We start from the raw sequence: 461,373 nt of genomic DNA, 5'->3' as shown, positions 1-461,373 counted from the left end.
CAACAACAATGCTCCAATTACAATAATCGCTGCAAACCCAGATACCATTATTTGAGTAGGTCGCATTCCATCTGCGTAGAGAATAAGTCTTCTAACTATTGTTTTCAACTTTCTTTATACCTCCTTAACATAAAATCACTACTGTTAAGACCTTTAATTTGTTTATTTTTAGAGCTTCCCTCTAAATTATTATTCTATTATAGTATAAATATTGTATAAAGACAATGATATGAATTTTTATAATTCTTGTTTGGAATATTTCAAATTTTTATATATATCTTTTAATTTAAATTATATCAAAAACATCTATATTTTTTACATATAATAGGTCTAAAACTATCATAGTTTTTACTGTTTTGTACTTAAAATTTATTTATCATTTTATCAATATAAATTTCATATACTTTTTTGAAGTTAAATTTTTTATATTATTTATAATCTTGTATATATCTTTATGTTAAATTTTCTTAACATGCATTTTTTATATTTAATATAGTAAAATAATTAATAACTATATCCATGATTGGAGGATTTTTATGATTAAATCCAGGAAGAAAATATTTATTTTCCTAATTTTAATTGCAGTTTTTATTATATTTGCATCATACATCAGAAATTATACTAATAACGCAAAAAAAGATTCAGTTAGAGGAACTATTCCTTTTGAAAAAATGGAATATAAACGCCCAGATATAAAGTCAATTTGCGAAAATATTAACACATATAACGACAAACTTTTAACATCTAAAACCGCTAAAGAGCAATTAACCTTATTTAATGATGTTGATAAGATTTATCAAGATTTTTACAGTACACTTACTGTAGCAAAAATTAGAAACAATATAGATTCATCAGATGAGTTTTACTCTAAAGAATACAAATATCTTATGAGTAAATCAGTAGATGTTGACATGGCATATAAAGATTTTCAGGATATATTTGTAACTTCTAAGTTTTCTAAGGAATTAGAAAAAGAACTTGGAAAAGATGCCTTTAATTATTTAAAAAACATTGGAAAACTTAATTCTAAAGAAGTTGAAAGTTTACTTAAAAAGGAGCAAGACCTAGTTGTAAAATATGAAGACTTGCTATCTAAATCTACAGTACCAATAGATGGTATAGAGACAGACTTTGAAGAAGCATTATCAACACCAAACCTTAAACCAGAAGAATATGTAAAAATTTATTCAGATTACTTAAAAAAATACAACCCTATATTTGGCAATATCTTTTTAGAGCTTGTTCAGACAAGAACTGAGATAGCAAGCAAACTAGGATTTAAGAATTATATAGATTATGCTTATATGAACTTAAATAAAGACTATTCTCAAGAAGAAGCAAAAAAATTTAGAAAAGATGTAAAAGAGTACATAGTTCCATTATATAGAGAGATTTCATCAATACCTTCTGATTCTTCTATCTATACTAAAGTATATAAAAATCGTTCATTTAGGAAATTTGACAAGGTACTTGAAGATATATCTCCAAAATTAAAAGAGAGTTTTAGCTATATGAAAAAATATGACTTGTATGATTATTCTTCTGGTAAGAATAAATCTCCTGGAGGATATACTACGTATATAACTAAGTACAACGCACCTTTTTTATTCAATACATGGGATAATTCTTTTTTAGGTGTCACTAGTTTTGCCCATGAGTTTGGTCATTTTTATAATTACTACAACAATATTAATCTAAATAACAAGATACAGCCAAGTATAGATATATGCGAAGTTCATTCAACATCTTTAGAAATTTTATTTTACAAATATTTTGATGATTTTTTTGGTAAGAAATCTGAAGCTATAAAAAAAGAACACTTATCAATTGTTCTAAACACTATTATTGATGCTTGTCTTTATGATGAATTTCAAGAAATTATATACAAAAATCCATATATGAGCTTAAATGATATAAATAAATTATTTTTTGACTTAGAAGAAGAATATGGAGTGTCCAACAATGTACTAAAAGAAAAGAATGCTCCTTTTTGGATACTTGTATCTCACAACTTCCAAGTTCCTTTTTATTACTTGAGTTATGGTCTTGCATCTGATATATCACTTCAGATATGGCAATTGTCACAAGATGATTATAGAAAAGCAGTTAATGTGTACATGGATTTTTTAAATCAGAATACAGATGCTGGATTTAAAGATGTTGTAGAAAAAGTAAACTTACAATTACCCTTCCAAAATGGAAACTTAGAAGATATAAGTTCTGCTTTATATGATTATTTTGGTATAGATAATCCACTTGAATTAAAAAATGCTTCTTAATCTATAGTACTCAATTTATAATACTAAATTTACAATACTCATTTTGATATTCATTTTGATACTCATCAATACTAAATACACAATTACTATTTAATAATTAACACTAACTACCTAATTACAGTTTAATAAAATATACTGATAAAACATCAGCAATTCCAAAAGCTCTAATCTTTAGAATTTCTGATGTTTTATCTATTAATAATGATTGATTGTATTATTTATTTTTAATGACATTATTATTTTTTTACATACATAATTAAAAGAACTATTGAAATCACTAAAAATACACCTGTAATAATAGCACTATTCATATGGAACTTAATAGAACTTGCATCTGTCACCTTATTATTCTTAATCCAAAAACCACAAATCATTGTTGAAAAAAAAAGTAAAGCAGTAATAATACTTGAACCAATAGTTACAATTTTCATTTTACATCACCATTCCCTTTAATAATATTTTCTATTAAAATATCAATAAAACTATCTCGCTGATGCTTATTCTTTACATTTATACCACTATATAATTGAAATGCATCTGGTGATAATGCAGCGACCTGTATTGGCAAAATAATTTGTAAAGCAATAGTTCTTAAACTCATCTCATCTTTTTCACTTCCAAAAATTTTTCGAAGTATAGGCACAAGAGCAAGTTCTGCTTGCATATCTCCATTAGATATACATTGATTTACCATAAAGGTAAGCATCTTTTCATAATGTAACCCAATATCACATAGTTTCTTTAGTAAATTTTTCAAATCTTCAATAGGTCTTAGAGTATATACAGTATCATCATATAACTCTGCTACAACATTTGACATTACCTCTCCGATTGCAATGCTTAACAAATTATCCTTAGTTTTAAAATGATAATTTATTAGACCAACCCCAACATTTGCACGCTCAGCGATTTGTCGAACTGTAACCTTATCAATATCATCTACCTCATCCAAAATATTCAATGTAACTTCAATTATACGTTCTTTCGCATCCTTATCATTGCTTTTCATAATACACCTCCAAAACAATCAACATTTTCAGTTCTGAACATGTTCAGTATAATATTTTTTTTAATATATGTCAACACAATTTTAATTGACTCTAACATTATGACATAGTTTATATTAATAGTAAGACACAAACACCTTTATAAAGGAGGTACAAACATGTTTAAGATAGGTGATTTCTCAAAACTAAGTAAAATTAGCATTCGTATGCTACGTCATTATGATGAAATTGGACTTTTAACACCAAGTCATACAAATAAATCTAATGGATATAGATACTATAGTGCAGACCAACTTTCAATAGCAAATCGAATCCATGCACTAAAAGATATGGGTTTTAGCTTGTATTCTATAAAAGAAATTTTGACAGAATACAATGATAAAGAAAGTCTAATAAAATATTTAAATATTCATCACTCTCAAGTAAAAGAACAATTAGAGGATATACAGAGAAAGATACTTAAGATAGAAAATACTATTAAAATAATTGGAAGGAATGATAATATGAACAATTGTGATGTAACTATAAAGAATTTTTCACCAAAATATATGATGACTCTTAGAAAGGTTATATCAACTTATAAAGATGAAGGTCTCTTATGGCATCAGTCGTTTTTAGAGACAAAAGAGCAAAATATCCAACTTGAATATCCTAATCATTCTAAAGCAGTCTTTTATGATACAGGATATCAAGAAGATTATGTCGATGTTGAAGTACAAGTTGCTGTATATGGAAAATATAATGATACTGAACATGTTAGATTTAAGACTGTACCAAGCGTGACTGCTGCAACTTCTATAGTTAAAGGAAATTTCAATCAACTTACAGATACTTGCGAGGCTATTGGTAATTGGATATCAGACAATAATTATGAAATGGATGGTCCTATGTTTAATATTTATCATATAGGTCCTGATAAAGATAATAATCCTGATAATTGGGTAACAGAGGTATGTTTCCCAGTAAAAAAAATATAACTCTATCTTGTATTTTAATCTGATAGCATTTTAAAAAGTAAAGTACAAACAATGGCTTTGTACTCTACTCTTTTTTAATCCAAATAGAGCTATATCGTCTTTTAATTTAAATAAAGCTATGTTATTAATAAAAAACAAACCTATTATGCCTTGATATGTTGTTGTTTTAACCAAACCTTCATCACCATCTTTTGTGGCAATAGTTTTGCTAGTACATGACTGGATTTTGTATTGATGCCATACACAGAAATATCCTTATTTTTCTTTGTATCTTTCAAAGCCTTTCTAGCAACAACATCTGGTGTTACTATACCTGAGAATTTTTTTGTTCCTTTTTTTGCTTTAACTATACCTCTTTCAAATAGATTTGTACTCATCCACCCTGGACATATAGCAATTGCATTTATCCCCTTATCTTTAAGTTCAACATTTAATGCTCTTGTGTAATTTCTTACAAATGCTTTAGTTGAACTATAAATATTTTGATATGGTAATGGTTGGAATGATGCTTGAGAAGAAACATTTATAATATGGCTCCCCCTTTTCATGTATGGGATACATATAAGACCCATTGCCACAACAGCAGTAATATTTAAATCAATCATATTGATAGATTCATCTATGCTCAATTCATCATATGAACAGAATTTTGCAAAACCTGCATTATTTACAAGGTATTTTATACATATATCTTCTTTATTTAAAAATGTCTCAATTTCTTTTCCTTCTTCTAGTTTTGACAAATCTTTTGAAAAAATTTTTATCTTACTTCCAAATTCATCTATTAATTGATTTAATCGCTCTTTGTTTCTTGCAATTGCCCATATTTCTGTTATTTCTTCTTCATTTACCAATAATTTCAGAAATTCTTTGCCAAACCCACTATTCGCTCCAGTTACAATTGCAATATTCTTCTGACTCATAATTTGTCTCCTTTTCTATTGAGTTTATATATTTAGACTTATATTTTGCAAATTAAACTTGCTGTATTCAAGAGTTATATCTATATTACTTTCAATGTATAAAGTAGCCTTAATTTTACTGACTTTTCCAAACTTATATTATAAATACTCTCTTTCCAACTTAAAGAATATTTTTTAAACAATAAAACTACTTTTTAGTATGTATCTATAACTAAGTATTACAAAGCTAGATTCAATATAAATGAAAAAGAGGCTTATCTCTATTGTGAGATAGCCCCTTTTTTATATTATTTAGTACTTACTTTTTAAAGTTTGATAGAGGTCTTAGATTTAGGAACTTTATAATAATATACATTTTCTTTTCCAATAAGTTTCGAACCAATTTTTTCCCATTCTCCTCCATAGGTAGATTTTATTTGAGAAACATCTGAATCTAGTGATTTAGCAATAAGACCTTGTTGAGCTCTGAATATATATTTTTTTTCATCATCAGTGCCAGTTTTGAAACTCAACTTATAATTATCCAATAATAATAAATTCTCATTTTTACGATATGACCTCGTGTTAATTCCATTAACAATTTCTGGAATAGATGAATCAATAAATATATAATCATTGAAATTATTTTGTAATCTTAAATTTCCACCTCCATGTACTGCTTTTACTATATAATCATACGCATCTATATTGCATTTCAATGTAGACTTTATCATATAATAAGTTTTAAACACATAAACTTTATGCTTATATTCTAATCCATCATCCCAGTTATCTCTATTATCACTAACTAAATTAACATAACAATTTTTAAAATGATTTCCATAAAACAATGAATATGCTTCCTCAACTCTATCCTCATCTTTTATATCTAAATAAGTATCATAATCTGTATTATAATAAAGTTGCCCACATCTTCTTATAATCCCAGATATGGATGTATTAATAATTGTTTCAAATGCAAATCCACAATGTCCACATTGATCAATAGTAATATTATTAATCTTATAACTACCACCACCCTTACTTCGAAGACCTACTTCTTGTATTTTTTCGATTTTGATATTATTTAGACTAGCCCCTACTTTAATTTCCATACCTTTCTTACATTTAGATATTCTACTGTTGGAAATAATTATGTCATTTCCTAAATCAATACCTAATCCACAAGATGACACTGTAATGTCATTTACTATTGAATAGTAAGGTATTTGAATTCCTGTACCTGAAAAACCAGTTATATAAAGTCCTTCATAATGTCCTAGACCTTTAGCGTCAGTAGTACATGTAATAGCTGATACATTATCTAGTGATTTATTATCACTATTTTTCTTAATGTCTATTTCATAGTGATAATGTGGTTTTCCTTTTGTTGGTGGTTCATCATGAACAAGTATACTGCAACTATCAGAATAAAAACTTATATTTTTAATACATTGCTTTCTTCCTGTCAATGTAACAATACTCATATTAGGAACTCCACTTGTTATAAATTGTGTAGCTTCTGTTGATGAATCAGAATCCCCTAGTAATGTAGTTTCTTTATCAATCGTAATACCAGTTTTAAATAAATACTTGCCTTTTGGGAAATATAAAACACAAAATTCTGTTTCATTAATAATCTTCTGTACAAGAGGTCCCACATCTTTTGTACCATCGTTTTTAATATCAGGCTCCCTTTTTAATACGTTAATCCATTCTTTATACTTAATTTCTTCCATAATATTATCTATTCCTTTCTTATTTGCTTAATACTAAAATATTATTTACTTTTGCTATTAAATGAATTTTTTAGTTATCAGTTTGACTATATAAAACCTATTAAAACTAATAATTAAATCATTAGCAAAATACTTATTCAAGTTTAATATAGTTACTTAATTTTCTATCATTTTGTAATAGTGTACAGTTGTTCCTAATTCTATCTTTTCTCCAATTTTCTCCCATGTTCCACCATAATCTTTAGTAAGTTTCATTTCATCTTTAATTGTTGTTGACATAATATCATTTACTTGTAGGCTATATATTTTAGATTCTTTATCATTACTGTTTATATACATTTCGCCTTCTCTTATCTTAATTTTATCCTCATCAGATTTTTCAGATATACCAACTCCATTGATACTACTAAGTTCTCCATCATAAAATATAACTGTTTGCATTTTATTATTATATACTAAACGTCCTTTTTTTGACTTAACAACCATATCAGTAGCATCTATATTGAATCTTAATAATAAATTATTAGTTTCAAGAGCTTCTATAAGGTATACCTTATGTGGTGCATATCTTTTATCGTTTTCTTTCTCATACTTATCTTTTCCTGCATCATCCCAATAGTCTCCATTATCGTTTGTGATTGTTATATTACTTGATTCTATTGAATTTCCATATAATAAAGAATATGCTTCTTCTACTTTACCATCTAACTTCAAATATTCATCATAACTAAAATTAAAATAATATTGTCCACATCTTGAGATATTTCCTGATATTTGTGTGTTAGATATTGAATTAAATTTAAATCCACAATAACCACATTGGTCAATTGTAATATTTGTAACAAAGTTTGAACCCTTACCAATATTGTTAATACCAACCTTACCAACTTCTTCTACTCTCATATTATTAATAAAAGTTCCAGTGGAAATTTTCATTCCATAATCACATCCCCAAGTCTTTCCATTAGTAATTATTGAATTTTCTCCTGTACTAATACCCTGAGTACATGTAAAAACAGTAATATCATTTACTGTAGAATTATTAGACATTTTAAGTGCAATTTCACCAAAACCACCAAAGTCTACATTTTCATAATGACCAGGACCTTCTAGTGTATTTTCACATACAATTGCTGATATATATTTTCCTTCATGTGCAAATTTTATCTTATGGTGAAATCCTGGTTCTCCATTTGCAGGAGGTGTATCAGGTGACTGAACATTATCACAGTTATCTGATTGAAAAGAAATGCTTTTAATACAGTGCTTTACCCCCTTTACTGTTATCATTGTAAAACTTTCCATTGTACCATTTTCTACTTCTTTTTCATCAAATTTACCAGAAAATTGTGTTGCTCCTGAATAATACTCTGGATCATTTGGGTGATTTGACCTAAAATATGTATCTCCACATAGTGTTAATCGTTTGTTAATCTCTATACCACTTGTAAATAAGTATTTACCTCTTGGAAAATATATAATAGAATCCTCTGGTACAGCATTTATAATTTCTTGTACCCTAGAACTTACATTTTCTTTTTCAGTATTACAAACTCCATAATCTAAAACATTAATCCAGCCATCTGTTTCTTTAATTATTATAGGTTCTCCCATAATTCACTACCTCCTAATTTTAAAACTAATCATTTATTTTTTTATAATAGTACATAAGTTCTCCATCAAGTGTTTTTATGCCTATTTGCTCCCATGTTCCACTGTGTAATTTACTTATTTCTTCTTCAGAATCTAACATTGATGATATAACAGAATTCTTTTTCAATTTAGGAACTACTAAATCTTGTCCATTATTATCTACATAAAGTGTATTGTCACTTATCTTAAGCAAATCACCCTGATTTGTATCAGAAATCTGAACTCCACCTACAGAACAAAGTTCACCATCATAGAACTTATAAGTATTTCTACCATTTTCCAATAATAAGTTGCCTTTTGCACATTGTACAAAACTATCTGCCTCAGCATCACATTCTAGCATTACATTAGTCGTCTCATTTGCTTTGATTACATGTATCTTGCGCTCTAAACCATTTTCTAGGGCATCAACATTATTATTCATTAATACAATATTACAGTTCTCTAAAGTATCTCCATAAAATATTGAATAAGCATCTTCTTTTCTATCTGTCATATTCTTGTAAGTATCATAATCAACATTTTTATAATACTGAGCACACCTAGTAATTCTTGCGTTTACTTGACTATGAGCCATTTTTTCAAACTTAAATCCGCAGTATCCACAATTATCAACTGAAAGGTTCATCATAAGATTGAAACCAAGCCCTTTATTATTAATACCTATTTCTTGAATATCTTCTATTTTTACGTTATTTACACTGACACCAGTTGTAATCTCCATTCCGTTTTTGCATCTATAAACCTTACTACTAGAAAGCATGGATTTCTCTCCAAGTTTTATACCAAGCCCACATGAGGTAACAGTGATATCATTTGCAGTAGCATAAAATGGAATTTCTATTCCTGTTTTTGAAAAGCCAGAAATATATAAATGTTCAAAATGTGATAGACCTTGTACACCTTTACATTCTGTGATAGCAGATACATTTTCAGGTAATTGCTCTTCTATTTCTCTATCATCATAATAAAAGTTAATATTTTTGATTGTTTGATTTGTTTCTGTCAATGTAATAATACTTATATTAGAAACTCCTCTAGTTATAAAATTTGTTGCTCCTACTAGAGATGGTTGTTCTTTACCTTCTGCTTGTTTTGGAACATCCCCTCCATAATAAGAGTTTCCTTGAAGTGTTATTTGTTGGCTAATTTTAATACCTTTTTCAAATAAGTAGTCACCATTTGGAAAGTATATAACGGAATCTTTTAGTGATTCATCAGAAACAATCGCTTGTATCATATCACTAACATCTTCTTTTCCAGTAATGTCTATCTTGTTGTTTAGTTCCAGTACATTAACCCAGTCTGGAGTTTTAGTTTCAATTGCCATGATTAATTCCTCCTTTTAAAATTTAGATTATTTGTATTTACAGGAATAAATGTATTTTTACTATGACTAGAGCAAGTAAGTGTATTTTTATGATATTTGAGATAATCGCTATAATAAAATATCTTGGATTTCAATAATTAAAATATTGATAGTTTTTTATTTCTTAAAATTAATTGTCCAGTAATATTAAACAGATTAAACATTGCATTCATAAATTAAGTTGATAGTTTTTCTCTTTTTGTAGTAACACAATTCCTGTTATCTTATAGTACTATGATAAAACTTCTTAAAAGTAGTCAATTTGTTTATAATTAGTTTATAAATTGTTTATAAAATGATTATGTATAATAATCTGTAATTTTAAGATTAATAAAATTAACTAGTTCAAGATTGCTTATATACAAAATATTTGCAAATACTCTTAATATATAAAATGAGATGTATATGATTTTAAACTTTCTATGGATGATAAATATAAAGATATTAAATATTACATTATTATTCTAATCAAACATGTAGGTTGTAGGTTTTAACTTATTTCGTATAAAAATAGTAACTTGAATATTGTAGGATAAATAGTGATAGTGTGAATTTCTGAATGAATTTTCATACTGTACTCAAGGGAAACTTGACAACTCCTACCACTCAAATTATACTTTTCCTATAAGTATGAAAAGTATGACTAAAATAAAAAATATGATAGGAGAAATAAGTATGGGAATGAAAAAAGGGCAACATATATTTGGAACTGTAAAGGTTGGGGAAAAGGGGCAGATAGTTATTCCAAAAGAAGCAAGACAAATTTTTGATATTAATGCAGGAGATACACTTTTGGTGCTAGGGGATGAAGAACAAGGTATAGCAATTGTAAAAGCTGATGTAATGAAAGAATTAGCTATCAAAATTTTAAAAGGGCTTGGTGGTTTAAGTGGTGCAATAGATGATGAAAAATAACTTACTAATACTCTTACCAATTTCTTTATTACTTGATTTAACTATTCCATTTATCATAGCTCCAACCTATAAAGGGTATAATCATTTAACACAGGTTATGAGTGTCCTAGGAAATGATAAAGCACCTTTACATACTGTTTATAATATATGGCTTATTGTTTGTGGAATTATCCTTTTAGCAAGTAATTTTAAGGTCTATGTGATTGTTTCAAAATCTTCAAGTTTAATTGCAACATTATTATTTATTGTGATAATGACATATGCTATTGGTGGTTGTATTCTATCTGGTTTGTTTTCTATTGGAGAATTAAAAAGCTTAGATACTATTTCAGAAAAAATACATGGTTTTGGTTCTGTTATTGGATTTATGACCTTGACTATTGCCCCACTTTTAATAGGGATTTATTTCTTTAAAACTGGAAGAATGGGATTTGCTGTTTTCTCGATTTTTTGTTTTATTATCACAGTTATATTCTTTACACTATTTATTATGGCAGATAAACCAAGTTATAAAAACACAATTATATCTTTAGAGGGATTGTGGCAAAGATTATCACTATTATGTATGTATTTGCCACTAGGATGTCTTACATTGATTCAATAGTTAATATTTAAAAATTAATTTAATAGTTGTATTATGCCTAATTATAAGGACTCGATTGTATGATATTAATATCTTAAGAGAAATGCTAAAATAGGTAAAATCTAACTATTAGCAAATATACAACTTTCACTTGGAGATGCTTTCCAAAATACTTCGAGCCATTTGGCTCGAAGCTATTTTTAGTTATTTTTTTTAAATCCATTGACCATATAAGATATTGTGACACTTATTTCCTTATTAATCTCTACTACTTGATTTGATGAATAATTTAAGGCTAATTCGTTTAATGCGCCAGAAATAGAATATGTCATCAATTTTGTATTAACATCTTCTTTTAAATAACCTTGTTTACTTAAATCATCAATATGTTCTTGTAAAACGTTCATTGAATTTTCTTGGTCTGCTTTTCTCCACGCATCCCAACCAACTACCACTGGAGCATCCACAAGCAATATTCGTCTACATTCTCTTGCATTGGCACCTTTTATAAATCCCAGACATCCCAATATTAACTGTTGCCAAGGGTCATCACTTTTCAGTGCTTCTCTTTCTGTTTGTTTAGCAACATCTTCTTGTACATTATCCAGCACAGCAAGAAAAAGCCCTTTTTTATTCTTGAAATGGTGGTATATGGCACCTCGTGTTACATTGCTATCTTCTGCAATTTTTTCCAGCGATACATCAAAATATCCAAACTGTGTAAAATGCTTTCTTGCAACTTTCAATAAGGCAGATGTTGTTTTTTGTGTAGCCTCTTCATTTTTCATAATAATATTTCTCCCACTCTTCTATTTTTGATTTCTCATTCCATGCTTGATAATCCATTCCTGTGCATCACTTGAAGATGATTTTCGCCATTGTTCAATAATGTACTCTGCCTTCTCGCTCGATTCCTTATACAAGTCATTCAAATTGTTACCAACACTCTTTTGAACGAATTTTTCTGAGTCATCTTTAAGATTAGTAAGAATTTCTACATATCGTTCAAACTCTTCCAATGCTACAAGCAATTTTTCTGACCATGGCAAGCGAATTCTAACCCCCTCACTTGCAAGCCTACGCACATGTACATTATCATCATGCGTCCACATAATTAACTCGTCCATCACTTCCCTTGGATGTTCTTTCAGTAATGGACGAATAGCATACTCACCTGTAAACCTTTTTGTTAATTCTTTCAAAAATGATAAAGATAGTTTCCAATTTTCATTTCCATAACGTTCAACATACCTGCCAATAGGCCACAACCACCAACCAGAACTAAACATTCCTTCTGATTTAGTCAACTCCGGTCCTAACATGTCATAAAAAGCATAAATGCTATTTGAATAATTACTCCCCATATTTTTTTGCATTGCGTCTACAATATAGTCAAATCGTGCAAATAACTCCTTGTCATCAAGTTGACCAATTAAATCATCACAAAAGGCTCTTGAGTTAAAACTTGGTATTACGGAGGATATTTTTGTAGAAATGTCTAAAACATAGTGGTCATTATAATGTTCTTTGTGCTTCATAATATTTTACTCCCATAAAGTTTATTTTTATAATATCATACATACAATATGTATGTAAATTAGTTTTATATTATCCACTAACTAATAAGCAATGTATCTTTTTCACAAAGTACTATTGACATTTGGTTGGAAGTTTATTGTTTTATTTTTATCTTTTAGCCCTTTATTAACTTTTTGTATGCTTTTTATATACTTTTTATATAATTAAATACTAAAATACAGTCACAAGTTATCTGAAAATATAAATTATATGTTATAATATAATAAAACAACTATTATTTTACTAGTAGTATATGAGTATTATGAGGAAATATTATGCTATCAATGTTTCATATTCACAAGTCTATTTTGGATAAGAATATATTCTAATAAATATATGAAATTAGCATAATACTTATTTTTTACCCTTTAATCGAACAAACGTTTTTATAATATTAAAAGGATGTGTTTATATGAGTAAGGATTTATCAAATAATCAACGTTTAATTTTAGAAGCAATAAAAAAAGAAATAGCAACAAAAGGGTCTCCACCTTCTGTTAGGGATATTTGTCATGCTGTAGGTCTTAGTTCAACTTCATCTGTATATGAAAACTTAAATAAACTAGAGGCTAAAGGTTATATTAAAAGAGAGCCAAACAAACCAAGAGCAATTCAAATTACACATAATTAATAAAAAATGAGTTATCTGAAATATGATATATACTATATCACAGTTAGATAACTCATTTTTTTAATCTTCTTAATTTAACTTTTTCTATTATTAAAATACATCTTTTTCCATTTCTACACATTTAGTATTCTTTTTCATGTCATCCAATACATTTATTGCACTAAAATCAATTAAATTATGTTGTTTATATTTAAAGCCCATTTCTCTTAATTTTGAATTTAATAAAATAGCGAGCAATAGTATTCCAAAAGAAAATAAATATTTCGAGGACATGTTAGAAGCATTATAAATACTAAAACTCAAAAATAAACATATGAATATGCCAACAATAACTAAACTGGTACACATTACTTTATGTTTTAATCTTCTATCTTTAATACAAACTCTTATAAATAAATCTTCATTTAATATCTCTTTAGCTATTTGATAATCCTCCATATTGCAATACATCTTCTCATATTTTTTCCTATTTAGTTTATCATATTCTTCTACTAATTTTCTTTCAATATCGTTTTTAGGTTCATATATATAAGACAATCTATCTCCTCCACTCTATTTTTTTGCTTCTATATTTTTAAGATAAACAAACTTAGACTCATATAATTTAAATTTATCATTTTATATAACTATTTTATCATTAAAAACCTCAAATGTTTTGATATTTTTATAAATATACATCGTACTATATTTATGTATAACACTTTCATTGTTCTCCATTTAGCACAATCCTTGTTATGAAAAATATTACAATACGCAAAATACCAGCATATACTCTTGATTAAATATGTAATTGAGATAAAATTATTTAAAAATAAATAGCAGTAAAAACTTGCAAAGCATACAATAGTATGGTGCAATCCTTTACTGCTATTTCAAAATAAATTTAGTTATTTTAATAATATATTCATATAAAACACAAAATTTTCCTGTGTTTTTATCATCTGTTTATTCATGTTATGTACTTGACATTCACTCAGATACTTTATATAACATCTCCAATGTCAGTTTTATGCTAATTTTTTTAATTTACTAAACTCCTTAAACATCATTAATAAGCATAATACTCCTACAAAACCATCAACTAGTGCAATTGCAAACCATACTCCAGTTCCTCCTAAGTTTGCCATCATAGGAAATAAAATAACAGCAGGGATGAATAAGATTATTTGTCTTAACATTACAATCATACTAGCTTTACTAGCTTTACCTAAAGACTGGAATAAAGTAACAATCATAATGAAAACTGCTAGTGCACTGTATGTTGAGAACATAAGTCTGAAGTTACTGATACCTTGTGTGACAATATCACTTTCTGTAATAAATAGAGAAAGAATTTTTTCAGGAATAATTTGTATTGGTAAGAAGAAGCATAATGATAATGCAATCGCACTAAGTACAAATACTTTTGTGAGTTTAATTGTCCTACTGTAATTTTTAGCACCATAATTTGTGCCTACAACTGGTTGAAAACCTTGACTCATCCCCCATAATGGAACAAATGCAAAATTTTGTACACGTAGTGCAGCACCTAATAAAATATATGCATTTTCTCCACCATATCGTGACCCTACATTGAATATAACTGTTTGTTGCACTAATGTCATTACTTGCATTAACATAGCAGAAATGCCAACAGAACAAATTTCAGGAATGATATCCCATTCCAGCTTCAATTTTTTGATTTTAATCCCTTCACTTTTTCTTGTAAAATACAACACACTTATACCAAACTGTACAATCTGTGATATTAAAGTGGCATAGGCAGCACCTTGAATTCCCATTCCATATTGATTAAAATAAGTAATGAAAATAGGGTCTAAAATGATATTCAAAATTGAACCACTTGCAATTATTAACATTGCCCTTTTCAGCAATCCTTGTCCACGCATAACCATATTAGAACTTTGAGTGAAATTTATAAACAATGAACCAGCAAAAATAATTCTCAGATAACTTTCAGCTTGAGTAAGCATCTCGCCCTCTACACGGCTAAATTGCAATAATTGGCGTGTAAAACACATGCCTATAATAGTTACAATGACCGATAAAATTGTAATCATCATAGCAAGATTTCCCATTATTTTATCTACTATAGCTTTATCTTTTTTACCAATTGCTCTTGATAATATAGATGCAGAACCTACACCAACAAGCGTAGCAATACCCCCATTGATTAATGTAAGTGGGTAAGAAACACTTACTGCTCCCATTGCAGTTGAACTCACTAACTGTCCAACAAATATAGCATCCATCATATTGTACAGAGCAACAACTACCATACCAATAATACCAGGAATACTTAGTGAAAACATTAATTTTAAAGGATTTTCTGTAAGTAGTCGTGTACGAGTATCATTTTTTTCATTCATAAATAATATATCCTCCTTTTTATTTTAGTTCAGTTCTAAGAACCTTTCTTCTATATTCAAAAGGACTCATTCCATAGATTTCTTTGAATGTTATTGCAAATTTACTTTGACTTTCATAACTAACTGCAAGTGCTATATTGTAAATTGAACTACTTGTATCTCTTAACAATTCCATAGCCTTTTTCATTCTGTAATTTTTCATGTATTTTGCAATAGTCATTCCATAAACTTCTTTGAAATATACTTTTAAAGTTGTTAGACTAATAAAATACTTTTTAGATAATTCATCAATAGTATATCGCTCTGCATAGTTTTTCGTTATATAAGCTTGTATCTGTTTAATAGTTTTTACATGATACTTATAATAATTTTCTTTTTTAACATCATGTGATTTATTTAAGGCACTCATAAATAAAAGTAATTCTATAACCTTCATTTTCAGATAGGCTTCTTTAATATCATTATGAATCTTATATAATTCAGAAAATATATGTTCTATTTGTTTTGTAGCTCTCATAACAAAGCATCCATCATCCATACAAAATTTATTTTTAATGCTATAAATGTCTATAGAATCATTTTCTAACATTTCAGGAAGATTTTTACTCAAAGTATCTAAATATAAATTTATAGATACTCCCTCATAATGTTCTAGTGGAAAATTCATAGCTTCTACAGGATTGTCCAACATGTTAATTCCCAAATCTCCTTCACCTAAATACAAAGAAGTCCCATCTTTAAGTTCACATTCAACTCTACCTTTAAGGCAATAGCTTATTTCTAATACATTATTTTTATTTTGACCCTCTAAATTAAAATTGGATACATTGTACTTGTTATAAATAAGTTCAATGCCTGAAAAAACTTCATAAATTATCATTTCATTCATACTACCTGAATATTTATCTTTATACATTACCTCATCTCTTTCTTACATATTGTATTATGCTTTTTTAGCTTAAACATACCTGTTTATATAGAGTATGTTCATAGAAATCAGCTACTCCGACATTAAATAGTCCTAAAAATACATTAATTTTTTATTGTAGAAGAGAGCAAGACATATCATAAGGATACGCCCTGCAAATTGCTTTGCCATCATGTTTATAAGTAACGTGATTTCATTGATTTTATCTTCTTTACTAGAAGTTTTCTACACCTACTTTTATACAACATACACAAGCCATTTCTTTAATGATAACTTTAATTTTTAAAGTCATTAACTCTCAATGCTCTCATTGAATTAAGTATAGCAATAAAAGAAACTCCAACATCAGCAAATACAGCTTCCATCATCTCAGCCATCCCAAAAGCACCTAGAATTAATACAACTGCCTTAACTCCTAAAGCAAATATTATATTCTGTTTCACAATTTTTATTGTTCTCTTTGAGATATAGATTGCAGAATTAATTTTTGTAACTTTATCATCCATAATGACAACATCTGCCGCTTCAATAGCAGCATCTGAGCCTAATCCTCCCATAGCGATACCTATATCAGCACGAGTAAGCACTGGTGCATCATTTATTCCATCTCCTACAAATGCAAGAGAAGTATTATCTACTTTATTATTTAAAAGGTGTTCAACTTGTTTTACCTTGTCTGCTGGTAATAATTGAGAATAAACTGTATCAATACCTAATTTATTAGCAACAGACTCAGCAACAGCTTTATTGTCACCAGTTAACATAACAGTTTGACTTATCTTATTGATTTCTTTTAAATCCTGAATGGCTTTCTTTGCTTCTTCTTTGATTTCATCTGCAATAAGAATATAACCAATATATTTTCCATTAAGAGCGACATGAACAACAGTACCAACAGATTTTGAAACTGGTATTTTAATTTTAGCTTTCCTCATAAGCTTTTCATTCCCAGCATACACTTCTGCACCATCAAATTTAATAAATACTCCATTACCTGAAATTTCCGAAGCATTGCTAATTCTTGTTGATACAATTTCTTTTCCATATGCTTTCTTTAGAGATTCAGCAATTGGGTGATTTGAGTAGCTTTCAGCATATGCGGCTATTTCAAGTAAAGTAGACTTGTTAACATCTACAGGAACTATTTCTGTCACTTCAAATGAACCTTTTGTTAATGTACCAGTTTTATCAAATACGATTGTTCCAGTCTTTGATAAAGTTTCAAGATAATTACTACCCTTAATTAAAATTCCATGCTTAGATGCTCCTCCTATCCCACCAAAAAATCCTAGTGGCACAGAAATAACCAATGCACAAGGGCATGAAATTACTAAGAATGAACAAGCTCTATGAATATAGTCCATAAATTCTGCTCCTTCAATAAATAAAGGTGGTAAAAACGCAAGACACATAGCTGCAATAACAACAATAGGCGTATAGTATCTAGCAAATTTAGTAATAAAATTTTCAGCTTTTGCTTTTTTAGTACTTGCATTTTCTACAAGTTGTAGTATTTTAGACACTGTTGATTCACCAAATTCTTTTGTTACTTTTATAGTAATTAACCCTGTTTTATTTATACAACCACTTAATATTTCAGTTCCTACCATTACTTCTCTAGGAACCGATTCTCCTGTCAAAGCAGATGTATCAACTAAACTATTTCCCTTTACTATAATTCCATCCAGTGGTATTTTTTCACCTGGTTTAATTACAATTAATTCTCCTATAGAGACATCTTCTGGGTCTACTTTAACTAAAGAACCATTTTTTTCAACATTTGCATAATCAGGACGAATATTCATTAATTCTGTAATTGATTCTCTTGAACGACCAACTGCATATTGTTGAAACCACTCTCCAATTTGATATAGCCACATTACCATAAAAGCTTCTGGATAGTCTTTGGTCACAAATGCTCCAATCGTTGCCAACACCATTAAAAAATTTTCATCGAATACTTGACCATGCCCTATATTAGTAATGGCTTTCTTTATAATATCGCCACCAACAATTAAATAAGCTACCAAGAATAATACAAACTGAATTGTATTATTCATTGGCATAATAATAGCACTTAAGAAAACGATGAAACTTATGAATATTCGATAACGCAAATTCTTTAACTTCTTACTCATATGTTTCCTCCAAGTAACTGATTACTTGATTGCAATTTCGCAATCAGGTTCAACTTTTTTACACGCTTTAATGATTTCTTGTAAAATACCTTCAAAGTTTGCATCTTCTGCATCTAGTGTCAGTTTTTGTGTCATAAAACTAAAGTTAGCAGAATTAACACCCTCAATTTTTGAAACAGCATTCTCCATCTTAGCTGCACAGTTAGCACAATCTAAATTAATTAAATCAAATTTTTTCTTCATCAGAAAACCCTCCTTTTAAAATTTAATAGTTGTTCAATCAATCAACTATTTGTTTTAAATTATAGTTGAACAACCATTCAATCGTCAAGTCCCAATTAGACATTTTAGATACTCTTAAAAGCACTCTATTTATTTGACAATTGAACAATCAATCAATTATAATTACATTTATGGAGGTATATGCTATGGAAAGAAAATGTGATTGTAAAGCTATACACACCGATTTAGTTGAAAAAACATCAGAAAAAATGCCAAAATTGAATTTACTATATGATTTATCTGATTTTTTTAAGATTATGGGAGATGGGACAAGGATTCAATTATTATGGGCACTTTTAGAAAATGAAATGTGTGTAGGTGACCTTGCAGTGCTCTTAAATATGACAAAATCAGCAGTTTCTCATCAGTTAAAAACACTTAAAACTGCTAAATTAATTAAATCAAGAAAATCAGGTAAGCTTGTTTTTTATTCATTAGATGATAGCCACATCAAAGGAATACTTGAGGTATCCCTAGAACATATCTGTGAAAAAAAATAATGTTCTACAAAAACATACTAATAGATTTAAGTATTATAATATTTTTATAGAAGCCATCTATTCCCAAAGAAAGTAGATGGCTTTTGTTTATATTATCTGCCAATTTTAATCTTTATTAAAAGCCATATAGAATTGTGATATTTGATTTGACTTTGTCTATTATCCATCCATAATACTCCAGGTCATGTATAAAAAAATAAAGCAAGGCACCAAGTTCTGACTTAAAGTACCTTACCTTATCTATATATTTTATAAAAATTTACAACCTATAATCCTATTCTAACTCAAATGCTCCCGTATAAAGACTATAATAAACTCCTTTTTGATTGATTAAATCATCATGATTACCTCTTTCTATTATACGTCCCTGCTCAAGAACTATAATTGCATCTGAATTTCTAACAGTAGACAACCTATGCGCTATCACAAAAACAGTTCTACCCTTCATAAGATTATCCATACCTTGCTGTACCAGTGCTTCTGTACGTGTATCAATAGAAGATGTAGCTTCATCAAGAATCATTACTGGTGGATTTGCAACTGCCGCACGGGCAATCGAGATTAATTGTCGTTGACCTTGTGAAAGACTAGCTCCATTTTGTGTTAATATAGTCTGATATCCATTTGGTAATCTAGTAATAAAATCATGTGCATTTGACAATTTAGACGCCTCAATACACTCATTATCTGTAGCATCAATTTTACCATATCTTATATTATCCATAATTGTCCCTGTAAATAGATTGACATCTTGTAAGACAACTCCCAATGAATGGCGTAAATCTGTCTTTTTAATTTTATTGATGTTAATACCATCATATCGAATTTTTCCATCTGCCAAATCATAAAAACGATTAATCAAATTTGTGATGGTAGTTTTTCCAGCTCCTGTTGCTCCAACAAAAGCTATTTTTTCTCCTGCAGTCGCTTCCAAAACTATGTTTTGTAGTACTAATTTTTTGTCTGTATATCCAAAATCCACATCAGAGAACTGAATATCACCTTTTAAAGGAGTATAAGTTATTGTACCATCATGATGAGGATGCTTCCATGCCCACTCCCCTGTATTGTCAGTTGTTTCTATTACTTCACCATTATTAAGTCTAGCATGTACTAATGTAACATATCCATTATCTCGTTCAGGTTCTTCGTCAATTAATTCAAAGATACGTTCTGCACCTGCCAATGCCATAGCCATCATGCTAATTTGTTGTGCAATCTGTGAGACAGGCATACAAAATGTTTTTGACAAGTTTAAGAAAGCCACAATCATTCCAACAGTAATAGAACCTACACTATGCAATGCCATAAGACCTCCCAAAAGAGCAATTAAGACATATTGCAAATTACCAAGTTGCATAATACTTGGCATAAGTATATTACCATACTTATTTGCTTGTGTAGAATCTAAACATAAATCCCTATTCTTTTTATCAAATTGCTGTTTTGCATCTTCCTCATGACAGAATACCTTAATTACTTTTTGACCATTTATCATTTCTTCAATATAACCTGTAATATTACCTAAAGTCTCCTGTTGTTTTATGAAGTACTTTGCACTTGCACCACCAATTTTTTTAGTAGTTATACTCATGATGATTGTTACTACTAAAACTAAAATTGTCAGAGGAACATTACTTACAAGCATGGAAATTAATATGACAACTATTGTAATGATAGCTGAAATAAATTGTGGTAATGCCTGTGAGATAAATTGACGCAATGTATCTGTATCATTCGTATAATGACTCATAACATCTCCATGTGTATGAGTATCAAAATAACGAATAGGAAGCTTTTGCATATGTACAAACATATCATCTCTAATTTCTTTCAACGTTCCTTGAGAAATCTTTACCATAATTCTATTATAGAGAAACGTTGCAACAACTCCTAAGATATAAATACATGCCATCAAAATAATTGTATATAATAATCCACTAAATGACGGGTTATCTTCAAGTAAAAGTGGAGTGATATAGTCATCAATCAATGTTTGCAAAAACAAAGAACTTATAACAATAGTACAAGAGCTAAAAAGAATACATACAACAACTGCACTAAACAAAGCTTTATGTCGTCCTACAATATAAGATAACAGTCGTTTCCATACACTGAATACTTTTGTTTCCATTACTTATCATCTCCCTTTGTTTGTGAATCATATATTTCCCTATAAATTACATTTGTTTTTAGTAATTCCTCATGTGTACCATACCCATTGATTTTACCACCTTCCATAACGATAATATAATCAGCATCTTCAACTGAAGAAATACGTTGTGCAATAATAATTTTTGTAGTATCTGGTATTTCCTTACTGAATGACTTTCTAATCATCGAATCAGTTTTTGTATCGACTGCACTTGTAGAATCATCAAGTATTAAAATCTTTGGTTTTTTCAGCAGTGCTCTTGCAATACATAATCTTTGCTTTTGACCACCAGAAACATTTGTCCCTCCCTGTTCAATATATGTGTCATATTTATCTGGAAATGTTTCAATAAAAGAACTTGCCTGTGCCAATTTACAAGCATGTATTATTTCTTCTTCACTAGCAGATTTATTTCCCCAAAGTAGATTTTCTTTAATTGTTCCAGAAAATAGCTCATTTTTTTGGAGAACCATTGCTACTTCATTACGAAGTGTAAATAAATCATAATCTTTTACATTTACACCTCCAATTGTAATTTTCCCTTCTGTGACATCATAAAGGCGTGGTATTAATTGCACTAACGAACTTTTTCCACTTCCAGTTCCACCTATAATCCCCAATGTTGAACCAGTCTCTATATGAAATGAAATATTTTTTAGACATTCTTTTTCTTTATCATCTACATAACTGAATGAGACATTATCAAAGCTTATTTCTCCATTTTCCATATGATATACAGGATTATTTCCGTTTTTTAAGGAGCTTTCTTCGTCCACTATTTCTATAATTCGTTCAGAAGAAGCTCTTGCCATGTTAATCATAACCATAACCATAGATAACATCATAAGACAATTAAGAATATTCATGGCATACGCAATTAAACTTGAAAGCTCCCCTGTAGTCATTGTAGTTGCATTACTTGAGACTATCATTTTTGAACCAAACCAGCAAAGTAATAGTGTACAACAATATACAGAAAACTGCATTAATGGCATGTTATATGCAACAATCCCTTCAGCTTTTCCAAATGCCTTGTATATTTTTTCTGAGATATTCTTAAATTTCTTGATTTCAAATTTTTCTCTTACAAAAGATTTAACTACTCGTATACCTGTGAGATTCTCTTGCACAACACCATTTAAATCATCATATATCTTGAATACCCTTTCAAAGTATGGATGTGAACGGTTTACAATGAAATATAAACCAACTCCAAGAATCGGAACTGCAATCAAAAATATAAATGATAAATTTGCATTAACCATAAATGCAGCAACTAGTGAAAATACAAGCATAAGTGGAGCACGCACAGCTACACGAATAATCATCATATAAGCATTTTGAACATTTGTAACATCTGTGGTTAATCTTGTTACAATACTGGAAGTTGAAAACTTATCAATATTAGCAAAAGAATAGTCCTGTATTTTGTAATACATATCCTTTCTTAAATTTTGTGCAAATCCAGCAGATGCAGTAGCACAAAAACTTCCAGACAGGATTCCAAAACATAATCCTAAAAGTACACAAACAATCAAAATAGTGCCAAGTCGTACTAGAGTCTGTGTATTGTTTCCACTGATTCCCACATCAATCATTTCTGCCATAATCAAAGGTATCAGAATTTCCATTAAGACTTCCAATATGACAAATACTGATGTTAGTATAGAAGTAGTTTTATACTCTTTAATAGAACAAGCTAATTTTTTAATCATACTCTATCTCCTTTTCCAAATAATTTTTAAGATGTTGACTTATCCTAAGTTCTATCAGACAACTTCAATTATCTATAAATTCTCTTACTTAATCTTTCTTTATTTTGTATAGAAATGGATATACTCAGATGCCTAATATTTAGAATTTTATCATTATCTGTTTCGAATGAGAATTTCAAAAAACGTAATAACATTAGATAAAATCTAATGTTATATTGAAATTATATCACTTTACAATTATACTTTTGATATGGAAGGAAGGTGCTCTATGAATACTCAACAATTAGAATGTTTCGTATGTGTTGCTGACAAATTAAATTTTACAAAAGCAGCAGAAGAACTTTTTTTATCTACTCCTACTGTTACCCACCATATCAAAAATTTAGAAGAGGAATTAGGAGCAAAATTATTTATACGAAATTCAAAAATGGTTAGACTGACAGAAATGGGAACTATGTTTTATAGTGACGCCAAAGATATACTCAATAAAATAGAAGTATCACAGAAAAGGATAGCTAAAGCTACTTCTCAAAACACTTCTTTTTTGCGTATTGGATGTTCTAGTTATGCTGAACTCAATAAATTACAAGGTATATTGTCAGATTTAAGAATCGTATTCCCACAAGTATATCCTTTAATATTTATGGAAGATTATTTTAAGCTTAAAAATTTATTCAATAATAACCATTTAGACATCATGCTTTCAACAAGAGAAATGATTAGAGATATGAAAGAGTGTTCTTTTAAGAAATTAAAGGATGCTAAAAATTATGCTATTATGTCATCACAATCCACACTTACTGAGAAAGATAGTCTGACTTTTGATGATTTAAAGACAAATTGCTTAATTATATTAAATCCTAAATTTATCCCATTTCAACATGGAAATATATTGCAGGAAAAGATAGCATTACATTCTCAAAGCCACTTTAATATTGTATGTGAAAATGACCAAGCAAGTATCCTTCTTGCAAATTGTGGATATGGTATAGCAATATTACCTGAGCATTGTATACCAGTAGAAAGAGATGGCTTTATTATTCGCCCAATCATTGAACAAGCTATCATTGAATATGGTATTGCATATCAAAAAAATGTAAAGGAAAAATATATTCGATTCTTTATAGATAATTTTAATTGTTTGTAAATAAAAAAGAAGAGCCTTCGATATAAAAGGTCTTCTTTTTTATTTATTTTTATTACTTTACTTCATTTTTATTGACTTACTGTATTTATTAATGACATTCCACTTACCATTTTCTTTTCTTAATTCAAGGCTTATTTTTGAATAACAATCTTCTCCAGATTGTGTTACTATAACCTTATCTCCAAACTCATTCTTATAACTATGTTCTTCTATCTTATTTTTCGTATGACCTACCACAATAGCATCTATTCCATCTACTGACAGTGCAAGTTTTTTTATCTCACTACTTGGATTTTTTAGTGCCATATTATTATCTGAATGAACAACCACAACGATTACATCCGGATTTTCCTTTTGCATGACCTTTATCCATTCTTCTGCATCTTTTACTAAATTATTGGTATATAATTTTTCTGTTTCTTCAGGAATCTTTAAAGACTTTGAATCTTTATTCGAACCTGAATCACTTGAATCTTTTTTATCTTTATCTACAGTAAGACCCAGCACTCCAACCTTTATACTCCCTTCCCTAGTTTCCACTTTATGCATTATATATGGTTTTACATAGTTTTCTCCAGACTCATCATATATATTAGCTGACAAAACTGGTATTTTCATTTCCTCAAAGTTTTCTATAATAGAATCTAATGTGGATTTTTGTTCTTTAAAATCCTTTTTATCGGATGTAAGCTCATGACTACCAAGTACTACAGCATCATAACCAAGATATACAATTGGCCATTCATTTATTTTTTTATGGATACCCTTCCTTGCATTGTACTGCCACTCTTTAGACCACTTAGTCATTTCTTTTGCATTGGTATCCAAAAAATCTCCAGTATCAATAAATATAGGTTGGACATCTCTATCTCTTTCATTAAACAGACTAACTGCCATTTCATCTGAAAAATTTTGATGTAGACCAGATGTTGTGATTATATTTACTTCCTTTCCAAATACTTTTAACTCACTGCACTTATCTTTTATATACCACTTTTCATTCTTCTTATCTAGTGTAAAATTAATCTTTGATATGCTATTACCATGAGCTCCAGGTTGTGTTACTATTACTTCTTCACCTGATTTATTTTTATATGTATGCTGTTCTATTTTTTCATGTGTATGCCCTGCTACAATAGCATCTATACCATCTACAGTAGTTGCTAATTCCTTTATTTTATTTCCTGGGTTTTTAGGATTTTTAGGTTCTTCACCTGAGTGTACTATCGCAATTATTACATCTGGTTTCTCCTTTTCCATAACTTTTACCCACTTCTCAGCATCTTCTACTAAATCATTTGCATATAGCTCTCCTTTATATTGCGCTTGTTCACCAAGCTCTCTAGCTTTTTTGTCTTCTTCAAAATTTTTAAATCTTGAGCGTTCACCTACCTCCTTTATAGTTAGACCTAATATCCCGACCTTTACATCCCCCTTATCAGTCTTTACATTTTTCATTACGTATGGTTTTACATAGTTTTCTCCAGATTGTTTATATACATTTGCCGACACTAATGGTATGTTATTATTTTTAAAATCAGAAACTAATTTATCAAGGCTTTGTTTATCATTAGAAACAAATTCATGATTTCCAAATGTAACTGCATCATATTTTAGTTTTGACATTTCTTTAGCTAGAGGAACCTCTCCCTCACGTGGTTCAGCTATTTTTTTGTATTCTGGTATTCCATTTTTAAACCTTACCAGTTTTTGTCCAGTAAACCACTTGTTCATTTCGCCACTTTGCATATCAAAAAAATCACCTGCATCTACCATGAGTAGATTCTCATCATATTTCCTTTCTTCCTCCACATAAGATACCAAATTATCTGGAATAATTGAGTGTAAATCACTTGTAGCAAGTACATTAATTTCTGTATCTTTGGTACTTTGACACCCTACGAGTAATACTATTAAAAATATTATTGATGCCACTATAATAAATTTTATTTTCATAAAAGCCTCCCCCTTAGATTTTTGGATGATAATAAAATTTAATACCATGCTTTATCTTTACCATATAAGTTTGTACTATTTATTATACTAAAAGAACTATATGTAAATTCCTTTTTAATCAAATCTACATATAGTTCTCAATATTTTTTATTAGTAAGACAATACTTACTTTAGTAAACCAGATTATCAATTAAGATTTCTACTAGAATACTCATAATATATTTACCACATTTAAATACTCTTATCTACTCATCTTATCAATAATACTAATATTAGCTACTTTACTGTATCTATAAGTTTTATAAAATTATTCAACTGCTACTGTTTTACTAGACTTATCATTAATAACCCATGAATCCTTTTCTTTTTTTACCTTAAAAGTAATTTTAGAATAGAATTTACCATGTTCACCTGGTTGTGTCACTATAACTTTATCTCCAGCTTTATTTTTATAGTCATGTTCATCTATTTTTTCATGAGTATGACTAGCTACAATCGCATCAATTCCATCTACTGTAGTTGCTAGTTCCTTTATTCTATTGCCTGGATGTTTTGGGTTTTTAGGTTCTTCCCCTGAGTGCACTACTGCAACTATTATATCTGGTTTTTCTTTTTCCATCACTTTTACCCATTTCTTTGCTTCTTCCACTAAATCATTTGCGTACAATTTATCTTTGTATTGAAATTGCTCTTGTAAATTTACATTTTTAAGACCTTTCCCTACTTCTTTTATAGTAAGCCCTAATATTCCTACTTTTAAATTTCCTTCATTTGTTTCTACATCTTTTATGATATATGGATTAACATAATTTTCTCCAGATTGTCTATATATGTTCGCTGATAATACAGGAATTGTTATTTGTCCAAAGTCCTCTATAACAGCATCTAAAAGACGCTCATCTGACCAAAACTCATCTTTTTCAGATACAAACTCATGATTTCCAAGTACTACTGCATCATACATACCCTGATTCATAGATTTAACCATTGGACATCTACTAATCTTTTTCCCAGTATTGTTATCTCTTATATTTTTCCACTCTTTATACCATTGAGTCATTTCCTCTGTTTGAGGGTCTAAAAAGTCACCTGCATCTACTACAACAGGTTCGATTGGATTACTTCGTTCATTAACAAGACTTACTGTCAATTTATCAGAAAAATGTGAATGCAAATCTGCAGTAGCAACTATACTTACTTCTTTATCAATTATTTTTAACTTGCTAGATTTTTCTTCTATCTGCCACTTATCATCCTTCTTATTTAATTTAAAATTAATTTGTGACACACTATCTGCATGTGAACCTGGTTGTGTAACTATTACTTCTTCATCAGACTTATTTTTATATGTATGCTCATCTATTCTTTCATGAGTATGACCAGCTACAATTGCATCTATTCCATTCACTGTAGTTGCTAATTCTTTTATTCTATTACCTGCATTTCTAGTCGTTTTGGGTTCTTTACCTGAATGTACAACTGCAACTATTATATCTGGACTTTCTTTTTGCATTACTTTCACCCATTTCTTTGCATCTTCTACTAAATCATTTGCGTATAATTTGCCTTTGTATTCAGTTTGTTCTCCAAGCTCTCTTGCTTTTCTGTCTTTTTCAAAATCTTCAAGACCTAGGCTTTCCCCTACTTCTTTTATAGTAAGACCTAGTATTCCTACTTTTATATTCCCCTTATTTGTCTTAACATTTTTCATTATATATGGTTGTACATAGTTTTTTCCAGATTGTTCATATATATTTGCTGATACCAATGGCATATTATTATTTTTAAAATCAGAAACTAGTTTATCAAGATTTTGCTTATCATTTGAAACAAATTCATTGTCTCCAAATACCACAGCGTCATACTTCAAAGGAGCCATATCTTTAACTATAGGTACCTCATCTGTACTACGCTTAATTATATCTTCATATTCCGCTCTACCACTTTGTTTAATATTGATTAGTTTTCTTCCAGAAGTCCATTCCCACATTTCTTTACTTTGTGTGCCAAAAAAATCCCCTGCATCTACCATAAGTAAGTTTTCATTCTTTGCTCTTTCTTCTTTTACATATGAAACTAAAGAATCTGTCATAATTGAATGTAAATCAGCAGTAGCTAATATTTTAACCTCTGCATCTGCTACTTTTTTTTCTATATTTTTAGTACTTTGACATGCCACAAGTGATGTCATTAAGAATATCATAGATGTTATCATAGCAAATTTTATCTTCATAAAATCCCCCCTCTTAAATTTTAAGATTATAATAAAATTTAACATAATACTTTATTTTAAACTATAGCATTTTACATGTTTCTGCACAACTTTCACTTAGTCACATATTATTATATTTAAAGATACTCATTTCATTTTCTATTTTATTGTATTTAAGTATCTTTTATATTGTTATATTGAATAGGATAATTACAACTTAGATTTTAGTATGCAAGTATATTTAGTACATTTAAAACTACATGATAGTGAATAAAGTTTAAGATTAGATGTGTAAGAATACTGATACTAGTCTCAGTTTCTACCATAGATATGATATTAACAGTACAATTAGTAAAACGCTAAAGAACTGCATTGTACCACTCCACATCCTTGTGTGAAAGGGTACAAAGAAGTTCGATTTTATTTATATTAGTTTTTATAATTTACAAATTCATTCATTATTTTTTAGGATTTACAAGTTCATCAAGTAACTTTGGAAGTAGCTCATCTATTTGCTCATCATTAAACTGACAAGTTCCAACAGCTTTGTGTCCACCACCACCATACTTAAGCATTAGACTACCAACATCCACACTAGAAGTTCTATTTAAAATACTATACCCAACAGCTACAGAGCACCCTTTTCCACCTTTACCATTTACAATCCAAGCAGATATATTTTGCTCTGGATACATACTGTAAATCATAAAACGGTTCCCTGTGTAGATTGTCTCAACTCCACGTAAATCAGAAATGATGACATCGCCTTCTACACGTGTATACTTAGCAATCATCTCTTTAAATTTACTTGTTTGTTCAAAATAAACGTCTATACGTTCTTTTACATCTGGTAAATCTAAAATTTCTTCTGTACTTAAAGTTCTACATGCATCAATCAACTTCTCCATTAATTGATAGTTAGATATAGTAAAGTTTCTCCAACGACCAAGACCAGTTCTTGGGTCCATAAGATAACCAATTAAAATCCAGCCAGTTGGATTTTGTACTTCTTCTATTGTAAGATTTCCTGAATCAACTTTATCCACTGCTTCTAGCATCTCATTAAAGTGAGGAAATCTTTCACTTCCACCATAATACTCATAAATAATTCTTGCACAAGAAGGAGCAATACGGCTTTCCCCCTTATACTTTCCTAGAAGTTCATTTCTCTCAAATTCGCTAGAATGATGGTCAAACCAAAGACCACACCCCTCAACAAATGGTACATTTGCAAGGCAATCATCTTCTGTTACCTCAACCAATCCATCCTGTAAGTCCTTAGGATGAGCAAATTTCCAATTATCAATAATACCTGCTTCTTTTAATAGTGCACCACATACTAATCCATCAAAATCAGAACGTGTAATTAACCTCATAAGTTTCATCCCCTTTACTTTAAATATGTCATTATATACAATCTTTTCCTTAGATATATCATATCACTTTATATGTCAGCTTGATATACATTTTATTATATACATTGAAATAAAAATACTAAGAAAATAACAGTTTGACATAAAAATTAAACTGTTATTTTCTTAGTATTTTTACTACACTTCATATTCTTTAGGTGGTGTAATTATTAACCCTATAGAGTGCATTCTTCTGCCCTCTATATTTGAATTATTTTTAAGAGGTTCTAATATATTAGCAATATTTTTGCTTGCTTCAGTTATCTCATCAACACTAGCACACACTGGACAGACAGAAAATCCTGAACCATCTTTTAGAATATCCTTTTCCTCCCTTTCAGCATACTCATAAAATTCTTTTAAAAACACCATCATATATTGAGTAAATAGTTGCGCATATTCCTCTCCAGAATTCTCATTTATGATAGTCTTTACATCATCAGCTATATCTAACTTCATAGCATATACTTTTTCAACTGTTCCCCTTATTTTATGTTCTTCAACCACTTTTATAATATCATCTTCTAACATTTTATTAAGATAGCGATAAAGTGTAGCTTTTGATATATCTTGAAATTTTTCTCCCAATTGTTTTGCTGTAGTTTTATTATTTGAAAAAATCTCAAGTACCAACTTACATTTAATTGGATTTACAAAGCAATCCATCAGCCTATCATTCATATTATATTCCCTCCCATAATATTATTAACAAGATAATATTATCATGTTGATAATATTAATTCAAGATTGTCTGGAAATCTTATACATTAGTTAAGATATCCTCTTTTATATTTAACTAGGAAAAGTAATAACTTTTTCATATACAATTCCTCTTCAAAAAATAAAAAAGCCCTTGAATTATTTACATAACTCAAAGACTTTACGTTTCATGATTTAATACTAAGCTAATTTTGCTTTAGCAGCTTCTGCTAATTTTGCAAATCCTTCTGGGTCTTGTATAGCCATTTCAGATAACATCTTTCTGTTAACTTCAATACCAGATAATTTTAATCCATTCATTAATCTTGAATAAGATATTCCATTCATTCTAGCAGCTGCATTTATTCTTTGTATCCAAAGTTTTCTGAAGTCTCTCTTCTTTAACTTTCTTCCTATATAAGCATTTTTTAATGCTTTCATTACGAATGTATTTGCTGGTCTATATAATTTGCTTCTAGATCCTCTGAATCCTTTTGCAAGTTTTAATATTTTCTTATGCTTTTTACGAGCGTTCATAGCTTTTTTAACTCTTGCCATCGTTATGACCTCCTTTTATATCCCTCTTCTATAGTTATTATTTATAATCTGTATCTTAGTATGGTAATAATTGTGCTATTCTCTTAGCATCTCCATCACTTACTAAAGTTGATTTTCTTAAGTTCATTTTAGTTTTTGCAGATTTTTTAGTTAATATATGTTTTTTATAAGCTTTAGCTCTCTTTAACTTTCCAGTTCCTGTTTTCTTTAATCTCTTTGCTGCACCTCTATGAGTTTTCATTTTAGGCATGACAAATTCCTCCTCTCAGTTAATCATCTATTTTTTTGGATCTATAATTACAACCATATTATTACCCTCAAATGCAGGGGCTTTTGTTGGTTCTCCAAACTCTTTTATTATCTCTAAAAACTTAAGCATAACTTCTTTGCCTATGTCTTTATGTCCTAATTCTCTTCCTCTAAATCTAAGTTCAACTTTGACTTTATCCCCTTTTTTAAGGAACTTTATAGCATTATTAGCTTTCGTATTTAAATCATTTTGTTCAATACCTGGTCTAAGTCTTACTTCCTTTACAACTATAGTTTTTTGCTTTTTCTTAGCTTCTTTGTCTTTTCTCGCTTGTTCGTATCTAAACTTTCCATAATCCATTATCTTACATACTGGTGGATTTGCATTTGGCGAGATTTGAACTAAATCTAAGTTTTTGCTAGTAGCCATTGCTTGAGCTTCTTTAGTAGGCATTACTCCAAGTTGTTCACCTGTTGATGAAAGGACTCTTATTTCCTTATCTTTTATTTGTTCATTGATTGCTAATTCTTTGCTAATTGTAGGACACCTCCAAATTTTTTATAAAATAAAAAGCGAATGATATAATCATCCGCCATATAAGTTACCAAATTTAAACAAGCTTAAACTAATATTAAGCTTTAACTTATATTTACCTTACTAACCTTCGTCGTAAGGTGAGAAGCGGACTTCTTCTTTGTTTTATTCTTACCTTAACTACTATATCACTTAATCAAATTATTTGCAACTACTTTTTTTAGTTTACCAAAATTTAATTACTTCTTCCTAATAATCATTATATGTACATGCTTCTTATTTTGCTATTAATTTTTAGATATTTAATATATGCTCCTAAATCGATATTATTTTAAAACTATAACTAAAAAACTTACTTAGCCAATTTTATACACAATACCATACTTAACATCCCTCAATATATACAATGTAACATTTTTATCATTTTTATTTTATCTTGATTTGTCACATTTTATTAAACGTATAAAAACAATCCTTATATATACATAAATTCACTTTTTCATACATTTCGCAAATTTATTTTTATTTGGATAACATGTATATTTTTTCCATGAAAAATAAATAATAAAAAATAGTAAATATGGAAAATATAAAATTGATTAACAATAATTAATTACCTGAGGTGTGAATATGAAAATGCTAAACAACTTTTTTAAGAAAATCAACAATCCAGTTCCTGTCTTTGCACAAACAAAAATGGAAAGAGAAAATCAAACAGATGATTCACTTTCTACAAAACCAAAGACTACATTTAGAGACGTTGCTGGATTAGACGAAGTAAAAGAAGAACTATTTGAGATAGTTGATTTTATGAAGTCACCACAAAAATATCAAAAAATGGGTGCGAAGATACCTAAAGGGGTATTATTTTATGGTCCTCCAGGAACAGGGAAGACTTTACTTGCATCTGCTGTAGCTGGTGAAACAAACTCATCATTTTTCAATGTTACAGGTTCAGAGTTTGTTGAAAAATACGTAGGTGTAGGAGCAAAAAGGGTTAGAACTTTATTTGAAAAAGCTAGAAAAGAAGCTCCAAGTATAATATTTATAGACGAAATAGATGCTGTAGGAGCAAAAAGACATCTTGAGAGCAACAACGAAAAGGACCAAACATTAAACCAACTTTTAGTTGAAATGGATGGATTTAATAAAGATTCCAATGTATTAATAATAGGTGCTACCAATAGACTTGACTTATTAGATGAAGCTTTACTTAGACCAGGAAGATTTGACAGACACATTCATATAGGTGCACCAAATTATCACACTAGATTTGAAATTCTAAAGGTACATACAGATGACAAGCCTATAGACAAATCTGTAAATCTAGAACTTTTAGCTAAAAAAACTCATGGTTTCAATGGAGCGCATCTTTCAAATATAGCAAATGAAGCAGCTATATTTGCAGTTAGAGATGACAGTGAATACATTACATCAGAACACTTTGACAAGGCACTTGAAAGAGTCATTGCAGGGCTAGAATCTAAAAACTCTGCACTAGTTGAGAAAGAGAAAAAAATAGTAGCTTATCACGAAGCGGGACATGCTCTTGTAAGTGATATAGTGGGAATTTGTCCTATACAAAAAATATCTATAGTTCCTAGAGGACAAGCATTAGGTTATGTTCTTCAATTACCTGATGAAGATAGATATATTTATACTAAGGATGAATTAATTGGAAAAATAAAAATACTACTTGCAGGAAAAGCATCAGAAGAATTAATATTTAACCACAAATCTACTGGTGCAAAAGATGACTTAAAGAAAGTTACAGAAATAGCTAACCAAATGGTTTGTGAATATGGTATGAGTAACTTAGGATTTATGACTATTGATGGAAATGATAAAACTTTCTTATGTGATAAAGTTCAAAAAGAAGCAAATCGTATAGTTGAAATTTGTTATAAAGAGACTTTAGAGATATTAAAGGATAATCTTGAAGATTTACATTCTGTTTCTAAATTCCTATTTGAAAAAGAAACTATGACTCATGAAGAGTTAAAAGATTTAATAGGAAAAGAAGCTGTAAACTAGTATAAGCTGATTTAAGAGTATTTCTAAAAGTAATTGTATTAAAATCAAAAAGCTATGAGTTTAATTTTATATTATTAAACTTATAGTTTTTTTGTTTTTGATTTTATATATTAATGTAATCTATACAAATAAAATTATAATAAATTTAAAAAGCACTAATCTTTTTAAAAAACAAGGCTGTATGTAGATTCATGTAAAACAAATCTACATACAGCCTCATATCTTTCTAATTTTAATACTATTTTCTAATATCTATTTCTTTTACTTACGATTAATTTTTATTTAATTTACAATCTTACTTTTTATCAGTAGCTTTTTTTTCTTCTTTAGTATTACTTTTTTGACTGTCTTGCACTGACTCATCGCTTATTTCCTTAGATTCGGTCATATTTTTATTTTCTTCTGTATTATTGATATTAGCATCTTCTTTGTTTTCAGCTTTTATTTTTTCATCTGTATTTTGCTTTTCAAATTTTTCATATTCTCTATATTCATTCTCTATTTTACAATCTTTAGCACCAAATTCTTTATACTCTTTATGTTCCCTAAGGTCTCTTTCATCATGGTTTCTTTTATCTCCACTTGGTTCAAATCCTTCATGATTTCTGCATTCTCCTTGTCCATATCCTTTTGGGGCAAAGCCTTCATGATTCTTGCATTCTCCTTGGTCATATCCTCTTGGCTCAAATCCTTCATGACCTCTGAAGTCCCTTTGACCATGCTCTCTTGGTGTAAATCCTCCATAACCTCTAAAGTCTCCTTGTTCATGTTCTCTTGATTCAAAGTTTCCATGACTTCTAAATTCTCCTTGACCACAGTCTCTTGGTGTAAATCCTCCATAACCTCTGAATTCTCCTTGTTCATGTCCTCTTGATTCAAAATTACCATGGCCTCTGAAGTCTCCTTGACCAGGTTCTCTTGATTCAAAGTTTCCATGGCCTCTGAAGTCTCCTTGACCATATCCTCTTTGCTCAAATCCTTCATGACCTCTACACTCTCCATGACCATATCCTCTTGACCCAAATCCTTCACGATGCATCATTTCAAATAATCTGCATCCTTCACACATATGATTCCATGGGTTACTGTGATAACCTTCAAATCCTCTAAAATTTTCTTTTTTATCTCTGTAATAATTCATATTAACTCCTCCTAATTAATTCGATTTTTTCATTAATTTATTTTCTCGCTTTTTATTAAGGTACCTTATCTATCTTTAATTATAAAGGTACCTTATTATTTTGTCAACATTATTTTTAAGGTACCTTATTTTTATTCGTTTAATTTTTTTCAAAAAAAGTGAACCATTTATAGTAAAATCTTATCTAATAAGTGAAAGGCAAAAAAGTAGCGCTACAATTTGCATAGAAAGGTAGGAATTCATTTGAATAAAACTACATTTATAAATAATATCCTTGAATCAGAACAGACTTTGTATCGTGTATCTAAGTCTATTCTGGGAAATGAGCAGGATTGTGAAGATGCTGTCAACAATGCTATTTTAAAAGCATATGAAAAGTTAGATTCTCTTAAGGAAGAACAATATTTTAAAACGTGGTTGATTAGAATAGTGATAAATGAATGTAATTCATTAAGACGTAAACAATTGAAATTTCTATCATTTGAAGACGTATTTAAAAATAAAAAAATCGATGAAAAAGAAGATTATAACGATTTATATATTGCTATTCAAAGTCTCCCTAAAAAGATTAAAGTTCCAATAATCCTTTACTATATTGAAGGTTATTCAGTTGATGAAATTAAGGAAATATTGGATATACCTCAGGGAACTGTAAAAAGTAGATTATCAAGAGGAAGAAAATTATTAAAAACTAAATTAGAAAATATGGAGGTAATCATATGAATAAAAATAGCTTAAATAATTCGTTTCCAAAAGCTCCAGAAAGCTTTCATAATAGTTTAAATAAAACGCTAAATAGTTTACCAGAAAGGGAGGAAAATTATAAAATGAATAATAATAAAACACATAAATTACCATTTGGAAGAGGTTTAGTAGCAACTTTAGCTATCACTTTAGTATTAGGTACAACAGCTCTTGCAGTAGGAGAAATATATAGTATAGTTGGAAAATCAAGCATTAAGCCTACCTATACATCGATTCCAACTACTGAACAGGTAAAAAAAGACTTTAACTTTACCCCTAATCTAATTTCTGAATTTAGTAATGGGTATAAATTTGAAGGTGCATATACTATAAATGAAAAAGCACTTGATAAAAAAGATAATGTTTTAGGAGAATTAAAAGCACTTGAGTTTAAGTATAAAAATGGTAATGATGAAATATCTCTTGAAACAGCAAATAATATGCTTGGAAAAGATTCTGATAAAATGAAAGTTGTAGATACTTACAAAGATATAAATATTTCTTATGAAACATCAATGTACAAGTTTGTGCCAGAAGGTTATAAAATGACAGAACAGGATAAACTTGATGAAAAATCAGGCAAATATACATTTAGTGAAGGAACAGATAAAGTGGAAGTTAATGAATTTAAATTCTTAGCTTGGGAACAAGATGGAGTTTACTACTCTTTTACAGTTCAAGATTCAAATTTATCTATGAATGACTTAGTTAAAATGACTCATGAAGTAATAGATGTAAAATAAGCATAATTAACAATAAAGTGTTTATGAGTTTATTGTATATAACTTTAGTTTTCTTATTAGTAAATATAGTTGTATCTTCCATCTTTATATTTTCTTTAAATTTAATATATAAAATTTTAGATATTTAACTGCTCTGAAAATTTAACTACTCTAAAAAAGTTATTACTAATATTAAAAAGCCCTTAAAAATCCCATTCATTTGGAATTTTAAGGGCTTTAACTTTATTGTAAATCATTATCCGAATTTTACTTTCAGATACACAATAAGCTATCCAGTTTAGATTTTAAAATATTTAACTTTATCATAACTTATTGTATAAATTTTAATTGAAACTATATAATAAATTAATAAAAAATAGATAAATTAAGATAGATTATAAACATTTGATACTCTTAAAATAAAAATCAGATTGTAATCATAAACTTGCTATTTTAATAAAGGGGTTATTTCACCTAAATAGTATATATTTAGCACATGAAGAGCTCTTGTACAACAAGTGTAAAGAAGCAATCTTTCATCTTCACTATTGTACCTTTCCTCACTTGCATCGTATATTACAACTATATCAAATTCAAGCCCCTTAGATAAATATGAAGGTATTACTAATACACCATTTACATACTCATCATCATCTTTTATTATAACCTCTACATCAATATTATTTTCCTTTAAAAACTCATACACTTCCTTAGCTTCACGAGCTGTCTTTGTTATAATTCCAATGGACTTGTAATTTTTCTGTTTGTAACCTTTTATATCTTCAACAAGCTTTTTATCCATATAATTTTTTTCTTTAAAACCAATAACCTTAGGTTCATCACCATGTCTCTCAACATACTCAGTATCTATAGCTTTTGTAAGAAGCTTTCTTGAGAATCTAGTAATTTCCATTGTAGAACGGTATGTTTTACTTAGATTTATTACACAAGTATCATTCTTCAATACATTAGGAATATTATTATAATCTCCAACATTCATAAATGGATTTATTGATTGATTAATATCTCCTAATATAGTCATATTGGCAGATTTAAAAAGTTTATAAAATATTTCATATTGTAAAGGAGTATAGTCCTGTGCCTCATCTATGATTACATATTTAATCTGTGATGTATTTGGAATACCTCCAAGAGCTCCCTTTAGATATAAAAGAATCACTTGGTCTTCATAATAAAGACTCTTTGCACTTAAATTATCCATTGTATAAGTTTTTATATTATCTATAATATTCTTATCATACTCAAAATTCGCCTTATCTAAAAATATCTCCAAATTCTTAAACAAATTTTTATAAGTATCTATCAAGTCTAATTCTGTCATTCTTGAAATTTTAGAGTAAACTTCTTTAAGATGTTTTTTTACAATGAAAGTACTTTTCTCCATCATTTCTTCTTTTTCTATATAATCACCAGAAGCTTGAAGCTCTTTAAATATTTCATCAATCCAAGCTTTTTCATATGGGTCAATTAAAAATATTATTCTTGATTTTATTTTCTCTAATCTTTTCTTAATTGGTAAGTTTGAATAGTCATTAGAAAATAGCGTTTGTAACTCTTTAGATGAAATTATTAACTTACCTCTTACAATAATATCTTCAAAACATCTATCATCTGTTTCTAAATAATTTAGATATCGTTTTAATATATTTGTGAAGTCTAAAGAAGTTTTATACTCTATATTTTCTATTCTATCCTTATATGTGATTTTCCTGTTGTTATTAAGAATATACTCCATCATTTCAGCTGGGCTTTCTTTTTTAAATTCATCACCAAGTTCTTTATACATATAGTCTTTAAATGTTGTCTGACAGATATTATCTTCACCAAGTTGTGGGAGTACGTTTGATATATAATCATTAAATATATTATTTGGAGAAAATATCATTATATTTTCAGAAGTTATTTTATCTTTATGCTTATACAATAAATATGCTATTCTATGAAGTGCTATAGATGTCTTTCCGCTTCCAGCAGCACCTTGTACGATTAAGTTTTTATATTTTTCATTACGAATTACTTGATTTTGCTCTCTTTGAATGGTAGTAACTATAGTTTTCATTTTTTCATCAGAGTTTTTACCTAAAAGCTCTTGCAAAACATCATCATCTATATTTAGGTTACTATCAAACATATACTCAATTTTGCCATCTTTTATCTTATACTGTCTTTTTTTAGTGATTTCTCCAGATATTATCCCCTCTGGACACTCATAACTTGCTTGTCCAATTTCATAATCATAAAACATACTTGAAATAGGAGCTCTCCAATCATATACAAGAAAATCATAATCATCATTAATAAGATTTGACAATCCAATATAACACTTTTGACACTCAGTTTCACAAGCTTCTGTAAAGTCAATTCTTCCAAAATAAGGAGATTCAATCATTCTTTCATACTTATCTTTGAGTTTCTTAGTAAATTCATGGCTCCTTTTTTGATGTTTCATAACATCCATAAATGACATAAATTCTGAAAGTTGTTCTAATCCATTTTCAGCAGAAATAGAACCTAAGTCATTCCATAGTTCCCTTTGAGTCTCTATAGCATCTTTTTTTAGCTTATCTTCTTCATTACGCTTTTCCTCAAGTTGTCTATTAGCCTCTTTAAGAGTTTTTTGTAGCCATTGATTTTCAAGATTTGACTCAAAATCATTTAGATTCATACTATAATCCTCCTCAATTGAAATTAACATTTAATCCACTATATCAATTATATAGAAATGAGGATATATTCACAGTCTTAAAAAAAATTTTTATTTATGATATAATTATAGTGGGAAGGAAAATATTTTTTTTCTCAGAGCAGTTTATTTAACTGCAAAACTTCTATTTTTTAAACAATAAAATAGGATAGTATTTTTTATTACTACCCTATTAACTCTCAATAGACTTTATTTTATATTACTACAAGTTCCATTTGTATAACCTCTTCTTTTACAAGTCTATCATTCCATGTAATTCCACTAGCTATTGTATTTACCTCCACAAACCCTAAAGATTTATAAACATGAATAGCTCTACTATTGCTTTTTAACACGTCTAACTCAATTTTTTTATATCCATATTCTTTTGATAAATCAATAATTTGTTTTAGAAGGCTACTCCCAATACCTTTTTCTCTATATTCTTTAAGAATGCCCATACCTAAGTAACCAACCGTCTCTGTTTTAGGCAAAACATCACACCAACCAATACAGGTATCCGATTTCACCTCAATTATAAATAATTGTGGGAAATTTTTAGTTATAACATTCTTTATAAATTCAACTGTTTCTTCAAAAGGAAATGCCTGGTCTGTAGCTAGATATTTCCTCTCTTTTGCAATTTTATCAAAAGTCTGCCAATATGACCAAATATACTTTTCTTCTGACTTTATAAATTTTATTTCTTCCATCAGCTCAACATTCCCCTTTTTAATTTATGATTATAGTTAAATATTTTTTTATTATTCTAATTTATAATGATATATAAATTACTAGATATAGTAATATATTAGCCTAAAATAGTTTTGTATATTTCTATTTATATCTCTCTATTAAAATAAATTCTTTGATAGTTAAAATAATATAGATACATTAGTCTTTTGATTCTATACTTAAACATCTCACAGTTTGATTTAAAGTATAATAAAATATATAAAAAAAATTATCAAATAATACTATAAAATTTTTAAATCTTAAGCAATCTCTTATTTGATTTCATCGATATATTACTTGCTTTCATCAATATCTTGTCTGCTTTCACTATTGTATTACTTGCTTTCATCAGTATCTTGTCTGTTTTCACTATTGTATTACTTACTTTCATCAATATCTTGTCTGCTTTCATTCTTAGAGCTATTTTTTCTATCAAGTTCTTTTTCCGTGAATAACTCTGGATGTTGTTTCATCAATTGTTCAATAAGTTCTGGATGTTGTTTTACCATCTGTTCAAGTAAATCTTCTCTATTAAAAAATTCTGGATATTCTTCACGTGAATTAAATAGGTTTTGAACTCCATCTCTACCATTAAACCCACCTAAATACTGTCCATGATGTGGTCTTGGTGGCGGTTGCATATGTGCTCCATCAAAGTTATTACCATCCTCACTTTTTATAGTTCTTTCTAGTTCATCAGTAATCTTTGTAAGAATATAACTCAAAGTACTCTTTTCTTCTGGTTCTAATACATTAAATATCTGATTAGTTGGGTCTTCTCTCTGCTCATTTTTATTAATTTCATCCATTCCCTTTGATGTCAATTTTACTACCATTACTCTACGGTCTTTTTCTGAGTGTGTACGAGTGATAAATTCTTGATTTTCTAATTTTGAAAGCAACTCTCCTAAAGATTGAGGTCTCATATCAAGTAAGTATGATAGTTCTTTTTGAGTGATTTCTGGCTTTATTTTTAACATCGATAAAACTCTACCTTGTCCTCTATGTGTTGCTCTAAAAAATCCATTTGATTTATGGTTTTGAAGGTGAAATTTATGTAGCAATGACTGCACTTTAAAAAATTGTTCTAATAAATTTTCTTCTTTTGTTTCATTCATTATGGTCCCTCCTAATTTATTTTATAATTACATATTCTTATTCAGTATGTTATTTATTTTATAATTGCATATTTTGTTTACTTCGAATCTATAATTTAAAAGCCTCTTTACTTGTATCGAGTATAAAAGTAAGCCCTTAATTTGTCAATGTTAGTTTGTAATAAATTATAAATTTCCTACAACTACACATCTTCATTTATCTATATTATATCCTATTCAAAGTTTATATCCTATACTTATGCTTTTTGTATCATATAATTATATTTTACATTATATGCTTATTTTTTATATAATCCTTTTACTTAATACACTCTATTAATTTATACGTTATTTAATAATACTTACAAACTCTAAAAATAATGTTTTATAGGGCTTTGACTACATGTTTTATGAGACTTTGACTGACAGTTATTATGTATATATATAAAGGAAATGACTTTGTAATATAACTATGATACAATTTGACTAGCTAAAAGATTGTAGGAATCTAACTTTAACATAAGGAGGGCTATATAATGTCATTATTAGTCCAATGTATAATCCTTTGCATAATATTTACGATTGTAATTTTGCCTGGTCAATATCGAAATCCTCTGTCTCAATTTGCATCATATCCACCTGCAATAAAAAGACGAGTTTATGAATTGCCTCAATATAAAGACTTTATAAGCTCAGTAGAAAATAAAAATTGGAAACGCAAAATTTTAGGTACATTATTGATTACCGTACTTTTTGCTATATTGTCATATTTTTCAGGAAAAGTGACATTTGTAACAGCTTTTTTTCATGTATTCATATTATTTCTATCAGTAAACTTATATGATTTAATAATATTTGATTTGATTATTTTTTGCCATAGTAAAAAACTAATGATTCCAGGAACAGAAGATATGACAACAGAATACAAGAATCAAATGCACCACATAATAGGTGCATTAAAAGGGTGTGCAATTGGTACAGTCGTGTCACTTATATCTGCTTCACTTGTTTTAGGTATTGGGCTATTTATATAAATAAACTCAAGTTTATAAATTACATATTTATAGCATAATAAAATGAATATTTATAGTTAAGGCATATATTGTACAATAATATATGCCTTCTTAATTGTTAAGAAACAAGATAAATAGTCTATAATAAATAATCTATCTTCAAATTAAAAGTAACATTTATAGTAGTGTGAAAAACAATAAAAAATACTTTATATTTCTTAAATGAAAACACCCACTTGACATAAACAATCTAATTGAGCATAAACAATTAAAAAAACTATTTTAAAGTTAACTTTTTCATCTAACTTTTGCTATTAATGACTCTAGCTATCAAGGAAATTGTATTAAAATACTTGCCAGCCTCTACTTCCAGCATTTTTTTATCATTTCTAGCATAAGAATTATCACAGTTTACCCAATCATTCCATACTTCATCATGGCAACTTAAAGCTTCACATTTCTCTAAAGTTACAGATTCAGTTTCTGACCAAAGTTCATTCCACCATTTAATTGAATGGAAATTCATATTATCCTGCCAAAATGGAATGAGTTCATCTGGTATACAATTCACAAAATCTTGTTTTAATCCAGGCATTGTCATAGCAATTATTCCTCCCTCTTTTACAAGGGGTGATATGTGGTTTTCTAAAAATCCTTCTTTATTTCCAAAATAGTGATAAGAGTTCACACTTATTACTGCATCAAAAAAACCTTCTGCGTAAGGCAATTCATGTGCCTCAGCTTGTATAGGAAATATTTTATTATCTAAATTAAATTGCTTAAATCTTTCATAGTTTTCAGTTGGTTCTATCCATAAATCCGTTGCAAATACAGTAGCATCAAATTCATTTGCTAAAAATATAGAAGATATTCCTCTCCCACATCCTAGGTCTAAAATACGCATTCCTTTTTCTAATTTTATCTTACTTGTTAATTCTTCCAATATTTTTATACAATTAGGTCCCATCATATTTTCCATGAGAAATTTCTTATCGTATTTATTACTCCTTGTAAATACCATACTATCTTTCCTTTCCCTCTCAATTATTATTTATTAAATTTCATATATTTGATTTTCTATTTTTTAGATGAATAATTATAAATCATCTTTTTGTCCATTTTGAGGTAGTTAATTTAATAGGCAGTCATCTTCTTCTTTTTGGATAACCATGTTTTAAAATAACTACTTTTTTATGTCTTTTTAAACAACCACTTTTATAAGTAGTCATGTTTTGATACTTAATAAGTTTTAATTACTTCTACTCTAATCTATATACTAATTAACTTATTTAATTTAGTGCATATTTGACACTTTACCTTTTATTATACCATTTATTCTCATAAATATAATAATTCTATTTTTTTAAAATAAATATTTATAATAATCTGAAATAAATATTTATAATATCTAATTAACCTTAAATAATTTAAGAAAAAATATCGAAAAATAAGTATTGTAAATGACAAATCATAAGTTTATTTCACTTTTATATGAGGCAACTTTATTCATTAACACATAATTTTACAAATAAATACGATACAGAAGCATACTATGAGCTTCTTCTTAAACACAACATACATTGTTATATAACCCCTAACAGTTACATCAGAAAGAGAATAAAAAAGAGCTTTTCAAATAATTAAATGAATAGATAAATGAAAATTAAATCATGAGACTATAGCTAGATAGAATATTACAAGATATTATTACAAAAAAATATATAAGAAAACATAAAAATAAGCAGTCAGTAAACATAAACTTTTACTAACTGCTTGTTTTTATTGTTTTATATCCTATAAATCGTCTAAATAATTTCTTCCTTCTAAGAATTCTGCTTCTAATCCTAATTTTTTAAAATAATTAACCATAGATATACAAGCAAATTTTTCTGTAGAATAATGAGTAGCACCTATAACATTAATTGAATTATCCTTTGCTATTCTATGGAACTCCAACACTGGTTCAAAGTGCTTTAGAGGTTTAGTAAATCCAGTTATATATAAATTTATACCAAGTTCAGCAACTTCACTTGCTACAAATGGATAGCTTCCTCCTCCCGCTGCAATAGCAACTAGACCATCTTTTAGTTCAGAATCTCCATAATCATACAATTTCACATCATGACCAACAGTTTTTTTAACTAACTCCTTAATATCTTCAATTGATTTTAAGGATGTCTTACATATAACACCTACCTTGATTTTATCATCATACTTACAAAATGGCTCTACGATTTCTAAGCCTAGATCCCTTGCTAAACTGACAGAAGTTGAATATTCACTATAATTGTCTAAAGGAGAATGTAATACGTAAAAAGATATTCTACGATTTCTCATCTCTTCCATATAAGATAATGGTATATCATGAAATGGGAAGTCTTCATCTGACGCTATATACTCCATTGCATGATGTGAAAAAATTAATACATCTTTTTCATCGCTATCTATAACCTGCTTAATTATGTATTTATCAGGAAAAGTGGCTGTATATACTTTATTGATTTCTTTGGCATTGTCTAGTACTAAGCCTATGTATTTTGTTTTAAATTCTGGAGTAATAAAATCATTGTCAAAATTCATAAAACTCCAATCATCATCAATATTTTTAATATCAAACTCCAATGCTAATTTATTATAAAGTTCAACTGCTTTAATAATAACCACTCCTTTTCAATAATATTTGACTGATACATATTAATATAAGAATTTTATAATAACTTCCTTTTGTATTTAAATAGTCTTGCCTTATTTTTTCTTAATATTATTAAAATTCTATATTTTTAAAGTATTTAGACGCCATTTTTATTCATATAATATTAATGTCATTTTATTTATTCTATATTGATATTTTATTTATTTTAATTTAACTTATTATTTTTGTCAAATACGTTCTATAGATTATATTCATTTTAATTTATTTAATTTTAGTTTGGTTCGCTTAATTTAATTTTAGTCATTCTTAATACAGATAGTTACTACTTAAACATATTGAACATAGATTTATACAATTATATCATCATGTGACATAAAATTTAATAAAACGTAAAAAATATTATTTAATACTTTCATACTGCTTTACAAATTCAATTGGATGTTGAATTATCTTAGAAGTTTCTTCTACAGAATATCCTTCAGATAAATACCTTCTAGCTATGACTTCCATAGACTCTCCTATCTCAATAATATGTTTATCAGGGTCGTAAATACGGACTACTCTCTGTTGCCACTCGTGTTTTAATGGCTGATGAACAAACTCTACATCTTTATAAGAATTTAGTTTTTCAATAAATTTATCAAAATCATCAACTTCGAAATAAAGTTCCATATTATTTGATTTTCGTATAATTGTATCTGGATTAATCCCTGTAAGCCATGCAAAATCTTCTTGTATAGCAAACCCTCCACTAAAAGTTACATTTTTACCTAAATCTAATTCAACTTCTTGCTCAAATAATTCTTTATAAAACTTTTTTGACACTTCTACATCATTCACTGCTAATAATGAAACTTGATATCTCATACATTTTCCTCCTAATTTTTAATACTCTTTTATCTTATTAATATCTTTATTATTTTTTTATTTTATCAGTTTAAATACGAAAACTGTATGTCATATTTGCAAAACTTATATATCCTACATTCTAAAGACTACTATCTTTATATTTAAAAAGCTACCTTAATTATACTTATCTAGTTTAAGTAAAGGTAGCTTTTTTAGATTAATAAAATATCAATTATTATTTTTCGATTAGATTTAATCTGATTTACATTATAATTCAGTTATAGATTTTATTTATACTACTTAAGTAGTCATATAAGTTATACAAATACACCATATGTGTCAGACTGACAATCTAAAAAAACATGTTAATTTATACGTTTTTTTCATCTTTGTTTAGACTCTTTATCCATTCTTCAATAAATAATATCTCCCCTTTGCTCAAATTAACATTATCATGCAATGATAACAATAAGCTTTTTATAGAAGAATCATGAACATTTTTAAAGAACTCTCTTGTTTCAACATTTATGTATTCCTTTTCTTTAACTAAAACTTCATAATGTGTATATTTATCTATCTTTTGAGAATTTAGAAAACCTTTTACTACTAATCTAGATAAAAGAGTCAAAGTCGTGGTTTGCTTCCATTGATATTTTTGCTCCATCCCTAAAACAATATCTTTTGAAGTTACTTTGGAATCTAGTTTCCATATAAATTTCATTATCTTTAATTCTGATTGTGGCAACTTTTTTATCGTCATAATAAACCTTTGCTACTCAGAATACAGACAAGCAATATCCGTAATAAAATTTTTTCTATTAAAAAATCTTATACTGATTTTTATAAACTCCGATTTATAAGATATTTTTAAATTTTAAATTTAGCTATTTGTACACAGTAAATATATATAAATAGTGTCAAATTTCTTTTGTGTTATATTGCTTAATTTTATGAAATATTTTGTACTCAGCTATCTATTTTTGGATACTTGTCCAGTAGCTCTCCTTTCTTTTGTGTTTTTTAGTTTTAAATATTTGTATTTCAGCAAATCTCATTTCCTTTAATTTTTCACTTCTTAACTTTTAAACTTTCAAAAAGCAATGTCTATTGTAATCTTAAGACCATATAATTTTAGCTCTAATTAAAAAATTCTATATAATTGTATTTGAATATTTTATCAGTTTTTTATTTATATCTTACGTTTTTCAAATTTTCATATTAATTATATTATAAATAATTAATATATTTCGATGTATATATACATCCATCTAAGATATGTACGGAAATAATACAGAAAAACTCTACTTTAGTAGAACTTCTGGACACAAATTATGACAATCCAAAATATTTCTCTTTCCTTAAATAAATAAGTATGATAAAATAGACCTAAAATAATTACATAAAAGATATTACACTTATACAGAACATCCTACAATAAAAATCTTCGTTAGCATATCATTATATTTTTCTTAAAATTAAAAACACTATACTCTAATTCTATTTTAGTAGAATTTTTTTGTCAATAATAATCTTAAATATTAGGTAAAAAATATAAAAAAAAGGAACTATATAAAGAGTTTAACAACTTTACAATAATTCCAAAATATTATTTCTATGAAAATTTTGATACCATAAGTAACTAGGCTTTAAGCGCATAAAGCAAAAGTTACTCTTTATTTAATAAAACTTGACAAGAAAAGAATTTATCATTATTCTACTCTAATAGAGTCCCTTTGTCAATAAAGAATAAAATTATTTTCAAAATATTTTCATTTTTCATTCTTATCTATTATTATTTTATAAAACATTACTTAATCAGTGGTAATTTTAAGATTGTTTTTATTCCTTGACAATCAATACTCATAATATCTAACTTACCCTCATGTGCATTGATAATACCTGCCACAATCAAAAGACCTAGACCATGATTTTGACCTTTAGCATAGGCTTCACTTAAGCCATTTTGAGATTTTAATAAATAGTTAATCTTTTCTTGACTCATTCCTTTTCCATCATCTTCAACAATTATATAACAAAACTCCAAATCTGATTTAGAAATCACCTTTATATTACATCCTTGTTGGTTATGAGTTATACTATTTTGTATTAAATTACTAATAGCTCTCTTTAACAATTTTTTATCTGCATTTATAGTGATATCTTCATTCAATATATCAAGCTCTATATAAAAATCATTATCCAAATTGTTATTTATAAATTCAGAAACAAGCTCTCTCAAAAACACAGAAACTCTAATATTGATACAATTTAATGGCTGCATATTATATTCAAGTTTAGACACTAAATTAAGGTCATTTATCAATTCTCTAATCTTAATTCCTTGATTACATATGATAGATGCTTGCTCCTGCTCTCTTTGAGAAAGACTGCTACTTTCTTCAAGCTCTCCAGAATATCCAATTATCATTGAAAGTGGTGTTCTTATATCATGAGATATTCCTGCAATCCAATTAGTCCTAGCTTCTTCTTTTTTTCTAAGCCTTTCATTTTTCATTTGCAACTCTTTAGATACAGTATTAATAGATTTTGAAATATCACTTAGTATTCCTTTTTTTTGGAGAACTACTGGCTCACCCTTTGACATAAGCTTTATACCAGTGATAATTGGTTTTATAGATTTAACCATTTTTAATCCTATAAACAAGGCTAGTAAAAATGTAATTATTGCATTAAATAAAAGCATACCTATTATTAACATAGGAAATTGATTTATTTCATCAATAGTATAGGTAAGATTGAATTTAGTATATTTATCTTTTGGATACCCTGTTACTAATGTTCCATTTGGATGTTCCCATACATACACAGGATAATCTTTTAAAAAGAACCTAGAAAACTTAGCTACATCTGTCAAGGTATAATGGTCTGGAATTTCTTTTGGCAAGTCAAAGCCCCATACTCTCTCTCCATTTTCATCAATTAACATTGCCCAAACTTTATTACTATGTAAAACTTCTTTACTAGAATCATCTAGAGTAAACTTCCCATCTTTTAAAATTAATTTATCTTCAAGCATTGCCAAATTTGTTCTTATTTCCTTACTCTCACTTTCATTCAAATCACTAGAATATTTGGATACAAATGTCACATATGAAAATGTAAATAAACCTAAGATATTTAATACAATAAAAAGTAATGAAATCAAGATACTTGAACCTATAAATCGTCTTAATATATACTTTACACTATCCAAAATTAACTCACTCCTCTTGACTTCTTTCATTCTTATCTAAAATTAATTAATAATCAACTTATATCCAAGCCCTCTTACTGTAAGAAGATGCTTAGGAGAAGATGGAGTCTTTTCTATCTTTTCTCTAGCCCTTCTAATATGAACCATAAGAGTATTTTCATATCCATACATATCATCTCCCCAAATAGCTTGACATAGTGAATCACTAGTAACAATTCTACCTTTATTTTCATACAACTTTAAAAGCAATGAATGCTCTTTAGCTGTTAAAGAAATTTCTTGCCCATCCTTTTCAACACATGCACTATTTAAATTCACAACAACAGAATCTCCCAATCTAAATACTGGCAACTCCTCTTCTTCTATATGCACATATACACGATTTAATATGCCCACAAGTCTTAATGTAAGTTCCTTTGGTAAAAATGGCTTTACTATATAATCATCAGCCCCTAGACCTAAACCAATCAATCTATCCTCATCTTCACCTCTTGCAGAAAGAAAAATAACTGGTATCTTAGATGTCTCTCTAATTTTTCTCATAATAGAAAATCCATCTCCATCTGGTAATACAACATCTAAAATCGCACAATCTGGCTTTATATTTTTAAATACTCTAATAGCCTCCTCATAACTAGATGCTAAAAATATTCTATTAAACCCCTCTTTTCTTAGGATTTCATCTATCATTTTTAATAATTCTTTGTGGTCATCCACCACAAGTATTTTTTTATCTTTTATTGATTCCATAACCATCACCCTTTTTTAGTATATCATATACCATTTTTTATGACTTAGACCCAATGGACTATTTAAGGTTATTGTAAGGTAAACGTCAGCTATATGAAATGTAGTCAAGTTATTATACTAATATAAGCTAAAAGAAACAATAAACATAGATAAAAAAAGGGGATGAAATATATGGAAATGATAATTAAAACACAAAGACTTTCAAAGGAATACAATAAAATATTTAGAGTAAGGGATATAGATTTAAGAGTTCCAAAAGGTGCTGTATATGGCTTTCTAGGTCCTAATGGAGCAGGTAAATCTACCACACTTAAAATGCTACTTGGACTTGCAAAACCTACACAAGGAAATATTAATATTTTAGATAAGGAATTAAATGATAAGAACAGAATATCAATTTTGAAGGATATTGGCTCATTGATAGAATCTCCATCATATTATGGACATTTGACAGGTCTTGAAAACATGACTATCATGCAAAAACTCTTAGACTTACCTAAAAAAAATGTGAATGAAGCACTGAAAATAGTAAGACTAGAAAATCAAAAGGATAAAAAAGTTAGTCAATACTCTTTAGGTATGAAACAACGCCTTGGTATTGCTATGGCTATAATGAAGTTTCCTAAATTATTAATACTTGACGAACCTACAAATGGGCTTGACCCCGCAGGAATTGAGGAAATTAGAGAATTAATAAAGTCACTTCCTGAAAAATATGGTATGACAGTTCTAATCTCTAGCCATCTTTTGAGTGAAATTGACCAGATTGCCACATCAATAGGAATAATAAATCATGGCGAACTTGTTTTTCAAGATAGTATAAAAGAACTTCATGATAGAGGTCAAAGTCACATTGCTATCAAAACGCAAAACATTGTATCTACGCAAAAACTATTGAACAATAAAGGATACATGTCACTTATACAAAATGGATACTTGACTATTGAAAATTTAAATGACTCAGATGTAGCCAAAGTAAATAGCATGCTTGTCAATTCAAACATTGATGTATTCAGAATAGAGGAACATAAAAAGAGCTTGGAAGATATATTCCTAGAACTTACTGGTAAGGCGGTGACTTTATAATGAAATATCTTGGTCTAGAATTTTACAAACTTAGAAGAAAAAAACTTTTTTTGATGACATTTTTATTTGTAGTTGTCGAAATATTGTGGTGCATCATGAACTCAAATAGAGCCATTACACGTAATCCAGGTACATTAAGTGGATTTGAATATTCATATATTATAATGAGCTTTGTAAGTTTAAATGGTTTATTCTTTCCTATTTTGATATCAATAATCACATCACGTATAAGTGATATAGAACATAAGGGAGATACGTGGAAACTTTTAAAATCTTCTGTAGCACCATTAAATAGTATCTATTTCTCTAAATTCTTATGCTCTACTATCTTAATATCGATGTCCGTATTGATGCAAGTGTTGTCTATTATACTGTTTGGATATTTCAAAAATATGATTGAACCCTTCTCCATACTTTTACTTTTAAAATATACATTTGGAACAATACTTGTAAGCATCACTATAATCGCACTACACCTATGGATTGCAACTGTAATCCCAAATCAGATGATTGCAATTACATTTGGTATGGTAGGTAGTTTTATAGGTTTAACATCAGGATTATTTTATAAGGGTATTCGTAGATTATTTATATGGTCTTATTACTTGGAATTATCTCCTTTGAACTATGCATATGACAATGTCAGTGGACCATCTGTCTACAGAATTGATATGAATCTTTTAATTACCATTATAATCTTCTTAATTGGAATGTTAATCTATTATATTGGAAGAAATTATCTATTAAAAAAAGAATTATAGGAGGGGTTTAAATGTTAAGGAAAGCAGTCTTAGGAGAAATCCTAAAGTTAAAAAATTCTTTTATATGGTATGTATTGATAGCTTTACCACTTATAAGTGTCTTGATTGGTTGTGGTAACTTTTATCTAAATCAAGGTATACTCACAAAACAATGGTATAGCTTATGGACTCAAGTTAGTCTTTTTTATGGGGAATTTTTCTTTCCTATCTTAATAGCAATCTTTTGTGCATATATTTGTAGGCTTGAACATATGAATCACAACTGGAATAATATAATGACATTACCAGTCAATCTAAAAAATATATTTTTATCTAAGCTTGCAGTAATTTCAATGCTTACAGCTATTACTCAAATTGTCTTTGTTATCTTTTACATAGTTGCAGGAAATATGTTTGCTTTTCCTGATAGTATCCCTAAAGAACTTACTGGTTGGATTGTTAAAGGTTGGATTATTTCTATTTCAATAGCTTCTATACAACTATATATGTCTATTAAGATTAGAAGTTTTGCAACTCCTATCGGAATTAGCCTTTGCCTTTCTTTATTTGGTATGGGGTTACTGGTAGCTAAGCCTTCTATTGGTATATTTTTCCCTTACTCTATGCTAGGAAGTGCAATGGGGATTATAAAGCAATCTGCTTTAAATATTAATGATACTATAGTTTCAATATGTGTTGCATTCATTACTACCATAGTGTTTTCTGAAATTGCCAATAGATATTTTAAGAAAAATGATGTTATTTCTTAATGCACAATATATTAGAATCAAATATATAATAATAAAGATTTAGAATAAAAACCATCTATTACAATTCAAGTATTTATTTTATTTAATTATATTTGAATTATAAGTAGATGGTTTACTTATTATATATTATATTTATTTGCACATTGTATATTTATTTTTATAAAGTAATTATTAAATTAAGGCTATATAATTTTATTTTTTATCATGATTATTTATATGTAACTTTAAAATATTTAGTGTTAAGAAATGACTTTCATTGTGTAATATGGTAAAATACAGGAAAAGCTTATATATATTTTTATGAGGAGGGCATATAAATATGTTTGCATTTGGATTTAGTTTAGTAATCCTTTTATTAGTACTGCTGTTAACAGTGGGTATATTTGTGGGTATTATAAAAAAAAATAAGCCAATATTGGTTACATCCTCAGTTACTTTATCACTAATACTTATTACTATAGTTGTAATCTGGAATTTAATTCCTGATACATGGTAATAAGCTTATTTACATAATTATATATTTAGACATAATTATATGACTCGCAAAGAGTTTTAATATTATTGGGAGGCAATTAATGAATACTATAGATTATGAAGATAGCAAAATAACAACTCTTTGGAATGAATATGCAAACACAAGAAATAGTGGCCTTAAAAAATTAGCAAACAAAAAGCTAGACCTTATGATTGAATACATATTGACATTACCTGAAAGTAAACAGAAACACTTTATTACATATATTTGTAAGGAACGTTTTGATAAGAATAATATAAAAACATTCCAGCAACCTCTAATTGTTAAGTTGATTTTTCCAATAGTTAAAAAGGCTATTTTAAATGAGGAAATGCCTTTTCTTAGATGGGGATACCAATTAGATATTCCTATTTTTTTGAATAGTGATGAATATACATACTACTCTTCTGAAAATATGTTAAAAGATGCTTTAAGGTTAGATAATAAAGATATTAAATCTGTAGAATTATTATTAAATAAGTATATAGATGAACTATGGTTTGCATCCCACCATATACAAGAAAGCTTTATTCTAAATACTGAAGAAAATATTAAATATGATTTAGATGAGATGGACAAGTTGCTTACAATGTATAAAGAAAACTTAGATTCATATAGTGAATATGTAAAAGAAAAGACTTATTATCAAGAGTTGTATGATTTATGGTTTCAATATGATGAAACTAATAAGGATATTTCATTCCCTGAATGGTTAGAAATTAGAGGATATAAATATTCTTGGTGTAATGTTTTTTATTATAAAAAATAATGGAGGCTCACTACTCTACTGCTTATTTAAAAACTATATATTTGTTATTTAAGAATTCTATGTTTGTTATTTAAAGGCGAGATGTTTGTTGTTTAAGAATTACATGTTTGTTGTTTAAAAACTATATGCTTGATATACTTAAATGTATAAATGTACATAATAATATTATTATTTAAATTTATTTAATAATATACTAAAGATTTAGTGCGAAACTGACTACTATATTATATAATGAAAGTTAATTAAATATAACTAAAAAATTATTGAATATGGTGAATAAATATTTAACCTTGAGAGGTGCAATTAAAATGATAATTAGACAAGAAAAAGAAAGTGATAAAAGCAAAGTGTATGATGTTATTAAGTCTGCCTTTGAAAATGAAGAAGTTTCTGACCACAATGAGCATAATCTTGTTAATAATTTAAGAAATAGTGATAACTTCGTTCCAGAACTTTCAATAGTAGCTGAATATGATGGGGATATTGTCGGTCATATCTTATTTACAGAAATAAAAATTGGGAATGATGTTCTTTTGACATTAGCACCTGTATCGGTTTCTCCTAGTATGCAAGGTAAAAAAGTCGGTACAAAGCTAATTGAAGAGGGACATAAAATAGCAAAGGAAAAAGGATATAGAGGTTGTGTTGTTTTAGGTCACGACAAGTATTATCCTAAGTTTGGTTATCAACTAGCAAGTAAATTTAATATAAAGGCTCCATTTGAAGTGCCAGATGAAAACTTCATGGTTATAGAATTATTAGAAGGTGGGTTGCAAGGAATCTCTGGTGTTGTAGAATATGCAAAGGAGTTTTTTGAGTAATCTTTATAGTTTATGATAGTAGAAAAAATAATCTTATGTGTAATATTTAGATGGCTTAAAATCAATTTTTTGAAATTGTAAAGTCGTCTAAATTTATTTTATAATACTGGGACTAGAAAGGATGTTTGAATATGTTTGAATCAAGATGTGGTGTCTGTTGTAACAGTTGTACAAGAAAAGAGCAAGTAAATTGCACTGGATGTCCAAATATGGAAAAGCCATTTTGGGGTGGAGAATGTAAGGTTAAAACTTGTTGTGAAGACAAGAAGCTTAATCATTGTGGCGAATGTGATACTTTCCCTTGTGATATGCTTTTAAATAAGGGGAAAGACCAAGGTTTTGACCCTATGATAAATATTGAGCAGTGTAAGAAATGGCTTAAAGAGGCAGTTTCTAATTAATTATCTTAATATATTTTAAAAGTTCTATCTACTAATTAGATTGTTAAATAATAAAAGTGAATCTTATATAAGATTCACTTTTATTATAAAAAATTATATATTATAGTAATTATTATTTCAATTGATATTAGGTTTTACATTGATTACAACACAAACTTTAAATTAAAGTAATTTATGATATTTTTTATTATCTACTGTAATATGTAGTTTTACTATTTCTCATTATCACTAACGTTCAATTAATCTGCCATTGTATCTTATACTTTTATAAACAATCAATATTATATCTCCCATTGCTTATTTTCCATCCTTAACATTCAATTCATCTGTTATTGTATCTAATAAAGCTATTATTTTTTCTTTTAATTTCTTAGGTACAGGTAATCCACATAAATACATATTTTTCAATATACTTACACTTTCATATAAAATGAATAAAATCGAAAAAAACTCAGATATCCCAAGGTGATTTAATTCTAGAAAATTAATCCAGTCTTGTGGTAGCATGAATAAGAAGTTAAATCTTGTAAGTATATCAAGCACTGACAAAAAAAATACACATGCTATCATTGCTACTTTTCTAATGCCTCCATCTATTCCAAGACTCGAATTAAATTTATGATTTTTTATTGCACTTAAGCATCCCAATAACGTATCAAATGAAATGGTTAAAATCACTAATTTTATAAATATATTATCTGCTAAAAAAGATGTTGTCATGTTAATGATTCCTCCTAGTTTTATATTAAGATAAATTTTCCCTACTATTAAAGACATAAAAGGTGAACTACTGTGTGTTAACTATAGTTCACCTTTTTATTATTAAATCTCTATTTTAGATAGAAAACTTTATTTGGTTAATCATTTTTCTATATTCAAGTATAGAATCATATAGTTGATTTTATTCACTAACCACTAATTCAGCTGTTTCAGGATCAAAATAATATTCCTCATCATCAATTATAACTGAACCAGTTGCTGCAATATATTCATCTGTGAAATAGTATTTTTTATCATCTAAATCTAACCAACCAGTATAGTTTATTGATTCCCCCTCAAAGTTCTCCTCTAAAGTACTTTGATGTGCAAAATATTTAAATCCATCTGGTGTATTAAATACTCCAATCTGCATAAAACCATCTTCACTAAAATAAAACATCTTATCTTCTATATTTAGATAACCATATTGCATTTCGCCATCTGCATTGAAATAGTAATGATTATTTTCAAATGATATAAGACCTGTTCTCATTATGCCATTCTCATCAAAATAATATTTTATATCATCAATTACATTAATACCTTTATATGCTTTTTTAGTTTCTGAATCGAAATAATATTTGTCACTTTCGTTTTCCATATCATATATCCATCCAGTTTCAATTGTATATGATTCTCCAAAACAATACACATCTTCACCAACTCTAACTAAACCACTACATTCAACTGCTTGTCCATAAATATTATCATTTACAGTATTAGCTGGTGCAAAGTATTTATATCCATCTGAAGTATCAAATACACCAATTTGAACCAGACCATTATCATCTATATAGAAATAATTATCATCTATATTTTGCATTCCAGATTCTACTATTCCAGAATCAGAGAAATAAAATACTTTATCATTTATAGTGACAAATCCAATTTGCATAATTCCAGAATCATTAAAATAATATTTACCATCATTAATTATTGATATACCTATATATGCTTCTGCTGTGTCTTCATTAAAGTAGTATTTTGAACCATCTTCTAAATCTTTCCATCCAACTACTGCTGTAAATGAATCATCAAAATAATAAATCTTATTATTAAAATTGAGTATACCAGAATATGAAAGTGCTTCACCTTCTTCATTTCCTAAATCTTCATCCTGATGAGCAAAATATTTAAATCCATCTGTTGTATTAAATACTCCTATTTGCATTTCTCCATTCTCAGCAAAGTAGAAATATTTCCCATCTATTTCAATATATCCTGACTTCATCACACCAGAATCATCAAAATAGAATGTCTTATCATTTATATTAACAAATCCTTTTTGCATAATACCATCAGAGTTGAAATAGAATTTATCATCACCTATTTGATTTAGTCCTTTAAAAGCTCTACCTGTCTCTGTGCTAAAATAATACATTTCATCATCTAATGTTTGCCATTCTATAGCTGCTCTATAATTATCTCCAAAATAATAAACATTTTCGTCGATAGTTAGTTTGCCAGTAAAATCAATTGCTTCTCCTTCTAGATTTTCATCAAGTGTATTTGCTGGGGCAAAATATTTAAATCCATCTTCTGTACTAAATACGCCTGTTTGTAACACTCCATTTTGGCTGAAATAGTAGTTTTTGCCATCAATTATTGTTTCTCCAACTGAAGCAGCTCCACCATTATCTGGATTAAAGTAGTATTTATCATCGCCTATAGTTGTAAATCCAGTTATCAAGTTCTTTAATGGTGGCTTGAAATAATATAATGAATCATTAATATATACTAATCCAGACACCATCATTCCAAAATTATTAATATAGAATTTCTCATTATATAAAGAAATCATACCTAAATCATAATTAAGTAAATTCTCTCTATAATATGAAGGTGTAAATGTTGAAATAATTTTACTTATAGATACATCTTGCTTATCACTAAAATTAAAAGATAACTTATCTGACATAGTATTACCTTTAAAAACATTAGTAAATCTTATTTTGATTTGTGATACCTTATCCTCTTCATTAGTTGACATAAGAATAAAATCACTTCCATCATTACTCCATACATATCGTATAGATAAATCATTGATATTAATATTTATCTTTTCACTTATATAATTTGCATCTAATACAATTACTTCTGGATAAGTATTATTTGCTTCATATACAGGTGTTATATTTATTTCATCTGTGTATATATTTGGTGAAATTATAACTTTATTAATACAACTATCTATTCCATAAAGATATTTCTGAGAGAAATTAATGACAGTTGAAGATATATCTCCAGAATCATCTAAATTATAATTTGGCTCTACTATCATATTTTCTCTATTACCTACATATAAAGTGTATTTAGTTTCTAGTGTATTAAATTTAATGAAATATGGTTGTATATTATTATCCTTATCACAAATAAACTCAAATTGACCAATAGAAGTAGTACCATTTATTATAAAATTAGTATCTAATATAAGCTTAACATTAGATTGTACAAAATTTATAAAAATACTTTTTATATTCATACTTTCTAAAAAGCTCATTAAAGAATCTGAAGTATTTGTACTACCTTTTTTATTCATAAATTTCAATATTTCAGCTACTCCATTTTCATCTAAATATACTCCATTTAGTTTTATAGTATTTTCATCTTGTATAGTAAAAGAAAGAGAGATTTTTATATCATCTTTTAAATAATATCCTGTTAATATAATAACATCATCTTTAGTTATAACTTTAACATCCTTCAAATCATCACTATAATATCCAAATGAAGGTTTACTATCATCCATATAAACTTTACTTATAAGAACTACATCAGATAATTCAGATACAAATAAACCTTCTTTTGTAGAACAATTAATAAATCCATTTTCTTTTCCTTTATCATCTGTAAAACTATAAGGTATATTTTTTTGTACTTCACTATTCAATCCTATATAATCCATTTTCTGTTGAACAGAATTTGAATTTTCCATCAATGTCTTTAGTTCACCAGAAACAAGAACTTTATATGATTTAGATAATAAATCAACCTCTATAACTGCATTTATTCCTTCTAAAATTGAGAATGTTAAAGATACGAATCCATTACCTCCATTTAATGTTCCAGAGAAATTAATTTCATGATTATCTAAAATAATTTTATTTTCTTCAATACTTAATTTAGATAAAATATTTTCTACTAAATCTCCTTTTTTAATTTTATCAGATTCTATAGTGACATCTCTTACAACATTATCAACATCTATAACCCAAGTATCATTTTCATTTAATTCTATGTTTATATTCATATTATATTGAGAAAGAGATAATGCATAAGTTCCTCCTGAACCATAAAAAGAATATGATAATTTTTCTCTTATATATTCTGTAGTTATCACTGGAACTATAAAGCTTCTAGTATTACTGTCTAAACTTATTCTTACATTAGTATCTTCATATCTTGGTTTTAATGTTGTTATTAAAGCATCAGCTACAAAAGCGTAAAATCTCCAATAAAACTGTCCTTCATAATAATCTCTTATACGGTCTAACAGTTTTGTACCATCATTTTCTAAGCCTCTTAAACCTGGTGTCCATCCTGTTTCCCAGCCAAATACTCTATTTGGAGCATTAGGTAATACCATTAAATCTTTTGACAAATCAAGTTCTTCTTTTTTAACTTCTAATACATCATATATAGATAAATGTGGTTCTCTATATGTTATTGATGGTGATGAAAAGAAGTGATCTATATCATCAGTTACAGTATGACCTGAACCACCTTCCATTCTCCATATTTCACATTTACCTAAAGTGATTGAATTGTTATTGAAGTCTATTTCTGATATTACTAAGTCATCTTGTAACATCATTATTTTATCCTCTAATAAAGTAAATGCTCCTTCAGACTCAGCTAATGAAATATGACTAAAATAATCTACAACTTTTGTTGCTTTATCTCTTAAGACAAGTTCATTATTTACTAAACTTGGTACCCCTGCTGATATTCCCGCTAGAGGAACTAAAAGTATACTAAATCCACTTGCTATTCCTAAAGCTGAAGTAATGATTGCAGTTGTAGCTGCTGTTAAATTTACTGCCATTATACCTATTTTTGCTTCTATCTCTTGTCTTAATAATGGGTCACTTGTTTCACTTAACTCTTTAATTGATGCGCCTAGACTTACACCATCTATAATAGTAGCAATTATAGGTAATCCTTCAGATAATGTAGGAAGTAAATCTATAGTTTCGTCTAGTGCAGTTGATACTAATTCAACAACTTTAGCCGCATCTGTAATAGTATTTAAACCAGTACTAAATAATTGAGCATAAACTTGAACTTTCATTGCTACACTTAAATTACTAAGAGATTCTTTAGAACTATTATATCCGATTAATGATTGTATAAAAAATGCAGCATTTAAAGTATTTACTTCATGTGTAGCATCTAAATTTACTTTTTTTACTAACTTCCCATTTACAGTATCAAATATAGTACCTTTTACCTTAGAAATTTCTTCAGTTATATGATTAGCATACTCAGAGAATATTGTCTTTTCAGTTTCTACAAATATAGATTCTCCAGTTTCTTTATCAATAAATCTTATACTAAATCCTTCATCTGTCTCTGATATGTCTTCAAAAGATATAAAATGAGAATCTTCTAATTCATTCTGTTGTTTTAAGTCGTATAGCGCATCAGAAATAGATTCTATTAGTTTAAATTCATTCTTTATATAATTAATAGAATCGGAAGTTAAATTTTTAGCTTCTTCAATTCTTTCTTCCACCACTTGTGTATCTATATCTGAAACAACACTTATCTCACATTCTGCTAGCATTACTTTTTCTTCTAGTTCAATATCACCTGAATTAGAATTATTTCTAATTTCTTGTAATAATGTAGATAACTTAGGTAAATTTTTAGATTTTACTATAATTTTATTTTCTTGAGGATTAAATGATATATATTCTTTTGATGAAATATCCTTTATAATACTCTCTTCTTTATTTATCCATTCACCAGAATGATCTAATAATTCTCTTCTTCCTTCACTATTTATTCTAACTTCATATTGATTTGCACTTACTATAATAGAGTCTTGATTTATAGATGGCAATAATTCTGATACTTTATCTTTAACTTTAAGTAATAATTTTCCAGGATAAGTCTCTTCTACGTTGATAGAGTAGCTAAACATATTACATCCCAGTAAGTTTATTTCTATTGCTTTAGGAGAAATATCAGTCTTAGCTAAATCTATTACTGTTTCTATTTCTGAAGCTAATGAATCTACATCAAAGTCTGCAAATATATCAGTATTAAACTCAGATTTACCATGACCAATAAAAGTTAATTTAATCTTAGGTCTATCAGAGATTATATCTGGAATTCTATACCTATCAATTTCTTGTATCTCACCATCTGCAGGATTATAGTAATATGCTATAGTTGAATCTTCTATATTCTTTTGAAATAGTATGCTATCATAAGGATTTTTTGCAAATAAGTTACATGCTGCTTCATAGCTAATTTTATCTCCTTGTAATTGAACAATATAATGAACATATCCTCTTTCTGAACTTCTTGTAGATGAAGATATTTTTTCTAAAATATATTCTTTGTCAAACACTGTATTTTCAGAAAAATCAAGATTATCATCTTCTCCAAGTGCTCCTTCAAAATAATTTCTTTTGTATTCTTGAAATTGAGCTTTAGCTCTTGCATCATCAAATGACCATAAGCTAGCCATTTCTTGTTCAGTTGATTGAGAAATATTAGTTTTAGAAATTTCAAAGTTTCTTAAGTCAGATTCTAGTAAATGGATATTCATACTGTATTCTTTAAACATTAATAAATCTTGATAAGCTGCCGCATATGCTTCAGGTCCACTTAAGTTAATAGTAGTTTTGACATCTGGGAAAAAACCAACTCTTAAATATTTTCCTAGTTCCATCATAAATCTACCATTATCCGCATTAGCTTCAGCCATTATACTGTCAATAAAAGTATTCGTTGTAGTATTAAAATCGTTATCCTCACTAATAGCTGGATTTAAACTATTATTCAATATCTTATATCTGTTCTCGATTTGTTTTACTATTAAATTACTACAATATGAGTCTTTAACAGAAATTAGCCCTTGATTTATAATACCTTTACTATTAAATGCAATTTTAACTTCTAGTGGTGATGCCTCCATATCACCAAGTGATGAGAATATTTCTGACTTATCTGACTTAGAAGCTAGAACAGATTCAAAACTACTTTGAACTTCTTCATCCAACATATCAAAATGCTCTGAAGTATATCCTGGTATGTATTCTTTGTATTTCATTATAGCTTCTAATTTTGCCATTTCCCAAAAATCCACTGTTACTGAACTAGGTTTCTCTATAGACTCAAATAAGTCTGGTTGTATTCCTGGTAACATATCAACATCTAAATACACACCACCAACTTCTTTTAAGGCAGATACTCTTAATATGTCAGAAGCAGCAGCCAAATTCCATCTTTCTACCAACTCTTGTTCATATAAGTTAAATAACTCTCCACCTTTAAATTCTTCAAAGTTTCTAACATCATTCCCACTATTTTCTGTAACTTTATTTAATGACTCTTCAATATAAGCATTAAGTTCATCTATATCTTTTGAATACTCATTTGAAAGATATGTCTTTACAATATCATCAATTATAAGGTCAGGATTCTCTTCTCTTTGAGATTTATAGTAATTTATGAAATTTTTCTGTTTATCATAGATTATCTCCATACGTTTTCTGTAAAATTTATTATAGTCAAATCTAGGATCATCTAAATTTTCTCTAAATGATTCAAGTGTTTCATTTGTTGCTGAATCCACTATAGTCTTCTTTAATGTGTTTATCAAAAATGCATTGCTATCATAGAATACATTAACATTATAATCGCTATTTACATCTTTCCATTGATTTATATAATTAATAGCAGTATCATTTATTTTCCCTCCAATCCACACGAAGTGTAAATTTTTCTCAACTGGAACTACATTACTACTTTTTAGTTCTAATACCTCTGTAACTAAATATTCTTTAAATTTTTTTAAGGCTTTATTTCGCCCAGATTTTTTATATGTATCTATATAAGTATCTGTTAAACTGTTTATATCTTTTAACTTTAGATATTTTTCAACTACAGTATTTTCTGACATATTGTGATACTCTTCTAATGAATCTAATATTGCTATATATTCATCTTCCTGAATACGAAATTTTACATTCGCCATTTTTTCTAATTGCTTTCTGTTAACTAAGCTCATAAAAATTTCTCCTTTACTATTTATTTTTATTGGATTATTCCACATCTAAACGATAAAATTATATTATATATCCTCCTTTCTATTTGTAAAGTATATTAATCTTAATTTAAACTTTCATATACATTCACTTCCTAACATTTTAAATTGAAGATGTTCAGCTGATTAATTTGCTCTTCTATTGAATAAGGATGTTGTTTTAGATAAATATGTAAACATTTCTGTAGTTGTAATATAAAAATTAAGTTATTCCCAAATTAAATTGTCAGTTTTACATCAATATTAATTTTAAAATCTGATTTATATGTACAAGTATTACTTTAAACACATTAATTAAAAATCAAAATAATTCTCATAGTCTTTTTTTATTTTTTTAAAAGCTCTATTTTTAGCTTTATTAACAGCTTGCCTCGATATTTTTAATTTCACTGATATATCTTTATCAGAATATCCTTTTAAATATTTATAAAAAATAACTTTTCTTTGAATACCAGATAATTCTTTCAAAACATATTCACAAAAACAAATATCTTCTTCAAAAACACACCTATTTTGATAGTTATTTTTCATATTAAGCATATTTTCGTCAAATTCGACAAACTTAAACTTTGTTTTAGAATATCTTCTAGATAATTCAAAGGTCTTATTTAATAATGATTTATGAATATATTTGACTATAGCAGCATCACTTTTTTTTGTGAAATTCTTTAAATTAATATTTTTTACTAGCTCAATAAAAAATATTATTAAGTCTGTCTCTCCCTCTTCGTAATGTAAAAGCCTACTAAGTTTTTTTATTAGCGGTTTAAACATAAATAAAAGTTCCTGCAAATTATCAACTGAGTTACTTCTTGACAAAACAATTAATTCATAAAAAGACTTTTGCATAAAATCATCCCCTCTTATAGTTATAATGATGATTTTTCTTAAATTTTGACAACATTCATGTAAAATCTGGCATTATAATTGTAGAATCAAAAAATAAATGGAGTTATATCGAGAAATTTTTATTGATAATAAGTAAATTTAGTAATTAATTTGATAATATTTTTCTAATAAATAAAGTATTTTAGCAGAAATTTTTCTAATAATAAAGTATTGTAAAAACAAATCGTTTTATTTAAGCAGAATGCAAAAAGATTATATAATATATTTTCAGATATGCCTTTCTTTTTTCAGAATTTTCATTTTATTCTTTCTTGTCTAGAACTAAAATAAGCCTATTTTTCAATTATAATAATATAATTGTTTAACTAATATATACTCTAAAATTAGGTTAAAAAATAGGATAAAATTTACTACATACATATATTTGCTTTAATTAATTATTAAATTAAAAATTATCTGAAATAAACATTTTAAGTACTAAAATAGTATATTTCATAAAATTTGAATATAAGTCTATATTTATAATACTTAATTTAATTAAGATAAATTTAATTATTTTTTTAACAATTTAATATCTATTTTTTAACATGTTTTATTGCAAAATTCACCAATAATTTTTTATTATTAACTAACTTAAAGCATTTCATATATTATTCAGAAAATTATTTTAAAGTATATATAAAATTTCAATTTTTTTAATTTAAGTTAAATGCTTTTTAATAATAGCTATGAATTAAGATATTTTTTAATAATCTCTTTTAAATATATTTATATATGAGAGTTTAAAATGTTATATAAAGAATTGAGATAAATTTTGAATTAGTATGAATACTATATATCAAAAGATTTTTAGAATATAAGCAAAAGAGGATATGATATTAAGGTAAATGAATAATAATATTTTTTTCAAGTATACCAAAAAGAAACTCTGCAACCTTATATAAAAGGTTGCAGAGTCAATAAATCTAAAGTTATTAAAATCGTAAGAAGTTATTTCAATTGTAAGTAAATATAATAAAATTATATATAAATCATGTCCAAATACAAATTACTACTTTTTTTATATAAATTATAATTAGTTATTTTATAAAATCTTACTTACAATTCCTATACATATTATCTTTGTTTTTAATCATAATTTTAATATCTAAAGAAAGACTATTGATTCACATGTGAGATTTAATTTCAAGAAAATTATATCATCAAACTTTTTTCTGATTATATACAAACTTCTTCCCAGTTTACCACCCAATTTTCCAATGAGTCTATCTTCTCTGCTGTTAACTCCTCCTCATGAAATGACACTAATAAAGTCTTTATAAAAATATTCTTCAAAAGGGTTTGTACATTTCTTGATATAAATTCAAAGTACGAACTTTCTTTGATTGCAACTGTATAGTATGTACATTTACTCGTTTCTTGGACATATAAGAATTTTTTCTTTGACAATTTTGATAGAGTTTTTAAAGCCACTTTCTCTGGTAAATTATGCTCTTCCTGCATATAATCAATAACTTCATATGAATTTGTTTTTATATCTAAATTCCAAATAAATTTCATAATAACTAATTCTAATTTTGATAATTTTTTTAAACACATAGTTATCACTCCACTCCCTTATCTATATAATTAGATATTACAGTAATAATTTTACAAAATCAATTACAATAATAACAATATGTCATAAAAATACTAAAAAAACACAATTCTAAAATAAATTATATATTTTACTGTGTTTCCTTGACAGTATTTTTTAAAGAGTATAAAATAGTAATTGTTAGATAACAATTACTATTTTAAGGAGTTGAGCTTATGCCACCTAAAATAAAAACAGATAGAGACGCAATTATAAATGCAGGATTTGAAGTAGCAAAAAATGAAGGTATAACTGTAATCACTGCTCAGAAAGTTGCACTAGTACTAGGTACATCCGTTGCCCCAATTTTCCGAGAATTCCAGACAGTTGAGGATTTACGCATTGCAGTAGAGGAAAAAATCCATACATTTCATACTCAATATATCAGTGAGTACCCTTTAGATGATTCTACTTTCTTAACTTATGGACTTGGATATATTAACTTTGCCAAAGAATACCCAAATTTATTTGAGGCTATTATGCAACAAAGTGCTATAAATTATAATTTAAATAAACAAGCATCTAAACAACTTGCTTTTGTGGTGGATAGTGCTGCTAGTGAAGGTTCGCTTAGTTTTGAACAGGCAAAAGAATTATTTTATAATATATGGATTTATACTCATGGCATTGCTTGTTTAGTCTACAAAGGAAGTCTAACTCTTACAGTTGAAGAAGAAAAACAACTACTTATTACTGCTTTCAATGCTTTTATTACAAAGTACAAAAAGTAAGAGTACATATCATTAAAAATAAAAATAAGATTATCTCAAGATTAAAAATATAAACTAAAAGGAGACTTGTTTATGAAAGGTTTCTATACTTTTGTACAACTATGTAGTATTATCATGTTTGCCACATTGTGTTCCTTTACGCCCACTGCCATATCATACTTTCTTCTTATAATTTTGATTATTAGAATGCTTCTGTTTATACGTCCTACAAAAGGAGAAAAAATACAAGATTTTCAAGAACCTCAAAAGGTTTTGTTGGTCATTGATATGCAAGAAACTATGTGTGGAAAAGATGGGATTTATCCTAAAAGAGAAGAATTTGTAAGTAGTGTAAATAAAATTATTATTGAAGCTAAAGAACAAGGACAAAAAATAGTATATATCTGTCAAGAATTTCATCAATTTGATTTTCTATTTTGTCTTATTTCAATGGGTGGTTGCCTTTTTCAAGGTTCAAAGGGAGCTTCTATTTGTAGTGATTTAAAGGTTGTAAATAATGAAGTGTTTGTTAAACATCAGCAAGATGCTTTTACTTCCAAGACCTTTAGCCAACACTTAAAAGAAAATAACGTTGAAACAATCTCTATTGTTGGATTAGACTCATCAGCTTGTGTTTATAAGACAGCATTAGGAGCACTAAATAGAGGATATCATGTTAATATCATAAAGAATGGTGTTCTTGGTAGAAATGGAAGTTCTACAGAAAAGGCTTTAAAAAAATTATCGACAAAAGGCGTTTCAATTTATTAGATAGAATTCAATTTATTATATAAAAATAGTAAACTTAAAGTAATGGCAATTAGTATATTTAAACTAATTGCCATTATTCAGATAAAATCATAATTATCTTAATTTATTAATTCAAATTATAAACATATTGTTAACTTAAAATATCAATATATTGTTAATTTTAAATATCAATACATTGCTAACTCAAAATATCAATATATCTTTAATTTTAAATATGAATATATTCTTAAATTAAAATATAAACATCCTATATCTACTAGAACTTACCATCCTTAGCACTTTCTTCAATGCTAACCGCAACAGACACAGTCATTCCAACCATTGGATTATTTCCAGCTCCAATTAGACCCATCATCTCAACATGTGCAGGTACAGATGAAGAACCCGCAAACTGTGCATCAGAGTGCATACGACCCATAGTGTCAGTCATACCATATGACGCAGGTCCAGCTGCCATATTATCTGGATGTAATGTACGTCCTGTACCTCCTCCAGATGCTACAGAGAAATACTTCTTACCTTTCTCTATACACTCCTTCTTATATGTACCAGCTACTGGATGCTGAAATCTAGTCGGATTAGTAGAGTTTCCAGTTATAGATACATCTACTCCTTCCTTCCACATGATTGCAACACCTTCTGTTACATCATTAGCACCATAGCAATTAACCTTAGCTCTTAAGCCATTAGAGTAAGATTTTCTCCATAGCTCTTTCACTTCTCCTGTATAGTAATCCATTTCTGTTTCTACATATGTAAATCCATTTATTCTAGAAATAATCTGTGCTGCATCCTTACCTAAGCCATTTAGGATAACACGTAGTGGTTTTTGACGTACCTTATTAGCCTTTTCTGCTATACCAATAGCTCCTTCAGCTGCTGCAAATGATTCATGACCTGCTAGAAAACAGAAACAATCAGTATCCTCTTCTAAAAGCATCTTGGCTAGATTCCCATGACCTAAACCAACCTTACGCTGGTCAGCAACAGAACCTGGAATACAGAATGATTGAAGACCTTCACCGATTGATGCTGCTGCATCAGCTGCCTTCTTACATCCTTTCTTGATAGCAATAGCAGCACCTACTATATAAGCCCAACATGCGTTTTCAAAACAGATTGGCTGAATTTTCTTAACCTGGTCATATACATCCAGCCCTGCTTCTTTAGCAATCTTCTCAGCTTCTTCAATAGAAGCAATACCATAACTATTTAATACAGAATTAATCTTATCAATTCTTCTTTCATATGATTCAAATAGTGCCATATTCTTATCCTCCTAATTGATTTTCATCATTCTTTACGTGGGTCGATAATCTTAACTGCATCATCAACACGTCCATACTGACCTTTTGACTTCTCCCATGCAGTATTAGCATCGTCACCCTTCTTAATGAAATCAGTCATCTTACCAAGACTTACAAACTGATAGCCAATAATCTGGTCATCTGCATCTAGTGCAATTCCAGTTACATAACCTTCAGCCATCTCTAGGTAACGAGGTCCTTTTTTTAGAGTTCCATACATAGTTCCAACTTGTGAACGGAGACCCTTTCCTAAATCTTCTAAACCAGCCCCTACAGGAAGTCCATCTTCAGAAAAAGCACTCTGAGTTCTTCCATAAGCAATCTGAAGGAATAGCTCCCTCATAGCAGTGTTGATTGCATCACATACCAAGTCTGTATTTAAAGCTTCTAACAGAGTTCGACCTGGCAAAATTTCTGATGCCATAGCGGCAGAGTGTGTCATACCTGAACATCCAATAGTCTCAACTAAGGCTTCTTGAATGATTCCCTCTTTTACATTTAGTGTCAGCTTGCAGGCACCTTGTTGAGGAGCACACCAACCCACACCATGTGTCAAACCAGAGATATCATTGATTTCTTTTGATTTTACCCATTTTCCTTCTTGAGGAATTGGAGCAGCTCCATGATGAACGCCTTGTGCAACTGTACACATTTCTTCTACTTCATGTGAATAAATCATGCTTTAAAACTCCTTTCAAAAATGAATTTCATCAAGTATATTTACCATTTATTGCCTTTATCGCGTTATACTTTGTCTTATTTTCTCACAAAATTTGACATTGTACAAGCGTATTGCATTAGCTTTAGTAACCTGCTATATTCATTACATGAAAATAATTGGTAAAAAAATTAGTCTTTTTGTAATAGTATAAAATTAGTAAATGACTAGGAGGAAATATATGAATAATAAGAAAAAAGCATTTTTTATTTCAGGTTCTTTAAATGTGCTTTTATTAATAATCATCTTTGCATTGTTTAGGTACGATATTATAGAAAATAATATGAAAAATATGTTGATAACAGTGGTATTAATTTTTATTTTTGAAATTATAAAAATAAAAATCTTAGAAAAGTATTACAATCTATAAATAAAATAATTCTTTTATAAAGAGCATTATACCTATTTATATGACATAAATTGATTTGTAGATTTTATTTTAAGATTTGAGTTATATTTGACTTTATAACATAAAAGTGCTAGTTTGAATATATTAAATATACTTTATCTAAGGAGATGTACATATGGTAATAGTAAACATAACATACACAGTTGAATTAAATAAAATTGAAGAAAAATTAGATGAACATATAGAGTTTTTAAATAAGTACTATGCAAGTAACAAATTTATATGCTCTGGAAGAAAAAATCCTAGAATAGGTGGAATAATTTTATGCAATGCTGATAAAGAAGAAGCTAATAAAATTATACAAGAAGACCCTTTTTATATTAACAAACTTGGTGATTATGAAATTATTGAGTTTGAAGCATCTAAGATTAATAATAAATTGATAGCTGAAAAGTTAAAAGATTTATAGATTACATAAATAAATATATTAATTTGGTAATTAAAATTAACTACTAAAATGCCCTTATAATTCTAATGAATGATTATATGGGCATTTATTTTGTGCAAAATCTAAAATACGCAATTATTTTTTTAATTAGTTTTTAAAAATCAGTTATCGTGTTATAATTTAATAATTGATATAAATTATCAACTAAAATCATTTTTCAAATACAGGAGGTCTACATGGAAGAAGTAAATAAATTTCAGAGTTTTGTTATTTTAGGAATGGTACTTCTAGGTATCTTACTAGGTCAGATAGAATTTATACAAACATATTCAGATTACTTAATAATGCCCTCATTAACAATAATGCTTTTTCTTGTCTTTCTACAGGTACCCATAAAAGAAATAGGAAGTTCATTTAAAAACTTTAAATTTACACTTACATCAATTGCTATAAATTTTATATGGACTCCAGTACTTATATTTGTTTTAGGTAAATTATTTCTAAGTCACAATCCAGAGCTTCTAATTGGATTTGTTATGCTTATGGTTACACCCTGCACAGATTGGTACTTAATATTTACTGGAATCGCTAAGGGAAATGTAGCTTTAGGGTCATCTGTCCTTCCCTTAAATTTAATTCTACAGCTATTATTATTACCTATATATATATTATTGATTGGAGGCTCAAGTATAAACATAGACTTTCTGAATTTAACTCAAGCAGTTATTTTTAGTCTAATGATACCTCTTTTACTTTCTATTGTAGTCAGATATTTAATTATAAAAAAGATAGGAACTAGTGAATTTAAAGAAAAAATAACTTCAAAGGCATGTGATTTTCAAGGGTATTTTTTAAATATAGCTATAGTCGCGATGTTCGCATCTCAAGGAAAAATACTACTAGAAAATTATCAAATATTATTTATTTTACTAGTACCAATATTAATATTTTTTATTATAAATTTTATTTTTACTAGAGTTGTAAGTAAAGCACTTAACCTAAGTTATGAAGATAGTGTATCTTTAAATCTAACTACACTTGCTAGAAATTCTCCAATAGCACTAGCTATTGCAGTAGCTACTTTCCCAGATAAACCTTTAATATCATTGGCACTTATAATAGGTCCTTTGATAGAGTTACCTATATTATTTTTAGTTACTAGAATTTTATTAAAGATAAAAGGTATGAACAATGTGATTAGCAATTAACTTCTACTTTAGAGATTTGTTTGTAATAAATTTAATAGCCTTAGAATTTAACAATTTAATAGTAAATTTAATATCAAATTCAATATCCTTAGAACTTAAAGAAATAGATTCTAAGGATATTTTTATTATTTGGCTTTAATTTTTCTGTTTCATATTCAGATATGACTTTAAGTAATTTAAAAAATTATTGTAGATTATTTTAAATTACTTAATACTATTTGATAATATTATTCAATAACTATATTTTTTAATGCTTCGATTATATTTATATTGTTTTGATACAAACCACCATGACTAAAAACTACTTCCTCTATATCATAATTGCTTATATTTTTGATAGCATCCGCCAGCTCTTGCTTGTTGCTATGTATTATATCAACTGGCTCAAGTTCTCCATCCTTTATCTTTAACAAATCACCAGCAATAAGTATTTTAGATTTCTTTAAATAAAGGCATATATGACCTCTAGTGTGACCACCTGTATGTATGACTTCTACTTCCTCGCCTAAATTTAAAACTTCATGATTATCCAAAGATACATCTACTTTAGTATATGATGATTTAAATCCAAGTCCCATAACATTTAACATACTCAGCATCTTATCATCAATCTTGTCCACCATTTGCTCTAACATATAAAGTTTATAAGGCGTTTCCTCTCCTGTTATATAGCTAACTTCACTTTTGTATGCGTATACTTTGATATTATTCTTAGACTTTTCTCTTAAGTAATTTATATTTCCTATGTGGTCTATATCATGATGAGTGATTATTATATTTTTTAATTTATCGAAGCTTGTGTTGCTTTTGTTAAGAGCCTCGATTATCAACTCCCCTTGACCTGGAAGACCAGTATCAACAAGAGTTGCCTCATCTTCTGTATAGATTACAGGAATATACATAACTTTATTTTCGCCCAATACATGTGATGAAACTTTTAAAACATCTAATCCTTTTGTTAAGTTCATAATATTTCTCCTTATAATTACTTAATTAGAGGTCAATTTAATTAAAGAAATTGAGAAAATATAGATTAGCCTCTAGTTATATTTTATTAATAAAAAATCATTAATACCTAGTATATCACTTAAGTTGAAAGATTACTCGACTTGATTTTTTTGTTATTTTGTGGTATAGTAATTAGTATAGGAGTAAGTCATTTCAATAGTTTTAGCTATTTTAATTTTTTATAACTTTTCTTTGATTCATTCTAAAATAGATGTTGCTAAAGTTAGCTACTCATGTTTTCTAAATTCTACCTAAACTACTTATTAATCTACAATGGATAACAATTACTATAATAGATTGGCATTTTAAATTATTTTTAAATAATAGTTCTTTTATATTGCTTTGACTCTCTATCTTTTTTCATCTTTAAATATTTTATAAGTTTTATATACTATTGGCAATAAGATACAAATTAAAATAGCCCAATTAGGTAAATGTAACATGTAAATTTCCCCCTTATTTACACAAGTTCCTTATTCTCAAAGATTTTGACTGAAATAGCCATTGAAGCTAGTAATACAATTAGGCTTAAAAGGAGTAGTCCAATGTTCACTATATAAATTGGATATTGATTTATAAAAGGAATTTCAAAATTGATGTTACTTATAATTAATGGTGATACTAATGGTGTAGCCATAATTATCACCATGAAAAAAAATTTTGTTATTTCATATCCTAACTTATATTGAATAGGCATGTATACTCCATAAATGATAGAGCTTATTAATAACACAATCAAAATATGTGTCAGATTAATACTTCCCAATTGTGGCATAAGTAAATTTTCAATCCAATAAACTAATGTACAATAAACAAACACTATTGAGAATAAAACATACTTAGATTGAACTAATCCACGTCTTGGATAAGGAGTGGAGCACAGTAATGCAGATGCTTTTGAATATTGACTTTCCTTTAATGAAACATACTGACATAACATAAATTCTGAAAATATAATTGATAATGTAAATCCTAGCGTTTGCGCAAACATAGGTGAACGCCATGACACAAACAATGGAATCCCTATTGCAAAAATTAATACCAACAATATATATTTTTTGGCAATCAAAATATCCTTTTTAACTAAATAAATCAACATAACTACTCTCTCCTTCCAATATATGCAAGCATAATATCTTCAATTGTAGGACGCTCTATCAAAATATCTCGCATATTTTTTTGCACTTCATCAATCTTTGAAGTAATACCAACAAAACCATAATCTGTAATCTCTAAATTTAAAAATAGTTTCTTTATTTCGTTATTTAAAAACTGAATATCCCCTTTTACTTTTCTATGTTCATCTAATAAAGTATCTTTTTCACATTCTAATATAACTTGACCATTATCAATCATAACAATCATATCTGCTATTTTTTCCAAATCAGATGTTATATGGGTAGAAAAGAAAACACCTCGACCACCTTTTTTCATGTACTCTTTCAATATATCAAGTATCTGACTACGGATTAGAGGGTCTAATCCACTTGTAGGTTCATCCATAATTAGAAACTCAGCTTTATGAGATAAAGCTAATGCTAAAGCAAATTTCATTTTCATCCCTTTTGAAAGAGTAGAAATCTTTTGTTTTGTGTTAAGATTAAATCTTTTCATATTTTCTTGATATTCCTTTTCACACCAGTTATCATACGAAGGTGCAATAATGCTTTTCATTTCTGCCATTGATAATTCATCATAGAAATATGAATCATCAAAAACAACTCCAATTCTATTTTTTAATTCTTTTTCATTTCCATCAAAATCTTTACCAAATATTTTTACTTTACCAGTATCACGTTTTATAACATCCAATATTAAACGTATAGTTGTTGTTTTTCCTGCTCCATTAACACCTATAAATCCAGTTATACATTCTTCTGGTAAGGTAAAATTTATATCTGATAGCGAAAAACTATCATAAGTTTTATTTAAATTAGAAACTTCCAAAATATTTTCCATATTAATCCTCCTCATACAGAATATCCATCATTTCTTGTAACTCTACCTGTGTAATTCCTAGTGCCTTTGCATCTTTAATCATGTCTGCCATTTTTTGTTCAACTATACGTCTTTTTGAGTCTCTTAACATTTCTAGATTTCCAGTAGAGATAAAAGTTCCTATTCCAACTTGACGTGTAAGGAATCCTTCATTTTCAAGTTCTTCATAAACTCGTCTAATAGTCAAAATACTAACTTTTAAATCATTAGCAAAATTTCTTATAGATGGCATCGAATCCCCTTCTTTCAGCTCTTCAGAAAATATTGCTTCTTTAATTTGCTCCTTAATTTGTTGGTACAATGGCTTATCTGATGTATTAGAAATGACAACTTTCATTTTCTTTATCACCTCCTATGTGATGTATTTATATACACACTATATACTTAATGCACTTCTTTGTCAATATATAAAGATATATTGACTCTTAAGTGTGCTTTTCAATTTATGTTTGAGTATCATTTGCTTATTAAAATATAATGTATAAAATGCTCCTTAAGTGATACTTTTATTCTTTTTCTATAGAGAGGCAATTAAATAATAAATATCTTTATCAAATCAAAAAAAGTGACTAGAACATAAAATCATAGTATAATCTATTACAAGAATTTAGCTGATAAATTTTAATCTTGAAGGGAGAATAAGGAATATGATATTTAAAAATACTCCTGAACTTAAAACAGAAAGACTCATATTAAGAAGATTTACTGAGAATGACATAGAAGCTTTGTTCACAATTTACAATGATAAAGATGTAAATATTTATTTGCCATGGTTTCCCCTTAAATCAATGGAAGAAGCAAAGATATTTTTTGAAAAAAAGTATGTAAAAGCATATAAAAACTCTCATGGATATAACTATGCTATTTGCTTAAAAAACGACAATATCCCTATAGGTTATGTCAATGTAAGTATGGATGATAATCATGATTTTGGTTATGGATTGTGTAAAGAATTTTGGCACAAAGGTATTGTGACTGAAGCAAGTAAAGCTATTGTCAAACAATTAAAAATAGATAATATCCCTTATATTACTGCTACACATGATATTAAAAATCCACGTAGTGGTAATGTAATGAAACAATTAGGTATGAGCTATCAATATTCTTATGAAGAACAATGGCAACCAAAGGATATATTAGTCACATTTAGAATGTATCAATTAAATCTTGATGGTAAAAATGATAGAGTGTATAAAAAGTACTGGGACAATTCAATGGTTCACTTTATTGAGAGAGGTGTTTAAATTATGATTATTTTAATTGCAGGTGCTTCTCATACTGGGAAAACTGTATTTGCACAGAAAATATTAGAAAAATACAAATATACATATCTATCTATTGACCTTTTAAAAATGGGACTTATACGAAGTGGCAATACTAAGTTAACACCAGAAGATGATGAAGAACTTGTACCCTATTTGTGGTCTATAGTTAAAGAGATTATAAAAACGGCTATCGAAAATAATCAGAATCTTGTAGTCGAAGGATGTTATATTCCATTCGATTGGAAAAAAGATTTTGATAGTAAGTATGTAAAAGAAATTCAGTATTATTGTCTTGTTATGACTAAGAATTATATAGAAAGACATTTTTCAGATATTAAAAACTATGCAAATGCTATTGAAAGTCGATTGGATGATTCATTCTGCACAATGGAATCTACCATTGAAGAAAATACTAAAAATCTACAAATGTGTAAAAAGTATGACTGTAATTATATCTTAATAGAAGATGAGTATACTGTAGATATTAATTTTTGAGATTATATTCTTATTAATTTTAAAATATGACGAGATGAAAAAGGAAAAGCGGTATAACATAAAGAGGATGCTATACCGTAAGACCTTGAAAAGAGATATTCTTATTATTACAAAACCCATCTATAACATAGGTACCATAATACCAGCTACTACAATGGAAATCATACAGGCCATACCACCAACTACTAGCTTAGGCATTATTTTAGACATCAAATATGCTTTTTCTTCTTCCGTTTCTCCAATAGCATTACACACTTCATTTGAAATCAAATATGTAGTTGGGAATCCTAACATCTGACAGAATCCTACTCCAAAAGCAAGAGGCTTAGAACCAATGATTTTCCAACCAGGAAGTACCTTCATCATAAGGAATATACCAATAATAGAGACTGCGAACATACCTACAATTGGCACAAACAGACTAACTAAATCTCCCAAAGAAACTTTTGCTAAAGAAGGAATAACCGCTGCAAACACAACCATGTTGATAAAACCTTTGATTTTCCCTTTTTCCAAAATATCTTTTGGTACAATACCAATACGAGTTACAAGAACACCAACAATAAGACAAACAATAGAATAATTCACATGTATAACTTCTGAAAGCTCATATCCTAAATAAGAGAATATCGCTATAAAAAATATACAAACATTTGTAGAATAATATTTATCATACTTCTCACAGAATACTTGCTTTACTTTTGCTCCTCCACCTTCTGTTTCTTTCTTATCACTATCAACATTTGCTAAATCAATTCCCTTTGCTTTTGCTTCATGATACTCCACTAAAAGACGGTTTGCTTCTTGTAGTGCAGCCCTAGAGGCAATTGGTGTTCCAACAAATTTTTGGATTGCAAATACAACTGTTGCTGTAGCCGCTGCAAGTGTCAATCCTTTTTCTAACGCTGCTTGTGTCATAATAGTGGTAGCAGGCAATGCCCCATTTATAACTGGTATACTTGTCAACACTGTTGCTTTTCCAAACAAAGGTATACACAATGAAACACAAACTATAACTGCCACAATCCCAAGCCATGCAGTCAACACAGTTCTCCATTCATCTATAAATTGTCTAACATTCAACATTGTCCCCATACTAAACATAATCATTGGAACACTCCAACTTGCAGCTGCTGTCATACCTGCTCTTTCAATAATATCCCCTGGTATCACTTTTGTAACGAAGAGAATCAAAAATAAAAGTAATGTCACAAATACAGCTGAAACTTTTGCTTTTGTTTTACTTGCAATCAAATCTCCGATAGCAAATAAGATTAATACGACACTAAACCATAATAACATATCACTCATAGAATAACCCCCTTATAAATATCTTTCAAACCAATCTACAATTGCATTAGCACGTACAACTCTATTAGATGGTCTTCCGTTTCTAGACAATCCATGTGTATCCCCGTGGAATAAATACATCTCTGTATCTACACCAAGTTGTTTTAATGCTGTGAACATTTGGAAAGTATCTCCCATAAAACATCTATAATCCCTATCACTATGCAAGAATAAAGTTGGTGTCTTTACATTTTTTACATACTTAATAGGTGAATGGTTCCAAAGAACCTCTTCATGATTCCAAGGTGTATTATTTCCACAAGTTTGCTTCATAATTCTATCCCCAAAATCAATAATTAAAGAAGCAGTAATCAAGTTACTAATACCTCTTTGAGAAGCAACTGCCTTGAAACGGTCTGTATGACCAATTATCCAGTTTGCCATATAACCACCATAACTTCCACCTGCAACACCTAAGCGGTCTGCATCAATTTCAGGATATTTCTCAATACAAGTATCTACAAATTCCATAAGGTGGTCATAATCAACATATCCCCATCTTTCTACCATTTCCAAGAATTCTTCACCATAACCGTCACCACCATGAGGATTACAATAAATAACATACATCCCTTTTGCAGCTACACATTGCTTTAAGTGTGTAAACATGTAACCATATGCCCATTTAGGTCCACCATGAATGAACAATACAGCAGGATATTTTTCACCTTCTTTTGCATCTATTGGTGGTATAACAAAACCATCAACCTCTTCTTTATTTTTTGCTACAAATGTCAATTTTTCAGGTAGTGAAACCTTATGACTATCCAAGTATGGTTTAGAGAAAGAAGTCATTTTTTTCATTGCACCTGTAGTCATATCAATGCTATATATTTCTGCCAACTCATAATCTTTTAACATAATTGTGTACATAGTGTTGTCATAAATATCAAAGGATGTAAAAGCATCCACTTTTGTGATGATACGTATATTGCCCGTTTTTGTGTCAAACTCATCAAACTCTGTCATAGTTCTGCAAATTCTTGCTCCTATAAACTTGTCTCCTATAACTTTATTACTACGTCCACCACCATATACTGCATCTACATCCAGTAATGTAGCATACATACCATCTGGGCTTGCAATCATATTCATTTCTCCAGTATTCAAGTCAAGCATGAAAATATCATGATTTTGTGTAATAGAGCGGTCTAATATAGAAGCTTGTAACATTACTCTATCGTCACCAATATATTTGACTAAGCTGATTTGATATTTTCCTTGTGGTATAAGTTCTCTTGTTTCTTCACTATCTACATGATACTCCCAAAGACCAGAGAAAGGTGTTGCACAATCTTCATAAATCTGACCAGAATATAAAATTCTTTTTTTATCAGGAGAAACATCTATTCCTGCTACTTCACAATATTTTGGTGTAATAGCTTTTGTTTCTTTTTCTCCTTCTTGATACAATTCTAATGTTACACGTCTCCTTTGAGAGAAACTTTCCCCATCTCTTATAAAAGGTTTATCTGTAAATGTCCAGTAATCTACTCCTTCTACTGCTCTGTCTAGTTCTGCTTTTTTTGCATCTGTTGGATTTTTTGTTGTAAATAACCATAATTTATTTCCAAGTGATATGGGCACACTACAAGCTTTTGGAATAGAAAATGCTTTTTTTGCTTCTCCTCCTTTTATAGAAATAGTGTAAAAATCTGTTGTCCCTGCTTTTGCTTTATCTCTTTTAGATGTAAAAAGGAGCTCTGTATTAGAAATCCAGCTAAATGATGTTACATCTTTTGTTTGTGTCATATGTATTTGTTTTTCCGTTTTGATGTCCATAGCATATAGGTCATGTTCATAACAGTCTTTTTCCTCATTGATATTTGATATAATATAAGCAATGTGCTTTCCATCAGGTGAACAAGAAATATCATGTGGGAATATATATTCAAAAATATCTGAACTTTCAATCTTTAATTTTTCCATTTTTGTATTCTCCTTTCTTTATTGTTCCTTTTTCTGTATTCTTTTCTTTTATTATTTTATGTACATTGAAAACCAATCCATCATTTCAACTAGTCTTTGTAGCTTTTGTTTTGGTCTACCTGAGCGAGATAATTCGTGATTTTCCCCTTCAAATAGGCAAAGTTTTGTAGGACATCCATGAATTTTTAGCGCAGAAAACATTTGGAATGCTTCTTGCATATAACATCTGTAATCTTTTTCGCCATGTAAAAATAAAGTTGGTGTAACACACTTATCAGCATAAGCAAGAGGAGATTGTCTCCATTGTAATTCGTGGTCTTCCATGTGAGAAGCACCCGTTTGTCCTTTGCAGAAATAGTAACCAATGTCTGTTGTACCTTCCATGCCACTCCAGTTTGCAATAGAACGCTGAGCACAAGCAGCGGCAAAGCGATTTGTATGACCAATAATCCAATTTGTCATAAATCCACCATAACTTCCACCTTCTACAGCTAATTTTGTTTCATCAATGTCTGTGTATTTTTCAAGCACTGCATCTGTAAATTCCATAAAATCTATATAATCAATATCTCCAAACTGTTTTCTAATATCTGCAAAATCATTACCTCGACCTTCAGAACCTCTTGGGTTACAGAAGAAAACAAAGTAACCTTGACTTGCAAATACCTGCATCTCATTCATAAAATATGGTCCATATGTTAGTCTTGGTCCACCATGAATCGCCAATATAGCTGGATATTTTTTTCCTACTTTATAATCTACTGGTTTATATACATATCCTTGTATCGCCCAGTTAGAACTTCCTTTTGATTCGATATATTCTGGTACAGAAATTTTATATTCATCTAAAATATGGTCATTTAAATGAGTTTTCTTACACAATGCTCCATTTTCTACTGTATAAACTTCAGGTAAACTGTTTTCTGAACAACCTATACACATAATGTTTCCATCTTTTACATCTATAAAGTCAACTGAACCTGTTTGCGTAACTTTTTCCTGTTTTCCTGTTGGAATATGTATTCTTTCAATAATGCAATCCATATTTACTGTAGAAGTATAATAAATATATTCACCATCTACCTTGCTTGTCTGACCAGCACCCATTTTAACATCAGATGTTACTGTATTTCCAATACAATGATGCTGATGTTCTGAAAGTAACTTCATTTCTTTTGTATCAATATCTATTGTATAAAAATCTCCATTTTCTCCATTTCCATAAGATAAAGCATCAGTTAAATTTAGTATTGCTTGATTTTGGTATAATTCAAAACCTTTTACAATGTACTTATCTTTTTCTAATATACAAACATTCTCATTAGTGTTTGTATCAAATACATAAACACCATTCTTTAAACCTTTTACATCTTCAAACTCTTGCCCTACATATAAGATTTTGCCATCATTTATTTTCATACCTACAACATTAAACATAGGCGTTGTGATTGGTTTTAAATCTTTTGTGTTGCTATTGTATAAGTATAAGCGTTTTCTTTTTCTGCTAATATATCCTTCACCATTAACAGCGTAAGGAATTTCTTTGAAATGCTCATAATGTCTCTTGTTATAAGCACTTATTTTTTTCTGTCTCTCTTCTTCTGACAATCCTTCTACAACAGGTCTGTCATTATCATAAGAATCAATAACTGCATACAAACCTTTTCCTATAGGATTTAATTTTCCACCCTTGATAGGTAGTGTAAAAAGTTCTTTTGCTTCTCCTCCATGTAAAGATAAAGCATAATAACTCATACATTGCTTACCATTTTTAATAGCTTCTTTTACTTTTTCATTTCTCAAAGCAGGAAATAAAATAGTATTTTCATCTTCCCAAGCATATGCTCCTACAGAGTTTATAGATGTTATTTGTTTTAGTTCACCATTCTTATTGTCTAATACATAAATTTGGCTTGTGTAACTATTCTCTTTGATATCTGCTTTTTTTACAACGAATGCTGTATAGCCTCCATCTGGTGACAACTGGCAATCACTCACAAATTGATATTCCAAAAATGTTTCATTTGTAAATAGCTTCTTCATAGTCTTTTCTATCCTTTCTGAAATAATTTTATTCAAACTCTCTACCACCTCTTTCATTTTTTATTTTAAATTTAAAATAAAAAATTTTAAATTTAAAATAAAAAATTTTATAAAGGCTATTTTTTTAGGAAGCCTTATGGCTTCCTGTAATATATAGAAATCTCTAAGTACATTATTCATCTTCACAAAAGCGTTTAATAGTGCCTTGAATATGACTTTTTAATTTCTCCACTGCTTTTTTTGTATCTTTACTTTCAATAAATTTCAATATTTCAAAATGGTCTTGCACTGTTCCTTCATAGTTACGATTTTTTAATGGTCGTATCAGATAATTAACTACTACAAATCTTCCTTGTATACCAACATATACATCATTTAAAATCTCATTATTAGCACCTTCAACAATAGCTTTGTGTAATTTTAAATCTGTCAATGCAAGTTCTACAGATTTTTCTTGTTTATAGAACTCTTCACATTTATCAGAATATCTTTTTATTACTTCTAACTTTTGTTGGAACACTTCTTCTTCCTCTTGCATCATTTTTTCTAAAGCATATGTTTCAATCAGTGTTCTTGTTTCACAAACTTGCTTTACCATATCGTATTCATACTCTGGTACATATACTTTACCATTTGTCATAATAGTAAGCACACCATCTTTATTTAACATTTTTACTGCTTGTACTACTGGTGTTCTACTTACTTCAAATTTTTCACAAAGGTCATTTAGTAAGATTTTTTGACCCACAGAGTATTCGCCACGAATAAGACTTTCAATAATCTTATGATATAAAATTTCATCTAAATTTGATTTTACTTTCACTACTATCACCTTATTTCTATTCTTTTGCCATATTATAATAAAAACATAATCTCTAAAATAGCATTAGACAAATTAAACTATAAAAGCTTATTATGTCTTAATAACTGGAATAATATGTTACAAAAAGTATAGCATCTTTTTATTCTTTCCGCAATAAATAAAAAATAAAAAATTTTAAATTTAAAATTTTTTATTTTTCTATTTTTAATTTAGATTTTTATTATGTTTATATTACCATTAATATATTTTAAATTTTATACTGCATAAGTTTTATATTTATGATTTTTATATTTGATTGATACGTATTTTGGTACTCGCCTAAGATTCTTTTACTTTATTAAATTAAGTAACCTATTTTTTAAATTCTAAGATACTGAATATCTAACAAATTCTTTTAAATTCATTATATATTTTTATTTCTATATGAAATCTGCTACTATATATATATAATTTTAAAGTTTAAGATAAGGAGAATTAATATGTTAAATGATATTAAATTAATAAAAAAAGAAATAAATTACTTTTTATTAATAAACTTTTTACTAATTGCTTTTATATCAATATTTTTATTTTTATCAGTATCAAAACCAAATAATAGCGAATTTATATCAAACTTTTCATTATTATTTATGTATATTCCTGCATTTTCTGCTATTGTTGTCCTAAAAAGAGTTTCTAATTATAAGTTCAATCAAACAGTGGATAAATTTTTAAAGTTTTTTGCTATAGTTACAATTGTGAGAATAGTAATATCTATAGCTGAAACATTTTTAATTAATAACAGTATTATTTCTGCAACAATAGATACATTAACATCTTTTTATCTTCTAGCTGTTGTTCTTTACAATGAATCTCAATTTGAAGTTTTAAATTTATCTTTAGGTAAAAATTTTAAAAAGGTTTTAAGTGTAATATTAATATTCTTGATATTAATTATAGTTAGAATTATTATTAGTGATGAAAATTTATCAATTGATATTATAAATAAATTTGTTATAGCATTTGTAAATATAATTATAAATTTATGTTTTGGTTTTAATTTATTTTTTGGAGAAGAATTTGGATGGAGATACTTTCTTCAACCTAGACTACAAAAGATTTATGGGAAAAAATTTGGTGTAATAATCTTAGGTTTTATATGGGGAATTTGGCATTTACCTCTTTGTATTACTTTGTACAGTCCCGAAACTCCATTTTATTGTGTTATTTCCCATATATCATATTGTACCTTTATAGGAATATTCTTAGGATATACTTATATGAAAACAACAAACCTTTGGGCTCCAATATTAATCCACTTAGTAAATAACAACATTTACACTATACTTCAAGGAGGTAACGAATCTATATTTACATTAGAATCACTATTATGGAGTATTGTAGTTGATGCTATATTGTTTTTACCATTCTTATTTACTAAAGAATACAAAACTAATAATCCTGATGAAAGTTCTAACTAGCTTATACATATACTTTTTCCGATATTTAATTCTTCCATTATTTTTATTACTGTATTCTCATCTTTTGAATATGATTCTATTTCTTTAAGTTTTTGCCCTGACGATACCTTAGTTTTGAACATAGCAAAACCCTCTTAGCTTTAGACAGTTTTATATATTTTAATGTCTACTAAGAGGGGGCATATTTCATGATAAGAATGTCTAAGAACTTAATGTTAAATTGCTTAAGAAAAATATAATTATATAAAAGTCATCATTTTTTACTATGAACAACTATTCCCATAATATTTTATATGCTTCTCTAAAATCTCCTAAACTTGATATATATTCAATCAAAGGGTCATAATTCCCTATCCCACATGAACTTAAGGAACTTCTATATAAATCTTCACTATCCCAAGATGCAATTTTTATAGGAAGATTATTTTCTAGCATCTGTTTTAACATAATAAATCTACCTATGCGACCATTACTATCTTGAAATGGATGTATCAATTCAAATCTATAATGAAATTCAGCTATAACTTTAGTAGTTATTTCATTTTGATTGTAGTACCATTCAATTAACTCATCAAGCTTTGGCTCTACTTCAAATGGTTGTGCTATATTTACATCAGTTCCTAGTATCATATTTGGTATAGTTTTATATATACCAGCCATCCCTTTAGAATGTAGTGTTGTATTAAACATTAAACTTGAATGTAAATTTCTTAAGAAACTATGTGTTATCTTTTCTTTCAATGAATCAATTATTGCATAAAATACATAGCTAGAATTAACAGTTTCTTGTATGTCATCTAAGGTATGTCTTCTTGTAACGACATTTTTATCAAGCAAAAGTGTCAATGCCTCTGCAGTAAAAGTACTACCCTCTATCTTATTGGAATGATAAAGAAAACCCTTTACACAACATTTCATTGCGATACTCTATATTGATTTATACCGCCAAAGCTCTTATCTCTTTCTTCAGTTTCACTGCCAAAATTGCAGCAGATATAACCATAAATAAATCAGCAATAGGTTGAGCAAAAATCACACCATTAATCCCCATAATTGATGGTAACAACAATATAGTAGGTATAAAAAACAACCCTTGTCTGCTTACACTAAGAAATGCACCTTCTTTTGCCTTACCAAGAGCAAGAAATAATATAGAATAAACTGTTCCAAAACCAAAGAAAATAAACATCACACTACTTATTCTAAGAGCAAATGTACCAATTTCTATTACAGACTTATCATTCGTTGAGAATAAAGATATAATAGGCTCTGGAAATATAATTAAAACTATTGACATCAATAAACAAAAAGTAGTAGTCCACTTTAAAGTAATATTTATAGCCTCATTTAATCTCACATATTGCTTGGCTCCATAACTATATCCTGCTACTGGTTGAAATCCTTTTTCAAAACCAAATACTGCATAAGAACCCATTGACATTATACGTGTAACAATTCCCATGGCTGCTATTGCTGAATCACCATAACCTTGAGCTCCTTTATTTGTAAGCCCTATGGCTACACTTGTTAAAATCTGAAATACAAGAGTTGGTATCCCTACTTTAAGTATCTGTAAGTAAATTTCACGTTCAAATTTAAACTCTCTTATAGAAAAACTGAAAATACTTTTTTTCATCAATAGATAAACTACATACATTAAACTAGTTATTGCCTGTGCTATAGCAGTTGCAATTGCTGCACCTGAGATACCCATATTTAATCCATATATACAAATAGGTGCTAATACCAAATTCAGACCTGCTCCTAATAACATGCTTATCATCGATATCTTAGTTGACCCCTCACTGGTTGCTATATTGTTCATAGTCACATTGAATACATTAAAAATTGAACTTGCCACATAAATCACTGCATACTGTTTTGCATATGGAAAAATAGTATCTGTAGCCCCTAGTGCAAATATGATTTTATCAATAAAACACTCAATTAGTATAATTGAGATTATACCAATAAATATACTTGAGTACAGTGCAGTTGATGCTGCATGATTAGCCTGTGAGTGATTCCCTTCGCCTAATAATCTGGATAAGTATGATGATACTCCACCACCAAATAATAATGCTATGCCGACAATTACTTGACCAAGTGGAAATGCAATTGAAACAGCTCCCATCTGACTAGTACCAAGCCCTCCAACAAAATAAGCATCTACCAAATTGTAGAATCCTGTAACTAACATTCCAATCATTGTTGGAATTCCCATCTTTAATAAAAGTTTTTTTATAGGTGTCTCTTTAAGTAGTTTTATACGTTGTTCATTATTCATGATAAATCCTCCTTTTTAAAAATTTTTTATATAGTTTCTATAACTGTTGCTCCATCTAGTTTCTATAATCGTTAATTTATGTAGTTTCTATAACTGCTATTTCATGTAATTTATATAATTGTCTTTTTGTATAACTTATATGAATTTTATTTATACAATGCTTATTCAAGTTTACTAATTTAATCTAAACAATCATTCATATGCAAGTGATAATAATATGCTCTCTAATTAAACTTATATATGAAACTTCTTATCCTATATAATGATTTAGATACAAGCTTTCTTATTATGACGTGAAATAATAAGTCTAATCATTACATGATAACTACAATCCATTGGAGCAATAGCCTCTTCCATAGCTTTTCTAATTTCGTTTTCAATCTTTTGAAGTTTATTTGAACCTGCAATTACTAAAATTACATTTGTATAAAGACCAGACTTTATTATACGCAAGTCATTTATTGTTGCCTGTGATTCAATTTTATGTATTTCTTTTGTAGTTCTCTTAAAGATTTCATCAACTATAATGGAGTCTGTAACTAAAAAATCCGTCTGTATTGTAGCATTACACCCCATATCAATATAAAGTCTGTAAGATATTTCATTTGCTACATCATTTAAAACACTGCTACTTACTCCATCTTTCCCTTCAATGTGCATTGAAATTACAAAATGACCAAGACCATAATCATGAATAATCAAGTCATTTATTCCTTGTACTTCCTCATACTTCATTGCTATTTTAGTTATTTCACTTACCATTTCTTTACCTGGAGATTTTCCTAATAATCTTCCTCCTATCTCAAACATAGATTTCATCCCTGAAAAAATGATAAATACAGAGACCAATAATCCACACCATCCATCAATTGCCCATCCTGTAAAATGCTCTGCCAGTAAAGATATTACTATTGCTGTCGTTGCAACCATGTCACTGATACAATCTATAGATGTTGCTTTCATTGCGGTAGAATCAATTTTCTTTGCAATTTTTTTGTTGTAAAAAAACATATAGAGCTTAACGATTATTGAACAAATTAGAATAAAAAGAATGGTAAAACTGAATTCTATACTTTTAGGTGAACTGATTGATATAATTGAATTTCGAGCTAGTGTACTTCCCATGATAATTACGGCAATTGAATACAAGACTCCCATAAACCACTCATATCTTCCATGACCAAAGACATGATTTTCCCCTGCTCCAATACCTGCAATACAAAAGCCTATGAATGAAGCAAAAGAAGTCCCTGCATCAGCCAAGTTATTGAATCCATCTGTAATAATTGCAGTTGAGCCGCTTATAGTCCCACACAATAATTTAACTATAAATAATAGTATGTTTAAGAATATACCTACACTGCTACAAATTTTTGCATAAGCTTGACGCACTATTGGAGATGATATATTTTCTTTGTCTTTTATACATAATTTAGCTAACAATGGTATCATTTATACTCCTACCTTTCTTTACACATATTTTTTGATTATTCTGCTTTCAGAGACTAGGTTTGTTAGTCTCTTATTAAAAATGACTATCTTTTTTCATTACTTAACTATCTATTCATTTTGTACAATGAATGACCTTTTTTCACTACTCAACTAATCAGTCATTTTTGTTAATGAATGAATTCATTCACTAATTTATTTCAATAATAAATCAATTTTTCTAATTTGTCAACAAGCGAATGAATAAATTCATTAGCTAAAGATATTTTATATCACTTTTTTATTTATTAAATGGCTCAAATAGATACAAAGAAAGTGTTTGATTCTAAACTAAAAAAAGCAATTAATCTTATAAGATTAACTGCTTTAAAAATCAGAGTTTTAGATTTTGATGATTAATATTTAATTATAAATCTTATTATAATGTAATTGTTAATCTTTCAAATGCAGACTTTGCCTCTTTTTCTCCAGACAAGCTACCTATTACTACACCTGTATTTGAGTCTTTAATCCAAAGAACAAAGTTATTTTCTATACCGGCTTCACCCTTAAATTCATAAAAGAAATACTTATTTTCATCTTTCTCTTTCTCTTCAAGAACCTTTACTCCTTTAGTAGTCTTTATACTTTGATACTTTTCGTAACCTTCTTTTGTAGTAAATATTCCTTGTAATACTTCTTTATCGCTCTTTTTCACAGTAAATTTTCCATCTTTCTGCGTCAATGAATAGCTATCCGAGGTGTCTAGTCTTACCTTTATCTTATCACCAGTTTCAACTTCAAATGTATATGACATTGCAGAGCCAGAACAAGAAGTTAACATTATCGTAAATAAAAGCATTAAAAATAAAAGCTGTATCTTTTTATGTAGTTTCATATTATACTTACCTCTCCATTAGAATAAATTAAAGTCTTTTTTTATTTTAAAATATACTCCCAAGCAAATACTTTATCAAAATTTCATATTACTTAATAACAACTTACAACTAAAATATAATGGTCTACAAATTAAGCCATCCGTCACCGATTTTATCTGTATCTTCAATTTTTAAGGTACAAATAAACGCATCTTTCATAAAATCAAGGAAAGATACTATATATTCTTTAATATTTTCGTTTGGCATCTCTTCATGAAAAGTATGGATAATACCAAACACCAAAAACTTAGTATCAAGAGTCACATTTGTACAATGAAATACATTTTCACTTACACCTTGTTCTACAATTGGAATCATAACATCAACCAGTTGCTTAGCAACATTGTCTAGTCTACTCGCTCTTATCTCAGAATTCTCATTATATCTTGCTTCAAATTCATGGTGCTTCATTTCGTATTCACACATACGCTTTATAATAGTATTCAACTTGTCAATTGCAGGTAAATCCTCTGATATGGGAATTTGTATTTGTTCTACAGCTTTCATAGCATAAAATTCTGAAGTAGCAGCAAAGATTTCTGTCTTAGACTTAAAATAGCGATAACAGAGTCCTTGTGAAACATTCATTTTTTCTGCTATATCTTGAATAGTTGTATTCTCAAATCCCTTTTCAGAAAATAATTCTAAAGCAGTTTCAATTATTTCTTGTTTTCTCTCTTGAGGTTCTTTTGATATTCGTGTACGTTGTTTACTACTTATTTCTTCATGATTTATATTACCATCTACTATTTTTTTTGTTTTAGCCATAATAATACTCCCTTTAAATTAATCTTATATCCAGTGAATGAATTCATTATCTCGTATCTTAACTTTCTTGTCAAGATTCTAGGAAGGCTAGAGATAGGAATTTGCATATTGTCTAATCTAGTTTACCTTACAGAATATATTATGACTTTTATTTCTAAAAATTATATTACATATAAAAAAGAAACCACATTCTAGTTTTATACAGAACATAGTTTCTCTAAAAATAATCAAATTTGGATTTCAAATAACTAAAAACAAAATTTTACTTGTTTTTAATCTTCCAATTTTTATAGTAGATAATTTAGTTAATTAACTCTTAAATGTTTGTCTTCTTTAACAAATTTTCTTCTTATTAAGAAATATGCAACTATTACAACAAGTTCTATAGCTAAAAACATACCAAAAGTAGCTATAGAATCTATGCTCTCTATGCCATTTCTGAAGAAAATCAAAGCCACTCCTGCTGCTATAACACCTATAGCATTTTTTCTTACAGCATTTTGACCAAAACCATAAAAAGAAGGAAAATTTCCTTTTATCTCAATGAATGTCAAAATTAATCCAATAGCTATAAACAATACTCCTATAACTTCTATAATCATACTAGGCATTTTGCACCCTCCTTATTAGAGAATTAACTACTACTATAAAAATATTCATTATTTTTATAATTACATTATATATGTCATTAGGTAATTTTGGAAGTATATCTGACATTAATTTTATATTTATGTAACTTAATTTTTTTGTAATAAAAATGCACTTATTTTTATGTGAATATTAATGCATATTTTCAACTTTGTAAAACCATTCATTTTCTAATGTATAAGCGACCGCTGAAATTTAAATGTTATCCTCCTCAACAAATTCAAATAAATCTTCTACAGTTGTATTAAATATCTTAGCAATATCCATCGCTAATTTTAAAGAAGGATTATAGCGACCATTTTCTAAATGTACAATAGTCTCACGTCTTACTCCTACTGACTTTGCAAGTTCTCCTTGTGTCATAAGGTGCTTTTCTCTATAGTATTTAATTTTTGTCTTTAGTGATACTGACACCTAATTGTATATCCCCTTTCTATCAAAATATATAAATAAAAATAACTTTAACAAAGATTGAATAAACAAAATTACTAATAAAAGCATCCCTAGACTTAAATTCGATACATTTATATCTTGTGTTGTAAGAAATGCAGCTATTATAGCCATAGAATAAAACAATACTTTTATTGCAATCCCATTAACTCTTGATAGTATATATTTAGATGCTTCATCAATCAAATCATCATTCTTTTTGTCATAAATCCATTGACATCCTAAAGCTACTGCCAAAATAATTACAGGAATATATCCAATATCACTTCCTTTAAAAAAATACTTGTTTGCTAATATTACTCCAAGACAATAGGTAACTGCTATTGTTTCTGAAACAAGTGTTGATTTAATACTAATTTGTTGTTTAGACATATAAAATCACCCCTTAAAAAAGTTATATATTTATAACACCTCTTGTTATAAATATATAACTTCTTGGAATAAATTGCAATATAAATGTTATTTTGCAACAAACTCTTTTATTAATTTTACTTTAGATAGAGTTTTAATACTCATAAGTAACTTAAATATTTTTATTTTATTCATAGAAACTTTTTTACTTATAAATAATTTAAAACTTTATTTCTACCTTAAGCCTGTATTGATAAATAACAAAATACAAAAGCGAACAAATAAATTGTTCGCTTTTACATTTATTTTTCTTAAATTTAGCAATATCAACTATTTATTATCTCAATCTACATATATCTAGCCCAATAATAAATTACATATATCCAACTCATTAAACCGTGGAAAATAGCCCACGGAATAGACTTCCATGCAGTATAGGAAATAATCATTGCTAAACAAGAGCCAAAAGAAATTCCTTTTTTAACAGTTGACTTTATAGCGTTATTATTTGATTCCATAATTATTCCTCCAAAACTCAAAATAAACAAATTATTATATAACTTATTTAAATTTAATGCAATGTAACAATTACTAAATAAATTATATTCTTATTATACATAATTTATTAAGTATAATTACAATAATTACTTGAATAAAATTAAATTTATATAATTACTTGTTACAGATACATTATATTCTTTGTTTTTGTAAAAATAAAAATGGCTTCTTTACTGATGCTAAAGATGCTAAGCTTACCACGATACAACTGACTAAAATTCCTACCCAAATACCAGTTAAACCAAAACCTAATTTTGATAGTATATATGCTAAAGGCATCCTAACAATCATATAATAAAATATCATAAGTATCATACTCCTTGCAGGTTTGCCCATACCATTAATAGCTCCTCTTTAATGAATGAATATCATTCATTTATTGTCCAAAAAAATATTCCTCACTTATTTTATTATTTTTCTAATATCTACTTCATCTATATAACTATCTCTATTTCTATTTTTCTAATCTCTACTATACCTCTATCTCAATAACATTTATGCTTTTTATTTTTAGCTGTTACAATATATGATGTATGATTTACATTCTTCCACACAATATCATTAAAATCTACAGATAACAATCCAGATATTTCCTTCTCTGAGTACATTTTTACATCTCCATCTTTACTGTACTTCATAAAGACATTCATTATATCTCTAAGCAAAAATGGTTGCCAGCAATCACAAATTATTAAAGACCCTTTTGGCTTCAATACTCTACTTAGTTCAGATAACACTCTATCTGGTCTAGGATAATGATGAAAAGAATCATTACAGTACACGACATCAAAAAAATCATTTTCAAATGGAAGGTACTCAGAATCTCCTAAAACTAAAGTAGCACTTTCTTTTAACTTGCCTCTTGCTACTTCCAACATATTTTCAGAAATATCAATTCCATATACCTTCTTTTTGCAATCCTCATTTAAAATAGCTTGTAATACAGCTCCTGTTCCACACCCTAAATCTAAAATAGTGTCATATGAAGTTTTTGAAAGTTCTTCGAGTAATGCTGGATAAAGATTTCTCGCATGTTGTCCTTTTATATCTTGATCATAAGTATTTGCTTGATTATTAAATGCCTGTTTTGATTTTGATTTTATATCTTTCATATTCAATCCCCCTTCTTCTTGCTCATAGTATAGCACAGGGGATTTTACATGTCAATGAATGATATTCATTCATATTTTTGATTCCAATATGTTTTTATTCTAGTTTTATCTTAGTTTTATGTTAATTTTATTCTAGTTATATCTTAGTTTTATCTTAGATTGACATATTTCAAAGGTCAATTTGACCTTTTAAGAGTTTTATTTGTCTTATTTACAATTTAAATCTCCACAAAAAAGAAAGTACCATGATAAATACTCATATCTATTACAATACTTCCTTTTACTATCTAATTAAAACTAATATACAAAATAGCCACTAATCTTATACATATTAATTTAAACTAAATTAAATTCAATACACTTACATCATAAAGATATTATAACTATCTAAAAATACTATTCTATTTAAAAATACTATTCTGTCTAAAAGTTGTATGATAAATATAGCATATCAACACACTGTAATTCCCCTTCAAAAATTGGTTCTGGATAATTATCTACAAAAAAGTTTTTGATTTTATGTGAATAAACAAAACCAAATCTCTCATAAAATGGTATTCCACTTTCAGCTGTACCAACAATTATTGATGAATATTTTTTACTATACACATCTAAAATATGATTTATCATCTTTGAGGCATAACCCCTATTCTGAAAACACTCATATGTAGCAATATTTTTTAGCTCACATACTTCTTTAGAAACCTCATTTACAACCGCTATACAAGTAACCTCTTCATTATCATACAACGCATACATAGTACCTTTTTCAAGATATTTATCAATCATTTCCTCATATGGGTCAGCCAACAATAAAAGGTCAATTTGACTTTTTTTATTTGTTTCTATAGTTTTTATTTCTATCATAAGTTATTCACCCCATTTTATGTAGACTTTATTTTAATATGCTTCTATAATATCATATCCTAAACCCATCTTAGAAAAATTTTATTTGAGTATAGGATTCCGACTTCTTGTAGGCTTTTACAATATCTTTCATATCTGTCAAAATACCATAACGTCTACATTCTTCTTTGAATAACCTCTCACAATAATCTTTATTAGGAATACTACACAAATAGTTTAAACCATATATTTTTTGATACTTAAGTACTAATTCAGGAGATATATTTTTTAAATGTTTATAAAAAAACTCTCTCTGACCACTACGCATTGTCACTCCATACATACAATAAATAAATTTTGCATTAGCTTTATGTGCTTTTTCTACAATTGCTCGTATTTCATCTTTATTATCAGTCAAAAATGGTAACATGGGGGTCAATAATATCCCACAAAAAATTCCAGCATCATTAAGTTCTTTTACTGCCTCAAATCGTACAGAACTTGGATTTACATGGGGTTCTATTTTCTTTGATAACTCATCATTTGCAGTGGTTATAGTTAGCTTTACAATAACAGAATTATTTGTTTTGATTTTCTGTAAAATCGGTATGTCTCTAACTACCAAACTGCTTTTGGTATCAATAGACACTCCAAAGTGATTTTCTGCAATTAGATTCAATGCTTGTTTAGTAATACAAAGCTCCTTTTCAAAAGGATTATACGTATCAGACATGGCGCCAATACCTACTACCCCTTTTTTTCTTTTTGAACGTAATTCCTTACTTAAAATTTCTATCACATTTTCCTTATATCTAACTTGGTCAAAATTTTCTATGTTGTATATTGTGCTACGACTATCGCAGTATATACACCCATGAGGACAACCACGATAGAGATTCATATTATAATCAATTCCAAACCATCTTGTATTTTCAAATTTAACTTTCTGTAAAATTTGTTTTGCTGGTATACTCTCAATCATTCTCTTATACCTAATTCCTTTATATAATTTTTTAATATAAAAACCATAGTAGTTTTCAGATTCTCTTTTTACAAGTTATTAAACATATACTTGTAATTTCCTGCTTAGTTTCTGTAATGACCACTATATCTTACTCAAATAAAATTATACACCTAGCTCAAAATCCAGTTTACTTTGTTCTACACCATTAACAATAAGTGTAATCGAATGTATACCTGGGTAATGTTTTCTTACACTTACATCTGCAAATGAATGCTTTTTCTTGTACAACTTCTTCTCATTTTCTTTTAATGAAACCTCTGATATTTTAAATATCTTCCTATTCCTTTTTCCATTGGATTTCACATAATCAATTCCATATTCAAGTCTTGTTTTTGTAGCTTTCTTTGCTAAAACAGTAAATGAAAAAAATAAATTTTCTCCAATAGAAATAGATGTTGATTCTAATGCAAAATCCTGAACATCTATTGAAGTAGTATCATCATATCCAAAAAGAGCTAATACATCACGGTTACCTTTTTTTAGTAGGGTTCTGCAACCATGTTTTAAAATCCAGTTAGTGTATTCATTTTTTCCATACCAATCCTGTGCAAGATTGATAACTAAATCTGGATGTGTTTTGGATATATCATTTAGATTATTAGCAACACTCTTTCGTACATATAGCGATGTATCAGTCTTGAGTTGTTCCAATATAGGCAGAATAGGAGTAGGGTCTTTTTTAAAGCTAGTTATTGTTTGTGCCCAAGGCAATTGGGGACGACAACCTTCGCTTGAGAGTCTTCGAATATGTTCATTTTCATCCTTAGACCATTTATACATCTGTTCCATCATACGTTTTTCATCCTTGAGGATAAATACTCTTACAGCAAATTCCGAAGACCAGTATTCAGTATTTCTTTCTAACACATTTATAGATAAATCCCAATCTGCATCGTCCTGTCCATAAACCTCAACAAAGTCTGGAAGGAAAAATGCAAAAGAAAATCTTCTGACGGATTTTTCAAGAATGGAAATAGCATCCTTGTAGTTTGATGGTAGATACTTCCCCAAATTCATACTTATTTTTCTACATCTAGATTTTAACTCTAAATTATCCCATGTTTCATCTATTGTCGATTTTATAAACTCATCCACTTGAAATGAGTTATAAACCGATTGGATAGCCAATGCAACCTCATGAAGTGACTCGTGATTAAACTTATTTTTTAGTAAATCTGGCATGTAGCTATTCCTCCTTCTATGTTTGATTTATTAATCATATACTACAAAACAAGACATCAGTATGTCATATTACTAAATCTTAATCATAAAATATAAATAATCCTGCTCTATTTTTATACAAATGGTATCTCATTATCTTCTATATTAGCTTTTATTCAATAAATTAAGTCTATTTCTCTAATTGTTTTCCATATTTTCTTTGGAAATGAATTTTGTCCAATAATTAAATCTGCTTCTCTAATTATCTGCCATATTCTCTTTTAGAGAATTTATCCACGTTTCTAGTGACTGAGCTAGTACTAACTGTTGGTCCAACACTGCTTTTGCTATATCTGGTACATGTGTCTTTATACTTATATTTTCCTCAATAGTTTTCTTTAGCTCTTGTATATTTTCCTCAATGTTTTTAAGACATAATCTCTGTTTTTCTGGTGTAAGGCTATTTAAATTTACTATGACAGCATTAAAATCTAAAAAAATGTTTATTGGCTTAGAAGCTGTATCAAACATTAAATCTAAAAAATGTTCTTCTCCCAATTCAGTTAATGAATAAACTGCTTTCTCTGGCATTTTCCCCTTCTTTACAGATGTACTTTCAATATATCCCTTTTCTTCTAATTGAATTACTTTTTTATAAATTGATGGGGTACTTATTTTAACCCAACGTGATATTTTTCTATATTCTACTGCTTTTTGAATATCATAAGCACTCTGAGGCTCTTGCTTTACTATACCTAATACAATTAAATCTATTGTAGCCATAAAAATTCTCCTCTCATTTTCTTTCTATTGACAAACACTATAATTTATAGTACTATTTTTCATACTTGCTATAAATTATAGTATTATATTTTATAGTTGATGTCAATAGAAAAGGGGTGTTTAACATGAAAGAAAGTAACAAAAAAATTGAATTATTGGGGTCTGCTCCAATACCAAAGGCATTATTAGCTATGGGATTGCCTACTATGATAGGGATGATGATAACTGCATTGTACAATTTAGTAGATGGATACTTTGTAGGTGGACTTGGAACCAGTCAAATGGGTGCTATATCTGTTGCATTTCCATTAGGTCAGCTTGTCGTGGGATTAGGGTTATTATTTGGTAATGGAGCTGCTTCATACATCGCAAGACTTTTAGGTCATGGTGATAATGAAAAGGCAAGTAAAGTAGCTAGTACATCTATTTACAGTAGTATTCTAGTAGGTGCATTAGTCATTATTGTTATTATGATTTTTCTAAATCCTGTTTTAAAATTATTAGGAGCTACAAAAAGTATCATGCCTTATGCAGTGTCTTATGCAAGTATTTATGTAGTATCCTCTATTTTTAATATATTCAACGTCACTATGACTAATATTGTCACAAGTGAAGGCGCTGCTAAGACAAGTATGTGTGCAATGTTATCAGGTGCATTGCTTAATATGATTTTAGACCCAATATTTATTTATACTTTTGGTATGGGTGTAAAAGGTGCTGCTATTGCAACAGCTATCTCACAGATGATTTCAACACTTGTTTACATACGATATATTTTAAGCAAGAAAAGTATGTTTAATTTTAGAATTAATGAATGTTGTTTTTCAAAAGATGTCATGTCAGAAATCTTAAAGATTGGTGTGCCTACCTTGATATTTCAATTATTAACTAGTCTTGCTATCACATTGACTAATATGGAGGCTGCGAAATATGGTGATTTTGCTATAGCTGGTATGGGTGCAGTGACACGAATAATGTCTTTAGGTAGTCTTATAGTATTTGGCTTTATAAAAGGCTTCCAACCAATTGCTGGATATAATTTTGGTTCAAAAAACTATGATAGATTACATAGTGCAATAAAAACATCTATACTATGGACTACAATATTCTGTGTATTACTCGGTCTTGTAATGGTAGCCTTCCCAAAAGCTATAATCTCACAGTTTACAAGTGGTGATATGCTATTGATTGAATGTGGAAGTAAGTCACTTAGGGCAAATGGACTTTCATTTATGTTATTTGGTTTTTATACAGTATATTCTACATTATTCCTTGCACTAGGAAAAGCAAAAGAAGGTGGATTTTTAGGTATGTGTAGACAAGGTGTATGTTTTATTCCTATAATTTTGATTCTTCCTGTATTTTATGGATTAAATGGTATTTTATATGCACAACCAATAGCTGATTTGGTGGCTGCAATAATTGCAGGTTTTATGGCAATAAAGCTACATAAAGAGCTTAAATTTTTAAAAACAAACTCTATCTTTTAAACTATAAATAAATTTTAAAGTATATATTAGCTATTAAATCTACTTTTAATATCTATTGTATAGATTCTTCATATATACACTTCCATTCAATATCTATTGTGTAGATTCTTCATATATACTTTTATTTAACATCTATTTTTTAGTTTTATTCATATATATACTTTTATTCAACATCTATTTTACAGTTTTCTTTATGTATACTTTTATCAAATATCTATTTTTTAGTTTTATTCATATATACTTTTATTCAATAAGTAAAACTGTTGTATATCTTTCGTAAGCTCAAAGAATTATATGGTAAATACACTATCAAATAATTCTTTCTGCTTACTAGATATACCTAAATTAATATATTTCTTCTTCATATAATAACTGTAGCCTATAATTACATTATTATATAAGCCACTAACCTATTTATATAATTTACTCATTAATAGGCAAGAATATAGATATTATCATATTTTTTCTACACAAAGCATACTATTAATATCCACTTAAATAACTCTACTAATAAACTACTTGTTATTTTATTAATTCACTTGTATCATGGGATTATAAGATTTTAAGAAAGGAGTCCTTACATGATTTCACAAAATGATATTGATATACTTACACACAGTTTGCCTTTTTGGGATAAACTCACTGACTCACAAAAAGAGTTACTAATTACCTCAGCAGACATCTCCCATTATAAAAAAGGAAATCCCATACATTGTGGTAATAGTGACTGCATTGGTGTTTTAATCATAAAATCTGGAACAATACGTACTTACATACTTTCAGATGAGGGTCGTGAGGTTACACTCTTCCGTCTTGATAATGGTGATGTATGTATATTGTCAGCTTCATGTATTCTGAAAACAATAACTTTTGATGTATATGTAAATGCTGAAACAGATTGTGATATTATACAGATTAGTTCTTCTGTTTTTTCAAAATTATCTAATGAAAATATCTATGCAGAATTATTTTCATATAAATTAGCTACTGAACGTTTTTCTGATGTTATGTGGGCAATGCAACAAATTCTCTTTATGAGTTTTGATAAACGTTTGGCATCTTTTTTAATTGATGAAATAGCTAAGGATAACAACACTACTATAAATATGACTCATGAGCAAATTGCTAGGTATATGGGTAGTGCTAGAGAAGTTGTATCTAGAATGTTAAAATACTTTGCCAGGGAAGGTATTGTATCTTTATCTCGTGGTGGGATAAAAGTATTGGATAAAGATAAGCTTCGTTCTTTGACACTATAAGCACAAGAAATTCTATTTTAGAATAGCTTGTGCTTATTTACTATTCATATTTAACTTTATATTATACCTATTTTATATTTACACTTAGCTTTATTATGTACCTTCTTGATATTTATATTTAACTTCATACTATATTTTATTGATATTTACACTTACTTCATTCTTAAAATATATCTCTATATCAATAATACTAATATAGGTCACTTATCCCAATAGTATTGAAAATCTTATCAGATTTACACAATTATATATACATATTATACACCTCAAAAAATTCTTCAGATGTAGTCGTGTCTAGCCATTCTTTAGAAGGATATATAAACTTATATTTATTATTTTTAACAAGACTATCATCCGCAGTATCATAAATACAAGATAGCAATGATGCAGACTTTACAAAAGAATCACAGAACTCTTTAGATACAAGTGCCTCCAATACCTCTAGCATTGTTTTTTCATCTAAAGACTTATTTGCAGCAATGTAAGATGGTAACGCTACTGCTCCGTCATCAGGATATGCCATAAATAAATCCCTATCATTAGCACGCTTTGCATAGATACTAGGAGTTATAGCTAGTTTTTCAGAACCATTTTTTACATCATTAAATGACTGTATTGGCATATCTAATATAGTTGAATTAGATAAAAACCTTTCAACCGACTCTTTTCCATACTTACTCCATATGGCTTTAACAATAGACTTTGCACCAGAGTTGTTTATTCCACCGATGACAGTTTTGGTATTAGTATCAATTACATTTTTTATAGAATCTGTTAGACCTTTATAATTCTTGTTATAAGAGAATACTAATGGTATAACTAAAAATGGAAGCAATTTTTCATCAAAATATATAGGTGACGATTTAATCTCATTCTTAATATTAAAATAATCTGATAATGGATATAATTTACTTGAGAATTTTGAATATATATTGTTATCCTCATATACTTCCAAATCAGTAGAAACTATAATATCCGGGATTATAGCGTCTTTCTTTTTTAGATACTCATTTAATTTATAAGGATACCCTATACCAAAATACGTTACTTCTAAATTAATATCTTTTTCTTTTAAAGATATTATTAAATTATCTAAGTAATTTTTCTCATATTTATGAAGTATACAAATATTACTCCAATACAGTTTTACATTTTTCATAAAGAGTCTCTCCTTTTCTTAATTTATGCTGACATTCTAACTGAAATTCATATATACTTTTAAGCATACTTAAGACTTCTCTTTCTTCTCTAGTTTTATTGATTACCTTGAAAATTGAGCCATTTTTCATTATTATTCGTTTTTCTGCCATAAGTGCTGTATGAGGGTCATGTGTAACTATAAAAATCAACTTATCATTTTTCAATAAAATATCTAAAGCAATATTTTTATTTATTCCAGCATTTTCTATCTCATCTATTAAGATAATCGGATTATTTGAAATAAGAGCAATATCTGCAATCATTAAGGCACGAGTCTGCCCACCACTCAATGATGTAAGTTCCTGAGATAAGGAAATAGGTTCTGCTGTTATCGAATTTGCTACATCTAATACTTCTTTTATTGATACAGAAGCATTATTTTTACATTCTTTATGAATAGCTAAAAACTCCTCAACTGTGGAATCAAGAACAAATCTCATATTTTGGCTAAGATGAGAGATGAGTTTTGTAGAAAATTGATTGCGTTTTTCAATAGGAACTTCCATATTATCAATAACTACTTTTCGATTGGTTAAAGAATCCTTATTTACAAATTGCTCTATATCTTTAATTAACCTACTCTTACCAGAGCCTGTATTCCCCACAATAGAATAAATATGACCTCTATAAAAAGTTAGAGATTCGAATTCCTCTGTGCTTCCACTCTTATTCTTTCCAGGATATATGGTTATGCTTTTCATTAAAATTCACCCCTAAAATTCATTTTAGAAACCACCCCTTGTTGAAATTCATCACCAATCCTACACTCCCCAATGCAATAAGAGCATACCCCACTTGGCATTGTGTGTCTTAATAAATGTTCATCATCGTTTGTAAGATTAGTATTTTTTATATAGTTTGAAATCAATTCTACTCCGAAACCAACTAATCCATCAATAAAAAATATATTAGAGTTAGGATTTATTTTTTTTATATTAAATGATATTATCTCTCTTTCTGCTTGTGATACCATATCTATTTTGCTTAAAACTATAGCATCACTTTCACTTAACATAGGTCCTAGTTTTTGAGGAGTACTAAAACTAGATGTACAATCACAGACACATATATGTAGTGTTTTGTTGGTTGCTGGTGAACATCTATTACAAAGCCCAGCAGTTTCTATTAGTAAAATATCACTATTCTTATTTTTTGCCCAAAGCATAAGTTCATTTATGTTTGAAATAAGAAAATGGTCTGGACATATATCTTTACTAAGTCCAACAATATAAGGTATATTCAATTTTTTATATATCAAATCATCATCAGTGGCTAAACAATCAATCTTACATATTGAAGGTTTAAGTCCAGTAGCTTTTAAATAAGGAATTAAGTGCTTTATTAAAGCAGTCTTTCCCACAGAAGATGAACCAGAAATTAATACGGTTTTCATGGTTTATATAAAATCTCCTTTCATATTTTGTTAAGAGATATAATAACACTAGAGATATATAAAAACTGTATCAAATGAGACAATTAATAAATAAACTCTATTGAAAATAATTATCAATACTGTTGAAATTTGGTAAATACTATGATATTATTTCAATCAAAGTGAATATTTATCAGAAAAGGTGATGACTTTGAATGAAAAAGAAGTGCTAGCAAATAGTAAATTATTTTCTGAAAGATACATTATAGAAGATAAGATAAAAACAAAAACTTATAAGAAAGGTCAATTTATAAGCGATTTTTTTGATAAAGAATATTATGTAGGTGTAGTTAAGACAGGGCAAGTATCTATATATTGTATATCAAGTGATGGAAGTGAAGTTAACATGTCTATTCTAAAGGAAGGAGATGTTTTTGGAATTTCCAATATATTTGATGAAGAATCTTTAGATACTGTACTAAAATGCAAAAGTAATGTTTCTGTGGTTTTTTATCCAAAAAAATACTTTATAGAAATGATGAAGTTGGATACTACTGTTGCTTTAGAATATTCAAGATACTGCAATAGAAAGATACAGTTTTTACTGAGAAAGATAGAATTTTTAAATATACAATCTAGTAAAAAGAAAATTATTGAATATTTACTAGAGAAAAGTGGTAAAAATGGTATTATTTTATTAGAATGCTCTAAAGAAGAATTAAGCAAAAAACTTCATGTAAGTCGAGCATCTTTATATAGGGAGTTGCAATCATTGCAAATTGAAAACTGTTTAGAATTTAATAAAAGGAGTATAAAAATATTAAATAAAGAAAAATTAACACAGATTCTATATGAAATATAATATTAAACAATAAGGAGGAAAGTTTTATGAAAAAGAAATTATCAATATTATTACTAGTATCATTAATAACTGTTTCGTTGGTAGGATGTGCGTCAAAGCCACAAGAGACACAGACCAAAAAAGAAACTGAAGTAGTTGCTAAAGTAACAGCACTAAAGGGACCTACAGGAATGGGGATGGTTAAAATGATTAGTGATGAAAGTGATAAAAAAGAAAAGGATTATGAATTTAAAATAGCAAATTCTGTTGATGAAATTACACCTAAACTCATTAACAATGAGATAGACATTGCTGCTATTCCAGCAAATCTATCATCTGTTTTGTATAATAATAGTAAAGGTAAAGTAGAAACACTAGCAATTAATACATTAGGAGTCTTATACATAATTGAGAATGGCAACTCTATAAACAGTGTAAATGATTTAAAAGGAAAAACGATTTACGCTAGTGGTAAGGGGTCCACTCCTGAGTACGCTTTGAATTACATATTGAAAGAAAATGGTATTAATCCATCTGAAGATGTCAACATAGAGTATAAATCAGAACATACTGAGTGTCTAGCAGCATTATTAAATGATAAAAATGGAATAGCATTACTCCCAGAACCATTTGTAACAACTGCATTGACTAAGAGTGATAATCTAAGAGTAGCTTTAGATTTGACAAAAGAATGGGATAACTTAAATAAAGATAAAAATATTGAGAGTGCTTTAACAACAGGAGTTGTTGTTGCAAGAAAAGAATTTGTTGAAAAATATCCAGAAAAGGTTAAAAGCTTCTTAGAAGAATATAAAAAATCTGTTGATTTTACAAATAACAATATAGATGAAGCTTCAAAACTTATTGAGAAAAATGAAATAGTACCAGCAGAAGTAGCAAAAAAAGCAATCCCAAAATGCAATATAACATTTATAGAAGGTACTACAATGAAAACTACACTACACAACTACTTAAAAGTACTTTATGAAGCCAATCCAGAGTCAATAGGAGGAAAGATGCCAGGTGAAGATTTCTACTACATCCAAGAAAATTAGTAAAGCTCATATACTAGCAATAATCTTTTGGCTTACAATTTGGCAAATAGGTAGTATGATAATTGGTCAGGAGATACTTTTAGTATCTCCTTTTTCAGCTTTAAAAAGATTATTAGAATTGTCTACAAGGTTTGAGTTTTGGGAATCCATACTCTTTTCTTTTATGAAAATAACAACAGGATTTATACTAGCTTTTATTATAGGGATAATAGTTGCTATAGTAGCATCGAGTAAAAAAAACTTTAGGATACTTGTGGAACCATTGATACTGACAATACAATCTATACCTGTAGCTTCATTTATAATACTCTCTTTAATATGGATATCTTCAAATAACTTGTCTATTTTTATATCTTTCTTGATGGTGTTACCAGTGGTATATAGGAATATTCTAAACGGTATAAATAGCATATCCAGAGAGCTAAATGATATGGCAAAAGTGTTTAAGGTTAGCAAAATAAAAAAAATAAGGTACATATATTTATCTGAGATAGCACCCTATATAAGAGCGGCATGTAGTGTTTCTTTAGGTCTATGTTGGAAATCTGGGATAGCAGCAGAGATAATAGGTATGCCAGCTAATTCTATAGGTGAAAAACTATATAAGGCTAAAGTATATTTGAATACTCCAGATTTATTTGCATGGACTATAGTTATAATTATAATAAGTATTTGCTTTCAAAAGGGATTTTTGTCATTGATAGACTATTTATTAAAAAGATTGGAGATAAACTAGATGGATATAGTAATTGAGAATCTAAGCAAAAAATATAATGATAAAGTTGTTCTAAATAATTTTAGTAATACTTTTAAAGATAATTCTATAACTTTTATAACTGGAACATCTGGGATTGGTAAGACAACATTAATAAGAATATTGATGGGGCTAGAGAAAGCAGATAGTGGAAAGATTACAGGGATTAGTCATAAAAGGATTAGTGCAGTGTTTCAAGATGATAGTTTATGTGAAAATCTAAGTGTGTTGTTGAATATAAAGCTAGTCTGTGAGAATTTAAGTGATTTAGAAATTGAAAATGCTTTAGAAGTATTGGATTTAAAGGATTGTATCAATAAAAGGGTCAGAGAGTTAAGTGGAGGTATGAAAAGAAGGATAGCAATATTAAGAGCTTTGTTATATGATTTTGATTTGCTTATAATGGATGAGCCATTTAAAGGATTGGATATGGAAACTAAGTATAGAGTTATGGATTTTGTTATAGGTAGGATGGAAAATAAGGGTGCTATAATAATTACTCATGATATGGATGATATAAGGTATTTTAGAAGTCATAAGGAATCGATAATTGATTTTAAGATGCCTTCGATATAAATACTTTTTTCATTTCAAAACCATTAAACATCTTATATAAACATTATTTCAAACCTACTAATTTCATATACTAAAAAGGCTGTAAGTAAATTTATTTTTACACAAATCTACTTACAGCTCTTCTACATAATAATTATGATATTGTATAGTATAATTCTCTAAAATATGAGTTATCATCTAATAGTTCTTTAAAACTTCCACTTCCTATTATACTACCCTCTTTAAGAACAATTATATTTTCAAAACTCTTAATTGAATTCAATCTATGAGCAACCATAATAGTTGTTTTATCTTTTAAAAACTCCATAACATTTAACATAACCTTTTCTTCTGTAATATTATCTAAAGCAGATGTAGCTTCATCTAATATAATTATCTTAGCATCTGAAAACCAAATTCTTGCTAATGCTAGTCTCTGTCTTTCTCCACCTGATAATGTAGTTCCCTTTTCTCCCAATTTAGTATCCAAACCATATTCTAATTTTAAATATAATTTTTTTAAACCTACTTTTTCTAATATGTCAACAATATCATCACTTTTTGCGGATTTTCCAAATACAATATTCTCACGTAAGGTTCCATCAAATATAGGTGAATCTTGTGAAATATATGTAATATACTTATAGTAGTTGTTTAGATTCATCTCAAGTAAATTGTAATCATCGATAAATATAGTTCCTTCACTTGGTTTTAATAACCCAATTAATAGTTTAATTAAGGTTGATTTACCAGAACCACTTTCTCCTACAATTGCTACTTTCTCTCCACTTTTAATACTTAAACTAAGTCCATTGAATATTTTTCTTTTATTATCATACAAAAATCCAATACTATTAAAGTCAATATTCCCATGTATTAAATCAACTTTCTTACCATCTAGCAATTGACTATCATTATTAAGTTCTAAAATATCTGTATAACGTTTATATGCTGCTTTATCTAGTTTAAATTGAATATACAATACATTAAAAATAGCTATAGGAGTATATGCGTTATCTAGCAATGTTATCAAGGCAATTATAGAGCCTATACTTATTGTTTTAGTTTTCCAGCCATAAATTATTATTAATATTTTTATAAAAGTCACTATTAATGAGAAAATCGTGAAGAAAGCTTCATGAATTAGTGTCATTTTAACCTTAGAATCAATAATTTCCTTTTTCGCAGATTTTGATTTACAAATTTCATGCTTAAATCTTTTGTTTACTCGAAATACAATCATTTCCACAAATCCACGGACTAAAAAATGATTCATCTTCTCTTCATTAATTAATATATGTTCTTTAATTTGATATAGAGCTTTGATTAATAAATTTGTAATAATAAAAACTATAAAATATCCAATTAATATAACAATCATAACCTTTTTATCAATCCTATAAATAAAAATTAAACTGAATAAAATTGATGGAATTATTTTTCTAACAACATCTAATAAAAAATTAAAAAGTATATTTCTACCAGCATTAGCTCCATTTTCAACTTTTTGAATCAATTTACCTGTACCAAGCTTTTGATATTCTAAGTAATCTATTTTACTCATTTTTTCTAAAGCTTTTAATTTTAAATCTAAAAAAAAGCTATGTTCTAATTTTCTACTTGGATATTCATCAATATACCTTAAAAAACATAATGTAATTAATACTATTCCATAAATAAAAATTATGTAAAAATTTATAGTTCCACTATTAAATCTATCTATTAAATTCTGATAATAATTGGCACTAAAACTATTTAAAAGTTCTATCCCTATACCTAGTGTTAAATATATAATAACTAATAACTTCTCTTTTTTTGCTATCTCTAATAAATATTTCATAACTGTACACCTATCCTTATTTATTTTACTTGTTAACTTAGAATAAATTTTATGTATAAAATATTTCTTTATTTTTAAAATTTAGTGTGATTATTAATCACTTTAAGTTAACGAAATCTAAAATTTTAGCAGTACAGTTCTATTTGTTAGCAGATTAATATTTTACTCAGTACATTATGCTAACATATAATCTAACTGTACTGAGTAAATATCTCGTTTTATCATATAAATCCCCTTTTTATAGTCTAATATTTATAGTTAAACTTTAAAGCATACTATATAAAATGATTATACTATATTTAAATAGATATATTAAGATATAGTGCCTTGTTAAATCAAAAAGAAGCATAAACAAGTTTATTTTATACAAACTCTATCCATGCTCCCTACGCTTATCTCATCTATTCAAAACTATCACTCATCTTACACCTATTAAACATTAAATCCCTTAATCTTCACAAAACCTCTTTCTATACAGACTTACTCTTTGCCTTACATATCATCTGAGTCATAGTACCCATAGGACAATAAACACACCATGAACGAGGCTTAAATAATACCATCGTAATCAATCCAAGTACAGTCGATGTAAGCATAACACTGTAAAAACCAAAAGCAAACTGTACTACCCAAGGCGAAACTAAAGTCCCATGATATGCCCATTGCCAAGGCATTTTTATAGTCCACAGTAAAGTAACTACCTCTCTAAGGTTTCTACTCCCTTCAAACACTAAATAAGTTGAGAAAAGCATATTAACAAACATCACCATAAAAAACGTCAAAAAACCATATCTAAACCACTTACTTCTAATAAATTTAGGAATATCTTTATTTCTTGACAGATTTAATTTATTTCCGAGCAAATTAAACAGTTGCCCTCTTCCGCAATACTTATTACAATAAGCTTTATTTCCCTTGATAATAGAAATAATTAGTGGCACAAAGAAACAAATTAATCCAATCCAAGCGAAAATAATATTTACAAATCCCAATATCAAATATATTGAAGAAAAAATCCATAAATAGTCATACCAATGTTTTTTATTATTCATGACACTTACCTTCTTCCTCTTTTAATATTGTTATAATCTCAATCACAGATGCTGGACATGTCTTTTCACAAATACCACATCCAATACATAAATCTCTATCAATTTTTGCACTTATGCCATGTGGAACTGAGATAGCCCCTCTTGGACATACTTTTATACAACTTCCACAAGCCACACACTCATTTTCTAAAATATTTGCATACTTCTTTTTTTTGTTAGACATAATAACCTCCCTATATTATTAATCTATAAGAATTATATCAGTATATTTGTTTTTTATCTGTGACTTAATCACATAAAATATCAATATTAAAAATGGTACTCTAACTATAGAAGAACTTTAAATGAAAAAACGATATAAAGTTATCTTATTCAACTTCATATCGCCTCTTCTCTTGTATGTTTACATAAATATTTATTATACAATCTTTAGTATAGTTATAATATTCTCTTATATCACTCTATACTTTTATACACAGTCTTATCCTATTAATCACAAATCTATCTATCAGTTCCTAGTTTTATACACAAGTCTACTCCATTATTCACAATATATCTATTAGTTACTAACCTTACACACATTTTTACTCTATTACTCACAATCTCACCTATCTGTTACTTCTAACTTTATGCACAATCCTACTCTATTATTCACAATTTAGACCTATATACTCGTAACTTTATGCACATATTTCTTCATTAATCACACATCATACTCTTATACAAACTTTAACTAAACACACATATTTACCTTATTAGTATCGTTTAATATCTTAAAATCTTGCATATTCTTAACTATCCATCCCATTTTACCTTACTAATTATAATCCATTCCTTTACATACTCATAATCTTATACACAGTTTTACCTTGTTAGCCACACATTTAACCCAAATATAACTCCAACTTTATTCACAAAATCATGTTATTAATCACACTTAGATTCCTCTATATACTTAAACTTATACACATTCTTAATCTATTAATCACAATTTACCCCCAACTATATTAACCTATATTTTATGAATACATCAACCTCTCATGACTAAAGTCGCCGGGTTCCTGCTTCATAGAATTTTACAGAAACAAAATTGCCTTCTTCAAATCAATTCTGTTTTTTTCTTACAATATACCTGACATTAATAACACTCATATTGAACATTCTTGCTAATTCCATATAGTTTTTCCCATTAAACAATTTAATCATAAGCTCATTTCTAGCATCTTTTAAAGCACCTTCTAGCGTCTTAATATAAAAATAGGTTCCCCCGCTTTGTTTACACAACTTAAGATATTCCAACAAACTATACTTATTTAACTCCTTTGGAATACTCACTTCTATCTTGTGTTCTTCAAGTAATTCTATAATTTTCTCTAATTCTAGCATATTTTCACCTCATATTTTATATTATATTCCCTGTTTCTTACTTTTCAATAAGCTTATTATAGCTATCTTTTTGACCTAATACTTTAGCTCCTGAAAATGTAACTTATCCCCAAAATAGCAAAAATGCTTATGCTTGGTCTGTCCATCTCTACACTTTGCAACGATTAAATCCACCATCTTAATACCCCTGTACTCTGATTCCCTAACTGCTTCCTCACTTTCTCCTATATCCTTAACTGCTTCTTCATAATCACTCCCTTTTAATTGATGTATATAAACCACATTGTTACTATCGTGGTAAATAGCCTTACTATCCCTCATGGGTCTATCTCCATAAGGTCTTGAATCCTTCATCTCATCATTTAACTGGCTTAATTGAATTATTGGTATATCAAAATCCAAAGTCATATTTTTAAGCTCCCTAGAAAATGTAGCTACTTCTCTTTCCCTTTTATCCATACTTTTCTGAGATGTAAGCAGTTGCACATAATCCACTATTAATAAATCTGGCTTTACCTGCCTTATCCTCTTTCTAATCGAACTAATTGTATCTATCTTATCATTTATGTAAATTAAGTTATTCTCACTCAAATCCCCTATTGCACTTACAATAAGTTTCCAATCATTTTCACTTATCTCTTTAGATTTCATATTTCTTGTACTTACGCCTGTCATTCTACATATATTTCTCATAAACACTTGCTCACTAGTCATCTCTCTACTTATAAATAAAGTCTTTTTTCCTTGCTTAACTGAATTTAACATTATTTGAAGTGCCAAAGCAGTCTTTCCAACCCCAGACTTAGCTGCTATTGTAGTTAGTTCCCCTTTAAAAAGACCACCTATAGTTGCATCAAGTAATTTTATACCAAATTTAAAACCGATTTCTTTATCATTTTCCAAGAAATCGAGTACCTTTCCTGCAATACTATTTACATCATCATTTTCATAGGTATCTTTATCTAAAATTTCTTTTATATTATTTTCAAACTTGTATATACAGGTATCAATATTTTCTCCAAGATTTAGACTATGTAAAAGACTTTGACAGTTTTGATTTATACTTCTTCTAGCCAGGTTTTCTTTTAAAATCTTAATATAGCTATCAATCCCAAAGCTCTTCCCCCAAGTGATTAGATTAGTTAAGTCACTCGTTTTTATTGCTAGAGATTTTTTATCTATCTTAGACTTTACAGTAGCCACATCAATCACTATGTTTTCTTTTTTAAGCTCCTTCATAATTTTAAATATCTCAAGACATATATTTTCCATAAACATGTCCTCACTTAATTCATCTAACTTATAGTTTAATTTATTGTCTAAAAGAATTGTGCCTAAAATAGACTGTTCTATTTCAACATCTTTTGATTTGCCCATATAAATTAATCTCACTTTCTTCATAAGTTTTTATATTTTAATTTTTAAATACATTATTATACTAATTAAATCTCACATACAGGATTCCAGTATCTTACATTCTCATGTTTTTTCCCCTCACGAATACTATTATCATATGTTGTATAATTAAAATGTCCATAATTACAGTTGTCATGATTATTGCTCTCTTTACACTGATAAACATTGTTTTGACTTTTTATAGATATGTTTTCATTCACATAGGATTCAAATTTATAGCTAAATAAAGTTTCTGGTCTTATATACATTTCCATTATGGTATTCTTCCACTTAGCTACTTTTACTTCAATAACTTTGTAGAAATCTTCTAATACATAACCTTCCTTTAGCCTTTCATTGATAAGTTTTATGCTTGTTGGAGAATTGATTTTAAAATTCTTTCCTGATTTTTTGTTTAGCATATTTATAATGTTTTGCTGTATATTTTTTTTATTAAATTTATTTAAGGATTCTTTTTTATTTGTTACAGATTTGGATTCTTTTTGTATATCATGAATGTTATTAAAAGAATCATTTTTACTTGTCATTCCTATTTCACTGGATACTTTATTAATGCTGGATTTTATGACCTTTTTAACATGATTATTTTCCATACTATTATTATCATTTTTATATATGTCATTGTATGTATCATTAAGGGCTAGATTTATTGTTCTTGATAGTAGATTAGAATTTTTCTCTTTTGATTTTTTTATATTAAAAGATTCACTGATATAGTTTTTGATAGTGTTAATATTAGAAATGGATTTATTAATTATGGTATCTTTGTTGTGGAAATTGTCTCGACTACACTCTGCATCATTAGACAAATCCTTATTATTTTTAGACTCAAGCCCTATATTCAAATTGCCATTAAACGCATCACCTTTACCAACACAGTCAAATTCTATATCACTGTTACTATCAGCTAAATCTACATTAATATCATCCTCTATGTTAGTGTTTTCAGATAGATTTCCATTAATCTCTACACTGACATAGCTATATATCGAATGAGTTTTACCTTTTACACCTTTAGATACCAGCCTTATTATCCCTAAATCCAAAAACTCTCTTACAAGCCTACTTATGGTAGAAATAGAAAGATTTAAGTCTGTAGCAGTTCTTCTAACTGTCATATAAAATTGACCCATTGGTAAAGTATCTTGAAGCCTTTGTATATTTTCTTTTCTCATTATATAATGATTGAATCTTATTTTGTTAATATCATTCTTTATATCAAAACCCAATACTACTGAATTCAATTTGTAAAATCCATTACTCATCTCTATTTCCCCCATTTCTATTAATAAGTGCTTGTAACATGATAATTATTTTTATATAAACAACATAATAGTCTAAATATAAATATAAATATATATTTATTTTAATATTTTTTTAATTACACTACTTATTCCTTAAAATATCTATTTATATCCTTAAATATACAAATATATTATGTCATATTAATTTATATTTTTTTATTTATATAGCTTATTTATTGTTTTTTCCCCTTTGCACAAGCAATTGTATCATTTTATCTATTTTTTAGCCAACAAATATTTTCGACTATTTTCTTTATATTCTCAATATATCTCCAATATCTAACAAATTCTTTTATAAAATATACAATGTATTTAAATTAAAAAGCATTTAATTTAGTTAATTTGTCTAAAAAAACTTTGCAAAATGTCTTTTCTATCTTTTACTTTTAGACTTTATAAGACATTTTGTATTATATTTTATATTTCATTTTCATTTAATATTCGCTTAAGATTACTTACACACATATTATATTTAATAGCCAATTCGTTGTAATTTACTCCATTAAACTGTCTTACTATCTCTCTATCTCTTGCGTATCTAAAAAGCCCTTTATATGTCGGTATATAGGTATTTGCCCCTCCATACAACTTAGTAATCTCTATAAATTTATCAATCCCAACTATTTCTATCATCGCATGAAACTGAACTGGTATATCCTCCAATTTTACTTTCATAAGTTATACTCCCCCTTTAAAATATTTTTTGTAGCCATAACAAAGTTTTTATTTAGGACATTATTGATTCAGTTAACACTATTGATTTAATCAGCTTTATTCATTTAATAAGTTTTATTGATTCAATTAATACTATTGATTTTAATAAAATGCTTATTAATTTTACACTTTTATTAGCTCTAATATAAATGTTCTTAATCTAATAGCTTCATTAATCTGAATAAAAAATGTACTCCTATTAATAAAATTTTTCAGAACCTAATAACTTTGTTAGCTTTAATAAAGATTTTAATCGTTTAAAAGTAAAATGTTAAGATTGGACTTTTAACTTTTTTATTTACAGATTAAATTTAATAATTCTTTAAATAATCCATAGTCCTTATTATTCAACTTTAAACATATATAATTTCATACAATAATGGCTTAATCCCTAGAGAAATATACAAATATCATCTCAAAAATATTAAAAGCAAGTCTTCAAACATTACATATAAATTAAATAAATATGCCTACATCAAAAATTTACTAATAAAAATTTACACAAATAATCTTAAGAAATTACTGTTTAACTCCGATATTATCTTAGATGATAGTATTATAGTTACCAAAGAAAGTCGACAAATCTTTGAAATTAAATTTTTAGGAGGTAATTTTATGGCAGTTGTTTCAACAAAAAATCTATCTAGTATAAAATTAAAATTGGATGCTGGTTTTGATGATAAGGGTAAGGCAGTTATTAAAAGCAAGTCATTTGCAAATGTAAAGGCAGAAGCATTAGATGATGATGTTTATACTGTTGCAGAGGCAATAGCAGGTCTTCAAGAAAATCCTATTGTAGATATTTTAAAATTAGACAGTACATCACTATCTAAATAATCATTTTTAAATATAGCCTAATTTACAAATTAAAACATCAAAACTGTGTAAAATTTCAAATTATATTATGTACTCAATGTGCTATATATTTTGCAGGTTATATCTTTAATTTACTTTATACTTTAAATACTAATATGTTAAACGCATTTCAAATTGAATATGTTAGATATTTTAAATACCTTTCATGATTCAATTTAAGCCATATTAGAGCATGTTATATGCTAGCAACACTTAAAATAAACCACTAATAGTAACAAAATATAAATTATTATACGGAGGTAACTGTATGGAAATTAAGAAAAAATTAGTCATGAGTTTTAAAAATGTAAAGGATAAACAAGTTTCTTTTTCTATAGAAAATCCAAAAGATAACTTAACTGAACAAAATATAAAATCTGTTATGGATTTGATAATATCTAAAAATATTTTTTCAGTTGGAGGATTTGACCTTGGCTCTGTTGTTGAAGCTAAGATTATAGAAACAAATACCACTCCTTATGACTTAGTTATAGAATAGGAGGTTAATTTTATGGATGATAGTTTACAGATGTTAATAACCAATGTTGGTTTCCCTATAGCCCTATCCATGTATTTATTGGTTAGAATTGAGGGTAAATTGAACACTTTATCAAATAGCATTGATACACTATCCAAAAATATTTTGGTATTTAAGAAATAATTTTGACAATATATGAAATCATAAAATGGGTCTATTTGTACAATAATTAGATATATTCTATGAAAAATACTATGATATTTGGAAAATTAATCCAAATATCTATAGTATTTTTTTGAATTTTGCCACCTCAAATTTGAATTTCACTATTTTATATTTGAATTTCACTATACATAATTTGAAATTTAGAACGCATCTAGTTGGACTCAATAAAATATAATGCTATTCTAATGACAGTAATAAAATGAGGTGATAATTAATGAAAATACATGTCGAACAAGCTACTAATTGCAATGATATTGAAATAACTATAAAATGCTCTACTCTAGATAATAACATCGAAAAAATAATTTCATTATTAAGTACACCACTACTTGATATAAAAGGGAAAAAGTCGGGAGAAATTTACAAACTTAATGTCTGTGATATTTTGTATTTTGAGACAGTTGGGAATAAAACGTTTGCTTATTATGAAAATGATGTGTTTGAAATTGATTTAAAGATATATAAATTATCAAAGTTATTAGTTAATACATCCTTCTCACGAATATCTAAATCCATGATTTTAAATATGGACTACATAGAAAGCATAAAAATAATATCGCATAATCGCATGCAAGCAACTTTAACAAATAATGAAAAAGTTATTATCAATCGGCGTTATATAAAAAATATTAAAGAAAAACTAAATATTTAATAAATTCTAAAGTACTTTATTAATATCACTAATTGTATATTTATTTACCTATTTTATAATCGAAACAATACAATATATTTAATGTTAAATGATAACTAATTACATTTAGTGCAAAACAATTAGCCAAAACGTAAGAAATAATATATCATCATAACTGATAGTTACTGCTAAGTAACATCTTAGTGCAAAAAACAAATTAATTAATACAAGTTAAAACACTATTATAAAATGAAAGGATAGTGAAAAAATGCAAATATATAATACACCTTTTAATACAAATAAACACCTAACCTATTTTTTTACATTTACTTTATTATTAAATTGGATATTTAGTCTTACACCTGCATTACTTGGAATTACAGGCACCATACTTGGAGACATTATTTTTTATCTTGGATATACATCGCCATCTATTATTGGCCTATTTTTTATCTCTACAATATATCCAGATAATGCAAAAAAAGATTTTTCTTATAGATGTTTCAGTTTTAAAGAAATGGGCATAAAATGGCCATTATTTACAATATTATTCTTTGCATTAATCTTTATGCTTTCTTTAATAATAGGTAATCACTTTAATGTGAAAACTTTTAATATAAATTTGATACATATAACCATATATGAACCTTCTAAAATAGCATTTATGCTATTTTCAAGTTTTATATTAAGTATACTTAGCCAAGAAGCAGGATGGAGAGGATATTGTATTGACAAACTATTAGTCAGATTTGGATTTACATCTTCTTCAATTATCTTAGGGATTATTTGTGGAATTTGGTATTTAGGCTCTTATTTTACGCCTGGTCAAATGCCATATAATCTAGCACAATATTCTTTATTTAATGCAGTTTTATTTATACCAAACATTGTACTTTTAACCTTTATAATTAATTTTATATATATAAATACCAATAGAAGTATTTTATCAGCTGGATTTGCCCATATGATGTACAATTTCTTTAATATCCAATTATTATCTCAATACTCTATTAAATTATGTATAATATCTCAATATGTACAAATAGTATTTGGACTAATATTTGTCGTATACATAATCTCTTCTAATAAATTTAAGCAGAAAGTAGATTCTGAAATTGAACAGATAAAATCAAATGATTTTGAATTTGAGCTAGATTTGTAATTTTAACGTATTTTCCTAAACACTTGAAGTATATAAAAACAAAATATATACTGATTATAAGTGAAAAGGAGGTAGTATTTTCATGTTTAAAATTGGAGAAGTTTCAAAATTGACACAGATATCTATTCGTATGTTACGTTATTATGATGAACTTGGCATTCTAAAACCAGCAGAAATAGATAAATATACAGGTTATCGCTTATACTCAGTTGAACAGATTTCAACTTTACAAAAAATTGTCACATTAAGAGATTTAAAGTTTAGTGTTGCAGAAATATCAAATATAGTACATAACTGGGATGATAAATTTGTAGTTAAGGAATTAAATCGGAAAAAGAATGAGATACAAAAGGAAATACAACAAGAGGAACAGAGAATAAACAAAATTGATAAATTTATAGATGCTCTAAACTGTGATAAAGATAATATTCGTCACAATGTAGTCTTTAAGAAAATTCCAAGTTATAAAATCATATCACTTAGAGAAATAATCCCAGACTACTACTATGAAGGTATCCTTTGGAAAAAGTTATATGATTTTGTTAAGGAAGAACATATAGAAATATCACGTCAATCCAACAATAATATAGCGTTTTATCATGACGAGGAACTTACAGGTAATGGTGTAGATGTTGAGGTTGGAATGGTCGTAAATAAGTTTGGAAAGAATAAGTCTAAATTTACATATCGCGAGACGGAAGAAATTGATATAATGGCATGCACTATGGTGTATGGACCATATGAAAATATAGCTGGTGCATATGAATCCTTTTGTTATTGGTTAGATAAAAACAGTGATTATAAAATGTCAGGTATAAATAGACAAATTGGTCATAAAGGTGAGCATAATGAACCAAATCCTGAGAATTATCTTACAGAGGTTCAAATACCCCTTATAAAGGTCTAAGCACCCATTGACATCCCAAAATTTTCATGATAGTATCTAAACGTGTATTAAACACGTTTAATTTTTTTATAGAGAAATTTTTGAGGGGAAAATTATGAGAACAGATTCTACAAAGGAACAGCTAATTAATGCCACAGTCCAGTTATTATCTTCGCATGAAGATATTTCAAGCATTACAGCTAGAGAAATTGTAGCTAAAGCAAATGTCAATTTAGCTATGATTAACTATTGTTTTAAATCTAAAGAAGCATTAGTTAATACTGCTATTAAAAAATTTTTAAAGTGTCATATGGATGAGTATAAGACTACACATGATATTAAAGATTTAGCACCTAAAAAGCAATTAAGAGAAATAATAATTGCATTTTTTGAATTTATAGGTACGCATAGTCAATTTATAAATATTTCTGTACCCTACATATTGGTACAAGAAGAAATTATTTATCCATTTAAGATACTTCCTTTAGTTAAAGCTCATTATGAAAATCAGAACAATAAAAAAACTGAGGCTGAATACAGAACTATTGCTTATCAAATAACTTCATTTATTCAGTTGCTTTGTCTTCGTTCTGAGGCTTTTTTTAAGTATAGTGGTATTGATATTATGAATGTTGAACAAAGAAATGGTCTAATAGATTCTCAATTGGATTTATTTCTAGTAGATATTATAAAATAATATATTAACTTTTTTGTTGTATAGCTCTGGTAATGGTTGAAAATATTCTCATTGACTAAAAGATATTTACATTAAATAGGGAGGGAATTTTAATGTTTTTTACATTTCTAGGAGTAATATCAGCAATTTTATTATTGTGTACAATTATATGTGGTTTATGGATAAAACTTAATAACCGTAATAATGACTCAAATTCTCACTTTACTTTTTCGATACTTTCAATTGTTTTTTCGTTGTTGATTGTAGTATCTTTTTTGGTAAGAAATTAATGTCTTTATTAGATGGTACTTTTATTAGACAATATATATTTATTGAATAGTATGTTTACTAGATAGCATATTTATTATGATAATTGCTTTACTATAGTAAACCTTTATTATAATAATTTACTATAATATGGAGATTATTTGACTATCTTAAAAGCGTCTCTATCGCTTTTTAGGGTATTTTTAAATCTCTATTTATATTTTCTATTAGAAGTCTCTATTATTTTTATATTAGTAGTATTTTTTTACTTTTACTTTATATGTTTTTTCTTTAATCTAACTTCATTACCCTACAATCTGTTATTCTACATTATTTTTCTAAACACTTATTCACTACTCTATAGCTTTTTTTACTTATACTCTACATCACTTTTTCACACAATATAAATACCACATAACTTTCCACTTTTACTATACATGATTTTCCTAGACACTTATTCACTACTATATAACCCTCTTTTCTTAATATTCTATATTATCTTGCTCTACCATGATAATCGATACCCATAAACACACTTATAAAATTTTACCCTCTTACTACTCAATACAATCCATATCACTATACCAACTTCTCACACTCTCAATAATACATTTTCAAATATTACAAAAAAACTTCCAATTCTTACAATAGAGCTGGTATTTCTCTAACCCCTTCAAATGCTATCATTGACTTACAAGATAAATGAAAGAGAGGGTAATATATATGCTTAAAGTAAATCACTTATGTAAATCATACAAAACTGGTAATAAAACATATCCAGTATTAAAAAACATTTCTTTTGAAATCAATAAAGGAGAATTTGTAGCAATTATGGGTTCATCAGGAAGTGGAAAAACCACTCTCCTAAACTGTATTTCATGCTTTATCCCAATTGATGATGGTGAAATAACTCTTGGAAATAATAATATAAGAAATTTACAGGAAAAAGAACTTTCTGAAGTTAGAAACCAGCAATTAGGATTTGTATTCCAAGACTTCATGCTATTTGATGGGCTTAATGTTTTTGAAAATATATGTGTCCCACAAATTATCAAAGGTGGTCAAGTCTTACAAATGGAAAACCGTGCTATTAGTCTATGTGAACTGTTCGGTATTGAACATATTAGAAAAAAATATCCTGCTGAAATATCTGGCGGAGAAAAGCAACGTACAGCAGTTGCAAGAGCACTTATGAACAATCCAGATTTAATATTAGCAGATGAGCCAACTGGTAACCTTGATAGTAAGTCTTGTCGTACAGTTATTGATTCATTTCTAAAGGCAAAACAGGAGCTAGATGCTACTATACTTATGGTTACACATGATAGCTTTGCAGCAAGCTTCTGTGACCGAGTTATTGTACTTAAAGATGGAACAGTTTATAAGGAGGTTGTAAAATCAAATTCAAGACGTGAATTCCTAGATGAATTGCTAGAACTTTTAAAAGAAATGGGAGGCGCTCAAGATGACAATTAATAAGTTATATGGAAAACTTCGTACCTACAATTGGAAGAACTATACTACCTTATTCTTTTGTATAATACTTTCTGTAGTACTAGTAACTTCATATGCTCTAATTTATTTTAGTCCAACAGTACAAAACATTCTTCCAACTGGTGGAGATAGTAGAAAACAAGCTACAATGATATTCTCAGTTGCTATATTAGGATGTGCTGTCTTTACTACATATGCCTCTTCCCTATTTTTAAAATTTAAAAGTAAAGAAATTGGTATTTTCATGGCTCTAGGAGCAGATAAGAAAAAACTAAAAAAACTTCTATTTTCAGAAATACTGTTGATTTCTATAATATGTTGTCTTTTAGGTCTTTTATTAAGTGTACCTGTGTCTTTTGGAATCTGGAAGATATTCCAATTAGTGATTATCGACACTAGAGAAATGACATATCATTTTGGAACTCAAGGATTCATATATGGATTTATATTCTGTATATTTGTGACATTTTGTATATTTATGCTTTCATCAAAATTTATCAATCGTACAAATATAATTGATATACTAAATGACCAGAGAATATCTGAACCAGTACATGATGTAAAGGAATGGTATGGTATATTAGGTATGGTTTTTATTATACTAGGTATTATTTTAGGTTATATTGTACCTTCAATAGTTATAGATAAATTAAATTATGTATTACCATCTGTATGGAGCATTACCTATCTATTCTCTGTTGTTGGAATTTATATGATTATGACATATATAGTTGTACATGCAAAAAGAGGAAAGCATCCTGAGAAATACTACAAAAATATCATATCAACTAGTATGATGAGATTTATGGGAAGACAGACAGTAAAAAATATGTGTGTTATTTCATTTTTAATTGCAGGAGCACTATTTGCTATATTCTATGTGCCTAACATGGTTACAGGAATTTATGATAATCTTAAAAACAACCCTATAGATTACACTTTTACCTACAATCAAAGAGATAAACAGGTATCAAAAAAAGACATTGAACAATTAGCGGATAAACATAATATAGATATTCACAACTATATGGAAATTCCTTCTATTGAATTGATTGTTGATGGTATAGAATCAACACGTCATAAAAATGGAACTATTGACAATGTGTACCTAAAGAAAAGTTCATATGACATGTTCTTTAATTCCAAAGATTTTTCTAAATTAATTGGTAAGCCAATAAATATAAAAAATGGCGAATATCTAGCTGTTGTAAATAAAGAAAATGAAAATCAAGATTATGATTATACCAAATTTATATCAAGCCCAGTAACAGAAAAAGAAATGCCTTTTAAACATGCTGGAAATCTAACTTTTAATGGTTCTTTTTTTCAAAATAGAAGTATGAATGTCTATGTTCTTAATGAAAGTGATTATAAAGCATTTTCTAAAGATTTATCTATAAAAAATCACAATAATTCTGTACTATTTAATGTCGATAATTCTAAAGATACTTATGCTTTTGCTAGTGATTTAAAAGCAGAGATTATAAAAAGAACATCCAAAGAGATGGGAATGTTAACTGGTTATGATGAGTATGTAAAGAAACGTTATGAATCCGCTGGAGAAAAGTATTTTATGGATGAAAAATATACAAGTGGAGAAGGTCCTCTAAAACTAGAACCAGACAATAATCAACTGTACCTTAATTGGAAATACTATCCTAACTTTAAAATTTTACAAAGCCAAGATATGATAAAAAATATGGCAGTCTTCTTGATGTTATTCATATATGTGGCAATCATTTGTTTTGCAGCAGTTGGAATCATTGCATATACAAGAGGTGTCACTATAGCTATAAATCATAAGCAAGTTTTTATGGATTTAAGTCGATTAGGTGCCAATAACGACTATATAAAATTCTGCATTAGAAATCAATTAAAGAAAGTATTCTCATACCCTCTTATTGTAGGAAGTTTTGTAATCTATCTATTTAATTTTATGATTATGATTAACAATGATGGTAGAATTGTCAATAGCGAGGTCTATGCTCTTTTGATAAATTTAGGTCTTATAGGGCTTTGTGGTATCTATATGTACCTTATTTACCTATTAACCTATAAGAAATTCAAAGATATTATTGGGATTTCAAAATAATAAAAATCATTGGAATCTCAAAATAAGTTTAATAAAATAATCTTAAATCTACATCTATACTGATATAGAAAACTTTATCTTGCTACCTTGATATATTTGTTATCTCATTTTATATATCTAGGTAGCAAAATATATTATATACTTAATTATATAAATATAAAACTTGAAAGGAGATTAGACATTGATTTCGATTTGTATTTGTGATGATGAAAAACAACAGAGAAACATGTTAAATAAAATCATTACAAGAGAGATGGATTTATGGGGTTACCCATGCCAGATAAAAGAATATTCAAATGGTGAAAGCCTAATATACAACCTAGAACACGAAAGCTATTATATGGATATTATTTTTTTAGATATTGAGCTTGGAGAAAGTAATGGTGTTGATATAGCAAAGATTATACGAAAATACTCAGAAGATACTATAATCATCTTTGTAACAGGTTTTTCTGATTATGTGTTTCATGGATATGATGTGGGTGCTTTGAACTATATATTAAAACCTTATAAAAGTGAAAAAATATGTGAGATACTAAAAGAAGCACTAAAAAAACTAGAACAATGGAAAGAAAACTTTATTACAGTTCAAATTGGAACTAACCTTTGTAAAATCAATATGAAAGATATTATCTACTTTAAAAGTGAGCTAAGAAAATTAACTATAGTAACCCCTGATAGAACTTTAGAATATTATGGAAAGTTAAATGATATGGAAACTACTCTTCCATCTAACTTTGTACGAACACATCAAAGGTATATTGTTAATCTAAACCATGTAGATAGTATAAATCAAACTTATGCTAAAGTTCATAATGAAAAAATTCCTATAAGCCGTCAAAAATATCAGGAAGTTATAGGAAAATTTACAAGGTATATGTTGGAAACTTAATTTTAAGAAGGATATTAAAAATTTAAATTCAAGAATGAATTAGAATCTTTATTTTTAAAGATATATTAAAAATTTAAGCTCAAGAATGAATTATAATCTTTATTTTTAGAGATATATTAAAAATTTAAATTCAAGATAATATATTAAAATCCTAGTTTTAAAATACATATTAGAATACGATTTTTTAGAAAGGTATCTTAGATGAACATTTATTCTTTAATTAATAATGGCACAACTTTTATCATAGTCTTAATTAATATTTACATAGCCTTTTTTCTTTATAAATTGACTTCTTATTTTATAGACTTTAGAAATCATTGGATTTTTAAAGTCATATTGATTTTAGGCTACTCTATTATTAGTCAAATGATAATATGGGCTTCTGACCCTGTAAATATTCTATTTACATTACTTGGATATTTGCTAATGCTTATAATCTGTAGTAAAAGTAGATTGATTCCCATAGTATCAATTATCATGATACTCTACCCTATTATAGTTGGTATCAATTTTCTTTTTATAAACAATCCTCTATATAGGGAACTTATCTGTTCAAGTGAGTATCTTTTAATACTTTCAATTGTCAAGACAGTTTCTGCCCTGATTAAACTATTGTTTTGGTTTTTAATACATATGTTCTTAAAAAATAGATTGGTCAATATAAAACAGTACCTGTCAAATAAGATATGGATTTTTATCGACATGGTCTGTATAGCTTCATTTTTATCGATATTAATTGCTATCATTCTACCACCAACTAATTTAATTCCTATGGGTTATAAAAACAATATTGTCTTAGGTGATTCTTATGGTACTTATATAATTATTTTATCAGCAATTATAGCGAATATTGGCGTAATACTTCTTTTACAACCACTAATTGAAAACGTAAAGATGAAGATAGAAAATCAAGCAAATCACATAAAAGAAAAATACTACAACTTACTAGAAAATCAACAGATTCAAATACGTAAAATACGTCATGATATGAACAACCATTTTCAAATGATTGAATCATATTTAGAGGTCGAAGATATTGACGGAGCTAAAGAATACTTTAATCAGTTGAAAATAGGTCTTGGCACTCTTAATGGCAAGCAGTTTTGTAAAAATCAAGCTCTTAATTCAATTTTAAATCTTCGCTATGCAAGATTAGAAGAAAATGGAGTTGATGTCCATTTTAATATAGATATAGACAATCACTTGGGTATAGAGCCTATAGATTTATGTACTATTTTTTCAAATTCTTTGGATAATGCTATAGAAGCATCTTTGAAAATATCGGATTTGACAAATAGAAAAGTAGTGTTAAAAGCTCGTTGTGAAAAGGAGTATTTTAGCTATTTGTTGACCAATAACAAAGTAAATCCTATCAATAAAAAACATGAATTATTTGTTTCAGATAAAAAAGATATTACTTCTCATGGGTATGGGATTGAGAATATTAGAGGAATTGTCGATAAGTATAATGGCGAATTGAATATTTCTTATACAGATAATGAATTTTCTTTATTTCTTTATATTAGATTATTTTAGTTTGTTAGCAAAAAACTAATATACAAATCACATAAAAAACTGACACATATATAGAATCAATAGCAATATTTATTAGTTATTGGTTCTATATTTTTATAATTACACCTTCCAAGTTAAATAAGTTTATTGACAAATGTATGACATCGCCTTATACTAAAATAAAATGACATAATGTCATACAAAAGGAGGTAGATTTAGGTGATTCAACAATTATCAGATGCTGAGCTTGAAATTATGAAAATTATTTGGTCACATGATGAACCAGTACTTTTTGCATTTCTTTTAGATGAGTTAACATCAATAGGTAAAACATGGCAAAAAAACACACTAATAACACTCTTAGCTCGACTTATGGATAAAGGGTATCTAAAAGCAAAAAAATTAGGACGCCGAAATGAATACACTCCCCTTATATCAGAATCAGAATATCAGACAAGCCAAACAAAAAAACTACTTGATAAAATCTATGAAGGAAATGTAAAAGGTCTTGTCTCTAATTTAATTCAAAGTGATTTGCTAACTGATGAAGAATATGATGAATTAAAGGAACTTTTGGAAGGGGGGAAAGATAAATGAACAATATCTTAAAGGTATTCTTATCAATGTCCCTTTCTGGTTCACTGCTTATTCTAATTCTTTTTTTACTCAAGCAAATTTTTAAAGACAAGATAAGCAGGCAATGGCAGTATTATATCTGGCTAATTGTCATTATGAGACTACTATTACCATTTACACCAGAAACAAACTTGATGGGAACTATTTTTCAGACATTCGACAATACTACATATCATACTGAAAAATATCTACCCACACAACAAAATCAATCTATTTTGAATGATGACAAAAATACCCAAACTATAAACAATGAGCAAAACAATCAAAGAAATATAAATAAAACAAAACTATCTACTAGTAACCATGCAATACAGGACATAATTACCTTATTAGCAAATAATATTTGGATAATTTGGTTGATAATTGCTCTTATCCTATTCGTAAGAAAAGTAACAATTTATCAAAGCTTCGTGCGATACATAAAAGCTGGACAAGTTCCTATTTCAGACACAGAACTATTAGACAGACTTGCAATTATTGGAGGTCAAATAAAAATAAAAAGAGCTATAGAACTTTGCATCAATCCCCTTATTTCTTCTCCATTACTAATTGGATTTTTCCGACCATGTATTGTACTACCAAAGGTTGATATTGCAGAAAAAGATTTTCAGTATATTATTCTACATGAACTTACACATTATCATCGATTGGATATGTTCTATAAATGGCTAGTACAAATTACAGTTTGCTTACACTGGTTCAACCCTCTTGTATATTTTATGGGAAAAGAAATTAATAAAGCATGTGAGTTTGCATGTGATGAAGCAATTATCAAAAAACTAGATTCGAGTAATGTGCAAGACTATGGAAAGACTCTGCTAAACTCTATAGCAACTGTTGGAAAATATAAAGAGTCCCTTGCTTCTGTCACTCTGAGTGAAAGCAAGAAATTACTAAAAGAAAGGTTGGGTGCGATTATGAACTTTAGAAAAAAATCAAGTTTAGTAGTCTTTTTTACTCTTATAATAACTGTTTTATTTACAGTTGGAGCAACGGCTATTGGAGCATATACAGTACCACAAATCCCAGTTGATAACAACAAAAATATAAATTCTAACTCTACTAATAACAACTCGAATTCAGGAACACAGGAAAACAACAATAAATCAACAGACAATACAAAGAATCTCGACATTTCTAGTAGTGGTAAATTGCCAAACAATATAAAAAATCTCGATATGTCTTTTGATATTTATAATGGTGGTGTGGAGATACTTCCTTCCTCTTCCAACGAAATAAAAGCTAGCTATGATGGTGAATACTATGATGTTCATATTACAAAAGAGAATGGTAAATGGATTGTTCGTATATCTGGAAAAGTTTCATTAATGGGTAAAACAGACTTTGTTAAGCTTTATGTACCAGATGTAAAACGTGTTATGAATGTCAAAGTTCGTAATGGTGATTTTAGTTATAATTTGCCAAATAATTGTACAGATGTAATAAATATTAACGCTGCTAATGCAGGAATTCAATTTACTTCAAAAAATAAGTATGATAATAGCAAGATTTCCCTAACAGCTACAGATAAAAACTTCTTAATATATGATTTACTTGTTTATCCTAATTATTTTACTAAGACAGATACTGGATTTAAGTATAAAAAAGGCACTGAAGTAACTCAAATTGCTATTACTCTAACAGGATATACTGATGTTGAATTTAAGTAAAATTTTATGTCAGAAATATTTTATCAATAATTGTTATAATTTAAGAAAAAAAAGAGTTAGATACTATGATAATAATAGATTTTTTAATTAATAACATTCAAAACATCTCATTATGAGCAAATTGAATTAATATATTATATAAGTCTAAAAATCAATACTAATGAAATATTAGTTAAAAAATACTAATTCTTAAATAGCAAAGTTTAATGGAATATATAAGAGTATAGATATTTATAATAAATATTCAAAAACTATTATAGGCAAATATCCTATAAATTTCTAATATACATAAAAAATAGATTCTTATGAACTCATTTTTTACTTTTTATACAAAAAAGGAGATGTTAAAACTTTTTCTTTAAGACATCTCCTTTTTTCTTTTAATCAACTTTAAATCTTCCTATAGTTTTCACACCTTCTTTATCATAAAGAGGTATACTTTTTTTAAATATATTAAAACTTCTTTTTCTTGTATATAAAACGGCTTCTTCTGGTGTTTTTGGTTGATTATCACAATCGTACAAATCTCTTTTTCTTACATACCCTACTTTCTTTCCTACTCCTACTGCTTGTATAAGTTCTGGCTCAACTAAAGCTCCCTTTGAATCTGTTATAGATATACCATATGCCTCTCCATTTTTATTATAGCTAATCTTACCAGCAGTATTTCCCAATATATCTCCATTTTGTTCAGAATTAGCATTGATAGAAAACATAGACCCAACTATTATAAAAGTTAATAAAAACTTAAAACCTAATTTAATTTTCTTTTTATCTTTACTAAAGATATTATTCAACCTCTTTTTTAAAATAATATTTTTTTCATTTCGAAACTGAGATACACATGTTGAATATTTTAATGTTTTTTTATACTTTATTGTATCTAATATTAGATATGCATATTCTTCGATTTCACTTGAAGTATATTCATCAATTACAATTTCATCACAAGATAATTCACATAATTCATTAAATTGTTTTTTTAATAGATAAAAAATTGGATTAAACCAGTATATTGTACATACAAAACTAACCATAACTTTAAACAAATTATCTTTTCTTTTATAATGAACTAATTCATGTCTAAATATAAAGTTTAATTCTTTACTACTGTATTCTTTTTCTGGAATTATTATTTTATAATCTCTTAATCCTATAATGGCAGGAGAATAAATTCCTTTAACTCTATATACTTTAAATCTTCTATTCATATTTAATTTTTTTACTTGTTCATCTAAAACATTAATAATATCTGCATCTAAAACTTCTTCTTGCAAATTTTCCACATAGCTATAAAATTTTAAATTGTCTTTTAAATAATAAAAAGATATTAATATAATACCTAGTATCCAAATATACATAAATACATCTAGATTAATACTATAACCATATGATATATAACTATCAATACTGTGTTTATAACTCTTAATTATGTTACTGTTGATAGCCAATATATTTAAATTTATTTTAGATATAAATAACATTCTAAATACTATTAATATACATATTAAATGATAAAACTTATAACCATATCTATTTACTTTTTTAGTAAGTAAAATAAACAAAAGAATTGGTACACTTATATAAATATTTAATTTTAAAATCTCGATAAAAAGTTCCATAAGATACTTCTCCTACTTTCTTTTTTTTATCCATTTTTCAAGTTCTTTTATATCGTCATCTGATATCTCAGTTTCACAACCTAGTGATGAAATAAAGCTATGAATAGAATTCTTATGCATAAATTCAAAGAAATCTTTTGTTTCAAACTTCAAATACTCTTCACGCTTAATCTTAACAGTATACACAGTATTTCTACCATCTTTTTCAAACTCTAAAAACCCTTTGTCGCTCAATCGAGAAAGAACTTTTCCTGTAGTCCCTTTTGTCCATTCATGATAATCTTCCATAAAATGAGCTACTTCTCTTGCAGGTATCTTATCCATATCTTTATCCCAGATAAAATTCATAACTAACAATTCAGACTTTGGTATTTTTTTCAATATAATCACACACCTTTAAATTTATTTTATTAGACATTTGTCTAAAAGTCAATCTATAAATATTATATTAATACAAAGGTATGAAGTAAAAAAGTTCTGTTTTTCCTCTATACTTCTCAAAAATAAAAAAAGGCAATCAATACTACTGCCTTTTTTTATTTCAATTCATATAATATAATCAATCTAATATCCCTTTTTATGTAACTTCATACAATTTAATAAACTTAACTTTTCTATCTTTATATAACTTACTCGTATTAAAAACCAATAAGTAACCTAATAAAAATATATAAATATATTTCTAACTATACCTATTAGAATACAATACTTTTGCTTTTTCAGTAAATTCTTTAATAAAATCTGACTTACTATCTGTATAAGCATCACGATTATGCTCATACTTCTTCCATAGTTTTAACTTAATTTCTTCATACTCCTTAGCGATGCTTGGATTATCAATTAAATAATCTCTAAAAAACAACTCATCATTATCACCTGCATACCTTATATGCAAATGAAAAACTCGTTCTTCAAAACCATCTATTGTATATCCTTTATTAAGTGAAACTCTGCTGCTACTCTCAGACATACAAACATATCCCATTGATTCAATTAACTTTTTAATCTCTTTCATACTACAATTATTCATTATCTCAATAAGTATATCAACAATTGGCTTGGCATAGATTGTACTTACAGAAGTACTTCCAATATGACTTATTCTAACAATATTTTGCATAGGTAATACCTTAGTTAATCTACATTCTTCTTCTTTAAACCAATCTTTCCAACATTCCTTATGGTCAGTCAAAACTATTGGGAACAACTGCCATAATTCCTCTAAAGTCATATCTTCCAATTGCTTTCTCATAAATCAATCTTTCTCCTTATAAACTAATTATTTTAAATACTTAATCTATCTATTCGATTACTCTAATTAACACCTTTATAGATAATAATGTATTATACCACTAAAATACTATAAAAACTGATTATAAATTTTATATGCCTAAAACCTCTTTATATGACTAATTTTATATATTAATCATCTACATGAATATTAAACTCATATGTTGGTTTTGAGTTAGCTCTATTTTCAATAGGTGACTGTTTATGCATTGGATAAGTCAATGGATTATAACAGATTGTATCAAATCTAAAATATGTAATAGAAGATAACAAACATAAAATTACCACCATCAAAACACCATTTCTACATCTTTCATTAAACATATTAGACACTCTTTTTCTAATATCTGACTCCTTATGTAAACCAGCTACAAAATTATTTGAATAACTTGAACCTTTCCTCATCGCACTTATTATAGTAAGCGCATAATCCTGTCTTTCCTCTACAGTACAGTTCTTTAAAACCCTTTCATCACAATAAAATTCACAATCTAAATCTATAAACTTCTCCATTATATATATAAAAGGATTAAACCAATAAACACATTTTAAAAATAGCACCAAATACTTAATATAAAGGTCTTTACTCTTAAAATGCATAAGCTCATGCCTAAATATCCAATCTAGCTCTTTTAATGTATAATCATATGGTGGTAAAATGACACTTGAATTAAAAAACACTGGAGTTTCAACTTCATAGGAATATTTAAGTTGTATCTTTTTATTTATACTAAGCTCCTTTAATAAATTCTCATAAAGACTTTTTATCTCTTTATCCTCCACATCATAAGATAAATCATTTATCAAAATTTTAATCTTAATATATTTACAACTAATATAAACTAAATATATTATTATACTGGCAATCCAAATAAATAATAAAATACTATTTTTCGAGGTAAAGATAGTATTAAAATTTTCTAAATATACCTTATTAATAGTATATAGATATTCCCTCCTATTAAATGTAAAAGTATAGTATGTAAATGGTAGTAATAACTTAATAATCACAATCAACCAAATATAATAATTAAATCTTTTGCTAAATCTTTTAAATATAGTCATTCTAAAACTCAATAGGATAACTATACATAAATCACTTAATACAACAGTCCTAAGAATATCATTCAAAATCAAATTCATATAGCCACCTCTCTTCTTTTAAATCTAGAATAACTAAATATGTCAATATAAGTCAATCTTATCTGTAAAATACTTAGCTTACTAAAAAATTATACTATAAATGTCTAGAAATCTCTTACTTGTACGTTATAATTATATATAACTCTTGCTAAAATAAATAATACTTAAATTTAATTCACATTTTATAAAACAAAATCTATAACTAACACTATATAAGATAAATTTATAAAAAAGGAGCTTTAATATGTTAAACAAAAAAATTATACTTTTGATTATTTTGGTAATAACTCTAATTTTATTAACTACTATTCTTATTTTCACTAACAAAAACACTAATTATAAATCAAAAGAAGTTTCCAAAAATAATGAAGAAATAGTACCTAAAAATTTAGACAGTTTAAGTATAGAGCAATTAATAGAAATTAGAGATAAAGCTATTGATAAGAATTTAGAGGGTCTCAAGAAGTTTGGTGAAGATTCAGTTAAAAGACGTAAAGATTCAATTTTAAATTTTGAATTTGGACTAGTTGCTTTTGTTGACAAAAATTATAGCGATTTTACTGAAAAGGATAAGCTGATAAGACAAATTAATATTGTTAACTATCAAAACTCTATAAACGATATAATGGACCCTTCAGGCTCTTTCTTTAAAGTAGCAAATCAGAGTTATCAAGTTAATGAATTTATATTGAAAAATGGAAAAGATTATAAAATTGGTACATATGAATATGTAGAATTTTTAATTCATAATTTAGAAGATGTGTGTAATTTTGTTGATTTTGATATCAGAGATGTAATAGAAATTGTTGACCCTTCAATAAAGTCAGATTTTTCAGACAAACAAAAAGAATCTTTAAATAATGAATTAAAAAAGATGTATTCAAGTGACACTCTAAGTACAAAAATTAAAAAAGAAATAAAAATTTGGGAAAATAATTTAAACATTAATTAGAAGCAGCTACCTGTCTGCACACAAGTATGGCGGAAAATCTAAAGATTTCCGCCATCACACCAATATAAAATATTATTCTCATCATTTCTTTAATGTTTTTTTCAAATACGCAACATCTATCAAATTTACTGTTTCAAACTTCCCCTTGTAAAATAATGCGAAGTTATTAAAAACACAGGGTAATTCCTTTGATTTTTGTAATGTGTCTATTTGAATAAATGAAGCTGGAACATCATGTGTTGTGCAATACTCTCTTAATCTTTCAATATTTTGATAGATAAATGGACATTGCATATCATAATAAATAGTTAGTTCCTCACTCTCGATTTCACATGATTTTGCATTTTGATTGAATGTTGGTGTTGTTCCATCAAAAGAAAGTGCAAGTAGCTCATATCCATTATCAGTAGTATCGACGACCTCGAATCCAAACTTTTTCGCAAATGATTGGTCTGAAAGCCATGCTTTTTGTTTTTTAGCTCCAAGCATACAAACACCAGATTTACCATTTTCTTTAGCATCTGCCACACAATACTCCATTAATGACTTCGCATATCCTTTTCCTTTATAATCACCTAATACCCACAAGCAATAGACATAATAATAGTTATCACCAGTAATCGGAACCCATGCAGTCTCAAGAGGTGCATACTCAATAAATACAGTACCCTTGACATTTAATTTTCTAAAAGTATGCCCTTCTTTCAATCGTTCAGAAATCCATTGCTTTTTTGCTTCAATACCTTGATGTAGCTTTCTTGTACGGATAATACAACACAAATGTTCATCGACAAGATTTTCTGATGTCAAGTTTACAAATTCATCACACATATTTAAATCTTCCTTTTTTCCAAATTTATTTTTTTCAGTTCAATAAACTGTAATTTACTATTTTACATACAATCAATTTAAAGAATTTATCAATTCTTGCACTTCGTTAAAAAATCGAGATAAATGAAAACCATCGGCAACAGCGTGATGAATATTCATTGTAAGGGGCATAATATAGTTTCCATGCTCCATCTCATATTTTCCCCAAGTTATTACTGGGGCAAGGAATTTTCCCTCATCAAAAATATGAACATCAAAATGTTTGTATTTTATCCAGGGCAGGCAAGATACATCAAAAAAGTTTGGAGGCTGATTTTCTACAATAGCACGATTATTTTGACATTCCAATTTATCAATCATAAATATTTTATGAAATTTAAATAAATCATCTGAAAAAGATGTAACTAATTTTGTAAAATTTTCATCTTCCTTGTGAAAGTCAACATAAGATGGGGAAATATATTCCCATTTTATCAAATTGCCATCACTGTCCCAGCTATACTTAAATTCATCATGTGCATTGACGATTTTTGATACAGTCCATATCATTGAGGGATAAAACTTCAAGTTGTTGCTCTTTGTAAAATCAATTAATTTTGTTACATCAATGTCAACTGTTAGGCTCATAACAATACGCATATTATCAATGTAGAATTTAAACAGTTTCCCTCTACTCCATTCATTCAAATCAATTTTTGTATAATTATATTTCATATCAATTCTCCTTTACATTTTAAATTTCCAGTAAAATGCAAGGCTATTTGGATAGCATATTGCTCCATACAAGTCTATTCCATTAAGCCCTGCATGGAGATATAGCAATACAAAGTTTCATAAAGTCACCTCCCAAAATTCAAAATTATTGAACTCTACATTTTCTTAAACTATAATTCAGAAATGGTCACTAGTCTTGCTTACTTAATTCCAATTTTTATTTATAATTATAACATGAGGTTTAAGTATTATCATTTCTTTTAAAATTTTATAAAGATACCTATTAACCCATGTCTTTTAAATAATGATAGAGCATTGCTTCTAAACATCCCCTCTACAACTCATCTATTAATAAGTAGATAATCAATCGAAAATTAAATCATATGTTGTGTTATAGCAATTAAAAAGAGATACTCAATTATTAAGTATCTCTCTGCACTCCTTCTCATACAACTATTATAACTTTCCACATAATATAAATATACAATTAGTCCATATAATCTCATTAACAAATATATCCATTAATTTATTTTACCAAACTATTTACATCTAAAATGTCATACTTTTATTTTCTCTTATCAATCACTCAATTATCAACTATTAACTATTTACCCAATCCAATATCATCACTTATCTACAAAATATGTGATGTATTCTCTTTACACAAACTTTCCATCCTATCATACACAACACCACTGTCTCTCTCATCTGTCATGGTCACAATTATATCACTTGGCTTAAGAATAGTTTTTCCTCTAGGAATAATCTCCTCTCCACCTCTTTGAATAGCTACCAAAAGACAATTCTCTGGCCATTGTATATCCTGAATTTTTTTGTTTGCAACAGGAGAACCAAACATAACTGAAAATTGGTCTAGTATCTTTTCTCCCCTCTCTCTAGGAGCAGGTTCTCCATTTTTCTCAAGTAATTGCTCCAAAAGACTTTCATAAATAGGTTTTGATTTCATAAGAGTAGCTACAATATATGCTACAATCGAAATTATAGAAAGTGAAAGCATTTGGCTAACAGAACCTGTCATTTCAAAAATTAATATAATACCAGTCAAAGGTGCACGTACAATAGCTGTAAAATATCCTGCCATAGCCAAAAGAACAAAGTTATTTATATAATCTGGGTTCATTCCAAAAACCTTAACACCTATCATTCCAAATATTCCACCTATAAATGCACCTAACACAAGCAATGGAAAAAAGATGCCCCCAGGTGCCCCTGACCCAAAACTAACAGCTGAAAATATAAAGCGTACGACAAAAATCAAAACAACCATTCCAAAAACATATTCGTGACTTGTAAGTGACTCCACCAAATTGTGCCCACTTCCTAGCACTTGAGGCATCATAAGTCCAAGAATACCAGCCATACTAAATGGAATCAACAGTTTCCCAAATGTACCAACTTTAGGAATCTTTTTATATAAAGACTGTACATATAAGGTAAACCAGTTATAAAATGCTCCCATAACTCCTAGAATCACACCTAGAATCACTATCAATCCATAATAATTCTGTGGCAATACATTCCCAATGTCAAACTGAAACACAGACTCCATCCCTAGGAAATTAGCTGAGATATAATCTGCTGTCAAAGATGCTGTCATCACAGAAATTAAAACAGACACTGAAAAGTTCTTATGGACTTCTTCAAGTGAAAACATAACTCCTGCTAATGGTGCATGAAATGCTGCTGACAATCCAGCACTTGCCCCACAGGTTAACAGAAATTTTTCCTCTGTCTTACCTCTATCAAGTGCTCTAGAAAGACCTTTCCCTGCCATAGCTCCAAGCTGAATAGAAGGACCTTCTCTTCCTAATGCAAGACCACCCATAAGTGCCAAAAATCCTCCAATAAATTTGGTTGGCAACACACGCCACCATACCTGCTTGATTTTTCCTGTCATTTCTCCCTCTAGCTGAGGAATACCACTTCCAGAAATCATTGGCTCTAAGTCCACAAGCTTTGATACAATCCAAGCAAGTAGTGCAAGCACTGCAAACCAAGCTATTATTTTTATTGCGGAACCTTCTACAAACGTTAAAATTTGACTAAGCCAGATACCAGCCTGCCCTAAAAGTATCCTATATAAAAGTACAATCAAACCAGCCACAACACCAACCATCAGTCCTTCTCCAATTAAAATTACCTGAAAGTTCTCTGCCCGTTTGATAACATGAGACGTATCCTTTTTCATACTTTTCCTCCTTCTCCCAATAATTCTGTACAATATCAATAAATATAGTCCTTAATCCACTAAATATATAACCTTTATTATTTACTCTTTATATTTAATAAATATAACTAAATGATACATACTAGATGATTATTGATATGTGATTTCATTGTATTTACTACTGAATCAATAATACAATACATTTTTGGAAAAATAAAGGAAAGTCTTATTTTAATTTTGCTTATTCCTACTACTATTCCTCAAATTTCTTTATACAAATAGTAGCATTATGTCCTCCAAAGCCTAATGAATTAGACATAGTATATTTTACTTCTTTTTCAATTCCACCATTAACAACATAATTTAAATCGCAATCTGGATCAAAATTTTTATAACCTACAGTCATAGGAACAAAATTATCGTCTATAGCTTTTACACAAACTATTGCTTCCAATGCTCCTGCTGCTCCCAACAAATGTCCTGTCATTGACTTTGTAGAACTTATAAGCACATCATTAGCTGAATCTTTTAACGCTAGTTTTATTGCATTCGTCTCGTATTTATCATTAATTGGAGTAGAAGTGCCATGAGCATTAATATAATCAATCTCACTTGGATTAATTCCACCCTCATTACATGCAATCAAAATAGCCTGACAAGCTGCTTCTCCTGTAGGGTCTGGACTAGTAATATGATACGCATCTTCTGTAGCACCATACCCAATTACCTCTGCATAAATCTTTGCATTTCTTTTCTTTGCATTTTCTAAACTTTCTAATATTAAAATAGCTCCTCCTTCACCCATGACAAATCCATTTCTATCTTTATCAAAAGGAATTGAAGCTCTGTCAGGGTCGTTGCTATTACTCAATGCTTTCATATTATTGAATCCAGCTAACGTAAATTCAGTTATAGCTGCTTCAGAACCACCAGCTACACAGACATCTAATCTTCCACATTTAATAGCCTCAAATGCTTCCCCTATTGTATGAGTAGATGTCGCACAAGCAGATACTAAAGCATAGTTAATTCCCTTAAATCCATATTTAATAGCAATAGTTCCAGCTGCCATATTTGATATTAACATTGGTATTGTAAATGGTGAAACTCGTCTACTTCCCTTATCAATAAATTTTCCATATTCGCTTTCCAAAGTATTTATTCCACCTATACCACTACCAACTATAACTCCTATACGATAAGGGTCCAATTCCTTAAAATCAGTTCCACAGTCAGAGATAGCCTGCCTTGTAGCTTCAACTGCATATTGGCAATACAAGTCATTATGTCTAACTTCCTTCTTAGAAAATGATAATAAAGGATTAAAGTCTTTTACTTGACCTGCTACTTTTACAGGTAAATCTTTAGTATCAAATCTATCAATCATCTGTATACCATGATTACCTGCTTTTACATTACTCCAAAATTCTTCAATATTATTTCCTATAGGGGATACTATTCCAATCCCAGTGATTACTACTCTATTCATCTTTACTCTCCTTTTCACTATACTCTTTATACATATTACCCCATTCAAACAAAGAAACTAATATAGGTCTCAAAGTCATCCCTAATTCAGTTAAAGAATATTCAACTTTAGGAGGAAATTGTTCGTATACCTCACGATGCACTAGACCATCTTCTTCCATGCTTTTTAGGTTTTGAGACAACATTTTCTGGCTTATACTATCAATTGATTTGCTTAATTCACCAAAACGCTTTTTGCCTCTTATTAATTCTCTTAATATTAAAAACTTCCATTTATCACCTATCATTTGTAGTGTTATTTCTACTGGACAAGCAGGTAAATATTTTTCCATATTCTCCTCCTTAATTAGCTCAAAATCATATGCTTACTTTTAGTAAGTATTATATTCTATCACAATTATTATGTCAAGTTGACATATTTTAATTTTGAAGTTTTTGATATTTTAATCTGATTGTATTATAAAAATCATGCTTCACGCATAACTTTAACTCCTACTATTTATATATATTCTTAATGCTTATACAACTAAAAAAAAGAATAGGATATTTTTCCTATTCTTTTATCTATATTTATATAAACTTAAAACTCTTCATTTTTAATGTATACTTTTAATGTTCTTATATATTATCAGAATCATAAGGAATCCATGAATTATTAAACTCTTTATCCTTAAACAAATAAGATAATCCAGTTATTTGCTTTAATCTAAGAATTTCATCAATCTCCATACCTAGATGCTTTGATATCCATTCATCAGATTTTCCAATTTCACAAAGTTCAGTTATAATAGTACTCATTAAATCCACGTTATGTGAACCTCTTGCGCGATTATGTCGAATAGTACTTGCCATTCTCTCATCAAGAGATTTATCAATTACTGAAACAGGGAGAAGCCCATTTTCTCTATCATAGATATCCTTATTTTCAAGCATTATTCTATAACGATGAAAACCATCTACAATAATATACTTATCTTTTTCCTGGTTATAATAACAAACAATTGGCATTGTATACCCATCCTCTTTAATACTCCTATATAACAACTGCATTTCTGGTTGGGCTACTGTATTTGGATTATAGTCGTTAGATTCTATTTTTTCAATTGGCACTGCGATGATTCCATATACTGGACTTTTATATTTCATAGCATCTTAACTCCTATCTCATGAATTTTTTCATATTTTTTCTTAATATATTCTGTTCTAACTCTTTGCTCTTTTGTTGGACCAAATCCCATAAACTTACACATATGGTCATTTTTTAAAATACAATAACACATTCTTTTCCAACTTGGAATATCTTTGGTAAACTTTATATCGTCTGTATCATCAGGTATATCACCTAAAAACTTAACTCTAATTTTTTTATCTTTTGTATGATTTGAAACTCCATTTAATTCTATTTTATATCCTTTTATTATCAATTCATGTATAACACTTCCTGGCAAACCGCCTCCTGTATTGTGCCAAAAATCAATAGATGTTGAAAATTTCTTAATATAACTATTTCTTATATTTTCAGGTAATGTACCAAGCAAAAAATTGGTGAAACTTTTCCAACTATGTCCATCTGGCAATGTAATACCTCGGTATCCCATAGCTTTTGTTTTTCCATAAATAGAAGTAAAATTAACTCCTTGCACTCTAGCAACCAATTTTATCCATACATCTGGATCTAATACCCTATACAAATTTAGACTATCCTTTGCTGAATCATTAAAAGGAGAAGCTACTCTCATTTTTCTTGGAGCTACCCCAGCTTTATAGAATAAATCATAAATTTTATTGTAATCATAGTTGAACTTATAGTTAGCCAGCCAAACATCTTCTATCTCCCAATCATATATAGGAGATGCTGTCCATACATTTTTAAATTGATTTGTTATCCAACACTTTCCTTTATATCCATGTTGTTTATTTACAATAGCACAATAGCGTTGTAATGATTCTGATGCTCTTGTTCCTAATAAACAAACAACTTTCGCACCTTTATGTTTATCTCTCATCCACCTGCCAAATTGTTTTGCCAAATTTTCTTGGCTCATCTTATACTTATAATGGACAAATGGGTTATTTTCTTGATTTATTATGTATTCTTTAACTGGCATTTTTCTTACCCATAACTTTTCTTTCTCATCATCCCATGGATACCAAAACATCTCATAATTTCCTACAGCTGTCCTTGTAGCCATCGGTAAACACACCCAATATGGCTCAATATCTTCAATATTCTCTTCAAAAGTTTTTTCAACATATTCAGTTGTCATACTGTATTGAGCTTCAAAATCTTGATGAAATACTCCAATTTTGGAACTTATATTATGCTTTCTCTTATAATCCAAGACTAAATTTAATAATAAACCACTATCTTTTCCTCCACTAAAAGATACATAGATATAATCAAATTCACTGAAAATATAAGAAAGTCTATCTTGAAAAGCTTCAAACACATTGGATTTTAAGTATCTCTTATCCATTTGAATTCTCCCCTTTCAATTAGAAGTCTATAAAACCTTACAACGTAGTATTATGCTTTTTTAGCGATAATTAACATAAATTCTACAGTATTTAAATACACAAATCCAACAAATACACATAATTATAATATAATTTTGCTTTTTTATTATAAACTCTATTTTATCATTTTTTTACATTATTTTCCAACAAATATAAATATAATATTTTTTATCCATTAATATTACTATTAATATTAACTACTTTATATTTTATACATATTATATATGTAATACATACAAAACATGACAAGCTATTGTCATAGTTACTTTGTTATACTAAAAGTAAAAATAAGATACTTTATGAAAATGTATATAAAAAATAGTCCTCGGCTTACTTACAAACTTAACAAGGACTTAAGCTTACACTATAAAAATTATCATAAGGATATTAATTCTAATTACAAATTATATGTTTAGGGAGTGAAATCTAATGTATGAACGTATGCTTGAAAAAGACAATACACCTTGCTTATCTCAAATAATTAAATACATAGGTAAAGATGCGTATACACGCTTATGTAAGTTAGAAACTTATCTTGAAACTCAATATAGTTTATCAAAAGAACTTAGATTCCCTTTTGGAAATAATTATGGTTGGGGCTACAAATATAGCCATAAATCTTTTCATTTATGCTATGCTTTTTTTGAAAAAGGGGCCTTTACTGTTATGATTCAGATAGGTGACAAACAAGTTCCAGCAGTTGAAAAAATACTAGTTGCCTTGACTCCAAAAGCTAAAGAATACTGGGCAAATCGTTATCCCTGTGGTGATAATGGAGGCTGGATTAAATATCGTATTTTAGAAGATGCAGACTTACTCGACATTATTCAGTATATACGAGCAAAAAAAACTCCACCTAAGTAAAGTTAATTTTTGATTTTTTTTTAGATATACTATATTTCCTTCGGCTCTAAAAAATCGGAGTATAAAAACACCTTAGCAATATTGTCCACTAGTATATCTATATTTGATTTTTTATAGCATAATAATAAATCTTACCATAACTAAAACATTTATTACTTTCATATGGAAGCATGCTTACAATTTGCGTATTGGGAAAAACATATAACCTTTACCAGTTATAGGACAATTAAAATCATGTACTGAACCAGCAAGAGCAATATTATTTTCATGTAGATGCAAAATGACAGTTTGGAAAGTATCCTTACCCACATTTTCAACATAGATGTATTCATAACTAGGAACAGTCCACTTTGTCCAACCAATTGGTGGCTCTGCATTATCTAAGCATTCTACTCCAGCAAGGTACAACCCATGTGAAAATCCATTTTCCCATGGATTGAATGAACGAGAAAAATCAGACATTGCACCCCATACACCTAAAAGATTTCCAGCATCATCCTTTTTAGCTAGATGAGCAACTTCATCAAAGTGGGAATTTGCATCTTCCCAAAGTTTCTGTATAAATCCTTCACCATCGGCAGTAGAACCTTCCTTCCCGATAATGGAAAAGGAAACTTTTTCACATTTTTGAATATCCATTATAATACCTCCATTCGTATAAACTGCATTATTGTTTTTCTAAGTTTATTTTACCATTATCTACTTCTCGATTCAATTTTTATAAGAGTATATCCTCATATATTCTTGTTGCTCATTATAAGTCTACAGATTTATCCATTATTTATACTATTACTCTATTCTCCTTAAATAGCTATCATTTACTTTTCTGAATAAATTAGAAAATCGTTGAATGATATAGTATTAACTTACACCTATGAGAAAGGCAATTATAGAAGGTACAAAGGAGTTGTGCATTTAGCAAGGTAAATTTAAAACTATGAGTCATCAATTGAGAACATCAAAGTTGATGATATTACCTTAAAGAACCCTATTCATAACCATCTAAACAAATCAAAACAGAATCAAAGTAGAAAATAACATACACTATCTTCTTTATTATCAGTATTTCTGATATACTAATGCTAGTAATTCTTAATTTATAGAGTAATTGTAACTATAAATTATTTATATTTTGCACTACGGAAGGAGATGTTAACCATATTAACTCCATACTTAACATTTAATAATACTTGTGAAGAAGCTTTTAACTTTTATGCTGAGGCTTTTGGAGGTGGAAAAACTCGGTTTGTAAGACTAAACGACAACCCAAACAACCCTATTATACACGCAAATGTAACTTTCACAAAATATGATGGTTGTATAATGGGTGTAGATACAGAGGAACCTGTTGTAATTTCTGGCATGGCGATTTGTGTCGTGTTACCATCTCGAGAAGTTATTGAAGAAATATCTGTAAAACTTGCTGAGGGTGGTACACTTGTGCAAAAATTTTTACCTCACCCACCACCAGATGAAAATGATGGCGGTGCTGAAGTACTTGATAGGTATGGGTATACTTGGTATTTGAGTACATAGACAAAACAAAAAATCTACAACTAATAAATATAATGCAACTAAGACAAATTTAAATTTAATACTTTAATGTAAGCCGTTAGTCCAGCAATATTAACGGCTTTTTTCATATCTATAAAAGAAGAAAATAGAAACTTCTTCACAGTAAACTATATTTTATTTCTTGATATATTTATCATGTACTTCTAACTATCAATGTACAAGCAACAAGATAAAGTATTCTAAATAAAGTAACTGCAAATGAACTACCATCTACTTAAATTATCAAAACTTATATTTATCTTATCTCTAAGATTTATTTATAATTCTTTACGAATACCGACTGCTCTTAACGGACCTAGTAACGACATTCTAGCAAGTATCAGTGCCATTTCCTCTGGGGGTTCTTCCATGTCTTTTTCAAGCCAATGTTGAATTACACCTAAGTCTGCTGAAAGTATATATTGTATAAAATATTCTTCTGAAATTATTGCTTCATCTATATTAAAATTTTTACGCTTTTGTTTCTCAAATAAATTGGTTTCAATAAATATTTTTATCTTTCTTTCAAAAGTAGGGTCACCTTTAGGACCTAAAATAGATTTAATAATTACTGAATTTTTTCTAAAATATTCAAAAAGCTTTACCATAAATGGAAGAGGTTCATTCGAGGCATCTATATTCAACATGTTGACTGAATCAAGATGCTTAGTCTCTTCTTCAATTTCTTGTATGATTTCATTTTCAATCTTCTCTAACAAGTCATATTTATCAACATAATGTAGATAGAAAGTTCCTCTATTTATATCCGCCCTTTGAGTTAAGTCAGTAACTGATATATTGTTAAACCCTTTCTCATCTATTAACTCGGCTAAAGCAGACCTAATCATCTTTTTAGTACGTATTGTTCTTCTATCGATAGTTGTTTTTTTCATGAATTATTCCCTCATTCTATATAAATTTTTTAATTTTAATTAACAATTCTCTAGCAAATGTTCATTACTTAACAGTTTAAATATTATTGTTTATTGTATAAAACAATATAACTATTATAATATACATATAGATTATTAATCAACAATGTGTTCATAAAAAGTATTGAATTAATTTGAAGGATATGTTTAACATAAACTAAAAATTTGCCTTTAATGGATAACATTATAGAATATCCTAAGAACAATATTGATGAAAGAAAAATATCAAATATCGATAAAGTTGTGAAGTGGATATAAATTTAATAATTTTGGTAAATGAATTGATTAATGGAGGACAAAAATGAACAATTTAGACAAAAACAATGTTAATGAAGTTTTAGATATGCTATTAAGAACTCGAAGATCTGTAAGAAGTTTTACAAATGAAGTACCCTCAAAAGAATTGATTGAAGAAATAATTGAAACTGGAAGACTTGCACCTTATGCAATACTTGCAGTAGCAAAACAAACAGATTTCAGACATTTCTTTGTTATTTCAAACAACAGTTTACAAATGGATAAAATAAAAACTATTCTTGCTGATGTTATTAAAACTCAAATATCAGCCCTTGAGAAGGAGGCTGAAAACAACATTACTCTACAATCCTTCGTTGCTTCATTAAAGATGCAAGTTAAAAAGGGGGTTCTTGGGGTGGGGACATCACCTTACCTTATTATTGTAGCAGAACGTCGTGGAATACCAGCTATAGAACAAAAGTCATTATCTCATGTAATGCAAAATATGTGGCTTAAATCAACTGCTTTAGGATTAGGTCTTGAACTTGTTAGTGTAATAGGAAGATTAAGTAATAATAAAGATTTCTGTGATATTTTAGGAGTACCAACAGGTGAATATGGATTTGATGCCTGTGCAATTGGTTTCTCTACAACATCTGTAATTAAGGAAGGTAGAGCTGTTCCTCATCCATCAATAAAATGGTTATAATAAAAATTCCAGCATGGTGCTATCCCAGCATCATGTACAGAAAATAAATAAGAAGCTAGAGAATTGAAATATACATCTCTAGCTTTTTGACGATTGCACCTCCAAAACATATACTAACACCCATATAACTAATTATAAAATTTTACTATATAAAACTTCTTAATCTCAATACCTTAAGCACTCCTACTATATTACTCCATAAATCAGCCAAAATAATTGATATAAATTATCATTTGCTGTTGAAAATACCACTCGCTCGTGCTATACTTAATTTCATAAATGGTAATAAATGTCATATGACTTTATAAATCTATTAATAATAATTATTATTAATTTTTAGTTTTTGAAATGAATATTAAGAATTTTCTAAAATATAAAACAAAAATAAAGTCAATATAGAAAAATTTCATCAGCTACATAAGAGCTATTTCAATCGTGTAAACTACTTTTGTAAAATATACAAATTTACTGATATAGCTCATATAAAGCTTACACACTCTATAAATAGTTTTTGTAAGACATACTCTACTCCTGACATTTATTACTCTATACATAAATATAAATAAAATCTAACTAAACGAAAGGATAAGGTAAAATGAATATTTTAAAAATGAAAAAAACAGGGATATTTTTAGGAGGAGTACTTTTTGGTACTTTAGGTGTTAAAATACTTTCAAGCGACTGTGCAAAAAAAACTTGCACTCGTGCAACAGCAGGAGCATTAAAAGTTAAAGATTCTGTACTTGAAACAACTACTAAAATTCAAGAAAACGTAGAAGATATTTTAGCAGAAGCAAAAGAAATCAATGAGCTGGAAGAATCATCAACATCTAAGGCAAACGCTATACAAGAAGTTTCTAAATGTGAACAAGAAGATACTAAGGCTGAAGCCATTAAAACTGTAGAAGATACTAATTCTAATAGCGTTAAATGTGAAGAAATCAAAGAAAATGATACTGAAGAAAAAAATAGTACTTGCACAGCAGAATAAATTTAACGATTATTATGATTAATAGTATCAGGAGGAAGTAAATTGAATTTTTATATAAAACATGAAATAAGAGGTCGTATACGCTTTGATTTACAACTTGGTAAATTAAACAATAAGCAATCAGATACTCTCTTATATTATTTAACTTCTATAAATGGTATTACTAAAGCAAAAGTTTATGATAGAACTGGTGATGCGGTTGTTTATTACAATGGAGAAAGAAATTACATAATAAAAGAAATCACTAAGTTTAGTTTTAATAATAGCGAAATAGAAAGTCTAGTCCCTGAACATACTAGCAGAGAATTAAATAATTATTATAGAGACAAATTAGTAAACAAACTACTAGTTAAAAGTGTATCTAAAATATTTTTTCCAAAATCCTTAAGATTTTTTCTAATAGGATTTCACTCTATAAAATATTTTAAAAAAGGTATCTCTTCTCTACTAAATAAAAAAATAGAAATTTCTGTTTTAGATGCCACTGCTATAGGTATTTCTATTTTTAGAAAAGATGTCAATACAGCTGGGTCAGTCATGTTTCTTCTTGGTATAGGCGAATTACTAGAAGAATGGACTAGAAAAAAATCTATAGACGATTTAGCTCAAAGTATGTCATTGAACATTGAAAAAGTATGGTTAAAAAAAGATGATACTGAAATACTAGTTCCAATTTCAGAAATAAAAGAAGACGACTTGGTCAGTGTAAACATGGGAAATATGATTCCACTTGATGGGGTTATAGTGTCAGGAGAAGCAATGGTTAATCAAGCATCACTTACAGGTGAATCTCTTGCAGTCAATAAAAGAGAAGGCTCCTACATATATGCTGGAACTGTAATAGAGCAAGGAAATATTGTTATGTGTGTCAAAGAAAAAGCTGGCACTACTAGATTTCAAAAAATAGTAACCATGATTGAGGAATCCGAAAAATTAAAATCTTCTGTAGAAAGTAAATTTGAACATCTAGCAGATACATTGGTTCCATACAGTTTTTTAGGAAGCATATTAACCTATGCAATTACTAGAAATCCTACAAAAGCACTCTCTATATTGATGGTAGATTTCTCATGTGCATTAAAACTTTCCATCCCTATTTCTGTACTGTCAGCCATGAGAGAATGTAACAATCACAACATTACTGTAAAAGGTGGAAAATTTCTTGAAGGTGTTGCATGTGCAGATACTATTGTATTTGATAAGACAGGTACACTAACAAAAGCTCAACCAACTGTTTCAGATATAATTACATTCCAAGATTATAATGAGAAAGAAATGTTAAGACTTGCAGCTTGCTTAGAAGAGCACTTCCCACACTCTATAGCAAATGCAGTAGTCTATGAAGCTGAAAAACAAGGGCTTAGTCACAAAGAGATGCATACAGAGGTAGAATACATTATTGCACATGGTATTTCAACAAAAGTTGATAATAAAAAAGTTATAATAGGTAGTAAACATTTTGTATTTGAAGATGAGAAATGTACTATTCCAGATGGCGAAGAGGATAAGTACAATAATCTATCAGATGAATATTCACACCTATTTTTGGCAATATCGGGCAAATTATCAGCAGTTATTTGCATCAATGACCCTCTAAGAGAAGAAGCAAAATATGTAATTTCAAATTTGAGAGAATACGGAATTAAAAAGATTGTGATGATGACCGGAGATAGTGAGAAAACAGCAAAATCTATAGCAAGTAAAATTGGCGTTGATGAATATTATTCAGAAGTCTTACCAGAAGACAAAGCCAACTTTGTCAAAAATGAAAAACTAAATGGTCGCAAAGTAATTATGATTGGAGATGGAATCAATGATTCCCCTGCTATTTCAGAATCAGATGTCGGAATTGCAATGAGTGAAGGTGCAGAAATAGCAAGAGAGATTTCAGATATTACCATATCAGCAGATAATTTAAATAACTTAATTGTTTTAAAACAGATTAGTAATAAGCTTATGAAGAGAATCGATTTAAGTTCTAAGTTTATTATTGGATTTAATTTAGGTCTGATTTTACTTGGTGTTGGCGGATTTGTTAGACCAAGTACGTCTGCTTTTTTACACAATGCCTCTACTGTTGGAATAAGTTTAAAAAGTATGACAAATTTATTAGAAGACTCTAATTCTTATAACTACAATTAATCCTAATTATGTAAAACTCCTTAAAACATATGTACATATAAAAAATTTATAATTCATATTAAAAAAGCACTTTTAAACAAAATATTTAAAAGTGCTTTTTTAGAATTTTTCATACCTATTTAAAGCCTATTCCTCAACTGTATTTTTAACTAATCTCTGCTCATAACATTTTAACTCATTTTGTTTTAGATAATTAAATTCAGACTCTACATAAATACCACATCCTACAAATTCAATCGTCAGGTCAGGTATATTTGCTTTCAATATACTAGTCTGTTCATAAATAATTCTTTCCAATAAATCAGCTTGTAATATTGAAAAATGCTTCATAATTTCTCCATCATTATCTATTTCTTTCTTGATTTCACACCAATTTTTTGCTAAAATACCTTTCAAATCAACATATCCAAGATTCTTCAATATATCTATACTATCACTCCATGCACCTTTACTAGATGTATTAAAATACGATTCTAGTTTCTTCTTCTGCTCATTCGTTAATAAGTCATAAGAAAGTTTCTTATTAAAATGTGACTTCAAAGAAACCTTAGCCATAGAGTATGGACTTCTACCAGAATTTAATCCTGCATTCTTAAACTTTTCTATTCCTTTATCTTCTACTGAAGACCATATTGAGTTTATTGAATCTGAATCATTGTACTTAACATCAAGACCATGTGTGATATCGATATAGTTTTGTGGAAATACATATTGATAATAGACGTCTTTTCTATCATCATACAGTGAAAAATATCCGCTATCGTATAAACGCATATGTACATTTACCTTTGCACTATCATCTAAAATATTTCGTCTAAGATTAGGGATATTAGCATAAATAGTTACATATTTCATAGCATCAAAGTGTTGATTTACTGGAATCTCAAAGTTAATTTCTTCCCCAGTCAAAAGTTTCTTCACTTCTTCTTCACTACAAGTATATAAAGAATATGTATTTTCAAATCCTACTTTAGTCTTTCCACCTAAGCTTCCTACTAATGGTACTTTTAGAATATGATTATCTGTTTTTTGCCATTGATAAGTATCTTGGTCTAAAAAATCTTTAATCTGTCTATTCTGCTCTTTAGCTTGATTTACAACCTCATTTTCATCTTCTGTAATCCCTACATGGCATCTATTTAAGATATTTACTATATTACTTCCAAATGGGAATGTCCATAATTGAAAAGCAGCTGCCTCTAGCTGACACAAATATCTAACCTGATTTAATTCAATCTGATGAATAAGTTTTTTCTGATATTCATTCATTTGATTACCACTATCCGACATTTGATAAATTAATTCTCCCATTGCAAGGTTATCTTTTTTCTTATCAATTTTATCAGTAATGATAATCTGAGTTTCCATCATATCTTGTACCTTTTTAAATATTCCAGAAATCTCTGCTGAGTTTTCCATTTTTAGACCTTCAAATTTTGTAATTAACTCAGTTAAAACTTCCTTCATTTTTAACTTACTTATCTCATTTTGGAAAATATCTTGATTTTTAACTGTACTATCAAATTTTTCTACAAATGGCGCAATAGATTCTTTAAAAGTTTTATCTTTAAACTCTACCATCTGAGTATTTAATTCATCCAATTTTTTAATATTATTTTCTTTATCCTTAATTGCATCTTTTACAACCTCTATCTTACTTTCAAAACCAGATTTTACATTAAGACAATTATTAACACCACTAATTGCTGTATTGACAAGAGAACAAGCAGAACTACCAATACTTAAGGCATTTTTAATAGCAGCTGTCTTTTGTTGTCTTTCAACAGCTTGTTTACTCTTTTCTAGTGCCGCTAATTTATCTTTTTGTTGTTTATTGCTATAATTTGCTTCTAGCATGCCTATTTGTTTCTTCTCGATTTTTGTGTAGATTTCTTTATATTCATCTTCACTTAATCCATTTTTTGCTGCTTGAATATCACTATCTCTTTCTGCATATGCAGGATTATCTACAGACTTAACTATAATATCTTTAATCTGATTAAACTTCTCTCTTTTTCCTTCATCAACACCCACTAAGTTATGTGTCATTTTCTCTAAAACATTCTTTCTATCATCATTCAATTGAGCTCCAAGAACAACACTAATACCCTCAGAACTTAATTTAAAATCTGAGAACTCAACCATTCTGTTAGTCCAGTTATATTCTTCTTCTTTAGCTGAAAGATTTTCACTCAAAGATTTTGCACTATCAAATGCCCCTAAACAAGCTTGACCAATGCCACTAAATGCTGTTAATAAGCTCAACGCACTCTGTATCCCTGAAAGAATTAACTGTGTTTTCATTTGTTCCTCAAGTTTTTTCTGTTTCTCTTTTAGTTTATCTATATCTTCTTTTTCATCTTCTTTTATCTTTAAAATCTCTTGAATCAATAGATTCATTTTTGCAGAAACAGAAATCATTTTATTCTCAAGTTCATTTCTTAAAACTTCTATTTGTTGATTCCCAGATTCAATTTGAGTCAGTATACCTTCTTTATATGTGTTGAAATATCCTTCCTTCAATTTATCTTTCTGCCCTTGTTCCAATTCTTTTAAAGTCTTATCTAGGTAATTTGTTAAAGCACGAATATCTGTAACACGATTTCCTCCAATTTCATTTTCCTCTATCATTTGCACATAGAATGCAGTCTTTTGCTCAAGTGCAAATAAAATCATACTCCATTCACTAAAATTCTGTTTTTCTGCTATAAAAGATTCTATTTTATCAGACTGCATCAATTTATTTATAAGATATTCATAAATTTCTTTTGCCTCTTGATAAAATTCTTTCTTTATATTCATATCATCTATAGAAAGTGGCTCTTTCTTTTTACTCTCAAATCTAAAGTACTTTTGAAGTATTTCTTTATTTAACTGCATCTCCACTTTCTCAACAGCATGAAAAATCTCATAAATATGCGAAATTTCTAAAATGTCTGCTTCTAATATTCCTACTGCACATAATAGCTTAAGATTCCTATAACCCTTACTTCCAGTAAAACCGAATCTATCAAAGAATTCATAGAAGAATATATCAATTGATAAAGAATATTCTTGCTTTAATAATTCCTTTTCTTTTAGTGTATTTCCAAAACGTCCTTCTTTTCCATCTGCTCCATCTGAGCCTGAATCTTCACGTTTATTAATTTTCCAATCTTTATGATTTTCATAAAGAGCATTTAATTTCTCTCCATCATCTGCTACCTCTGTTGAGTCTGAAGCGTGACCTAATACATATCTATCAAAATAATAGTAGTTTCTATCACTATCATCTATTGGAACAGAAATCCCTATATATCTTATTGTTTCTTCATATATTCCTCTAATTCCTCCAAGACCTCCAGAGCCACCTTTTCCTCCAGAACCGCCTTTTCCTGCCATACCATGATGCCCATTTTTTGTACTTATAGCACATTTTAGTACAGATGCTTTTCCAAGAAGATAAATCTGCCCAGATTTACTTCCAAGACCAGCATTTCCACCATCTCCACCTATACCTCCAGTTCCACCTTGTTTTCCTTTTTCTGCTTTTACAACAAAATATTTTGTCTTGTTTTCTTTAGCAAATTCTTTCGACTCTTTTTCAGAACCTATCTTTGCATTTGCTCCAATTTCTCCAGTTATTCCTGTCTCTCCTATTTTTCCATCTTGCCCATTTCCACCTTGACCACCATCTACATAAAGTTTAAGTTCTCCCCTTTTTTCTATTTCTTTAAAAGATAATAAAATATCACCTGAAGTTCCTGCATTATTACCATCTCTTCCATTCATTCCATTATAGATAGTGTCTTCCCCAATCAATGGTTCTGCATCTTTACCAGATACATTAATTGAATGAGTTCCTTCTGGTATACATAATTTTTTTGCTAATAATACAATATTTTTACCTGAGAAAACTTCTTTTTCCATATTACAATCGACTTTTATCTCACAATCTCCATACATATATATAGATGATAAAATATTAAGTTGATAACCAGATATTATTTCAGTCAAATCTGATAAATTCACCTTAGGTATAGGTATATACATGGAAAGTATATTTTCTTTATCATATGATTTTATATATGTACAACTTCTAATCTTATTTCTTCTATATTCTGCATCTTCAAGCTTTTTAGCCTCTTCTTTCTTATTCTCTTCTTCTACTATCCAGTATTTAATATCTCTTAATGTATCTTCTAATGTATTCTTTAGTAATGATTTTAACAGCTCGCTTAAGCCAACAATATGAGTTTCACTACAATAACTATTTAGCTCTAAAAGAAGGCGTACTTCTTCTAATATATTCACTTTTTGTAATCCGTCACCATATAAAAGTTCTTGTACAAACTCCATAAGTTCTCTAATATTAGCTACTTTACTACATAAATTTGTATACATACTCTCCAACTGTGATTCTGTATCTTTTAGATTTTTTATAGAAGGTAAAGTGGAAATAGAGTCTTCTATACCTTTTTTTACACTTTGTATATAAGGAGGTAGAAGTTTTTCTATCTCATTATATGTTACATCAACAGCTTTTTGTATTTCTATTTTACAAGAAGCAGTAAGCATCAAGCCCATATCTGTCTTTTCAAAGTTTGCAGGGAGATTTTTCATTTTATCTAATAATACTTCTGGCTTTTTATCCAGTGGATTACACAGTTTGATAGATATATTGTCTGATAAGATTACATTTAATAGATATACTAGTTCCTTGTAACCATCATAATCTTTCTCTTGATTGTCTAGGTCTTCTTTTACTTTCTTCAATATATTTCTTATTTTCTCTTCAGTTACTTTATCACTGAGTGACTTAGGTATTTTATTAATAAGGAAGAAAAAATTTTCTTTATACTTTGTATAATCATTAAACATATCTTTTAAGTTTTTAGCTGTTTCTATTAATAGTGTATGTCTAGAGTCCAGTAGAGATTGGTAATCTAAAATAACTACCATTCCTTTCACCTTTGAAGATGTAAAGATAGTTTCTCTTACAAGCATTGCTCCTGCAATCATATACTCTGGTCCACGGTTGTCAAAAAATCCTGGACAATCGCATAATGAAAAGTCTCTATTTGTAATATCTACAACTTCTGGGCATAATGTCTTAGAGTACACACCATTTCCAATTTCAACTGCTGAATCTTTTGCAGTGATATATACTTGTCCAGTTTCTGCATCTGTTTTTTCTTCCATTTCACAACCTTTTAAATAATTGATACAAGTACTCTTTCCAACACCTGAAGCGCCTAAGAATAATAAAATTGACTTTTCTTTTAAGTTATATTTTTCAAGCTCGCCTCTTCCCTCTTCCAAAAGGTTTACGATTCCACTATAAAGTTTATTTGCCATATATCCATCCCTTTCTATATTTCAGAACAATAGCTTTGATATTTTTCTTTAATTAGATTTTCTTGTATTTTTGAAACTGCTGTTGACGTCTTAGCATTTGGTGCATTAAATCCTCCATTGTCTCCTCTGTCTCCATATTCAGCGTATTCTCTTGATGGTCCTGTTTTTCCTTCACTCCAGTTTCCACCATAAAGCTCTACACGATAATAAAACACTTTCTCTGTCTTATAATCCCAACTTGTAAAATATCCTGTATAATACAGAGTCTTATCTATACCACTTGCAGAAAATGAAAGTGTATTATATCCGTGATAACCACCTTTTCCTCCATATCCACCTGAACCTGGTATACCATTTGGACCTGCTTCTCCATCTCTCACTGTTATATCACAGTGATTAATTATCCTATTTTTTTGTTCTTCTGAATCTGTAATGAAGTAAATATTACCTTTCTTACCAGCATTTCCACCTATTCCAGCATTTCCACCAGTTCCACCTTTACCACCTTTTTTACCTTTTGTGCCTTCTGCAAAATATCCTTTAAATATTTGTGCAGCAAAATAACTTGTATATCCTGCATCTGCTCCATTAGCTCCACCTGCTCCATCATCGCCACGTTTCCCATCTGTTCCTTTAGAACCATTTCCTCCATTTGCAATTAGCGTTAAACGATAATTTATAATATCTTTCTTAATGTATAGGTAAATATTACCTGAATCCCTACCATCTTTACCATTTTGTCCATACATAGAATTATCTACAAGTTCTCCACTCTTTCCACTTACATTAATCTTTACATTACTGCTTACATCAAGATTATTACAAGAAATGATAATATTTTTCTCCGATGCAAATTCCATTCCAAGGTTATCGTCCATATAAATAGTCTCTTTAGCAAAGAACATAAATGTAGTAGTATTATCATCTACTTTTCTATTTTTGAAATATTGCAATACACTACTAATTACTAAGTTTGGAATTAATGCTCTTATTTCAATACCCTTCTTATCATTTATATCAATTGTTTTTACTATAAATGGATTTAAGATATATTTACTTACAAATTCTCTAATTATTTCGTTTCCTTTTTCTCCATATGAATTTAATCTTGTTATACTATCTCCTAATCCTTCACTCTGTACAGTTGTAACATTCATCAAAATCTCTTCAAAATCATTTACACTATACATATAGTCCTTTTTATTTGCAACTTCCATTAATTTTTCTCTATTTTTTAATGTAAATATCTGTTTTTGTACTTCATAAGAAACTAAGACTTTTTCTAAGTTCTTTCTTATTATAGAGAAGTTTTGTTCCATTATTTTTTTGCTTACTTTTTCTATAATAGATTCCATATGTACAGAAGGTAATAGAATTTCTCCAGTTCCATTTTCTGTATATTTACTTAAAGCATCAATTATATCTAAATTTCCCTTTATCTTATTTTGTAATTTCATACAATTATCTTTCAAGAATAATCCACTCTCTTTAGATAATACATTAATAAATTTGTCTATAGTAAGACTTGATGTACTTTCCAACCAATTTTTAAATCCACCCACGACTCTATCATATGTTGATATTTCTTGAATCATTGTTATTCTTTCAATAACATTGATAAAGTCTTCTGTATATGCCTTAACATAATCTTCTAAACTAGATACTATACTACTTTGAATCTCTTTTATTAATGTATCTAAAACTAGTCTTGCATCTGCACTAATTGGATACTGGAATGCTGATGTCTTATCTTTAACTTCATCTAACTCTAGTGCTTTTTTTAATAAAATTTCCCTCTCATCGGGTACAAGAGGCTTACAAAGATGAATATTCTTTCCATTATCTTTTAGCAATTCTTCAAATAACCAAGCCTTTTCATCTATATTACTTTCTGAAGATTCACATAACTGTTCATATTTTTTTCTGATAATATTATATAATTGTTTTTCTGTTCTTCCCAAGAAGCTTTTTGAAATGAAAAAAGTTATACTTCCCTTAAAGTTATCTTTATGAAGACACATATTTAACTGTTGGAATAAATCCAGCACTTTTGTAAGTCTAGAATCTAATATGTCTGCTTCTGGTATTAATACAATTACTGCACATATAGATGCAGAATTTTTAAATACCTCACCTAATGAAACTGCTGCACTAATATCATGGGCTACTCCTCTATTATCACTAAATCCTGCTGTATCACATAATTTTGCATTCATTCCTTCTACTGGTTTTCTCATATCTACAATATTGGGATATAGAGTTTGTGATACAGCTCCTGAACCAATCTCTGCTACAGGGTCTAAACATTCAACATATGATGTACCAGTATCTTCATCTTCTACTTCCTTCATTACACATCCTGCAAGATAATTGATTGCAGTACTTTTTCCACAACCTGTACCTCCAAGAACTAGAATTAAATTTTGACCTTGTGCCTTATTTATTGCTACTTTTCCTTCATCTAATAAGAGTGTTATTTCATCTAAAAGTTGATTTTGATTTTCTAGCATTTATTTACCCCCTAAATTATAAATTTTGATTTAAATAAAAGGTTTGATTTTACTTTTTAACTTTTCAGCTTGGAAAATTCTCTCTTTTAGTAAAATAACTGTGTTGCAGAATATAGTTTTTGTCAACACAGTTATTTTACTTAACTCATTTATTTGGTTATATTTTTTTGTTATATTTAATCTCATATCTTAGCTCCTATTGATATTACTTAATTACATTAAATACTTTTAAATCATCTTCCTAGACAGTTCTAAATTTTGACCATCCACCAACAAAAATACTCATATAAAAAACCTCCTATATATATGTTTTTATTTATTCATATAATAATACCAATTTTCATAATATTCAACATATTTTGTGTAACTGGTCAATCAAAACGTATAACTGGATAAATAGTAAATTGAAACAATATTTTAAAACAATCTTCTATAATTTAGGTTAATTTAATACAAAAAAATAGACATTCTATTAGGATAAAATGTCGTAAAAATTTCTTAGAATGTTTTTTATATTAAAATATTTATCTAAAAATGAAATATATTTCTTATAAATACTTGTTTGGAATCAAATTATTACATATATAAACTTAAATTTATGAAAAATAAACTTATTTTCTATGAATAAAAATATACACATAAACAAAAAACTATACAAGGGATATTTTCGAAATATTACCTTTAGAAAATATCCCTTACTTAAATATATTAGCTCTGTTAAACCTGTGTGTCGATGATTACACTTCCTTAGAAAAAGTAATCACAAGAGAGACTTTCCAAGAATACCAATATGTTACACTAACTACTTCCCAACCTTGCTTTGCCATGTCATTCATTATTGTTTCTGCTTGAGACTTCTTAGCTTCTACAATCTTATATTCTTTCATTGCTAATATCCCTCCTTAAAATGTTTTTGTTTCTCTCTACCCAATTAAGCCAATACAAACCGTTACCTATGTACTTGGTATAAAAATGTCTTACTCAAACTTTCAAGTTGCTATGTAGGGAATTAATATGGTTAATATGATAAATTAATAAAGTATTATTCTACTCCATCATCATTGGCTTAATATAAATATAGCATTTTTCAATTTTTTAAAAGAGTCTTCAAAGACATTAGAAAAAGCTGATGCAAAATTTTTAATATCACCTTTTTTTAAATATGTAAGTATCTCGAAACATACATCAAAGCGTGTTTTCAAAATCTCATTATATTTTTTATGAAAGAATCTCTCTAAATAAATTCCAAATATCGTATGTTGTTTTAAATGTCTGAAAGTTTCCTGTACTACATAAATGTGTGTACAGTCTATTATCTTACAAAGTAAAACAAAGTCTGGATATACCTTACACTCTTTATAACTATTTTGTAAATCTCTTAAATGAGCTTCTATATTCTCTATATCTACATAATCCATTCTACTACCTAATAAAAATACTACATCTTCAAAGGTAATTGTAATAAACTCCATAGCTTCTAAAAGCAGTGTCAATCTTTTAGCTCCTTTTTCTGTCTTTATATAATCATCTGCATATTCAGAAAAAAGTGTTATATAAGTTCCTTTTCCATTAATTGTTCTAGCTATACCACACTCATTTAGTTCATTATATGCACTTCTAACTGTTGGAAGAGATACATTATACTTATTAATTACTGAAGTAATTGATGGTAGACAGTCTCCTACTTTAAGATTTCCTTCAAAAATTTTACAAATTATATCTGAAACAATAAAGTCATACAAATAACTTTTTTCTAATGATACATACTTAAAATTGTTTGAATACTTATCTTCTGAAACATATTTTTTTATCATGTTAAGTGTTAATTCTCTACAACTTTCATACATGTAAGTCAATAACTTCTTAAGTTCAAGAAAATCTCCATTTAACCCATATAAATAACTTTGTCTTACCTGCTCTATATACTTACTATTAAAAAAAGTTGCATAGCAGTTCTCCAAATTATTTATACTATAATCCATTGGTGAAATCATAACATCGTATTGAATAATGTCGCAGAAATATTGAATCAGAGAATTATTTGTTTTGCTTATTAGTTTGTTTATATATTTTATCCTCTGTTTTCTAATTATAAAATGGTCAGAACTATTCTCTTCCATATGATTGATAATATAATTTAATTCTTGAAAGTCTTTAGATGTAAATTGCTTAACATTATTAACTGCAATAGAAGGAAATATCAAACTGAAAATCTGATATATATCTGACATTTGCAAAATTTTCTCATATGATAATTCAGATTCAATTGATTGTTGTGTACTTACATTGTATATTACAGTTGCTCTAGACCCAGCTTTGGTTTCTATAAAGCCCTTTTCTGACAGCATTTTTATTACTGTTTTTATAGTATTTTTTGATACCATATACTCTTTGGACAACTTATTAATAGAATCAAGCTTGTCACCAACAGTAATTCTACCTGTGTAAATTTGTTTAATTATATCTTCAAATACAATTAAATATTGTGGTTTTTTCTTCATATTTTCCCTCTTCAATAAATTAAAATAGTTGCTTATTTTTTATTCATAATCTATAATTGATATAGACCATTAATATAGATGGTCTAAGTTTTGCGATGTTATAATTCAATAAAACAGAACGTTATCAACATAATGTAACAAATCAATATATCATTTTATAAATTAATTAATATAATTTTTAATAATAAAAAAATTTAATTGATATACATTTTTTATTATTTTGTATGTTTAAAAATAAGGTATTTTACTCATTTTAAATAATAAAATGTTTAACATTACAATAATAATACAAAATAGAGATACTTTTTAAACTATATATAACACAATTATATACAACAAAAATGTAGATATGTTAAATCTACTTAATTTAGATTTTATCTTATGCTATTCTATAGATAAAATAAAAGAACACATTTATATAATAACTCAAAATCAAATTGAATTCAGTCTGTTTTTAAAGTTTATTTGATTTACTTTAGAATATATACTGTTTGATAGTATACTGATTACATTTTCACCCACAAATTCTCTAACTTCCTACTTTATAATCAGATGTAACATATTGCTACCCTTAATACCTATATTCATCAATCATGTATATTCCATTGAAAAAGATATTTATTTAGAAAAAGAACACCCTAAATTAGAAATTCTAAAACAAGTTGTATAGAAATAGAAAAAATGGTACTTAATATCAATAACGAATTATCAAAACTAGGTGACACTTAAGTAACATTAATGAATACACTTATACCCTTTCTACCAGTTATGAATTAATTGAATGATATGGTATATTTGATATTGAAACTTTAATATCAAAATCGAATTCTTTAATGTATAAAATAAGCCTAAAAATAAATCCAATTTAAGTTAGGTAATTTAGATATTCTATGAAATATATGCTATAAAGGAGTCCTAATAATGTCAAAACATGAAGATTTTGCAAATATTGAATATAGTTTATTAATGAATGCGTTAGATGTAAGTGTTAGTAGACACCAATTAGATGAACACTTTACTGTTGTTTGGGCTAATGACCGCTATTATGAAATGTTTGGTTACACAAAAGAGGAATATGAAACTCTATTTCATAATCAATGTGACCTTTTTTACAAAGATAATCCAGAAGATTGGAATTCACTTGTAGATTATGTGGAAAATAAATTTTCTAATGGAGCAAAAAAATATGACTATGTTTGCCGTATGAAGCATCGTAATGGAAAAAAATTATGGATAAAGTTATTTGGATTTTTAACAGGAGAAATTATTGATGGATGCCCTATTTCATATTCCGTTATGATTGATATTACAGAACAAATGATGATTAAAATAGAACAAACTGCAACTTACAAAAATTTTCCTGGTCTCATTGCTAAGTTTAAGGTCACTGATTTTGGTTTCCAACTTCTTGATGCTAACCAAAAATATTTTGATATTTTTAAAGATAATGTAAATTTCCTATTAAAAGATATGGATTCAGAAAGCTATCTTAGTGAAGTGTATAAACACCATAGTGATTTTAGAAATGGAAAATATGTTTGTTTTTCGATTTCTCCACAAACTATCAATGGAGACATCGTTCACATGCAAGTTGTAGCTGAATGTATAGATTGGGAAGATGATAAACCTATATATCTTTTAATCTATTCAGATGTCACAAAATTAGTAAAACAAAATGAGACTATTGAAAAAAATAATAAGGAATTAAAGGAATTAGCTTTTATTGACCCAATTACTGGAGGTATGAACCGTACTAAATTTAACATAACAGTAAAAGAAGTTATTGAACAGTCACCATCTGATACATATACTCTTATATGGTTAAACATGCAAAAATTTAAATTAATAAATGATTCAGCAGGAAATATAGCTGGAGATAAACTTTTAAAATATATCTATAATTGCATAAACGAGCACTTGCATGAAGGTGAGCTTGTAACTAGAATATTTGCTGATAATTTTATTCTTCTTTTTAAAAATAATCAAGAAGACATAACCTCTAGACTAAACTCAATAGTTAAATATATAAATAGATTCAATGACAATGCTGATTATAAATACATGCTTTATTTTACTGCTGGTGCCTATGTAATTCATGACACTTCTTTAGATATAACAAATATCCAAGATAGAGCAAATGTAGCTTGTAAATCAACTAAAAATATAGAAAATCATGGTTTATGTATTTGTAATTTTTATAACAAAACAGCTAAGGAAAAACTTATACTAGAGAAAAGTATAGAAAATAGAATGTATGAAGCACTTAAAAAGAGAGAATTTCAAGTTTATTTACAACCAAAATTGGAATTATCTAATCAAACGATATGTGGTGCAGAAGCTCTAGTTAGATGGATTCTTCCGGTTGGGAAAATAATCCCTCCTAATGAATTCATTCCATTATTTGAAAAGAATGGCTTTATTGTACAGTTAGATTTATACGTTTTTGAAGAAGTCTGCAAAACCTTAAGAAGATGGATTGATTGTGGATTAAATACTATAAATATTTCAGTAAATATGTCTCGCTATCATTTTTCATTCAAAAACTTTATTAATTCATATAAAGAAATAGCTAACAAATATGATATTCCACCTAATCTTATAGAAATTGAGATTACAGAAACAATTATATTTGAAGATATTAAGGTATTTAGTGAAATAATAAATGAAATCCATAAATATGGCTTTAAATGCTCTATTGATGATTTTGGAAGTGGTTATTCCTCAATTAACATGCTTAAGGATATTTATGTTGATACTATAAAATTAGATGGCGCATTCTTTAAATCAGAACGCCTAGATTCTGAGCGTGAAAGAGATATAATTATCTCTATAATTGAATTAGCTAAGAAACTAAAAATGACTACTGTAGCTGAAGGAATAGAAACTAGTTTTCAAAAAGACTTTTTACAAGAAATAAAATGTGATATGTTACAGGGCTATATCTTTTCTAGACCTTTACCAATAGAAGATTTTGAAAAGCAATTATTTCAGAAATCCTCTAACTAATCAGTACAAAGTTATTTATTCTAAGTGATATATTACATAAAAAATGAAAGTTTAAAAAATAAAGTGGAGAATTTAATTCTCCACTTTATTATATTTCTGATTATTTTAGTTACTTTCTATAATCATTTTATTTATTCCTAGTCATTTACTTATAACTCTTTAACATTTACCACTACTGCCTTAGGTCTAGTCATAGCCTCAATTGAATACTTAACACCTTGAGTTCCCATACCAGATGCCTTTACACCCAAGAATGGGAAGTGGTCTGGTCCTCTTTCAGTCTTGTTATTTATCTGAACAGTTCCAACTTCAAGCTTATCAGCAACATAAAATGCTCTATCAATATCACTTGTAAACACTGATGATTGAAGCCCATACTCTGACTGATTAGCAATTTCAATTGCTTGATTTATGTCTTTAACTCTTATAATTGGAAGTACTGGACCAAAAGGCTCCTCCCAAGCAATCTTCATATCTACATTTACATTATCTAATAATGTTGGATAGAATAAATTATTTTTTCTGACATTACCTGTTATTAACTTTGCTCCTTTATGTAGTGCATCGTCAACTAAACTTTGAACAAAATCAGTCGCTTTATTATCTATAAGAGGTGTTATAACTACTTCATCCATTGGATTTCCAATTGTTAACTCCTCCACTAATGGTTTTATCTTTTCCACTAATTTATCAGCTACACTCTCTTGTACTAAGATTCTTTTCACTGCTGTACATCTTTGACCTGAATATGAATAAGCTCCAGACACTATATTCTTAGCTGCAAAATCCAAGTCTGCATCTTCTAATACTATAGCCGCATCTTTTCCACCAAGTTCCAATAATAATGGTACCATTTTAGATATTTTAGATATATGTTGACCAACTTCAGTGCTACCAGTAAAGTTAATAAAATTAATTCCTTTATGAGTTACAACATAATCCCCTATCTCGCTACCCCTACCTGTAATAGTATTAAGTACTCCATCTGGTATCCCAGCTTTTCTCATAATTTCTACTACATGAAGTGCACTAATAGCTCCTTGTGTGGCAGGCTTTAATACAACTGCATTTCCACCAATAAGTGCTGGTGCAATCTTTGACATTGATAAATTCACAGGATAATTAAAAGGAGATATCGCTAAAACAGTACCTAATGGAACCCTTGAAACATAAGACATTTTATTTCTTGTCCCACCAGGGAAGTTATCGCCACTAATAGCTTCACCTTCCATATTTTTTCCTACATCAGCTGTGTATCTTAAAAAGTCAGCAGTTCTTTCAACTTCTGCTCTTGCAGACTTTATATCTTTTGCTATTTCAAGTACCAATATATTTGCTATTTCATCCATATTTTCTAACAATAAATCAGCAGCCTTATGGAATATATTCGCTCTCTTGTATACAGGCATTTCAGCCCATATCTTTATACTCTCTTTTGTATTTTCAATAGCTTCATCTACTTCATGTTTTGTCATAGATTGTACTTTACCAACAAGAGAATTATCTATTGGTGAGTAAATTTCTATTGGTTTTCTTGAATTAGATTCCACCCATTTTCCATTTATTAAATTTTTATATACATTTTCTTTTGTTCTAAGTTCATTAAACATATTTTTATTCCTCTCTCTGATATAACTTTGTGTATTTAAATTATAGCCATTTATTCGTTATGTAAACATTTCTTTTCTTCATAAACGTTTACCTTAAAAAAAATTTTCAAGTTAACGTTTTTCTATATTAATTAAAATCGTATTATTTAAAATGCTTGACAAATTTACAGACGAATAATACTATATATCTATGACTTAAAATATTATTTAAGTCATAGATAACATACATTTTTAGAAGGGATTGATAAATATGGCTAAAAGCTTTACAGAAATAGAAAAAAATAATATTAGAAAAAGACTAATTTCAGAATGTGAAATTAACTGGTCTAAATATGGATACAAAAAAACTAACATTGATGAACTTTGTTCAAAATCAGGAATTGCAAAAGGTTCTTTCTATACGTTCTTTGATTCAAAAGAAAAGTTATTTTTTGAAGTACTAAATGGAATTCAAAACAAACTTATATCATCAGTAGATGAAATTTTAAGTAACATGCCTCAAAAAGAGGGTTTCGCAAAAGCCTTAAAGATGTTGTATCGATTATATGATAAAAATCCATTCTTATATTCACCAAATAATGCTGATTATATCTCTTTATTAAATAAGATACCTAAAGAGATGCTTTCAGAACTTGAATATAACAATGTACAGAGTTTTTACAACTTAATTGAAAGATATAATCTCAAGTTAAAAATAGATAAAGAAAAAGCCTTTGGTGTTTGCAATGCCCTACTGTCAAGTCTATTGCTAAAAGAAGATATTGGATATGACTACATTGAGGTGTTTGATTTTATGGTAGACAATCTTGTAGAACACATACTTGAGTAATAATTTAAAATAAATTTTTTAAACATTTCTTTATAACTAGGAGGGGTAATATGATTGAACTAATACAAAAACTAAATGATATTATTTACAAAATAAATGATAAACTAAATATCCACACAAAACTAATAGACCCTAGCAGTGAACTTATGCCATTCTATTCTATCTTATCTATAATATTTTCTGCATTTATAATAATATTAGGTATTAAAATAAGAAAGAATTTCCTTATAGTCATTGCTGTCATAGCGATTATTATAAATATTTTGATAATCTTAGATAGGTAGGTGTATATATGGTAAAATCATTAAATACTTTTAATAAAAATTTTAACTTAATGGTCTTAGGTCAAATAATTTCATTATTTGGTGCATCAATCCTCAAGTTTGCTTTATCCCTCTACATACTTGATATGACTGGTAAAGCAGAAATATTTGCTACAATACTTGCAGTATCTTCAATCCCAATTATAGTATTCTCCCCTATTGGTGGAGCTATTGCAGATATATTCAACAGAAGAAACTTAATGGTTATTTTTGATTTTTCAAGTAGTATTGCAGTACTAATCTTATCACTCTTCTTATTTAATGATAATGGTTCAATACTGCTTGTAGGAATTATTATGACCATACTTTCAGTCATAAGCACAATGTATCAACCAACAGTTCAGTCAAGTACACCCATTTTAGTAGACAATGAACATTTAATAAATGCAAATGGTATCGTAGCTGGAGCTGCCTCTCTTACAAATATAGCAGGACCTGTATTAGGAGGTGTTTTGTATGGTATTATTGGTATTAATGCAATTGTCGTTATCAGTTGTATAAGTTTCTTTTTATCCGCGATTATGGAGATGTTTATACAGATTTCTTTTGTTAAACAGGAACAAACTTACAACATTATAAAAACCATATTTATTGATATAAAAGGTGGTATTATCCATATATGTAAGGAAAATAGGTTTACATTAAAAATACTTTTTTTAGCAATGTCAATAAATCTAGTTTTAAGTTCTATGCTAATTGTAGGTATCCCCTATATAGTGAAAATAACTATGGAAGCTAATAACTTTCTATATGGTATAGCAGAAGGAGCAATCTCTTTGAGTTCATTAATAGCTGCTGTTAGTATTGGTATTTTCTCAAAACATCTGAAAATAACTAATTTACATATTTGTTTTATCATATGTGCACTTATATTTATACCAATGGCATTTTCAGTATACCCATTTATATTAAATACAGGATTTCCAGTTCCATTTTTAATCTTTATTGTATCCTCTATGCTAATATTTTTTACAACGACTCTTGTCTCAATATATTCTATAACAATCATACAATTAAAAACTCCAAATGAACTTCTAGGAAAAGTTATGGCTATTCTTTTTGCAGGGACATCAATCGCAATGCCCCTTGGTCAGGTTATATATGGCAGACTTTTCGATTTATTATCAGATAAAGTGTATGTTATTATAATAGGAGTCGGATTTATTACATTACTTATAGCATTTATATCAAAGATAACATTGAAGAATGAAAAACTTTAGATGCACAACTTTAGATACACAGAATCTAAATATAGAGATTTTAACATAAAATTAAGTATAAAAATTTAATTTTCACTAATTTCTGAATTTACATGCAAAATTGTGTATCAGTGTGTTGACGTATTGGAAATTGATTGATATAATCAATGGAAAATAAACTTTATAAAAATTCAAAATATTCAGCTAGAGGAGTGATAAAAATGAGTTACATGCCAAATATAGAACAAGCATGGGAAATACTAAAAAAATACAATAAGGAAGAATTTCATATAAGACACGCTCAAGTCGTATCTGGAGTTATGAGATACTATGCAAAAGAATATGACCCTGAGAGAGTAGAATTTTGGGAAGTAGTTGGACTTTTACATGACTTAGATTTTGAAATGTATCCTGATGAGCATTGTGTTAAGCAAAGAGAATTAATGACAGAGCTTGATTTAGATAAATCGATAATCGATTCTACTGTAAGTCACGGGTATGGACTAACTGGCTCAGATGTCAAGCCAGAACAATTTATGGAAAAGGTATTGTTTGCTGTAGATGAACTTACTGGTTTAATTGGTGCTGCTGCAATAATGCGTCCTTCAAAGAGTGTTTCTGATTTAGAATTAAAATCTGTTAAAAAGAAATTTAAAGACAAGTCATTTGCTGCTGGCTGTTCTCGAGATGTTATAAGAAGTGGTGCAGAAATGCTTGGCTGGGAACTTGATAAACTTATTCAAACAACTATAGAAGCTATGAGAAGCTTAATCCCAGAAATGGCGATATAGCCTCTCATACATATACCATAGAAGTTACATCTTTAAAGAATTTTTCTATTTTTGATGCAACTTCTTTTTTTATTTATCACAATAAAAAGCTTACTATCTTAAGCTTATTAATATGCCCCATTTATAATATGTATAATATCCCAACTTTGAAAAATTTTAATAAGTAATAAATAATTTCAATATGTACGCAAAATTATAGACTTTATCTATATATATTAAATTACATGATTAACTATTTTTTTTACATTTTTAAGTGGTATAGCAATTTTAACTACAAATTTTTTATCATCATATTCAATTACAACATTACCACCATACTTATTTACAGAGTTTTTTATACTCTTTATTCCAAAACCATGAAAAGGACCTATTTTATCTGTCATAATGTCTCCATTTTTAGTAATAATCTCATTTACCTTAGTATTTTCCACTCTTATTAGATAAAAATTTTGCATGACATCACCTTTAATACAAATTGCTCTATTTCCATTGTCTATTTTATTACATGCTTCAATAGCATTATCTAAAATATTAGAAAATATATGACATACATCTACTAATTCAATAGCTTCACAATAGCTAAAATTTATTCCTGTTTTTAGTTCTATATTATTTTTATCACAAATTTCTTTCTTTTCATTTAAGATACTATCTAATATGAAATTACCAGTATTAAAAAATAAGTTATTGCCATTGATTTCACCCTGTAGATTATCTAAATATGAAGTAACATCAATTCCTTTTTTAATCATGGCATTTATACACAATAGATGATTTTTCATATCATGACTTAATAATCTAGTCTTTAGATATTTCTTTTCTATATCTTCATAATACTCACTTTCACATTTTAAAACGTTTTTAATCATATTATTTTCTACCATTAAAGTATTATATTGCTGTAACTTCTTAGCAATTAAGATTAAAATAATACTTGATATAAGCAGTACAATAGAAATCATAACAAATTGACTATTACGCATATCACTACCAGACTTTGAATTAAATATGTATTTAAAAATAATAAAAAAAGATGCTATATTCGCTACTATTGGAATGACTATATAAGAGAATGTCTTTTTATTTATTTCTATATTCAATTTTATCTTTAGTGTTCTATATAAAAATAAAGCCAAAATCAAAAGCATCTTTCCAGATACAATCGACTCAATTCTGTATATATCTCCTGTTGCCATCTTACTCATATCATCCATAGAATTAAGCCAAACTGTTAAAGATATACTTAAAGCATCTGTAGCAATTAATAACATCCAGTAGATTAAGGATATTAATATAGACTTCACAAACCTCACATCATATGAGGTTTTGTAAAATACAACAGTAATCATCACAGATATAATTACTCTTATATTTGGTGACACATCAAAAAAATAAATTATATTAGCAAAAATAATAATGCCACCTATATAGAGATTTATTTTTCTATTAGAAATTTTTTGCTCACTTGTATAATCTAGCATTTTCTTACAAAGAAACCATTCTATTATAAAGGATACCATAATGAAAATATTCCAAAATAAGCCTGACTTTATCATAATACTTTCTCCTAACGTATTGATAAATTGTTTTTTATATTTTACGTATAATTTAATTATATACGACTCTACACGTGTAGTAAATAGATTGTCAAAATTATTCCAAATAAATCCATATTTCTTTTCTTTTTTAATTATATCACTTATTTTGCTAAATTTAATTAATTTTTTTATCATTTTTTAAGGTAATAACTATATAAATTTATCTAAAACTAAATATAAAACATATTATTCATAAAATTTTTACATTATTTTCATATGAATTCTTATAATCTTATAATAACACTGTAAAAAAATTTCTCATGATATACCTTGACAGGCGAGGTATATCAAAGTATTATATATTTAATCGGAGGTGATGCTCATGACAATCGCATCTGACATGATAAGAGGTCATACAGAAACAATTATCTTAAAACATTTACTTGAAAAAGACAGTTATGGTTATGAGATTAATAAATCTATACTTGAAAAGACCGATGGATTGTATGAGTTAAAAGAAGCTACTCTATATACAGCATTTCGTAGACTTGAACAATCTGGTGCAATAACCTCTTATTGGGGAGATGAAGCTACTGGAGCTAGAAGAAAATATTATTCTATAACAAAAATAGGCAGAGAAAAATATATAAAAAGCCGTGAAGAATGGGATAACACAAAAGCATTAATAGACATATTAATTTAGGAGGTGAAAATATGTTAGATAAAATACGTACTTATATTGATAATAGCTTTACAGGAATTAATGAAACCAAAAAAGTTAAAGAACTTAAAGATGAATTATTTGAAAATCTAAAAGAAAAATACAACGACCAAATACAAGATGGTAAAACAGAACAAGAAGCATATAATTCGGTAATCTCAGGAATTGGTGATTTATCTGAATTAATTGAAAGTGTTAAAGAACCATATTTTATACCTTCTGAATTAATTGAGGAAAAAAAGAAAAGAGCCTTAAGAGCATCAATAGCAATTGCTCTTTTTATAATAAGCCCTTTCTTATTTGTAGTCTCAATTGTGAGCTTTGGTATAGAGCCAACTCTAGGAATTCTTTTAATGCTTATATTAATAGCAATTGGAGTAGGACTACTAGTTTATAATCAAATGACCAAACCAAACTATACTCTATATAATGATACTTCAACAAAAGAATTCAAAGAATTTAAAACAAATTATGATGATATAAATCCAGCTTACAAGTCATTCATAAGTGCATACTGGATTGTAATAGTTGCTATATATCTAATTACAAGTATGCTATTTCAAATTTGGTCTTTTTCGTGGATACTATTCATAATAGGTTCTGCTGGTGTTGAGATTATTAAAGGAATAATACAACTAAGTGAATCAAAGGAGGACGATAAACATGAATAAAAAACTCATAAAAACAAAGATTTTAGTATGGAGTATTGTTGCAATATCACTTTCTATAGTATTTATCCTTCTTCTTATAGGAAATATATTTTCACATTCTTTTAATCTTTCTTTTAATAATTTACATTCCAAATATAACTATGATAAGTATATAGTAGCTAAAAGTGAAAGTTTTTCAGATAACATAAATGATATTAATGTTGACTGGATTTCAGGTGAAGTTAGAATTAAGAAAAGCGATTCTAATAAAATCAAATTAATTCAAAAGACTCCTTCTAATTTTTCAAAGAAAAAACTTGCGAAAATAAAGGTTGATGGAAATTCTCTTTCTATAGATGATAATTCAGCAAAAAAATTCTTTATTGGGATTAATCTTCCAAAACCAACAATACTTGAACTGTATTTGCCTAATAAGCTTTATGATAAAATAAATTTGTCTACTACTTCAGCAGATATATATAGTACTTACATAAAAGGTAATATAATGGAAGCTAGCACAGTTTCGGGCGTAATAGAGCTTTCTGGTAATATTAATAAATTAAACTTAGATACAACTAGTGGTGATATTGATGTAACAAAATTAGATAGTAAAGATGCTACATTTACATCAACATCTGGTGGAATACAACTTTCTGGCAAAATTGATAGTTTAAATTTAGATACAACTAGTGGTGATATAAATTTAAAAGATATAAATAATAAAAGTCTTATCTGTAGTACAGTTTCTGGACGAATAGATGTATCTGGAACTCTTTCTGATATTAAAGCAGAATCAACTTCAGGTGATACAAAAATTATATCTAACAAAATGTTGTCTTCTCTAAATTGTGAGACTACTTCTGCCAATATTGATTTGTCTATTCCTGATAATCCAGGATTCTCTTTAAGTTTTGATAAGATTTCTGGTTCTTTAAATAGCGACTTCGAATTGAATCGTCACGATGATTTATACACTTATAAAAATGGGGCTACAAATTTCTATGTAAGTGCTACAAGTGGAAATTTAACTATTCTAAAAAACAAGAATTAGGTAAAATGTTTATCACAACCAAGATACTTCTGTTATTATGACAAAAATACATTTATTATTAAAATCAAAACACTTCTATGGTAGATTTATTGTTTATTGATAAATCAAATGCCTATAGAAGTGTTTTTATATATCATAATGTTATGTTTTCTTATTTATTTTCAATAGTACACATCTCACCTATAATACTTTAGTAAATCCAATCTATTTACATATAATCTCGACATATCCTTTATAGGCATCTATTCTTAAATAGTCACCTGTTTTAATCATACTTGTAGCATCTTCTACTCCCACCAAAGCAGGTATACCATACTCACGAGATACTATCGCACCATGAGTCATGAGTCCTCCAACCTCAAGTACTAACCCCTTTGCATTTACAAAAAGAGGTGTCCAACCAGGGTCTGTAAATTTAGTCACCAAAATCTCATCCTTTTTTAAACTGTCATCATTTGGATTCAATATAACTCTTGCGTATCCTTCATAGATACCTGCTGATACTGGCATACCAATAAATGCACCTTCTGGTATTCCCTCTTTTGAATAGCTACCAGAGAATATCTCTCCTTCATTTGTAATTACCCTTGGTGGATTCAGTTTTTCATATTTATCATACTCTAATTTTCTGTACTGTATACTTTCTTTAAAATTCACTTTTTCAGTTAATACTTGGTATATTTCATCAAGGTTTAGATAAAATATATCATATCTATTATCAATCAAATTATCTTTTTCTAATTTGTTCCCTACTTCATCAATTACTTTTCTTACTTCATTAAATACTCCAACTATAATGTATTTTCCATATTCACGTAAAGGCAAGAAGGTCTTTATATTATTTAGATGATTCTTAACTTTTTTTACTAAACCATCTTTACCTTCCCTCTCATAAACTTCCAAAATTAATCGTTCACTTTCACTCGATTTTTCAATCAATTTCTGATACTTTTCTCTATGTTCATTTTTTTCCAATGTATTTATATTATTTAATATAGACATACTTATTGGAGTAAAATCTTCTTGATAACGGGGATTTGTTATATCTATTTCTCCAATCCCTCTCATACCAAATTGTCTTAAAAAATCACTTAACTCATGCTTTAATTCATCACTGCCATTTTCTAAAAGCAACAAATGAGCATCTTTAGGATTGCTATTTAATATATCAATCTCTTTTTGGTTATTTCTTATTAAATCAGCTAAATCACCCACTCTTAATCCCATCTCAGTAGTGATATTTCCCTCTAATCCACTTACAAAACTATCTTCTAAGTACAATAAATCTAATTCTTCAAGCATATTTCTAAGTTTTCTATCACTTAAAATTCCTGAAGCTACATTTGGAATAAGTTGCTTTGCTAATTTAAATATAAAAGCAGATAATAGCTCTTCCACGATTACAATCTTTTCACATAAATCATCACCCTCATTTATATTTCTACACACATCATTAATAAGTTTTTCTTTCAACTCCACTAAACTTGCAAGTGCTTCTGGCTTTTTATCAGAGGTATAATTTTTACGTGATATTTTTAAGATAGGTATTATTAAATCCCTTGCCATTTTTACTGTAGTTTTAGAAGGAAGTTTTTTCTTTAAAGGATATTTTTCAATATATTCTCCAAGTGCACTTGCTACAAGATAGTCTACATTTGGAATTAAATCTTTGATTATCTTATTTCTTATTGGTAATCTAAGTATTTCTGTACAATTGGCATAAAGCCTACCACCAGCTTGACTCATTATCTTGAAGTTACTACCTTCTTCGACTCTATCAAAAGGCATTATTCTCTTGAATATATCAAGACCTAAAGGTTTAATTGGTTTTGTCATTACTTGAATATGACTTGCTGATATATATACCTGAGATTCTTCATTTATATTACTATTTTCTACTCTAGGATATAGAGATGTTATCATTCTACTTTGCAAAATATATATTTTTCCACTCTCATCAATTGCCCATTCTATATCTTGTGGAGTCTGATAGTATTTCTCTATTTCATGTCCTAATTGTGCTATCTTATAAATCTCTTGTTCTGAAAGTACTTGTTCTTTCTGTCTATTTTTATCAAGTAAAATTTGCTCTGTACCACCATCATTTTTTCTGTATATGGCTAGCTCCTTCGTATTTATTTCTTTTGCTATAACTTTGTCTTCCTTTTTATTTACTTTGTATAAGTCAGGAGTTATTAATCCCCCTACCAAAGCTTCCCCAAGTCCAAATCCTGCATCAATAGTTAAATGATTATAGTTATTGTTAATAGGGTCAGCAGTAAACATTATTCCTGACTTTTGTGAATTTACCATTTTCTGAACCACTACAGAGATTAATACATTATCTTCATTCAAATTATTTCTCTTTCTATATATGACTGCTCTTTGAGTATAAAGTGATGCCCAACAATATTTTACATTTTCAATTAAGTTTTCAAATCCATGTACATTTAAATATGTATCTTGTTGACCTGCAAAAGACATATCAGGCAAATCTTCTGTTGTTGCACTAGAACGCACAGCATAGAAATCATCTTCTCCAATGCTTTCTACAACCTCTTTTATATTTTGTTTTATACTATCTGAAAGTGACTTTCCTATGATTAAATTCCTTATACTACTTGTCAACTCCTGAACCTTTTCTAAGTCATCAATATCCACATTATCTAATTGTTTAAATAAATCATTATCTTTTAATGGCTCTATGAACTTGTAAAAGGCATCTGTTGTTATACAGAATCCTTCTGGTACAGGTAGGTTTTTCTTAGTCATTTTGCCAAGATTAAACCCCTTTCCACCAACTAAATTAAAACTATCTTTATTTATTTGATTAAAAAACAAAATATCTGTATTCATATTACACCTCCAAAGTTAACTATAGGCATCTCAAATTTATTTGCATAAACTAACTTTAACTAACTTTATTTAATTTTATATAGTCTATCTTTATTTACAATTATACATCTTTTATATGTATTTAAATTAATATACACATGCAAATATATTAATTTAAACATCTTTTATACATATCTAAATTAGCAGACATATGAATATATTATTTAAGCATCTTTTATACACCCTTAAATCAACAGACATATAAATACATTATTATAACCTACAAAAAAAATTAGAGGTACACTATCATAAAAATATGATTAACTGTACCTCTAATTATACTTATCTTTTTATAAGTTTAATTTCTACCTATCAACATATCGATTTAACTTATCTTATCTATTTAATATCTTAAATATTAGTTTTGAATAATACTTTCTCTTGATTCAATTTCTTTTGAAATACTAGCTATAAATTCATCTAATTTAATGCTACCTATTTCACCTTTATCTCTTGATCTAACAGAAACATTATTCTCCTCAACTTCTTTTTCACCTACTATTAACATGTATGGAACTTTTTCAAGCTGAGCTTCTCTTATCTTAAATCCAATTTTTTCAGCTCTGTCATCTAATTCAACTCTTATACCCTTATCAAATAACTCTTTCTTAACTTCATTTGCATAATCCATAAATTTATCAGATATAGGAAGTATCTTAACTTGAGTTGGAGATAACCAAACTGGGAATTTACCAGCATAATGTTCTATTAATATACCTATAAATCTTTCTATACTACCAAAAGCAACTCTATGAATCATAACTGGTCTATGTTTTTCACCATCTTGTCCGATATAAGTGTTATCAAATTGTCTTGGAAGTTGCATATCTAATTGGATAGTACCACATTGCCAAGTTCTTCCTAAACAGTCTTTTAGATGGAAGTCTATCTTAGGACCATAGAATGCACCATCACCTTCATTTATAGTATATGGTAGACCTAATTCTTCTAAAGCTTCTCTTAATCCATTTTCTGCTGCTTCCCACTCTTCTTCGCTTCCCATAGAATCTTCTGGTCTTGTAGATAACTCTAAGTTATATTCAAATCCAAAAGTTTTGTAGATACCATCTATTAGGTTAGCTACTCCTTTTATTTCATCCTTTATTTGTTCTGGTAACATGAATATATGTGAATCATCTTGAGTAAATGCTCTAACTCTCATTAACCCTTGTAATGCACCAGATAACTCATGTCTATGAACTCTACCAAGCTCTGCAACTCTCATTGGGAAATCTCTATATGAGTGTAGTTGAGAATTATAGTAAATTAATCCTCCAGGACAGTTCATAGGTTTTATAGCATAATCTTCATCATCTATTTTAACTGTATACATATTTTCTTTGTAATGATACCAGTGACCTGAAGTCTCCCATAATTTTCTATTTAATATAATTGGAGATTCTATTTCAATATATCCAGCTTTTCTGTGTATTTCTCTCCAGAATTTTAATAACTCATTTTTAAGTTCCATACCTTTCGGTAAGAACATAGGGAATCCAGGACCTTCTTCAGGTATCATAAATAAGCCTAATTCTTTACCTAATTTTCTATGGTCTCTCTTTTTAGCTTCTTCTAATAAATGTAAGTACTCTTCTAAATCTTTGTTTTTCTCAAAAGAAGTTCCATAGATTCTTTGAAGCATCTTATTTTTTTCGTCGCCACGCCAGTATGCACCTGCAACACTTTGTAATTTAACAGCTTTAACTTTTTTAGTAGATGGTAAATGTGGTCCTCTACATAAATCAGTAAAATCACCTTGCTTGTAGAAAGATATTATTTCACTTTCAGGTAAATCAGATATAAGTTCTACCTTATAGTCTTCTCCTTGTTCTTTCATAAGCTCTAAAGCTTCATTTCTAGGAAGTTCAAATCTTTCTATTTTTAAATCTTCTTTAGCTATTTTTTTCATTTCAGCTTCTATTTTTTCTAAATCTTCTGGAACTAATCTATGGTCTAAATCTATATCATAGTAGAATCCATTTTCTATACTTGGTCCTATAGCAAGTTTTGCTTCTGGGTAAAGTCTCTTTATAGCTTGAGCTAATATATGTGCTGATGTATGTCTAAAAACTTCTTTACCTTCTTTATCTTCAAACTTAAATAAATTTAAGTCACAATCAGTATCTATAATGTGGTCCATACCTACAACCTCTCCGTTCACAGATGCTGCTACCACATTTCTAGCTAATCCTTCACTAATGGATTTTGCTACATCCATAACAGAAATAGCACTTTCAAATTCTTTTATTGAGCCATCTTTTAAAGCAACTTTAATCATTGTTTTTTCCTCCTTATTGAAATAATTTTTAGATTTTTTGTAATAAAAAATCGCCCCAAATATGTTTGGGACGATATTAATTCGCGGTTCCACCCAAGTTGGTGTATACAAGTATATACAACCCTCTTGATGACTATAAGGTCGTCACCCGAGCACTTTCACATATAGTATAAATACAAATACTGCTAATAAACTCAGCTCCAAGGTAGTTTTCAAATAGACCTGTTACATGGGCTCTCAGCCATAGACCCAAATTCTCTGAGAATGGTTTCTACTCTACTCTTCCTCTTCAACACTATAATTTTTAATATATTTTCATTATAACAGATACTTATACATCAATCAACATTAATGTAATATAATAATTACCCATTATTTTTCATCTTAATCAACTCTAAATCAATATTCTAATATCTTTATATTAATTTAATCTTTTTATTTATAGTGATATTATAATATTTTCACCAATTTTAAATTTTTAAAATATATCTACATGCATGATAGATATGACTAGATAAATACTAAAATTAATTATTATTTAAGTTAATTTTTAGTTTTTGTATACTTAAATACAATAGCTAATTGTTGTATATTTAAATAAATATAGTAACTAATCCTTGAACTATACCTATTAAAAAACCTAAAACAAGACCTAAAAACTCTATATGCTTTAATTCTTTTTTAGCTATTTTTATTATTATATCTTCTAATTCATATAAATCTAGTTCATTAATCTTATCTTCGACCATTTTTTGTATATCTATACGTTCATTTGCTTTATTTATTATATTTTTACTCAATTCATCTATACTTTGTTTAACTTCAGACTCAATTATCTCTCCTAGATAGTCTTGTATCATGTTTTTTATGCCACTTGGTATAAATGAGACTTTCTCATGTATTATAATTTTCACCCTTGCTTTTATGTATCTTACAACTTCTTCCTTATCTTCGTCAGTAATGATATTTGCAAGTATTTCGTCCATAGAAAGAAATTCTTCTTGAATTATTTCTCCTACATTGGCTGCTATTTCTGCTCTTCTCTTTGGTATAAGTCCTACTATTTCTATATTAAAAATAGGTATTTTAATAGGCTCTATTGGTCTAAATATTAGTCTTATAGCAACTACATTTGTAACGTAACCTATAAATCCACCAATAACAGCTAATATCAGTATCCTAATTAAATTATCCATTATAAAATTTCTCCTTATCAATTGTATATTTTTCAGCTATATTACACTTAATCAGTAGATATTTTTTACAGTTAATAGCCTAGCTATATTATAGCTTTATATACAATTATAAGTCTTTTGTGTCGATTTAAAAAGAATTTTTTTAGTTTTATATCTTTAGTTTCTAACTCTCCATAATTATACTAACTTTATTTTCAAAGATTGCCTCTACAGTATCTATAATTTCTTTTGAGCAATTATTATTTAATAAATCTAATATTTCTATTTTTTTAGGACACAAAGTTAATAAGGTACTTATTAAAAAGTCCTCATAGTTTAAATTCTCTCTTATTACCATATTTATGATTTCTTCATCATCTATGCTGTCTATTTTATTTCCATTTTTATCGTATAGAATAAATGTATTGTCTTCCATTATATGAACTTTTAGCAAATCAATTTTCTCTTCTTGTGTATCTATAAAGTATTTTAAGACTCTTATAAACTCATCTTGGTCTTTCTTTATTAAATACTCCTCAACTGCAATATCACCTATAGCAGAAATATATTTCATAAATTCTCGCATCCTAAATCTAATAAAACCTTCAACATTTATAAAATCATTTTCCTCTATATAATTTCTCACCCTTGTAAATACTGTTTCTCTCATAAAAATCTCTTTTTTAGCAAATATGTTTAGTGAATATATGTATATATTATTTTTATCTTCAGGATATGTACGCCCATAGCATTTTAGAATGTATTCTTTTAAAAGTTTCTCTTTCATTATACTTATTATCATACTAGTTATTTCTGTTGATATTTCATCAATATTTAGAGCTCTTTGTTCAGTTTTAGTACCATTAAGTATTTTTTTATTTAATACTTCTTGCTTTGCAGAATCTATTACTACTTCTACAATGTCATTCGTATATATTAATCTATCGTTTACATTATTATTCCTCAAAAATTTCATAGAAGAAATATTATCCTTCTCAACCAAAGTTATCGCTCCTTTCTTGTCATGAGAGGAACTATAGAACCTATATCTAGTAAATTCTCACAGCTAAGTGTAACTATCTCCTTGTTTTTACTTTCTACAAAACTTTTTATACGTTCATAGTCAGGATGTTTTTTAACATCTCCACAAAAAGCTAGTTTATCCTTAGAAATTAACCCTGTACATCCACCTATAAATCCATAATTCATCTCAAATAAATTTATATGACCTTTTTCTATTAATAAACACTCTATTTCTGTATTCTTCATGCTTTTCCAAATACCTTTATCTGATGTTATTATAGATGTTTTATCTACTATACAGATTGAGCATTTAGAATAGCCCTGCTCTATATTTATCTTTTTAAGTTTATTATTTTCAATATAATCTAATATTACTTTGTCAGTGTACTTAAAGTTATGTATAGCATAGTCACCAACTATAGCAATATTGTAAGGTATATCATAAGGGTATCTATTTAATAAATTAGCTTCTCCCTTAATTATATTAAATTTATATCTACTTAATAACTCTTTGTATTGATTATATACATTCGGCGCAACAATTATATCTCCTTTTCCTAAATTACAAATACATATATCTGGGTGATATTTTATGCTTTCATATAATTCTTTACATTCTATTGTTTTTATTATCTCTATATTTCTTAATTTTAATTCATTTTCCATTAGATAACTAATTCTTTTGTCCACCAAAGCTAGACACAAATCGTCATCTAGTATAAATGGCTCTCTTGTAAATTCCATTTTTTACTCCTTTTTCTTTTTTTTGATAAATTTTTTATTTGAAATAAATAAAGTGTGTAGCAGAATTTTTCTGCTAACACACCTATTATTAGACTTTTCTATAATTAATTTACACCTAAAAAGTGTATTTTTAGAAACTCTTAAAACAATAATTAATATGTATCTTTAACTTTGTTATACTCTTTTTTTATGTACTCTAAAACATCTGGTGGTATATTTCTACTACTCTTTGGAGTCAATCCTATTTCTCCATCTTTTATTTTAAATTCCATTACTTTACTTCCATGAAAACCATCTTTTATAACATTCTTTATTAATTCATAGACTGGTTGTTCCACATCTTTTATAATTGAACTTATTACATTGTTTGGTGCCATATCGTATTGGTCTTTATTAATAGCTATAACTTTACCACCATTTTCTCTTGCTACCTGAATAGCTCTTTTACTATCATCTTCTGTAGCTGAGAATACGACATCTCTATCAGAATCTCTCATTTCTTTTGCAATAGTTCTAGCTGATTCAGGATTTTCAAATACATTTGAATATTTAACTAATAGCTCAGCATTTTTATTTGAAGTTTTGATACCTTTCCTAAATCCAGATTCATACTTGTCTCTACTAGACCCTTCAATCCCTCCTATAAAACCTACTTTACCAGTATCAGTCATTTTACCTGCAATAAGACCTGCCAAATATCCAGTAGAATTATCTTGAAATGATACTGAAACTACATTAGCAGGTTGAACTTTATAGGCATAGTCAACTATTGCAAACTGTTGTTTTGGATATTTGGTAGCATCTTCTTTAATTAACTCTGCAAATCTAGCTCCGACTGCTATTATCAAATCTGGTTCAGATTTATGTAGTTTTTCTATACTTTCTTTAAAATTCTTAGAAGTCTTTGGTTTTTCAAGTTTTATTCTAATATCAAAATCTTTATCAGCTCTTTTTAGAGCTGATAGTACATTATTATTATATGATTCATTATTTAAGTTTTCAGTGTCTAATAATACGCCAACAGTCTTTCTCACATAAGAATCATCCTCTTTTATATCTTCTTCTTCATTGTTACTTTTGTTATTTGATTTATCTTTATTTCCTTTATCTTTATTTGATGAGGTTGACACACTTTTAGACTCACTCTGTTTAGATTTAGCACTATTTATATTAGAATTACCTTTATTTACTTTATCAAATCCAAAATCAAAGTTACATATAGCTAATATAAAAATTGTAAACACTACAACAAAGCAGAGCATCAATAGCCTTTTTATTTTCACAAAATTCACTCCCTGATATAGAACATGAAGTCTCTATAGATTATTTATTGTTCTTATTAACATATTCTAACACATCTGGAGGAACATTTTGAGAGCTATTTGGAGCAAGTCCAGTACTTCCAGACTTAACTGTATTTTCTATAACTTCTCCACCTTTATAATTTTCCTTTACAAAACTATGTATCAGATTATAAATTGGATTTTCAAAATCTTTTACAATAGAGCTTATAACATTTTCTGGAGCCAAATCATGTTGGTCTTTATTAGTAGCTATAACTTTTTTATTTTTTGCTCTAACTGCATTTATTATAGCTTTTGAATCGTCTTCAGTAGTAGAGAAAATAACATCTACTCCATTATCCATCATTTTTTTGGCTATAGATTCAGCTGATTTACTATCTTTAAAAACATCTGCATACTCAACCGAAACATTTTTTATACTGCTATTAGAAGATTTAATACCTTCTTTAAAACCTGCTTCAAATTTATCTCTACTAGAGCCCTTTGTTCCACCAATAAAACCAACCTTATCACTTTCAGTCATCTTTCCAGCAATTAATCCAGCCAAATATCCAGATTTGTTATCTTCATAAGAAATTGAAGTTATATTAGAAGGTTGCTTGTCATATTCATAGTCTACAATTGCAAATTGTTGCTTTGGATATTTATTAGCTATCTTCTCCAATGGTTTTGCAAACCTAGCTCCTACAGCTATAATTAAATCTTGATTGTCATTACATAAAATATCTATACTATTAGAGAAAGTTGATGAATCGTCTGATTCCACTTTATTTGTATCTATATTAAGTTTCTTTTTAGCATTGTTTAATGCCAATAAAGCAGCATTATTCATAACTTCATTGTTTGTTCCTTCAATATCCAATATCATAGATATAGATTTTTTAGAATTATTTTTGTCAGTTATATTGTTTTTATTATCTTTGTTAGAGCTAGAATTATTACTAGGATTATTGCTACATCCAACCAACATCCCAGCTGTCATTGCTACTGTTAATATCAATATTAATACTCTTTTTAAACGCATCAAATTTCACTCCTTATACCTTCATGACATTTTTATATCCTATTTACAAATCTTTTATATATAATTTACATTCATGTTTTAAACTCTTTACAATAAATCTTACTATAAAAAAGTGTGCAATAGATTCTTATCTATTTACACACTTCCCTAAAAACTAAATCTAATATATCAATGCTTAATTTTCTCTAAACAAGTCCAATTTAGCATATCAATATTTAATATTTTATCTTAATCTAATAAAAAATAAATAACCATTAAATAAAAATATTATTTATTTTTTAAACATATGATACCAGTGACACCAGGTCCAGCATGTGCACCTATACACACACCAATTTGGAAAAATTTAATTTCCTTAGGTCTTAATTCCTCTTCCATAACCTTAGATAATTGTTCTTTTTCCTTAAAATCATCACTATATCCTATATACACAATTTGGTCTGATAAATCATCCCCACAATTTGATTTTATCAAATCCATCATCTTAGAAATTACATTCTTCTTTCCTCTTACTTGAGATATTTGAGATACTAGTCCATCTTTTATCTCTAAAATAGGTTTTATATTTAATATGCTTCCTATTGCTGCTTTAGTAGATGATATTCTTCCTCCCTTTTGTAAATATTCTAGTGTATCTACTGAGAATATAACAAAAGCTTTCTCTTTTAAGTCATCTAAAACAGGCAATATTTCATCAATAGACTTTCCTTCACTTGCAAGTTCTCCTGCTTTTATTACAAGTAAACCAGTTCCCATACAAAGCAAGTTAGAGTCGTATGTATATATTTTACCTTCTACATCATTCTTTGCCATTACAGCACTTTGATACGTCCCTGTGGCTGTGGCAGAACCTGCTATATAAAGTATCTCTCTATTTTCACTAGTATACTTCTCAAACACTTCCTTAAATTGGGCATAAGTAGCCTGAGAAGTTTTTGGATATACATTTTCTTCTCTAAGCTTTTTATAAAATTCATCTCCAGATATATCGATTCTATCCTTATATTCTTTTTCCTCTAATATAACTGTTAACGAGACAATATCTATATCATATTTATCTAACAAATCTTTTGGCACGTCCGATAAACTGTCACAGATTATCTTTAGATTTTTCATTAAGTATGCTCCTTTCTCATTTAGGCTTGTTAAACTACCTCATATTAGGGTATCCTATTTGTCTCAAAGCTTCATACACTACTATAGCAACTGAGTTTGATAAATTTAGTGACCTAGCTTTTTCAACATCTAACATAGGTACTCTGATACAAGTATCCATATTTGCTTTCAACAAAGGTTCTGGTAATCCCTTTGTTTCTTTACCAAATACTATAAAACAATTTTCTTCATATTTCACATCTGAATGTGACTGTTTAGCCTTTGTTGTAGAAAAAAAGTATTTGCTGTTTGGATACTTTTCTTGTAATTCTTCAAAGCTATCGTAATATTGTATATCAGCTATATCCCAATAGTCAAGCCCACATCTTTTTAGGTGTTTATCATCTAATGAAAAACCTAATGGCTTTACTAAATGTAAAGTTGAACCTGTTGCTGCACAAGTTCTTATTATATTTCCTGTATTTTGAGGTATTTCTGGTTCTACTAATACTATATTCAATGACATTTTTATCCTCCCTAAGTATTGCTCTTAATTTATTAAATTTTATTTTATAAACAGAATAACAATAATATTATACTATTATATATGGTAATATTAATAATAATTTTTATTTCATTATATATAATAGTTTTCTATCTAACATTTTCATAAGTATTATTATATCAGAAAATCCCTCTTGTACAACTTACTTTGATAAAAGTTATTTCATTTCATTAATTTCTTTATAATAATTACAATCTTCTTTTATTGGGCAATCTCCACATTCTGGATTTCTAGCTTTACACATTCTTCTTCCATGAAAAATTAACACATGATGTGAGTGTGACCATCTTTCTTTTGGTATAGCTTCCATAAGTGCAAACTCTGTTTTTTGAGGATTTGGCTCATCAACTATTCCAATTCTATTGGTAACTCTAAATACATGAGTATCTACTGCTATTGCTGGTTGATTAAATGCATTACTAAGTACAACTCCTGCTGTTTTTCTTCCAACGCCAGGTAATTTTACAAGATTCTCTAAACTATCTGGCACTTCTCCATCATATAATTCACATAGCTGTTCAGACGTATCTTTTATTTTTTGAGATTTACTTTTGTAAAGACCACAACTTTTTATCTCTTTACTAATTTCTTCAATACTCAAATCAGCAAACTCTCTTGCTGTATTATACTTTTTAAACAACTCTGAAGTAACTTTATTTACCCTTACATCAGTACATTGAGCTGATAAAATAGTCGCTATCAAAAGTTCAAAGGCTGTCCCATAATTTAACTCACATGTAGCATCTGGATATAGTTTTTCTAATTCGTCTAAAATCTTATTTACATCTTTATCATTTACTGACTTATTCTGATTTTTAGATTTACTTTTAGTTTCTTTATTTGGTTTTTGTGTTTTCTTACTTGAATTAGTACTCTTTGATTTTTTGCCTGTTTCAGTTTTTTTATCTTCTTCAATATCACTAAAATTTGTTATATCTTTCTCATCAATTATCTTATCTTTTTTATTAATTACTTTATTCATTTCTTTTTTAGGTTCAACTTTATTTATATCTTTTTTCCCTTTTATGTCTTTATTTTCTTTTATCTCTTTTTCATTTATCTCTTTTAGATTTACATTTTTCATAATTATCCCCCTTTAAAATACTAATTTCTAAGATGCCATTCATACATAGTTTAATCATATCAACAAAAAATAAACATCAATATATAAAATATACAAAATAAAAATTCAATCTACATATATTTCACAAAAAAAGCAAAAACCTATTAAAGTTCTTGCTTTTTATTATACATAAATACCCATTAAATTCTATAATAAACTTATTCTTTTGATACAGTTTGTATCTTACTGAAGGATGTCAATTTTTCTTTTACTAATTTTTTTATTTCTTCAAATTTAACATCTGTCAATATCTCTATAGCTTCTTCTACTCTTTCAACTGTATATATCTTGAATTTTCCATCTAGTATAGCATCATTAACTTCATCTGATAAAACAAGGTTTCTCTGATTCTTCTTAGGAATTACGACACCTTGCTCACCATTTAATCCTTTAGTCTTACATATAGAATAAAATCCTTCTATTTTTTCACTTATTCCACCAACTACTTGTATATCTCCCTTTTGATTTATAGAGCCTGTAACAGCAATATTCTGCTTAATTGGTACTCCACTAAGAGATGATAATAATACATATAACTCCGCAGATGATGCACTATCTCCATCTATTCCACCATAATTTTGTTCAAAACAGATATACGCATTTAGTGACATTATTAAATCCTGTGCAAAGTTCTCAGAAAGGTAACCACCTAATATAAGCACTCCTTTGTTATGTATAGAGCCACTCATATTTACTTCTCTTTCTATATTTACTATACCTTTACTTCCTGGACTAGTGGTTGCTGTAATCCTTGAAGCCCTACCAAAAGAGTACTCTCCTGTACTTAATACTGATAGACCATTTATAACTCCAACCTGTTTTCCCTCTGTCTCTATTAAGGTAAATCCATTTTCAATTGATTCATCCATATGTGTCTCTACCCTATTAATTCTTTTTCTCTTTTCACTTATTGCTTTCTTAACATCACACTTCTCTGTATATTTTGAATTTCTAAACTCTGCATATGCACTTCCTTCTATCACGACTTCCATTATTTTATTAAACTTAGTTGATAATTTTCCTAAGTCACCAGACAATCTAGTGCTAAATTTGACAACTTCACCAACAGCTTCCTTAGTAAAATGTCTTAAATTATTCTTGTTACATTGAGATGCTATAAATCTAGCAATTCCCTCTTCATTATTTTCATTCTTATCCATTTCACTATCAAAATCCACAAATACTTTAAAATATTTTTCAAAATCTTCATCATATCTATATAAAATGTCATATATATAGTGGCTTCCAATCAATATTAACTTGACATTTAATGGCATATTCTCTGGCTTAATTGCTGTCTGTGTTTCCAATATTACTTTTTTTGTTTGCAAAGTCTTTTTAAGAATTTCCCAAGACATTGTATATTTTAACAGCTGGTCTGCATAAAGTACTAAATAACCTCCATTAGCCCTATGAAATGCTCCTGATAATAGCTTTGTAAAATCAGTTTTTATATTGCCATTTGCATAATCGTATTCTGCCTTTCCAAATAGATTTGCAGGACTTGGATTTATCTCTACTATAACAGGTGCTGATTCTTTATTTTTTGAGCCTCCATTATCTACAAATAGGTTAATTTTATATTTAATAAAATGCTCTTTATCATACTTATCTTTTAATTCATCTTCATCTAAATAGAATAAGTACATATATTCTATTATATCTTTCTTTATATTTTCCAAATAAACTTGAATTTTATCATAATCTTCATATTTTTCACACAATGTCTTGATGTGAGGTTCTACTACAAGTTTAGCTATCTCTCCTTCAAGCTCTAACACAGCTTTTTCAGCTATTTCTTCTAAATCTTTAATTTTATATACAACTTGTATAGCCATGTTTTCTAGTTCTCTTTTTGCCTTATAAAACTCTTCATCAGATGTATCACTTTCATCTTCCTCTTCTTTCAAAGGTATAAAGACTATTCCCATTTTACTCTGTTTTAATTTAAATCCTTTTTCTTCTCCATATTTCTTAATTTGTTTTAGTAACATATCTTTTTCTATTTCATATTCGTCCAAAAGTTTATTTTTTTCTATTTCAAAACTTTCACTTTCAAACGCATTTTTAAAATCCTCTAAAAGGCTTTCAATTAACTTTTCCATATCTTTCTTAAGTTCTCTTCCAAACCCTTTCTCTAACTCAACTATAATAGGCTCTCTAGGGTTTTCAAAATTATATATATAGCACCAATCTTTATGTGTATTTTTTTTGGATGCATATTCATTCAAAACCTTTAAGGCATAAGTACTTTTTCCTGTTCCAGATTCACCAGCTAGATATATGTTATAGGCTAGATTACTTATTCTTAGACCTAATTCCATAGCTTCTACTGCTCTTTCTTGCCCTAATATACAATCTAGTGGATTTATTTCAGATGTATTATTATATTTCAATATTCCCCCACCTCCCCATATTTAACGTTAATGATATAATATGACTTTGATACAATAAGTGTTAAAGTAAGTTCACATTAAAGTATATGAAATAGACTCTTATTATTAGTCATTATACTTATCTAAAATTATTTCCATATTTCTCTTTATTATATTTCTGCCCCTCCAACTAAAGGCTCTATCTCCATATCTTCTTTTGAATTCTTTATTTGAAATATTTTGTACCTCATCATAATCCAAATAATCTATTATATTTTCTTTAAATTCCAAAATATGAGTTGTTGGTATTCCAACATTATGTGGACATACTTCTTGACAGATATCACACCCAAATACCTTTTTACTACTCTTTAAAACAGATTTTTCTTCCTCTGACAAATCTCCTTTTTTTTGAGTTATATATGATAAACATTTCTTGGGATTCATATCATAATTTCCTAATATAGCATTTCCCGGACAATATTTTACACACTTACCACATTTAAAACAACTTTTTTCTAGTGGTTTATCTTCCTCAAATTTATAATTATTTACTATATATCCTATAAATATATAAGAACCATACTCATCAGTTATGATGTTATTGTTTATTCCAAAATATCCTATCCCTGATAAATAAGCTAAATATCTGTCAACTAATGGCCCATTATCAGCAAATATCTTGTATTTGAAATCTTCTACTGTGTTAGATATATAATCACAAATTTGTTGTAAAAAGTCCTTTACTACAATATGATAGTCCTTACCATGACAATATTTTGATAAATTTGAATTTTCATTTTTTTCTTCTCTGTTTATATGATATGGAAATGCACATACTATTATAGAATTAGCATCCTCCATTATATTTCTTGGATTAATTCTATTTTCAATTATTGGTTCTTCCATACCAGTCAAATAATCTTTTTCCTGTCTATCTTGAAGTATCTTTTTTAGATTATCATACTTATCTATACCAGCTATTCCTACACACTTTAATCCTATAAGATTACAAAATTCTTTTAATTCCTTATTATCCATAAAATTATTCCTTTTTAATCTATTTAATTCTACTCATTCTATTTAATCCTTTTTAGTCTATTTAATCCTACTTATTCTGTTAAACCTATTTAATTTAGGTTATAAAACTACAATTATTATTACTATATTATAAAATGAGCTAAAGTATAATATAAATCTCATCTATCTATAATAATATCCATTTATTCTTTAATATAACTTGTTTTATATACTCTATCTCTTATTATTCTACAATATCAACCCATTTTAAACTTTTTTACTAATTTTTTAGTAATTATCTTACTAATATGATTTCTCTATTTTACTCCAATACTTATATCATTCAAACTTAACCTTGTAATTAAATTATCATCTATAAAGTTATTACTTATAAAAACATTAGAAATAAGAATTTGCTTTTAAATCATCCACAGATTATAATAAATACTGTATAAGGATGGTGAACAATTTGATTAAATTAACAATTCCAGGTAGACCCATTAGTAAATCTAATTTTAAACTTCATAATATAAATGGTCAAGCATGGATGCCTTCAAAGGGAAAGTATTCTAAGTATCTTGCATATGAGAACATGATTGCAGGTTTTATAAATCAACAATATCAAGGAGAAACTGTTGAAGAAAATCTAATAACCGTTTTAAAATTATACTTCCCAAACAAGAGAATGGGGGACTTACATAATTATCCAAAAAGTATTTGTGATGGTATTGAAAAAAGTGGAATAATAAAGAATGATAAACAACTTAAGCCAGTACTTTTATTTGACTTTATAGATAAGGATAACCCTAGGGTTGAAATTGAGCTTTATCCAGTATCTGAATATGATATATCTTATAATATTTTTGAGAAATAAATATTTTATATGCTAGTTAATACTATAGTAATGCTATACTATTTGAAATTATTAAAATAATATTTGTGCTATAGCTATACTCACACAAATTTTAAATTTATATGATACTTGTAACTATGTAAATTTAATACTTATAAAATTACTGCATTCATATAAATTTAATGTTTGTATATAAAGATGTATACATCTAAATAAAATATATTCACATAAATAAATCATATCCATATAAAAAGAAATCGGAGTAAACTTACTACACCGATTTCAATAAATAAAATCTATCCTAATTTTTCGACAACAGTCTTCAACATTTCTCTTATAGGAAGTTCATATGGACATCGACTCTCACAAAGACCACAGTCAATACACTCAGTAGGTTTAACATCCATAACCTCATATTTTTCTTTAGCCCACTCTTCTAGTCCATATCTAGTGTAATATCCTTCACATAAAAAGCTCAATGGTATGTTTATCCCGACAGCACAAGGCATACAGTATTCACATCTTCTACAGAATTTTTTACCTAAAGAATTTCTTATTTCCCCAATTTCTTTATTGTCTTTTTCGTCTAACACAAGATTTTCAAGCACAGCAACATTCTGTCTAACCTGTTCAACACTTTCCATTCCTGGTATAACTACATCTATATAGTCTTTAGATAATATGTACTTAATAGCTAATGTAGCATTATCTAAAGCTCCTCCAGCTAAAGGTTTCATTACTATTATACCAATACCTTTTTCATGTGCCTTTTTAAATACTTCATCCGCTTGTCCTTCAACTATATTGTAAGGAAATTGTATAGTATCAAATTTTCCACCTTCTATTGCTTTTTCTATAGTCTTTAAATTATGGCTAGTTATACCAATGTGCTTTATCTTTCCTTGTTCTTTTGCCTCTAAAAGAGCATTATAAGCCATCTTGTCTTTAAAAATATTGTCATACTCCTCTTCCTTAACATTATGGAATTGATACAAATCTATAAAATCAGTTTTGAAATTATTTAAACTTATCTCAACATCTCTCTTCATTGAGTCATAATCTCTAGACATACTTTTAGTAGCTAGGAAAAATTTATCTCTTTTCCCCTCAATAGCAACTCCAATTGCTTCCTCACTTATTGTATACCCTCTTGCACTATCAATAAAGTTTATCCCTTGTTTTTCTAACTCATTTATGACTAAGTTAGTATCCTCTTGAGTAATTCTTTGTATTGGAATTCCCCCAAAGCCAACCCTCTTTATTTTCATATTGGTATTGCCTAAATTTCTCATATCTTTCCCCACCTAACTTTTAATTAATTTTTATATAATATAAATGTGTCACCTTTAATTATACAACAAATTATGAGAATCTTTGCAATATATTTACACTCTATTAAAATTGTACACTGTAAATAAGATTTTATTTACTAGATAGTATCTCTTTTATCATCTTAAGCTCTCTCTTATGACCTTCATCATCAAAAGGAGTCTCTAAGAAAAATGGTAGGTCTTTCAGATTAGGATGTTCCATAAAATCAATCAATGCTTTTAATCCTATCTTTCCTTCCCCTATAGGAGCATGTCTATCTTTTTTATCTCCAAATGGCATCATACTATCATTTAGATGAATAGTTTTTAACTTATCTATACCAATAACCTTATCAAACTCTTCTAAGACTCCATCTAAATCGTTCACTATATCATATCCAGCAGAAAAAATATGACAGGTATCAAGACATACACCTATTTTTTCTTTGTGTTCAATTTCGTCTATTATGCTTTTTAATTGTTCAAACTTAAACCCTATTTCAGTTCCTTTTCCTGACATAGTTTCAAGAAGTATGGTTATATTTTCATCGCCCTTAATAGCATTGTTCAATCCTTTTACTATCCTATCTATACCAAAGTCTACTCCACCACCTACATGACTTCCTGGATGAAAGCACATGTATTCAATTCCTAGCGAGTCCATCCTTCTTATATCTTCATCTATCACTCTTGTCGCAAATTCGTATACATCATCCTTTGCACCACCTAAATTCATAGTATATGGAGCATGTGCAAGTAATGGCGCGAAATTATTTGCCTTTCTAATCTCTTGAAACTTAGCTATATCTTTTTCATCAAATACTTTAGCATTTCCTCCTCTTGGATTTCTACTAAAAAATTGAAATGTATTTGCACCAATGTATACAGCTGTCTCTGCTGCCTTAGCAAATCCTTTTGCTATTGAAAGATGTGTTCCTAATTTAATCATATTTAATCTCCTTTTAATTGTACTTATATTTGTGCTAAATTTTAATTATAAATTTCTGACGAATAAGTTTTTTATTTTAATATAACTATAATTTAATACAACTATAATTAATTTCATGTATATTAACTTCAAATTTTAATATTTACAATTTAATTATACCCATTTTGAGAAATTTCAAATATTATAATCTTACATATTATTTATAAATTACTTAATCAATCCTTACATATTATATATCTATATACATACCTTACAATCCACTTATAAATCTATAACAACTTATTTATATATCAATTACAACTCAATTATATAACTATTACAATCCTTTATATAACCAGACAAAAAAATAGAGACTAAAAATCATGGTTTTACTCATACCAAAAACTATTTTTTGATTATTAAGTAAATTCTGATGTTCAATCTCTAACCTTATGTTTTTAATTAATCCATAATTAATGGCTCTAACTAGGACATTCTTCCTCAAGTGTAGGAATTACAACCATTGCTATATCATACTTAGAACCTTCAACGTTGTGTTGTCTTTTATTTAAAATTTCATCTATCTTTGATTTCATAGCATCACTAAGTTCAACTAATTCATCATGAGTAAGAGAAATATCATGATAATCAACTATATTTTCATTTTCTAAAACATCTTCTTCTGCTGCCTTATAAAAAACTTCACTCATGTTTTCAAATTTTGATATGTACAATTCTTCTTTTTCTTCCCCATTGTCTAAAGAAAAATTAAGTATCCTATTCCCTATAACCACATTTTTTGCGCTTGGATAATAGTATTTTTCCACAATCCCCGACTTTATTTTTTCCTCAACTAATTCTAAAATACCAACTTTGTATAACATTTTTATGTGGTAGTTTATTTTTGCATGAGGTTCTTCCAATAATTGAGATAATTGTTTTGCTGACAATGGCGATTTGTCAAATGCTTTTAGAATATCTATTCTACGTGGATGTGCAATAGCCTTTATGCACTCCAAATCTCGTAATACCAATACCTCTTTCATTGACCCCTCCTAAAAAATTTATTTAATTCATATTTCTTTACAATTTAATTATATATTAAATTATATGTTGTTGTCAAAAAAATCCTTTCTTAAAATTTTAAAAAATATTTAATTTGAGTTTATTTGACAACTCCTCTAAAACTTTAACTCCTGCGACGCTGTTACCTTTTTTGTCAAGTGCAGGTCCATAAACACCAATCCCCATACGCCCTGGCACAGAAGCCATTATACCACCTCCAACTCCAGATTTTGCAGGAATGCCAACTTTAATAGCAAATTCCCCAGAAGCATCATACATTCCACAAGTCATCATAAATGTTTTGACAATTCTAGAAACCATTTCACTCATCAGATGCTCACCATTTTCTATGTCTACTCCATAATTAGCAAGATTTATACCAATTCTAGCCAAATCTATGGAATCTACTTCAATTGAGCATTGTTTAAAATAAAGGTCTAAAACATCTTCTACATTACCTCTGATAAACCCATCACTTTTCAGTAAGTAAGCCATTGCTCTGTTTCTATCTCCAGTCATTTTTTCAGACTTATAGACATCATAGTTTATTCCTATATTATCATTTTTTGCTAATTTCCTAAAAAAACTAAGCATTCTTTCTTCTTTTTCTTCCAAACAGCTCCCATTTATAAGAGAAGTAGTTACTATAGCCCCTGCATTTATCATTGGATTACAGGGTTTTTTTGTGTCATTAATTTCAAGTTTCATTATAGAATTAAACGGGTCTCCACTTGGCTCCATTCCAACGTTTGAAAAAACGTCTTCCCAATCATTGTCCATAAGTGCCATAGCAAGAACAATTGGTTTTGAAATACTCTGTATAGTAAACTTTGTGCTACAATTTCCCGCACTGTAAAGATTGTTTTCACTATCTATAATGCAAATTCCTAAATCATTTCTTCTAGCATTTTTTAATTCTGGTATGTAACTAGCGACTTGTCCGTAATTAGTATATTTCTTATTAGAACTTATAATTTCTTTTAATAATGTCTCATCTAACGTATTCATAGGCACCTCTTATATTATGATATATATATTCTATTTTAGCACAGATTTATACTATAATAAAACAGTGTTAAAGAAAATTATACTTTAAAGCTATTTTCTACAAGAATTTATTCATTTTTCAATCAATTTAAAACACTTAATAGTTTGATAGTTCAAACTTTATGTCTTCAGATATATCCTAATAAATATCCTAAAATCTATAACTATTATAGCAAAATAAAATGGCAGTTTTTTTAACTGCCATCTATTACTAACAAATCCAAGAATAAATACTATATCTCAAATTAATAATCACTCTATGGTATTGTATCACTACTAATCGACTATTTTACTTCCTCCAATAAATTCCCTAAGAATTGAAGTTCCTGGTATATCAGAAGTATCATCTAGCTCTACAAAATATTGTAAAAACTTTAGTAACCTAGTCGCTTCAATGTGAGCAGGGTTATCTTCTTTTATTTCTTCCAACAGAGGTTTAGCAAATCTCTTTAAAACTGCTAATTCATATACACAAGCAGAATTAAATATGGCATCTGCTTCATCTTGATATGGGAATATATTCTTCTTTTCCCCTCTTCTAACTGATGCCCATTGTAAGATAGTATTATCAGCACTATATCCTCTAAAATTATAATCTCTAACAATTCTTCTTATCATTCTCAAATCAGCAGTAGGAATTCTATTATGGTCATCCAAGTTTATTTGAGTAAGGGCACTTATGTATATCTTAAATTTATCTTCATCTGGTATAGATGATGTTAAAATAGGATTTAGCCCATGTATACCTTCTAATATAATTGGTTGGTTTGAGTCTATCTTTATTTTTTTACCTGTATATTCTCTCTCTCCTTCTTTGAAGTTGTATCTTATAGCATCAATTTCTTCACCTGCTAAAAGTCTCTTTAAGTCTAAGTTAAATTTCTCTAAATCTATAGCATAAATTGATTCAAAATCATAGTTTCCATATTCATCTAAAGGAGTATGTTTTCTATCTATAAAATAGTCATCTAAAGAAATAGAAATAGGATTTAAATTATTCACTCTAAGATGTATAGATAATCTATGAGCAAAACTTGTTTTTCCAGACGAAGATGGAGCTGCTATTAAGATTACTCTCTTATTATTCTCTTTTATCATATCTGCTATTTGAGATAATTTTTTTTCATGTAATGCTTCAAATGTCCTTATTATGTCTCCATATTCATTATTTTCTATTATCTTATTAAGTGATACCACCTTGTCAATTCCCATAAGCCTTGACCATTCTTCTGCTTCATAATATATACTTGATAACTTAGGCTGAGGTATAAATTTCATAGGTTTAGTCTTATCTTCTTCACTAGGACCTAAAATTATAACGCCTCCATTGTAAAGCTCAATATCAAATGATTTTATATAACCAGTTGATGGTAGCATATACCCATAAAAATGGTCTATATAGTTTCTACACTTATATACTTTAGCACTATCATACTCTTTATATTTTAAAAGCTCTGCCTTTTCATGCATTTCATTATTTTCAAATATAGAAATAGCCTCATCTCTTGTCACTTCAACTTTTTCTATGGTATAATCGTTGTTTACTATCTCTTGCATCTTGTTTTTTATATTTTCAACATCCACTTCTTTAAGTTTTCTATCTATGTGAACTTCACAGTATAGCCCACCAGATAGTGAATGTTCTATTGTAACCCTACTATCCCAAAATATTTCTCTACAAGCCATCACAAATACAAAGGACATGACTCTAAAGTAAACTCTCTCACCATCTTCATTAGTAGTATCTAAAAAATTTATCTCACAATCATTTTTCACTCTGCAATTTAGCTCTTTTAATTTATTGTCTACAACTGCAAGTGTTATATAACCCTTATGCTCATCGCAAAATTCCTTTGCTATATCCCCTAATCTAATTCCTAAAGAGTTTTCTTCTAATGAATATTCTTTATTTTTTCCTTCTATTTTTAAGTTTATTTTTTTCACTTCAACATCTCCTTCCTTTTGATGAATACAAATTTTAATCAACGAGGCATATCAACAAGTTAAAGAGAGGTATTTAACCCTCTCCTACAATACGATTCAATTTACTTATAGTATCTTCAATGTCTTCGTAATTTATTTCTAAAACTAAATATTCTGCATCTAATTTTAAGACCTCTTTAATCCCCTCTTCAGATAAAATTCCTTTTCCTATACCTACATGTGTATCATTGATACCATCATTATCACTTAAGTGTATCAACTTTATTTTATCCTTCAAGTTTTTTATATAATCATCCTCATCAATTAAACAGTGTCCAGTATCGTAACAAAAACAAATCTTAGAATTTTTAATCCTATTAAATATATATTCAAAATCATAGGATATATTTCCAATATTTGAAAAATCCCCACTTTTTGAATAAGTATTCTCTATACATATATATGAGTTTGTATTTACCTTATCTAAAAAATCTACACTATTATCTAAATACTTGTTCCTATTCTTTTTAAGTCTATTTGTCATAACATATCCTAAGTGAAGATTAAAATACTTTATATCAAATCCTTTGAGCTCAAATTCTATTTTCTCAATAAAATTTATCCATGAATCTCGTATATACTCTATATTTTCACAAGTATTTAACTCCATAGGTAAGTGTACCCCTACAGATAATCCTAGCTTAGAAATTCTATCTTTATATTTACATAACTCACTACATTCACATATATTGTCAAGCCCAATCTCTAAATGCGTTATTTGCTCTATCTTTTCACAAATATCTAAAGCCTCCTCAAGATTAAACAATAAGGATGCTACACCAACTGCCATACAAATCACCTACTCAAAAATACCTATATCTGTAAAAGGAAATACTCTTAAAATAACTTTTCCTTTAATATTTTGTTCATCTACTAATCCAACTTCTTTATATCTACTATCCAAACTTACTTCCCTATTATCTCCCATCGCAAATACTTTTCCCTCAGGAATCACCATATCAATATCGCCTTCAGTATAATTATCATGTATATATGAAACTTCATTTAATAACTTTCCATTTATATAAACCTTTGAATCCATAATCTTTAGATGGTCACCAGGTACGCCTATAACCCTTTTTACAAGTTCTTTTTTTCTTCCATTGTCTTGTAATAAGTCAGTCTTAAATATCATTATATCTCCACATTTTGGTTCTGATAATTTATATGTCATCCTATTTGCTACCAAATAGTCATGTGACTTAAGTGTTGGGTACATTGATTCTCCATTTACTAGTGTAGGTTTTATAAAACGAGTTATAATAAATGCAAAAAAAAGTGCAGTAATAATTATTTTTATCCACTCTACAATCTCTTCTTTAATAGTTTCATTCATTCACAAATTCTCCTTTATAGTTATATTATCTTTATTAATAATGCGTTTTTAACATTATCTTTTAGATAAGTCTACTAAATAAGGTGTTGTCTTTTTTATACAGACAACTATTGTGCATGGTCTGGTGATTTCAGTTAATCAGCGATTGCTCCAAATTTTATATGTTTAGTCAATAGTTCCTATCTTAGAAAATGGATACAATCTGACTAGAACTTTTCCTAAAACGGTATGCTCGTCGACCAATCCAACCTCATCGTATCTACTATCTAAACTTTTTTCTCTATTGTCTCCCATAGCAAATAATTTTCCTTCTGGAACTACGATATCAATATCTCCATCAGTACGATTATTATGTATATAGGAAGTCTCTTTTAACAATTTATCATTTACATATACCTTGGAGTCTTGTATTTTTACATGGTCACCAGGAACCCCGATGACTCTTTTTACTAAGTCTTTTTTCTTTCCATTTTCTTCTGTCAAGTCGGTTTTGAATACTATTATATCTTTGTATTTTGGCTCTCCTACCTTGTACGCGATTCTATTAACTATTAGGTAATCACGTTCAACTAGTGTAGGATACATTGATTCGCCCTTAACTATTGTTGGCACTATAAAACGAGTTATTGCAAATGCCAAAACAAGAGCTATGACAATCACTTTTATCCATTCTACAATTTCTTTTTTAACTGCTTCACCCACTAAAATCGTCTCCTCTGTGTTAAATATTAAGTCAATCTACAGCAAAATAATCTACCATAAACTTACAATATAAATATTATACTTCTTTTTTCTACTAGTTTAAAATAATTTTCTGAGACCTTTAGGATAATGATTCTTAATTACACCAGCAGATTCTTTTCCCCAGCCTAGAGGTATGCCTTCAACTGATACCAAAATCCATCCTCTACTTTCATTAGAATTTACAACATCCCCTTTTAAATATTTAAGAATTGAATCACTCTGTACACTAAAGTTTTCAACATTTTTTACATCTTCAACCTTTAAATAATGAGATAGTGCATGAGAAGGCTCAAATCTATTCTTCTTTAAAACCCCTAAATGCAAACCGTATCTCAATACTTTTAGTTTTTTCGTATCCGGATATACTTCTGGAAGTAAGTACAAGTTTTCTCCTCTTAAATAAAATTTATTTTTTTTATTGCTATAAAAATCAACCTTTAAAAATTTCTTTTCAAACTCCCTATAATCCTTTATTTCTTTATCTAAATTTTTTATTTTTAATTCTTTTACATTACACTCTTCATCTTCTAATTTTTTTATCTTAGCAACAAAATGACCTTCTCCCTTTATTTTATGAGGCCATAATCTTTCCATTTCAATAAGTTCTGCATGTGGATACTCGCTAATAAACTCCTTTATAACATGCTCATTTTCTTCTCTTGAAAAAGTACATGTTGAATAAATTAAAATACCATCTTTCTTTAACATTTTATATCCATCTCTTATAATTTCTTTTTGAATAGATTGACATTCTAATACCTTTGCATAACTCCAATCTGATATGGCCACCTCGTCCTTTCTAAACATACCCTGACCAGAGCAAGGTGCATCTATAACCACCTTATCAAAATACCCATTAAATGTCTTTCTTAAGCTTTTAGAATCGGTATTTGTTATAATACAATTTTTCACTCCAAATCGCTCTAGATTTTCACCTAAAGCCTTAATTCTACTAGCATTAATTTCATTAGATACCAATAGACCTGTATTATTTAATTTAGACAGTATATATGTAGATTTTCCACCAGGAGCAGCACACATATCCAGTACTTTATCTCCCTCTTTAATATCTGCTTTTGGTATCACACTCATGGCAGAAGGCTCTTGCAAATAATATGCTCCAGCCTCATGTAGTGGATTTCTACCAGGTCTATTGATTTTATCATCATAATAAAAACCCTCTTCTGCCCATGGTATCTGAGATAAATCAAATAAATTCAATTCCAATAGTTTCTTTTTACTAATTTTTAATGTATTTATTCTAAGACCAGTAGTCTTGTCTTCATCATAACTTTTTATAAAATCATCATATTCATCTTGTAGTATCTCTCTAATATCTTCTAAAAATTCTTTTGGTAAATTTGCCAAATTTATAATCCCCCTTCAATCTGCTTTGCTTGTTTGTCATTTATTACTTTTAACTGTTTATGTCTTTTACTTGAATGTTATTTTCTTTTCTTTTTCTTAAGATTACCAAAAAACACCTTTTTGGAGTTATTCATATATTTCTCAAGTTTATCAAGATTTACTTTCCATAAAATTATCACATAAACTATAAGTAATATAATAGCCCATCTATATTCTATCATCAATATAAAATCAAAAACTCCATGTAATAAAATTGGAAGCAATACAGCCATAAATAAGTACTCACGTCTCTTATTTTTATTTCCTTCAAACTTATACTTAGAGATATAGTACCCCATAGTAATAGCAAACATTACATGAGCTGGAATAGATATAATTGCTCTATTAATGCCAACTTGAAGTGCTAAATTGCCACTCTCAGAAAAAATATAGACTATATTCTCAATTGTTGCAAATCCTAAAGCTAAAAATACAGAATAAATAATACCATCTAACTTTTCGGTAAAATGTTTTTCTTTAATTAGTGCTGGAATTAGTATCAGAGCTTTTATGCCTTCTTCTACAAGCCCTGCAACTACAAATGATACATATATTAGTTCTGAATATCCTTCAAATACATTAAATTTCATCAGTAAATTCTCTAAAAGTATAATTATAATACTTAAAAAAGCACCTATTAGAAAAAATTTAATTAGATGAATTAGAGGCTCTCTGCAATATCTATCTTTAGACCTTATCCAAAATAAACCTATCAATATAGGAACTATTGCTAATAAAAATAAATCCAGCTTCATAGACTATTTTCCTTTCGAAATTTTTAATTCACTTCTGCTCAAAATTTTTAATTCATTTCTGTTTTATAATACCTATTTATTTTTAGCTTATTTTGTTTTAAATACACTCTAAAATAACATTAAATTGTTCAAAGTAAAATGTACTAAAACATCAAAAAAAATTTAAATTTATATCTATATTATTTAACAAATCTCAAGCTATATTCATATCTTGAAATATAAGGGAACTAAATTCATTTAAAGAAAGGGTGATTTGATGCAAGATGGTTTCTTAACAGTAAGTATAATCGATGCTACTAACAATAGACCTATTCAAAATGCAACAGTAAACATATATTCAATGTCTAATGGTAGCCAAAGCTCATCAACTTTATACCAAAACCTAACGAGTAATGAATCTGGTCAAGTGATTGGATTAGCATTACCAGCACCAGATGTAGATTACTCTCTACAACCATCTGATGTTAGACCTTATAGCCAGTATATAGTAGAAGCCATAGCCGATGGGTATGAAACAGTTGTCATAGAAGGAACACAATTATTAGCTACAATTGAAGCGAGACAGGGAGTTCCCATGTTTCCTAGAACAAGAAGTAAACGTTCTTTCTCAAGACAAAGTGAATTGATTTTTGATATAGGAGAACATACTCTATATGGTACTTATCCTCCTAAAATTCCAGAAAGTGACTCAAAACCATTGCCACCTCCTACTGGTTTTGTTGTATTGGATAACCCTGTAGTACCCGAATTCATAGTAGTTCATGATGGTCTTCCAGAAGATTCATCAGCACCAAACTATTGGATTCAATTTAAAGAATACATTAAAAATATAGCTTCATCTGAAATATACTCAACTTGGCCACAACAGACAATCTATGCAAATGTAATAGCTATAATATCATTTACTTTAAATAGGGTATTTACTGAATGGTATCGAAATAAAGGATATAATTTTACAATAACTTCATCAACTGCATATGACCATAAATTTATAAACAACAGAAACTTATTTGAACCAATTAATATAGTTGTAGATGCTATATTTAACACATTTATAAAAAGACCTCCTACAGCAAGACAGCCACTATTAGCACAATATTGTGATGGTCAAAAATCCCAATGTCCTAACCAAATGACTCAGTGGGGAAGTAAAGATTTAGGTGACCAAGGATACGACTATGAAAGTATACTAAGATTTTATTATGGAGATGAGATAGTATTTGAAAAAGCACCTATAGTAAGTGGTGTTCCTGTATCATTCCCTGGTACTACATTACAAGTTGGCTCCACTGGACAATATGTTAGAACTATACAAAATCAGTTAAATGCTATATCTAACTCTTACCCAGCTATCCCAAAAGTAAGAGAAGATGGTATCTATGGAACAGACACAGAAAATGCTGTTAAAACATTCCAAGGAATTTTTGGTTTGCCTCAAAGTGGAATAGTAGATTTTAAAACATGGTATGAAATATCTAGAGTCTATGTGGCTACAACTAGAATAGCTTCTCTAAATCCTTTAATTTAAAACTTGATTTAGAATTTATTTTAGATTATTAATTCAATATAAAAAATGGCTGTTATGAACTAATCTATACTATAAGTATTCTAGTCCTAACAGCCATTTTTGTAGTTATAACATATTGTTTTAGAATCTTAAAACTTTAAATGGGGGATTTTAAGCTTCTTAAAAACAGTACTCGCAAATTTAATTTTCTTTAAAAGCTTATCTTTATTTTTAAATTTAATAAAATGTTACTTCATAATGAAAATATTGCTTAGTTATTATAAATATAAATAATATTATTTTGAAAATTATTCCTAGTTAAATGATACTTTTGATTCATCAATAAACTTAATTTGCAACCTTAGATTTATTGGCTAAAGCTAATATTAGACCTAAAGCTATAGATGCAAATGCAGAAGCAATTACTCTATATTCAGCAGGGAATAAGAATACAATTGTATGACATGGTATCCAGAAAAATGGTATAGTTTTTAAAACACTAAAACCAAGGTAAGCGTTCCAATCTACTATATTTACCACATCTTTAAGTGTTACCTTAATCCCTTTTTCAACTTCATATTTTTTGTCTATAAAACAGTCCATAACCTTATGGAATAAAAATACAGTTGGTGACATTAGTATGTTCATAGTTGCACTCTTAAATAAAGCATTTGCAAAAGCTATTCCCTCAAAAGGAAGCATACCATCCACTTGCGCTTGACCTACACCTGCTGAGTAGATTGACATAGCATATGTGGTAACTAGACCTATTATTCCCCAGACTATTGCTCTGTAAAAGACTCCTACTGGTATTTTCCAGTCTTTATGCAAAATTCTAGCACCAAGTAAATCTCCCATTGTAGCTAGTACAGCAAACTTGAAAAAACCTCCAATATATGGATGTGCACCTGTTGCTGCCATAAACACTTCTCTACTACTTGGTATCGCTAATATAGCAATAATACAAATAAGAATTCCACTCCATATAAAATCGCCTTTTTTCATATTATAAATACTATTTAATATATAAATAGTTCTCCTTCCTGTCAAAGATTTATTTAATTTACAATTTATTTGTAATTATTTATTAACTATTGCTTATTAGATACTCATTTTCCATATTTAAATTTATAAAATTCTATTTTAAAATGATTGTCTTACAATCTTAATATTTGATTATTTATTTTTATATTTTTTATTTATTTTTTACCCTAACCCTTTATCTATCTATTTTTCAACTAGTCTTATTCACAATCATCTTATAATTTATTTTGTGATTGATTTCCTACCCTAACCCTTTATCTATTTTTCAACCAGTCTTATTTTCAATTATCTTATAATTTGTTTTGTAATTATTTTCTTACTCTAACACTTTATTTTGTTTTGTAATCATCTCCCTTTATAACCTTCTATACATTTCATTTACAGTTATTTTTTCTATAACATTTACATATTTATCACTTTATTTTTAAACATTCATCCCTTCTTTTAAAGCTTTTATATTAATTTCTATAAATTTAGGCTTAACCTGTTGTGACACTATTTTTTCCCAATCTATATCATCCTCTACCTTTAGAGCTTTAATCAATGCTCCTAAAAGAACCACATTCATAACTTTTTCGTTTCCAAGACCTCTTGCAATATCAACCGCCTTTATCACTGTTACATCCACTTTTTCTTTAATATCATCTATTATATTTTCAGGATAATCCACTCTACCTGTTAAAATTGGTGCAGAAGGCATTTCATAATCATTCACTACTAATTTACCATCAGGTTTTAGAAAATCAAGATATCTCAAAGCTTCCATAGTCTCAAATGAAACTAATACATCAACATCTCCTTTTCCAAGTATAGGAGAATGTACTTTTTCACCATATCTAACTTGAGTTGTCACACTACCTCCTCTTTGAGCCATTCCATGAACTTCTGACATCTTAACATCATATCCAGCATCAATAAGACCAGCAGAAAGTATTTTACTTGCTAAAACAGTCCCTTGACCTCCTACACCTGATAACAATACATTTTTAACCTCTTTCATTATTTTTCACCAACCTTTTTTATAGCATTCACTGGACATACTTGTGCACATACTGTACAACCTACACATTGAGCTTGATTTATACTTGATTTCTTTTTAGATTTATCAAATCTCAAAGCAGGACATCCTGTTGTAAGGCATTTCTTACATCCAATACACTTCTCATCATCCATACTACAAACTGATGGTATAAGGTCAAATCTCTTTTTATCATCTTCAGTAAATTTTTTTAGTGCACATGGCCATCTTGTAATTATTACTGAAGGTTCTTCAATTGATAAAGCCCAATCTAATGCTCCCTTAACTTCATCCAACTTATTAGGATTTACAACTTTTATATTCTTACATCCTAAAGCTTTTACTATAGTCTCAATATCCATCATTTCAGTAACATCACCTTGTAATGAAAATCCAGTTCCAGGATTCTCTTGATGCCCTGTCATACCAGTAATTCTGTTATCAAGAATACATGTTACAGTATTACTTTTATTGTAGATTATATCTATAAGTCCATTTATTCCTGTATGGAAGAATGTTGAATCTCCTATTGTACTTATAGTTCTCATATTAATATTATTTTTAGTAAATATTTTTTGCGCCCCATGAGCTACCCCTGGGCCTCCTCCCATACATATACAGGTGTCTTTAGCATTTAAAGGCTCTGCTCCTCCAAGTCCATAACATCCTATATCTCCACTTATAAGTACATTTTTAACTTTTCCTAACTCATAGAAAAATCCTCTGTGTGGACATCCTGCACATAATGTTGGTGGTCTACCTACTATCTTTTCTTTACTATACTCTATTAATTCTCTTTTTTCTCCCAAGATTGATTGTGCTATTATATCTGGATTTAACTCGCCTATATTAGGTATCTTCTCCTTACCAATACAAGATATGTTATTCTCTTTTAAATGTTCTTCTATATAAGGTTCTAATTCTTCAATTACATAAACAGTACCTACTTGTTCTGTAAACTCCCTAATTTTCTTAGTTGGAAGAGGATATGTAAATCCTAATTTTAAGTATGATACAGTATCCCCAAACACATCTTTAGCATACTCATAAGAAGCACCTGAAGTTATTACACCAATTTTTTTATCATTCCATTCTATAAAGTTTAAATCCGTTTCATTAGAAAATTCCTCAAGTTTTTTTAATCTATCTTCAAGCTTAACTCTAAGGGCTCTTGAAGTAGCTGGTATAGCATCAAATTTAGAAAGATTCCTTTCATATTTCTTTACAATTGTTTCCTCTTTTTCTCCTAACTCAACTAGACCTTTACTATGGCATACTCTTGTAACCATTCTAAATAAAACTGTAGTATCATATTTTTCACTTATTTCAACAGCTGCCTTTAACATATCTTTACATTCTTGACTATTACTTGGTTCTACCATAGCTATTTTGGCAAATTTAGCATAATGTCTATTATCTTGTTCATTTTGTGATGAATGCATTCCTGGGTCATCACCAGATACAATAATCATTGCACCATTTACTCCCATATATGCATATGTAAATATTGGGTCTGCTGCGACATTTACTCCAACATGTTTCATAGCTGCAAGTGCTCTCCCACCTGCAATAGATGCTCCTATTGCAGACTCTACTGCCACTTTTTCATTTGGTGCCCATTCTGCAATTATGTCATCTTTATATAGTGCTATATTTTCTAGTATTTCAGTACTTGGTGTTCCTGGATAAGCAGCTGCATAGGATATACCAGCTTCATAAGCCCCACGTGCTACTGCCTCATTTCCTGTAAGCAATTGTTTCATGATTCTCCCTCCTTAGAAATAATACACTTTTGATAGCTATCATTATTTACTTATCAACATAGTCTAGGTGTTGATAAGTAAATAATGATAAAATTAATCCTCAAAAATTTGTAATCATATTATTACTTTATGTATTAAGCAATTGCTATGCCAAGAAGTTTAAATTTTTTAAAACCCCTCTTAAAAATGCTAAATTGCTTATTTTCTTTAACTTTTAATGAATCTAATAGATAACATTTAATTTTCGTTAGAATTTTCAGAATGTTTTAATTATTAATTTAGATAAAAAAAAATAATGTTAACATTTCTTAACATACATTAAAAAATGTTAACATTATAAATTGGGTTTAATACTTTTACTTTGACTTGATTTATTTTTATTCTGTTTTTCCTCTAATTCTTACTTCTTTTCTCACTTAGACTTTAGCTCTCTTATTACTTAGTTGAGTCTCATTTTAATCTCACTCAATATATTCAATTACACTTGTCTAAGCCTTTTAATACTTTTTTACTTCTCTTTAACAAACTTAAACTTCATTTGGGTAGCACAGTTGATGAGTATTTAAATAATCATCAACTGCATTGTTTATATCATAACAGTAGCCTAATGTATTTAATAATGCTTATTTAGGGTTTTAAAATATTCTTTGAGATTATATTTAACACTAATTAATTGCTACATAACTTGAAGAAATTGAAAGCTGAGTCCCATCTTCATTTTCTATAATGATAGGCTTCATAATTTTTAATCCTTCAGTTTTTATCTTCTCTAACTCTTGTTCCATTATCTTAATTGTTTTTTCAAGGTCTTTTTGACTTACATCTTTAGTTGCATTAGGGTCTTTAGCATATGCTTTCATTTCTTCAATATGTTTAGCATATTCATCATAAGTATAATACTCTACTCCATACTTTTCTAAGGCAACAGGGTCAGTTATTCCTGATTTGATTAGAGAATCAAACTTCTCTAGTGTAATATTAGATACATCATTATTTCCATTAGCAAATACTGAACCTGTTCCTCCTAATACTACAGCTGCTGCCATCATTGTACCTATAAGGGATTTTTTTATTTTCATAATTAATCTTCCTTTCTTAGAGATTTATTTGTGTATAGTAGTTGATAGTGACTATTGCAATAGTTATTAACTACATCTTTAGACTATCATAGTAGTCGCTTTCATGTCAAGTATTTTTATAATTTTTTTAATAAAAAAGTAATGTTAATATTACAAGCTGAGTAAATTATCTACCACAGAAACTTATAAGCCCATTCCCGTTGTCTATTCTGATAGGCTTCATAATCTTTAATCCTTCAGTTTTTATCTTCTCTAAATCTTGTTCCATTTTCTTAATTGTCTTTTCAAGGTCTTTTGCAGACATATCTTTAACTTCATTTGGGTCTTTAGCATACGCTTTTAACTCTTCAATATTTTTAGCATACTCTTCATAAGTATAATACTCTACTCCATACTTTTCTAAGTCAGCAGGGTCAGTTATTCCTGCTTTGATTAGAGAATCAAACTTCTCTAGTGTAATATTAGATACATCACTATTTTCATTAGCAAATACTGAACCTGTTCCTCCTAATACTATAGCAGCTGCCATCATTGTACCTATAAGGGATTTTTTTATTTTCATAACCAATCTTCCTTTCTTAGATATTTATTTAGGTATAGTAGTTGATAGTGACTATTGCAATAGTTATTAACTATACCTTCAGACTATCACAATAGTCATTTTTATGTCAAGTATTTCTATAATTTTTTTTAATAAAAAATACTATCTCAAAATAATTGATTTTATTTTGAGATAGTATTTTAATTCTAAATCTCTTATATTGCTAGAATTTATGGTTCCTTTACAGAAGTTCTATATTGTACTTTGCTGACTGACAACAAATTTCCTTGTCTTGATATAACTAAGCCATTCTCATCATAACCATTCTTCTTAATTGAATAATCTTTTGAATTAGTATAAGATATATCATTGTAATTACTTGATTTATTCACAGACATATATTCATTACTTTTAAATTCAGTTGATTTACTCACATATTCATCTTCATTACTTTTAGATTTATTCACTTTATTCATGGATTCATCTTCATTACTTTTAGATTCATCTTCTTTGTTGCTAGATGTCTTTGACATACTAACAGAAATGTCCGAATCTACATTTGGAGAATATAAACTAGATGATTTATTACTTAATGAAATTTCACTTTTATTACTTTGCTCACTTTTTGTTAAATCAAAAGATTCAACTTCATTAATTTCTTTATTCCCTGTTGCGAAAACAAGACTTGTGCTACAAACTAATACAGTTGAAACTAAAAAAGTAACATAAGTTGACTTTTTAAACTTCATAACATTAATTATTCTATCTTCTATCTTTGTCTTTCCAAATCCATTGTAAATAGCCATTGAAAATGGATTATTCTCTTCTGCTAAACTTATCAATGCAGTTGCATAATCAGCTCTGTATTCTTCCCCAATCATATTCATCACTTTTTCATCACAACTAAATTCTATATCTTTATTTAATAAAAAAAACATCACCCAAACTAAAGGATTAAACCAATGAATAACAAGAGCCAAAAGCATAAACAACTTCAGCATATTGTCAAGCCTATTAATATGAACCATCTCATGAGTCAAAACAAAGTTTAAAGTCTGATTATTACCATAGTCCATTTGCTTTGGTAAAATAATACGTGGTTTTAAAATGCCAGATGTAAGCGGTGTCTTAGTAAATTCAGATACACAAACCATAAATTTTCTAAAACATCTATTCTCACATATCCATTTTTTAATAAAATCATGGTTTTTTATATGTATTGAAGTTTTAAAAAGATTAATTATTTTAATATACTTAGAGCATAAAAATATACTCAGTATAATAGTAACCACAAAAGACAAAATACCTAACATCTCCAATATTGTAAGATTCTCAATATCAGATAGTACCTTATTGTTAGAAGTATTTTTACCTATAGAGTTACTTACTTCCTTAAGAGTGTAACCTTCAGTTGATGTAGCTCCTAATTCAACATTAAAAGTAGATTCAATTATACTATAAATACTAAAACCAGAGTTTAAACTTACTGGTATAAGAAGCTTAAACAAGACAATCAACCATAATAATACAAACACCTTCTTAGGTAATTTTTTAAATAAACATGCTCTTATGAAAATAATAATTAAAAGTAAAACTCCAGAAGTAAAACTCATTTCTAACAATTTAATGAACATAAATCTTACCTCACTTTAATTTTTCGACAATCTGTTTAAGTTTTGTAATATCGTCACTTGAAAGATTTTCTTTATTAATAAAAGCTGAAAGAAATTTCTCTGAAGACCCTCCAAACATCTTATTAATTAGTGTTTCTGTTTCCTGTTTTTGCACTTCTTCTTTACTTATTAAAGCCTTACAAACAAAATTTGGTTCAATTCTTTCTATAGCACCTTTTGCTACTAATTTTTTTATAACTGTATACGTAGTATTTCTATTCCATCCTGTTTCTTCTTTTAAGATTTTTACTAGCTCCCCAGCCTTACTTTCTCCTATCTCCCATAGAACTTCCATTACCTTAAGTTCTGAATCAAATAATTTTATTTCCATATAAAATCGCTCCTCAAATATGGTTATCGCAATAGTCATTACTATAATTAAAAACTATCATAATAGTCTATACTATGTCAACCATTTATTTTTTAATAACAAAAACTGCCTTTTAAGAAAATCATTCTTACAAAAGACAGTTTTGCCAATGCTATACTTTAATGTTCAAGTTAAAACTACATTTTATTTAACTGTAAAACTATCTTAATACATAGAATAAGATTTTTCTTTATCTAATAATACATCCTCTACATCTGGATTTTCTTTTAATAATTGTCTATAAAAATTACAGTTAGTAACTCCTACATATGGAATTAGCCATAATAAACCTATTCCAAGAGTAACTATTGATAGTATATACCATCCTATAAAGCTAAGGTTTAGTACAAATAATTTAAGTACGTTTCCTTTCATCATATCTAAACTGGCACCCATTGCCTTAAATACGCCCAAATTATCTTTATCCTCACAAATTAAGAAAGCAGCTTGAGAAACATATAATAGCAATATATAAACTGGTAGCATAAGAACAAGTATTATAAGAACTAAAGTTATTCCAGTAGAAATAATAGTTCCTACCCCAACACTATCACTTGATAGATATTCAACTGCTCCACTAGTAAGTAAAACCCCAAATGATAAAAATGCGCCTATAATTGTGATTATAAAAGAATAAATATAAACAGCAATTGATTCTAATACATAAAGTCCAAAACTTCTTAAATAAATTCTTCCATTTACAAATATATTTCCTATTTTTACTTTTTCATCTTTAGTAATCTTCAAGAACATACATGTAAATCCTGCTGTAACACAAAAACCTATTATAGCTACTACAATAGTAGTTAAAGGTTCAAAAGGCAATCCTACAATTGATATTAGTACTATCACTGCAATATATACTGCCATAGCAATTGCACATGTACCCCAGTTTCCAGACAATTGAGCTTTGGACACTCTTTTTAATTCTTGCCTTGATACCATAAAAAACACCCCTCTCATTTTATAAAAACTTTTTTAACTTTTTTAAAATACATAAATAAACTTTTAACGTATAATATAATATTAATATATCATATTTTCGACTATATAACACACAATTATTCACCATGTTTTATCAAGATATATCATAATTGTATTGTTAGTTTTATATAGTCAATATTAGCAAACATATCAAATAAATTTGATTATACAATAGATACTAAAACAAATTATATTAAATACACTTTATCTAGCAAAAAATTTATTTATTATTTGGTGAGATAAGTTATTTACTAAGTATAATTTATAAAATAAACAAATAGCTTATAAAATATAATTTATATGTTTAGAATAAAATAAACTATCCTCCAAACATTTTATTATATGTTTAAAAGATAGTTTTTGTGTTTTTAAAATAAATTAAATTGTATATATTCCTTCACATAATTTTTGTATATTACTAGGTGGTTGCCATTTACCATCTTTTTTAGTATATGTAATTAAAGTTGTAACATCCTTAGTTGGCTTTTTATTGTAAAGGTCTATAATCATTTTTGCCATATCATCTTGAACTTCTTTTTCTTTTTTGTTGTAATTCTTTTCATCAGTTACATATGATTTTACTAAAGTATTTGCTTCAGACATTACTTTACTAGTATCTAATGCTTTACTTACAACTTTTAAAGTTATCTTATCCTTACTAGAAGAATCTACTGTTACAGTCTTTTCAACACCTTGGATTAACTTAACAATTGTGTCGTATATCTTTTCAGCATTTTCTTTACCATAAAGAGGTGTCAATTGAGCTAACATTGAAACCTTGTCCTTACTATTATAAGTTTGAATTTGTTTATATTCAACTTCTGTTAATGCGTCAGAAATTCCCTTTTCGTCATATTTATACATTTCTAGTGCGGCTAAATTAGCTTCAAAATTTGACTTTACTTTTTCTTCTGCATTAGAACACCCTATAGTTAGAACTAAAACTAAAGCCATAATCGAAGATAATATTAACTTTTTTACCATTTTCATACAAATATCCTCCCTCAATTAAGATAATAAAAAAATTTATTTATCAATATTATAACATAATTTTGTCTAATTATAGATTTATTTTGAAATTTTTACCACTGCCAGTCCATTCCAATACCGTTTTCTTTTGCTTTATCGTGTATTCTTTTTGCTGTTACGACATCTTGTACACCTATTCCGACAGTTTTAAACACAATTATTTCATCATCATTTTCTCTTCCAGGGATAGTACCATTTATAACATTACCTAAATCGCCACTAAAATCATCCTTACTTATTTTACCTTCTTCTAATGGAATTAATATATCTCCTGACTCAGATAAAACTGCATCTGTTGATTCAAAAAATATCTTAGATGCTCTAGTTAAACAATTTGGGCACAACTCTTGCATATCTGGCATATATGAACCTACTGCACTTACTAAAGCTCCTTTTTTTACTAAGTTCCCATTAAGCACAGGTTGTTTTGATGGGGTAGCTAGAACTATTACATCTGCATTTTCTATAGCTGCATCAGATGATTCAACTGCAATTATTTTAGTGTTATATTTGCTTAATTTTAAGTTCATTTCTTCTGCAAATTTTTCTCTACTTTCCTTGTTTCTACTAAACACTCTTACTTCATCCAAATCTCTAGCTTCTATCATGGCTTCAAGTTGTGGTTCTCCTTGTCCTCCTAGACCAATCAAAGCCCCAATCTTAGAATCTTTTTTAGCCAATACATCTATAGCTGCTCCAGATGCTGCTCCAGTACGAATCTGAGTTACATAAGTTCCATCTAAAGCCGCACTCACTTCTCCAGTTTCACCATCTAATAGTAATACTGTGGCTGGAATTACTGGTTTACCTTTTTGAGCATTTTTAGGAAATACAGATACAATTTTTATTCCCCCACATCCCAATTCTTCTACATATCCTGGCATAAATAACATACTAGCATCTTGACTTGGAACTGGTATATTGGTTCTCAAAGGATTTACACTTTTTCCTTCACAATAAATTCTAAAAGCTTCCTTATCAGCCTCAATTGCATCTCTCATTGTAAATACTTTTTTTATGTCGTCTTTTTTTAAAAGTAGCATTTTTATACCCCCAATTTTAATAAATCTCTATGCTAGATATTATAGCATAACATTTAATTTAAATTTCTATTTCAAATTAAATAAATCTACATATTCTGGTTTTAACATATAGCTTATTAATTTTTTGTTTATTGAAAATTCAGGTATTCCTGCTGCATATGGAGTTATATCATATAAATCAAAATACATAACTAAATTCTCATCCTGCAAATAAAAATTTTGATTCTCTTTTATACCTTTAAAGTTGTATATTCCTATATTTTCTTTATCCTTTTTTTCCAACTCAGTTATTTGCCTTTTAATTTCTCCATCTATAACTTCCTTATATTTAGTGTTATCTTTAAATAAGTCCATTAGTTCTAAAAATTTTCCCGTTCTCATATCCACATTATATGCTATATCTTGATAAAATCCATGTGCACCACCACTGTAAGTATAATATCTTACTTTTATACTAAGAGCAGAGTCAGTATTCTTTTTAAGTTCAAAGTCTACATTTGCAACAAACTTATTTTCTTCATCAGGATTATCCTTAAGATATTGCTTTGCTTCTGTATATGATTTATTATAAAATTCAAAGATATCATTTTTTATTTTATCATTTGTAGACCTTTCAACAATCTTATTTGAATTTGTTATTATAGGCATATTTATAGCACTTTCTAGATATTCATCATTTTTCACTATTGTTTTACTTCCTATTGTACTTACTGATAAAGTTTGTTTACTACTAGTAGTATCCTTTGGTAATGATTGATTATTCATAACACTTACTGCTTCTTTATTTCTATTTAGATTAATTGAAGCATCTTTCCCTAAATTATTATATATATGGTCATGTTTAATTGCTAAAACAGCTATTATAGTCAAGGTTAAAACAAATACATATCTTAAAACTTTAGCCTTCATATCGCCTTTAAAAAATTTCATATTATCATTTTCCTCCTAAATATAAATCTCTCTTATTATATTTGGAGTTTCTAGGGTTTTTTATCCATATAATTTAATAAAAGATTAATTTTTTATTTACAAAAAATTAATCTTTCCGTTTTTAAATATTAAGATGTCTCATCAAATAGTTTGAAATTTTATTAAGTGGCAATTGTAATACAACAGAACCTCTATCAAAAGCCACCATTGGCATTCCATATACTATGCAAGAGCTTTCATCTTGTCCAATAGTAAATGAACCACTTTTTCTCATTTTTAAAAGTCCATTTGCTCCATCAGAACCCATGCCTGTAAGTATTATACCTATTGAATTTTTACCTGCTACTTCTGCAACTGAATCAAATAAAACGTCTACTGATGGACAATGACCACTTATTCTTTCACCTTTTTCACAAGTTACATAATATCCATCTTTATTCACATGTAATTTCATCTGATAGCCCCCAGGTGCTATTAACACATTTCCTCGTTCTACTCTATCGTTATTTTTAGCTTCTCTTACATTCATAACACACTGCTTGTCAAGCCGTTGTGCATACATATCAGTAAATATAGCTGGCATATGTTGAACTACAACAACTCCTGGTGTCGATTTTGGTAAGTTTTTTATAATTTCAAGTATTGCCTCTGTGCCACCTACAGATGCGCCTATAGCAATCACCATATTATCAAAATGTTCCACATTACCGCCTCCACAAAATCATATATCAAAAACCTTTTATTTTTTATAGACAGCAGGTCTTATATATTTATATTTGGTATTACTTCTGTTAATTATCTCTGCATGACCTACAAATAAAAAGCTATCTTTTTTAGTTACACTATAAAATTTATTTATGAGTTCTTCTCTAGTTTTCAAATCAAAATAAATCATAACATTTCTACAAAAAATTAAATCAAAATGTTGATATGAGAAATTATTCATTAAATTAAAAGGTTTAAAAATCACGCTTTTTCTAATCTTATCACAAATTTTAAATGTACCATCTTTGTTATCTATAAAATATTTCTTTTTCCACAAATCAGGAACATTGCTAACATTTAATTCTGTGTATATAGCTCTTTTAGCTTTTTCAAGTGAATTTATTGAAATATCAGTAGCTATAATCTTAATATTCCACAAATTTTTATTATTTCCAAAATAATCATCTAAAGTCATAGCTATTGAATACGCTTCTTCTCCACTAGAACAACCTGCACTCCATATATTTAAGTTTCTTAGCTTATTGTTTTCTTCCCAAAAAGGAAGTATATTATTATGTATAAACTCAAAATGCTGAGGTTCTCTCATAAAAAATGTATGATTGGTACTCAGTCTATTTATTAAGTTTATAGCCTCATTTCCTGTCTTATCTTTAAATAATATATTCATATACTGACTAAAAGAACTAAACTTTCTCTCTATCATTGTATTATATAACCGACCTTCAATTAATGCTCTTTTTTTGCTTAAATCAATACCATATTCTTTTTTTATATGGTTTACAAGAATTATAAATTCTTCATCTGTGAGCTTTATCATGCAAAAAATTCCTCCTGATAATTTGTCAAAACTGACTACATGTTGTTAATCAAAAACTTTCGAATATCTAAAATTAATATAGAATTATCTTCAACTTTTGCAATTTCTTTTATATCTTTATTCGTATTTATGTTGTTAGAATCAGCTGTCTCTAATAGATTTATTTTTTCTATAGGTATAACATCGACAACTTTATCTACAATAATTCCAACTTGATACTCATCAACTTTTGTAATTATTATACATGTTCTCTCATTATAATCAGTCTCAGGAAGATTGTATTTTATATGCATATTAATAACAGGTATTATCCTTCCACGTAAATTAATAACTCCACTTATATGCTCTGGAAGACATGGTACATATGTTATTGATTGAAATCTTATAGTTTCAATGACATTTTCTAATTCTATTCCATAAATAACATCATTAACATAAAATGTTAATACTTGCTTAATAATTTCATCTTTAGACATACTTTAAATCCCCTAATATATTTCCATAATGTTATCTGCATCTATAATCAAACTTATGCTTCCATCTCCAAGTATTGTACATCCTGATAATCCATTACTTTTCATATTGAATCTGTTAAAATAAACTGGAAATGGCTTTACGACAACTTGTTGATTTCCTATTATTTCATCAACAAAAATACATGCCGCTTTCTGCTCATTTTCAATAATTATCATATTCCCATGCATTAGGTTGGTTACATCTGTTTTAATATTATATATTTTATGTAACCTTATAATAGGAATGCAGGCTCCATATATCATAATTAGCTCTCCAGTATTACCTTCTGTAACTACTTGGTTTAAGTCTGTAAGTTTAAAAGTTCTTCTTATTGCTGATATTGGTAAAGTAAATAACGAATCTCCAACCTTAAACTCCATCCCTTCTACTATAGAAAGAGTAAGTGGTATTTTTATAGTAAATGTCGTTCCTTCATCTTGTTTACTTTTTACTTCAATTGAGCCTCCAACCTTTTCAATGCTTTTTCGGACAATATCCATACCTACTCCCCTACCAGAAAACTCAGTCACAGATTCTTTTGTAGAAAATCCTGGAGTCATAATCAAAGAATTAACTTCATCATCAGTGTATTCATTACTTGAATGTTTAAGAATACCTTGCTCCTTGGCTTTTGCTAAAATCTTATCTTTCATAAGACCTCTACCATCATCTGATATACTTATTACAGCTTCTCCACCTAAGTTTTCAGCAGATAGTACTATTTTTCCTACTTCTTCTTTACCTTTAGCTATACGTTCTTCAATAGGTTCTATTGCATGGTCCATAGCATTTCTTATAAGATGCATGAATGGTTCTGCTAAATTATCAATTACATTTTTATCTACTTCTGTTTCTGCACCTATGGTTATTAGTTCTACATTTTTATCTAATTTTTTATTCATATCTCGCACAATTCTATGCATTTTTTGAAATACACCAGCAATTTGAATCATACGCATCGACATTACTATGTCCTGTAATTCATCTGTAAGCTTATGCAATTGTCTTGTTGCTTTATTGAAATTATCTATATCAACACCTGTAGAATTTACACTATTTACAACCATTGATTCCATAATTACAATTTCTCCAACTATATTTTGAAGTAAATCTAATTTTTCTAAATTTACACTCATAATACTCTGTTTACTTATTGGTAAATGTTCATTTTCGTCACTTAGACTATTTTTTTCTGTGTCTACTTTGTCTTTTAAAATACTTTCTTGTAGTTCATCCTCTGTTGTATAAGTATTTTGATATTCTATGTTTATTTCCTGATTGTCTTCTAATTTATTTTCTGTTGCATCATTATCTGGTATTCTTTTTACTTCTATATCTTTTTTGCTAATATTTATATATTCTTGTACATAGAGATTCTCTTGTATGGTTCTATAAACTAAATTTCTATCCTCTTTTGCAATAAATTGTATATAAAACCCATAATCTCTAATATATTCTGCTATTTCTGTATTTGTTTCCACATCTTTAGGATAAAACTCTATAAACTCACAGTAGTCTCTAAGCTCAAATATAAGCATAAAAGCCCTTACATTTTCCATCATACAACCTTGTTCAAAGATTATTTTTACTATATCAGCATTTTCTTTGTATGAAAAAACTGAATTTATTATTTCTTCATCCTCTATATTTTTTAAACTTGTATTATTTTTTGATTCCATAGAAGTTGATAATTCCAAAGTACCTACATAATCTTTAATTGTTTCTATAAAATTAGAGTACTCAGAAGATATACAATCTCCTGATTGCAACTTACCTATATCACATTTTATAAAATCCAAAGATTGAAAAACCAAGTCAAACAAAAAGTCATTATCTAAAACTTCTATTTTTCCTTCACGTATGACATAAAATAAATCTTCCACACTATGTGCCAAAGCAGCTATGTTATCTAATCCCATCATAGAAGCTGAGCCTTTTATTGTATGCATTATTCTAAAGGTTTCATTGATATTGCTATAACTAAATACTTTTTCTTTTTCTGTTTGAATCATAATTTCATCTAATTGTTCAAGTAATAGACTTGTCTCAAATATAAACATATCCAACATTGGTCTCATACTCGGTTCAATATAATTCATATTTATCACCTACGGCCTACAAATAATTTTCTATTTTACGTTATAATTTTACACTATATAACATCTCATAATTTAAATCCATGATGATTCTTTTATCTCACTTTCCTTTAGATGAAATTTTTCTACTAATTCTTTTAAGATTTGTGCTTGAGCAGACATCTCTTCTGAGGCTGCTGCACTTTCCTCTGCTGTTGCTGAATTCATTTGGACTACTATAGAGATTTGCTCTATTCCAGACAAAATCTGTGTAATTGCTATTTCTTGGCTATGTACAGATGAAGAAATTCCATTAATATAATCAGTAGTTTTTTCTACACCATTCACCACTAAATCCAGTGCTTTTGCAGTCTCTTTGGCAATTTTGACGCCATTTTCTACTGTTTTAATGGCTTCTTCTATGAGAATCGCAGTATTTTGAGCTGCTTTCGCACTTTTACCAGCTAAAGACCTAACTTCATCTGCTACAACTGCAAATCCTCTACCATATTGACCTGCTCTTGCCGCTTCAACAGCTGCATTTAATGCAAGAATATTAGTTTGAAAAGCTATCTCATCTATTGTTTTGATTATTTTTGATATTTCACTGGATTTTTCACTTATTTCACCCATTGAAGTCATCATATCATCCATACATCTACTTCCAAAACTAACTTGTTGTGCTGATTGGTCAGATACTTCACATGCAAGACTAGCACTATCTGCACATTTCTTAATTCCATCTGATATTTCATTGATTGTAGAAGCTAATTCTTCTACTGAACTGGCTTGTTCAGTAGCCCCTTGTGAAAGAGCTTGAGCACCTGCTGCTACTTGTTCTGATGCACTTGCAACTTGTTCTGCTGATAAATTTATTTCAGAAAAATCACTATTAAAAGAGTTTATTATACTTTCTAATGATGTTTTAATTGATTTAAAATCTCCTATAAATTCTTGGTCTATTTCTACTCTTAAGTCGCCTTTTGCAATACTAGTCAGTGTACTGTCTATAAGGTCTATATAATTTAAAAGCATACTTTGCATCTTCTTAACAGAACCAACCAACATACCTATTTCAGACTTACTTTCTTCAATATCTATACTTGTTCTTAAGTCTCCAGATGCAATTCTTGAAAAGTGTTTTTCTACTTTATTAATAGGAATCACTATCTTTAATTTTATTACTGTATATTCTATTATTGTCAGTATTATCAATAGAGAAAGTATAAATATTGTTCTCAGTATTAAACTTTGTAATTCTTTTTTGACTTCTATAATCTCAGTATTTGAACGATTAGCTATATCCTCTTGAAATTCATTTATTAAAGAATCCATTCTTTCTTGAGAGTTTATATAGTCACTACCAAAAATTATACTCTGAGCCAAGCTCTTATCATTGTTTTCAACTGCTTTTATAGCACTTTGTTCTGTTGGCACTAACGAATCTGATATTTCTTTTGCTTTTAAGATTTTATTTGACTCACTCTTTTTAAGACCAATTCTTTCTAATTTATTTAAAGCTGACTCTCTTGTTTTTCCATATAACTCTTTTTCATAAGTATCTTTGTTCCTTTTATCACCTGTAAAGACATATCTTCTTAATACATCACTTACTTCTCTTGTTGTATCTTTTATATACTGGCTTTGAGTTCTCAAATTATTCATATCATTAATACTTTTTTCCACTTTTTCAAATGCTTTATAAGATGAAATTGAAGAAAAAATCCCTGCTAGAACAGCCATTACTATAATAATCAGCAATGCAATTGCTAATTTAGAAAGCTTTACTTCTCTTTTCATACATCTACTCCTTTATAAAGTAAGTTTATTAAGATATTAATTTATATCCTTTTTAATCCTTTCATTGTACTTACTACGCTACAGTCTTTTCCTAAATTTTTACCCTCATACATCGCTTTATCTGCTAAGGATATGTTTTCTTCTAATGATATATTTGAGTTTACTTCTACTACTCCTAATGTAATAGTGCATTTTATTTTGTTTTCTTTGTAGTTGAATTCAAATTCTTTTATTTCTTTGCGAATTCTTTCTGAAAGTATTTTAGCACCTTCCATTGAAGTATTTGTAAGCATTATCAAAAACTCTTCTCCACCCCATCTTGATACAGTATCAATCTGTCTACAATTCTTCTTTATTATGCTTGATATTACTGTCAATACAAAATCTCCTGCTTCATGACCATAAGTATCATTAATAACTTTGAAGTCATCAATATCACCTAGAATAAGAGATATTGATGTGTCATTGTACTTATTAATTCTTCTTTGTTCCATAAGTTGATTAATTATATGTCTTCTATTGTAAAGACCTGTAAGGTAATCTCTCACAACAAGTCTATTTAATTTTTCAAGAGAAGATTCCAGCTCATTATTTATCTTTTTTAATTTATCTTGAGATTTCTTTACTTCAAGATGAGCCATAATACGAGCTTTTAATTCTGTCATACTAAAAGGCTTCACCATATAATCTATTGCACCTACACCAAATCCCTTTACTATATCTGTATCTTCATTTTTTGAAGTTATAAATATTATAGGTATATCTGATGTGTGAAAATTAGATTTTACTTCCTTACAAAAATCAAATCCAGAGTTATCTGGCAAAATTATGTCAAGTAAAATAATATCTGGTATACATTCTTCAATAAACGCTTTTGCCTCTATTGCATTAAATGCTTTTTTCACCTTAAAATTATCTTTTGTAAGTGTTTTATCTATTAAGTCACACATTAGGACACTATCATCAACGACTAAAATTGTTCCTTGTTGCTTATTTTCCATATACAAACCTCTCTTAAACATAATATATTCAAATTTTAATAATTTAAAATTCTTATACTTAATAATTATACCACTACATCCCCAAATGTTCCCATTACAATCTTTTTATAATAACCTTCTAATTATATCCCTGTGCTACATGATAGTGCAATTATATTTATTAACTACTTCATCTATTAAAATTTCTTCTTTATCTGTCAAAAGTTTCTCTAAATCTAGTAAGGTAATTATTTTACTCTCTATCTCTCCAATACCACTTACAAAATAATCTGAGTACTCAAAAGTAACTCTTGGTGGAGGAGATATTTGATTTTTTTCTAAGCTTATTATCTCATCAACTTTATCAACTATAAATCCTACTAATAAATCCTTTATTTCGACTACTACTATATACATACAATTATCAATGATTAAATCGCTTTTTTTAAGTCTCAAACGCATATCTATTATTGGAATAATTTTACCTCTTAAATTTATTATACCTTTAGAATATGTTGGGAGTTCTGGAATAAATATAATTTCTTGATTTCCAACAATTTCTACAACCTTTTCAATTTCAATACCGAAATCTTGCTCGTCTACTTTAAATGTTAGATGTTTAATTCCTTCATCAACTAGCCTATAATCTAAATATGGGTCATCTGGAAATCTCATTTAATTCCTCCCCTCTAAAATATATTCTCTATAAAATATATATTATATTTTCTTTTTACCTTTATTTATTGAATCTACAAGCAATTCACCTGTCTCAGTACAAAAACGTATTGTCCGTCCGTAATTCATACCTGTGTCTTCTGCTACTATTGGAATATTTAGCCCTAAAAGTGTTTTTTTTACTGCTTCAACATTTCTATGCCCTATGCTTGCAATGGATGAATTGCTATTTCCTAAAAACATTTGAGCTCCTCCAGCAATTTTTGCTTTTATATACATTCTATTTGCACCTATATGCTCCATAGATTTAATAAGCTCATTTATTCCTGTGTCAGCAAACTTGTATTTATTTTCAATATTAATAGCATCTTTACTATATGGCAACATGACATGCAACATTCCACCAATTCCTGCTATTTTATCTATCAAACATACTCCTACACAAGAACCAAGTGCATATGTAACCAAGACATTTGGTTTATAGGCTATCTTCATATCTGCAATGTTTACTACTATCTCCCTCTTCATACTTTTAATCCCAACCTCACTAATATTTCTTTAAGTGAGCTCATCTCTGGAATCATCAAAATATGACTAGTAAAATAATTATCACTCATTTTGAATTTATTTTCTATAAATAAGACTTTGTCACCAACATCTGAAAATCTTATCATAGGTACATTTAGCACAGCTCCAATCATATCAATGCACATGTCTGGAACTGAAATACTTATGGTCATATCTAACATAGACGCCATTGCATTTACATATGAACTTGCCATAATATTTCCGATTTCTTTGATTGCTGAAATTTCAATACTCTCAATCTCATCCAAAACAGACTCTTCTTTATTAAAAAGAGAATTTAACATAAGCTGGGTGATTGATTCATCCAACAAAAACATAAACATTCCATTAATATCGCCTTTCATATCAAGTAAAATACATACTACTTTATTTTCTGGACCGCCAAGCAAATTGGTTGCTTCATTATATTCAAGTATTTTTACCATTGGTATTAATACTTCTATATTACTATTTATCATGGATGCAAGTGCAGTGATTGCATTCCCAGAGCCTATATTACCAATTTCTCTAAGAGCATCTATATGAGCATCATCAAGTTCTAAATAATTTATAATATAAACCCCTCCTTTTAATTGTTGCATTTATATACCTTCCACCATATCAGTGTTTATTTACATTCTTATTTTAAAGCATTTTTCACAACCTTGACTAATACATCTGTTTTAAAGGGCTTTACTATAAAGTCTAATGCTCCAAGTTTTATAGCTTCTACAATCATATTTTCTTGTCCTATTGCAGAACACATCACCACCTTAGCATTTGAATCTAACTTTTTTACTTCTCTTAACACCTCTAACCCATCTTTTTTTGGCATTGTAATGTCAAGTAACATCAAATCAGGCTTTTCATCTTTAAACATATTACAAGCTTCTTCTCCATCATTTGCTTCTACTAAATTTCCATAGCCACTTTTACTCAGAGCTTCTTTAATCATCATTCTCATAAAAATAGCATCATCTACTATCAAAATTTTATTTTCCATAAAACTAACTCCTCCATATGTACAACAATAAACGTTTTTATTTCAGTTATTGTTTATACTATCTGACTATTTTTCGCTACATAATATATACATTTCATTGATAAATAAAAGTAATCATTTATGCCATATTATATTCAATCATATTAACACAATTTGTCAATGAAAAAACTTATATATCTATTGTAATATATGTTTGGCATTTTGACGAGTTAATAAAAATATAATTGTATAAAACATAAAAAGTTGTCAGAAGTAATCAAAGAAAGATAAAATAATCTTATATTTTTTTATATTCGTATAAGATTTTTTTCAGATTCATTCAAATTCTTTCTGTAGATTTATTTTTATAATTTAACAAGTTTGCAATTTATAAAAAATGAAAAACTCTTATCATATTACATAAAATATTAAATTACAGTTTTATTCGCTTCTTTAATATATAATTTCTAACTTGCTTAACATCCAAAAAATAGTAGTTTTATTACTTAATTGTATTTATATATATGTATTATCGATTAAATTAGGTTTAGCTTTATACATTATTTTTTATAATTTTTTTTATTATCTATTTATAAATCCAAAAGTATCTTACTAGTCTGTACTTACAATTATTTATCTTTTATCTTAAAAATCTCAAGATAAATAATGATATCTAAAAGTACATATTTACAGGAAAAAGTATTAAATGTATAACAAAACAATATAATTATATAGGTTCAAAGTAAAATTGATATTGTTAATCATTAAAAAAATTGCTAATCATTAAAAAAGCAGTAAACCTTTTATAGATTTACTGCTTATCATTACAAACAATAAAACTGACTGTAATTAATATATTGATTTTTCAACATATTAATTACAGTCAGTAACTTTCAATAAAACATCATACAAGTATTCTAATTTCCTCTATTTTAATTATTTATATAAAAGATAATAATCTAGAGTACTAAATGTATGCTTTTCTATCACTCTTAACTTTCTTTAAAATTCATTTTATAGTGTCTGTGAAAACTCATTCTTACAATCTCTATATAATAGAAATAAACTTATTATTAGAACATTTCGTCTCCACTTTTAAATCCAAAAGCTGGATGGAAATCAAATTTCACTGCACCTACAGCAACATTTGGTCCAACAGCTTTTTTAATTCTGTAAATACCTTCGTTACCAAAGCCAGCACATAGTTCAATAGCTGTACATCCTTTTTCCACCATTTCTTTTGCTACAATTTCTGCTTCATCGTAATTTTCCACACCAATAACATTCATATTGATAGTATCAGATGGAATAACTGCTCTTTGCTTATCAGCACTAAGACCTTTAGCAACATAAATAAATGCACATTCAAACATAGGAAAATCCCCTTTCATAGTTCATGTATGAAAACCTATCATAAAATTTTCAAACATTCTATTGTCTTATCTCTAACATTTACCAGTTCATAATAACCCTTCATTTGACATATGTCAATAACAAATTACATATACTCATATAGGGTAAATCTAGTTTATTCCTATGTAAATGTGAATTTCATGATTATCAGCATCATATGTATTACCTTGATATTCTTCAAAATCACTTATATAAGTTCTATCAAAATCCATTTGCCAAAATTCAACCCAGAAATCTCCTATAGCTTTGTGAATATCTCCTACTACAATAAATTTCGCATACTTACCTGCAGGTATAACTTTACTTATAATAATTTCTCCAACCATATCATTAGTATTTAATTCGTCCAAATTGATATCCTTATCTGCATCACTATTTACTTCACAACATGCAACAAAGTTATATGGATTTGTAAAATCTCCTTGATAATCTGTATATAAGCCTATTGTATTTTCATTCTTTTTACCTTTTATAGAATTATATATACCTTTGCCCATAAATCTCTTCCATGACTCACCTATATCTTTTACTGCCTGTCCATCTTGGTTTGTAGTTTCTTTTGATATTCCTACAACTATTTTCTCACTTATATTTACTATTTCATAATCCATACTTTATACCTCACTTTGTTTTATTAATCTATCTTAGTTTTATTTAATTTAATTATAATTCATAATATACGACAGCTTTATGTCATATTTTTAATATAATTAAACTTAACAAAGTATTCTGAAATGAATAAATTTTAAACAAAGCTCTTAACGCAATTATTATATTATAACGAGTAAATTTTAGATAACTCTTTCAATCTAGCTTTTACATTATCTCTAACATCTTTAGGTTCAAGTATTTCAACATTATCCCCAAATGATAAGATATAACCATAAATCCACTCACCAACAGGAAATTCAGCAATTACATCATATGTATTATCTTCATTTTTAGTTATTAAATCTTTATTAAAATCGTCAAACACTCTAAAAAGCATCTTCTCTTTAAATCTCAATTTCAAAGTCACAGTATCTTCCTCAATAACTTTAGAGCCATTAAAACATACATCTTCTATTATTTTTCTTGAAAACACTTCTTCTTTTACATCTAAATTTTTTATTCTACTAATTCTAAATATCCTAAAATCATCCTTTAATTTACAAAATCCATATAAATACCAAGTCTTACTCTTATACATAAGTTTCATAGGTTCAACAGTTCTATTGGTCTGACTTGATAGGCTATTTACATAATTAAAATTTATAGTATTACGCCTTAAAATAGCTTCTTTTATTTTTGTAAATTTGTCATCTTCATTAAAATTACTTCCCCATTCAGTAAAATCTATTTCAATCCAATTTGCAAAGTTCTGCTCTCCAAATATTGAACCAATTTTATTTACTACTGAGTTTATTTCTGGATACTTTGTTGCCTGTAAAGTTTTGAGCGCCACTATTAAACTCTCTTTATCTTCATTTGATAATATAGTCTTATCTATAGAATATTCTTCTATTAAAGATATCCCTCCTCCCTTGCCTTTTGTCATGTATACTGGCACTCCTGACATAGATAGAGTTTCTATATCTCTATATATGGTTCTTGTAGAAACTTCAAATCTCTCTGCTAGCTCTTTAGCAGTTACCAGTTTTTTATTTAATAATATTACTATTATCTCTGTTAATCTATTTATTTTCATCCATTACCACCTACTAGAATCATTAAATTTATTTAATCTAAGTTAGTCATATTAATCTTTAATATTTACTTAAATATTAAAATCCTTTCATTAATTCATTTTAAAATTTCAAATTACTACTTTATAATTTTATATTATTTATTTTAAAGCTTTTTATCTATTATTCCTACAATATTTAAATAATTTTTTAGGAATGAACGAATATTACAATATATTGAAAAATATGTAATATTTTACATTTTTTTCGTTGACAATGTTAAATTTTTGTTTTATCCTTAATTAAGGACATGTTAATGACATTTCTAAAACTTGTTTGAAACAGTTTTTTCTATATTATATAGGAAAACGTATTACATTTAAGAAAACGTATTTTTCATTTCAAATAAGTACAATACTTATTCTTTTGGGGAGGAAATCATGGAAAGTAATAAAAAACATTTTATTCAAGTATTTTTAACTTGCTTAATATTAGTAGTAATATGTGAATTTATAGGACAAAGAACTATAGCTATTGGAAAAGCTTCTATAGTACTATTTCCTATGCTCTATGCAGTTATAATTGGACTTATAATAACACCAGATTTATTAGGGAAAAAAATTAAAGCACTTAAAAAAGTCATTGGAGAAAAAGAAATAAATATTGCTGGTGAAGTCGTTGGAATTGCACTAGTAATGCTTGGTATAAAATATGGTACTACAGTTGGTCCAAACATTGACAAAATAATTCAAGCTGGACCAGCATTCATCGCTCAAGAATTTGGTCATATACTTGCACCAATCGTTGCATTACCTCTTGCATTAATGTTTGGTATGAAAAGAGAAGCTATTGGAGCTACTGCAAGTATAAGCCGTGAACCTTCTTTAGGAGTTATATCTGAGAAATATGGGATAAATTCGCCAGAAGGTAGTGGTGTACTTGGTACATATTTAATGGGTACAGTTCTTGGTACTATATACTTTAGTGTACTAGGTTCAGTCTCTATCTATAGTGGTCTTCATCCATATGCTTTGGGAATGGCTTGTGGTGTTGGTAGTGGAAGTATGATGACTGCGGCAGCTGGTTCATTATCTACTATGGTACCACCTGAAATGGCAGATACAATACTTGCCTATGCAGCAACAAGTAATATGATGTCTAGTATAACAGGAATTATATTCTTAGTTTTTGTATCCTTACCATTTACCAATTTTATGTATAAGATTTTAGAACCTAAATTTTCTAGAAATAAAAAGGCTAAAGAAGTTGAAACAACAGAAGGAGAGTGCTAATAAATGTTTGCTAATTTAAATTTAAAGAAAAGTTCATTTCAATTATTGGTTATGTCTGTCATTGGAGTTATAATTCTTATAGGACAAAGAATTAGCGTGGGTACATCTATAATTACAGCCCTTCCTGGAATGGTTATGTTAATATTAGCTGCTATGGCTGCTATGATTGTAAAGGATTTATTTCCTAAATCGATATTTCCAGCTTTTGGATTTGCAACTATAATAGGTCTTTTACTTAGTATGCCGTATAGCCCAACATCTGAGGTATTCTTAACAAATACTAACAATATTAACTTTATGGCTATAACTACTCCACTACTGGCTTTTGCAGGAATTTCTGTTGGAAATAAAATAGAGTCTTTAAAAGAAATGTCATGGAAAATAGTTATAATATCACTTATTGTTTTCACAACTATATTCTTCGCATGTGCGAGTATAGCTCATATAGTTTTAAGTATTCAAGGTAAAATATAGGAGGAATTTATTATGAACAAAGAACAGTTAAAATCTCTAGTAATAAAGACTATAGATGAAAATAGAGAAAAAATATTAAAAATAGGTCAAGGAATATATAAAAACCCAGAGTATGGATATAAAGAATTTAAAACTACAGAAGCTATTTCAAACTTTTTTGAACAAGAGTTAAACTTATCTGTAGAAAAGAATATAGCTATAACAGGATGTAAGGCAGATGCAAATTCTAATAAAAAAGGTCCTCATATATCTATACTTGGAGAGTTGGATGGTATATCATGTAAAGAACACAAAGATGCTAATGAAATAGGTGCTTCTCATACTTGTGGACATAATATTCAAATAGCTGGAATGTTAGGTGCAGCTGTTGGTTTAGTAAAAAGTGGTGTTTTAGAACATATAGATGGTAAAGTATCTTTTATGGCTACACCAGCTGAAGAATTTATTGAGTTGGAATATAGAGAACAATTAAAAAAAGAAGGAAAAATAACTTACTTTGGTGGAAAACAAGAGTTAATCAAAAGAGGTTATTTTGATGATATAGATATATCTATGATGTTTCATGCTTCTGATTTAGGTGAGAATAAAGCTTTAGTAGGTCCTGAGAGCAATGGATTTGTTGGAAAAAAAGTTAAATTTATAGGCAAAGAATCTCATGCTGGTTCTGCTCCACATGATGGTATAAATGCTTTAAATGCGGCAATGCTTGCTATAAACAACGTAAATGCACTTAGAGAAACTTTTAAAGAATCTGAAAGAGTTAGATTCCACCCTATCATCACAAAAGGTGGTGATATAGTAAATGTTGTTCCTGCTGATGTTCATATGGAATCATACGTAAGAGCTAGAACTATAGACGGTATGATTGATGCTAATTCAAGGATAAATAAAGCCTTAATGGCTGGTGGAATGGCAGTTGGATCTGATGTTGAAATAACTGAAATTCCTGGATACTTACCAATATTAAGATACAAAAATCTTGATAATTTATTTAAAAATAATCTTGAAGATTTGGGCCTAGAAGGAAAGGTTGTTGATGGTGGAGACTTTACAGGTTCTTTTGATTTTGGTGATGTGTCTCATATAATGCCTACTCTTCACCCTATGATTGGTGGCGTAAAAGGAGCTCTTCATACAAGAGATTTTGAAATAGTTGATGAAGATTTAGCATACATAATCCCTGCAAAGGCAATGGCGCTTACAGTTGTAGACCTTCTTTTCGATAATGCTAAAGATGCTAAAAGTATACTAGATGCCTTTACTCCAGTTATGACTAAAGAAGAATATCTAACATTCTTAGAAAAACACGATAAAACTTTATAAGTATATTTTTATAATACAAAAGATGGTATCTGCTATAAACGCTATACCATCTTCTCATATCTTTCTCTTTAATTTTGGAGTCCTTATTACATTCTTCTTACTTTTCAAATAAAGCACATACCATAAATCGCAACTAAAATAAAACATCTTATCCTTAGTAAAATCCTTAATATTATTTAGAAAAAATATAACAAAGAGATTGACCCTCACGTATAGTGATAGTATACAGTAGTAGTTAGAGACAGAGTTAATAAGTAAATGCTATTTCTTACAAAGATAATGTTGACTAGGTCTCAATTACTAGAATATGAAAGAAGGTGAATTAAAATGATGACAGTAAAACAGGTTTCTTCGTTAACTGGTATTAGTGTACGTACTTTACAGTTTTATGATGAAATTGATTTATTTAAACCTACAGAGATAACGAATGCTGGATATCGATTATATGATGAGAACGCATTAGAAGTTTTACAACAAATTCTATTTTTTAAAGAACTTGATTTTACATTGAAAGAAATTAAAGTAATCATGGAAAATCCTAAATTTGATAAGATAACTGCATTTGATAATCAACGAAAACTAATTCAGATAAAAAGAGATAGGTTAAATGCTCTATTAGAGCTACTTGATAAACTTATAAAAGGAGAAAAATGTATGGATTTTAAAGATTTTAATATGGATGAATATTTTAGTATATTAACTAAGTTCAAAGAAACTCATACTGATGGAATTATCAAGCAATTTGGAAGTATTGAAAACTTTGATGAAATGATTTCAGAAATGAAATCTAATGAAAACAAAATAGCTGATATGGCAACTAAACAGTATGGAAGTATTGAAAAATATACAAAGGCCATGGAAAGTAATCTTCAAAATTTTATGTCTAATGGCTCTACTATTGACCAATCAGAAGTATTTAATCTTATAAAAAAAAGTGATGATATTACAAAAAAACTTACAGAAAATTTAAGTAAAGATGTTACTTCTTTAGATGTTCAAGAATTAGTTGGAGAACTAATTTCATTTACTAATGAAATTAACAGTGGTATTGATATGGGAGATAACTATTGGTCTATTACATCTGAAAATTATATATCAAACCCTACATTTATTGAAATTAATGATAAGAAATATGGAGATGGAGCATCAAAATTTATTGGGCTTGCCTTAAAAGCATATCTTGAAAAGTAACAACTTTATACTACAATTATTATTTCATCTTATATGTTTATAATATTATAAAAAATTAGTGATAGCCCTATAAAATTCACAAAAAAGTAGCATCTGTAGATAAGATAAATATTTACTGATGCTACTCACTATAAAACTTTCAATACCCTGTTGAAGTATAATTATGGGTATGATATATTCTTTCTAGCAATACAAATTTCTATTTTAATTTAAGGTGGTGAAAAAATGTTTAATGCAGGAAACCTAATTGTAAATAATTGGTTGTACCCTATTCAAGATGGCTTTGTCTTGATTGATACTGGATATAAAAATGGTTTTAAACATTTCAAAAAACAAATATCTAAATTCAACATAAAAATCAAAGATATTCGATACATATTTCTAACTCATGCTCATGATGACCATGCAGGTTTTCTTAATCAGATTTTAGAAGAATCTCCTAATACAAGAATTGTTATGCATGATAAATCTTTAAAAATTCTACATAAAGGTCAAAATTCTTTTATTGGTGGATGTACAAGTCGTACTGCTTTTCTCTTTTGCCAAATTATGAAGATGTTTGGAAAAGGTGGACATTGTTTTCCTCCACTAAAACAAGAGTTTGAAAAAATGTGCATTCTTATATCTGACAATAATCTAAAAGAAATTGAAAAAGAACTAAATGGAAAAATCATAAAGACACCAGGACATACTTCTGATTCAATTTCACTACTACTTAATAATGGTGCTTTATTTTGTGGCGATTCTGCTATGAATGGCTTCCCAAGTATTCATAAAATCACCATATTTGCAGAAAATAAAATGGAATTTACTCAATCTTGGGAAACAATTATTAATATAAAACCCAAGATGATTTATCCTGGACATGGAAAACCATTTGAATGTAGTAAATTAGAGGAGAATTTGCACTATACACATAAAATAACTTTATATCCTCTACACAACTCAAAAGATACACATATCTAACTAATTTATACGATAGCATCCTTTTCCAGCTTCCTTTGCTGAATAAAGGGCTTCATCTGCTTTACTATACAACTCTTCAAAATTGATAATATTTTCATCACAAATAGAGCATCCTAAACTGATATGAAATACATAATTATCATTTGATAAATCTTCCATATCATTTAACACTTCAAATAATTTTTCAAATCGCCTCCTACACTTCTCTTCATCATTTAATTCTACAGAATAGATAGCAAATTCATCGCCACCTAATCTTAATGCAATACTATCGTAGAATACATTTCTTATATTTTCAGCTACAGCTTTTAGATAATAATCCCCTATTATATGACCATAAGAGTCATTAATGTACTTAAAATCATCTATATCAATAAGAATAAAGGCGCCATATTTTTGCCTAGACATGAGTTTTTCAATCATCTCAACTCCAGAACCTCGATTATATATACCTGTCAATAAATCAATTTCCGATTTCTCTCGATAATTAATATAGTTTTCTACGCTTTCAATACGGTCATTTAAAATGAAGAAATTGACACCAACAGATAAAAAATAAAATGTAACTAAATCGACTAAGTCTGCCATAAACATATCTATATCCTTTGCTATAAAACAACAGATACCATAAGCTATAGCAGTTACTGTTATATAAAGAATTATTCTCCAAGGTTTATCTAATATAAATAGAGGAAGTACACATATGAATACCATGATTGTAATTGAAGGTTCTGTTTTGTCTAAAAAAGTTCCCATTAAAATACCCATTATCATAACTGGTGTTAATACTCCATAAAAAATACATGTTATATATTTAGTGTGTTCTTTTAAATAAAATTTACAAAGGATATGAAGAATAAGAAAATATCCAAATATAAGAAAAAATTCTGTATTAAAAGTAACTACTTCTGATAAAGTCAATCCAAATATAAGAACCATTGTTGAAATAGCAAGCCCTACTAGTGATAGACCATTCAAACTATGGTAATTTCTAATTCTAATTTCAGACTGATATAAATCCATCTTCTTTGCTCTAAAATTTCTTAATAGTGTCTCTAGCATCATATCCTCCTTATACATCACCTATACTCGCTTATGAATCATTTAATATTTTTATAGTATAAATACTATTAATACTCTTATAAATGAACTCTTCTATTTATGATTAATTTAAAAAGTGATTTAACTACAGTATTTTTTATAGTTTAAAGGATTTTTCTAAGAATTTATAATTATAAATGGTTTATATTCCCATTAGACTTTCTATAAAAAGATGCTAATATTAACATATATTTTAGATAAATCTACAAATATCTTAATTTTAATTTAATATTCCTTTACTTATTACTCGGATATATTATATCATTTCAATATACAAAAGTCATTAAAAAGCACCACTCTATAAAGATATACACCTGACCCTAGAAATTTATAGTACTAATTTATATAAATTATCAATATAGATAATTTTAATATTATATATATATTACAAAAAGCTAAAAATTGATTTTCCCTTTTAGATTTTGAATCAAATCTATCCTCTAATTATTCTAAAAACTCAACTTTTTCTTAGATTATTATTTTAATAACTTAATCTTCCACTAGATTTTTATAAAATTTTGTTTTAAAATTAATTTTAAAGCGTATATATTCTTCAAATGTATTAGATATAATTCGTCATTAATCAATTTAAATCATATTTAATTAACACTATTCATACAGAAAATTCAGAAAATTGCATTGACATAGTTAAAAGTTTATTTTATACTTTTTTTAGGACATATTGTGGACACGTCTTAAATCAACAATCATAATTTTAATTATAAATTTGACCACAATACTCATTTTTTAATTATATTTTAAATATTAGGGAGGGATATTATGAATGATAACGTAGTTAAAAAGAAAAATTTTTTTGACAGAACATTAAACAGAATAGAAACTGTTGGTAATAAACTACCAGACCCAGTTACAATATTTTTAGGGCTATGTGTACTTTTACTTATACTATCTAGTATAGTTGGCTCTATGGGTATATCAGTAGTTCATCCTGGTACAGGCGAAACCATAACAGCTGTAAATTTATTGACTGTAGAACAGCTTCAAATTCTTCTAGGAAATATAGTTAGCAACTTCCAAGGATTCGCTCCTTTAGGACTAGTATTAGTAACTATGATAGGTGCTGGTGTATGTGATAAAACTGGACTTATGACAGCGACAATCAAAGCATCAGTAAGTAAGATTCCTGAAACAAAAGTAACTCTTGTTGTAATGACTATAGGTATGCTTGCCAATATTGCATCTGATGCAGGTACAATACTATTTCCACCACTAGCTGCACTTGTATACCTTGGTGTTGGTAGACACCCACTTATAGGTTTATTTTCTGGATATGCAGCAGTCTGTCTAGGATTCGCCGCGAATATCATGATAAGTGTCAATGACATACTTGCTGCAAGCTTTACAGTTCCAGCAGCTCAAATGATTGATTCTGGATTTCAAGCCAATGCAACAATGAACTTATTCTTTATGATAGCATCAACTTTTGTTTTAATACTGTTGGCAACATGGGTAACAGAAAAAATTGTAGCCCCTAGATTTGGTAAATATGAAGGAAATGCAGAATTAGATGTTGATGGCAGCCTTACTGATGCAGAAAAAAAAGGGCTTAAAAAAGCTGGTATAAGTATATTAATATATGCAGCAATCATAATAGCACTTAGTGTAATTGGTAAAAGACCATTTTTAGCTGACCCAGAAACAGGAGACTTACTATCAAACAATGCTCCCCTTATGAAAGGTATGGTACCTATAATAGCACTAGCATTTTTCATACCTGGTGTTGTATATGGTAAAACTATAGGTAAGATAAAGAAGGACAAGGATGTTGTCTCTATAATGGCTGGTGCAATGAGTGATATGGGTGGATATATAATACTAGCATTCGCAGCTTCACAATTTTTACAGTTGTTTACAAATAGTAATCTAGGTCTTATACTAGCTGTAAAAGGTGGAGAATTTTTAAAATCAGCAGGAATAAATGGACCTTTATTATTGATAGGATTCATTATTTTATCTTGTTTTATAAATTTATTTATAGGTAGTGCATCTGCAAAATGGGCTATTCTTGCACCTATATTTGTACCAATGTTTATGATGGTTGGATACAATCCAGCCCTTACTCAAATGGCTTATCGTATAGGAGATTGTATAACAAATCCACTTAGTCCATTATTTCCATACTTCCCTATTATATTAGCATTCACGAGAAAATATGATAAGGATGCTGGTATGGGTACAGTAATAGCTAACATGCTACCATACTCAATCTCATTCTTAATAGTATGGACTATATTATTGATATTATTTATGGTATTTAATATTCCACTAGGACCTGGAATACTACCTTCATATAGTATGTAACTTAATTAAATCTTTCTAAAGGAGAAAAATTTATGTTAGATAAAAATAGACTTATAAATAATTTTATGGATATGGTTAGAATTGATAGTCCATCTAATCAAGAATTAGAAATGTCTAAATGGCTAGTAAACTACTTAAAAGAAAGAAATATAGATGCCATTATAGATGATGCTGGTGAAAAATATGGTGGTAATACAGGAAATGTTATTGCCTATATAAAAGGTGAAGAAGGAAGTCGACCACTTTGTCTATGTGCACATATGGACCAAGTTCAACCTTGCTTAGGTGTAAAACCTGTACTGGATGGTAATGTAGTTAGAAGTGATGGAACTACTACACTGGGTGCAGATGATAAGGCAGGAATAGCTGCCATACTTGAAGCATTAGAACATGTTATTACAGAAAAAATACCACATAGAGATATTTATCTTTGTTTTACAATCTGTGAGGAAGCTGGTATGCATGGTGTTAAAAACTTTAACCCTGACAACTTACCTTGTGAAGATATGGTTATTTTAGATTCTGGTGGAGCTATTGGTTCGATAGCATATAAAGCTCCTGCTCAGCAATCTATAAAAATATCTTTCTATGGAAAGAAAGCACATGCTGGTATAGAGCCTGAAAAAGGTATAAATGCTATATTAGTAGCCTCTTATGCAATAAGTAACATGCATATAGGGCGTATCGATTCATTAACTACTTCAAATATAGGTAAAATAGAAGGTGGTGGAGCTACAAATATAGTAACTGACAAGGTTACATTGACTGCTGAAATTAGGTCTCATATACCTGAAACTTTAGAATATGAGCTTAGTCATATGGAGAAATGTTGCAAAGATGCTGCATCTAAATTTAATACTACTTATACTTTTGAGTATAATATGTCTTATCCTAGTTTTGAACTTAGTAGAGATAGTCATGTATTCAAATTGAGCGAAGAAGCAATAAAAAAAGTTGGTGTTGTTCCAAACCCAATGGTAATTGGTGGTGGAAGTGATGCAAATATACTAGCTAATCTTGGATATAACTGTGCTATATTAAGTCTAGGTATGTATGATGTTCACACAGTTAATGAATATGTAAATGTAGATGAATTATATGATACTGCTAAAATAGTTTATCATATGATTAAATTATAAATATTACAATATATCTCTTTAAATCATAAAACTAAAACCTATGTATCCTCAACTTTATAAGTTATATCTTAAAAGCTTGTTTTACATAGGTTTTGGTATTTTATATAATAATTTATTTAAAGTAGCTTATACAGTTTTTTAAAATAGTATTTCAGTAATATTTTTAGGTCTTCCTCCACCAATACTGGTTTCTTTAGCACATATTCTACCTAGGTCTGCACTCACTATTTTATTTAATATACGTCTTGCACTTCTTTCGCTTACATTTAGATATTCTGCCAATTCTTTTGAATCATAAATCTTACTTTTCCTATTTTCACTTATAGCAATAATTTTTGCAACTGATTCACAACTCATTCCAGTCTTTTTAGATATATCTATTACTTTTTCATCAGATAACATTAAAGAATAATTTAATTCATTTTCTGAAGCTAAAGGACCTCTTATATTTTCATCTTCATCAACTAAGTATATGCCAATTTCTTTTGAATCTATAGAGTGTCTTAATGCTTTATGTGCATTATTCTCAGCTTGATATGCAGTTACTCCTGTACCAATTCCTATGCTAAGAGAAAATCCCATATCTTTTATGTCTCTCTTTAGTTTAAATAACTTATCATAGTTATACTCATTATCAGCTACCCCTTTATGAACAAATACAACATAATCATTTCTTCCAAATAAAAATAAGGAGCCTTGGATACTTCTCACATAGTTTACTACAAGCTTATCCATATCAGATTTTTTTATCATGTCAGAATAATAGTTATCTATCTTCTCTTTATAATCTATTATACTTAAGATTTCAACAGCAATTTGAGAAAATCTAGCCTTACTTAGTGCATATTCACTCTTTACTTTCTCATAACTTTCTTTGATTAATTGTATAGTAGCTTGTAGACGAAATACTGGATAACCTCTTTCTCTTAACTCATTGTATACCGCTCCAAAACCAGTTAACATTATATCTGTCTTATTTTCTTCAAATAATTTTATATGCCATTCCACAAGTTCAGATTCTCCAACTTCTAAAGAAAATGGATTGCAAAACACACTTGTAGCGTTAATATCAAATTCTTTAAGCGCATCTTCTACTACATATCTATCCACTACATCTATACTGAATTTATCTAACTTTATATCCTTACTTTTTATTGCCCAAAATGCTTTCATTATACTTGTCCCACTTCTTGGCACAAATGAATGTGGTTTACTTATCTCATACTTAGACTTTATAAATTCATAAACTGCACACCCTGTAAATATAATAGCATCACATTCTTCTTCACATTTAGAAATAACTTCTATTGTATCTACCACTTTTTCTCTTACATATATTTTAGTTTCTAAATCACTGTCTATCTGTTTTAAATCATCTTTTATTTTAAACCCAGAGTCTGAAGGGCCTATAATACCCACTATCATAAACTTCGCTCCTAATCCATCAATTTTATACTTTCTAAAAACTCTATCCTCATTACTTTCTATTTTTATTTAATTTATTATCTCACATTCTATATTTATGGTAAAGGAATTATATACAAACATCTGTAGATAAATTTATTACTGAAAATTTAAATTTTAGACATTATAAAGTCTGCATATGTTTAAAATTAGAAATGTTAATTTATTAAACATACACAGACTACTCTTATAGGATTTTTAGGTTCAATTTATTTGAAATTCAGTTAAACAACCTAAATAAATCGTTTATCTTAAGTTCTCACCAATTTACTGCCTTGATTATTATATAGTAAATTTTCAAAATCACCACTTGGAATTGGTTTACAATAGTAATAACCTTGAATTATTACACAATCTAAACTCAATAGAAATTCAGCTTGCTCTTTTGTTTCTACACCTTCTGCAACTACATTCATGTTTAAATCTTTTGCCATAGCTATAGTATGCTTTAAAACTATTTTTTCTCTTTCTGTAATCCCTTCATTATTAAAAAAGCCACAATCAATCTTTAATGTATCAATCTTAATATTTTTCAACATGTTTAATGAAGAATATGCTGAGCCAAAATCATCCATATTTAAAACAATTCCATCAGTTCTAAGGTCAGCTATTATCTTAGTAAATAGCTTTATATTTTTGATAAATAAACTCTCTGTCAGCTCTAATTCCAAAAATGATTTTGGTATATTATATTTATCTATTAGTCTTAAAATTATTTTTCTAAAGTGTGGATTATGCAAATGTAATCTTGATACATTTACAGATATAGGAATTGGCTCTTCACCTAAATCTATCCATTTTCTAATTAGGCAACATGCTTGTTCCCATACATACATATCTAATTTAGTGATAAAACCATTCTTCTCAAATAGAGAAATAAATTTTATTGGAGGTATTATACCTTTTTCTGGATGAATCCATCTAACTAATGCTTCTGCCCCAATAATTTTTTTTGTTTTAAGATTATACTTAGGTTGTAAATATACTTTAAATTGTCTATCTTTAAGTGCATATTCCATTTCTCTTTCCATCTGCTTTTCTTCAAGTGCATCATTTCTTATAGTCTCATCATAAAACATATAATGATTAATACTCTGTTTTTTTACTTTTTTATGTGCATACCCTGCCATTTCACAAGCACTTGTAATTGGTATACGGTTATCTAAGATTCTATAAATCCCAAAACATGGCACTAACATATATTCAAACTTTTTCATATTTAAACTTTTTGTAATTTTATAAATTAGTTTATGAATATCTCTATCCGAATAACTCTCACAAAACATACAAAACACATCTGCATACATACGGCAACATATGCCATTAGAATCAAGGTTTTTTTTAATCAATTCTGCAATATGTATTAAGGTCTTATCTCCTTCTCTGATACCATAAATATCATTAATTACTTTAAATTTATCTATATCCATCATTATAATAACATAGTTTTTGTCTGGATATTTTTTAAGTAATAGAGTTGTTTGTTTGCAGAAGCCTTCATAACTATATAAACCTGTCAACATATCTTTTTGGTTTCTATGTATCTGCATGATATAGTCTATGTTTTTAATAGCAACTAAAATATGTGTTTGTTTTTCACCTAGCTTATTTTTGTTGGTAATCTTTAATATATAAATTGATGCCCAATAATATCTCTTATCTATTCCTAGACGTCTATATTCAAAGTTTAATTCTAAATTGTCTTGTCCATTGTTAGTAAACCCATCAATCGAATTTAAAAAATTATTACCATCAAATAATATTCTATCATCATGGTGAATCAAGTTATTTTTAATATACAAAAACGTTTTCTGTATATTCTCTTTTATAGGCAAACTAAAAATATTTTTTTCTGATTGATAAATTGGTGTAATTAAATTTTCGTCTATAGATATAGACAAAATTATATCATATGCATTATAAACCAATTTTTCATAAGCCTTAGAATAACCCTCCACCACTATGTTATCAAAGTCATCTTCACTATCTAAATCTCTATGTTCAAATACAGTGTCATTAGTAAAATCAGTTAAATTCTTCATTTCTTCTATTTCATTAGTTTTAGACTCAATTTTATTATAATATTTTTTCTTATCTTGGTACATTCTCTCATCAGCAATTTTAATCAATGTATGTATATTAATATTGTTTTCACTCCAAACACTTCCTATAGCTACACTATATACCATAGTTTCCTTAAATTCTTCACTTAACCAAATTACTAATTCCTCAAAGAGTTGTTTTGAGATATCTTCACATAATACGATGAACTCATCTCCTCCAATACGGTAAACATTATGAGAATGAAAGTATTTTTTTATTGTTACACAAGCTGATACAATAGTAGAATCCCCACTAGCATGTCCAAAGTTATCATTAATATCTTTTAATCCATTTATATCTACAAACACAACTCCTATAGTTTTAACTCTCTCATTGTGAAAATTATCTATATATTTAATATATTTGTTTCTATTATATGCTCCAGTCAAGAAGTCATAATAACTCATATAATTTAATTTATTTTCTACTTTTCTCTTTTTCATTTCAGTTAATAAAAAATAAGATAGAGATGTCAAAAGAGAAGTATCTCCAACAGCCTTTTGTGGATTATCTACCCCAATAAACCCTATTATTTTATCTTCTTGTTTTAATGAAGAAGCCATTAGACTTTCAATGTTCTGAGGTCTTAAAATTTCATACTCCATTGGCTGTGTTTCCTTTATATTTTCTATATTATCAATTATCACAAATCCTTTTTGTTGGAATAATGAAAACCAATTTTTTACTTCATTAATATCAAGATTTTTCAGAGATTGCTTCTGTTGCTCAACATCTTCATTACACCATTCATATGTATTGGTTACTTTTTTTCCATCTTCTGAAACTTCAAAAACATATGCTCTATCAGCTTTGTGGAACTTTCCAATATTACTTAAAACTAAATTTACAGCATCTGAAAAATTAGATTCTGTTATAAGATATTTGATACATGCAACTAGTAGCTCCTTTATTTCTAATTTTTCTGCTATTGATTTGCTTATATTTTCCTTTTCTGTAATATCAAGAGCTATTTCTAATCGTGCATATTTATCTTTCCATTTAATCAACTTATCCTTTAATATAAAATGTCTATTTGTTCGAGTATTTGTATTTTCCCATATATAATATTCATCTTCTTTTAAAATGGAGTTTGTGCAAAATTCACAAGGAGAATCTTTCCCTTGTAATGCTTCATAACATTTTCTATGAGATATATCATCAAGCCCCATGACCTTTTTTCCAATTTTATTAATATATAAAAGTTCATATGTGTCCAAGGAAGAAACATATACAATTTCATCCAATTCATCTATTAAATTTATCATATTCATTTATGTATAACTCCTTTTATCCAGTTTGAATTTTTGAAGCTTTGAAGTTGTGCTATACATTTGGTAATGATATTATACTTCTTTGATAGTTGAAAATATCATCTTAATAACGTTATATTTTTTGATAAATAGAACGCACCATTATGTTAGTTATAGAATAAAATTTTGTAATACTTAATTTAGTACATCTTTTGTAATACTTAATTTAATATATAGCAATATCCTATATTCAATTCTCCCAGATACTCAAATTACGAAAACTCCTATAAAATAAATAGTTTAATCATATAGAAAGATAATACTTCATCCGTTTGAAATACATACATTACTACTATAACTAATAGTTCCTCAAAATTTCCCCAGCTACAACAAATTATCCATATTATTCCTGGTGATATATTATATAATATCACAAAGATTGATACAAAAAGATAAAAAAAGCAAGTTTTTATTTCAATCTTTATTATTAAAAATAACATATTATATATAAATATTTTTTCTATAATAGCTAATAATTCTATGAAATTAATCCCTATTTAAAATATATCTTGTATCATGAAAATGTATATTTTGAAATATAAAAATAGCTATATATATTTAAAATTAGATAAATTGATTTTATATCTATTCATTATAATATACATAGCTATTTCTATTCTGTTTAAAATATTTATATTTGTTCAAATAACAAATAATTTTTATCTTTACTATTGCCCTGATTTAGTGATTATTCATCTGCCATACGATAACCTACTCCAACTTCAGTTAAAATGTACTCTGGCTGAGCAGGATTCTTTTCAATCTTTCTCCTTATACTTGCCATAAATACTCTAAGCGACTGGTTTTCACTTTCATAGTAACTTCCCCAAACCTTATCTATTATAAATTTATGAGTTAAAACTCTTCCTGAATACTTAGACATTAATTCAATAATCTTATATTCAATTGGAGTTAAATGTATTTCTTTATCATTAATTGAAACAGTATGATTTTCATAATCTATCTTTAGATTTTTAACCTCAAAAGTCTTTGGAGTTTCATTACTCATATTACCTTGTTGAACCTTATTTCTAAGGGCTACACGAACTCTAGCTAAAAGCTCTGTTACGCTAAAAGGTTTAGTCAAATAATCGTCTGCTCCTCCATCCAAAGCTTCAACTTTATCTCTTTCATGCTCTCTTGCTGAAACAACAATTATTTTGTTATTTTTAGCACATGCTCTAACTCGTCCTATTACCTCAATTCCGTCAATATCTGGTAGACCTAAATCTAAAATTATTAAGTCTGGGTCAAGAGAATGTATAAGTGATATGGCTGTTCCTCCATTATCAGTCTCTACACACCTATAATTTTGAGTTTCAAGAGACACTTTTATAAATTTACAAATTGGCTTATCGTCTTCTACAATTAGAACTAATGGCTTTATTTCCACTCGCCTTTCGCCTCCTCTTCGCATATAGGTATACTAAATCTAAATGTAGCTCCTCCAGAAGGATTATTGAAAGCCACAATTTCGCCTCCATGAGCTTCTACTATAGATTTACATATTTCTAATCCTAGACCAATACCTCTTCTTTCAAGATTTCTAGATTTATTCTTAGTGTAAAATCTATTGAATATATTATCAATATCTTCATTTGGTATTCCTTTTCCATTATCTGAAACTGCAAATAGGACTCTATTTGACTCTTTATTTACAGTTAATTCTATTTTGGAATTTTTAGGTGTATGTCTTATAGCATTGTCGATTAAATTTACTAAAACTTGCTCTATCAACAATACATCCACATGGACTATTATTATTTCTTCTGGAATATTAGTTTCTATATCTCTATTATTAGCAAATTTCTTAACTCTTAGTATTGATTCTGCTATTATTTCATCAACAACCTCTGGTTGTTTTTCAATATCCAATTTGCCTTCATCTATTCTAGTCATACTAAGTATGTTCTCAACAGAATGAGTTAGCCAACTTGTATCTTCATATATATTTTTCAATAATTCTACTCTAGTTTCTTTGTCTATTACATCATCATTTTCAAGTATAGTTGAAGATGAGCCTAATATACTTGTAAGTGGTGTTCTCAAATCATGAGAAATTGATCTAAGTAAGTTTCCTCTTAATCTCTCTCTTTCTGCCTCAAGATTCGCTTTTTTATTCTTTTCAAATAAATTTTCTCTATCAATTGCCAGTGCAACCTGTGTTGAAACAGCTTCTAACAATATCTTTTCATTTTCTGTAATAATATCTATTTTAAAACATGCAATACCTATAACACCAAGGACATTCGATTCTTGACCTTTTATAGGAAAATAGTATGCACTACTCTTTTTACAATATTTTGTTCCAATTCCAACTGGCTCGCCTGTCCTAAAAGCTTCTTTTATAGCTTCCTTCTCTAGTACTGAATGGAATATGTTCTCACTCCCATCATTGTTACAAATATAGATACTTGGCTTACCTAAATTATTATTATCATCTGCAATGGTTACTATAACAGTTCTATTTAACATGTTTACTAAATTAGACCCACAGAATTCAATAATTTGATTCTTATTTTTTGCTCTAAGTAAAGTTTTGTTATTCTCATAAAGTAATCTTATCATCTTTTCTCTTTTATGAGAAAGTCTCACTTCTCTTTTTATTCGAGAAGTTAATGTACTTGTTATAATAGCTGCCATCAGCATAATACAAAATGTCATAGGATAATCTTTCCTATAAGCTAAAAATGTATATAATGGGTGTGTAAAGAAAAAGTTAAATGATAGCACTCCTATTACTGAAGAAAGTATTCCAAAAAAATACCCATATGTTATACTTGTAGCAAATAGTACACCTAATATGTATACTAATATAATATTAGATTCATTAAAACCTACCTTTTCAAAAACTACTGATATTCCAGTAGCAATCATCATAACCAATATAGTTTTTATGAAGTCTTTAATAATCACCTTTTTACTGAGATAATCATCTTCATCATAGTCATACTCTTTTAAGTCTTCATGATGTAGTCGTTCCTTTTTCATCTACCACAATTCCTCCTTATTGTTACTGTTTAAATTTGCTCTATTGTATATAATACAATTTTATCATAATAAATTCAATCAATACATTTAATTAGTTTATTTAAATTAATAAAAGGTGCTGTCTTAAAATGAAAGTAAATCTCTATTTCAAAACAGCACCTTTATATATTTAAATTACTAATTTAATTTTATACTTAAATCATTAGTTTATTCAATTTAATAAATTATAATATCTTAATATTTGATTTCTAGAACACCTTTATCCAACGAGCATGAATATAAAGTGGGCACATATACCTGCACATAAACCACCTATTGTATGTGAAAGTATAGCTTTACCAGCTAATGGTCTTGCTTCTAAAGCATCCATCATACCTATGTGTGTACTTAGGTATCCACTCCAACACATACCCATTGCTGTAAATACTGCTATGTCATTAGGAGTTACAGCACCTGATTTTATAAATTCTGGTACTAAAGATATTGCTGCTCCAACAGCTCCTAGTGCAGTTACAGGGAATGCAATTGCTTCTGGTGATGTGAATCCAAATAATGGCTCTATTATGAAGCCAATTTTATCACCAATAGCAGGCAATAATTTTATTCCTTCATATGCAGCTCCTGTGTAAACAGCCTGACCTGTAGCAGGGTCTGTAGATGGTCCAAAAGTTAATAACATAACTAATGTACAAACTACTAAAACGCCTGGTATTATAGCCATACCCATTTCAACACCTAGCTTACCACCTTCAAGTATAGCATCCAATCCTCTTTGGAATACATTACCATCTCTTATTTCTCTAAACTCTTCAATTTTTGTACCTTTTTCATTTACTTGTTTTCCAGTATCGCTTTTAGGGTCATAATTATAATACTTTTTAGTAAAAGTCAACATAATTCTAACACTAATAATACTACCTATTATTGCCCCAACATTACCTATTATAGCTGGTAGTACATATTCTTTACCTTGAGCTATCATAAAAGTTGTTACAATAAGCCCCATACCAAAGGCTGTTCCTAAGTTACATAAAGCAGGTATCTGATACTTCTTAAAATATTGTGTAAATGTTTTGTCTTTAGCAAATGGTATAATAGCTGGATTATCAGATAAATATGTTGCAACTACTCCTGCTATACTAGCACCAGGTAAGCCCCATATAGGTCTCATAAGACCCTTAAATATCTTGTTAACTAAAGATATTACTCCGAATTCTGAAAGTAATGCACTAAGTGCACCTGCAAGAACTGCCATCGCCATTATTAAAAATACTGTATCTAATAAAAGCGCATGTGCTGTACTCATTATTACTTTAAACATCATACCTGCACCCATGATGCTTCCTACATATCCAAATCCTACTGCCAATAGTACAATAAATACGAATGTTTCCATACTTACTGCCTTGACTCTTCTCTTATCCGACAGCTTTTCCATCTTGAAATCTTCCCCCTTTTCAATTTAAATTAAGATTTCTAACATTGGTACAAATTTTTTGGTACAAACTGAACACTAAAACTTACATCTGTAATGCAAGTTGTCAGTTTTTTGAAATAAAAAAAAACTATTTCTATAGAATAAGAACATCTTTTCTAATTTGGATATTCTTATTCTATTTTATGTTATTATATTATCATCCTTTTAACTAAAAGTCAATTTTTTCTATTTTTGTGGTTTAATTTTATTTATACCCTTCTTATATTTTTCATTTTCTTTTATTTTAGTAAACATTCCATATAAGTTGACTTTTCTAAATACTGTAGTTATAAATACCAGTCCCAAAGCAATTGAACTTGCACATGATAACGTGCCTACACCATACTCCACTGCTTTGATATAATTATTTGTCAAAACAGAATACATAGTATTATATATTCCATAACCTGGTACTAATATTATTAGACAGCATACACTTAATGTGGTTGCTGGAGTCATATAAATTCTAGCACATAACTCACAATATATTGCAAAACACACTGTAGCTATAAAGAAACATAGGTTTTCAGTCACACCCATATTTAAACAAAATTTATATGAAAACCAAGCGATACTTCCACCTATCCCTGAGAGTATCAGATTCTTTCCTTTCATATTAAATAGCACTCCAAAACTTAAGGCTGTAAAAAAAGCTGCTATCACCTCTATAAACAAATGCATTTATATCCCCCCTAACTTGAAGTACAATCCAAGTACTAAGAACATTCCTACTGCTATAGATACACCTATAAAAAATACTTCTGCTAACTTTGCAAGACCAGAAATTAATTGTCCATCTAATAAATCTCTTAATGCATTAGTTAGAGCTAGACCAGGGACTAATAACATTATCGCTCCTGCTATCAGATGGTCTATCGTTTTTATAAATCCAAGCTTCAAGATTATAATAGAACAAAGAGCTATAATAACTGCTCCAATTGCATTTACAAAGAAGTCATTTAATGATGATTTATTTAAGTACATAGTAACAAACTTAGTTAAAATTCCCACAGTAAATGCAGCTATGAACTCTTCTATATTCCCTCCAAATAGTATCGAAAACGTCGCTGCTGCAATACCTGCAAAAAATATGGTTATTAAGTCTGAATAATAGTTATTTTCACTTATCTCATCTAAAATTTTCTCACATAGTTCAATATCCAAATTATTTATACTTATTGCCCTTGATAATGAATTAACCTCATGAACTAAGTTTAGGTCTACTCTTCTTGAACTTATTCTTTTAATTGCTGAATGTAATTTCCCATCTACAAACACAGACGCCATTACAGCTGTTGGAGTTGCAAATACGTCTACATGGTCTATTCCAAAAGATTGACATATTCTAGCTATCGTTTCTTCAACTCTATAAGTTTCTCCCCCACTTTGCAACATAGCTTTACCTGCATTTGAGGAAAAATTTAAAATTCTATCTATATCCACAAAACATATCTCCCATTCTTTTATAGTATTATTCATATTTTATTACAGGATATTATTTATTTAAACTATTTCAAATAAACTATATCCAATATTTACATTTTATGAAAAAACTTGTTTTTTATGCTTGTCAAAATTAAATTTTAAAGTTATTTACAGCATAAAATGGCTGAATTAATATATGACAAACACTTTCAACCATTGATATAATCTTTTAAATTGTATAGTCTCATCTTCAATAAAACTATATACTTTCTAATTTTTCGTTTTTTAATTTTCATGAGTTTTACTTCAACTTGATAGTTATATATTTAAAATATAAAAGATTCCTTATTATAATACAAAACATTATTACTAAATATATACATGAATTATCAATAACTTTATTAGTTACTTTCATATTTCTTCATATATATCTACCATACATCAATAAAGGATACTATATATATTGAAATGTATTTAAAACTTATATTTATCTATGTAACAACATAATAGCCTAACTAAATCCATAAAAATCCATATCTAATATAATGCAACTCTTATTTTAACACCATCCATTCCACAAAACAACATATTAAAAAGTAAAATACAAAATATCCACTATAAACCTTATTTTAATACTGAATATATATTATAATATATTTAATATAACTTAAATATAACTTAAATATAAAGAAAGGAGGCAATATATGCTAAGAAAAGATAAGGTTCTATTATCACTACATAAATTATGTGAGAATATAACTTTAAAAGACCTTCAATCAGAGAAAGCAGGATTTACTACAATAGAAGTTGCTAACAATTCAGTTCTTGATAGAAGTAATACCAGTAAAGAATTAAATAACCTATTTAATGAAAAAAAAGTTATAAAGATATCTGGCAAACCTATTTTGTTTTTACATGCTGGTATTATTGAAAATTTAATTGGTCATACTTTAGACAACTCTAAGTTTTCCATAAGTAATTGTAATGAACTACTTAAATCAAGTAAAAATGATTCAGAAGATATTTTTTCAACATTACTTGGGCATGATTCTAGTCTTAAACTAGCTATAGAAAAAGCTAAATCTGCTATACTCTATCCTCCAAAAGGTCTTAATACATTACTAATAGGACCTACTGGTGTTGGAAAAAGTACATTTGCTGAAACAATGTACAAATATGCTGTAGAAAGTAGAGTCTTTTCTTCTGAAAGTAAATTTGTTGTATTCAACTGTGCTGAATATGCAGAGAATGCTAACTTACTCTTAAGTAATTTATTTGGTTATGTTAAGGGCTCTTTTACTGGCGCTAATAAGGATAAATTCGGGATAGTCGCACAGGCTGATGGAGGTATATTATTCTTAGATGAAATACATAGATTACCCCCAGAGGGTCAAGAGATGCTTTTTCTTTTGATGGACAAAGGCATATACAGACGATTAGGAGAATCTGATATCGTACATAAAGCTACTGTTTTTATTGTGTGTGCCACAACAGAAGATATACATTCTTCCTTACTTGGGACTTTTTTAAGAAGAATTCCAGTTACAATTAACCTACCTGCTTTACAGGATAGGTCCTTAAAAGAAAGATTATCTCTTATTAAATACTTCTTTATTATAGAATCCAAATACACCACCGCGACTATAAGAGTTCACAAAGATGTAATTAAATCTTTACTTCTTTATGATTGTTTTGGTAATATAGGTCAACTTAAATCTGATATACAACTTATGAGTGCAAGAGCTTTTTTAAATTATAAGACTGGTCTAAAGGAAAATATAGAAATAGATTTGTCTCTTGTTCCTGATTATATATATACTGGTCTTTTAAAATTGAATGAAAATCGAAGTAATCTAAATAAATTGTCAGAGCTTGATTACATGCTTTTTTATGAATTTAATGGTAACAATTTAGAAGTTGAATATACAAAAGAACTATCTAAATACAATATAGATACACCAAACAATGGGTTTAAATATTCTACAGAGATTCCTTATCTGGAAAATGATATAAGGAGTATGTTTATAAATTACATGGAAAAATACTCTACAAAGTTGCTTTCAATATCTTCAGTAACTCATTCTGATTATACAAGTAATGAAATTTTTAAGGTAATTAATCCAAAGATTTACTATGCTGTTGAACACTCTTTAAAAGAAGCTGAAAAAATATCAAGACACAAATATACAAAACAAACTTATATTGCTCTTTCAATGCATATAAGTGCACTCATAGAAAATATAAATCAAGACACATATAATCCTAAGTACAATCTATATAATGATAAAATTTTCTTAGATAAAGATTTAAATATAGCTAAAATAGTTTTAAGTATAATCGAAAACGATTTGCAAACATCACTACCTAAAGATGAAGTGAAATTTATATCTATGTTCCTAAATAGCACATATCTTGAACCAAATAATCAATCTGAAAGTATAGGTGTCATAATACTTGCTCATGGAAATTCAACAGCCAGTAGTATGTGTGATGTAGCAAATTCATTACTTGGTACAAACCACTGTAATGCAATTGATATGCCTCTTGATGTAAAGGTAAGTACTATACTTGATAAAGCTATAGAATTGGTAAAAGAATGCGATGAAGGTAAGGGAGTACTTCTTTTAACAGATATGGGTTCTCTCATAGCTTTTGGAGAACTTATTTCAGAAAAAACAAGGATTAAAACACGTTCTATCGAGATGGTATCTACTCCAATAGTTTTAGAGGCAGTAAGAAAAAGTACCTTACCCGAAATGACTTTGGATGAATTGGCTAATTCTTTAAGCTCTTTAAATCCATATATTGGACGAGCTGCAATTGATTCAACAGAAATAAATTATTCTGAAAAATCAAGAGAGTATGTCATAATAACGACTTGTATAACCGGTTATGGTTCAGCTATGAAGATAGCAGATTTTATAAACTCTTCACTAAAAAGTATTAATAAATATAGTATTAATTTAGTTCCTCATAATATAGAGAGTTTTAAAATGTATAGAAATAAATTTAGTAACACTAAAATTTTGGCAGTTGTTGGCAGTGTGGATTTTAATGTGGCTAATACCCCATTTATTCACATAGAGGAGCTCCTAAATGGGTATGGTCTAGATATGTTGAATAAGATAATAGAAGGCACATTTAACGCTAATAGTATTACTAATATAAAAGAAACCAATCTATCATATAATAGCTTAATAATAAACTTTATGTCTCAAAACTTAGAACTTTTAGACTCGGTTAAATTATTCAATTATGTCAATTCGTCATTATTTTCAATAATAGAATTGATAGATGAAAGTCTAAAAAGCAAGTTTAAGTTAGGATATATACTTCATTGTTCTTTTATGATAGAAAGGTGTTTTAAAAATACAACTTTTCCATATAATAACATTACTGAGTTAATCAGTAAAAATTATGAACTGTATAATTTAATACATGAGGCTTTTAAGCCAACAGAAGCTTATTTTAATATCTTGATACCAGATGAAGAAATTGCTTATATAATAGATATGATTAATGAGTATCTAAATAAATAAAACTTACAGCACCTACTTTGTGCATGTTAATTAATATATGAAATGGAGGATGAGATTTTGAAAGAAAAAATAAAACAGTTAACAATACTTGCATTAATTTTTATATTTATAACGCCTGGATTTACATTTGCAGATACTCCACCAGTACCAAACTCTTCAAGAGCAGCACTACTTATAGACCAGGAAACTAAAAGAATATTATTTGAAAAAAATAGTGATGAAAAAATGCCTCTAGCAAGTTTAAGTAAAATGATGACTTTTTTACTTGCAATAGAAGCAGTCAATAAGAATCAGGTAAAAGAAACTGATATGGTAAAGATAGACAAGTCTACAGCTTCAGTAGGAGGTTCTACTTGTAAACTTAAAGATGGTGATGAAATCTCTCTAGGGGAGCTTATGCAAGGTCTTATGCTTGTATCAGGAAATGATGCTGCTATGGCTATAGCTAAACATGTTGGTAAATCTGAAAAGAATTTTGTAAATATGATGAATAAGAAGGCTGAAGAAATAGGAATGCTTGATACGTATTATTTTAATCCAAACGGACTTCCTATATATACTGACCCAGAACATAAGGAACCACCTATTGAGAATACATCGACAGCTCATGATATAGTTGCACTTGGAAAGTATATGTATGACCATTATGAAAGTCAAGTTACTAGAATAACTACTATGCAAGTATATAATGATACTAAGAAAGATTTTACACACTATAACACAAATCCCCTACTTGTTTCAGTTCCTGGTGTTGATGGAATAAAGACAGGCTATACAGATAATGCTGGTTATTGTCTTGCATTTTCTATGATGGTACCTAAAGATGATAAAAATGAAAGAAATCATAGATTAATAGGAGTTGTTCTTGGTGATGGTAATAAGAAGAATAGAATTTCTTCTTCTGCTACTTTATTAAAGTATGGTAAAGATAATTTTAATTCTAAAAAAATAGCTCATAAGGGTGACATTATAGAGACTCCTTGTGTTGATGGTGTTGACGATTTTAAGATAACTGTTAAAGTTGATAAAGATTTATATGGGGTTGTTTCAGATAATGAGAATATACACCCTAAGATAGTGTTTAAAAATATAAGTTATCCTATTCATAAGGGAGATATTGTTGGTATTGCAAAGTATTATAATGATTCTGGTAAGTTTGTTGGAAGTGTTGATGTTAAAAGTGAAAGTAATATAGGATGTATTCCTTTGAAGGATAAGATTAAGATTAAAGTTGCTAAGATAAATAGAAAGCTTGAGGTTAAAAATTCTGTTTGTTTTAAGGCTTAGGTTAGATGTTATTTCTGAAAGACTCCACTTTATGGTGGGGTTTTTTATTTTATACAAAAAATTAAAATAGTGGCAACAATTGAGGATGTGAGGGAGAGTTGCCACTATTTTGTATAGGGTATTATATTATGTTTTTAAGCTAGTTTTACTATCTTCTATGTTTATATAATAACTCTTGTGTGTGAATTTAATAGATAATTCATATGAAAATTATGTGAAGTTTTGGTTATAATTTTTTAGCCTTATCTAAAATTAATTAAAATAAAAACTTTTTTCTAGTTAAATTAAACCTATTTTATTATTTAATACTATATTATTTTTTATTGTATCATCAATAATATCCTTTATCTTAATATATCTTCTTAATTTAGTATTTTACAATAAAAAATATTACTGGAATTAAAAATTTCCAGTAATATTTAATAATCAAAAACCTATTTGTAAAAATACATAATTTAGTAATGAGATATTAAAACTATTTAACCAAATTGACGAACTTGGCTATTAGTCTCCCAATTGTTGATATAGCACTTGAATCTTCTTCTACTTTATATGTCTTTCCATTTTCTAATCCTGTTATTGATGTTCCTGTTAATTCTGCTTTCTCTGCTTCCTCTCCCAGTGTTCCATCTGCTTTAGTATATTTCTCAACTCCAGCTACTGTTACTTTGTATATCTTTCCTGATGTTAATCCTGTTATTTCTTTATCTCCTGCTGTTGCTCCTGCTACTGAACCTTCTCCTATTACTACTTTCTCTGCAACTGGTGCTACATATTCCTCTACTTTATATGTCTTTCCATTTTCTAATCCTGTTATTGATGTTCCTGTTAATTCTGCTTTCTCTGCTTCTTCTCCCAGTGTTCCATCTGCTTTAGTATATTTCTCAACTCCAGCTACTGTTACTTTGTATATCTTTCCTGATGTTAATCCTGTTATTTCTTTATCTCCTGCTGTTGCTCCTGCTACTGAACCTTCTCCTATTACTACTTTCTCTGCAACTGGTGCTACATATTCCTCTACTTTATATGTCTTTCCATTTTCTAATCCTGTTATTGATGTTCCTGTTAATTCTGCTTTCTCTGCTTCTTCTCCCAGTGTTCCATCTGCTTTAGTATACTTCTCAACTCCAGCTACTGTTACTTTGTATATCTTTCCTGATGTTAATCCTGTTATTTCTTTATCTCCTGCTGTTGCTCCTGCTACTGAACCTTCTCCTATTACTACTTTCTCTGCAACTGGTGCTACATATTCCTCTACTTTATATGTCTTTCCATTTTCTAATCCTGTTATTGATGTTCCTGTTAATTCTGCTTTCTCTGCTTCTTCTCCCAGTGTTCCATCTGCTTTAGTATACTTCTCAACTCCAGCTACTGTTACTTTGTATATCTTTCCTGATGTTAATCCTGTTATTTCTTTATCTCCTGCTGTTGCTCCTGCTACTGAACCTTCTCCTATTACTACTTTCTCTGCAACTGGTGCTACATATTCCTCTACTTTATATGTCTTTCCATTTTCTAATCCTGTTATTGATGTTCCTGTTAATTCTGCTTTCTCTGCTTCCTCTCCCAGTGTTCCATCTGCTTTAGTATACTTCTCAACTCCATCTATTGTTACTTTGTATATCTTTCCTGATGTTAATCCTGTTATTTCTTTATCTCCTGCTGTTGCTCCTGCTACTGAACCTTCTCCTATTACTACTTTCTCTGCAACTGGTGCTACATATTCCTCTACTTTATATGTCTTTCCATTTTCTAATCCTGTTATTGATGTTCCTGTTAATTCTGCTTTCTCTGCTTCTTCTCCCAGTGTTCCATCTGCTTTAGTATACTTCTCAACTCCATCTATTGTTACTTTGTATATCTTTCCTGATGTTAATCCTGTTATTTCTTTATCTCCTGCTGTTGCTCCTGCTACTGAACCTTCTCCTATTACTACTTTCTCTGCAACTGGTGCTACATATTCCTCTACTTTATATGTCTTTCCATTTTCTAATCCTGTTATTGATGTTCCTGTTAATTCTGCTTTCTCTGCTTCCTCTCCCAGTGTTCCATCTGCTTTAGTATACTTCTCAACTCCATCTACGGTTACTTTGTATATCTTTCCTGATGTTAATCCTGTTATTTCCTTATCTCCTGCTGTTGCTCCTGCTACTGAGCCTTCTCCTATTATTACTTCTGTTGATTTTGCTGGCACTACCACATCTATCTCTGCTGTATCTGCTGTTTTCCCACTTGATATATGTGTTACTGTAAACACTATTTTTACTGTTTCTTCTGCATCTGGTGGTATTATTGTTCCATCTTTCTTTATTACAGACTCATCACCTGCTGATTTTATTTCTATTTTATATCCACTTGCTACTGTTGGCATAGTTAATTTAGTCGCATCTTTTGCTGGTGCAGGTACACTTGTTACTTTTGCTGCCTCATTATTTACTGCTTTTTGTAATTCTTCATCAGTTGATTTTGCTGGTACTGTTACAGAAATTTCCTTTGTATCTGCTGTTTTACCACTTGATGTATGCGTTACTGTAAATACTAATTTTACTGATGTTGCCGTATTTGGTGGTACTATTGTTCCATCTTTTTTTATAACATTCTCATCACTTGATGATTTTATCTTTATTGTGTATCCACTTGATACTGATGGCATAGTTAATTTAGTTGCATCCTTTGCTGGTGCAGTTACACTTGTTATTTTTGCTGCCTCATTATTTACTGATGTTTGATTAGATGAACTTCCTCCTGATGAAGAACCTCCTCCATGTGAAGAACCTCCACTTGATGAACTTCCTCCTGATGAGTTAGAACTTGGATTGTTTCCACTTATTGTTGGAGAATTATCTCCCTTAACACTACTTATTGAGCCCTTATTATCTATAGTAGTTCCTTTAGAATTATTTGTAACTGTAGTTATCTTTCCACCATTAGTCACTTTTACTTGACTTGCTCCAGATGCTACTGTTAAACTACCAATCTCACCCTTAGAATTATTCTCTATCTTAGCTCCATTTTTATCATTAACCTTTAAATTAGTTATTTTTCCATAGTTAATGAAAGTTCCATCTTTTACATCATCTATAACTATATCGTCTACTTTTGCATAGTTATTTACATCCCCATTAGGCATGTTTATAGTTACAGTCTTTGTATATGTACCATTTAAGTTTACTGTTACTGCTTTATCAGTTTGTATTGTAAATGCTTCTTTAACATCACTAGTTGGTTTAAAGTTTATAACATCATTTGCAGTGGCTTTATCTATAGCTGATTTTAACTCAGAAATTGTCTTAGCTTCAACTGTACTCACTTCTTGTAATGATTTCATTTCATTAAATGCTGTCTCATTACCGTTTCCACCAACTTTAGTTATTTTATCAAAACTCTTAGAGTTAACTAAAGATTTTTGTGAAGCTGATAAATTTTTCCCAACTAAAACTACTGGTGATTGGTTCTTAGCACCTAATACACCTACTGCTAATGCATCTATAAGTTGGTCTTGTTTATTCATACCATCTTTAGTTACATAAGCATTTTTTAAATCTGTATTCTTATAGAATTCTTTTACTACCTTTGCATTTGTATCATTTCTATCTGTTCCACCTAATCTTGTACTATTTGGTAGTTTATTTTTAACAGCCTCAGAAACTGAACTCTCTCCACCTACTACATAAGATTGAGTTATTCCAGCATCCTTTATAAATTTATCTGCAACTGCTGTTCCATTTTTAGAATCAGCAAGTATTACTGGCATATTATTTTGTGCAGCTGGTGCTCCCACACTTACTGCATCTGCAAGCCCTTTTTCACCATTAACCACTGCTATTTTCTTAACATCACTTATAGCATCTAATCTCTTAGCTAATTCTAAAGATGTTTGGTATCTTTCAGCTCCAGAAATTCTTTCAAAAGATATTTTCAAGTCTTTCATTTCTTTTTCTATATTTGTGCTTAATACAGAAGTCCCACCTATCAAGTATACTTTTTTGGCTTTTAATCTTTGTATTTCTGCTTTTGTTTTATCATTTAATTTATCTTTACCTGTTAAAAGTATTGGAGCATTTTTTGCCTTTGCAAATGGTGTTGCAGATAAGGCATCTGCTATAGATGAATCATTTACTATTACTACCTCATCTGCATTTTTCCATCCATCTTGACTTATCTTAACAGCAGTCTCATATCTTTCTTGTCCTGTTAAATTTGTTGCTACAGTTTGTGCACTAGCTATACCTGCTGTTGAACTTCCAGCTATCATAGTAACTGTAAGTATAGCAGCAATCTTCTTTGGTATTTTCATTGTATTTTTCCCCCTTGTCCGTTTAATAACATTTAAGTTTTCTAAATTTGTTCCCGTTCTTAATTCTAAGGGACACTTAATACTTAATTTTAAAGAGGTTTTCTAACTATAATGATTTTATAATTAATATATAATTTACTTACTATTTTTTTTACATTATAGTTATTATAAGGAAATAAAGAAGTTTTCTAATTAATTGAAAAATTAGTAAATTTAGACTTTAACGTAGATTTAATTTTTTTGTTAATGAATTGTAGTAAAAGAGAGGATTTTGCATAAAAAAAGTAGCCCTTAGAATTAAAAAGTGCTACTTTTTTTACAAATAAATTTTATTATTTATAATTGTAATTATATCTTATAAAACCAATTTTTTCCATATGAAAAATAAATAATTATGATATTTTTTTAATTATTCTTTATATTTATATTTTAATTTAAATTACTTTTATAAAGATAATATAAAATTCTATCATTCCATCACAAATTTCAACCCTGTATCCAAAATTATTTTCTTCAAGTATAGTTCTCACTATAGTAAGGCCAAGACCTGTTCCAGAAAGTTCTTTACTTCTCGACTTCTCTAAAACATAAAAAGGCTTCCATATATTCTCTATATCATCTTCCATATCATAATCTATACCATTTTTTATAGATAATACAACATTCTCATTCTCTTCAAAAAGATTAATCTCTATTTCATTATTGCTAGTATACTTTATCGCATTACTAATCAAATTATTAAATATCATATCTATACTATCTTTATCTGAGCTTATTACAAAACCTCTATCATCTATACTACATTTAACATTTATACTACCTCTATTAATCAAAAGCTCATAGTTTTTTAAACTTTTATATAATCTTTCCTTTAAGTCTACTGGATGCAAATTAACTTCTCTCTTCTCATATTTCGCCCAGTATAAAAGAGTATTTATTGTATTAGCCATATTTTCTGCCTGCTCAATTATTGTATCAGTATAAGTACCATCATCTAAGCCATCTTTCATCCCTATAGCATATGCTTTTATAAGTGCTATTGGAGTTTTCATTTCATGAGATGCATCTGATATAAAAGACTTTAGATTCTTATTTCTCTTATTTAATTCATTATGCGCCTTCTCAAGCTTGACACTCATTATGTTTATGCTATAAGCTAATTCTTCGATTTCATCATTAGTTTTTATAGATTCAGTTCTAAAATTTAATTCAGATATATCTTTAGATAGAAGCTTTAGCTTTTCCATAGGTCTTATAATTCTATTTGATAAGATAAATATAAGTATAGTTATTATGATTACCGAAAAAACTCCCATAATTATATTAAATCTATTTACAATACTAATAGTTTCTTCAGAATGTTCTATAGGTATAGATATAGCAAACAAGTAATTATCTTTCTTTATAAATTTTACAAGTAAACTATATTTGGTTTTACCCTGATTATATATTTTATTTATGCTTTTATTATCAAGGTTCTTTAAGCTATCTTTTTCAATCCAAAATTTATTTAAACTTAAACCTTTCTTCCAAAATGCATTTAATAAATCATTATTTATTTTATCTATATTGCCTTTATCCTTGTAATCTTTATCTAATTTTATATATACAATATCTGTATTATTTTTTTCTTCAATTGAATCAATATCTGATTTTAATTTGTTTATGTCTTTATATTTGATTTCATCTGCTATATCATCCAATACATTTCTTTTCTCATGTAAATAATATCTATGAATAAACATACTATTTATAGCTATCGACATCACATATACAACTAAAACTACTATTGATATGCTTATGGACAATTTTTTGTTTAGTTTAGTCATTAAAATCCTCCAGACTATACCCTAATCCCCTATAAGTTTTTATTATCTCTTCTCCTATCTTGGCTCTTAACCGTCTTACATGAGTGTCTACTGTTCTAAAATCTCCATCATAATCCAAGCCCCACACTAAATCTAAAAGTTTTTCTCTAGATAAAACAATCCCCTTATTATTGATTAAACAATGCATTAATTCTAATTCCTTTTTAGTCAACAGTATTTCATTGCCACTTTTAAAAACTTTATTTGAACCAAAATCTATTTTTAAGTCTTTAATATTAATTGTATTCTTATAATTTACTAATTTCTTAGCTCTTATTATTAAAACTCTAGGGTCAAATGGTTTCTTTATGTATTCATCTGCTCCTATATTAAGTGCTTCTATCTCATCTTCACTCTGACTTTTGGCAGTCAACATAAGCACTTTTGTGTTACTATTTTCCTTTATTTCTTTGCAGACCTCTATTCCATCAATTACTGGCATCATCCAGTCTAATATCGCTAAATCTATCCTATTCTCATAAAAAACATCTAAAGCTTCTTCCCCATTTTTTGCAGTAAATACATTGAAGTTTTCTTTTTTAAAATATGCACAAAGTATCTTAAGCATACTAATTTCATCATCAGCAATTAATATATTCATCTATCCACATCCCTAAAATTTATTATTATATTTCATATTATATCCATTGCTTCAATTATATAAAATATATGTTACAAGAAGTTTACAATTATTTATAATATATTAATTACTATAATTGCCATCTTTTTGAATCAACTTAAAACTTCATATACAAATAAAAAAAGTATCTCAGAAAGATTAAAAATCTTTCTGAGATACTTTTTAAAAGATTATGATACTCCACATAACTTGTATAACCTTAAAAATTAATCTATTATAAATTTAATTTATCCTAATTACTATACTTTTTACTACTATATTATAAGTTTAATCAATCTATCTATAATCCTCTTTGACACATACAGCATATACATTTATTTAAAATAATCCCACAATACCCGTAATAGCTCCCACTACTATTAATATAAACATTATTTTTATTGGAGAAAGACCTTTCTTTAAGGCAAAAAGTACTAATAATGTAAGTACTAAAGGAATTAATCCTGGAAATATCTTATCAAGTAAATCCGTTTGAAGGCTAAACTTAAAATCTCCACTAGTATAACTTATCGGTGTAGATAAATTAATAAATCTACCTACAAGCCCTCCCATAACTAAAGTACCTAGTATAGAAGCACCTTCTATAACCTTATTGACTATTCCACCTTGAAGTATACTTTCAACAGCTTTTTTGCCGTACTTATATCCATTTGTCCACATTCCATAAGAAATTGAAGTCATTATTACATATTGAGCTATTACAAATAATATAGGTCCTGCAATTGATGCTCCACCCTCAGTTAAACCAATACAAACAGCTAGTACTATTGGTGTTATTACTCCTTGAGTTAAAGTATCACCAATACCTGCTAATGGACCCATCAAGCCTGTTTTTATTGCATTCATACCATCTCCACTTATCTCATCTGCACCATTAGCCTTTTCTTCTTCCATTGCTATTGTTATTCCATGTATAACACATCCACATATAGGCTCTGTATTAAAAAACGCCAAATGAGTTTCAACTTCTTGTTTTAACTCTTCTTTATCTGGATATAGTTTTTTAAGTACTGGTAATATTGAATGTGAAAATGCTGTTGATTGTAATCTTTCATAATTATAATTAGACTGTGCAAAGAAAAACCATCTTAACCATGATTTTATTACATCTTTCTTGCTTAACGTTTTCTTAGTCACTTCACTTTTTACATCTGACATAATATTTTCCCCCTCTCATATATTTAAGATGTAGCACTATCTTTTCCGTACTTGATTGAAGTAATTGTAAGAGCAAGTATTACCCCAATAACAGATATTACTATTATATCTACTTTAAAATAAACAGCCATCAATATTCCTAATATGAAAAAAGGCATAGTAAATTTATTTCCAATCAATTTTAAGTTCATAGCAATTCCAAGTGCTGGTAACATAGCTCCAATCACATTAAATACATGAAGTACATTCTCATTCATTACTTCCAACATCCCATCTATGGCATTTGGTCCAAAATAAACAACTAATAATGCAGGTATAAAACTCATTGCAAATAATAGTATTTGCGGAGGGACTATGTTTATAAATGCTACTTTGTCAACATTCCCCTTTTGAACTTCCTTATCAGCCCAATGTGCAAAAAAAGAGTTTACTGTCATCTTTCCAATCCAAAGTACAGTTGCGACAGTACCTAATGGAACTGCTATTGCCATTGCAGTACTTACATCTAGTTTAGATGCTATAGCTAAAGCAGTCCCCACATATCCTGCAAAAGCTGGGTCCCCCATTTGAGCCCCCCCTGCTGATATAAATCCTAAGTATATCATATTTATACCTGCTCCTATAATTGCACCTTGAACAGGGTCCCCTAATATAATTCCTGTTACAAATCCAGCTAACAAAGGTCTATTCCATGTAAAAAATCCAACATAGGTCAACCATGGACTCCAAGAAAGATAATAAAAAATTGCTATTAATACTGCTTGAATTAATGAAATTTGCATAGACTTCCTCCTTATTTACTTCTAAAGATTCACAAGATAGTATTTTTTATAATAACGTTCCTACATCGATTTTTTTTGCATCTGGTACTATTTGTATAAAACATCTAATATTCTTTGATATTAGTTCTTTAAATATTTCTTTTTCTTCATCTGACACAGATATATTTTTATAAAAGCTTCTTCTTCCAAGTCCAGCTCCCATACCTCCAACATTTAACTCTTTTAAATCTACTCCATTATTCACTAGACCCAAAACAGTTTTGGGATATTTAACTAAAACTATTAAATTTTCATCCCCATTATATGATTTTAATACCTCAGCACCTGATTCCACGTCATGTACCTCAACCTTAACAGTTGATGGTGCTGCCATTTGTAAAACTTGAACTATGAATGGGTCTTTTACAACTAAATCATCTACTATTACTATCCTTTTTGCTGATGTAATCTTACACCAAGCAGTAATAACCTGACCATGTATTAATCTATCATCAATTCTTGTTAATGCTATATTACTCATAATAATTCCTCCAGATTTTTATTTTATATATTTAAAACTGCTTTCACATCTTTAATCCCTGATATCCCAACTTCTTCACATAAATTTTTCAACTCTTTTAGCTTCATATTTTCTCTGTTTAAAAACAATTCTAAAAGCATAGGTAAATTTACACCTGTTAAACATTCCAATTCACATACTTTAGCAAATTTATTTATTACAATAGCAGATGTATTAAATGGAGTTCCACCATAAAAATCAAGCAATAATAAAACACCTTCATCCTTATATTTTTCAATTCTATTTTCTAATTTTTTACTAAACTCATCTATACTGTCACCATGGTTTAATCCTAAAGTTTCCACCTTTTCCTGTTTCCCTACTATTAATTCAGCACTTTCTAACATTGCTTTAGCCATATTTCCATGTGCAGCTATAACTATTCCTGCCATATGAATCATACCTTTCTTAACTAAACTTTTTTATATAGATTATAAATTGCTATTTTAATACTCTAATCTAATTAGCCACATTAACCATTATCTTACCAAAGAAAATATCTCTTTTGTATATTTTTTCAAAATAAGATGGTACTTCATCCAAGTTTATTCTATGTGTTACTAATTTTTCAACATTCATATCCCCTTTCTTCATGTGATATAACCCAGCACTCCATTCTTTTCCTGGAAATGGGAATGAATTTCCAAACCAAGTTCCTTTTACAGTCAATTCACTTCGTACTATCTTCTCAAATTGTTCTCTAGTCAAAGCTACATCTCCATATGGTACACCTGCATACAACACTGTCCCTCCCTTTTTGGCTAACAACAACACTTGACCACATGTCATTGGAGTTCCTGCTGATTCGATAACAACATCTGCACCAGTCTCATTCGTTAAATTTTTTACTTCCTCTATAAGATTCTTATCTTTTGCATTTATACAGATATCCGCTCCTAACTCTTTTGCCAGTTCTAATTTCTCATCAAATACGTCCACAGCTATTATTTTTGTAGAACCAAATATCTTTGCCCATTGTATTGAAAACAATCCTATTGGTCCTGTTCCAAGTACTACAACAGTATCTCCAACTTTAGTCTCTGACCTAAAAAGGCCATGTCCTGCTATACATACTGGTTCCAATGCAGCAGCTGTCTCATAACTTATTTCATTTGGTATTTTTATTAAATTTCTTTCTTTTAACTTCGTATACTCAGCAAAACATCCTCCAAGTTCTTTATTTCCTATTATTGATACATTATTGCATCTTGAATATAATCCTTTTTTACATTCATCACATTCAAAGCATGGCATAGCTGGACAAACAGCAACTCTATCCCCTATTTTAAAATTTTTTACTTCTGAACCAATTTGTGCTACTTCTCCAGAGAATTCATGACCTAAAATTTCTCCTACCATATGTGGACCTGTCTTTGAATACTTTGATATATCAGAACCACATATGCCAGCCACTTTTACCTTAACTATTACATCATCATTTTCTAATATTTTTGGTGCCTCTACATCCTCCACTCTTGTGTCTCTTATACCATAGAATCTAACTGACTTCACTACCATTCACCCCTATTATTTATTTTATTTAAATATAAATTCATATTCTATATGTTAAATATATAAAGCAATTCTCATGCCAATATATGTAAATACTGTTTTCATGCGATTTACTAGATTATCATTAAATGTGTGTCAAAGTGTGTCAATTCTTTTTCATATGAAAGCTTATGTGTGTCAATATAAATGACACTTACTTTCTATACTAGGTCTTATATCATGAAATCTATAAAATGTACTTTTTTTATTATTTTTACAAAAATGTTCGGAAATTTTCCTTCTATTTGTGATATAATATTAAATATAAGGTATCAACATAAATCTTCATGCGAATATCAGAACTTTTTTGACACTAATGCCTTATTCAATATAATAATTTAACTTTTTGGAGGTTGTTTATGAAAAAAGTGTATCAAGGAAAAACTAAAGATGTTTTTGAACTAGATAATGGAAATTACTTATTAAAATTTAAGGACGATGTAACTGGTAAAGATGGCGTATTTGATCCAGGTGAAAATAGTGTAGGCCTAAGTATAGATGGAATTGGTAGAGCTAATTTAGAAACATCTGTTAAATTCTTCGAAATTCTAAACAATGCTGGAATTAAAACTCATTATGTAGGTGCTAATTTAGAAGAAGCATCTATGGAAGTTCTACCAGCAAAAGTTTTTGGGAATGGATTAGAGGTTATTTGTCGTTATAGAGCTGTTGGTAGTTTCTTACGTCGTTATGGTTCATGTGTTGAAGAAGGAGCTAAACTAGATTGTTATGTAGAAGCAACTTTAAAAGATGATGACCGTTGTGACCCACTTATAACATCTGAAGGTTTAGAAGCTTTAAATATTATGACTCAAGCTCAATTTGATTCAATGAAAAGTATGACTCAAAAAATTTCTAATATAGTTCGTGATACTATAGCTGAAAAAGGACTTGAACTTTATGATATCAAATTTGAATTTGGATTCTACAATGATGAAGTAATATTAATAGATGAAATAGCATCTGGAAATATGCGTGTTTATAAAGATGGTGTAATAGTTGACCCTATGGATTTAACTGCTCTTTTATTAGCAAAATAATACATAGTATATACATATAATTTTCAAATATAATAAACTTATAAAAAAGAAAAGCTATGAAGTAAAGACTTGTTAAATGTAATTATCTTAAAACATTTAGAGAATCTTTACTTTCATAGCTTATTTAAATTAATTTATTCTAATTAGTAGACAACAACTTTAAGCCTACAATCCCCACAACAATAAGACCTATACATGCAATTCTAGCTATACTGATAGGTTCATTTAATATAGCAATCCCTACAATAGCTGTACCAACTGTACCAATCCCAGTCCATATAGCATATGAAGTTCCAAGTGGAAGATGTTTAAGTGCTAATGATAAAAAATAAAAACTTACAATCATCCCAACAATAGTAAGTATGCTTGGAGTTAATTTAGAAAATCCATGCGAATTTTTTAGTTGAAAAGCCCAAAAAACTTCAAACAAACCTGCAATAAATAAAAATAACCATTTCATAAAATCATCCCTCTTTTCAAATATCTCTTTTTTTACCAATAAAATAACCTGAGAAATATTTTAAAATATCTCCCAGGTTTTTATCCTTCCGTGTTCACAACAAAACTATGCTGTGGGTTTTATCTCGGACCAGACCAATCATTAATAATTGCGGAACCCTATAAAACTCTATTGATTATTCTATTGTATTTATATAATACTATCAACATATCTAAAAAAAGTCAATATATGGATATATCTCATAATTATAATACTATCTATGTATTTCTTTAAATATACTTATTTACTCTATCTATACCCCTTTGTAAGAATCTAAGAATATCTAATTTTTATTTAATATGTTATAATAACATAAAAATATTGAAAGGAGTAATTTCTATGAATTCCTATAAAATTGCAGTATGTCAGATGATGACTACAGAAAATAAAATTGAAAATATCAATCATGCTGTAGAAATGGTAACAGAAGCTGCCATCAATGGAGCTAAAATTGTGATTTTGCCAGAAATGTTTAACTGTCCATATGAAAATAAATATTTTCCTAAATTTGCTGAAGAATATCCAGGTGAAACAACAACGATATTGAGTAAATTAGCTGAAAAACATGAAATTTATCTAGTCTCTGGTAGTATACCTGAATTAGAAGATGGAAAAATCTATAATACTTGCTATGTATTTGATAAAAGTGGAACTCTAATTGGAAAACATCGTAAAATGCACTTGTTTGATATTGAAGTTACAGGAAAGGTTAGCTTTAAAGAATCAGATACTCTTACTGCAGGAAATGATGTTACTGTAATAGATACTGAATATGGAAAAGTTGGTATAGCTATTTGTTATGATATCCGATTCCCTGAATTATCACGTTTAATGGCACTTAAAGGTGCTGAAATCGTTATCTTACCTGCCGCATTTAATATGACTACTGGTCCTGCTCATTGGGAGTTATCTATAAGAATGCGTGCTTTAGATAATCAGATATTCTATGTTGGTGCTGCACCTGCTAGAAATAAAAATGCTTCCTACATAGCTTTTGGTAATTCAAGAATTTCAGACCCTTGGGGAAAAATCATTGCTCAGGCTGACGAAAAGGAATGTATTATTTATGCTGATATTGATAGAGATTTAATTCCTGACATAAGACAACAATTACCATTGCTTAAACATAGAAGAACAGACTTATATGAACTTAACACTTTAAAATAATAAAAATAAGAGATAAAGCTATTGCAAGAACAAATTAAATCTGCTCTGCAATAGCTCCCTCTGATTGTACTCTAACAAATGCTACCATTCTCACCATATTTAATAGTTTTGCCTTAGCAAATAAATCATTTTATTGTTAACTCTATTTACTTTATGAAATTTCTATTGATTTGGAGATATACATTTTTTAGGGCATATAAGTTGACAAGCTCCACAGTCAACACATACAGATTCGTTGATTATTCTTTTTTCTTCCAATTTTGTTATACATCCAACCTTACATACTCTCTCGCAAGAGCCACAACCTATGCAATTAGATTGATTAATTCTTCTCGGCATAATTCTCTCCTTAAGTTCAAAATATATTTTATAAAGTTTGTTTACAAGACTCAACTGTAATTTCTAATACTCTTGTTAAAAAAGGGAATTTATCTGCCATCATTTTAAAATTACTTCCTTCTTTTAAGAATCTAGCTTTTCCTTCAAGTAAAAATCCTGTCCCCATGTATCTATATCCCATTACTTCATGACTACCAATAGTTAATTTAACTTTAGAGTTGATATTGATATTTTCTTCTGTTTTAATCATAGCAGCTGCTGGAATTAAAATTTTATTTTCGTCAGCAAGAACTATATAACTATTCCAAGTGTTAGATACATGAGCCTCGCTATTGTTATAAGTTACTATGGAAACTACACCTTCATTATTTAATACTTCAAAAAATTTTTCTGTAAACATTTTATATTTCCTCCTGTATATTAAAAATAATTTTTAAATTGATAAATATTTAAAAGATATATCAAAGATATTTATTATCGTCGATAAATATTGTCTTTAATTATAATATAATAGTTTTTATACTATGTCAATGATAAAAATTATATTATTTTATAAAATTCGATATTAAGGTAATGGGTTGAATGATAATTAATAATAATGTATCATTAAAGATATTATTTTAGAGAAGGAGTTTTGTTGTAATGAAGTTTTCAATAGGAGTAGAATATGCACTACATTGTTTATTATATATGGTAAATTTAGAAGAAGGTAAATCTGTTGGAATTAGAGATTTGGCAACATTTCAAGGAATATCAGAGACTTATCTATCAAAAATATATGCCAAATTAAGTAAATCAGGAATCGTTAAATCTGTTCCAGGAGTTAAGGGTGGGTATGCATTAGCTCGCAATGCAAAAGATATAACATTTTGGGATGTTATTGAAGCAGTAGAAGGAAAAGAATCATTCTTCCAATGTGCAGAAATTAGACAAAATAACATATTATTAGATAAAGAAAATTTACCAGATACACATACTAAGTGTCCTTGTTTAATAAAAGTAGTAATGCTAGAAGCAGAGAATGAAATGAAAAAGTACTTGAATAATAAGACCTTATCATGGTTATATAATCAAGTATATAATAACATACTTCCTAAAGATATGGAAAAAGCTACAATAGAATGGTTTAAAAATACTGAAAAATAATTTATTAGAGAGGTTACACACTAGAAAATATCACTACACCATTTTTATAGTATGTAACTTCTCTCTTGATTACTAAGTTATCCGCTAATAAATATAAATATTTTCATTTACCTTATAGGTTTTTTTGCATGCTGACTACTTTAGCTACTAACTCACGGCTAGAATCATGAGTGCGCATAGCTATTTTTTAATCAAATATCCTTAATATTCTCTTTCATCATATCTTCCAGCTTTACATTCGGATTATGATATCTTTTCCTATTTTTAGTTACATCTTTCCATTGAATTGCTTGCTTAGGACACCAATGCACACATGCTAGACAATGTTCACAATTATGTAAAAATCTTGGTCTTCCCTCTTCAATATCAATATTATTTACAGGGCATACTTTCGAACAAATACCACATTCTACACAAGTATCTTCAACAGAAAAATAACTATCTTGGTTTGTACAAGATGAAATATATTTTTGATACAACTTTTTATATATAAAATTGGTTTTACCAATTTTATTACTTTTCTTATTTAAAATATCCTCTGACACTTTATTAACTTTAAGTTCTGCTTTACTAAGTAAATTGCTAATTTTTTTATCTTCTTTTATATTGTACTCACAAATATAATTAGAAACCATTTGTATACTTGAACCTAAGTTTAATTCGTACCCCTTCTCTCTCAATAAAACATCGACATCAGGAAGTGAACCTCCACTTATAAACCCTCCACAAGTTACTACAGCAAAAATATATGGATTATTGCTTTTAATGTTTAAATTTGATATAAATTTAGAAACAAGATTGGGTAATCCCCAAAAAAATAATGGAAATACAAACCCTATTGTATCACTGTTACAATCTAAATCAGTATCATCACATATTCTAACTATTTCTGCATCAATTTTGTTTGATATAATTTCTGCTGCACTCAAGCTATTTCCTGTTGATGTAAAATAGTAAATAACCTTATCTTTCATAACTTCTCCTCCTAAAATCTCTTTGAAAAATAAATTACTTTTTTACTTAACATATCTATTCTAATGAGATTCTTCTATTTAAATTATCAAAAACTTATATCTAATATCATGTTATAATACTTTATTGGTTGTTATTATAGTACCTAAATAAAGATTATTTTTTGTGGACACTTGCTCTTTTTAGTTTATTTGGCTTTATTATTTCTCTTATTTATCATAACTACATAAAATAAAATTAGTTGGTATATCAATTATATTTTAATCAAATATAAAAAGCAATAATAATTGATATATCAACTAATTAATGTATATTAATTCATTTTTATAATTTATCTGATTTTTAATTAATCTGCTTATTTAGTTAAATCTTTTCCTTTCTATACATCTATCTTTCATTTAGAATTCCCAACAATCATATGCTTGATTTATTTAATATATCAAAATATACTAACTTTAATGATTAAGTTCTAACATATACCTAAAGATTTGAGAATTTATTGAGATTTTTATACTAAGATAAACATACTTAAAATACTTGTATTAAGAAAGGAGAATTTTTATGAAAAATAAAATACTTGTTGTGGATGATGAGGAGGGCATAATAACACTCTTAAAAGATTACTTTGAAATTAATGATTATGAGGTTTACACTGCTCAAAGTGGAAAAGACGCATTAGAAAAAATGTCTATAAAGCCAGATATTATTTTACTTGATATAAACATGCCTGAAATAGATGGAATTGAGGTCTGTAACAGAGTTAGAGATTATGTATCATGCCCTATTCTGTTTCTTACTGCTAAGATTGAAAATACTGATAAGATAAATGGTTTTCGTGCTGGTGCTGATGATTACATTGTAAAACCGTTCGACTTAGACGAACTTGAAGCTAGAGTATCTGCTCACTTAAGACGCGAACAAAGAAAGTCAAAACAAACCAAAATTAAATTTTATAATAATTTGGTAATAGATTATGAAAAAAGGTCGATTTCTATAGATAATAATCATATATCACTTTCGAAGAAAGAATTTGATATAGTAGAGCTTCTCTCCATGAATCCTGGTCAAGCATTTGATAGAGAAAGAATTTATGATAGAATCTGGGGATATAATAGTAATGGTAATAGTGATGTTATAATGGAGCATATTAGAAAGATACGAATCAAATTATCAAAATATACTCTTGAAAATTACATAGAAACAGTATGGGGAGTTGGTTACAAATGGATAAAATAAATAACATGTCACTAAAAAAATCTTTCTTTGTTCTTACTTTATCTTCTCTAATTATAGCATCAATACTTACAGCTCTATCATACATTTTACTTAATAATATATATAAGTCTATACAAGATAAATATTTGGGAACACCTCTACATACAGGAACTATAACCATAATACAGAATAATATTAACCAGTTCAGTGATTATGATAAAACATTACTTAATATAATTAGCACACTTCAGTTTGTGCTTCCATTTGTATTTTTTATAGGTTTTTTATTATTGGCTGATATAATTTTTTATAAGATAAAATTGAAAACACCTATTGAAATACTCAATAAAGGTGCAATGGAAATATCCAATAATAACTTAGACTTTTGCTTAGAATACAAGAGTAAGGATGAATTAGGTAATCTATGCAATGCTTTTGATAAAATGAGGTCAGAACTAAAGAAAAACAATATAAATATGTGGACTATGATTAATGATAGAAAACAGCTTAATACTGCTTTTTCTCATGATTTAAGAAATCCTCTAACAGTTCTAAAAGGTTACTCAAATTATTTAACAAAATACATACCAACAAGAAAACTTACTGACGAAAAGATTTTATCAACTACACAACTTATGTCTGAACATATCAATAGAATCGAATGTTATGTGGAAAATATGAGTAGTTCTCAACGATTAGAAGATTTAGTAGTTTCAAAAGCTTTATCAAGTATAGACAAGTTTATAAAAAACTTAGATAGAAATCTATCTATTATTGCTGAACAAGAGAAAAAATCTTTTACACTTACAAGCAAAATAAATAATATAAATCTATTGTTTGATGAAAATATTATTCTTAGAGTTATTGAAAATATAATATCAAATGCTTTTAGATATGCGAAAAATAATATATCCATACTTATATATTTTGAACAAGAGCTCCTTACATTTATAATTGAAGATGATGGTATAGGATTTAGTGAAGAATCTCTAAAATCAGCCTTAAAACCTTTCTATAGAGATAAGACTTCAAATAACAACAACATGCACTTTGGTATGGGTCTTTATATATCTAAAATATTATGTGAAAAACATGGTGGCTCTATTTACGTTGAAAATAACTCAGCCAATAGTGCTAAAATTACAGCTAAATTCTCAACAAAAAATTAAAGCAATTTTATAAGATTATTACTTCTCTTCTATAAATTTTGTTAATTAGAATTTATAGAGGATGTCCTTTTGAAATAAACTCTTAAATAAATTTAGAAAGTTGAGAAAAAATTGAGTTTTAAAACTTACACTCTTCTTATATAGAAAAGGAGAGTGTTTTTTATGATTATAAAAGCAAAGCAATTATCAAAGATATATGGTTCTGATAGCAATAAAGTTATTGCACTTAATAGTGTCAATTTAGAAATAAACTCAGGTGAATTCGTTTCTATAATTGGACCTTCTGGAAGTGGAAAAAGTACGCTTTTACATATTTTAAGTGGTTTAGATAATCCTACCTCTGGACAGGTATTGCTTGATGATAAAGATATATATAAATATAGTGAAAAAGAATTATCTACTCTTAGAAGAAAATCCTTTGGATTCGTTTTTCAACAATTTAATCTTTTACCTGTTCTTACTGCATCAGAAAATATTTCAATGCCTGTACTTCTAGATAAGAAACAACCTGATAAAAAATACTTAAGTGAAATCTCATCATTACTTGGAATCACAGATAGACTCCATCATCTTCCGCATGAACTTTCAGGAGGTCAACAACAAAGAGTTGCAATTGCTAGAGCACTTATTGCAAAGCCAAATATAATATTTGCTGATGAACCTACAGGAAACTTGGATAGTAAAAGTGGTAGTGAAGTTATGAATCTTCTTATCAAAACTTCAAAACAGTTTGGTAAAACTTTAGTTGTAATCACTCATGATGATAGAATTGCAAAGCTTGCTGATAGAAGACTTTCAATTATTGATGGTGTGCTTATGGAGGTGGAATAATAATGAAGAGTTACCTTTCACTTTCAATAAAAGAATTAAAAAACCAAAAACTTATGACTATACTTATTATTATAGCAATAGTACTATCAACCATTATGACGACTGTGATTGGGCAGTCAATTGCTATACTTCAAAATTTAAGAATTGAACAAGCTCGTTCTTTTAATGGTGATAGACATGTATCCTTTCACCAACTTACTAAAAATCAAGTTGATAAAATAAAGAAGGATAATAGAATTTATCAAGCAGGTACTTCAGTAGCCCTTGGTACTAGTAAAATAAAAAATTCTGGCATCTCTGTACTTGTAAAAGAGTATGATAAAATAGGTCTTTCCAACTATCCAAAGTTAATGAAATTAAAATCTGGAAATCTTCCTAAAAATGAGAATGAAATAGCCCTAGATGAAAATACTCTAAAACTTATGGGTATAAAACCAAAATTAGGTATGACAATACCTATGAATTTGGATATTTCACTTTTAAAAGACACTATACCAGCATATAATTACACAGCTAACTTTAAATTGAGTGGTATTTTAGAAGATGATTATACTGGATATGCAAGTGGTACAGTAAATGGTATTGTAGGTAAAGGTACATCAGAAAATTTTCTTCCTAAAAGATATACCTTATCTTCATTGGATTTTAAAATAAAACAACAAGATAAGTTTCAAGAAATAGTAAACCAATTAGCTAAAGATATAGGTATTCCCCACGATTCAATTCAGTACAATTGGGTTTATTTAAACGCACTTGGGATACAGTTTGAAAAAGATAATTCTGATGGTGATAGTATCTCTATTATTATATTGGTATCTTTATTCGTTGCTTTATTGGTTTTATTGGCTTCAGGACTTGTAATTTACAATATTTTAAAAATATCTGTTACAAAGAAAATTAAGGAATATGGATGTCTAAGAGGCATAGGAGCTGAACCAAATCAACTCTATAAGATTATTATTTTGCAAATTTTAATTTTATGTACTATTGCCATACCTATTGGAGCTATAATTGGAATTATATCCTCTGAAGGAATAACTGGAATGGTAACTAATATCTTAAATCCAGATATACTTCTATCCAATAATAATAAAGAAATAACCGAGCTTATACATAAGAATTCAACTGCTTATCTATTTCCATTATTATTAAGTGCTGGTATGTCATTAATTTTTTCATTTATTTCAGCATTACCATCAGCAATATATGCTTCACATGTCTCTCCAAAAACTGCTATGTCTGGTAATACTACTAAAATCAAAAGAAAGATTAGAAAAGAAAAAACAATAAAAAACTTTGAAAGACATCTTGCATGGTTAAACTTAAAAAGAAACAAGGGAAGAACTATAATAACTATACTCTCTTTATTTATGAGTATAACAGTATTCGTTGCACTGAGTGAGTTTTCTAATGTATTAGATGTATCTAAATCAGTAAGTAATTTAAAAGAAGGAGATTTCTCCTTAACAAGCGAAATAACTGGTTTTGATAAATCCACTCTACATAAAATAAATAACATGAAAGATGTCAATCGTACCTCTTTTATAAAATACTCAGAATACAAGCAGGAAGAAATAGATACAAATATACATTTTAAAAATAGTGGTGAAATGTTAAAAATCATTGGTATTGATGAGCAGACCTTAAAAGATTCTATTCCTTCTATTACAGATTCTACATTAGAAGCTTTTAAAAATGGTTCTATTTGCTTTATAAAAAATCCAATTTCTATTTCTACACCAGGTGTAAAAACTAAGTATACAAATCTAAAACCAAAAGATAATATTATAATAAATAAAAAACAACTAGAAATATATAATACAATAGATAAAATGTTTATTTTACAAGGTAATGGTTGGTTAAATGGTGTTGATGTTATTGTACATGACTCTGTTTATGATACTTTGACAAATAAGGACAAGTTTAATCAAATAAACATTTATGCTAAAGATAAATCAGACTTAGAACAAATAAAATTATCTATAGAGCAGATTTGCAAAAACAATCCAGGTTCTCATTGGATATCATATATTGAATCAGACAAACAACTTAAAGAGAGTTTTAAACAAATAGAATTTCTAGCATGGGCAGTAATCCTATTTGTGGGCTTAATTGGTACTTTAAATATAATTAACACTACTAATACAAATATCAATACTAGAATTAATGAAATTGGAGTTAAAAGAGCTATTGGTATGAGTAATAGCAGTCTATATAAGATGTTCTTATGGGAAGGTGCATACTATGGAATTTTCGCTGCTATATTTGGTTCTATTGCTGGATATGCCAGTGCTATTATCATAAACATGGCAACTATAGAAAGACTTGATTTTACTAATGTCCCTGTTCTTTCAATTTCACAAGCTACACTTGTTTCTATACTTGCATGTATAATAGCTACACTTATTCCATTAAGAAAAGTTAAAAAAATGAATATAATTGACTGTTTAGATATTAATTAAATTTTAAGAAAGGAATTGTCTCAAAATTGATTTTTTTAATCAAAATTTGAGTTCAACTCCTTTTTTTAATTTCTATGTATTATTTTTTACTACTTATTTTAAAATTTGGAACAAATTTGTTCGATTATGAACTGTGCTTTATTACTTAATAGAAAAAAATATATTATAACTATAATTTTACTTTCAATTGACTATATTACATAAAATTTCATAAAATCTTAAGACTTTCTTAAATAGTCTGTAAGTAAATTAAGATATATTATATTTAACTGATTAACATAAGGGAGGACAGTATTTATGAAGAATAAAAAAACTCAATGTTATGACACTGATAATAGTTAATAATTATATTGTTTACTTAAGAAAGGACATATTAAATAACTGCTGAACAACTAGTATTTTATTAAAATAATCACATAAATATATTTAAAAATACCCAATAAATTCAGAAGAGAAATTTTTAATACGAAAGGATATACATATGATAAATTTAGAAGAAAAATATTTAATACATAAAAACACACATATGATAAAAGTCCTGGAATATAGTGGGCATATCAGAAACTGGAAAGTGCTCTGTGAAGAACTTGAAATCGATTCTTCATTATCCAGAGAAGAGCGTGAACGAGCAATTTTAGTAAAAGCATATGAGACTTGGGGATATGATATGGCAAATCACATGCATGGCATGTTTGCCTTTGCATTATGGGATAATCTCGAAAGGAAACTCTTCTGCCTAAGAGACCAGTTTGGGACAAAACCTTTTTATTATTATGAGATGGAAAATGGAGAACTTCTTTATGGTTCATCTATTCGTAAGATTATGAATCAGCCAGGATTTGTGAAAGAGTTAAATGAAGAAATGTTGCAAATATACTTGTCTTTTACATATGTAGCAGGCGAAGATACATTCTTCAATAAATTGAAGAAACTTATGCCAGGACATTATCTCATATGGCAGATGGGAGCAGTGCGTATCGAACGTTATTGGAAGCCTGAGTTTCACCCTGACTATAGCAAATCTCTTGAAGAATGGGCAAATGAAATTCATACAACACTTCAGAAAATCATGCTAGAGATGAAATCAGAAGATGAGACTTCGGATTTATTCCTTTCAGGAGGTGTTGACTCATCTTATGTACTCGCAATATCAGATATAAAAACAACAAGCTCATGTGGTTATGAGGAAGAGTTGTTTGATGAATCAAAATTAGCACAACAGACAGCTGATATTCTTAGTCGTCAAAATTCTAGACATATAATTACACCTGAAGAGTATTTTATGGCAGTACCTTATGTAATGTACAATATGGAACAGCCAATTGGTGATGCGTCTGCTATTGTTTTTGCAATTGGATGCATGGCAGCAGCTGAACACACAAATATTTGTTACTCTGGAGAAGGTGCAGATGAGTTCTTTGGAAGATATAACATATATAATAAGGCAGAATGTTATGGTGAAGATTTAAAAACATTTTATATTGGTAATACAAACATTATGAATGAAGAAGATAAACAAAAAATTCTTAAAAAATACAATCCTGATGTGCTTCCGATTAAACTGACCAAAAAAATCTATGATGAAACTGAAGAACTGGATGTACTTACGAATATGTCAAATGTAGACATTCAGATATGGCTAGAAGGAGATATTTATCTTAATGTAGATAAAATGAGTACTGCAGTTGGATTAGAAATTATAATGCCTCTTACAGATACAAGAATTTTTGATATTGCATCAAGGATGCCATCAGAATATAAAGTAAAAGAAGAACAAAATAAAATTGCATTTCGTACAGCTGCATCAAAAATATTGCCAAAAGATATTGCTTTCAGAAATAAGTTGGGATTTATTGTTCCGATTCGTATATGGATGGCTGATGACCAGTATAATCAGGATATTAGACATAAATTTCAAAGTGAGATAGCAGATAAATTTTTTAACATAGATGAGATTAATGCAATTCTTGATGACTATCTTGCTGGGAACTCCGATAATTGGAGAAAGATTTGGACGATTTATACATTCCTTGTCTGGTACGAAATCTATTTTGTGAAATGTTAAGCCAAAGCGAAAAGATATTGATTATATAAAGAATCACCAGAACTTCTATTCTGCTGATTCTTTATATTTTGCAATACTGCTCTACTTAGTCTTAATTATCTATCCTTTATCATATTTCAATTAATTGTTTGTTAGGTAGGTAGATTGTATCACATGCCAAAATATAACACATGCCCCGCCTGATTTTGAATTTTCTATTTTGACAGAACCTCCAAGTTGTTCCACTAATTGCTTTACAATATAAAGCCCAAGACCAGAATGACCACCTTTTGTCTGTCTAGCTTCATCACCTCTATAAAACTTATCAAGTGCCTTTTTCAAATCTTTAGAGCTAAACCCACTACCTGAATCACAAATCTTATAATAGATATAATTTTTTTCAGCCCCTACAATGATGTTAATACTACCCCCTACTGGAGTATATTGTAGGCTATTAGACATAATATTATCAAAAATTCGTGTCAATCTATCTACATCTATTTGAACTGGAGATTGTATATTACCCTGTATTTTCAAAACAATCTTGATTTTTTTTTGATGAGCCTGTAATTCATAGTCCTGTACTTTTTGTTCCAAAAACTCAGGTAAATTTACAGGGACAAAGTTTAATTGTATATTTGATTTTTCCAAGTCAGATGTGTATTGCATTTTTTGGACAAGGGAGGCACTTTTTTCTGTATTTTCTCTTATAACTGTAAGATACCTATGTAATTTTTCGTTGCCATCTAAATTATTGTCAATAAGTGCATCTGTATATCCCAAAATAATAGAAAGAGGAGACTTCAAGTCATGTGCTAGAGCCTCTACCATCTCAACACGTTCCTGTTCCATTTCCCACTGTACAGATAAAGATTTTTTTAATTCATCTTTCATTTCAGAAAAAGCACTGCAAAGTTCCCCAAGTTCATTATCTGAGTAGTAGTCGATTTCAAAATCAAGGTCCTTTTCTCTTATCTTCTTAGATGCATCGATTAAGAGATGTACTGGTTTATTGATATTTTTTACAAAATCTTTAGAAAACCATATAGTAAACCCAATAATATATAAAAATGGAGAAAATAAAGCTATTGCAATAATTACACCTATAAATTTCCCCCTATTATTTGCAAATGTAACTTTTACTACATAGGATAGAATAACAGCTCCCTCAACCTTCTCATTGTCATCTTTGATAGGAATAGTATAGATATAACTTCCTTTACGAGAAGTTTTTTTGCTAAAATTGCTAAACAATTCTTCTTTTGTCTTGAATGATTTTTGTGGATTAGTACTATACAAGACATTGCCATTATCATCCACAACTTGATATAAAATCCCATTCCCATGAATAACACTTTTTAATTCGTCTTCATTCGATTGATATAACAAGTCTATGTTTTTTTCATTAACGTATGCCTCAATTCCAGAAACTTGCCTCTCATAGTAATTTGCTGGATAAATGTCTTTATTTAATGAATATATAAACAAGTAAATAGCAAACACATAAGTAATTACTGTGGAGACTATACTAGCCATTATAATCAAAATAAAGGTTCGCCTGAATTGTGTTATAAGTGATTGATTTTTCATTTAATATTTTCTCCTTCCTTACATTTTATTCCACTTATATCCAATTCCCCAAACTGTAGAAATGTATTCTTTTTCTGGCATCACAGTGGCAAACTTAGCTCGTATTTTTTTGATTCGTTCAACAACAGTTACAGAGTCGCCATCAGAATCACACCCCCATACTTTTTCATATACTTGTTCTCTAGAGAAAACCTGTCCTGCATGGAGTGCCAGTAGTTCAACAATATCATACTCTATTTTGGTTAAATCAATCTCCTTACCATCAATTTTAACTGTACGTTCCCTCATATATAGACATAACTTTCCAAAATACAATGTAGAGCGTTTATTCTCTTCATTGATATACTGTGACCGTTTTTCCCTACGCAAATTGGCTTCAATTCTTGCCATAAGTTCACGCAGTCCAAAAGGTTTTGTTACATAATCATCTCCTCCAAATGTCAATCCCTTGATTTTGTCAGTTTCTGACTGTTTTGCACTCAAAAATATAATTGGGCACAAGACATCATCCCTAATTGCTTTACATACTTCAAAACCATCCATTTTAGGCATCATAATATCTAGTATGATAAGATCAGGCTGCTTTTTTGATAACTCTATACCAGTCTGTCCATCATAAGCTATCAATACTTCATGCCCTTTTTCCTTCAATTCTTCTTCAAGTAACATTACTAAGTCTACTTCATCATCAATAATCAATATTTTGCTCAATATAACACCACCTTTCTTTTATAGGAAGGTAATATTAAAGTAATGTATATCTACTCGCAATTTTTCCTTCCTTCCCATATTTTAAACCAAGTAATCCCTCCTATCAAGAATATAATCAGACCTATTCCCACAGCTACAAAATGTATAGTCACTGATTGTATCATTTCAGAATAAATCACATCATTTAGAATATTTCCAGTTCCTTTAATAAAATAAGTTCCTGGAAGCATACCCAATTTTACTGGCCATGTCCAAGGTACAAATGGGCTAATTTTTGAGCCCACATTTGTTAGACCAAGTATTGCTGCCATTAAAATTCCACCAATACTAATACCAATAGATGCGCCCATTCCCCATGCAAAACTAACCCAAAGATGAATAGCTAATAGTGGAAGCGTTCCAATCACCACAAGTCCTGCTGCTGACATGAATAACCATATCGTTGCTCCAGAAGGGACTGCGATATTCATTCCTATGCAGAGTATTAATGTAGCAATAAATGTGCATACAGTTAGGCAAAACAGAAGAAAAAGAAATTTTCCAAGATATAATCTAACACGAGAAATACCTATACATAAAAAACCATTGAAATTTCCAGCAAGCTCTTCCTCATACACTATAAATCCTGCCAGAACACCTACCCCCATAGGAATGATGAATACAGTCCATACGGTAAAAAATCCTTCAAAAGCAAATGCTTGTGTACTTCCAGATTTGATTACAAGATATGCAACCACACATAATGAAAAAATAACAGGCATAAAAAGAGCAAGCCATCGGACGGCTGTTCTCTTTGTTCGAAGCCATTCTGATAATAAGAGTTTTATCATTTGTCATCCCTCCTACTAAACCAAACTGCAGTAAGAGCTGTTAATACTAGAAACACAACCAAAGAAACAACAATCCCAATAGGAATTACTGAAGTATTCAAAAGTGAGTCTCCAGCTTGTAATATAGTACCATTAGGATGTAAATTAAGGATTGGACACACTATCCTAATTGCCCAACTCCATGGTACTGCAATCCAAAATGATTTTGTCGCAGCAAGGACACCCAATATCATTCCTAAAAATCCAACTCCCATGCTTAAGAACATACCTTTCCACGTAGCAAGCAATAACTGAATTGGAAGTATAGCAAGAGAGACAACCCAACATACAATACTTGCCTCTATAATCTGCCCAAAAGGAATTGGTCCAGCTTTCAATATTAAACCAGTTATAATTGTTACAACTATTAAAACTAGTGTTGAAATAAAACTGTGAACTGCCATAGCCATAACTTTATTAATCCAAAGCATCATAGGAGACACATTGCGTGTACGTAAAGCACGATAATTTCCAGCTTTTTTTTCCTGTGCAGCTACCAAAGTAGCAAACAATGCAAATCCAATAGACAGAAACATAAATGACCACCAATTAAAAATTAATGCTAAAAGACTTTGCCACTCCCAAGAATCTGATTGGGATAATGGATTTTGCATAAGTGTTCCTTGCATTATAAGTGCATATGCTGCAAAGCATACTGGGAAAAAAACAATAAGTTTTCCCATAAATGTTCTTTTATACTTTAAAAGTTCTGATTGTAAGGCATTCATCTGTTTTGTCCTCCTTTAAGAATAACATCTGTAAAAAATTCTTCTAGATTTTCATTAGGGTCAGGTATTCCTTGAAATAGCAATCGTCCTCCATTTATAATTCCTATATTATCTACAACTTGAGCAACCTCTGATAGAATGTGGCTGGAGAGAATTACAGTTATACCTTTATGTGGAAAAGAAGCAATCAACTCACGAAGTTCTTGAATTCCAAAAGGGTCAAGCCCATTAGTTGGTTCATCTAGTATTAATAACTCTGGGTCACTCAAAAGTGCAATAGCTATTCCTAATCTTTGTTTCATCCCCATAGAAAATTGTGAAGCTCTCTTTTTCCCTGTGTTTTTCAAGTTTACTATTTCTAGCACCTCATAAATTTTATCTTTAGGAATTCCCAAAATTTTCGTATGCACTAATAAATTTTCCTCTGCTGTAAGATTCCCATACAAAGAAGGGGATTCTATTAAGGCACCAATTTTTGCAAGAGATTCTCGCTTCCAAAGTTTCCTATCAAAAATAATACGTCCATCTGTCGGATGAAGAAGACCAACAAGCATTTTAAGTGTGGTAGACTTCCCTGCACCATTTGGACCTAAAAGACCATAGATACTGTTTCGCTCAATTTGCAGAGAAACATTATTAACTGCCATTTGTTCCCCATATCTTTTTGATAAATTTTTTGTTTCAAGAATTAAATCTTTCATATTTATTTCTCCTTTCTTGTAATACATTAGTTTCTGCTACTAAGAGAATACTAACATGAAAAAATAACAATTCTATAACAGCTATCAGTTTTAATAAATTTTAAAGAAAAAAATAGAGTTGCCAATTTTATTTTGGCAACTCTATTTAAATTTATGTTTCGCATTTATATTAGATTTAAACTTAATTGTATTAGACTTAAGCTGATATTTCATAATTATATTAGCTTCAAATTTATTCTATAATCTTTAAATCATTTACTAATCTATTAATTCATATTTTTTTAGACATCTAACATAGTTTGCTACTAAATAATAATTATTTATATCATATTTATCTAATCCTTTAAATGCAGTTATCTCATCATTAAGCTCATCACTACCCTCTACAAATACACATCCTGTTTCAAATTCCATACCCACTATAATTGGACAATCACTATAAATTTCTTCTTGTACATCGTATAATTTTTTTGCATTACCTTCATTTTGAATTGTAAATACAATAGGCTTTAATTCTGTGTTATTGGTAATCTTTTCTGAGAAAGGCTTATTTAATTTAATATTATTGATAATTACATCCTTGAATTCTTCTGAATCTTCTTCCTTTACAGTATATTTTTGTTTTAAAAACTCTATTACTTCTAAAATAGGTTTAGAATTTACTTTTAAAGTATCTTTATATTTTTCATATACCGATTTCCATTGTTCAATCTTTTCTTGAGATACTTCTTTAGTATATGCACTTACTTTTTCTTGTGATATTTTTTTCATTAAAAGTTCTCCTTCGAGTCTATGTAACCACATTTACATATTTTATTTAAAATTATATATCTGTAACTTATTCATTTTATTACTAATATAATACTCTTAAAAACTTTACAAATCAATTTAATTTTGCTACCTTTTATTTATAACAACTTATAGTCCATTTCTCAACTATTTTCAATAGCTTACTTTTATAAGGAGGTTTTCTTTATGATTTTAAATAGAACTGAGGTTTTCAAAGGATATTCTTTAGACAAATTTAATGAGATATGCAGTATATTGTCAGTAAATAAAATTAAATATAAGTATAAAGTGAGGAATAATACTTACTCTAAAGGGTCTTTTTCAAATAAAATGATTCTTGGAAATTTAGGACAAAAAGAAGATTTTTCTTATGAGTACTCAATTTATGTACATAAAGATGATTATGAACAAGCATATGCTCTAATAAATTCTAAATTTAGGTAAGGTTATTAATCAAACATGACATTCTATTGTCGTATTTGATATGTTATTATATTTTCAAAATTATATACTTTAAAACTATTTTTTATAGTATTTAAAGCTTTAGACTAAGGAGATACATTATATGAAAATAAATATACAATCAACTTTAAATGAATTTATTAAGGAGAAAAATCTTTTTGATGACAATAAAATAACACCATATCTTCCTAATATAACAATAGACACAGACACCATAAAAACTATCATGATTAATGAAGTTGTACCAAATAACCCTAATGATGATTTTTATAGTATAGATGAAGATGCTGATTACTTAAAAACCACTATCCCTTTATTCAACAATGCTGGTATAGAAGTATCTAATATAAATGATATTTTAGATATGGGTATCTATATAACCAATGCAGTAAAACTCCCTAAATCGGAATATACAATAACTAGTGACACAATTAAATTACACATGCCTATTTTAGAAGAGGAAATTAAATTATTCAATAATTTAGAAGTAGTAATGTTGATGGGTGATGTTGCAAAAAAATCTTTTAATATGATTACTAAAAAACATACAAGAAAGAATGCTATCCCTTCTATCTCAACATATAAACTTCGTAACAATGAACTTTATTATGATAATTTAAGAATATTTCCATCATATATCATGACTGGTGGAAACATATTGATTGAAAAATCAAAGTTTGAAATGGCATCAGAGGATATAAAAAAAATGGTTGATATTATAAAATAATATATACTAATTTAGAGAAACAACAAGTGCCTCAAAAATTTTTATTTATGAGGCACTTTTATTTTCATCAATTTAACTCAAATATGTCTATTTATCTAAAAATATATCCTTAACAGTAACATCTGGATGATGATACTTTTTTCTATCAGTTAAAAACGATTTTTTTATATTTATAGCCTCTTTAGGACACCAGTGAAAACAAGCCAGGCATCTTTCACACTCATTACCCCACTTTGGCTTTTTATCAACTATACTTATATTGTCTACAGGACAAATCTTTTTACATGTCCCACATCCATTACATTTACTCTCTGCAAAAAATTTAGTAGTTGCAATTTGCATATTCTTCCCTACTAAACAAAGCATAATACTATCTATATATGACTTTAAATTATTTTTCCCTTCTATACTTCCATCCTCCAAGTTATTGATACATTTTGCAATCTCAGATACTCTATTAGTTAAATTTCTTAATCTCTCTTCTTCAACATCTAAAGGTGTTGTCAAAGCATTCCCAGGCATGTCAATTATAAAACCCGCTGATAATTTTTTGCCCTTTTTCTTAAGTAACTTATCTATAGTAAACAAACTATGTCCAGCTACTCCATTACAAGTAGCAATAGCATATATATGAGTATTACTATTGAAATTTAATTTATCTACAAAAGATTTTACTATATCAGGAATGTTAGCAAAATAAACAGGAAAAACAATTATTAATATATCTTCATTTATATCTATATTTTGCTTTTTTCTATGTATAGCTAATGGTATTACTTCTTTATTTTCATTTAACATTTCTTTTAGAGTCTTTGAAACAACTAGAGAATTCCCTGTGCCAGAAAAATAATAAATCTCAGAACTCATCCTTATCCCTCTTTCTATCATTTTGTATCATTAATAGTTAAAAAGACTCCCTAAAATAGAATTTGTATTTACTTTCCAATTCTATCTAAAATTTCAGCAAACAAAGGCAACTCTTCATCAGAAATAGATTTAAATGTCTCTACTGCATACATATTTGCAATTTCATTTAATGGTTCTTCTAATTCCCTACCTAAATCTGTTAAGAATATTTGAAACTTACGCCTATCTTTATCATCTACTTTACGTACAATCAATCCTTTATTTTTCATAACATCTAAGATTCTTGTAGTATTAGATTTATCCTTACATGATTTTTCACATAAATCTATCTGAGGAATTCCATCTTGTTCCCATAGAAATCTTAATAACGCATAATGATCAGCTGTTATATCATATCCATTTTGTTTAAACATTTTTTTCAAATCATCTTTTACTTTCAGTGAAGTACTTACTAGCTTAGTTGTAATTTCATATAGTTCCTCAAAATCTTTCATTTTACCTCCATTTAAATAATCCCTTGCGCCTCCCATCTATCAATTATTCCTTTGTATTGCTCAACATTTTTAAAAGCCATTGGCTTTAAAACAACATTCATAGCAATAAAATTATAGATTTGAGAAAACACAGGCGGATTTTTGTTTTCCTCTATGCAGTAAATAAATTTTTTAGATACTTTTTGTATCTTTGATTCTACGCTTTTAGTTATAGGATTTTGATTAAATCCAGTTTTTATAGATAAATTACCACAAATGTAACCTCCAGAATTTAAGACCATCGATTTCATAAAAGAAATGGCTTTTGAACCACGAGCATTTTCATATGTAGTAACTGATATACATGGCTTACGATACAATAACCTTTCCAACATCATATGTGCTCTATCTGTAAATACTTTGAAAAGCCCAGTTACACTACTTCCATAAGTCGGGCTACCAAATACAACACCATCACTCTTAGTAATTATATCATGAATATACTCTACTTTATCACTTTGATTAATACATTTCCCCATTTTATAACAATTTAAGCAGCCAATACAATATGATGGATTTACTTCGCTTAAATCAAAATAATTAATTTTTACATTTGGAATTAATCTTTTTATATCTTTATACAAATAAGTCAAAACCTTTGATGTAGCTCCATTTCTTCTGGGACTTCCATTTATAACTGTGATTATCATTTCTATACCCCCTTTTTAGTTGTTATATTAACAATAAGTATATCAACTATATTTTTAACTGTCAATATAAACATCTATTTCATTTAAAGCTATACTTCTATATCTCAATTAAAATTTAAATTTAATTATATCCAGTTATTTAGGTAATTATAAATGAGCTATTTTTACTAATTGACAAACTAAATTAATGATAATATACTTTATGTATTACAAATGTAAGTATAAGGAGGCATAACATGAAAAAATTACCACAGATTTCAGAAGCAGAATATCAAGTTATGAAGATTGTTTGGAAATATGCTCCTATTAGCACTAATGAAGTAATTGAAAAACTAGTGGAAGCAAGTACATGGAGTCCTAAAACAATTCAAACAATGTTATTGCGATTAGTTAAAAAAGGTGCTTTAACATATGAAAAAAATAGTAGAGTGTTTGTGTATACTCCACTTGTTAAAGAAGAAGAATATGTAGCCACAGAAAGTCATTCTTTTTTAAATCGTTTTTATAATGGTGCTCTTAATTCTATGGTGCTAAACTTTTTAGAAAACGATAAACTATCTGAAGATGATATTGAGGAATTGAGAGAAATTTTAAACAAAAGGGTGACTAAGGAGGATAAGTAGTTATGTATGCTCCGTTCTTTATACGATTCTTATTCAGTACATTAACCCTGTCGTTGTTGATTATTGTAATTTTATTTACTAAAAAAATATTTAATAAGCACATTTCTGCAAAATACCAATATAATATTGGACTTATATTGCTTATAACATTAATAATTCCATTTATACCTCTTAAATATATTAATCTTGGAAATATCTTTAACTATCTATATAGTTTTACTCAAATTGAAAACAATACTGTTAATACTTCTATAATAAAAAATAGTTCAAGCAGTATTATTAATAACTCAAATACATTAAAAGATTTTTCAGTATCTATGAATCAATCTAATTTCGATAGTTTAAATATTTTATTATTAACATTATGGATAGTTGGGGTTTTAATTATGATAGTTATTACTATTCATTGTAATTTCAAAATAAGAAATATGAAAAAATCTGCACATATTTTAGATGATGATGATATAGTTTTACTATTTGAGCAATGTAAAAAAAATATTGGTATAAATAAAGATTTTACATTATGTAAGTCCTGCATCATAAATACCCCTATTACATTTGGATACTTTAAACCGCATATTATATTACCAGATAAATCTATCTCTAAATTATCTTTGAAAGATATAAAATATATTTTGCTTCATGAATTACAACATTCTAAAAATAGAGACATATTGATAAATTATATAATGTGTTTTTTCCAAATATTGTACTGGTTTAATCCTCTTGTGTGGTATGCACTTAAAGAAATGCGAGTAGACCGTGAAATTGCATGTGATATTTCAGTTTTAAAAAAACTTGATAAAGATAATTATATAGAATATGGTCAAACACTAATAAATTTTGTAGATAACATTTCAAGACCCTCTAGTCTCACACTTATATCAGATATTGGTGGGTCAAAAGAACAAATTAAAAGAAGATTATTGAAAATAACAAGTTTTCATACTGAATCAAAGTTTTTGAAACTCAAAAGCATTTTAATTTCTACACTGATTGCCTTAATTGTATTTGGAAATAGCTCCACATTATCTATTATGGCAGATTTTAATGAGGAATATAAACCTCTAGATAATCAAACTATGTATGAAGACCTAAGTCAATACTTTAAGGGGTTTGACGGAAGTTTTGTTATGTATGATTTAAAATCAAATCAATATCATATTTATAATGATGAAAAAAGTAAAAAAAGAGTTTCTCCAAATTCTACTTATAAAATATACAGTGCTTTATTAGGATTAGAAAATGGGATAATAACAAGAAATAATTCATATATCCCTTGGGATGGAAAACATCATTCTATTAGTTCTTGGAATGAAAACCAAGATTTATTTTCTGCTATGGAGAACTCTGTAAACTGGTATTTTCATTATCTAGATAAGAAAACAGGCATAAAAGATATACAAACTTATCTTAAACAAATTAAGTATGGTAATTGCGATGTTTCAGGAGGTATATCAAGCTTTTGGCTAGAATCTTCATTAAAAATCTCACCTATTGAACAGGTAAAATTACTTAAAGATTTTTATACGAATAAGTTTAATTTTAAAGATGAAAATATAGAAGCTGTAAAAGACTCATTGATAGTATCAAAAAAAGATGGTGTCTCACTTTCTGCTAAAACGGGTACTGCTACTATAAATGGGAAAGATGTAAATGGTTGGTTTATAGGTTATGTAGAAAAAAACGAAAATACTTACTTCTTTGCTACAAATATTCAAAGTAAAGATTATTCTAATGGTAGTTTAGCAGCTAAAATAACATTATCTATATTAAATGACAAAAAAATCTATAATCCATAATATATTTACTATAAAACCTAAAAACTTCACATAATTTTCATATGAATTATCTATTAAATTCATACACAAGAGTTATTATATAAACATAGAAGATAGTAAAACTAGCTTAAAAACATAATATAATACCCTATACAAAATAGTGGCAACTCTCCCTCACATCCTCAATTGTTGCCACTATTTTAATTTTTTGTATAAAATAATAAATTAGATGCTTTAAAATAAAAGCAGATACTAACAAATACACCTCTGTAAGGAATGATAGTATATATATCAGCTTTAAAGAATTTTCCTAATCTGACATCAATTCCTGTAAAAGCTTTAAGTTCAACATTTATATTTGTGTTATAATAAAAATAAGGAATATTTTTACTTAACTTTGAGTTATGTTTACATTAATTAGTTATTAATATTTGTTTTTATGGAATTTAATATTAAATTCTCAGCCACTCTTATTTAGTTGCTCCAAGTGGCTTTTCAATTTATCATAGATATGACACCAGCTATAATACTCATCATTAGATATTTCATACATATCCTCCCCTTTTATAGAAAAAGAGGAGTCTTCCATGGGAAAAACATTCATAGCTTTTTAAATATTTGTTGCAAAGTGTATTACAACATATCTTATATATAGTTTATATTAAATAGAAATATTAAAAAATAAACAAAAAAATAGTCACTTTAAGTGTTTATGCAAAATAACTTAATTTTCTATTATATATACAATACACTTATTCTATCATTATCATCAATTTAATATTATTCAAATATTAAGTTTGAGTATTTAGAGGAGGATTATGAAAAACAAAAAATCATATATATCACTTATTGTATCAATTTTACTGGTTTTATTAACTGTCTTTTTATGTATATTTACTTTTAATACAATAAATAAAGTTTTTTTTAAAGCTTCTGTAAACCAAACTATGGAGACAACTGAAGTGATGCGAGACTTAGGAATACATTTAGTAGAAGACAATCTCAGAATTTTAGAAAACAATTTGGAAAAAACAGCAATAAATTATTCAGAAAAAAATGTAAATAGTTCATTTGACAAACAAGTCTCGGAATTATCAAAACTATCACTTCCGCAATATGGCATTAATTATTGGCTTGCAACCTCTGATGGTAAAGCAATTGATTCTGATGGTAAAGAACATAACTGGAAAACAGAACTTGATTTAAAACCAATTTTTAAAAATGGTAAAACACACATAATAGACCCTTATTTCAATAAAGAAGGAAAGTATATTCTAAGTATAGCAACGCCTTTACGAGAAAATAACCAAATTAAAGGAGTTCTCATTATTCGTCTTGATGGATTTTGTATTAGTAAATGGCTTGAAAATATCCAATTTAATACTGGCGAAGGAGTATCTTATATTGTTAATAGCAAAGGTAGGAATATTGCAGCATCAAGAAAAGAAAACTATGACTGGATTACATCTCAGTATAATGCTCAAGAACTTGCCAATTCTAATGAAGAATCAAAAACTGTAGCCAACTTAGAAAAATTAGCACTAGATGGAAAAAGTGGTCGTGGCTCTTACATATGGCAAGGTTCTAGAAATTATTTGGTGTATGCTCCAATGAAAAAAACAAATTGGGGATTTTATGTTGGCTTCTATGGGGCTAAAATGAATGCTTACATAAAAGAAAGTGCAAAGACAAGCATTATGTCAAGTGTCCCTTTCTTTATAACTACTTTAGCATTTTTTATACTACTGATTTTATATGTAAATTACAATTTAAGAAAAGAAAGAAAGTATGTACACGAGTTACTTATTCAAAAACAAGAAATACAGCAACAAGCTGAAGACTTAAGTATTAACGAAGAACGCTTCAGAGTTGCAATGGCACAGACAAACAATATTATATTTGAATATGACCTTTTAACAGGAGGAATTACAAATTATTATGCGAAACAATTGAATCCTATATCAATTTCTTTGAAAGATGTAAAAGACCAAATTATATCAGATGGTACCATAGATGATGAATCAATTATCCAGTTGCAAGAAATGTTTGATGATATTAACAATGGGCTAAGTAATAATGAATGTATAATTAAGGTTATTTATCCAAATGAAAATTATGCTTGGTATAAAGTTTCAGTTTCTTCACAATCAAATTATCATACTCGTGTAATAGGAATCATGGAAAATATAACAAAAGAAAAATTAGGTGAGTTAGATTCTCTGACAGGACTTTTAAATAAAAAAGTATTCTCTGAAAGAACTTTATCATATTTAAATAAAACTACAAATGATTCATATTATGCCCTGCTGATTTTCGATATAGATAACTTTAAAAATATAAATGATAGTTTAGGTCATCCTATGGGAGACCATGTAATCATTCAAACAGGATATAAATTAAAAAATACATTCACTCATAATGCATTTATAGGTAGAATTGGTGGAGATGAATTTTGTGTATTCTGGTATGATTTTATTTCTATTCAAGAATTAAAAGACATCTTAGATACTTTCTATAGTCAATCTATATTAGCAGGAGAAAAAATTTCTGTTACTTATAGTTGTGGAGTTGTATTAAGTAATGGAATGAAAATTACATATGAAAAACTTTATAAAAATGCAGATACTGCATTGTATAAAGCCAAGAATCAAGGTAAAAATCAATATTATATCTATTCAGAAAAACTAGATAAATAGAAATAGATTAACAGAAATAGAATTTTATGAAATTTTATCAAGAACATGAAAATATATTAATAATAAAAAAAGTCATCTATTGAGTTAGATGACTTTTTATTAGATACTTATCTTCGAATTCGTCGATTGGTATAGGCTTGCTAAATAAATATCCTTGAGCTGTTTCAACTCTACATTGTAATAGTGTAGAAAATTGTTCCTCAGTTTCAATCCCTTCAGCAACCATATAAATATTTAATTTATGACATATTCCTGTAATATATTCCATAATCACCTTTGTTCTAGGATTTGATACAATATTGTCAATTAAACTCTTATCTAATTTCAATATATCAAACTCAACTTCAGAGAGTAATGCTAGATTTGCATTCTCAGTTCCAAAGTCATCAATTGCAATTGCAAAACCAACATCTCTTAAATTTGATATAATTTTTTTCACATCAAGGTGCTTTTCATCATGTACTCTTTCTGTTATTTCAATTTTTATGTATTTAGTAGGAACAAGATAAGCCTGACAAGTTGATACTAACCAATTCACAAACTCTGGTGTCTTGAGTGATTCTTCTGAAAAATTTATAGATATTGGAACGATTGGAACATCATTTTCAATCCAATGGCTAATTTTTTTACAAATAGACTCAAATACATAGAAGTCTATTTTACTTAATAGCCCAGATGCTTCTAATATAGGAAGAAAATTACTTGGGGCTACAAGTGAACTAGAATTATCTAAATAACGTATGAGTGCTTCTGCACCTACAACTGAACGGTCTGAGAAAGAAATTTGAGGTTGTAAGTAAACAATAAAACGATTGTTCTGTATTTCTTTTTCAAGAACATCACTCTTACTTAAATGTAACATTTCATCACTATGATGACGATATCTCTGAGAAACAGAGTGTTTACGATAAAAATCTTTTTTATCTTCATACATTTCTGCATCTGCATTTTTTATTATCTCTCCTATGTCATCAACTGTATTCGCCCAATATGCCCCTATAGCAACTTGGCAAGTAGTTTTTTTTCTAAATTCACCTTTCAATTCTATTATTTTCTTACTAAACACATCTTCTTCAATTTCACGACAAATAATTACAAACTCATCTCCTCCTAAACGGTAGAAATCAGAATAGTGAAATACTAATTTCATCCGTCTTGCGCATTCTATTAATAACTTATCTCCCATTTCATGACCATATTTATCATTGATATCCTTCAAACCATTTACATCCAAATAAATAATTCCTATAGAAATATCAATTTTTGTAAGTACTTGTGTATCTTCTATAAATCGATTTCTGTTATAGAATGAAGTAAGTTTATCAATATAACTTAGTTTTGATAATTGTTCCTGAGTTTTAGAATGTTGACAGGCAAGAGAAATAAAGTAACAAAGTGTTTGAAGTAATGATGCAATATTCATAATTTTATCTGGAGGTGGATTATCAACACCTAAATAACCGATAAGTTCTCCATTATGTTCTAATGGGGCTACAACAAGACTAGTAATAGATTGATTATGTAATATTTGGTATTCCTCTGGTGATGTAGATTTAATCTCTTCTAAATCTTTTATAACTATACATTCCTTATTATTAAAATATGGAATCCATCGCTCAATAGTAGATAGTGGGAGGTCTTGTAGATAGTTTTTTTGTGACAAAATATGTTCCTCACACCATTCATAATCATTATACATTAGACCATCTCGAATATAAATAATATATGAACGGTCAGCAGATAAAAAACTTCCTAACTTTTCAAGCACAGACATAGTTGCTTTTTCAATGTCGCTATCTCTATATAAAATATCTACACAATCTGTAATTATTTTTTCAGCCTCAAGTGTAAATCGTAATTTAATTTTTTCTTCTTCTGATTTTGTGGTATCAAACGCAATCTCCATTCTTGCCGGCTTACCTTCCCATTCAATTAAACGGTCTTTTAACAGATAATGACGACCAGTTACTGGATTTGTGAATTCCCAAGTATAATTTTCACTTTCTTTTAAATAAGGATTTGTACAAAACTCACAAGGTTCATCTTTTTCCTGTAGTACTTTATAACATTTTTGTCCTTTTATTTGGTCAACCTTAAAACTTTCAATACCTGCTTTATTTAAAAATAATAAATCATAAGTCTCTAAATCACTGATATACAAAAGCTCTGAAATATCATTCATTGGAGCCTTTAAGTCTTCAGCCAATTGAATAAGACGTTCTCTTTTTCTTTGAGTATCCTCTTCTGCTAGTTCAAGCCTCTTTTGCAAGATATCTTGTTTGGTATCATACATATAAATAAAAATAATTAATAAGGCAAATGAAATATTTAAAACAATCAAAACATCTTCAGCTGAAGAAACCTTGTTCTCACTAAATTTTTCAGCAGATAAAACTGTTTTGTCTGCTAAATCAAAAAAGTCTTCACTATCTTTATAGAGTGTATCACTTTTTCCACCATCACGAACAATATATATTTCTTGCTTTAAACGTTTCCAATCTCTTTCCATTTGAATCATGTTAGTTTGAAAGTCATGGTCATCTACATAAACTATATCATACACATCACTTCTACCTTGAAGCTCATGAATAATATCATCTACTCTTTTTATCAATTTATCATTTGGCTTATGATTCAATTCTTGCTTAATCAGACGTTGTGTTGCTCCACGTATAATACCAGTATAATTAATTACTTTGGCATTTCCTTGCAAATGGTAGACTAAGTAAATAGATAGCAGGCTGGAAAAAAGAAGCCCTATACTTAAAGTGATTAGAAATCTTTTTCTTCTCATACAGTCCCCCTTTCAATTTCATTTAGGAATAAAAACTTATTTCTAATTTGTTGGTAACTTTGAATTATTTATTAAACAGATATAATTACTTTGTATAAGTACCACTAAAATTAGTTATCTTTGTCCATTATACTCCTCTATTTGGCTTTCTTCAACAATAAATGCCTCTCTTATTTTAACATTTTTTTAATAATATAATATTATATATTTGTAATTATATGGAAATAATTAAGATTTCTTTATAATCTATCAGCAATTTTACTTCTATTTCTAGAGTCAAATGTACCAAGTATTCCAATTCATGATTTCACTTACGATTAAATTTTTAGGTAAATTTATTTAATGAATTCTTTTTAATACATATACTTTATTTTTTTAATAAACTTTCTTAAATATTAAAAATAAGTAATAAAAAATAACATATAAAAACTTAAAAAAGAGTTGAACTTAAAATTTAATTATAAAAAATCAATTTTAAGACAACTCCTTTAAGTATTTTAAAATTCATCAAAACTCAGAAAATAATTCATAGAAAATAAAATTTTCAAGTGAATGAGATTAATCCTAAAATTGAGTAAAATTAATCTTCAAATATTGATTTAACAATAGGTATGACATAATGGCTTCCTCCACGATGTTTTACATCTTCAACCATAGCAATTGCCAAATACTGTTTATCACTATTTTCATCTACAGTAAAAGCATTGAACCATCCAAGTTCTGTCCCTGTAATATCATCTTTAGATGCTTTAATTTCTGCTGTACCAGTTTTGCCAGCAATGGTAACTCCCTTAGTCATAGCACTATGACCTGTACCATTAGGACTTTCCACAACTTGAATCAAATCATCACGAATGATTTTTACAGACTCCTTAGAAAACACACCTTTCTTCCAAAATTCAGCATGTGGATTCTCTTTAAATTCAAGGTATGGCTTTATCATATCTCCATTATTTACAAAAGTTGAATACATTGATGCCATATGCACTGGATTTACTAGAACCTTCCCTTGACCATATCCACTATCTGCTAATTGTATTTCAGTATCAAACTTATTATCAGTACCAAATCTTGAAGAAGATAATCCAAATTCAAATGGCATACTTTCATCAAAACCAAGCTTTAATAGCTCTTTTGATAATACATCTTCACCTATTTTTAATGCTGCTTTAGCGAAATAAATATTGTCAGAATAAATTAACGCATTCTTCATGTTTACAGTGTTTCCATAATCTTTTAATGTAGTTACATTATAACTTCCCCAACTAGAATCTTTTTGCCAGCTAAGACCACTATGCCCAAAGTTTTCATTTGGATTAATCTTTCCTGTTGTTAAACCAATACCAGCAGTAATTGGTTTAAAAGAAGACCCAGGGCATAGTCGTGCCTTAAATCTATTGTACATTGGCTTGTTTTCATTTTCATTGACTTCCTTCCAGCTATCTTCTGACATCCCTAGTATAAATTCATTTGGATTATATGATGGACTACTTACAAGAGATAAAATCTCTCCTGTTCTAGGATTCATAACTACTGCACAGCCTTTATCATTTTTCATTTGTTCATATAATTTACTTTGTAGTTTTGAATCTATAGTTAGCTTCACATCTTCTCCATCTATTTTAGGTTCAGTTACTAGAGTTTTTTTCTTATCTCCGTATCTATCAGCTATGATAATCTCATATCCATCAATACCACGTATCCTATCTTCTAATAAACGCTCTAAACCAATCTTACCAATTATACTATTAGAATTATATCTCTTCCCTTCTTTTTCTTTTAATATCTCTGCGTTTACATTTTGAACATATCCAGTTAAATGACCAGCTTTCTCACCTAATGGATACTGTCTAACTTCTGTATTAGATATCTTAACTCCTGGAATACTAAGAAGTGAGTCTTGTAATGCTTTATCCTCTTCTTTTACAGTACCATCTGCATTTTCTTCTATTTTTTCAATGTTTTTTATAGGTACCATTGAATTTTCTTTTACCCAAGATGCATTTAATTTCTTTTGAATTTGTTCAACTGGTATATTTAACAAAGTAGATAATTTTTTTAGGTCTTCTGTATTATCACTCATTTTTTCAGGAACTAGTCCTATCATAGATGCAAGACCTTGTCCCGCAATCATTACTCCATTTCTGTCTAAAATATTTCCTCTTTTGGCTTTAAGCTTTGATATTCTTACAGTATTATCCTCTTCAAGTTCTGGAAATATAACATCTGACTCCCATCTTATTCTATAATCTCCATCTTTATCTCTAGTTAATAGCACTTTGTTTGAAAATGAAATTTCTCCTGCTAAGGTATCCATCTTAGAATCATATTTTATTATTTTATCACTATCTTTTTCTTTTTTAACTTCATTAATTTTTACACTTATATTACATGAATCGATTCCTTCATATATTTTTTTATTTCTTAAAATAAATTTTTCTTTTTTATTTTCTGATTTACTCTTTTCATCTAACAAATCATACATTTTTTCATATTTTCTTTCATTTGCAAAAGACATATATTGCTTAAATACTTCATTTGGTTTACTTTTATTGAGTCCGTCTAATATAAATTTCGCTAAAAAGCCAACAATAACTATAAGTAGAAAAATTAGAAACCCATAAATTATCAGTCTTCTTGTTTTTTTATTTCTTCTCATACAAACCACCTTTACTGTTTAATATATTACACATGTAAGTTTTAAATTTAAAATAATCTTATGAACATAACTACTCTATGATTTTATTATGTTTTTAAGTATATCACTAAAATATGTAGTTAATATATAATTAATGGTAACTTATATATTACACACGTAAGTTTTAAAAGTCAATAATATTATTACTATTTAATTACTCTTTATATCAATTTTAAGATAAATAAGTTTATTATGCTTTCCAAGCATTTTATAAATTAATATTATTACATTGTACATTCAGTTTACAAATAAATTCGTCTTGACAAAGCGACACTTGTGTCTCATAATTAAAAGTGACACTTATGTCGTTAATAAGGAGGTTAAAATATATGTTAACAAAAGGAGAACAAACTAGACAATTTATTATTGATACATCAATAATGCTATTTGCTGATAAAGGATATAGCAATGTAACAATGAAAGATATCTGTGAAGCATGTAATTTAAGTCGTGGTGGATTGTATAGACACTTTAATTCAACAAAAGAAATTTTTATCAGCATTCTAAATACTCATAAAGATAACTCCCAAAATTTATTAGATAAAAGTATCAAGGAAAATATATCAGCTAAACATATGCTAGAATATTTTTTACAACAACAAAAGAATGATATAAAAAGTAAATATTGTGGTTTAGATTTCGCAATACATGAATTTGCTTTTGTAGAAAAAGACCAACGTGATTATATGAATAAAAGATATAATTCAGCTATCACAATGCTTTCAAATTTAATTGATTATGGGCAATCTAAAGGTGAATTTAAAAAATGTGATTCTAAAACAATCGCAATACACATAACTTTTTTATTTGATAGTATGAAAACATCTTCTCCTGTTTTAAATCTTACAAATGAAGATATTGATAATCAAATAAATATTATAAAGGATATGGTGATTTCATATGGATAAACTAGAATTTCATAAAATTGACTTAGAAAACTGGGAACGATATACACATTTTTACTATTTTTCAAAAATGACAAATGTCGGATTTGATTTAACTATAGAAATAGATATTACTAATTTACTTAAGGAAACAAAAAATAGAAATATTAAATTTTATCCAGCATATTTATACATAATAACTACTTCCTTAAATCAATATAAAGAATTAAAAATTGCATATGATGAAAATGAACTTGGATATTGGAACACATTAACACCATTCTACGCAATCTTCCATGATGATAATAAGACTTTTTCATCAATATGGACAGAATATGATAAAGATTTTTCGATATTCTATGAAAATTATTTAGCTGATATTAAAGAATATGGAAAAAATTATGGGTTTCTAGCAAAACCAAATCCACCAAAAAACTGTTATACTGTTTCTTGTATTCCATGGATTAGCTTTAAGAGTTTTACTGTTCATAATCATGGTCTTGAAAATTATTTTTTCCCTACAATTGAAGCAGGTAAATACTATCAAAAAGATGAAAAAATACTTCTTCCTCTTTCTATAACAGTACATCATGCATCTACTGATGGATATCATGTAAGTTATCTTATTGATGACATACAAAAAATGTGCTTTGATACTAAGAAATGGTTATACTAAAAATTTATATCTTGGATTTAAAATGCCAGTAAAAGAATTAGAGATAATAATAAAAGCCAATAAGCTTTAAGAATTAGAGATTATTGGCTCTTTTGTATTATACAAAGTTTTATATTAGTCAATTATTATGACTCAAGTCTTTACTTCTTTGAGTAAACTTCATGGCTAATAAAGCTAAAACTACTGTCAAGGCTGTTAAAATGCAAATATAACTCATATTAAAAAAGCTTCCTTTTCTCTCTTCTATATAAGTAACAAAACTAATAAACCATCGTATTGGACTTATAATACTGATATTTTGTAACATTGTTGGCATTTTCTCAATTGGAATAAATGAACCACCAATAAGTGACAATATAAGTGTGACACATGTAGAAAATAAATTTGCATACATCTCTTTATTGAATAAAGAGGATGAAAATGTTCCAAAAGAAGTCGCCAAAGCCGATACCCATATCCCTAGACAAATCAAGTCTATATAATCCATGCCAATATCAACATTAAATAACTTAATTATAGATATTGAAACTAAGTACTGAAAATATGTTATTGTAAAATTATATAACATATTCCCTAACACATATCCTTTTATATTTTGTGGAGAATACAGTACTCTTGTAAATATTCCCGAGTTTTTATCTTTAATAATCATTGATGCTATTACAGTAGATGTTATCATCAGAAATAATACAATAAATGCAATTATCCTTTGTAAAATTCCTAAAGTATTTTCTTGTAGTTTACTTATATCTATAGGAGTTGGGTCCTCTTTGTATCTTTCTATTAAATACTTTAATGTATCATTTGTATTTTTATCCTTTACAGAGTATAACTTAAAATCACTTTTATTAAAATGTACAATAGCTGAATATTTTCCAGTTATAATATCAGTCTTAACTGTTTTAAGTTCTGCAGTATCTACATTAATTCCTTGAGTATTTTTTAAAGCTGTTATTGTATTCTCATATATTCTTTCTTCAGATTTTCTTAGAAGTTGTTCATTTTTGTAATCATTTAAAATACCAATATTGAAAGATGGCTTACTTATGTAATTTGCCAATATCCCAAGAATTACTACAATTATAGGAAATAAAATTGTAACTAAAAAAATTAATTTTTTATTTATATTTCTTTTTAGATTATTATTAAAAATATTTATTAAATTCATTATATAAAAACCGCCTTATTAAAAAATTTAATTGTAAGTATTGTCATAAATATACTTGTGGCTATAAAAATACATGATATATTAAAAAGGAGGTGCAAATTATTATCATATATACAAGCAACTATAGCTCTATTAATCCATGTTAATGGTGATATATTGATTATTAATGAAATAGTTGAATTTAATGAGCTAACCGGAAAAAATACACCTCCCAAAAAACCAAAAATCACTATTGGCATATTGATAATATTACGTAACATATCTAGATTTTTACAAACAAGTCCTAAAAATAATCCAATAGATGATGCTACAATTGATTCACATGTTAATAGAAAAATAACAGCTAAAAATTTTCCACCAAAGCTCATATGAAAAATACCTCTTAATATCACTAAAGTTATCAAATTACATAGTGAGAGTATTATTGTACAAGAGAAAAGTTTTGAAAGAACCAAATCTGTTATTGAAATAGGGGAAATCATATAACGATATGATGTATTTGAACCTTTTTCATCTTGTGCTGCGTATGAGACACTAATGATTCCCATAAGAATACAAAATGGTATTGTAACAATAGTATAATAATTGTATGATGTAAATTCATCTCCATAAGATTTTGATGTTAAATATCCTAATAGAATGATGATGATTACTGGAAAAACAATATTATAAGATAAAATAAAAAAGTCCCTACTTCTTCGTTTCACTCCTAATTTGAACAATGGTAAAAAACATTTCATATATTTATTCCTCCAAATCTCTTAAATCTGTACCTGTAAGATATAAAAAAATATCTTCTAATGTCTTACAACCAAATTTTAAATATTTATTTTTATATAAACTCTTATCTAAATCTTCTATAATCACTCCTTTGTCTATTAAAACAATTCTATTACATAAGGTTTCAATTTCTTCCATATAGTGACTGGTATATATAACTGTTGTACCATTAGCATTAATGTCTTTAATTGCCTCCATAATTTTATTTCTTGATTGAGGGTCAATACCTACTGTTGGCTCATCCATAATAAGGATTTTAGGACTATGTGAAATTGCACAGGCTATATTTAACCTACGTTTCATTCCTCCAGAAAACTTTGAAGGTAACTCCTTACATCTCTCCCAAAGTCCAACAAACTCCAAAGCCTCTTTAGCTCTACTTTTAAGTTCACTACCTCTAAATCCATATAATGAGCAAAAAAATTTAACATTATCATAAGCACTCAAATCATTATATATAGCTAACTCCTGTGGTACAACACCAAGCGAACACTTAAAAGCATTTTTTTGATTATTTATGTTTTTTCCTTTATAATATATGCTTCCAGAGTCAGGAGACAAAATTGTAGTAAACATATTTATAGATGTACTTTTTCCGGCTCCATTTGGTCCAATAAAACCTAAAATATCTCCCTCCAATACCTTAAAACTTTCTCCTGATATAATTTCTTTATTGCTATACTTCTTAGATAAATTTTCAATCTCCAATAATACATTACTCATTTATAAAACCTCCTAAATTTTAACCAATATTATATATCCAATGTTGTATATATTATTTTTTTAAAACACGAGTATTTTACTCGTGTTTTTGTATTGAAATTTAATGCTTATTTTGTAATTTTAATATTATTTTATCTATGTTCTCTATAGCTTTATCTGGATTATCAATTATTTCATCTCTAAGTCTCTGAACTTCTAGTAATTCATTTGTTGTATCAGATGTAAATAAAAAATCATCTTCTATATTTGAAAAGTCTATAGATTTAATTATGTTCTGCGTCTCTGAACCGACAGATATATACTTATCAAGATTATCTAATATTTCTTCATGCCATAGAATTTGATAATTTAGATTGTCTATTGTCATGTCAAATGCAATTTTTTCTGTTGTAAGACTCTTTTTATCAATTTTTTTAATTTCTTTCCAATTTTCCCAATACTTCTTCTGCTCTATCAAATATTTTATATGCTTTTCAAGATTTTTTTCTAAAACATCCTTAGGTAATATATCCAAAATATTATGTAATAGGAATTTATTTGAACCAGTTGGAACTATTGGCATCTGAAGTTCTTTTTGCATTTCTTCCTTTAACTCTACTTTACCACTTTGAGTAATCTCATACATTTTACGAATTCTAGCACCAGTTTTTTCTTCTCTTAAAACTCTAACCGCTCCATCTTTTTCTAGTTTTGTCAACGCATAATATATTGAACCAGACTGTATCTTAGCCCATCTATCTGCACCAGACACCTGTAGAAACTTCTGAATTTCATACCCATGTGTTGGTTTAATATTTAGATAATATAAAATTAAAGTGCGTATCATAAAATTCACCACCTATACTCTATCTTGGATATTATATTATCACCAACATTGGATATAGTCAATAGATAATATAGGATATACATATTATAGATTATTATTTTTATCACTTAATGCAAGGAGTTCCATGAGACATACATATCCATTTATATTTTAAATTATTTAATTCTTTTATAGATTTCATCATCTTTTCAGAATCCCAATTCCAAAAATTAGGATAAGGAATTATATTTCCATTCTTATTTTTAACTAAATCTCCTGCAAATAATACATCTTCAAAAACCATACACACATGTCCTGGAGTATGACCAGGAGTATGTATAATTTGTATATTTCCAATCTTCATATTTTCTCCATAAGGTTCAATATCTTTAATAATTCTTCTAGACATTGTCTTTCCTATAAATTTTTTAAATCCAGTTCTATTTTTCTCCCCTATAATAAAAGGTATATCTTCTATATGAGCCCACACTTTTGCTCTTGTATGTTCTTTTAGCAATTTAATATTAGATATATGGTCAACATCATGATGAGTTAGTAAAATATGCTTAATATCTGTAAGTTTAATTCCAAGTGTTTTTAATTCTTTAATTATGCTCTTACCCATAAAAGGAAGCCCTGTGTCTATAAGAATAATATCTTCATCAAACACAATAAAACAGTTTGAACCACGAGTACTATCTAACATTAATACATTTTCTGTTATTTTCATAAATAAATTCCCCCTATTTAGTATTTTGCCTATATAATTAATTAGTGAAGTTATAAATATCTATAAGATTTGATGTCAATTTTATTTTCATAAAAGTATGTCATCCGTATATAAATATATTACGATTATTCAAGTATACTACCAGTATACTTTATTATCAATAGAAAGGAATAATTTATATGTCAGAGTTATCAAAAAGGGATAAAGAAAAAGTACAAAAAGAAAATGAGATTATTGATAGGGCAGAAAGATTGTTTTGTATTAATGGCTTTGATAATACAACCATGAATGAACTGGCAAAAGAAGCCGAATATACTAAACGCACTATATATAAATATTTTTCATGTAAAGAAGATTTATTTTTTGCTGTTGTTTTAAAAGGATACAAGAAACTTTGGGAGAGTATTGAAATGGAAAGTGCAAAAGGTAAAACAGGGTTTGAAAAAATAAAATTTTCATACTTTGCATTTCATAAATTTTATTGTATGAATACCTCACTTCTATCTCTTATGGGAATGATTGGTGTTGTGCAATCTAGAAACTCAGATACAGAAATTCCATTTAAGAATAAGTTTTTTTCTTTTAATAAATTTATGTTTAACGAAATTCAAGAAATGTTTGAAATTGGGAAAGATGATGGAAGTATTAGGTATGATATTGAAATACCTACTCTTATGTATTCATCGATATTTACTCTTACAGGATTTTTTAATTTATTATCTATAACAGGAAAATCGTACCTAGATAATTTTAATATAGATGAGGAGAAATTTATTGAAACAACACTTTCTCTTTTGATAGATTCTCTTAAATCTTATACTTAAGTTTGTAAATTAAATTTTATATCACTTAAATGATACTTTTGCTATTTTTAATGTAAGAAAATATAAAATCTAAAACTAATAATTTAAACTAATGAAAGGATTAAAAGTAAATGGCTAAAATACTTCTTTTAGAAGATGATGATACAATTACGTTTGGAATAAAAACTTCTCTTGAAAAGAAAAATCACACAGTATGTTGTTATAATACAATTGCTGAAGCAAAGAGAAACTTTGATAAAACTATTGATTTGGTTCTACTTGACTTAAATTTACCTGATGGTGTCGGATATGACTTTTGCCAATATATTAAAAGTATAGAAAATACTCCAGTGATATTTTTGACAGTCCGTGATTATGAAAAAGACATTATACATGGATTAGATATGGGTGCAGATGATTATGTAGTTAAACCATTTTTACTTTCAGTACTCCAATCTAGAATTAATGCAGTTCTTAGACGAACTCAACCTGATATGAACAATATTATTACATGTGAAAATATAAAATTAAATAAAGTTGAAGTCAAAGTATATTTAGATAATGTTGAAGTACTTTTGACAGCAGGAGAGTATAAGCTTCTTTTAAGTTTGATGGAAAATAAAAATAAAGCTCTGACTCGTACAAAGTTACTAGAAATGTTATGGGATATAGATGGCAACTTTGTCAATGACAATACTCTTACAGTAACAATAAAACGTCTTAGGGAAAAATTAAAAAATCCACCTTGTATAAAAACGTTGAGAGGCATAGGATATAGAATGGAGGATAATTAGTGAAAACTCCAAGAGATATCAATAATACAGCTATTTTTATAGTGTTCTGCTTAGCTATAACTATTTTGTTAAGTGTAATTCTAACAACTATAACTTCTTTTGATGAATATAAGATGATGTCTAAATCTATTGGTGCATCATATGAACTAAATCCTAAGTCTACAGAGCATATACTAAAATCTCTAAAAGATTCTGGTGATAATGATTTTAACATAGGAAATGAAATTTTACTAAAGTATGGATACTCTAAAGATACATTTTGGTTTGAAAATTTTTTTTACTTTTTAGTGGTTTCGTTTATTATAATTTCAACAATAGCTCTATTTGTATATATGCTTAAATATATACAAAATATACAAAAAACTAATAGAATAAATAGTCTTACTAGATACTTAGAAGAAGTAAATTTAGGAAAAGAGTCTGTACTTTTACGATGTGAAGATGAATTTTCTCACCTTGAAGATGAGATATATAAAACAGTAGGAGAACTCCGTTGTTCAAAAGAATTTGCTTTGAAAGAAAGACAGACCCTTTCTGATAATCTTGCAGATATTGCACATCAGCTTAAGACTCCAATTACTTCTATGTCACTTATGGCACAACTACTTTCAGAAAGTTGCGCTGATGAGGAAATAGATTATATTCACAGACTTACAAATCAAATATCAAGACTTGAGAGATTAGTTTCATCTTTACTTACATTATCAAAATTGGATGCAAGTACTTTGATATTTGAAAGAAAACTTATAGATGTACATTCTCTCCTTACCTATGCAGTTGAGCCTATAGAAGGTTCTTTAAAAGAAAAACATCAAACACTTTCTATAGAAGGTTGCGATTCTGTAGAATTTGAGGTTGATATTAATTGGACTTTAGAAGCCCTTTTGAATATTTTCAAAAACTGTAGTGAACATATAGAATGTGGTGGACATATTATTGCTTATTATAGCAAAAACCCTCTATACACTGAAATTGTTATAGAGGATAATGGCAATGGTTTTTCTCTGGAAGAACTCCCATATATTTTTAATAGATTTTATCGTGGTAAAAATGCTAATAAAGATAGTATTGGTATAGGGCTTGCTCTATCAAGGTCTATTATAGAACGTCAAAATGGTACTCTGCATGCAGAAAATTGTTACAATGGTGGTGCGAGATTCATAATTAAATTTTACACATAAAATGCTGGATTATAGGTAAAACCCTATAATCCAGCTATATTTGTATCTTATATATTATTTAAACAATATGTTTCTATTTATATTTCATACTCTATTAAATAAATCAGATTTTATTAAACAGATAAACCATACCTATACTTATAAACAGTCTTAAAGTGTTATCCTTAAATGAATTCGGATAACTTTTATTTATATTGTTTCATTTTTTATAGATTCTACTATATTTTCATTCTTTAACTGTTTATATCCTATCATATACGATGATATTACAATAAAAAGAATCAGTACAGTAAAACCTATTATTGTAGATAAAGGTGCAAATGGCAAATACTCTATAAAGTGTATTTCATTTATACGCAGAAAAATATACACTATTGCTATTTGTACAGGGATACTAAGTAATAATGGTGTAATTCCTAAAAATAAGCCTTCTAAAGTAAGCATCTTCTTTATACCACCTGGTGATAATCCAACTGAACGTAACATAGCAAACTCTTGTCTTCTACTTCTAAGATTTCCTGATACTGTAGCCAGTACATTTGATAATCCAATCATTGCTAATAATCCTGTAATAAAGCTTACTATTAAATTCATAGTCTGTCTTCCACTAGCATCTTTTTCTTCATTTTCTAAAACATCCTCAATACTATAATCTCCTGACCCATAAGCTTTATTATAAATAGACTCTAATTTTTCTTTTACTTTAGGAATATCATCACGATTATCTACTTTAAATAATCCCATCATTTTATTTGAACGTAGTCTGCCTTCTTCATTATAATTTTTAGATATATCCTGTACTATAGACATTGGTACTATTTGAATTAATGTATATCTTGAATTAGTATTTATTATTTGAGGAAGTGTATTTGTAATAGCTCCCACTTTCATATTAAAAGTATAATCCCCTTTATCTTCATCAGATATTCTTTCATTTAATTTAAGATTGTCTCCTATTGAAAGATTTAAATAATCTATATATACTTTATCTCTTCGTGTGCTACGATTAATATCCTCTTCTTTATTATATACAATTGAAGTTAGTTTTTCTGTATTGTAGAATATCTTTGGGTCTACAGAAATTTGTCTACAATATTCTGTAAAACTCTCATCATCAAGCCCAATTATAGCTGAGTATATACGAAACTTACCATTACGTTCTATAGGAGAGTATTTTTTAGATGAAGCTACATCTTTAAATCCGCCATTTTCTGCAAGTTTTTTTGAGGCATCTTTTTCAGTTAACCAAGTAGTAGCAGACATCTTAAGATAATATAATGAACTCTTTACACCTTCTGTTTTACTTAACTTTTCAATAAAAGCAGGTTCTACAGATTCTCCATTTGTTAAATTGATTGATATATCCCTTTGTTCTTTATAAACATCACTTCCATAGACGGCTTCTGCTCCTTCTTGATTTGCGATTATATGCAAAAAACCTGTAAGCAATAGAAAAGATAGTGTTAAGGATATTGTTGCAGTACGATATGATTTTTTGCGTGCATGAAGTGCATTTATTGCAAGTTCTCCCTCTATTCCAAATATCTTTCCTAGTGAATATTTATGTGATTTTTTGATTTTAATACTATCTCCTTGTCGTATTGCCTCTATAGGAGATATCTTTGATACTTTTCGTGCTGGAATAAGTGCAGAAATCCATACTGTTATTATTGTAAGTAAAACTGCTGGTAAAAAAGCAGGAATGCCATAAGTATATACCACACTTTGAGTACCTGTAGAAGAATTAATTGAATTAATATAAATTATGAGCCTATCACACAACAACCAGCCTAAAAATAAACCTATTGGCAAAGGTACAATAGTCAATAAAAAACCTTCAAATACTACAGACCTTTTAATTTGTTTTGGTGATGCACCAACACTAGATAATATTCCTAATTGAGTAAGCCTAGCATTTGCCGATAATGAAAATGCATTGTAAATCACCATTACAAATACTGCTACTGTAAAAATTGCTATTGTAAAATACATAATTGGAGTTGCAAATTTTTCTATACTATTCATAGATGCTTTCTGTTCTGGAGAAAAGACTAACATCTTTAAAAGATAATTGCTATTGTATTTAAGATTGTATTTTCCATATTCATTAGTTTTCCACCCCAATGACTTAGCAAGTTTTGGGAGTTCTTTATATGTATTTCTTATATTTTTAAATCGTAAGTACACAGTTATATTATCATTAGGTTTTATGCTTTTTTTGTCCAAATATCCTAGAGCTGTATATGCAGGTACAACTGATGATGTTGTAACATCCATTTTTCCTACTATTGTTAATGTAATTTCTTCAGTTTTTTTGAAACTCTCACTTTTTAATTTTGGAGCTACAGGTTCAAGAGAATTTCCATTTAAAGTTCTATCTCCTATTGGAATAGTAATCTTATCTCCAATCTTTGTACTTGGATTACTCTCAAAGTACTGTTTTGATAGTGCAATTTCATTAGCATTCTTTGGTTGACGCCCTTCTAGTATAGTGTCTTTTTCTGGCATGGAGTTCCAGTATTCTGATGTGGCATTTCTATAAATTATATAATCTCTTTTGTCATTACTGATTTTTCCTACATACCATTGCCCTTTCACCATTACATCATCAACGGAAGAAAAATTTTCAATTAATGATAGGTCGCTTCCATAGGTAGTATCAAATAATTCACCGTGCCAGTTGCCTTCTTTCTCTACTGAAAGTCTTACGAAATCACTCCACATAGTATACAACAGTCCACATAAAGAAGACATCATTGTTGTAGTAAGTAATATGGCTAACATTATGGCTATACTACTGCGTTTGTTACGATGTACAAAGTCTAAGGTGTATTCTTGAAGAATGTTCATTTCTTCACCACCTTTTCAGAGACAATCACACCATCTTCCATAGTTATAATACGATTTGCTTCTAGTGCTATTTTCTCATCATGAGTAATAAGAAGTATCGTCTGATTAAATCGTTTATTTGATAGGTTTAGTAAATCTACAATTTCTTCTGAATTTTTTCTATCGAGATTACCTGTTGGCTCATCTGCTAATAAGATAGCTGGTCTATAGATTAAACTTCTAGCTATAGATACTCTTTGTTGTTGTCCACCTGAAAGTTGACTCGGAAGATGATTTAATCTATCAGATAATCCTAATATTGATACAATTTCAGAAAATCTATTTTCATCCACTTTTCTTTTATCAAGTAACATTGGTAATAATATATTTTTCCTAACATCGAGAGTTGGTATAAGATTATAAAATTGATAGATAAGACCCACTTTTCTACGTCGAAAAACTGCAAGAGCTTCTTCTTTTAAACTTGCTATTTCCGTATCTTCAATATAAATTTTCCCAGATGTGGGTCTATCTACTCCTCCAAGCATGTGCAACAATGTAGATTTACCAGAGCCAGATGCTCCTACAATAGATACAAAATCCCCTTTTTGAACTGACAAATTCACATTATTTAAGGCTGTCACCCTAGTTTGATTTGAACCATATATTTTTGTGAGATTTTCACATTTTAGTATTTCCATATACAATCATCTCCTTTATGGTTAAATTTTATCAACCTAAAATGACATTATAGTGACACATGTCTAAATATCAGCTAACATTAAAGTACCCAATTTAATCAGGTAAATTATATTTCATAAATACATTTATATTTTTAACTATTTTTAATCATCATAAGTAACTTTTACTCGAGAAAATTACTCTTACTTAAGTGATATAAATCATTTTCTTCATCGTATTCAAAATTATTCGTTCTTAAAGAGTTACAAGAAGCTAGATTTTCTTTTTCTGGTTTAACCACTATTCTTTTAGCTTCTGTTTCATTAAATATTTTATGTATAAGCAATTTAATGATTGCTTTTCCAACACCTCTCCTTAAATACTTTTCCTCTCCAATTAAATAATCTATACTAAATGTACCTATAATTGGTATGTTAGGATGAAAAACTTCATTTGCACTAAGGCAATCATAATATTGGCAAAACCCAATTGGCATATTATCATACATAACAATAAAATGTTTTACAAAACTAAATTCCCCAAATCTAGCTTTAATTTCTTTTATCCATTCTTCAGAACTTTTAAACCATTTAAGTATATATTCTTGGTTAATCCAATCTTCTACCAATTTAACATCTTCATCACATACAGGTCTGATACATAGTAATCTATCCATAACATTCAAATCCTCCAAATATTATTTCATTTTTTAATTTCATTTATATATTTTTGTATATTATTTAAGATTATAATGTAAAATAAAAACTATGCAACATATTTTATTTAGACTTTTAATACATTGCATAGTCTTTAAGAGATATTAACATTTATTTTAATATATATTAGGATTTATTTTATTATTAAATAGTAAATATTTTATGTACTATAGAATTTATACTCTATCTATGTTTAACTTAGTAAAATTATTTAATAACTGAATAGGCTATCCCTGTAAATAAAATTAAGTTTATTTTGTGACATCATAGTATTTCTTAATTATATTAATTGCAATCTCTTTCACCTTTGGACCTGTGACTTCTTTATTAGAATCATCTGATTTAATAGCAAAATAATAAGTATCTTCTTTAATTTCTACCATACCAACAAACCAAGCATCTGCACATTGATTTTTTCTATCATATCCTGTACCAGTTTTTCCATATAAATTTATATTTTTATCATTTATATCTATTTTCATAATATCTTTTAAAATATTAATATGCTCTTTTTTAAAGCTTGTATCTCCTTCAAATATCCTTGCTACTGTTTCTGCTTGCTCCTTTGGAGATATTTGTAATGAAGATTCTAACCAAAATCCATTTAAATGTCCCATTCCATTTTTTAAATCGCCTTCCCATTCACTAATATCACAGTTACCATACTTTAAATCATCTAGAATTTTTTGAACAGATTTAGAGTCAACTTGATTTAATAATTTTTTATAGTACCAAACACAAGATTCCTTAAATGCCTCTTCTAAATTAAGATTTCTATTCCAATTTTTATTTTTATAAATTGTGCCATCATATCCCATGACTGATTCTTTGGAGTTCATTACTCCTTTTTCTAGACCAATTAGAGTTGAAACTATTTTAAAAGTAGAACATGGTGACCTTCTTGTTTCAATTAACTCTTTGTTATATATATTATATTCTTTATTTTTACTGTTATAAAAAATAGCTCCCCCACTAATATTTTCAAAACAATCACTATAATCAACTATATTAATTTTTTCTTTTTTATTTTGGTCATCGTTTTCAATTTTGGATTTATCTGATTCAGAGTTTATATAGTTCTTATCATGTTTTTGTTTTGTATTGTTATGCTTTTTCCCTACATAATATACTCCCATAGCTATGACAACTAGAAAGATAACTATCCAAATAAAATCATTTTTTCTTTTCATACTTTATACCATCTCCTATCCATAAGTTTATAGTCCACCTTTAAAATAATAGACATTATTTGTAATATACTCCAATCTAGGAGCTTGAATACTCTTGTTGATAAAATCTAACTTTGGTTTAACATCTTTTAAGTCTTTAAAAATTACAATCCCATCAACAGATTGTAATTCGGCTCCGAAGAAAAAATTAACTAAATTTTTATCTCCAGAAATTTTAACAACATCTAAATTTCTATTTAATTTTTCCATTTCTTTTATTACTTCTTTAGAAAATATCTTCTCCAATTCGTTTTTATCAGATTTAATATAAAAATTACATTCAGGGCTTAACTTTTTTTCATCATAAGCTTTCAAAATAGCTTTAGCTACTACATTATAATCTTCTTCATAAAGTTTAAATCTAAAACTTTCACTTGGACTAGGAATAAATATAGTACCTATACTTATAAAGATACTAAATATACATCCAATCATTTTTCTTTTATTTAAATCTTTTTTGTAGTAAAGCTTAATGATATGTACTAAAATCCATATAAATGCAATTAACATCAATGGTATTGCAAATAAACCTATAAATAGTAGAATTAATCCTCCCCTAAATATGATGTTTCCACACAAAAATAAAAAATCACTAATAATAAATAGGACTAAAGGGATAATTATATCTTTTATATTTTCTTTACCTAATATAATTATGTTGATTGAAGTTATGATGAAGATACTTAATATAACTAGTAGTATCATTATGTCCTCCTTTCAGTTTGTGAGGTAATTATTTGTTCTTTATTTAAAACTTACTGTTGTAATATTTAAATATTACAATAGTAAGTTTTAAATGTCAAGTCATTTTAATTGTATAATTATCTTTATATTTATCAAATTATGAATATCTATTATGTACTCTTTTAGCTATTATCAACTATCATTTATTCAGATTGTGTGAGACTGATTGAACTTAAAAATACTTTCTATAATATAGCAGAATATATCAGGAAAGTAGCTTTTAATTTTATTATAATATTGTTACATAATATAATTGCTTTACTAAAATGTACTAAGAAAGGATTTAACATTCATGTCAAATATTATAATAAAAGGACTTACACAAAATAATATAAAAAATATATCATTTAAAATTCCAAAAAATAAAATTGTTGTTTTTACTGGAGTTTCTGGCTCTGGCAAATCCAGTATTGTATTTGATACAATTGCAGCAGAATCACAAAGACAGATGAATGAAACATATTCTTCATTTATCAGAAATAGACTCCCTAAACATAGAAAACCTCATGTAGAGCTGATTGATAATTTAACTGCTTCTGTAATCGTAGACCAAACTCCTCTTGGTGGCAATGCACGTTCCACAGTTGGTACTATAAGTGATTTATATTCATCATTAAGACTATTATTTTCTAGAATTGGAGAACCTTACATAGGAACAACTTCATATTTTTCTTTTAACGACCCAAATGGTATGTGTAAAAATTGTTCTGGAATTGGTAGAGTTAAAGTAATAAATATTGAGTCCATTCTAAATCCTGAGAATTCATGGAATACAGGATGTATAAATGACTCTTTATTTAAGCCTAATTCATGGTATTGGAAGCAGTATGCAGAGTCTGGACTTTTTGACTTAGATAAATCCCTAAAGGATTATTCTTTAGAAGAATATAATTTATTGCTCTATGGTTCAAAAAATAAAGATGGCAAACAAGAAAATCCAAAAGTAGAAGGTATTTTTAACAAATACAATCAAATATATCTAAATCGAGATATTAGCAATATGAGTAAGCACACAAAAGAAAAATCAGAGAGACTTATAACAGATAAAAAATGTCCTGTCTGCCATGGAAAAAGATTAAACAAAGAAGCTCTTAACTGTACTATTTTAGGATATTCGATTACAGATATGTGTGATATGGAACTTACTGACCTTCATGATTTATTGTTACAAATAAAAGATAAAAGAGTTGAAACTGTAATAAAGACTATTGCAGATGGTTTAAAAAGAATGATTGATATTGGACTTCCTTACCTGCATTTAAATAGGGGATCATCTTCTTTATCTGGAGGAGAAGCTCAAAGATTAAAACTTGTACGATATATGGGAAGTAGCCTCACAGGTCTGACTTATATCTTTGATGAGCCTAGTACTGGTATGCATCCACGAGATGTACATCGTATGAATCAGTTATTAAAAAACCTTAGAGATAGAGGAAACACTGTCCTTGTAGTAGAGCATGATAAAGATGTTATATCCATAGCAGATGAAGTTATAGATATTGGTCCAAAAGCTGGTACACATGGTGGGCATCTTGTGTTCCAAGGTTCTTATGACAAGTTACTTCTAGCAAATACTCTTACTTCAAATGCGATGAATCTATCATTACCTATAAAAGCTAATTCTCGTCAGTTAAAAGGTATCCTTCCAATTAGAGATGCTTGTATAAATAATCTAAAACATGTTGATGTAGATTTACCAGTTGGAATTATGACTGTTGTTACTGGAGTAGCTGGTTCTGGCAAGAGTACTTTAATCTCTCGTGTTTTTGCACAAAAGTATGAAAAAGATGTTATTAAAATTGACCAAAGCCCAATTACAGCTACAAACCGTTCTATGCCTGCTACATTTCTAGGTTTCTTTGATGAGATAAGAAAGGTATTTGCTAAAGAAAATAATGTTGAAGAAGGTTTATTCAGCTTTAATTCAAAGGGGGCTTGTCCTGTTTGTGATGGTAAAGGAGTACTTGTTACAGAACTTGTATTCATGGACCCTATTATTAATACATGTGAAGCTTGCAAAGGTAGCAGATATAGTAAAGAAGTTTTGTCAAAATTATATAAAGGCAAACATATAGTTGATGTACTATCTATGACAGTAGATGAAGCTCTTGAATTTTTTACAGAAAAGAAGCTTTGTAAAATCTTACAAACTATGAAAGATGTTGGCTTATCTTATATGACCTTAGGTCAACCACTTAGCACACTATCTGGAGGAGAACGCCAAAGAATTAAGTTAGCTAAAAACCTCAACAAAAAAGGTACTATCTATATTTTAGATGAGCCGACTACAGGGCTTCATGGCTCTGATATTGAAAAGCTTATGTTGATTTTTGAGCATATAGTTGAGAAAGGTAATACTGTAATTATAATTGAACATAATTTAGATGTTTTGAAACAAGCTGATTGGGTGATTGATATTGGTCCTGATGGTGGTAAAAACGGTGGTCAGGTAGTGTTTGAAGGTACACCACTAGAAATGGTTGAAAGAGGTTGCACTATAACGTCAGATTTCCTTAGAAAATCAATAAAAATATAAATAATATAATAACAACATTAATAAATTAGGAACTATTACATATACATTACTACTTTGTTCTAGTTTATAAATTTATATTTTAACTTTATTTTAAGAGAAATTAACATTATAAAAGCTATAAATTACAAAGTTTTATAGAATTTCAAATATAATTTATAGCTTTTATTTTTTATAGGTATTGTTTTTTTATTGATTTATTAATGAATCTTGCTTGATACCAATTTACACTTATAATAAGTAAATACATATAAGGTTATAATCTACAGACTTATAAGTTGAGTTAATGTACCAACATATGTTAACTTAAGTTTGTGCATAGCTCGTGTACAAGCAACATACAATAAACTGCGGTCATAATCACTATAATATGTTTTATTATTTACTGAAGGCACAATAACTTCATCAAACTCTAAACCTTTTGACATTTTAACAGAAGTTATGGATACTCCTTTTGTAAAACTAGAACTTTCAGAAGATATTAAGTGAACACTGTATTCTTGTCTTAACGCATCATATATAGCATTAGCCTCATTATCTGTCTTTAATATGATACCAAGAGTAGCATTATCACTCTTTTTAAATTCTTCGATTTCTATTTTTATCTTATTTATCTCATCTTGTTCATTATTACATTTTAATAAAACTGGTTCTTCGCCATGTCGTTCAATTGGCTCTAATGAAGATATGTCTTGAATCTTTTTGGCAAAATCAATAATCTCAAAAGTAGAACGATAGCTCTTGTTCAACATAACTAGTTCCCCATCATTATATAGCCATTTTATATCATCTAGTGTGTGAGTATGGTTAGGATTAACTAATTGTCCAAAATCTCCAAGAATAGTCTTTTTACACTTAAAAAGCAAGTTTATTACAGCATATTGAATAGGTGTATAATCCTGCATCTCATCAATAACAATATGCCTTATAACCTTATCTTCTTGTAATCCTTCATATGCAGCGTGGATATATATAAATGGATATACATCTGACCATTCAAGTGTTTTCTTTTCTGGCATTACAAACATGTTTGATATATTCATTTGCTTAAAGAAATCCTTATACAGTGCAAGGGTATTTTTTATTTTCAACATTCCATTTAAGCTCTTAAGTATACTTTTTACTCTTGGTAAATCTTCTTCCATAATATTATCTGTTTCAAATCTATAACGAATGTCTTCAGCTACCTTCTCTAGCCTTCTCTTAATTGGATATTTATTATATGCCTCAAATCTACTCTGTATCCAATCACTTTTAGCTATGAAGCTTCCAAAAGTATAATCTTCTGGAACAAAAACCTTATTAGGCATTTGTTTTACATAACTATCCATAAGTTTTACAAAATCAAGTGTAGATTTAAAACGTAATCTTTCACTCAATTTAGCATCATTTGTTTCTAATGGGTCTCTCTCACTTTCAAAGTTAATTATTCTCTCTAATTGTACTTCTGCTATATTTTCAAAACTTAATTCACATAATGGTTCTTCTCCGAGTTCTGGTAGAACGTTGGAAATATAGTCTCCAAAGACTTTATTAGGTGATAGGATAATTACATTATTTGCCGATATTTTATCTTTAAATCTATAAAGAAGAAAAGCAATTCTATGTAATGCTATAGATGTTTTACCAGAACCAGCTACCCCTTGAATAATTAATGTATCAGCTTTATCATTTCTAATAATTTGATTTTGTTCTTTTTGTATTGTAGAAATAATTGACTTCATTTTTTCGTCTGAAGTATGGCTAAGTTCTTTTTGAAGAATATCATCTTGTATACTGATAGAACTTTCTAATGCGTATTCCAATTTCCCATTTTTGATTTTAAATTGTCGCTTCCTTGTTATTTCTCCATCCACCCATCCTATTGGTGCATCATATCCCGCTACTCCTATTTCATAATCATAAAACATACTAGCAATTGGAGAACGCCAATCAAGTATTAACAGTTCATCTTCACAGTCAAATGCAAATCTGCCTATGTAGTATTTATATTCATCATCCACATCTTTCAATCTAAAATCTATTCTAGCAAAGTATGGAGAATCTTTAATTTTGTCAATCTTATCTCGAACTTTCACCATAAAAGCTCCATAGTTATCTATTTGTTTTAGTGATTGTTCATTTTGAAACATTTCATGTGGGTCTATTTCGCCCCGATTTTTTACCATATACATTTTGGCTTCCATATAATCCCTATCAAGTTTTCCAACAAGATTCTCAGCTTTCTTAAAAGCATCTTCTATCTTATTGTTTATATCTATTAGATGTACAATCTCATCTGGAAAAGACGTTAATAGCTCTGTATCATGTTCATATATGTTATGTTCACAATCAGATACAATAGAATCAAAATTTACTACCTGTTTATTTTCAGACATTTAAATCCTCCTTGTTAATTAAGTACTTATATTGAACCATTATACTTAATTATATTTTGGAGTTTTTAATCATTCTTGCTATTTATTGTTCTTTTTATCTAAAGAAGTCATGACAAATTTTTGAGTAGGATATCCAAACTCTACAAGCAACTCTGCTTCTGCAAATCCCAACTTCTTTATCATATCTCTATGCCCTGTATCAGCTTTGTCACCCTCTCGAAAGGTAGTAATTGATATATCTATATCTATCAAGAAATCTTCAATAACTTTCTTCAAAAACACTTGTGCAATATCTGAATTACGATATTGAGGATGTATTCCAAAAAAATCAATACTTCTAGTTTCTCTATTAAATATCATATTTGCAATAGCAATATTATTAAGCTTTAATATCAAGGCTCTTTCTTCTAAAATATACTGTTCCAATTGATATATATATTCTTCCTCTTTCAAATTTGGAAATCCATCTATTACTAATTGCACTAAATTCATCCACAATGGTATATCAGACATCTTTGCAAGTTTAATTTCTTTTTCCAACTCTAACACATTTTTAGAAAATAAATTATCTTTTTTCAAAACAAATCTTAGCTGCAAAGGATAAAATTCTTGTTCTTTTCGATATTTATTTGGAGATTTTTTGTACATAGCTTTAAATATAGAAGTGAATGCCTGTTGACTTTCATATCCAGCTATCAATGCAATTTCAATTATTGGTTTCTTTGAAAATACCAATAATTTTGCTGCTTCTGTTAATTTTCTTCGTTTTATATAATCATGCATTGTTAATCCAACAGAAGATGTGAAAGTTCTATGTAAGTGATATTTTGAATAATGGACAGCATTAGCAACTATATCTAAATCCAGCCTATCTGATAAATGCTCCTCTATATAGTCAATAACTGTTATGACATTAATTACTTTATAAGACATTGCAGCTCTCCTCCTTTTATCCATGCAACATTATATCAATCATCACTTAATCAAATTTAATGAATCTTGCTCTTTTTAAACAAATTTATTTTTATATGCACTTTATATTTACTATCGTATACTTAATAATTTCCTTATATGTTTTCCAATCCTAATAATAATTGTTTCCAAAATAATGTCTTAACCTCATAATTAATTTTTAGTTCAATAGTTTAATATAACTTTTACTTTTTAATTAAAGACTCTAACCCTTTAATTTTCAATAATTTTTCATTTAGTAAATCTAAAAAATTATTTATTATTTCTTTCTTACTAGATTCCTTAATTAAGTAATAAATAAATCTATCTGGAGGTGCATCTTTTATATAATGTATTTCGATATTTGATATTTCTTTAAGATGGTATGCTACTGACACTGGCACAATAGCCCACACATTTTCTTGCCTCATAAAGTACTCCAAAAGTGACATCTGGTCTAGAAATACTTTAGGTTGAAGAGTTGAACGAAACCAAAAATTGTGCCATAAATCATATTCAGGATTCCACGGAAGCCTTATCTCATCAGCAACATCTAAGATAGATGGATGTAACTCCCCTTTATATTTTGAACCATAGCTTGTTACTAGTAACATAGCTTCTTTAAATATTGGTATTGTCTCTATATTATTAAAAAACATATCATCAGAAATAAGTGCTATATCTGCTTCTCCTTTTGAAATGTAATCATATGCTTCATAAGAATGATAGTTGTAAAAGTTTATGTTATATTCCGGATATGTGTTCATAAAGCATGAAAATACATCTGGAAGTATATATGAACTTACACTCCCTATAGAGGATATGTTTAGAATTTTACTTCTATCTATTTTAGTTATAGACTTGGCTTCTTGTAAAAGATTTTTATATTTTTCTGCAATTGGTACAAATGCTTTTCCCTCTTCTGTCAACTCTGATATTCGTATACCTTTTTTTCTACTAATTATTTTATATCCTAATTCTGTTTCTAATGCATTTATTCTTCTACTCAATGCTGGCTGAGTAACATATAAACTTTCAGCAGCGGCAGAAATACTACCTAATTTTATAACAGTCAAAAATGCTTGTATTTCAAGTTCTGTCATAGCATTACCTCAATTCATAATATAAATATTTATTTATATTATATGGCTAAAAACGGCATTTTACAATTATTTGATATGACTGTAAACTAATGGTATCTTAAATTTTAACGAGGTGCTCTTATGAAATATACAACTAACTTAACAGAAGGAAATATAAAAAGAGAATTGTTCATACTTATGCTCCCATTGCTTTTAGGAAATATACTTCAACAACTTTACAATACTATTGATGCTATTATAGTTGGTAGATTTGTAAGCCAAACTGCTTTTGCTGCTGTAGGTGTAGCTGGTACTATTATGAATCTTTTTATATTTATACTAAGTGGAAGTTGCACAGGTATTTCAATTATATTTGCACATTTCTATGGTGCCAATGACTTATCTTCATTTAGAAAGGAATCTTTTTTAGCAACCATTTTCGGAGCTACATTAACTTTTGTATTAAGTATATGCTCAATATTCATGCTATCTCCACTATTAAACATAATTAATACTCCACATGAGGTTGCAAGTATAGCAACATCTTACTTAAATATTATTTTTTGTGGACTCATTGCAACATATTTTTATAATCTGTTATCAGCAACTTTGAGAGCTGTTGGTAATACTAAATCAGCTCTTATTATCTTAATGTTTTCAATGATAATGAATACTGTTTTAGATTTAGTTTTTGTTGCAGTGTGTAATTTTGGAATTCAAGGAGCAGCCTTTGCAACTGTATTATCACAGACCCTTGCATCACTTCTTTGTTTTGCTTATATAAGAAAAAATATCTCATTTCTTTTATTTAAAAAAGAAGATATGAAGTTTGAATGGAAATTATTAAAATTAACTGTCTCTTATAGTTTAATCTCAGCTCTCCACCAATCTAGTCTATATATTGGAAAGCTACTAGTACAAGGTGCTGTAAATATAATGGGAACAGATATGATTACAGCATATACTGCTACAACAAGAATTGAAGGGTTTGCTAATTCTTTTGGAGATAGTGGAGCTGAAGCTATATCTATATTTGTTGCACAAAATACTGGAAATAAGGACAGAAAAAGAGCAAAGCAAGGATTTTATACAGGATTGATTATTCTGGTATGTCTAGGAATTGGATTATCTTTAATAATGTACTTTTTTTCAAAAACTACTGTTGGACTTATGATGAGTAATACAAATAATGACATTATGATAAATGGTGTAGAATACATGAAAACTATTTCTATTTTTTATGTCTTATGTTTTATAGGAAGCGCCTTTGTTGGCTGGTACCGAGGAAGTGGCAAAGTAAATATCCCTGTAATTGGAACTATTTTACATATATCAATTCGTGTAATTCTTTCTTATTTATTTATTCAAAAATTTGGTCTAAAGTCTGTGGCATTTGCTACTGGAATAGGTTGGATTTCTGTTGTATTATTTCAATACATTATTTTCTATATCTCAAAAGAATAAAAAGGTGAATCTTATACAGAGTTCACCTTTATGTAATAATCTTCTATTCTATTTTTAACTAGTCTTTTTTTGTATGTTGAACATACTCTACAATTGTGCCATCTGGATGTTTTACTGTCATATTATATCCTGTAGGAACTTTTTTCTTATCTCTTACCACAACTGCTCCATTCTTTAATAGATAACTTCTCCATTCATCAACAGAGTCAACCATAAAAGTAGATTTTGTTTCTATAAATGGTTTGAGAGCATCATCAGAACCAGATAATAGTAAGACATTTCCTACCTGTGCTAGTTCCAATCCAACTTCTTTATAAGAAAAACGTAGAGAGCATTTTTCTTTTAAAACATTCTCATAAAAAGATATTGCTTTTTCTATATCTTGAATATAAAAACGTGTTAATGTATCATATATTTTCATGTGTTTCCCCCTGTATCTACTTCTTTTATTTATCCTAAATTATACCACTCTATAAATTGTATAACAATAAATCAAGTATTATCTCTTGACCATATACATATATGTTTATCTAGCAATTCTTCATGAATCTGATTTTCATATTTAATTGGAAAAATAAAAAAACACTCTTCATAATGAAAAATGTTTTTAATAATGATTAACTTAGTAAAAATGTATTTTAGAGGCATTTTTACTAAGTTAATTTATGTATTTAAACTGAATCTAGAGTTTGTTAGGTTAATACTCTTGATTCTTTGCATGATACTTTTCATTTTTTTATTACAATAGGCATTATACTCTTATTCTATCTAATTTTTATTTGTATCCATTTAGAAATAATCTTTAATTATTAATAGTTTTGCTTGTGTATGCAGAATATTTATTTTTTATTTCATTAAATCCTTCTTGAATACCTATGTCTCCATTAATAATATTTGGTACAACTTCTCTTTGTGATTGCTGATAATTAACATAATCATTAAATAATATAAATTCATTTTTATTTGCACACCCAGATTTATTTGGATATAAAACATTTGGATTTTTTAAGTTATAAAAATTCTTACATTTATCAAGAATTTCCTTGTCCATATAACTGACAAATGGATACATTCCAAATAGTCTACCATCAACTCCTTTTTTAGAAAATTCCTTACTAAGAAAATGATTTAATATCTTTAATGCATTTTCTTTGTTGGGAGCATTAGCAGGTATTGATACATCTGTAGTGTTTAAATAAACTTTATCTTCAAAACCTTTATAAAAAGGAACTTCAAAAACTTTATATTTATCCATAGAATCTTTATAGTTCATTATTTCAATACCTTGAATAAACTTCATAACTATCTTATCATCAATAAATAAATCTGATGTATTTATTGTTTTGTGTATACCATAGTCCTTATATAAATTCATAAAGAATGAAAATACTTCCATCCATTTATTATCAACATAAATATTTCCATCAGATTTTATAGATAAGTTAAGTGGTGTTGTTAAAACTTCAAAATCTTGAAAAAAGCTTTCTGTTCCATTCATACCTAATGACAAAGGATAAATATCACTAGCATTATTACTTCTTATTGCACTTTTAACATCGTTTAATACTTTTAAAGTATCTTGCCAAGATTTTATTTCATTTGGAATAGGAATATTTAATTCTTCAAATAAATTTTCATTTATCATGATAAAATTTGATGAAAAATATGGTGAAATAAAATACATACTACCATTACCTATTTCTTTAGACTTATCTATTATTACAGGATAAATGTTATGAATATCTATATACTTATCCAATTTTAATAGTTTTTCATTTTTTATAGAATCTCTTAAATATTCATTTGGAATATCTAAAAGTAAATCAATACTATTGTCATTTAACTTGTTTATTAATTGAGTTTTAGGATATTCCCAAAAATCTTGTTCTGCTAAAATTTCATCATCATCTATAACATAGTCTAATTCTAGATTTATATCTAATTCTTTTTTTAAATAATTTTTTAAAGTATCATAGCTAGAAACTTCATTTTTATATAAAACTAATCCTTTTATACTTTCTCCATTTCGGGTAAAAATTACCATTAAACATATAAGTAATACTCCCAAATATATAGTCAATTTTTTCATATTTATCCCCCTATTTCAAGAAATAATAATTAACTAAGCATATGTATTTTTTTCTAAAATTTATAATTAGTATATATTCAGTACAAATAATATTAGAGTCCCATTAAATAAATTTACCACCGAATAAAATCACGGTGGCAAACTGGTGGTAAATCCACTTTTTTATAATTTATTAATACTCAAGCCCCTGTTATTCTCTAATAAGTTTAACTACAGTCTCGCAATGAGGTGTATTCGGGAACATATCCATACACTTAACCATCTTAATCTCATAACCATACCCCTTAAAATCAACCAAATCAACAACCAAAGACTTAGGATTACAAGAAATATAAACAATCTCCTTAGCACCAAACCCACAAATATCCCTAATAGCATCCTTATGAATACCTGGTCTAGGAGGGTCAACAATAATCAAATCTGGCTTCTCCTTCAAATCCTTAACAACCTTAGCTACATCTCCAGCAATAAACTCACAATTAGTAAGCCCATTCAACTTAGCATTCTCATTAGCAGCAGCAACAGCTTCCTCGACTATCTCAATACCATACACCTTCTTAGCTGCACCAGCCATAACCTGTCCAATAGACCCAGTCCCACTATACAAGTCAAACACAACCTTATCATTGTAATCTCCAATAAAATCTCTAGCAATACTATAAAGAACCTCAGCTCCCTTAGTATTAGTTTGAAAAAATGAGAATGGAGAAATCTTAAATTTAAGACCTAAAATTTCTTCTTGTATATAATCTCTTCCATACAACACTCTTAACTCATCACATTGGACTGCATCTGCTAGACCATCATTAATAGTATGAAGTATCCCTACTAACTCAGCTTTTAAATCAATACCTAAAAGCATCTCTTTAAATTCGTTCATGTCAAAATCTTCTTGAGAAGAAGTTACTATATTAACCATAATCTCGTTAGTATGAATCCCTTTTCTTACTACAAGATGTCTCAAATATCCTTTATGATTCATTGTTCTATAATAAGGAAGCTCTTTTTCATTAAAAAACTCTACACTAGAAACTAATATCTTTGAGAAGTCTTCTTCAACTAACATACACTCCTCAACAGTTTGTATATCTATATGTTTTCCTTTTTTATGAAGCCCTAATGTCAAAGGTCCATTTTTTACTTCATCTCCAAAAGTATACTCCATCTTATTTCTATAATATTTGCTTTCTGGACTTCCTTCTATCCCTAAAAATTGAAATCCAAATAAATCTTGCTTTAAGAATAAATCCATAACTTGTTTTTCTTTTATTTCCAATTGCTTTTCATATGGTACTGATAGTAATGTACATCCTCCACACTCTCTAAAGTGCTTGCAAGCTTCTTCAGTTTCAAGTGGTGAGCACTCTAATAATTCTATCATCTTAACTTCGGCTTTCTTACTTCTAACTTTTTTAACACCAGCTCTTACCTTTTGACCACTTATTCCACCCTTCATGTGAATAACTCTGTCTCCAATTTGGCCTAATGATGTACCACCAAATTCCATTTTAGCTATTTCAAATTCTACAATATCCTTTTTCTTCACAAACCTTCCTCCAATTTATTATATTATCTTTCTTCAATCATCTTTACTTCTTCATCTGTTAACTCTCTATACTCACCTAATTCTAGGCTCTCATCCAATTTCAAATTACCCATAGACAATCTTTTTAAGTATACTACTTTTTTACCTACACTTTCAAACATTCTTTTTACTTGGTGAAACTTACCTTCATGTATTGTAAGCTCTATCTCTGATTCATCATCACTCTTTAATATATTTAACTGAGATGGCATAGTTTTATATCCATCATCAAGTACTACTCCTTCTGAAAAAGCTTCTACATCTTCTTCAGTAACTGCTCCATCAATTTTTGCATAATAAGTCTTAGGCACATGCTTCTTAGGAGACAAAACCCTATGAGAAAGCTTCCCATCATTAGTTAAAACTAATAATCCCTCTGTGTCTTTATCTAACCTTCCAACAGGAAATGGTTCAAAGGCTAAGTATGATAAATCAATTAAATCTAAAACCGTTGGGTCATATTTATCAGTAGTTGCTGATATATATCCATCTGGTTTATTCATCATCAAATATATATATTCTCTATATATAACTTCTTCTCTATTAAATAATATCTCATCATTTTCAGTGTCTACTTGAGTTCCTGGATTTGAAACTTCACTTCCATTTACTACTACAGACCCCTGCTTACAATACTTCTTTATTTCACTTCTACTTCCATAACCTAAATTTGAAAGAATTTTATCTATACGTTGCTTTTTAGCCATTAAAAATGTTCTCCATTCTCATAATATTTTTCTTTTTCAAATACTGTAAATGCTAAATCCATACTTTCTACATCTAAATTATTTCTTATGCTATCAGTTATTATTCTTGCTACTGTATCTTGTACTTCTTGTCCTCTATCAAACCAAGCTATCTCAACAAAAGGATATACATCTGCTATTTTACCATCTCTTATTGCAACTGACTTTATACATTCTATTTCAAAATAATCTCTTGGACATTTTACAGCTTCAACTAAATCATTTATCATTTTTTCACTTATTTTGCATATATCATTCTCATTAATTCCTCTAATTTTTATCTGTGGCATTGTTAGGTCTCCTTTATCTTAATTCTTCTTAAAACGTTTATATTTTTTATTATTTTATCTAATCCTATTATCTTATATTTAACATTATACTTGTAATTTATAGTTATTACAATTTACTATATACTTTTTTTGATTTAACGTTATAATATAAGTGATGGGTAAATTTTAAAAGTTAATAGGAGGAGTTTAAAATGGCATTAATTACTACAAAAGAAATGTTTAAAAAAGCTTACGAAGGTGGATTTGCTATAGGTGCATTTAACATAAGTGACTTAGAACAATTACAAGGTGTTTTAAAAGCTGCTAAAGCTAAAAATTCTTATGTTATGATACAAGCTTCTATGTCAGCTGTTAAATATGCTGGACCTCATACATTAGTTGAAATGGTTAAAGTTGCTTCTGATGAAATAGGTGTAGATGTAGCTCTTCACTTAGACCATGGTCCAAATATGGATGCTATTAAAACTTGTATTGATGCTGGTTTCTCTTCAGTTATGATAGATGGTTCTCATTTTGACTTTGAAGAAAATGTTAAAATAACTAAAGAAGCTGTTGAATATGCACACTCTAAAGGTGTTGTTGTTGAAGCAGAACTTGGTGTTTTAGCTGGAACAGAAGATGATGTTACTTCTGATGTTCACAAATATACTCAACCAGCTGAGGCTGTTGAGTTTGTTGAAAGAACTGGAGTTGATTCATTAGCAATAGCTATAGGAACTTCTCATGGTGCTTTCAAATTCAAGGGAGAAGCTAAATTAAGATTCGATATACTAGAAGAAATCCAAAGCAAATTACCAGGTTTCCCAATAGTTCTTCATGGTGCATCTGCTGTTGACCAAAATGCAGTTGCTACATGTAATGAATTTGGTGGAAATATAGCTGGAGCTAAAGGTGTGCCTGTAGAAATGTTAAGAAAAGCATCTTCTATGGCTGTTTGTAAAATAAACATGGATACTGACTTAAGACTAGCTATGACTGCTGCTATCAGAAAATTCTTAGCTGAAAATCCAAAAGAATTTGACCCAAGAAAATACATTGGTGCTGGTAGAGATGCTATACAAGCTGTAGTTGAAGGTAAAATAGATAATGTTTTAGGTTCTGCTAACTCTATAAACTAATATAACTTTTAAATATTTATAAAAGAAAAGAGATGACTTGGAATAATTAATTTTATTTATAAGCCATCTCTTTTAAGTTGTATATAGATTTTATATAAGCAAATAAATTATTTTTCTACTGTATCCTTAATTATAGTACCATCTTTAAGCCCCTTAGCTATTTCGTCTGCACTTAATTTAGCAGAAGTTTTATCAGATGTTTCTTCATTCTCTTCAATTATTTTAGCTACTTCATCTGCACTTAATTTAGTAGTAGCCTTATCAGATGTTTTTTTATTATCCTCAACTATTGTATACTCCTCAGTACCTTGTTTCTTATTTGAATCTTCCTTTTCTTTAATTATTGCATAATTATCAGTACCCTCTTTTATATCTCCATTCTTATTATCTTTTTTCACAGTATCTTTAATTATAGTACCATCTTTAAGCCCCTTAGCTATTTCTTCTACACTCATTTTTACCTTATTAGGAGTATCTGCAAATGTTTTATTTGTAAGTAATCCAAATCCTCCTAGACCAATCAATCCTGTTAATCCTAAAGCTATAAATTGTTTTTTCATAATTATTATCTCCTTTTTTATTATTTTCTAAATAATATCATAAGAATGTTTACTGAATGTTTATGTGCTAATATAAATAATTTTAAATATACTTTTACGATTAACAACTTACTCTGTAACTTATAAGAATAAATAAAATCATCCTTTCCTTACTATTCCTACAGTAACTTTAAGTCTTAAAATTCTTAGCTAATTTAATCTAAAAAAACAAAAAAATATTACTGGAATCAAAGCTTCCAGCAATATTTAATAATAAAAAACATATTTATATAATCTATGTACATTTTCCTAATAAATCATGTTTCATCAATTCTAATTACTTTACTAAACTAATGACTATACATGAATGTGCCCACTTTTTATCTTTCTATGAATAGTAGAAGGATATATACCTATAACTTCAGCAGCCTTTGTTATTGAACCATACTTATTTATAGCCTTACTTATCATTATTTGGTCTACTATTTTATATGCATCATTAAGATTCATAATTCCATTTACCACTATTGGTGATAAATCATCTGTTTCATTATCAATCATATCTAGGTTTATAAGCATATTAAATTCATCTTCTCCAATTATATTTTTAGCTGATAAAACTACAAATCTTTCAATGATGTTTTTTAATTCTCTTATATTACCTGGCCAAGAATATTCTTCCAACAATTCAATAACCTTAGGTGAAACTTCTACTTCTCTATTATACTTTTCATTGTAAAGCTTTAAGAAATAATTTACTAATGGTACTATATCTTCTTTTCTCTCTCTAAGTGGTGGTATTTTTACTGGAATAACACTCAATCTATAGTATAAATCTTGTCTAAATTTAAGGTTATTTCTAAGGTCTTCATGAGAAATATTAGTAGCACTTATATATCTAACATCTATCTTTATAGGTTTGCTACCACCTATTCTAGTAATCGTATTTTCTTGTATAACTCTAAGTAATTTTTTTTGCATCTGCATTGGTAACTCACCTATCTCATCCAAAAAGATAGTTCCACCATTTGCCTCTTCAAAAAGACCCTTTTTACCTTTTTTCTTAGCTCCAGTAAAAGAACCTTCTTCATATCCAAAAAACTCTGACTCTAATAGTTCATTTGGTATAGCTCCACAGTTTATTGCAATAAAAGGTTTTTCTCTTCTTGAACTGTACTTATATATAGTTCTTGCTATTATTTCTTTTCCTACACCAGATTCTCCATTTATAAATATAGAAGAATCTGAAGCTGCAGCTCTCTTGACAACTTTTTTTATGTTGTCCATAATCTTACTTTGACTTATATACTCTGTATCCTCTGATATATCGCTATATCTTATCTGAGATTCAAGCTTAATAACTCTTGAAATATCCCTTCCTGTAAGCACTCCTCCTGTAAGTTTTCCTTTGGAATCCCATCTTGGAACTGCTGTATAAGCAATAAGCTTTCCATCAGGGTAAACGATATTTCTATAAATCTTTTTCTTCACTTTGAGCATATTTAGTATTATTGGTTCTTCCACTAATCCTTGTCTTACAAGGTCTGTTATATTTCTACCAAGTACTTCAGTTCTTTTAAAAGGTAATATCTCATCACTAACATTATTCATCTTTTCAATTACCCCATCTTTGTTAAATACAACAACAACTTCATCTATATGTTCTATTATATCCTCAACTACTTTATCCGATATTACAGATTTCTCAAATAAATAAACTATAGTATTTTCATTATTATTATCTTTCATATTATATATATGTGCATTCATTCTTAATTCTCTGAAAGCTATTTTCTTTTTACTATCTGTCAGAATTTCTTTCTTGTCAAAGTTAGAATCTAATTCATTTATATTTTTAGGCTTTTTTATATCTAGAAAACTAAAAATACTATCTATTAGATGATTACAATATATTATTTCGCCTGATTCTTTGCATAAAATAGCTGGATTTTCTACATGTTCTATAAGCCCTATTAAATTATTATCCATTAATATTCGCACCTTTCATTGAGTAATTTATTGAACTACATACAAAATTTATTGTTTGCTTACAATAAATACCATTAGCACATACAACCAACTCCTTATAATATTTGTCTTTTTAAATAGCTTCCTTCATTAAAATGTGATTAATATATAATTTTAATGATTATAGTTTGTTAAAAATTTCATTTTGCTTTTAATTGTATTTTATCACATATTTAGTAATTATTTGTCTATTTAATACAATTTAATTAAATTTAAGGCTTATTCAAAAAAATAAAGATAATCCTTATAGAATATAACTCACATTTTGTAAGCAATATATATAAGGATTATCTAAATTATCTTGTATTATAAAATTTTATTCAAACAGACTTTTTAATAACTGACAAATACACACTAGCAACAACTTATCAAAGGGTTAATAATCATGTTACTAACTAATAAGACTTATTCAATCAGTAATATTTATATAATTTGTGTCTATTAAGCTTTTATAGCTTCTAATAAATCATCAACGCTATCTAATTTATCTATAAGCATTGGTACTATTTCATGTAAATCTCCAACTACTCCATAATCAGCGATTTCTAAAATTGGAGCTGCTGGGTTTTTGTTTATAGCAATTATGAAATCTGATGATTGCATACCTGCTAAATGTTGTATTGCTCCTGATATACCACAAGCTATGTATAGGTTTGGTTTAACAGTAGTTCCTGTTTGACCTACTTGGTGAGAATGATCTATCCATCCAGCATCTACAGCTGCACGAGAAGAACCAACTACTCCACCTAATTTGTCAGCTAATTTCTTAAGCATTTCAAATCCTTCTGGTCCACCTAATCCTAAACCACCTGATACTATAACATTTGCATCTGTAAGAGATACTAAATCTTTTTTAGTTTTAACTGTTTCTAAAACAGTAGTTCTTATATCATCTTGAGTTATTTTGTAGTCTAATGCTATAACTTCACCAGTTCTTGTTTCGTCTTGTTCAGCTTTATCCATAACACCAGGTCTAACTGTAGACATTTGAGGTCTATGGTTTGGACATATGATTGTAGCCATTATGTTTCCACCAAATGCTGGACGAGTTTGTTTTATTTTCTTATCTTCTGGGTCTATTTCTAACTTAGTACAGTCAGCTGTTAATCCAGTTCCAACTCTTGAAGCTATTCTAGGTGCTAAATCTCTACCTATATGAGTTGCTCCAAAAAGCATTATTTCTGGTTTTATTTCATCTATTGCATCTTTTATTACTTTTGTATATGCATCAGTTGTATATTTTTCTAAAAGAGCATCATCTGCAACATAAACTTTATCTGCTCCAAAAGTGATTAACTCTTTAGCTAATCCATCAACATCTTTTCCTAATAATACTGCACAAAGCTCAGCATCTACTTCTGTAGCTAATTTTCTTCCTTCTCCTAATAATTCGATAACTACTGGAGCTATTTTTCCTTCTCTTTGTTCTGCAAATATCCATACGTTTTTATAAGAACTTAAATCTTTTATATCATTCATAGTTTGTACTCCTCCAACTTATATAATGTGCTTTTGTTTTAGACCGATTATTATTTTGTTAGCTATTTCATCAGCTTTACCTTCTAAGATTTCTCCTTTTCCTCTTGGATCAGGAGTAAATGATCTAAATACTTTAGTTGGTGATGCTTTTAAACCAACCTCTTCTTTATTTACATCTAAATCATCAATTGTCCAAACTTTTACATCATGTTTATATGCTTTTACTATTTTATCAACAGACATGTATCTAGGTGCATTTAACTCTTTTACTGCTGTTAAAAGTACAGGTGTACTTACTTTTATTAATTCATATCCATCTTCTAATTGTCTTTGAACTATTATATCTTTTCCTTCTATTTTAAAGTCTTGTACATATGTAACTTGAGGAATGTCTAATTTCTCTGCAATTTGTGGTCCAACTTGTGCAGTATCTCCATCTATTGCCTGTCTTCCTGCAAATATTATGTCATAGTCTCCTACTTTAGCTATACCTGCTGCAATAGTATTTGATGTAGCCCAAGTATCAGCTCCTCCAAATGCTCTATCACTTAATAATATTGCATCATCAGCACCCATAGCTAAACACTCTCTTAGCATAAAGTCTGCTTGAGGAGGTCCCATTGTTATAACTGTTATAGTTACATCATCATGCTCATCCTTAATTTTTAAAGCTTCCTCTAATGCATTAGCATCATCTGGGTTTAATATACTTGGAACTCCATCTCTTATAAGAGTACCTGTTTCTTTATTTATTCTTACTTCGTTAGTATCTGGAACTTGTTTTACGCAAACTAATATTTTCAAAGTCTATACCTCCAATTTCATTAGATTATTTATTATTTTAATACGTTTGATGAAATTACCATTTTTTGAACTTCTGATGTTCCTTCGTATATTGATACGATTCTAGCGTCTCTGTACATTCTTTCGATTTCATAATCTTTTATGAATCCATATCCACCATGAAGTTGTAATGCTTTGTAAGCAACTTCATTTGCAACTTCCGCTGCATAGTATTTAGCCATTGCAGATTCTTGAGCAACTCTCATTCCTGCATCTCTCTTTTGTGCTGCATCGTAAACTAAACCTCTAGCTGCACAAACTTTTGTTTCCATATCAGCTATAGTAAATTGAGTATTTTGGAATTTAGCTATAGGCTTACCAAATTGAACTCTTTGTTTTGTATATTTAACAGCTTCATCTAAAGCACCTTGAGCAATTCCTAGAGCTAAGGCAGCAACACCTATTCTACCTACTTCTAAAGTACCCATTGCTATTTTAAATCCATTACCTTCTTTTCCTATAAGGTTTTCTTTTGGAACTTTAACATTTTCAAATATTAAGTCAGAAGTTTCAGTTCCTCTTATACCCATTTTATCTTCATGAGCTCCTGTTGAGAAACCATCCCATTTACTTTCTACTATAAATGCTGATGTACCTCTAAGACCTTTACTTCTATCTGTAACTGCTATTACTATAGCTATGTCGCAGAATGGTCCATTAGTTATGAAAGTTTTTCTACCATTTAAGATGTAGTGGTCTCCAACTAATTCTGCTGTTGTTTGTTGCCCACCTGCATCAGAACCAGCTCCTGGCTCAGTTAAACCAAATGCTCCTATTAATTCACCTGTTGCTAAACCTTTTAAGTATTTTTGTTTTTGCTCTTCAGTACCATTGTAAAGTATTGGTAATGTAGCAAGAGAAGAACCAGCTGTAACAAAAGTAGCTGTTGATGCACATCTTCTAGCTATTTCTTCCATTATGATAGCATAAGAAACATATCCTGCTCCCCCACCACCATACTCTTCTGGAATATTACTGCTTATAAATTTTGTTTCAGCTAACTTTTTGATTAATTCCTTAGGCATTACACCTGTTTTATCCATTTCTGCTGGTAAAGTATCTAATTCTTTACTAACAAAATCTCTTACTGCTTTTCTTAAAAGTTCTTGTTCTTTGTTATATAACATAGCTTCCTCCAATTTTCACATTTTATAGTAAATTTATTTTAATGAACTTACGCTAAACTCATCATCTCAGCAAAAGTTTGAATACGAGTTCTGGCTTGTTCATTATTCTGAGTTTGTTGGTCAATTTCAACATATAAAGTAGGTATTCCACTATCTTCTATATCTTTTTTAACTAAAGGATAATCGTATTCTTCTGGGTCACAGAACTTCATCATACAGAAGATAACACCATCTATATCTTTCTTTTTAACTTCATCTACTATAAGTGACCCACGTTTTTTCTTAGGGTCATAAGCTAATGAACATCCTTCTATGTTTGACCATTGTCTTGCTAATCTCTCTAACGCATCATCACCTGCTGGTACATCTGTTCTGAATTGTCTTGTTTCTTGAGCTAAATCATCTGCTACAACTGATATATTGTTGTCTTCTAAAATATCTAATATATCTTTAGAATCAGCTACTATACCTGTTAATAAAACTTTCTTTCCAGAACAGACTTCTTCTGGCATAGCATTTAATTTTGCTATTAATTCTTTTACTAATTCAGTGTGCTCTTCTTTTCTCATAAAGAATCCACTTTTGATTACCAAGCTTCTTACTGATGGTTTTATAGTATTAGAATGTTTATAAGCTACTTCAACAAAGTCTCTCATAGTTTTTCTATGTTCATTGTAAACTTCTATACTTTCATGAATTTTTGCTTCTTCTATTTCATAACCACATATTTCTTCAAGCTCTCTTTTTACACCTTTGTACTCACTGATTAGGTATTTTACACCAGCTTCAAGTTTTCTATTTTGTGGATGTACTAATGATATATATTTTATATGAGGTACTGCTGATTTCCAGTTTTGTCCTAGACAAATTAATGTATCACACATACCTGGTATAATAACTCCAGATAATTCATCATAAGCACCTTTTAATCCATATTCTAAACATGATTGCATTATTGAACATGCAAATGCAGGGAAATATTGTTTAGCTAAATCTAATTCTGTTTGTCCTCCCCATATACCAACTGGAAGCATTCCAGCTGCATGTATAATTTCTTCTGGGCAATAAACTGGGAAACAACCTATAGCTTTTTTACCAGTTTCATTTTTATATTTTTTTACAGCCGCATTTGGATTTTCAACTACTTCTTTCATTTTAGATAAAATAGCTTCCATTATATCTCACCTCTATTAAGTTTTTTTCTTTCTTCCATTACTTCAACTAAACCTTGAATTCTTGTTTCAAACTGAGCATTAGTAAAAGCTCTAGGGTCTGCTTGGTCACCATCAAATCCAGCATATGGTAATCCAGTTTCTTCAGCTGCTCTTCTTTGCATTTCATATTGTATTAAACTCATAAGTTTACAGCTTCTGTTCATATGATAGAATGCTCCATCACATTTACCCTCTACTAAAGAATCAACTCTATATTTTGTCATACGGTCTAAGTTTACGTTGTTAAACATAGTACTGTATGCTACTGCCATTCCATCTAAATCATTAACTTCATATTGTAATGCCCAAGCATGTGGGTAAACACTACCTGTCATGTTAACTCCAAATTTAGCTAATGTTTTCATTTTGTATCCTATATATGGCCAACAAGGTATACCTTCCATCATTATTCTGTATTTTTCTTCTCCTCTGAAAGAAGATTTACCAGTTTTCATGTTGTCCTCTAATTCTTCTATAAGTAATTTAAATGCCTCTGTAGTTTCTTTTTTACCTCTAGCACAAACTATTACAGCCATGTAAGTAAATAAGTCAAATCCATTCATTGGTGAAGGAGAAGAATCTGCTGGTAAACTCATAGAGTATTTCCATAGTCTTCCATTTTCAGCTGATACTTTCATTACTTCTTCAAACTTCTTAGGGTCAAATTTCTTTCCTGATATAATTTCTAATTGCTTTATAGCCTCTTCAAATTGAGCTTTAATATAATCAATTCTTGATTGAGTAACTTCATCTTCATTATTGAAAGTTGTATCAATCATTATTAGAGGTATATCTAATTCTCTTGAAATATTTTCATACCATTTTATAACTTGGTTACATATATTGTTACAGCAAAGTAAGAAATCTGGAGCTGGCATATCTAAAGCTTCACAGCCACCATTTTCTAAAAGACCAAAATTTGTTCTTGCATATGCACATAGGTCGATAGAATATCCTTTAGATTCAGCCATTTCACATAATTCTAAAGAACCTTTTTTAGCCGCTACCCCAGCTGCTTGATTTTCTGGATATAATACATTTAAGTCAAATACTTCTGCTAATTCTTGAGGAAATACTGATGTTGACCAACCTACAGGTCTTCCTTCTTCTTTAGCCTTAAATGCATTTGCATATTGTTCAGCTAATAAATCATTTATTACTACTCTAGCTTCTTTTTTTTCAGACATTTTCATCCCTCTTTTTATATATTTTTCACTTCTTTTTGTGATGTTTTCGCTTCATCAAAAGCGTATAACGCTGCTCCTAAAGCACCCGTTAATTGAGGTATATCAGGTACAATAATTTCTGTGTTGATTTCTCTTGCCATGGCTCTTACAATACCACTATTTCTAGCAACTCCACCAACCATAACTACATTTCTTTGTACTCCTATTCTTTTTACTAGGCTAGAAACTCTCTTTGCTACTGAAGTATGAATACCTGCCACTATATCTTCAATCTTTGCATTTTCAGATAAATGTGATATAACCTCAGACTCTGCAAATACTGTACATGTACTGCTTATTGATACTTCATTTTGAGAATTCATAGATATACTTCCGAGTTCAGATACATCAACCTCTATTATCTTTGCCATTACATCTAAAAATCTTCCTGTACCTGCAGCACACTTGTCATTCATAAGAAAGTTTAGTAGTCTTCCATTATTATCTAACTTTAATACCTTTGCATCTTGACCACCTATGTCAATAATAGTTCTTGTCTCTGGAATTATGAAGTTTACTCCCCTGGCATGACAGCTTAATTCACTTATTTGCTTATCAGCATCTGAATAATTCATTCTTCCATATCCTGTAACTACTACTTTTTCAATATCTTCTCTTGCAAGACCAGTCTTGCCATATAATTTTTCTAAAACTCTTGATGGTCCAGTAGTCCCAGTACCAGAAGATATTGTCTCATAAGCTACAATATCTTCTCCATCTTTTAAAATTACTCCCTTTGATGCAGTTGAACCTATATCTAATCCCATTGTGTACATCTTTAGCATTCTCCTTTTATTAAATCTAGAATTACTAATTAGTATCTTACAACTTTACTATCTTTGAAGCTGTTTATTTTTTCTTCATCATAGCCTAAAGATTTTAATACTTCTACAGTATGTTGACCTACTTTTGGTGCTGGTGTATAATCTTTAATTCCTTCATTTCTAAACATAACTGGAGTATTAACTAAGACACCTGTATTTCCGCTATCATATTCTTTCTTAAATAAGAAGTCATTTGCCCAAGCTTGTTCGTCGTCTAATAAGTCTTCACAGCTTTGGATTTTTTCAAATGGTAAGTCTGCTTCTTCTAATAGAGCTGACCACTCGTCTAGTGTTTTTTCTAACATAGCTTCTCCAACTATCTTAACTAAACCTTCAACATGATTAACCATTGAATCTATGTTATTGTATCTATCATCTTCTAATATATATTCTCTATTTATAACCTTACAGAATTTGCCTAACCACTTGTTGTATTGTATTAAAGCTAATTGAATCCATCTTCCATCTTTACATTTATATGTAGTCATTAATGGGCTGTTTGGATTTTCTCTTGATAAAGGCATTTCATTTCCGTATTGTGCTGTTGTTATCATTGTTCCCATTCCATATATAGCTGTATGGAAAAGACTTACTGTTACTCTCTCACCTTTACCAGTTTGACCTTTTTTATGTAATGCTGCTAAACTTCCTGCTGCTAATGCTAGACCTGCATAGTGGTCACCAAATCCTGCTGCTGTATTTGCTGGAGATGTTCCTTTTTCCATAACAGATTGACTAACTCCTCCTCTTGCGAAGTATGCAGTGTAGTCAAATCCTGGTTTATCTTTTAAAGGTCCTTTTTCACCATAGCCTAATATTTGAGAGAATATTAATCCTGGATATTTATCTTTTATTTGGTCATAAGCTATACCCATTTTTTCTAATGCTTGAACTCTAACATTAGTTACAAATATGTCTGCTTCTGATAATAATTTATGTAATATTTCTACTCCTTCTTTTGATTTTACATTAATACTTACACCCTTTTTATTTCCATTTTCTAATTCAAACATAGGGTTTTCATCATCTGATGCTGGAGATTTAAATGTTCCACCCATAACTCTTATTCCATCACCTTCTATAGGCTCAATCTTAATAACCTCTGCACCCCAGTCACCTAACATTTTTGCACAACATGGTGCTGCGATGAAACTTGAAAGTTCTACTACTTTAACTCCTTCTAAAAGCATAACGTTTTCCTCCTTAATAGTATCAATTATAAAATTTCGATTAAATCACTCATGGAATACCTTTTTTTGATATTAACTATTTGATGTCAAAGTTCCTAATCTTATCTAAAATAACTTAAAAATTATTAAAATTATTTTTTATTGTTTTATTGTCTTACACCTATATTGTTAAGCATTTATCGTGCCAACTTTATATTTAAGCAAAATATCGCTTGATTTGAATGTTTTTTAACAATATACAATTTAATTATTATTTCCATATCGTGGCATTATGCAACTCTCCCTTGCATTTTGCTATTTTTTCTATGCGTATAAAAGTTTTTTTTATATATTTTTTTGTGAAAAAGCTTGACATTTCAAAAAAAGTTTTCATTGCTAAACTCAAAAACACATGTTATCATTGTAATTAATCAGCAAGTTAGTTAACTAATTTCAAACTTAGATAAATTTTTAATAATATTTTATCTAAAAAATAACAATTTCTTTGATAAATTTTTAAAGCAATTATTACATTAAATAAAAAATAACTAAATATCAAAATATGACAGGGAAAACAATTTCAAAACTAAATTTTTAACCTTAAAAATTTTGTATAAAAAACATAGCCTTATATGTTACATATTATTTCTAAATGAAAAATCACCATATAATTTAATAATTACAGGAGGGTATTGATATGAAAATACTAGTATTTGGAGCACGCGATTATGAAGAACCAGTAATAAAACAATGGTCTGAAGAGCATCAGGATGTTCAAGTGGATATTTATCCTGAAAACATGACTGAAGAAAATGTGGTTAAAGCTAAAGGGTATGATGGTATATCTATACAACAAACTAACTATATAGATAACCCTTATATTTATGAGACTTTAAAAGATGCTGGAGTTAAAGTTATAGCTTCAAGAACTGCAGGAATGGATATGATACATTTTGGTTTAGTTAATGAAAATGGGCTTATTGTTACTAATGTTCCTTCTTATTCACCTAATGCAATAGCTGAATTAGCTGTTACTCAAGCTATGAACCTTTTAAGAAAAACTCCTTTAGTAAAGAAAAAAGTCTGTGAAGGTGACTATCGTTGGATAGCTGAACTTCTTGGAACAGAAGTTAGATCTATTACAGTAGGTGTTATAGGTACTGGAAAAATAGGTGCTACTTCTGCAAAACTATTCAAAGGCTTAGGGGCTAACGTAATTGCATTTGACCAATATCCAAATAATGATTTAAATGATATATTAACTTACAAAGATACTTTAGAAGACCTTTTAAAAGAAGCTGACCTTATAACATTACATACTCCTTTACTTGAAGGAACAAAACATATGATAAACAAAGATACTCTAGCTATAATGAAGGATGGAGCTTATATAGTAAACACTGGTCGTGGTGGTTTAATTAAGACAGGGGACTTAATAGACGCACTAGAATCAGGAAAAATCAGAGCTGCTGCCCTTGATACATTTGAAACAGAAGGATTATTCTTAAATAAAAAGATGAATCCAGGTGAATTAACTGACCCAGAAATAAACAAACTTCTTTCTATGGAACAAGTTATATTCACTCATCACCTTGGCTTCTTCACTAGTACAGCGATAGAAAATATAGTTTATTCTAGTTTAAGTAGTGCTGTAGAAGTTATAGAAACAGGAACTGCTACTAACAGAGTAAATTAGTATTTTATAAATATATTTTTTTATTAATTAGCTATTATCTAACAAAATAGCCTTTAATTTCCCAAATATAAGAGAGTCTACACAATAGACTCTCTTATATTATTTTTTATATCTAATTTATTCACTTCTAATACATCAAATATTATATTTATACTTATTCTACTTTGACTACTATTCTATTCCTTTTTTCTTATATACATTTGAATGGGTACAATCTGTATTTTACAAAAAAAACACTAAACAAACTATGAAAATTGTATGATTAATATTAATATATGTATAAGAAAACATTACAATTATGCTAATTTTAGATTTCTAGGGAGGGAGTATATTGGAAAAAATGAATAAAGTTACTTCTAAAAAAACGACCTATATTGTTACTTCTGCGTTATTTGCATCCATAATATGTCTGACAATAGCGTATATACTACATATCCCAGTTGGTGGAAATAATGGATATGTTCATATAGGAGATGCTTTTATTTATCTAGCTGCAACCATTTTACCAACAAACTATGCTATAGCCGCCTCTGCAATAGGTGCTGGTCTAGCTGACTTATCTACAGGTGCTGCTATTTGGGTAATACCAACTATAATCATAAAGCCAATACTTGTATTATTTTTCACTTCTAAAAGTGACAAGATAATAAATAAAAGAAATATAGTTGCTTCGATTGTCGCAGGTATAATAGGGTTAGCTTTATATATGTTTGCTGAAGGAATAATCATAGGAAGCTTTACAAGTGCATTTGTGATGAGCTTACTTGGTTTATTACAGCCAATAGGAAGTTTTATTGTCTTTATAATTTTAGGTATAGCACTTGATAAGCTTGATTTTAAAAAACGTTATTTTAATTAAGAATTTAAATTTATGGAGGGAAAATTATGAATATCTTATATACAATTGAAAATAGTATCTATGTAAATATAACTAATACATGTCCATGTAGTTGCGTTTTTTGCATAAGAAATGAAAAAGATGAAGTGGCAAATAGCGGTAGTTTATGGTTGGAACATGAACCAAGTATAGATGAAATAAAAGAAGCCTTCAACAAATACAATTTAGACAACTACGATGAAATTGTATTCTGCGGATACGGTGAACCATTAATGAGAATAAATGAGCTAACAGAAGTTGCTAAGTTTATAAAGGAAAAAAGCAATATAAAGACAAGAATAAATACAAATGGTCTAAGTGATTTAATACATGATAAAAAAACAGCTATTCTATTAAAAGATGTTATCGATGCAGTATCAATAAGTCTTAATGCTCCAAATAAAGAAGCGTACAATAGAGTTACACAGCCAAAGTTTGGAGAAAAAGCATTTGATTATATGTTAGATTTCGCAAGAGATTGTAAAAAATATATAAAAGAGGTGGCTTTTTCAGTAGTAGATGAAATATCTCCAGAGGAAATAGAAGAATCTAAGCAATTAGCAAAAAAACTTGATATACCATTAAGAGTTAGACATAAGAACTAATAATTGTTAGATTCATGTTATAACTCAAATATAAAAATCAATATAACAAAAATAGGGAATATAAACGAATTTATCTAAATAAATATGTTTGTATTCCCTATTTATTAACTATGTATTAGATATTTATTAAACTGATTTTAATTATTATACTTCTTTATTACTTATTTTTAATTAATATAACGATTAAAGTAACAATAGCCATCCACCAATTAGTATTAAAATCGAACCTGGTATTTTTTCTTTTATATTTTCTTTGAACATAAAATGAGCAAGTATCAAAGTTATTATCATAGATACCTGAGAAAATGGTTCAGCTATACTAAGTTCCAGATTATTTAAAGCGATTAATAATGCTAAATAAGAATATCCATTAATAGCACCACTTACAATTGATAGACCTTTTTTATTCCTAAAAATCTCATAAATTATCTTTTGTTTCTTTTTAAATGCTAAAAATACAAATAGATTTAATCCTACAAAGAAATAAAGTATAGTCGAATATAGTATAGGAGATACTTGCACAAAAAACGCCTTATCCAATACTCTCCCTACTGATTGTAAAAATATGTACAAAAACATCAATCTGCATGGCAAGTTATTAAAAATTACAGATACATTTTTTAAAAAAGAACTTACTTTTTTTAATATGAATACTCCACCAATCATAATTATAATTCCTGCGACTTTTGCTAAACTTAAACCTTCACCTAAAAATATAACTGATAAAAGTAATAGAAACAAAGAATTTAGACTATTTATTGGAGTCACAAGTGAAACTTCACCAGTTGCTAAAGATGTTACATATGCCACTGAGCCAATTGAATAAACTAAACTACTTATATAACACGGTATTAAAAAAGACCAATCACTAACTCTATCCATTATACTAAATGGAAGTAAACATACTCCTCCAATAAAGAAAAATAAAAATGATGATGCTATATTTTTATAAATATCTCCTTCTTCATCACCTAATAACCTTACAACTACTCTTTCAAAAGCTAATAGCACTACTCTAATTAATAATGCAAAATAAGATAATATCATTTTTGACCTCACTTAAAAATTAATCTGACTTATTATTATATTGATTGCATAACTACCATATAGGCAAATCTTTTGGATTTTTTAATATTTTATGTTTAAATACAGGTACATTAAGCTTTTCACCTAATTTACGGCATTGCTCTTTATAAGTACCTTTTAATTTATCGTGAAAAACTATCCCATCAATCCCACCTTCAATACTATTTACACACTTTTCTAATTTCTCAAATCCAAATTCATCATCATACATCCCACTTACAATCCACTGATTTGGCAATACATGTCCAATTGATATGTTGTATTCTTTATTTTTTATAATATCTGCAAAAGATTTTTCAAAATGAATCCCTCCAACACATAATAAGGTTTTTAAAGGTTCATCATTATCAAATACTCTAACTAGTGATTTTGCTAATACTTGTATTGCTATCTTATTATTAAAACTATCACTACTACTTCCTATCTCTATGTCTAACATAGGTACAGAATATTCTGTAATTAATCCAGCTTCTTCACCATATGTTGTACCAGACCAATGAGTTGCTTCTGTTAATGTGGTGAATTCATCAAGTAAATTTTCATTTTTTATATCTTCAATTGCATTAATTAGGTTTTTAAAGTATCTTGGATTTGAATTTCCAAACACTCCTGTTGGTACATCTCCAATTGTATGAGCTGTTAAAATCTGCTCTGGAGCATTTTCTCCTTCATGCCAATTTACAACTCCTGCGAAATCATAATCTTTGAAATATCTATTTAAAATTGGCAAATAATATTTATAGTCATGACTTATTACATCTTTTGTCTTTACAAACTGAAATAAATTATTGTTTTTATCTATAAATTCTAATGCAAAACTTTCATCAATGACAATATCACTTTGCTTTAAATCCATTATTTCCTCACAACACTTAATCACACTATTTGCCACTGGGTCTTTCTTTAAATCATTACAAAAGAAAAATACACCTTTTTTGTTAATCATCATAAATCACACTCCCATTACTTAAATACAACCTCATACTTAAAATCATCTAAATCTAATTATATACTTCACCAAATTATTTATACATAATATACTACCATGCTCATTTTAGCTATACCCTTACCTGAGTTTCTATATATATGTGATACATCTGCTTTAAATCTTATAGAGTTACCACTACACACAGTATAATCTTCTCCATTTATTTTAATTGTTACCTCACCACTAAAAACAGTTATAAACTCTTGTGTCCCTGGAAGTTCAGCATTTGAATCTAAATTTCCACCCTCTTCTATTTCAATCATAAATATTTCAAATCTTCTTTTAGAATCAAATGGAAATATTGGATAACTTACATATTTTCCATCATCTTCAATGAAGTGGTCTACATCACTTTTTTTAACTAATTCTATATCACTTTCCTGTCTCTCCATTAATGATGTAAATGAGATTTTTAGTCCATTAGTTATTTTCTTTAAAGTAGATATAGTAGGATTTACCTCACATTTCTCAATTTGGGACAACATACTTTTACTTACTCCACTAAGTTGAGCAATCTTATCTAAACTAAGATGTTTCTCTTTCCTTATTTTTTTTAAATTTTCTGAAATTATTTCGTTTAGACTTTGCATAAATTCTCCTCCTAATATACTCAGCTAAAAATAAATCGTTTACTTGTTTAATGGATTTAGTAACTCAGTTTGATTTTATCCATTATATTGTACATTATGTTTAATATACATTACTTTTTTAATAATGTAAATAGTTTTCTGAAATTTTGTAAAAAGGTACAAATAAAAAACTAGTAACCTAATGTTTTTACAGGTTACTAGTTCTTAATATCATACGATTCAATTTTAACTATAAAATTTAGATGCACCTATAAGCTGCCTTTTAGAAACAATCTTAGCTAGGTTTGCTAATGAAGAAATTTTTATATCTTTAAAAGAAACTAAAAATACAAACTTAAAATCGGTAAATTCTTGATTTATGTTGTATATATCAAAATAACATCTCAAATTATCAAATAAGTAATTTTCTTGCAAATCTGCTTCTATCTCATCAGTAGCATCTTTTAAATAAGCTCTTACATCTTCAAATAAAACATTGAAATAAGACTCATCTATTTCTTCACCCAATTCTTCTAATATTTCTTCTATATCTAAATCATCCATATCAAAAGAATTTCCTGTCAACTGACAATCAAATACCAATATGTTTTCTTGATTTATAGTATTTGATATATCTTGTACATATTCAAAGTCTGGACGCAATTCTAAAATATCTTTTACTTCACTGCTCTTTACATGAATCTTTCCTTTTCTATTTTCAAGTTTTAAATCTATCATATGCTCCCCCTTTCGATTTACAAATCTTTTAAACGCTTTGTTTTATAATTTTTTCAATATCTATCCAATTATTAACCCTAACTATATTTTGATGTCTAACATCTTTATTATAGTTAGTGTCCAGAAGTATTACTTTAACTCCAGCATCAGCTAGTTGTACTGAGTTTAAAGGATTATCTTCTATAAATACATCACAACTCAGCTCTCTTGCCTTTTCAACTTTATAATCGCTTCCTAATAAGTAAACATCTATATCTGAAAATCCTTGTCTTGATAACCAGTTTTTAGTTACATCAGTTAAACACTCATGTCTGGCTGTCACAAAAGATAAATTATGTCCTTTAGATAATGTGCCAATTACCTCAATAGCACCATCCACAATCATTGCTTCATCATAGGAATGTATATACTTATTGTTAAATTCTGCATATACATCTCTTATTCCTGAACCATATAATTCTTCCCAATTATGTGTTATACACTCTGCTTCAGTTATATTTTTATTAAAAATATCATTTAGGTATGGAAGAAAATGATAAGGGCTTGTTATTGTTCCATCTATATCAATACATATATTCAATTTGTTCATTTTTACCTCCATGTAACGTTTATTAATTTGGTTAATCAAATATTATAGCACAGCTTTAATTATAAATCAAAACTCTAGATATGACTATACCTATATAATACCAAAAAGCTTGCATATTTAAGCAAGCTTTTCGTAAATTTTACATTTTTAGTTAATATATAAGTTTTTCTAAAGTTGGTTCAACTCCAAATTGAGCCTTAAGCTCTCTATATTCTTTTAATGCTTTGTCATTATTTGTTTTAGTTTTTATTGCTCTTATCATTAAATTTTTTGGTGTATCCAGTGGAGATATGTATTCTACTACAGAAGTATCATATCCATTGCCTTCTAATAACAGTGTTCTTAAACCATCAGTTATTAAATCTGCAAATCTAGCTTTAAATACTCCATGTTTTAATATTGGTTCCATAGCTTCATATTTATATTGCCCTAATAACTCCTTATGACAACATGGTACTACTACTATGGCTTCAGATTTTGCTCTAATTCCTAGACCTACTGCCATATCCGTTGCTGTATCACAAGCATGTAAACTTATCACAAGGTCTACATCTCTATTTGGTGTATAATTAGTCAAGTCTTCTTTTATAAATGACATATTTTTATATCCTAAGTTTTTAGCCATATTTCTTGATGCTTCTATAACTACATCTGAATAATCTATACCTATAAAATAACAGTTTTTCTTTAATACTTCTTTTATATAAAAGTTTAAAACAAAACTTAGATAGGATTTTCCGCAAGCACAATCCAAGATTGTTATACAGTCTTTATCCTGTATTTCTTTTAAAATACCATCTATCAATTCCACAAAATGGTCTATCTGATTGTACTTTCTTATTTTATCATTTTTTATCTTACCATCTTTTGTAAGTACTCCAATTTCTTTTAAAAGTGCATTTGCTTGTCCTACTTTTACATAATAATCTCTGTTTTTTATTTGAGATGCTGTAAATTCATCTATTTTAGGTACTTCTTCTATGTTGTCTAAATACTTTACATTTACCTTCTTATTATCACCTTCAACTACAACGATAGTTCCTCTCTCAATATATTTAAATACTAAACTATCATAGTTCTCTGCTTCTTTAGAAATATTCTTAAGCAATTCATTAAATGTATATAAATCTGATTTTCCTTTAAAATTAAATTTATACTTATTATCTTCCTCTATTGCCACTCCTTTAAATTCTTTTCTTCCAGATTTAAAAATCACTTCTAACTCAATAAAAAAATCCTTATTATCAAGGTTTCTTTGAGTAATCCCCATAAAAAACATATTTAGTTTTCCAATACTCTGCTTATTCATCTTAATCTCCCTTTTAACTTATATCCTTAATTCTTATTAATCAATACTATTTATTTCTGCTTTATTTATTTCTTCTTTTAAATCATTCAATCTATTTTTAAAACTTTCTATCTGCTTATCTGACAAGTCAAGATACTCAGTTATTTTCCCTATATATTTAGGACTTTTAGTATTTATTAACTTTAAAGCACTTTCCATAGATTTTTCTCTAAGTTCATATGCTTTCTTTACATCATCTCTAGCATTACTCAATGTTTCTGTATACTCTTCCTTAGAAAGTTCCGGAATCTGCATATTTTTATACTCTTTTACAACTTCTTTACACTTATTTCTAGCATTTGTAACATCTTTTTTTATACTAGACAATTTAGTTATATTTTTTGCTATATCCTTAGTGTAAGGTATACATTCTCTCATTGGAACTAAAGCTACTCTTTCTATATTATAAATTTCTTTCTTAAAAATTCCTATACTTTCTATATCTATTTTTTTTATATCTTCATTATTTTTTTCTTTATTCGTTTGATTACTACTTTCTTTCGTTGTATTTTCTTGCCCTTCTGATTTATCATTTTTTGAAATATTATTCTCTGAATCACTATTTTCTTTTAAATTCGTATTATCTTCATTACTTTCCTTATTTTGTTCATTTTTATCTTGTTGAATATCTAATTCTTTGTTATTTGATGATTCTTCATTCTTTGTCTTGTTTTGTTTTAAATCAGTACTTTCTTTCTCGTTAAAATTTGATACATACTTTTCATCATATGTCTCATCAGAAATATAATTGTGATAATACATAGATTCTTTTATCTTATTAAGTCCACTCATATAAATATTACTTATCATTATTGTTGTAGCTAATACCACATAAATACTACTGTAGATACAAGACCTCTTAAAATTCTTGTAATTTCTGAATATCACTACTAAAGGAATAAGATATAAAAATATAAAAACTAATATCCACCTCATAAGTCGTGTCTCCTTTCTCAAAACCGAAATCCCTCAAATATTTATTTTTAATCATGTATCTTATAGTATTTACCAATTTATGTTTTTTAATCGTTAACTTTTATTAAATTAAATTCTGTATAGTCACAGGATGCTAATATATATTCTACTCCATTTCGAATTCCCTTTAATCCCATTTTAAAAGATTCTTTACCATGTAAATGACCATAAATCACTTTCTCTACATTATATTCTTCAAATAGCTTTGTAAATAAAGATTCTTCTAATTTATCATTTGTAGGAGGATAATGAGTAATCACAATTATTTTTGAGTGACCTCTTTTACGAGCAGACTCTAATGATAATCTTATTCTATTTTCTTCCCTCTTATAAACTTTCTCATCAGTCTCATCAAATTTGACATCATTAGGGCATATCCAACCCCTACCTCCACAAATTGCATAATCTTTATATTCATAGAAATTCGTCTGAATAAAACTCATGTTTTCATATAATTTATTTAAACTTGTAACAGTTGTCCACCAATAATCATGGTTTCCCTTTATAAGTATCTTCTGTCCTGGAAGTTCGCTTATTATATCTAAATCTTTTTTAGCTTCTGATAAATTAATTCCCCAAGACGTATCTCCTAATACTAAGACTAAATCTTCTTCTTTAACTACTTCTCTCCAATTATCTATAATCTTCTTTTCATGACCATCCCAATTACTTCCAAAAATATTCATTGGCTTATTGACTGATGTTGAAAAATGTAAATCACCTATAGCATATAGACTCATAATATCATTCCTTTCTTGATTACACTAAATAGGCTGTCTCTTTTTAGAAATTATTTTCCATTAAGAGGCAGCCCCATTAATATTTAGCAAATTTTCTATAAGTAGCTTTTTATTGAACTACTTTATCATCTACCTTGGTATTTTTATATTGCTCTAGTAATATATCTATTTCTTGTTTTAATTCCAATATCTCGGTTATATTTTTATCTGTTTCAGTTCTATCCAATTTTCTTTGATACTGCATAGCTTTGTGTGTATCACCCAAGTCATATAATTCTTGTATTCTATTTAGAGTATCTCTAATAGCTATAGACTTCATTTGATACATAGCCTGAGCTTTCATTATGTCCTCTCTTATTTCGCTCATTTCTTGGTCTAAAAGAAACGCAGCATCAGATGCCCTTCTAAGTCTTTCAGCTAGAGTCTCAGGTATGTAATGGTCATATTTATATTTTAATGAATGTTCTATTGTAGCCCAGAAATTCATTGCAAGAGTTCTTATTTGTATTTCACATATAATTTCCTTTGAACCCGCAATTGAGTTTATAGGGTATTTTATTATAACATGATAGCTTCTATAACCACTATCTTTGTAATTTGTAATATAATCTTTTTCTCCTATTATAGTCATATCATTTCTTACTTTTATCAAATCAACTATAGCATATATATCCTCAACAAACTGGCACATTATTCTTATACCAGCAATATCATCTATTTCAGTTTCTATATCTTTTGCATTTATCCTCTTTAATTTAGATATTATGGAAGATATTTTTTTTGTTCTGCCTGTAACAAACTCTATGGGAGAATATTCACCTTTTGCTAAATATTCTTTTCTTATATTTTTAAATTTTATTTTCAATTCTTCTACTGCATGTTCATAAGGCGCTAGTATTTCATTCCATTTTTCGTATTCCATATTGCTCACCCTTTATTTGTTTTTTATGACCTTCTTTATTTTATCATAATTTATTTTGTTTTTGTATAGTAAAGCAATTCCCCATTCTCCAATATATATCCTATTTCTCCTAAATCAACTAAGTAACTTATAACAGATACTAATGAAGATTTAAAAAAATGATACTCTTTATAATTATTGCTTAAATTATTGTTATTTATAATGTTTTTTAATAAAATTTCTAAAGATTTAGGCTCTTCAAGTAATTTCCTTATTTGATATAAATATTTTTTTAGAGCATTTAAATGTTTTTCGATTAATTCATGAGAATCTTCCTTTGATATTACTTGTTTACCATGACCTAAAACTAAGTATTCAAAATCTATATTTTTTAATTTCTCTAATGAATTTATTTGTTCTTGTATATCATATAAAAACAAGAAATCATATTTTGATAGAATTTCATGTCCTATCAATAAATCTCCAACAAAAATCACCTTATCCTTTGTCAAAACAGCTATACTTCCAGGTGTATGACCTTGAAATTCAATTATATCAAACATTTCATTGTTTAATTCAAGCCTGCCAGCTTCTATAGATTTATCTATTTTTATATCATCCAACAGTTTATTTTTTAAAATATTATCCATAAATATATTGCTCTTTCCCCCGACAATATACTTTGAAAATAGTTCTGGATTTTCTATATATAATTTATCGTATTTAGATGACATTATACACACATCTTTATAATACGCTTTAAATTGGTTACATGCTCCATAGTGGTCATCATGACCATGAGTATTTATAATATATTTAACTTGTATTTCATTTTCATCTAAAACTTTATTTACTCTCCTAGGTCTTGAACCACATAATCCTGGGTCTATCATAAGTGCTGTATTATCTTCAAATACATATATTCCTGTATTCGTGCCACCTTTTATAAAAAAGGTATTTCCTTTTACTTTTGTAAGATTCACCTTCTTCACCTCATTTTGACAATATTTATGCTACAATTTATTACTTACTAATATGAGAATCTACAAGAACAATCCTTTTTATTCTATTAATAGTTCTTCTTCTTATTTTATACTCTTTAGATATCCTTATTTTTACATTATAGGATAAGTCTCTATAAAGTAATGACTCTATAAAATATTCAACTATCCCTCTATCTCTAAAATCTATATCTATGAGTCCATTAGAATAAATCTTTGAATCTAATATCATAAGTTTATCAGAAAAACTTAATCTCTCAGATTTACTTAAATAATCCTTGTCTGGAACAAAGCTATCACAATAATCTATTCTATAGTTTACCACTTCATCATTTATCTCAAATCCGTATTGTTTCTTCATCAATACTTTATAATCGCTATTTTTCTTAGTGACATTATCTAAATTTTTATTATAGTCTTCTTTTTTCCAATGTCCAAACAGTCTACAATTTAGTGGTCTAACTTCATATATCAAACATCTATTATTATTATCTTTAAATGGACATGAATTCTTCCTTGTATACTCTTCAAAGTAGTAATCTAATACCTTACTTATACAATTTCTTTTTAAATCAACTCTATCTTCAAGATAACAAAATATATTCAAAAACTCAATTAAATTTATACCTACTGATTCCATACAACAACTTCCACATCCAGAACAATTTCCTGTTGGCAAAGATTTATATACATCATTTAGTTCATCAAAGAGCTCATTTTTAATGGAATAATTTATACAATTTAAAATATCTTTATTTTTTATACTAGTCATTATTATTACTCCTTGTTATAATTATTAAGTTAATACAAACAATTATTATAACATACTTTCAAAATTTAATCGCATAAGGAGGCATTTTATGAATAGATATACAAAAATAATTAATATGATGGGAAGTTATTACACAAAAGACTTCGAAAAAGAAAAAAAGAATGTGATAAAGGTTAGAGAAGTTAAAGAAGATACTGTTAGAAAATTTTTCTTACAAGGTGACTGTGAAGTTCTTGTAGTATTCGAGGATACTGGAAAAGAAATACTTATTGATGATTTTTCTCCTGAAGAAGAAATAAAAAAATATTTAGGACCAAAATTTGTAAATAAAAAAAGATAGATATAAAAAGTAATTCTAAAATTAAAATTTAATAAATGTATAGTTATAATTCTATATACTCATAGTTAAAAGTTATCTTTTATTTCTTTTTTAGACTTTAAGATAGCTTTTTTTCTATTTTTTGTAAAATAATCTCATAATTCACATTAATAATTTACAAAATGATATAATATAACAAATAGATAAATTTTTAAATATATACTTAATGTTTTGCGAGGTGATTTTATGCAAATTTATTTTAGAGTTAAAGCTGTTGGCAAACGTAAACCCATGCTAGAACTTACCCCCTTTGATTTATCTGACAACATCAATTGCCTAAAAGAGGCTATTTCTGAAATTGTATCTAAAAATGTTCTTGAATATAATGAGAAAATCCCAGAAAAATCAATAGTAAACTTCTTAACTAATGAAGAAATTGAATCCCAAGCTGATATTGGAAAAGTTGGGTTTGGTTCTATTTATAATGAAAATAAACAATCTGTAGAAAAAGCAATAGAAGTTGCATTACAAGCATTTGAAGATGGAATTTACAAAGTGCTTATAAATGAAGATGTTATTGAAGAACTTAATTCCCCTATAAATCTAAAAAATGGAGATATTTTTACCTTTATAAGACTTACCTTACTTGCTGGAAGAATGTTTTAAAATAAATAATTTGGAGGTACATAAATGTTGGAACGCACTAGAGTAGAAAAAAATCCTAAAATAATTGAAAATTTAAAAAATAATTTTACTAAATCCTCTTCAAAAAAGTACTATGACCTAGCAAAATCTCTATGGGACTGTATAGAAAATAGCTCATACTATTATAGAGACCCTGAAGACAAATTCTTAAATATGATAAAGAAATATTACAATTGCTATTATTATGAGATTAAAAATATAGATGAACTACTTTCTGGACCTTTAAAAAATGCTTTGGAATTAATACTTAATTCTGAACAAGTAGAAGAACTTTGTCAATTAATTAAAAGAAAGATGGATTATACATATTCGGGAGGCTATTATCGCAAAGGGTATCGCTCAAATAGACTTGTAGATTACTTTAGAAGTATAATTAGATTTATTTCAAACTATGTTGATTTAATTTATTATGATTTCTCAGTTATAGATTATCTTACTCTTCCAAATAAGGTCTTATACTATGACTCTGTAATGAGTGATAAAATAGCACTGGAAATAGATAAAGGCAATCAAGAGATAATCAGTGCTTTGGAAGAAGTAATATTTGGAGAAAATCAAACAGCTCTACTTACAAGACAAATGATAATTGGTATTATGAAAAGTCATAGTGAGAAATGCTATGAAATGCTTTCTAAACTTCTTTTGGCAGCTAAGCAACAAGAAGGCCTTAGACAACAAATTGTAGAGAGCTTAGATGAAGGTACAATTCCTGCATCAATATACATGTTAAAAACTATCTTGGACAATAATTTAGAAAGATTTAGTTCTGTTATAAGAGCCTTAGATACATGGACAGGGCTTGGTTTTTCAGACCAAAAACCTGGAATAATACGTAAATGCTTAGAACTTTCATATAAATCATTAACTGATGAAAAATCCCGTATAGAATCAGTTAATAGCGATGATAATCTTGAAATTTATTTTGCTTTATGGTCTACTGCAACTTATAACATATATGACTCTTACTCTCTTATTGAAGATTTACTTTCTTGCCATGAAAAATATAAAAAGCTTGTGGCTCTTTACTTCCTGTCAAATACAGAAAGTACATATTTCAAACACTCAATAGCATCTAAAAATATCACTGGAGATGATTTAGAAATTCTAGCATGGGTAATTAGGAATTTCTATGTAGAAAGCTCTGTTGGCTACTACTATAATTGGCAAAAGAGAGAAACTGACTTTGACCTATCAAATACTCCAATTGATAAAGACTTTGGTGCTAGAAAAGAACAATTTGAAAATTTAAAACATACTTTAGAAATTTTAAATTCAAAAACTAAATCTTTTTCAGGAAGTGTATTTCCATGGACTTGGATTGAAGTTTCTTCTCATGATATACTTAAATGTATGATGACATTAACAGCATATGATATGAATACCCAATTTATAGACACTCTTATGGAAAATTGTCATCTTATGAGCTCAGACTTAAGGGCTTCACTTATAGTCAACTTTATAAATGAACCAAAAACAGATAGACAACGTGAGTTCTTACTAGAATGTTTAAGTGATAAGAGTGTTTCCAACAGAGAAACTGTATTAAGTCTACTTAGAAAACTTGAACTAACAGATATAGAGCTAGACAAAATAACCAATCTACTTTCTTTAAAGACAAGCTCTATTAGACAAACTGTAATAAAAATTTTACTTGAACAAGATGATTCAAAATTAGAAAATATAGCTTCCTCTCTTATAAAATCTTCAAACTCACAAAAATGCCTTGGAGGTCTTGAAATTGTAAACTTATTAAAAGACAATGCTAATAGACAAGAACTATATAATAAGCTTATTTTACTGATAGAAGATATTGATAAATCTAAAAAGAATACATCTCAAGTTCAAATATTAATTGATAATTTATTAGGTAAAGCAAAAAATGATTATTGTAAAGAAAATGGGTTTGGAATATATAACCCTAAAGACAAGCTTCAAATTCCTGAACAATTTAGTTTTAAAGATAATTCTTCTACTCCATCAAAACTTAATAAGATTATTTCAAACATAAGTTTATCTTCAGGTGAAGAATCTGTTTCTATATCAACAAAAAAAGAAGCTAAAAAAATTCTTGATACAGATATAAATAAAATAATACAAGTTTATGAAAAATTTGATGAACTTATCATTGAAAATGCAGACTATGAATATGAAGTTGAAAGATGGTCAGGTAATGTAGAAAAAGTACTTTTAGGTTACTCTACTTATAATCTGACTCCTATTAAATATAAGACTTCTAATGATACTCTTGATAATTATCCACTGGCAGGACTTTGGAGGGGAATTAGTAAAAAACTCGATTTAGACTACAAATTAATACTTGATATTTTATTTTATAATATAAGTACATGCGGATATAATGAAATAGAAAAAAGTTGGTTTTCGTCTATCTATTCAAATGTTCTTGACTATAAAAAACAAAAGAAAATATATACAAGACTTGAGAAATTAAAATTCGATGCACTTACAAGAAGACTTCTAAGAGTTTTACTAAATGAGTTTGACCATAAAGAGATATTTGACTATTGTTTAGATATATATTATAAACTAAGAAATTTATTAACTACAGAACAATGTAAAAAACAAAGAGTTGAATTTACTAAAAACTATTATAGACAAAATGAATACTGCCCTGCTTTAGATGCCCCTATTTTAAATTATTGGCTCGATAAAGCAAATTCATTTATTTATGATGATATTTCTTTTACTAAGTTTTTCTATACTACATTTTCAAATTATCAGTTATTAGAATATAAGTTTCCTTTTTATACTAGCATAGGTGTATTTGCTCGTGCTCATGAATTAGGATTAATGACTGAAGAACAAGTTAATAAAGAAATTATAAGTGGATACAATTCATCAAATATAATAAGAACACTAACAAATCCTAGATGGGCTGGCGACACATTAGAAAAGTATCCTTGGCTTAAAAACAATTTAAAAACTGTTACAAATAGAGTTATAGAAATTGAATCACGTAGAGGTGATATGCCAACAGAAGTTTCTCATCTAGCTAATAACATACAATATTTTGAAGGTATAAATTATTTTGTAAATCTATTAGTTGCTCTTGGTAAAGAAACTTTTCAAAGGGGATATTCATATGGTAACAATTATTCAAAGAAAGATGTTTTAAGTTCTCTACTTAAAAATTGTTATCCTACTAAAGAAGATGACTCAAAAGAATTAAAAAAATTGCTTAAAGACACTGATATTACTGAATTAAGATTGATAGAAGCTGCTATGTATGCTCCTCAATGGGTCAATATAATTGAAAAGTATTTAAACTGGAAAGGCCTAAAGAGTACAATTTGGTACTTCCATGCACATATAAATGAAGGATTCTCTGCACAAAAAGAATCAGAAGTTGCTCTATTCTCTCCTATTTCACCAAGTAGTTTCATTGATGGTGCATTTGATGTAGACTGGTTTTTAGATTCATATAAGACTATTGGCGAAGATAGATTCAATATACTTTACAAATCAGCTAAGTATATAACTAGTGGTGGTAACTCTCATAGACGTGCACAACTTTATGCTGATGCTACACTTGGTAAACTTGATAAGGACATGTTAATGAAGGAAATTGAAACAAATAGAAATCAAGATAAATTGAGAAGTTTTTCTTTGCTTCCTATGAAAAAAGGAGACCTTAAAGAAGCTACTTTCCGTTATGAATTTATCCAAAAATTTGCTAAAGAAAGTAAACAATTTGGAGCACAACGTCGTGAAAGTGAATCAAAGGCTTGTACAATAGCACTAGAAAATCTAGCTAGAAGTGCTGGATTTGGAGATGTCAATCGTATGATGTGGGCTCTTGAAACTGAAAAACTAAATGAAGTTGCTCATTTATTTAAACCAAAAGATATTGATGGAACTTCAATTTGGATAGATGTTGATGAAAATGGTAAAGCATCTACTAAAGTTCAAAAAGGTGATAAAGCTTTAAAAAGTATACCAAAAGCCCTTGCCAAACATCCATATGTACTTGAACTTAAATCTGTTCAAAAAGATTTAAAGAGTCAGTATTCTCGTGCAAAACAGAGTTTAGAGCAATCTATGAAAAATGAAATAATATTTACAGTTAAAGAAATCTCCAATATTTATAAAAATCCAGTTATCTGCCCTTTGATTAAGAATCTAGTGTGGGTGTGCGATGATAATATTGGATATGTTTATAATGATAAATCTAAGTTCTTTATTTGCAATATAGATGGCGAAACTTATAAATTAACAGCAAAAAATAAATTAAAACTTGCACATCCAGTTCATCTTTTTGAATCTGGTAAATGGAGTGAATTCCAACATGACTTATTTAATAAGCAAATTGTTCAGCCATTTAAGCAAGTATTCCGTGAGTATTATAGAATAAATGGTGATGAATTATCTGAAAAAACTATATCTCGTAGATATGCTGGGCACCAAATTCAGCCAAAGAAAACTGTAGCACTTCTTAGAAATCAGCTTTGGACTGTTGATTATGAAGAGGGTTTACAAAAAGTGTTTTATAAAGAAAATATAGTAGCAAAAATGTTTGCACTTGCTGATTGGTTTTCGCCAGCAGATATTGAGCCTCCTACTATTGAAACAGTAGAATTTTTTGATAGAAAGACTTATAAAAGCCTAGAATTGGCTTCAATACCTCCAATTTTATTTTCAGAAGTTATGCGTGATATAGACCTTATTGTAAGTGTCGCTCATGCTGGTGGTGTTGACCCTGAAACAAGCCATTCTACTGTAGAGATGCGTATAGCAATTGCTAAAGAATTGCTATTATTGTTAAAGATTAAGAATGTCAATTTTGAAGGTTCTCATGCTCTTATATCAGGCAATTTAGGTGAGTATTCTGTGCATATGGGTTCTGGTATTGTACATAAAAAAGGAATGGGTGCTTTAAATATACTTCCTGTACATTCTCAAAGTAGAGGAAAGATATTCCTTCCTTTTGCTGATGAAGACCCTAAGACTGCTGAGATTATGTCTAAAATCTTATTACTTGCTGAAGATAATAAGATTAAAGACCCTAGTATCTTAAGTAACTTATAAATATAAGACTTCTCTCTAAAATATATTGGACTTTCTATTTTTCCATGAAAGTCCAATATGTTTTTATATTATATTTTATATGAATTAATTTATAACTATAGCAAATTTATATGATATCTTCATCGTACATATTGTATATCACTGAAAATTTTTTTCTTCATTAGAACCTTTTAACCCTATAAAATCTGTATAGAAAATCTTTTTCTAAAGATTTATTTAAAGTAGCACTTTCTTGAAAATTTATAAATTTTATCTCTAAAGAAGACTTATTTATAGGTATAACCTTATGTATAAGCCTTAAGTTCACTATGTATTGTCTATGAGTCATAAAGAAATTAGGAGGTAGGCGTTTTTTTAAATCATCAAAGTTCTCATAAAATTTTATCGTATCTTCATCTCTAGTATATAAATTGATAGCTCTTGAATTTTTCTCAAACATAACTATATCATCAAAATTAATCATATGTATCTGTTTCCTTATTTTATATACAAAAAGAGTGTCTTCTATAAAATTATTTTTAGCAATTTTATGAGAGTTAATGTGGTCTATTGCTATATTAATTGAATCAAGTATTTTTTCTTTTTTAAATGGCTTAACTATAAAATCTATAGGATGTACTTTAAAGCTCTCAAGACTATAGTCAGCAAAACCTGTTACAAATACTATATGTATATCTTTATCTACAGAAAGAATTTCTTTAGCAGAATCAATCCCATTTTTATATGGCATATCAATGTCAATAATTAATAAGTCTATTTTCTCACTTTTTATAAATTCAATTGCTTCTATACCATCCTTGACTTTCTTAACATAATCTACATATCCAGACTCTTTAACTATATTTGCTATATCATCTCTTACAATTTTATCATCATCACAAATCAAAACTTTTATCACAGACTTCTCTCCTCCTAACTAATAATATTTTGGTATTAAAATTACAAATTCAGTTAAAAAATCATCACTATTTACAAGTATACTATAATCATACTTATTTAGTATATTTTTAACTAGATATAACCCAAAACCTCTATCTTGCCCTTCTTTAGTGCTAAATCCATCCAAAAATATACTTTCAACATTATGTATTTTAGGACCATTATTTTTTATGGCTATAATATACTGAAATTCATCTTCATATGCATGTAATCTTATATACTTCTTTTTCTTTTGTATAGCAGACAAAGATTCTATTGCATTGTCTATTATGTTTAATAGTACTGAACTCATATCATTAGGTTCAATCTCTAAATTATCCATAAAATCTTGTATATATACATCAAAAGATATGTTCTTTTCAAGACATTCCTCATATTTTAAGGATGCTATAGCGTCTAAATAAGATACTTTACCATATCTTGAATTTTTTGATTTAAAGCTATTTGATATGTTCATTATATATTCTTTGGCATCTTCAGCTAACCCAGTATTTAATAGAGAATATACTACTTGTAAATGTTTTAAATAGTCATGTTTTTGACTTCTTAATTTTACGATTATATTGTCCTTATGATTTATTTTACTATCTAATTTTTGTAACTTATACTCTTGTTTATTGTTATTATCTAGCAATCTTATAAATTTAAATCCTATATAAAAACTTAAAATAATTAAAATTAAAAAAAGTATAATATTTAATACTCCTTCAAGTAAAAAATTATATCCTAAACTTAATTGTATATACTCAATACCCTCCATGAATAAAATCCATACAAAACATGATACAAAAAATGTTAATATTCCTCTTTTTAATATGTCTAATTCTTTATAGAACCTGTACTTATTCATTATAAGATTACTAAATATAAACAAAGTTAGTATTACTATAGGAAATATAAAATTATTCTCCATAATTCCCCTCCCATCTACACTTTATATGAGGATTATATCATTTTAGAAAAATTATGTAAAAAGTCAAAATTTACATGTACATTAATTAAACTTGTAAATACGCATATAAATTTGTACAATTAAGTACTCAAAACTTGTAAATACTTACTTTGCTATATATTTTAAATAAACATATAATTGAGTTAGCTAAGAAAGGAAGTGGTAAATATGAAAGATAATTTGAAAATAGTACTAAGATACATAAAGAGTTATAAATCTAGATCTTTAGCAATTGCTTTGAGTATAATTCTTGCTACATCACTCATTGTTGGTATCGGCACCCTCTCAAGAAGTGCTCAGCAAGCAGATGTAGATATATCGAAAAGAGAGCTTGGAACTGACCATGCATACTTTAAAGATATAAAGAAAAATCAATTAGAATCTATAAAATCTGGTAAAGATATTAAAAACCTAGGTATAACATCTTATTATGCATCTACAGATGTTAATGAAAAATTACCTATAAACATACAATATGCAAATAAAAATTACTTAACTAATCAATCTAAACTTATAAAAGGTCACCTTCCAAAAGCTAACAATGAGGTGGTAGTAGAAAAATGGGTTTTAAATAGTATGGGTTTAAAGCCAGAAATAAATCAAAACCTTACTTTTAAATTATATCAAAAAGAAAAACCAGAGACTTTTAAAGTTGTAGGAATACTTGAAGATAGATTTATAGAGAAACAAAAGGGTAAATGTGAAATTTTTTTAAACCTCAATGAATCAAAATCGAATGAGTTTACAGCTTCTATTGAATTTAATGAAGGCAGTGATATAAATACAAACATAAACAATATAGTAAAAAATGCTATGTTGGATGAAAAAAGCGTAGGAAGAAACTCAATGCTTATAAACGCTACTATGGAAAATGGTACTTTAGATAATTCAAGTAAATATGTTGCAATTGCTATGAGTATATTTTCTGGTATTGTAATATATAGTATCTATGTTATATCAATATACCAAAGAATACAGGAATATGGTATCTTAAGAGCTATTGGCTCCACTAACTTTAGGATTTTCAAACTTATGTTCTATGAACTTTTTATACTTGCTCTGATAGCAATGCCTATAGGTATATGTACAGGTATGGGAGGTGCACAAATATTTAATAGGTCTGCAGGAAATATTCAATTTGAAGGAAATATAAATGTTACCCCTTTTGTTATTCCAGATAAAATAATCCTCTTATCAATTGTATGTATAATACTGACAATACTCATTATAAGTTTCTTTACATATTTAAAGATAAGAAGAATTTCTCCTATTGATGCTATAAGAAAAACTTTTGGAACTGATAAAAATATAATCAAAGTTAATTCTTTAATATCAAAATTGACTTTAAATATGTCAGTAACAAAATCTATATCTGCGAAAAACATCTTTAGAAATAAAAAGGGATTCCTTATAATTGTATTATCTATGAGTATAGGAGGTATAATTGTCATAAAAGACAATTATAAATATTCTTTTTTAGATGTCAAAAACAAAAACATTCAAGAGCAAGTATATATGAATGCAGATTTTATTCTATCAAATACTTATCTCAATGAAATTGGTAGCAATACCTCTTTTAAAGATATAAGGGGATTTAATGATAATCAGATAGATAAAATTAAAAATATAGATGGAATTGATAAAGTCAAAACTGCTAGCATCTTAAACACGAGAATAGAGGTAAATAAAATAAATAGATTAGATTACTACGAAACTATAAATTCAGCTCCTTATTATAAGAAAAATCCTTTATTCATAAAAAATAAGACTACTGGAAAATATACATTAAAACAAAAGTTAAAAGGTTATAATGATGAGATGATAAATTCATTAGAAGATTACTTAGTAAGTGGAAGTATAAACTTGAAAAAAATGAAAAAAGAAAACTTAGCTATAGTATATGTACCAGAAATTTCTGAAACACAAAAATATACAAAGACCTTTACTCCTGGTGAAGGAACACCAGCTATAGATATAAAGGTAGGTGATACTATAAAAGTTAAATACCCAAAGGCTGGAATGGATACAGGACTTTATGAAAGTCTAAAAGATAATTATGAATACTTAGAATATGAATTTAAAGTTGGAGCTATTATAAGTTATCCTTTTGCAGATAATGGTATGTACTCTGGAGATGATGGTGTAGATGTAATAACGAGTAGCGAATATCTAAAAAAATTAACTGGTGTAGATAAGTATAACTTAGTTTATACAGACCTTAATGAAAATGCAAACAAGAAAAAAATAAATAGACTTCTCGGTAAAATTGGAAGTGAAGTTCCTGGAACTACAACAGTAGATATGATGGTAGAAAAAGAAAATTCGGATAAGATGACATCTAGGTCCATGATTTATAGTTATGGCATAGTAGCAGTAATGTTTATAATTAGTGTACTTAACATAGTAAATAACATAAGTTATAACTTAACTTCAAGGACTAGCGAATTTGGAATGTTAAGAGCTATTGGTATCTCTGAGAGAGGATTTAAAAATATGATACTCTATGAGGGAATATTATATGGAGCACTCTCAAGTGTAATTACTATTGTGGTAAGTCTTATAATACAATTTAAAATGTATTACATGCAAGGATTTGTATCATATGGATTAGACTTTTCAATAGATTACAAAATATATATCCTAGTTGTTTTAGCAAACATAATTGTAGGTATTCTAGCTACATATATTCCATTAAGGAAAATAAATAAAATTAGTATAGTTGAAGCTATAAACATTACAGAATAGGAGGATTAATTATGCCTATATTAGAGATTCTTAACTTAGGTAAGATTTATGGAAAAAAGGAAACAGCTGTACATGCACTAAAGGATGCAAATTTAAAAATAAATAAGGGTGAATTTGTTGCGATAATTGGTCCAAGTGGAAGTGGAAAAAGCACATTTCTACATTTAGTAGGCGGTCTTGAAAGACCAAGTAGCGGGACTATAAAAGTCGATGGTAAAGATATATGTTGCCTTTCAGATAAAAGATTAGCAAAATATAGAAGACAAAAAGTAGGATTTGTCTTTCAACAGTATAACCTAATTCCAGTATTAAATGTAAAAGAAAATATAGAATTACCACTAAAGTTAGACAATAAAAAAGTTGATGAAGAATACATAGAAGACATTATAAATTTATTGGGCCTTAGTGAGAGGAAAAATCATCTCCCAAATCAATTATCTGGTGGTCAACAACAAAGGGTCGCTATTGCTCGTGCTTTATCTGCAAAACCAAGTATAATCCTAGCAGATGAACCAACAGGAAATTTGGATAGTAAAACTACAGAAGAAGTCATGGATTTACTAAAAAATTCTATAAAAAAATATAACCAAACTCTTATAATAATAACACATAATGAAAATATTGCTAGAAAAGCAGATAGAATTATATCTATAATAGATGGAGAGCTTAGTTAAAATAATACTCTAAAACTACTTATAGAAAAGAGGATTTAAATGTTATTAGTTTTAGGTAATTTAAATTTAGACTTGGATTTTGACTATAGAATAATAAGAGAAGAAAACGATGATGTAGATGTATTTATAGATATTAATTATCGTAGCTTAGATATAGATACTGATGGTTCTAACTTATTTAATTCTAGAATCCAATTTCCCTTTGTAAGAGCATTGATTCTAAGGGTAAATAAGAACAATCAATGTATGACAATTCATTTATTAAGGGACATAGATTTATTCTCTGCTTTTGCTAACTTTGAAGTAGATTATACTAATTCTATAATAAATATAAAAAATCAAAGTGAGAAAGTTATTCTAAATAAATCTATCAAAAAGTAGTAAGGGGGCCTTAATAGGCCCCAATTCTTTTTGTTTTCTAAACCTATTATATCATGATAAATAAATTAGTCAATAGAATTTTCTGAATATTTTTATAATTTTTTCGTAAAGTTTTTTATATATTATGCTTTAAAATTATATGTAATAAAAAAATTTTATGACTAATTTTAAAGTTATTTGATTAAATATACATATTAAAAACCAATTTGAATTCTCTTACCTTTTATACATTTAGAATTTAAGTTATAGTCTATTCTTAATAGACATTTATACATATCTATAATAAAATCCTATTTACATAAAACTCTAATAACTTATATGCAAGTCTAATAAAACCTATATTCTAAAATAAATATTATTTACCATAATAAACTTTTAAATATATCTCTTTTAATTCACTCATCAATGGGTATCTAGGATTAGCTCCTGTACATTGGTCATCAAAAGCTTGTTCAACCATAGCATCTAATTCTTCTAAGAATTTAGACTCTTCTACCCCAGCTTCTTTTATAGTTTTAGGAAGTCCTACTCTTGCCTTTAATTCATCTATTGCTTTTATAAGGTTATCTACTTTTTCTTGGTCTGTGTTTCCCTTAATTCCTGCAAAAGAAGCAAATTCAGCATATCTTTGTATACAGTCAGGATATCTGTATTGTGAGAATGCACCCATCTTATTTGGAGCTTCCGCACAATTGAACTTAATTACTTCATTTATTAATAATGCATTTGCAACACCATGTTGAACGTGGTGGAATGCACCCAGTTTATGTGCTAGAGAGTGACAAATTCCTAAGAAAGCATTTGCGAAAGACATTCCAGCCATAGTAGATGCCATTGCCATTTTTTCTCTTGCTTCTTTATCATTCTTTCCATTTTTATATGCACGAGGTAGATATTCAAATATTATTTTACCTGCTTGAAGTGCTAATCCATCAGCTGGTTCAGTTCTTAACATAGATACATATGCTTCTAGTGCATGTGTTAAGGCATCAACACCTGATGCTGCTGTTAATCTTGGTGGCATTTCCATCATCATATCAGCATCGATTATAGCCATGTTTGGCATTAATTCATAATCTGCTAATGGATATTTTACACCTGAATCTTGGTCAGTTATAACTGCAAATGGAGTTACCTCTGAACCAGTTCCTGCTGAAGTTGGGATAGCCGTGAAGTATGCTTTTTCGCCCATTTTAGGGAATACATATACTCTTTTTCTTATATCCATAAATCTCATAGCTAAATCTTGGAAGTCTACCTCTGGATGCTCATACATTACCCACATTATCTTACCAGCATCCATTGCACTACCGCCACCTACAGCTATTATTAAATCTGGTTGGAAATCAGCCATAGCCTTAGCTCCTTCTCTTGCACAAGCTAATGTTGGGTCTGGAGCAACATCAAAGAATGTAGTATGCTTAATTCCCATTTCATCTAATAAATCAGTTAACTTTTTAGTATATCCATTATTGTAAAGGAAAGAGTCTGTTACTATAAAGGCTTTCTTTTTATCCATAACATCTTTAAATTCTCTTGCTGCTACACCTAAGCATCCTTTTTTGAAATAAACTTTTTCTGGTGCTCTAAACCAAAGCATATTCTCTCTCCTTTCAGCTACCGTTTTGATATTAAGTAAATGCTTCACTCCTACGTTTTCAGATACTGAGTTTCCACCCCAAGAACCACAACCAAGAGTAAGAGATGGTGCTAATTTAAAGTTATATAAGTCACCTATACCACCTTGTGATGATGGAGTATTAACTAATACTCTACAAGTTTTCATAGCATTTACAAACTTTTCTACTCTATCTGGATGATTTATAGAGTCGGCGTATAATGAAGATGTATGGCCATATCCGCCATCTGCAACTAATTTTTCAGCTTTAGCAACTGCATCTTCAAAACTTTTAGATTTGTACATTGCAAGTACTGGAGAAAGTTTTTCATGTGCAAAAGGTTCCTCTAATTCAACAGATTCTACCTCACCAATTATTATTCTAGCTGTTTTTGGGACTTCTACATCTGCCATTTTAGCTATTACATGAGCTGGTTGCCCAACTATTTTTGCATTTAATGAGCCATCAATTATTACTACTTTTCCTACTTTTTCTGTTTCTTCTTTATTTAAGAAATGTGCTCCACGATATTTAAATTCTTTTTTAACTTCTTCATATATTTTTTCTGGTACTATCACTGCTTGCTCAGAAGCACATATCATACCATTATCAAATGACTTCGATACTAATATTGAACTTACAGCCATTTTTACATCTGCACTCTCATCTATTATTGCAGGTACATTACCAGGACCAACTCCAACAGCTGGCTTTCCTGAGGAATATGCAGATTTAACCATTCCAGGTCCACCAGTAGCTAATATAAGGTCTGCCTCTGCCATAACAACATTAGTAAGTTCAATTGAAGGTACATCTACCCAGCCTATAAGTCCTTTTGGTGCACCTGCCTTAACTGCCGCATCATGTACAACTTTAGCAGCTTCTATAGTACAGTTTTTAGCTCTTGGATGAGGAGAGAAAATTATCCCATTTCTAGTTTTTAGTGCTATTAGAGACTTAAATATTGCAGTCGATGTAGGATTAGTTGTTGGTATAACTGCTGATAAAACACCTACTGGTTCAGCAATTCTTGTGAAACCAAATGCTTCATCTTTTTCTATGACACCACAAGTTTTAGTGTCTTTATAAGCATTGTAAATATACTCTGAAGCAAAATGATTTTTTATAACCTTATCTTCAACAATACCCATACCAGTCTCTTCTACTGCCATCTTTGCTAGAGGTATTCTTTGTTGATTTGCTGCAGTTGAAGCAGCTAAGAAAATTTTATCTACTTGCTCTTGTGTAAATGTTGCAAATTCTTTTTGTGCTAGTCTGATTTCTTCTAGCCTCATTTTTAATGACTCAACACTATTGACAATTTTAGGACTACATACTTCAACATTTAATTTTTCTACAGCTTTTTCTTTCTTCTCCATACTAAAAACCTCCCTAAATAATTATGCATCACTTATTTTTATAAATCTTAAATGCATCATCTATATTTTAACTTATACTTAAAATATTTTTATAGATTTCATGTCTATACCTTAGATTTTATTTACTTTATCTCTCTAGGTCAAGAAGTTTTTTTCTGAATATTTTGTCAATTTATTTTTTAACAAATACATTATTTTTTTTACTTTTATTTAAATTTTTTATTTAAATGAGATATTTTTCATTTAAATAGTTTACTTTGACTAAATAAAATACTAAAATGATAAATTATATCTTTCACTTTTTTTACTTATTAAATCTTATATGTTATTTATGTATTATTTGTATAAATAACACATAAAATTTTTGTCATATTTTCATAAAATAACACTTATTTTTGATTTATATGCAATTTTTAGTTCTACAACATCTGTATAATTTTAAAAAATATACAAACTGAAATTATTATAATTTATATAAGTTATTTTTAAATCAACACATAATAAATATACGTTTCATATCTATAAATAATTTTTATGTTAAATCCGTTAATTTTTTACTTATGATATATATATATAAATTTTTATAGTATAAAATATTTATAAATTTTTACTTTATTATCATATTAATTAATTTTTTCGCAGGTATATTTAATCAATTTATTTCAAATAAAAGTAAATTTAATTGATAATATAATTGGGTAAAAGTATAATATCATAATGATTTTTATATCAAATTTGTAGTATTTATATAAGAAATAAAATTTTATATAATATTTTTTCATTAAATTTTTTTCTTTTTACAACATATACCCACAACCTTTTGATATAATATTTTTATCAATTATTATTATATTCAAGTTTTGAAAGGAGTATTAAAATGAGTTTATTAGTTTTCGGACATAAAAATCCAGATACAGATTCAATATGTTCTGCAATTTCATTAGCACATTTAAAGAACAAACTAGGAATAAAAGCAACAGCTTATGCTTTAGGAGATATCAGAAAAGAAGCTAAATATGCCTTAGATTACTTTAAGGTAGATGCACCTGAAATTTTAGATAATGTTAGAATACAAGTTAGAGATTTAAATTATGATAAAGTAGTACCTTTAACTCCAACTTCATCTATATTAGAAGCTTATAATCTTATGGATGAAAAAAATGTTAAGACACTACCTGTAACTTATGATGATGGAACTTTTGCTGGTATCATTACTATGAAAGAAATAGCTAAAAACCTACTTCATCAACATTTTACAACTATACACACATCACTATCAAATATTTGTAAAAACCTTAATGGTACTATCCTTGTGGATTGTGGTGAAGATGTAAAAGGTAGAGTGGTTACTTTATCATTTGGTATGGAAACTCTAATCGAGACTCTAAAAGAGGGAGACATAGCTATTGTTGGTGATAGATATGATAGTATTGAATATGCTATTGATACAAAAGTTAAACTTTTAATACTTACTAATCATACAGAAATTTCAAAAGACTTACTAGCTCTTGCTAAAATAAATGGAGTTTCTGTTGTTTCTGTTGAAAGTGATAACTATAAAACTTCTAATGTGATAAATCAATGTAGTTTCTTAGACTCTATAGAAGCTACAGAAAATTTAATTACATTCAAAGAAGATGATTACATGGATGAAATCAAAGAAATCATGCTAGAGACAAACTTCAGATCTTATCCTATATTAGATGATGATAATAAGTTTTTAGGATTGATTTCAAAAGGACATCTATTAAATCCAACTAAAAAGAATGTTGTTTTAGTTGACCATAATGAATATGCCCAAAGTGCTGATGGAATTGAACAAGCAAATATAGTTGAAATAATTGACCATCATAAACTTGGTGGTATTTCTACTGATATTCCTATGTCTTTTAGAGTTATGCCTGTTGGATGTAATAGTACTATAATTTACCAAATGTATAAAGAAAATAATGTTGAGATACCTTATGAAATAGCTGGACTTCTTTTATCTGCTATATTATCTGATACATTATTATTCAAGTCTCCAACAACAACTGACATGGATAAAAAAGCATGTGAAGAACTAAGTAAAATAGCAAAAGTTGATATGGAAAAATATGCTATGGATATGTTTAAATGTGGTACTTCTTTAGACGAATATACTATAGAAGAAATAGTAAATATGGACTTTAAAGAGTTCAATATGAGTGGATATAAAGTTGGTATTGGACAAGTATTTACTTTAGACATAGATTCTATATTTGCTAAAAAAGATGAGTTTTTATCTTATATAAATTCAACTGATTATGATAAATTAGTTATTGCAGTTACAGATATAATTAAAGAAGGCTCTTATTTAATCTATAAAGCAGAAGATAGATTAATTGCTGATGCATTTAGCGTTGAAGGTGTTCAAGGTACATTCGCACCAGGTGTTGTATCTAGAAAGAAACAACTAGTGCCTAATTTAACTACTGCAATCAAAAACTTTAAATAATATAAAATTTTCCAAACAAAAAAACTGTTTCAAATACATATTTGAAACAGTTTTTTATCATACATATATTAATATTAAATATAAAATTAAGTCATAATAGTATCAGCTATTCTAAATATAGTCAAAGCTGCTGCTGTCGCTGCTGATTGGCCATTTCTTATTCCTACTGACACAGATGAAAAGTTATTTATAGTAAAGGTAGTTCCACCAAATAGAAAACCAACGAAATATCCAGAAACCAAACCTCCACCACCTGGCTCAGTAGTAAGGCCTGCTAAATCTCTCCCTCCTAAAACAGGAAATAAGAAAGAAAAAGAGTATTGATTTATACTTGATGAACCTGGTTGTAATGCTAATGAAACTGAAATGTAGTACACGCCATTTTCTTCTACTTTAAATACACCATTTGCATCCACTGTTATACTTGAACTATTACCTAGTACTGCTTGCCAATTTTTTATGGCTTCTCCATTATTCAAAATTTGTGCAGATGGAGCATTTACAAAAAAGTTAGCAATCGGTTGCGAGGAATTACCTGTTGGGCCTGTCGCTCCAGTTGGACCTGTTGCTCCTGTATTTCCGGTTGGGCCTGTTGCTCCTTCTAACCCTGTATTCCCTGTTGAGCCTGTGTTTCCGGTTGGACCTGTTGCCCCCATTGGACCTTCCAATCCTGTGTTCCCTGTTGCTCCTGTATTTCCGGTTGGACCTGTCGCTCCTGTTGAACCTTCTACTCCTGTGTTTCCGGTTGCGCCTGTCGCTCCCATTGGGCCTTCTAACCCTGTATTTCCGGTTGGACCTGTTGCTCCCGTTGGGCCTTCTAATCCTGTATTTCCGGTTGCGCCTGTCGCTCCTGTTGGGCCTTCCAACCCTGTGTTCCCTGTTGGGCCCGTCGCTCCTGTTGGACCTGTTGGGCCTTCCAACCCTGTGTTCCCTGTTGCTCCTGTATTTCCGGTTGCGCCTGTCGCTCCTGTTGAACCTTCTAATCCTGTATTCCCTGTTGCTCCTGTATTTCCGGTTGGACCTGTCGCTCCTGTTGAACCTTCTAATCCTGTGTTTCCGGTTACTCCTGTCGCTCCCGTTGGGCCTTCTAACCCTGTATTTCCGGTTGGACCTGTTGCTCCCGTTGGGCCTTCTAATCCTGTATTTCCGGTTGCGCCTGTCGCTCCTGTTGGGCCTTCTAACCCTGTATTCCCTGTTGCTCCTGTGTTTCCTGTTGGACCTTCCAACCCTGTGTTCCCTGTTGCTCCTGTATTTCCGGTTGCGCCTGTCGCTCCTATTGGACCTTCCAACCCTGTGTTCCCTGTTGGGCCCGTCGCTCCTGTTGGACCCTCCAACCCTGTGTTTCCTGTTGGACCTGTTGCTCCCATTGGACCTTCCAACCCTGTGTTCCCTGTTGCTCCTGTATTTCCGGTTGCGCCTGTCGCTCCTGTTGAACCTTCTAATCCTGTATTCCCGGTTGCGCCTGTCGCTCCCGTTGGACCTTCTAACCCTGTATTTCCTGTTGGACCTGTTGCTCCTGTTGGGCCTTCTAACCCTGTGTTTCCTGTTGGACCTGTCGCTCCCGTTGAACCTTCTAATCCTGTATTCCCTGTTGGGCCTGTATTTCCGGTTGCGCCTGTCGCTCCTATTGAACCTTCCAACCCTGTGTTCCCTGTTGGGCCCGTCGCTCCTGTTGAACCCTCTAATCCTGTGTTTCCTGTTGGACCTGTTGCTCCCATTGGACCTTCCAATCCTGTGTTCCCCGTTGCTCCTGTATTTCCGGTTGCGCCTGTCGCTCCTGTTGAACCTTCTAATCCTGTATTCCCTGTTGCTCCTGTATTTCCTGTTGGACCTGTTGCTCCTGTTGGGCCTTCTAACCCTGTATTCCCTGTTGAGCCTGTGTTTCCGGTTGGACCTGTCGCTCCCGTTGAACCTTCTAATCCTGTATTCCCGGTTGCGCCTGTCGCTCCCATTGGACCCTCCAACCCTGTATTTCCGGTCGGGCCTGTTGCTCCTGTTGAACCTTCTAATCCTGTATTCCCTGTCGCTCCTGTATTTCCAGTTGGGCCTGTTGCTCCCATTGGACCTCTTGGTCCTGTTGGCCCTGTAATTCTAGTTGGAGGACATCCAAATTTAGGAGGACAGCACTCTTTTTTTCTTTCTTCAAATGTTATAAGTATATATGGTTTGTTACGACCTCTACTAGATGTAAACTCTATAATCTTACAAGGATAATTTAAAGATAAAGCTAATCCATAATTAGGATACTTACCCACTGCCCATGCTTTTACAACACTTGTAATGTTTAAACATATATAGTTAGATGTATCACTTATACCAATTGGTAAATATCCTTCAATATTTTCTATAGGCAATTTATCATTCCATGATATAGTCCTTGAATTATAATATTCCATTATTCTTTTTACTTCAATATCTATTTTTTCATTAAATATATAATTATTATCTGAATTAATATGAATAAATAACTCTGCTTTTATTATATTTTTGTCTTTTAATATCTCTGGTATTCTTACTTTGAAAAAAGTAAAAAGCTTTTCCTCTACAAAAGTACTTGAATATTTAGTTCCTATTAGACAATATTCTAAAAAACTAAAGTTTTTATCTGGATATTTTCTTGATATAAAAGTATCATCATTTAAATAAAGTATAATATTTCTCATTTATAATCCCTCCATTTTGGGTCTATACTATACTATGTTAAAATACATACTTCGTTACAACAAAATTAGAAATTTACTCTCTTAAATATTTATATAATAATACCAATTTCTACAAAAAAAGAACATATAATTAGAAGCTTCTAATTACATGTTCTTTTTCATTGTTATATATTACACTTTAAATTATTCCTTGACTGGCCTAGCTGGTGTAAACTAAACCAGTCTCTCTCAAATATTAAGCACTTTTTTCTTCTTATGTTTTTTAGGATTTATTGTCTCTATTATTGTAAACCAAAGTCATAAAATTGTAAATAGAAGATATTACCATGATGATATTTTTTTATGAATAAAAAATATAGAAAAACTTATTTTTCTTAAATAAAATAGATAAAACAACTAAAAAAGATACTGGAATAATTGTTTTCCATATGTCTTCCATATTTATTTAATCTATTATCATATACAAACTTAGATAAAAATAATTTTAATAAATTTTTTTTAATTAGACTTTATTTTTTAATTAAAATTTTATGATAATAATTTTATGGAGTAAGTATTTTAAAAATCAAATTCTATTTTTAATTAATATATTTTTGTAATTTAGCATTTGATAACATAGTTTTCATTATGTAGAATAAATAAAAAATGGGATGTATTCGTCTAAAGACGTAACTACATCCCACCTTATCTTAATTAAACAACATATATTTTGACTTATAGTTGATTTTTATAGATGTTTTAGTTTTTTTCTACATCAGAGTAATCTACTCCAAAAGTCTCCACAGTAACAGATTTCATAACTTGTGGAGTTTGTGGTTTATCAGCTGCATCTGTTCTAATTGATGCTATTTCATCAACGACCTCTATACCTTCTATTACTCTACCAAATCCTGCATATTGACCATCTAAATGTGGTGAATTTTTATGCATTATGAAAAATTGAGAACCAGCTGAATTTGGTGCCATAGTTCTAGCCATTGATATAACTCCTCTTTCATGTTTTAAGTTATTAGTAAATCCATTCCCACTAAATTCACCTTTTATAGAGTGACCTGGACCACCCATTCCTGTACCATTTGGGCACCCACCTTGTATCATAAATCCTGGTATTACTCTATGAAATATTATTCCATTATAATACCCTTCATTTACTAATGACACAAAGTTTTTAACTGTGTTTGGTGCTATATTTGGATATAACTCAATTTTAATTTCTTTTCCATTTTCCATTTCTATAGTTACTATAGGATTTTTATTTTCCATAATTTATTACCTTCCTTTTCATTAGTTAAATTATACAATCACATTTATTATATTATACTCTAAATTAAAGTCTATCAAGTATATTTTTTCCTATTTCATATCCTTCTTGATAAATAGCTTTGCAAAACTCGTCATCAAAATTAAGAGTGTCTTTAGGTGCAAACTGAGTATTTGGTCTAACTACTATTATTCTGTCTTCATCATATGTTTTTTTAATATCTTCTGGCAATTCATAATTATATTTTGTTGATATTAAAATAATCTTATCCACATTATCCCCAATTAAAGGTTCAATTAATGCACTCCTAATTAGACCTCCATCTAATTTAAAATCATCATAGAGTCCTTCTTGAACATCTTTTACAAATTGTTCTTTAAAACCAAGAGTAGCTTTTGGATTTGATGGTAACAATCCACTGTATGAAATACTGGTAATTGCCTCATCACGAGTCATTTTAGATACATCAACAATCTTTTCTGATACTACTTTATTATTAACTTCTACATAATTAACATAAAACTTCATTTCTTCAATTTTGCTATCATCTAGTTCCCTCAAATTGTCTATAGCAGGAGAATTATCCACAGTATTATTTACTATTTTTACATTTCCATTCTGGATATCTTTTATATTTGTCCACATTTTTTCCAAGTTATCAACATTACCTGTGTACAAATAATATCCATTTATCGCTCCTATTGATGTCCCTGAAATTGAATAAAATTTATTTATTCCACCATCATACAATGCCTTTACTACTCCTGCTTGGTAAGCCCCTTTTGCGCCTCCACCTTCTAAGCATAATCCTAATTTCATAGTCTCATCTCCAAATTGTTTATCTTATATTTATATTTCAAAAAACTTACTAAACGTTTTATATATACTATAATGGTCTTCAACATTCCCCAATTCTCTTATAGAGTGCATTGCCAAAATTGGACTTCCCACATCCACAGATGGTATGTCTATATGAGTAGAAGATATTGGACCTATAGTACTTCCACCTCTTTCATCTGATCTATTAACAAATTCTTGATACTTAACATTAGCTTCTCTACATATATTCTTATAAACAGCTATAGAATATCCATCACTTGTATACGCCTGACTAGCATTTATTTTTATGACAGGTCCTTTTCCCATAACTGGCTTATTAGTTGGGTCATGTTTTTCTGGAGTATTTGGATGGATAGCATGTGCTAAATCCGATGATATCATAAAAGATGAATAAATAGATTCAAAAAACTCTTCCCTATCTTTACCTATTGATAAACAGATTCTCTCTAATATATTTAAGAGCATGTTTGAATCTGCACCTTGTTTAGTAGAGCTACCAACTTCTTCATTATCAAATACGGCAATTACATTTACACCATTTTGACCTTTAGTATCAACAAGAGCATTCAAACTAGCATGTACCATTGCAAGATTATCTTGTCTTCCAATAGATATAAATTCATCATTAGCCCCTATTAAGCTTCCTTTTTCAAATTCATATAAAAATAAGTCAAAATCTATAACATCTTCCATATTTACATCCAAATTAGATGCTATTTGTTTTAAAAGAAAATTATCTTTTTCTAATGTATCATTTAACAAACCAACTAAAGGTAACATGTCCTTTTGCTTATTATATGAATGCCCATCATTTATACTTCTATTTAAGTGTATAGCTAGATTTGGTATTATACAAATTGGCTTTTTAAAGTTTATAAGCCTTTCATTTGGTTTTAATACATTATCACTCTTTAAAACTACCCTCCCAGCTATCCCAAGAGGTCTATCTAGCCATGTACTCAGTATTGCTCCTCCATAGCACTCTGTATTCAACTTCAAATAAGATTTTTCAGCTTCTATTTCTGCATTTGGTTTAATACTAAATGTAGGAGAGTCTGAATGAGAACCTATTATTCTAAATCCATCTTTCTCTATGTCTTCTGAATTAACTACAAAAGCCACTATAGCAGATAAATTTTTAGTAACATAGTATTTCCCACCTACCTTTAGGTTCCACCTATGATTTAAAGCTAACTCTTCAAATCCATTCTTATCTAAAATTTCTTTAGCACTATCAACTGCATGAAAAGATGATGGACTATCATATATGAAGTCTATTAAGTTCTTAGCAAAATTTATACTATCCATTCCTTATATTAACCTCCATTATAAAATATTTAGTGTTGTATATTCTTTATTTATTTTTTTAATTCCTTGTTTGTCAAAGGCTATAGTAACATCTGTCCCAATTATAGATACTACTGTTCCAACCCCAAATTTAGGATGATGCACTTTAGAACCAAGTTTTATATCATCTGGATTAGTTTCTTTATTGGAATCTTTTATTGTAGCATTAACCTTGTCAGCAACTTTAGATTTACTTATAGTATTCATGTACTTTTTAGTATATTTATCTAACATATTATAACTTGCTTTAGAGTAACTCAGTTCTTTCTTTACTTTGTACAATCTTTCTATACATTCTTCTGGTAACTCCTCCATAAATCTCGAAGCTATTGCAACATTTGTTTTACCATATAATGTTCTCTTCTCTGTCAATGACATATATAATTCTTCTTTAGCTCTAGTTATACCGACATAACAAAGTCTTCTCTCTTCTTCTATCTGTGAATCACTTAGAGACTTTATAGCTCTTGATATAGGGAATAATCCTTCTTCCATACCTATTAGGAACACTACAGGGAATTCTAACCCTTTAGATGTATGAATTGTCATAAGAGAAACTCTATCATTGTCTTCTTCATCATTTGATTCAGATGTAAGTGCTATACTAGTTAAGAATGTCTCTAAGTCTTTATTTTCATAGTTCTCATCATTACTACTCTCAAACTCCAAAGCTATAGATATAAATTCTCTCAAGTTGTCAATTCTATCCTGAGCTTCCTCACCTTTACCAGTTAAATCTTTTTCATTTTTATTTCTTATCTCTACAAGTTCATCCATATATCCTGTAGTATCTAAGACCTTTTCTATAAGTTTGCTAACAGGATAAACTTCTTTTATAGTTCTAAGTGTACCTATAATATCAACAAATCCACTTATACTTGCTCTTGCTTTAGTAGATATATCTGAATTTGTCTCTATATCAATTAATACTGAATATATACTCTCCTGCTTTAAATTAGCTCTATCTTCAATTTTTTCTATTGTTCTAAGCCCTATACCCCTTCTAGGTACGTTTATAATTCTTTTTATAGATATATCATCTTGTGGATTTTGAATCACTCTTAAATACGCTAATAAATCCTTTATTTCTTTTCTCTCATAAAATTTTGTACCACCATATATATTGTATGGTATTTGACTTCTATTTAAAGCATCCTCTACAGGTCTAGCTTGTGCATTTGCTCTATAGAGTACTGCGAAGTCTTTATAAGGTCTCTTCTCTTTTCTAGCTATTTGTGCGATTGAATCAGAAATAAAATCAGCTTCTTCTATTTCACTGCCAGTTAGTTGTATCTTTATAAGCTCTCCTTCTTTTTTCTCACTCCAAAGTTTTTTCCTTTTTCTTTCTATATTATTAGATATAACTTTATTAGCTGCATCTAATATCACTTGTGTAGACCTATAATTTTGCTCCAACTTTACAACATGCACATTATCATAGTCTTTCTCAAATTCAAGTATATTTCTTATATCTGCACCTCTCCATCCATAAATACTTTGGTCATCATCTCCAACAACACAAATATTTTGATGTTCTCTTGCTAATAATTTTATCAGTTCGTACTGAGCTTTACTTGTATCTTGGTACTCATCTACCATTATGTATCTAAATCTACTTCTATAATATGCTAAAACTTCTTCATTAGCCTTAAAAAGCTCTACAGTTTTTAGTATTAAATCATCAAAATCAAGTGCACTATTTCTTTTTAAACGGTCTTGATATAATGCATAAATATCTGCAATCTTAACCATTCTATTATCTGCCATATTAATGTCTTTAAACTGTTTTGGAGTATAAAGCTTATCTTTTGCTCCTGAAATAGCACTAATAACTGCTTTTGGCTCAAACACCTTATCACTTAAATTTAGTTCTTTAAGACAGTCTTTAACCAATGTAACTTGGTCTGCTGCATCATAAATTACAAAACTTCTGTTGTAACCAATCTTATTTATATCTTTTCTTAGTATACGAACACAGCAGGAATGGAATGTACTTATCCACATTTCCTTAGTCTCAGAACCTATATTTTGTTCAACTCTCTCTCTCATTTCATTTGCAGCTTTGTTTGTAAATGTTATAGCTAATATATTTGGTGGTTGCACACCTTTATCTTCTATAAGGTATGCCATTCTTGTTGTTAATACCTTAGTTTTACCTGAACCAGCTCCAGCCAGTATAAGTACTGGACCTTCAGTCTTTTCTACTGCTTCTCTTTGAGCAGGATTTAATGTATCTAAATTCATATTTCTCCTCCTGTTAACAGCCATAAATATATTTTAATCTAAAATATGAATTACTTCAAATTATAATTATGTATTATACTAATAGATTATTTCCAATATATTACAATTAAATAACACTTTTTCATATAATTTATTTTACTATTTAATAAAAAAAATAACCTTATGATTTGGGGAATCATAAGGCACCTTTAAGGGGTCTAGGTTAAGGGTTATTATATAAATCTATTTTTTTAAAATAGGTTTAGGGCTTAATTATTTGTTTGTATTAAGTTCTCTTTCTTTCCAGTACTTATACAAATCTTCTTCTTTCTTAAATAAAGGTAAATTCATATTTTTGTGTACCTTTACTAGCCATGGGGATTCTAAGCCAGCTTGTATAATGTTATTTTCATTTACAAATACATTTTCTGCCTTTCCTTCATCAATTAAAATCCCCTTATCCAATACATATATGTAATCACATATTTCATACATTAAATTCATATCATGACTGGATATTACTATTTTTATATTATTTTTATTCAATCCCTTTATTATATCTACAATAGACCTAGTACTTACTGGGTCTAAACCAGCTGTAGGCTCATCAAGCAATATAATTTCATTTTCCATTGCTATAACTGATGCTATTGCTACTCTTTTTTTCTGACCATAACTTAAAAAATGTACTGGTCTATCTATAAAATCTATTCCATTAACAGCTACTAGAGCTTTGTTTATTCTCTCTTTAATTGTTTTTTCATCTATACCAATATTTCTCATTGCAAATGCTATATCGTCGTATACTTTTGAATAGAAAATTTGTTTTTCTGGGTCTTGAAAGACAATACCCACATTTTTTCTAAGATTATACAAACTTTTCTTATCATATTTTAATTTTTCTTCTTTAAAAAGAATTTCTCCAGATGTAGGTTTTAATATACCCATTAAATTCATAAATAATGTTGATTTTCCTGAACCATTTGAACCTATTATACCTATAACATTTCCCTTTGAGAAATCCATATTAATGTTTAATAATGCATTGGCATTCTTTTCATATTGATAAGTTAAATTATTTATTTTAAACATCATTATCCCCTACTATGTGAAATTTACCATCATACAATTTTATGTCTAATGATATGCACATATCATCATACCTTGTCATAAGTCTTTTGTACAGCATACTTCCAAGAATTCCTAAGGATTTATATGAAGTTTTTAAATTTATGTACCCAAATCTTAGTTCTTGTGATTTATATATTTCTGAAAATTCTTCTAAAAATATGAATATAAACCTATATATTAACATTGATAGCTCAACAAAAGTATCAGGTAAATGCATTTTTTTAAAGAAGAATATTAATTGATTAAAAGGTGTTGTAAGTATACAAAAGTACACGCAAGTCAAACAAGACATAGCTCTAAATAACACATGAACAGACATGTCAATAGATGCTTCTGATATCCCTATATTGAAACTAAAAATTTCAAAACTGTATAATAAGTCTGCTTTATTAAAAGATATATTTACAAGAGTTATTCCTATACTAAGAAATAAAAAGTACATTGGTATTCTAAGTAATTTTAAATAATTTTTTAAATCTATTCCAGCCACACAAACAACTAGAATACTCATTAAAACCATAATTCCACTTAAAACAAATATATTTTTTATTACCATAGAAGCAATCAGAAAGATTACTCCTATGGCTACTTTTTTATTTGGATTTACTTTACTTAATCTATTTGTATATGCATATTTATCAATTATAAGCATAATTAACTTCTCTTTCCTTTTTGAACACCTAATATGTATCCTATTACACCAGCACCTAATGCTGCTTGTGCAGAGAATAATAAACTTTCTATTTCTCCACTTGGTGGCTCATATGGGCTACTAAACCATGGTTCATAATCTGGATTTATCTTAGTAATTTCACTTTCAGCTTGACCATCTGCTCCTCCATATTCAGCTCCTGAGTTAACAAGTAATGGAAATATGATAAGAGCCACTACTAATAAAAGTAGTAATATATTAGTTTTCGTTTTTGTTTTAGCACTCATTAGCTTTAACTCCTTTATCATTATTTTCTAGTATGCTTTTTTCTCCATTTTCTGTAACTAAATTATATACAATTACAGTAAGTATACCTTCTGCTATTGCTATTGGTATTTGAGTCATAAAGAAAATTCCTAAAAACTTAATTGCTGAAGCCATCACTCCACCTGATGGGTCTGGAAAAGCCAGTGCTAACTGTATCGAAGTTATTGTATATGTAGCCAAATCTCCTAATGCTGCGGCAAGAAATACTGGTATTGCATTATTTCCATCTTTTTTCTTTAATGCTTTAAATATTAAGAATGATATAATTGGTCCTATAATAGCCATTGAAAAAGCATTAGCTCCTAAAGTAGTTATTCCTCCATGTGCTAATAATAATGCTTGGAATATTAGAACTATAGTTCCAAGAACAAACATTACACTTGGTCCAAACATTATTGCTCCAAGACCTACTCCAGTAGGATGTGAACAACTTCCTGTTACTGAAGGTATTTTTAGTGCTGACAACACAAACACAAATGCTCCACATAGTGCTAATAATACTTTCTTTTTAGGGTCTTGCTTTACTATTTTTCCTATCGATTTTAGTCCTACTAAGAAAAATGGTATAAATATAACTCCCCATGCTATAGACCATTTTACTGGTAAGTACCCTTCCATTATGTGCATTGCATTCGATGTAACTGGAGTTAAAATGATTAACATAAGTGCAGCTATAACCCCTAATTTGATATTTTGTTTCATTTTACTATCCCCTCTCTCCCTTTCTAATAATTAAAATATAAATAATATATGTCTGATTTATTTTAAAAATAAAAAAGCCTAACTCGATGGCTAGGCTTCTAATTTTCGACAATTTAAATACAAACACATAAAATAAACATATCTGTATAATTATTATAAGAAACTTTCTCCATCCCCGAAGAAATTACTTTAATATTTTAGGCAGGTCTCCTGACTTAGCTTCTTCCTACTCCTCTTCCTTCCCATGAAATATAAAAATATATCATCATAGTGGCTAACAAAAGTTTCGTCTGCATCACAGTAGCGGGGGCTGTAAAGGAATTTAACCTTTTTCCCTATTAATCTTGCTTGAAGAACCTATAATATTATATATTTAATTGTTAAATTATTCTTAAAACATTTTCTATATAAATCATTGTATACCTTTTCTGTGAAAATTTCTACATTTTTTACAGATTTTATTCATTTTTATATTTTTATGTATATAAATTATTTTTTATACTCTTGGTTAATTTCTAATTATCTTCTTTAAATACATTGAAACCACATCAGAAAATCTAGTTATATCTCTCGAATATATAAAATCATTTCCATATATTAATCTTTCAGCTTCAAGTTCTGATTCTTTCCCTGTAAACACTCCTAATACCAATATATTTTGTTTCCTAGCCTTTCTAACTTCATTAGCTGTGTCTCTCAAACCAACTATACCCCTATAAGCTTTTTCTCCTCTTAAAGTTCTCTCACTATTTTTTCCTATCTTTACATCATTTGGTCTTCCATCACTAAGAACTATCAAAATTTTATTTTCTTCATCTCTATTTATTAGACCACTACATATAGATTTTATAGCCAAGCCATCTCGATTATTACCAGCGCAAAAGTATTCAAATATATTTTCACTATTTTTTAAACTATCATCATAATCTTTAAATCTTTTTAATATTGTATAGTCTAAAAAACTAGAAAATCCAATAACTCTATTTGGTATGCCAACTTCTGTTAAAGCATTTGCAATTATATACGCTTGAATTGCTACATTTCCTTGATTTCTACTTTGAGAACCACTTGCATCTAATAATATATCAATAACATATTTTCCTTTTTCATTTTCTATGTCTTTGTAAAATATTTTATTATTATTACTTCTACCCACTCTCCAAGCTCTATTTGCTAATATAGTTCCACAATCAGAGTATACTCTTGTTTTGGCATTTTCTTCTATCAAAATTCTAGCTAGACTTTCTTTTAATCTCTTTATCTGCTGTCTATACATTCTAGCATTTTCTCTAAATTTTCCTAAATTATTTTCTTTTTGCCTTGTTACATATTTTAACTGGAATACATTATTACACTCACTTCTAAGAACTCCATCTGTAAAGTGTATTCTGCACCCTTCATGAACATTTCTACAATTTTGTGTTTCAATCTTTTTAATTTCACCTTTACTCAAATAAGTTTTTCCATAATAATGTTCTATCTTTGAATATATTTTATTTGCTGTCTCTTCATCAACATATATAACCCTGTCTGCTGAATTGCTAGATTGAGAATCCTCAAAATCTCCTACTCCCTCTATAAGCATAGATGAAGATATAGAGTCTATGTCACTTTCAATAATATTTTCTTCTTCTTCACTATAAAGTTCTTCATACATAAAGTCAGCAAATGTATCAAAATTTACTTCAACATCTTTCACATTATTTTCATCATATGTAGAACCACTTTCTTCTGCATTTAATATATATTCAAAATAAGTTAAATATATAACATCTAATGCTTTTAAAACCTCCATAATATCTTGATTTGTATCTATATTCTGTATGTCATTAACTATTCTTCTAGTTAGACTATCTAGTGCTGGATGCTTGTCCATATTATAAAGTACAAAGGCATATTTGATTTTATCCATGATATTATCATTATGTATTTTGGTAAAACGTGAAACAATATCCTTATAAGCATTTTTTCTTATATCTTCTATTCCTGGTCTGTCTTTAATAGCCTTTTCTTCAACTATTGTATTTAATATAACTTGAATCAAACCTAATATAATATCTTTGTCATATCCTTTTCGAATTCTATTTGTGAGGTATTTTTTCACTATGTCCCAATCTACATACTTTCTTCTAGCACCTGCAATTATTGCAAAATACAGACCTATCTCTTTTGAAGAATAATCTTTTTCTGATATATCTATACTTTCATTATAATCTCCAGCTATTGTCCAAGATAAGTTATTGGCTCTGTTTTCAAATTCATAATCATCATATATCCATTTCATAATCTCACCTATATTAAATATGACTTATTGGAAATACATCTATACTCTCCCATTTATTAGGTATTCTAGTTTTAATTACATCTCCAACCATTTCTTTCTCATATATATCGAAAGTCTTCCCTGTAAGCCCCATATTAATTGCAAGAGTTGGTTTCAATCCCCTTCTTATAGTTTTAAGTGATGCCATAAGACCACGCAGGTCAATAGCTTTACTAGATATTTCACCATTTTGAGATTTCAACTGTAAATCTAAAAATATTCCTGCAAAATGCATTAATTTTTCTTCATCAGCATCTGAAAATTCATTTTTTAAAATCATCATTAACTTTTCTTCTTCTATAGGGGGAATATCTATTACCATAAATCTAGATACTAGTGCCTCATTAAGTTCTTTTGTTCCTGCATATTCATAATTCATAGTTCCAATAAATCTTGTTGCTGGATGTAGATTGACTCTTTCATACCCAGGTACATCAATCAACCTTCTATAATCTAAAGCTGAATGTACTACCACTACAGCGTCATTCTTTGCCATATTAATTTCATCAAACACACCAAAACCTCCATTGATAGCACATTCATAAACAGAACCTCTTCTAAGCTTAACTTCATTATCTATAAATGTGTCTGTACCTATAAGTGTTGAACTATCTGTATTTATATGAAATGATGTATTCCATTGAGGTCTATTAAATATCTCCCCTAAATTGTCAGCAAGTAAGTTTTTTCCTGTTGCTTTTGGCCCTGATAATAATATATTTTCTTCTTCTAAAATAGCTGCTATACACATAGACAAAATATCTCTTCCATAAAAATAAGTTTTAGACTTTGTTACCCTGTACTCTAAATCTTTCTCTATAGCATAATAACGTCTAAAATATAGTATATCTTCAATAAGTTTCTCATCTACCCCTTGTACCCTTAGATTATCTATTATATCCATATTCTTACCCCTTTTATATAAATAGTATTTGTTTCATTTCTTAACATCATTTTAGCATAAAAGGGTATAAGCTAGAATCGATTTTACAAATTAATCATACCTCTTTATCTATTTTAAAGAAAAATCATCTGTATATATTTTTTATAGGTTATTTTAGGGAAACAGTTGGGAATTATCATATCATAGATTACTCCAATAGTGATATACCGACCTTCATAAATGTATTTTATATGAACAATCATACTATATCTTTGAAAGATACACAGTATGGTGGCTAACATATCAATTATTGTATTATTCTCTCTTTTTATATTTATTATCTTGACAATACTCATTTATAAGCCTATACTGTACTTAACTAACAAGTACAGTAAGTACAGTATAGGAGGATTAAATGGAAATAATCATTAGCAACAGTAGTGATAAACCTATATATGAACAAATATGTTTACAGATTAAAAGTCTTATAATGAATGGGACATTATCTGCTGGTGAAATGCTTCCATCTATGAGAAGTCTAGCAAAAGATTTACATATAAGTGTAATTACTGTTCAACGGGCATATGAGGATTTAACTCGTGATGGATTTATTGAAACTGTCTCTGGTAAAGGTAGTTTTGTCTCTAGTCAAAATAAAGAGTTCATTCAAGAAGATCAGTTGCGAATAGCAGAAGAATTATTACAAAAAGTCTCAGAAATTGGTAGAACACATGGTATATCTTATGAGCAGATGACCAATATTCTCAAATTATTCTATGAAGATTAAGGGGATGTAAACTATGGAAAAAAATAATGTTTTAGTTCAAAACTTATATAAAGCTTTTGATGATTTCTCATTGAAAGATGTTTCATTTAGTATTCCAAAAGGCAGGATTGTTGGTTTTATTGGTGAGAATGGAGCTGGAAAAAGTACCACAATTAACTTAATACTGAATGAATTGAAAAAAGATGCTGGAAAAATTGAAATATTCGGGGTAGACAATGCAACATATTCAATTAAAGATGATATTGGTATTGTCTTTGATGAGTGCAATTTCCATGATATTTTTACTGCAAAACATATTGGTAAAATACTCTCTGGCATATATACATCATGGGATAATTCACTTTATCAATATTATCTAGAAAAATTCAATCTTCCATTAAAAAAAACTATTGTCTCATTTTCTAAAGGAATGAAAATGAAACTCTCTATTATATGTGCTCTGTCTCATAAACCAAAGCTTCTCATTTTAGATGAAGCAACAACTGGGCTTGACCCTGTTAGTCGGGATGAAATCTTGGATTTGTTTTTGGAGTTCATACAAGATGAAGAACACTCTATTTTCTTTTCATCTCATATCACATCAGATATACAAAAAATTGCGGATTATGTGATACTAATTCATAAAGGAAAAATAGTTTTTGAGGAACAAAAAGATAACTTAATCTACAATTATGGAATTATTAGATGTGGAAAAGAAAAATTTAAAACTATCTCACAGGATGATTATCTTATTTACAGACAAACAAATGTAAGTATAGAATGCTTAGTTAATGATAAAGAAACTGCAAAAAGAAAATATAAGGATGTAGTTGTTGATAATGCAACATTGGAAGATATTATGCTTTTCTATATTAAAGGAGGAATATTATGCGAGGATTAATATACAAAGACTTCTATCTCTTTTTAAAAAGTATTGATAAGAAACTTATTATAATTGCAATAGTGGCTATTCTCCTTCTCATTATGAATATGGGGATATATGCTGGGCTAATGACTTCAATTATGTTTTCTATTTCAATAGGTATGCAAAATATTATAAGTTTCGCAAGTGATGAGAATGTAAACTGGAAAAAATACCAATTAGCTATGCCTGTTAGTGGATGTTCTGTAGTTGCAAGCAAATATATTTCTGTTATATGCACATTGGTTTTCAGTTTATTTGGGAGCATTATATTTAGTTTAATGAGCAGTATTTTCTATAGTAATTTTGAAATCAGTCTCTTGGGCTTATCTATCATTGCATCAATTATTTTGCCACTTACTTGTACTTCTATTTGTTTACCTCTTACATATTGGTTTGGTTTCCGTTCAGCACAGACGATAGGATTACTTTTCGTCGTTCCTATTTTCTATTTCATCAAATATTTTGAGGATGGACCTGGATTTTCTGCTATTCCAGCCACTACACAATCCTATTTATTAATGGCATCCATAACAGTTATAGTCCTATTCATTGTTTCTTTTGTAATAAGTGTACTTGGATACTCAAGAAAAAATAGCCATATATAAAAATAAATCTGATGATTAATTGATATTAACTACTACTCAATATGTTCTTTTATTATTGAATTCCACTTATTCACTATTTATTTGACATTAAAAATCCCCGTTTCCACACTGGAGTAAAAACGGGGATTTTAATTATTAGAAATTATCTCACTCATTTAAATCTTACAATAAATATAGAAAATAATGAAGAAATCTACTGATTTTTTATAATCTTATCTTATGACGTTTTTTATGTATATATGACTTAATAGTAAATCCAATAAGAATTAAAGCTATTGGTATAATTAGAACTAGGAATTTATAATCATTATAATGAGTCATTATTTTTACCCAGCTCTCTGAGAAAATATACCCTATACTTATTAATGAAGTATTCCATATAGTGATTCCCACAATAGATGATATTACAAAAGTTATAATATTTTGACCTGCTATACCTGCTATAAAAGATATATATGTTCTACATAGTGGAATTAATCTACATACACAAACAGAAATAGAAGAATATTTATTAAAATAATCCTGAGATGCAAATATTCCTTTCTTAGCTTTTGGACATATCTCTACTATTTTATTTATAATAGATTTACCACCCCAATTTCCTACTGCATAACAAAATATTGAGCCAAGTATACCTGCAATTATACTCAAAATCAAAATTGTCAAAAATCCAAAATGATTTCTTGCAGCAATTGCTCCACATAATGGTAAGACAACCTCGCTAGGTAGTGGAAAACAAGCATACTCAATCATAATTAATACAAATACAGAGATTAATCCATATTGTAAAATAAAACTATTGATTACAGACACTTACTTATCTATCTCCTTTCTTATTTAAAAGTACATATCTATAAGGGCTCCCACCCTATATTTAAAGAATCAATCTCTTTAAACTATTATATGTATTTATACAAAGTATTTATAACATACTTTGAAAATAGTACTTTAAAAATAAGAAACTTGCATAAATAAAAAAGATTACGTGGCTACGTCCTACTCTCCCAGGCAGTTTCCCACCAAGTACCATCAGCGCTAGAGAGCTTAACTTCTGTGTTCGGAATGGGAACAGGTGTATCCTCTCTGCTATTGTAACCACATAATCTTTATGCTTAATATCTCTATTAAGTTTTTAGAATCTAGTAATACTAGTTTCTTTAGAGTTAACACTCTAAAAACTGCACATATATTTTACTGAATGGACATCAAATAATTTGGTCAAGTCCTCGACCTATTAGTATCGATAAGCTAAATACATTGCTGCACTTACACCTTCGACCTATCAACCAGATAGTCTTTCTGGGGTCTTACCCTTGCGGTGGGAAATCTTATCTTGAAGTCGGCTTCGCGCTTAGATGCTTTCAGCGCTTATCCATTCCGTACATAGCTACCCAGCCATGCCCTTGGCAGAACAACTGGTACACCAGAGGTACGTCCATCCCGGTCCTCTCGTACTAAGGACAGGTCTTCTCAAATTTCCTACGCCTGCGACGGATAGGGACCGAACTGTCTCACGACGTTCTGAACCCAGCTCGCGTACCACTTTAATGGGCGAACAGCCCAACCCTTGGGACCTACTACAGCCCCAGGATGTGATGAGCCGACATCGAGGTGCCAAACCTCCCCGTCGATGTGGACTCTTGGGGGAGATAAGCCTGTTATCCCCAGGGTAGCTTTTATCCGTTGAGCGATGGCCCTTCCACGCAGAACCACCGGATCACTAAGTCCGATTTTCATCCTTGCTCGACCTGTATGTCTTGCAATCAAGCTCTCTTTTGCCTTTACACTCTACGTACGATTTCCGACCGTACTGAGAGAACCTTTGAGCGCCTCCGTTACCTTTTGGGAGGCGACCGCCCCAGTCAAACTGCCCACCTGACAGTGTCCCAAGACCAGATTCATGGCCTATGGTTAGAGTCCCAGTACTACAAGGGTGGTATCCCAAGGATGGCTCCGCCAAAACTAGCGTCCTGGTTTCAAAGCCTCCCACCTATCCTGTACATGTAGTACCAAGACCCAATGTCAAGCTACAGTAAAGCTCCATGGGGTCTTTCCGTCCTGTCGCAGGTATCCGGCATCTTCACCGGAATTACAATTTCACCGAGTCTGTTGTTGAGACAGTGCCCAAATCGTTACGCCTTTCGTGCGGGTCGGAACTTACCCGACAAGGAATTTCGCTACCTTAGGACCGTTATAGTTACGGCCGCCGTTTACTGGGGCTTAAGTTCACTGCTTCGATTGCTCTAACAGATCCCCTTAACCTTCCAGCACCGGGCAGGCGTCAGCTCCTATACATCGTCTTGCGACTTAGCAGAAACCTATGTTTTTGGTAAACAGTCGCTTGGGCCTATTCTCTGCGGCCACCAGATGGTGGCACCCCTTATCCCTAAGTTACGGGGTCATTTTGCCGAGTTCCTTAACAACAGTTCTCTCGCGGGCCTTAGGATACTCTCCTCACCCACCTGTGTCGGTTTGCGGTACGGGTACCTTTAACCTCGATAGAGACTTTTCTTGACAGTGTGAAATCAGCTACTTCGCTACTAAATTTCGCTCCCCATCACATCCCAGCATTATCAAAGCGGATTTACCTACTCTGACTGCCTCAATGCTTGGGCACACATAACCAACAGTGTGCTTAGCTTATCCTACTGTGTCATCCCATCTCTCAAACGGTTATCGGTAGTACAGGAATATCAACCTGTTGTCCATCACCTACGCCTTTCGGCCTCAGCTTAGGTCCCGACTAACCCAGGGCGGACGAACCTTCCCCTGGAAACCTTGGGTTTACGGCCTGTGGGATTCTCACCCACATCTCGCTACTCATGCCAACATTCTCACTCCCATACTGTCCACATGTCCTTACGGTCATGCTTCAACCCGTATGGGAAGCTCCCCTACCCATCATAATGATGCCGTAGCTTCGGTAGTAAGTTTTAGCCCCGGAAATCTTCGGCGCAGGATCACTCGACCAGTGAGCTATTACGCACTCTTTGAATGAGTGGCTGCTTCTAAGCCAACATCCTGGTTGTCTGTGCAATCCCACATCCTTTACCACTTAACTTACATTTAGGGACCTTAGCTGACGATCTGGGCTGTTGCCCTTTCGACTATGAATCTTATCACCCACAGTCTGACTCCCAAGTATAAGATGACGGCATTCGGAGTTTGATAGTCTTCGGTAGGTGCAATACCCCCTAGGACATTCAGTGCTCTACCTCCGTATCTCTCACCTTGAGGCTAGCCCTAAAGCTATTTCGGGGAGAACCAGCTATCTCCGGGCTCGATTGGAATTTCACCGCTACCCACAAGTCATCCCCGAGCTTTTCAACGCTCGTGGGTTCGGACCTCCACGAAATTTTACTTTCGCTTCATCCTGCTCATGGGTAGGTCGCCCGGTTTCGGGTCTACGTCAAGTAACTGAACGCTCAGTTAAAACTCGCTTTCGCTACGGCTCCACACCTTAAGTGCTTAACCTTGCTACTTAACGTAACTCGTTGGCCCGTTCTACAAAAAGTACGCGGTCACACAAGAAATGTGCTTCCACAGCTTGTAAGTGCAGGGTTTCAGGTTCTATTTCACTCCCCTCCCGGGGTTCTTTTCACCTTTCCCTCACGGTACTATACGCTATCGGTCACTAGGTAGTATTTAGCCTTGGAGGGTGGTCCCTCCTGCTTCCCACAGGGTTTCACGTGTCCCGTGGTACTCTGGATCATATCTAAAGTCTTCTCGTTTAACATACAGGACTATTACCTTCTGTGGTGGGTCTTTCCAAACCTCTTCAATTACGATACCTCTTCGTTATGATATGTCCGCAACCCCAATAAAGAAAACTTTATTGGTTTGGGCTCTTCCGCGTTCGCTCGCCGCTACTTACGGAATCGAATTTCTTTCTCTTCCTTCAGGTACTTAGATGTTTCAGTTCCCTGAGTTCCCCTCATTAAGCTATGAATTCACTTAATGATACTTAGACATTACTCTAAGTGAGTTTCCTCATTCGGAAATCTTCGGATCAAAGTTTACGTGCAACTCCCCGAAGCTTATCGCAGCTTATCGCGTCCTTCATCGGCTCCTAGTGCCAAGGCATCCGCCCTGCACCCTTAATAACTTGACCAGTTAAAAAGGTTTGATAGATTAAAGTCTATCAACTTGATAATTTTAAAAAGTTATCAGCTTTATATATTACAAATTAGATGTCATATCACTAAATATATATGCAGTTTTTAAGGTGCTAACGCACATTTTCAACAAACAAACTTCACATTGGTTTAGTTTATTTGGTTGATTCAAGTGCTAATTTTGAGTATTCGTAAAAACGAACCCTCAAAATTAAACAGTAGGCAATTCTCCTTAGAAAGGAGGTGATCCAGCCGCACCTTCCGATACGGCTACCTTGTTACGACTTCACCCCAGTTATTGATTCCACCTTCGACGACTTCTTCCAAAAGGTTAGATAATCGGCTTCGGGCGTCTCCAACTCCCGTGGTGTGACGGGCGGTGTGTACAAGACCCGGGAACGCATTCACCGCAGCATTCTGATCTGCGATTACTAGTAACTCCAGCTTCATGTAGGCGAGTTTCAGCCTACAATCCGAACTGAGAGTAGCTTTAAGGGATTAGCTCCACCTTACGGCTTGGCAACCCTCTGTACTACCCATTGTAGCACGTGTGTAGCCCTAAGCATAAGGGGCATGATGATTTGACGTCATCCCCACCTTCCTCCAGGTTATCCCTGGCAGTCTCTCTAGAGTGCCCAACTTAATGATGGCAACTAAAGACAAGGGTTGCGCTCGTTGCGGGACTTAACCCAACATCTCACGACACGAGCTGACGACAACCATGCACCACCTGTCACCAATGTCCCCGAAGGGAACTCTCCGATTAAGGAGATGTCATTGGGATGTCAAGCTTAGGTAAGGTTCTTCGCGTTGCTTCGAATTAAACCACATGCTCCGCTACTTGTGCGGGTCCCCGTCAATTCCTTTGAGTTTCACTCTTGCGAGCGTACTTCCCAGGCGGAGTACTTAATGCGTTAGCTGCGGCACCGAGGGGGGTAACCCCCGACACCTAGTACTCATCGTTTACAGCGTGGACTACCAGGGTATCTAATCCTGTTTGCTCCCCACGCTTTCGTGCCTCAGCGTCAGTTACAGTCCAGAGAGCCGCCTTCGCAACTGGTGTTCCTCCTAATATCTACGCATTTCACCGCTACACTAGGAATTCCACTCTCCTCTCCTGCACTCAAGTCTCCCAGTTTCAAGAGCTTACTACGGTTGAGCCGTAGCCTTTCACTCCTGACTTGAAAGACCGCCTACGCACCCTTTACGCCCAGTAAATCCGGATAACGCTAGCCCCCTACGTATTACCGCGGCTGCTGGCACGTAGTTAGCCGGGGCTTCCTCCTCAAGTACCGTCATTATCTTCCTTGAGGACAGAGTTTTACGACCCGAAGGCCTTCATCACTCACGCGGCGTTGCTGCATCAGGCTTTCGCCCATTGTGCAATATTCCCCACTGCTGCCTCCCGTAGGAGTTTGGACCGTGTCTCAGTTCCAATGTGGCCGATCACCCTCTCAGGTCGGCTACTGATCGTCGCCTTGGTAAGCCGTTACCTTACCAACTAGCTAATCAGACGCGGGTCCATCCTGTACTGGCTCACCTTTGATATTTAAGAGATGCCTCTCAAATATATTATCCCGTATTAGCATACCTTTCGGTATGTTATCCGTGTGTACAGGGTAGGTTACCCACGCGTTACTCACCCGTCCGCCGCTCTTTACCGAAGTAAATCGCTCAACTTGCATGTGTTAGGCACGCCGCCAGCGTTCATCCTGAGCCAGGATCAAACTCTCAAATAAAAGTTTATCAGGCTCAGATACTATTGTTATCAAAATATCTGGCTTTATGGTTTGTTTCTTGTTTTATAAATTAACCTACTGTTTAATTTTCAAAGTTCATTTTTCATGTTTGCCCTTTTCTTAAGGACAAGTAATACTATATCATCTTAAAAATATTTCGTCAACACTTTTTCAAATTATTTTTTTAAAATATTTACTTTTTTATATTATATAGCTTACTGAATGCTAGTTATATCATATCATTAATGAATTTTTACTCAAATATTTTCTTATAAAATAATAATTACCAATCTATATATTTGTAATTATTATAATTCTTATTCCTTAATTAGTCTTAGCAATAAACAAGAATCATCTATATATAAGTTTAAAATATATACTAAATAATAAGATTAAACAAATATACTATATATACACAATGAAAAGTATCAATATAGTCAAAATAAACTTATTGACACTTTTCTTAATATTTATATACTTCATTACTATATTCTTTTAATAATACATATCTATATTTTATCTCATAGCTCTCATAGCATTTAATACTGCTATAAGTGCTACCCCTACATCAGCAAATATAGCTTCCCACATAGTAGCTATTCCTCCAGCTCCTAATATCATAACTATAATTTTTACTCCTAAAGCAAATATTATATTTTGCCATACTATTTTATTAGTCTTATTTGCTATCTCAATTGCCTTAGATATTTTACTAGGCTCATCTGTCATAAGAACCACATCTGCTGCTTCAATAGCTGCATCTGAACCTAGACCTCCCATTGCTATACCAACATCCGCACGAGCTAGTACTGGAGCATCATTTATTCCATCACCTACAAAGGCTATTTTTTCTTTTTCACTTCTTCCTTCATATAAAGCTTCTAATCTATCAACTTTTTCATTAGGAAGCAAATTTGAATAAACTGTATCTAAGTTTAATTCTTTAGCAATATTTTTTGCTACTTTCTCATTATCTCCAGTTAACATTACAACTTCTTTTATTCCTATTGATTTTAAACTTCTTATAGCATTTTTACTATCTTCTTTTACTTCATCAGATATAACTATATAACCTCTATACACTTTATCAACAGCAATATAAACCACTGTACCTACTTCTTTAGCTGGTGAATAGAATATATTTTCCTTTTTCATAAGTTTCTCATTACCTGCTAATATAAGTTTACCATTATGTTTTACTCTGATTCCATAAGCTGCTATTTCCTCATAACTGTCTATTGTATCTAAATCAATTTTTTTACTGTAGTAACTTAATATAGACTTAGCTATTGGATGATTTGAGTTTACTTCTGCAATAGCTGCAAATTCTAGTAGTTCTTCTTCTGATATACCTTCAGGATTTAACTTAGTTACATTAAAGACACCTTTAGTAAGTGTTCCTGTTTTATCAAATACTACAGTATCTACACTTCTTAAAGCTTCTAGATAATTACTTCCCTTAATAAGGATACCATTTTTAGATGCAAATCCAATTCCACTAAAGAAACTCAGTGGTATTGATAAAACTAGTGCACAAGGGCAAGAAACAACCAAGAATATTAATCCTCTATACACCCAATCACTAAATACCTCACCTGAAATTACAAGTGGTGGCACAAATGCTATCAATAAAGCAGCTACTACTACTATTGGAGTATAATATCTTGAAAATTTAGATATAAAGTTTTCTGTTTTTGATTTTTTAATACTAGAATTTTCAACAAGGTCAAGTATTTTTGAAACTGTTGACTCTCCAAAACTCTTTGTAACTTCAATACTCAATAAAGCATTCTTATTTATAACACCAGATAAAATTTCGTCCCCTTTTTCAACTTCTCTTAGTACTGATTCACCTGTAAGTGCAGAAGTATCTAGCATTGAAACTCCATCTACTACCACTCCATCTAGTGGTACTTTCTCACCAGGTTTTACTACTATTATATCTCCCACATTTACTTCTTCTGGTGACACTACCTTAACTTCAGAATTAACTTTCAAATTTGCATAATCTGGTCTTATTTGCATAAGTGAAGTTATAGACTTTCTAGACTTACCAACTGCGACACCTTGTAAATACTCTCCTATTTTATAGAACAGCATAACCCCTACTGCTTCTGATAATTCTCCTATTAATAATGCTCCTACTGTAGCTAGAGCCATCAAGAAGTTCTCATCAAATACTCTTCCTTTTGATATATTTCTTATTGCTCTTAAAAGTACATCTCCACCTACTATTACATAAGCAACTATAAACACTATATTACTAAATTGGCTTTCATAACCTGTAGCTGTTTGATATATCCCAAATATATATACCAAAGCTCCAATTATAAGTGGAATTAATTCTTTTTTATTTGTATCATTTACACTCACTGCTTTTTCAGCAGTCTTAGCTTTTACTCTGTCATTAGATTCTACTTGTATATCAAGTCCTGGTTCTGTTAAATCTATTATTTCCTTTATCTTGTTTATAACACTATCTTCTTCAAAGTCATTAAGTATATTTACTGTAAGTTTTTTATTTACAAAATTTAAATTAGAAGATTCAATTTCTTTTAATTTAGAAACTTTATTATTAATCTCCTCTGCACAATGTGCACAGTTTAATCCTCCTAATATAAGTTCTTTTTTAATTGATGTCTTATTAGATACATGCTCTTTAGAACTTATTTGTATATCAAGACCTGGTTCTGTTGAATCTATTATATCTATTATCTTTTCTATAGTATTATCCTCATTAAAACTATCTTCTATATTTACTGTAAGTTTTTTATTTATAAAATTTAGATTGGAAGACTTAACTTCTTGTAGCTTAGAAACTTTATTGTTAATCTCTTCTGCACAATGAGCACAATTTAGCCCCCCTAATATAAATTCTTTTTTAATTATATTATTTGCTTCCATATACATTCACTCCTCTCAGTTATCATTTATAAGTCTCTCTAATATGGTTTAATCCACAATCAAATATTTGGCTTATATGACTATCATCTAATGAGTAATACACTGTTTTTCCTTCTCTTCTAAACTTTACTAATCTCGCCTGTTTTAATACTCTAAGTTGGTGAGATATTGCAGAGTGAGTCATATTTAATAAACTTGCTATATCACATACACACATTTCATTCGCAAATAATGCATATAATATCTTTACCCTAGTAGTGTCTCCAAATACTTTAAATAACTCTGCTAAATCATATAACATTTCTTCATCTGGCATAGTTGATTTAGCTTCTGTTACTACTTCTTCATGTATTATATTGCAACTACAATCATTTATCTCTTCTCTCATTTTTAATCCTCCGTCATTTTAATATATGAATAACTGTTCATATGTTCATTATATTCCATTGCTTCTAAATTTGCAACAATAATTTTTATTTATTTAATAACAATTAGAATGCACATATTATCACCTTTTTTAATATATATATTATTAGAATAAGTTTTTGTAAACTTTTTTATAGTTTTCTAGGAGGTGCAAGTTTAATATGAGTAACAAGAAAAAAAAGGATTTAGACAATAGTTACATGCCTTACTTAGACCCAGCTAACTATGCAGATTATATTACTAATGAAGAAATTTCCCAAGATGAATTGAGAAATGACCCACAAATTTCTACTGGTTATACAAAGATACCTAATAATCAGAATGTAAGCAATATTTATCCTAACAACGCAAATAATTATCCTAAAAGCAGTAATTCCCCAAACAACTTGCCTAACACAAATAATACATCCGGAAATATGAATTACAACACATCTGCTACAAATAATATGCCTAATAACATGAACTATAATGCATCTAATAATATGGGTATGCCTAATAATATGTCTGGCAATATGAATAATAATATGGGTATGCCTAACAATATGTCTGGCAATATGAACAATAATAACATGGGTATGCCTAACAACATGTCTAGTAATATGAATAATAACATGGGTATGCCTAACAATATGTCTGGCAATATGAACAATAATAACATGGGTATGCCTAACAATATGTCTGGCAATATGAACAATAATAACATGGGTATGCCTAACAACATGTCTGGCAATATGAATAATAATATGTCTGGTAATACTGGCATGTATGGTAATATGCCTAACAATATGAATAATAATATGGGATATAATATGAACAACAACATAAATAATATGGGTATTCCTAACTTCTCATGTAATCAAAATATGCCTCCTAATGTACTTATGATGATACCAGGTGTCATATGTCATAATACAATGCAAGGTATGCCTGTAGTTATGCCTAGTACTATGCCTCCTAGTATATATCCTACTCCTTATGGTTCTAGTAATATGACTATGCAAGGTATGCCACAAACTACTAATATTGAGGAATTTGATGAGGAAGAAATGTAAAATATTTTTTAAGTAATTTTAAGTAAATTGTATAAACCATTAATAATTGGACATAATAATAAATGTATTCCTCATAATATTCCCCCAATATTATTATAGGTATAGAAAGTTGACTGAATATACGTATATTTAGTCAACAAATATTAACATAATCTAATAAAATAAATATAAAAAAGTCAGATAAAATAAAATTTTATCTGACTTTTTTACTTATTGATATTTTCTTTTTTTAAATTATAAATAACTCTTAGGTAACAACCTTTATCATAATTATTTAGATTTATTAGATATTTATCAACTAAACAAGCAAGAAGGGGCTTTATAATGTCTCCTTCTTGAAGGTACTGACAATATAAACCCTTTCGGCTTTCTATTAAGTTATTTAGTTATATGCTATAATGACTCTAACAAATGACTATTTCATTTAATAGGAGGTATTACTTTGAATAAATTATGTATATTTTACTTTTCTGGAACTGGCATGACAGAATATATAATTAATAAACTAAAGCAAGAATTGGAAAGTCAGCAATTTTGTGTCGAATGTACAAAAATAGAAAATATTAAAAAATCTAAAATTCATTTAACATCATATGATATGGTAGGAATAGCTTACCCTGTACATTCCTTTAATGCTCCTCAAATTGTATTAGATTTTGTAAAAACTTTGCCTAACACACATTCTATGGATACATTTATAATACATACAGCTGGTGAAGATAATTATGTAAATTATGCTTCATCAAATTTATTAATCAAAAGATTAGATACTAAAGGTTTCAAAGTATTTTATAATAAATTATTTGCTATGCCATCAAATTTTATGGTCAAATATGATGATACAAAGACAAGAGAACTTATCGAAAAAGCAGATAAAGAAATACCTAATATTGTACATAATTTAATTAATCGAATTTCATACCTTCCAAATAGTAGCACTTTAGTAAAAACACTATCCTTTATTGGTAGGTCAGAATGGTATGGAGCCCATATCTTAGGCAAGTTTTTCTATGTTAAAAATAATTGCATACACTGTTCTAAATGTGCCAATAATTGTCCTAAGCACAATATAAATGTTACAGAAAATAAGGTTAAATTTAATTGGAGTTGCTGTCTATGTATGAGATGTATTTATAATTGTCCTAAAAACGCAATTAATATACATCAACCATTTAAATTTATCCGTTTTGATAATTGGTATGATTCTAATCTGTTCACAAAGAAGAAAGATTAAAAAACAAAATATAACTAATATTTTGCAAGTCAACCATATATATAATACATACTAAAAACTAATATCAGTCAATAATATGAGGAGAATTATAAATTTTTTTTATTTTTCTAATAAACTGTATAAAATTTTAATAATTGACCACAATAATAAATGTATTCCTCATAATATTCCCCCAATATTATAGAAATTAATTTAAGCGAGATTAAATTCAGTTAATCTCGCTTAAATAATGCCCAAAAATATCATTCCAAGAAATCATCAAAATCTATTGAACCTGATTCTGCAAAATCATATAATGCATTTTGTTCAAAGAAAAAATTCTCTTCAAACTTAATATATTTACTATAGCTAGTTTGACTTATCTCATTAATATAATTGCAATCATTTTCATTATAAGTACCAATAAAAAGTTTATTTCCCATTAAGTAATATATAGCTTTCATATCATTATTTATTATATACACATTTTCTTTAACATGGTCATTATTAAAATTAAATCTAGTAAAAAATATACCTTCATTCATATAACTTTTTAATAAAAAAGGATTATCTTTATAAAATACTTTTGCAAATTCTTCAGATGATTTTACACTATACACACTTACAAATTCATTTTTAGAAATCTCATCGAATACTTCAAAATCATACATTGGTTCTTTATCTGTTACTAATAAAGAATTAATTTTAAAGCCAGTTTCATTACATTTATATATGCAAAAAGCAATTTTGCATATATAATATCCATCATTATCTTCATATAAAGCTTCACTTATATACCTACCTTGCCCTTTATCACTCACTACATTTTTAAGCAATGTCCCATTTATATTTGTAATATGCATATTTGCAATCTCATCACTTCCAGAAAAATATTTTAAACTTTCTCTATCCCACGCTATAAATCGCATAGTCATATAGTTTATAAATTCAACTTCTTCATCAACCCTTTTACATATTTTGTTATATAACTTTTCTATAGTTAAATTTGATTTATAATTTTTTATAATATCAATATATTCACTTTTATCTCCTGGTAATAACTTGTCATAGTAAAGATTCTTATTCCCAAAATAAGATACTAAAAACAAGGATTCATCCTTTGTTAATTCAACTCTATCTGAGCCAAATCCGCCCATTAATCTTTCTTCTTCCATGTAAGCTTCTTCTTGTGTAGGATTTTTTAAACCCACATAATCTGCTAAACCTAATCCCTCTGCATCTAATAGAAAATATTGACAGAAGTGATTGTTTTTATCATCTATCCAATTTATTATAAGACCTAAACTACCCATAAGTCTAGAATTAGTAGCCTTCGCAAAATTAAAATTCATATAATCACACCCTTTAGACTTTAAAATATTTGTTTTTTAATATATAAATTATTATACATATATTTTAACAACTTAGATACAATTTATAATATAATATAAGGAAATGATTAATTGAGGTGGTCTTATGAAAAATATAGCAGCTTTTTTTGATATAGATGGTACTCTTTATAGAGATTCTCTTATGGTTGAACATTTTAAGAAGTTAATTAAATATGATATAATTGACCAAAAAAATTGGTATAAACATGCTAGAGACACTTTTATGGATTGGGATAAAAGACAAGGTAATTATGATGATTATCTATTGGAAATATGTGACCTTTATGTCGATTCACTAAAAGGATTAGATAAAACTTGCATTAATTTTACAAGTGACCAAGTAATTAAATTAAAAGCAGATAGAGTTTATAAATACACACGTTCAAGAATTGATTGGCATCTAAATCAAGGACATATAGTCATATTCATATCTGGTAGCCCTGGATTTTTAGTTGAAAAAATGGCAAAAAAATATAATGTAACTGATTTTTTAGGAAGTGACTATGTATTTGAAAATGATATATTTACGGGAACAGTTATTCCAATGTGGGATTCTATAAGTAAAAATAATGCTATAAATGATTTTATTGTAAAGTATAATTTAGACTTATCAAACTCATATGCTTATGGCGATACTAATGGTGATATAAATATGTTAAAAAGAGTTGGAAATCCAATAGCAATAAATCCAACAAAGGAACTTTTAGCTCAAATATCACTTGATAAGGAAATTTCTAAAAATGTTGAAATAATAGTAGAAAGAAAAGATATTATTTACTCTTTATCTACAGATGTAAATATAGTAGATATTTAATTTATATTATATCTCTTGAAGTAAACCATTCTATCCAATATATAAAAAGCTTTGACTAAAAATCAAAGCTTTTTATATATTAATACTAAGTATATATTAAATTTATTTTTACATATAAATACATATTCAAATGTATTCTTTATATTTATTTAAATTACAATTCTATTAAGACTAAACATATAAATTAATTATTATTTTTAAATAGCATCTTTCTTAACTTATTATTGTAATAACTTATAAAAGAACTATAAACATAGTCATATACTATAAAGGCTACTTCAAATGAACCTATAATAAAAATATTTATTGGGATATAAACTATTGTTCTTAATAAAAAATACAATATCAGTACCATTATATTTGCAAATACTACTTTTAAGAAATACTCAATATATATTGACCTATCTTTTTCTATAAGATATTTTGCAATACCATATATTCCAAAGGTAAGTGAATACACAATCCATTGAGACTTACTTGCCATCACTATAAATCCTAAAGCTATAGAACCTATATAAAAAGCAATTCCACTCTTAAATCCCCATTCCATTATCACAATTGATACTAAAAGTGATGCTACTCCCATAATAAACAATGTATTTACAGGAATAATATTTGTAAGAGTCAACAATATCACATTTAATGCTAATAAAACTCCTCCATAAGCAACTTTTATACTCATATTTATCATCCTAACAACAAGTTATTAAATCTCCTCCAAAACATTCACAACATGAATCTAAACACCAAAGCTTAGCACAGTTTTCACAACAATCGTCACCTAGACAACAGCAACAATCATCACAACAACAGCAACATCCACCTAAATCATTACGTCTTCTTCTATTATAGTTATCAGCCCTATTGTTATATTCATTTCTATATTCTGTATAACTTCTAAGTGCCTCACTGTATTCATGATTTTCTGGCTCCATAAATTTTGCTCTTTTTAAGAAGTCTTCTCCTTCTTCATAATATCCTATGTTCATCGCAGAAAAACCAGTTAGATAATACCATTCTGCACATTTGTCACTCAACGACTTTAAAAAATCATATGCTTTTCTAAATTCACTATTTTCTATAAAAGCTCTTGCTCTCATAAAATTTTCATTATTATAAGTATTACTGTACATTCTTTCCACCTCTGCTTTCTAATATATTCATATATCTTAAATAAACACCAGAATAAATTATATTTTCTATTATCCCGACATTTGTATTTAGATTTAAATTATCAATTCCTCTAGCTAAAAATCCCAATGATGTTACAATTATTTTTTTAACTTTTTGTTTTAACTCATCATTTTTATCTACATATTCTATAAAAGGATTGTATCTTCCTTTCTTAAAATCTTCATCTAAATCTTCATATGCATCTAATAGATATATATACTTACCTATATTAAAGCCTATCATTCTTAAGTTTCTCTCATTTTCATCTTTTTTGTAGGCAAACACTTCACCCATTATATTTCCAAATGTATTAGATACTTCGTCTATATTTATATTGTTATCCTTTTCTAACTTATTTAATTCATTTAGCTGTTGTTTTATATACGCTGCTTTTTCGGTATACTTTTCATATGCTAAGTTTAATTTGTTTTTATATATATAATATGCTAATTTATCTTTTATGCGTTTATCATCCATTAAATTATCTTCTAATTTATAATATGTTAAAAGAATATTCATACTTGCTGCATATTCTGTAATATCATTTGTAATTACCTTTTTCTTTTTAAATGGATTGACTATACATACTTCTTCTGTATTTATAGATTCTGGCTTATATACTGAAGTTAATAGAATAATTAAAAATGTTATATCATAGTTTAGAGAAAATCGAGAGATTTCTCCATGATTTCTTTTTAAATATTTACATAACCCACAATAATAAGCTTTATAATGGTCATATTCTCTAAAAGTTAAATCCATTTTGTTTATTTTAACATATCCAAACATAAATACTCCTTTTTGTACTACTTTTTATATAAATTATATATAGTATAACACTTTTTATCAAGATTATATAAGATACAGTATTCTAAGAAACTTTAAAAACACCTTCTAATCATTGTATCTTAGATTAAAAATAATTAGAAGGTTAAGTTAAAAATAATATTAAATTATATATTTATACTAATTCATGACCATAATCTTACTTACATTAACTTAATTTTTAAATAATCGGAGCATATTCGAAGTTGCCTATAGTATCCTTTAATTCCTTTTTTGCTTTACTTACAATAGATTCATCAAGCATTACATCACTTATTGAACATGCTATAGCTTTAGATGCTAATAACATCGCTTTAAATCCCATATTAGAACCTGCACTAGCACAAGATTGCCATGTATGAGCAGAAATACCAATAGGCCAAACTGAACAAGAACATTGTGCTGTAGGAGTTATGTAACTTACATCTCCAATATCTAATGATAATGATATACAGTTGTTATGGGTAAAGGTATCATCTGTAACTTCATCATGTAAATCCATCCTAGTAATATCTTTATTTCCACTTAATACACTAGAAACGCTAATTCTTTTATCTATAGACACTGTTTTAGCTAATTCTCCTGCAAAATAGTAGTCATCTTCATCATAATTTTGAACTCCTAACAATTTCATATTTTGTGATAGAATATCTGTTAATATTGTATTCGGAATATAGTCATATACTCCACTCATAATATTATATTCCATACTAGTACCTGTCATCAGTGCTGCTCCTTTTGCTATATCGACAATTCTATCAAATACATCTCTTACATGTTCCATTTTCACTCCTCTTATGTAATACCATACTTCTGCAAAATCCGGAACTATGTTTGGCATTTTTCCACCATTAGTAGTTACATAATGCACTCTACAACTGTCAAATATATGCTCTCTTAAATAGTTGCAACCTATATTCATAAGTTCTACTGCATCAAGTGCACTTCTTCCATTATAAGGAGCTTGTGCTGCATGAGCACTAATTCCATTATATCTAAATTTTACAGAATAATTAGCAAGGGTTGGTATTCTTATTGGAGTATTTATATCAAATGGATGCCAACTAAATGCACAATCTATTCCATCAAAAAAACCTTTTTTTATCATTAATACCTTTCCTGATAAATCTTCCTCTGCTGGACAACCATAGTACTTTATAGTTCCTTTAATCTTTTTTAGTTTGATTAGTTCCTTTATCGCAACTACAGCCCCCATTGAACCTGTACCAAGTAAGTTATGTCCACATCCATGACCTGCCCCTCCATCTAAAATAGGTTCTTTTGTAATTAATATTTTTTGAGACAAACCATCTAAAGCATCATATTCTCCTAGAACTGCTATAACTGGTTTACCTTCTCCATAACTAGCTACAAATCCTGTATCCATATCTTCTAATTCATCTATATTAAAATCACACCTTCTTAAATACTCTTTTTGTAAATTTGAAGCATAATATTCTTTATATTGAAGTTCTGGATTTTCCCATATCTTATCTGATATCTCCCTTAACTCTTCTTGTATCTCATCTACATATTGCACTAAAAATTTTTTATTTAAATCTTCCATATTAATTGTATAATCCTCCTCAACTCTGATATCTTATACTTAACTAATTAAAATAGTTAATTTTAAAATATATTCTACTTTATAATCATTCTATATAATAAAACCTCTTGACTTGTAAGCTTCACTTTATCAAGTAAGAGGTTTTCAAATTTTATATAATTTTTAACATGTTAACCAATCAAGCATATTAACCCATAATTTACTATAGTACTTCCAATCAGTAAATTCTTTTGACCCCCAATGAGGTGCACAGTCAGAACTAAATATAGCAGATTTTCCTTTTCCAAACTCCCCAACTGCTACAAATGGGTCACCTCCAATTGTTGCTAATACAGGGCAATTATCTCTAGCAACTGTCTTGTTATATCCTAAAAACTTTGGCCAATCTTTTGGAATATCTTTCAATACTGGATGCTCAGAGTCAACAACTACTGGAATTATGCCTGCGGGTTTTTCTACTCTATCATCTTTATCTATCATAGCTATTGGTAATACATCTTTTATAGCAGTTTCTCCAAATCTAGCTTTTGCATCTATACCTGTAAATGACATGTATCCACCTACCATTATTAATGCTCCACCATTATTTACGTACTCTTTAATCAATTCAAGTCTATCTGGATTACTATTACAATCTATAAAAGTACTATTAGATAATAAGAAAGTATTAGAACCTATATCAGACAATATTATACAATCATAATCATTTAATTCTTCTAATTTATATGGAAAACTATCTGCTGCTACATGTGCAGGCATATGAACTGTCTCATATCCCCCAGATTCTATTGCTTCTTTTAACCACTTTACAGCTTCCTCATAATGAGTTGTAACAAATGTATCAAACCCTTTTATATGAGTTATATTTTTTACCCAAGATTCCCCTACTATTAACACTTTTTTCATTTATATATTCCTCCTGCTTTTATAAATTTAATATTAGACTTGCATACATAAGTATACTGTCTAAATACTCATTGATTTCAACATACTCATCTATTGAATGGCATTGTTCTATTGAACCTGGTCCCAATATTAATGTTGGAATTCCAGCTAAATTTTTCATCAACCTTGCATCATTTCCAGCTGTTGAACCTTTTATTTCTAATTTTTTCTCTAAAACCTCTTCTAGTATCTTATGTGTATTCACTACAAAATCGGAATTCTTATCCATCTCAAAACCTAATCCTGATTGATATATATTTATACTTGGCTTATTGTCTTTAAGCCATAAATCTCCATCAGCTCTTGTCATTATGACATTAGTTACATCGTTTACAACTTGTTCATAGCTCATTATATTTGGTAAGAAGTGCACACACAAATTAAATACACACTTATCTGGCACAGTAGAACCTGCTGTTCCACCATTTATTACACCCAAATTTATTGTAGGCGAAGGTAATAAGGGATGCTTATATACCATAAGCCAATTATGTTCTAATTCTTTTATTTCTTGAAGCAGTAACATAGCCTTCTCTATTGCGTTTACCCCCTCCCATTTACTACCACAGTGAAGAGATATACCTTTAACTTCAACTTCAAAGAAAACAAACCCCATATGTGCAATTATTAAATTTTGCTCTGATGGTTCACAAATTACACAGCAATCTCCATCAATTCCATTCATAACTGCATTTATGGTACCATTTCCTCCACCTTCTTCATCTACTACTGACATTACATTTACATTACCAGGTACATTTAAATCACTATCTTTTATAAGCTTTATAGCTAATATTGATGCTATAAGCCCAGACTTCATATCCGCAGTTCCAAGACCATAAAGCTTACCACTGTCTTCTGTACCACAATATGGATTATATCTCCACTTACTTATATCACCTGGTGGCATAGTATCTACATGACCATTAAATACAATTGTCTTACCAGGTAAATTATCACTGTATTTACAAATTAAATTATATCTATCTTTATAATTGTGACCTAGATTTCCTTCTTTATATGTATCCTTTGCTTTTTTAATCAGCTCTTCACTCATGTCTTGTCTATCTACACTAAAACCTATGTCATTTGCAAGTTTCTCAATATATTCTTGTCCCTCTTTTTCAAATCCACCTAGTATTCCATGACCAATATCTTCAGTCTTTATACTTACAAGCTCTTTTAAATAATCTATGTATTCTTGTTTTTTATTATTTAATGTCTCTAAGAGAATTTTTTTCATATTTCCTCCTAAGATTTATTTTTTTATTTAAAATATAACTATTATTTAGCTTTAGTTGATTTTTTTAGTTTTATATTATTTATCCATATAGCAAACAGCATTACTAGTCCTTTTATAATCATTTGATTATACGAAGATACACTCAATAGATTTAGACCATTTCCTAATATTCCTATTATCCCAACACCTATACATGTACCTACTATAGAACCAGAACCACCCATCATATTAGTACCACCAAGTACAACTGCTGCTATAGCATCCAACTCTGCTCCATCTCCAACAGTTGGGGAACCTGATGCCAAACGTGATGATAATATTATTCCAGCCAATGCTGTTAGTAATCCAGCTAGTGCATATACTTTTACTATTACTTTATTTACCTTTACTCCACATAATCTAGCAGCTTCTTCATTTCCACCTACTGCATGTACATGACGTCCAAAATTGGTTCTTTTTAATAGGAAGTGACCTGCTATTACAACTATAATCATAATTATAACTGGTATTGGTATTGGTCCAACATATCCTCTACCTAGCATCTTAAATGCGTCTGTATTTACTGATATGGGTCTTCCTCCTGTAAATACAAAACTTGCTCCACTTATTATAGTCAACATGGCTAAAGTTACAATGAATGGTGGTAGTTTTTGTGTTGAAATAATTGCACCTTTTATAACTCCTAATATTGTTCCTATTGCTAATGCAAGTAGCATCCCTACCCATATAGGTGCATTGTAATTCACTACTGTTGTAGCCCAAAATGTACCTACTAAAGCAATTACTGCTCCTACACTTAAATCTATCCCTCCAGTAATTATTACAAATGTCATACCTACTGCAAGTATCGCATTTATTGATATTTGTCTTCCAACGTTAATTAAATTATCTAAAGTTAAAAAATTAGATGAAGCTACACTCATTATTATAAAAATTATTACAAGCCCTATAGCTGCACTCCCTTGGTCTCTAAATGCACTTGTTAATTTTGTTAATAATGGAGATGAATTATCTTCTCTATGTTTAGTTATTGAACTCATTAATTTTACCTCCGAAAGCCAATTTTAATACATTATTTTCAACCATTTCTTCACCTTCTAAAAATCCGCTTATATGACCTTCTCTCATAACCATTATTCTATCACTCATTGATATTAATTCTGGTATTTCGGAAGATATCATTATGATACTTACACCACTCTCTACTAAATCTCCCATTAGATTGTATATCTCTGCTTTAGCATTTACATCTATACCTCTAGTTGGTTCATCCATAATTAATATGTCTGGTTGTAATAAAAGCCATCTTGCTATTATAGCTTTTTGTTGGTTTCCACCACTTAAACTCTGTATAACTTGATTCATATGTGGTGTTTTTATTTTTAATGCCTCTATGTATTTTTCTAGTACTTCTTTCTCTTTTTTTCTGTCTATAACTGATTTAAACTTAGATATTTTTTTTAATCCAGCCATAGTTGTATTTTCCTTGACACTCATCTGCAAAAACAATCCAGTACCTTTTCTATCTTCTGTTATTAATCCTAAGCCATTTTCAATTGCATCTGATGGTGTTTTAAATTTAATTTCTTTATTATTTAAATATATTTTTCCATAATCATATGTTCTAAGTCCAAATATAGCTTCTACTATTTCACTTCTCTTACTTCCAACTAATCCACCTATTCCAAATATTTCACCTTTTCTTATATTAAAACTTATGTTATTGAAAATATTATTCTTAGTCAGACCTTCCACTCTCATGATTTCTTCTTTTATCTCAACGTCTCTTTTAGGAAAAAATTGGTCTAGTTTTCTATCTATCATTAAATTAACTAATTCCTCCTCAGATGATACCTCTTTAGTATTTAGAGTCGAAATCGTTTTCCCATCTCGCATTATAGTTATTCTGTCACAAATCTCAAAAAGCTCTTCCATTCTATGAGAAATATATATTATACTAACTCCACTATCTTTTAAATCATTTATAAGTCTAAAAAGTATTTCAGTTTCTTTTTTACTTATTGAAGATGTGGGCTCATCCATTATTAACACTTTAGTTTCTGATGATAAAACTCTAGCTATTTCTACCATTTGCTTTTGAGCTATACTAAGTTCTTTGACTAGACAGTTTGGATTTATATCTATTCCCATATTGTCAAAAATCTTTTTAGCTTCTTCATTCATTTTTTTATCATTAGTTAAGACTTTGCCATTTATTTCTTTTCCCATAAAAATATTTTGTGCTACTGTCAATTCATCAAATACTGTTAATTCTTGATAGATTGCATTTATACCTATCTTCTTAGAAATATCTGGTGATATATTCTCTATTTCTTTTCCTTCAAAAATGAACTTACCAGAAGTTTTTGGATGTGCACCAGTTAAAATCTTTATCATAGTTGATTTACCAGCACCATTTTCACCCAGTAGTGCATGAACTTCAGCATGAAGTAACTCAAAGTTAACATTGTCTAATGCTCTGACACCAGGAAATTCTTTAGCAATATTGCTTAACTTCAGAATTGTATTACTCATAATGACACTCCTTTTTAAATAGGATTTCTTTCAAATAATTTTATTTTACTAATTCTTAAAGTCTTTTATATTTTCTTTATCAAAAAGTAAAGCTGGTACTGGTATATTTTTTTCTACTTTTTCACCTTTTATAGATTTTACTACTGCTTCTACAGCTAAACGTCCCATCTCCTTAGGTTGTTGTTGAATCATAGCAAGAATAGTTCCATCTGTTATTCCACTTGCAGCTTCTTCAGTTAAATCAAACCCTACAATCTTAACATCTTTATTCTTTGCAGATTCAAGTGCAGCTTTAGCTCCTAGTACACTATTTTCAGCTGTTGCGTATATTATATCTACATCTGGATTAGATTGAATTAAGTTTTCAACTGTATTAAGAGATTCTTCTCTATCATATCCTGGTTGTGAGTTTAATATCTTAACATTTGCTGAACCTTTTAATGCATCTTTAAATCCATCTATTCTTTGCATTTGTATTTGAGATTTTAAATCTGTTACTATAGCTATTTCTGATTTCCCACCTAATTTTTCATCTATGTACTTTTTAGTGTATTCCCCTAATTTTTTACCAGCATCATAACTAACTGTTCCTACATAACTTGTAATATTTTCAGTATTTAATACAGCATCCACTGTCACTACTGGCATTTTTTCAAATGCTCCCTCTACAGCTGGTACTATAGCTGAGTTATCTGTTCCAAGCACTATCATTCCATCCACATTTTGTTGTATAAAATCTTCTATTGCTGACGTTTGCTTAGCTACATCTTGGTCTGGGTCATTTACTATAACTTTCACACCTAACTCTTTGGCTTTTTCTTTGATTCCCTCATCAATGTCTATAAAAAATTGATGTTGAAGAGTTATTGTAGATACTCCTATAGTTAAATCTTTCTTATCTGAGCCACTTTTGTTGTCTGATTTACTTGGTCCTTCCATTGAACATCCTGTTAACATTCCTATTGCTAGTGTTCCAGCAATTCCTAAAGATAAAATTTTTCTCACTCTCATAATTAACCTCCATTTTTAATAGTTTTAATTTTGAACAAATTGGATTTCTATTTATTAATATTTAAATATTTTTCAACATCTTCTTTATAAGGCATACCAGATTGTGCCCCTAATTTTGTTACAGAAAGACCTGATGCTACTACTGCATATTCCACCGCTGTATATAGATTTTTACCTTCTGTTATAGCCACTGATAATGCTCCATTAAACGTATCTCCTGCTCCTGTAGTGTCTTGGACATCAACACTTATACAAGGTACATGCTTAATTTCCTTACCATCATAAAATCTAGCTCCATTTTTTCCTTCTGTTATTACAAGTTTATTAGGATATTTTTTTAATATTTCCTCTATCTCTTCCTCTGTATCAAAAACTATCTTATATTCATGTTCATTTGGTGTTAAATAGGTTACTTTTTCTATTATATCTCTATCTAATTTTATTGCAGGTGCTGGATTTACTAAAGCTTTTATATTATTTTCAAAACAGAAATTTACTACATAATTTATTGTTTCTAATGGAATCTCTAATTGTAGCAATACTATATCTGCATTCTTTATCTCTTCCTCATTCTTTTTAATTAATTCTATATCTACTAATTCATTGGTCCCTGGTACAACAACAATACTATTATCATTTTCACATAATGTTATGACAGCAACACCAGAGCTTTTGTGCTTATCTCTAGATACTAGGCTATAATCAATTTTATTATTTCTAAAATTCCTTATTAACTCCTCTCCTAAGCTATCCTCACCTACACATGATATCATTTTTACATTTGCTCCTAACTTAGATGCTGAAACAGCTTGATTAGCGCCTTTTCCACCAGGTGATGTAAAAAAACTATTACCTAGTACTGTTTCTCCTTTTTCTGGTCTTTTATCTACAGAACATACCATGTCCATGTTTACACTTCCTATGACAACTATGTTTCCCATTACATTACTCCTTTACATATCTATTTATGTCTCGAATGTTGTTATTTATTATCTTTCGTTGAATCTCTTATAATTAATTCTGGCTTAAAAATTAACTCATCAAATGATTCTTTTTTGTCTCGTCTTAAACAATTTATTAGTATTTCACTAGCCTTGTATCCTATTTCATAAGATGGCTGTCTCACTGTTGTAAGAGAAGGACTTATTAGGCTAGATGTCTGAATATCATCAAATCCTACAACATTTACATCATTTGGTATATTTAATCCTCTTTCCTTAAGTCCTCTTATAACACCTATTGCAATCAAATCATTTGCACAAAATATTGAATCAAAATCTATTTTTTCTAAATTTTTTATAAATTCTTGTCCCCATTCAATTTTATACTTTCCTTCAAATACATAGTCAGAGTTGTAACTTAAGTTATGCTCAATTAATGCTTTTTTGTATCCCTCTAATCTATCTATTGCTATTTCATTTTGAAGGGGGCCACTTAGGTATATTATTTTCTTACTCCCAATGTCTAATAAATGTTTTGTAGCTATATATCCACCTTCAAAGTTGTTTATTTTAACTATTCCTTTTAAAGTTTCTTTGTTCATACTTATTTTCTTATCAATTAATACAGTTGGTATTTTTATGTCTTTATAATTTGCCTCTTTCCAATTTGTATTTGAAGAAGCTGCAAAGATAATTCCATCTATCATCCTCTCTGATAATGTTCTTATCCCTTCATATTCTTTTTTAGCATCCTCGTCTGTATTACATAAAATTATGTTGTAGCCTTCTTCATTAGCTTTGTCTTCTACTCCCCTTGATACATCTGTAAAAAATGGATTTCGTATATCTGGTATAAGAAGCCCTATAGTATTAGTTTTTTTAGTTACTAGACTTTGTGCTAGTTTGTTTGGTACATAATTTTTTTCTTTCATTATTTTCAAAATTTTTTCCCTTGTTGCTTGACTTATATTTTCATCTTTATTATTAATGACTTTTGACACAGTTGTTTTAGAAACACCAGCCAATTCGCCAATTTCTTTTATAGTAATACTCAAGAAGTTCACCCCCGTAGTTTAGGAAACCGTTTTACTTAACCGGTTACCTAGATATTAGCACATCCTTTTTTCCTTTGCAACTATTTTATATAAATTTTAATATTTTTCTCATTTTTCACAATATTGCAATTTATAATTCAAATTTAATATTTATACTAATATACAAAAAAAAATTAATATACTTTCATAATTATTTAAAAGTATATTAATTAATTTAAGTAATCTTTATTAAAGTTCAAGTCCTTGCTCTATAATCATTTTTTTATCATTTTCAATTCCATTTCCTACAGTTGTTAAATAATCACCTACAATTGCGGAATTTACACCACCATTAAATCCAATTTTGTCATATCCCTTTAAAGATAATCTTCCCCCAGCATATCTTATGTATACATTAGGAATTATAAATCTAAATACTGCTGTTGTTTTTAATATTTCCATAGGCTCTAATATATCATAATCTTCCATAGGAGTATTATTAATAGGATTTAAAATGTTTATCGGAATTGATTTGACATCTAATTCTCGTATTTCAAAAGCCATTTGTAACCTTTGTTCTTTACTTTCATTCATCCCAATTATTCCACCTACACATACATCTAATCCAGCCCTTTTAGCTTCTTCAATTGTTCTTATTCTGTCTTTATAAGTATGTGTTGTACATATATTATCAAAGTTATCTTTAGACGTCTCAACATTATGGTGATATGTATTAACACCCACTGATTTCAGCTTTTTAGCCTGCTCATAATCTATAATACCTAAAGATGCACATAATTTTAAATTAGTATTTTCTCTTAATCTTTCATAGATATTTAAAATATCATTAAACTCTTTTCCCGTCATTCCTTTACCACTTGTAACTAAGGAGAATCTATGTACGCCTTTACTTTCCACTTCTTTGGCTCTCTTTAAAATATCATTACAATCTAGTAATGAGTATTCATCCACTCCAGTTTTATAATGGGATGATTGTGCACAAAATTTACAGTCTTCACTACATTTGCCAGACTTAGCATTCATTATTGTACATAAATCTACTCTTCTTCCCATAAAATTTTCTCTTATTTCATTTGCAGATTTTAATAGGATATCAAAATTATTATTGTTATTTGTATCAAGACTTATTAAATTAAGAGCTTCCTCATAACTTATTTCCTCTCCATCTAAAACTTTATTTTTTAATTTGATTATGTATTTTTCCATATATCCTCCAATTCGTCAACCTATTTTTTTGTTTAGTTTACTTATTATATATAGTATTACATATGTAACATTTATTGGTCAACTTTATTTTTGATACAGGTTTACTATTAATCCAAAAAATACTGCCTTAAAATAGCATTCATATAATATATTATACATATCACTATTAAAGCAGTATTTTTTACTAAATGATTATCCTTATTAATTTACAAAACTATCCTTGTCTTAACTCCATCCGAGCTTTCCATTGTAACAACCTCTAAGCCCTCATACTCTCTAAATAGCCATTTTAAATCCTTCATAGCCTGATTAACCTGACTTTTCGTTAGATTATTTATAAAATATTCTTTTCTAGTTTCCTCGTACTCTTTGCTAGTTAAAAAATTTCTTAGAAAATTAAATGCAAATACACTTGGAATATTGTTTACATTAGCTTTCTTGCTATTTTCTTTTTCATAGTAAATTTTCATAAATGCATACTCCTTTGATACTTTTAGATTTCTCTTACAATAATTATATGCATTTAAGTCCTACTATTCTTATAATTTTATTAATTCATATTCTTTATTTCCCATTCCCATTTCACATGCATAGTCTATTATTCTAGTTCCATTTACATGAGGATGCTCATGTTTGAACACATCATGACCCATTTCTTTACAAACCAAATCATAGCATGCTTGTTCAATGGCTACAGGGTCTGTTGATGCTAATATTCCTATATCATGTGCAATTGGTCTACCTGACCAAGGCACACAATCACAAAGTGGAGTTACATTCATGACAAAAGTTATATATCCTACTTTATCTTTTTTATTTGATACTGCTCCATAAGCGTATTCTGCCATCTTTTCAACAAATACATCTGAGTCACTTTCCCATTGTATAGTTACTGCTCTAGTTGGACAGACAGTTGGACATTCTCCACATCCATAACACACATCAGAATCTATAATTGCCTTCTTATCTACTATACTTATAGCTTTTGTAGGACAAGAATTAACACATTTTCCACATCCTATACACTTCTTCTCTTTTACTACTGGCGTAACATCAGAATGTTGCATTTGCTTTCCTGCTGCACTTGCACACCCCATAGCTAAATTTTTTAATGCTCCTCCAAAACCTGCTGCTTCATGACCTTTAAAATGGCTCATTACTATCATTGCAGAAGAGTTATAAATTTCGCCACCTATTTTCACACTTTCAAAATGTTTTTTATCTATTTGTACATTTTCATAATTTCTACTGTACAATCCATCTGCAATTATTACTGGTGCATTTACCACTGCATAGGCAAAACCATTTTCTATAGCTGTTGTAAGATGGTCTACAGAATTTGTTCTACTCCCTGTATATAATGTATTTGTATCTGTCAAAAATGGCTTTCCTTCACAATCTTTAATTTTATCAACCACTTGTCTAACTGCTACAGGACTCATATATGTAGTATTTCCTTTTTCTCCAAAATGAAGTTTGATTGCTACTTGGTCATTCTTTCCTATTAAATCTTTGAATCCTGCTGTATCAAATAATCTTCTTACATTGTTTGGCACATTTTTATTTTGCGAATTTGAGTATAAGTCACAAAAATATACTTTTGACTTTTCCATATCTACACCCCTTTAAAATATTTACTTGAATTAATTTTATCACTTTTAAAGTGATTTTTTAGTATATTTTACCACAATTAAAGATTCTTATCTTTATTTAATAAAAACAATATTATTTTAACTCCTTACTACACTGTTTTAACTTTTTACTAGTTAGGCTCTATATACTATAGCATATCTTAAATAACTGATAATCACTAGATTATAATCCAGCTCCTTTTTATTTTTAAACAATTTATTAAGGTAATAATTTAATTATTATAAAATAGAATGAGTACAAGTAAAACAAAAAAAGACTTGAAACTTAAGTTCAAGTCTTTTTTGCTTAGATATATTCTTATACATTATTAAGTTTATTTCTACACAATATATTGCTATTTACATTTATAATAAAGATATCATTAAACTGGTTTTTTATTAAATAAAATAACAGCTGATAACAGACACACTATTGAAATAATAATTGTTACAATGATTGGAATAATAAATTCTGGAGCTGTCACTTTACCTGAAATCAAATCTATATTTTTTGATAATATGAAATTAGGCGTATAAGGTGCAATCTGCTTAGGAATAGAAATTAAACTCAAAGCAATGGTTACTACTAATACAAGTAATACACTTGCAAATGCTGGTCTAAATAGTACACATCCAAGAATTAATATAGTAATATACATAATACCTATTATCCATAAGTTAAATGCTGAAAATACAACATGATTAAGATTTGCAGTTGGCCAAAAATACATTGTGTAACCATAAGTACATAAAAAGCTCAACCAGAAACCAATGGTCATAATAATTACTGCAATAGAAAATTTAGATAATACTACAGATGAACGTGACAATCCTTTAGTCAACATAATGACAAGTGTTCCTTTAGAATATTCGTTTGATAAAATATTACAAAAAATAATTAGAGTTAAACTCATTCCAAGACCAGAGATATTACTAGAAAACTGTGTCCAAGAATCTAAAGCAGTTGGTAAAGCAGTAACTTTTAAAGTTGGGGCAAAATGAGCAATCAAGTCTGGCATAAATTTTGCAGAAAGAGGACTCATTATTCCAAATATTAAAAATAAAGTAATCAGACTAAATAACTTATAATTTCTTACATTCTCTACAAATTCTTTTTTTGTAAATGCTATGTATTCTCTCACTTTACTACCTCCAAAAATAAATTTTCAAGTGACAATTCTATTAATTCCATCTTTATTGGACAAAGATTCATTTCCGCAAGTGTAGATATGACTGTCTGTTGTATTGATTTTATATCTTTACCATGGAAAATAATTTCCATATTAGTCTCTTCTGAATCTTTAAGTAAGGATTTAATACTACTACTAGACTTAAATGCTTGAATTTCATCATTACTTGAAAACTCCAATAAAAGTCTATCTTTTCTGTGCATACTTTTTATCTCTGAAAGTGTACCACTAAGAGCAATGCTTCCGTTATTTAATATAGCTACATGGTCACAAATTCTTTCAACATCAGACAGTATATGTGTTGAAAATATTACGGTTGTTGAGTCTTTGATTTTAAACATGATATCTAATATTTCTTTTCTACCAACAGGGTCAAGTGCGCTTGTTGGTTCATCACAAATAAGTAATTTAGGGCGTGAAAGTAATGCTTGAGCTATCCCAAGACGTTGCTTCATTCCACGAGAAAATCCACCTATTCGTTTCTTTTCATTTCCAAGTCCTACAAGTGATAACAACTCTTCACTTCTTGACTTTATTTCTTGTTTTGAAAGCCCTGTGATTTCTCCACAAAGAGAAAGATATTCAAGTGGTCTCATATAGTTATAAAACTCTGGAACATCAGGTAGATAACCTACATGACGATTAGAACTTGTTCTTCCATAGGTCACTTTCTCACCACAAACATTTATAGTTCCACTATCTGTTTCAAGTAGCCCAAGCACCATTTTCATTGTTGTAGTCTTGCCTGCACCATTCTTACCTACAAATCCAAAAACTGACCCTTCTGGTACAGTAAGATTTAGATTATCTATTATCTTTCGATTACCAAAACTTTTTGATAACCCATTTATTGAAACAATATTCATCATTCATCACCTCTCCCTATAGTGAAATATAAAATTGGACCTATTATACTTATAAATAACACTAAAAGAATCCATATTGCCTTATTACCAATTTTATAATTTGGATGTTTTATTATATGAATAAGTGCAGTAATTACAAGTATTAAATCTAAAATAATAACAGGAAGCAAAAGTGGTAGATATTCCATTAAATTTTCCATAATCCTATTCCTCCAATAAAGATAATTTTTCTATAAGAAATCTGTATTCTTTGTTCTCATTTAATACAGAAAACACAGGATTATTCTTAATAGCAGCAACAATACCTGCCTTTACAATTGTATCATCACGTGTGATGCCTGTTCCAATCTCAGAAATCCAACCATCGATATGATTAAAAAAGTCATCACTATGTAGCATAATTGGATATATATCACTCATTGCCAAATCTACATATCTTTGTAATGACTTAATAGCTCTTTTAGTATTTCCATGTATTAAATTCATTTGTATCTGTGTTAAATATACAGAAAACATAATGCCAGGAGATAATGCATCAAGGTCAAAAGTATCTGAAATCATTAAAATACGTCTTTCTATTTCTTCAATTTGTGATTTATCTGAGTTTTGCAGAAGTCCCACTAAATCTTGAACTAACAACGTAAGATTCTGATATGCTCCTATCTGTAACGTTTCATTAGCTTCACTAGTTTGACCATTCATCATTTGTCCCTGTGCAAGAAGTATGCTTTCATTTACCATGGGAAAATTGCTATCTTGAAATAAGTCAATAACTTCTATCGGTTGATTTAACAAGATATAACAGGTTGCCTCCATACCTTTTGACTGACGACAAATTTCTATATCATCACTTGTTTCTCTTATGCGAATAAAAATTTCTAATGCTTCCCTAATTAATAGTTCACGTTTTTCTTCATCTATAAGGTCATAATGATTAATTATCAAAACACCCATCTGATAAATCAAAGGAAAGCATGAATAATATTTCTTTATGGTTTCTCTTATTTCATCCATAACTTCGTCAAATGGTTTAACAGTAAAATCTTTACACAATCGCTGATATAGTTTATTAATATCTTCCTTAATCATTTGTGGTTCGTAGCAAATTAATTCATCAACTGTAATGTTGAAATATGTCGCGAGTTGTGGCAAAAAAGTAATATCAGGATAGCTTTGCCCAGTTTCCCATTTAGACACAGAAGCTTTAGATATACCTATATAATTTGCAAGTTCATCTTGTGTGATTCCTTTTTCTTTACGCTTTAAAATCAGTGTTTTTGCAATGTTTAATTCATTCATGTCAACGCCTCCTTTGTATAATTATATCCTTAAATCCATAAACCTAACAAGCGATTTAAAGTTGACTTTTGATGAAAAAATCAACCATAGAGAAACAAATAAGCAGGTATCTGAGATACCTGCTTAAATATATTTTTAAATTTAATTTATATATTTTTTTGTTTGTTCCAATTATTTCCACATTTTTATACAAGAGCACAAATGAATATATCCAAATATAGTTTTTATTTATCATGTTTTTTAAACGTCTTGTATAAAATATCTTTTAATATAAGTACATTATTCTCATTGCTCATACTGTATTCTTTTTCAAATCTTGAATATAATTCTTCAATAGCTATTTGATACTTTTCTATCCCCTCTATATCAACATACGCTTCTAAAATAGGATACTTAGAGCTCCATGCCTTTGTCCAGTCAACATCCTTACTAATATTATCAGTTATATCTTTAGAACATAAATTACTTTCATCAATTAAGTAATCATAAGTAATATTGAATAGCTTTGATATATTTTTTATATTTTCTAAATCTGGCTTAGCTTGCCCTAATTCCCACTTACTGATAGTTTGTCTAGATACATTTAGTCTTTCAGCCAACAATTCTTGAGAATAATTATATTTCTTTCTTAATTTTGTAATCTTGTCTCCTAGATTCATATGTTAAACTCCTTTCAAGTTAAAAATAATTATATTTCAATTATAAAGTATTAAACTCAATGGTTCTACAAAGCAAAGTTTGAAATATGTAAACTTTAGTTTACATACATGATGAATCATTCTATATAAACAATACTAATATTAATATTTAATTATAGATTTTTTGATAAAAATTAATTATTTATTCTTAAATAATAAAAAAAGGCTTGTGTTGTAGTTAACTCCAAGTAGTATACTCTATTTAAGAATTGAGTAAAACATAATAAGTTTTATGTAAAGATATTGTACAGTTTATAAATAAAGTAAATAGGAGGAAATTTATGAGTAATATAGATATATTTGAAAGAGACAAATCTGGTGAGGTAATTTCAATTTCTGACCCAGATATGGATAAAATAAGATATGTAATAGAAAGAGCTCAGAAGATAACTGCTGAACTAAATAACTCATATCATACAAAAAAAGAAATAAGAGAATTATTTTCTAAACTTACAGGTGTTAATGTTGATGAAAGCCTATATCTAATACCACCTTTTTACACAGATTTTGGAAAGAATATAAGAGTTGGAAAGGATGTATTTATTAATCATGCTTGTACATTTATGGATAGAGGAGGAATTACGATTGAAGATGATGTACTGATTGGACCTAAAGTAAATCTTATAACAATAAATCATCCTTTAGAGCCATCTGAAAGACATTCCACTGTGTCTACACCTATAGTTATAAAGAAGAATGCTTGGTTAGGAGCAGGGGCAATGATTATGCCAGGTATTACAATAGGTGAAAATGCCGTTGTTTCAGCAGGAGCAGTAGTCACAAAAGATGTCCCCCCAAATACTGTAGTTGCAGGTGTTCCTGCTAAGATAATAAAGAAGGTATGTTAGATTATCAGATTCTAAGTTGAAGTTTAGATATTGGATTAATAGAATATTATTATAGTATTTCAATAAAAAAAGACATTCTTAATTTAATTAAGTTTGTCTTTTTTTATTGATTAATATCATATTTATGCCAAGTTTTATTGTCAAAGTTCTTGACAAGTAAACTTGGCATGATATAATTAAAATACCAAGTAAACTTTGCATCCAATTAGGAGGTGTCTCATATGAATAAAGAAGAAATTTTAAGTAAGAGTCGTCAATCTACTAAAGATGAAGGATTAGAGTATATTGAAAATAAAGGTAGAAAAATGGGATATTCTCTTTTCATATGTGTCTTTGCTTTCATTGTAATATTTAACGCTTTTATTGGACAAAAGAGTGATGCAGTATCCGCTTTATTTTGGACATTTGGTCTTGCTGAAAATATAGCAAGATACCAATTCACACATGAAAAAAAGAATTTGATTTGGGCTATTATTTTCTTAATTACAACTATCTTCTTATTGACTAACTTTGTTTTATCATCGTTGAGGTAAGCATATGAATGAAGAATTAATACTAAAAAATCACTTAAAAATAGCAAGAACAGAGAAAAAATTATCTCAAAGTCAGCTAGCTGAAATGGTTGGCGTATCAAGAAATACTATTAGTTCCATAGAAACAGGTCAGTTTAATCCAACAGCAAAATTAGCACTTATTTTATGTATAGCTTTAGATAAAAAATTTGAAGATTTATTTTACTTTGAATAAAATCTATTGTATTCATAAAATATAAAAGAAATTATAGTCATTGTATATTTTATTCACTTATAAAATTCAAAATTTAAAGATTTAAATAAATAAAACAAAAAGAGTAAATGGTTAGATATTTATTATCTTATCGCTTTACTCTTTTATTTGTTTTGAGCGTTTATCCATATCTTTAATACCTTATATTACATATTTATTATAACATCTTCTATATTCAGAAATCCCATTTTCAAATCCATATATCTAAATACAAAATAAATACACAGGTACCTTAAGAAATATGTTGCAAAATTATTAAGGTACCTGTATAATATATTTCATAAGGTGCCTTATCATTATAAATTATATTATTTAGGAGGATAACATGGAAAATGAAAAATCAAATATTAAATATTTAAAAGAAGAACCAATAAAAAAAACTATTCTTTATTTATCTATTCCTATGATGATAGGAATGTCAGCTGGAACTATCTATAATGTAATTAATGCCTACTTTATAGGGTTAGTTCATGACACAGCTATGCTTAGTGCAATAACATTAGGAATCCCTATATTTACAATTCTAATGGCTTTTGGAAATATGTTTGGTGTTGGTGGCAGTACATTCATAACTAGGCTAATTGCACAAAATAATAGTGATGAAGCCAAGAAAATTGCTGGATATACTTTTTATGCAAGTATTATAACGGGTCTATTGATAGGTTTAATTGGCTACTTACTAATGAATCCTATTATTAAATTATTAGGTTCTGATATGGCTACATTTGAATATACAAAACAATATGCAATTACACTATTTGTTGGTGGATTCTCTATTGTATTAAACTTCTCTCTTGAGCAAATTGTAAGGTCTGAAGGTGCATCAAAAGAATCTATGTATGGTATGTTTGTAAGTGTAATAGTTAGTATCATATTAGATGTTTTATTTATACTAGTTCTTAATATGCATGTATACGGTGCTGCATTATCAATGATACTTTCTAATATTGCATCTAGTGCTTATTATGTTTGGTATTTAAATGTTAAAAGCGAGAATCTTAGAGGATTTTTACATTACATAAAAATCAGCATAAATAGCCAAGTTGAAATATATAAAGTTGGTGTATCCCAATTAATCCAATGCTCTTTCTTAATTGTGACTACACTACTATCCAATAATTACTCTATGCAATATGGAAATAACATAGTTGCTAGTTTTGGTATAGCACTTAGAATTGCTCAAATTCCAGAATTCTTTGTTATGGGTATTGTTTTGGGTGTAATGCCACTTATAGCATATAATTTTTCTAATAAGAATATACCTCGTTTAAAAGAAAGCATAAAGTATTCTGCTTTATTCATATTTGTAATCGCGGTTGTATTTTCAGGAGTTGTTTATATATTTAGAACTCAAGTAATACAAACATTCTCAGTTGATACATCAGTTATTGAAATAGGAACATATGTATTGGTAGCTATGTTAGTATCTGCCTTATTCAATGGAGTTACATCTTTATTTATGACAATATATCAGGCTTCAGGAAAAGGCATTGAAACAGGTATAATGTCTATAAGCCAAGGTGGATTGTATATACCTATAGTAATATTGCTTAATCATTTTTATGGACTTGATGGGTTAATATGGTCTATGACAGTAACAGAAATTATAACATTTTTAATAGGTGCAGTTTTATATATACCTTATAGTATAAAACTTAAAAAGGCATCAACTAAAAATAAAGTAAGTCTTATATAGGACTTACTTTATTTTTAATTTTAATGCTAGTCAATACAAATTATTTTATTATATGTAATTATTAATATACTAATCAATTTTATTAAAAATAACAGTCTTTTCTTTTAAAGAGATTTTTCCTACTTGATATCCGTATTCATTTAATTCTTTTTTATATTTCAAAAACGAATGATCTATCTCTATTCCTGCAATACCTTTTATTTCTTCAAAAGTTAATTTAAATGATTGATTACCACTTTTCTTGACATATTCCCATAAAGAACTATATTTACTCACTTTATATCACTCCTTTTAAAATTATATCTTATCTATTAGTTTATATTCTATCACTATTAATTTATAAAATAATACCACTTATTATTTATATAAAAAAATATACAAATAATAAGTAGCTATTTTTTATAGTTATCATATTTTCTTCATATTTAAAGAAAAACCACTTATAGTTAAAATTTTTTTAAGGAAGTCTACTCTATCAGAAAATAAATTTTAATTGTTCTTATTTTTATTATGTAATTATTCAAGATAATATGTCATCGTTGAAATACAAATCTAATAACTAAATATTTTTACACATTCATTAATTAAAATTTTTTTATCGATTTTAAGTTAAATTTGTTAGTATTTTAGTAATAACGTTTTCTTTGTTTTAACTATGGATAATCAATTCAGTTATAATTAAAGTTCTATATCAACCTTTTTACCACTCATTGAACAACAACTAACTTTTGCCTTATCAATAGAGAATATTTCAAATTTGCCATCTCCTACAGAGTACATTTGACCTAGACTTGGCATTATTTCAAGCGCCTTAGCTTGTGTTTCTTTTGATGTAACAAATACTGCTTCGCCCAAAATACGTAGAGTATTAAGTTTTTGGTCTATACAGCAAATCTCAAGCTTTGGATTAAAAATAAGTTGCTTAAACATATCTTTTTGATTAGATGTGCAAAATGTAAGTTTCCCATCATATTCCATAACAAACCCTAGAGGACGCACATGCGCTTGATTGTTCTCATCAGCTGTTGCTAAATAATAAACTCCTGCTTTGTTCAAAAATTCTAATACTTTCATAATTTTTACACCCCTTTTAAATACTTGTATTAAGGATTATCCTTTGATATAATTTTAATATAAAATACAGAAAAAACAAGTATGCAGTTTTTTCTGATAAAGTATAAAAAAGATACTACTATAAATAAGGAGTAATTATAATGAGTCTAGATAATGAAAAAAATACAACTACAAATATTGAAGAATTAACCTGTCCAATACGTTATGCACTAGATATTGTTGGAGGCAAATGGAAATTACCTATTATATGTATGTTAGCAGTTGATAATCCGATTAGATATAGTAGCATAAAAAGAAAACTAGATGGAATTACAAATACTATGTTAGCTCAATCATTAAAAGACTTAGAGTCTGATGGTATTATTCATCGTAAACAATATAATGAAATCCCTCCAAAAGTTGAATATACATTGACAAGTAAGGGCAAAAGTATTGTGCCTATTTTGCAACAATTTGCTAATTGGGGAGCTATAAATATGCAAGAAAAAAACATATGTGGACTTAATTGTAAAGAATGTCGAAAAATTAAATAAATTGAAATATATTAGTTTATTTAATTGGTTACAAAAAGCCACTCTTTCATACAGAGTGGCTTAAAATTTAAATATGAAATACTACCCTACTTAACCACCTTACCATTTTTAAATCTCATATTTGGAAAACTTGCACCTAAAATTTTATTCTTGTCTATAGCATTTTCAATTCTTCTTATATCTTCATCACTCAATTTAATATCTTTAGCTTTTAAAGAGTCCAACAATGTAACTCTTCTTGATGCTCCAACTAAAGTTATAATATCATTACCTTTCGATAAAACCCATGCAAGTGCTATTTGTGGAATAGTAGCTTCTTTTTCATTTGCTATTTCTCTTAAGTTCTCTACAAGTTCAAGGTTTCTATCTATATTTTCATCAGAAAATAAAGGTATCCATTTATATCTTTGTGCATTAGATTTTGAACATACTCCACTTAAAAGACCATGAGCAAGAGCACCAAAAGCAACAACCCCTACTCCTAATTCTCTAGCAGTTGGCAATATATTTTTTTCTATATCTCTATTAAATAAAGAATACTCCACTTCTATAAGGCTTATATGATGAACATTATTAGCTCTCCTTAAAATATCTTCATCAACTTGGGTAATACCTATATGTTTTATGTATCCTTCTTTTACTAAGTCAGAAATAGCTCCAATAGTCTCTTCTATTGGTATAGCCAAATCTATTCTACCAGGTTGATAAAGGTCTATATAATCTAAATTTAATCTCTTAAGAGTCTGTGCAACATGACTTTTTATATTAAAAGAATTGACATCAAGACCATACATTTGACCATTAGGTGCAACAAGAGCCCCTGTTTTTACAGATACAAAGGCATCTTCTCTTTTTCTCCCCTTAAGAGCCTCACCTATTGTCATCTCACTTTGACCTGCTCCATAAAAATCCGCTGTGTTTAACATATTAATACCACTATCTAAGGCTTCATGTATTGTGGCTATATTCTCAGCTTTATTATCAAGGTTTACCATACCTCCACAACCTAGTCCAAGTTTATAAAGTTCTAAATTATCATTTTTGTATATCATCATAAAACCTCCCAATATAACTTAAATATTATTTTAGTACATTCGTACTTCACTTGACATTGTAGTACGAATGTACTAAAATGTCAAATAAATATTATTATAAATTTTTATTGGAGGATTCAATATGGCAAAACAAACAAAAGTAGATATTTTAATTAAAGCTCGTGACTTATTTAATGAATATGGCTATAATAATGTATCTATGAGAAATGTTGCTGATGCTTTGGGAATGAGTGTTGGTAACTTAACTTATTATTTTAAAAAAAAGGAAGATTTGATTGAAGAGGTAGTTGAATACAAACACAAAAACTATAAAAAAATAGACATGCCTAAATCCTTACAGGATTTAAATGATTTATTTTTAAACTCACTAAACATTCAAAATGAGAATGCATACTATTTTAAGCATTATGACCAGTTATCTCAAATAAGCCCTAAAATATATAGGTTTCAGCTTGATTTTATAAAAGAGCTTAAACAGTTTTTAAAAGAAAGCTTCATCAACCTGCAAAACTCTAATTTAATTCAGGAATGTGACATTCCTAACCAAATAGAAAATATTATTGAATGTATCTTAACAATACTTATATACAAACCTGTTGGCACTAAAGAACTTGATGAACATGATAGTATAGAAAGTACTCTAAACTGTTTATGGAGCATTATTTTTATGTTCCTTACAGATAAAGGAAAATATATATATTTAAACTCTATATCAAATCAATTTAAATAATAATCGATAAATTCAAACGACATAATATTATTAAAATTTAAAATACAAAAGTTTATTTAATTTATATAAATTATTAAAATTAATATAAAAATAGGATGAACATTTATAAGTCATCCTGTTTTTATATATTAAGCTCTAAATTTAATCAGTTCAAGTGTATCATTCAATACAGATATATTATCTACTTGAATCATTAACCACTTACTACCATTAAAAAAATCTATCTCGCTGTATATTTGTTTTATATATTCACAACAAGTATTAATAAACAAATCAACTTCTACTCTATCTCTCTCATTTACAATAACCAAAGCTTTAAAAGAACCTTCTTGTGGATATAAAGTACATAATGATTTACCTCTTTTTTTGTATTTTATATTCCAACCTCTTTGCATTGAACATTTACTATACTCAAGCTTAGGCTCTACATTATAAGTTGAAATCAAAGCATTATTTAGCTTGTCCCATAATGGGTTATTGATAAACTCTTTGATTTCCTCATGTGTTGGTTTATTATCTTGAAAAAACATGTCTTGCCAATCCATAGTTATCCCCCTTTCTATTGTTCAATAGGCACTGGAACTGTCCAATGTTCCATATATGCCACTTCATGTGTAACAGGATAATACATCTCAATCGCAAAATCAGTGGCTATTAAATTATGACTCTTCATCCACCGTTCCATAAACTTATCTGCTTTAAAAACAGCTGAATCAACTAACTCATTGAAATTTTCTGCTTCAAATCCACACACTAAATATTCTTTAGCAGGTAACTCAAAAGTACTATATCCTTCCACTGATGTACCTTTCTCCACTTCTATACCTGCCATATACATACAATTACCTTCTTTCGCACTTCCCATATAAAGAGCAGCAAATTCATTTCCACCTGGGATTTGATTTGGTATATTGTGTTTTTGACTTCCGAGTTTCATCCATAATTCCTTTGCTATCGCGATGCCAGTTGTCTCACCACCCATCAGCTGACAAATAGGTATTTCTCCTTCTATTCCAATAAAAGTCCTTGGATTACTCAATTTTCTGCGAGTTACTTCAATTACTATATCGTCCGCAATTAATGGCACACCTTCATCAACCATAATATAATTTAAAATTAATTCTGGCTTAATAAATTGATTGAGTTTTACTGGGTTTGCTCTATATTCCTCTGGAGTTAATCCATATGCTTTTTTAAAAGCACGTGTAAATGTCTCATGACTTTCAAATCCAAAATTTAAGGCTACATCAAGTATACGATTCTTATGTTCTGCTAAATGTTCAGAAGCTTTTGCAAGACGTCGAAGTTTTATATACTCCATTACTGTTTTATTAACTAATCTTTTAAACAATCTTTGATAATAAAATGGTGATAGGTTTGCTTCATTTGCTAGTTCATTAATTGATATTCCTTCTGATAATCGTTCTTCTATTAAGTCTAATGTGATTTGAATAGATTCCCATGCATGCAAGTTATAAGTACCTCCTAATATTGTTATTAATCTTATATATTTATATTATCAAAACTAAAAAAAATATTCTTGATATACAGTGCCCTTTTTAATTTTTTATATGATAATACTGATTTTTATCACTTTTTAAGTAAATATAAAATACGTATTAACATAAAATATAGCAAATCTTATTTAAAGATTTGCTATATTATATATTTTATTAAACTATTTTCAAATACTTCATTTATTTCCTTATGAAAAAATTCTTTCATATTGTCTATTTGTTCTTTATCATATACATACTTGCCATATCCAAATTGACCATATTTAAACTTTCTATCTTCATTTTCCATTGGCAACAATGTATCTGGATAAATTTCTAATATTCTATTTTTAGCTTTAGTAGTATATCTATGTGATATAACTTCAAATATAATTTTTCTATCAAAATCCTTTGGTAGTGCTTCTTTTATGTTTCTAATAAGGTTTCTATATTCTTCTTTCCAACCTTCGTATAAAAACACAGGAGCTATTATAAAACCAATCTGATAGCCAGCTTTAGCAAGTTTTACAGCTGATTCTATTCTTTTGTTAGCAGATGCTGTATAGTGCTCATGTCCTTCTATAATCCTAGGCGTATTTATACTGAATCGTATTTCTGTATGATTATTATGTTCAGCATCTAACAAGCTCTCTACATCACTGTATTTAGTAACAAATCTAAATCTTCCTTTTTCTTCTCTTCCAAAAAACTCTATTGTTTTTTTCAATGAATTTGTATATGGCTCTACTGGAACTGGGTCTGATGTAGCTGCACCTTCAAATATGGTAACTTGTGGCTTTCTATCTTCAATATACTTCTTAGTTTGTTCAAGTATCTCATCTATATTTACAAACACCCTTATAAAAGGTTTATCACCTAGTTGTGTATTTAAATAACAATATTCACATCTTCCCATACATCCACTAACAAGTGGTAGTTGATAATTAGCAGAAGGTTTACATGTCTGAAACTTCATGCTTTTTCTAATACCAACTACCATGGTCTGTTTTCCACTTCTATATTGCTCATATAGATTTTCACCTGGAATATGTTCCTTAATTCTATTTGATGATATATTAATTATCTCTACATCTTTTTTATCTTTAAATTTATCATATATATTTTTGCCAATGTCAGTGTCTAAGGTACCTTTTTCGAATATTATCCTTTTGGGATTAAACATTTATTTCACCTCTACTTAAAGTTTTTAAATTGAAGATTTCTATAAAATATTACTTAGTTAATCTTCCCTTTTTTAAGTACCTTTATTTATTAGAAAGTAAAATAAAAGTTTAAGATAAATTTCCTATATGTATAATACTTAGTCATAAATTTCTCACTTATAATATAAGTTTTTATCTAAAACTAAATATATAATGTTAAGTTACAAAGATTTGTAGTATATTTCTTTTATTTGTTCTTTATTAAAAGTTTTTGGATGTCTCTTAATATTTGCAACTGATATTTTCATGCAATTATCAGTTAACCAATCTATATCTGATTTTTCAACACCTAAATCACTTAATTTTATATCTAAATCTATTTTTTTAAGGAAATTTCTAATTGCATTTGAACAATCTTCTGCACAAGTTCCTCCTAATATCTTTGATATTTTCCCAAATCTTTCAATATCACTATCCCATGAACTTTCTACAATACTTGGAGTCAAAGCTGCAAGTCCTTTCCCATGCATTACATCTCTAAGACCACTTACAGGATGTTCCATACCATGTGGTAAGGCTGTACCTGCTGTACCAATTGTCATTCCTCCAATAGTGCTTGCAAGTGTTATTTTTTCCCATGCTTCTAAGTCCTCTACATTATTATATACCCTTACTAGATTTTCTGATATAAGCTCAACCCCATAAATAGCTTGTACATCTGCAAGAGGATTTCTTCCATTAGAAAGATATGCTTCCATATTATGAGCAAGTGCATCAAATCCAACTGATGCAATTATATGCTTTGGCATTGTAATCATAAGTTCTGGGTCAATTATTGATGCCTTTGCATACATACTATTCTTTTTTATAGATTTTTTGTCTTTAGTTTCTGAATTTGTAAGTACTGCAAAACAATTTCCTTCACTACCTGTACCTGATGTAGTTGGAACTAAGATTATAGGTAAAGCTTCTTCTCCTTGTCTGATTCCAAATATATATTCATTTAAGTCTCCTGGGTTTTTATAAGAAAAAGCAATACTCTTAGCAGCATCCATGATACTTCCTCCACCAAGACCTAAGACACAGTCACATCCAGTTGCTTTTATAATTTCTACACCTGAATATATAGTAGTTATAAGAGGATTTTGTTCTACTTTATCAAAAACTTCATATTCTATTTTAGAGTCTTTTAGTAAGTCTATTGTTTTATCAAGTAATCCAGTTTTCTTTGTACTATTTTTGCCAGTTACAATCAATACTTTTTTACCATATTTAGATACTTCTTTTCCTACATCATTGATTCTACCTCTCCCGAACAATATGTTTACTGGTAAGTTATAATTAAAATTCATGCCAAAACCTCCTATTTCTACTTTAGTAATAATTTTATTTTTCAACACAACGTAATTATGTATTAAAACATAAATTAAAAAACAATCTTTTACTTAATTATATGTATTATTTTATACTATATCAAGTTATCTCTATTTAACCAAATTCAATTTTTAATTGTAATCTATTTAAATATTTGAGACTTTAATCAAAGATAAAAAATAAAGAAGAGTTACACAAAGATAATTTCAATTATCTTAAAATAACTCTTCTCATAATATTAGATATTTTTTATAAATTTACTTTAATATATTTAATCTTACAATTCTATTAACATGTTCATAAGTTTATTACTTCTTTGAACAAATGAGTCTAACTCGTCTGGTTTTAATTCTTTATTAGAAAGTAAAGCTAAATCTGCTATTTGATTACAGATAAGTGCAACTTTATCTTTCTTTTCTTCATTATCTTTAAGAGAAACTAATTTTTTAATAATTGGGCTATTTTCATTTATCACAAGAGTTTTCTCTTCCTCGAAGTTCATTCCTAAATCCATTCCAGCAAATCTTGACTGCATTTCTGCCATTCTTATAGATTGTTCAGATACTAATACCATAGCTGGAGTATCTTCATTTTTTAATCCTTCTACAGAATAATTCTTCACTCTTTCTCCAACGGCCTCTTTAAATAGACCTTCTATCTTAGCTATTTCTTCTTTATTTTCTTCACTATCTTTATTTTCATTTTTGTCTTTTAATACATCAGAAAGGTCTGCATCTATTCTATTAAACTTAACACCATTTTCTTTATATTCCATAAATGAAATAAAGTGAGTATCTATTGATGAGTTTAATACAACAGCATTTAAATCGTATTCTTTAAATAGTTTAATGTATTGTGATTGTTGTTCCTTATCACTTACATAGAATACTTTATTTTCGTGCTTGTCCTTGCATTTCTCTAGATAATCTTGTAATGTTATATATTCATCATTAATAGTTTTAAATAATATACATTCTTTTACTTTTTCATAGAAACTTTCATCTTTTAAGCAACCATATTTAATAAATATTTGTATATCATCCCAAAACTTATTGTATTCTTCTCTTTCATTTTTACAAAGAGATTTTAACTTGTCAGCTACTTTTTTAATTATATGTTTAGAGATTTTACTTACATCTCTATCATTTTGTAAGAAACTTCTTGATACATTTAATGGTAAATCTGGGCAATCTATTACACCTTTTAATAGAAGTAAAAATTCTGGTATAACTTCTTTTATATTATCCGCTACAAATACTTGATTGTTGTATAATTTTACTTTTCCCTCTGTCAATTCAAACTCATTTTTTAATTTAGGAAAGTAAAGTATACCCTTTAAGTTAAAAGGATAATCTACATTTAGATGTATCCAGAATAAAGGTTCATCAAATACATGGAACACTTTTCTGTAAAACTCTTTGTATTCATCATCAGTACAATCTTTTGGAGATTTTAGCCATAGAGGATTAGTGTCATTTAAAGGCTCAATTACCTTTGCATCTATAACTTCTTCTTCTTTCCCATCTTCCTTTTGTTTTTTAGCTTTTTCTTCTGCTTCTTTAGCTTCTCTTTCTAATCTTTCAACATCTTCTAGATATATTTCTACTGGTAAGAAAGAACAATACTTGTCTATTATACCCCTTACAGTAAATTCATCTAAGAATTCTTTACTATCATCATCAATAAATAATGTTATAGTAGTCCCTCTTTCATGTCTAGCATCTGATTCAGATATTTCATATTCTGTACCACCTTCAGATACCCATCTTACTGGAGTTGCTCCTTCTGTATATGAAAGTGTATCTATTTGCACTTTTTTAGACACCATGAATGCAGAATAAAATCCTAATCCAAAGTGACCTATTATGTCATTTGATTCTTCCATCTTATCCTTATATTTGTTAAAGAAATCCTCAGCACCTGAAAAAGCAACCTGATTTATGTATTTTTTTATCTCTTCTTCAGTCATACCAATTCCATTGTCAATAAATTTAAGTGTACCTTTCCCTTTATTTACAGATACTGTAATTTTATAATCTGATGGATTATTTTCTGATATTTCTCCTAATGATACAAGTCTTTTGTGTTTACTTACTGCATCACATCCATTACTTATAAGCTCTCTTATAAATATGTCTTTATCAGAATATAACCATTTTTTAATTATAGGAAAAATATTTTCTGTATGAATTGAAATACTCCCTTTTTCAAACTCCATTTTTATCCCTCCTCATTTTATAATTAATATTTTAAATTTTTTAAAATAGTATGTCAATATATTATAGACAAATTGTTTTAAAATAAAATAATTTCTTTTTCTTATCTAATTTAATTATTCTTCTTTCAAGATTTCTTTTACTTTTGAATTATTATACATGCTATTAGGTACCTTATTAACTAATTTTTTTAATGTCAATTTAGAATTTTTTAAATCGCCTTTATTATAATACATCATACCTAAATTATAATATGATTCATCAAAATATGAATCTGTTTCTGAATAATTTTCTACATACATTTTATAATATTCTTCAGCTGTGTCATAGTCTTTTAACTTTTCACTAAGAATAGCAACTTGATAAGTTGCCTCTGATGTATTGCCTGTACTTTTACCTATGTCTGCAACTTTTTTATATAGTTGTATAGAAGATTTTGTTTGCTTTTCTGACTTTAATGCATTTGCTTTAGACATCAGCTCATCCTCTGTAAATAAATTAGAATCGTTATCACTTCCATTTTCTACAGTATTTTTTTTGGATTTTAGATTCTCTTTATTAATATCTTTAGTGCTCTTGTTGGTATTTGAAGTCTTATCAGCAACTTCATTTTCTTTCTTGTTCAAACTAGAATCTATTGACCCTCTATCTTTAGTTTCACTATTTTTAGATATTTTATTAGTTAAATTATTCATCTTATAAGAACTATATATATTTTTTCCTATTAATAATATACCTAATATTATTGCTACATATAGGTATTTATTTTTTATAATACTTTTTTTCTTATCATAACCTGCAGTTTTCTGCTTTTTATCCTTACTTCCTTCTGTGGTCATATTTTTAGGTTCATCAATTCTAGAACTATTAATATTTTTATTTACAAGCTCATCCTTATACTCATCTAAATTCGCATTGATTTTAACCTGTCTGTTAGCATTACTGTATATATCTAATGTATTATTTTCTTGATTTAATAAATAATTTTCTTTATCGATACTCTTCAATACTTCTAGACATTCATCAAATTTTATATATTCTTCTTGCTTTTCATAAAGTAAAGCAAGCAACTCATAAGGTTCTATTAAGTCACTATATTGCTCGGTTATAAGTTTGAATCCTTGTATGGCTTCTTTATACATCCCTTTATTTATCAGTCTTATAAATTGATTATACTTTTCAAAGAAAATTAAAAACTCCTCAGATGTAAGCATGTTTATATACTTTTCACACAGAGCAGTTTTTTCACAAATTAAACTCTTATAGAAACTTTCTACAGCCTCGTCAAAATTACATTTTAGTAAATTTACAAGACCTATGAGATTTAATACATCCACATCATCTGGTTTTAAATCTCTTGCCTCTTTTAAAGATTTTAATCCACTTGATATGTAATTATTATTTATATTATCAATAGATTTATTATATAGAGCACATGAGTCCTTTTTATTGAGTTTTAATATATCTTTTTTTATATCATTTAAATTTAAAATAAATACCACCTCATGCCTTAAGTATTAATTAATGTTGTTTTTAAACAAGAGATTTTACCATATCCTCTTCACTTACTATACTTGTTACTTTTACACCAAAATTCAAGTCTACTACTACTACTTTTCCATAGGCCAATACTTTATTGTCTATTAGTATTTCTACATCTTGGTCTGCTAAAGTATCCAGTTCAATAAGAGAACCTTTATTTAGATTTAAAATATCTCTTAGGCTCATCTTTGTTCTTCCTATAACTACAGATAACTCCAACTTAAGGTCAAGGATTCTTTGTATATTATTTTTGTTGGCTTCTGAAACATCTAAAGCTAACTCATCATTTCCATCAATTTCACTTTCAACTTTATCATTTAATAACATCTTTGCTTCTTCATCTGAAATAAGATTACTATTATCCATAAACTACACCTCTTTTCTGACAGCATCATTTATTTTTACACCTTTTTTACTTGATATAAATCCTGGTGTTGCTGTGTATGATTTTGAATTTTCTACAAATACATCTATATAGTCATTTATTTTTTTATTTGTTACTATTACATCTCCAACCTCTAGCTTGAGCAAATCTTCAATATTAATAGATACTTTTCCTATCTCTGCAATAACTGATAGTTCTATATTAGATACACTATTGTATATTTTATTAGTGAATTCTTCTGAATTATCTCCTGCATCCATATCTAAAAAGTCTACAACAGAAATACTCTCCAGCATAGCCTCTAAAGCATTATATGGGAAACAAAGAGAAACACTACCGACATAATTGTTATCATTTATCACCTTTAAATCTACTATACATACAGGTGCAGTTGGAGAACATAATTGTGGTAAATTAATATGTGTATGTGTATCCAATACTTGTATGTTTTCAAAGCCTTCAAATAAATGCATGTTTCTTACTAAATCTTCCATAAGATGTAAGAGTACTTTCTTATCAAGTTCTGTAAGTTCTCTGTCATTATCTTTTACAACTCCATTTCCTCCAGCTGTCACGTCAATCCACATATCAGCTACACTTCTATCTACTCTAAAAGAAAAGTTTTTCATAATAGGTTCCATCGAATTTTGTACTACTATACATGAAGATGTCACCCTATCTAAAAAAGTTTGATAATTTACTTGGTCTATACTCTCAACTACCATACTAGAATTACACTTAAGTTCATAAATTATATAATTTTTATATTTTTTACAGAATTCAGCTAATAAAAAATTTAAACAAGTTAAATTTTCTCTTGAATAGCTCTGAGGTTTGCCAAAATCATAATCTTTCATATCATACATGAATATTCCTCACCTTACATAATTATTTAGCTCTTAAATTATTAGCTATTTGCCACATTTCATCTGCTGTCTTTATTCCTTTTGAGTTCATCTGAAATGCTCTTTGAGTGGCTATTAAGTCAACAAATTCATCTTGTAAAGAAACATTTGACCTCTCTCTATATCCTTGAACTATATCCACTTTATCAACTTGTTTAATCTGCGCTGCATTAGTTGAAACAAATAAACTATCACCTTCAGAGATAAAATTTTGAGTTCCTATAGGTTGATATAAATTGATTTTGCCTATTTTCTTATTATCTACAGATAAATCTCCATTTCTTGCAACTGTTAAGTTTGTGCTATTTATATTAGTATTGTTATAGTTATATCCTGCATCAAATTGAACATCTAATACATTTCCATTATCATCCACAATCTTACCTAAAGCATCTACATTAAAACCACCATCTCTTGTATATGCATATGTGCCATCTTTTCTTATCACTCTAAAGAATCCCTCTCCATCTATTGCTAAGTCACTGTTACTACCTGTAGGTGCCAATGCACCTTGCTCATAATTTCTCATAGGGGCTGATGCCTTAGCTCCAGTTCCAGTCGATATATCTTTACCATTTGTAGGATATGATGGTCTGTTTAATACTTCATCTACTAAATCAGAGTATTCCATATTTATTTTTTTATATCCATTAGAATCATTATTTGCTATATTGTTAGATATTACGTCTAATTTGCTTTGATTTGCTGACAGAGCTGTTTTACTAGTATAAAACATTGTGTACATAAAAATTCACCTCCTATTATCTATCTTACTGAACCAATCTCACTTGCTATCTTTGCTAATTTGGAGTCCATAGCCTGAATTATTTTTTGATTTGCCTCGTATTCTCTTGATATTGTCATCATATTATTAATTTCAGATACAATATCTACGTTAGAAGATTCTACTGCACTCTGTATTGTAAGTGCATTGTTTGCCTTTATAGCACCTTCTCCAGAATACAAGTTATCTCCTTCTTTTTTTAATTTATTATAATCATTAAAATCTACCATATTAAATTTGTACATAGCATTTCCGTCCAGTGATATTGTATTATCTTTTGCTACTTCAAATTTTTTATTGCCAACATTTATATGTCCTATAGCACCAGTTGCAGTATTTGTCCCAAGTACGTAATATCCTTCACTAGTTATGAGGTCACCTTGATTATCTGTTCTAAAGTTCCCATTTCTTGTATAAAATTGGTTCCCAGCTGCATCACTAACTAGAAAAAAGCCCTTACCTTGGATAGCTACATCCATTTTATTATCAGTTGTTTTTATAGGACCTTGGTTAAAATTGGTGATAGTTTCATCCATAGAAACACCTGGGCTTAATTTACCTATTTCTTGCTTTTGTTTAGTTCCATTTACATAATTATTATAACTATCTAACTGTAATTCATCAAAACTTTTAGTTAGAAGTAATTTATTCTTATATCCATTAGTGTCCATATTTGCCAAGTTATTGACAACAACATTTTGCTTTTGTTGGTTAGTTATCATTGCAGAAACTGCTGTATATAATCCTCTTATCACGTTATGACCTCCTTTTTTGTAAATTATCAGACAATATTATCTATTCTAAAACCTTCATCTCACTTGCATATTTCATACCCAGCGCTCTTGCTTTTTTTTCTATCTCTGCTTTACTCATATCATTATTACTAAAAAGCATTATACATAAAGTTGATATTAATATACCAATACCTATCCCTAAAAGTACTTTTTTATCAAATAATAATGTTCTTATATCTTGTAACAACTCCTTATTAATGATAGTTCACCCTTTCCAATATCTAACATTTTACATATTTCTACATCCTCATACCCTGAATTTATAAGATGTTTTACTTTAAGAGATAGCTCATTTTCTTTTTTTATTTTCTTTTTTGATTCTATAAAAATATTTTCTTTTTTTTCTATATTAGTGTTTATTAAGTTATAATTTTCATAAACTTTCATATGATTATTATTTCTTATTTCAGCAATCACTTTATCTAAAAAAAACCTTCTTTTTTCTGCAACTATCAATCTATCATTTGCTTCATATTCCTGTTCAAATATTTTATCAAAGTATCTGTTGTCTTTATTTTTTGATTCCTTATGTAAATTTGCAATTATAGTTACTATTATCAAAATAGATACTACTATTAATATAATTTGTATCATCACATCAATCACCATCTATATAGAATATTTAAGTTCTTTTATTTTAATTCTTAGGTTTCTTATTGATTTTCTATGGAGTTGTGAAACTCTTGATTCTGAAACACCTAGCACTTTCCCTATCTCCTTTAAATTTAAATCTTCATAATAGTACAGTGAAAGTATTAATTTTTCCTTTTCTCTTAAATTACTAATTGCTTTAGATAGAATATCTAACTTTTCTTCTTCTTCTATTATATTTGCTGGAGTGTAGTCCTCCCTATAACTTATTACATCTTGTATAGTTTCATTTGTATCTTCAAAGATTACATGGTTTAATGACACAATATTTAACATATCTATATTACTCTCAATATCATTGAGTTCCTTTTTTGAAATATTTAATTCATTTGCAATTTCATGTGAAGTTGGTTCTCTTAATAACTCAGCTTGCAATTTTTCTATTACTCTATTATATTTATTTACTTTTGTTAAGTTATGTTTAGAAATTGGACTTTGATTTCTGATTTCATCTAATATAGCAGATTTTATCTTTATATAGGAGTAACTAGAGAATTTCGCTCCTTTTTCAACATCAAATTTATTTATTGCATCAATCAACCCTATGACTCCACTATTTACTAAATCTTGATATTCAAAGCCTTTCCCTGGTATAAAAAACTTTCTTGCTATACTCTTTACAAGGGGCATATTCTCTTTTATTAATTCTTCTCTATTCATTAAATTACGCCTCCTTAGCTTTTAAATATACTAAACATTTTTCTTAGTAAACCTTTGTTATCAATAATCTCTTCTTTTTGCTCATATTTTGGTTGACTTACCATTCTCTTTGCTATAGATATAATGCATTTTGATGCAATACTTGTAGGATATTCTAAAATAAATGGTATCTGTTTCTTTACACATACACTCACTTTTTTATCCTCGATTATATATCCATACAATTCTAAATTAAGATTTAAAAATTTATCTACAACCATATTTATCCTGTGATATGTAGATTTTGCCTCTTCTAAATTAACCACTCTATTGATTATTATATTTGCACTTCTCTTTATGCCAAAATTACTTATGGCTTTTAATAAACTATATGCATCAGTCAATGATGTAGGTTCTGGTGTTGTTATTAAGAAAAATTCAGTACTACAATATATGAATGACAATAGACTTTTACTCATACCAGCACCTGTATCAATTATTATAAAATCAACATCATGAATCTGTTCTATACTATGTATAAACTTATTTCTTTGAGCTTCTGTGAAGTCTTCTATATGATTAAGAGCAGACCCCCCAGAGATTATGTTTACACCATATTTAGTTTGTGAAATTATGTCTTCTATATTTTTTTCGCCATTAATTACATCAATTATAGTTCCTTTTACATTTACACCCATTATTATATCTATATTAGACATTCCTATATCTGCATCTAATATAAGAACTTTTTTATTAAGTTTAGTCAAGCATATAGACAAATTTGTAGCTAAATTACTCTTTCCAACGCCACCTTTACCAGAAGCTATTGTAATTATTTTAGGTGTATTTCTATTCTCTGTAATAAATTCATCAGTTCCCTTTTTTTCTATTGCTATTTTTCTCAAGATTTGAGCTTGGTCCATCATATACTTTCAACTCCTAATAACAATCTTATAATTTTATCTTCATTAGGTTTTATAATATCATCAGGAACATTTTGTCCTGTTGTAATATATGATATTGGTTTTTGTGCATAATTCATTATGTTGAATATTGAGCCATATGTAATTGTTTCATCTAGTTTTGTAATTATTAAACTTTTAAAATTCACATTTCTATATGAATCTATAATTGATTTTGTATCATTTTCTCTTGTTGTACAATTCAAAACTAAATGTATATTATCAGTTTCTGCTTTATCTATAAGATTCTTGATTTCTAGTATTTGCATAGAATTTTTATATCCTCTACCTGTAGTATCTATTAATACAACATCACAATCTTTCATCTCATCAAGTGCCAATTCCATCTCATCAGAGCTTATTACCCCCTTAAAAGGAATATTCATTATGTCAGTATATATTTTTAACTGTTCTACAGCACCAATTCTATAGGTATCTATAGTTATTACGCCTACTTTTTTATTTTCTTCAAATACTAATTTAGCAGCTAACTTCGCTATTGTAGTTGTTTTGCCTACTCCTGGAGGCCCAACTAGAGCAATTTTTCCATTTATTGTTTGATTTTCTATTTTAATCTTTTTCTTTAAACTCTCTACTAAATTTTTACTTGTATCAACTCCATTAAACTTCATTTCTTGTAAATCAGTTCTTATAAATTCTACAATTTCTTCATTTAGCTCTAAATTTAGTAGGTTCTTACATATTTTATCTATATCATTATCATTTTTATTATCAAACCCCATATTACTTATCATTGACTTTAATTGTTCTATCTCTCGTTTTAAATCTTTTTGTTCTATATTGTCTCTCTTTTCCCATCCAATAGTTAATTCAATATCTTTCTTTGAAAAAATACCTCGTATGCCAGATTTTCTTACTTCTTTTTTATCTATTAATGTAATATTGTCACCTAATTCCATTTTGGCTAGATTCATAGCATCCTGAATTGTATCAGCTGTATACTTTTTCGTCATCATATATGCCCACCACACCTTCTGCTTTGATTTTAACATCGTTAGGTATTTCATTTAATGATAATACAGTCAAATTAGGATATACAAGCTCAACTAACTTTCTAAATGGTGCTCTTATCTTTGGTGATACTACTATTACTGGTATATTATGATTGAAATATACATTACTCATTACATCTTGTATACTCTCAAATATTTTATTTGTGTTTTCTGGGTCGACTGCTGGATACGTTCCATTTACAGACCTCTGTAAATTATTAGATACTAGCTCTTCAGTTTCTGGAGACAATGTAGCCACTACAATTGACTTCTCTTCATCGACCAAATTTGTACAAATACTTCTAGCCAAAGATATTCTCACATATTCAGTAAGAAGTTCTATATCTTTGGTATTCCTAGACTGGTCTGCAAGTGTTTCAAGTATTGTAACTCTGTCCTTTATATTTACTTTTTCTCTAAGCAGATTTTTAAGTACTTTTTGAACTTCACCAAGTGTCATTAAATCTGGTATTAACTCATCAACTACAGCACTATAATTTTCTCTTGCTGCATCTATAATAGTCTTAACTTCTTGCCTTCCTAGCAATTCATGTGCATTAGATTTTATTATATCTAGTAAATGAGTTATAAGTATTGTAGATGAATCTACTACTGTATAACCTTTTAATTCTGCATCTTCTACTTTGTCACTTTCTATCCAAAGTGCTTCTATTCCAAAGGTAGGCTCAATCGTCTTTATTCCAAATATATTAAAACCTTGATTCATAGGGTCCATACATAAAATCATATTAGGCATTATCTCATACCCACCAACTACATTACCTTTTATCTTTATATTGTATTGATTTGGATTTAATTGTAAATTATCTCTTATTCTTATAGGTTGTACAACTATACCCATATCTATAGCACACTGTCTTCTTATTGATGCTATTCTCTGAAGTAAATCTCCTCCTGCTGATTCATCAGCCAAAGATATTAGACCATATCCAATTTCTACTTCTATTGCTTCTACATTTATTAAGTTTGTTACATCTTCTACTTCGTTTTTGTCTGGATTCACCATATCAGGTTTTTCAAACTCTAAATCCTCTAAAGTATCTTTCTTTTCTCTTCCTAAAAAATAACCTGCTGCTATTGCACCTATACCCAGTGAAAAAAATGCTGGTTTAGGTAGTCCTGGCATCATACCAAGTACAATTAAAACACATCCAGTCATCATTATTGCCTTTGGTATTGCTGTTAATTGTTTACCTACTAAGTCACCAAAGTTTTCATCAGTAGAGGCTCTTGTTACAATTATCCCTGCTGATGTGGATATTAATAGAGCTGGTATCTGACTTACAAGACCATCCCCTATGGTAAGTCTTACATAGGTCTGTGCTGCACCCATAAGAGTCATATTCAGCATCACAGCGCCTATTACAATTCCTCCTATAATATTTATTGCAGTTACTATAAGACCTGCTATAGCATCTCCTTTTACAAACTTATTGGCACCATCCATAGAACCATAAAAGTCAGCTTCTTGTTGAAGTTCTTTTCTTCTTTTTCTAGCAGTTTTATCATCTATAACTCCTGCATTTAAATCTGCATCTATACTCATCTGCTTACCTGGCATGGCATCTAACGTAAATCTAGCTGTTACTTCAGATACTCTTCCAGAACCATTAGTTATAACAACAAATTGGACAATTAATATAATTAGGAATATAATTATTCCTACTACGTAATTTCCACCTACAACAAAGCTTCCAAATGCTTCTATAACTTCACCTGCATATCCTTGGGTTAGAATCAATCTAGTTGATGAAAGATTTAATCCCAGTCTAAATAGTGTTGTCACAAGTAACACTGTTGGAAATATAGATAAATCAAGTACATTTGTCGTAAATAATGTCATTAATAAAATTAGCACAGATAAACTTATGTTAATTGCCAGTAAAATATCTAATATAAATGTAGGTAATGGCACTATCATCATAAGAACAATTCCTACAACACCAAAAGCCACTATTACATCCATATTTTCCTTTAGATTAAACTTATTCATTACTTATCCTACCTTTTCGGGATTTTGTATCTATTTTTTATCTTATATACTGCTACTAATATTTCTGCAAAAGCTTGATACATATCCTCTGGAATTTCTTGGTCTATTTCTACTTGTTTATATAACAACCTAGCTATAGGTTTATTCTCTATTATAGGGATGTCATTTCCCTTTGCTATTTCTCTTATTTTAAAGGCTAAATAGTCTGCACCTTTTGCCACCACTACTGGAGCTTGGTCCTTCCCTTTTTCATACCTTACTGCTATAGATAAGTGAGTCGGATTGGTTACTATCACAGTGGCACTTGGGACTGCTTGCATAGTCCTTTGGGATGAAATTTGCCTTTGCTTTTGTTTTATCTTAGCTTTTATTTCTGGGTCTCCCTCTGCATTTTTATATTCATCTTTAACTTCTTGCTTTGTCATTCTCAATTGCTTTTTATGATTGTATCTTTGATAAAAGTAATCTGCAACTGCTATAACTACCATAGCTATACAAATTTTACTCAATATGGAATATACTAAATCTTTAACCGTATACATTAAACTAGGTAGGTATATGTTACCTAGCTTTAATATATCTAAGTAATTATCTTGAAAAAATGTATACCCTATATAAGCTAATACAGATATTATTGCTGTATCTTTTATTAAAGTTGATAAGCTCCTCATAGAAAACATATTTTTAAATCCACTAATAGGATTTAATTTTGATAAATTTGGTTTCAAAGTTTCCCCAGTAAACAGGATTCCTACTTGAAATAGGTTAGCTACTATACCTAAAACTAAGAAAGGAATGGCTATTGGTAAAAATGTCTTAAAAAAATCCATTAATCCCACTATAATTAAGTTTTCTAAATTTGAATAATTTATGTTCATATAAAAATTCACACTTAAAAAATGATTAAGTGAAGATTTAAGCGAATCTACTACATATGAAAATAATGTAGGAACTAATAAAGTGAATGCAAATAGAGTCATTGCAACTGGTAACTCTCTACTTTTTGCTATATTACCCTTTTTTCTTTGTTCTCCCTTTTTTTTCGGAGTAGCTTCTTCTGTCTTATCTGTTGAACCCATAAAAAACATTGGAGCTAGGGCAAATGTCCCTTCATACATTTTAGGTATTTGACTTAAGAAATGACTTATCTGGCTAACAATTAAAGGTATTGATATGATAAATAATGCTATACCAACCAATATTTTTAATGGCATACCAACTATCATTACATTTAGTTGGGGTACACTTCTTGATATAAGACCTAAGATAAAATCTGCCATAAGCAGGCAAAGTACAATAGGTATTGCTATTTTGAATCCAGTTATAAAGCACTGTACAAATATGTTTATTATATAGTCTATATTATTATCTACAAATGATTTTCCTATTGGAATTAATTCAAAACTATATCTTATCCCTCGAATTAAAATATGATGTCCATCCATACTAAAAAATATCATTATCGCTGTCCAGTTCATAAGATTATCAATTAAAGTTGTCTGAGTCATTGAGTTTGGGTCAAATATATTAATCATTGATAATCCCATCTGTTGGTCCATCATAGAACCAGCCATTCTGATGCTATAAAAACACAGATTCGTTATATATCCAAGTATAATACCTGTTATAGTTTCATTTATTCCATATAATGTAAACATTATAATATTATCTATATTTGAAACATATTCAATTTGCATAGTACTTGAAATCAATATTGATATAATGATTGCAAAAAGTGACTTAAATAAAGCAGGTGTACTAGCCGGAAATAGTATTCTCAGCGTCCCAAAAAAGGCTACTATTCTAATAAATACAAAAATCATATGTACCCTACCTACTTAGTTATAAGAGATATCATATTAAATATCTCAGAAGTAAAACTAATAAGAGTATGTAACATCCAGCTTCCACCAATAGCTACCACTAAAAGAATGGCTATCAGTTTTGGTACAAAAGTCAATGTTTGCTCCTGGATTTGAGTTGTAGCTTGAAACACACTTATTAAAAGTCCAACTACAAGAGAAACAATTAGTACTGGAGCTGCAATCATAGCTCCTGTAAACATTCCATTTTTAAGAACACTCATTATCATAAATTCACTCATACTATTTTTCTCCTATCCAAAGCCCAATATCAATGTTTTTACTATCAAGTTCCATCCATCCACCATTACAAATAATAGTAACTTAAATGGTAATGATATCATAACTGGAGGCAACATAAACATCCCCATAGACATCAGAACACTTGCAACAACAAGGTCTATTATCAAAAATGGTATGTATATCAAAAAACCTATTTGAAAAGCAGTTTTTAATTCACTTATAGCAAATGCTGGAACTACAACAGATAATGGTATATTTTCACGAGTTATTTTTTTTTCTTTTAAACCAGCTTGTTCCACAAATAAATCCAAGTCTGTTTGTCGAGTTTGCTTCAATAAAAATTCTTTAATAGGTCCTTCTGCTTCTTTCATAGCTTTTTCCATAGTAATTTCTTCTTTAATATATGGTTGTAATGCCTTTTCGTTTATTTCATTTAATACTGGTCTCATTATAAATATTGTCAATACTATTGCAAGCCCTACCAAGACCTGACTTGGGATTGCCTGCTGTGCTCCTAATGCTGATTTTAAAAATGATAAACTTATGACTATTCTGACAAAGCTTGTCATCATAAACATTACAAATGGTAAAAACATTAATGCAGTTAGAAATAAAAATAATTGCATTGAACTTGTATATGGTACATCAGCCAAAGGTAATTTTGATAATAGTTCCATTTACTTATCTTCCTTTTTTGTAAATTTTCCAATATATTTACTGAAATCATATTTCGTTTTAATTCTTTCCATTTTAAAATCTTGGATTTTAAAATTTCTTTCTTTAATATCAGCTTCTATCTTTGATATTTCTTCCTTTGTCAAATCTTTTATCTTATTCATACTAGACGAAGAAGATGCAACAATACATCCTTCTTCACCTACCTTCAAAATTATTATGCTATTGTTTTTATTTATACTTACAATGTCTAATATCTTTACATATTTATCATTGTATTTTTTTAATAAACTTCCTTGGCTAATTTTTAAAGATAAGACTATCAATATTAAAATTATTGGAATACATATTAATATCTTTAATAAATAAAGTATCATGTCTTACCATCCTTTATTGCACTACTATATTTGTAAAATATATATTTTGAATTACATTTCCACCTAGGTGTGTATTTAATGTATTTTTTATTTCTTCTTTTATGTTATTTAAATTCTCAGCTGCAAAATCGTCTGCTCTTTTTGCCATAAGGCAATTTATGATATTGTCTCTGATTAAAGGTGTATTTTTTTCTATATCCTTATATGAAGAATCATAAGATACAGTTATTGATACTTTTAGATATCTTACACCTTCATCAGCTAGTTTCAACACCATTTCTTCTAAATCAAGATTTTCTGTTTTTATTTCGCCTTTATCTTTTCCTGTTGGAATAAATGAGCTTATAATTTTAGTAATTTGCTTATTTCCTCCATCACCTAATAAAAAAAACCCTGCTCCTGCTGAGAAAATAATTAGTATCAAAATAATTAGAAAAATTTTTTTATTTTTGAACAAATCTCTTCCTCCTAGTCGATAGTTATAAGTATATTAACTCTTCTATTCTCAGCTCTTCCTTTTGCTGTTTCGTTTGAAACCAAAGGCTGATACTCTCCACATCCTGTTGCTGAAAATAGTTTAGGGTCCATTCCCTTTTCTTCTACAAAGTATCTTACAACACTTACTGCTCTACTAGAAGATAAATCCCAATTGGATTCATGTGTACTTGATTTCACAGGTACATTATCAGTATGACCTTCTATAACTATCTTATTTTTCATCATTTTTATCATGTCATATACTTTATTGAGAGTAGCTTTACTATTGACTTTTAACTCCGAAATCCCAGAGTCAAATAGTATTGAATCATCTAACTCTAGTAAAATCCCTCTACTATCATCTTTTACTGTTACACTATTTTGTAAGTTAGAATTATTAACCTTATCTTTTAAATCTTGCTCTAAATTTGATTTATCACTTTTATCCACTAGAGTACTATCTATTGGTGATTTATCACTTGTACTTGAGCCTGTATTAAACATACTTATTCCAGAAAACTGACCTTTTAATGCATTTGATATATTTTTGAATTTTTCCATATCCACAACTGATGTAGCATACAATAATACAAAAAACGTAAGAATCAGTGTTATTGTATCAGCATAAGTAGCTAGCCATGCATCTGGATTTATATCATCCTTCTTCTTATTTTTTTTACGCCCCATTACTCATTGCTCTTTCTGTATTTTTATTGGTTTTTGTAAACTGTAATTTCTCACTTCTTGAAAGGTATGTTGCTAAACGTTCTTCAACCACTATACTGCTTTCACCAGATTGTATGCTTATTATTCCTTCTAACATCATTTCTTTCATATAAACTTCTTTTTCTGTTTTTTCATCTATATTATATGCAATTGGATTTAAAGCGATATTAGCAAGTAAAGAACCATAGAATGTTGTAATTAATGCCTTTCCCATACCAGATGCTATTAAGTCTGGAGATGTAAGGTCAGATAGCATTTGTATAAGACCTATTAATGTCCCCAACATCCCAAAAGCTGGTGCAAAAGTACCCCAAGTTTTAAATATCTTAGAATATCTGTTGTTTGTATCTTCAATAGAATCTATCTCTAATTCTAATATAGACCTTATCTCATTTACTTCCAGACCATCAATACATAACTCTAATCCTTTTCTCATGAATGGGTCTTGTATTTTCATTACATCACTTTCTATTGATAGAAGCCCTTCTTTTCTGGCCTTTTTAGAAAGTGCTTTAAATTGATTTAATAAATCTAATTTTGATACACTCGTTGTCTTAAATGAGTATTGAAGTGCATTTTTTATAAGTTTCATATCCTCAAAAGTAAATGTAATCATTAACGCTCCAAACGACCCAAATACTGTGATTAGTATTGATGCAAAATCAAAGAAGCTTTTTAATCCTGAACTACTTCCTTTTACAGCTCCAAATAAAACTAATACTGTAGATAATATTAGTCCAATAAATGTCAGTGAATCTGTTTTTTTCATTATTTTTCGCTCCTAATATAACCTACATTTATTTTCCTTTTATATTTTATTACTTTATCTACTATCTCATCTACTGACTCTTTTACAAGGTTTTTTTCCCCTGTTGTAAGTAAAATTCTGCTCTCTGGTACAGAATCAATTCTTACTATAAGGTCTGAGTTTAATATGTAACTTCTTCCATTTAAATCTGTTACTCTTATCATAATATGTACCTACTATCTCTTAAGACTTATTATCTCTTGTAGGATTTCATCTGATGTTGATATTATTTTGCTGTTTGCTTGGAAAGACCTACTTGCTATTATCATTTCTGTGAATTCTTCTGCTATGTCTACATTGGAAGCTTCTATTGCTCCTTGTATTATTGTTCCTGTAGCTCCTGCTATTTGTGGGTCTCCTGAGTTTGCTGATGGCTTGAATAAGTTTCCTCCTTCAGCATCTAGTCCTGCTGGGTTTTGGAATGCATATGTTTGTACTTTTTGAATTTTTCCATCATTAATTTGTATTGCTGTACCAGCAGCATTCTTTGCTGGTGTTCCTACCACAGAATTAGCAGCTATTTCATATACAAATTGTGTTCTTTGACCATCACTTAATAAAAATTCTATTGTTCCATCCTTTGATATATTATATTCCAATACATTTTGAACTGTACCGTCTTTGGGACTTACACTTTGAAGAGGTATTACAATAGGTTCTTTTCCTTCTGCAGTAGCATTCTTAGTAAATTCACCAGTGGCAGCAGTATATGTACCCTTATAAACCTCGCCTTGTAACATATACCCATCACCATTTACAAGTCTTCCTCCCAAAATACCTTGCAAAGCTCCTGCTGCTGCTTTAAATCCTGTATCTAAATTAAAAGAACCATCTCTTGTATACATAACTGTACCTTGCCTTACTACTGGAAGATATCCATCTCCATCTATCATTAAATCTGATGGTCTATTGGTTGGTTGTACATTTCCTTGTGTCATATCTTTATTTATACTTGATATCTTACTACCTACACCTACTTGACCTAAGTTTGTTCCTCCTAATGCAGCTGTTGGAGCACTTGCATATAATACAGTTTGATAAAATGAATCTGTTATTCTAGCAGAACTTTTCTTAAAAGCAGTAGTCCCTGCATTTGCTACATTATTACCTATTACATCTAGTTTTGTTTGGTTTGCTTTCATTCCACTTACACCTGAATACATTGCTTTTATCATGAATATTCCTCTTTTCTAGTTTAATATTATACTTCTTCTGGAGAACTTTCTTCTTCTCCTGATTCTGGAGGATTTTCCTCTTCATCTGAATTTGTGTTTACTTCTCCTATTTTAAGTAATTTTTCATATTTAACATCTACAGTTTTATCACTACCTTCTACTTTCAGTTCTAAGTGTACCTCTCCATCTTTTATATATGTGGACTTTACTACACCTACAATATTTTCATCTTCTTTTTCTTCTCCAGATACCTCTACTTCTTTACCAATTAATGATGTTGCCATGCTTAATGCAGAATTTATTAGAGTAGAGTTGCTTAAAGCTAAAAGTACATCTAACTTATCATTCATAGCAGACATCTTTTCTAAAGTCGCAAACTGAGCTAATTGTGATACATACTCTGTTGGGTCTTGTGGATTCATTGGGTCTTGATTACCCATTTGTGCTACAAGTATTTTCATAAATAAATCTTTATCAGCATCGTCCCCCTGCCCTATAATTGGAGTCCCATTATCTGTTACTGTCTGATTTCCTTTACTTCTAACTTGTTTATTCGCAATATCATTAGTATTTCTTTCAAGCTGGTTTAAGTTATTTGACCTATAGTTTCCTTGAGTACCGGCTAAAGCTGTTGCTGCTCCGTACATACAATACTTCCCCCTTATTAAGCTAATAAATCTACTCTATCATCATCAATAATATTTTCTTTAATCTCATCTTCTATGACTACATTGTTATGCTTATTATTTGTGCCTTGTTTATTCATATTTTCTTGGTTATTTTGTCTATTCTGTTGTTCAAATGCTTTATCAAAAGTATCTGATGTATTTCTATTGTCACTATGCATTTGCACAGATACATCTTTTATATTCACATTTGTAAGTTCCAGATGTTGCTTTAAATCTGTAATATTTTTATTTATAGAGTCAAATACATCTTTATTAAAAACAGTCACAACAGCTTTCATACTCTCACTATCTTTCAGTAATTGTATATTCATGTCTCCCAACTCTTTTGGTCTTAATTTAATTGTTAGCTCTTGTATATCATTTGTTTTCATATGTTTGATAGCTTTAATAGAATCATCCATGACATTTGATTCTATATGTTTTAAATTAACATTATCACTTTTAGTTTTGTTTATATCCATACTTTTATTTATTCCTTGGCTAAAGTTTCCGCTCTTATTTCCATTAGCCCCTGCTAGTTTTTCTAAAATATCAGAACTATCATCTCTTTGCTTATTTAAGTTAAGATTGTCCATTCTATTACTATCAAAATTGTATAAATCTATGCTTTTAGTATCTTTCTCTGTAGTTTTACTAATCACTTCAAAGTCTTCATTGACATTATTGTCTAAAAGCTCTCTTAATTTCATCATATCTAAATTTTGCACATCATCAGATTTATTTGTATTAGTCTTATTTAACTCTGCATTCTGATTTACAATCTTATTTAACATATTTTTATTAAGTTTAATTTCTTGCTTCAATTCATCTGATACATTCAACTTTTCTATATCATTTAATATAGAGTTTATATCTTTGTCTTTCTTATCATTATTTTTTAATAGATTTAGAAGTTGTTGTAATATATCATTAATCTTACTGTAATCTTTTTCATATGTATTTTCTTCTTCTAGCTGGCTACCTTTATCTTCAAAATGACACTCATTATCACTATCTTCCGATTTATTTGAGTTAACATTTTGATTACTTGTTTCTTTTCTATCTTTAACTGTTTTATTGTCTGTTGCCTTATATAAATTGTCTTCAAATTTATTCTTTTTTATATCTTTATCCTTAGATGAACTTTTTTTATTCCCAATATCTTTAATAATATTATAAGAATCTGCTTGTATCTTCATACAATAATATCCTCACTTCCTACTATTCTTATAAAACTTGTCTATTTCTCAAATAACTCATACTTGCAAACTCATCATTAGTTTTTTGTTCTTTTAAATTTTCTTCTCTATAATACTGACCATACTTTTTTTCCTTTAGTTTCTCTAATGATTTTCTTTCTATTTGTTTGTCTATAAGCTGTTTTCTAGCTTTTTCAAGTTCATTTGTTGATTTATCTAGTTCCTCTGATAAATCCATTATAGAGTTATTTAGAGCTAACAAATAATTAATAGTTATCTTTTGATTTTGAATACTATCGTTGTCTTTACTTATAGAATATTTACTATAATTACTTTCTAAGTTTTCCAAGTTATTCTCTATATTTATTTTTTTTTGTTGAATTTTAGCAAATTCCATTTTTATCTTTTCTTCGTCTTTCATTTTTAAGTCTAAAACTTTCTGTAATCTAAACTTAAAGTTCTTATCCAATTTCATCACAACCTATTCAGATATTTTTTTAAATTGTTTATTCAAATATTCTTTTCAAACTACTTTCAGTTTCATCAAAAGAACTCTTTTCATTTATCCCTTGTTTTAAAAAATTAATAATATGCTCATGATAGTAGATTGCTTCATCTATTTTTTTATTGGTACCAGAAGCATATGCGCCTATATTTATCAAATCTTCCGCCTCTCTATACTCAGAAAGCATATCTCTTGCAAATGAAGCTACTTGTATATCTTCTTTTGAAGCAATCTCATTCATAAGTCTACTCAAACTATTCAAGACATCTATAGAAGGATAATGGTTCTTGTTTGCCAAATCTCTAGATAAAACTATATGACCATCAAGTATTCCTCTTGTCGTATCTGCTATTGGCTCATTAAAGTCATCTCCATCAACTAATACTGTATAAAATGCAGTAATAGAGCCTTTATCTGATGTGCCTGTTCTCTCCATAAGTTTTGGTAAAATTGCAAATACAGAGGGTGTATATCCTTTTTGTGCTGGTGGCTCTCCTATTGCTATTCCTACTTCCCTTTGTGCCATAGCAAATCTAGTTACTGAATCCATCATAAGTATTACTTTTTTGCCCTGGTCTCTAAAATACTCAGCTATTGCAGTAGCAGTAAGAGCACCTTTAAGTCTAACCAAAGGAGCTTTATCTGATGTCGCACATACAACAACAGATTTTTTCATTCCTTCTTCACCTAAATCTTTATCTATAAAATCTAATACTTCTCTTCCTCTTTCTCCAACAAGAGCAATTACATTCACATCTGCTTTTGCATTTCTAGCAATCATACCTAGAGTTGTACTCTTACCTACTCCACTCCCTGCAAATATTCCTATTCTTTGTCCTTCACCACAAGTAGTAAATGCATCTATTGCTCTTACGCCTGTTTCCATTATATTTCGTATTTTTTTTCTCTTCATTGGATCAGGAGGTTCATTATTCAAGTTGTATCTATCTCCTAAAACAACTTCTGAGTTGTCTATAGGATTTCCAAGACCATCAAGTACTTTTCCTAATAAATTATCACTACACATAACACTTAGAGGTATCCCCTTGGAAATAACTTTACAACCAGGTGCTATTAATGTTAACTCTCCTAATGCCATTAAAATTACTTCTTTGTCTTTAAAACCTACTACTTCACAGTTTACTGTCTTATTGACTTGATTGTATATAACACATAACTCTCCAACAAAAGCTTTTATCCCTTCAACTTCTACAGTAAGCCCTATTATCTTCTTAACTCTACCTTCTGATATAGTAAGTTCTAAATTTTCTATTTTCTTATTTATTTTGTCAAAATCTATAGATATATCAGTTTTATACATACTTTATTCACCAAGCAATTCTTCTTTTAGTTTTTCCATAGCACAATCAACACCAACTATTATTCTTCCATTTTCCTTTTGTATAATAGCATTTCCTTTATCTATACTATCATCTGCAATAACAAATACACTTGACTTCAATGATGTCTCTTCTTTGAATAGCTCAAACTCTTTCTCTATATTATCTTTATAGAAAGAATTGCATTTTACTATGAATGAACTACTTCCTTCATAATCTTGAATAATTTGCTTTAACAAGTCACTCATAGATTCTTCATCTTCAAAATGCTTTTTTAGAACAGAGCTAGCCATATTGATAGCAAGCCTTATAATTTCTTTGTTTTTTTCCTTTATGTACTCAGTCATTTTCTCATTAGCCTGTAATAAAATTAAATTTGCTTGATTTCTTATAAAATCTGCTTCATCTTTAGCTTTTTGGGTATATTCATCATAGGATTCTTTATATCCATCTTCATATCCATTTTTTTGACCTTGGCTATATCCTTTTTCATAAGCTTGTTTTTCTATATTTTGTGCATTTGTTTTTGCTTCTTCTAATATTTCATTCTTTTTTATCTCAGCAGATTCTATAGCTTCTTTTATTACTTCATCTCTAAATCTACAATCATTTTCTTCATTTATATTTGTTTCTCCCAGTCTAGCTTTATCTATTATAGATAAATCTAAAACTCCTTTATATGATGCTTTTTCACTTTTAATAATTTTATTATTCAACAAAGTCATCACCAAAATTCCTTACAATAGTTATGGCACCTTCTCTTTCAAGTTTTCTTACACTATTTACTATTTTTTGTTGAGCACCTTCAACTTGTGCAACTTTTATGACACCAACCATTTCCATTTCTTCTTTAAGTGCTTCTGCTGCTCTAGAAGATTGATTTCTATATACAGCATCTGAAATTTCGTCATCCACACCTTTTAAAGCATAGACTAAATCCTTCATAGTTACTTCTTTTAATACTTTTTGTATGCTCATATCATCTAGTTTGACAATATCTTCAAATACAAATATATGAGATTTAATTTGGGCTGCTAAAGCTGGGTCTTTTTCTTCAACAGTATTCAAAATATTCTTTTCTGTTTTTCTATCAGAATTAAGTAATATTTGAACTAGAGCAGCTATTCCACCATAATCTTTAAAATCTTCACCACTTATTGAATGTAATTTATTTTCTAATGAATTTTCAATTACTTTTATAACTTCTGGAGATATTGCCCCCATTGAACTTATTCTCATAGCTACCTCATTCTGTAAATTTAAATCTAAATGAGCTAAAACTTCTGCACCATCTTGTGGTTCCATATGTGCAAGTAAAATAGCTATGGTCTGTGCACTTTCATTTCTAAGTATTTCTAATATCTTCTTTGTATCTAACTTTATAATATGTTTAAAAGGCTTTGTACTTGTATCTATTGATATACCTTCAAGTAATTTATTTGCTTTAGAATTTCCCAATGCATTACTCAGCAATTCTCTTGCATATTCCAGCCCACCTTCTATAACATAATCTTTAGCTTTATTTATTTCTACAAACTCTTTTAATATTTCTCTTCTTTCTTTTGAAGCTATTGAAGAAATATTTGCAATTTCCAAACCTATTTTTTGAACTTGTTTATCTGGAAGGCTTTTTATTATATCACTAGACACAGTTGGTCCTAATGTCATCAAAAGTACAGCAGCTTTTTTTAAACCTTCGCCTTCTATTTTTTCATTTTGCTCTTTTTCACTTTCACTTATATCACTTAAATCAAATGCACTAACATTTGTAATTTCTGTGGACACATTCTATCCCCCTTACTCATTTAACCAAGTCTTTATTATTTCTGTTACTTGGTCTGGTTTTTCTTCTGCATACATTTTAACAGCTTCCTCTAATGTCAATTCTGGGTCATCCCCCAATAGAGGATTGTCTTTCTTATCAACAGTACCAGAATTAGTACTATAAACTTCATCCTCATAATCCATATCTTCTTGTTCACTTCTCTTTTTATATATTAGATATCCAATAATTCCTACTGCAACAACTGCTACCACTCCAATAACAGCCTTTATTATATTGGTTTTGAATCCTTCTTTTTTAATATCTTCCATTTCTTGTTTCGCTTCAGCTTTCCCTTTAGGATCAAATACCATTGAAACAACACTAAGAGTATCTCCTCTCGCTCCATCCATACCTATAGCATTATTAACTATATCTTCCACATCAGCTTGAACACCTTTAGCTATCTTCCCATCTATAGCAACAGAAGCTGTTAATCTTTTTAGCTCCCCTGGTGCAACTATAGTATGAGTTTCAATCTTCCCTGTATCATATTCAAAACTCTCATCCAAACTATCTTCGGTGTTAGTACCATTTTTATTTCCTTGATTATTCATATTAGCATCTACACCTTGGACATTATTTGTTGCAGATTTAGATGAATTTTTTGACCTTGTTTCCTTTATTGCAACTTTATCAGGGTCAATTTTTATTTCAGTTTTTTCAGCTGTATCAAAACTTAAATCAGCATTTACTGTAGCTTTTACTTTTCCTGTCCCAAATATTGGCTCTAACATGTCTAAAATAGACTTTTCTAATTGTTTATTCAATGCTTGTTCAGATGCTTTATTTTTATCAACACTAATACCACCATTTATTGGTTGATTATTTTCATCAACTTCTTCATCATCTAAGATACCTTCAGATAATAAATTCATCTTATTATCAATAACTTGAACATTTTTCTCTGGTATATTTGTAACACTTCCTGATACAAGTGCCATAACAGATTTTATTTGATTTTTTTCTAAAGTCGTTCCTGGCTTTAACATTAAGTAAACTGCTGCGCTTCCTGGAACTGCTTCTTTTTCAAACACGGATGACTCTCCAAATGTTATATGTACTCTAGTATCTTCCACTTGTGGAAAACTCTTGATTGTTTTTTCTATTTCACCTTGTATGATTCGTTGCTTCTTAATTTGAAATTCTTCATCAGTAAGACCTATAGAGGAGCTATCATCCATTAGTGCAAATCCTTTAGAACCACCTGTAAGACTTGGAGCTAGCTCCAGCCTCAACTTATCGACTTCTGTTCTAGGAACATAAATTGTACTTCCCTTTACCTTAGTATCTATCTTTCTAGACTCTAATTCTGCTGATATATCTGCAGCATCTTGAACATCTAGTTCTGAAAATAAGACTGCATACTTATTTTTACTTGCAGATATTGCTGTAAATACTAGCGCTAAACATATAGCAACAATCCCTATACCTAATGCTATCTTAGTTCCTTTTTTTAAAGAACCTATTTTTGTCCTAGATTTAGCAACTTGCTCCTTAATCTTATTTTTAAAACTGGCTATCATTGATTATTACTCCTGTTCAAAAGGCTAAATTTGTACTTTATTCATTTCTTGATATGCATCATGAATCTTGTTTCTAACTTCTATCAGATATTGCATAGATAGTTGTGCTTCTTGACCTTTTAACATAACTTCATGCATAGAAACATCTTCGCCTTTTATAAATTTTTCTTTCATATTATCCGCTGTCACTTGTTGAAAATTAACTTTGTCTATAGTATCTATTATTACATCTTCGAAATTCTTTTTTTCTTCTTTATTATTAAGGTTTAATGGTTTTGTTTCTCCAATCAAATTATCTAACTTTGCACCTTGCATTAAATTGTTAATTTGTGTAATTGGCATAATTTATCCCTACTTTCCTATTTCCAAAGCTTTCGATATCATAGATTTCTGAGCATTCAGTGTGTCTATGTTAGAATCATATGCTCGTGAAGCTGTTATTAAATCCGTCATTTCAACCAATATATTTACATTTGGATATTCTACATATCCATTTGGTTTCGCATCTGGATGAGATGGGTCATATACTTCTTTAAGAGGTGATTTGTCATCTTCAACAGATGTAACTTTTACTCCTAACATACCTAATTTATTATCATAGTTTTCTTCAAAGGAAACAATTTTTCTCCTATATGCTTCTCCATTTGGACCTCTTGTAGCATTTATATTAGCTACATTTGATGATATGATATCCATTTTCAAACTTTCTGCTGTTAATCCACTAGCAGAGATTTCCATTCCACTGAACACACTCATCTTCTAGTTACCTCCCAGTTATTATTGATTTGGTCATTGCGATTTTGCCATTTGCAAAACCTATTAAAGCATTATATTGCAATGTTGTCATTGCTTGCTTTACTTTTTCTTCTTCTATATCTACATTGTTTCCATCTACTCTTAAGCCTTTTGAATTGTCTGTTTTTTCTTCTATTTTTGGCATAGCATCATTTAATGTTTCTTCAAAAGTTACATAATGTTTTTTGTAACCTTCAGTATTTATATTTGCTATATTATTTGCTATTGTTTGACTTCTTAGATTAGTTGCATCTAGTCCCATTTTTATAATGTCATATGTATTCATACTCACCCCTCCTCAAAATATATTTATTTGCTATATTTAATGATTAAAAAAATGAAGTTACTATATTACAAAAAATGACTTCTTTGTTCATTTAAATCTATTACAATTCTATTACATTAATATAATAATGAATCATTTTCGTAAGAAATCTAATTTAAATCTAATTAACTCCAATAAAAATTAAAAAAAATTTTAATATGTATTTAATTTTCCCTTCACAAAGTTGCCTTTTTTTGTAAAATAGCAACTTTTTTAGATAAATTTCCTTTATTTTATATTATAGTTGGTAGAATATGTTATTATGTGTATTTTCTACTGTAATAAAGTAATTTTTCCACAATAAAATGACCGCCAAAAAAGCAGTCACTTCGACTAATCCTACGTATACAATTATACTTAGAACTCTTTTTGGCAACTGGCTGACATAGTTCGTATATACAAACTTTAGTCCCTATAGCTTTGCGTCACTAGATTTCTCTAGTTTTGCCTATTTAGTTTTACTTTAAGTATACAATAAATGATAAAACTTTTAAACATTTTTATCATATTTTATTATTTAAATTTAAACACAGAATATTAACTTCATGCTAATTTAAATATAAAATATTAATACTTTTAGTTACAAATAAAAAAACTTCCATACAATAAGAATTATTTAAATATAAAACTTGATTGCAAAGAAATTTTTTAAACATATTTATATTATAGTGTTCTAAACAACTAAAATAAGTTACAAATAAAAATACTAGATAGTTTACTAATAAGTTTCTAATTATTTTAAATTTTATTCCATCTAAGATATCATATAGAATCCTTTAATTAAATATTATATATATCATTTTTGTAATAATTCAAATTTTCTTTCATCCAATTAATAGTTTCAATAAGACCTTCTTCAATAGTATAGTAAGGCTCCCAATCTGTCATACGTTTCATTTTTTTGTTATCTCCCAAAAGACGATTTACTTCGCTAGTTTCTGGTCTAAGACGATTTTCATCACATAATATCTTCGCATTTGGATTAATAATTGAAATTATTTTTGATGCTAAGTCTCCAATTGAAATTTCACATCCAGTTGATATATTTATCTCTTCACCTATAGTTTGATTTGATTTTGATATACGCATAAATCCTTCTACAGTATCTTTTACATAATTGAAATCTCTTGTTGGTGTTAGTGAACCAAGATTAATTATTTCTCTACCAGATAGTAATTGAGAAATTATAGTTGGAATAATAGCTCTTGCTGATTGCCTTGGCCCATATGTATTAAATGGTCGTACAATAGTAATAGGCATACCAAAACTTTTATAAAAACTTTCAGACATTCTATCTGCTCCTATTTTAGTAGCTGAATATGGTGACTGACCTTGAAGTGGATGATTTTCGTCGATTGGAACATATTTAGCTGTCCCATATACCTCAGATGTTGACGTAATAAATATACGTTCAGTTTCCAGTCTTCTTGCTGCTTGCAAAACATTTAATGTCCCTTTTATGTTTGTATCTACATAAGAATCTGGTGAATAATAGCTAAATGGTATAGCAATCAATGCCGCAAGATGAAATACTTGGTCAACACCTTTTATTGCCTCATATACTCCATTTGGATCACGAATATCTCCAGTAAATATTTCAATTTCAGATAATTTATCTTTTTCAAAAGTATCCATCCACCCCCATGTATTAAACGAATTATAATATGTAAATGCTTTTACATCATATCCCTCTTCTAACAATGCTTCTACTAAATGGCTTCCTATAAAACCATCTGCACCTGTTACTAAAACTTTCATTAATTATCCTCCAATTAACTTTTATTAAATCAACCATTTTACTACTTGAAAACATTCAGCCATTTCGACTCCAACAATATGACCATTATTATATGCTTCCATTTTAAAATAATCAATCCATTTATAACCAACCCTTATAAGTTCTGATTCATATGCCAAAATGGCCTGTTCTTTTTTTTCCCATTCTTCTGATATGTCAACATAAAAATTTCCTATAAATATTTTATCTGACTTATACCAATTACTTCTATATTCAAGTATTCTTGGTACATGTCTTCCTGCATGTAAACTGGCTTTTGCTATAGAAATATGATCATGATGTACATCATCAATCCAGTGAGTATATATTAACTCTATTTTATTCTCTTCAATTACTTTTAACAATTCGACATTTAATTCATCTGTAAATTCAAGTTTTAAGGTTTCAAAACCTCCTGGGATTAACTTATATCCTAAAATCCTAGAAGCTTTTTTTCCTTCTTCATATGCAATTGAATTATTTCTTACAGTATATCCATTACTTCCTTTAAACCCAGATTTAGTTGCAACATAGCAAAAAACATTATCTCCATTCTTGACATGCTTTGCAATTGTACCACCACAACCTAATTCTATATCATCAAAGTGTGCTCCAATAGCTAAAACATTCATCCTTATTCTCCTCTTAATATTTTTCTTGAATTTTCTATACCATAGTTAAACAATAGATCAATACTACTTAGATATGGTATAAATTCTCCATATTGCTGTTCATATATTGGATGCTCAAACTTTTGCCAAATCACTTCAATCCCAGCTTTTTCATATGGTTCAGGATTATAATAATCTTTAGCACCTATACCTGATAAGTATTGTTTTGATTCAAGTTTTGTCATTATATCAATAATTAAATCATTATTCTTCCCTGATGGATTTAAGCTACTTGCAAATATTATATTTACTTCAACATTAAACAATTCCATTAACATTTTAATAGATTTAAAATTAAAATCAACCATTTTTTCACACTGAAATTCGTACAATTTTTCTACAAAAGGAAATATCTCATCAAAAAATTTAGCTTTTTTATAATTCTGTTTAAATAAATTGATATGATTTTTTCTCCATTGATTATCTTCATATAAAAATACATCTCTTATTTTAGTTTTTAATGATGACCTTTTTACACATACTGTAATCCATTGTTCACCTTTTAAAGTCTTAATTTTATCTCTATTCATCCAACTTTTACTGCTTCCATTTACATATTGAACATTGTCTAAAACAACATATGTGTCGGATTTTAACAATCTATCAAAAAAACCTAAATAAGGTAAAAAATCTGGTTGATGAATCATTACAACATTAGAATTCATATTTATTACTACCCCTTATTTATATAATATATGATTTTATTATAAATTCTCTCAACTCCATTCAAATCTATTTTATTTAATGCAGAAGTACTCATCATTTCAATTTTTTCACTCTTCAGTTGAAATGCATGTCTATTTATATTTTTATAATATCCTGCAAAGATAGCTCCTCCCAAATAATCTAGATATTTTCCTATGTCTATCTCATGTATTTCATTTGCTATAATAATACATGGTAAACCTGATGCATTAGCTTCAAAACATGTGATACCTCCTCCTGTAATAGCTAAATCGTACTCATAAAATTTTTTAATCAAAGAAGGTACATTTTGTTCAATTTTGTATCTTTCATCAATTATATCATGAAGCTCTTTATTATGCCTATAACTAGGCCCTAATACAATATCACAGGATATATTATATTCTTTAAGAATCGAAATTACTTTTGGAGTAACTCCATAAGTGTCACTGCCACCCAATGTAACAATGACCTTATCTATATTTTTTCTAATTCTTTTATACTTTTTAATTTCTCTATTCAAAATAATATATTCTCTCCCCATAAATATATGTTTACCTTTTAATAATTCTTTATTATAAGTCATACCTGCAAAGTGTAAATCTGCAAAATTTGCACCTTCACCAATATCATCAATAGCAACTAATAATACCTTTTTATCTTTAATCTTTTGGCAGAATTCTAAACTAGATTCAAATTTATCATTAATCCATACATCAATGTTATATTTATGTATCAAATCATATACCCAATTGCTATTTTTATCTAAGAAATTTACTACTTGAAAGCATAATTTATTTTTTTTAATCAAGTCTATTGCAACTTTATCATTATTAACTAAAATTATATATTGTTCATTTTTCTCTTTTAGAAATTCGACAATATTAAATGCTCTAAATAAGTGACCCATGCCTCTTGAGTGAGAGCTTTCTATACATATTGCGAACATAAATTAATTGCCTCTTCTGTTGTAATATACTCATTTTTACTATTTTCAACAATATAACATGCTCTTCTATAATCACTCCAAGTATCTACAGTTAATCTGGTATCTGGTCTTTTCTTTTTCTCATCCACATCTAAAATAGTTGTTTTGAATTTATCAGGATTTTCCAAAATATATTCATCAACATGTTCAAAATGATGGATCATTGTAGATTCTATATAACTTTGTCTTAATGTATCATATGTAAAAATCTCTGCCCCAACTCCATATGGTAAATTTTCAAATGAATTTGTAAAATCTGAATATGATGCTTTATGTAACTCTATTAACCTATCAATCTCTTCTACATCAACAAATGGATTATCTGCTGTAAGTCGTACTATTTGGTCAAATCCATATAACTTAGCACATTCATAGTAGCGACTTAGTACATTTTTCTCAGACCCTCGATAACAATCAACTCCTATATGTCTACAAAAATCTTCTATCTTATTGTCTTTATAATTATAAGTAGTTGCTACTACTATTTTTATATTATCTGCTTTTAAAAATTTTAATCTATAAATAATATACTCTAATATAGTTTTTTTACCTATATTCATTAGAACTTTACCAGGTAATCTTGATGAGCCCATTCTAGCTTGAATTATAATTCCAATCATATTAAATCATCCCATTTCAAAATCGCATCTTTTTCCATATTTTTACCTATCTGTCTTCCTATTATTTGTTCTAAATATTTAGGCTCAATTCCATATCCAGGTCTCTTTACTGAAATATTATCTCTTTTTATTTCTTCTCCTTTTTTTAAATCATTTAACAATACAATACTTTTTCTATTATTTATCCTATTAAGTTTCTCTCCTTGAGATGGCATCTTAATCCCACTCCCATATAAGAGTTCAAATTTTCTTATTGTCTCAACTATATATTTCATTTCTTCAGTATCTGCTGAATGTATATGATCTGGTCCATCTGCATTTTTATTATATGTAAAATGCTTTTCAATTATTTTTGCACCCATAGCTGCAGCACATATTGCTGCTTCAACACCAATTGTATGGTCAGAATACCCAATCTTTAAATTTGGGAATTCTCTAATCATGGATTGCATTGCCTTTAAATTCACATTTTCTAGATGTGCTGGATATTCTGTTACTGCATGAAGTAACATAAGCTTTCCATTTCCTTCACTTAATATTATGTTTACTGATTCCTTTACCTCTTGCATAGTGCACATACCTGTAGCAAGAATAATTGGTTTTCCTAAAGCAGCAACGGATCTTAAATATGGTAAATTCACGGCATCATCTGATCCAATTTTATATGCTTCACAACCTATAGATTCCAACATTTCTAAATCTGTATAGTGTGATGGTGTAGAAAATACATCTATTCCTTTTAGTTTAGCATATTCAAATATTTTTTTATGAATCTCTTTGTTAATTTCATATTTCTTAAATAACTCATATTGAGACACCTTGCCTGTATTCTCCATATCAAAAATAGCTTGATTACTTGACAATGTATCTGCTTTAAAAGACTGTAATTTTACTGCATCTACTCCAGCAAAAACTGCCTCATCAATTAATTTTACTGCTTGGTCGTAATTAAAAAAATTACCACCTATCTCTGCAATAATATAAACGCTATTATCTTTTACTATCATATGTACTCCTTTTATATCATTTATTTTCCTATTTTTTGATTTCTATTAACATATTTCCTAATTGTACATTCTCTGCCGTTTATTAATATATTCTGATAATCTTCCATTTTCCTTGGTATATAACATTTCTTACAAATATCAAGCTTCATGAAATCTCCACTTTTATGAATTGCTCTTATATCCTCAAGTAATTTACTGTGCCATAAATCATATATTGTACTCCTGTATGCATTCCCAATTACATTTGAATTATTTTCATCATTTGAACATAATAATACTAATCCATCTGAACTTATAACAATTCTTTGATATATTTGAGCGCAAGAAAAATTTTTTTCGTACTCTATATCTATATCATTATGTAAATAATCAATAAGTGGATTAAAGGCTATGTAATCTACATATTCTCTAAATAGGTTATAATAGTGCTCAGTGTTGTTTTGGATAGCATTCCATACAGATTGTATCTTAATTACAGGTTTATTTGTTTGATATTTTTCTTTAATTCGCTTTATTTCTTTTATTTTTTCTAGTATGTTTGCAAATTTTAATGGTTTTCGAATACTTTCATATATTCCATCTGTCCCATCAATAGATATAGTAATCCAATCAACTCCAGCATTCAATAAATCTTCAAAATATTCTGATGTTAATTTACTTCCATTTGTTAAAAAAGAAATTTCTTTTATTCCTTTTTGTTTTGCATATTTAACACATTCAATTAAATTTGGATGTAGGGTTGGCTCTCCTCTTAAACTTAACCTAATTGCTGGAACTTTATTTGCTATTTCATCAATAATTTTGAAAAAGAGTGTTTTTTCCATGAAAGTTGCATTGACACTATCCTTAAATTTTTTTGTGATAGTATAACACATTGGGCAACTTAAGTTGCACAATGATGATAACTCTATGTCAACAAGCAAAGGGTAATCCGAAACAATTTGTTCTTTTGCACATTTTATCCAATTTTTTCTATATAAAACATACTCGTTATTCCAACCCTCACCTCTATATTTTTCAAATGCATCCTCTCTATCTTTTGTTTCTAGTGAATAATTACCTTTATTTATTGGTATATTTAATCTTTTACTCATAATCATTCTCCCTAAAATATAGTCTTTCTTAATCCATGCTCTATATCATACTTAGGATACCACCCTAATTCTTTCTTTATCTTTGTGATATCTGCAACTATATCATATATCTCATTTTTTCTTTCAGTTGAAACACATTGTATTGGTTTTGAAAAACCCAATAGGTTTTGTATTAAATCAATAATTTCTTTAACAGAGTAAGAAATACCTGAACCTACATTATATATTTCGAAAGTCTTTTTTGATTCCATTGCAAGAACTATAGCATCTACCAAGTCTTCTATATAGACATAATCTCTCTTTGGTCTTAAATCTTTTATATTTATAATATCTGAATATTTTACTTGTTTAATAATATGTGGTATTAAGAAACTTTCTTTTTGATTTTTTCCATATATATTAAATGGTCTGATTATTATAATTGGAATATTAAATTCCCTAGAATAAAATTCACATAATTGTTCAGCTAGATGTTTAGAATGAACATATGGGTTAATGGATTCTATTTTTTCTGACTCATCTACTGGTAACTTTTTAGGATTACCATAAATATAAGAGCTAATATATGTCAACCCTATATTCTTTTTTCTGCATATCTCCAAAATATTTAATGTCCCATTAAAATTCGTACTATAAAACTCGCCTGGATTTTGCCAACTTTCTGGAATAAAGGTCCTTGCTGCAAGATGAATTATATGATTTACAGAATCTAAATTAAGTTTATCTAAAACTTTACTATTTGCAATATCTCCATCAAACGAATTCAAAGACTTGACAATATATTTTTTATACATCAACTTTAGTTTCAAATGATTTCCTATAAAACCATTTGCACCTGTAATTAATATAGATTTACTCATCTTATAATATAACCCTTTCTAGTATTATTTTTTATTCTATTTTCTCACTTCCTAATCTTCTACGCATTTTTTCTAACTCTTCCAATTGTCCCATATCCATCCAAGCATCTTCATCAATCATGTAAACACCAACTTTTTCTTTTTCTTCTACACATTTTTGAATAATATCAGTTATATGTATAAATTTATTTTCAGGTATTTTATCCAAGAATTCAGGTTTTACTAGATATAATCCTGTATTAGTTAAAAATGAAAAACTAGGTTTTTCGTTCAAATTAATCACATTTCCATCTTTCGACAATTGAATAGTGCCATATGGAATAACAATATTCTTTGTAACAGATACAATTGTAATAATATTATCTTTCTTCTTATGATAATTCATCATTTTTGAGTAATCTTCTTCTATAATAATATCACAATTTGTTATAAAAAATGAATCTTGATACTTACCTTCTATTAATTTTAAACCTCCTCCAGTCCCCATAAAATCAGCTTCTTCAATAAACTCAATATCTCTTTTCTCTTCCCTATCTAAAAAAAAAGATTTTATTAAGTTCTTCTTATAGTTTACAATCATATCAAAATGTTTACATCCAAATTTCTCAAAATGATCCATAATTAACTCTGTAATTGTTTTTTCTCCAATTGGAATTAACGGTTTTGGTAATATTTGTGTGTATGGTAAAAGTCTTCTACCTTTTCCTCCTGCCATAATCACCACAGGTACATCCATATCTATTTGTTCTGATATTTTTTCATCATTGATAAATTTTATAGATAATATTCTCATACTATCTGATACAACTGGAATTGCTCTTACAGAACATTTTTTCATATATTTCATAATGTCTATATCATCATTATACTTAACATATTTAGGTTTATAATTTGCAACTAGTTTAATAGGTCTATTAATATCTCCATCTTTTAATAAATATCGTCTTATATCTCCATCAGTCACAGTTGCAAGTAAAACATCTTCTTTACATACAAAAACTATCCCCTTAGAATTGTTATCAATAACTTTCATTACATCAATAATAAAAGTTTCCTCTGAAATAATAAAATCCTTTAATTTCATACAAATCCCCCCCCTCTGTATATTATAAATGTTAGAAATGATTATTTAATACTTTTATGTCTTATATAAAAATAACTATTTATAATTAAATTAAAATTAATCATTAATGTATAAATTACATAATGATTCATTTAATATCTTTCTATATCTTTCTTCATATAGGCTATTTATTTCCTCTAGTATATATTTATTATAAATATTACATAAATCATAAATTTTTATGTCAGAGTATCCACTTTTTTCTAATTTTTTATAGAGTTTTCTACAAGTTTCAAGTATAAATTTAAGTTCATCTGTAGATTTTATATTATCAAATCCCCAATATATATTGCATAAATCATATTGTTTTTTAGAAATAGTTGTACTGAAATTACCAAATAAATTTATAAAATTAATACTTTCAAAGTTATATATTATGTCATAGTTATTACCTCTTACAGATTTTTCTAAATTTAGATCATTTTTGGTTTTTCCAATAAGTGTTGTACTTTGATTATATATAGAATGTGGTTTATTCATAAAGATACAATAACCAACATATGTTCCCAATTTATTTGATAATGTATAATCAGATAAACTTATTATAGTTTTTAGCTTATTCATAAAATATATGTTATTATCTCTATGACCTGCACTCACAATTTTAAAACCATTTTCTATATATTTTTTATCTTTACCTAATTCTATATCCTTCCAGTACATACACACTAATACACTATTAATATTTTCTTTCTTTTTAATTTCATTTATATATCTTATAAAATCATCAATCGAATATTCTGCATATACATTATCTATTGAATGACTAGGAAAAACTAATAATGTTTTTCCCAATATCTCCTTTATGTTATTAATAAATTCATCTGCATATATCTTATTTGCATAGTTTATATAGGGTCCAATTTTAAATATAGCTTTACTAGTATGTGCCTTTAGACAATTATATCTATAGTCACCAAAAGATATAATTGCTGGATCAATAGTATTTAATTCATATTCAGGTGCTATTCTTCCAAAAAAAATGCCATGTTCTATAACAGCAAATATCTTTTCATCAAGCTTAGCATAGTTATTAAGTATATTAGATACTCCATACATTTTATTATTTAGACTTTCCTCTACATCTTGAACATCAAATATTTTGCTATAAACATTTTTCATTGAGCCATCTATATACATGTATATACTCTTATAATCAGTATCATTTTTATAATTCAAATTCAGTACATGTTTAAAATAAAAATTAATTACTTCATTATTTGTAAAGGTATATATATAATATATATTAAAGAATGTATCTTCCACTCTTTTTTTATTAAATTTCATATTTTTAGTTATTACAATATCGTTCATTTCACTTATTACATTATCATTATCAATATAGTAGAATATTTTATCCAATTCTTTTTCGCTATTTGCAACAAATAAATTCTTTTTAGTTATTATTTTATCCTTTTTGAATTGATAAAACAACCTTGGTACATTTAGCTGCATATCAATAAGAATGTCCTCTTTTAATATTGGTGGTGGTTTTAAGTAATTTAGTTTGTCAATATAATTATACATATGGCAATCATGAATACTTTTCTGATAATATTTTTTCAATAGAGATAATAAATAAAACTTCTTTTTATTTTTAAGTTCTTTGTATATTAAGCAATAAAAATCAAATAACTCCTTTGAAATTATATAATTTCTTTCTATAAAATCTGATGTTGAATCATAACCCACATCAATAAAAGTATTTTCTACATTGCTAAAATCATTTACATTATATTTTAAATATTTTACCTTATCTGCTAAAACAAAATTTTTGATATCATATAAAACATTTAAATTGCTGTTTTTTTCAAATGCAAGAGTACATTTTGATAACAAAAAATCACGATTATAAAAACTAATAAATTTATTATTTAAGAAAATATTAAATATCTCTTCTAAACTTGTAAATTCTTTATTTTTTTCTACCTTATAATAACTTAATAAATTTTTATTGCTATCCATTATGCTTGTATCTAATATCAACATATCTATATTATTATTTTTTGCTTCTTTATAAAAATACTCTATATCAGTAATTTTTATATATGTACTATCCAAAAAACATATAAATTCGCCCATAGAAATCTTTATACTTTCATATTTAGATAGATTAACATCTACATTATTTAATACTTTGATATTATTACATTCATTCAATATACTAGAGTTTAGTATATTTCTTTCATAAATAACTAATATTAATTCTATTTTATCTTTAAGTGCTAAATCAAACAAATACTTTTCTAATTTTTTTTCTAAATTATATATAGTTATTATTATACTTACTTTCATATTTAATTTCACTCATTTCTTATTTTCTAATACGTTCTGTAATATAAAGCTGGAACATCTTTTTGAATATTGATCTTAATATCACAAATATCTTTCTTTTCTATCATTCTCTTAACTATCTCTTTTCTTTTTTCATAATTTTTCAAAATATCACAAAAAGTTATACTATTTTTATAGTATTCTCTTACCCATCCCTTTAATATAATTTTTGTCTCATATGAAATAACTGCACTTTCAGATAATGAGTACGTCAATTCAGCAATCTTAAGATTTCCATCAATTCTTCTATTACTTAATTTAGACGTCATTATAGAATTTAATCTTACTCTCCTTTTAAAAAAATTCTTGGCTATATATTTTATTCTTTTTGCTTTTATAAAACTTGTACTTGTATGTATTTCATCTTCATGTAATATACCTTCATAAAAGTATAACTTGTTCTTTAATATAAATTCTCTTTTATAAAAGTTTAAACATACTGAAGACATATACCCTCCCATTTTGTTAGCATGAATATAAAACTCTTCTCCATTCATAATTTTGGAAGAAATTTTTTTACTTCTGCTAAAAATACTTTTATCTTGTTTAGAATCAAATTCTTTATCAAAGAAATTTTCTCCATCAAAAGTTAATATATCTAAATTATTTTTTTTTGCTTCATTGTAACAATATTTCATAGCATCTAAATCAATATAATCATCACTATCTAAAAAGTATATGTATTCTCCTTTAGCTATATCTAGACCATTATTTCGAGATATACTAAGTCCACAATTTTTTTGATTTATAATCTTTATGTTGTCATACCTAACTTCATAATCTTTTAATATATTAAGACTATAATCATCAGAACCATCATTTATAGCAATTATCTCAATTTCTTTTAATGTCTGATTAATAACACTATCTAAGCACTCTTTCAAATACTTTTCAGTATTATACACTGGTATTATTATACTAACTTTCATAGACTATTCCTCCAATTGACTCATAAATTGGACATATTTTTCATAAAAATATTCATATTTTTCATCTTGATTAACATACTTAATATAAGCAATATTTCGATTTACTAGAGGAGAGTTTAGATGCTCTTGAGAGTTTTTTATTAAATTTAAATATTTCTTATAGGCTATGTCAAATTGCTGTAGCACAAAATTATAATTTGCAGTTTTATATTCAATATGTTTATTTATAGTTCTTTCTATTTTGCTATAATTTCTTATAGAAATATTAGCAATAAATATTATTATATCCATATCATCCATATCACTTAAATAAATCAATTCAGCTTTAAAAATATTCTCACAATAATTATTACTAATAATCCAATCTAATAGTAATTTTTTTTCTTTATGTTCTATAAGTAAATATACACGTAAAATATATATAAATTCTGACATGTATTTATCTAAGATTTTATCTATTATTCTTATATTTTCATCTATATTATATAAATTTGAAGATATTAAATATAGTAATTTTAAATATTGATCTTTGCATATAAATGATACTTTCTCTAGATTTTTAGAAATATCAATCTCATTAATATATAAATAATTATTTGATATATTAACCACATCAAAATATTCAAGGCAAAGATTATCTGATTTAATATTTTCAAATAAATAGATATTTTTTCGTCCTTCAATTAGCATCTTTGTAATGTAAACTTCTATATTAGTAGTTAACATTATATCTACAAAATCCAAAAACTTATTTTCTAAATATATATTTGTATTCTGATTTAAATAGTCAGATTTATCTGTATATAAATTTTTATTATTATAATAGATTATAGTACAACTATCTTTCAATATTTTTAATTCATCCATACTTTTATAATCACTAGTTATTATTTTGCAATTTATATTTTTCCTAACTACAAAATTTAAAATTTCATAATATCTTTTACTATTAACATTATAGATACTTATTCCATTAAATTCACATTTCTTATCACACTCTAAATTATCATGACTAATTATATTTATTATTTCATGGCCTTTACCAAGTAAGTTTTTTATAAGTTTATCTTCACTATCAATATTTAAAGCTATAAAAGTACTTTGAATGTTATTTCTATATGCATACAAATCATTTAGATTGTTTCTCACTTCTTTATTTAGATTTTCATCATCAGAATATTCCAAGCACTTTTTATAATAATAAATAGCTTTTTCATTATTCTCTAATAATACATTCATATACGCCAAATTATAATACACATCAAAATTCTTAAAATTCAATTGTTTTGCTGTTTGAAAACAATTAAAGGCTATATCATACTCTTTTACTGATAAGCACAACATTCCTCTAAGATTCCAGTATGTATCATTATTTATATATTCATTTTCACTTTTTATTATTAATTCATAGGCTGTCTCTATTTCTTGTTTACAAATTAAATCTTCTATTTTTTTTAGCACACTCATAATATTAAAATCTCCTATTTGTATTATATATTTTAAATTTTATTCATTAACAAATGATTCTGCTATTTCGATTAAATAGTTAATATTATATATAGTGTCCTCATTACTCATGTCAAGAGAATATGCCTTTTTTAACACAAATTCTGCTTTTTTGAAATCATTTTTTATCATATATAAAATTCCTTTTATATTTAAAACCTTTACATCATCTTCAAACATACTAGAATATTCTTTAACCAATTTTATAGCATCATCTATATTTCCATTATCTATCATGATTTCTACATTATTAATAAATTGATTTCTAAGATTATTAAATTCCTGGCTCCTATATAAACTTTTCTCTACATCCTGCAAAATTAGTTTCAATATTTTATTATAATATGGAAACTCTACTAATAATAATTTTATTTCTTTTATATAAGTTAAGTCATATTGACTGTAACCCTTGGATATTTTTTGAACTTTTACTACAAATCTATCTATATCATTATTCATATACTTTAACAAATCTTCATCATTAAAATCTTTGTACAAAAATCTTATATACTGATATGAATACATTATATAAATAAAGAATAAATCTTTATATTTTTCTTGGCTCAAGGTATTATTTTCTAGTATAAGTTTACTAATTATTTTATATACTCTTATCTTATTTATATCATATGTAATATGCTGATTTATAATATAATTATATAAACTAACACTAAAATACCTATCATATGATATTGAGTACTTTAAATATTTCTCTATCCATACACAATCCATATCATAAAATATATCCATTATATCTATTCCATTATCATAAGCTATATTTATAGCAGGTGCATATATAAGTTCTTTTTTCCTAGTTAGAATATTTTTAATTTCACTTATAGAAACTTTTTTTCTTAACCTTATTTGATTTAGTTTTCCATATACATCAGGTATCTCACTCATTATACTATATATTTCGTTTTTTTCACTTTCTTTAATACCTTTTATAAACATTTCTACATTTTGAAAAAATATGTTTTTTTCATTGTTAGAGCATGATAATTCTTTATAATAATCCAAGATTAGCCTTGATTTATTTTTCTTATGTAATGATATAAACAAATTAATATAAACCTCTTGTTTACATAATTCATTTTTTATACTTTCAAATTCATTTATAACTGCGTCATATCTTTCTAATTTATAATATATTCTTATTAAAGTTATAACAGCATGATTTTTAAAGCTAATTGTATCTGAATCTGCAAATATATTATTTGCTTGTAGAGTAGTTTCATAATGATTTATTAAATAAATATATCTTTTATATGAATTTATACTTTTATTATATTCTCCCAAATTAGCTTGACAATTAGCTAAGTAATAGTAAATATCCACATCACTTTTTTCTTTTGATATATAATCAATACATAGTTTTTTACAATCATTATATTTTTGTGAAAATAAATAAGCTTTAGCCAAGCTACTATATACATATGGAGGCTTTAAATTTTTATCATTATACAATTCAATACTTCTTTCAAGATAATCTACTGCATCCTGATACATGTTTGATGCTATAAAATTTTTCCCCAACTGATAATATAAATATCCATCTTCTGGTTTATTTTTTAAATCTTCAAATAAAAGCTTTTCATTTCTCTTCATTTTTTTTAATCTAAATTCTTCATCCTCAAACAAGTATCCATAATGTTCGATCTCTAGTATATGATCATATATTGGTGTTTTATAAAGAGGTTGTTCATGAATTTTTCCTATGTATTTAAAATTATCATTCTTAAACAATCTTAAAAGGATACACTCCCCATAACTACTCTTATCATCAGAAAATATATTTCTTAGTTTTACTGATGCTGAATTATATTCTTCATAAAGTCCATCCTCAAAAAATTCAATTATTCTGTCACAATTAATTATAACTTCATCTGCATCTAATATAAGTATCCATTTACCTTTAGCATATGAAATAGACTTATTTCTCATACTAGAGAAATCTCCATCCCATTTATGAAAGTATACTTTATTAGTATATTTTTTAGCTATATTAATAGTGTTATCAATAGAACCAGTATCAATTATTATAAGTTCATTATCTAAAGCTTTTCTTAGTAATTCTAATGAACTTAATGTTTTATTTAAAAATTTTTCTTCATTTTTTACCATCATAACTATACTAAGCAACATATGTATTTTCCTTTCATACATAAATAATAAAAGAGTAAAGTAAATCTTTACTCTTTTATTGTTTATATTATATATTTAACCTAATAATTGTAAAACACCTTGTGGTTGTTGATTTGCTTGAGCTAACATTGATTGTGATGCTTGCACCAAAATGTTCATTTTAGATAAAGTAACCATTTCTGAAGCTACATCAGTATCTCTTATTCGAGATTCAGCAGCAGTCATATTTTCAATTGTATTGCTTAGGTTATTTTGAGTTGACTCTAATCTGTTTTGTTGTGCTCCTAATTTTGCTCTAGACTCATTTATTTTTCCAAGTGCTGAATCTAAACTAGACACCATAGATTTAGCAGCATCTGTTGCACTATGTACATTTGCATCTGCCATTGCATCTATATTTACAACGTTTATATTAGCATTACTCATTACACTAGCAGTATTTACTAACTCAACTGTTATCTCATTATTATTAATAGTTTGAATCTGAGCTGGTGTAATTGTTGTTAATGAAGCCCCTGTACCTGATGTAACAGCAGCTTTTACCAATACTGTAGAAATATCTCCATAATTAGCACCTACTTGTAATCTTACTTCTGAAGATGTTCCATCTAATAATTTTTTACCATTGAATTCTGTAGAACTTGAAATTCTTTCTACTTCACTTTTCAATTGTTTTAACTCATTTGCTATCTTATTTCTTTCCTCTTGAGTATTAGTTTCATTAGAAGATTGAACAGACAGCGTTCTCATTCTCTGCAATATATTTCCAGTTTCTTCCAAAGCACCTTCTGCTGTTTGCACAACAGAGATACCATCTTGAACGTTTCTTCCAGATTGGTCTAGCCCTTTAAT

General features: G+C 28.5%; 411 protein-coding genes, 3 rRNA genes, 2 pseudogenes, 3 riboswitches and 1 other annotated feature (2 of these 420 running past the window's edge). Of the genes and pseudogenes, 113 read left to right on the top strand and 303 right to left on the bottom strand.

Annotation, left to right across the window (positions count from 1 at the left end; all coding sequences use genetic code 11):
* Positions 1–108 carry the start of a TrkH family potassium uptake protein gene (locus ACTG47_RS03835; protein WP_479926185.1) on the bottom strand. Its footprint begins 1,269 nt before the window's first position, so only the first 108 of its 1,377 coding nucleotides appear in the window; its start codon is at positions 106–108; its stop codon lies off the left edge, out of view.
* 428 nt (positions 109–536) lie between these two features.
* Here ACTG47_RS03835 and ACTG47_RS03830 point away from each other — a divergent pair, with 428 nt between their 5' ends.
* Positions 537–2,279, top strand: a complete 1,743-nt coding sequence (locus tag ACTG47_RS03830) for a gluzincin family metallopeptidase (RefSeq protein WP_479926184.1) — start codon at positions 537–539, stop codon at positions 2,277–2,279.
* A gap of 236 nt (positions 2,280–2,515) precedes the next feature.
* Here the strand turns inward: ACTG47_RS03830 and ACTG47_RS03825 are convergent, their stop codons facing one another.
* Both ACTG47_RS03825 and ACTG47_RS03820 read right to left on the bottom strand, forming a co-directional pair.
* Complete coding sequence (locus tag ACTG47_RS03825) at positions 2,516–2,710, bottom strand: hypothetical protein (protein ID WP_479926183.1); 195 nt, start codon at positions 2,708–2,710, stop codon at positions 2,516–2,518.
* Complete coding sequence (locus ACTG47_RS03820) at positions 2,707–3,288, bottom strand: TetR/AcrR family transcriptional regulator (RefSeq protein ID WP_479926182.1); 582 nt, start codon at positions 3,286–3,288, stop codon at positions 2,707–2,709. The genes ACTG47_RS03825 and ACTG47_RS03820 overlap by 4 nt, the downstream gene beginning before the upstream one ends.
* 156 nt (positions 3,289–3,444) lie before the next feature.
* Between ACTG47_RS03820 and ACTG47_RS03815 the strand changes: the two genes are divergently transcribed.
* A complete protein-coding gene (locus ACTG47_RS03815) occupies positions 3,445–4,263 on the top strand; it encodes a MerR family transcriptional regulator (RefSeq protein ID WP_479926181.1) in 819 nt (272 codons plus the stop codon).
* A 143-nt stretch (positions 4,264–4,406) separates the two neighbouring features.
* Here ACTG47_RS03815 and ACTG47_RS03810 read toward each other — a convergent pair whose 3' ends face one another.
* From ACTG47_RS03810 to ACTG47_RS03795, 4 genes are all read right to left on the bottom strand, one after another.
* Positions 4,407–5,186: an SDR family NAD(P)-dependent oxidoreductase gene (locus ACTG47_RS03810; protein WP_479926180.1), complete on the bottom strand. Its 780-nt coding sequence runs from the start codon at positions 5,184–5,186 to the stop codon at positions 4,407–4,409.
* A gap of 305 nt (positions 5,187–5,491) precedes the next feature.
* Positions 5,492–6,904 (bottom strand): glycoside hydrolase family 55 protein, encoded by a 1,413-nt coding sequence (locus ACTG47_RS03805; protein WP_479926179.1) that lies wholly within the window; start codon positions 6,902–6,904, stop codon positions 5,492–5,494.
* A gap of 156 nt (positions 6,905–7,060) precedes the next feature.
* The gene (locus ACTG47_RS03800) at positions 7,061–8,518 is read right to left on the bottom strand and encodes a glycosyl hydrolase family 28-related protein (protein ID WP_479926178.1); all 1,458 of its coding nucleotides are present in this window, start codon (positions 8,516–8,518) and stop codon (positions 7,061–7,063) included.
* Between the two features lie 25 nt (positions 8,519–8,543).
* Positions 8,544–9,887, bottom strand: coding sequence for a glycoside hydrolase family 55 protein (locus ACTG47_RS03795; RefSeq protein WP_479926177.1), 1,344 nt, complete (start codon positions 9,885–9,887; stop codon positions 8,544–8,546).
* A gap of 720 nt (positions 9,888–10,607) precedes the next feature.
* Here ACTG47_RS03795 and ACTG47_RS03790 point away from each other — a divergent pair.
* Positions 10,608–10,841, top strand: coding sequence for an AbrB/MazE/SpoVT family DNA-binding domain-containing protein (locus tag ACTG47_RS03790; protein ID WP_479927063.1), 234 nt, complete (start codon positions 10,608–10,610; stop codon positions 10,839–10,841).
* Positions 10,828–11,445: a DUF998 domain-containing protein gene (locus ACTG47_RS03785; RefSeq protein ID WP_479926176.1), complete on the top strand. Its 618-nt coding sequence runs from the start codon at positions 10,828–10,830 to the stop codon at positions 11,443–11,445. The genes ACTG47_RS03790 and ACTG47_RS03785 overlap by 14 nt, the downstream gene beginning before the upstream one ends.
* Before the next feature lie 179 nt (positions 11,446–11,624).
* Here ACTG47_RS03785 and ACTG47_RS03780 read toward each other — a convergent pair whose 3' ends face one another.
* Positions 11,625–12,212, bottom strand: coding sequence for a TetR/AcrR family transcriptional regulator (locus ACTG47_RS03780; RefSeq protein WP_479926175.1), 588 nt, complete (start codon positions 12,210–12,212; stop codon positions 11,625–11,627).
* Between the two features lie 21 nt (positions 12,213–12,233).
* Positions 12,234–12,962, bottom strand: a complete 729-nt coding sequence (locus ACTG47_RS03775) for a DNA alkylation repair protein (RefSeq protein WP_479926174.1) — start codon at positions 12,960–12,962, stop codon at positions 12,234–12,236.
* Positions 12,963–13,414: 452 nt separating this feature from the next.
* Here ACTG47_RS03775 and ACTG47_RS03770 point away from each other — a divergent pair, with 452 nt between their 5' ends.
* On the top strand, positions 13,415–13,633 hold the full coding sequence (locus tag ACTG47_RS03770; protein ID WP_169470478.1) for a LexA family protein: 219 nt from the start codon (positions 13,415–13,417) through the stop codon (positions 13,631–13,633).
* A gap of 90 nt (positions 13,634–13,723) precedes the next feature.
* Here ACTG47_RS03770 and ACTG47_RS03765 read toward each other — a convergent pair whose 3' ends face one another.
* From ACTG47_RS03765 to ACTG47_RS03745, 5 genes are all read right to left on the bottom strand, one after another.
* Positions 13,724–14,170, bottom strand: a complete 447-nt coding sequence (locus ACTG47_RS03765; protein ID WP_479926173.1) for a hypothetical protein — start codon at positions 14,168–14,170, stop codon at positions 13,724–13,726.
* Between the two features lie 470 nt (positions 14,171–14,640).
* Positions 14,641–16,002: an MATE family efflux transporter gene (locus tag ACTG47_RS03760; protein ID WP_479926172.1), complete on the bottom strand. Its 1,362-nt coding sequence runs from the start codon at positions 16,000–16,002 to the stop codon at positions 14,641–14,643.
* Between the two features lie 19 nt (positions 16,003–16,021).
* Positions 16,022–16,918, bottom strand: a complete 897-nt coding sequence (locus ACTG47_RS03755) for a helix-turn-helix domain-containing protein (RefSeq protein WP_479926171.1) — start codon at positions 16,916–16,918, stop codon at positions 16,022–16,024.
* Between the two features lie 287 nt (positions 16,919–17,205).
* Positions 17,206–19,068, bottom strand: a complete 1,863-nt coding sequence (locus tag ACTG47_RS03750; protein ID WP_479926170.1) for a heavy metal translocating P-type ATPase — start codon at positions 19,066–19,068, stop codon at positions 17,206–17,208.
* A gap of 21 nt (positions 19,069–19,089) precedes the next feature.
* On the bottom strand, positions 19,090–19,311 hold the full coding sequence (locus tag ACTG47_RS03745; protein ID WP_479926169.1) for a cation transporter: 222 nt from the start codon (positions 19,309–19,311) through the stop codon (positions 19,090–19,092).
* 185 nt (positions 19,312–19,496) lie between these two features.
* On the opposite strand from ACTG47_RS03745, the gene ACTG47_RS03740 reads away from it, so the two are divergent.
* Positions 19,497–19,850, top strand: a complete 354-nt coding sequence (locus ACTG47_RS03740) for an ArsR/SmtB family transcription factor (protein WP_479926168.1) — start codon at positions 19,497–19,499, stop codon at positions 19,848–19,850.
* Between the two features lie 274 nt (positions 19,851–20,124).
* Here ACTG47_RS03740 and ACTG47_RS03735 read toward each other — a convergent pair whose 3' ends face one another.
* Positions 20,125–21,984: an ABC transporter ATP-binding protein gene (locus ACTG47_RS03735; protein WP_479926167.1), complete on the bottom strand. Its 1,860-nt coding sequence runs from the start codon at positions 21,982–21,984 to the stop codon at positions 20,125–20,127.
* Positions 21,984–23,720, bottom strand: a complete 1,737-nt coding sequence (locus ACTG47_RS03730) for an ABC transporter ATP-binding protein (protein ID WP_479926166.1) — start codon at positions 23,718–23,720, stop codon at positions 21,984–21,986. The genes ACTG47_RS03735 and ACTG47_RS03730 overlap by 1 nt, the downstream gene beginning before the upstream one ends.
* Before the next feature lie 268 nt (positions 23,721–23,988).
* Here ACTG47_RS03730 and ACTG47_RS03725 point away from each other — a divergent pair, with 268 nt between their 5' ends.
* Entirely contained in the window at positions 23,989–24,867 is an 879-nt protein-coding gene (locus tag ACTG47_RS03725) for a LysR family transcriptional regulator (RefSeq protein ID WP_479926165.1), read from the top strand.
* A 57-nt stretch (positions 24,868–24,924) separates the two neighbouring features.
* Here ACTG47_RS03725 and ACTG47_RS03720 read toward each other — a convergent pair whose 3' ends face one another.
* The 7 genes from ACTG47_RS03720 to infC form a co-directional block, all read right to left on the bottom strand.
* On the bottom strand, positions 24,925–26,823 hold the full coding sequence (locus ACTG47_RS03720) for a metallophosphoesterase (RefSeq protein WP_479926164.1): 1,899 nt from the start codon (positions 26,821–26,823) through the stop codon (positions 24,925–24,927).
* Between the two features lie 307 nt (positions 26,824–27,130).
* Positions 27,131–29,056, bottom strand: a complete 1,926-nt coding sequence (locus tag ACTG47_RS03715) for a metallophosphoesterase (RefSeq protein WP_479926163.1) — start codon at positions 29,054–29,056, stop codon at positions 27,131–27,133.
* Between the two features lie 437 nt (positions 29,057–29,493).
* A complete protein-coding gene (locus ACTG47_RS03710) occupies positions 29,494–30,411 on the bottom strand; it encodes an exopolyphosphatase (RefSeq protein WP_479926162.1) in 918 nt (305 codons plus the stop codon).
* Positions 30,412–30,585: 174 nt separating this feature from the next.
* Positions 30,586–31,128, bottom strand: a complete 543-nt coding sequence (locus ACTG47_RS03705) for a helix-turn-helix domain-containing protein (protein ID WP_479926161.1) — start codon at positions 31,126–31,128, stop codon at positions 30,586–30,588.
* A 219-nt stretch (positions 31,129–31,347) separates the two neighbouring features.
* A complete protein-coding gene (rplT, locus tag ACTG47_RS03700; protein WP_021383519.1) occupies positions 31,348–31,704 on the bottom strand; it encodes a 50S ribosomal protein L20 in 357 nt (118 codons plus the stop codon).
* A gap of 55 nt (positions 31,705–31,759) precedes the next feature.
* On the bottom strand, positions 31,760–31,954 hold the full coding sequence (gene rpmI, locus ACTG47_RS03695) for a 50S ribosomal protein L35 (RefSeq protein ID WP_003418222.1): 195 nt from the start codon (positions 31,952–31,954) through the stop codon (positions 31,760–31,762).
* Between the two features lie 27 nt (positions 31,955–31,981).
* Positions 31,982–32,473: a translation initiation factor IF-3 gene (infC, locus tag ACTG47_RS03690; RefSeq protein WP_479927062.1), complete on the bottom strand. Its 492-nt coding sequence runs from the start codon at positions 32,471–32,473 to the stop codon at positions 31,982–31,984.
* 645 nt (positions 32,474–33,118) lie between these two features.
* Here infC and ACTG47_RS03685 point away from each other — a divergent pair.
* Entirely contained in the window at positions 33,119–34,522 is a 1,404-nt protein-coding gene (locus tag ACTG47_RS03685; RefSeq protein ID WP_169470494.1) for an AAA family ATPase, read from the top strand.
* A gap of 295 nt (positions 34,523–34,817) precedes the next feature.
* Here the strand turns inward: ACTG47_RS03685 and ACTG47_RS03680 are convergent, their stop codons facing one another.
* The gene (locus ACTG47_RS03680; RefSeq protein ID WP_479926160.1) at positions 34,818–35,663 is read right to left on the bottom strand and encodes a hypothetical protein; all 846 of its coding nucleotides are present in this window, start codon (positions 35,661–35,663) and stop codon (positions 34,818–34,820) included.
* 243 nt (positions 35,664–35,906) lie between these two features.
* Between ACTG47_RS03680 and ACTG47_RS03675 the strand changes: the two genes are divergently transcribed.
* Both ACTG47_RS03675 and ACTG47_RS03670 read left to right on the top strand, forming a co-directional pair.
* Entirely contained in the window at positions 35,907–36,386 is a 480-nt protein-coding gene (locus tag ACTG47_RS03675; protein ID WP_479926159.1) for an RNA polymerase sigma factor, read from the top strand.
* Positions 36,383–37,150 carry a hypothetical protein gene (locus ACTG47_RS03670; protein WP_479926158.1) on the top strand — a complete coding sequence of 256 codons (768 nt, stop codon included), beginning with the start codon at positions 36,383–36,385 and terminating at the stop codon, positions 37,148–37,150. The genes ACTG47_RS03675 and ACTG47_RS03670 overlap by 4 nt, the downstream gene beginning before the upstream one ends.
* Positions 37,151–37,577: 427 nt before the next feature.
* On the opposite strand, the gene helD is transcribed toward ACTG47_RS03670, so the two are convergent.
* The 4 genes from helD to ACTG47_RS03650 all read right to left on the bottom strand — a co-directional run bounded on the left by helD (position 37,578) and on the right by ACTG47_RS03650 (position 41,686).
* A complete protein-coding gene (helD, locus tag ACTG47_RS03665) occupies positions 37,578–39,815 on the bottom strand; it encodes an RNA polymerase recycling motor HelD (RefSeq protein WP_479926157.1) in 2,238 nt (745 codons plus the stop codon).
* Between the two features lie 233 nt (positions 39,816–40,048).
* On the bottom strand, positions 40,049–40,546 hold the full coding sequence (locus ACTG47_RS03660) for a GNAT family N-acetyltransferase (protein WP_479926156.1): 498 nt from the start codon (positions 40,544–40,546) through the stop codon (positions 40,049–40,051).
* Between the two features lie 275 nt (positions 40,547–40,821).
* Entirely contained in the window at positions 40,822–40,980 is a 159-nt protein-coding gene (locus ACTG47_RS03655; protein WP_479926155.1) for a hypothetical protein, read from the bottom strand.
* Complete coding sequence (locus tag ACTG47_RS03650) at positions 40,946–41,686, bottom strand: MarR family winged helix-turn-helix transcriptional regulator (RefSeq protein ID WP_479926154.1); 741 nt, start codon at positions 41,684–41,686, stop codon at positions 40,946–40,948. Before ACTG47_RS03650 ends, ACTG47_RS03655 begins: the two co-directional genes overlap by 35 nt.
* A 515-nt stretch (positions 41,687–42,201) precedes the next feature.
* Here ACTG47_RS03650 and ACTG47_RS03645 point away from each other — a divergent pair.
* On the top strand, positions 42,202–42,699 hold the full coding sequence (locus tag ACTG47_RS03645) for a hypothetical protein (RefSeq protein WP_479926153.1): 498 nt from the start codon (positions 42,202–42,204) through the stop codon (positions 42,697–42,699).
* 280 nt (positions 42,700–42,979) lie between these two features.
* On the opposite strand, the gene ACTG47_RS03640 is transcribed toward ACTG47_RS03645, so the two are convergent.
* From ACTG47_RS03640 to ACTG47_RS03615, 6 genes are all read right to left on the bottom strand, one after another.
* Positions 42,980–43,699 (bottom strand): SAM-dependent methyltransferase, encoded by a 720-nt coding sequence (locus ACTG47_RS03640; RefSeq protein ID WP_479926152.1) that lies wholly within the window; start codon positions 43,697–43,699, stop codon positions 42,980–42,982.
* A 773-nt stretch (positions 43,700–44,472) separates the two neighbouring features.
* A complete protein-coding gene (locus tag ACTG47_RS03635; RefSeq protein WP_479926151.1) occupies positions 44,473–45,300 on the bottom strand; it encodes a Nif3-like dinuclear metal center hexameric protein in 828 nt (275 codons plus the stop codon).
* Positions 45,301–45,730: 430 nt separating this feature from the next.
* The gene (locus ACTG47_RS03630) at positions 45,731–46,198 is read right to left on the bottom strand and encodes a VOC family protein (protein WP_479926150.1); all 468 of its coding nucleotides are present in this window, start codon (positions 46,196–46,198) and stop codon (positions 45,731–45,733) included.
* Between the two features lie 352 nt (positions 46,199–46,550).
* Positions 46,551–46,940, bottom strand: coding sequence for a BlaI/MecI/CopY family transcriptional regulator (locus ACTG47_RS03625; RefSeq protein WP_479926149.1), 390 nt, complete (start codon positions 46,938–46,940; stop codon positions 46,551–46,553).
* Positions 46,941–47,987: 1,047 nt separating this feature from the next.
* Entirely contained in the window at positions 47,988–49,394 is a 1,407-nt protein-coding gene (locus ACTG47_RS03620; protein WP_479926148.1) for a sensor histidine kinase, read from the bottom strand.
* A gap of 42 nt (positions 49,395–49,436) precedes the next feature.
* Entirely contained in the window at positions 49,437–50,144 is a 708-nt protein-coding gene (locus ACTG47_RS03615) for a response regulator transcription factor (RefSeq protein ID WP_479926147.1), read from the bottom strand.
* A gap of 171 nt (positions 50,145–50,315) precedes the next feature.
* On the opposite strand from ACTG47_RS03615, the gene ACTG47_RS03610 reads away from it, so the two are divergent.
* The 7 genes from ACTG47_RS03610 to ACTG47_RS03580 all read left to right on the top strand — a co-directional run bounded on the left by ACTG47_RS03610 (position 50,316) and on the right by ACTG47_RS03580 (position 55,245).
* A complete protein-coding gene (locus ACTG47_RS03610; protein ID WP_479926146.1) occupies positions 50,316–51,230 on the top strand; it encodes an ABC transporter ATP-binding protein in 915 nt (304 codons plus the stop codon).
* The gene (locus ACTG47_RS03605) at positions 51,230–51,991 is read left to right on the top strand and encodes an ABC transporter permease (RefSeq protein WP_479926145.1); all 762 of its coding nucleotides are present in this window, start codon (positions 51,230–51,232) and stop codon (positions 51,989–51,991) included. The genes ACTG47_RS03610 and ACTG47_RS03605 overlap by 1 nt, the downstream gene beginning before the upstream one ends.
* Before the next feature lie 11 nt (positions 51,992–52,002).
* Positions 52,003–52,740 (top strand): ABC transporter permease, encoded by a 738-nt coding sequence (locus ACTG47_RS03600; RefSeq protein ID WP_479926144.1) that lies wholly within the window; start codon positions 52,003–52,005, stop codon positions 52,738–52,740.
* A gap of 319 nt (positions 52,741–53,059) precedes the next feature.
* The gene (locus tag ACTG47_RS03595) at positions 53,060–53,236 is read left to right on the top strand and encodes a hypothetical protein (RefSeq protein ID WP_479926143.1); all 177 of its coding nucleotides are present in this window, start codon (positions 53,060–53,062) and stop codon (positions 53,234–53,236) included.
* Between the two features lie 79 nt (positions 53,237–53,315).
* Positions 53,316–54,023 carry a hypothetical protein gene (locus tag ACTG47_RS03590; RefSeq protein ID WP_479926142.1) on the top strand — a complete coding sequence of 236 codons (708 nt, stop codon included), beginning with the start codon at positions 53,316–53,318 and terminating at the stop codon, positions 54,021–54,023.
* Positions 54,024–54,331: 308 nt separating this feature from the next.
* The gene (locus ACTG47_RS03585) at positions 54,332–54,844 is read left to right on the top strand and encodes a GNAT family N-acetyltransferase (protein ID WP_479926141.1); all 513 of its coding nucleotides are present in this window, start codon (positions 54,332–54,334) and stop codon (positions 54,842–54,844) included.
* A 131-nt stretch (positions 54,845–54,975) separates the two neighbouring features.
* Positions 54,976–55,245, top strand: a complete 270-nt coding sequence (locus tag ACTG47_RS03580) for a DUF3795 domain-containing protein (protein WP_479926140.1) — start codon at positions 54,976–54,978, stop codon at positions 55,243–55,245.
* Positions 55,246–55,542: 297 nt separating this feature from the next.
* Here ACTG47_RS03580 and ACTG47_RS03575 read toward each other — a convergent pair whose 3' ends face one another.
* The 4 genes from ACTG47_RS03575 to ACTG47_RS03560 form a co-directional block, all read right to left on the bottom strand.
* Entirely contained in the window at positions 55,543–56,022 is a 480-nt protein-coding gene (locus ACTG47_RS03575) for a phage holin family protein (protein ID WP_169470433.1), read from the bottom strand.
* 124 nt (positions 56,023–56,146) lie between these two features.
* Positions 56,147–63,247 carry a glycosylating toxin TcdB gene (tcdB, locus tag ACTG47_RS03570; protein WP_479926139.1) on the bottom strand — a complete coding sequence of 2,367 codons (7,101 nt, stop codon included), beginning with the start codon at positions 63,245–63,247 and terminating at the stop codon, positions 56,147–56,149.
* A gap of 330 nt (positions 63,248–63,577) precedes the next feature.
* Complete coding sequence (locus tag ACTG47_RS03565; protein WP_169470431.1) at positions 63,578–64,132, bottom strand: sigma-70 family RNA polymerase sigma factor; 555 nt, start codon at positions 64,130–64,132, stop codon at positions 63,578–63,580.
* Positions 64,133–65,350: 1,218 nt separating this feature from the next.
* Positions 65,351–65,731, bottom strand: coding sequence for a BlaI/MecI/CopY family transcriptional regulator (locus tag ACTG47_RS03560; RefSeq protein WP_479926138.1), 381 nt, complete (start codon positions 65,729–65,731; stop codon positions 65,351–65,353).
* Positions 65,732–65,944: 213 nt separating this feature from the next.
* Between ACTG47_RS03560 and ACTG47_RS03555 the strand changes: the two genes are divergently transcribed.
* Both ACTG47_RS03555 and ACTG47_RS03550 read left to right on the top strand, forming a co-directional pair.
* Complete coding sequence (locus tag ACTG47_RS03555; RefSeq protein WP_479926137.1) at positions 65,945–66,499, top strand: hypothetical protein; 555 nt, start codon at positions 65,945–65,947, stop codon at positions 66,497–66,499.
* Between the two features lie 174 nt (positions 66,500–66,673).
* Positions 66,674–67,249, top strand: a complete 576-nt coding sequence (locus ACTG47_RS03550; protein ID WP_479926136.1) for a cysteine hydrolase family protein — start codon at positions 66,674–66,676, stop codon at positions 67,247–67,249.
* Positions 67,250–67,505: 256 nt separating this feature from the next.
* Here the strand turns inward: ACTG47_RS03550 and ACTG47_RS03545 are convergent, their stop codons facing one another.
* Both ACTG47_RS03545 and ACTG47_RS03540 read right to left on the bottom strand, forming a co-directional pair.
* Positions 67,506–68,516, bottom strand: a complete 1,011-nt coding sequence (locus tag ACTG47_RS03545; protein ID WP_479926135.1) for a GGGtGRT protein — start codon at positions 68,514–68,516, stop codon at positions 67,506–67,508.
* 26 nt (positions 68,517–68,542) lie between these two features.
* Complete coding sequence (locus tag ACTG47_RS03540; RefSeq protein ID WP_169466732.1) at positions 68,543–69,235, bottom strand: hypothetical protein; 693 nt, start codon at positions 69,233–69,235, stop codon at positions 68,543–68,545.
* A 220-nt stretch (positions 69,236–69,455) separates the two neighbouring features.
* Here ACTG47_RS03540 and ACTG47_RS03535 point away from each other — a divergent pair, with 220 nt between their 5' ends.
* From ACTG47_RS03535 to ACTG47_RS03525, 3 genes are all read left to right on the top strand, one after another.
* Entirely contained in the window at positions 69,456–69,644 is a 189-nt protein-coding gene (locus tag ACTG47_RS03535) for a hypothetical protein (protein ID WP_479926134.1), read from the top strand.
* 154 nt (positions 69,645–69,798) lie between these two features.
* Positions 69,799–70,092, top strand: coding sequence for a YciI family protein (locus tag ACTG47_RS03530; RefSeq protein ID WP_169466728.1), 294 nt, complete (start codon positions 69,799–69,801; stop codon positions 70,090–70,092).
* 215 nt (positions 70,093–70,307) lie between these two features.
* Positions 70,308–71,279: an arsenic resistance protein gene (locus ACTG47_RS03525; RefSeq protein WP_479926133.1), complete on the top strand. Its 972-nt coding sequence runs from the start codon at positions 70,308–70,310 to the stop codon at positions 71,277–71,279.
* 227 nt (positions 71,280–71,506) lie between these two features.
* On the opposite strand, the gene ACTG47_RS03520 is transcribed toward ACTG47_RS03525, so the two are convergent.
* The 4 genes from ACTG47_RS03520 to ACTG47_RS03505 all read right to left on the bottom strand — a co-directional run bounded on the left by ACTG47_RS03520 (position 71,507) and on the right by ACTG47_RS03505 (position 74,622).
* Entirely contained in the window at positions 71,507–72,247 is a 741-nt protein-coding gene (locus tag ACTG47_RS03520; protein WP_479926132.1) for an MBL fold metallo-hydrolase, read from the bottom strand.
* A 500-nt stretch (positions 72,248–72,747) separates the two neighbouring features.
* Entirely contained in the window at positions 72,748–73,386 is a 639-nt protein-coding gene (locus tag ACTG47_RS03515) for an ABC-2 transporter permease (RefSeq protein WP_479926131.1), read from the bottom strand.
* 2 nt (positions 73,387–73,388) lie between these two features.
* Complete coding sequence (locus ACTG47_RS03510) at positions 73,389–74,246, bottom strand: ABC transporter ATP-binding protein (RefSeq protein ID WP_479926130.1); 858 nt, start codon at positions 74,244–74,246, stop codon at positions 73,389–73,391.
* Position 74,247: 1 nt separating this feature from the next.
* Positions 74,248–74,622: a GntR family transcriptional regulator gene (locus ACTG47_RS03505; protein WP_479926129.1), complete on the bottom strand. Its 375-nt coding sequence runs from the start codon at positions 74,620–74,622 to the stop codon at positions 74,248–74,250.
* 310 nt (positions 74,623–74,932) lie between these two features.
* On the opposite strand from ACTG47_RS03505, the gene ACTG47_RS03500 reads away from it, so the two are divergent.
* Together ACTG47_RS03500 and ACTG47_RS03495 are read left to right on the top strand one after the other, a co-directional pair.
* Positions 74,933–75,529 (top strand): GNAT family N-acetyltransferase, encoded by a 597-nt coding sequence (locus tag ACTG47_RS03500; protein WP_479926128.1) that lies wholly within the window; start codon positions 74,933–74,935, stop codon positions 75,527–75,529.
* A 3-nt stretch (positions 75,530–75,532) separates the two neighbouring features.
* Positions 75,533–76,045, top strand: coding sequence for a P-loop nucleotide/nucleoside kinase family protein (locus tag ACTG47_RS03495; protein ID WP_479926127.1), 513 nt, complete (start codon positions 75,533–75,535; stop codon positions 76,043–76,045).
* Between the two features lie 120 nt (positions 76,046–76,165).
* Here the strand turns inward: ACTG47_RS03495 and ACTG47_RS03490 are convergent, their stop codons facing one another.
* The 4 genes from ACTG47_RS03490 to ACTG47_RS03475 all read right to left on the bottom strand — a co-directional run bounded on the left by ACTG47_RS03490 (position 76,166) and on the right by ACTG47_RS03475 (position 82,190).
* A complete protein-coding gene (locus ACTG47_RS03490; protein WP_479926126.1) occupies positions 76,166–77,356 on the bottom strand; it encodes a permease in 1,191 nt (396 codons plus the stop codon).
* Positions 77,357–77,368: 12 nt separating this feature from the next.
* Positions 77,369–79,324, bottom strand: a complete 1,956-nt coding sequence (locus ACTG47_RS03485) for a S9 family peptidase (RefSeq protein WP_479926125.1) — start codon at positions 79,322–79,324, stop codon at positions 77,369–77,371.
* Positions 79,325–79,375: 51 nt separating this feature from the next.
* Positions 79,376–81,403 (bottom strand): alpha/beta hydrolase family protein, encoded by a 2,028-nt coding sequence (locus tag ACTG47_RS03480; protein WP_479926124.1) that lies wholly within the window; start codon positions 81,401–81,403, stop codon positions 79,376–79,378.
* Positions 81,404–81,539: 136 nt separating this feature from the next.
* Positions 81,540–82,190: a GntR family transcriptional regulator gene (locus tag ACTG47_RS03475; RefSeq protein WP_479926123.1), complete on the bottom strand. Its 651-nt coding sequence runs from the start codon at positions 82,188–82,190 to the stop codon at positions 81,540–81,542.
* A 479-nt stretch (positions 82,191–82,669) separates the two neighbouring features.
* On the opposite strand from ACTG47_RS03475, the gene ACTG47_RS03470 reads away from it, so the two are divergent.
* Positions 82,670–83,650 (top strand): CPBP family intramembrane glutamic endopeptidase, encoded by a 981-nt coding sequence (locus tag ACTG47_RS03470; protein ID WP_479926122.1) that lies wholly within the window; start codon positions 82,670–82,672, stop codon positions 83,648–83,650.
* On the opposite strand, the gene ACTG47_RS03465 is transcribed toward ACTG47_RS03470, so the two are convergent.
* From ACTG47_RS03465 to ACTG47_RS03390, 16 genes are all read right to left on the bottom strand, one after another.
* On the bottom strand, positions 83,647–83,772 hold the full coding sequence (locus tag ACTG47_RS03465; RefSeq protein ID WP_479926121.1) for a hypothetical protein: 126 nt from the start codon (positions 83,770–83,772) through the stop codon (positions 83,647–83,649). The two genes, ACTG47_RS03470 and ACTG47_RS03465, sit on opposite strands and share 4 nt — an antisense overlap.
* Before the next feature lie 151 nt (positions 83,773–83,923).
* Entirely contained in the window at positions 83,924–84,568 is a 645-nt protein-coding gene (locus ACTG47_RS03460; RefSeq protein WP_479926120.1) for a Fic family protein, read from the bottom strand.
* Between the two features lie 19 nt (positions 84,569–84,587).
* Positions 84,588–85,937: an MATE family efflux transporter gene (locus ACTG47_RS03455; protein WP_479926119.1), complete on the bottom strand. Its 1,350-nt coding sequence runs from the start codon at positions 85,935–85,937 to the stop codon at positions 84,588–84,590.
* A gap of 267 nt (positions 85,938–86,204) precedes the next feature.
* Entirely contained in the window at positions 86,205–87,389 is a 1,185-nt protein-coding gene (locus ACTG47_RS03450; protein WP_479926118.1) for a cation diffusion facilitator family transporter, read from the bottom strand.
* 415 nt (positions 87,390–87,804) lie between these two features.
* Positions 87,805–88,263 carry a hypothetical protein gene (locus ACTG47_RS03445; protein ID WP_479926117.1) on the bottom strand — a complete coding sequence of 153 codons (459 nt, stop codon included), beginning with the start codon at positions 88,261–88,263 and terminating at the stop codon, positions 87,805–87,807.
* A gap of 124 nt (positions 88,264–88,387) precedes the next feature.
* Positions 88,388–89,071 (bottom strand): TetR/AcrR family transcriptional regulator, encoded by a 684-nt coding sequence (locus tag ACTG47_RS03440; RefSeq protein WP_479926116.1) that lies wholly within the window; start codon positions 89,069–89,071, stop codon positions 88,388–88,390.
* A 305-nt stretch (positions 89,072–89,376) separates the two neighbouring features.
* On the bottom strand, positions 89,377–89,682 hold the full coding sequence (locus ACTG47_RS03435) for a hypothetical protein (RefSeq protein WP_479926115.1): 306 nt from the start codon (positions 89,680–89,682) through the stop codon (positions 89,377–89,379).
* Positions 89,683–89,914: 232 nt separating this feature from the next.
* Positions 89,915–90,133, bottom strand: a complete 219-nt coding sequence (locus ACTG47_RS03430; RefSeq protein ID WP_169466698.1) for a helix-turn-helix transcriptional regulator — start codon at positions 90,131–90,133, stop codon at positions 89,915–89,917.
* Entirely contained in the window at positions 90,134–90,541 is a 408-nt protein-coding gene (locus tag ACTG47_RS03425) for a hypothetical protein (protein ID WP_479926114.1), read from the bottom strand.
* A 326-nt stretch (positions 90,542–90,867) separates the two neighbouring features.
* Positions 90,868–91,038 carry a hypothetical protein gene (locus ACTG47_RS03420; protein WP_021383326.1) on the bottom strand — a complete coding sequence of 57 codons (171 nt, stop codon included), beginning with the start codon at positions 91,036–91,038 and terminating at the stop codon, positions 90,868–90,870.
* A gap of 172 nt (positions 91,039–91,210) precedes the next feature.
* Positions 91,211–91,384 (bottom strand): hypothetical protein, encoded by a 174-nt coding sequence (locus tag ACTG47_RS03415; RefSeq protein WP_479926113.1) that lies wholly within the window; start codon positions 91,382–91,384, stop codon positions 91,211–91,213.
* 179 nt (positions 91,385–91,563) lie between these two features.
* On the bottom strand, positions 91,564–92,190 hold the full coding sequence (locus ACTG47_RS03410) for a class I SAM-dependent methyltransferase (RefSeq protein ID WP_479926112.1): 627 nt from the start codon (positions 92,188–92,190) through the stop codon (positions 91,564–91,566).
* Positions 92,191–92,613: 423 nt separating this feature from the next.
* A complete protein-coding gene (locus tag ACTG47_RS03405; protein WP_169466692.1) occupies positions 92,614–93,057 on the bottom strand; it encodes a GNAT family N-acetyltransferase in 444 nt (147 codons plus the stop codon).
* Between the two features lie 70 nt (positions 93,058–93,127).
* On the bottom strand, positions 93,128–94,018 hold the full coding sequence (locus ACTG47_RS03400; RefSeq protein WP_479926111.1) for an SPL family radical SAM protein: 891 nt from the start codon (positions 94,016–94,018) through the stop codon (positions 93,128–93,130).
* Positions 94,019–94,162: 144 nt separating this feature from the next.
* Entirely contained in the window at positions 94,163–95,242 is a 1,080-nt protein-coding gene (locus ACTG47_RS03395) for a DNA alkylation repair protein (protein ID WP_479926110.1), read from the bottom strand.
* 237 nt (positions 95,243–95,479) lie between these two features.
* The gene (locus ACTG47_RS03390) at positions 95,480–96,004 is read right to left on the bottom strand and encodes a PadR family transcriptional regulator (protein ID WP_479926109.1); all 525 of its coding nucleotides are present in this window, start codon (positions 96,002–96,004) and stop codon (positions 95,480–95,482) included.
* Between the two features lie 125 nt (positions 96,005–96,129).
* Between ACTG47_RS03390 and ACTG47_RS03385 the strand changes: the two genes are divergently transcribed.
* Entirely contained in the window at positions 96,130–97,494 is a 1,365-nt protein-coding gene (locus ACTG47_RS03385; RefSeq protein ID WP_479926108.1) for an MATE family efflux transporter, read from the top strand.
* 581 nt (positions 97,495–98,075) lie between these two features.
* Positions 98,076–98,753, top strand: a complete 678-nt coding sequence (locus ACTG47_RS03380; RefSeq protein WP_479926107.1) for a Crp/Fnr family transcriptional regulator — start codon at positions 98,076–98,078, stop codon at positions 98,751–98,753.
* A gap of 244 nt (positions 98,754–98,997) precedes the next feature.
* Here ACTG47_RS03380 and ACTG47_RS03375 read toward each other — a convergent pair whose 3' ends face one another.
* Genes ACTG47_RS03375 through ACTG47_RS03365 form a run of 3 tightly spaced genes read right to left on the bottom strand, consistent with a single transcriptional unit; the run spans position 98,998 to position 101,346 of the window.
* The gene (locus tag ACTG47_RS03375; protein ID WP_479926106.1) at positions 98,998–99,912 is read right to left on the bottom strand and encodes a hypothetical protein; all 915 of its coding nucleotides are present in this window, start codon (positions 99,910–99,912) and stop codon (positions 98,998–99,000) included.
* Positions 99,884–100,654: an ATP-binding cassette domain-containing protein gene (locus ACTG47_RS03370; RefSeq protein WP_479926105.1), complete on the bottom strand. Its 771-nt coding sequence runs from the start codon at positions 100,652–100,654 to the stop codon at positions 99,884–99,886. Before ACTG47_RS03370 ends, ACTG47_RS03375 begins: the two co-directional genes overlap by 29 nt.
* Positions 100,654–101,346: a GTP-binding protein gene (locus tag ACTG47_RS03365; protein WP_479926104.1), complete on the bottom strand. Its 693-nt coding sequence runs from the start codon at positions 101,344–101,346 to the stop codon at positions 100,654–100,656. The genes ACTG47_RS03370 and ACTG47_RS03365 overlap by 1 nt, the downstream gene beginning before the upstream one ends.
* Positions 101,347–101,536: 190 nt before the next feature.
* Between ACTG47_RS03365 and ACTG47_RS03360 the strand changes: the two genes are divergently transcribed.
* Genes ACTG47_RS03360 through ACTG47_RS03345 form a run of 4 tightly spaced genes read left to right on the top strand, consistent with a single transcriptional unit; the run spans position 101,537 to position 104,551 of the window.
* A complete protein-coding gene (locus ACTG47_RS03360; protein ID WP_479926103.1) occupies positions 101,537–102,187 on the top strand; it encodes a Crp/Fnr family transcriptional regulator in 651 nt (216 codons plus the stop codon).
* 26 nt (positions 102,188–102,213) lie between these two features.
* Positions 102,214–103,221: an ABC transporter substrate-binding protein gene (locus ACTG47_RS03355; protein ID WP_479926102.1), complete on the top strand. Its 1,008-nt coding sequence runs from the start codon at positions 102,214–102,216 to the stop codon at positions 103,219–103,221.
* Complete coding sequence (locus ACTG47_RS03350) at positions 103,190–103,957, top strand: ABC transporter permease (RefSeq protein ID WP_479926101.1); 768 nt, start codon at positions 103,190–103,192, stop codon at positions 103,955–103,957. Before ACTG47_RS03355 ends, ACTG47_RS03350 begins: the two co-directional genes overlap by 32 nt.
* Complete coding sequence (locus ACTG47_RS03345) at positions 103,958–104,551, top strand: ATP-binding cassette domain-containing protein (protein ID WP_479926100.1); 594 nt, start codon at positions 103,958–103,960, stop codon at positions 104,549–104,551.
* Positions 104,552–104,684: 133 nt separating this feature from the next.
* Here ACTG47_RS03345 and ACTG47_RS03340 read toward each other — a convergent pair whose 3' ends face one another.
* From ACTG47_RS03340 to ACTG47_RS03305, 8 genes and pseudogenes are all read right to left on the bottom strand, one after another.
* Complete coding sequence (locus tag ACTG47_RS03340) at positions 104,685–106,370, bottom strand: ABC transporter ATP-binding protein (protein ID WP_479926099.1); 1,686 nt, start codon at positions 106,368–106,370, stop codon at positions 104,685–104,687.
* Positions 106,371–106,840: 470 nt separating this feature from the next.
* Entirely contained in the window at positions 106,841–107,233 is a 393-nt protein-coding gene (locus ACTG47_RS03335; RefSeq protein ID WP_479927061.1) for a hypothetical protein, read from the bottom strand.
* A pseudogene (locus tag ACTG47_RS03330) lies at positions 107,234–107,422 on the bottom strand (4Fe-4S binding protein); the annotation flags it as partial.
* A complete protein-coding gene (locus ACTG47_RS03325) occupies positions 107,415–107,645 on the bottom strand; it encodes an ATP-binding protein (protein ID WP_479926098.1) in 231 nt (76 codons plus the stop codon). The gene ACTG47_RS03325 and the pseudogene ACTG47_RS03330, both read right to left, overlap by 8 nt.
* An 881-nt stretch (positions 107,646–108,526) precedes the next feature.
* Entirely contained in the window at positions 108,527–108,808 is a 282-nt protein-coding gene (locus tag ACTG47_RS03320; protein ID WP_479926097.1) for a Mor transcription activator family protein, read from the bottom strand.
* Between the two features lie 75 nt (positions 108,809–108,883).
* Positions 108,884–110,185 carry a DnaB-like helicase C-terminal domain-containing protein gene (locus tag ACTG47_RS03315; protein WP_169466656.1) on the bottom strand — a complete coding sequence of 434 codons (1,302 nt, stop codon included), beginning with the start codon at positions 110,183–110,185 and terminating at the stop codon, positions 108,884–108,886.
* Between the two features lie 65 nt (positions 110,186–110,250).
* Positions 110,251–111,489: a conserved phage C-terminal domain-containing protein gene (locus tag ACTG47_RS03310; protein WP_479926096.1), complete on the bottom strand. Its 1,239-nt coding sequence runs from the start codon at positions 111,487–111,489 to the stop codon at positions 110,251–110,253.
* 456 nt (positions 111,490–111,945) lie between these two features.
* Entirely contained in the window at positions 111,946–112,203 is a 258-nt protein-coding gene (locus tag ACTG47_RS03305) for a Mor transcription activator family protein (RefSeq protein WP_479926095.1), read from the bottom strand.
* Between the two features lie 654 nt (positions 112,204–112,857).
* Here ACTG47_RS03305 and ACTG47_RS03300 point away from each other — a divergent pair.
* The 13 genes from ACTG47_RS03300 (at position 112,858) to ACTG47_RS03240 (ending at position 125,721) form a co-directional block, all read left to right on the top strand.
* Positions 112,858–113,079: a DUF1659 domain-containing protein gene (locus ACTG47_RS03300; RefSeq protein ID WP_054269143.1), complete on the top strand. Its 222-nt coding sequence runs from the start codon at positions 112,858–112,860 to the stop codon at positions 113,077–113,079.
* A gap of 286 nt (positions 113,080–113,365) precedes the next feature.
* Complete coding sequence (locus ACTG47_RS03295) at positions 113,366–113,596, top strand: DUF2922 domain-containing protein (RefSeq protein ID WP_479926094.1); 231 nt, start codon at positions 113,366–113,368, stop codon at positions 113,594–113,596.
* A gap of 12 nt (positions 113,597–113,608) precedes the next feature.
* Positions 113,609–113,758 carry a YvrJ family protein gene (locus ACTG47_RS03290; RefSeq protein WP_169466647.1) on the top strand — a complete coding sequence of 50 codons (150 nt, stop codon included), beginning with the start codon at positions 113,609–113,611 and terminating at the stop codon, positions 113,756–113,758.
* A 256-nt stretch (positions 113,759–114,014) separates the two neighbouring features.
* The gene (locus ACTG47_RS03285) at positions 114,015–114,452 is read left to right on the top strand and encodes a LytTR family DNA-binding domain-containing protein (RefSeq protein ID WP_479926093.1); all 438 of its coding nucleotides are present in this window, start codon (positions 114,015–114,017) and stop codon (positions 114,450–114,452) included.
* A 247-nt stretch (positions 114,453–114,699) separates the two neighbouring features.
* The gene (locus tag ACTG47_RS03280) at positions 114,700–115,593 is read left to right on the top strand and encodes a CPBP family intramembrane glutamic endopeptidase (protein WP_479926092.1); all 894 of its coding nucleotides are present in this window, start codon (positions 114,700–114,702) and stop codon (positions 115,591–115,593) included.
* A gap of 82 nt (positions 115,594–115,675) precedes the next feature.
* On the top strand, positions 115,676–116,500 hold the full coding sequence (locus tag ACTG47_RS03275; RefSeq protein WP_479926091.1) for a MerR family transcriptional regulator: 825 nt from the start codon (positions 115,676–115,678) through the stop codon (positions 116,498–116,500).
* Between the two features lie 94 nt (positions 116,501–116,594).
* Positions 116,595–117,176: a TetR/AcrR family transcriptional regulator gene (locus ACTG47_RS03270; protein ID WP_169466635.1), complete on the top strand. Its 582-nt coding sequence runs from the start codon at positions 116,595–116,597 to the stop codon at positions 117,174–117,176.
* Positions 117,177–118,145: 969 nt separating this feature from the next.
* Positions 118,146–118,898: an ABC transporter ATP-binding protein gene (locus ACTG47_RS03265; RefSeq protein WP_169466629.1), complete on the top strand. Its 753-nt coding sequence runs from the start codon at positions 118,146–118,148 to the stop codon at positions 118,896–118,898.
* On the top strand, positions 118,888–121,008 hold the full coding sequence (locus tag ACTG47_RS03260) for an FtsX-like permease family protein (RefSeq protein ID WP_479926090.1): 2,121 nt from the start codon (positions 118,888–118,890) through the stop codon (positions 121,006–121,008). The genes ACTG47_RS03265 and ACTG47_RS03260 overlap by 11 nt, the downstream gene beginning before the upstream one ends.
* Before the next feature lie 181 nt (positions 121,009–121,189).
* Positions 121,190–121,900: a LytR/AlgR family response regulator transcription factor gene (locus tag ACTG47_RS03255; RefSeq protein ID WP_479926089.1), complete on the top strand. Its 711-nt coding sequence runs from the start codon at positions 121,190–121,192 to the stop codon at positions 121,898–121,900.
* A gap of 366 nt (positions 121,901–122,266) precedes the next feature.
* On the top strand, positions 122,267–123,436 hold the full coding sequence (locus ACTG47_RS03250; RefSeq protein ID WP_479926088.1) for a sensor histidine kinase: 1,170 nt from the start codon (positions 122,267–122,269) through the stop codon (positions 123,434–123,436).
* Between the two features lie 198 nt (positions 123,437–123,634).
* Positions 123,635–124,012: a BlaI/MecI/CopY family transcriptional regulator gene (locus tag ACTG47_RS03245; protein WP_169466619.1), complete on the top strand. Its 378-nt coding sequence runs from the start codon at positions 123,635–123,637 to the stop codon at positions 124,010–124,012.
* Positions 124,009–125,721, top strand: a complete 1,713-nt coding sequence (locus ACTG47_RS03240) for a M56 family metallopeptidase (protein WP_479926087.1) — start codon at positions 124,009–124,011, stop codon at positions 125,719–125,721. The genes ACTG47_RS03245 and ACTG47_RS03240 overlap by 4 nt, the downstream gene beginning before the upstream one ends.
* Positions 125,722–126,101: 380 nt before the next feature.
* On the opposite strand, the gene ACTG47_RS03235 is transcribed toward ACTG47_RS03240, so the two are convergent.
* The 4 genes from ACTG47_RS03235 to ACTG47_RS03220 all read right to left on the bottom strand — a co-directional run bounded on the left by ACTG47_RS03235 (position 126,102) and on the right by ACTG47_RS03220 (position 129,776).
* Positions 126,102–127,343, bottom strand: a complete 1,242-nt coding sequence (locus tag ACTG47_RS03235) for a M56 family metallopeptidase (RefSeq protein WP_169466614.1) — start codon at positions 127,341–127,343, stop codon at positions 126,102–126,104.
* 12 nt (positions 127,344–127,355) lie between these two features.
* Entirely contained in the window at positions 127,356–127,733 is a 378-nt protein-coding gene (locus tag ACTG47_RS03230) for a BlaI/MecI/CopY family transcriptional regulator (protein ID WP_227832233.1), read from the bottom strand.
* Positions 127,734–128,025: 292 nt separating this feature from the next.
* A complete protein-coding gene (locus ACTG47_RS03225; RefSeq protein WP_479926086.1) occupies positions 128,026–128,595 on the bottom strand; it encodes a GrpB family protein in 570 nt (189 codons plus the stop codon).
* Positions 128,596–128,765: 170 nt separating this feature from the next.
* Positions 128,766–129,776: a M56 family metallopeptidase gene (locus ACTG47_RS03220; protein ID WP_479926085.1), complete on the bottom strand. Its 1,011-nt coding sequence runs from the start codon at positions 129,774–129,776 to the stop codon at positions 128,766–128,768.
* A gap of 244 nt (positions 129,777–130,020) precedes the next feature.
* On the opposite strand from ACTG47_RS03220, the gene ACTG47_RS03215 reads away from it, so the two are divergent.
* Entirely contained in the window at positions 130,021–130,728 is a 708-nt protein-coding gene (locus ACTG47_RS03215) for a hypothetical protein (protein ID WP_479926084.1), read from the top strand.
* Between the two features lie 81 nt (positions 130,729–130,809).
* Here the strand turns inward: ACTG47_RS03215 and ACTG47_RS03210 are convergent, their stop codons facing one another.
* The 7 genes from ACTG47_RS03210 to ACTG47_RS03180 all read right to left on the bottom strand — a co-directional run bounded on the left by ACTG47_RS03210 (position 130,810) and on the right by ACTG47_RS03180 (position 138,426).
* Positions 130,810–131,559 (bottom strand): GNAT family N-acetyltransferase, encoded by a 750-nt coding sequence (locus tag ACTG47_RS03210; RefSeq protein WP_479926083.1) that lies wholly within the window; start codon positions 131,557–131,559, stop codon positions 130,810–130,812.
* Positions 131,560–131,631: 72 nt separating this feature from the next.
* On the bottom strand, positions 131,632–132,273 hold the full coding sequence (locus ACTG47_RS03205; protein ID WP_479926082.1) for a CatA-like O-acetyltransferase: 642 nt from the start codon (positions 132,271–132,273) through the stop codon (positions 131,632–131,634).
* A gap of 634 nt (positions 132,274–132,907) precedes the next feature.
* Positions 132,908–134,482, bottom strand: coding sequence for a ClC family H(+)/Cl(-) exchange transporter (locus ACTG47_RS03200; RefSeq protein WP_479926081.1), 1,575 nt, complete (start codon positions 134,480–134,482; stop codon positions 132,908–132,910).
* A 232-nt stretch (positions 134,483–134,714) separates the two neighbouring features.
* On the bottom strand, positions 134,715–135,950 hold the full coding sequence (gene fabF, locus ACTG47_RS03195; RefSeq protein WP_479926080.1) for a beta-ketoacyl-ACP synthase II: 1,236 nt from the start codon (positions 135,948–135,950) through the stop codon (positions 134,715–134,717).
* A complete protein-coding gene (locus ACTG47_RS03190) occupies positions 135,943–136,281 on the bottom strand; it encodes a winged helix-turn-helix transcriptional regulator (RefSeq protein WP_479926079.1) in 339 nt (112 codons plus the stop codon). The genes fabF and ACTG47_RS03190 overlap by 8 nt, the downstream gene beginning before the upstream one ends.
* A gap of 286 nt (positions 136,282–136,567) precedes the next feature.
* Complete coding sequence (locus ACTG47_RS03185; RefSeq protein WP_479926078.1) at positions 136,568–137,095, bottom strand: IbrB-like domain-containing protein; 528 nt, start codon at positions 137,093–137,095, stop codon at positions 136,568–136,570.
* Positions 137,092–138,426 carry a phosphoadenosine phosphosulfate reductase gene (locus tag ACTG47_RS03180; RefSeq protein WP_479926077.1) on the bottom strand — a complete coding sequence of 445 codons (1,335 nt, stop codon included), beginning with the start codon at positions 138,424–138,426 and terminating at the stop codon, positions 137,092–137,094. Before ACTG47_RS03180 ends, ACTG47_RS03185 begins: the two co-directional genes overlap by 4 nt.
* 469 nt (positions 138,427–138,895) lie before the next feature.
* Here ACTG47_RS03180 and ACTG47_RS03175 point away from each other — a divergent pair, with 469 nt between their 5' ends.
* Positions 138,896–139,330 carry a DUF3788 domain-containing protein gene (locus ACTG47_RS03175; protein ID WP_479926076.1) on the top strand — a complete coding sequence of 145 codons (435 nt, stop codon included), beginning with the start codon at positions 138,896–138,898 and terminating at the stop codon, positions 139,328–139,330.
* Between the two features lie 174 nt (positions 139,331–139,504).
* Here the strand turns inward: ACTG47_RS03175 and ACTG47_RS03170 are convergent, their stop codons facing one another.
* Positions 139,505–139,969, bottom strand: a complete 465-nt coding sequence (locus ACTG47_RS03170; RefSeq protein ID WP_479926075.1) for a GyrI-like domain-containing protein — start codon at positions 139,967–139,969, stop codon at positions 139,505–139,507.
* 510 nt (positions 139,970–140,479) lie between these two features.
* Between ACTG47_RS03170 and ACTG47_RS03165 the strand changes: the two genes are divergently transcribed.
* Positions 140,480–140,866 (top strand): VOC family protein, encoded by a 387-nt coding sequence (locus ACTG47_RS03165; protein ID WP_479926074.1) that lies wholly within the window; start codon positions 140,480–140,482, stop codon positions 140,864–140,866.
* Positions 140,867–141,162: 296 nt separating this feature from the next.
* Here the strand turns inward: ACTG47_RS03165 and ACTG47_RS03160 are convergent, their stop codons facing one another.
* Positions 141,163–141,777 (bottom strand): TetR/AcrR family transcriptional regulator, encoded by a 615-nt coding sequence (locus tag ACTG47_RS03160; RefSeq protein WP_479926073.1) that lies wholly within the window; start codon positions 141,775–141,777, stop codon positions 141,163–141,165.
* A 340-nt stretch (positions 141,778–142,117) separates the two neighbouring features.
* On the opposite strand from ACTG47_RS03160, the gene ACTG47_RS03155 reads away from it, so the two are divergent.
* From ACTG47_RS03155 to ACTG47_RS03145, 3 genes are all read left to right on the top strand, one after another.
* Entirely contained in the window at positions 142,118–142,762 is a 645-nt protein-coding gene (locus tag ACTG47_RS03155) for a nitroreductase family protein (protein WP_479926072.1), read from the top strand.
* A 595-nt stretch (positions 142,763–143,357) separates the two neighbouring features.
* Positions 143,358–143,753 carry a DUF6110 family protein gene (locus ACTG47_RS03150; protein WP_479926071.1) on the top strand — a complete coding sequence of 132 codons (396 nt, stop codon included), beginning with the start codon at positions 143,358–143,360 and terminating at the stop codon, positions 143,751–143,753.
* A gap of 42 nt (positions 143,754–143,795) precedes the next feature.
* Complete coding sequence (locus ACTG47_RS03145; RefSeq protein ID WP_479926070.1) at positions 143,796–145,895, top strand: heavy metal translocating P-type ATPase; 2,100 nt, start codon at positions 143,796–143,798, stop codon at positions 145,893–145,895.
* 126 nt (positions 145,896–146,021) lie between these two features.
* On the opposite strand, the gene ACTG47_RS03140 is transcribed toward ACTG47_RS03145, so the two are convergent.
* The 6 genes and pseudogenes from ACTG47_RS03140 to ACTG47_RS03115 form a co-directional block, all read right to left on the bottom strand.
* A complete protein-coding gene (locus tag ACTG47_RS03140) occupies positions 146,022–151,232 on the bottom strand; it encodes a GTPase domain-containing protein (RefSeq protein WP_479926069.1) in 5,211 nt (1,736 codons plus the stop codon).
* 14 nt (positions 151,233–151,246) lie between these two features.
* Entirely contained in the window at positions 151,247–153,742 is a 2,496-nt protein-coding gene (locus tag ACTG47_RS03135) for an ATP-binding protein (RefSeq protein ID WP_479926068.1), read from the bottom strand.
* Between the two features lie 30 nt (positions 153,743–153,772).
* A complete protein-coding gene (locus ACTG47_RS03130; protein ID WP_479926067.1) occupies positions 153,773–153,928 on the bottom strand; it encodes a hypothetical protein in 156 nt (51 codons plus the stop codon).
* 551 nt (positions 153,929–154,479) lie between these two features.
* Positions 154,480–154,629, bottom strand: a complete 150-nt coding sequence (locus ACTG47_RS03125; RefSeq protein ID WP_479926066.1) for a DUF4177 domain-containing protein — start codon at positions 154,627–154,629, stop codon at positions 154,480–154,482.
* Positions 154,630–154,666: 37 nt separating this feature from the next.
* Positions 154,667–154,774: pseudogene (locus ACTG47_RS03120) on the bottom strand (IS1595 family transposase); the annotation flags it as partial.
* Positions 154,775–154,800: 26 nt separating this feature from the next.
* A complete protein-coding gene (locus ACTG47_RS03115; protein WP_479926065.1) occupies positions 154,801–156,243 on the bottom strand; it encodes a GntR family transcriptional regulator in 1,443 nt (480 codons plus the stop codon).
* Between the two features lie 921 nt (positions 156,244–157,164).
* Between ACTG47_RS03115 and ACTG47_RS03110 the strand changes: the two genes are divergently transcribed.
* Positions 157,165–159,249, top strand: coding sequence for an EAL domain-containing protein (locus ACTG47_RS03110; protein WP_479926064.1), 2,085 nt, complete (start codon positions 157,165–157,167; stop codon positions 159,247–159,249).
* Between the two features lie 149 nt (positions 159,250–159,398).
* Here ACTG47_RS03110 and ACTG47_RS03105 read toward each other — a convergent pair whose 3' ends face one another.
* A complete protein-coding gene (locus ACTG47_RS03105; protein WP_479926063.1) occupies positions 159,399–160,859 on the bottom strand; it encodes an NADP-dependent glyceraldehyde-3-phosphate dehydrogenase in 1,461 nt (486 codons plus the stop codon).
* Between the two features lie 250 nt (positions 160,860–161,109).
* On the opposite strand from ACTG47_RS03105, the gene ACTG47_RS03100 reads away from it, so the two are divergent.
* The 4 genes from ACTG47_RS03100 to ACTG47_RS03085 all read left to right on the top strand — a co-directional run bounded on the left by ACTG47_RS03100 (position 161,110) and on the right by ACTG47_RS03085 (position 164,001).
* On the top strand, positions 161,110–161,688 hold the full coding sequence (locus tag ACTG47_RS03100; RefSeq protein ID WP_479926062.1) for a TetR/AcrR family transcriptional regulator: 579 nt from the start codon (positions 161,110–161,112) through the stop codon (positions 161,686–161,688).
* 50 nt (positions 161,689–161,738) lie between these two features.
* Positions 161,739–161,972 (top strand): hypothetical protein, encoded by a 234-nt coding sequence (locus tag ACTG47_RS03095; RefSeq protein WP_479926061.1) that lies wholly within the window; start codon positions 161,739–161,741, stop codon positions 161,970–161,972.
* Positions 161,973–161,980: 8 nt separating this feature from the next.
* A complete protein-coding gene (locus ACTG47_RS03090; RefSeq protein ID WP_479926060.1) occupies positions 161,981–163,231 on the top strand; it encodes an MFS transporter in 1,251 nt (416 codons plus the stop codon).
* Positions 163,232–163,431: 200 nt separating this feature from the next.
* The gene (locus ACTG47_RS03085) at positions 163,432–164,001 is read left to right on the top strand and encodes a hydrolase (RefSeq protein ID WP_169466531.1); all 570 of its coding nucleotides are present in this window, start codon (positions 163,432–163,434) and stop codon (positions 163,999–164,001) included.
* Between the two features lie 215 nt (positions 164,002–164,216).
* Here the strand turns inward: ACTG47_RS03085 and ACTG47_RS03080 are convergent, their stop codons facing one another.
* Entirely contained in the window at positions 164,217–165,557 is a 1,341-nt protein-coding gene (locus ACTG47_RS03080; RefSeq protein ID WP_479926059.1) for a sensor histidine kinase, read from the bottom strand.
* Positions 165,558–165,921: 364 nt separating this feature from the next.
* Here ACTG47_RS03080 and ACTG47_RS03075 point away from each other — a divergent pair, with 364 nt between their 5' ends.
* The 3 genes from ACTG47_RS03075 to ACTG47_RS03065 are packed head-to-tail and all read left to right on the top strand — an operon-like array spanning position 165,922 to position 167,961.
* The gene (locus tag ACTG47_RS03075; RefSeq protein WP_169466527.1) at positions 165,922–166,242 is read left to right on the top strand and encodes a PadR family transcriptional regulator; all 321 of its coding nucleotides are present in this window, start codon (positions 165,922–165,924) and stop codon (positions 166,240–166,242) included.
* A gap of 11 nt (positions 166,243–166,253) precedes the next feature.
* Positions 166,254–166,931, top strand: a complete 678-nt coding sequence (locus ACTG47_RS03070) for a permease prefix domain 1-containing protein (RefSeq protein ID WP_479926058.1) — start codon at positions 166,254–166,256, stop codon at positions 166,929–166,931.
* A complete protein-coding gene (locus ACTG47_RS03065) occupies positions 166,924–167,961 on the top strand; it encodes a DUF4097 family beta strand repeat-containing protein (protein ID WP_479926057.1) in 1,038 nt (345 codons plus the stop codon). The genes ACTG47_RS03070 and ACTG47_RS03065 overlap by 8 nt, the downstream gene beginning before the upstream one ends.
* 204 nt (positions 167,962–168,165) lie before the next feature.
* On the opposite strand, the gene ACTG47_RS03060 is transcribed toward ACTG47_RS03065, so the two are convergent.
* From ACTG47_RS03060 to queG, 12 genes are all read right to left on the bottom strand, one after another.
* The gene (locus ACTG47_RS03060) at positions 168,166–170,817 is read right to left on the bottom strand and encodes a phosphoenolpyruvate synthase (protein ID WP_479926056.1); all 2,652 of its coding nucleotides are present in this window, start codon (positions 170,815–170,817) and stop codon (positions 168,166–168,168) included.
* Positions 170,818–171,214: 397 nt separating this feature from the next.
* Complete coding sequence (gene thrS / locus ACTG47_RS03055; protein WP_169466519.1) at positions 171,215–173,134, bottom strand: threonine--tRNA ligase; 1,920 nt, start codon at positions 173,132–173,134, stop codon at positions 171,215–171,217.
* A gap of 63 nt (positions 173,135–173,197) precedes the next feature.
* Positions 173,198–173,436 (bottom strand) — a binding site (T-box leader).
* A 291-nt stretch (positions 173,437–173,727) separates the two neighbouring features.
* Positions 173,728–174,330 (bottom strand): DUF445 domain-containing protein, encoded by a 603-nt coding sequence (locus ACTG47_RS03050; protein WP_479926055.1) that lies wholly within the window; start codon positions 174,328–174,330, stop codon positions 173,728–173,730.
* A gap of 163 nt (positions 174,331–174,493) precedes the next feature.
* On the bottom strand, positions 174,494–175,312 hold the full coding sequence (locus ACTG47_RS03045; RefSeq protein ID WP_169466515.1) for a putative sporulation protein YtxC: 819 nt from the start codon (positions 175,310–175,312) through the stop codon (positions 174,494–174,496).
* A 2-nt stretch (positions 175,313–175,314) separates the two neighbouring features.
* Positions 175,315–176,076, bottom strand: coding sequence for a DUF6873 family GME fold protein (locus ACTG47_RS03040; RefSeq protein WP_169466512.1), 762 nt, complete (start codon positions 176,074–176,076; stop codon positions 175,315–175,317).
* 152 nt (positions 176,077–176,228) lie between these two features.
* Positions 176,229–177,359 (bottom strand): BMP family ABC transporter substrate-binding protein, encoded by a 1,131-nt coding sequence (locus ACTG47_RS03035; RefSeq protein ID WP_479926054.1) that lies wholly within the window; start codon positions 177,357–177,359, stop codon positions 176,229–176,231.
* 40 nt (positions 177,360–177,399) lie between these two features.
* The gene (locus ACTG47_RS03030) at positions 177,400–178,404 is read right to left on the bottom strand and encodes a BMP family ABC transporter substrate-binding protein (RefSeq protein WP_479926053.1); all 1,005 of its coding nucleotides are present in this window, start codon (positions 178,402–178,404) and stop codon (positions 177,400–177,402) included.
* A 267-nt stretch (positions 178,405–178,671) separates the two neighbouring features.
* A complete protein-coding gene (locus ACTG47_RS03025; protein WP_169466506.1) occupies positions 178,672–179,520 on the bottom strand; it encodes a DegV family protein in 849 nt (282 codons plus the stop codon).
* Positions 179,521–179,554: 34 nt separating this feature from the next.
* Positions 179,555–180,025: a tRNA (uridine(34)/cytosine(34)/5-carboxymethylaminomethyluridine(34)-2'-O)-methyltransferase TrmL gene (trmL, locus tag ACTG47_RS03020; protein WP_003429657.1), complete on the bottom strand. Its 471-nt coding sequence runs from the start codon at positions 180,023–180,025 to the stop codon at positions 179,555–179,557.
* A 196-nt stretch (positions 180,026–180,221) separates the two neighbouring features.
* On the bottom strand, positions 180,222–181,148 hold the full coding sequence (nth, locus tag ACTG47_RS03015; RefSeq protein ID WP_479926052.1) for an endonuclease III: 927 nt from the start codon (positions 181,146–181,148) through the stop codon (positions 180,222–180,224).
* Between the two features lie 197 nt (positions 181,149–181,345).
* Complete coding sequence (locus ACTG47_RS03010) at positions 181,346–183,583, bottom strand: Lon protease family protein (RefSeq protein WP_479926051.1); 2,238 nt, start codon at positions 183,581–183,583, stop codon at positions 181,346–181,348.
* A 105-nt stretch (positions 183,584–183,688) separates the two neighbouring features.
* Positions 183,689–184,603, bottom strand: coding sequence for a tRNA epoxyqueuosine(34) reductase QueG (queG, locus tag ACTG47_RS03005; protein ID WP_479926050.1), 915 nt, complete (start codon positions 184,601–184,603; stop codon positions 183,689–183,691).
* A 448-nt stretch (positions 184,604–185,051) separates the two neighbouring features.
* Between queG and ACTG47_RS03000 the strand changes: the two genes are divergently transcribed.
* Positions 185,052–185,456: a RusA family crossover junction endodeoxyribonuclease gene (locus ACTG47_RS03000; RefSeq protein ID WP_169466498.1), complete on the top strand. Its 405-nt coding sequence runs from the start codon at positions 185,052–185,054 to the stop codon at positions 185,454–185,456.
* Between the two features lie 275 nt (positions 185,457–185,731).
* Here ACTG47_RS03000 and ACTG47_RS02995 read toward each other — a convergent pair whose 3' ends face one another.
* From ACTG47_RS02995 to ACTG47_RS02950, 10 genes are all read right to left on the bottom strand, one after another.
* A complete protein-coding gene (locus ACTG47_RS02995; RefSeq protein WP_479926049.1) occupies positions 185,732–186,727 on the bottom strand; it encodes an aldo/keto reductase in 996 nt (331 codons plus the stop codon).
* Positions 186,728–186,857: 130 nt separating this feature from the next.
* Positions 186,858–187,694, bottom strand: coding sequence for a deoxyribonuclease IV (locus tag ACTG47_RS02990; protein ID WP_479926048.1), 837 nt, complete (start codon positions 187,692–187,694; stop codon positions 186,858–186,860).
* Positions 187,695–188,155: 461 nt separating this feature from the next.
* Positions 188,156–188,719 (bottom strand): ArsR/SmtB family transcription factor, encoded by a 564-nt coding sequence (locus ACTG47_RS02985; RefSeq protein WP_054269085.1) that lies wholly within the window; start codon positions 188,717–188,719, stop codon positions 188,156–188,158.
* A 97-nt stretch (positions 188,720–188,816) separates the two neighbouring features.
* Positions 188,817–189,746 carry a glutaminase A gene (gene glsA, locus ACTG47_RS02980; protein ID WP_169466492.1) on the bottom strand — a complete coding sequence of 310 codons (930 nt, stop codon included), beginning with the start codon at positions 189,744–189,746 and terminating at the stop codon, positions 188,817–188,819.
* 315 nt (positions 189,747–190,061) lie between these two features.
* A complete protein-coding gene (locus ACTG47_RS02975) occupies positions 190,062–191,729 on the bottom strand; it encodes a uridine kinase family protein (protein ID WP_479926047.1) in 1,668 nt (555 codons plus the stop codon).
* 73 nt (positions 191,730–191,802) lie between these two features.
* Positions 191,803–192,558 carry a sugar phosphate isomerase/epimerase family protein gene (locus ACTG47_RS02970; protein ID WP_479926046.1) on the bottom strand — a complete coding sequence of 252 codons (756 nt, stop codon included), beginning with the start codon at positions 192,556–192,558 and terminating at the stop codon, positions 191,803–191,805.
* A 9-nt stretch (positions 192,559–192,567) separates the two neighbouring features.
* On the bottom strand, positions 192,568–193,104 hold the full coding sequence (gene lepB / locus ACTG47_RS02965) for a signal peptidase I (protein WP_169466485.1): 537 nt from the start codon (positions 193,102–193,104) through the stop codon (positions 192,568–192,570).
* Between the two features lie 165 nt (positions 193,105–193,269).
* A complete protein-coding gene (gene lepB, locus ACTG47_RS02960; protein WP_479926045.1) occupies positions 193,270–193,806 on the bottom strand; it encodes a signal peptidase I in 537 nt (178 codons plus the stop codon).
* A 99-nt stretch (positions 193,807–193,905) separates the two neighbouring features.
* Entirely contained in the window at positions 193,906–195,216 is a 1,311-nt protein-coding gene (locus ACTG47_RS02955; protein ID WP_169466483.1) for an RsmF rRNA methyltransferase first C-terminal domain-containing protein, read from the bottom strand.
* Between the two features lie 77 nt (positions 195,217–195,293).
* Positions 195,294–196,010 (bottom strand): PrsW family intramembrane metalloprotease, encoded by a 717-nt coding sequence (locus ACTG47_RS02950; RefSeq protein ID WP_169466481.1) that lies wholly within the window; start codon positions 196,008–196,010, stop codon positions 195,294–195,296.
* A 256-nt stretch (positions 196,011–196,266) separates the two neighbouring features.
* Between ACTG47_RS02950 and sleC the strand changes: the two genes are divergently transcribed.
* Positions 196,267–197,538, top strand: coding sequence for a spore cortex-lytic germination protein SleC (gene sleC, locus ACTG47_RS02945; protein ID WP_479926044.1), 1,272 nt, complete (start codon positions 196,267–196,269; stop codon positions 197,536–197,538).
* 327 nt (positions 197,539–197,865) lie between these two features.
* Here sleC and ACTG47_RS02940 read toward each other — a convergent pair whose 3' ends face one another.
* From ACTG47_RS02940 to ACTG47_RS02825, 24 genes are all read right to left on the bottom strand, one after another.
* Positions 197,866–198,522 (bottom strand): hypothetical protein, encoded by a 657-nt coding sequence (locus ACTG47_RS02940; RefSeq protein WP_479926043.1) that lies wholly within the window; start codon positions 198,520–198,522, stop codon positions 197,866–197,868.
* A 463-nt stretch (positions 198,523–198,985) separates the two neighbouring features.
* Positions 198,986–199,561 carry an indolepyruvate oxidoreductase subunit beta gene (locus ACTG47_RS02935; RefSeq protein ID WP_169466475.1) on the bottom strand — a complete coding sequence of 192 codons (576 nt, stop codon included), beginning with the start codon at positions 199,559–199,561 and terminating at the stop codon, positions 198,986–198,988.
* Positions 199,561–201,342, bottom strand: coding sequence for an indolepyruvate ferredoxin oxidoreductase subunit alpha (iorA, locus tag ACTG47_RS02930; RefSeq protein ID WP_479926042.1), 1,782 nt, complete (start codon positions 201,340–201,342; stop codon positions 199,561–199,563). The genes ACTG47_RS02935 and iorA overlap by 1 nt, the downstream gene beginning before the upstream one ends.
* Positions 201,343–202,007: 665 nt before the next feature.
* Positions 202,008–202,421 (bottom strand): hypothetical protein, encoded by a 414-nt coding sequence (locus ACTG47_RS02925; protein ID WP_479926041.1) that lies wholly within the window; start codon positions 202,419–202,421, stop codon positions 202,008–202,010.
* A 166-nt stretch (positions 202,422–202,587) separates the two neighbouring features.
* On the bottom strand, positions 202,588–202,983 hold the full coding sequence (locus tag ACTG47_RS02920) for a hypothetical protein (protein ID WP_479926040.1): 396 nt from the start codon (positions 202,981–202,983) through the stop codon (positions 202,588–202,590).
* A 209-nt stretch (positions 202,984–203,192) separates the two neighbouring features.
* Positions 203,193–204,596, bottom strand: coding sequence for a M56 family metallopeptidase (locus tag ACTG47_RS02915; protein WP_479926039.1), 1,404 nt, complete (start codon positions 204,594–204,596; stop codon positions 203,193–203,195).
* 10 nt (positions 204,597–204,606) lie between these two features.
* Positions 204,607–204,966 carry a BlaI/MecI/CopY family transcriptional regulator gene (locus ACTG47_RS02910; protein WP_054269071.1) on the bottom strand — a complete coding sequence of 120 codons (360 nt, stop codon included), beginning with the start codon at positions 204,964–204,966 and terminating at the stop codon, positions 204,607–204,609.
* Positions 204,967–205,170: 204 nt separating this feature from the next.
* Entirely contained in the window at positions 205,171–205,950 is a 780-nt protein-coding gene (locus ACTG47_RS02905; protein ID WP_479926038.1) for a DUF975 family protein, read from the bottom strand.
* A gap of 417 nt (positions 205,951–206,367) precedes the next feature.
* Entirely contained in the window at positions 206,368–206,979 is a 612-nt protein-coding gene (locus ACTG47_RS02900; protein WP_054269069.1) for a hypothetical protein, read from the bottom strand.
* A gap of 92 nt (positions 206,980–207,071) precedes the next feature.
* Complete coding sequence (locus tag ACTG47_RS02895) at positions 207,072–208,061, bottom strand: ornithine cyclodeaminase family protein (protein WP_479926037.1); 990 nt, start codon at positions 208,059–208,061, stop codon at positions 207,072–207,074.
* Positions 208,062–208,127: 66 nt separating this feature from the next.
* Entirely contained in the window at positions 208,128–208,991 is an 864-nt protein-coding gene (locus ACTG47_RS02890) for a DUF3298 and DUF4163 domain-containing protein (protein WP_479926036.1), read from the bottom strand.
* A gap of 121 nt (positions 208,992–209,112) precedes the next feature.
* Entirely contained in the window at positions 209,113–209,694 is a 582-nt protein-coding gene (locus tag ACTG47_RS02885) for a CheB methylesterase domain-containing protein (RefSeq protein ID WP_479926035.1), read from the bottom strand.
* Positions 209,695–209,730: 36 nt separating this feature from the next.
* The gene (locus tag ACTG47_RS02880; protein ID WP_479926034.1) at positions 209,731–210,534 is read right to left on the bottom strand and encodes a CheR family methyltransferase; all 804 of its coding nucleotides are present in this window, start codon (positions 210,532–210,534) and stop codon (positions 209,731–209,733) included.
* A 35-nt stretch (positions 210,535–210,569) separates the two neighbouring features.
* On the bottom strand, positions 210,570–211,010 hold the full coding sequence (locus tag ACTG47_RS02875; protein WP_479926033.1) for a chemotaxis protein CheW: 441 nt from the start codon (positions 211,008–211,010) through the stop codon (positions 210,570–210,572).
* 12 nt (positions 211,011–211,022) lie between these two features.
* Positions 211,023–213,149: a chemotaxis protein CheW gene (locus ACTG47_RS02870; RefSeq protein ID WP_479926032.1), complete on the bottom strand. Its 2,127-nt coding sequence runs from the start codon at positions 213,147–213,149 to the stop codon at positions 211,023–211,025.
* A gap of 72 nt (positions 213,150–213,221) precedes the next feature.
* Positions 213,222–214,925, bottom strand: a complete 1,704-nt coding sequence (locus ACTG47_RS02865; RefSeq protein WP_479926031.1) for a HAMP domain-containing methyl-accepting chemotaxis protein — start codon at positions 214,923–214,925, stop codon at positions 213,222–213,224.
* Between the two features lie 41 nt (positions 214,926–214,966).
* Positions 214,967–215,926: a GGDEF domain-containing response regulator gene (locus tag ACTG47_RS02860; RefSeq protein ID WP_479926030.1), complete on the bottom strand. Its 960-nt coding sequence runs from the start codon at positions 215,924–215,926 to the stop codon at positions 214,967–214,969.
* A gap of 135 nt (positions 215,927–216,061) precedes the next feature.
* Positions 216,062–216,580 (bottom strand): chemotaxis protein CheW, encoded by a 519-nt coding sequence (locus ACTG47_RS02855; RefSeq protein ID WP_479926029.1) that lies wholly within the window; start codon positions 216,578–216,580, stop codon positions 216,062–216,064.
* Positions 216,581–216,622: 42 nt separating this feature from the next.
* On the bottom strand, positions 216,623–217,108 hold the full coding sequence (locus ACTG47_RS02850) for a chemotaxis protein CheD (protein ID WP_169466445.1): 486 nt from the start codon (positions 217,106–217,108) through the stop codon (positions 216,623–216,625).
* Positions 217,105–217,749: a chemotaxis protein CheC gene (locus ACTG47_RS02845; RefSeq protein ID WP_479926028.1), complete on the bottom strand. Its 645-nt coding sequence runs from the start codon at positions 217,747–217,749 to the stop codon at positions 217,105–217,107. The genes ACTG47_RS02850 and ACTG47_RS02845 overlap by 4 nt, the downstream gene beginning before the upstream one ends.
* A gap of 38 nt (positions 217,750–217,787) precedes the next feature.
* Positions 217,788–218,150 carry a response regulator gene (locus ACTG47_RS02840; protein ID WP_479926027.1) on the bottom strand — a complete coding sequence of 121 codons (363 nt, stop codon included), beginning with the start codon at positions 218,148–218,150 and terminating at the stop codon, positions 217,788–217,790.
* Positions 218,151–219,202: 1,052 nt separating this feature from the next.
* Positions 219,203–219,502 carry a DUF6506 family protein gene (locus tag ACTG47_RS02835; RefSeq protein WP_479926026.1) on the bottom strand — a complete coding sequence of 100 codons (300 nt, stop codon included), beginning with the start codon at positions 219,500–219,502 and terminating at the stop codon, positions 219,203–219,205.
* A 150-nt stretch (positions 219,503–219,652) separates the two neighbouring features.
* The gene (locus tag ACTG47_RS02830; protein WP_479926025.1) at positions 219,653–220,153 is read right to left on the bottom strand and encodes a GyrI-like domain-containing protein; all 501 of its coding nucleotides are present in this window, start codon (positions 220,151–220,153) and stop codon (positions 219,653–219,655) included.
* Between the two features lie 164 nt (positions 220,154–220,317).
* Positions 220,318–221,229 carry a helix-turn-helix transcriptional regulator gene (locus ACTG47_RS02825; RefSeq protein ID WP_479926024.1) on the bottom strand — a complete coding sequence of 304 codons (912 nt, stop codon included), beginning with the start codon at positions 221,227–221,229 and terminating at the stop codon, positions 220,318–220,320.
* Positions 221,230–221,646: 417 nt separating this feature from the next.
* On the opposite strand from ACTG47_RS02825, the gene ACTG47_RS02820 reads away from it, so the two are divergent.
* From ACTG47_RS02820 to ACTG47_RS02800, 5 genes are all read left to right on the top strand, one after another.
* Entirely contained in the window at positions 221,647–222,498 is an 852-nt protein-coding gene (locus ACTG47_RS02820; RefSeq protein ID WP_169466432.1) for a DUF3100 domain-containing protein, read from the top strand.
* A gap of 3 nt (positions 222,499–222,501) precedes the next feature.
* Complete coding sequence (locus ACTG47_RS02815) at positions 222,502–222,972, top strand: hypothetical protein (protein WP_479926023.1); 471 nt, start codon at positions 222,502–222,504, stop codon at positions 222,970–222,972.
* Positions 222,973–222,984: 12 nt separating this feature from the next.
* Entirely contained in the window at positions 222,985–224,295 is a 1,311-nt protein-coding gene (locus ACTG47_RS02810; RefSeq protein ID WP_479926022.1) for a M20 family metallopeptidase, read from the top strand.
* 327 nt (positions 224,296–224,622) lie between these two features.
* Entirely contained in the window at positions 224,623–225,486 is an 864-nt protein-coding gene (locus ACTG47_RS02805) for a MerR family transcriptional regulator (RefSeq protein ID WP_479926021.1), read from the top strand.
* A gap of 225 nt (positions 225,487–225,711) precedes the next feature.
* Positions 225,712–226,452 carry an MBL fold metallo-hydrolase gene (locus ACTG47_RS02800; RefSeq protein ID WP_479926020.1) on the top strand — a complete coding sequence of 247 codons (741 nt, stop codon included), beginning with the start codon at positions 225,712–225,714 and terminating at the stop codon, positions 226,450–226,452.
* On the opposite strand, the gene ACTG47_RS02795 is transcribed toward ACTG47_RS02800, so the two are convergent.
* Positions 226,453–227,514 carry a GGDEF domain-containing protein gene (locus ACTG47_RS02795; RefSeq protein ID WP_479926019.1) on the bottom strand — a complete coding sequence of 354 codons (1,062 nt, stop codon included), beginning with the start codon at positions 227,512–227,514 and terminating at the stop codon, positions 226,453–226,455.
* An 819-nt stretch (positions 227,515–228,333) separates the two neighbouring features.
* Here ACTG47_RS02795 and ACTG47_RS02790 point away from each other — a divergent pair.
* The gene (locus ACTG47_RS02790; RefSeq protein WP_479926018.1) at positions 228,334–229,875 is read left to right on the top strand and encodes an AbgT family transporter; all 1,542 of its coding nucleotides are present in this window, start codon (positions 228,334–228,336) and stop codon (positions 229,873–229,875) included.
* Positions 229,876–229,907: 32 nt separating this feature from the next.
* A complete protein-coding gene (locus tag ACTG47_RS02785) occupies positions 229,908–231,014 on the top strand; it encodes a M20/M25/M40 family metallo-hydrolase (protein ID WP_479926017.1) in 1,107 nt (368 codons plus the stop codon).
* Between the two features lie 138 nt (positions 231,015–231,152).
* Here the strand turns inward: ACTG47_RS02785 and ACTG47_RS02780 are convergent, their stop codons facing one another.
* The 7 genes from ACTG47_RS02780 to ACTG47_RS02750 all read right to left on the bottom strand — a co-directional run bounded on the left by ACTG47_RS02780 (position 231,153) and on the right by ACTG47_RS02750 (position 241,838).
* Positions 231,153–232,439, bottom strand: coding sequence for a transcriptional regulator (locus tag ACTG47_RS02780; RefSeq protein ID WP_479926016.1), 1,287 nt, complete (start codon positions 232,437–232,439; stop codon positions 231,153–231,155).
* A 290-nt stretch (positions 232,440–232,729) separates the two neighbouring features.
* Positions 232,730–235,852 carry a bifunctional diguanylate cyclase/phosphodiesterase gene (locus ACTG47_RS02775; RefSeq protein WP_479926015.1) on the bottom strand — a complete coding sequence of 1,041 codons (3,123 nt, stop codon included), beginning with the start codon at positions 235,850–235,852 and terminating at the stop codon, positions 232,730–232,732.
* A gap of 727 nt (positions 235,853–236,579) precedes the next feature.
* Positions 236,580–237,284 (bottom strand): response regulator transcription factor, encoded by a 705-nt coding sequence (locus ACTG47_RS02770; RefSeq protein ID WP_169466412.1) that lies wholly within the window; start codon positions 237,282–237,284, stop codon positions 236,580–236,582.
* Complete coding sequence (locus tag ACTG47_RS02765) at positions 237,275–238,882, bottom strand: ATP-binding protein (RefSeq protein WP_479926014.1); 1,608 nt, start codon at positions 238,880–238,882, stop codon at positions 237,275–237,277. Before ACTG47_RS02765 ends, ACTG47_RS02770 begins: the two co-directional genes overlap by 10 nt.
* 259 nt (positions 238,883–239,141) lie before the next feature.
* The gene (locus ACTG47_RS02760; RefSeq protein WP_479926013.1) at positions 239,142–240,320 is read right to left on the bottom strand and encodes a CD0519/CD1768 family membrane protein; all 1,179 of its coding nucleotides are present in this window, start codon (positions 240,318–240,320) and stop codon (positions 239,142–239,144) included.
* 225 nt (positions 240,321–240,545) lie between these two features.
* On the bottom strand, positions 240,546–241,040 hold the full coding sequence (locus ACTG47_RS02755) for a threonine/serine exporter family protein (RefSeq protein ID WP_479926012.1): 495 nt from the start codon (positions 241,038–241,040) through the stop codon (positions 240,546–240,548).
* Positions 241,041–241,838: a threonine/serine exporter family protein gene (locus tag ACTG47_RS02750; protein ID WP_207716202.1), complete on the bottom strand. Its 798-nt coding sequence runs from the start codon at positions 241,836–241,838 to the stop codon at positions 241,041–241,043.
* 650 nt (positions 241,839–242,488) lie between these two features.
* Here ACTG47_RS02750 and ACTG47_RS02745 point away from each other — a divergent pair.
* Together ACTG47_RS02745 and ACTG47_RS02740 are read left to right on the top strand one after the other, a co-directional pair.
* A complete protein-coding gene (locus ACTG47_RS02745) occupies positions 242,489–245,323 on the top strand; it encodes a sigma-54-dependent transcriptional regulator (protein WP_479926011.1) in 2,835 nt (944 codons plus the stop codon).
* A gap of 42 nt (positions 245,324–245,365) precedes the next feature.
* Positions 245,366–246,610 carry a D-alanyl-D-alanine carboxypeptidase family protein gene (locus ACTG47_RS02740; protein WP_479926010.1) on the top strand — a complete coding sequence of 415 codons (1,245 nt, stop codon included), beginning with the start codon at positions 245,366–245,368 and terminating at the stop codon, positions 246,608–246,610.
* A 475-nt stretch (positions 246,611–247,085) separates the two neighbouring features.
* Here ACTG47_RS02740 and ACTG47_RS02735 read toward each other — a convergent pair whose 3' ends face one another.
* The 8 genes from ACTG47_RS02735 to ACTG47_RS02700 all read right to left on the bottom strand — a co-directional run bounded on the left by ACTG47_RS02735 (position 247,086) and on the right by ACTG47_RS02700 (position 257,432).
* Positions 247,086–250,907 (bottom strand): cell wall-binding repeat-containing protein, encoded by a 3,822-nt coding sequence (locus ACTG47_RS02735; RefSeq protein WP_479926009.1) that lies wholly within the window; start codon positions 250,905–250,907, stop codon positions 247,086–247,088.
* A 434-nt stretch (positions 250,908–251,341) separates the two neighbouring features.
* Positions 251,342–252,736, bottom strand: a complete 1,395-nt coding sequence (locus ACTG47_RS02730; RefSeq protein WP_479926008.1) for a HAMP domain-containing sensor histidine kinase — start codon at positions 252,734–252,736, stop codon at positions 251,342–251,344.
* On the bottom strand, positions 252,729–253,376 hold the full coding sequence (locus ACTG47_RS02725; protein WP_479926007.1) for a response regulator transcription factor: 648 nt from the start codon (positions 253,374–253,376) through the stop codon (positions 252,729–252,731). Before ACTG47_RS02725 ends, ACTG47_RS02730 begins: the two co-directional genes overlap by 8 nt.
* Before the next feature lie 357 nt (positions 253,377–253,733).
* Positions 253,734–254,573, bottom strand: coding sequence for a PTS system mannose/fructose/sorbose family transporter subunit IID (locus ACTG47_RS02720; protein ID WP_479926006.1), 840 nt, complete (start codon positions 254,571–254,573; stop codon positions 253,734–253,736).
* 23 nt (positions 254,574–254,596) lie between these two features.
* On the bottom strand, positions 254,597–255,355 hold the full coding sequence (locus ACTG47_RS02715) for a PTS sugar transporter subunit IIC (protein ID WP_169468394.1): 759 nt from the start codon (positions 255,353–255,355) through the stop codon (positions 254,597–254,599).
* 46 nt (positions 255,356–255,401) lie between these two features.
* Positions 255,402–255,875: a PTS sugar transporter subunit IIB gene (locus ACTG47_RS02710; RefSeq protein WP_479926005.1), complete on the bottom strand. Its 474-nt coding sequence runs from the start codon at positions 255,873–255,875 to the stop codon at positions 255,402–255,404.
* Positions 255,876–255,898: 23 nt separating this feature from the next.
* Complete coding sequence (locus ACTG47_RS02705) at positions 255,899–256,306, bottom strand: PTS sugar transporter subunit IIA (protein WP_479926004.1); 408 nt, start codon at positions 256,304–256,306, stop codon at positions 255,899–255,901.
* A 67-nt stretch (positions 256,307–256,373) separates the two neighbouring features.
* Positions 256,374–257,432: a galactitol-1-phosphate 5-dehydrogenase gene (locus tag ACTG47_RS02700; protein ID WP_479926003.1), complete on the bottom strand. Its 1,059-nt coding sequence runs from the start codon at positions 257,430–257,432 to the stop codon at positions 256,374–256,376.
* A gap of 392 nt (positions 257,433–257,824) precedes the next feature.
* On the opposite strand from ACTG47_RS02700, the gene ACTG47_RS02695 reads away from it, so the two are divergent.
* Positions 257,825–258,505, top strand: a complete 681-nt coding sequence (locus ACTG47_RS02695) for a phosphoribosylaminoimidazolesuccinocarboxamide synthase (protein ID WP_169468386.1) — start codon at positions 257,825–257,827, stop codon at positions 258,503–258,505.
* Positions 258,506–258,644: 139 nt separating this feature from the next.
* On the opposite strand, the gene sugE is transcribed toward ACTG47_RS02695, so the two are convergent.
* On the bottom strand, positions 258,645–258,965 hold the full coding sequence (gene sugE / locus ACTG47_RS02690) for a quaternary ammonium compound efflux SMR transporter SugE (protein ID WP_479926002.1): 321 nt from the start codon (positions 258,963–258,965) through the stop codon (positions 258,645–258,647).
* Between the two features lie 67 nt (positions 258,966–259,032).
* Positions 259,033–259,138: riboswitch (guanidine-I (ykkC/yxkD leader) on the bottom strand.
* 205 nt (positions 259,139–259,343) lie between these two features.
* Here sugE and ACTG47_RS02685 point away from each other — a divergent pair.
* Complete coding sequence (locus tag ACTG47_RS02685; protein ID WP_479926001.1) at positions 259,344–260,171, top strand: carbon-nitrogen hydrolase family protein; 828 nt, start codon at positions 259,344–259,346, stop codon at positions 260,169–260,171.
* A 162-nt stretch (positions 260,172–260,333) separates the two neighbouring features.
* Here ACTG47_RS02685 and ACTG47_RS02680 read toward each other — a convergent pair whose 3' ends face one another.
* Both ACTG47_RS02680 and ACTG47_RS02675 read right to left on the bottom strand, forming a co-directional pair.
* Positions 260,334–260,510 (bottom strand): 4Fe-4S binding protein, encoded by a 177-nt coding sequence (locus ACTG47_RS02680; RefSeq protein ID WP_169468380.1) that lies wholly within the window; start codon positions 260,508–260,510, stop codon positions 260,334–260,336.
* A gap of 28 nt (positions 260,511–260,538) precedes the next feature.
* Positions 260,539–260,910 carry a pyridoxamine 5'-phosphate oxidase family protein gene (locus tag ACTG47_RS02675; RefSeq protein ID WP_169468378.1) on the bottom strand — a complete coding sequence of 124 codons (372 nt, stop codon included), beginning with the start codon at positions 260,908–260,910 and terminating at the stop codon, positions 260,539–260,541.
* 242 nt (positions 260,911–261,152) lie between these two features.
* On the opposite strand from ACTG47_RS02675, the gene ACTG47_RS02670 reads away from it, so the two are divergent.
* Complete coding sequence (locus ACTG47_RS02670) at positions 261,153–261,656, top strand: Rrf2 family transcriptional regulator (RefSeq protein ID WP_479926000.1); 504 nt, start codon at positions 261,153–261,155, stop codon at positions 261,654–261,656.
* Between the two features lie 191 nt (positions 261,657–261,847).
* Here ACTG47_RS02670 and ACTG47_RS02665 read toward each other — a convergent pair whose 3' ends face one another.
* Entirely contained in the window at positions 261,848–262,630 is a 783-nt protein-coding gene (locus tag ACTG47_RS02665) for an EFR1 family ferrodoxin (protein WP_479925999.1), read from the bottom strand.
* Positions 262,631–263,189: 559 nt separating this feature from the next.
* Between ACTG47_RS02665 and ACTG47_RS02660 the strand changes: the two genes are divergently transcribed.
* From ACTG47_RS02660 to ACTG47_RS02640, 5 genes are all read left to right on the top strand, one after another.
* On the top strand, positions 263,190–263,864 hold the full coding sequence (locus ACTG47_RS02660) for a response regulator transcription factor (protein WP_479925998.1): 675 nt from the start codon (positions 263,190–263,192) through the stop codon (positions 263,862–263,864).
* Positions 263,852–265,012, top strand: coding sequence for a sensor histidine kinase (locus ACTG47_RS02655; RefSeq protein WP_479925997.1), 1,161 nt, complete (start codon positions 263,852–263,854; stop codon positions 265,010–265,012). Before ACTG47_RS02660 ends, ACTG47_RS02655 begins: the two co-directional genes overlap by 13 nt.
* Positions 265,013–265,174: 162 nt before the next feature.
* A complete protein-coding gene (locus ACTG47_RS02650; RefSeq protein WP_169468368.1) occupies positions 265,175–265,843 on the top strand; it encodes an ABC transporter ATP-binding protein in 669 nt (222 codons plus the stop codon).
* A 2-nt stretch (positions 265,844–265,845) separates the two neighbouring features.
* Complete coding sequence (locus tag ACTG47_RS02645; RefSeq protein ID WP_479925996.1) at positions 265,846–268,305, top strand: ABC transporter permease; 2,460 nt, start codon at positions 265,846–265,848, stop codon at positions 268,303–268,305.
* Between the two features lie 481 nt (positions 268,306–268,786).
* Positions 268,787–270,370 (top strand): asparagine synthetase B family protein, encoded by a 1,584-nt coding sequence (locus ACTG47_RS02640; protein ID WP_479925995.1) that lies wholly within the window; start codon positions 268,787–268,789, stop codon positions 270,368–270,370.
* A gap of 120 nt (positions 270,371–270,490) precedes the next feature.
* Here ACTG47_RS02640 and ACTG47_RS02635 read toward each other — a convergent pair whose 3' ends face one another.
* From ACTG47_RS02635 to ACTG47_RS02610, 6 genes are all read right to left on the bottom strand, one after another.
* Positions 270,491–271,885: a sensor histidine kinase gene (locus tag ACTG47_RS02635; protein WP_479927060.1), complete on the bottom strand. Its 1,395-nt coding sequence runs from the start codon at positions 271,883–271,885 to the stop codon at positions 270,491–270,493.
* Between the two features lie 72 nt (positions 271,886–271,957).
* Complete coding sequence (locus ACTG47_RS02630; RefSeq protein ID WP_479925994.1) at positions 271,958–272,650, bottom strand: response regulator transcription factor; 693 nt, start codon at positions 272,648–272,650, stop codon at positions 271,958–271,960.
* A 50-nt stretch (positions 272,651–272,700) separates the two neighbouring features.
* Positions 272,701–273,480, bottom strand: coding sequence for a lantibiotic immunity ABC transporter MutG family permease subunit (locus ACTG47_RS02625; protein ID WP_479925993.1), 780 nt, complete (start codon positions 273,478–273,480; stop codon positions 272,701–272,703).
* On the bottom strand, positions 273,477–274,247 hold the full coding sequence (locus ACTG47_RS02620; protein ID WP_479925992.1) for a lantibiotic immunity ABC transporter MutE/EpiE family permease subunit: 771 nt from the start codon (positions 274,245–274,247) through the stop codon (positions 273,477–273,479). Before ACTG47_RS02620 ends, ACTG47_RS02625 begins: the two co-directional genes overlap by 4 nt.
* Positions 274,244–274,948, bottom strand: coding sequence for a lantibiotic protection ABC transporter ATP-binding protein (locus ACTG47_RS02615; RefSeq protein ID WP_479925991.1), 705 nt, complete (start codon positions 274,946–274,948; stop codon positions 274,244–274,246). The genes ACTG47_RS02620 and ACTG47_RS02615 overlap by 4 nt, the downstream gene beginning before the upstream one ends.
* A 258-nt stretch (positions 274,949–275,206) precedes the next feature.
* Positions 275,207–275,719 carry a hypothetical protein gene (locus ACTG47_RS02610; RefSeq protein WP_479925990.1) on the bottom strand — a complete coding sequence of 171 codons (513 nt, stop codon included), beginning with the start codon at positions 275,717–275,719 and terminating at the stop codon, positions 275,207–275,209.
* Between the two features lie 204 nt (positions 275,720–275,923).
* On the opposite strand from ACTG47_RS02610, the gene ACTG47_RS02605 reads away from it, so the two are divergent.
* Positions 275,924–276,181, top strand: a complete 258-nt coding sequence (locus ACTG47_RS02605; protein ID WP_479925989.1) for a hypothetical protein — start codon at positions 275,924–275,926, stop codon at positions 276,179–276,181.
* A gap of 121 nt (positions 276,182–276,302) precedes the next feature.
* On the top strand, positions 276,303–276,926 hold the full coding sequence (locus tag ACTG47_RS02600) for a uracil-DNA glycosylase family protein (RefSeq protein ID WP_479925988.1): 624 nt from the start codon (positions 276,303–276,305) through the stop codon (positions 276,924–276,926).
* A gap of 87 nt (positions 276,927–277,013) precedes the next feature.
* Here the strand turns inward: ACTG47_RS02600 and ACTG47_RS02595 are convergent, their stop codons facing one another.
* From ACTG47_RS02595 to ACTG47_RS02585, 3 genes are all read right to left on the bottom strand, one after another.
* Positions 277,014–277,793 carry an EFR1 family ferrodoxin gene (locus ACTG47_RS02595; RefSeq protein ID WP_479925987.1) on the bottom strand — a complete coding sequence of 260 codons (780 nt, stop codon included), beginning with the start codon at positions 277,791–277,793 and terminating at the stop codon, positions 277,014–277,016.
* A 68-nt stretch (positions 277,794–277,861) separates the two neighbouring features.
* The gene (locus ACTG47_RS02590; RefSeq protein WP_479925986.1) at positions 277,862–278,287 is read right to left on the bottom strand and encodes a MarR family winged helix-turn-helix transcriptional regulator; all 426 of its coding nucleotides are present in this window, start codon (positions 278,285–278,287) and stop codon (positions 277,862–277,864) included.
* Positions 278,288–278,298: 11 nt separating this feature from the next.
* Entirely contained in the window at positions 278,299–278,976 is a 678-nt protein-coding gene (locus ACTG47_RS02585) for a flavodoxin family protein (protein WP_479925985.1), read from the bottom strand.
* Between the two features lie 236 nt (positions 278,977–279,212).
* Between ACTG47_RS02585 and ACTG47_RS02580 the strand changes: the two genes are divergently transcribed.
* The 3 genes from ACTG47_RS02580 (at position 279,213) to ACTG47_RS02570 (ending at position 284,076) form a co-directional block, all read left to right on the top strand.
* The gene (locus tag ACTG47_RS02580; RefSeq protein ID WP_479925984.1) at positions 279,213–279,599 is read left to right on the top strand and encodes a BlaI/MecI/CopY family transcriptional regulator; all 387 of its coding nucleotides are present in this window, start codon (positions 279,213–279,215) and stop codon (positions 279,597–279,599) included.
* Between the two features lie 2 nt (positions 279,600–279,601).
* Entirely contained in the window at positions 279,602–281,401 is a 1,800-nt protein-coding gene (locus tag ACTG47_RS02575) for a BlaR1 family beta-lactam sensor/signal transducer (protein WP_479925983.1), read from the top strand.
* 797 nt (positions 281,402–282,198) lie between these two features.
* On the top strand, positions 282,199–284,076 hold the full coding sequence (locus ACTG47_RS02570; RefSeq protein WP_479925982.1) for a diguanylate cyclase domain-containing protein: 1,878 nt from the start codon (positions 282,199–282,201) through the stop codon (positions 284,074–284,076).
* Between the two features lie 76 nt (positions 284,077–284,152).
* Here ACTG47_RS02570 and ACTG47_RS02565 read toward each other — a convergent pair whose 3' ends face one another.
* Positions 284,153–286,870 (bottom strand): sensor domain-containing phosphodiesterase, encoded by a 2,718-nt coding sequence (locus ACTG47_RS02565; RefSeq protein ID WP_479925981.1) that lies wholly within the window; start codon positions 286,868–286,870, stop codon positions 284,153–284,155.
* Between the two features lie 580 nt (positions 286,871–287,450).
* The gene (locus ACTG47_RS02560; RefSeq protein WP_479925980.1) at positions 287,451–289,529 is read right to left on the bottom strand and encodes a penicillin-binding transpeptidase domain-containing protein; all 2,079 of its coding nucleotides are present in this window, start codon (positions 289,527–289,529) and stop codon (positions 287,451–287,453) included.
* Positions 289,530–289,897: 368 nt separating this feature from the next.
* Here ACTG47_RS02560 and ACTG47_RS02555 point away from each other — a divergent pair, with 368 nt between their 5' ends.
* Positions 289,898–290,476, top strand: a complete 579-nt coding sequence (locus ACTG47_RS02555; protein WP_169468331.1) for a TetR/AcrR family transcriptional regulator — start codon at positions 289,898–289,900, stop codon at positions 290,474–290,476.
* Positions 290,469–291,128 (top strand): CatA-like O-acetyltransferase, encoded by a 660-nt coding sequence (locus tag ACTG47_RS02550; protein ID WP_479925979.1) that lies wholly within the window; start codon positions 290,469–290,471, stop codon positions 291,126–291,128. The genes ACTG47_RS02555 and ACTG47_RS02550 overlap by 8 nt, the downstream gene beginning before the upstream one ends.
* Before the next feature lie 118 nt (positions 291,129–291,246).
* Here ACTG47_RS02550 and ACTG47_RS02545 read toward each other — a convergent pair whose 3' ends face one another.
* The 5 genes from ACTG47_RS02545 to ACTG47_RS02525 form a co-directional block, all read right to left on the bottom strand.
* Positions 291,247–292,296 carry an ABC transporter permease gene (locus tag ACTG47_RS02545; RefSeq protein WP_479925978.1) on the bottom strand — a complete coding sequence of 350 codons (1,050 nt, stop codon included), beginning with the start codon at positions 292,294–292,296 and terminating at the stop codon, positions 291,247–291,249.
* A complete protein-coding gene (locus ACTG47_RS02540; protein ID WP_169468326.1) occupies positions 292,296–293,036 on the bottom strand; it encodes an ABC transporter permease in 741 nt (246 codons plus the stop codon). Before ACTG47_RS02540 ends, ACTG47_RS02545 begins: the two co-directional genes overlap by 1 nt.
* Before the next feature lie 4 nt (positions 293,037–293,040).
* Positions 293,041–293,799, bottom strand: coding sequence for an ABC transporter ATP-binding protein (locus tag ACTG47_RS02535; RefSeq protein ID WP_479925977.1), 759 nt, complete (start codon positions 293,797–293,799; stop codon positions 293,041–293,043).
* Positions 293,800–293,899: 100 nt separating this feature from the next.
* Positions 293,900–294,625, bottom strand: a complete 726-nt coding sequence (locus tag ACTG47_RS02530; protein WP_479925976.1) for a PadR family transcriptional regulator — start codon at positions 294,623–294,625, stop codon at positions 293,900–293,902.
* Positions 294,626–294,728: 103 nt separating this feature from the next.
* On the bottom strand, positions 294,729–295,334 hold the full coding sequence (locus tag ACTG47_RS02525; RefSeq protein ID WP_479925975.1) for an MBL fold metallo-hydrolase: 606 nt from the start codon (positions 295,332–295,334) through the stop codon (positions 294,729–294,731).
* A 179-nt stretch (positions 295,335–295,513) separates the two neighbouring features.
* Here ACTG47_RS02525 and ACTG47_RS02520 point away from each other — a divergent pair, with 179 nt between their 5' ends.
* The 3 genes from ACTG47_RS02520 to ACTG47_RS02510 all read left to right on the top strand — a co-directional run bounded on the left by ACTG47_RS02520 (position 295,514) and on the right by ACTG47_RS02510 (position 298,112).
* The gene (locus tag ACTG47_RS02520; protein WP_479925974.1) at positions 295,514–296,158 is read left to right on the top strand and encodes a TetR/AcrR family transcriptional regulator; all 645 of its coding nucleotides are present in this window, start codon (positions 295,514–295,516) and stop codon (positions 296,156–296,158) included.
* 110 nt (positions 296,159–296,268) lie between these two features.
* Positions 296,269–296,931, top strand: coding sequence for a response regulator transcription factor (locus ACTG47_RS02515; RefSeq protein ID WP_479925973.1), 663 nt, complete (start codon positions 296,269–296,271; stop codon positions 296,929–296,931).
* Positions 296,931–298,112, top strand: a complete 1,182-nt coding sequence (locus ACTG47_RS02510) for a sensor histidine kinase (RefSeq protein WP_479925972.1) — start codon at positions 296,931–296,933, stop codon at positions 298,110–298,112. Before ACTG47_RS02515 ends, ACTG47_RS02510 begins: the two co-directional genes overlap by 1 nt.
* Before the next feature lie 189 nt (positions 298,113–298,301).
* Here the strand turns inward: ACTG47_RS02510 and ACTG47_RS02505 are convergent, their stop codons facing one another.
* From ACTG47_RS02505 to ACTG47_RS02485, 5 genes are all read right to left on the bottom strand, one after another.
* Entirely contained in the window at positions 298,302–300,962 is a 2,661-nt protein-coding gene (locus ACTG47_RS02505; protein ID WP_479925971.1) for an ABC transporter permease, read from the bottom strand.
* The gene (locus ACTG47_RS02500) at positions 300,959–301,642 is read right to left on the bottom strand and encodes an ABC transporter ATP-binding protein (RefSeq protein WP_169468310.1); all 684 of its coding nucleotides are present in this window, start codon (positions 301,640–301,642) and stop codon (positions 300,959–300,961) included. The genes ACTG47_RS02505 and ACTG47_RS02500 overlap by 4 nt, the downstream gene beginning before the upstream one ends.
* A gap of 164 nt (positions 301,643–301,806) precedes the next feature.
* Positions 301,807–302,298, bottom strand: a complete 492-nt coding sequence (locus ACTG47_RS02495) for a GNAT family N-acetyltransferase (RefSeq protein ID WP_479925970.1) — start codon at positions 302,296–302,298, stop codon at positions 301,807–301,809.
* A gap of 291 nt (positions 302,299–302,589) precedes the next feature.
* Positions 302,590–303,528 (bottom strand): CDD family class D beta-lactamase, encoded by a 939-nt coding sequence (blaCDD, locus tag ACTG47_RS02490; protein WP_479925969.1) that lies wholly within the window; start codon positions 303,526–303,528, stop codon positions 302,590–302,592.
* A gap of 27 nt (positions 303,529–303,555) precedes the next feature.
* The gene (locus ACTG47_RS02485) at positions 303,556–304,272 is read right to left on the bottom strand and encodes a hypothetical protein (protein WP_479925968.1); all 717 of its coding nucleotides are present in this window, start codon (positions 304,270–304,272) and stop codon (positions 303,556–303,558) included.
* Between the two features lie 331 nt (positions 304,273–304,603).
* On the opposite strand from ACTG47_RS02485, the gene ACTG47_RS02480 reads away from it, so the two are divergent.
* Positions 304,604–306,847, top strand: a complete 2,244-nt coding sequence (locus ACTG47_RS02480) for an ATP-binding cassette domain-containing protein (RefSeq protein ID WP_479925967.1) — start codon at positions 304,604–304,606, stop codon at positions 306,845–306,847.
* Between the two features lie 260 nt (positions 306,848–307,107).
* On the opposite strand, the gene ACTG47_RS02475 is transcribed toward ACTG47_RS02480, so the two are convergent.
* The 3 genes from ACTG47_RS02475 to ACTG47_RS02465 form a co-directional block, all read right to left on the bottom strand.
* Positions 307,108–309,222: a HelD family protein gene (locus ACTG47_RS02475; protein WP_479925966.1), complete on the bottom strand. Its 2,115-nt coding sequence runs from the start codon at positions 309,220–309,222 to the stop codon at positions 307,108–307,110.
* A 78-nt stretch (positions 309,223–309,300) separates the two neighbouring features.
* Complete coding sequence (locus ACTG47_RS02470; protein ID WP_479925965.1) at positions 309,301–310,155, bottom strand: helix-turn-helix transcriptional regulator; 855 nt, start codon at positions 310,153–310,155, stop codon at positions 309,301–309,303.
* Between the two features lie 224 nt (positions 310,156–310,379).
* Complete coding sequence (locus ACTG47_RS02465) at positions 310,380–311,276, bottom strand: LysR family transcriptional regulator (RefSeq protein WP_479925964.1); 897 nt, start codon at positions 311,274–311,276, stop codon at positions 310,380–310,382.
* A 120-nt stretch (positions 311,277–311,396) separates the two neighbouring features.
* Here ACTG47_RS02465 and ACTG47_RS02460 point away from each other — a divergent pair, with 120 nt between their 5' ends.
* The gene (locus tag ACTG47_RS02460) at positions 311,397–312,719 is read left to right on the top strand and encodes an MATE family efflux transporter (protein ID WP_479925963.1); all 1,323 of its coding nucleotides are present in this window, start codon (positions 311,397–311,399) and stop codon (positions 312,717–312,719) included.
* Positions 312,720–312,777: 58 nt separating this feature from the next.
* Here ACTG47_RS02460 and ACTG47_RS02455 read toward each other — a convergent pair whose 3' ends face one another.
* The 5 genes from ACTG47_RS02455 to ACTG47_RS02435 all read right to left on the bottom strand — a co-directional run bounded on the left by ACTG47_RS02455 (position 312,778) and on the right by ACTG47_RS02435 (position 317,429).
* Positions 312,778–313,140 carry a VOC family protein gene (locus ACTG47_RS02455; RefSeq protein ID WP_479925962.1) on the bottom strand — a complete coding sequence of 121 codons (363 nt, stop codon included), beginning with the start codon at positions 313,138–313,140 and terminating at the stop codon, positions 312,778–312,780.
* A gap of 381 nt (positions 313,141–313,521) precedes the next feature.
* Positions 313,522–314,808 carry an ABC transporter substrate-binding protein gene (locus tag ACTG47_RS02450; protein WP_479925961.1) on the bottom strand — a complete coding sequence of 429 codons (1,287 nt, stop codon included), beginning with the start codon at positions 314,806–314,808 and terminating at the stop codon, positions 313,522–313,524.
* Positions 314,809–314,998: 190 nt separating this feature from the next.
* Entirely contained in the window at positions 314,999–316,354 is a 1,356-nt protein-coding gene (gene rlmD / locus ACTG47_RS02445; protein ID WP_479925960.1) for a 23S rRNA (uracil(1939)-C(5))-methyltransferase RlmD, read from the bottom strand.
* 23 nt (positions 316,355–316,377) lie between these two features.
* Complete coding sequence (locus tag ACTG47_RS02440; protein ID WP_479925959.1) at positions 316,378–317,100, bottom strand: pseudouridine synthase; 723 nt, start codon at positions 317,098–317,100, stop codon at positions 316,378–316,380.
* Entirely contained in the window at positions 317,100–317,429 is a 330-nt protein-coding gene (locus tag ACTG47_RS02435) for a DUF1904 domain-containing protein (RefSeq protein ID WP_479925958.1), read from the bottom strand. Before ACTG47_RS02435 ends, ACTG47_RS02440 begins: the two co-directional genes overlap by 1 nt.
* A gap of 191 nt (positions 317,430–317,620) precedes the next feature.
* Between ACTG47_RS02435 and fba the strand changes: the two genes are divergently transcribed.
* Entirely contained in the window at positions 317,621–318,547 is a 927-nt protein-coding gene (gene fba, locus ACTG47_RS02430; protein ID WP_479925957.1) for a class II fructose-1,6-bisphosphate aldolase, read from the top strand.
* A 107-nt stretch (positions 318,548–318,654) separates the two neighbouring features.
* Here the strand turns inward: fba and ACTG47_RS02425 are convergent, their stop codons facing one another.
* The 9 genes from ACTG47_RS02425 to hadA form a co-directional block, all read right to left on the bottom strand.
* Entirely contained in the window at positions 318,655–319,107 is a 453-nt protein-coding gene (locus tag ACTG47_RS02425) for a hypothetical protein (RefSeq protein ID WP_479925956.1), read from the bottom strand.
* A gap of 336 nt (positions 319,108–319,443) precedes the next feature.
* Positions 319,444–321,075, bottom strand: a complete 1,632-nt coding sequence (locus ACTG47_RS02420) for a sigma-54 interaction domain-containing protein (protein WP_479925955.1) — start codon at positions 321,073–321,075, stop codon at positions 319,444–319,446.
* Positions 321,076–321,555: 480 nt separating this feature from the next.
* Positions 321,556–322,593 carry an electron transfer flavoprotein subunit alpha/FixB family protein gene (locus ACTG47_RS02415; RefSeq protein WP_021382901.1) on the bottom strand — a complete coding sequence of 346 codons (1,038 nt, stop codon included), beginning with the start codon at positions 322,591–322,593 and terminating at the stop codon, positions 321,556–321,558.
* Between the two features lie 18 nt (positions 322,594–322,611).
* Positions 322,612–323,397 (bottom strand): electron transfer flavoprotein subunit beta, encoded by a 786-nt coding sequence (gene etfB, locus ACTG47_RS02410; RefSeq protein WP_021382957.1) that lies wholly within the window; start codon positions 323,395–323,397, stop codon positions 322,612–322,614.
* Between the two features lie 32 nt (positions 323,398–323,429).
* On the bottom strand, positions 323,430–324,563 hold the full coding sequence (acdB, locus tag ACTG47_RS02405) for a putative isocaproyl-CoA dehydrogenase AcdB (protein ID WP_021382942.1): 1,134 nt from the start codon (positions 324,561–324,563) through the stop codon (positions 323,430–323,432).
* Between the two features lie 47 nt (positions 324,564–324,610).
* Positions 324,611–325,738: a (R)-2-hydroxyisocaproyl-CoA dehydratase subunit beta gene (gene hadC, locus ACTG47_RS02400; RefSeq protein ID WP_479925954.1), complete on the bottom strand. Its 1,128-nt coding sequence runs from the start codon at positions 325,736–325,738 to the stop codon at positions 324,611–324,613.
* Entirely contained in the window at positions 325,738–326,964 is a 1,227-nt protein-coding gene (hadB, locus tag ACTG47_RS02395) for a (R)-2-hydroxyisocaproyl-CoA dehydratase subunit alpha (protein WP_169468259.1), read from the bottom strand. Before hadB ends, hadC begins: the two co-directional genes overlap by 1 nt.
* 14 nt (positions 326,965–326,978) lie before the next feature.
* Positions 326,979–327,779: a 2-hydroxyisocaproyl-CoA dehydratase activator HadI gene (hadI, locus tag ACTG47_RS02390; protein WP_021382982.1), complete on the bottom strand. Its 801-nt coding sequence runs from the start codon at positions 327,777–327,779 to the stop codon at positions 326,979–326,981.
* Between the two features lie 38 nt (positions 327,780–327,817).
* Positions 327,818–329,017 carry an isocaprenoyl-CoA:2-hydroxyisocaproate CoA-transferase HadA gene (hadA, locus tag ACTG47_RS02385; RefSeq protein WP_021382914.1) on the bottom strand — a complete coding sequence of 400 codons (1,200 nt, stop codon included), beginning with the start codon at positions 329,015–329,017 and terminating at the stop codon, positions 327,818–327,820.
* A gap of 676 nt (positions 329,018–329,693) precedes the next feature.
* On the opposite strand from hadA, the gene ACTG47_RS02380 reads away from it, so the two are divergent.
* The 3 genes from ACTG47_RS02380 (at position 329,694) to ACTG47_RS02370 (ending at position 332,174) form a co-directional block, all read left to right on the top strand.
* Positions 329,694–330,692 (top strand): D-2-hydroxyacid dehydrogenase, encoded by a 999-nt coding sequence (locus tag ACTG47_RS02380; protein WP_169468254.1) that lies wholly within the window; start codon positions 329,694–329,696, stop codon positions 330,690–330,692.
* Positions 330,693–331,023: 331 nt separating this feature from the next.
* Positions 331,024–331,551, top strand: a complete 528-nt coding sequence (locus ACTG47_RS02375) for a TIGR04002 family protein (protein WP_479925953.1) — start codon at positions 331,024–331,026, stop codon at positions 331,549–331,551.
* A 26-nt stretch (positions 331,552–331,577) separates the two neighbouring features.
* Positions 331,578–332,174 (top strand): TIGR04100 family radical SAM protein, encoded by a 597-nt coding sequence (locus ACTG47_RS02370; protein WP_479925952.1) that lies wholly within the window; start codon positions 331,578–331,580, stop codon positions 332,172–332,174.
* Positions 332,175–332,357: 183 nt separating this feature from the next.
* Here ACTG47_RS02370 and ACTG47_RS02365 read toward each other — a convergent pair whose 3' ends face one another.
* From ACTG47_RS02365 to ACTG47_RS02315, 11 genes are all read right to left on the bottom strand, one after another.
* The gene (locus ACTG47_RS02365; RefSeq protein WP_169468248.1) at positions 332,358–333,221 is read right to left on the bottom strand and encodes a GRP family sugar transporter; all 864 of its coding nucleotides are present in this window, start codon (positions 333,219–333,221) and stop codon (positions 332,358–332,360) included.
* A 52-nt stretch (positions 333,222–333,273) separates the two neighbouring features.
* Complete coding sequence (locus tag ACTG47_RS02360; RefSeq protein WP_479925951.1) at positions 333,274–334,209, bottom strand: D-aminoacyl-tRNA deacylase; 936 nt, start codon at positions 334,207–334,209, stop codon at positions 333,274–333,276.
* A gap of 77 nt (positions 334,210–334,286) precedes the next feature.
* Positions 334,287–334,838: a helix-turn-helix domain-containing protein gene (locus ACTG47_RS02355; RefSeq protein WP_169468245.1), complete on the bottom strand. Its 552-nt coding sequence runs from the start codon at positions 334,836–334,838 to the stop codon at positions 334,287–334,289.
* A gap of 225 nt (positions 334,839–335,063) precedes the next feature.
* Entirely contained in the window at positions 335,064–335,555 is a 492-nt protein-coding gene (locus ACTG47_RS02350) for a hypothetical protein (protein WP_021382913.1), read from the bottom strand.
* 28 nt (positions 335,556–335,583) lie between these two features.
* Complete coding sequence (locus ACTG47_RS02345) at positions 335,584–336,144, bottom strand: 5' nucleotidase, NT5C type (protein ID WP_479925950.1); 561 nt, start codon at positions 336,142–336,144, stop codon at positions 335,584–335,586.
* A 151-nt stretch (positions 336,145–336,295) separates the two neighbouring features.
* Positions 336,296–337,453, bottom strand: coding sequence for a class I SAM-dependent methyltransferase (locus ACTG47_RS02340; protein WP_479925949.1), 1,158 nt, complete (start codon positions 337,451–337,453; stop codon positions 336,296–336,298).
* Positions 337,454–337,489: 36 nt separating this feature from the next.
* The gene (locus ACTG47_RS02335; RefSeq protein ID WP_479925948.1) at positions 337,490–338,428 is read right to left on the bottom strand and encodes a hypothetical protein; all 939 of its coding nucleotides are present in this window, start codon (positions 338,426–338,428) and stop codon (positions 337,490–337,492) included.
* An 86-nt stretch (positions 338,429–338,514) separates the two neighbouring features.
* Positions 338,515–339,207, bottom strand: coding sequence for a metallophosphoesterase (locus ACTG47_RS02330; RefSeq protein ID WP_479925947.1), 693 nt, complete (start codon positions 339,205–339,207; stop codon positions 338,515–338,517).
* Positions 339,208–339,316: 109 nt separating this feature from the next.
* Entirely contained in the window at positions 339,317–340,129 is an 813-nt protein-coding gene (gene yjbM / locus ACTG47_RS02325; protein ID WP_054268925.1) for a GTP diphosphokinase, read from the bottom strand.
* A 50-nt stretch (positions 340,130–340,179) separates the two neighbouring features.
* The gene (locus ACTG47_RS02320; RefSeq protein ID WP_479925946.1) at positions 340,180–341,091 is read right to left on the bottom strand and encodes an MBL fold metallo-hydrolase; all 912 of its coding nucleotides are present in this window, start codon (positions 341,089–341,091) and stop codon (positions 340,180–340,182) included.
* Between the two features lie 40 nt (positions 341,092–341,131).
* Positions 341,132–341,881: a YkgJ family cysteine cluster protein gene (locus tag ACTG47_RS02315; RefSeq protein WP_479925945.1), complete on the bottom strand. Its 750-nt coding sequence runs from the start codon at positions 341,879–341,881 to the stop codon at positions 341,132–341,134.
* Between the two features lie 88 nt (positions 341,882–341,969).
* Here ACTG47_RS02315 and ACTG47_RS02310 point away from each other — a divergent pair, with 88 nt between their 5' ends.
* The 3 genes from ACTG47_RS02310 (at position 341,970) to ACTG47_RS02300 (ending at position 347,948) form a co-directional block, all read left to right on the top strand.
* The gene (locus ACTG47_RS02310; protein ID WP_054268922.1) at positions 341,970–342,221 is read left to right on the top strand and encodes a hypothetical protein; all 252 of its coding nucleotides are present in this window, start codon (positions 341,970–341,972) and stop codon (positions 342,219–342,221) included.
* A gap of 225 nt (positions 342,222–342,446) precedes the next feature.
* Positions 342,447–342,866 (top strand): hypothetical protein, encoded by a 420-nt coding sequence (locus ACTG47_RS02305; protein WP_169468233.1) that lies wholly within the window; start codon positions 342,447–342,449, stop codon positions 342,864–342,866.
* A gap of 24 nt (positions 342,867–342,890) precedes the next feature.
* Complete coding sequence (locus ACTG47_RS02300) at positions 342,891–347,948, top strand: DUF5724 domain-containing protein (protein WP_479925944.1); 5,058 nt, start codon at positions 342,891–342,893, stop codon at positions 347,946–347,948.
* A 160-nt stretch (positions 347,949–348,108) separates the two neighbouring features.
* Here the strand turns inward: ACTG47_RS02300 and ACTG47_RS02295 are convergent, their stop codons facing one another.
* A complete protein-coding gene (locus ACTG47_RS02295) occupies positions 348,109–348,846 on the bottom strand; it encodes a LytR/AlgR family response regulator transcription factor (protein ID WP_479925943.1) in 738 nt (245 codons plus the stop codon).
* Positions 348,847–348,864: 18 nt separating this feature from the next.
* Positions 348,865–349,800 (bottom strand): sensor histidine kinase, encoded by a 936-nt coding sequence (locus ACTG47_RS02290; RefSeq protein ID WP_479925942.1) that lies wholly within the window; start codon positions 349,798–349,800, stop codon positions 348,865–348,867.
* A 207-nt stretch (positions 349,801–350,007) separates the two neighbouring features.
* Between ACTG47_RS02290 and ACTG47_RS02285 the strand changes: the two genes are divergently transcribed.
* Genes ACTG47_RS02285 through ACTG47_RS02275 form a run of 3 tightly spaced genes read left to right on the top strand, consistent with a single transcriptional unit; the run spans position 350,008 to position 353,639 of the window.
* Positions 350,008–352,584: an ABC transporter permease gene (locus tag ACTG47_RS02285; RefSeq protein WP_479925941.1), complete on the top strand. Its 2,577-nt coding sequence runs from the start codon at positions 350,008–350,010 to the stop codon at positions 352,582–352,584.
* Between the two features lie 11 nt (positions 352,585–352,595).
* On the top strand, positions 352,596–353,258 hold the full coding sequence (locus tag ACTG47_RS02280) for an ABC transporter ATP-binding protein (protein WP_054275714.1): 663 nt from the start codon (positions 352,596–352,598) through the stop codon (positions 353,256–353,258).
* Between the two features lie 39 nt (positions 353,259–353,297).
* On the top strand, positions 353,298–353,639 hold the full coding sequence (locus ACTG47_RS02275; RefSeq protein WP_169468225.1) for a hypothetical protein: 342 nt from the start codon (positions 353,298–353,300) through the stop codon (positions 353,637–353,639).
* Between the two features lie 355 nt (positions 353,640–353,994).
* On the opposite strand, the gene adhE is transcribed toward ACTG47_RS02275, so the two are convergent.
* Positions 353,995–356,637, bottom strand: a complete 2,643-nt coding sequence (gene adhE / locus ACTG47_RS02270; protein ID WP_479925940.1) for a bifunctional acetaldehyde-CoA/alcohol dehydrogenase — start codon at positions 356,635–356,637, stop codon at positions 353,995–353,997.
* Positions 356,638–357,514: 877 nt separating this feature from the next.
* On the opposite strand from adhE, the gene ACTG47_RS02265 reads away from it, so the two are divergent.
* Positions 357,515–359,113, top strand: a complete 1,599-nt coding sequence (locus ACTG47_RS02265) for a putative manganese-dependent inorganic diphosphatase (protein WP_074179961.1) — start codon at positions 357,515–357,517, stop codon at positions 359,111–359,113.
* Between the two features lie 86 nt (positions 359,114–359,199).
* Here the strand turns inward: ACTG47_RS02265 and ACTG47_RS02260 are convergent, their stop codons facing one another.
* The 11 genes from ACTG47_RS02260 to ACTG47_RS02210 all read right to left on the bottom strand — a co-directional run bounded on the left by ACTG47_RS02260 (position 359,200) and on the right by ACTG47_RS02210 (position 373,486).
* Entirely contained in the window at positions 359,200–361,776 is a 2,577-nt protein-coding gene (locus tag ACTG47_RS02260; protein ID WP_479925939.1) for a DNRLRE domain-containing protein, read from the bottom strand.
* A 738-nt stretch (positions 361,777–362,514) separates the two neighbouring features.
* Positions 362,515–363,039 (bottom strand): peptidylprolyl isomerase, encoded by a 525-nt coding sequence (locus tag ACTG47_RS02255; protein WP_169470448.1) that lies wholly within the window; start codon positions 363,037–363,039, stop codon positions 362,515–362,517.
* Positions 363,040–363,103: 64 nt separating this feature from the next.
* Entirely contained in the window at positions 363,104–363,856 is a 753-nt protein-coding gene (locus tag ACTG47_RS02250) for a patatin-like phospholipase family protein (protein ID WP_479925938.1), read from the bottom strand.
* A 30-nt stretch (positions 363,857–363,886) separates the two neighbouring features.
* Positions 363,887–365,185: a M18 family aminopeptidase gene (locus ACTG47_RS02245; protein ID WP_479925937.1), complete on the bottom strand. Its 1,299-nt coding sequence runs from the start codon at positions 365,183–365,185 to the stop codon at positions 363,887–363,889.
* Between the two features lie 18 nt (positions 365,186–365,203).
* Positions 365,204–367,468 carry a DUF3553 domain-containing protein gene (locus tag ACTG47_RS02240; RefSeq protein ID WP_479925936.1) on the bottom strand — a complete coding sequence of 755 codons (2,265 nt, stop codon included), beginning with the start codon at positions 367,466–367,468 and terminating at the stop codon, positions 365,204–365,206.
* A gap of 252 nt (positions 367,469–367,720) precedes the next feature.
* The gene (locus ACTG47_RS02235) at positions 367,721–368,539 is read right to left on the bottom strand and encodes an energy-coupling factor ABC transporter ATP-binding protein (protein ID WP_169470452.1); all 819 of its coding nucleotides are present in this window, start codon (positions 368,537–368,539) and stop codon (positions 367,721–367,723) included.
* On the bottom strand, positions 368,532–369,230 hold the full coding sequence (cbiQ, locus tag ACTG47_RS02230; RefSeq protein WP_479925935.1) for a cobalt ECF transporter T component CbiQ: 699 nt from the start codon (positions 369,228–369,230) through the stop codon (positions 368,532–368,534). The genes ACTG47_RS02235 and cbiQ overlap by 8 nt, the downstream gene beginning before the upstream one ends.
* A 2-nt stretch (positions 369,231–369,232) precedes the next feature.
* Complete coding sequence (locus tag ACTG47_RS02225) at positions 369,233–369,517, bottom strand: energy-coupling factor ABC transporter substrate-binding protein (protein WP_009888183.1); 285 nt, start codon at positions 369,515–369,517, stop codon at positions 369,233–369,235.
* On the bottom strand, positions 369,507–370,259 hold the full coding sequence (locus ACTG47_RS02220) for an energy-coupling factor ABC transporter permease (RefSeq protein ID WP_169470454.1): 753 nt from the start codon (positions 370,257–370,259) through the stop codon (positions 369,507–369,509). Before ACTG47_RS02220 ends, ACTG47_RS02225 begins: the two co-directional genes overlap by 11 nt.
* 183 nt (positions 370,260–370,442) lie before the next feature.
* Positions 370,443–370,635, bottom strand: a riboswitch (cobalamin riboswitch).
* Between the two features lie 132 nt (positions 370,636–370,767).
* Positions 370,768–372,543: a vWA domain-containing protein gene (locus ACTG47_RS02215; protein ID WP_479925934.1), complete on the bottom strand. Its 1,776-nt coding sequence runs from the start codon at positions 372,541–372,543 to the stop codon at positions 370,768–370,770.
* A 13-nt stretch (positions 372,544–372,556) separates the two neighbouring features.
* Positions 372,557–373,486 (bottom strand): AAA family ATPase, encoded by a 930-nt coding sequence (locus ACTG47_RS02210; RefSeq protein WP_169470456.1) that lies wholly within the window; start codon positions 373,484–373,486, stop codon positions 372,557–372,559.
* 394 nt (positions 373,487–373,880) lie between these two features.
* Here ACTG47_RS02210 and ACTG47_RS02205 point away from each other — a divergent pair, with 394 nt between their 5' ends.
* The 3 genes from ACTG47_RS02205 to ACTG47_RS02195 are packed head-to-tail and all read left to right on the top strand — an operon-like array spanning position 373,881 to position 375,761.
* The gene (locus ACTG47_RS02205) at positions 373,881–374,252 is read left to right on the top strand and encodes a GntR family transcriptional regulator (RefSeq protein WP_479925933.1); all 372 of its coding nucleotides are present in this window, start codon (positions 373,881–373,883) and stop codon (positions 374,250–374,252) included.
* Positions 374,253–374,265: 13 nt separating this feature from the next.
* Positions 374,266–375,132 (top strand): ABC transporter ATP-binding protein, encoded by an 867-nt coding sequence (locus ACTG47_RS02200; RefSeq protein ID WP_479925932.1) that lies wholly within the window; start codon positions 374,266–374,268, stop codon positions 375,130–375,132.
* Complete coding sequence (locus tag ACTG47_RS02195) at positions 375,120–375,761, top strand: ABC-2 transporter permease (protein WP_169470458.1); 642 nt, start codon at positions 375,120–375,122, stop codon at positions 375,759–375,761. Before ACTG47_RS02200 ends, ACTG47_RS02195 begins: the two co-directional genes overlap by 13 nt.
* 204 nt (positions 375,762–375,965) lie before the next feature.
* Here ACTG47_RS02195 and ACTG47_RS02190 read toward each other — a convergent pair whose 3' ends face one another.
* From ACTG47_RS02190 to ACTG47_RS02165, 6 genes are all read right to left on the bottom strand, one after another.
* The gene (locus ACTG47_RS02190) at positions 375,966–376,574 is read right to left on the bottom strand and encodes a DedA family protein (RefSeq protein ID WP_169470459.1); all 609 of its coding nucleotides are present in this window, start codon (positions 376,572–376,574) and stop codon (positions 375,966–375,968) included.
* 170 nt (positions 376,575–376,744) lie between these two features.
* Positions 376,745–376,861 (bottom strand): 5S ribosomal RNA (gene rrf, locus ACTG47_RS02185).
* A gap of 114 nt (positions 376,862–376,975) precedes the next feature.
* Positions 376,976–379,872, bottom strand: a 23S ribosomal RNA gene (locus tag ACTG47_RS02180).
* A gap of 240 nt (positions 379,873–380,112) precedes the next feature.
* A 16S ribosomal RNA gene (locus ACTG47_RS02175) occupies positions 380,113–381,615 on the bottom strand.
* The 16S, 23S and 5S rRNA genes sit together here, the layout of an rRNA operon.
* A gap of 516 nt (positions 381,616–382,131) precedes the next feature.
* On the bottom strand, positions 382,132–384,519 hold the full coding sequence (locus ACTG47_RS02170) for a heavy metal translocating P-type ATPase (protein ID WP_479925931.1): 2,388 nt from the start codon (positions 384,517–384,519) through the stop codon (positions 382,132–382,134).
* 22 nt (positions 384,520–384,541) lie between these two features.
* Positions 384,542–384,907, bottom strand: coding sequence for a metalloregulator ArsR/SmtB family transcription factor (locus ACTG47_RS02165; protein WP_169467310.1), 366 nt, complete (start codon positions 384,905–384,907; stop codon positions 384,542–384,544).
* 199 nt (positions 384,908–385,106) lie between these two features.
* Between ACTG47_RS02165 and ACTG47_RS02160 the strand changes: the two genes are divergently transcribed.
* The gene (locus ACTG47_RS02160; RefSeq protein WP_479925930.1) at positions 385,107–385,997 is read left to right on the top strand and encodes a hypothetical protein; all 891 of its coding nucleotides are present in this window, start codon (positions 385,107–385,109) and stop codon (positions 385,995–385,997) included.
* A gap of 442 nt (positions 385,998–386,439) precedes the next feature.
* Positions 386,440–387,231 (top strand): EFR1 family ferrodoxin, encoded by a 792-nt coding sequence (locus ACTG47_RS02155; RefSeq protein ID WP_479925929.1) that lies wholly within the window; start codon positions 386,440–386,442, stop codon positions 387,229–387,231.
* A 242-nt stretch (positions 387,232–387,473) separates the two neighbouring features.
* Here the strand turns inward: ACTG47_RS02155 and ACTG47_RS02150 are convergent, their stop codons facing one another.
* Positions 387,474–388,562, bottom strand: coding sequence for a hypothetical protein (locus tag ACTG47_RS02150; protein ID WP_479925928.1), 1,089 nt, complete (start codon positions 388,560–388,562; stop codon positions 387,474–387,476).
* A gap of 124 nt (positions 388,563–388,686) precedes the next feature.
* Here ACTG47_RS02150 and ACTG47_RS02145 point away from each other — a divergent pair, with 124 nt between their 5' ends.
* Complete coding sequence (locus ACTG47_RS02145) at positions 388,687–389,415, top strand: HAD family hydrolase (protein WP_479925927.1); 729 nt, start codon at positions 388,687–388,689, stop codon at positions 389,413–389,415.
* Positions 389,416–389,599: 184 nt separating this feature from the next.
* Here the strand turns inward: ACTG47_RS02145 and ACTG47_RS02140 are convergent, their stop codons facing one another.
* The 19 genes from ACTG47_RS02140 to ACTG47_RS02050 form a co-directional block, all read right to left on the bottom strand.
* A complete protein-coding gene (locus tag ACTG47_RS02140; RefSeq protein ID WP_479925926.1) occupies positions 389,600–390,097 on the bottom strand; it encodes a hypothetical protein in 498 nt (165 codons plus the stop codon).
* Positions 390,098–390,107: 10 nt separating this feature from the next.
* Entirely contained in the window at positions 390,108–390,548 is a 441-nt protein-coding gene (locus ACTG47_RS02135; protein ID WP_074179321.1) for a hypothetical protein, read from the bottom strand.
* On the bottom strand, positions 390,538–391,377 hold the full coding sequence (locus ACTG47_RS02130; protein WP_479925925.1) for a DUF5685 family protein: 840 nt from the start codon (positions 391,375–391,377) through the stop codon (positions 390,538–390,540). The genes ACTG47_RS02135 and ACTG47_RS02130 overlap by 11 nt, the downstream gene beginning before the upstream one ends.
* Positions 391,378–391,594: 217 nt before the next feature.
* Positions 391,595–392,980, bottom strand: a complete 1,386-nt coding sequence (locus ACTG47_RS02125; protein ID WP_479925924.1) for a M20 family metallopeptidase — start codon at positions 392,978–392,980, stop codon at positions 391,595–391,597.
* A gap of 162 nt (positions 392,981–393,142) precedes the next feature.
* Complete coding sequence (locus ACTG47_RS02120; protein ID WP_479925923.1) at positions 393,143–393,886, bottom strand: glutamine amidotransferase; 744 nt, start codon at positions 393,884–393,886, stop codon at positions 393,143–393,145.
* Positions 393,887–393,905: 19 nt separating this feature from the next.
* On the bottom strand, positions 393,906–395,168 hold the full coding sequence (locus tag ACTG47_RS02115) for a M20 family metallopeptidase (protein ID WP_479925922.1): 1,263 nt from the start codon (positions 395,166–395,168) through the stop codon (positions 393,906–393,908).
* Between the two features lie 41 nt (positions 395,169–395,209).
* Positions 395,210–396,208 (bottom strand): ABC transporter permease subunit, encoded by a 999-nt coding sequence (locus ACTG47_RS02110; RefSeq protein ID WP_169467330.1) that lies wholly within the window; start codon positions 396,206–396,208, stop codon positions 395,210–395,212.
* Complete coding sequence (locus ACTG47_RS02105; RefSeq protein WP_169467332.1) at positions 396,192–397,703, bottom strand: sugar ABC transporter ATP-binding protein; 1,512 nt, start codon at positions 397,701–397,703, stop codon at positions 396,192–396,194. Before ACTG47_RS02105 ends, ACTG47_RS02110 begins: the two co-directional genes overlap by 17 nt.
* Before the next feature lie 48 nt (positions 397,704–397,751).
* Positions 397,752–398,714 (bottom strand): substrate-binding domain-containing protein, encoded by a 963-nt coding sequence (locus ACTG47_RS02100; protein WP_169467334.1) that lies wholly within the window; start codon positions 398,712–398,714, stop codon positions 397,752–397,754.
* 47 nt (positions 398,715–398,761) lie between these two features.
* Positions 398,762–399,655, bottom strand: coding sequence for a ribokinase (gene rbsK, locus ACTG47_RS02095; RefSeq protein ID WP_479925921.1), 894 nt, complete (start codon positions 399,653–399,655; stop codon positions 398,762–398,764).
* Positions 399,656–399,696: 41 nt separating this feature from the next.
* The gene (locus ACTG47_RS02090; RefSeq protein WP_479925920.1) at positions 399,697–400,719 is read right to left on the bottom strand and encodes a LacI family DNA-binding transcriptional regulator; all 1,023 of its coding nucleotides are present in this window, start codon (positions 400,717–400,719) and stop codon (positions 399,697–399,699) included.
* A gap of 219 nt (positions 400,720–400,938) precedes the next feature.
* A complete protein-coding gene (bioB, locus tag ACTG47_RS02085) occupies positions 400,939–401,916 on the bottom strand; it encodes a biotin synthase BioB (protein ID WP_479925919.1) in 978 nt (325 codons plus the stop codon).
* A 206-nt stretch (positions 401,917–402,122) separates the two neighbouring features.
* The gene (locus ACTG47_RS02080) at positions 402,123–402,386 is read right to left on the bottom strand and encodes a hypothetical protein (protein ID WP_169467342.1); all 264 of its coding nucleotides are present in this window, start codon (positions 402,384–402,386) and stop codon (positions 402,123–402,125) included.
* A 69-nt stretch (positions 402,387–402,455) separates the two neighbouring features.
* The gene (locus ACTG47_RS02075; protein WP_074179325.1) at positions 402,456–403,529 is read right to left on the bottom strand and encodes a DUF362 domain-containing protein; all 1,074 of its coding nucleotides are present in this window, start codon (positions 403,527–403,529) and stop codon (positions 402,456–402,458) included.
* A 401-nt stretch (positions 403,530–403,930) separates the two neighbouring features.
* Complete coding sequence (locus tag ACTG47_RS02070; RefSeq protein ID WP_479925918.1) at positions 403,931–404,689, bottom strand: ABC transporter permease; 759 nt, start codon at positions 404,687–404,689, stop codon at positions 403,931–403,933.
* Complete coding sequence (locus ACTG47_RS02065; RefSeq protein WP_479925917.1) at positions 404,686–405,606, bottom strand: ABC transporter ATP-binding protein; 921 nt, start codon at positions 405,604–405,606, stop codon at positions 404,686–404,688. The genes ACTG47_RS02070 and ACTG47_RS02065 overlap by 4 nt, the downstream gene beginning before the upstream one ends.
* Positions 405,603–405,803 carry a PLD nuclease N-terminal domain-containing protein gene (locus ACTG47_RS02060; RefSeq protein ID WP_479925916.1) on the bottom strand — a complete coding sequence of 67 codons (201 nt, stop codon included), beginning with the start codon at positions 405,801–405,803 and terminating at the stop codon, positions 405,603–405,605. The genes ACTG47_RS02065 and ACTG47_RS02060 overlap by 4 nt, the downstream gene beginning before the upstream one ends.
* Before the next feature lie 4 nt (positions 405,804–405,807).
* Positions 405,808–406,902 carry a helix-turn-helix domain-containing protein gene (locus ACTG47_RS02055; protein ID WP_479925915.1) on the bottom strand — a complete coding sequence of 365 codons (1,095 nt, stop codon included), beginning with the start codon at positions 406,900–406,902 and terminating at the stop codon, positions 405,808–405,810.
* A gap of 224 nt (positions 406,903–407,126) precedes the next feature.
* Entirely contained in the window at positions 407,127–407,561 is a 435-nt protein-coding gene (locus tag ACTG47_RS02050) for a helix-turn-helix domain-containing protein (RefSeq protein WP_169467355.1), read from the bottom strand.
* A 320-nt stretch (positions 407,562–407,881) separates the two neighbouring features.
* Between ACTG47_RS02050 and ACTG47_RS02045 the strand changes: the two genes are divergently transcribed.
* The 4 genes from ACTG47_RS02045 (at position 407,882) to ACTG47_RS02030 (ending at position 410,930) form a co-directional block, all read left to right on the top strand.
* Positions 407,882–408,448 carry a sugar O-acetyltransferase gene (locus tag ACTG47_RS02045; protein WP_169467357.1) on the top strand — a complete coding sequence of 189 codons (567 nt, stop codon included), beginning with the start codon at positions 407,882–407,884 and terminating at the stop codon, positions 408,446–408,448.
* 221 nt (positions 408,449–408,669) lie between these two features.
* On the top strand, positions 408,670–408,981 hold the full coding sequence (locus ACTG47_RS02040; protein WP_479925914.1) for a DUF6442 family protein: 312 nt from the start codon (positions 408,670–408,672) through the stop codon (positions 408,979–408,981).
* A 4-nt stretch (positions 408,982–408,985) separates the two neighbouring features.
* On the top strand, positions 408,986–409,195 hold the full coding sequence (locus ACTG47_RS02035) for a helix-turn-helix transcriptional regulator (protein ID WP_021382875.1): 210 nt from the start codon (positions 408,986–408,988) through the stop codon (positions 409,193–409,195).
* A 364-nt stretch (positions 409,196–409,559) separates the two neighbouring features.
* A complete protein-coding gene (locus tag ACTG47_RS02030; RefSeq protein WP_479925913.1) occupies positions 409,560–410,930 on the top strand; it encodes an MATE family efflux transporter in 1,371 nt (456 codons plus the stop codon).
* 69 nt (positions 410,931–410,999) lie between these two features.
* Here ACTG47_RS02030 and ACTG47_RS02025 read toward each other — a convergent pair whose 3' ends face one another.
* Positions 411,000–411,206, bottom strand: coding sequence for a hypothetical protein (locus ACTG47_RS02025; protein ID WP_169467363.1), 207 nt, complete (start codon positions 411,204–411,206; stop codon positions 411,000–411,002).
* Positions 411,207–411,608: 402 nt separating this feature from the next.
* The gene (locus ACTG47_RS02020; protein ID WP_169467364.1) at positions 411,609–412,004 is read right to left on the bottom strand and encodes a pyridoxamine 5'-phosphate oxidase family protein; all 396 of its coding nucleotides are present in this window, start codon (positions 412,002–412,004) and stop codon (positions 411,609–411,611) included.
* Between the two features lie 140 nt (positions 412,005–412,144).
* Between ACTG47_RS02020 and ACTG47_RS02015 the strand changes: the two genes are divergently transcribed.
* The gene (locus ACTG47_RS02015) at positions 412,145–412,537 is read left to right on the top strand and encodes a winged helix-turn-helix transcriptional regulator (protein WP_169467366.1); all 393 of its coding nucleotides are present in this window, start codon (positions 412,145–412,147) and stop codon (positions 412,535–412,537) included.
* A gap of 86 nt (positions 412,538–412,623) precedes the next feature.
* Here the strand turns inward: ACTG47_RS02015 and ACTG47_RS02010 are convergent, their stop codons facing one another.
* Positions 412,624–413,592 (bottom strand): aldo/keto reductase, encoded by a 969-nt coding sequence (locus tag ACTG47_RS02010; protein ID WP_479925912.1) that lies wholly within the window; start codon positions 413,590–413,592, stop codon positions 412,624–412,626.
* 121 nt (positions 413,593–413,713) lie between these two features.
* Here ACTG47_RS02010 and ACTG47_RS02005 point away from each other — a divergent pair, with 121 nt between their 5' ends.
* The gene (locus tag ACTG47_RS02005) at positions 413,714–414,322 is read left to right on the top strand and encodes a TetR/AcrR family transcriptional regulator (RefSeq protein WP_479925911.1); all 609 of its coding nucleotides are present in this window, start codon (positions 413,714–413,716) and stop codon (positions 414,320–414,322) included.
* Between the two features lie 128 nt (positions 414,323–414,450).
* Here the strand turns inward: ACTG47_RS02005 and ACTG47_RS02000 are convergent, their stop codons facing one another.
* From ACTG47_RS02000 to ACTG47_RS01760, 49 genes are all read right to left on the bottom strand, one after another.
* On the bottom strand, positions 414,451–414,867 hold the full coding sequence (locus ACTG47_RS02000) for a DUF3788 domain-containing protein (protein WP_479925910.1): 417 nt from the start codon (positions 414,865–414,867) through the stop codon (positions 414,451–414,453).
* 14 nt (positions 414,868–414,881) lie between these two features.
* The gene (locus ACTG47_RS01995) at positions 414,882–415,793 is read right to left on the bottom strand and encodes an AraC family transcriptional regulator (protein WP_479925909.1); all 912 of its coding nucleotides are present in this window, start codon (positions 415,791–415,793) and stop codon (positions 414,882–414,884) included.
* Positions 415,794–415,978: 185 nt separating this feature from the next.
* Positions 415,979–417,001, bottom strand: coding sequence for a spore photoproduct lyase (gene splB, locus ACTG47_RS01990; RefSeq protein WP_479925908.1), 1,023 nt, complete (start codon positions 416,999–417,001; stop codon positions 415,979–415,981).
* 201 nt (positions 417,002–417,202) lie between these two features.
* Positions 417,203–418,333: an iron-containing alcohol dehydrogenase gene (locus ACTG47_RS01985; RefSeq protein ID WP_479925907.1), complete on the bottom strand. Its 1,131-nt coding sequence runs from the start codon at positions 418,331–418,333 to the stop codon at positions 417,203–417,205.
* A gap of 299 nt (positions 418,334–418,632) precedes the next feature.
* Entirely contained in the window at positions 418,633–420,573 is a 1,941-nt protein-coding gene (gene htpG / locus ACTG47_RS01980) for a molecular chaperone HtpG (protein WP_479925906.1), read from the bottom strand.
* Positions 420,574–420,687: 114 nt separating this feature from the next.
* Positions 420,688–422,073, bottom strand: coding sequence for a tetratricopeptide repeat protein (locus ACTG47_RS01975; RefSeq protein WP_479925905.1), 1,386 nt, complete (start codon positions 422,071–422,073; stop codon positions 420,688–420,690).
* A 31-nt stretch (positions 422,074–422,104) separates the two neighbouring features.
* Complete coding sequence (locus ACTG47_RS01970) at positions 422,105–422,479, bottom strand: FliM/FliN family flagellar motor switch protein (RefSeq protein WP_169467385.1); 375 nt, start codon at positions 422,477–422,479, stop codon at positions 422,105–422,107.
* A 3-nt stretch (positions 422,480–422,482) separates the two neighbouring features.
* On the bottom strand, positions 422,483–423,364 hold the full coding sequence (locus ACTG47_RS01965; protein WP_479925904.1) for a FliM/FliN family flagellar motor switch protein: 882 nt from the start codon (positions 423,362–423,364) through the stop codon (positions 422,483–422,485).
* Positions 423,365–423,386: 22 nt separating this feature from the next.
* Entirely contained in the window at positions 423,387–424,148 is a 762-nt protein-coding gene (locus ACTG47_RS01960) for a flagellar hook-basal body complex protein (protein ID WP_479925903.1), read from the bottom strand.
* A gap of 20 nt (positions 424,149–424,168) precedes the next feature.
* Positions 424,169–424,942: a flagellar hook-basal body complex protein gene (locus tag ACTG47_RS01955; protein WP_479925902.1), complete on the bottom strand. Its 774-nt coding sequence runs from the start codon at positions 424,940–424,942 to the stop codon at positions 424,169–424,171.
* Between the two features lie 40 nt (positions 424,943–424,982).
* Positions 424,983–425,168, bottom strand: coding sequence for a flagellar protein (locus ACTG47_RS01950; protein WP_169467583.1), 186 nt, complete (start codon positions 425,166–425,168; stop codon positions 424,983–424,985).
* A complete protein-coding gene (locus ACTG47_RS01945) occupies positions 425,153–425,575 on the bottom strand; it encodes a flagellar protein (protein ID WP_479925901.1) in 423 nt (140 codons plus the stop codon). The genes ACTG47_RS01950 and ACTG47_RS01945 overlap by 16 nt, the downstream gene beginning before the upstream one ends.
* Positions 425,576–425,590: 15 nt before the next feature.
* Entirely contained in the window at positions 425,591–426,292 is a 702-nt protein-coding gene (locus ACTG47_RS01940; protein WP_479925900.1) for a sigma-70 family RNA polymerase sigma factor, read from the bottom strand.
* 14 nt (positions 426,293–426,306) lie between these two features.
* A complete protein-coding gene (locus ACTG47_RS01935) occupies positions 426,307–427,197 on the bottom strand; it encodes a MinD/ParA family protein (protein WP_479925899.1) in 891 nt (296 codons plus the stop codon).
* Positions 427,194–428,210, bottom strand: coding sequence for a flagellar biosynthesis GTPase FlhF (gene flhF / locus ACTG47_RS01930; protein WP_479925898.1), 1,017 nt, complete (start codon positions 428,208–428,210; stop codon positions 427,194–427,196). Before flhF ends, ACTG47_RS01935 begins: the two co-directional genes overlap by 4 nt.
* Positions 428,185–430,260, bottom strand: coding sequence for a flagellar biosynthesis protein FlhA (gene flhA / locus ACTG47_RS01925; protein WP_479925897.1), 2,076 nt, complete (start codon positions 430,258–430,260; stop codon positions 428,185–428,187). The genes flhF and flhA overlap by 26 nt, the downstream gene beginning before the upstream one ends.
* 8 nt (positions 430,261–430,268) lie before the next feature.
* Positions 430,269–432,083: a fused FliR family export protein/FlhB family type III secretion system protein gene (locus tag ACTG47_RS01920; RefSeq protein ID WP_479925896.1), complete on the bottom strand. Its 1,815-nt coding sequence runs from the start codon at positions 432,081–432,083 to the stop codon at positions 430,269–430,271.
* Positions 432,084–432,094: 11 nt separating this feature from the next.
* Positions 432,095–432,364 (bottom strand): flagellar biosynthesis protein FliQ, encoded by a 270-nt coding sequence (gene fliQ, locus ACTG47_RS01915; protein WP_003435976.1) that lies wholly within the window; start codon positions 432,362–432,364, stop codon positions 432,095–432,097.
* A gap of 12 nt (positions 432,365–432,376) precedes the next feature.
* Complete coding sequence (gene fliP, locus ACTG47_RS01910) at positions 432,377–433,042, bottom strand: flagellar type III secretion system pore protein FliP (protein ID WP_479925895.1); 666 nt, start codon at positions 433,040–433,042, stop codon at positions 432,377–432,379.
* Positions 433,043–433,417: a flagellar biosynthetic protein FliO gene (locus tag ACTG47_RS01905; RefSeq protein WP_169467407.1), complete on the bottom strand. Its 375-nt coding sequence runs from the start codon at positions 433,415–433,417 to the stop codon at positions 433,043–433,045.
* A gap of 13 nt (positions 433,418–433,430) precedes the next feature.
* Positions 433,431–433,874, bottom strand: coding sequence for a flagellar basal body-associated FliL family protein (locus tag ACTG47_RS01900; protein ID WP_169467409.1), 444 nt, complete (start codon positions 433,872–433,874; stop codon positions 433,431–433,433).
* 11 nt (positions 433,875–433,885) lie between these two features.
* Positions 433,886–434,581: an OmpA family protein gene (locus ACTG47_RS01895; protein ID WP_219673462.1), complete on the bottom strand. Its 696-nt coding sequence runs from the start codon at positions 434,579–434,581 to the stop codon at positions 433,886–433,888.
* Entirely contained in the window at positions 434,571–435,389 is an 819-nt protein-coding gene (locus ACTG47_RS01890; protein WP_054268816.1) for a motility protein A, read from the bottom strand. The genes ACTG47_RS01895 and ACTG47_RS01890 overlap by 11 nt, the downstream gene beginning before the upstream one ends.
* Positions 435,389–435,592: a flagellar FlbD family protein gene (locus tag ACTG47_RS01885; protein WP_054268815.1), complete on the bottom strand. Its 204-nt coding sequence runs from the start codon at positions 435,590–435,592 to the stop codon at positions 435,389–435,391. The genes ACTG47_RS01890 and ACTG47_RS01885 overlap by 1 nt, the downstream gene beginning before the upstream one ends.
* 12 nt (positions 435,593–435,604) lie before the next feature.
* Positions 435,605–436,603, bottom strand: a complete 999-nt coding sequence (locus ACTG47_RS01880) for a flagellar hook-basal body protein (protein ID WP_479925894.1) — start codon at positions 436,601–436,603, stop codon at positions 435,605–435,607.
* Positions 436,604–436,629: 26 nt separating this feature from the next.
* Positions 436,630–437,250, bottom strand: coding sequence for a flagellar hook assembly protein FlgD (locus ACTG47_RS01875; protein WP_479925893.1), 621 nt, complete (start codon positions 437,248–437,250; stop codon positions 436,630–436,632).
* A 17-nt stretch (positions 437,251–437,267) separates the two neighbouring features.
* Entirely contained in the window at positions 437,268–438,470 is a 1,203-nt protein-coding gene (locus ACTG47_RS01870; RefSeq protein ID WP_479925892.1) for a flagellar hook-length control protein FliK, read from the bottom strand.
* Positions 438,471–438,498: 28 nt separating this feature from the next.
* Positions 438,499–438,945: a flagellar export protein FliJ gene (gene fliJ / locus ACTG47_RS01865; protein ID WP_479925891.1), complete on the bottom strand. Its 447-nt coding sequence runs from the start codon at positions 438,943–438,945 to the stop codon at positions 438,499–438,501.
* 31 nt (positions 438,946–438,976) lie between these two features.
* On the bottom strand, positions 438,977–440,296 hold the full coding sequence (fliI, locus tag ACTG47_RS01860; RefSeq protein ID WP_479925890.1) for a flagellar protein export ATPase FliI: 1,320 nt from the start codon (positions 440,294–440,296) through the stop codon (positions 438,977–438,979).
* Positions 440,297–440,299: 3 nt separating this feature from the next.
* Complete coding sequence (locus ACTG47_RS01855; protein WP_479925889.1) at positions 440,300–441,040, bottom strand: FliH/SctL family protein; 741 nt, start codon at positions 441,038–441,040, stop codon at positions 440,300–440,302.
* Positions 441,024–442,100: a flagellar motor switch protein FliG gene (gene fliG / locus ACTG47_RS01850; protein ID WP_479925888.1), complete on the bottom strand. Its 1,077-nt coding sequence runs from the start codon at positions 442,098–442,100 to the stop codon at positions 441,024–441,026. Before fliG ends, ACTG47_RS01855 begins: the two co-directional genes overlap by 17 nt.
* 12 nt (positions 442,101–442,112) lie before the next feature.
* Positions 442,113–443,663 carry a flagellar basal-body MS-ring/collar protein FliF gene (gene fliF / locus ACTG47_RS01845; RefSeq protein WP_479925887.1) on the bottom strand — a complete coding sequence of 517 codons (1,551 nt, stop codon included), beginning with the start codon at positions 443,661–443,663 and terminating at the stop codon, positions 442,113–442,115.
* Positions 443,664–443,687: 24 nt separating this feature from the next.
* Positions 443,688–444,005: a flagellar hook-basal body complex protein FliE gene (gene fliE / locus ACTG47_RS01840; RefSeq protein WP_054268807.1), complete on the bottom strand. Its 318-nt coding sequence runs from the start codon at positions 444,003–444,005 to the stop codon at positions 443,688–443,690.
* 9 nt (positions 444,006–444,014) lie between these two features.
* Entirely contained in the window at positions 444,015–444,419 is a 405-nt protein-coding gene (gene flgC, locus ACTG47_RS01835) for a flagellar basal body rod protein FlgC (protein ID WP_021382740.1), read from the bottom strand.
* Between the two features lie 7 nt (positions 444,420–444,426).
* Complete coding sequence (gene flgB / locus ACTG47_RS01830) at positions 444,427–444,744, bottom strand: flagellar basal body rod protein FlgB (protein ID WP_054268805.1); 318 nt, start codon at positions 444,742–444,744, stop codon at positions 444,427–444,429.
* A gap of 407 nt (positions 444,745–445,151) precedes the next feature.
* Positions 445,152–445,242: riboswitch (cyclic di-GMP riboswitch) on the bottom strand.
* Between the two features lie 321 nt (positions 445,243–445,563).
* Complete coding sequence (locus ACTG47_RS01825; RefSeq protein WP_479925886.1) at positions 445,564–446,541, bottom strand: NAD-dependent 4,6-dehydratase LegB; 978 nt, start codon at positions 446,539–446,541, stop codon at positions 445,564–445,566.
* Positions 446,542–446,565: 24 nt separating this feature from the next.
* Positions 446,566–447,192, bottom strand: coding sequence for a PIG-L deacetylase family protein (locus ACTG47_RS01820; RefSeq protein WP_479925885.1), 627 nt, complete (start codon positions 447,190–447,192; stop codon positions 446,566–446,568).
* 2 nt (positions 447,193–447,194) lie between these two features.
* Entirely contained in the window at positions 447,195–447,896 is a 702-nt protein-coding gene (locus ACTG47_RS01815; protein ID WP_479925884.1) for a WbqC family protein, read from the bottom strand.
* 8 nt (positions 447,897–447,904) lie between these two features.
* Positions 447,905–448,864, bottom strand: coding sequence for a hypothetical protein (locus tag ACTG47_RS01810; protein WP_479925883.1), 960 nt, complete (start codon positions 448,862–448,864; stop codon positions 447,905–447,907).
* The gene (locus tag ACTG47_RS01805; RefSeq protein ID WP_479925882.1) at positions 448,846–449,523 is read right to left on the bottom strand and encodes a cytidylyltransferase domain-containing protein; all 678 of its coding nucleotides are present in this window, start codon (positions 449,521–449,523) and stop codon (positions 448,846–448,848) included. Before ACTG47_RS01805 ends, ACTG47_RS01810 begins: the two co-directional genes overlap by 19 nt.
* Positions 449,520–450,530, bottom strand: a complete 1,011-nt coding sequence (locus tag ACTG47_RS01800; RefSeq protein ID WP_479925881.1) for an N-acetylneuraminate synthase family protein — start codon at positions 450,528–450,530, stop codon at positions 449,520–449,522. Before ACTG47_RS01800 ends, ACTG47_RS01805 begins: the two co-directional genes overlap by 4 nt.
* 20 nt (positions 450,531–450,550) lie before the next feature.
* Positions 450,551–451,624: a radical SAM/SPASM domain-containing protein gene (locus ACTG47_RS01795; protein WP_479925880.1), complete on the bottom strand. Its 1,074-nt coding sequence runs from the start codon at positions 451,622–451,624 to the stop codon at positions 450,551–450,553.
* Positions 451,625–451,635: 11 nt separating this feature from the next.
* Positions 451,636–452,484 (bottom strand): NAD-dependent epimerase/dehydratase family protein, encoded by an 849-nt coding sequence (locus ACTG47_RS01790; RefSeq protein WP_479925879.1) that lies wholly within the window; start codon positions 452,482–452,484, stop codon positions 451,636–451,638.
* Between the two features lie 31 nt (positions 452,485–452,515).
* Positions 452,516–453,568 (bottom strand): sugar phosphate nucleotidyltransferase, encoded by a 1,053-nt coding sequence (locus ACTG47_RS01785; protein WP_479925878.1) that lies wholly within the window; start codon positions 453,566–453,568, stop codon positions 452,516–452,518.
* A 96-nt stretch (positions 453,569–453,664) separates the two neighbouring features.
* Positions 453,665–455,902, bottom strand: a complete 2,238-nt coding sequence (locus ACTG47_RS01780) for a hypothetical protein (RefSeq protein ID WP_479925877.1) — start codon at positions 455,900–455,902, stop codon at positions 453,665–453,667.
* 26 nt (positions 455,903–455,928) lie between these two features.
* A complete protein-coding gene (locus tag ACTG47_RS01775; RefSeq protein ID WP_479925876.1) occupies positions 455,929–456,870 on the bottom strand; it encodes a glycosyltransferase in 942 nt (313 codons plus the stop codon).
* Between the two features lie 3 nt (positions 456,871–456,873).
* Complete coding sequence (locus ACTG47_RS01770) at positions 456,874–458,337, bottom strand: tetratricopeptide repeat protein (RefSeq protein ID WP_479925875.1); 1,464 nt, start codon at positions 458,335–458,337, stop codon at positions 456,874–456,876.
* Between the two features lie 39 nt (positions 458,338–458,376).
* Positions 458,377–460,542: a glycosyltransferase gene (locus ACTG47_RS01765; RefSeq protein ID WP_479925874.1), complete on the bottom strand. Its 2,166-nt coding sequence runs from the start codon at positions 460,540–460,542 to the stop codon at positions 458,377–458,379.
* A gap of 54 nt (positions 460,543–460,596) precedes the next feature.
* On the bottom strand, positions 460,597–461,373 hold the 3' portion of the coding sequence (locus ACTG47_RS01760; RefSeq protein WP_479925873.1) for a flagellin N-terminal helical domain-containing protein. It continues 165 nt past the right edge of the window; the window shows 777 of its 942 coding nt (coding positions 166–942); the start codon falls outside the window, past its right edge — the gene reads right to left on this strand; its stop codon occupies positions 460,597–460,599.

It is taken from the genome of Clostridioides sp. LIBA-6622, from assembly GCF_056716095.1.
The sequence above is the reverse complement of the archived record's forward strand: the minus strand, read 5'-3'. Positions and strand labels throughout refer to the sequence as shown.

Excerpts from the sequence above, each read along its gene's own strand:
- ACTG47_RS03395 (WP_479926110.1), bottom strand. The coding sequence starts at position 95,242 with ATGCCAGATTTACTAAAAAATAAGTTTAATCACGAGTCACTTCATGAG.
- ACTG47_RS03275 (WP_479926091.1), top strand. The coding sequence starts at position 115,676 with ATGTTTAAAATTGGAGAAGTTTCAAAATTGACACAGATATCTATTCGT.
- fliQ (WP_003435976.1), bottom strand. The coding sequence starts at position 432,364 with ATGAGTGAATTTATGATAATGAGTGTTCTTAAAAATGGAATGTTTACA.
- ACTG47_RS02470 (WP_479925965.1), bottom strand. The coding sequence starts at position 310,155 with ATGTCTTATAAAGTAATTAATGTCATAACAGTTATTGACTATATAGAG.
- ACTG47_RS02970 (WP_479926046.1), bottom strand. The coding sequence starts at position 192,558 with ATGGCAGTTGGTGTAGCATCCTTATTGTTTAATCTTGAGGAGGCTTTA.
- ACTG47_RS03535 (WP_479926134.1), top strand. The coding sequence starts at position 69,456 with ATGAATAATAAGAAAAAAGCATTTTTTATTTCAGGTTCTTTAAATGTG.
- ACTG47_RS02920 (WP_479926040.1), bottom strand. The coding sequence starts at position 202,983 with ATGAAAATAAAAAAATCCCTTATAGGTACAATGATGGCAGCTGCTATA.
- ACTG47_RS03745 (WP_479926169.1), bottom strand. The coding sequence starts at position 19,311 with ATGAAGAAAAAATTTGATTTAATTAATTTAGATTGTGCTAACTGTGCA.
- ACTG47_RS01875 (WP_479925893.1), bottom strand. The coding sequence starts at position 437,250 with ATGTACGGAGCAGCAACAGCTTTAGCCGGTACTCAAGGAAACTATAGG.
- ACTG47_RS01945 (WP_479925901.1), bottom strand. The coding sequence starts at position 425,575 with ATGATACAAATTATATTAATAGTAGTATCTATTTTGATAATAGTAACT.
- ACTG47_RS02775 (WP_479926015.1), bottom strand. The coding sequence starts at position 235,852 with ATGAATATGATAAATTTAATAGATGAATTGGATGAAATTGTATATGTT.
- ACTG47_RS03615 (WP_479926147.1), bottom strand. The coding sequence starts at position 50,144 with ATGGAATCAATAAAAGATAAAAAAATACTTGTGGTGGATGACCACAAA.
- ACTG47_RS02030 (WP_479925913.1), top strand. The coding sequence starts at position 409,560 with ATGGAAAATGAAAAATCAAATATTAAATATTTAAAAGAAGAACCAATA.
- nth (WP_479926052.1), bottom strand. The coding sequence starts at position 181,148 with ATGAAAAATGTAAATCTAAAAGAGATAAATGAAAAAGAGATAAAAGAA.
- ACTG47_RS03505 (WP_479926129.1), bottom strand. The coding sequence starts at position 74,622 with ATGAAAGTTGTCATTTCTAATACATCAGATAAGCCATTGTACCAACAA.
- rplT (WP_021383519.1), bottom strand. The coding sequence starts at position 31,704 with ATGGCAAGAGTTAAAAAAGCTATGAACGCTCGTAAAAAGCATAAGAAA.
- ACTG47_RS02125 (WP_479925924.1), bottom strand. The coding sequence starts at position 392,980 with ATGGAAGATTTAAATAAAAAATTTTTAGTGCAATATGTAGATGAGATA.
- ACTG47_RS03355 (WP_479926102.1), top strand. The coding sequence starts at position 102,214 with ATGAAAAAGAAATTATCAATATTATTACTAGTATCATTAATAACTGTT.
- ACTG47_RS02440 (WP_479925959.1), bottom strand. The coding sequence starts at position 317,100 with ATGGCTAAAAAGCAACGTATAGATAAAATTCTTTCAAATTTAGGTTAT.
- ACTG47_RS03075 (WP_169466527.1), top strand. The coding sequence starts at position 165,922 with ATGACAATCGCATCTGACATGATAAGAGGTCATACAGAAACAATTATC.
- ACTG47_RS03295 (WP_479926094.1), top strand. The coding sequence starts at position 113,366 with ATGGAAATTAAGAAAAAATTAGTCATGAGTTTTAAAAATGTAAAGGAT.
- ACTG47_RS02800 (WP_479926020.1), top strand. The coding sequence starts at position 225,712 with ATGTTTAATGCAGGAAACCTAATTGTAAATAATTGGTTGTACCCTATT.
- ACTG47_RS02170 (WP_479925931.1), bottom strand. The coding sequence starts at position 384,519 with ATGGAAGCAAATAATATAATTAAAAAAGAATTTATATTAGGGGGGCTA.
- flgB (WP_054268805.1), bottom strand. The coding sequence starts at position 444,744 with ATGAATACATATGACATTATAAAAATGGGACTAGATGCAACTAATCTA.
- ACTG47_RS02645 (WP_479925996.1), top strand. The coding sequence starts at position 265,846 with ATGAAGAGTTACCTTTCACTTTCAATAAAAGAATTAAAAAACCAAAAA.
- ACTG47_RS01940 (WP_479925900.1), bottom strand. The coding sequence starts at position 426,292 with ATGAATAGAGAAGAATTAATAAAAGAGAATATGCCCCTTGTAAAGAGT.
- ACTG47_RS02925 (WP_479926041.1), bottom strand. The coding sequence starts at position 202,421 with ATGAAAATAAAAAAATCCCTTATAGGTACAATGATGGCAGCAGCTGTA.
- ACTG47_RS02730 (WP_479926008.1), bottom strand. The coding sequence starts at position 252,736 with ATGACTAAACTAAACAAAAAATTGTCCATAAGCATATCAATAGTAGTT.
- ACTG47_RS03510 (WP_479926130.1), bottom strand. The coding sequence starts at position 74,246 with ATGGAAAATATTTTGGAAGTTTCTAATTTAAATAAAACTTATGATAGT.
- ACTG47_RS02760 (WP_479926013.1), bottom strand. The coding sequence starts at position 240,320 with ATGGAAAAGCTGTCGGATAAGAGAAGAGTCAAGGCAGTAAGTATGGAA.
- ACTG47_RS03040 (WP_169466512.1), bottom strand. The coding sequence starts at position 176,076 with ATGGAATTTACAAGAGAGCCATTTATACTAGATGACGATTTGTGTCTA.
- ACTG47_RS02115 (WP_479925922.1), bottom strand. The coding sequence starts at position 395,168 with ATGAAAAAAATTCTCTTAGAGACATTAAATAATAAAAAACAAGAATAC.
- ACTG47_RS03435 (WP_479926115.1), bottom strand. The coding sequence starts at position 89,682 with ATGCCTAGTATGATTATAGAAGTTATAGGAGTATTGTTTATAGCTATT.
- ACTG47_RS02035 (WP_021382875.1), top strand. The coding sequence starts at position 408,986 with ATGAATGAAGAATTAATACTAAAAAATCACTTAAAAATAGCAAGAACA.
- ACTG47_RS03575 (WP_169470433.1), bottom strand. The coding sequence starts at position 56,022 with ATGTCTTTAATAGTAGGGAAAATTTATCTTAATATAAAACTAGGAGGA.
- ACTG47_RS02525 (WP_479925975.1), bottom strand. The coding sequence starts at position 295,334 with ATGAAAATAACAGAAAATGTATTAATGTTAGATAGTACTCGTGGTTCA.
- ACTG47_RS03080 (WP_479926059.1), bottom strand. The coding sequence starts at position 165,557 with ATGATAAAGTCAGGCTTATTTTGGAATATTTTCATTATGGTATCCTTT.
- ACTG47_RS02330 (WP_479925947.1), bottom strand. The coding sequence starts at position 339,207 with ATGAGTCTATATGCTATAGGTGATTTACATTTTTCAACATCAGTCAAT.
- ACTG47_RS02235 (WP_169470452.1), bottom strand. The coding sequence starts at position 368,539 with ATGTTTAAAATAAATAATTTAACTTATCAATATGAAAAGAATGCCAAT.
- ACTG47_RS03160 (WP_479926073.1), bottom strand. The coding sequence starts at position 141,777 with ATGAAAAAAACAACTATCGATAGAAGAACAATACGTACTAAAAAGATG.
- blaCDD (WP_479925969.1), bottom strand. The coding sequence starts at position 303,528 with ATGAAAAGAAAAAATGATTTTATTTGGATAGTTATCTTTCTAGTTGTC.
- ACTG47_RS03585 (WP_479926141.1), top strand. The coding sequence starts at position 54,332 with ATGATAATTAGACAAGAAAAAGAAAGTGATAAAAGCAAAGTGTATGAT.
- ACTG47_RS02725 (WP_479926007.1), bottom strand. The coding sequence starts at position 253,376 with ATGAATATATTAATTGCTGATGATGAAATTAGTATGCTTAAGATACTT.
- ACTG47_RS03140 (WP_479926069.1), bottom strand. The coding sequence starts at position 151,232 with ATGGCAAATAAACTTTATAGTGGAATCGTAAACCTTTTGGAAGAGGGA.
- ACTG47_RS02910 (WP_054269071.1), bottom strand. The coding sequence starts at position 204,966 with ATGGAAATAAAATTATTTGATTCAGAACTTAAGGTAATGGAAGTTCTA.
- ACTG47_RS03215 (WP_479926084.1), top strand. The coding sequence starts at position 130,021 with ATGTTAAACAAAAAAATTATACTTTTGATTATTTTGGTAATAACTCTA.
- ACTG47_RS02595 (WP_479925987.1), bottom strand. The coding sequence starts at position 277,793 with ATGAGTTCTGAGATTTATTATTTTTCTGGCACAGGGAATTCTCTAGTT.
- iorA (WP_479926042.1), bottom strand. The coding sequence starts at position 201,342 with ATGAAACAATTGCTTACAGGAAATGAGGCAGTAGCACGTGGGGCTTAT.
- ACTG47_RS03490 (WP_479926126.1), bottom strand. The coding sequence starts at position 77,356 with ATGAGTGATATGTTATTATGGTTTAGTGTCGTATTAATCTTATTTGCT.
- ACTG47_RS03135 (WP_479926068.1), bottom strand. The coding sequence starts at position 153,742 with ATGCTAGAAAATCAAAATCAACTTTTAGATGAAATAACACTCTTATTA.
- ACTG47_RS02105 (WP_169467332.1), bottom strand. The coding sequence starts at position 397,703 with ATGAGTAATACAATTCTGAAGTTAAGCAATATTGCTAAAGAATTTCCT.
- ACTG47_RS02110 (WP_169467330.1), bottom strand. The coding sequence starts at position 396,208 with ATGAGTTCAATAACTAAACATAGAGAAGATAATTCATCTCCATTATTA.
- ACTG47_RS03565 (WP_169470431.1), bottom strand. The coding sequence starts at position 64,132 with ATGCAAAAGTCTTTTTATGAATTAATTGTTTTGTCAAGAAGTAACTCA.
- ACTG47_RS02255 (WP_169470448.1), bottom strand. The coding sequence starts at position 363,039 with ATGGAAAATAAAAATCCTATAGTAACTATAGAAATGGAAAATGGAAAA.
- ACTG47_RS02435 (WP_479925958.1), bottom strand. The coding sequence starts at position 317,429 with ATGCCACAGATAAAAATTAGAGGAATTAATGAGAATGATATATGCAAA.
- ACTG47_RS02365 (WP_169468248.1), bottom strand. The coding sequence starts at position 333,221 with ATGATATTATCTTATTTTGCATTATTAATTAGAGTAGTGCTATTAGCT.
- ACTG47_RS03315 (WP_169466656.1), bottom strand. The coding sequence starts at position 110,185 with ATGGGCAAATCAAAAGATGTTGAAATAGAACAGTCTATTTTAGGCACA.
- ACTG47_RS03305 (WP_479926095.1), bottom strand. The coding sequence starts at position 112,203 with ATGAAAGTAAAATTGGAGGATATACCAGTTCAGTTTCATGCGATGATA.
- ACTG47_RS01870 (WP_479925892.1), bottom strand. The coding sequence starts at position 438,470 with ATGAAGATACAAGCAGATTCTTATAATATTATTAAAGATATTGGGAAT.
- ACTG47_RS02625 (WP_479925993.1), bottom strand. The coding sequence starts at position 273,480 with ATGATAAAACTCTTATTATCAGAATGGCTTCGAACAAAGAGAACAGCC.
- ACTG47_RS03465 (WP_479926121.1), bottom strand. The coding sequence starts at position 83,772 with ATGTTCAAAACTAAGGTATCGTCAGGGCAAAAACTTAAAGAAATAGAA.
- yjbM (WP_054268925.1), bottom strand. The coding sequence starts at position 340,129 with ATGGAATACGAAAAATGGAATGAAATACTAGCGCCTTATGAACATGCA.
- ACTG47_RS01815 (WP_479925884.1), bottom strand. The coding sequence starts at position 447,896 with ATGAATTCTAATGTTGTAATGATTCATCAACCAGATTTTTTACCTTAT.
- ACTG47_RS03485 (WP_479926125.1), bottom strand. The coding sequence starts at position 79,324 with ATGGAAAAATTAAAGATTGAAAGTTCAGATATTTTTGAATATATATTC.
- ACTG47_RS03650 (WP_479926154.1), bottom strand. The coding sequence starts at position 41,686 with ATGAATGAAACAAAAGAAGAAAATTTATTAGAACAATTTTTTAAAGTG.
- ACTG47_RS02755 (WP_479926012.1), bottom strand. The coding sequence starts at position 241,040 with ATGCATTTGTTTATAGAGGTGATAGCAGCTTTTTTTACAGCCTTAAGT.
- ACTG47_RS02575 (WP_479925983.1), top strand. The coding sequence starts at position 279,602 with ATGTATGCTCCGTTCTTTATACGATTCTTATTCAGTACATTAACCCTG.
- ACTG47_RS02825 (WP_479926024.1), bottom strand. The coding sequence starts at position 221,229 with ATGAAAATAAATAGATTAACAGAGATAATAGTAATATTATTAAATAAA.
- ACTG47_RS03495 (WP_479926127.1), top strand. The coding sequence starts at position 75,533 with ATGATTATTTTAATTGCAGGTGCTTCTCATACTGGGAAAACTGTATTT.
- ACTG47_RS03380 (WP_479926107.1), top strand. The coding sequence starts at position 98,076 with ATGATTTCACAAAATGATATTGATATACTTACACACAGTTTGCCTTTT.
- ACTG47_RS03625 (WP_479926149.1), bottom strand. The coding sequence starts at position 46,940 with ATGACGATAAAAAAGTTGCCACAATCAGAATTAAAGATAATGAAATTT.
- ACTG47_RS01780 (WP_479925877.1), bottom strand. The coding sequence starts at position 455,902 with ATGAAAGTAAGTATAATAATAACTATATATAATTTAGAAAAAAAATTA.
- ACTG47_RS03370 (WP_479926105.1), bottom strand. The coding sequence starts at position 100,654 with ATGAAAAGCATAACCATATATCCTGGAAAGAATAAGAGTGGAAGCACA.
- ACTG47_RS02245 (WP_479925937.1), bottom strand. The coding sequence starts at position 365,185 with ATGGATAGTATAAATTTTGCTAAGAACTTAATAGACTTCATATATGAT.
- adhE (WP_479925940.1), bottom strand. The coding sequence starts at position 356,637 with ATGGAGAAGAAAGAAAAAGCTGTAGAAAAATTAAATGTTGAAGTATGT.
- ACTG47_RS02880 (WP_479926034.1), bottom strand. The coding sequence starts at position 210,534 with ATGATAAAGCTCACAGATGAAGAATTTATAATTCTTGTAAACCATATA.
- ACTG47_RS02060 (WP_479925916.1), bottom strand. The coding sequence starts at position 405,803 with ATGGAAAATTTAATGGAATATCTACCACTTTTGCTTCCTGTTATTATT.
- ACTG47_RS01765 (WP_479925874.1), bottom strand. The coding sequence starts at position 460,542 with ATGTATGAAAGGAAAATACATATGTTGCTTAGTATAGTTATGATGGTA.
- ACTG47_RS03415 (WP_479926113.1), bottom strand. The coding sequence starts at position 91,384 with ATGATATTTTATTATATGATTGTTAGGATGCCTTTAGCATATATACTA.
- ACTG47_RS03300 (WP_054269143.1), top strand. The coding sequence starts at position 112,858 with ATGGCAGTTGTTTCAACAAAAAATCTATCTAGTATAAAATTAAAATTG.
- fabF (WP_479926080.1), bottom strand. The coding sequence starts at position 135,950 with ATGAATAGAGTAGTAATCACTGGGATTGGAATAGTATCCCCTATAGGA.
- ACTG47_RS02855 (WP_479926029.1), bottom strand. The coding sequence starts at position 216,580 with ATGAGATTTCCAGATGACCCATATTTAGATTATAGGCTAGTTGATGAA.
- ACTG47_RS01890 (WP_054268816.1), bottom strand. The coding sequence starts at position 435,389 with ATGAAAAAAACAGATTCACTGACATTTATTGGACTAATATTATCTACA.
- ACTG47_RS03095 (WP_479926061.1), top strand. The coding sequence starts at position 161,739 with ATGATTGAACTAATACAAAAACTAAATGATATTATTTACAAAATAAAT.
- ACTG47_RS02735 (WP_479926009.1), bottom strand. The coding sequence starts at position 250,907 with ATGAAAATACCAAAGAAGATTGCTGCTATACTTACAGTTACTATGATA.
- ACTG47_RS01880 (WP_479925894.1), bottom strand. The coding sequence starts at position 436,603 with ATGATAAAAGCAATGTATTCAGGTGTAAGTGGAATGAAAGCAAACCAA.
- ACTG47_RS02210 (WP_169470456.1), bottom strand. The coding sequence starts at position 373,486 with ATGGATATAATAGATAATCTAAGGGTACAAGGGGTAGATGAGAAACTT.
- ACTG47_RS02950 (WP_169466481.1), bottom strand. The coding sequence starts at position 196,010 with ATGAAGCTGGATTTATTTTTATTAGCAATAGTTCCTATATTGATAGGT.
- ACTG47_RS02610 (WP_479925990.1), bottom strand. The coding sequence starts at position 275,719 with ATGAAAAAAATATCACAAGAAAAAGTAAGTGCATATACTAAAGAAGTA.
- ACTG47_RS03785 (WP_479926176.1), top strand. The coding sequence starts at position 10,828 with ATGATGAAAAATAACTTACTAATACTCTTACCAATTTCTTTATTACTT.
- ACTG47_RS02655 (WP_479925997.1), top strand. The coding sequence starts at position 263,852 with ATGGATAAAATAAATAACATGTCACTAAAAAAATCTTTCTTTGTTCTT.
- ACTG47_RS03250 (WP_479926088.1), top strand. The coding sequence starts at position 122,267 with ATGATAATATGGGCTTCTGACCCTGTAAATATTCTATTTACATTACTT.
- ACTG47_RS02215 (WP_479925934.1), bottom strand. The coding sequence starts at position 372,543 with ATGAAATGGATATATGATGATTATGAATTTGAAAACAGAGCCAATAAC.
- ACTG47_RS03770 (WP_169470478.1), top strand. The coding sequence starts at position 13,415 with ATGAGTAAGGATTTATCAAATAATCAACGTTTAATTTTAGAAGCAATA.
- ACTG47_RS02480 (WP_479925967.1), top strand. The coding sequence starts at position 304,604 with ATGTCAAATATTATAATAAAAGGACTTACACAAAATAATATAAAAAAT.
- ACTG47_RS02050 (WP_169467355.1), bottom strand. The coding sequence starts at position 407,561 with ATGAATCTAGGAGACAAGATTACAAAATTAAGAAAGAAATATAATTAT.
- ACTG47_RS03815 (WP_479926181.1), top strand. The coding sequence starts at position 3,445 with ATGTTTAAGATAGGTGATTTCTCAAAACTAAGTAAAATTAGCATTCGT.
- ACTG47_RS03545 (WP_479926135.1), bottom strand. The coding sequence starts at position 68,516 with ATGGCACTATTTGAATCATATGAAAGAAGAATTGATAAGATTAATTCT.
- ACTG47_RS02985 (WP_054269085.1), bottom strand. The coding sequence starts at position 188,719 with ATGAAAGAGGTATTGGTATTACGAGATTTGGAGTGCATAAAGGCTATT.
- hadI (WP_021382982.1), bottom strand. The coding sequence starts at position 327,779 with ATGTACACAATGGGATTAGATATAGGTTCAACTGCATCAAAGGGAGTA.
- ACTG47_RS03790 (WP_479927063.1), top strand. The coding sequence starts at position 10,608 with ATGAAAAAAGGGCAACATATATTTGGAACTGTAAAGGTTGGGGAAAAG.
- ACTG47_RS02380 (WP_169468254.1), top strand. The coding sequence starts at position 329,694 with ATGAAAATACTAGTATTTGGAGCACGCGATTATGAAGAACCAGTAATA.
- htpG (WP_479925906.1), bottom strand. The coding sequence starts at position 420,573 with ATGGAGTTTGAAAAAGGGAGTATTTCAATTCATACAGAAAATATTTTT.
- ACTG47_RS01905 (WP_169467407.1), bottom strand. The coding sequence starts at position 433,417 with ATGATACTTTATTTATTAAAGATATTAATATGTATTCCAATAATTTTA.
- ACTG47_RS03425 (WP_479926114.1), bottom strand. The coding sequence starts at position 90,541 with ATGTCTAAACAACAAATTAGTATTAAATCAACACTTGTTTCAGAAACA.
- ACTG47_RS02015 (WP_169467366.1), top strand. The coding sequence starts at position 412,145 with ATGAGTCTAGATAATGAAAAAAATACAACTACAAATATTGAAGAATTA.
- ACTG47_RS03820 (WP_479926182.1), bottom strand. The coding sequence starts at position 3,288 with ATGAAAAGCAATGATAAGGATGCGAAAGAACGTATAATTGAAGTTACA.
- ACTG47_RS02805 (WP_479926021.1), top strand. The coding sequence starts at position 224,623 with ATGATGACAGTAAAACAGGTTTCTTCGTTAACTGGTATTAGTGTACGT.
- ACTG47_RS02080 (WP_169467342.1), bottom strand. The coding sequence starts at position 402,386 with ATGAAAATTTACTATGAAAAAGAAAATAGCAAGAAAGCTAATGTAAAC.
- ACTG47_RS03175 (WP_479926076.1), top strand. The coding sequence starts at position 138,896 with ATGTATGAACGTATGCTTGAAAAAGACAATACACCTTGCTTATCTCAA.
- ACTG47_RS02310 (WP_054268922.1), top strand. The coding sequence starts at position 341,970 with ATGAATAGATATACAAAAATAATTAATATGATGGGAAGTTATTACACA.
- ACTG47_RS03150 (WP_479926071.1), top strand. The coding sequence starts at position 143,358 with ATGAATATTTTAAAAATGAAAAAAACAGGGATATTTTTAGGAGGAGTA.
- ACTG47_RS03680 (WP_479926160.1), bottom strand. The coding sequence starts at position 35,663 with ATGAATTATTACAGAGATAAAAAAGAAAATTTTAGAGGATTTGAAGGT.
- ACTG47_RS03630 (WP_479926150.1), bottom strand. The coding sequence starts at position 46,198 with ATGAGATATCAAGTTTCATTATTAGCAGTGAATGATGTAGAAGTGTCA.
- ACTG47_RS02815 (WP_479926023.1), top strand. The coding sequence starts at position 222,502 with ATGTTTGCTAATTTAAATTTAAAGAAAAGTTCATTTCAATTATTGGTT.
- ACTG47_RS02455 (WP_479925962.1), bottom strand. The coding sequence starts at position 313,140 with ATGAAAATATATGATACATTAACACGTTTTTATATTCAAGATATAGAA.
- ACTG47_RS03225 (WP_479926086.1), bottom strand. The coding sequence starts at position 128,595 with ATGAGAAAGCAATTGGAAGATATGACTTTAGAGGAATTATGGCAGTTG.
- ACTG47_RS03750 (WP_479926170.1), bottom strand. The coding sequence starts at position 19,068 with ATGAGTAAGAAGTTAAAGAATTTGCGTTATCGAATATTCATAAGTTTC.
- ACTG47_RS03100 (WP_479926062.1), top strand. The coding sequence starts at position 161,110 with ATGGCTAAAAGCTTTACAGAAATAGAAAAAAATAATATTAGAAAAAGA.
- ACTG47_RS03450 (WP_479926118.1), bottom strand. The coding sequence starts at position 87,389 with ATGATACCATTGTTAGCTAAATTATGTATAAAAGACAAAGAAAATATA.
- ACTG47_RS03655 (WP_479926155.1), bottom strand. The coding sequence starts at position 40,980 with ATGAAAGCAGACAAGATATTGATGAAAGTAAGTAATACAATAGTGAAA.
- flhA (WP_479925897.1), bottom strand. The coding sequence starts at position 430,260 with ATGAATAAGTTTAATCTAAAGGAAAATATGGATGTAATAGTGGCTTTT.
- ACTG47_RS02460 (WP_479925963.1), top strand. The coding sequence starts at position 311,397 with ATGAAATATACAACTAACTTAACAGAAGGAAATATAAAAAGAGAATTG.
- ACTG47_RS03410 (WP_479926112.1), bottom strand. The coding sequence starts at position 92,190 with ATGAAAGATATAAAATCAAAATCAAAACAGGCATTTAATAATCAAGCA.
- ACTG47_RS02150 (WP_479925928.1), bottom strand. The coding sequence starts at position 388,562 with ATGAATTTTAATTTTGCGAAGGCTACTAATTCTAGACTTATGGGTAGT.
- ACTG47_RS03560 (WP_479926138.1), bottom strand. The coding sequence starts at position 65,731 with ATGTGTTTAAAAAAATTATCAAAATTAGAATTAGTTATTATGAAATTT.
- ACTG47_RS03180 (WP_479926077.1), bottom strand. The coding sequence starts at position 138,426 with ATGGATAAGAGATACTTAAAATCCAATGTGTTTGAAGCTTTTCAAGAT.
- ACTG47_RS03445 (WP_479926117.1), bottom strand. The coding sequence starts at position 88,263 with ATGAAACTACATAAAAAGATACAGCTTTTATTTTTAATGCTTTTATTT.
- ACTG47_RS03260 (WP_479926090.1), top strand. The coding sequence starts at position 118,888 with ATGACAATTAATAAGTTATATGGAAAACTTCGTACCTACAATTGGAAG.
- ACTG47_RS02560 (WP_479925980.1), bottom strand. The coding sequence starts at position 289,529 with ATGAGAAGAAATAAAAAAACAAGAAGACTGATAATTTATGGGTTTCTA.
- ACTG47_RS03105 (WP_479926063.1), bottom strand. The coding sequence starts at position 160,859 with ATGTTTAATGAACTTAGAACAAAAGAAAATGTATATAAAAATTTAATA.
- ACTG47_RS02485 (WP_479925968.1), bottom strand. The coding sequence starts at position 304,272 with ATGATACTACTAGTTATATTAAGTATCTTCATCATAACTTCAATCAAC.
- ACTG47_RS02635 (WP_479927060.1), bottom strand. The coding sequence starts at position 271,885 with ATGGCTAGTATAGTCTCCACAGTAATTACTTATGTGTTTGCTATTTAC.
- ACTG47_RS02505 (WP_479925971.1), bottom strand. The coding sequence starts at position 300,962 with ATGAACATTCTTCAAGAATACACCTTAGACTTTGTACATCGTAACAAA.
- ACTG47_RS02550 (WP_479925979.1), top strand. The coding sequence starts at position 290,469 with ATGGATAAACTAGAATTTCATAAAATTGACTTAGAAAACTGGGAACGA.
- ACTG47_RS02055 (WP_479925915.1), bottom strand. The coding sequence starts at position 406,902 with ATGAATGAATTAAACATTGCAAAAACACTGATTTTAAAGCGTAAAGAA.
- ACTG47_RS02160 (WP_479925930.1), top strand. The coding sequence starts at position 385,107 with ATGAGTAACAAGAAAAAAAAGGATTTAGACAATAGTTACATGCCTTAC.
- ACTG47_RS03375 (WP_479926106.1), bottom strand. The coding sequence starts at position 99,912 with ATGAAAAATGTAAAACTGTATTGGAGTAATATTTGTATACTTCATAAA.
- ACTG47_RS03340 (WP_479926099.1), bottom strand. The coding sequence starts at position 106,370 with ATGAAATATTTATTAGAGATAGCAAAAAAAGAGAAGTTATTAGTTATT.
- ACTG47_RS02040 (WP_479925914.1), top strand. The coding sequence starts at position 408,670 with ATGAATAAAGAAGAAATTTTAAGTAAGAGTCGTCAATCTACTAAAGAT.
- ACTG47_RS02275 (WP_169468225.1), top strand. The coding sequence starts at position 353,298 with ATGTTATTAGTTTTAGGTAATTTAAATTTAGACTTGGATTTTGACTAT.
- ACTG47_RS01785 (WP_479925878.1), bottom strand. The coding sequence starts at position 453,568 with ATGAAATTAAAGGATTTTATTATTTCAGAGGAAACTTTTATTATTGAT.
- ACTG47_RS02355 (WP_169468245.1), bottom strand. The coding sequence starts at position 334,838 with ATGCAAAGTCTAAACGAAATAATTTCAGAAAATTTAAAAAAAATAAGG.
- ACTG47_RS03715 (WP_479926163.1), bottom strand. The coding sequence starts at position 29,056 with ATGAAGATAAAATTTGCTATGATAACATCTATGATATTCTTAATGACA.
- ACTG47_RS02200 (WP_479925932.1), top strand. The coding sequence starts at position 374,266 with ATGGAAAAAAATAATGTTTTAGTTCAAAACTTATATAAAGCTTTTGAT.
- ACTG47_RS02710 (WP_479926005.1), bottom strand. The coding sequence starts at position 255,875 with ATGAGTAATATAGCATTAACAAGAATTGATGATAGATTAATACATGGT.
- ACTG47_RS02565 (WP_479925981.1), bottom strand. The coding sequence starts at position 286,870 with ATGAGAAGAAAAAGATTTCTAATCACTTTAAGTATAGGGCTTCTTTTT.
- ACTG47_RS03030 (WP_479926053.1), bottom strand. The coding sequence starts at position 178,404 with ATGCGTTTAAAAAGAGTATTAATATTGATATTAACAGTAGCAATGACA.
- ACTG47_RS03710 (WP_479926162.1), bottom strand. The coding sequence starts at position 30,411 with ATGAGGTTAATTACACGTTCTGATTTTGATGGATTAGTATGTGGTGCA.
- ACTG47_RS02765 (WP_479926014.1), bottom strand. The coding sequence starts at position 238,882 with ATGAAAAAGGAACGACTACATCATGAAGACTTAAAAGAGTATGACTAT.
- ACTG47_RS02895 (WP_479926037.1), bottom strand. The coding sequence starts at position 208,061 with ATGCTACTTTTAAAAAAAGACGACATAAAAAAAGTATTTACAATGAGA.
- bioB (WP_479925919.1), bottom strand. The coding sequence starts at position 401,916 with ATGGAAAAATACATAATCAAATTAAAAAATAAAGTTTTAGATGGAGAG.
- ACTG47_RS02660 (WP_479925998.1), top strand. The coding sequence starts at position 263,190 with ATGAAAAATAAAATACTTGTTGTGGATGATGAGGAGGGCATAATAACA.
- ACTG47_RS01795 (WP_479925880.1), bottom strand. The coding sequence starts at position 451,624 with ATGAGTAAAAGATTAAATATACCAATAAATAAAGGTAATTATTCACTA.
- ACTG47_RS03365 (WP_479926104.1), bottom strand. The coding sequence starts at position 101,346 with ATGAAAACCGTATTAATTTCTGGTTCATCTTCTGTGGGAAAGACTGCT.
- ACTG47_RS03310 (WP_479926096.1), bottom strand. The coding sequence starts at position 111,489 with ATGAGTAATGGATTTTACAAATTGAATTCAGTAGTATTGGGTTTTGAT.
- ACTG47_RS02420 (WP_479925955.1), bottom strand. The coding sequence starts at position 321,075 with ATGGATAATAATTTAATAGGGCTTATAGAACATGTAGAAAATCCAGCT.
- ACTG47_RS02715 (WP_169468394.1), bottom strand. The coding sequence starts at position 255,355 with ATGCAAATTTCATTAATTCAAGCAGTATTAATAGCAATTTTTTATTAT.
- ACTG47_RS03170 (WP_479926075.1), bottom strand. The coding sequence starts at position 139,969 with ATGGATATTCAAAAATGTGAAAAAGTTTCCTTTTCCATTATCGGGAAG.
- ACTG47_RS03705 (WP_479926161.1), bottom strand. The coding sequence starts at position 31,128 with ATGAATGATAGGCTGATGGATTGCTTTGTAAATCCAATTAAATGTAAG.
- ACTG47_RS03270 (WP_169466635.1), top strand. The coding sequence starts at position 116,595 with ATGAGAACAGATTCTACAAAGGAACAGCTAATTAATGCCACAGTCCAG.
- ACTG47_RS02120 (WP_479925923.1), bottom strand. The coding sequence starts at position 393,886 with ATGAAAAAAGTGTTAATAGTAGGGGAATCTTGGGTAAAAAATATAACT.
- ACTG47_RS03830 (WP_479926184.1), top strand. The coding sequence starts at position 537 with ATGATTAAATCCAGGAAGAAAATATTTATTTTCCTAATTTTAATTGCA.
- ACTG47_RS02580 (WP_479925984.1), top strand. The coding sequence starts at position 279,213 with ATGAAAAAATTACCACAGATTTCAGAAGCAGAATATCAAGTTATGAAG.
- ACTG47_RS03460 (WP_479926120.1), bottom strand. The coding sequence starts at position 84,568 with ATGAAATGTTGTGTAAAGGGTTTTCTTTATCATTCCAATAAGATAGAG.
- ACTG47_RS03240 (WP_479926087.1), top strand. The coding sequence starts at position 124,009 with ATGAACAATATCTTAAAGGTATTCTTATCAATGTCCCTTTCTGGTTCA.
- ACTG47_RS01895 (WP_219673462.1), bottom strand. The coding sequence starts at position 434,581 with ATGGGGCGTAAAAAAAATAAGAAGAAGGATGATATAAATCCAGATGCA.
- ACTG47_RS02750 (WP_207716202.1), bottom strand. The coding sequence starts at position 241,838 with ATGAATAATACTATAAAAGAATGGGAGATATGTTTTGTGGATATAGAT.
- ACTG47_RS03685 (WP_169470494.1), top strand. The coding sequence starts at position 33,119 with ATGAAAATGCTAAACAACTTTTTTAAGAAAATCAACAATCCAGTTCCT.
- ACTG47_RS02870 (WP_479926032.1), bottom strand. The coding sequence starts at position 213,149 with ATGAATTATATTGAACCGAGTATGAGACCAATGTTGGATATGTTTATA.
- ACTG47_RS02010 (WP_479925912.1), bottom strand. The coding sequence starts at position 413,592 with ATGATGATATACAAAAATGATAATTTAGAACTTTATAAACTTGGACTA.
- ACTG47_RS02145 (WP_479925927.1), top strand. The coding sequence starts at position 388,687 with ATGAAAAATATAGCAGCTTTTTTTGATATAGATGGTACTCTTTATAGA.
- ACTG47_RS01960 (WP_479925903.1), bottom strand. The coding sequence starts at position 424,148 with ATGTACACAATGTTTTATACTAGTAAAACAGCTCTGTCAGCAAATCAA.
- ACTG47_RS01965 (WP_479925904.1), bottom strand. The coding sequence starts at position 423,364 with ATGTATGATATGAAAGATTATGATTTTGGCAAACCTCAGAGCTATTCA.
- ACTG47_RS02370 (WP_479925952.1), top strand. The coding sequence starts at position 331,578 with ATGAATATCTTATATACAATTGAAAATAGTATCTATGTAAATATAACT.
- ACTG47_RS02250 (WP_479925938.1), bottom strand. The coding sequence starts at position 363,856 with ATGAAATTAGGATTATGCTTAGAAGGTGGAGGCGCAAAAGGGGCTTAC.
- rbsK (WP_479925921.1), bottom strand. The coding sequence starts at position 399,655 with ATGGGAAACATAGTTGTCATAGGAAGTGTAAACATGGACATGGTATGT.
- ACTG47_RS02515 (WP_479925973.1), top strand. The coding sequence starts at position 296,269 with ATGGCTAAAATACTTCTTTTAGAAGATGATGATACAATTACGTTTGGA.
- ACTG47_RS02345 (WP_479925950.1), bottom strand. The coding sequence starts at position 336,144 with ATGAACAAATTGAATATATGTATTGATATAGATGGAACAATAACAAGC.
- ACTG47_RS02475 (WP_479925966.1), bottom strand. The coding sequence starts at position 309,222 with ATGTCTGAAAATAAACAGGTAGTAAATTTTGATTCTATTGTATCTGAT.
- ACTG47_RS03645 (WP_479926153.1), top strand. The coding sequence starts at position 42,202 with ATGTCATTATTAGTCCAATGTATAATCCTTTGCATAATATTTACGATT.
- ACTG47_RS03125 (WP_479926066.1), bottom strand. The coding sequence starts at position 154,629 with ATGAAAGAATATAAGATTGTAGAAGCTAAGAAGTCTCAAGCAGAAACA.
- ACTG47_RS03720 (WP_479926164.1), bottom strand. The coding sequence starts at position 26,823 with ATGAAAATAAAATTTATTATAGTGGCATCAATAATATTTTTAATAGTA.
- ACTG47_RS02495 (WP_479925970.1), bottom strand. The coding sequence starts at position 302,298 with ATGGATAGATTACTATGTATCAGACCTGTATGTGATGAAGATGTTAAA.
- ACTG47_RS03085 (WP_169466531.1), top strand. The coding sequence starts at position 163,432 with ATGAGTTACATGCCAAATATAGAACAAGCATGGGAAATACTAAAAAAA.
- ACTG47_RS03205 (WP_479926082.1), bottom strand. The coding sequence starts at position 132,273 with ATGAAATATAATTATACAAAAATTGATTTGAATGAATGGAGTAGAGGG.
- ACTG47_RS02020 (WP_169467364.1), bottom strand. The coding sequence starts at position 412,004 with ATGAAAGTATTAGAATTTTTGAACAAAGCAGGAGTTTATTATTTAGCA.
- ACTG47_RS03025 (WP_169466506.1), bottom strand. The coding sequence starts at position 179,520 with ATGAAAAATCTAAAGATAATCTGTGACAGTTTATCGGACGTGCCAAAA.
- ACTG47_RS02935 (WP_169466475.1), bottom strand. The coding sequence starts at position 199,561 with ATGAAAGAGGTTAAAAATGTATTGTTATCAGGTGTAGGAGGTCAAGGG.
- ACTG47_RS03735 (WP_479926167.1), bottom strand. The coding sequence starts at position 21,984 with ATGGAAACAAAAGTATTCAGTGTATGGAAACGACTGTTATCTTATATT.
- ACTG47_RS03525 (WP_479926133.1), top strand. The coding sequence starts at position 70,308 with ATGGAAGAAGTAAATAAATTTCAGAGTTTTGTTATTTTAGGAATGGTA.
- ACTG47_RS02795 (WP_479926019.1), bottom strand. The coding sequence starts at position 227,514 with ATGCTAGAGACACTATTAAGAAATTTTAGAGCAAAGAAGATGGATTTA.
- ACTG47_RS03825 (WP_479926183.1), bottom strand. The coding sequence starts at position 2,710 with ATGAAAATTGTAACTATTGGTTCAAGTATTATTACTGCTTTACTTTTT.
- ACTG47_RS02300 (WP_479925944.1), top strand. The coding sequence starts at position 342,891 with ATGTTGGAACGCACTAGAGTAGAAAAAAATCCTAAAATAATTGAAAAT.
- ACTG47_RS03455 (WP_479926119.1), bottom strand. The coding sequence starts at position 85,937 with ATGAATAATGAACAACGTATAAAACTACTTAAAGAGACACCTATAAAA.
- helD (WP_479926157.1), bottom strand. The coding sequence starts at position 39,815 with ATGAATCTAAATGATTTTGAGTCAAATCTTGAAAATCAATGGCTACAA.
- ACTG47_RS02500 (WP_169468310.1), bottom strand. The coding sequence starts at position 301,642 with ATGGAAATACTAAAATGTGAAAATCTCACAAAAATATATGGTTCAAAT.
- ACTG47_RS02065 (WP_479925917.1), bottom strand. The coding sequence starts at position 405,606 with ATGATGAATATTGTTTCAATAAATGGGTTATCAAAAAGTTTTGGTAAT.
- ACTG47_RS03595 (WP_479926143.1), top strand. The coding sequence starts at position 53,060 with ATGTTTGCATTTGGATTTAGTTTAGTAATCCTTTTATTAGTACTGCTG.
- ACTG47_RS01825 (WP_479925886.1), bottom strand. The coding sequence starts at position 446,541 with ATGAAAGTTTTAGTAACAGGTGCAGATGGTTTTATAGGAAGCCATTTA.
- ACTG47_RS03385 (WP_479926108.1), top strand. The coding sequence starts at position 96,130 with ATGAAAGAAAGTAACAAAAAAATTGAATTATTGGGGTCTGCTCCAATA.
- ACTG47_RS03285 (WP_479926093.1), top strand. The coding sequence starts at position 114,015 with ATGAAAATACATGTCGAACAAGCTACTAATTGCAATGATATTGAAATA.
- ACTG47_RS02260 (WP_479925939.1), bottom strand. The coding sequence starts at position 361,776 with ATGAGAAATATTATACTTTATTTAAATGATGATACTTTTATATCAAGA.
- ACTG47_RS02685 (WP_479926001.1), top strand. The coding sequence starts at position 259,344 with ATGAATTCCTATAAAATTGCAGTATGTCAGATGATGACTACAGAAAAT.
- ACTG47_RS02225 (WP_009888183.1), bottom strand. The coding sequence starts at position 369,517 with ATGAGTGCTAAAACAAAAACGAAAACTAATATATTACTACTTTTATTA.
- flgC (WP_021382740.1), bottom strand. The coding sequence starts at position 444,419 with ATGAGTGTGTTCAGTGGAATGGAAATCTCTGCTAGTGGATTAACAGCA.
- ACTG47_RS02600 (WP_479925988.1), top strand. The coding sequence starts at position 276,303 with ATGAAAATAAATATACAATCAACTTTAAATGAATTTATTAAGGAGAAA.
- ACTG47_RS02650 (WP_169468368.1), top strand. The coding sequence starts at position 265,175 with ATGATTATAAAAGCAAAGCAATTATCAAAGATATATGGTTCTGATAGC.
- ACTG47_RS03800 (WP_479926178.1), bottom strand. The coding sequence starts at position 8,518 with ATGGGAGAACCTATAATAATTAAAGAAACAGATGGCTGGATTAATGTT.
- ACTG47_RS02540 (WP_169468326.1), bottom strand. The coding sequence starts at position 293,036 with ATGAAATGTTTTTTACCATTGTTCAAATTAGGAGTGAAACGAAGAAGT.
- ACTG47_RS03500 (WP_479926128.1), top strand. The coding sequence starts at position 74,933 with ATGATATTTAAAAATACTCCTGAACTTAAAACAGAAAGACTCATATTA.
- ACTG47_RS02670 (WP_479926000.1), top strand. The coding sequence starts at position 261,153 with ATGAAGTTTTCAATAGGAGTAGAATATGCACTACATTGTTTATTATAT.
- ACTG47_RS01920 (WP_479925896.1), bottom strand. The coding sequence starts at position 432,083 with ATGATTTTTGTATTTATTAGAATAGTAGCCTTTTTTGGGACGCTGAGA.
- ACTG47_RS02665 (WP_479925999.1), bottom strand. The coding sequence starts at position 262,630 with ATGAAAGATAAGGTTATTTACTATTTTACATCAACAGGAAATAGCTTG.
- ACTG47_RS02520 (WP_479925974.1), top strand. The coding sequence starts at position 295,514 with ATGTCAGAGTTATCAAAAAGGGATAAAGAAAAAGTACAAAAAGAAAAT.
- ACTG47_RS03210 (WP_479926083.1), bottom strand. The coding sequence starts at position 131,559 with ATGTGTGATGAATTTGTAAACTTGACATCAGAAAATCTTGTCGATGAA.
- ACTG47_RS02585 (WP_479925985.1), bottom strand. The coding sequence starts at position 278,976 with ATGATAATCACAGTTATAAATGGAAGTCCCAGAAGAAATGGAGCTACA.
- ACTG47_RS02240 (WP_479925936.1), bottom strand. The coding sequence starts at position 367,468 with ATGAATTTAGATACATTAAATCCTGCTCAAAGAGAAGCAGTAGAAAAG.
- ACTG47_RS02890 (WP_479926036.1), bottom strand. The coding sequence starts at position 208,991 with ATGAAATTTTTTAAAGGCGATATGAAGGCTAAAGTTTTAAGATATGTA.
- ACTG47_RS02465 (WP_479925964.1), bottom strand. The coding sequence starts at position 311,276 with ATGACAGAACTTGAAATACAAGCATTTTTGACTGTTATAAAATTAGGT.
- ACTG47_RS02745 (WP_479926011.1), top strand. The coding sequence starts at position 242,489 with ATGCTAAGAAAAGATAAGGTTCTATTATCACTACATAAATTATGTGAG.
- ACTG47_RS02675 (WP_169468378.1), bottom strand. The coding sequence starts at position 260,910 with ATGTTTACAGAAAAATTTTTTGAAGTATTAAATAATGAAGGTGTAGTT.
- ACTG47_RS03760 (WP_479926172.1), bottom strand. The coding sequence starts at position 16,002 with ATGAATGAAAAAAATGATACTCGTACACGACTACTTACAGAAAATCCT.
- ACTG47_RS02305 (WP_169468233.1), top strand. The coding sequence starts at position 342,447 with ATGCAAATTTATTTTAGAGTTAAAGCTGTTGGCAAACGTAAACCCATG.
- ACTG47_RS03265 (WP_169466629.1), top strand. The coding sequence starts at position 118,146 with ATGCTTAAAGTAAATCACTTATGTAAATCATACAAAACTGGTAATAAA.
- ACTG47_RS02545 (WP_479925978.1), bottom strand. The coding sequence starts at position 292,296 with ATGAATTTAATAAATATTTTTAATAATAATCTAAAAAGAAATATAAAT.
- ACTG47_RS01885 (WP_054268815.1), bottom strand. The coding sequence starts at position 435,592 with ATGATAAGAGTAACAGATTTAAATGGAAGAAGTTACATATTAAACTCA.
- ACTG47_RS03775 (WP_479926174.1), bottom strand. The coding sequence starts at position 12,962 with ATGAAGCACAAAGAACATTATAATGACCACTATGTTTTAGACATTTCT.
- ACTG47_RS03115 (WP_479926065.1), bottom strand. The coding sequence starts at position 156,243 with ATGAAGAAAAAACCACAATATTTAATTGTATTTGAAGATATAATTAAA.
- ACTG47_RS02785 (WP_479926017.1), top strand. The coding sequence starts at position 229,908 with ATGTTAGATAAAAATAGACTTATAAATAATTTTATGGATATGGTTAGA.
- hadB (WP_169468259.1), bottom strand. The coding sequence starts at position 326,964 with ATGTCTGAAAAAAAAGAAGCTAGAGTAGTAATAAATGATTTATTAGCT.
- ACTG47_RS01985 (WP_479925907.1), bottom strand. The coding sequence starts at position 418,333 with ATGAATTTTAATTATAACTTACCAGTAAACATATTGTTCGGGAGAGGT.
- ACTG47_RS03610 (WP_479926146.1), top strand. The coding sequence starts at position 50,316 with ATGGAAATGATAATTAAAACACAAAGACTTTCAAAGGAATACAATAAA.
- ACTG47_RS03155 (WP_479926072.1), top strand. The coding sequence starts at position 142,118 with ATGAACAATTTAGACAAAAACAATGTTAATGAAGTTTTAGATATGCTA.
- ACTG47_RS02590 (WP_479925986.1), bottom strand. The coding sequence starts at position 278,287 with ATGAAAGATTTTGAGGAACTATATGAAATTACAACTAAGCTAGTAAGT.
- ACTG47_RS02340 (WP_479925949.1), bottom strand. The coding sequence starts at position 337,453 with ATGAATAAGCAGAGTATTGGAAAACTAAATATGTTTTTTATGGGGATT.
- ACTG47_RS02875 (WP_479926033.1), bottom strand. The coding sequence starts at position 211,010 with ATGTCTAAAGATGAAATTATTAAGCAAGTATTAACATTTTATGTTAAT.
- ACTG47_RS02130 (WP_479925925.1), bottom strand. The coding sequence starts at position 391,377 with ATGTTTGGATATGTTAAAATAAACAAAATGGATTTAACTTTTAGAGAA.
- ACTG47_RS02820 (WP_169466432.1), top strand. The coding sequence starts at position 221,647 with ATGGAAAGTAATAAAAAACATTTTATTCAAGTATTTTTAACTTGCTTA.
- ACTG47_RS02005 (WP_479925911.1), top strand. The coding sequence starts at position 413,714 with ATGGCAAAACAAACAAAAGTAGATATTTTAATTAAAGCTCGTGACTTA.
- ACTG47_RS02680 (WP_169468380.1), bottom strand. The coding sequence starts at position 260,510 with ATGCCGAGAAGAATTAATCAATCTAATTGCATAGGTTGTGGCTCTTGC.
- ACTG47_RS02615 (WP_479925991.1), bottom strand. The coding sequence starts at position 274,948 with ATGAAAGATTTAATTCTTGAAACAAAAAATTTATCAAAAAGATATGGG.
- ACTG47_RS02045 (WP_169467357.1), top strand. The coding sequence starts at position 407,882 with ATGAGTAATATAGATATATTTGAAAGAGACAAATCTGGTGAGGTAATT.
- cbiQ (WP_479925935.1), bottom strand. The coding sequence starts at position 369,230 with ATGCTTATAATTGATAAATATGCATATACAAATAGATTAAGTAAAGTA.
- ACTG47_RS02740 (WP_479926010.1), top strand. The coding sequence starts at position 245,366 with ATGGAGGATGAGATTTTGAAAGAAAAAATAAAACAGTTAACAATACTT.
- ACTG47_RS03555 (WP_479926137.1), top strand. The coding sequence starts at position 65,945 with ATGCCACCTAAAATAAAAACAGATAGAGACGCAATTATAAATGCAGGA.
- ACTG47_RS02360 (WP_479925951.1), bottom strand. The coding sequence starts at position 334,209 with ATGATGATTAACAAAAAAGGTGTATTTTTCTTTTGTAATGATTTAAAG.
- ACTG47_RS01810 (WP_479925883.1), bottom strand. The coding sequence starts at position 448,864 with ATGTTCGCAATATGTATAGAAAGCTCTCACTCAAGAGGCATGGGTCAC.
- ACTG47_RS02165 (WP_169467310.1), bottom strand. The coding sequence starts at position 384,907 with ATGAGAGAAGAGATAAATGATTGTAGTTGCAATATAATACATGAAGAA.
- ACTG47_RS03725 (WP_479926165.1), top strand. The coding sequence starts at position 23,989 with ATGAATACTCAACAATTAGAATGTTTCGTATGTGTTGCTGACAAATTA.
- ACTG47_RS02195 (WP_169470458.1), top strand. The coding sequence starts at position 375,120 with ATGCGAGGATTAATATACAAAGACTTCTATCTCTTTTTAAAAAGTATT.
- ACTG47_RS02850 (WP_169466445.1), bottom strand. The coding sequence starts at position 217,108 with ATGAAGAGGGAGATAGTAGTAAACATTGCAGATATGAAGATAGCCTAT.
- ACTG47_RS03185 (WP_479926078.1), bottom strand. The coding sequence starts at position 137,095 with ATGAAATATAAAAGTCCAGTATATGGAATCATCGCAGTGCCAATTGAA.
- ACTG47_RS02415 (WP_021382901.1), bottom strand. The coding sequence starts at position 322,593 with ATGAATGATATAAAAGATTTAAGTTCTTATAAAAACGTATGGATATTT.
- ACTG47_RS03090 (WP_479926060.1), top strand. The coding sequence starts at position 161,981 with ATGGTAAAATCATTAAATACTTTTAATAAAAATTTTAACTTAATGGTC.
- ACTG47_RS03220 (WP_479926085.1), bottom strand. The coding sequence starts at position 129,776 with ATGAATTTGATTTTGAATGATATTCTTAGGACTGTTGTATTAAGTGAT.
- ACTG47_RS03065 (WP_479926057.1), top strand. The coding sequence starts at position 166,924 with ATGAATAAAAAACTCATAAAAACAAAGATTTTAGTATGGAGTATTGTT.
- ACTG47_RS02720 (WP_479926006.1), bottom strand. The coding sequence starts at position 254,573 with ATGTCAGATGTAAAAAGTGAAGTGACTAAGAAAACGTTAAGCAAGAAA.
- ACTG47_RS03780 (WP_479926175.1), bottom strand. The coding sequence starts at position 12,212 with ATGAAAAATGAAGAGGCTACACAAAAAACAACATCTGCCTTATTGAAA.
- ACTG47_RS03600 (WP_479926144.1), top strand. The coding sequence starts at position 52,003 with ATGTTAAGGAAAGCAGTCTTAGGAGAAATCCTAAAGTTAAAAAATTCT.
- fba (WP_479925957.1), top strand. The coding sequence starts at position 317,621 with ATGGCATTAATTACTACAAAAGAAATGTTTAAAAAAGCTTACGAAGGT.
- ACTG47_RS03325 (WP_479926098.1), bottom strand. The coding sequence starts at position 107,645 with ATGTCTAACAAAAAAAAGAAGTATGCAAATATTTTAGAAAATGAGTGT.
- ACTG47_RS03405 (WP_169466692.1), bottom strand. The coding sequence starts at position 93,057 with ATGATAGAAATAAAAACTATAGAAACAAATAAAAAAAGTCAAATTGAC.
- thrS (WP_169466519.1), bottom strand. The coding sequence starts at position 173,134 with ATGATTAAAGTTGCTTTAAAAGATGGCTCAATAAAAGAATTTGAAAGT.
- ACTG47_RS02285 (WP_479925941.1), top strand. The coding sequence starts at position 350,008 with ATGAAAGATAATTTGAAAATAGTACTAAGATACATAAAGAGTTATAAA.
- ACTG47_RS03130 (WP_479926067.1), bottom strand. The coding sequence starts at position 153,928 with ATGAGATTAAATATAACAAAAAAATATAACCAAATAAATGAGTTAAGT.
- ACTG47_RS02000 (WP_479925910.1), bottom strand. The coding sequence starts at position 414,867 with ATGGATTGGCAAGACATGTTTTTTCAAGATAATAAACCAACACATGAG.
- ACTG47_RS03605 (WP_479926145.1), top strand. The coding sequence starts at position 51,230 with ATGAAATATCTTGGTCTAGAATTTTACAAACTTAGAAGAAAAAAACTT.
- ACTG47_RS03520 (WP_479926132.1), bottom strand. The coding sequence starts at position 72,247 with ATGAACTTAACAAAAGGATTAGATGTTTTAAAAGTTTCATCACATGTA.
- ACTG47_RS03345 (WP_479926100.1), top strand. The coding sequence starts at position 103,958 with ATGGATATAGTAATTGAGAATCTAAGCAAAAAATATAATGATAAAGTT.
- ACTG47_RS02555 (WP_169468331.1), top strand. The coding sequence starts at position 289,898 with ATGTTAACAAAAGGAGAACAAACTAGACAATTTATTATTGATACATCA.
- ACTG47_RS02605 (WP_479925989.1), top strand. The coding sequence starts at position 275,924 with ATGATTTTAAATAGAACTGAGGTTTTCAAAGGATATTCTTTAGACAAA.
- ACTG47_RS03640 (WP_479926152.1), bottom strand. The coding sequence starts at position 43,699 with ATGGTATTTACAAGGAGTAATAAATACGATAAGAAATTTCTCATGGAA.
- ACTG47_RS03740 (WP_479926168.1), top strand. The coding sequence starts at position 19,497 with ATGGAAAGAAAATGTGATTGTAAAGCTATACACACCGATTTAGTTGAA.
- ACTG47_RS01800 (WP_479925881.1), bottom strand. The coding sequence starts at position 450,530 with ATGATAGTAAAAGATAATAGCGTTTATATTATTGCAGAGATAGGTGGT.
- sugE (WP_479926002.1), bottom strand. The coding sequence starts at position 258,965 with ATGAAATGGTTATTTTTATTTATTGCAGGTTTGTTTGAAGTTTTTTGG.
- fliI (WP_479925890.1), bottom strand. The coding sequence starts at position 440,296 with ATGTATAAAACTGATATATCTATAGATTTTGACAAAATAAATAAGAAA.
- ACTG47_RS03400 (WP_479926111.1), bottom strand. The coding sequence starts at position 94,018 with ATGATTGAGAGTATACCAGCAAAACAAATTTTACAGAAAGTTAAATTT.
- ACTG47_RS02140 (WP_479925926.1), bottom strand. The coding sequence starts at position 390,097 with ATGAGTATAAAAGTTGCTTATGGAGGAGTTTTATTAGCATTAAATGTG.
- hadA (WP_021382914.1), bottom strand. The coding sequence starts at position 329,017 with ATGCTTTTAGAAGGAGTTAAAGTAGTAGAACTTTCAAGTTTCATCGCA.
- ACTG47_RS03580 (WP_479926140.1), top strand. The coding sequence starts at position 54,976 with ATGTTTGAATCAAGATGTGGTGTCTGTTGTAACAGTTGTACAAGAAAA.
- ACTG47_RS02780 (WP_479926016.1), bottom strand. The coding sequence starts at position 232,439 with ATGATAGTGGGTATTATAGGCCCTTCAGACTCTGGGTTTAAAATAAAA.
- ACTG47_RS01805 (WP_479925882.1), bottom strand. The coding sequence starts at position 449,523 with ATGATTGGAATTATAATTCAAGCTAGAATGGGCTCATCAAGATTACCT.
- ACTG47_RS02900 (WP_054269069.1), bottom strand. The coding sequence starts at position 206,979 with ATGAAAATGGTAAAAAAGTTAATATTATCTTCGATTATGGCTTTAGTT.
- ACTG47_RS02075 (WP_074179325.1), bottom strand. The coding sequence starts at position 403,529 with ATGGAAAAGTCAAAAGTATATTTTTGTGACTTATACTCAAATTCGCAA.
- fliJ (WP_479925891.1), bottom strand. The coding sequence starts at position 438,945 with ATGAAATTGGATAAGAACTTTAAGTTTAGATTACAGAAAGTTTTAGAC.
- ACTG47_RS02840 (WP_479926027.1), bottom strand. The coding sequence starts at position 218,150 with ATGGAAAATAAAATTTTGATAGTAGATGATGCTATTTTTATGAGAATG.
- ACTG47_RS02135 (WP_074179321.1), bottom strand. The coding sequence starts at position 390,548 with ATGTACAGTAATACTTATAATAATGAAAATTTTATGAGAGCAAGAGCT.
- ACTG47_RS02205 (WP_479925933.1), top strand. The coding sequence starts at position 373,881 with ATGGAAATAATCATTAGCAACAGTAGTGATAAACCTATATATGAACAA.
- ACTG47_RS02810 (WP_479926022.1), top strand. The coding sequence starts at position 222,985 with ATGAACAAAGAACAGTTAAAATCTCTAGTAATAAAGACTATAGATGAA.
- ACTG47_RS03320 (WP_479926097.1), bottom strand. The coding sequence starts at position 108,808 with ATGCTAGAATTAGAGAAAATTATAGAATTACTTGAAGAACACAAGATA.
- ACTG47_RS01855 (WP_479925889.1), bottom strand. The coding sequence starts at position 441,040 with ATGACTTTGTTGAATAATAAAATTATTAAAAGTGAAAAAGCATCATAT.
- ACTG47_RS02290 (WP_479925942.1), bottom strand. The coding sequence starts at position 349,800 with ATGGAGAATAATTTTATATTTCCTATAGTAATACTAACTTTGTTTATA.
- ACTG47_RS02280 (WP_054275714.1), top strand. The coding sequence starts at position 352,596 with ATGCCTATATTAGAGATTCTTAACTTAGGTAAGATTTATGGAAAAAAG.
- fliP (WP_479925895.1), bottom strand. The coding sequence starts at position 433,042 with ATGGAACTATTATCAAAATTACCTTTGGCTGATGTACCATATACAAGT.
- ACTG47_RS02570 (WP_479925982.1), top strand. The coding sequence starts at position 282,199 with ATGAAAAACAAAAAATCATATATATCACTTATTGTATCAATTTTACTG.
- ACTG47_RS03670 (WP_479926158.1), top strand. The coding sequence starts at position 36,383 with ATGAATAAAAATAGCTTAAATAATTCGTTTCCAAAAGCTCCAGAAAGC.
- ACTG47_RS03810 (WP_479926180.1), bottom strand. The coding sequence starts at position 5,186 with ATGAGTCAGAAGAATATTGCAATTGTAACTGGAGCGAATAGTGGGTTT.
- ACTG47_RS02990 (WP_479926048.1), bottom strand. The coding sequence starts at position 187,694 with ATGATTAAATTAGGAACACATCTTTCAATAGCAAAAGGATTTGCTAAG.
- ACTG47_RS03290 (WP_169466647.1), top strand. The coding sequence starts at position 113,609 with ATGGATGATAGTTTACAGATGTTAATAACCAATGTTGGTTTCCCTATA.
- flhF (WP_479925898.1), bottom strand. The coding sequence starts at position 428,210 with ATGATGACGAAAAAGTATACAGCTGATACAATTCAGGATGCTATGAAT.
- ACTG47_RS03660 (WP_479926156.1), bottom strand. The coding sequence starts at position 40,546 with ATGGAAGAAATAAAATTTATAAAGTCAGAAGAAAAGTATATTTGGTCA.
- ACTG47_RS02830 (WP_479926025.1), bottom strand. The coding sequence starts at position 220,153 with ATGGATTATGAAATAGTAAATATAAGTGAGAAAATAGTTGTAGGAATA.
- ACTG47_RS02695 (WP_169468386.1), top strand. The coding sequence starts at position 257,825 with ATGAAAAAAGTGTATCAAGGAAAAACTAAAGATGTTTTTGAACTAGAT.
- ACTG47_RS03110 (WP_479926064.1), top strand. The coding sequence starts at position 157,165 with ATGTCAAAACATGAAGATTTTGCAAATATTGAATATAGTTTATTAATG.
- ACTG47_RS03050 (WP_479926055.1), bottom strand. The coding sequence starts at position 174,330 with ATGGATAATTTAATTAGGATACTGATATTAGCTGTTATTGGTGGATTT.
- ACTG47_RS02265 (WP_074179961.1), top strand. The coding sequence starts at position 357,515 with ATGAGTTTATTAGTTTTCGGACATAAAAATCCAGATACAGATTCAATA.
- glsA (WP_169466492.1), bottom strand. The coding sequence starts at position 189,746 with ATGAATACGTTAGATGAGACATTATTAAAAGAAATTATAAGTTCTAAT.
- ACTG47_RS03280 (WP_479926092.1), top strand. The coding sequence starts at position 114,700 with ATGCAAATATATAATACACCTTTTAATACAAATAAACACCTAACCTAT.
- ACTG47_RS03440 (WP_479926116.1), bottom strand. The coding sequence starts at position 89,071 with ATGGCTAAAACAAAAAAAATAGTAGATGGTAATATAAATCATGAAGAA.
- ACTG47_RS01790 (WP_479925879.1), bottom strand. The coding sequence starts at position 452,484 with ATGAGTAAATCTATATTAATTACAGGTGCAAATGGTTTTATAGGAAAT.
- trmL (WP_003429657.1), bottom strand. The coding sequence starts at position 180,025 with ATGTCATTGAATATAGTATTAGTAGAACCAGAAATACCTCAAAATACA.
- ACTG47_RS02790 (WP_479926018.1), top strand. The coding sequence starts at position 228,334 with ATGAATGATAACGTAGTTAAAAAGAAAAATTTTTTTGACAGAACATTA.
- fliF (WP_479925887.1), bottom strand. The coding sequence starts at position 443,663 with ATGATAGCCAGTTTTAAAAATAAGATTAAGGAGCAAGTTGCTAAATCT.
- ACTG47_RS02865 (WP_479926031.1), bottom strand. The coding sequence starts at position 214,925 with ATGAAAAGAGAAGTAAAGCTTTCTAAATTAGCAATTGCATTGCTGATT.
- ACTG47_RS03200 (WP_479926081.1), bottom strand. The coding sequence starts at position 134,482 with ATGAAAAAGGATACGTCTCATGTTATCAAACGGGCAGAGAACTTTCAG.
- ACTG47_RS02335 (WP_479925948.1), bottom strand. The coding sequence starts at position 338,428 with ATGAGGTGGATATTAGTTTTTATATTTTTATATCTTATTCCTTTAGTA.
- ACTG47_RS03420 (WP_021383326.1), bottom strand. The coding sequence starts at position 91,038 with ATGGAATCAAATAATAACGCTATAAAGTCAACTGTTAAAAAAGGAATT.
- ACTG47_RS02220 (WP_169470454.1), bottom strand. The coding sequence starts at position 370,259 with ATGAAACAAAATATCAAATTAGGGGTTATAGCTGCACTTATGTTAATC.
- hadC (WP_479925954.1), bottom strand. The coding sequence starts at position 325,738 with ATGGAAGCTATTTTATCTAAAATGAAAGAAGTAGTTGAAAATCCAAAT.
- ACTG47_RS03755 (WP_479926171.1), bottom strand. The coding sequence starts at position 16,918 with ATGTATAAAGATAAATATTCAGGTAGTATGAATGAAATGATAATTTAT.
- ACTG47_RS03530 (WP_169466728.1), top strand. The coding sequence starts at position 69,799 with ATGGTAATAGTAAACATAACATACACAGTTGAATTAAATAAAATTGAA.
- ACTG47_RS03590 (WP_479926142.1), top strand. The coding sequence starts at position 53,316 with ATGAATACTATAGATTATGAAGATAGCAAAATAACAACTCTTTGGAAT.
- ACTG47_RS03540 (WP_169466732.1), bottom strand. The coding sequence starts at position 69,235 with ATGATTTATTCACATGAAGTAGAAGAAATGTGTACAGTTGCACAAGGC.
- ACTG47_RS02915 (WP_479926039.1), bottom strand. The coding sequence starts at position 204,596 with ATGTTCATTAAATTGTTAGAAATGAGTTTTACTTCTGGAGTTTTACTT.
- rpmI (WP_003418222.1), bottom strand. The coding sequence starts at position 31,954 with ATGCCTAAAATGAAAACTCATAGAGGTGCAGCAAAGAGATTAAAGAAA.
- ACTG47_RS01820 (WP_479925885.1), bottom strand. The coding sequence starts at position 447,192 with ATGAATGTTTTAGCTATTGGAGCACACTTTGATGATATAGAATTAGGT.
- ACTG47_RS01770 (WP_479925875.1), bottom strand. The coding sequence starts at position 458,337 with ATGAGTGTGCTAAAAAAAATAGAAGATTTAATTTGTAAACAAGAAATA.
- ACTG47_RS02315 (WP_479925945.1), bottom strand. The coding sequence starts at position 341,881 with ATGACTAGTATAAAAAATAAAGATATTTTAAATTGTATAAATTATTCC.
- ACTG47_RS02860 (WP_479926030.1), bottom strand. The coding sequence starts at position 215,926 with ATGGAAAATAAGCAACAAGGAACAATTTTAGTCGTTGATGATAGTGTC.
- ACTG47_RS02905 (WP_479926038.1), bottom strand. The coding sequence starts at position 205,950 with ATGGTATCAAGGCAAGAATTAAAAAGAGTGTCCAAAGCTCAATTGTCT.
- ACTG47_RS03515 (WP_479926131.1), bottom strand. The coding sequence starts at position 73,386 with ATGTTGATTTATTTAGTTAAAAAGGATATTTTGATTGCCAAAAAATAT.
- splB (WP_479925908.1), bottom strand. The coding sequence starts at position 417,001 with ATGTTTAATCCCAAAAGGATAATATTCGAAAAAGGTACCTTAGACACT.
- ACTG47_RS02705 (WP_479926004.1), bottom strand. The coding sequence starts at position 256,306 with ATGGCAGGAATAGTTATAGCTGCACATGGAAATATGGCTAAAGCAATG.
- queG (WP_479926050.1), bottom strand. The coding sequence starts at position 184,603 with ATGGATAATAAGGAATTAAAAGAATTTTGTAATCTTATAGGATTAAAG.
- ACTG47_RS03235 (WP_169466614.1), bottom strand. The coding sequence starts at position 127,343 with ATGGAACTTTTTATCGAGATTTTAAAATTAAATATTTATATAAGTGTA.
- ACTG47_RS02100 (WP_169467334.1), bottom strand. The coding sequence starts at position 398,714 with ATGAGAGTGAGAAAAATTTTATCTTTAGGAATTGCTGGAACACTAGCA.
- fliE (WP_054268807.1), bottom strand. The coding sequence starts at position 444,005 with ATGCCAATTACACAAATTAACAATTTAATGCAAGGTGCAAAGTTAGAT.
- ACTG47_RS03795 (WP_479926177.1), bottom strand. The coding sequence starts at position 9,887 with ATGGCAATTGAAACTAAAACTCCAGACTGGGTTAATGTACTGGAACTA.
- ACTG47_RS02835 (WP_479926026.1), bottom strand. The coding sequence starts at position 219,502 with ATGTTTGAATGTGCATTTATTTATGTTGCTAAAGGTCTTAGTGCTGAT.
- ACTG47_RS02535 (WP_479925977.1), bottom strand. The coding sequence starts at position 293,799 with ATGAGTAATGTATTATTGGAGATTGAAAATTTATCTAAGAAGTATAGC.
- lepB (WP_169466485.1), bottom strand. The coding sequence starts at position 193,104 with ATGAATGAAACTATTAAAGAAGAGATTGTAGAGTGGATAAAAATAATT.
- ACTG47_RS03070 (WP_479926058.1), top strand. The coding sequence starts at position 166,254 with ATGTTAGATAAAATACGTACTTATATTGATAATAGCTTTACAGGAATT.
- ACTG47_RS02640 (WP_479925995.1), top strand. The coding sequence starts at position 268,787 with ATGATAAATTTAGAAGAAAAATATTTAATACATAAAAACACACATATG.
- ACTG47_RS02700 (WP_479926003.1), bottom strand. The coding sequence starts at position 257,432 with ATGGTAGTGAAGTCAGTTAGATTCTATGGTATAAGAGACACAAGAGTG.
- ACTG47_RS03060 (WP_479926056.1), bottom strand. The coding sequence starts at position 170,817 with ATGAATACAGATATTTTGTTTTTTAATCAAATAAATAAAGATAGTTTT.
- ACTG47_RS01970 (WP_169467385.1), bottom strand. The coding sequence starts at position 422,479 with ATGGATAATAGTAATCTTATTTCAGATGAAGAAGCAAAGATGTTATTA.
- ACTG47_RS02620 (WP_479925992.1), bottom strand. The coding sequence starts at position 274,247 with ATGAATGCCTTACAATCAGAACTTTTAAAGTATAAAAGAACATTTATG.
- ACTG47_RS02940 (WP_479926043.1), bottom strand. The coding sequence starts at position 198,522 with ATGAAAAAAGGCGATTTTATATGGAGTGGAATTCTTATTTGTATTATT.
- ACTG47_RS01775 (WP_479925876.1), bottom strand. The coding sequence starts at position 456,870 with ATGAAAGTTAGTATAATAATACCAGTGTATAATACTGAAAAGTATTTG.
- ACTG47_RS02530 (WP_479925976.1), bottom strand. The coding sequence starts at position 294,625 with ATGATACGCACTTTAATTTTATATTATCTAAATATTAAACCAACACAT.
- ACTG47_RS03190 (WP_479926079.1), bottom strand. The coding sequence starts at position 136,281 with ATGGAAAAATATTTACCTGCTTGTCCAGTAGAAATAACACTACAAATG.
- ACTG47_RS02350 (WP_021382913.1), bottom strand. The coding sequence starts at position 335,555 with ATGATAGATTTAAAACTTGAAAATAGAAAAGGAAAGATTCATGTAAAG.
- ACTG47_RS02995 (WP_479926049.1), bottom strand. The coding sequence starts at position 186,727 with ATGAGAAATTTAGGCAATACCAATATGAAAATAAAGAGGGTTGGCTTT.
- acdB (WP_021382942.1), bottom strand. The coding sequence starts at position 324,563 with ATGTTATATAACAAAGAACAAGAACTTTTAAGAAAAGCAGTAAGAGAT.
- ACTG47_RS03390 (WP_479926109.1), bottom strand. The coding sequence starts at position 96,004 with ATGGCTACAATAGATTTAATTGTATTAGGTATAGTAAAGCAAGAGCCT.
- ACTG47_RS02450 (WP_479925961.1), bottom strand. The coding sequence starts at position 314,808 with ATGAAAAAATTGACTATATATTTGGGAGTATTACTTATATGTTTAATG.
- ACTG47_RS02425 (WP_479925956.1), bottom strand. The coding sequence starts at position 319,107 with ATGAAAAAACAATTTATAGCTTTAGGATTAACAGGATTGATTGGTCTA.
- ACTG47_RS03165 (WP_479926074.1), top strand. The coding sequence starts at position 140,480 with ATGTTAACCATATTAACTCCATACTTAACATTTAATAATACTTGTGAA.
- tcdB (WP_479926139.1), bottom strand. The coding sequence starts at position 63,247 with ATGAGCTTAGTTAACAGAAAGCAATTAGAAAAAATGGCGAATGTAAAA.
- ACTG47_RS01935 (WP_479925899.1), bottom strand. The coding sequence starts at position 427,197 with ATGATGGACCAAGCTCAAATCTTGAGAAAAATAGCAATAGAAAAAAAG.
- ACTG47_RS03805 (WP_479926179.1), bottom strand. The coding sequence starts at position 6,904 with ATGGAAGAAATTAAGTATAAAGAATGGATTAACGTATTAAAAAGGGAG.
- sleC (WP_479926044.1), top strand. The coding sequence starts at position 196,267 with ATGCAAGATGGTTTCTTAACAGTAAGTATAATCGATGCTACTAACAAT.
- ACTG47_RS03730 (WP_479926166.1), bottom strand. The coding sequence starts at position 23,720 with ATGATTAAAAAATTAGCTTGTTCTATTAAAGAGTATAAAACTACTTCT.
- ACTG47_RS02845 (WP_479926028.1), bottom strand. The coding sequence starts at position 217,749 with ATGCAACAATTAAAAGGAGGGGTTTATATTATAAATTATTTAGAACTT.
- ACTG47_RS03470 (WP_479926122.1), top strand. The coding sequence starts at position 82,670 with ATGTTAAATGATATTAAATTAATAAAAAAAGAAATAAATTACTTTTTA.